General features: G+C 55.2%; 326 protein-coding genes and 1 CRISPR repeat array (1 of these 327 cut by a window edge). Of the genes, 169 read left to right on the forward strand and 157 right to left on the reverse strand.

Annotation, left to right across the window (positions count from 1 at the left end; all coding sequences use genetic code 11):
• From ABEA92_RS00215 to ABEA92_RS00235, 5 genes are all read right to left on the reverse strand, one after another.
• Positions 1 to 996, reverse strand: the 5' portion of a protein-coding gene (locus tag ABEA92_RS00215; protein ID WP_345681679.1) for a hypothetical protein. Its footprint begins 3 nt before the window's first position; the window shows 996 of its 999 coding nt (coding positions 1-996); its start codon is at positions 994 to 996; the stop codon falls past the left edge of the window.
• Between the two features lie 566 nt (positions 997 to 1,562).
• On the reverse strand, positions 1,563 to 2,036 hold the full coding sequence (locus tag ABEA92_RS00220; RefSeq protein WP_345681680.1) for a hypothetical protein: 474 nt from the start codon (positions 2,034 to 2,036) through the stop codon (positions 1,563 to 1,565).
• A gap of 418 nt (positions 2,037 to 2,454) precedes the next feature.
• Positions 2,455 to 3,087: a hypothetical protein gene (locus ABEA92_RS00225; RefSeq protein WP_345681681.1), complete on the reverse strand. Its 633-nt coding sequence runs from the start codon at positions 3,085 to 3,087 to the stop codon at positions 2,455 to 2,457.
• Between the two features lie 3,156 nt (positions 3,088 to 6,243).
• The gene (locus tag ABEA92_RS00230) at positions 6,244 to 6,708 is read right to left on the reverse strand and encodes a hypothetical protein (RefSeq protein WP_345681683.1); all 465 of its coding nucleotides are present in this window, start codon (positions 6,706 to 6,708) and stop codon (positions 6,244 to 6,246) included.
• A 115-nt stretch (positions 6,709 to 6,823) separates the two neighbouring features.
• Positions 6,824 to 7,363 carry a hypothetical protein gene (locus tag ABEA92_RS00235; protein ID WP_345681684.1) on the reverse strand — a complete coding sequence of 180 codons (540 nt, stop codon included), beginning with the start codon at positions 7,361 to 7,363 and terminating at the stop codon, positions 6,824 to 6,826.
• A 190-nt stretch (positions 7,364 to 7,553) separates the two neighbouring features.
• On the opposite strand from ABEA92_RS00235, the gene ABEA92_RS00240 reads away from it, so the two are divergent.
• Positions 7,554 to 7,835, forward strand: coding sequence for a hypothetical protein (locus tag ABEA92_RS00240; RefSeq protein WP_345681685.1), 282 nt, complete (start codon positions 7,554 to 7,556; stop codon positions 7,833 to 7,835).
• A 401-nt stretch (positions 7,836 to 8,236) separates the two neighbouring features.
• Here the strand turns inward: ABEA92_RS00240 and ABEA92_RS00245 are convergent, their stop codons facing one another.
• From ABEA92_RS00245 to nadB, 13 genes are all read right to left on the reverse strand, one after another.
• Entirely contained in the window at positions 8,237 to 9,004 is a 768-nt protein-coding gene (locus tag ABEA92_RS00245; RefSeq protein ID WP_345681686.1) for a class I SAM-dependent methyltransferase, read from the reverse strand.
• Between the two features lie 182 nt (positions 9,005 to 9,186).
• Positions 9,187 to 9,555: a hypothetical protein gene (locus ABEA92_RS00250; RefSeq protein ID WP_345681688.1), complete on the reverse strand. Its 369-nt coding sequence runs from the start codon at positions 9,553 to 9,555 to the stop codon at positions 9,187 to 9,189.
• Between the two features lie 785 nt (positions 9,556 to 10,340).
• Positions 10,341 to 11,267 carry a DUF1559 domain-containing protein gene (locus ABEA92_RS00255; RefSeq protein ID WP_345681689.1) on the reverse strand — a complete coding sequence of 309 codons (927 nt, stop codon included), beginning with the start codon at positions 11,265 to 11,267 and terminating at the stop codon, positions 10,341 to 10,343.
• A gap of 1,669 nt (positions 11,268 to 12,936) precedes the next feature.
• Positions 12,937 to 13,299 carry a hypothetical protein gene (locus ABEA92_RS00260; protein ID WP_345681690.1) on the reverse strand — a complete coding sequence of 121 codons (363 nt, stop codon included), beginning with the start codon at positions 13,297 to 13,299 and terminating at the stop codon, positions 12,937 to 12,939.
• A 1,416-nt stretch (positions 13,300 to 14,715) separates the two neighbouring features.
• Positions 14,716 to 15,126, reverse strand: coding sequence for a hypothetical protein (locus ABEA92_RS00265; RefSeq protein WP_345681691.1), 411 nt, complete (start codon positions 15,124 to 15,126; stop codon positions 14,716 to 14,718).
• Positions 15,127 to 16,865: 1,739 nt separating this feature from the next.
• Positions 16,866 to 17,042, reverse strand: a complete 177-nt coding sequence (locus tag ABEA92_RS00270) for a hypothetical protein (RefSeq protein WP_345681692.1) — start codon at positions 17,040 to 17,042, stop codon at positions 16,866 to 16,868.
• 252 nt (positions 17,043 to 17,294) lie between these two features.
• On the reverse strand, positions 17,295 to 17,534 hold the full coding sequence (locus ABEA92_RS00275; protein WP_345681693.1) for a hypothetical protein: 240 nt from the start codon (positions 17,532 to 17,534) through the stop codon (positions 17,295 to 17,297).
• A gap of 209 nt (positions 17,535 to 17,743) precedes the next feature.
• On the reverse strand, positions 17,744 to 18,325 hold the full coding sequence (locus tag ABEA92_RS00280) for a hypothetical protein (protein ID WP_345681694.1): 582 nt from the start codon (positions 18,323 to 18,325) through the stop codon (positions 17,744 to 17,746).
• Positions 18,322 to 18,720, reverse strand: a complete 399-nt coding sequence (locus ABEA92_RS00285) for a hypothetical protein (RefSeq protein WP_345681695.1) — start codon at positions 18,718 to 18,720, stop codon at positions 18,322 to 18,324. The genes ABEA92_RS00280 and ABEA92_RS00285 overlap by 4 nt, the downstream gene beginning before the upstream one ends.
• Positions 18,721 to 18,880: 160 nt before the next feature.
• Positions 18,881 to 19,450, reverse strand: coding sequence for a DMP19 family protein (locus ABEA92_RS00290; RefSeq protein ID WP_345681696.1), 570 nt, complete (start codon positions 19,448 to 19,450; stop codon positions 18,881 to 18,883).
• 3,035 nt (positions 19,451 to 22,485) lie between these two features.
• A complete protein-coding gene (locus ABEA92_RS00295; protein ID WP_345681697.1) occupies positions 22,486 to 23,508 on the reverse strand; it encodes an AAA family ATPase in 1,023 nt (340 codons plus the stop codon).
• Complete coding sequence (locus ABEA92_RS00300; RefSeq protein ID WP_345681698.1) at positions 23,505 to 24,521, reverse strand: lipase family protein; 1,017 nt, start codon at positions 24,519 to 24,521, stop codon at positions 23,505 to 23,507. The genes ABEA92_RS00295 and ABEA92_RS00300 overlap by 4 nt, the downstream gene beginning before the upstream one ends.
• Positions 24,522 to 24,551: 30 nt before the next feature.
• Positions 24,552 to 26,210 carry an L-aspartate oxidase gene (nadB, locus tag ABEA92_RS00305; RefSeq protein ID WP_345681699.1) on the reverse strand — a complete coding sequence of 553 codons (1,659 nt, stop codon included), beginning with the start codon at positions 26,208 to 26,210 and terminating at the stop codon, positions 24,552 to 24,554.
• Positions 26,211 to 26,601: 391 nt separating this feature from the next.
• On the opposite strand from nadB, the gene pssA reads away from it, so the two are divergent.
• Together pssA and ABEA92_RS00315 are read left to right on the forward strand one after the other, a co-directional pair.
• The gene (gene pssA / locus ABEA92_RS00310) at positions 26,602 to 27,621 is read left to right on the forward strand and encodes a CDP-diacylglycerol--serine O-phosphatidyltransferase (RefSeq protein WP_345681700.1); all 1,020 of its coding nucleotides are present in this window, start codon (positions 26,602 to 26,604) and stop codon (positions 27,619 to 27,621) included.
• 517 nt (positions 27,622 to 28,138) lie between these two features.
• On the forward strand, positions 28,139 to 28,807 hold the full coding sequence (locus ABEA92_RS00315; RefSeq protein ID WP_345681701.1) for a class I SAM-dependent methyltransferase: 669 nt from the start codon (positions 28,139 to 28,141) through the stop codon (positions 28,805 to 28,807).
• A gap of 81 nt (positions 28,808 to 28,888) precedes the next feature.
• On the opposite strand, the gene ABEA92_RS00320 is transcribed toward ABEA92_RS00315, so the two are convergent.
• Both ABEA92_RS00320 and ABEA92_RS00325 read right to left on the reverse strand, forming a co-directional pair.
• Positions 28,889 to 31,321: a PVC-type heme-binding CxxCH protein gene (locus tag ABEA92_RS00320; protein WP_345681702.1), complete on the reverse strand. Its 2,433-nt coding sequence runs from the start codon at positions 31,319 to 31,321 to the stop codon at positions 28,889 to 28,891.
• 167 nt (positions 31,322 to 31,488) lie between these two features.
• The gene (locus ABEA92_RS00325) at positions 31,489 to 32,931 is read right to left on the reverse strand and encodes a hypothetical protein (protein WP_345681703.1); all 1,443 of its coding nucleotides are present in this window, start codon (positions 32,929 to 32,931) and stop codon (positions 31,489 to 31,491) included.
• Between the two features lie 283 nt (positions 32,932 to 33,214).
• On the opposite strand from ABEA92_RS00325, the gene ABEA92_RS00330 reads away from it, so the two are divergent.
• The gene (locus tag ABEA92_RS00330) at positions 33,215 to 35,620 is read left to right on the forward strand and encodes an alpha/beta hydrolase family protein (protein ID WP_345681704.1); all 2,406 of its coding nucleotides are present in this window, start codon (positions 33,215 to 33,217) and stop codon (positions 35,618 to 35,620) included.
• A gap of 1 nt (position 35,621) precedes the next feature.
• The gene (locus ABEA92_RS00335; protein ID WP_345681705.1) at positions 35,622 to 36,878 is read left to right on the forward strand and encodes a PHP domain-containing protein; all 1,257 of its coding nucleotides are present in this window, start codon (positions 35,622 to 35,624) and stop codon (positions 36,876 to 36,878) included.
• 161 nt (positions 36,879 to 37,039) lie between these two features.
• Here ABEA92_RS00335 and ABEA92_RS00340 read toward each other — a convergent pair whose 3' ends face one another.
• The gene (locus tag ABEA92_RS00340) at positions 37,040 to 37,240 is read right to left on the reverse strand and encodes a hypothetical protein (RefSeq protein ID WP_345681707.1); all 201 of its coding nucleotides are present in this window, start codon (positions 37,238 to 37,240) and stop codon (positions 37,040 to 37,042) included.
• Positions 37,241 to 38,222: 982 nt separating this feature from the next.
• Between ABEA92_RS00340 and ABEA92_RS00345 the strand changes: the two genes are divergently transcribed.
• Both ABEA92_RS00345 and ABEA92_RS00350 read left to right on the forward strand, forming a co-directional pair.
• Positions 38,223 to 40,109 carry a patatin-like phospholipase family protein gene (locus ABEA92_RS00345; RefSeq protein WP_345681708.1) on the forward strand — a complete coding sequence of 629 codons (1,887 nt, stop codon included), beginning with the start codon at positions 38,223 to 38,225 and terminating at the stop codon, positions 40,107 to 40,109.
• A gap of 153 nt (positions 40,110 to 40,262) precedes the next feature.
• On the forward strand, positions 40,263 to 41,384 hold the full coding sequence (locus ABEA92_RS00350; protein WP_345681709.1) for an FAD-dependent oxidoreductase: 1,122 nt from the start codon (positions 40,263 to 40,265) through the stop codon (positions 41,382 to 41,384).
• A gap of 30 nt (positions 41,385 to 41,414) precedes the next feature.
• Here ABEA92_RS00350 and ABEA92_RS00355 read toward each other — a convergent pair whose 3' ends face one another.
• The 3 genes from ABEA92_RS00355 to ABEA92_RS00365 all read right to left on the reverse strand — a co-directional run bounded on the left by ABEA92_RS00355 (position 41,415) and on the right by ABEA92_RS00365 (position 45,763).
• Positions 41,415 to 42,959 (reverse strand): GTPase family protein, encoded by a 1,545-nt coding sequence (locus ABEA92_RS00355; RefSeq protein WP_345681710.1) that lies wholly within the window; start codon positions 42,957 to 42,959, stop codon positions 41,415 to 41,417.
• Positions 42,956 to 44,137, reverse strand: a complete 1,182-nt coding sequence (locus tag ABEA92_RS00360) for a YcjF family protein (protein ID WP_345681711.1) — start codon at positions 44,135 to 44,137, stop codon at positions 42,956 to 42,958. Before ABEA92_RS00360 ends, ABEA92_RS00355 begins: the two co-directional genes overlap by 4 nt.
• Before the next feature lie 186 nt (positions 44,138 to 44,323).
• Entirely contained in the window at positions 44,324 to 45,763 is a 1,440-nt protein-coding gene (locus ABEA92_RS00365; RefSeq protein WP_345681712.1) for a Gfo/Idh/MocA family oxidoreductase, read from the reverse strand.
• 436 nt (positions 45,764 to 46,199) lie between these two features.
• Between ABEA92_RS00365 and ABEA92_RS00370 the strand changes: the two genes are divergently transcribed.
• The 4 genes from ABEA92_RS00370 to ABEA92_RS00385 all read left to right on the forward strand — a co-directional run bounded on the left by ABEA92_RS00370 (position 46,200) and on the right by ABEA92_RS00385 (position 53,351).
• A complete protein-coding gene (locus ABEA92_RS00370; protein ID WP_345681713.1) occupies positions 46,200 to 47,090 on the forward strand; it encodes a serine/threonine-protein kinase in 891 nt (296 codons plus the stop codon).
• A 256-nt stretch (positions 47,091 to 47,346) separates the two neighbouring features.
• Positions 47,347 to 49,080: a hypothetical protein gene (locus ABEA92_RS00375; RefSeq protein WP_345681714.1), complete on the forward strand. Its 1,734-nt coding sequence runs from the start codon at positions 47,347 to 47,349 to the stop codon at positions 49,078 to 49,080.
• 434 nt (positions 49,081 to 49,514) lie between these two features.
• Entirely contained in the window at positions 49,515 to 50,651 is a 1,137-nt protein-coding gene (gene ispG, locus ABEA92_RS00380; protein WP_345681715.1) for a (E)-4-hydroxy-3-methylbut-2-enyl-diphosphate synthase, read from the forward strand.
• A gap of 114 nt (positions 50,652 to 50,765) precedes the next feature.
• Positions 50,766 to 53,351 carry a hypothetical protein gene (locus tag ABEA92_RS00385; protein WP_345681716.1) on the forward strand — a complete coding sequence of 862 codons (2,586 nt, stop codon included), beginning with the start codon at positions 50,766 to 50,768 and terminating at the stop codon, positions 53,349 to 53,351.
• A gap of 310 nt (positions 53,352 to 53,661) precedes the next feature.
• Here the strand turns inward: ABEA92_RS00385 and glmM are convergent, their stop codons facing one another.
• Entirely contained in the window at positions 53,662 to 55,014 is a 1,353-nt protein-coding gene (gene glmM / locus ABEA92_RS00390; RefSeq protein ID WP_345681717.1) for a phosphoglucosamine mutase, read from the reverse strand.
• Positions 55,015 to 55,391: 377 nt separating this feature from the next.
• Here glmM and ABEA92_RS00395 point away from each other — a divergent pair, with 377 nt between their 5' ends.
• The 5 genes from ABEA92_RS00395 (at position 55,392) to ilvE (ending at position 60,936) form a co-directional block, all read left to right on the forward strand.
• The gene (locus tag ABEA92_RS00395) at positions 55,392 to 57,209 is read left to right on the forward strand and encodes a phospho-sugar mutase (RefSeq protein WP_345681718.1); all 1,818 of its coding nucleotides are present in this window, start codon (positions 55,392 to 55,394) and stop codon (positions 57,207 to 57,209) included.
• A gap of 269 nt (positions 57,210 to 57,478) precedes the next feature.
• Positions 57,479 to 58,543, forward strand: coding sequence for an ROK family protein (locus ABEA92_RS00400; protein WP_345681719.1), 1,065 nt, complete (start codon positions 57,479 to 57,481; stop codon positions 58,541 to 58,543).
• Between the two features lie 166 nt (positions 58,544 to 58,709).
• Positions 58,710 to 59,138: a 3-hydroxyacyl-ACP dehydratase FabZ family protein gene (locus ABEA92_RS00405; RefSeq protein WP_345681720.1), complete on the forward strand. Its 429-nt coding sequence runs from the start codon at positions 58,710 to 58,712 to the stop codon at positions 59,136 to 59,138.
• Between the two features lie 32 nt (positions 59,139 to 59,170).
• Positions 59,171 to 60,010: an enoyl-ACP reductase FabI gene (locus ABEA92_RS00410; protein WP_345681721.1), complete on the forward strand. Its 840-nt coding sequence runs from the start codon at positions 59,171 to 59,173 to the stop codon at positions 60,008 to 60,010.
• A 65-nt stretch (positions 60,011 to 60,075) separates the two neighbouring features.
• Complete coding sequence (ilvE, locus tag ABEA92_RS00415; RefSeq protein ID WP_345681722.1) at positions 60,076 to 60,936, forward strand: branched-chain-amino-acid transaminase; 861 nt, start codon at positions 60,076 to 60,078, stop codon at positions 60,934 to 60,936.
• Between the two features lie 87 nt (positions 60,937 to 61,023).
• Here ilvE and ABEA92_RS00420 read toward each other — a convergent pair whose 3' ends face one another.
• Positions 61,024 to 62,127 (reverse strand): ABC transporter ATP-binding protein, encoded by a 1,104-nt coding sequence (locus ABEA92_RS00420; protein WP_345681723.1) that lies wholly within the window; start codon positions 62,125 to 62,127, stop codon positions 61,024 to 61,026.
• A gap of 90 nt (positions 62,128 to 62,217) precedes the next feature.
• Here ABEA92_RS00420 and ABEA92_RS00425 point away from each other — a divergent pair, with 90 nt between their 5' ends.
• Positions 62,218 to 63,093: a cysteine peptidase family C39 domain-containing protein gene (locus ABEA92_RS00425; protein WP_345681724.1), complete on the forward strand. Its 876-nt coding sequence runs from the start codon at positions 62,218 to 62,220 to the stop codon at positions 63,091 to 63,093.
• Between the two features lie 290 nt (positions 63,094 to 63,383).
• Positions 63,384 to 63,977, forward strand: a complete 594-nt coding sequence (gene msrB, locus ABEA92_RS00430; protein ID WP_345681725.1) for a peptide-methionine (R)-S-oxide reductase MsrB — start codon at positions 63,384 to 63,386, stop codon at positions 63,975 to 63,977.
• A 30-nt stretch (positions 63,978 to 64,007) separates the two neighbouring features.
• Here the strand turns inward: msrB and ABEA92_RS00435 are convergent, their stop codons facing one another.
• The 3 genes from ABEA92_RS00435 to ABEA92_RS00445 all read right to left on the reverse strand — a co-directional run bounded on the left by ABEA92_RS00435 (position 64,008) and on the right by ABEA92_RS00445 (position 67,608).
• Positions 64,008 to 64,652 carry a hypothetical protein gene (locus ABEA92_RS00435; protein ID WP_345681726.1) on the reverse strand — a complete coding sequence of 215 codons (645 nt, stop codon included), beginning with the start codon at positions 64,650 to 64,652 and terminating at the stop codon, positions 64,008 to 64,010.
• Between the two features lie 588 nt (positions 64,653 to 65,240).
• On the reverse strand, positions 65,241 to 66,542 hold the full coding sequence (locus ABEA92_RS00440) for a Gfo/Idh/MocA family protein (protein ID WP_345681727.1): 1,302 nt from the start codon (positions 66,540 to 66,542) through the stop codon (positions 65,241 to 65,243).
• 58 nt (positions 66,543 to 66,600) lie between these two features.
• A complete protein-coding gene (locus tag ABEA92_RS00445; RefSeq protein WP_345681728.1) occupies positions 66,601 to 67,608 on the reverse strand; it encodes a dienelactone hydrolase family protein in 1,008 nt (335 codons plus the stop codon).
• Positions 67,609 to 67,859: 251 nt separating this feature from the next.
• Between ABEA92_RS00445 and ABEA92_RS00450 the strand changes: the two genes are divergently transcribed.
• Positions 67,860 to 68,912: a lipid-binding SYLF domain-containing protein gene (locus tag ABEA92_RS00450; protein WP_345681729.1), complete on the forward strand. Its 1,053-nt coding sequence runs from the start codon at positions 67,860 to 67,862 to the stop codon at positions 68,910 to 68,912.
• A gap of 113 nt (positions 68,913 to 69,025) precedes the next feature.
• Complete coding sequence (locus ABEA92_RS00455; RefSeq protein ID WP_345681730.1) at positions 69,026 to 69,229, forward strand: BON domain-containing protein; 204 nt, start codon at positions 69,026 to 69,028, stop codon at positions 69,227 to 69,229.
• A 250-nt stretch (positions 69,230 to 69,479) separates the two neighbouring features.
• Here ABEA92_RS00455 and ABEA92_RS00460 read toward each other — a convergent pair whose 3' ends face one another.
• From ABEA92_RS00460 to ABEA92_RS00470, 3 genes are all read right to left on the reverse strand, one after another.
• Complete coding sequence (locus ABEA92_RS00460) at positions 69,480 to 70,367, reverse strand: dienelactone hydrolase family protein (RefSeq protein WP_345681732.1); 888 nt, start codon at positions 70,365 to 70,367, stop codon at positions 69,480 to 69,482.
• A 145-nt stretch (positions 70,368 to 70,512) separates the two neighbouring features.
• On the reverse strand, positions 70,513 to 70,992 hold the full coding sequence (locus ABEA92_RS00465) for a methyltransferase family protein (RefSeq protein WP_345682523.1): 480 nt from the start codon (positions 70,990 to 70,992) through the stop codon (positions 70,513 to 70,515).
• A gap of 240 nt (positions 70,993 to 71,232) precedes the next feature.
• A complete protein-coding gene (locus ABEA92_RS00470; RefSeq protein WP_345681733.1) occupies positions 71,233 to 72,177 on the reverse strand; it encodes a universal stress protein in 945 nt (314 codons plus the stop codon).
• Positions 72,178 to 72,474: 297 nt separating this feature from the next.
• On the opposite strand from ABEA92_RS00470, the gene ABEA92_RS00475 reads away from it, so the two are divergent.
• Both ABEA92_RS00475 and cydB read left to right on the forward strand, forming a co-directional pair.
• Complete coding sequence (locus tag ABEA92_RS00475) at positions 72,475 to 73,959, forward strand: cytochrome ubiquinol oxidase subunit I (protein WP_345681734.1); 1,485 nt, start codon at positions 72,475 to 72,477, stop codon at positions 73,957 to 73,959.
• Positions 73,956 to 74,984 carry a cytochrome d ubiquinol oxidase subunit II gene (gene cydB / locus ABEA92_RS00480; protein WP_345681735.1) on the forward strand — a complete coding sequence of 343 codons (1,029 nt, stop codon included), beginning with the start codon at positions 73,956 to 73,958 and terminating at the stop codon, positions 74,982 to 74,984. The genes ABEA92_RS00475 and cydB overlap by 4 nt, the downstream gene beginning before the upstream one ends.
• A 1,444-nt stretch (positions 74,985 to 76,428) precedes the next feature.
• On the opposite strand, the gene ABEA92_RS00485 is transcribed toward cydB, so the two are convergent.
• Entirely contained in the window at positions 76,429 to 77,172 is a 744-nt protein-coding gene (locus ABEA92_RS00485) for a GxxExxY protein (protein WP_345681736.1), read from the reverse strand.
• A 1,831-nt stretch (positions 77,173 to 79,003) separates the two neighbouring features.
• On the opposite strand from ABEA92_RS00485, the gene ABEA92_RS00490 reads away from it, so the two are divergent.
• Positions 79,004 to 80,596 carry an ABC-F family ATP-binding cassette domain-containing protein gene (locus tag ABEA92_RS00490; protein ID WP_345681737.1) on the forward strand — a complete coding sequence of 531 codons (1,593 nt, stop codon included), beginning with the start codon at positions 79,004 to 79,006 and terminating at the stop codon, positions 80,594 to 80,596.
• Between the two features lie 309 nt (positions 80,597 to 80,905).
• Here the strand turns inward: ABEA92_RS00490 and ABEA92_RS00495 are convergent, their stop codons facing one another.
• Positions 80,906 to 81,358, reverse strand: coding sequence for a hypothetical protein (locus tag ABEA92_RS00495; protein WP_345681738.1), 453 nt, complete (start codon positions 81,356 to 81,358; stop codon positions 80,906 to 80,908).
• A 179-nt stretch (positions 81,359 to 81,537) separates the two neighbouring features.
• On the opposite strand from ABEA92_RS00495, the gene ABEA92_RS00500 reads away from it, so the two are divergent.
• Positions 81,538 to 82,362 carry a PhzF family phenazine biosynthesis protein gene (locus tag ABEA92_RS00500; RefSeq protein WP_345681739.1) on the forward strand — a complete coding sequence of 275 codons (825 nt, stop codon included), beginning with the start codon at positions 81,538 to 81,540 and terminating at the stop codon, positions 82,360 to 82,362.
• Positions 82,359 to 82,841: a GNAT family N-acetyltransferase gene (locus ABEA92_RS00505; protein WP_345681740.1), complete on the forward strand. Its 483-nt coding sequence runs from the start codon at positions 82,359 to 82,361 to the stop codon at positions 82,839 to 82,841. The genes ABEA92_RS00500 and ABEA92_RS00505 overlap by 4 nt, the downstream gene beginning before the upstream one ends.
• A 19-nt stretch (positions 82,842 to 82,860) precedes the next feature.
• On the opposite strand, the gene ABEA92_RS00510 is transcribed toward ABEA92_RS00505, so the two are convergent.
• The 3 genes from ABEA92_RS00510 to ABEA92_RS00520 all read right to left on the reverse strand — a co-directional run bounded on the left by ABEA92_RS00510 (position 82,861) and on the right by ABEA92_RS00520 (position 84,484).
• Positions 82,861 to 83,871 carry an endonuclease/exonuclease/phosphatase family protein gene (locus ABEA92_RS00510; RefSeq protein WP_345681741.1) on the reverse strand — a complete coding sequence of 337 codons (1,011 nt, stop codon included), beginning with the start codon at positions 83,869 to 83,871 and terminating at the stop codon, positions 82,861 to 82,863.
• 88 nt (positions 83,872 to 83,959) lie between these two features.
• A complete protein-coding gene (locus tag ABEA92_RS00515; RefSeq protein WP_345681742.1) occupies positions 83,960 to 84,190 on the reverse strand; it encodes a hypothetical protein in 231 nt (76 codons plus the stop codon).
• A gap of 3 nt (positions 84,191 to 84,193) precedes the next feature.
• A complete protein-coding gene (locus tag ABEA92_RS00520; RefSeq protein WP_345681743.1) occupies positions 84,194 to 84,484 on the reverse strand; it encodes a hypothetical protein in 291 nt (96 codons plus the stop codon).
• A gap of 219 nt (positions 84,485 to 84,703) precedes the next feature.
• Here ABEA92_RS00520 and ABEA92_RS00525 point away from each other — a divergent pair, with 219 nt between their 5' ends.
• Complete coding sequence (locus tag ABEA92_RS00525) at positions 84,704 to 85,153, forward strand: GNAT family N-acetyltransferase (RefSeq protein ID WP_345681745.1); 450 nt, start codon at positions 84,704 to 84,706, stop codon at positions 85,151 to 85,153.
• Between the two features lie 11 nt (positions 85,154 to 85,164).
• On the opposite strand, the gene phaC is transcribed toward ABEA92_RS00525, so the two are convergent.
• The 13 genes from phaC to ABEA92_RS00590 all read right to left on the reverse strand — a co-directional run bounded on the left by phaC (position 85,165) and on the right by ABEA92_RS00590 (position 95,112).
• Positions 85,165 to 86,253 carry a class III poly(R)-hydroxyalkanoic acid synthase subunit PhaC gene (gene phaC / locus ABEA92_RS00530; RefSeq protein WP_345681746.1) on the reverse strand — a complete coding sequence of 363 codons (1,089 nt, stop codon included), beginning with the start codon at positions 86,251 to 86,253 and terminating at the stop codon, positions 85,165 to 85,167.
• A gap of 73 nt (positions 86,254 to 86,326) precedes the next feature.
• The gene (locus ABEA92_RS00535; protein ID WP_345681747.1) at positions 86,327 to 87,121 is read right to left on the reverse strand and encodes a beta-ketoacyl-ACP reductase; all 795 of its coding nucleotides are present in this window, start codon (positions 87,119 to 87,121) and stop codon (positions 86,327 to 86,329) included.
• An 84-nt stretch (positions 87,122 to 87,205) separates the two neighbouring features.
• Entirely contained in the window at positions 87,206 to 87,667 is a 462-nt protein-coding gene (locus ABEA92_RS00540) for a hypothetical protein (RefSeq protein WP_345681748.1), read from the reverse strand.
• Positions 87,668 to 87,717: 50 nt separating this feature from the next.
• Entirely contained in the window at positions 87,718 to 88,899 is a 1,182-nt protein-coding gene (locus ABEA92_RS00545) for a thiolase family protein (RefSeq protein ID WP_345681749.1), read from the reverse strand.
• Positions 88,881 to 89,318 carry a hypothetical protein gene (locus ABEA92_RS00550; protein WP_345681750.1) on the reverse strand — a complete coding sequence of 146 codons (438 nt, stop codon included), beginning with the start codon at positions 89,316 to 89,318 and terminating at the stop codon, positions 88,881 to 88,883. The genes ABEA92_RS00545 and ABEA92_RS00550 overlap by 19 nt, the downstream gene beginning before the upstream one ends.
• 115 nt (positions 89,319 to 89,433) lie before the next feature.
• Entirely contained in the window at positions 89,434 to 89,730 is a 297-nt protein-coding gene (locus tag ABEA92_RS00555) for a hypothetical protein (RefSeq protein ID WP_345681751.1), read from the reverse strand.
• Positions 89,731 to 89,765: 35 nt separating this feature from the next.
• Complete coding sequence (locus tag ABEA92_RS00560; protein WP_345681752.1) at positions 89,766 to 90,218, reverse strand: OB-fold domain-containing protein; 453 nt, start codon at positions 90,216 to 90,218, stop codon at positions 89,766 to 89,768.
• Between the two features lie 67 nt (positions 90,219 to 90,285).
• A complete protein-coding gene (locus ABEA92_RS00565) occupies positions 90,286 to 91,440 on the reverse strand; it encodes a thiolase C-terminal domain-containing protein (protein ID WP_345681753.1) in 1,155 nt (384 codons plus the stop codon).
• 568 nt (positions 91,441 to 92,008) lie between these two features.
• Entirely contained in the window at positions 92,009 to 92,218 is a 210-nt protein-coding gene (locus ABEA92_RS00570) for a hypothetical protein (RefSeq protein ID WP_345681754.1), read from the reverse strand.
• Positions 92,219 to 92,372: 154 nt separating this feature from the next.
• Positions 92,373 to 92,993 (reverse strand): CDP-alcohol phosphatidyltransferase family protein, encoded by a 621-nt coding sequence (locus ABEA92_RS00575; RefSeq protein WP_345681755.1) that lies wholly within the window; start codon positions 92,991 to 92,993, stop codon positions 92,373 to 92,375.
• Positions 92,990 to 93,925 (reverse strand): phosphatidate cytidylyltransferase, encoded by a 936-nt coding sequence (locus ABEA92_RS00580; RefSeq protein ID WP_345681756.1) that lies wholly within the window; start codon positions 93,923 to 93,925, stop codon positions 92,990 to 92,992. Before ABEA92_RS00580 ends, ABEA92_RS00575 begins: the two co-directional genes overlap by 4 nt.
• A gap of 20 nt (positions 93,926 to 93,945) precedes the next feature.
• Positions 93,946 to 94,659 (reverse strand): TVP38/TMEM64 family protein, encoded by a 714-nt coding sequence (locus ABEA92_RS00585; protein ID WP_345681757.1) that lies wholly within the window; start codon positions 94,657 to 94,659, stop codon positions 93,946 to 93,948.
• 12 nt (positions 94,660 to 94,671) lie between these two features.
• Positions 94,672 to 95,112: a TraR/DksA family transcriptional regulator gene (locus ABEA92_RS00590; protein ID WP_345681758.1), complete on the reverse strand. Its 441-nt coding sequence runs from the start codon at positions 95,110 to 95,112 to the stop codon at positions 94,672 to 94,674.
• 371 nt (positions 95,113 to 95,483) lie between these two features.
• Between ABEA92_RS00590 and ABEA92_RS00595 the strand changes: the two genes are divergently transcribed.
• Together ABEA92_RS00595 and glgP are read left to right on the forward strand one after the other, a co-directional pair.
• Positions 95,484 to 96,308 carry a metallophosphoesterase family protein gene (locus tag ABEA92_RS00595; RefSeq protein ID WP_345681759.1) on the forward strand — a complete coding sequence of 275 codons (825 nt, stop codon included), beginning with the start codon at positions 95,484 to 95,486 and terminating at the stop codon, positions 96,306 to 96,308.
• A gap of 2,297 nt (positions 96,309 to 98,605) precedes the next feature.
• Positions 98,606 to 101,158, forward strand: coding sequence for an alpha-glucan family phosphorylase (glgP, locus tag ABEA92_RS00600; RefSeq protein ID WP_345681760.1), 2,553 nt, complete (start codon positions 98,606 to 98,608; stop codon positions 101,156 to 101,158).
• Positions 101,159 to 101,411: 253 nt separating this feature from the next.
• Here glgP and ABEA92_RS00605 read toward each other — a convergent pair whose 3' ends face one another.
• From ABEA92_RS00605 to ABEA92_RS00615, 3 genes are all read right to left on the reverse strand, one after another.
• Positions 101,412 to 102,251, reverse strand: coding sequence for a hypothetical protein (locus ABEA92_RS00605; protein WP_345681762.1), 840 nt, complete (start codon positions 102,249 to 102,251; stop codon positions 101,412 to 101,414).
• A gap of 330 nt (positions 102,252 to 102,581) precedes the next feature.
• A complete protein-coding gene (locus tag ABEA92_RS00610) occupies positions 102,582 to 103,055 on the reverse strand; it encodes a hypothetical protein (protein WP_345681763.1) in 474 nt (157 codons plus the stop codon).
• A gap of 336 nt (positions 103,056 to 103,391) precedes the next feature.
• Entirely contained in the window at positions 103,392 to 104,939 is a 1,548-nt protein-coding gene (locus tag ABEA92_RS00615; RefSeq protein WP_345681764.1) for a sulfatase family protein, read from the reverse strand.
• A 416-nt stretch (positions 104,940 to 105,355) separates the two neighbouring features.
• On the opposite strand from ABEA92_RS00615, the gene ABEA92_RS00620 reads away from it, so the two are divergent.
• Positions 105,356 to 105,676: a hypothetical protein gene (locus ABEA92_RS00620; protein WP_345681765.1), complete on the forward strand. Its 321-nt coding sequence runs from the start codon at positions 105,356 to 105,358 to the stop codon at positions 105,674 to 105,676.
• A gap of 81 nt (positions 105,677 to 105,757) precedes the next feature.
• A complete protein-coding gene (locus ABEA92_RS00625; RefSeq protein ID WP_345681766.1) occupies positions 105,758 to 106,387 on the forward strand; it encodes a 3-keto-disaccharide hydrolase in 630 nt (209 codons plus the stop codon).
• Between the two features lie 288 nt (positions 106,388 to 106,675).
• Here the strand turns inward: ABEA92_RS00625 and ABEA92_RS00630 are convergent, their stop codons facing one another.
• From ABEA92_RS00630 to ABEA92_RS00645, 4 genes are all read right to left on the reverse strand, one after another.
• The gene (locus ABEA92_RS00630; RefSeq protein ID WP_345681767.1) at positions 106,676 to 107,125 is read right to left on the reverse strand and encodes a hypothetical protein; all 450 of its coding nucleotides are present in this window, start codon (positions 107,123 to 107,125) and stop codon (positions 106,676 to 106,678) included.
• Positions 107,126 to 107,246: 121 nt separating this feature from the next.
• On the reverse strand, positions 107,247 to 109,685 hold the full coding sequence (locus ABEA92_RS00635) for a serine/threonine protein kinase (RefSeq protein WP_345681768.1): 2,439 nt from the start codon (positions 109,683 to 109,685) through the stop codon (positions 107,247 to 107,249).
• 134 nt (positions 109,686 to 109,819) lie between these two features.
• Positions 109,820 to 110,386, reverse strand: a complete 567-nt coding sequence (locus ABEA92_RS00640) for an ECF-type sigma factor (RefSeq protein WP_345681769.1) — start codon at positions 110,384 to 110,386, stop codon at positions 109,820 to 109,822.
• Positions 110,387 to 110,685: 299 nt separating this feature from the next.
• Complete coding sequence (locus ABEA92_RS00645; protein WP_345681770.1) at positions 110,686 to 112,950, reverse strand: peroxidase family protein; 2,265 nt, start codon at positions 112,948 to 112,950, stop codon at positions 110,686 to 110,688.
• Between the two features lie 372 nt (positions 112,951 to 113,322).
• On the opposite strand from ABEA92_RS00645, the gene ABEA92_RS00650 reads away from it, so the two are divergent.
• The 9 genes from ABEA92_RS00650 to ABEA92_RS00690 all read left to right on the forward strand — a co-directional run bounded on the left by ABEA92_RS00650 (position 113,323) and on the right by ABEA92_RS00690 (position 125,442).
• Positions 113,323 to 113,970 (forward strand): sigma-70 family RNA polymerase sigma factor, encoded by a 648-nt coding sequence (locus tag ABEA92_RS00650; RefSeq protein ID WP_345681771.1) that lies wholly within the window; start codon positions 113,323 to 113,325, stop codon positions 113,968 to 113,970.
• Between the two features lie 15 nt (positions 113,971 to 113,985).
• The gene (locus tag ABEA92_RS00655) at positions 113,986 to 116,661 is read left to right on the forward strand and encodes a protein kinase domain-containing protein (protein ID WP_345681773.1); all 2,676 of its coding nucleotides are present in this window, start codon (positions 113,986 to 113,988) and stop codon (positions 116,659 to 116,661) included.
• On the forward strand, positions 116,654 to 117,946 hold the full coding sequence (locus tag ABEA92_RS00660) for a hypothetical protein (RefSeq protein ID WP_345681774.1): 1,293 nt from the start codon (positions 116,654 to 116,656) through the stop codon (positions 117,944 to 117,946). Before ABEA92_RS00655 ends, ABEA92_RS00660 begins: the two co-directional genes overlap by 8 nt.
• A gap of 153 nt (positions 117,947 to 118,099) precedes the next feature.
• Positions 118,100 to 118,795: an SDR family oxidoreductase gene (locus ABEA92_RS00665; RefSeq protein ID WP_345681776.1), complete on the forward strand. Its 696-nt coding sequence runs from the start codon at positions 118,100 to 118,102 to the stop codon at positions 118,793 to 118,795.
• A gap of 185 nt (positions 118,796 to 118,980) precedes the next feature.
• On the forward strand, positions 118,981 to 120,306 hold the full coding sequence (locus ABEA92_RS00670) for an adenylate/guanylate cyclase domain-containing protein (RefSeq protein ID WP_345681778.1): 1,326 nt from the start codon (positions 118,981 to 118,983) through the stop codon (positions 120,304 to 120,306).
• 695 nt (positions 120,307 to 121,001) lie between these two features.
• Positions 121,002 to 121,802 carry a VTC domain-containing protein gene (locus ABEA92_RS00675; protein ID WP_345681780.1) on the forward strand — a complete coding sequence of 267 codons (801 nt, stop codon included), beginning with the start codon at positions 121,002 to 121,004 and terminating at the stop codon, positions 121,800 to 121,802.
• The gene (locus ABEA92_RS00680; RefSeq protein WP_345681782.1) at positions 121,787 to 122,467 is read left to right on the forward strand and encodes a DUF4956 domain-containing protein; all 681 of its coding nucleotides are present in this window, start codon (positions 121,787 to 121,789) and stop codon (positions 122,465 to 122,467) included. The genes ABEA92_RS00675 and ABEA92_RS00680 overlap by 16 nt, the downstream gene beginning before the upstream one ends.
• 29 nt (positions 122,468 to 122,496) lie before the next feature.
• Positions 122,497 to 124,428, forward strand: a complete 1,932-nt coding sequence (locus ABEA92_RS00685) for a CotH kinase family protein (protein WP_345681784.1) — start codon at positions 122,497 to 122,499, stop codon at positions 124,426 to 124,428.
• A gap of 147 nt (positions 124,429 to 124,575) precedes the next feature.
• Positions 124,576 to 125,442, forward strand: coding sequence for an alpha/beta hydrolase (locus tag ABEA92_RS00690; protein WP_345681787.1), 867 nt, complete (start codon positions 124,576 to 124,578; stop codon positions 125,440 to 125,442).
• 527 nt (positions 125,443 to 125,969) lie between these two features.
• On the opposite strand, the gene prpC is transcribed toward ABEA92_RS00690, so the two are convergent.
• Entirely contained in the window at positions 125,970 to 127,091 is a 1,122-nt protein-coding gene (gene prpC, locus ABEA92_RS00695; protein WP_345681789.1) for a bifunctional 2-methylcitrate synthase/citrate synthase, read from the reverse strand.
• A 947-nt stretch (positions 127,092 to 128,038) separates the two neighbouring features.
• Between prpC and ABEA92_RS00700 the strand changes: the two genes are divergently transcribed.
• From ABEA92_RS00700 to ABEA92_RS00725, 6 genes are all read left to right on the forward strand, one after another.
• Complete coding sequence (locus tag ABEA92_RS00700; protein ID WP_345681791.1) at positions 128,039 to 128,863, forward strand: response regulator; 825 nt, start codon at positions 128,039 to 128,041, stop codon at positions 128,861 to 128,863.
• Between the two features lie 205 nt (positions 128,864 to 129,068).
• Positions 129,069 to 133,127, forward strand: coding sequence for a PAS domain S-box protein (locus tag ABEA92_RS00705; protein ID WP_345681793.1), 4,059 nt, complete (start codon positions 129,069 to 129,071; stop codon positions 133,125 to 133,127).
• A 326-nt stretch (positions 133,128 to 133,453) separates the two neighbouring features.
• Positions 133,454 to 134,413 (forward strand): hypothetical protein, encoded by a 960-nt coding sequence (locus ABEA92_RS00710; protein WP_345681795.1) that lies wholly within the window; start codon positions 133,454 to 133,456, stop codon positions 134,411 to 134,413.
• A gap of 504 nt (positions 134,414 to 134,917) precedes the next feature.
• Positions 134,918 to 135,400: a GNAT family N-acetyltransferase gene (locus ABEA92_RS00715; protein ID WP_345681797.1), complete on the forward strand. Its 483-nt coding sequence runs from the start codon at positions 134,918 to 134,920 to the stop codon at positions 135,398 to 135,400.
• A gap of 214 nt (positions 135,401 to 135,614) precedes the next feature.
• Positions 135,615 to 136,148: a shikimate kinase gene (locus ABEA92_RS00720; protein WP_345681800.1), complete on the forward strand. Its 534-nt coding sequence runs from the start codon at positions 135,615 to 135,617 to the stop codon at positions 136,146 to 136,148.
• A gap of 273 nt (positions 136,149 to 136,421) precedes the next feature.
• On the forward strand, positions 136,422 to 138,614 hold the full coding sequence (locus ABEA92_RS00725) for a transglutaminase-like domain-containing protein (RefSeq protein WP_345681802.1): 2,193 nt from the start codon (positions 136,422 to 136,424) through the stop codon (positions 138,612 to 138,614).
• Positions 138,615 to 138,742: 128 nt separating this feature from the next.
• Here ABEA92_RS00725 and ABEA92_RS00730 read toward each other — a convergent pair whose 3' ends face one another.
• From ABEA92_RS00730 to csrA, 7 genes are all read right to left on the reverse strand, one after another.
• On the reverse strand, positions 138,743 to 139,651 hold the full coding sequence (locus ABEA92_RS00730) for a hypothetical protein (RefSeq protein ID WP_345681805.1): 909 nt from the start codon (positions 139,649 to 139,651) through the stop codon (positions 138,743 to 138,745).
• Positions 139,651 to 143,451, reverse strand: a complete 3,801-nt coding sequence (locus tag ABEA92_RS00735; RefSeq protein ID WP_345681807.1) for a secretin N-terminal domain-containing protein — start codon at positions 143,449 to 143,451, stop codon at positions 139,651 to 139,653. Before ABEA92_RS00735 ends, ABEA92_RS00730 begins: the two co-directional genes overlap by 1 nt.
• A 355-nt stretch (positions 143,452 to 143,806) precedes the next feature.
• The gene (locus tag ABEA92_RS00740; protein WP_345681808.1) at positions 143,807 to 144,328 is read right to left on the reverse strand and encodes a flagellar protein FliS; all 522 of its coding nucleotides are present in this window, start codon (positions 144,326 to 144,328) and stop codon (positions 143,807 to 143,809) included.
• Between the two features lie 54 nt (positions 144,329 to 144,382).
• A complete protein-coding gene (fliD, locus tag ABEA92_RS00745) occupies positions 144,383 to 147,157 on the reverse strand; it encodes a flagellar filament capping protein FliD (RefSeq protein ID WP_345681809.1) in 2,775 nt (924 codons plus the stop codon).
• Between the two features lie 307 nt (positions 147,158 to 147,464).
• Complete coding sequence (locus ABEA92_RS00750) at positions 147,465 to 149,915, reverse strand: flagellin N-terminal helical domain-containing protein (RefSeq protein ID WP_345681810.1); 2,451 nt, start codon at positions 149,913 to 149,915, stop codon at positions 147,465 to 147,467.
• 473 nt (positions 149,916 to 150,388) lie between these two features.
• Positions 150,389 to 152,497: a flagellin N-terminal helical domain-containing protein gene (locus tag ABEA92_RS00755; protein WP_345681811.1), complete on the reverse strand. Its 2,109-nt coding sequence runs from the start codon at positions 152,495 to 152,497 to the stop codon at positions 150,389 to 150,391.
• Between the two features lie 627 nt (positions 152,498 to 153,124).
• Positions 153,125 to 153,352 (reverse strand): carbon storage regulator CsrA, encoded by a 228-nt coding sequence (gene csrA, locus ABEA92_RS00760; protein WP_040768968.1) that lies wholly within the window; start codon positions 153,350 to 153,352, stop codon positions 153,125 to 153,127.
• Positions 153,353 to 154,097: 745 nt separating this feature from the next.
• Between csrA and ABEA92_RS00765 the strand changes: the two genes are divergently transcribed.
• Positions 154,098 to 154,811, forward strand: coding sequence for a helix-turn-helix transcriptional regulator (locus tag ABEA92_RS00765; protein ID WP_345681812.1), 714 nt, complete (start codon positions 154,098 to 154,100; stop codon positions 154,809 to 154,811).
• A gap of 38 nt (positions 154,812 to 154,849) precedes the next feature.
• On the opposite strand, the gene ABEA92_RS00770 is transcribed toward ABEA92_RS00765, so the two are convergent.
• Positions 154,850 to 156,763 carry a hypothetical protein gene (locus ABEA92_RS00770; protein WP_345681813.1) on the reverse strand — a complete coding sequence of 638 codons (1,914 nt, stop codon included), beginning with the start codon at positions 156,761 to 156,763 and terminating at the stop codon, positions 154,850 to 154,852.
• 681 nt (positions 156,764 to 157,444) lie between these two features.
• On the opposite strand from ABEA92_RS00770, the gene ABEA92_RS00775 reads away from it, so the two are divergent.
• A complete protein-coding gene (locus ABEA92_RS00775) occupies positions 157,445 to 158,098 on the forward strand; it encodes a BON domain-containing protein (RefSeq protein WP_345681814.1) in 654 nt (217 codons plus the stop codon).
• Between the two features lie 184 nt (positions 158,099 to 158,282).
• On the forward strand, positions 158,283 to 159,791 hold the full coding sequence (locus ABEA92_RS00780; RefSeq protein WP_345681815.1) for a sulfatase family protein: 1,509 nt from the start codon (positions 158,283 to 158,285) through the stop codon (positions 159,789 to 159,791).
• Positions 159,792 to 160,281: 490 nt separating this feature from the next.
• On the opposite strand, the gene ABEA92_RS00785 is transcribed toward ABEA92_RS00780, so the two are convergent.
• Positions 160,282 to 161,343: a hypothetical protein gene (locus ABEA92_RS00785; RefSeq protein ID WP_345681816.1), complete on the reverse strand. Its 1,062-nt coding sequence runs from the start codon at positions 161,341 to 161,343 to the stop codon at positions 160,282 to 160,284.
• 228 nt (positions 161,344 to 161,571) lie between these two features.
• Here ABEA92_RS00785 and ABEA92_RS00790 point away from each other — a divergent pair, with 228 nt between their 5' ends.
• Positions 161,572 to 162,633: a DNAJC11 domain-containing protein gene (locus ABEA92_RS00790; RefSeq protein ID WP_345681817.1), complete on the forward strand. Its 1,062-nt coding sequence runs from the start codon at positions 161,572 to 161,574 to the stop codon at positions 162,631 to 162,633.
• Positions 162,634 to 163,072: 439 nt separating this feature from the next.
• Here the strand turns inward: ABEA92_RS00790 and ABEA92_RS00795 are convergent, their stop codons facing one another.
• From ABEA92_RS00795 to ABEA92_RS00810, 4 genes are all read right to left on the reverse strand, one after another.
• A complete protein-coding gene (locus tag ABEA92_RS00795; protein WP_345681818.1) occupies positions 163,073 to 166,525 on the reverse strand; it encodes a protein kinase domain-containing protein in 3,453 nt (1,150 codons plus the stop codon).
• 400 nt (positions 166,526 to 166,925) lie between these two features.
• Positions 166,926 to 168,764, reverse strand: coding sequence for a C2 domain-containing protein (locus tag ABEA92_RS00800; protein ID WP_345681819.1), 1,839 nt, complete (start codon positions 168,762 to 168,764; stop codon positions 166,926 to 166,928).
• Between the two features lie 240 nt (positions 168,765 to 169,004).
• Entirely contained in the window at positions 169,005 to 169,922 is a 918-nt protein-coding gene (locus ABEA92_RS00805; protein WP_345681820.1) for a hypothetical protein, read from the reverse strand.
• A gap of 126 nt (positions 169,923 to 170,048) precedes the next feature.
• The gene (locus tag ABEA92_RS00810) at positions 170,049 to 170,597 is read right to left on the reverse strand and encodes a carboxymuconolactone decarboxylase family protein (RefSeq protein ID WP_345681822.1); all 549 of its coding nucleotides are present in this window, start codon (positions 170,595 to 170,597) and stop codon (positions 170,049 to 170,051) included.
• Between the two features lie 301 nt (positions 170,598 to 170,898).
• On the opposite strand from ABEA92_RS00810, the gene ABEA92_RS00815 reads away from it, so the two are divergent.
• From ABEA92_RS00815 to ABEA92_RS00825, 3 genes are all read left to right on the forward strand, one after another.
• Complete coding sequence (locus ABEA92_RS00815) at positions 170,899 to 171,099, forward strand: hypothetical protein (protein ID WP_345681825.1); 201 nt, start codon at positions 170,899 to 170,901, stop codon at positions 171,097 to 171,099.
• 161 nt (positions 171,100 to 171,260) lie between these two features.
• Positions 171,261 to 171,743 (forward strand): PEGA domain-containing protein, encoded by a 483-nt coding sequence (locus tag ABEA92_RS00820; protein WP_345681826.1) that lies wholly within the window; start codon positions 171,261 to 171,263, stop codon positions 171,741 to 171,743.
• A 6-nt stretch (positions 171,744 to 171,749) separates the two neighbouring features.
• Positions 171,750 to 174,356, forward strand: coding sequence for a hypothetical protein (locus ABEA92_RS00825; RefSeq protein ID WP_345681827.1), 2,607 nt, complete (start codon positions 171,750 to 171,752; stop codon positions 174,354 to 174,356).
• Here the strand turns inward: ABEA92_RS00825 and ABEA92_RS00830 are convergent.
• From ABEA92_RS00830 to mnmC2, 4 genes are all read right to left on the reverse strand, one after another.
• A complete protein-coding gene (locus tag ABEA92_RS00830; protein WP_345681828.1) occupies positions 174,286 to 174,951 on the reverse strand; it encodes a toprim domain-containing protein in 666 nt (221 codons plus the stop codon). The two genes, ABEA92_RS00825 and ABEA92_RS00830, sit on opposite strands and share 71 nt — an antisense overlap.
• A gap of 168 nt (positions 174,952 to 175,119) precedes the next feature.
• Positions 175,120 to 177,678 (reverse strand): protein kinase domain-containing protein, encoded by a 2,559-nt coding sequence (locus ABEA92_RS00835; RefSeq protein WP_345681829.1) that lies wholly within the window; start codon positions 177,676 to 177,678, stop codon positions 175,120 to 175,122.
• Positions 177,678 to 178,274 (reverse strand): ECF-type sigma factor, encoded by a 597-nt coding sequence (locus ABEA92_RS00840; protein ID WP_345681830.1) that lies wholly within the window; start codon positions 178,272 to 178,274, stop codon positions 177,678 to 177,680. The genes ABEA92_RS00835 and ABEA92_RS00840 overlap by 1 nt, the downstream gene beginning before the upstream one ends.
• A 146-nt stretch (positions 178,275 to 178,420) precedes the next feature.
• Complete coding sequence (gene mnmC2, locus ABEA92_RS00845; RefSeq protein ID WP_345681831.1) at positions 178,421 to 179,233, reverse strand: tRNA (5-methylaminomethyl-2-thiouridine)(34)-methyltransferase MnmC2; 813 nt, start codon at positions 179,231 to 179,233, stop codon at positions 178,421 to 178,423.
• Between the two features lie 563 nt (positions 179,234 to 179,796).
• On the opposite strand from mnmC2, the gene ABEA92_RS00850 reads away from it, so the two are divergent.
• Positions 179,797 to 180,741 carry a DNA-binding protein gene (locus ABEA92_RS00850; protein ID WP_345681832.1) on the forward strand — a complete coding sequence of 315 codons (945 nt, stop codon included), beginning with the start codon at positions 179,797 to 179,799 and terminating at the stop codon, positions 180,739 to 180,741.
• A 233-nt stretch (positions 180,742 to 180,974) separates the two neighbouring features.
• Here the strand turns inward: ABEA92_RS00850 and ABEA92_RS00855 are convergent, their stop codons facing one another.
• From ABEA92_RS00855 to ABEA92_RS00895, 9 genes are all read right to left on the reverse strand, one after another.
• On the reverse strand, positions 180,975 to 181,643 hold the full coding sequence (locus ABEA92_RS00855; RefSeq protein ID WP_345681834.1) for a DUF8091 domain-containing protein: 669 nt from the start codon (positions 181,641 to 181,643) through the stop codon (positions 180,975 to 180,977).
• 75 nt (positions 181,644 to 181,718) lie between these two features.
• Positions 181,719 to 182,273, reverse strand: a complete 555-nt coding sequence (pyrE, locus tag ABEA92_RS00860) for an orotate phosphoribosyltransferase (RefSeq protein WP_345681835.1) — start codon at positions 182,271 to 182,273, stop codon at positions 181,719 to 181,721.
• Positions 182,274 to 182,342: 69 nt separating this feature from the next.
• Complete coding sequence (locus ABEA92_RS00865; protein ID WP_345681836.1) at positions 182,343 to 183,704, reverse strand: L,D-transpeptidase family protein; 1,362 nt, start codon at positions 183,702 to 183,704, stop codon at positions 182,343 to 182,345.
• Between the two features lie 195 nt (positions 183,705 to 183,899).
• A complete protein-coding gene (locus ABEA92_RS00870; protein ID WP_345681837.1) occupies positions 183,900 to 185,021 on the reverse strand; it encodes a glycosyltransferase family 2 protein in 1,122 nt (373 codons plus the stop codon).
• Positions 185,018 to 185,827, reverse strand: a complete 810-nt coding sequence (locus ABEA92_RS00875) for a lysophospholipid acyltransferase family protein (protein ID WP_345681838.1) — start codon at positions 185,825 to 185,827, stop codon at positions 185,018 to 185,020. Before ABEA92_RS00875 ends, ABEA92_RS00870 begins: the two co-directional genes overlap by 4 nt.
• A gap of 11 nt (positions 185,828 to 185,838) precedes the next feature.
• Complete coding sequence (locus tag ABEA92_RS00880; RefSeq protein ID WP_345681839.1) at positions 185,839 to 186,510, reverse strand: Pycsar system effector family protein; 672 nt, start codon at positions 186,508 to 186,510, stop codon at positions 185,839 to 185,841.
• A 205-nt stretch (positions 186,511 to 186,715) separates the two neighbouring features.
• Positions 186,716 to 187,573, reverse strand: a complete 858-nt coding sequence (locus tag ABEA92_RS00885) for a hypothetical protein (RefSeq protein ID WP_345681840.1) — start codon at positions 187,571 to 187,573, stop codon at positions 186,716 to 186,718.
• Positions 187,574 to 189,013: 1,440 nt separating this feature from the next.
• Complete coding sequence (locus ABEA92_RS00890; protein WP_345681841.1) at positions 189,014 to 190,192, reverse strand: DUF1559 family PulG-like putative transporter; 1,179 nt, start codon at positions 190,190 to 190,192, stop codon at positions 189,014 to 189,016.
• Between the two features lie 76 nt (positions 190,193 to 190,268).
• Positions 190,269 to 190,427 carry a hypothetical protein gene (locus tag ABEA92_RS00895; RefSeq protein ID WP_345681842.1) on the reverse strand — a complete coding sequence of 53 codons (159 nt, stop codon included), beginning with the start codon at positions 190,425 to 190,427 and terminating at the stop codon, positions 190,269 to 190,271.
• 525 nt (positions 190,428 to 190,952) lie between these two features.
• Here ABEA92_RS00895 and fliG point away from each other — a divergent pair.
• Positions 190,953 to 191,972 carry a flagellar motor switch protein FliG gene (fliG, locus tag ABEA92_RS00900; RefSeq protein WP_425572386.1) on the forward strand — a complete coding sequence of 340 codons (1,020 nt, stop codon included), beginning with the start codon at positions 190,953 to 190,955 and terminating at the stop codon, positions 191,970 to 191,972.
• Between the two features lie 181 nt (positions 191,973 to 192,153).
• On the opposite strand, the gene ABEA92_RS00905 is transcribed toward fliG, so the two are convergent.
• From ABEA92_RS00905 to ABEA92_RS00960, 12 genes are all read right to left on the reverse strand, one after another.
• Positions 192,154 to 193,089 (reverse strand): lactate/malate dehydrogenase family protein, encoded by a 936-nt coding sequence (locus ABEA92_RS00905; RefSeq protein ID WP_345681845.1) that lies wholly within the window; start codon positions 193,087 to 193,089, stop codon positions 192,154 to 192,156.
• Positions 193,090 to 193,429: 340 nt separating this feature from the next.
• Positions 193,430 to 194,299, reverse strand: a complete 870-nt coding sequence (locus tag ABEA92_RS00910; RefSeq protein WP_345681846.1) for a class II aldolase/adducin family protein — start codon at positions 194,297 to 194,299, stop codon at positions 193,430 to 193,432.
• Between the two features lie 98 nt (positions 194,300 to 194,397).
• Positions 194,398 to 194,673: a EutN/CcmL family microcompartment protein gene (locus ABEA92_RS00915; RefSeq protein WP_345681847.1), complete on the reverse strand. Its 276-nt coding sequence runs from the start codon at positions 194,671 to 194,673 to the stop codon at positions 194,398 to 194,400.
• Positions 194,674 to 194,696: 23 nt separating this feature from the next.
• Positions 194,697 to 195,281 (reverse strand): hypothetical protein, encoded by a 585-nt coding sequence (locus tag ABEA92_RS00920; RefSeq protein ID WP_345681848.1) that lies wholly within the window; start codon positions 195,279 to 195,281, stop codon positions 194,697 to 194,699.
• A complete protein-coding gene (locus tag ABEA92_RS00925) occupies positions 195,278 to 195,547 on the reverse strand; it encodes a EutN/CcmL family microcompartment protein (RefSeq protein WP_345681849.1) in 270 nt (89 codons plus the stop codon). The genes ABEA92_RS00920 and ABEA92_RS00925 overlap by 4 nt, the downstream gene beginning before the upstream one ends.
• 166 nt (positions 195,548 to 195,713) lie before the next feature.
• On the reverse strand, positions 195,714 to 197,135 hold the full coding sequence (locus tag ABEA92_RS00930) for an aldehyde dehydrogenase family protein (RefSeq protein ID WP_345681850.1): 1,422 nt from the start codon (positions 197,133 to 197,135) through the stop codon (positions 195,714 to 195,716).
• A 72-nt stretch (positions 197,136 to 197,207) separates the two neighbouring features.
• Positions 197,208 to 197,519: a EutN/CcmL family microcompartment protein gene (locus ABEA92_RS00935; RefSeq protein WP_345681851.1), complete on the reverse strand. Its 312-nt coding sequence runs from the start codon at positions 197,517 to 197,519 to the stop codon at positions 197,208 to 197,210.
• Positions 197,520 to 197,542: 23 nt separating this feature from the next.
• Complete coding sequence (locus ABEA92_RS00940) at positions 197,543 to 198,730, reverse strand: acetate/propionate family kinase (protein WP_345681852.1); 1,188 nt, start codon at positions 198,728 to 198,730, stop codon at positions 197,543 to 197,545.
• Positions 198,731 to 198,825: 95 nt separating this feature from the next.
• Complete coding sequence (locus ABEA92_RS00945) at positions 198,826 to 199,095, reverse strand: BMC domain-containing protein (protein ID WP_008697224.1); 270 nt, start codon at positions 199,093 to 199,095, stop codon at positions 198,826 to 198,828.
• A 92-nt stretch (positions 199,096 to 199,187) separates the two neighbouring features.
• Positions 199,188 to 199,484 carry a BMC domain-containing protein gene (locus ABEA92_RS00950; protein ID WP_008697221.1) on the reverse strand — a complete coding sequence of 99 codons (297 nt, stop codon included), beginning with the start codon at positions 199,482 to 199,484 and terminating at the stop codon, positions 199,188 to 199,190.
• Positions 199,485 to 199,640: 156 nt separating this feature from the next.
• On the reverse strand, positions 199,641 to 200,384 hold the full coding sequence (gene pduL / locus ABEA92_RS00955) for a phosphate propanoyltransferase (RefSeq protein WP_345681853.1): 744 nt from the start codon (positions 200,382 to 200,384) through the stop codon (positions 199,641 to 199,643).
• The gene (locus ABEA92_RS00960; RefSeq protein ID WP_345682524.1) at positions 200,381 to 201,250 is read right to left on the reverse strand and encodes a DeoR/GlpR family DNA-binding transcription regulator; all 870 of its coding nucleotides are present in this window, start codon (positions 201,248 to 201,250) and stop codon (positions 200,381 to 200,383) included. The genes pduL and ABEA92_RS00960 overlap by 4 nt, the downstream gene beginning before the upstream one ends.
• Before the next feature lie 413 nt (positions 201,251 to 201,663).
• On the opposite strand from ABEA92_RS00960, the gene ABEA92_RS00965 reads away from it, so the two are divergent.
• Entirely contained in the window at positions 201,664 to 202,458 is a 795-nt protein-coding gene (locus ABEA92_RS00965; RefSeq protein WP_345681854.1) for an SDR family NAD(P)-dependent oxidoreductase, read from the forward strand.
• Positions 202,459 to 202,792: 334 nt separating this feature from the next.
• On the opposite strand, the gene rimI is transcribed toward ABEA92_RS00965, so the two are convergent.
• From rimI to ABEA92_RS00980, 3 genes are all read right to left on the reverse strand, one after another.
• A complete protein-coding gene (rimI, locus tag ABEA92_RS00970) occupies positions 202,793 to 203,269 on the reverse strand; it encodes a ribosomal protein S18-alanine N-acetyltransferase (RefSeq protein ID WP_345682525.1) in 477 nt (158 codons plus the stop codon).
• 312 nt (positions 203,270 to 203,581) lie between these two features.
• Positions 203,582 to 204,748: a trans-sulfuration enzyme family protein gene (locus ABEA92_RS00975; RefSeq protein WP_345681855.1), complete on the reverse strand. Its 1,167-nt coding sequence runs from the start codon at positions 204,746 to 204,748 to the stop codon at positions 203,582 to 203,584.
• Between the two features lie 197 nt (positions 204,749 to 204,945).
• Positions 204,946 to 206,289 carry a trans-sulfuration enzyme family protein gene (locus ABEA92_RS00980; protein WP_345681856.1) on the reverse strand — a complete coding sequence of 448 codons (1,344 nt, stop codon included), beginning with the start codon at positions 206,287 to 206,289 and terminating at the stop codon, positions 204,946 to 204,948.
• A 412-nt stretch (positions 206,290 to 206,701) separates the two neighbouring features.
• On the opposite strand from ABEA92_RS00980, the gene ABEA92_RS00985 reads away from it, so the two are divergent.
• Both ABEA92_RS00985 and ABEA92_RS00990 read left to right on the forward strand, forming a co-directional pair.
• Positions 206,702 to 207,964, forward strand: coding sequence for a PQQ-binding-like beta-propeller repeat protein (locus ABEA92_RS00985; protein WP_345681857.1), 1,263 nt, complete (start codon positions 206,702 to 206,704; stop codon positions 207,962 to 207,964).
• Between the two features lie 43 nt (positions 207,965 to 208,007).
• The gene (locus tag ABEA92_RS00990; RefSeq protein ID WP_345681859.1) at positions 208,008 to 208,739 is read left to right on the forward strand and encodes a hypothetical protein; all 732 of its coding nucleotides are present in this window, start codon (positions 208,008 to 208,010) and stop codon (positions 208,737 to 208,739) included.
• A 577-nt stretch (positions 208,740 to 209,316) separates the two neighbouring features.
• Here ABEA92_RS00990 and ABEA92_RS00995 read toward each other — a convergent pair.
• Positions 209,317 to 211,053: a hypothetical protein gene (locus ABEA92_RS00995; protein ID WP_345681863.1), complete on the reverse strand. Its 1,737-nt coding sequence runs from the start codon at positions 211,051 to 211,053 to the stop codon at positions 209,317 to 209,319.
• A 972-nt stretch (positions 211,054 to 212,025) separates the two neighbouring features.
• Between ABEA92_RS00995 and ABEA92_RS01000 the strand changes: the two genes are divergently transcribed.
• From ABEA92_RS01000 to ABEA92_RS01010, 3 genes are all read left to right on the forward strand, one after another.
• Positions 212,026 to 215,193 (forward strand): WD40 repeat domain-containing serine/threonine protein kinase, encoded by a 3,168-nt coding sequence (locus tag ABEA92_RS01000; protein ID WP_345681870.1) that lies wholly within the window; start codon positions 212,026 to 212,028, stop codon positions 215,191 to 215,193.
• Positions 215,194 to 215,215: 22 nt separating this feature from the next.
• A complete protein-coding gene (locus ABEA92_RS01005; protein ID WP_425572387.1) occupies positions 215,216 to 216,229 on the forward strand; it encodes a DUF1559 family PulG-like putative transporter in 1,014 nt (337 codons plus the stop codon).
• An 82-nt stretch (positions 216,230 to 216,311) separates the two neighbouring features.
• On the forward strand, positions 216,312 to 216,644 hold the full coding sequence (locus ABEA92_RS01010; protein WP_345681879.1) for a hypothetical protein: 333 nt from the start codon (positions 216,312 to 216,314) through the stop codon (positions 216,642 to 216,644).
• 87 nt (positions 216,645 to 216,731) lie between these two features.
• On the opposite strand, the gene ygfZ is transcribed toward ABEA92_RS01010, so the two are convergent.
• The 3 genes from ygfZ to ABEA92_RS01025 form a co-directional block, all read right to left on the reverse strand.
• Positions 216,732 to 217,637 carry a CAF17-like 4Fe-4S cluster assembly/insertion protein YgfZ gene (gene ygfZ, locus ABEA92_RS01015; RefSeq protein ID WP_345681881.1) on the reverse strand — a complete coding sequence of 302 codons (906 nt, stop codon included), beginning with the start codon at positions 217,635 to 217,637 and terminating at the stop codon, positions 216,732 to 216,734.
• 162 nt (positions 217,638 to 217,799) lie between these two features.
• Positions 217,800 to 219,752, reverse strand: coding sequence for a glucosamine-6-phosphate deaminase (locus tag ABEA92_RS01020; RefSeq protein ID WP_345681882.1), 1,953 nt, complete (start codon positions 219,750 to 219,752; stop codon positions 217,800 to 217,802).
• A gap of 30 nt (positions 219,753 to 219,782) precedes the next feature.
• A complete protein-coding gene (locus tag ABEA92_RS01025) occupies positions 219,783 to 220,724 on the reverse strand; it encodes an ROK family protein (protein ID WP_345681883.1) in 942 nt (313 codons plus the stop codon).
• Between the two features lie 279 nt (positions 220,725 to 221,003).
• On the opposite strand from ABEA92_RS01025, the gene ABEA92_RS01030 reads away from it, so the two are divergent.
• Positions 221,004 to 221,819, forward strand: coding sequence for a 3-keto-disaccharide hydrolase (locus ABEA92_RS01030; protein WP_345681885.1), 816 nt, complete (start codon positions 221,004 to 221,006; stop codon positions 221,817 to 221,819).
• Positions 221,820 to 221,882: 63 nt separating this feature from the next.
• Here ABEA92_RS01030 and metF read toward each other — a convergent pair whose 3' ends face one another.
• Together metF and ABEA92_RS01040 are read right to left on the reverse strand one after the other, a co-directional pair.
• A complete protein-coding gene (gene metF / locus ABEA92_RS01035) occupies positions 221,883 to 222,755 on the reverse strand; it encodes a methylenetetrahydrofolate reductase [NAD(P)H] (protein ID WP_345681886.1) in 873 nt (290 codons plus the stop codon).
• A 171-nt stretch (positions 222,756 to 222,926) separates the two neighbouring features.
• Complete coding sequence (locus ABEA92_RS01040) at positions 222,927 to 223,757, reverse strand: phytanoyl-CoA dioxygenase family protein (RefSeq protein WP_345681887.1); 831 nt, start codon at positions 223,755 to 223,757, stop codon at positions 222,927 to 222,929.
• A 482-nt stretch (positions 223,758 to 224,239) separates the two neighbouring features.
• On the opposite strand from ABEA92_RS01040, the gene ABEA92_RS01045 reads away from it, so the two are divergent.
• The 8 genes from ABEA92_RS01045 (at position 224,240) to ABEA92_RS01080 (ending at position 236,019) form a co-directional block, all read left to right on the forward strand.
• Positions 224,240 to 225,484: a metallophosphoesterase family protein gene (locus ABEA92_RS01045; RefSeq protein WP_345681889.1), complete on the forward strand. Its 1,245-nt coding sequence runs from the start codon at positions 224,240 to 224,242 to the stop codon at positions 225,482 to 225,484.
• Complete coding sequence (locus tag ABEA92_RS01050; RefSeq protein ID WP_345681890.1) at positions 225,481 to 229,341, forward strand: AAA family ATPase; 3,861 nt, start codon at positions 225,481 to 225,483, stop codon at positions 229,339 to 229,341. Before ABEA92_RS01045 ends, ABEA92_RS01050 begins: the two co-directional genes overlap by 4 nt.
• A 303-nt stretch (positions 229,342 to 229,644) precedes the next feature.
• Positions 229,645 to 230,637, forward strand: a complete 993-nt coding sequence (locus ABEA92_RS01055; protein WP_345681891.1) for a TIGR03009 domain-containing protein — start codon at positions 229,645 to 229,647, stop codon at positions 230,635 to 230,637.
• A gap of 605 nt (positions 230,638 to 231,242) precedes the next feature.
• Positions 231,243 to 231,989, forward strand: a complete 747-nt coding sequence (locus tag ABEA92_RS01060; protein WP_345681892.1) for a ParA family protein — start codon at positions 231,243 to 231,245, stop codon at positions 231,987 to 231,989.
• Positions 231,990 to 232,035: 46 nt separating this feature from the next.
• Complete coding sequence (locus tag ABEA92_RS01065; protein ID WP_425572388.1) at positions 232,036 to 232,983, forward strand: ParB/RepB/Spo0J family partition protein; 948 nt, start codon at positions 232,036 to 232,038, stop codon at positions 232,981 to 232,983.
• A gap of 276 nt (positions 232,984 to 233,259) precedes the next feature.
• A complete protein-coding gene (locus ABEA92_RS01070) occupies positions 233,260 to 234,216 on the forward strand; it encodes an alpha/beta fold hydrolase (RefSeq protein WP_345681894.1) in 957 nt (318 codons plus the stop codon).
• A complete protein-coding gene (locus ABEA92_RS01075) occupies positions 234,176 to 235,054 on the forward strand; it encodes a triphosphoribosyl-dephospho-CoA synthase (RefSeq protein WP_345681895.1) in 879 nt (292 codons plus the stop codon). Before ABEA92_RS01070 ends, ABEA92_RS01075 begins: the two co-directional genes overlap by 41 nt.
• 464 nt (positions 235,055 to 235,518) lie before the next feature.
• The gene (locus tag ABEA92_RS01080) at positions 235,519 to 236,019 is read left to right on the forward strand and encodes a 6-pyruvoyl trahydropterin synthase family protein (RefSeq protein ID WP_345681896.1); all 501 of its coding nucleotides are present in this window, start codon (positions 235,519 to 235,521) and stop codon (positions 236,017 to 236,019) included.
• A gap of 1,464 nt (positions 236,020 to 237,483) precedes the next feature.
• Here the strand turns inward: ABEA92_RS01080 and ABEA92_RS01085 are convergent.
• On the reverse strand, positions 237,484 to 237,708 hold the full coding sequence (locus ABEA92_RS01085) for a hypothetical protein (RefSeq protein ID WP_345681897.1): 225 nt from the start codon (positions 237,706 to 237,708) through the stop codon (positions 237,484 to 237,486).
• Entirely contained in the window at positions 237,705 to 238,688 is a 984-nt protein-coding gene (locus ABEA92_RS01090; RefSeq protein ID WP_345681898.1) for a D-2-hydroxyacid dehydrogenase, read from the reverse strand. Before ABEA92_RS01090 ends, ABEA92_RS01085 begins: the two co-directional genes overlap by 4 nt.
• A gap of 74 nt (positions 238,689 to 238,762) precedes the next feature.
• Between ABEA92_RS01090 and ABEA92_RS01095 the strand changes: the two genes are divergently transcribed.
• A complete protein-coding gene (locus ABEA92_RS01095) occupies positions 238,763 to 239,656 on the forward strand; it encodes a GIY-YIG nuclease family protein (protein ID WP_345681901.1) in 894 nt (297 codons plus the stop codon).
• Positions 239,657 to 239,799: 143 nt separating this feature from the next.
• Here ABEA92_RS01095 and dapA read toward each other — a convergent pair whose 3' ends face one another.
• Positions 239,800 to 240,717 (reverse strand): 4-hydroxy-tetrahydrodipicolinate synthase, encoded by a 918-nt coding sequence (dapA, locus tag ABEA92_RS01100; RefSeq protein ID WP_345681902.1) that lies wholly within the window; start codon positions 240,715 to 240,717, stop codon positions 239,800 to 239,802.
• Positions 240,718 to 240,891: 174 nt separating this feature from the next.
• On the reverse strand, positions 240,892 to 242,118 hold the full coding sequence (gene lhgO, locus ABEA92_RS01105) for an L-2-hydroxyglutarate oxidase (protein WP_345681903.1): 1,227 nt from the start codon (positions 242,116 to 242,118) through the stop codon (positions 240,892 to 240,894).
• Positions 242,119 to 242,497: 379 nt separating this feature from the next.
• On the opposite strand from lhgO, the gene ABEA92_RS01110 reads away from it, so the two are divergent.
• Complete coding sequence (locus ABEA92_RS01110) at positions 242,498 to 243,760, forward strand: HD-GYP domain-containing protein (RefSeq protein ID WP_345681904.1); 1,263 nt, start codon at positions 242,498 to 242,500, stop codon at positions 243,758 to 243,760.
• Positions 243,761 to 243,822: 62 nt separating this feature from the next.
• Here ABEA92_RS01110 and ABEA92_RS01115 read toward each other — a convergent pair whose 3' ends face one another.
• From ABEA92_RS01115 to ABEA92_RS01150, 8 genes are all read right to left on the reverse strand, one after another.
• The gene (locus tag ABEA92_RS01115) at positions 243,823 to 244,788 is read right to left on the reverse strand and encodes a lysophospholipid acyltransferase family protein (RefSeq protein ID WP_345681905.1); all 966 of its coding nucleotides are present in this window, start codon (positions 244,786 to 244,788) and stop codon (positions 243,823 to 243,825) included.
• A gap of 142 nt (positions 244,789 to 244,930) precedes the next feature.
• Entirely contained in the window at positions 244,931 to 246,073 is a 1,143-nt protein-coding gene (locus tag ABEA92_RS01120) for an endonuclease/exonuclease/phosphatase family protein (RefSeq protein WP_345681906.1), read from the reverse strand.
• Positions 246,074 to 246,307: 234 nt separating this feature from the next.
• Positions 246,308 to 246,811, reverse strand: a complete 504-nt coding sequence (locus ABEA92_RS01125) for a HEAT repeat domain-containing protein (protein WP_345681907.1) — start codon at positions 246,809 to 246,811, stop codon at positions 246,308 to 246,310.
• 231 nt (positions 246,812 to 247,042) lie between these two features.
• On the reverse strand, positions 247,043 to 252,139 hold the full coding sequence (locus tag ABEA92_RS01130; protein WP_345681909.1) for an MG2 domain-containing protein: 5,097 nt from the start codon (positions 252,137 to 252,139) through the stop codon (positions 247,043 to 247,045).
• Positions 252,136 to 252,678, reverse strand: coding sequence for an RNA polymerase sigma factor (locus tag ABEA92_RS01135; protein ID WP_345681910.1), 543 nt, complete (start codon positions 252,676 to 252,678; stop codon positions 252,136 to 252,138). Before ABEA92_RS01135 ends, ABEA92_RS01130 begins: the two co-directional genes overlap by 4 nt.
• 524 nt (positions 252,679 to 253,202) lie before the next feature.
• A complete protein-coding gene (gene rsmH / locus ABEA92_RS01140) occupies positions 253,203 to 254,126 on the reverse strand; it encodes a 16S rRNA (cytosine(1402)-N(4))-methyltransferase RsmH (protein ID WP_345681911.1) in 924 nt (307 codons plus the stop codon).
• Between the two features lie 208 nt (positions 254,127 to 254,334).
• Entirely contained in the window at positions 254,335 to 255,270 is a 936-nt protein-coding gene (locus ABEA92_RS01145) for a sugar phosphate isomerase/epimerase family protein (RefSeq protein ID WP_345681912.1), read from the reverse strand.
• Positions 255,271 to 255,760: 490 nt separating this feature from the next.
• Positions 255,761 to 257,074, reverse strand: a complete 1,314-nt coding sequence (locus ABEA92_RS01150; protein ID WP_345681913.1) for a beta-ketoacyl-[acyl-carrier-protein] synthase family protein — start codon at positions 257,072 to 257,074, stop codon at positions 255,761 to 255,763.
• Between the two features lie 127 nt (positions 257,075 to 257,201).
• On the opposite strand from ABEA92_RS01150, the gene ABEA92_RS01155 reads away from it, so the two are divergent.
• Positions 257,202 to 257,342, forward strand: a complete 141-nt coding sequence (locus tag ABEA92_RS01155) for a hypothetical protein (protein ID WP_345681914.1) — start codon at positions 257,202 to 257,204, stop codon at positions 257,340 to 257,342.
• On the opposite strand, the gene ABEA92_RS01160 is transcribed toward ABEA92_RS01155, so the two are convergent.
• Positions 257,339 to 258,547, reverse strand: coding sequence for a hypothetical protein (locus ABEA92_RS01160; protein WP_345681916.1), 1,209 nt, complete (start codon positions 258,545 to 258,547; stop codon positions 257,339 to 257,341). The genes ABEA92_RS01155 and ABEA92_RS01160 overlap by 4 nt on opposite strands.
• A gap of 523 nt (positions 258,548 to 259,070) precedes the next feature.
• On the opposite strand from ABEA92_RS01160, the gene ABEA92_RS01165 reads away from it, so the two are divergent.
• The 4 genes from ABEA92_RS01165 to ABEA92_RS01180 all read left to right on the forward strand — a co-directional run bounded on the left by ABEA92_RS01165 (position 259,071) and on the right by ABEA92_RS01180 (position 264,636).
• On the forward strand, positions 259,071 to 260,750 hold the full coding sequence (locus ABEA92_RS01165; protein ID WP_345681919.1) for a Na/Pi cotransporter family protein: 1,680 nt from the start codon (positions 259,071 to 259,073) through the stop codon (positions 260,748 to 260,750).
• A 126-nt stretch (positions 260,751 to 260,876) separates the two neighbouring features.
• On the forward strand, positions 260,877 to 261,707 hold the full coding sequence (locus tag ABEA92_RS01170; RefSeq protein WP_345681920.1) for an alpha/beta hydrolase: 831 nt from the start codon (positions 260,877 to 260,879) through the stop codon (positions 261,705 to 261,707).
• Between the two features lie 35 nt (positions 261,708 to 261,742).
• Complete coding sequence (locus tag ABEA92_RS01175) at positions 261,743 to 262,750, forward strand: sugar phosphate isomerase/epimerase family protein (RefSeq protein ID WP_345681921.1); 1,008 nt, start codon at positions 261,743 to 261,745, stop codon at positions 262,748 to 262,750.
• Positions 262,751 to 263,445: 695 nt separating this feature from the next.
• A complete protein-coding gene (locus tag ABEA92_RS01180; RefSeq protein WP_345681922.1) occupies positions 263,446 to 264,636 on the forward strand; it encodes a DUF1559 family PulG-like putative transporter in 1,191 nt (396 codons plus the stop codon).
• Positions 264,637 to 264,731: 95 nt separating this feature from the next.
• On the opposite strand, the gene ABEA92_RS01185 is transcribed toward ABEA92_RS01180, so the two are convergent.
• A complete protein-coding gene (locus tag ABEA92_RS01185) occupies positions 264,732 to 266,489 on the reverse strand; it encodes a DUF11 domain-containing protein (protein WP_345681923.1) in 1,758 nt (585 codons plus the stop codon).
• A 426-nt stretch (positions 266,490 to 266,915) separates the two neighbouring features.
• On the opposite strand from ABEA92_RS01185, the gene ABEA92_RS01190 reads away from it, so the two are divergent.
• Both ABEA92_RS01190 and ABEA92_RS01195 read left to right on the forward strand, forming a co-directional pair.
• Positions 266,916 to 267,065, forward strand: a complete 150-nt coding sequence (locus ABEA92_RS01190; RefSeq protein WP_345681924.1) for a hypothetical protein — start codon at positions 266,916 to 266,918, stop codon at positions 267,063 to 267,065.
• Positions 267,066 to 267,171: 106 nt separating this feature from the next.
• Positions 267,172 to 268,398 carry a M14 family zinc carboxypeptidase gene (locus ABEA92_RS01195; RefSeq protein ID WP_345681925.1) on the forward strand — a complete coding sequence of 409 codons (1,227 nt, stop codon included), beginning with the start codon at positions 267,172 to 267,174 and terminating at the stop codon, positions 268,396 to 268,398.
• A 706-nt stretch (positions 268,399 to 269,104) separates the two neighbouring features.
• Here the strand turns inward: ABEA92_RS01195 and ABEA92_RS01200 are convergent.
• From ABEA92_RS01200 to ABEA92_RS01215, 4 genes are all read right to left on the reverse strand, one after another.
• Positions 269,105 to 270,280 carry an SGNH/GDSL hydrolase family protein gene (locus ABEA92_RS01200; RefSeq protein WP_345681926.1) on the reverse strand — a complete coding sequence of 392 codons (1,176 nt, stop codon included), beginning with the start codon at positions 270,278 to 270,280 and terminating at the stop codon, positions 269,105 to 269,107.
• A gap of 310 nt (positions 270,281 to 270,590) precedes the next feature.
• Positions 270,591 to 272,537, reverse strand: coding sequence for a sodium/solute symporter (locus ABEA92_RS01205; protein ID WP_345681927.1), 1,947 nt, complete (start codon positions 272,535 to 272,537; stop codon positions 270,591 to 270,593).
• The gene (locus ABEA92_RS01210) at positions 272,534 to 272,863 is read right to left on the reverse strand and encodes a DUF485 domain-containing protein (RefSeq protein ID WP_345681929.1); all 330 of its coding nucleotides are present in this window, start codon (positions 272,861 to 272,863) and stop codon (positions 272,534 to 272,536) included. The genes ABEA92_RS01205 and ABEA92_RS01210 overlap by 4 nt, the downstream gene beginning before the upstream one ends.
• 868 nt (positions 272,864 to 273,731) lie before the next feature.
• Positions 273,732 to 274,697, reverse strand: coding sequence for an MBL fold metallo-hydrolase (locus ABEA92_RS01215; RefSeq protein WP_345681930.1), 966 nt, complete (start codon positions 274,695 to 274,697; stop codon positions 273,732 to 273,734).
• A 257-nt stretch (positions 274,698 to 274,954) separates the two neighbouring features.
• Between ABEA92_RS01215 and ABEA92_RS01220 the strand changes: the two genes are divergently transcribed.
• Positions 274,955 to 275,872: a TIM barrel protein gene (locus ABEA92_RS01220; protein ID WP_345681931.1), complete on the forward strand. Its 918-nt coding sequence runs from the start codon at positions 274,955 to 274,957 to the stop codon at positions 275,870 to 275,872.
• Between the two features lie 1,115 nt (positions 275,873 to 276,987).
• Here the strand turns inward: ABEA92_RS01220 and ABEA92_RS01225 are convergent.
• Positions 276,988 to 278,181 (reverse strand): YdjY domain-containing protein, encoded by a 1,194-nt coding sequence (locus ABEA92_RS01225; protein ID WP_345681932.1) that lies wholly within the window; start codon positions 278,179 to 278,181, stop codon positions 276,988 to 276,990.
• A 114-nt stretch (positions 278,182 to 278,295) separates the two neighbouring features.
• Here ABEA92_RS01225 and ABEA92_RS01230 point away from each other — a divergent pair, with 114 nt between their 5' ends.
• From ABEA92_RS01230 to ABEA92_RS01350, 25 genes are all read left to right on the forward strand, one after another.
• Complete coding sequence (locus ABEA92_RS01230) at positions 278,296 to 280,275, forward strand: hypothetical protein (RefSeq protein ID WP_345681933.1); 1,980 nt, start codon at positions 278,296 to 278,298, stop codon at positions 280,273 to 280,275.
• Entirely contained in the window at positions 280,272 to 280,997 is a 726-nt protein-coding gene (locus ABEA92_RS01235; RefSeq protein WP_345681934.1) for a YggS family pyridoxal phosphate-dependent enzyme, read from the forward strand. Before ABEA92_RS01230 ends, ABEA92_RS01235 begins: the two co-directional genes overlap by 4 nt.
• A 115-nt stretch (positions 280,998 to 281,112) precedes the next feature.
• Complete coding sequence (locus ABEA92_RS01240) at positions 281,113 to 281,961, forward strand: ABC transporter permease (RefSeq protein WP_345681936.1); 849 nt, start codon at positions 281,113 to 281,115, stop codon at positions 281,959 to 281,961.
• A 14-nt stretch (positions 281,962 to 281,975) separates the two neighbouring features.
• Positions 281,976 to 282,602, forward strand: coding sequence for an ABC transporter ATP-binding protein (locus tag ABEA92_RS01245; protein ID WP_345681937.1), 627 nt, complete (start codon positions 281,976 to 281,978; stop codon positions 282,600 to 282,602).
• A 911-nt stretch (positions 282,603 to 283,513) separates the two neighbouring features.
• The gene (locus ABEA92_RS01250; protein ID WP_345681938.1) at positions 283,514 to 285,181 is read left to right on the forward strand and encodes a hypothetical protein; all 1,668 of its coding nucleotides are present in this window, start codon (positions 283,514 to 283,516) and stop codon (positions 285,179 to 285,181) included.
• Positions 285,182 to 287,599: 2,418 nt separating this feature from the next.
• The gene (locus ABEA92_RS01255; RefSeq protein WP_425572389.1) at positions 287,600 to 287,983 is read left to right on the forward strand and encodes a DUF6714 family protein; all 384 of its coding nucleotides are present in this window, start codon (positions 287,600 to 287,602) and stop codon (positions 287,981 to 287,983) included.
• 591 nt (positions 287,984 to 288,574) lie between these two features.
• Positions 288,575 to 288,883 (forward strand): pentapeptide repeat-containing protein, encoded by a 309-nt coding sequence (locus ABEA92_RS01260; protein ID WP_345682526.1) that lies wholly within the window; start codon positions 288,575 to 288,577, stop codon positions 288,881 to 288,883.
• A 155-nt stretch (positions 288,884 to 289,038) separates the two neighbouring features.
• Entirely contained in the window at positions 289,039 to 289,536 is a 498-nt protein-coding gene (locus tag ABEA92_RS01265) for a hypothetical protein (protein WP_345681941.1), read from the forward strand.
• Between the two features lies 1 nt (position 289,537).
• On the forward strand, positions 289,538 to 290,056 hold the full coding sequence (locus tag ABEA92_RS01270) for a hypothetical protein (RefSeq protein ID WP_345681942.1): 519 nt from the start codon (positions 289,538 to 289,540) through the stop codon (positions 290,054 to 290,056).
• Between the two features lie 104 nt (positions 290,057 to 290,160).
• Positions 290,161 to 290,688: a hypothetical protein gene (locus ABEA92_RS01275; RefSeq protein ID WP_345681943.1), complete on the forward strand. Its 528-nt coding sequence runs from the start codon at positions 290,161 to 290,163 to the stop codon at positions 290,686 to 290,688.
• A gap of 532 nt (positions 290,689 to 291,220) precedes the next feature.
• Complete coding sequence (locus ABEA92_RS01280) at positions 291,221 to 291,583, forward strand: four helix bundle protein (RefSeq protein WP_345681944.1); 363 nt, start codon at positions 291,221 to 291,223, stop codon at positions 291,581 to 291,583.
• Between the two features lie 520 nt (positions 291,584 to 292,103).
• Entirely contained in the window at positions 292,104 to 292,295 is a 192-nt protein-coding gene (locus ABEA92_RS01285; RefSeq protein WP_345681945.1) for a hypothetical protein, read from the forward strand.
• 38 nt (positions 292,296 to 292,333) lie between these two features.
• Positions 292,334 to 292,846, forward strand: coding sequence for a hypothetical protein (locus ABEA92_RS01290; RefSeq protein WP_345681947.1), 513 nt, complete (start codon positions 292,334 to 292,336; stop codon positions 292,844 to 292,846).
• Positions 292,847 to 292,962: 116 nt separating this feature from the next.
• Positions 292,963 to 293,490 carry a hypothetical protein gene (locus ABEA92_RS01295; protein WP_345681949.1) on the forward strand — a complete coding sequence of 176 codons (528 nt, stop codon included), beginning with the start codon at positions 292,963 to 292,965 and terminating at the stop codon, positions 293,488 to 293,490.
• Positions 293,491 to 297,735: 4,245 nt separating this feature from the next.
• Positions 297,736 to 298,173 (forward strand): hypothetical protein, encoded by a 438-nt coding sequence (locus ABEA92_RS01300; protein ID WP_345681950.1) that lies wholly within the window; start codon positions 297,736 to 297,738, stop codon positions 298,171 to 298,173.
• A 1,248-nt stretch (positions 298,174 to 299,421) separates the two neighbouring features.
• The gene (locus tag ABEA92_RS01305) at positions 299,422 to 299,976 is read left to right on the forward strand and encodes a hypothetical protein (protein WP_345681951.1); all 555 of its coding nucleotides are present in this window, start codon (positions 299,422 to 299,424) and stop codon (positions 299,974 to 299,976) included.
• A gap of 514 nt (positions 299,977 to 300,490) precedes the next feature.
• Entirely contained in the window at positions 300,491 to 300,733 is a 243-nt protein-coding gene (locus ABEA92_RS01310) for a VOC family protein (protein WP_345681952.1), read from the forward strand.
• A gap of 387 nt (positions 300,734 to 301,120) precedes the next feature.
• Complete coding sequence (locus ABEA92_RS01315) at positions 301,121 to 301,465, forward strand: hypothetical protein (protein WP_345681953.1); 345 nt, start codon at positions 301,121 to 301,123, stop codon at positions 301,463 to 301,465.
• Positions 301,466 to 302,312: 847 nt separating this feature from the next.
• The gene (locus ABEA92_RS01320) at positions 302,313 to 302,780 is read left to right on the forward strand and encodes a hypothetical protein (RefSeq protein ID WP_345681954.1); all 468 of its coding nucleotides are present in this window, start codon (positions 302,313 to 302,315) and stop codon (positions 302,778 to 302,780) included.
• A gap of 1,180 nt (positions 302,781 to 303,960) precedes the next feature.
• The gene (locus ABEA92_RS01325; protein WP_345681955.1) at positions 303,961 to 304,428 is read left to right on the forward strand and encodes a hypothetical protein; all 468 of its coding nucleotides are present in this window, start codon (positions 303,961 to 303,963) and stop codon (positions 304,426 to 304,428) included.
• Between the two features lie 66 nt (positions 304,429 to 304,494).
• Entirely contained in the window at positions 304,495 to 304,734 is a 240-nt protein-coding gene (locus tag ABEA92_RS01330; protein ID WP_345681956.1) for a hypothetical protein, read from the forward strand.
• 452 nt (positions 304,735 to 305,186) lie between these two features.
• Complete coding sequence (locus tag ABEA92_RS01335) at positions 305,187 to 305,312, forward strand: hypothetical protein (RefSeq protein ID WP_345681957.1); 126 nt, start codon at positions 305,187 to 305,189, stop codon at positions 305,310 to 305,312.
• Between the two features lie 307 nt (positions 305,313 to 305,619).
• Complete coding sequence (locus ABEA92_RS01340) at positions 305,620 to 306,591, forward strand: alpha/beta hydrolase family protein (protein WP_345681958.1); 972 nt, start codon at positions 305,620 to 305,622, stop codon at positions 306,589 to 306,591.
• 516 nt (positions 306,592 to 307,107) lie between these two features.
• Positions 307,108 to 307,575 (forward strand): cupin domain-containing protein, encoded by a 468-nt coding sequence (locus ABEA92_RS01345; protein WP_345681959.1) that lies wholly within the window; start codon positions 307,108 to 307,110, stop codon positions 307,573 to 307,575.
• A 55-nt stretch (positions 307,576 to 307,630) separates the two neighbouring features.
• Positions 307,631 to 308,074 carry a hypothetical protein gene (locus ABEA92_RS01350; protein WP_345681960.1) on the forward strand — a complete coding sequence of 148 codons (444 nt, stop codon included), beginning with the start codon at positions 307,631 to 307,633 and terminating at the stop codon, positions 308,072 to 308,074.
• Between the two features lie 664 nt (positions 308,075 to 308,738).
• Here ABEA92_RS01350 and ABEA92_RS01355 read toward each other — a convergent pair.
• From ABEA92_RS01355 to ABEA92_RS01370, 4 genes are all read right to left on the reverse strand, one after another.
• Positions 308,739 to 309,107, reverse strand: coding sequence for a TadE/TadG family type IV pilus assembly protein (locus ABEA92_RS01355; RefSeq protein ID WP_345681961.1), 369 nt, complete (start codon positions 309,105 to 309,107; stop codon positions 308,739 to 308,741).
• An 89-nt stretch (positions 309,108 to 309,196) separates the two neighbouring features.
• Complete coding sequence (locus tag ABEA92_RS01360; protein WP_345681962.1) at positions 309,197 to 310,348, reverse strand: VWA domain-containing protein; 1,152 nt, start codon at positions 310,346 to 310,348, stop codon at positions 309,197 to 309,199.
• A 14-nt stretch (positions 310,349 to 310,362) separates the two neighbouring features.
• Positions 310,363 to 310,893, reverse strand: coding sequence for a TadE/TadG family type IV pilus assembly protein (locus tag ABEA92_RS01365; RefSeq protein ID WP_345681963.1), 531 nt, complete (start codon positions 310,891 to 310,893; stop codon positions 310,363 to 310,365).
• Between the two features lie 245 nt (positions 310,894 to 311,138).
• A complete protein-coding gene (locus ABEA92_RS01370) occupies positions 311,139 to 312,146 on the reverse strand; it encodes a lipid II:glycine glycyltransferase FemX (RefSeq protein WP_345681964.1) in 1,008 nt (335 codons plus the stop codon).
• A 676-nt stretch (positions 312,147 to 312,822) separates the two neighbouring features.
• Between ABEA92_RS01370 and ABEA92_RS01375 the strand changes: the two genes are divergently transcribed.
• The 6 genes from ABEA92_RS01375 to ABEA92_RS01400 all read left to right on the forward strand — a co-directional run bounded on the left by ABEA92_RS01375 (position 312,823) and on the right by ABEA92_RS01400 (position 319,528).
• Complete coding sequence (locus tag ABEA92_RS01375) at positions 312,823 to 313,095, forward strand: hypothetical protein (RefSeq protein WP_345681965.1); 273 nt, start codon at positions 312,823 to 312,825, stop codon at positions 313,093 to 313,095.
• Positions 313,096 to 313,307: 212 nt separating this feature from the next.
• Entirely contained in the window at positions 313,308 to 313,676 is a 369-nt protein-coding gene (locus ABEA92_RS01380; protein WP_345681966.1) for a tellurite resistance TerB family protein, read from the forward strand.
• Positions 313,677 to 313,695: 19 nt separating this feature from the next.
• Positions 313,696 to 314,343: a phosphopantothenoylcysteine decarboxylase domain-containing protein gene (locus tag ABEA92_RS01385; protein WP_345681967.1), complete on the forward strand. Its 648-nt coding sequence runs from the start codon at positions 313,696 to 313,698 to the stop codon at positions 314,341 to 314,343.
• 16 nt (positions 314,344 to 314,359) lie between these two features.
• Positions 314,360 to 315,265 carry a dihydroorotate dehydrogenase gene (locus tag ABEA92_RS01390; RefSeq protein ID WP_345681968.1) on the forward strand — a complete coding sequence of 302 codons (906 nt, stop codon included), beginning with the start codon at positions 314,360 to 314,362 and terminating at the stop codon, positions 315,263 to 315,265.
• 340 nt (positions 315,266 to 315,605) lie between these two features.
• Positions 315,606 to 319,052 (forward strand): aminotransferase class I/II-fold pyridoxal phosphate-dependent enzyme, encoded by a 3,447-nt coding sequence (locus tag ABEA92_RS01395; protein WP_345681970.1) that lies wholly within the window; start codon positions 315,606 to 315,608, stop codon positions 319,050 to 319,052.
• Positions 319,053 to 319,372: 320 nt separating this feature from the next.
• A complete protein-coding gene (locus ABEA92_RS01400) occupies positions 319,373 to 319,528 on the forward strand; it encodes a hypothetical protein (protein WP_345681971.1) in 156 nt (51 codons plus the stop codon).
• Between the two features lie 133 nt (positions 319,529 to 319,661).
• On the opposite strand, the gene ABEA92_RS01405 is transcribed toward ABEA92_RS01400, so the two are convergent.
• A complete protein-coding gene (locus ABEA92_RS01405; RefSeq protein ID WP_345681973.1) occupies positions 319,662 to 320,990 on the reverse strand; it encodes a replication-associated recombination protein A in 1,329 nt (442 codons plus the stop codon).
• Positions 320,991 to 321,034: 44 nt separating this feature from the next.
• Here ABEA92_RS01405 and ABEA92_RS01410 point away from each other — a divergent pair, with 44 nt between their 5' ends.
• Together ABEA92_RS01410 and ABEA92_RS01415 are read left to right on the forward strand one after the other, a co-directional pair.
• On the forward strand, positions 321,035 to 321,451 hold the full coding sequence (locus ABEA92_RS01410; protein ID WP_345681974.1) for a DUF1499 domain-containing protein: 417 nt from the start codon (positions 321,035 to 321,037) through the stop codon (positions 321,449 to 321,451).
• Positions 321,452 to 321,552: 101 nt separating this feature from the next.
• Complete coding sequence (locus ABEA92_RS01415; RefSeq protein ID WP_345681976.1) at positions 321,553 to 322,272, forward strand: SDR family NAD(P)-dependent oxidoreductase; 720 nt, start codon at positions 321,553 to 321,555, stop codon at positions 322,270 to 322,272.
• A 226-nt stretch (positions 322,273 to 322,498) separates the two neighbouring features.
• Here ABEA92_RS01415 and ABEA92_RS01420 read toward each other — a convergent pair whose 3' ends face one another.
• Together ABEA92_RS01420 and ABEA92_RS01425 are read right to left on the reverse strand one after the other, a co-directional pair.
• Positions 322,499 to 323,836, reverse strand: a complete 1,338-nt coding sequence (locus ABEA92_RS01420) for an ATPase, T2SS/T4P/T4SS family (protein ID WP_345681978.1) — start codon at positions 323,834 to 323,836, stop codon at positions 322,499 to 322,501.
• Between the two features lie 168 nt (positions 323,837 to 324,004).
• Entirely contained in the window at positions 324,005 to 325,207 is a 1,203-nt protein-coding gene (locus ABEA92_RS01425) for a type IV pilus twitching motility protein PilT (RefSeq protein ID WP_345681979.1), read from the reverse strand.
• Between the two features lie 1,126 nt (positions 325,208 to 326,333).
• On the opposite strand from ABEA92_RS01425, the gene ABEA92_RS01430 reads away from it, so the two are divergent.
• The 10 genes from ABEA92_RS01430 to ABEA92_RS01475 all read left to right on the forward strand — a co-directional run bounded on the left by ABEA92_RS01430 (position 326,334) and on the right by ABEA92_RS01475 (position 341,675).
• Positions 326,334 to 326,903 (forward strand): hypothetical protein, encoded by a 570-nt coding sequence (locus tag ABEA92_RS01430; protein ID WP_345681980.1) that lies wholly within the window; start codon positions 326,334 to 326,336, stop codon positions 326,901 to 326,903.
• Between the two features lie 252 nt (positions 326,904 to 327,155).
• Complete coding sequence (locus ABEA92_RS01435; protein WP_345681982.1) at positions 327,156 to 330,203, forward strand: O-antigen ligase family protein; 3,048 nt, start codon at positions 327,156 to 327,158, stop codon at positions 330,201 to 330,203.
• Between the two features lie 480 nt (positions 330,204 to 330,683).
• Positions 330,684 to 333,089, forward strand: a complete 2,406-nt coding sequence (locus tag ABEA92_RS01440; RefSeq protein WP_345681983.1) for a GumC family protein — start codon at positions 330,684 to 330,686, stop codon at positions 333,087 to 333,089.
• A 193-nt stretch (positions 333,090 to 333,282) separates the two neighbouring features.
• Entirely contained in the window at positions 333,283 to 334,812 is a 1,530-nt protein-coding gene (gene wbaP, locus ABEA92_RS01445; protein ID WP_345681984.1) for an undecaprenyl-phosphate galactose phosphotransferase WbaP, read from the forward strand.
• A 46-nt stretch (positions 334,813 to 334,858) separates the two neighbouring features.
• Positions 334,859 to 335,983, forward strand: coding sequence for a glycosyltransferase (locus ABEA92_RS01450; RefSeq protein WP_345681985.1), 1,125 nt, complete (start codon positions 334,859 to 334,861; stop codon positions 335,981 to 335,983).
• On the forward strand, positions 335,983 to 337,407 hold the full coding sequence (locus tag ABEA92_RS01455; RefSeq protein WP_345681986.1) for an oligosaccharide flippase family protein: 1,425 nt from the start codon (positions 335,983 to 335,985) through the stop codon (positions 337,405 to 337,407). Before ABEA92_RS01450 ends, ABEA92_RS01455 begins: the two co-directional genes overlap by 1 nt.
• Positions 337,404 to 338,366 carry a sulfotransferase family protein gene (locus ABEA92_RS01460; RefSeq protein WP_345681987.1) on the forward strand — a complete coding sequence of 321 codons (963 nt, stop codon included), beginning with the start codon at positions 337,404 to 337,406 and terminating at the stop codon, positions 338,364 to 338,366. Before ABEA92_RS01455 ends, ABEA92_RS01460 begins: the two co-directional genes overlap by 4 nt.
• 77 nt (positions 338,367 to 338,443) lie before the next feature.
• The gene (locus tag ABEA92_RS01465; protein WP_345681988.1) at positions 338,444 to 339,748 is read left to right on the forward strand and encodes a hypothetical protein; all 1,305 of its coding nucleotides are present in this window, start codon (positions 338,444 to 338,446) and stop codon (positions 339,746 to 339,748) included.
• 13 nt (positions 339,749 to 339,761) lie between these two features.
• A complete protein-coding gene (locus ABEA92_RS01470) occupies positions 339,762 to 340,760 on the forward strand; it encodes a glycosyltransferase family 4 protein (RefSeq protein WP_345681989.1) in 999 nt (332 codons plus the stop codon).
• 81 nt (positions 340,761 to 340,841) lie between these two features.
• Positions 340,842 to 341,675 carry an FkbM family methyltransferase gene (locus tag ABEA92_RS01475; RefSeq protein ID WP_345681990.1) on the forward strand — a complete coding sequence of 278 codons (834 nt, stop codon included), beginning with the start codon at positions 340,842 to 340,844 and terminating at the stop codon, positions 341,673 to 341,675.
• Positions 341,676 to 342,328: 653 nt separating this feature from the next.
• Here ABEA92_RS01475 and ABEA92_RS01480 read toward each other — a convergent pair.
• On the reverse strand, positions 342,329 to 342,778 hold the full coding sequence (locus tag ABEA92_RS01480; protein WP_345681992.1) for a hypothetical protein: 450 nt from the start codon (positions 342,776 to 342,778) through the stop codon (positions 342,329 to 342,331).
• 239 nt (positions 342,779 to 343,017) lie between these two features.
• Here ABEA92_RS01480 and ABEA92_RS01485 point away from each other — a divergent pair, with 239 nt between their 5' ends.
• Complete coding sequence (locus ABEA92_RS01485; protein WP_345681993.1) at positions 343,018 to 344,136, forward strand: glycosyltransferase family 4 protein; 1,119 nt, start codon at positions 343,018 to 343,020, stop codon at positions 344,134 to 344,136.
• A gap of 121 nt (positions 344,137 to 344,257) precedes the next feature.
• Here the strand turns inward: ABEA92_RS01485 and ABEA92_RS01490 are convergent, their stop codons facing one another.
• Positions 344,258 to 345,145 carry an SHOCT domain-containing protein gene (locus ABEA92_RS01490; RefSeq protein WP_345681994.1) on the reverse strand — a complete coding sequence of 296 codons (888 nt, stop codon included), beginning with the start codon at positions 345,143 to 345,145 and terminating at the stop codon, positions 344,258 to 344,260.
• A 533-nt stretch (positions 345,146 to 345,678) separates the two neighbouring features.
• Between ABEA92_RS01490 and ABEA92_RS01495 the strand changes: the two genes are divergently transcribed.
• Both ABEA92_RS01495 and ABEA92_RS01500 read left to right on the forward strand, forming a co-directional pair.
• Positions 345,679 to 346,098 carry a hypothetical protein gene (locus ABEA92_RS01495; RefSeq protein ID WP_345681995.1) on the forward strand — a complete coding sequence of 140 codons (420 nt, stop codon included), beginning with the start codon at positions 345,679 to 345,681 and terminating at the stop codon, positions 346,096 to 346,098.
• A gap of 266 nt (positions 346,099 to 346,364) precedes the next feature.
• Complete coding sequence (locus ABEA92_RS01500; RefSeq protein ID WP_345681996.1) at positions 346,365 to 348,134, forward strand: GspE/PulE family protein; 1,770 nt, start codon at positions 346,365 to 346,367, stop codon at positions 348,132 to 348,134.
• Positions 348,135 to 348,345: 211 nt separating this feature from the next.
• On the opposite strand, the gene ABEA92_RS01505 is transcribed toward ABEA92_RS01500, so the two are convergent.
• Positions 348,346 to 348,558, reverse strand: a complete 213-nt coding sequence (locus tag ABEA92_RS01505; RefSeq protein WP_345681999.1) for a hypothetical protein — start codon at positions 348,556 to 348,558, stop codon at positions 348,346 to 348,348.
• A 66-nt stretch (positions 348,559 to 348,624) separates the two neighbouring features.
• Here ABEA92_RS01505 and ABEA92_RS01510 point away from each other — a divergent pair, with 66 nt between their 5' ends.
• The 11 genes from ABEA92_RS01510 to ABEA92_RS01560 all read left to right on the forward strand — a co-directional run bounded on the left by ABEA92_RS01510 (position 348,625) and on the right by ABEA92_RS01560 (position 367,118).
• Positions 348,625 to 349,743, forward strand: a complete 1,119-nt coding sequence (locus tag ABEA92_RS01510; protein WP_345682000.1) for a type IV pilus twitching motility protein PilT — start codon at positions 348,625 to 348,627, stop codon at positions 349,741 to 349,743.
• A gap of 224 nt (positions 349,744 to 349,967) precedes the next feature.
• On the forward strand, positions 349,968 to 351,686 hold the full coding sequence (locus ABEA92_RS01515) for a GspE/PulE family protein (RefSeq protein ID WP_345682001.1): 1,719 nt from the start codon (positions 349,968 to 349,970) through the stop codon (positions 351,684 to 351,686).
• Between the two features lie 105 nt (positions 351,687 to 351,791).
• Positions 351,792 to 353,222, forward strand: coding sequence for a type II secretion system F family protein (locus tag ABEA92_RS01520; protein WP_345682002.1), 1,431 nt, complete (start codon positions 351,792 to 351,794; stop codon positions 353,220 to 353,222).
• A gap of 108 nt (positions 353,223 to 353,330) precedes the next feature.
• On the forward strand, positions 353,331 to 354,422 hold the full coding sequence (locus tag ABEA92_RS01525; RefSeq protein WP_345682004.1) for a type II secretion system protein: 1,092 nt from the start codon (positions 353,331 to 353,333) through the stop codon (positions 354,420 to 354,422).
• A gap of 91 nt (positions 354,423 to 354,513) precedes the next feature.
• Positions 354,514 to 355,653 (forward strand): type II secretion system protein, encoded by a 1,140-nt coding sequence (locus ABEA92_RS01530; protein ID WP_345682005.1) that lies wholly within the window; start codon positions 354,514 to 354,516, stop codon positions 355,651 to 355,653.
• Complete coding sequence (locus ABEA92_RS01535) at positions 355,653 to 356,831, forward strand: pilus assembly FimT family protein (protein WP_345682006.1); 1,179 nt, start codon at positions 355,653 to 355,655, stop codon at positions 356,829 to 356,831. The genes ABEA92_RS01530 and ABEA92_RS01535 overlap by 1 nt, the downstream gene beginning before the upstream one ends.
• 5 nt (positions 356,832 to 356,836) lie before the next feature.
• Entirely contained in the window at positions 356,837 to 358,108 is a 1,272-nt protein-coding gene (locus tag ABEA92_RS01540; protein WP_345682007.1) for a hypothetical protein, read from the forward strand.
• Between the two features lie 80 nt (positions 358,109 to 358,188).
• A complete protein-coding gene (locus ABEA92_RS01545; protein ID WP_345682010.1) occupies positions 358,189 to 363,552 on the forward strand; it encodes a hypothetical protein in 5,364 nt (1,787 codons plus the stop codon).
• Positions 363,549 to 365,369 carry a prepilin-type N-terminal cleavage/methylation domain-containing protein gene (locus tag ABEA92_RS01550; RefSeq protein ID WP_345682012.1) on the forward strand — a complete coding sequence of 607 codons (1,821 nt, stop codon included), beginning with the start codon at positions 363,549 to 363,551 and terminating at the stop codon, positions 365,367 to 365,369. The genes ABEA92_RS01545 and ABEA92_RS01550 overlap by 4 nt, the downstream gene beginning before the upstream one ends.
• Before the next feature lie 99 nt (positions 365,370 to 365,468).
• Positions 365,469 to 365,966: a hypothetical protein gene (locus ABEA92_RS01555; RefSeq protein ID WP_345682015.1), complete on the forward strand. Its 498-nt coding sequence runs from the start codon at positions 365,469 to 365,471 to the stop codon at positions 365,964 to 365,966.
• Between the two features lie 48 nt (positions 365,967 to 366,014).
• Positions 366,015 to 367,118: a GTP-binding protein gene (locus tag ABEA92_RS01560; protein ID WP_345682022.1), complete on the forward strand. Its 1,104-nt coding sequence runs from the start codon at positions 366,015 to 366,017 to the stop codon at positions 367,116 to 367,118.
• Positions 367,119 to 367,410: 292 nt separating this feature from the next.
• On the opposite strand, the gene ABEA92_RS01565 is transcribed toward ABEA92_RS01560, so the two are convergent.
• The 5 genes from ABEA92_RS01565 to ABEA92_RS01585 form a co-directional block, all read right to left on the reverse strand.
• Entirely contained in the window at positions 367,411 to 368,238 is an 828-nt protein-coding gene (locus ABEA92_RS01565) for an HAD-IIB family hydrolase (RefSeq protein WP_345682028.1), read from the reverse strand.
• Between the two features lie 7 nt (positions 368,239 to 368,245).
• Positions 368,246 to 370,252, reverse strand: coding sequence for an alpha-amylase family glycosyl hydrolase (locus tag ABEA92_RS01570; RefSeq protein ID WP_345682029.1), 2,007 nt, complete (start codon positions 370,250 to 370,252; stop codon positions 368,246 to 368,248).
• Positions 370,233 to 372,446 (reverse strand): HAD-IIB family hydrolase, encoded by a 2,214-nt coding sequence (locus ABEA92_RS01575; RefSeq protein WP_345682031.1) that lies wholly within the window; start codon positions 372,444 to 372,446, stop codon positions 370,233 to 370,235. Before ABEA92_RS01575 ends, ABEA92_RS01570 begins: the two co-directional genes overlap by 20 nt.
• Before the next feature lie 169 nt (positions 372,447 to 372,615).
• Positions 372,616 to 373,575 carry a PfkB family carbohydrate kinase gene (locus ABEA92_RS01580; protein WP_345682034.1) on the reverse strand — a complete coding sequence of 320 codons (960 nt, stop codon included), beginning with the start codon at positions 373,573 to 373,575 and terminating at the stop codon, positions 372,616 to 372,618.
• A 1,257-nt stretch (positions 373,576 to 374,832) separates the two neighbouring features.
• Positions 374,833 to 375,264 carry a 6-pyruvoyl trahydropterin synthase family protein gene (locus ABEA92_RS01585; protein WP_345682036.1) on the reverse strand — a complete coding sequence of 144 codons (432 nt, stop codon included), beginning with the start codon at positions 375,262 to 375,264 and terminating at the stop codon, positions 374,833 to 374,835.
• Positions 375,265 to 375,511: 247 nt separating this feature from the next.
• Between ABEA92_RS01585 and ABEA92_RS01590 the strand changes: the two genes are divergently transcribed.
• The gene (locus ABEA92_RS01590; RefSeq protein WP_345682038.1) at positions 375,512 to 376,471 is read left to right on the forward strand and encodes an SMP-30/gluconolactonase/LRE family protein; all 960 of its coding nucleotides are present in this window, start codon (positions 375,512 to 375,514) and stop codon (positions 376,469 to 376,471) included.
• A 259-nt stretch (positions 376,472 to 376,730) separates the two neighbouring features.
• Here ABEA92_RS01590 and ABEA92_RS01595 read toward each other — a convergent pair whose 3' ends face one another.
• The 8 genes from ABEA92_RS01595 to ABEA92_RS01630 form a co-directional block, all read right to left on the reverse strand.
• Positions 376,731 to 378,836, reverse strand: a complete 2,106-nt coding sequence (locus tag ABEA92_RS01595) for a cytochrome c3 family protein (RefSeq protein ID WP_345682040.1) — start codon at positions 378,834 to 378,836, stop codon at positions 376,731 to 376,733.
• Positions 378,837 to 378,890: 54 nt separating this feature from the next.
• Positions 378,891 to 379,712 carry a hypothetical protein gene (locus ABEA92_RS01600; protein ID WP_345682042.1) on the reverse strand — a complete coding sequence of 274 codons (822 nt, stop codon included), beginning with the start codon at positions 379,710 to 379,712 and terminating at the stop codon, positions 378,891 to 378,893.
• Positions 379,713 to 379,718: 6 nt separating this feature from the next.
• Positions 379,719 to 381,473, reverse strand: a complete 1,755-nt coding sequence (locus ABEA92_RS01605; protein WP_345682043.1) for a cyclic nucleotide-binding domain-containing protein — start codon at positions 381,471 to 381,473, stop codon at positions 379,719 to 379,721.
• A gap of 171 nt (positions 381,474 to 381,644) precedes the next feature.
• On the reverse strand, positions 381,645 to 382,310 hold the full coding sequence (gene cmk, locus ABEA92_RS01610) for a (d)CMP kinase (protein WP_345682044.1): 666 nt from the start codon (positions 382,308 to 382,310) through the stop codon (positions 381,645 to 381,647).
• The gene (locus tag ABEA92_RS01615; protein ID WP_345682045.1) at positions 382,307 to 384,907 is read right to left on the reverse strand and encodes a transglutaminase TgpA family protein; all 2,601 of its coding nucleotides are present in this window, start codon (positions 384,905 to 384,907) and stop codon (positions 382,307 to 382,309) included. The genes cmk and ABEA92_RS01615 overlap by 4 nt, the downstream gene beginning before the upstream one ends.
• A gap of 279 nt (positions 384,908 to 385,186) precedes the next feature.
• Complete coding sequence (locus tag ABEA92_RS01620) at positions 385,187 to 386,401, reverse strand: DUF58 domain-containing protein (protein WP_345682046.1); 1,215 nt, start codon at positions 386,399 to 386,401, stop codon at positions 385,187 to 385,189.
• 64 nt (positions 386,402 to 386,465) lie between these two features.
• A complete protein-coding gene (locus ABEA92_RS01625; protein ID WP_345682527.1) occupies positions 386,466 to 387,362 on the reverse strand; it encodes an AAA family ATPase in 897 nt (298 codons plus the stop codon).
• A gap of 257 nt (positions 387,363 to 387,619) precedes the next feature.
• Positions 387,620 to 389,098 (reverse strand): sulfatase, encoded by a 1,479-nt coding sequence (locus ABEA92_RS01630; RefSeq protein ID WP_345682047.1) that lies wholly within the window; start codon positions 389,096 to 389,098, stop codon positions 387,620 to 387,622.
• Between the two features lie 556 nt (positions 389,099 to 389,654).
• On the opposite strand from ABEA92_RS01630, the gene ABEA92_RS01635 reads away from it, so the two are divergent.
• Together ABEA92_RS01635 and ABEA92_RS01640 are read left to right on the forward strand one after the other, a co-directional pair.
• Positions 389,655 to 397,004 (forward strand): Ig-like domain-containing protein, encoded by a 7,350-nt coding sequence (locus ABEA92_RS01635; protein WP_345682048.1) that lies wholly within the window; start codon positions 389,655 to 389,657, stop codon positions 397,002 to 397,004.
• Positions 397,005 to 397,534: 530 nt separating this feature from the next.
• Positions 397,535 to 398,575: a PDDEXK family nuclease gene (locus ABEA92_RS01640; protein ID WP_345682049.1), complete on the forward strand. Its 1,041-nt coding sequence runs from the start codon at positions 397,535 to 397,537 to the stop codon at positions 398,573 to 398,575.
• 142 nt (positions 398,576 to 398,717) lie between these two features.
• Here ABEA92_RS01640 and ABEA92_RS01645 read toward each other — a convergent pair whose 3' ends face one another.
• Complete coding sequence (locus tag ABEA92_RS01645; RefSeq protein WP_345682050.1) at positions 398,718 to 400,172, reverse strand: vitamin K epoxide reductase family protein; 1,455 nt, start codon at positions 400,170 to 400,172, stop codon at positions 398,718 to 398,720.
• Positions 400,173 to 400,598: 426 nt separating this feature from the next.
• Between ABEA92_RS01645 and ABEA92_RS01650 the strand changes: the two genes are divergently transcribed.
• The 4 genes from ABEA92_RS01650 (at position 400,599) to nhaA (ending at position 403,732) form a co-directional block, all read left to right on the forward strand.
• Positions 400,599 to 400,913 (forward strand): hypothetical protein, encoded by a 315-nt coding sequence (locus ABEA92_RS01650; RefSeq protein ID WP_345682051.1) that lies wholly within the window; start codon positions 400,599 to 400,601, stop codon positions 400,911 to 400,913.
• A gap of 263 nt (positions 400,914 to 401,176) precedes the next feature.
• Positions 401,177 to 401,425: a hypothetical protein gene (locus ABEA92_RS01655; protein WP_345682052.1), complete on the forward strand. Its 249-nt coding sequence runs from the start codon at positions 401,177 to 401,179 to the stop codon at positions 401,423 to 401,425.
• Between the two features lie 444 nt (positions 401,426 to 401,869).
• Positions 401,870 to 402,283 (forward strand): nucleoside diphosphate kinase regulator, encoded by a 414-nt coding sequence (gene rnk, locus ABEA92_RS01660; protein WP_345682053.1) that lies wholly within the window; start codon positions 401,870 to 401,872, stop codon positions 402,281 to 402,283.
• Positions 402,284 to 402,448: 165 nt separating this feature from the next.
• Positions 402,449 to 403,732, forward strand: coding sequence for a Na+/H+ antiporter NhaA (nhaA, locus tag ABEA92_RS01665; RefSeq protein WP_345682528.1), 1,284 nt, complete (start codon positions 402,449 to 402,451; stop codon positions 403,730 to 403,732).
• A 30-nt stretch (positions 403,733 to 403,762) separates the two neighbouring features.
• Here the strand turns inward: nhaA and ABEA92_RS01670 are convergent, their stop codons facing one another.
• Positions 403,763 to 406,705 carry a response regulator gene (locus tag ABEA92_RS01670; protein WP_345682054.1) on the reverse strand — a complete coding sequence of 981 codons (2,943 nt, stop codon included), beginning with the start codon at positions 406,703 to 406,705 and terminating at the stop codon, positions 403,763 to 403,765.
• 481 nt (positions 406,706 to 407,186) lie between these two features.
• Between ABEA92_RS01670 and ABEA92_RS01675 the strand changes: the two genes are divergently transcribed.
• The 6 genes from ABEA92_RS01675 to cas7c all read left to right on the forward strand — a co-directional run bounded on the left by ABEA92_RS01675 (position 407,187) and on the right by cas7c (position 417,837).
• Complete coding sequence (locus ABEA92_RS01675) at positions 407,187 to 408,680, forward strand: hypothetical protein (RefSeq protein ID WP_345682055.1); 1,494 nt, start codon at positions 407,187 to 407,189, stop codon at positions 408,678 to 408,680.
• On the forward strand, positions 408,677 to 411,667 hold the full coding sequence (locus ABEA92_RS01680; protein ID WP_345682056.1) for a PVC-type heme-binding CxxCH protein: 2,991 nt from the start codon (positions 408,677 to 408,679) through the stop codon (positions 411,665 to 411,667). The genes ABEA92_RS01675 and ABEA92_RS01680 overlap by 4 nt, the downstream gene beginning before the upstream one ends.
• Positions 411,668 to 412,031: 364 nt before the next feature.
• Positions 412,032 to 414,272, forward strand: coding sequence for a CRISPR-associated helicase Cas3' (gene cas3, locus ABEA92_RS01685; RefSeq protein WP_345682057.1), 2,241 nt, complete (start codon positions 412,032 to 412,034; stop codon positions 414,270 to 414,272).
• A 240-nt stretch (positions 414,273 to 414,512) separates the two neighbouring features.
• Positions 414,513 to 415,184, forward strand: coding sequence for a type I-C CRISPR-associated protein Cas5c (gene cas5c / locus ABEA92_RS01690; RefSeq protein WP_345682058.1), 672 nt, complete (start codon positions 414,513 to 414,515; stop codon positions 415,182 to 415,184).
• Positions 415,181 to 416,932 (forward strand): type I-C CRISPR-associated protein Cas8c/Csd1, encoded by a 1,752-nt coding sequence (cas8c, locus tag ABEA92_RS01695; protein WP_345682059.1) that lies wholly within the window; start codon positions 415,181 to 415,183, stop codon positions 416,930 to 416,932. The genes cas5c and cas8c overlap by 4 nt, the downstream gene beginning before the upstream one ends.
• 50 nt (positions 416,933 to 416,982) lie before the next feature.
• Positions 416,983 to 417,837 carry a type I-C CRISPR-associated protein Cas7/Csd2 gene (cas7c, locus tag ABEA92_RS01700; protein ID WP_345682060.1) on the forward strand — a complete coding sequence of 285 codons (855 nt, stop codon included), beginning with the start codon at positions 416,983 to 416,985 and terminating at the stop codon, positions 417,835 to 417,837.
• 40 nt (positions 417,838 to 417,877) lie between these two features.
• Here cas7c and ABEA92_RS01705 read toward each other — a convergent pair whose 3' ends face one another.
• Positions 417,878 to 418,141: a hypothetical protein gene (locus tag ABEA92_RS01705; protein WP_345682061.1), complete on the reverse strand. Its 264-nt coding sequence runs from the start codon at positions 418,139 to 418,141 to the stop codon at positions 417,878 to 417,880.
• Here ABEA92_RS01705 and ABEA92_RS01710 point away from each other — a divergent pair.
• The 18 genes from ABEA92_RS01710 (at position 418,140) to ABEA92_RS01795 (ending at position 447,714) form a co-directional block, all read left to right on the forward strand.
• The gene (locus ABEA92_RS01710) at positions 418,140 to 418,634 is read left to right on the forward strand and encodes a hypothetical protein (protein ID WP_345682062.1); all 495 of its coding nucleotides are present in this window, start codon (positions 418,140 to 418,142) and stop codon (positions 418,632 to 418,634) included. The two genes, ABEA92_RS01705 and ABEA92_RS01710, sit on opposite strands and share 2 nt — an antisense overlap.
• 13 nt (positions 418,635 to 418,647) lie before the next feature.
• Complete coding sequence (cas4, locus tag ABEA92_RS01715) at positions 418,648 to 419,346, forward strand: CRISPR-associated protein Cas4 (protein ID WP_345682063.1); 699 nt, start codon at positions 418,648 to 418,650, stop codon at positions 419,344 to 419,346.
• The gene (gene cas1c, locus ABEA92_RS01720; protein WP_345682064.1) at positions 419,343 to 420,368 is read left to right on the forward strand and encodes a type I-C CRISPR-associated endonuclease Cas1c; all 1,026 of its coding nucleotides are present in this window, start codon (positions 419,343 to 419,345) and stop codon (positions 420,366 to 420,368) included. The genes cas4 and cas1c overlap by 4 nt, the downstream gene beginning before the upstream one ends.
• Positions 420,369 to 420,416: 48 nt before the next feature.
• On the forward strand, positions 420,417 to 420,713 hold the full coding sequence (cas2, locus tag ABEA92_RS01725) for a CRISPR-associated endonuclease Cas2 (protein WP_345682065.1): 297 nt from the start codon (positions 420,417 to 420,419) through the stop codon (positions 420,711 to 420,713).
• A 180-nt stretch (positions 420,714 to 420,893) separates the two neighbouring features.
• Positions 420,894 to 423,822: a CRISPR direct-repeat array (repeat unit 33 nt; unit sequence GTCGCGCCCTTCACGGGGCGCGTGGATTGAAAC).
• A 465-nt stretch (positions 423,823 to 424,287) separates the two neighbouring features.
• The gene (locus ABEA92_RS01730; protein WP_345682066.1) at positions 424,288 to 424,806 is read left to right on the forward strand and encodes a sigma-70 family RNA polymerase sigma factor; all 519 of its coding nucleotides are present in this window, start codon (positions 424,288 to 424,290) and stop codon (positions 424,804 to 424,806) included.
• Entirely contained in the window at positions 424,803 to 426,488 is a 1,686-nt protein-coding gene (locus ABEA92_RS01735; RefSeq protein WP_345682067.1) for a LamG-like jellyroll fold domain-containing protein, read from the forward strand. The genes ABEA92_RS01730 and ABEA92_RS01735 overlap by 4 nt, the downstream gene beginning before the upstream one ends.
• 10 nt (positions 426,489 to 426,498) lie before the next feature.
• Positions 426,499 to 429,042: a DUF1553 domain-containing protein gene (locus ABEA92_RS01740; protein ID WP_345682068.1), complete on the forward strand. Its 2,544-nt coding sequence runs from the start codon at positions 426,499 to 426,501 to the stop codon at positions 429,040 to 429,042.
• A 330-nt stretch (positions 429,043 to 429,372) separates the two neighbouring features.
• Positions 429,373 to 430,785, forward strand: a complete 1,413-nt coding sequence (locus ABEA92_RS01745; protein ID WP_345682069.1) for a DUF1501 domain-containing protein — start codon at positions 429,373 to 429,375, stop codon at positions 430,783 to 430,785.
• A 579-nt stretch (positions 430,786 to 431,364) separates the two neighbouring features.
• Positions 431,365 to 432,630 (forward strand): MFS transporter, encoded by a 1,266-nt coding sequence (locus ABEA92_RS01750; protein WP_345682070.1) that lies wholly within the window; start codon positions 431,365 to 431,367, stop codon positions 432,628 to 432,630.
• On the forward strand, positions 432,623 to 433,855 hold the full coding sequence (locus tag ABEA92_RS01755) for a M20 family metallopeptidase (protein WP_345682071.1): 1,233 nt from the start codon (positions 432,623 to 432,625) through the stop codon (positions 433,853 to 433,855). Before ABEA92_RS01750 ends, ABEA92_RS01755 begins: the two co-directional genes overlap by 8 nt.
• 43 nt (positions 433,856 to 433,898) lie before the next feature.
• Entirely contained in the window at positions 433,899 to 434,840 is a 942-nt protein-coding gene (locus ABEA92_RS01760) for an amidohydrolase family protein (RefSeq protein WP_345682072.1), read from the forward strand.
• A gap of 23 nt (positions 434,841 to 434,863) precedes the next feature.
• Complete coding sequence (locus ABEA92_RS01765; protein WP_345682073.1) at positions 434,864 to 435,871, forward strand: threonine ammonia-lyase; 1,008 nt, start codon at positions 434,864 to 434,866, stop codon at positions 435,869 to 435,871.
• A 736-nt stretch (positions 435,872 to 436,607) separates the two neighbouring features.
• On the forward strand, positions 436,608 to 438,044 hold the full coding sequence (locus ABEA92_RS01770; protein WP_345682074.1) for a sulfatase: 1,437 nt from the start codon (positions 436,608 to 436,610) through the stop codon (positions 438,042 to 438,044).
• A gap of 534 nt (positions 438,045 to 438,578) precedes the next feature.
• The gene (locus tag ABEA92_RS01775) at positions 438,579 to 441,383 is read left to right on the forward strand and encodes a DUF1553 domain-containing protein (RefSeq protein ID WP_345682075.1); all 2,805 of its coding nucleotides are present in this window, start codon (positions 438,579 to 438,581) and stop codon (positions 441,381 to 441,383) included.
• A 437-nt stretch (positions 441,384 to 441,820) separates the two neighbouring features.
• Positions 441,821 to 443,260: a DUF1501 domain-containing protein gene (locus ABEA92_RS01780; protein WP_345682076.1), complete on the forward strand. Its 1,440-nt coding sequence runs from the start codon at positions 441,821 to 441,823 to the stop codon at positions 443,258 to 443,260.
• Between the two features lie 489 nt (positions 443,261 to 443,749).
• Positions 443,750 to 445,216, forward strand: coding sequence for a porin (locus tag ABEA92_RS01785; RefSeq protein WP_345682077.1), 1,467 nt, complete (start codon positions 443,750 to 443,752; stop codon positions 445,214 to 445,216).
• A 177-nt stretch (positions 445,217 to 445,393) separates the two neighbouring features.
• Positions 445,394 to 445,816 (forward strand): BlaI/MecI/CopY family transcriptional regulator, encoded by a 423-nt coding sequence (locus ABEA92_RS01790; protein WP_345682078.1) that lies wholly within the window; start codon positions 445,394 to 445,396, stop codon positions 445,814 to 445,816.
• Entirely contained in the window at positions 445,813 to 447,714 is a 1,902-nt protein-coding gene (locus ABEA92_RS01795; protein ID WP_345682079.1) for a M56 family metallopeptidase, read from the forward strand. The genes ABEA92_RS01790 and ABEA92_RS01795 overlap by 4 nt, the downstream gene beginning before the upstream one ends.
• Positions 447,715 to 448,005: 291 nt before the next feature.
• Here ABEA92_RS01795 and ABEA92_RS01800 read toward each other — a convergent pair whose 3' ends face one another.
• Complete coding sequence (locus ABEA92_RS01800) at positions 448,006 to 449,070, reverse strand: alkaline phosphatase D family protein (RefSeq protein ID WP_345682080.1); 1,065 nt, start codon at positions 449,068 to 449,070, stop codon at positions 448,006 to 448,008.
• An 84-nt stretch (positions 449,071 to 449,154) separates the two neighbouring features.
• Entirely contained in the window at positions 449,155 to 450,663 is a 1,509-nt protein-coding gene (locus ABEA92_RS01805) for a sialate O-acetylesterase (RefSeq protein ID WP_345682081.1), read from the reverse strand.
• 415 nt (positions 450,664 to 451,078) lie between these two features.
• On the opposite strand from ABEA92_RS01805, the gene ABEA92_RS01810 reads away from it, so the two are divergent.
• Complete coding sequence (locus tag ABEA92_RS01810) at positions 451,079 to 452,425, forward strand: acetylxylan esterase (RefSeq protein ID WP_345682082.1); 1,347 nt, start codon at positions 451,079 to 451,081, stop codon at positions 452,423 to 452,425.
• Positions 452,426 to 452,631: 206 nt separating this feature from the next.
• Here ABEA92_RS01810 and ABEA92_RS01815 read toward each other — a convergent pair whose 3' ends face one another.
• The 5 genes from ABEA92_RS01815 to ABEA92_RS01835 form a co-directional block, all read right to left on the reverse strand.
• A complete protein-coding gene (locus ABEA92_RS01815; RefSeq protein WP_345682083.1) occupies positions 452,632 to 453,672 on the reverse strand; it encodes an AI-2E family transporter in 1,041 nt (346 codons plus the stop codon).
• Positions 453,673 to 454,125: 453 nt separating this feature from the next.
• Complete coding sequence (locus tag ABEA92_RS01820) at positions 454,126 to 454,521, reverse strand: hypothetical protein (RefSeq protein WP_345682084.1); 396 nt, start codon at positions 454,519 to 454,521, stop codon at positions 454,126 to 454,128.
• Positions 454,518 to 455,690: a pyridoxal phosphate-dependent aminotransferase gene (locus ABEA92_RS01825; RefSeq protein WP_345682085.1), complete on the reverse strand. Its 1,173-nt coding sequence runs from the start codon at positions 455,688 to 455,690 to the stop codon at positions 454,518 to 454,520. Before ABEA92_RS01825 ends, ABEA92_RS01820 begins: the two co-directional genes overlap by 4 nt.
• A 93-nt stretch (positions 455,691 to 455,783) precedes the next feature.
• A complete protein-coding gene (locus ABEA92_RS01830; RefSeq protein WP_345682086.1) occupies positions 455,784 to 457,172 on the reverse strand; it encodes a Gfo/Idh/MocA family oxidoreductase in 1,389 nt (462 codons plus the stop codon).
• Positions 457,173 to 458,522: 1,350 nt separating this feature from the next.
• Positions 458,523 to 458,912, reverse strand: a complete 390-nt coding sequence (locus ABEA92_RS01835; protein ID WP_345682087.1) for a GxxExxY protein — start codon at positions 458,910 to 458,912, stop codon at positions 458,523 to 458,525.
• A gap of 1,574 nt (positions 458,913 to 460,486) precedes the next feature.
• On the opposite strand from ABEA92_RS01835, the gene ABEA92_RS01840 reads away from it, so the two are divergent.
• The gene (locus tag ABEA92_RS01840; protein ID WP_345682088.1) at positions 460,487 to 460,660 is read left to right on the forward strand and encodes a hypothetical protein; all 174 of its coding nucleotides are present in this window, start codon (positions 460,487 to 460,489) and stop codon (positions 460,658 to 460,660) included.
• The last annotated feature ends 713 nt before the right edge of the window (positions 460,661 to 461,373 follow it).

A 461,373-nucleotide genomic window follows, 5' to 3' on the forward strand; every position in this document is an offset into this window, starting at 1 on the left:
CTCCTCACTCCGTGTCTCCGTGTCTCCGTGTCTCCGTGTCTCCGTGTCTCCGTGTCTCCGTGTCTCCGTGTCTCCCTGTCTCCCTGTCTCCCTGTCCAACTCATTGTTCTCCGCCACACTCAACAGCTGTGACTCCGAGTACACAGCGTTGATCTTGAGCGAATCACCATCTTCGTCGCTGAAAAGATGGTAAACGACAAAGAGACTATAGGCAGCTGGTTTGTCCGGCGCATCGATTAGCATGGTGATTTCGTGCCTCTCGCCTGGCTCAATCGTGGAAAAACGTTCGTCAAGTTCCATCTTGGAACACGAGCGGGCACACCACACCGCGTCTTGGTCTCCCCACAACGCCATCAACTCGGGACGGAAGCCTGCGACAGGCTTGTCTCCAGTTCCGATTAACGTCAATCGAAGTTCAACTTTGTCGCCCGCCGCGTATTTCCCGAGGTCGTGAAGTTCAAGACGAATGCCATCCTTGTCCACCAGCGGCATGAACCCGGTCGTGAGGTTGATCGATGTTCCATTGTAGTTTCCACGAGAACCACTCCGCTTTGTTCGGATACCCCATGGTGTTTCAAGAGTAAGGTATTGTTCCCTGACTGACTCGGACACCAAGAACGTAAGCTTTTTCGTTCCGCTACCATCTGCAGAATCGAATTCTATCCATTCTCCCCAACCGTCGGTTTCAATGTAATCTTCAGGAATTGCGAAACCGTGTTGCCGGCACATTTCTTCGGTAACAAGTAGCGGTGTGGTACCAAGCAACTGGCCTCGGTGGAACACTTGTGTGTCGGCGACTTCTGCGTCGATAGTCGCAACCACCGTGGAGCCGCTGCAGCCAGAGAAAATCACAACGCACAAATGCAAGATAAAAAAATAGTTACGCATCATGGACTTGCTTTCGGTGACCGGCGCACGTGAAAGATTTTCAAATTTAAAAACGTTGATTCGCGTATTCGGGTGCACGCGATCGTTCTGGATAAATGGTTGGAACAATGCAGGTGGTCCAATCTCGCTAGAGCCTGAAAGTATACCCAAGCCGGGTGCCCGCTGCAGCGATCTTGGTGGAGAGGCATTGAACCACAAATAAACTCAAATGGACGCAGACTTTGAAACAGAAGAATCTGTGTTCATCCGCGTTCATCGGTGGCTAGCTGGGTTGGTGAGTCGAGATCCCCAGTGATCGAACACGCGGCAAGCAGAGTCGCCACTGGGAACAGGCACCGACCCCCGCGGGCAACAACCGATAGCATACCGCGTCGATGGACCGCGTTCTCATTCCGTCACGCCCCCCTTCCGTCAGTTGACGTGGGGATTCGCACAGACGCAAGCGGCGACACCAGAGTTGCAGTCGGCAAGTCCTCCGTTGACTCTGTTCCCTCCTGTTCCCCGCGACTCGAATCCGCTGTCAAACGCACCGATCCATCGAGTGCACCACTTCGCCAAATACAACGTGCTGACCGCGCACGTTCAAAGCTAGAACGTTCCACGTCACTGCGATCGGGCGGTTGACGTCGCGAAGGCCTAGTTTGGCAAGGCCCGATCTGCTGTGAACGTTGTGGCTATTCGCTTCTTGTCCCGTCCAAAGTATGAATGTGGTCAAGTTCTCGAAGAAAAGCTCGCTCAGTCATCGTACAGATTACGACGGGAACCAGCATTACAAGCAAAACTTCAGCGAACTTACTTGGCAACGGAATGAGGTACAGGTAGTCCACAATCATGTGATTCACTGGCATGGCAGTCGCGCCGAGTATGCATCCGCCAAGCAGACGGCCAGGCAATGCAATCCAGGCACTGCTGACAGTGTGGGAGATTCCGTTGAACCGTCCAACAAGGAACGCGAAAAGAAATGCAGGGAAAACATTTCTAAGCAACGCACCCGGCGTTCCCAAATAAACGGCAAGATCGTTCCCTGTCGATGCAATTGTGGTCAATTCAAACGTAATCGTTGCGGACACCGCAAACGGAACGGGCCAGGTGCGCATACTTGGTGTGCCATTGACAATGGCGGCAGCTTCGTAAGGATTCTGGGTCATCAATGGTTTTCGTCGGGTAGTGTTGGCGACGTGCGGGGCGGCGGAAGTTGAATCGCAAGCAGACCAAACCGGCGCCCACCACCGCTCCGTTACCATCACTTGGTTACCCACTTTTTTGAGGAGCATCGAAAACAAGTACGGCCGCTGCGATCAACAATCTATGCATTTCGTTTTTGTACAACACCACCTCTGATTGATTGTACAGCGTCTAATTCACTTCCGACAGGACAGTTGCATTTTCTGAATGATCGACAACTGAAACCCTGACGGCAACCAAGTCGCCGAAGAGTTGATTCACAACGAAACGTTTGCAGGTTGGATAAATTTCTGTCGGAAAACGACAGGCAACACCGGGCGTGAAGAGAAAGTTGCCCATGTCAAATTCGGCGGCAAACCCCATTCGCAATGAAAGCCCTGGCTATCCGCACTCGACTTTCGTCCGTTGGGTCGGATCCGGCATCGTGGCAAATCCAACAATGAGTCCCAGCGCAAGCAAAGGGATGGTCAGTATAAAAAGATGAGGCCCACCTAAGGATCCGGTCCACCAAATCAAAATTGCTGACGGAACAGTGACAATTGCGGAACACGCAGACGACACGAACACAACGTGAAGAAATCGGTCGGTTATTCGCGACCTCAACACAAAATACAGTGGGCAGAGGACCGAGCAGAATGCAGCCCAGAAATAAAACAGCTCGATCAGAACGCCGAACCATTGAGGTGTCATATCGATATCGGCATCCGTGACCTTCGCTACAGGAACAGAATCGAAGTCTTGCATGAAGTCTTCAAGCGTTGGCACAGCGGGCGGATTGAAAAGTGAGTTGTCATCCAGTCGCTTAACCCACGCGTTCTGGTCGTGGTGCAGAGTGGCGATCCATTCGCATGACCACGTCGCCAGAACCATCGAGGTTGCAAACATCACGCCGACGACAAGTCGCAAAGTTAAAGTAAAATCCAATGTTGTCTGGCTCGGATAACGGGGGCGATGGGCGCGCTGCAAACGGTGACGGAACCACTTTAAAAAAAGATGCCGCCGCTCCGTCGCCATCGCATGGTTCCCCGGATTGCTGTAATGGGAGGTCGTTAACCACGACGGTGAACGTTGCTCCAATCATAGCGAGCGCAACGCCACCAGGCAAATCCGTTTCCAGAGGCAATAAAAAAACTGAGTAGCTAAAAGAGGTGGGGCAAAATGATAAGCCAGCACGCGCGAATCATTTTGCCTCCTAGTCATTTTGCCAATCGATCGACCGCGGAGAGCATTTGCAACAGCGAGTTGACGCTTGCCATTAAGTCAACGTGCTCAGTGGGAAATGTGGTGGTCACCTGGCGGCGATCCAAGTTTCGGTGCTCACGAAAACACGTTGCCGTCGCTCGGGTGCACCACGCTGGCTCTTGCGTCTGGCTTGCGTGGCGGACGAATCGCTAGTCGGACGGGGTCATTGAACCATAGGATAGCGACCGAAGTAGGCTCGAGCAGCAAACGACAACGAAGAAACGGAAACGCAGCGATCTAGCGTCATATCATTCCGGGCGTCATTAACAACCACAGATACACGCAGATGTACACAGATACGATTCTCGATCAACCACATCTGTGTCCATTTGGGTTAATCTGTGGTTAAGACCAACCGTGCATCGGTTTGACAGGAAGGCTTGAATTATCAGGACAGTTCAAATGAAAATGACATTCGCCCGATACGATGTACCTGCCGCCGTGAGCTGCAAATAGGTTCGAGACCTGAGCAACCATTTCGCCTCCAATGGAGGCTGTGCACGATCCCGCAACAACGCTAGTCGTCACCAAGTTCGCGCGGTGACGCTTGCCATTTCGGAGCCACCAGGTCGAGAACTTCCGAGCGAGTAGAACGGTGTCTTTCGGATGTTAGGATACGCTTTGTGTTCACCGCTTGCCACCGATTTCTCCTTGTCGTGTCACCCTCTTTGATCCTTGTCCAATTGATCACCGACCCCTCTCCGAACCGGACTGGCACCGCCGGCGCATCCGGCTTCCAGCCGACACCTCTCACCTGACATCACTTTGCACGCTTCAATCGCGATCAAGTCCGCGCCACCAGCACTTGCCCCGTGGAAATCCATCTGATTCGCAGCGACTACCGTTCGCAAACGTTTACCCGCGAATCACACCAAGGATCGCGAATGAGTGCGGCATGACAAAACTGCCAAGGGGCAATCGCGCCGCAATCAACGACGCGAGACAACCGCGGAACCAGCGGCAATCGACGCATGGTTGAACCGTCGACGCAAATTACCGCCCAGTGAGCCCAATAAAATCGACCTCCCCTGATGCTCCAAAACAAGCAAAAAAATGGGTGACAAAAAGATGAAGATCGAAACACAGGGCAGCAGCTACTGCGTCTCAAAAGTTCTTTCTGACGCACCAATTTTTCTGTCGGCCATCTGTTTTTTCCCAGGAGTACCCGAGCACCGATTCAGTCTGTGCCACGCTCCTACTCAGGCATCGTTCGTCCTCTCGCCAGAACAGCTCACGCCAGAAGCCGGATATTGATTGGCAGCCACGGCGGTTGACGTGGATCCAATCATAGCGAGCGCAACGACCGCCAGTAGATCCGTTTGCAGACGCTCCATCATGCATGAAGACCGTCTGAATCGCCGACACGACCGCGATCAAGTCATCATCGCCAGTCGGCAAACAGTACGGATCAGATGACACGCGTGGACACGCTTGCCATTACCCACTAGCCCTGCCGCATGCTCGCCTGCTTCGGATGGCTCTGGCTAAACGGCTGGAACAACGCAGGTGCCCCAGTCTCACCAGAGCCCGAAAGTGCACTAAGTCCGGTGCCCGCAGCAACACTCTTGGCAGAGAAGACATGGAACCACAGATAAACGCAAATGGACGCAGAGTTTTAATTGGATGAATCTGTGTTCATCCGCGTTCATCTGTGGTTGGCTAAGTTAATGAGCCGAGAACCCCAGTGATCGACCACGCGGCAAGCCAAACTGAAGAACAATCGCCACTGGAGACAGGCACCGAACTCCGCGGGCAACACGCGATAGCTGCCACGTCGTAGGCCCACACCCCCATTCCGCCACGCCCGCTCTTCCGCCAGTTGTTGATGGGGTTTGCACAGGAGCAAACAGAGACAACAGAGTTCCAGTCGGCAATCCCACCGCTGACTCCGTTCCCTCCAGCGAGCCGCGGCACGGACCACCGAGTGATCTATCGTCGCGGACCAGCGTAGGGAAAGGCAGGCTAAACGATGCAGCTTACGACCGTTCGAACCGTCAAAAACGAAGCGTTACCAGGAGAGCGGTCGCAGACGGTCTGCGCAGATCGCGAAACACGAGGCCCGCAGACACACTGGCAGACAATCTGGAAATGTACGAAGCGGCCCAGTTGCTGGCTGCAACTCGGCCCCCCAAGCCATCTCGGCCACCATCATCAGTCCTGCGGTCACGCGACAAGAAAGCAAAACCCTTCGTAAATTCTCTGGGTGATCGCTGAATCTTCAAAGCGTTCCACCGGCCTTCTTGAACCAAGGCCTTGAACATCGGCTCCGCTCGTGCCTCGCTCCGCGATGTCCAAAGCCTTAATTGTTTAAGTGTTCGTCGGTCTCCGTGTTTCGGTAACCACACATTGCAATCTAGTCCTTTTAGTATAGGGAGGACTGATCAGGGAACCGAATCGCTAGGCTGACTTATAAACGCGATAATCGGAACACTACCAAATGCTGCAAGTAGTAGCCCCAGCACTAGGGTTGCGACTTGGCTACGGAGTAGAGACGGGGCTTCCGCGATGCCGGCAACTATTGCGATCATCGCTAGCATCGCCCAGGAGACTGTAGCATGTCGACCAAAGGCATCAAATTTGCGTCGTCCCAGCCAAATTGCCAGTGCCCCGAAGACAAACATCGCAATTGCGACCCCGAGAAAGTGAAGACTGGCGAACAGCCCAGTCGGAATTGCGAACAAGCCGTGGAGCATTAACAACACACCGATCACGGACAACGGCGTCGCTGCAGGATTCTGTGACGAATCAAAGCGTGCCGGGTCTGATGATGTTGGTGGTTCAAACGGGTTCAAGAATTCTTCTAATCCGACGAACGACGACCGTCACCAGGGACGGCGAGTGAATTTTCCATTTGTAAAAACACGATGCCGTCCTCCGTGTCTGCGGCATGGTTCTGCCTTCTCCGCGACAGAAATCACCTTGAATCGATCACCTAATCACAAAATCCGCGCTCATCGTCTCGGCAAATTCAAGGGCTATTTTCTTGACATGCTCTTCATGGCCCTCCGCACACTCAACAACGACAACTCCAAGATCGTCTTCCCAATCGGGCCCTGGATACTCGTATGACGACCATCTAAAGGCCCCTACAAATTCGCCGCCTATTGTTATTGCGCGATCATCAGGCGGCAAACGAAGTTGCATAGGCTTGCCATCGGCAGGGTTACGTCCCATTCGCGGCGGTGGGTCTACCAACGCGGGGTTATTCGCTGCAATGGCGATCCAATCAGCGCGACGCAATACCTGCCTGTCGTCTTTCAGGATCTGAATTTGTCCCAGCATGTGCAATGCAGTTTTCGGTTGCATAATCAAAGGTGTTGACGCCTGGTTGCCGCACCCAAGTACAATGGTACAGAAAAATGCAATCACGATGCGGTGTGCGACCAGATTCATATGGCAGAACGTTAACGATCAGCCGGCGGCGACGGAAGATCATCCATTTAAACACATCCGACTTCGCCGTTCGGTTGCATCGGTTGGCTCGTCGCGGCGATTCAGATTGCGCAGCCTACCGACCAATTGGCGCCGCATCGGATGGCGAAGTCGTGGCGACGCGAAACTCAAATGTTTCTTCGAAGGGATGGCTGAAAATTGTCTTTCGGTCCTTCAATATAGGTTTTGGTGTCAAAACAGTGTCAATGGAGGCAATGGATGCCTCGCTCAGCCCAATTTTCTCAAGCCGCTTCGCCAGTTCAGCAACCTTTGAAAACGAAAATCTCTCCCCCGGCGCGATCGTCAGTTGGCTCTCTTCAATCTTCATCACCAATGATGACTGCAAAGACAGCGAAAGATCGAAATCCGTCACTGGCCTCAAAAAAGTATTTTCTGTCGCAGAGCCTGTGAGTGCTTCGGAGATAGCGTCAGCCAGACTAAAACCCACTCCGCTGGAGACCTGAACCGAATACCGCGGCTTGCCATCGGTTGAGTCAGGTAGCGATTCAACTACGACCCAGATCGCCTTCGTAGAACCCGAAGAGTCAGCACCGTAGCCGGCCTGTGTAAACGCGGTAACAGTGAACATGACGGCAAGTAGAAGTCGTGAAGTCATTGTAGGAACTCATAGGTCGTGGCTGGAGAAAGAAACGAAATAACCGACGAACGGCGGCGATCAACGGGTCGGGAAGTTTGACTTTCCATTCGTGGAACCTTGCAAGCCCGACTACGGGCGAGTAGAACGGAGTCTCTCGGATGTTAGGATAAGCTTTGCGTTCACGGTTTGCCACCGATTTCTTCTTGGGGTGTCACAATATTTGATCCTTGTGCAATTGATCACCGAACGCTCTCAGAACCGGACTGGCGCCGCCGGCGCATCCGGCTCACAGCGGACACCTCTGACTTGGCATCACTTTGCACTCTTCAATCGCGATCAAGTCCGCGTCACCAGCACTTGCCCCGTGGAAATCCATCTGATTCGCAGCGAATACCGCTCGCAAACGTTTGCCCGCGAGTCACCTCGAATGAACATCTCACTGTCCAATGATCGACGCGACTTGACCACCACGAATGCAGTTAGACGTTAGCCTTGCAAATGATCAACCCCAAGGCAAAAACATGGTTGACAAAAAGATGAAGGCAGAACGATGAGGGACGTGTTACTTCGTCATAAAAATCTTTCTGTCGCAACGATCTTTCAGTCTGCCACCCGCTAAGCCCCGAGGCGTGCGACCACAACGAATCAATCTGCACCAGCTCCCAGCCTTCACTCCTTCACTCCTTCACTCCTTCACTCCTTCACTCCTTCACTCCTTACTCCTTACTCCTTACTCCTTACTCCTTACTCCTTACTCCTTACTCCTTACTCCTTACTCCTTACTCCCCACTCCTCACTCCTCACTCCTCACTCCTCACTCCTTGTCTCCTTGTCTCCTTGTCTCCCGCTCGTCTTCAAACCATTTCCAGTCCGCAACGTGCATCGGAGTGGCTAGCCGTTCTTTGTAGCCGCCCCAACGACGATTGGAATTGAGTAACGGAGAGAACCGCTGTCAAAGTAGGCATTGACACCGTAGAGATTTACGCCAACGTCTTCACGAATCATACGGCGAATTCTCTCCGCACCACCCTCAACCGGAAATGAAGCCTGAATTTGATCTTCTAATGCAAGGTCAACTTTGTACTCCGCGAATTGCACCGAAGACAAAGCTGAATCAAGAAACAAGGCGGAAAATTCATCGCGGCTAAGTGCATGAACGTGAGATGGATCACGCAGCATCTCCAATTTGTCGTAGTTGACCGTTTGGGGTTTAGGGAGCGAGACGTCCGCAACAACCACACGCCCACCCGGCATACAGACCCGAATCAATTCCTTCATCACAGCAGCAGGTTGACGGAAGTGATGGAACGAATAGCGAGTCAAAACGAGCGAAAATTCATTGTCGTCAAAAGGCAGAGGCAACGCAGTGCCTTCGATCCAGTTTGCGTTCGTGATGCCACGTTCGGCCTGAAGTTGCGTAGCTTGTCGGATCATTTCAGGAGTGAGATCAAGACCAGTAACATGCCGCACCGACGGCGCAAAGTGGCAGGCAACGATACCGGGGCCGCAGGCTACGTCGAGCATTATCGTGTTTTCGTCAGGGCACGCCAAATCCGCAAGAATGTCCAACGCTGTCGAATGTCCAGGCAGCTTTGCGAAGGGAATGGCTTGTTGCGTAAATTGTTCAATAGTCAAAGTCTCGTGCTGTTTGGCGTCCATCTGTTCCGTAGTGTGAAATATGAGGGAAGTACAATAGTCTTAGTCGCTTGGAGCTTTGGACGCACAGGCAGGTTCGCGCCATCCAAATCGGATAACGTTAAAATTCACTCGACGGCGGAAGTTGATCATCCACTTCGAAACGCACGACTTCGCCGATCGGGTGCACTGGAGGGTTCCCCGCTCTATCCGTCCAATTGACGATTCAGTGCTGGGTCACCACGTTCGGAATTTAGTGCGATCAGTGCATCCGCGCCGGCGTCAGTCAAACGATAAGTATCGTTCGCATATTCGATCTTGCCAGCAATCCAATTGTGATGAGTCAAGAATGTGAGCGTTGAAAGATTGCCCGTTTCAACAAATAAGAAGTTGGAAACGCAATTCGGACGTCGAGCTACGGCAGCAAGCCATTCGTGTGCCTTCGTCTTGTCTTGATCAGGCAGTTCTTCAAATTCAGGTGCAATTTGCGAATAGCTAACCGGTGTCGCTGGCGAATCGGGATAGTTGTGGTCATGTAGAAATACGCAGCCGCAAGCATCACAAACGCACTTCATCTGAGGTGCTGGAATTTCGGCTTGGCAAGCAGGTCATGTCGCGGTTTGCAAACTAGTTCTTGTGCGTCAGGCCGGGTGAAATGTAGTCAGTCGGGGAACGCCCGCCGTGACCGGGGACGGCGGTTTGATTGTCCATTTGTAAACGCCTCATGCCGTTGCACGTCATGGGTCGTCGATGCTGTAGGTCTCGCTTCGTGCCCATCCGTAACGTGTACTTCCCGGTTCCGCATGTCCAGCGGCAACGTGGAAAGAGATCGTAACGGATACGCCCTGGAGTCGCGCATGCGGGATCGCAATCGTATCCGTTAAGGCCATGCTTTCCCCTGGGCCAAGTCCCGTATCGAAATAGTCCGCGACTCCGCTGCTCTCAAATCTCAGTGCAGCATTAGGTTCGGCGCTAGTCGCGTAGTAACCGGAAGTGTCCGTGTGCTGTGCGAGAAACCTCAGCCATTCGCCTCCAGTGTTCCGTAACGTTCCGTTAATCGCAATTTTAGTCGTACCGTCACCTTGGTCGGATGCGGTCACACGAACGTTCTCGAATTTAAGCGAAGGTCGAAAGGGACGAAGTGCGGGGACAACGACGCCGAATACGATCGCGGAGATCGCAATCAAGAATAGAACCGATTTGATCGAGAAACGTTTCAATCGTTGCGTATAATCCGGTCGCTAATGTTCGACGAACGTTTTGAATCACACGGCGACGGCGAACGATGTGAACACAGAATGCAACTTAACTCCGTCGCTCGCGTGCATTCGCTGGTTCGTCGCCGACAACAACGTCGAGATCAGTCATGACCGGCACGAGAAATGAGTGACCGTATTGTCTTCCGATCAGTCGAGTCGTTCAAAAGCCTTACAGCCCCGTCGGCAATCAGTACGTTCACACCGCCAGCATGAAAGGAGAACAAACCATGACCATTGTCTTCGTTGATTACGTATTCGACGCGGAGCACGAGGTGCTGTGCATGGGTCGACACAGCCCACGCTGCCTGATGGTGATCCGGCATGCCGGCCGACACAGTGAACGGGATCATGGGTGTCCCTGGATGATGACGGTCAGGTCGACCAGCTCTTTCTCCCACAAGCAGCGTGTTCGACAATCCATCGGTGATGTCGGAGAACCGCCGCTTGGGATACCGCACCTGCCCACTGTCCGAATGCTTTGGTTCGCCCCAACCGCCGAAATCCGCGTCTAACCAACTTCCTGACTCGGGGCACATCCCAACAATGGCGGCATAGTCCGTTCGTGCGGCCGTACCTGTCGGTTGACTGAATACGCCATTGGCATCCCGCCAAAGATTGAGACCAGGAACGATCTCAGTCGGCGTACTGGTTGACGGACACTCAAACACAGGGATTCGGAGATTGATCACATCTTGGTTCTCTGGACTCGTCGAAGCGAGATCGATCCTAAGAGCCTGCAGCACGTCATTCCGGCCCAGTTGAGGCAAGACAGCGGAACGCCAAGAGTGGCAATGAAATTCGTTAATCGGGGACGGAGAATAGTTGTAGAGACCAGGAACTTGCCTGTGGCTAGAGTGGTAGTTCTGAATAGCGAGCCCGAGTTGCCGCAGGTTGTTTTGGCACTGGCTTCGACGCATCGCCTCACGAGCTCGCTGGATCGCCGGAAACGCGATCGCGATTAGAATGCCGACAATTACAATCACAATGATCAGCTCGAACAAGGTAACGCCATTTCGCAATCGGATCATTTAGCTCAAACTTTTGTCGGGGAACGATAACGATCACGTGGTCGCGGCGATCGATTCACCACTTCAATAAACTCAGCTCGGCGACTCAGATGCATCGTCTGGTGCTTCCTTTTTGCGGCACAAATTCAATTGTATCGCAAGAGCTAATCGAGCACCAATTCTGCACTCATCTCGTTTGCGAATCGTTTTGCGATTTCGTGGACGTAGGATTCTTGACCTTCTGCGCAGTTCACCAGGACGACGCCCAAATCGTCATCCCAATCTGGGCCAGGATAGGAAAACGAAGACCAGACGAATCGCCCGACTACCTCACCGTTCCGTTTGATTGCGCGTTCGTCGGGAGGCAATCGAAGTGGCATCGGCTCTCCATTCGCCGGGTGGTGTCCCATTCGAGGCAGTGGCTCCGTGAGTGACGGATCGGATTTTGCGATGCTAATCCAATGCGCACGTCGCAATTGATGTTCGCCGTTTTCGAGAAGCTGAATCTGGGGCATCTTGCTTAATATCAAAGTGGGGTTGGTGGGTGCATCTGTGATACGCTGGCACCCAATCGTTGCGAGAAGAATGGAAACAGCGAAAAACCGTGCGGTCACTTTAATGGCAGAACGGTGGTGGTCACCTGGCGGCGACCCAAGATTTTGCGTTCACGAAAACACGTTGCCGTCGCTCGGGTGCACCCTGCTGGTTCTTGCGATAGGCTTGCGTGGCGGACGAACCGCCAATCCGACGGCGCTCAACGAACCTCAGGATAGCGAGCGAAGGAGGCACGAGCAACAAACGACAATGAAGAATCGGAAACGCAGCGTTCTAGCGGCGTGGCATTCCAGGCGTTATTAACAACCACAGATACACGCAGATGCACACAGATACGATTCTCGATCAACCACATCTGTGTCCATTTGAGTTAATCTGTGGTTAAACCCAACTCACGCATCGGTCCGACAAGAAGGCCTGAACTATCAGGAAATTTTAATGAAAGTGACGTTCGCCCGATACGATGTCGCTGCCGACGTGAACTGGTAAAAACGTTCGAGACCTGGACAACCATTTCGCCCCCATTAGGATGTGTACGATCCCTCAAGAACGTTGGCGGTCACCTGGCGGCGCCCCAAGACTTTGTGCACACGAAAACACGTTGCCGTCACTCGGGTGCACACGCTGGTTCTTGCGATGGGCCTGCGTGGCGAACGAATCGCCAATCGGACGGCGATCAATGAACCTCAGGATAGCGACCGAAATAGGCTCGAGCAACAAACGACAATGAAGAATCGGAAACGCAGCGATCTAGCGGCGTGGCATTCCAGGCGTTATTAACAACCACAGATACACGCAGATGCACACAGATACGATTCGCGATCAACCACATCTGTGTCCATTTGAGTTAATCTGTGGTTAAATCCAACCACGCATCGGTCCGACAAGAAGGCCTGAACTATCAGGAAATTTTAATGAAAGTGACGTTCGCCCGATACGATGTCACTGCCGACGTGAACTGAAAAAAACGTTCGAGACCTGAGCAACCATTTCGCCCCCATTTGGATGTGCACGATCCCGCAAGAACGGTGGCCGTCACCTGGGACGGCGAGTCGAGTCGCCATTTGTAAAAACCTGATGCCGTCCTCAATTTGCACGGACTTGTTATCCGCAGCTTTGGATTGCCGGTGCGATGTCACGGTAAATCTTCCGAATCCAGGTCACCAAACAATTCATCACGTGGAGAACGATACCAAACTATGAGTTCGTAGATGCCGCTGCAAGAGAATAGCAGTTTGCCAAGCATTGAAACCGAGAAGCCAGTCGCGGTGAATGACATCGCAATCCCGGTCAACGCAAGTAGAAAGTAGATGATGAGCGGAATTGCCGCCCAGCGTTGTTGGAACCAAGTAAGTGCAGCGAACAGCCCAACCGACAGCCAGAAAACACCGAATGCTCTTGAGCCGTCAACAAAAGATCCGTAGGCAACTACGGGTGCGAAAAGTGCAAGCAGCGGAGTGAACCACCCGATGCCCCATCCAGGGAAGCGAAATGTCATGTAAGTAAACGTTGGGTCGTAGACGGAAAGAATTGCAGTCGGGAAACGCCACCCGTAACCGGGTCGCGTCGAAAAAGTCTACCATCGCCAAAACGTTTGACACGCGATTCCGGTTCACGGGATTGTTGCCTTCCCGCTAGCAGGCTCTATGCCGGTCTCGCCACTGCGTCGCGTTCGGCAAAATCGATCCATCGCATGGCCGAAGCAACCGCAAAACTCCGAAGCCAATTGTGAGCGAGGGACGTTCGCCTGCCAGCCAGAATCACTGCACAGGTTAGTTTCGAAATCGGTTTAGCAGTGACTGCAGTTCATCATGATTCTCAGATGTCGTTAAAATGACAATTGAGCTGTTCTGGGGGTAGGGAGCCATTGCTGATGTTCCACCAGCTGCCTCCCAGCTTGTCGGTGAGATCGCGGATTGAATCAGGGTCATGAGCAACTCAGGGCTCCACTTTCCATCCTTCGTCCAAACCGGAAGATCCGCTGTGCGATAAGTGACGGGATAGGTTTTCGCGACTTCTTTTGCAGGGATTGGGTTTTCGGCAAACGCGAGAGGCAGGATCCAAGGCGACGACACCGCGGCAAGCAGTAGAATAGTGGTTAACGAAAAAGCAACTTTAGGTAAACGCATCGAATTCTCCAGTAGCGGTTAAGGTAGTGTTAAAAATTACACAAACGCGACCTCGTGAGAAATAGCAATCACTGCAAATCAAAATCACTCAGTCAAATAACGCTACGCATCAGCGGGGACGGGCGAAAGACTTGCAAGCATACCAAAACGTGTGCCACCCGTCCTCCGTTGAATACGATGGTTATCCGCCCGGTTTGGCTTTCTTCTTCGGTGAAAATCCTCCATAGAGCCGAGCAGAATCATAAGCGGACAGATCATTTTGGATTGGATCAAGAATCAATCGCTGCTGTGCGTCGAAAACAAACACGGCCAGCCACTTCCGCGTTTTGCGGTCTTCGACCGAAAAATACTCAACCTGCTTGGCGGAGACTATGGAGTAGCACTTGTATGGTGGAAGGGGAGGGAATTCGCGTTGTCGCGTCCCGTTTGGGTACACCCAGTCGTTGTAGATGTGTCGCGGGAATTCCTCGTCCGTTGATATGCCATTTACAATTATCTCACGCTCAGAATTCGGGTCGCTCCTAGTTTTGTGCCGTGTTGCAGTACGTGCGATGAGACCAAGTGTCGGGGACCTTCGTTCGGTCCAGCGAAACCCTTGTTCGTCAACCCTGTGAGCCACCGGCCCCCATGCATCGTTAACGGACGGTGGCTCTTCCGCGTGCGCGCAACCGTGCATTAGCACAAGTAGGGTCAACAGGAAGGAGGGTGCTAGCTTTGCGTTCATTTCAGTCGGATAACGGTGCGGTTTTGCGGGGCCGCGCGAGCGACTCGCCATTTCAAAAACGTCAATTCACGGCCTCCGGTGCAACCGACGGGTCCCCGCCTATCGTGTCATCAACATCTGCATCCGATGTAAAGTAAAGCCGCAATTCAGGACGGTCGTCGACCAGCAGGTCTACCGTACCAGCAGCCATGTCCCAACGTGCATGGCAACCGCCACGCATTACCGGTGTACGTTCGGTTGACGCTACACGAACGGATACAGATCGAATCGGCCGTAAGGAGTCACTGGTGAACAATTCAACCGTGTATTTACCACCGAAATCATCGCTAAGTTTTGACCATGTGCTCAAGCGATACCTGCCATCAGGTGAATCGAATGTCGAACCGCCGCTAATCGTGACTAGCGATAGCAGCAACGGAACTGATGCGAGCGCAAGAACCGTCAGCAAAAGGAACCAGCGAAAACGGTTCATGGCACACAGATCATCTGAGTTCGTGGATTCCTCATGCGATAGCTACTCCAGTCGGGGAACGTTTGAATTCACCGAGGACGCGCGGTGGACATTGATTTGGAGAACAACTGCGCTGCGTCCTTCGGTGCAATTCTTGGTTCTGGCTGTTCGTCGTACTCGTACTCGTACTCGTACTCAGCATCGCGGTACTCGTACTCGTCAGCAGCATTGTACTCCGCGTTGGATTCGGAGACAGCGTCGGTGCGGGCGATCGGCAATGTTCAGCGGAATCGATTGGGCGGCGCGAAGCCATTGGTCGCGCGCACGACGATGAAGGCCGACAAGATCCCTCGCGACGGCGAACGATGAAGCGACGTAGTCAATCGACAGGCTGTAAACATCAAGTCGATCGTGGTCGAAGATTGGTTCGGTCATCGGTACCCCATTTCGAGTACGAGTACGAGTACGAGTACGAGTACCGGCTGCGCCTGAGTACGAGCACGAGTACGATTTCTTCATTGCCAGAACGTTCAACGATCACCCGGTCGCCGCGAGTGACTCTCCATTTGGAAACCGCGCGGTCGGCGACTCCGCGGCGAGTAGACCGGGGTCTCTTTGGTTTAGGTGAAGCTTTGTGTTCCCTGTTTGCCACTGGATTCCCATTGTGGTGTCACAAGATTTTAACCCTGCCTCATTGACCCTCGGCCCCTCTCAGATCCGGACGTGCCGTGTTATTGCATCCAGCTCCCAGATTTCACCTACGTCCACAGTGAGCTACGAACCTGTTTGCCGACGTACCACGCTGAAATCGCTGGAATACGATCCACACAGGACACGATCGAGCAGATGACACTCGCTGTTCGTCCAAATAAACGCTGCGAAGTCGAGAACGCTACACCGCGATTCGCCACTGGGTGCGAACGATGGACTCTCAAAGTCGCGTAAAATCCTGACCGCCTTCCCTACACCGGTATTACCCGGCTTCTCGCTACCCAATTGGACTTTGGGCGGCTGCGGTACTATGCGGCCATCCGAATCCCTGAGAGTCATTTGCCTTCGTCGCTTATTCCACTTCTCGGGCATACTCGGTTCGTTGTGATTGCAAGTCATAATCGAATCAAGAACTTCAGGGCCTCACTGGTTGCCTGGCTGACGTGTTATATAGCGCGAATGGGGCGCCGACTCCGGGTCTCCGTTTGCAACTCGCCATTGATGCTACAAACGGTGTTGCCTTGGGGCGTGAACAAACCTTGGGCAGGATCCAACATTGACAAAATTTCGGAGCTAATCCCATTCACAGTCGCGCACACCACCTGCGATCCATTCATCCTCACTACCTCTGCCGTGTACGCTTCAAACTGCGACTTTAGCTAATGATGTCTATACGCAGCCTGCAACACTCGATACTGGGCGTGTGGCTAGCACTTACCCAGGCGGGATTCCCACCCGCTCGTCAATCAGACCTTGCCAGTCCGCACGTTCACGCAATTGTTCTGCATTCGTTCTATCTTGGAAAGTCTGACCATCCGCGAAAAACCGTCTTGAAGCACTCTTCAATCTGCTCTAGCGATGTGGTTGACCTCTTCGGCGATCCTTCCTGCTCAATCCTCTTCAGTTCTTGGCCGAGTTCTCTAAGCAGTTCTGATCCGGTCGTCCACGCCACTTCATGAAGAAGGACGTGCAACCTATCAGCCTCATTGGACAGTCCATCGTTTCGTAACGACGCCGTTAACGCATCGAAGCACTCGTAAGACACTGGTTCAGAAGCCATACATTGTCGGATTCTTTAGAACGGCATCGGTCGTGCGTTCCGCTTGGTCGCGTTCGATCGCCGTTTGAAGCAACAAGGCAATCATCTGCGGTCGATCTCGATTCATTGCCGCTTCATCCCATGCGTCCAACAAACCGCATGCGAATAACCGTTCGTTTACGGTCATCCCACTGAGCTCATCGTCAGACGGTCTTGTCGCGGTCATTGTATTGCAGAACGGTAGAAATCACGGGGGACGGGCGAAAGATTTGCAAGCAGACGCGGGAACGGTCTACCCGTCCTCGCGTGCATTTCATGGTTCCCCGCTATTGCAGTGTAGATTCGTCAGCCACCACGGTTGATTTGAACCCAATCATACCGAACGCAGTAACAGACAGCAAATCCGCGTCAAGCCACAACGAACGCGATCAGCCGTCAATCAGCGCGAATCCGTGTTGCCACCAGTTGTCAGCACGAGCCAATTTCGGCGAATCAGCAACAGGTACGCAAGTGTCAAGAACAAATTGGCCATGAACGCCATGATGTGAACGATTGCGGGGGCAACGTCGACCCACGTTGCAAAAGTGTTGAGCGTGAACGAATTGCAGTACCCGGCGATCAGAAACAAGCCAGCAGCACTGAACGGAATACTTGCGGCTTTGCCTGGATGAACGTTCACAGCCTTCGCCTGACGATAGAAGGCAGTCGTTGCGATGAACGCAAGAATCACGATCAGCAACACGGCACTACGGAAGAGAGACGAATGTAAGCAGAGTGATAATCTGTCGGGGAACGTCTAAAATCACCGGGCGGCGACAAGTGACTCTCCATTTGAAAACGCCGGAAGCCGCCGCTCCGGTGCATTTTTTTGCCATCCAGCGATTTGTGTCAGGATTCGGTCAGTTCGACGGCAACCATCCAGTCAGAATTCTTTGTTGGTCGCGAATCATATATGCGTTGCGGCTGTGGGTTTTGTCGAGCGGATTGTTGATTCTCTGGAGCGACGTAACCAAGACGCAAAGTAATTGATTCAGGTGTGCGATCTCGGCGGTTCTTGAAACGCCATTCTGTTTCGAATGGCGCGAATTGATGGGGGAAGCATCCAACTCCAGACAGGAAGAATGTGACGCGATCTATTTGATCAACATTCAAGAGCGGTATCCCATCGCACCACGTTCCCAGTCGTTGGGTCTGCTCGATCTGCGAAAACGGAAACCAGAATTCGAGCATAGAAGCGAGCTTTGAATCCGTAACGATTGAAGGGCGCTGATCGACCGAAGCGAATTTCCATCTCCAGATCGCGGTTGCGATCCTTGATTCGAGTGTGTCAGTAGTAGGTGGGTTTGAATCTGCGAAGATTGTGTCCTTAGCTGGATAACGACGGCGGTCACCGGGCACGGAGAGACGACTTTCCACTTTGTAAAACCGCGCAAGCCGTGCTACGCGTGCACGGTATTGTTCTGCCTTCATCTCGTAGCGGGGTCAAACTTGAACACATCGAGAATCGGGAACTTGCGTATCCACCATGATACATAGTTTTCAGGCGCCATCCACGCCTTCCCTGTCTCGAACTCGAATGTGGCTGTCGCCACTCCGGATTGAGAGATGGTTGCGACCGAAAGTGTGACGTTGTCATATCCTTTGGGGTTATCCCCAAACGTGCAGTCTGTCATCAGGTGCGCGGGAATGTCGAACGGGCCATCGTATGAAACGCCAACGAGCCGGCGGGTCGTCAGCGCGTACCAGTTGGCGTTGGACGTTATCGCAGTCACTACGGCGCGCTCGCCATCTGAAGCACCGAATAAATTGAGTACCTCATCGTGATGGTTTTCGATTCGGGTGTATCGCCAGTTTTTGGGAGTCATCGAACTTCGGCGAATGTCCCAGATCACGTTGTTGTAGATTTTCTCGTCTGGCCTAGGATTCATGTTAGGTTCATTGGCAGAACGGCACGGTTCAGCGGGGCCGCGCGAACGACTCACCACCTCGAAAACGTCAAATCGCGCCCTCCGTTGCAACAGATGGTTATCGCATATTTGGCGGTGGTAAATACGGCTGGTCTGGCAACGCAAGTAGTGATTTGAACAATGTATCATCCGACGGGTAGTTCATTGGGTGCCTGATCCGGTCATGCGAATTGAACACATCAATGTCGGGGTGTGTTTCGTCGATTAGATCGATCTGATCCTGCCTCGAAGCAGTAAAACGTGATGGTTCGCAATCTGGAAATAGCTCAAGCACGTTGGTAAACGCGGTCGCCGCGGAAACGTCATCACCAAGTGATAGAATATCGCGAATGTGAAACCAATCATCGCCGGCGGGAGTTTCAAAGTACTTGCGAAACCCAGAACTGTTGACGGCCATGTGTAGTGAGGCGTTCGCAGCAACCATCGCATCAGGTCGGTTTAGCGGAATGCCCTTTTCTGTTTTCCACGACACAACCGCTTGGAGTACGCGCAAAACGTCGTCATCGACAAAGGTCGCTCGTGAGTTGACGATATCGTGAAGTCCGTCGCCAACTTTCTCGCGCGCAACCTCGAACACACCTTCGTAGATCGAAGCTGCGAAATCCGGTGGTGGGTAATGACTATCCATCAATTGCGATAACGTTTGAATTCACCGAGGACGCGCGGTGGACATTGATTTGGAGAACAACTGCGCCGCGTCCTTCGGTGCAATTCTTGGTTCTGGCTGTGCGTCGTGCTCGTGCTCGTGCTCGTGCTCGTACTCAGCATCGCGGTACTCGTACTCGTCAGCAGCATTGTACTCTGCGTTGGATTCGGAGACAGCGTCGGTGCGGGCGATCGGCAATGTTCAGCGGAATCGATTGGGCGGCGCGAAGCCATTGGTCGCGCGCACGACGATGAAGGCCGACAAGATCCCTCGCGACGGCGAACGATGAAGCGACGTAGTCAATCGACAGGCTGTAAACATCAAGTCGATCGTGGTCGAAGATTGGTTTGGTCATCGGTACCCCATTTCGAGTACGAGTACCGGCTGCGCCTGAGTACGAGCACGAGTACGATTTCTTCATTGCCAGAACTATCTTTTTAACCCCGGGTCAGTCGGGTGATATAAGCCGATTGGACCTTATATCACTCGGTGAGTCCAGTCGCTTGGGTTATATCACTCGGTAGCATCGTGAGTCGAGTGATATAGGGTTTTATCACTCAAGAGCATCCGGGAGACGACGCTCATCTCGGTGTTGTAATTTGAGGCAAACTCGCTGCCCCTAGCGGACTTTCGGAAAACGATCGAACCTGGTTCCCGCGGTGACGTTGCCGCGACGCACTCGCCCAGCCGGCGGTGGAGTGTTACCGCGTGAACCGAAATGACGACATCTGTGGTGATTTATCCGCTAGATCAGCTGATTGCCGATCTGTGGCGGGACGCGGCCACGATGGTAGGCTCGGGGAAGGACTGAGAAAATTGGATTGACAATTGGAAATTGAAGAGACAGTGGAGGCTGTTTCCGCTTGCACCTTCGGTTACTTGGGTGGCACTCCGCTGAGGTTCACCGCAATCACGAAGACGGATTATTGGCGATCCGAATCGCCGTTGCAAGCAAATTGTTTGGAAAATGGGTTTGCTGCTGCGAAGCAAAGAAACACGAGGTGATTGGAAGCGGGGGAAAGTATTGAACAGGAGGTGAGGGAGGGGACGGAGATAAAGCGTTTCCTGCGCCCCTTCGGGGCTTTTATTCTTGCGTTGTCTTGTAACCCACGGCTCACGCCGTGGGCTACGGGATGCCGTCCCTGCCGGGACTTGGGGATGATGTTTGTCGCCCTTGTAGCGCACTGCGATTGCTAGTCGCTTGCAGCGATGTTGGGGAGCGAGTGAGAATTGAAAAAGTTAAATTGACAATTGTAAATTTTAAAATGGATGGGTGTGGCTCGGCGGGGAAGGACGCCTCCGAAAATGATTGAACAGGAGGTTGAGGGAGACGACGAAGATGAGGTGATTCGTGGCTCTGTTCCTTCCGCTTGCTCCTGTCCAACTAAGACCGCGTAATTGCTGCTTGCTTCTGCGGCGAGGGCATCTGCTGTGATTGAACCAACTTGGCTGAGTGTGGTTGACGGTTGTCCTGAGGCGGGATCTTTAGCAAGATCCACTACGGGAGGGTGGGGCTGGACGGTGCGGGGTGCGAGCGAGACCGAGACAGGCCCTCACCCGGACGTGGCCTTGAGGGCCCGTCCGACCTCTCCCGTGCTGCGCTCGGGAGAGGTGGCTTGTGGAGAATACGTGACTTTTGACTCTGTTGCCTCGGTTTGCTCCTGTTCAAAACAGACCGCGCATTTGTTGCTTGCGTCTGCGGCGGCGGCATCTGATCTGATTGAATGGGGACGGCTGAGCTTGGTTGACGGTCGTTTTGGGGCCGGGATCTTTAGCAAGATCCACTACGGGAGGGTGGGGCTGGACGGTGCGGGGTGCGAGTGAGACCGCGGCAGGCCCTCACCCGGACGTGGCCTTGAGGGGCCCGTCCGACCTCTCCCGTGCTGCGCTCGGGAGAGGTGGCTTGATGGAGAATACGTGATTTGTCGCTCTGTTGCCTCGGTTTGCTCCTGTTCAAAACAGACCGCGCATTTGTTGCTTGCGTCTGCGGCGGGGGCATCTGCTCTGATTTAATGGGGGCGGCTGAGTGTGAGCGACGGTCGTTTTGGGGCGCGATCTTTAGCAAGATCCACTACGGGAGGGTGGGGTGAGCCGGACCGGACGTGGAATTGATGCGGGGTGGTGGAGATTGGAAAGGTGTTGTGGGGGCGGTATTTTGGCTTAGGCTGAGGCCGCTAAGAGGAAGCGAACATTCGCGTTCATTTGCGTCTATTCGCGGGCCTGTTTTTTTACGGCGCTGCGGGTGCGCGAGTGCAAGATAACTGGCCGGATCGCGGTTGACGTCGGTCTTTCCTGTCGCCCCTTCGGGGCTTTCATTCTTGCGTTGTTTTGTAACCCACGGCTCACGCCGTGGGCTACAGCATGCCGTCCCTGTCGGGACTTGAGGATGATGTTTGTTGCCCTTGTTGCGCACTGCGATTGCTAGTCGCTTGCAGCGATGTTGGGGAGGGAGTGAGAATTGAAAAAGTTAAATTGACAATTGTAAATTTTAAAATGGATGAGCGTGGCTCGGCGGGGAAGGATGCCTCCCAAAATGATTGAACAGAAGGAAAGGGAGGTAACAGAGAGGGGGGGGGATTTGTGGCTCTGTTTTCTCTGTTTGCTCCTGTTCGAATTGTCCGAGCGATCGGCCTTTTGGTCTACGAAAGAGGACACCTGCCGTGATGCGGAGTTGTGATTAAATGGGGGCGATTGGCTGTGGTTGACGGTCGTTTTGACGCGGGATCTTTAGCAAGATCCACTACGGGCGGCCTTGTGGGCCCGTCCGACCTCTCCCGTGCTGCGTTTGGGAGAGGTGGCTGATGGAGAATTACGAGACTTGTAACTCTGTTGCCTCGGTTTGCTCCTGTTCAAATTGTCCGAGCAATCGGCCTTTTGGTCTACGAAAGAGAACACCTGCCGCGATGCGGAGTTGTGATTGAATGGGGGCGGTTGGGTGTGGTTGACGGTCGTTTTGGCGCGGGATCTTTAGCAAGATCCACTACGGGGAATTGTCTTCGATGTTGGCCGGTTTGCGATTAGAGGTCGTCATCGTCGTCATCGTCGTCGTCGTCGCGGTCGGGGTGCAGCGGGTCATCGGGGTCGAAGAACAGATCGGCGAGTCCGAGTGGCACGGCGTCGCCGCCGAGCGTGCGTTTGCGACGCTGCGCTAAACTTTCAAGATCCACCGCTTCTTCGCCGAGACATTTCTCCAGCGCTTCTTGCCACGCTTCGTCGGCACTGATCGGATGATTCTTGTCTTGCATCATTCGCTTGATTGCAAAACGCAGCAGATTGATGCCGTCGCGAGGCGAAAAATCGAGCTTCAGTTCGTGCGAATGCTGCAGGAACTCGACCGTCATCGCCAACATCTCGGGTTGAGCAAACGGCAAATGGTACTGCAGGATCGACATTTCATCCTGCTTGCTCGGAAACCCGACGCTGAGCGTGGGCTGCAAACGACTCATGATGTAATCAGGAATCTCAAACGTCGACTCGTCCTGGTTCATCGTCACGGTCGCCCGAAATTCCTTTTCAGCATGAATCGTGATCCCGGCGACGATCGATTCGACGTAACGGCGCCCGTCCAGCAGTGGCGCAAGTGATGCCCACGACTTTTCGTTCATCCGGTTGCCTTCGTCCAAAATGCAGATGCCGCCGGTGATCATCGCGGTGACAAGCGGCGACGCGTGATAGGCGATCTCGCCACCTTGGCTTAGCACCGGAGTGATCAGCAGGTCTTCGGGCCGCGTGTCAGCAGTGCACTGGTAAATGTACAGCGGACGCCCTTGCGCTTTGGCCGCTGCGATCGCCAATTGAGTCTTGCCCACCCCAGGCGAACCGATCAATCGCGGCGTTAGCGGCAGATCTGAATCGTCGACCGATATCCAGCAGGCCAACAATTGCATCAACACTTCTTGTTGACCGATCCATTGCCCGGCCGCTTCATAAGGATGCGACAGTTTCAAACGAACGCCGTCGATCTCGACATGCCCAGACGCGTTGGGCTGGGTCGTGCCAACCTCGGGTCGGTGTTTTTGACTCTGTTGCGAACCGCTCATCCCTGAACTCTCATTTCATTCGTGTCGAAGCCATCTTCAGATGACTTGGGTTGTTTTTCGAAGGTCGTCATGCGTGGTTTCAAATGGGGCAAATCAACTCGTTCCTCTTCAGTGTATTCACGCTCGTCGCCGGCATATTCCGCACCGGTTTTGGCGACGCCGCCGCCTCCCAGTTCGACTTGCTCGGCTTGAACCGCATCCAAAATGGCCGCGATGTAATTGTGGATTGAATGGTCGCTGAAATGGTCGATTTTCCAGCGACGCAAACCGTGGATGAATCCCCACCATCGATCGCGGCGCCGCATCAACATGTTCAATTTCCCAAGTCGCCCATGGCGATCAATGTAAACCTCGCTGCCGCAGTGGCGATAGCCGAGCAGCAGCGGGGGAACACGGGTGACGATATCGTTGTTGTTGACAAAGCGAAAATGATCGAGTGCTACGTAGTTAACGTAACGGTTATCGCCGACCCGTGGGCTGCCGTAGGTATAAAGTTGCTCGGGATTCGATGGAATATGTGACAGAAAACAGCGGCCCGAGCAAATCGTCGCCATCGCTCCGCCGAGCGAATGCCCACAAAACCAAAGTGGTTGTTCGTTACTCATCAGCGCGGTTTCGATCATCGGCCACAGGTCGTCCACTTCGCGTTTAAATCCGCGATGGACTTTGCCAATCGTTTCGGCGACCACTGATGCTGCGTTGGCATCGGCTTGGATATCATTCCATTCGTTCGGTTCGGTGCCCCGGCATGCGATCACGCAGTCGAAATCGTTCCGGAAACGATACGCTTGGGACCCGTCACGGTCGTAGAAGGTCACGTCGTCAAAGCCGGCGACTTTTGCGGCACGCCTCGCTTCGTCTTCGTCGTTATACGCAATCATCGACAATTCGGCGAACAACAACGCCCGCTGCAAAAATGTCAAATCTCGAATCGGACCGCGGACCTTCGAATGGACGACAAACGGCACTTCGCCGGGATCGCTGATCAGATTGTTAACGGTTTCTTCGATCATGATTGCAGTTCCCTTTCCTTGAGATGAATGCTAATTCGATCGTGTGATCTCGTTGGGTTCAAGCGGTTCCCCTATTTTTGGGTGTCCGCCATCGACGTCAATCTGTTGCGTCAGATGTCGACGCCAATTGTCGTCATCAGTGTGGGGGAAGTCCGATCGAAAATGAACGCCGCGTGATTCATTCCGGGCCAGCGCCGAGCGGACAACACACGAAGCGACCAACAGCATGTTTTGTAGTTCCCAGCCTTCGACCGTATCAAATTGCCGAGACATGACGTAGGCGGCAAACGAGCGGATCGAATCCTCGGCTTCACGCAGCCCTCCGGCGTCACGTTCCACTCCGGCCCATCGTCCCATCAAACTCTTCAGCGATACTCGCACGTCGGCGACGTCAAACGATTCACGCTGCAAATGAATCGGATGCTGAATCGGCAGCGCTTCGAGCTTGTTGACACTTTCAGCTGCCGCTCGCGAGGCGGCTTCACCCGCATGGGCGCCATACACCAAGCCTTCGAGCAAACTGTTGCTGGCCAGTCGGTTGGCCCCGTGCAGCCCGCTGCTAGTCGCTTCGCCGGCGGCCCACAAACCCGGCAAACTCGTGCGGCCTTGGCGGTCCACCGTCACTCCGCCAATCATGTAGTGGGCTCCGGGGCGTACCGGAATGCGGTCGCTGGTGATGTCCAGCCCAAACTTGGCACACGCCTGCGCGATCCCCGGGAAACGCTTGCGAACTTTCTCGGCGTCCAGATGTGCCAAGTCCAAGTAGACGCAGGGATGTTTGGTGACGTTCATCTGACGAATGATCGATTGGCTGACGACATCGCGCGGCGCCAATTCGGCGCGCGAATCATACTCGGGCATGAATCGGTGCCCGGATGCGTCGACCAAGTGGGCGCCCTCGCCTCGAATTGCTTCGGTGATCAATGATCGTGATGATCCTGCGATGTACAGCACGGTGGGATGAAATTGGATAAATTCCATGTCACGCAATTGCACGCCGGCGCGATACGCGATCGCCAGCCCATCGCCGGTTGCAACGGGCGGATTGGTCGATTCACGATAAACTTGCCCGGCCCCTCCGGTACAAAGAATCGTTTCTTTGGCCCACACCATCAACGGTCGGTTGTCAGGCCCGACGATGATCGCGCCGCGGCAACGTCCTTCGTAGGTCAACAGGTCGACGGTAAAGGCGTTATCCCAAATTTCGACGTTCGGCAAACTGCGAGTGCGATCGATGACCGCACGCATGATCTCGGCTCCGGTCGAATCGCCTTGCGCGTGCACGATCCGTTCACGGCTGTGGCCTCCTTCGCGACCAAGTGCCAAGATGCCATCGGCTTCGTCAAATCGCGTCCCCCAGCGGATCAATTCTTCGATCCTGCGAGGGCCTTCGCGAATCACCATATCGACGGTGCCGCAATCACACAGATTTCCACCGGCATCCATGGTGTCGATGACGTGGTCTTCGAAACGGTCGTCGGGATCGACAACCCCGGCGATGCCCCCTTGCGCATAATTGCTATTTGATTCGCGCAGTTTGTCTTTGGTGACGACCAATACCGAGCGATTGGATTCGACCGCATTGGCGGCTCGCAAACCGGCTAGCCCACCCCCGATGATCAACACATCGGTAAACCGATGCAGTGATCGTCGCGTATCAAAGGGCATCAAATAACGGGGGGTCATCATGGACGTCTTCTCTCTCCGGTAGCTTCGCATATCGACATACTGCTGTTATAGCGGATACGCTGGTGGACCATGAGTACCGGTAGCGGTGCATTTGCAGACACGATCAAGAGGCCAGGCGTTGGTAATCGGTACGACGTGAAAAATCGAACCACTTGACCGGAAATCGCCGAACCGGCGTTTTCGACGCTGCGTTGCTGCGACGTATGATTAAGCTGAGAAAACAGACCGAGCGCCGAACACGTCCCCCAAACGCCCGAATCGCCTCAATGGACTGCCCCGCGTCCGAACCAGACATCCCGAGCTGAAAAAACATCGCCGTGCCGCTGGCGTTCCCCAATCCCCGCCGCCGGAATCGCCGGCACCATCCAAGTTGGAATCGCAATACAAATCCATGAGTGAACTCAAACGAAGTTTGTTTGGCAGCCGTTCCCGCAGGCGTTCTAGCGACGAATCGGTCGATGCCCCCGTTGACGAATCCAACGAAATCGATGCGGCGATCGACCCCGAGTTGTCGGAGCCGCTCGACGGATCGGACAGTTCGGAACGACGTGAAAAGGTTCGGCTGGGTAAGCGATTGTTGTCAAAGAAGAACCGAAAACGCCGCAAACGAAAGTTCAATCTCGCCGTCTTGCCCACCCTTTTGACGCTTGGCAACGCCGTCTGTGGGATGGCTGCGATCTCGGTGGCGATGAGCGATTCGTTGGCACGCGAACCCGAGGAAAAGCTGTTTGTCGCCGGCGTTTTGATCTTTGTCGGCATGGTTTTCGATGCGCTGGACGGCTCAGCAGCTCGATTGACGGGCCAGGAAAGCCGATTCGGAGGCGAATTGGACAGTTTGTGTGACGCGATCACCTTTGGGACCGCACCGGCCGTGATCGTCTGGAGAATCAGCGACGTTTTTCCCGAGAAACTCAGCTGGACGATCGGAGTCCTGTTCACACTTTGCGTGCTGATTCGCTTGGCTCGATTCAACGTCGAAACCGACGACGACGATCCTCATGACGGCTTCGAAGGGCTTCCGAGTCCGGCCGCCGCAGGAACCATCGCCGCGTTTGCGATCGCAATGCCCGACGTGGCATCGATCGCGACCGACCCGTTTTACCCCGAATTTGTGCATCATCTCGCCCAATACGCGTTGATTGCAGCGCACTATGTGATCCCGTTTTTGGCGGTGGTGCTGGCTTATTTGATGACATCCCGCTTCCAATACCCGCACGTGTTCCAGCAATTGGTCAGTGGACGTTGGTCGACGCATCAATTTGGGCAGGCGTTGTTTGCGATTGTCGGAGGCTTTCTGTTGCACTGGGTCGCGCTGCCGATCGCGTTCTGCTACTACGCATTCGGGCCCCCTGTGCGGTCGCTTTGGAGCGGCAAACGGTTGCCTCCCGAACCCGCCGTTGCGGACGAATAGACGCAATTGCTTTTGCGTTTTGTAGCTACGCTCGCCAGAGCGTGGAAAAGCATGGATGGCCGCCGTGCAATGCGAATCACCACCTTCTGGCGAAGGTAGCTACGAAAAAACGCTTCAAAGCGTTGGCCAAAACGTCTGACGCAATCAGGCGTCCCACGTAGGGGAAAGCGAGCGAATGACGCCTGCAAACGTTCGGTTTCAACCGAGCGTTCCTCGCGGCGATCGCCGCCAAAACCACCTGAACGAGGGGACCTTTTCTGTTATTGGACTTCCAAACGCCCGTCAATTTGTAATAGACGTGTAATAGATCGGTTCAAAATCGGCATTGGGGCTGTTTGTCTCGATCCCCTAAACGCTATCCTAATAAGGACTTAACGGTCTCTGAGGCGTTGCTGCGTGCGAGTTGACACTCGCACAAAAACTGCAATGCTTTCGAGGCAACGCGGGCGAAACGTAGGGTAAGCCAGCATTGATATTGAATCAGCATGACTGAGTTTTTCACAGGGTTTCAGGACCAATGAGCACTGTTTCGCCACCGAAGAAGACGAAAATTGCCGAACCGCACCGCAGCCGGCTGTATGACAATTTGGTTCCGGTTTATCAAGGATTATGGCCGGCGGTTGCCAAGCGAAATATCCGTGGCGCGATCGCCGCGATGAACATCTCCGCGGGCACCGAGGTGCTTGAAGTCGGCGTTGGCACCGGATTGTCGCTCGACAGCTATCCGCACGACATTCGGTTGACCGGAGTCGATTTGTCGGAGTCAATGCTCGCCGAAGCGGAACAGCTGATTGAGCAAAAACAGTGGAATCACGTCAACGTGTTGCCCATGAATGCCGAGCGGCTGACGTTTTCCGACAACAGCTTTGATGTGGTCACGTCGTTTCACACCATCAGCGTCGTGTCAAAACCGCGGTCGATGATGAGCGAGATGGTGCGAGTGTGTCGGCCGGGCGGAAAGATCTTGATGGTCAACCATTTCCGCAGCGAGAATTCGCTGATTGCCAAAGTGGTGGATTCGGCCGGTAACATCACCCGACGACTCGGTTGGCGAACCGACTTGGATCTTCGCGACGTTGTCGCGGGACTGCCGCTGCGGTTTGACCGCTGCTACAAGCCAACCCCGCTTTCGTTTTTCACCATCATGCAAGCCACGGTGACGAAGTCCGACGACGCGACCGCGTGACGCTGACGCGTTTTCATCTTTGCTCACCCCGATTGATTTGCTCACCCCGATTGAAACGCGACTGACAACCTCGCGATTTGCTCAAGACGCTTGCATCAGATAGGCAATCAAATCGGCCACCGCTTGTTTGTCCATCGCGTCTTCGAATCCTTCGGGCATGATCGACAAGCCGGTGTTCTTCAGTTCGTCGATGTCAATTCGCAGCACCGTGTCGGTCACGTTGTCGCCGCGCCGCAACGTCAAACTTGTTGCCCCTTCGTCGATGATCATTCCCGAGACGATTTCTCCATCGACGGTCGCCACGACGTAATTGATGTATTGCGGATTCACCTCGCGATTTGGATCGAGCACTGCGGTCAATAGAGTTTCCTCGCCGCGTGATTTTATCGTCGCCAGATTTGGACCGATTTCGTGGCCAACCCCTTCGACACGATGGCACGCGCTGCAGTGTTTTTGAAAATGTTTGCGTCCGCGTTCCAGGTCACTCGGCATCGAAAGCGCGTCGCGATACGCTGCCACCACTCGCTGCCGTTTGGCAACCGACTCGGGGGACCGGACCGCTGCGGTCGTTGCGACATGGGATTGCGGATCACGATCATGACCGGAATGTGCGTTACGTGATCGCGACGCTATCTGTTGCTCCAATTGCTGTTTGAACGACGCTGCCGATTTCCCCTGAAGTGTTTCGATCTGACTCAGCCGAGCGAGCAGTTTGTCGGCGTCATCGCCGACCGCAGTTTGCACCGCAGCGTTAATCCAGCGATCGTTGGGGTCATGACTGAGAATGCGCATCAAGCTGTCCACGCGGACGTCCCCCTTGGTGTTTGCCAACGCAAACGCCAACTGGTAGCGAACCTCGATCGATTCGTCCTCCGTCAGCTCCGCAAGCCGCTGCTGGATCGACGCAGTGAGCGGAACCGATTCGATCAACCGCAACGCATGTCGTCGCACCTGCGGATGCGTGTCCTGCAGTCCGCGTAGCAGAATCGGCCCATCCAGTGCGGCAAGTCCATCCAGTGCGTACAACGCATGCATTCGCCCCAGCGGCGACGAACTTTCGCGGATCAACGTCCGCAATGGCTCGATCGCCGAAGGGTCTTGCCGCTGGTACAACAACCGCGCGGCGGTTTCGCGGTGCCAAGCGTTTTCGTGGGCAAGCAGTTCAACCAATTCCGCTGTCTTTGCTTTGGCGAGACTTTGCAACGGACGGTGTTTGTAAGGCGTCGGGACGATTCGATAGATTCGCCCGCGGTCGCGTCCCGAAGTCAAATCGAGGTGCTTTTTGATCTGTTCGGGCAGCGACAAGGGATGCTCGATCACTTCGCGATAGACATCGATCACATGCAGCGTTCCATCGGGAGCGTTGGCAAATTGAGCCGGTCGAAACCAAATGTCCGTCGAGGTCACGAATTCGCTTTGGTCGTCGATGCGTTTGGCAACGAACTCTAAACCATTTTGTTCGAGCATTTTGCGGTGAATTAAATTGCTGCCGACATCGCCGACGAACGCGTAGCCTTTCCACTTCTTGGGCCAAGCATCGCCGCGGTAGATCGTCACGCCTGTCGCGCCGGTAAAGTAGCCTGCCGCTCGGCCTCCGCCTTCGACCACGCCCTTGACGGCGCCCGAGACTCGCAGCCGTGTTCGCACGATACGCCACGGTTCCACGGGACTGGTGCGAAACACTTCGGCTTGCGGTCCATCGGCGGCGATCGAAATTCGCGACGGCGGCGGAACGACAAAGGGGTTTCGCGCGATGTCCGCATCGTCGTACATCACCTGTTGAATGTGATCACTGTTGGAGGAGACAAATTTTCGCCCCCAATCGTCAAAACTCATCCCGTGCTGCGCCGCACCACTGGTCGGTTCAAATTGATAGGTGCGAGGATTCAGTGCCAAGTCACGTCCACGGATGCTGATCCCTGCGACGTCCGGCGCTGCGTGTGCATGACGAATTTCGCCTCCCACGCTACTGCAGGCGATATGAATCCGATTATCGAGCCCCCAGCGAAAAGAATTCATCAATCCTTGGACATTGGACGTGCCAAACCCGGTCAACACTCGCTGTTTCAGATCCGCCATTCCGTCGCCGTCGGTGTCTTTGAGATACAACAGATCGGGGGCATCGCCGACGAACAACCCGCCGTCGTACGGAAACAATGCCGTTGGCCAAAACAAGCCGCTGGCGAATTCGACGCGTTCGTCATAGACCCCGTCGCCGTCGGAATCAGTCAACTTCGCGATACTGGAAATACCATCGTCACGGTTTTCGCTGTAACCTCGCATCTCACACACGAACATCGCCCCGTGTTCATCCCATTCGATTGCTACCGGGCTGCCGACCAACGGTTCTGCCGCCACTTGTTGAATCTGAAATCCCTCGGCCACGGTGAAGGTGGAAAGCGAGGCGTCCGGATCGGTCGGAGCGATTCGTGGCAGCTCGTCGGAGTAATCCGGTTGCTTTGTCGAGGCAGGTTCCTTGGCCGAAAGATCGCCTGTAACGCATGTGAACATCATCAAAGGAGTCAAACAAAACATTGACATCAACAATAGCCGGCCGGAAAACCAAGTATGATTTGTCATGGTTGATGCCGTCGTAGCGGAATTCGGCTCCGATCGCGCTGCGTCGAATGCTTTGATGACTTTCGCTACCCGTTTTCGGATCGGTTCTAAGTTTTGAACGTTCACTGTGCCACCTCCTTGACTTGCAACAACGTCTTGATGCCATCCATCAGAACGGTTTCGACTTCCGGAGCCACGTTGGATGCCGCTTGGCTGGTCTCGTAGCCACCTTGTTCGTACGCTTCGGCAGTTCCGATATAGCCGGGTCCATAGTCGCCATAGGCCGCCATCGCGACACGCAAATCGGGCCGCAACGCCTTGGCAGCCAATTGGTATTCCACAAACAATTCACCCGGCATATGCAGCACTCGTACTTTGCCGACGGACAAGCACCCCAAATCGATTTTGTGACCGTTTTCGCAGCGTAATAGCCACGCCAATTCGTCGGGGGCGCCCCAATATTTGACGCCGTCCCATGATGCCACGCCCGCGGCCAACGTATCGCGGTCGAGATGCTTTGCCGGTGGAAGCGCCGCCCCCACGGTGGTCCAATTCACATCATCGGGACCGATGGCAAACTTTTCGGTAGTTTCCATTGACCGCTGCATCGCGTCGGCGACGCGTTTTGCCAGGATCAAACGGTTGGGTTTCGATCCGTCGTTGTATTTCCCGGCTCCGATGTTTCCGCCTGCACCATTGAAGTGGACGTACAGGGGACCGGGAGCATCTTGACTGCGGAAGAATCGAGCAATGCCTGGAAAATCGGGACTTGGGATGCCGGTGCGATAATAGCTTTGCGGATGACACGCGTAGTAGCTCAGCACGGCAACGGGAGTATCGCCATTCCAAAACGATAGCGAACTGAGCACTGGATCGATGGTTCCCACCGGCAACGCACGTAACTTGGCATCGCGAGTCGCAGTGTAGCGAGTCGCCACCACTTTGCCGGTTTCGTTTTGCAGTCGACGATTCGAGGCCACCTCGTGCACCTCTGCCGATCCGAAACCAGCATGGGTGACCGGCTGGGCTGTTTTGATCGAACTTTCGATGGCGGTCGCCAAGCGATCGATCACGCGGCGGGCAAATGAACCGTCATGTGCTCCTAAGTCCGAAGCGCCGACTTGATTCAATAGCGACTCGGCTCCAAAATCACTACGCGGCGCGTCGTGCTGGTGTAATGTATGCACTGCCACCCGCGTCGGGGTTGTTTTGGCTGCCTTCGCGATGCGATCACGAAAAACATCTTGGCTTTGATTCCCGATCCCAATCCAATCGACCGCACACAGCACGATGGGATCACCGGCACCCATGATCACCACCCCGCGACACCGCAGTCCCAGTTCACCATGGCTGCGGACCCGATCATAGGCCATCATGAATCCGACCGGCGGCGTGGCATCAATATCAAACGTGGCAATGGAAACGGCATTGTCGACTTTGTCTTTGGGCTCGATCGAGTCGTTGGCGTGCGATGGCGGACCGCAATACGCCGCAAAGGCAAAACCAAGCACGAGTCCAAGCCCAACCACAGGCACACGGAACCGCAAGAATTCAAAACATTTCATTCGATCACACTTTCGCGAGGCGGGAGCAAGTGTATAGAGCGAGCACGATGGTCACTCGGCGGGAGCCTCGATTGTATACGTCATCGCGGCGCCGCACAATCAAATCCAGCGTTAACCCAATTTGGATTCGGCCTGCGGCGGATGTCGTCGAAAGTTCCCACAGTGTTATCGTTGCCCCCCGATTGCCGCAAAACGGCCTCGCTCACACATGACGGCGCAAACGATGTAGAATAGCATCGCAAAGACTTCCTGCCTCGCCCGCCTCTCACCTTCAAGTCTATAGATGCGAATCTCTGATCGCGGCTTTCGGTTGTTCGTCCCTATGCTTTCGGTGGCATTCGTGTTTGCGCTGATGTTGTTCAGGACCGCGTATGCCGAGGACCACACGCCGACAGCATTAAAACTTGGACAATCGTTGCCTGGCACTCAGCCGCTACAGGTCGACGAACCGATCGATGTGTGGATGGTAAGTGGAATCAACCGCTTTGCGGAACGCGAATTAAGCCGATCCGAATTAACCCGCCAACAACATTGGCAGCGTGATTATTCGTCCGATGATCACTATTTGCAAAGCGTTCGGCCGAATCGAAAACGATTTGCCGAGATCATCGGTGTGGTCGATTCGCGTGTGGATCATCCGGGAATACGGATGACGCTATCCCACGACCAATTTAATTCGGCGCCGCCGATTTTAGCGAGCTCAGGGCACTGTGTCGCTTACGAAGTCAATTGGCCGGTCCTGGACGGTGTCACCGGCGAAGGATTGCTGTTGTCCCCCAAAGGACGCGATCCAATCGCAACGGTGATCGCGATTCCAGATGCCCAGTGGAGCCCCGAGGCATTTGTTGGATTGATCGAAAACGCGGATGTCCATCCATTCGTACTGCGGTTGGTCCAGCAGGGGTGCGAGGTATTGATTCCAACGCTGCTCAGTCGCGAATGCGAATTCTCGGGACATCCGTTGGTCGGTTTCACCAACCAACCCCACCGCGAATTTGTTTATCGCACTTCGTTTGAAATCGGACGGCATGTGATCGGATACGAGGTACAAAAAGTGCTTGCCGCCGTGGATCACTTTGTCGCCCGAAGAAATTCAAAAAACGTAATTCGGCCGATTGGGGTGCTTGGTGTCGGCGAAGGCGGGCTGGTGGGGATGTATGCTGCGGCGATCGATCCACGGATCGATTCGGCGTTGGTGTGCGGCTATTTCGACAATCGTGAAAACGTTTGGCGAGAACCGATTTACCGCAATGTTTGGGGATTGCTAAGCGAATTTGCCGACGCCGACATCGCATCGTTGATCGCCCCGCGGCGGCTGACGATCGAAGCGTGCCGAGTTCCCGAAGTCGATGGACCACCCTCTGTCACCGCCGGCCGCCGAGGCGGCGCAGCGCCGGGGCAAATCCACTCCGCTGAAATTGCCTCGGTTCGCGACGAGTTCACTCGGGCAAAATCCCACTACGAACCGTTGGGACGCCGAGACCAAATCAAATTGGTGATCAGCGGTGACGACACGGCCGCCACGGCGACCGGACCTGCCGGCAGCGAAGCGGCACTGAGCTCGTTCTTGATCGGGCTCGATGTTGAACACCTAAACGGCACCGCTGCTGCCCTAACCTCGCATTTACCGCTGCCCGATCCGTCGGCTCGCCAAGCGAGGCAAGTCAATGAATTGGTCGAACGCAATCAACGCTTGGTTCGCGACAGTCCGCGGATTCGCGATGAACATTGGCGGCAAGCCGACCGCAGCACGGTCGCTGCCTGGGAAACCACCACTCGGTCTTACCGCGATGAGTTTTATGACGAGGTCATCGGGCGGCTTCCCCATGCGATGTTACCGATTAACCCACGCTCTCGATTAATTTTCGATGAAGAAAAGTTCAAAGGCTACGAAGTGGTACTGGATGTCTTTACCGATGTGATCGCTGCTGGCATCTTGTTGTTGCCGACCGATTTAAAGCCTGGCGAGCGACGCCCAGTCGTCGTTTGCCAACATGGGCTCGAAGGGACAGCGGCCAGTACACTGGAGCAACGCAAGGATCAATTTTTGCGGCGAGGTTTTGCTGCTGAACTTGCGCTGCGTGGGTTCATTGTCTACGCCCCCCAGAATCCTTATCGCGGTGGCGATGCGTTTCGTGAAATCCAGCGCAAATCCAACCCGCTGAAACGATCGCTGTTTAGTTACATCATCCCGCAGCACGAACGAACGCTCCAGTGGCTTTGCACGCTGCCGCATGTGGACCGTGATCGGATTGCATTTTATGGCATTTCCTACGGTGGCAAAACAGCAATGCGGGTGCCCCCATTTGTGCCTGAGTACGCATTGTCGATTTGCTCTGCAGACTTCAACGAGTGGATTGGCAAAACGACCAGCAACCTCTATCGGGCCAGTTACGTCTACACCGGGGAATATGAAATTTGGGAGTGGAACATGGGTAACATCGCCAGCTATGCCGAGCTTGCCTGTATGATGACGCCGCGCCCGTTCATGGTCGAGCGTGGACATCGCGATGGTGTCGCGCCCGATGAGTGGGTGGCGTCGGAATATGCCAAAGTCCGGCGTCATTACGACGAGCTAGGAATCGGTGATTCCACCACAATCGAATTCTTTAACGGTCCCCATACCATTCGCGGTCTAGGGACGTTTGCCTTTCTACACAAACACTTGAATTGGCCCGAACCCAAGTAACATGCGTCACCAAAATAACATGCTGAAACACTGGATCGTTGCAAGCTTTCTACTGCTGACATTGACCGTCCGCGTCACCGCTGAAACACCATCAGACCGCGAGCCCGAGGCACGATGGTGGAAGGGCAATCTGCATACCCATTCGTTGTGGAGTGATGGCGATGAATTTCCGGAAATGATCGCGGATTGGTATCGCCAACGCGATTACAACTTTCTCGCGCTGACCGATCACAACGTTTTAAGCGAGGGGATGCGTTGGATGGCGATGTCGGCGATACACAAGCGAGCCGACGAAGGCATTTTGGATCGTTACCGCTATCGTTTCGGAAACGCATGGGTGGAAACCCGAGGCGAAGCCGGCCATGAAGACCACGAAGTCCGATTAAAACCGATGGACGAGTTTCGCTACTTGCTCGAAGAGGCCGGCAAATTCATCCTGATTCCCGCTGAAGAGATCAGCGATAAAGCCGAAGGCAAACCAGTCCACATTAACGCCACGAATTTGGCGGAAGTGATCAAGCCAGTCGGCGGCGAAACCGTCCGGCAGGCGATCGAAAACAACTTGCGTGCGATCCTCGAACATGAAAAGAAGCATGGCCGTGAAGTTCTGCCACACGTGAACCATCCCAATTTCCACTACGCGGTCACCGCCGAGGATTTAGCAGCGGTCGTTTCGGAACGATTTTTTGAAGTCTACAACGGTCACCCTGGTGTGAACCATCTTGGCGACGACGACCACCCCAGCATCGAACGCATGTGGGACATCGCCAACGCGATTCGTCAAACGTCGTTGGACATTCCACCGTTGATGGGGATCGCGACCGACGATTCTCACGAATACCACGGCAAACCCGGTTCACGCCCAGGACGTGGTTGGGTGATGGTCCGCAGCAAGTACTTGACCCCCGAGCATTTGATTCGGGCAATGAAGCAGGGTGATTTTTATGCGTCCAGCGGCGTGACGTTGTCCGACGTGCAATTTGACAAACAGGATCGCACTTTGTCGTTGGTGATCGCAAGCGAGCCGGACACGACGTACGAAACACAGTTCATTGCCACCCTGAAAAAGGGAGACGGCGTGGATGAACATCGCATCGGAGCCGTGGTCGCAACGTCGGACTCGGTAACACCCGAGTACACCTTGACCGGCAACGAGCTGTATGTCCGAGCGGTCGTGACCAGCAGCAAGCCGCCGGTGGATCCGTCGTTCAACAACCAAAAGCAGCAAGCGTGGACCCAACCCGTCGGCTGGGAATAAGCAAGTGATCACCTAGCAAGCGATCACCTAGCAAGCGATGGTCGTCGCAAAAAAAAAAGCAAAACCCCACGAATCCGTTCGTGGTGGATTTTGCATTGGTTGACACCCCGTCCATGGCGACATCGTGATGAGCGGTCGTGGTGTCGTTTCTAGCGCTCCGTCTACCGCCCCAGCTGCTGCGGATCCATTGCATCGTGCAATGACTGAGGACTCGCAAATTCAGACTGCGAATCTAACAATGCTTGCAGCTGGCGGTCGATCCAATCGACCAGTTCCTTCTTTGCTTGCGAATTGGGCAAAACATCGATTTCGAATGTCGAGGTCTTCATACCCCAAAGGTCGCAGGGCGGTGTTGTCTTCATCGAATCAAGCTCCTTCGATATTGCTGCGTTCCTTCCCTGGATCTAGCTCACATCCATCCATGGAAGATCAAGGATCGCTAACGCATTGGTGGTCGAATGAATATTCCTGAATCATTTGAATTGCGACCCACGATAAAGGTCTCGTCGATTTAGAACCCCCAGAGGCTTGGAAGTTCCAAACAGGCCTGTCGACGTAAGAAAAACCTGCACAATTCAAACACGATGCGGCAAGCCGCGAGCGAGATTCCCTTCACCCGCTGTTTGCCACGGACATGCAAATTATCTACCTACGATCTGGAGCTGCCAAGACGCATCTTTGCTGAGAAGGGTGGATCAGCGGGAAACCGCTCTCACTCGCTATCAAAGCCTGTTAAAAAGAGCCCAAAACGTGATCTCTGGTGATACGCTTAGTTTCGCCACAATCGAAATTGCGAGCGTCATGCGGACACGAAAGCCATCGTTAAAGACGCAAGCGATTGTTTCCCGCATGTCGATTCAGAAATTGAGACGACTTCGCCGGCGAGGTGCCTTGTATTTGGAGAGCTGACCCAACCGCCGTAGATTGCTGACTTATCCATTTGGCTCATTTGGCGTAGCGGAAGCCGTCAAGACTTTCGTCTAATGTTTTATGCTTTCGAAACTCTTGACGGCTTGTTGTTTTGGTGAAGTTTCCTGCGGCAAGGGTCGTATGATGGACTTCCTAGTCCGTCGTACGACTCATTCAACAAGTCGTCAACGATTTTCGTTTCATGGTTTTATTCCCACGAAACTCTTGACGAGTTCCGCTACGAATCGGTGGCCGCCCAAAACTCTTGACGAGTTTCGCTACGCAGTGCTGGCCGACTGCTGCGGCTTATCATGAAAATCATTTTTTTGCATTACCTGGGTGCTGGTGATTTCGAACACAATGAAGTGATTGACAGCCGACGATAATTTTAATCAGAAGCCGACGTGTGGACCGCCGCGGGAGAGAAACGACAGCATGCTAAAAGAAATCTTGCAATCGAGCCAACTATGCTGCGGACTGAATGATGCTCACGCTCAGCAGGTCATTGATGCCTGCCGATTGGTTGCGTACCAGAGCGGTGACGTCATCTTCTCGGAAGACGATCCGGGCGACAGCATGTTTATTGTGGTCAAAGGACGAGTCAAAATCGAAACGGCAGCGTCGGCCGGTGCGGTGCGTTTTATCGACCATTTGGATGTGGGTGAACATTTTGGCGAGATCGCGATGCTGACCGGCGGTCGCCGCGCGGTGATGATGACCGCGGTGATGGATTGCGAATTACTCGAATTGAAACAGGATGCGTTTCAGCAATTGATTTTGACGGTCCCGGGATTGGCGGCGAACGCTTGTCGCACGCTTGGTTTTCGGCTGCGTCGCGAGGCACACGGACAACAACGACGCAGCCGTCCACGGGTGATCGGAATCGTTAACCAGCATACGGGCACGATGTTCTTTGCGTCTCGGTTCGCCACGGCGTTGGCGGCCGAAGGCGACCAAGTATGTGTGATTGCCGAGGAAGCGATTCATTCGGCGGAGGCAGGAACATCGTCGTTTCAAAACAGCCGTATTCCAGCCAACTTAGCGGGGCAGGAAAAATCGGAGTGGATTCGCAAGTACGTGCTCGACCACCAACGCCGTGAAGACGCCACGCTCGTCAATCTTTCGCCCAAGCTATCGATCGAAACGTTCGCAGCGATCCTGCCTCAGTGCGAACAAGTGTGGTGGTTGGTCACACCCGATGACCTGGGACATGCAACCTATCGGCTGCATACCTTGTTAAAGGCTCAGCCGGCACTTGCATCGCGAATCCACTGGATGTGGATGACCGACGATACGCAACAACCACCTCATGCTCCCGCGATCGCCAGTTCGTTGGCGCAGCCGGACTTTAAGATCAGCCTCGACACCACACCGCAACTTGCATCGCGCCAGCAGCGACAAAGTTTGTCGCGACTTATCCGTCACGTTCACGGCACGCGGATAGGCTTGGCGTTAGGGGGCGGGGCGGCGCGAGGATTGGCACATCTAGGAGTCCTGAAGGCACTGGAGCGTGAAGGCATCTATTTTGATTTGATTTCGGGTACCAGCGCCGGTGCATTGATCGCGCTACCTTATGCGTTCGGCTGGGAACTCGAACGTGCGATCGAGACGTTCAAGGAGGATTTGACGCCCAGTTGGTTCTTCCGATACCTGCCACGAGGGAACCAGTGGTATATGGCAAGCAAGTTTTGGACTGGCGGATGGGAACCGATGCTCCGCCGCCACTTTGCGGACGTCCAATTGCAGCAGCTGCAAATCCCCCTTAGCACCGTCGCGGTCGACTTGATCAGCGGGCGTCAAGTCATCCGTGATCGAGGCGATGCGGTCGATGCGGTGCTCGAAAGTATTAACCTACCCAAGATCTCGCGTCCAATTTTGCGTGACGGTATGGCGTTGGTCGATGGAGGCATCTTCAACAATGTGCCAGCGGATTTGTTGTTGGACCGCGGAGCCGATCTTGTCGTTGGCGTTGATGTCGCAGCAAAATTAACTCCGCAATTTGCCGGCAACACGCCATCCACCCCGACCGAACAAATGCGGCGACCGGGACGCTTGGAAACGCTGATGCGAGTCAACGAAGTTCAAGATCACGAGATAACCGCCTTGCGTACCAAATCGGTTGACCTAATGATCGCCGTGGATACGTCGGCGTTTGATTTTGCCGATTTCACTCAGGCACGCCAATTGGCAGCGATTGGAGAAATCGCGGCGGAGAAAATGGTGCCGCAGTTTCGTCAACTGCTAGCCGAGCAAAAGGAATCCGAATCGGTGGGAGCGTCGCGTTTCACTTGCGAATTGCCCGCCCGAAGTGTGGCCGGCTAAATGAATGCCAATCTCTCAATCTCGCTTCGCGCGATTCCGGCTAGTCTCAATGCCTCAATTTATGGGTTATGGCAAAACATTAAAGTCATTGATCGCGTCCCAGCGACCTCGATTGCCAAATCTACTTCTCGTACCTGATGGACACTCCAAATTTTGAATCGTCGCTGCATCGCATTACTTGGGATTGGACACACAAACGCCGAGATCGTTCGTCGCTGGATCGATTCGCCGATCCCCGATTGTCGTCTTGTGTGTATCTCTAAATTTCCGTTCACCACCTATTCGGGAATGTTACCGGGAACGCTGGCGAATCAATTTGCAATCGACGAAATGCAAATCGCCCTCGCTCCGCTGGCCGAGCGAGCGGGAGCGGAATTGATCTTGGACGAATGCACCGGACTTGACGTGGACGCTCGAGAGCTGCGTTTTGCCAATCAACCACCGTTGCCGTTTGACGCACTCTCGATCGGAATTGGATCGATGCCCGCAGGTTGGGACCAGCACGAGTCGCCAAACCTTGTTCCTGTTAAACCGATGCAAACGTTTATTGAACGGCTCAGCCAGCAACTCGTTGCGTGCCGTGATTCGTCCGATCGCGTGCCGAAGATCGTTGTGGTCGGTGGTGGCGTTGCCGGAGTCGAGATCGCGTTTTGCCTTCACACGCGAATGCAACAATTGTTTCCCAACCATCGCGTTTCGATCGAGATTGTGACCAGCGGGGACCAGATCGCTGACGGGATGAGCCGCCGAAGCATCCAGCAACTGCGTCGGTTATTGTCAGCGCGAATGATCGACGTGACCACTGATTTTCAAGTCGACAACGTCAGTGAAGACGAGGTGATTGACGACCGTGGTAAGCGCCGCCGGGCTGACGTGGCGATTTGGGCAACCGGCGCCGCGGCACCCCCGTTGCTCGGAGCGTTGAACCTGCCGACCGATGACCGTGGTTTTCTGTTGACCGAGAACACGCTGCGGACGGTATGCGGGGCGCCTATCTTCGCCGTCGGCGATAGTGGGACGATCGAGGGTGATCCCACGCCCAAAGCCGGTGTGTTTGCGGTTCGCCAAGCGCCACTGTTATGGAAAAATTTGGAGGCGACTCTCCAACGCACGGCGCTCACCCGCTACACACCGCAAAAAGAGTTTTTGAGAATCTTGAATACCGGCGATGGAAAATCGCTGCTGCAATACAAAGGCCACAGCTTTCACGCCCGTTGGTGTTGGCAGCTCAAGTGGTGGATTGACAAACGGTTTATCCAACAATATCAGGTTTAATTGCGTTCAGTTGGCCATCTCAGCAACCACTTAGCGGACCGTTTTTAGCAAGCGAAACACTTGGTTCTTGAGCGTTTTAAAGCGGTCGTCGCTCAATTTTCGGTAAAATGCTTTGAGGATCGCCGCGCCGTGTCCATGGTCCAGGTGTGCGACCATTTGTGAAACCACATCATCGAGTGTCCCCGAGTCAATCGGATGCTCGGTTCCGGTGTAAACACACGCATAACCAGAGACTTTATCGCCAAACAATTCACGTGCGTACTGAACCGCCGACGCCATCGATTCTTCTTTCAGGGCGTGGGGTTGTCGCCAATCATAGGGCGGGTCCCATTCCCGAACGGGTCGCAATAGATCGATGTGAGTCAGCACCACAATGACGGCCGGAGGTTTCAATTTGCGGTCTTGTTCATAGACCGCAGCCACTTCGTCTAGCATTTGCCGATCGGCGTCTCGCGCCGATGAATTGGCTGCCATCACCAGCAAGATGATGTCCGCGGTTTTTGCCGCCTTTTGAATTTCGGCCAATTGGTAGCGACTGACATCCGCTTCATCGTACCCAGGTGTATCGAGTAGCGTGACCTGATTATTGGATCCCGGGACTGTGTATTGATGCCGAGTCACGCTGCGTGTTTCCGGAAGCACGTTGGTCACGGCGACTTGGTTATGCAGTAGCGAGTTGACCAAGCTTGACTTCCCCGCATTGACTTGTCCCATCACTGCAATCGTGGTCGACAGATCGGCCAGATCATCGATCGAAGTATCGCCTCGATCAAACTCATGAGCGACGTCGGCCATTTCCGAGAATTTCGATCGATACAACCGCGATCCGCTCCGCAATCGGCCGCTGTACATTTCGATCAAGTAATAGCCGAGTTGTCGCAGGAACCGTTGATAGAAACCGCGAATCAATTCGTTTTGAAGTTCAACGGTGACGTTCGCGGATTTTCGCCACAGCGGATAGGCCAACATTTTGGCGGGATTCAGTACTGCGGAACCAACGTAGACCACCTTTTGGACGACATCCAGCGCGTTGACCACTTTGGGCAACCGCTTGATTTGGCCGATCGTTGCCAAATCGCTGCCGGGGATCGACTCGAGCACCCATTGTTCAAGGTCTTCAGCGGCCAAGTGAATCACCGCCAAGATTTCCACCAAAGTCAGCGGATGGAAAAACTCGTCGCGGGTGCGGTTGTGGTAATGTTTAGCTAATCGCTCGGCGAGGATCTGGGCATCGCGAATGTAGCGATTGAAATCCATGATCGTTTCGGAATCGATGTTTTGGACTTCGCGCCGATATTCTTCGACGATTTGGATCGCCGAGCTATCGAGCGGCGTCCAGAAATCGGGTGCCGACAACGGTTTGCCTGAAAAAGATCGGTGTACCTTGGGCGGTTTCCAAATCTTTCCGATCAACCACGCTGTTCCCCACATCCCCGGCAACAGCCACACGATTTTGTAGAACCAACCGGTCTGGTAAATGGCAAACGCCCCGATGGCGACATAACACGCCACCGGCAGCGTCCACAGAACGAACAGCACGACAAACCGCAAACTGATCCCACGGATCCAATTCATTTGGCTCTCCACAGTTCATGGCCGCGTTTGAGTTCTTCGGCAAAGATCTCCTTAAGCTGCTCGGAACTGGGCACGTGTCCCTGCCGCAAATCGGCAAAATACCAATCCCACGACATGCCCAGCGCATAGGTAAACGCGAAGGAAGTGGCGGCGCCGGCGGCGATTCCGACCCAAGGGATAAATTTCAAAATGCCTCGCATGCCCAAACGCACAGCCACACGGGTGCCTGCGGCACTGCTGAGCACCGCCCAACGCGCTGGTGTGATCTCTTGATCGTAAATTTTGGCAAGCTTCATTGCCAAATGCGTTTGGATGCCCAAGACGATGGGGATATCAACCCATGGCACCGGAACGGCTCCCGCGGTTCCGGCTAAAGCGCTGGACGCCAACACCTGCCACCGTGCGCGTCGTTGCCGCGACGAGGCATTGTCGGTCTTGGAGTCGTTGAGTGTCAAAATCGCTTGGCGATACGCATGCGGCAATTGTTCCAAGATCGCATGTTTCAGCCGGTCGCCACCGAAATTAGGATCCGCAAATCCGTCTTCCAATTGGGTCAGATCAACGGGGATCACGGCGTCATGTAATCCCGCAAACTGGTTGACTTTTTCTTGGATCAAATCGGGCAACGGATCGGGAACCGATGGGCGCTGATCATCGCCGTCCAACTCGGCGGGATCCGTAAAAGGATCGGGCCCGTCGGACAAATCGATCCCGCCGATCACTTCGTGCAAACAGGTCAGCACCAACATGATCGGTCGATGCGGTGACGCTTTTCGAATCCGCCGCAGCGGTTCGATCACACGATGCAGCGCATGGTCGCCGATTCGGACGGTGACAATCATCAGTTGAGTCGAATCGGCGAACGCTGCGATATCGTCGCTGGGATCGTAATTGGCTTCGGCGAGCCCCCGGGTGTCAAAAAACGAAAGCAGCGGTTCGAGCGAATCCGGAAAATCGAACCGCCGCGAGGTCTTCGTTTCGGGCCGATAGCCTTCGCCGATCGTCGCGTCTTCGGCGCCGGTCAAAAACCGAACGACCGAACTTTTTCCGCTTCCCGTTTTCCCAAACAGCCAAATAGTGGGCACCGGTGTCTTGTCACGAATCTCTTGAATTTGTTTTTCGTAGTCCGCGTCATCTTCAGGACGTCCGCTACGCCAATTCCATCGTGCCAATGCCATTCGTGCCGCGTCGATTCGTATGCATGCTGTGGGAGAGAAGGGTCAGTGGAAATTGTAGGGCAAGTCGCGAGATCTTTCGATTGGGCCGCATTGCCTGAGACCCTGTTGCCGGCACGTCCGCTGCGACGGCCCTGAAAACGGGCCCCATCGCAGCAAAAGATCATGGCCGACAAACTCGCGACGACGCTACACCAACTCGGGAACTTCGTAACCGGTTCGGTATTGCCGTTTCAGCAGTGCGTTACCGGCTTCGGCATGTTCGCCCACGAATTGCTCGGTTTTGGGATCCAATTCCAGCATCGGGCTGAGTTTGATTTCATCACTTTCCATCGAAATGCCGTGAGCGGACAAGTGCGTTTCCATCTCTTCGAGCAGCGATTTCCACAACGGCGAATCCAACTGCGACGCTGCCGAATTGGAGAAGTTTTCCCCCGAGCGGAAGGCAATGTTGGCAAGGTTACACCAACCGGTGCTGTCGTTGCCGAGTTCAACTTCTGCGTTCAGCGAAGCGCGATCGCGTGAGCGGACGGCATCGATAAAGTTGGTTTGATGCAGCACATCACCCGAATTGCCTTTGAATTCCTTGATCTTTTTGCCTTGATCATCGTAGGCGACTCCGCAGCCACGTTGGCCTTCGTAGCGACCGCCTTCGCAATAGGCGATGTACCCGCTGCTGGGGCCCGGGTGTTTCGGACTGCTCTTGGCTCCTGGTGCCGAGGGCAGGTTCGATAACCCGATCACGACGGGAATCGATCCGGTATCAAAGTAGGCGAAGTGCACGTTGGGGGTTTCGCCCGCGTCGTTCAGCGCGACTCGTCCACCGCCACCGATGACGCGTGTGGGCAGCGCGACGGAGTCTTGGAAGACGTTGTTGCGACAATCGTCCAGCACGTGGACGCCCCAGTTGCCCATTTCGCCAGATCCAGTGTTCCACACCCAGTGCCAATCGTAATGCAAGGCCTTGCGATAGATCGGTTCATCTTGTGCGGGGCCGAGCCACAAATCGTAAGCGACGTTCTTGTCGATTTCCAAAGGCGTGTCACGTTTGCCGATCGACGGGCGGATGCCGTAGCGGTTCACTCGAGCGGACGTGATTTCGCCAAGTGCTTTTTCTTCGTGCAAGAATTTTTTGATCTCTGCCTGCATCGGATCCGAACGTTGTTGGGTTCCGAGTTGGCAGATGCGATTGTACTTTCGTGCCGCGGCGACGGTTTGGCGACCTTCCCATTGGCTGTGCGACAAGGGTTTCTCGACATACACGTCCTTGCCCGCTTCCATGGCCCAGATTGCGGCCAAGCAGTGCCAGTGGTTACAGGTGGCAATGACAACAGCGTCGATCGAATCGCTGGCGATCAGATCTCGAAGATCGGTCCAGCCTTGGGCTTTGGGGAACCGTTCTTTGGCCAGTCCGAGTCGCTTGGAATCGACATCACAAAGTCCGGCGATGTTGACCCCGGGCACTTTGGCGAATTGGCTCATCAAGCCACCGGCGCGGCCGCCACAGGAGATGAAACCGACATTGATTTCGTCGTTTGCGTTGGCGGCGCGAAGGGTTTGGGGCGCGATGGCGGTGGTGACTCCGGCGGCGAGTCCGGCAATCAAGGTTTGGCGTCGATTGAGTTGCATATTTGATAAATCCAGGGTGTAAAGGAACTTGTCAGAGCGTAAGTGACAGATGTTGGTGAATTGTACATCCGCTACGGGGGGCGATTTCATTGTAATGCGTCGGCACCGTCGTGAGTACAACGCCCGCAAACCTTGGAAAGCTGTGACGAATATTCGGACTACGTTGGTCACTTGCGCAAAAGTAGGGCTCTTGGGGAACAGGATTCCTGTGACAGCTGCCTCGATCGTGACGATCATTTGGCTTAGTGCACCACGGATCTGCGAGGATGCGGAATCCGCCACCGATGAATTGGCCCCAAAACATGGGGAATCGTGGTCACGCGACGACGACTGGCTCGACTAATTTTCGCGTATTCTCGGCAGCCGGCCTGATTCCGTTCCGCCCGGACACAGGCCTGCAGCCTAGGTGACGCCCCCGCTTTTGATGAAAGATGCCATGGAACCTTCCTTGAGAATTTTCGACGAAGAAACGGGGAACCCCAAAGCGCTGCGAATCGGCAGCCGGTTGGACAAATACCGGATTGTCAGCCGCTTGGGCGAAGGAGGATTCGCGACCGTTTACGCCGCTCATGACACGATCGAAGACCGCCGGGTGGCGCTAAAGATCCCTGACACTCGCTATGTCGCCAACACCCAATCGGTGGACGACCTGAAACGCGAAGTGCGAATCATGGCCAAACTGCGGCACCCCGGAATCTTGGAACTCAAGGACGCTCGGTTCGTCGAAGGCCATTTCGTGATGGTCTTTCCGCTGGGAGAACAAACGTTGGCCGATCGGCTCAGTCGCCGCTTGGCTCGCGCCACCGCGATCGATTATTCACTGCAGATGATCGATGCCGTCGCTCACGCCCATCAACAACGTGTCCTGCACCGCGACATCAAACCCGATAACTTCATTCTGTTTCCGAACCAAACGATTCGTTTAACCGATTTTGGCTTGGCCCGAATTCAACGCAACGGCAAACACGTGTCGGCATCGGGCACGCTAGGCTACATGGCTCCCGAACAAGCGATGGGACATCCCGGGTTTCGCAGCGATGTGTTTTCACTCGGTTTGGTTCTGTACCGCATGCTATCGGGCGAACTGCCCGACTATCCATTCGAAGCCCCGTTGCCAGGTTACCAAAAGCTTCGCCGCGGATTGTCCGCTGATTTTGTGTCCCTGATTCGCAAGGCCATCGATCCGGTCCCTAATCGACGTTTTCGTGACGCGATCGCGATGCAAAACGCAGTCAGCCGGATTCGCTATCCGCTGAGCGACCGCAGCATCAGTCAACTCGGACGAACCGAGACGACGTCGCGAATCAGCCAACGCCGCGCGGGTTGATCACGAATCACCGCCCCTACGGCCGATGTCATCTACTTTCGTGGCGGCACCGCGCAAGCCGTCCGGTTGCAGCGAGTAAAGCGTTCGACATTGACCGGGCAGCGTGCGTCGCACCGCGATAAAAACCACGCGGCTAGTGCCAAAGTAGATGGCAATGGATCCGACGGCGACGTCCGTTGCCCAATTCGACTGGGCTTTTTCTTGTTTCTGCGCTACAATCCAGTGACCTCTTCGGATCTCGTCTACTGGATTTCTCATGTCGCACCGTAATCGCACGCTCCTGTTTCGCACGTTGAGCCCTGTTTTTCTTTTCGTGCTCGTTTCGACGACGTCGCGGCCTGCGTTCGCCCAGCGAGGTGAGTTGATCGAAAGTTTGTTTCGCACGATTGCGGAAGCGCAACTGGAACGCGAACAGCGGAATCGATTGCCGACTCAGCCGCCGCCAACACAACAAGTCCCACCACGCAGCGGCAATTCGAATCCGACCACCAATGTTGAAATCGCTCCCTCGCCGTTTCCGAATCGAACTGGGGCGAATCGCGGCAACACCACCGCCCAGATCCCACGCATCAACGTCCGCAGCCGCGAAGCCGCCGATTTTGCTCAGGAATTGGTCGATTTTTACGTCACGGTGGACCGTTTGGTGATCGATCTGCGAGAGCATTCGGTTCGCACCCCCAACCTTCGTCCGTTGTTGCCGCAGGCCTATCGGATTGCCGCCGATGCACGGACATTGATCCAAAGCTGTGACAATCTCGCTTCGCTGCAACCTATCGCCTTGCCCTATTCCGAGTTGGATTCGCAGTGGCGACAATTGTCATTCAACCTGCGTTCGCTCGACCAACTTGATAGCGAATGCTCGGCATCGATTCGACGTGCGGATCAATTGGTCGCATCGATGGAACGGCGTTTAGGGATCGGCCCCCAATTTGATCGATCACAACTTCGTGATTTGATGATTGTCGCGTCGACGTGCATGGAAACGCTGATTGATGATCTGCAGTTGGCTGCGATCTCTCGCCAAGAGGCCGAAACCTTGACGCACGATTGCCGACTGTTGCAACAAAAACTGCTAAGCCAAGCTCGATCGGTCGCCGAAGGCAGTTACGAAGATGTGGTCTCGCGGTTTACGGAATTCGTGGGCCAGTGGAGTCCGCTGGGGCGGCGAGTCGCTGCGATCAATGATCGCCATCTGAATCGGCGATTGGACCGAATTCGTGATGTTGCCAATCAAACGTATGCGCTGCTTTGGATTCCGCCGCCGACCAGTGCCGTGGACGTGCGTGCGGCTTCGGTGCGTTTGGAATCGAACATCAGCAACATCTTGGAGCGGTTGACGTTGCGATCGATGGTCGCACTGAATCCGTCCGAACAGATTCGCGTCATGGAATCGAGCCGTCGCTTGTACGAGCAATGTCGACAATTTGAAACCGCGACCGCACGGAACGCGTCGATACGAGATTTGGCAACGACCTTCAAAAAGATCGATTCGGATTGGAACTCGCTGCGGGAATCGTACCTGCGAATGGGAACGCTGCCCAACAGTGCGATCGTCGAAATCGACAGCGTTTGTGAACAGCTGCGTCAAGCGCTGAACGTATCGCCGTCAAGCGGCAGCCCGGTCGATTTGGCCGGTTTGATTCAGGCCGCCGCGTCGTTGGAGGGGCACGCCGAATACCTGGATGCCGATGTCCAACGGTTTAGCCGCTACATCACGTCGCAATCCCGCCGAAGTCAGTTGGTCGATGGTTCGAAGGACTTCTATATCCACGCGAAACGGCTGCATTCCCAATTAACTGCGCGTGCGGATTTTGCGGAATTACAACGAGAGGCGAGCCATTTGATGGACGGTTGGCAGCAACTGAGCAACGAGATCAATCAATTGCAGCGAAACGGTGTCCCCTCGCGGTCGGCCGAGATGATGCAGCGTGCTCATCGCGAAATGGTCCCGTTCGTCGCCCAATTGGGAGCCGCACTGCTAGAACGCTAACCGCAGTGATCGCAGGTGGGTGCTCGTCGTAGCGGAAGTCGTCAAAACGACATGTTGATTTCGAAAGCCGCTCGCGTCAGCGGCTAATTCCCACGCACAACCCGGTGCTTTTCGGCCCACGGCGCACTGTTGCGATTTGCATTTGGATTGAATCAACCATCCAAGAGCCGAGTTCCGCTACTGCGAATTACATCGCCGCGTTGTGTTCTGGCGTGGGGCACGGTTAGGTTGCCGTCTAGCCAGGATTGAGCAACCATGATCCCCGATACGATCGAAAACATGGTCTCAAACGCCGCGAAAGTGGTGTTTTGCCGAGAATTCTGCAGAGCGAAAGCCAAGCGGAACGCGATTTTAGACAAAGCCTAGGGAAAATGGCGGGCATCAGGTATGGTATTCGCTAGCCCTGAGTCCAATTCCAGCTAACCAAAACGAAGATGACGATTCAACGTAACCCCACCCGCAGCGTCCAGATCGGCTCGATCACCATCGGCGACAACCATCCGATTGCCGTGCAAAGCATGACGGCGACCAAAACCCAAGACATCGACGCAACGGTCGCTCAAGCCGAAGCGCTTCGCGAACGGGGCGCCGGCGTGGTTCGCATCGCGGTGGATAGCGACAAGGATGCCGAGGCGTTGGCGGAAATTCGCAAGCAAACGACCGCGAATCTAGCGGTCGACTTGCAAGAAAACTTTCGCTTGGCCGAAAAGGTGGCGCCGTACGTTGACAAAATTCGCTACAACCCCGGCCATTTGTATCACCACCAACGTGACAAACCTTGGCAAGACAAGGTGCGGTTCATCATCGACCAAGCCAAACAGCACGATTGTGCGATCCGCATCGGCGTGAACTGCGGCAGCATGGATCCTGCCAAAAAAGAGAAGTACGATCCTGCGGATTCGATCACTCCGATGATCGAATCGGCTCGAGAGCATTGTGAGTTGGTCGATTCGCTCGACTTCACCCGCTATGTCGTTTCGCTCAAAGATAGCGATCCACGTAAAGTGATCGAGGTCAACAAGCGGTTTGCAGAACTGCGGCCCGATGTGCCGCTACACCTCGGGGTGACCGAAGCCGGCATGCCGCCCGATGGAATCGTGAAAACTCGAATTGCGTTCGAGCAATTGATCGGCAAGGGGATCGGGGACACGGTTCGCGTTTCGCTGACGCTGCCGAACGATCGCAAACCCGAAGAAATCGACGCAGGCCATTCGATCGTCCAAGACATCTACAGCGGCCGGGTACGCAGTGTCGTGGTGTTTGACGATTCGTCGCTGAACATCATCAGTTGCCCGAGTTGTTCGCGAGTCGAAAACGAAGCGTTCATTGAACTGGCCGCCAGTGTCAAAGAAATGACTGAATATGCCAAGAACCACGCGATCACCATCGCGGTGATGGGATGCCGGGTGAACGGGCCGGGCGAAACCGATGACGCTGATCTCGGACTATGGTGCGGCCCGGCAAAGGTCAATTTGAAACGGGGCACCGAAGCGCTCGGCGCGTTTGGTTATGACGAGATCTTGCCCAAGCTGAAGCAAGAACTCGACGAACTGATCGCCCGCAAAGGCTAACGAATCACGCCAAAGTTGCTTCCACGTCGGCGTTTTCGCCGACGCCCTTGTTTTTTGGCAATCTCCAGCCTCATGCGAATTCTTTCCGGTAAAATATCGGACAAGGAGAACGCAATGGGCAAATTAAGTTACATCTTGATGGGGCTTTCGGTTCTGGCCGATCCCGTTTTCTGTGCTCCGTCGCTTGCGGAATCCCCACCGATTTCGGATGACCCATGGTTTTCGGAGAACGATGAACGGCGGCCTCCTCAGATTCTGGCTTCAAGACCACAAGTTCGAATCGATTCAAAAGAATACGTGGCTACGGCGGCTGAATCCAAAGCGGTTGAAACGCTCGTTGATCGATTGTCGGAAATTGATCAGCCAGACTATGGTTTTGCGAATTGGATGAGTGGCAGTCAGTTTGCGCCCATTGGCGACACAGCAGAGTTTTATGTTGGGATCATCATGATTGATCACCAATTGAAAACGAATGACGTTTTAAAGCAACTCGTCGCGTTGGGGCCGAAGGCACTACCCGTGTTGCTCGAACGTCTTGCTGACGCGACACCGACGAAGCTGACAATGGAACACGAGGGGATGTTTGGTTCGCAATGGTACGGCCATGAGGTCCAGCTTAACCTCGCTCGTCCAATCGAGCAGAATGCGAAACAGACATTTGATAAATTCTTCAGCCAGGAAGATGCGTTACAAGATCAGCAACACGTTCCCAGACATGCAGTGACAATCGGCGATGTTTGTTTTGTCATCATCGGGCAGATTGTCAATCGAGGCTTTCAATCGTCTCGATACCAACCCACGGCATGCCGGGTCATTAATAGTCCCACGCATGTTCCGAAGATCGTTGAGGTTGTTCGTTCAATCTGGCACAGTCAGGATCCACCTCGGATGCTCTTTGATGCATTGCTAGATGATTTTTACACCGATCACGAGGGGTATACACAAAGCGGAGCAGCGCTGCGGCTGTTGTACTACTTTCCCAAAGAATCAGGAGAGTTAATCGGGCAACGAATTCGCAATCTTGATCTCAGCGCCCCCGAGGATCTTGAAACGTGGCAAAAAATCGAATTGAAAAATGGACTGAGCGCTGAAGATTTATTTAAAGCCGTAAGCACATCGAACCAATCTGCGGTGACCGAGGCGCTTCTCGACGCGGCAATGCGAGCCGAGTCACCTAATGTTGTCGCCGCTGCCATCAACGCAAACGTCATCGAACGTGATGAAGATGGAATCTTTAAACGCATCAGCGAAATGTTATCCGTTGCTCCGCCGACCGATCAGGGCCCGTTTGGTGGCCAATACGATTTATTGGTGGCGGCGGCACGCTACTACCCGGTTCGCTCTCGAGAACTGTTCGATCTCTATCGCAATCACAACACGCTGCAAACGCTGCGTTCTTGTATTCACGCACTGCGAGATCAAACCGGGCGAGAAAGTTGGAAGAGAGATTTTCTGGCCAGCTTGCTCGATGATCGCAGAGATACAGGATGGCGGTACGGCCCAGACTATGATCGCCAACCGCTTCGCATTTGTGATGAAGCCGCCAAGATTCTGGCAAACGACTTTCTTCCACACGCGTTGTTTGCATATGAAAAAAACGCCGCGTTTTTGGATCAGGAGATAGGAAAGATCAAACGCGTGCTCGCGGGCGAGGAAGGCGTCTCGTTTACTCGTTCTCAACCGGCATCCAGACCTGCAGATTTTCCCGTTCGCAAACCCGTTCATACGTTTCCGTTGAATGAACATGTATGGCGACTTTATTCGATCTCCGATCAAAATTCCATTTGGGTTGGCGGCCACAATGAGAGCATCGAAATTGCTACCAATTCGGGAACCATTATTCGACGAGTGCCAATGGAGCGTCCGGAAGGACAAGAGGGAAACTTACCCGGTGGCAAATCCGGACATTCCTACAGCTACTATGGCGGTGATGGAGGAAACGTCATCGAGCGGGACATTCGAACGGGTCGCGTGACCGCCGAGGTCAAAACGCCGTTCCACGATGGCTTGAAATTCGGTGATCCGTTTCAGATTAGGAACTTAGGTGACGTGACAATGTGCGGGGACGACTCGCAGTGGTTGATCGCGTGTACCGCAGACGGCTCACTACATCGCGTCGCAATCCGATCAGGCGAACATCAAGTCGAACATCGCTTCAAAATCTCAAAAACAGGATTCATACATCCTGAAGTGTTGGGATCTCGAAGTAGTTCGTCGGTGTTAATCGAAGGCGTTGGTGAAGACGTACCGTTTGATTCCCCGCTATTTTTATGGGATCAATCCACGCAAGTACTGCAGACTATCGAGAAAGCGCCAACGATGGGATGGTCCGCTTTTTGGGGAACGCTCGCATTGAATTCGATGAACGGTTATTGCACCGTCTGGAATCTCGAGAACGTTCAAGAAATTGAACTTCCATGGCGGGACGAACCCATTATTACCGTTGCCTGCAACGACGACCAAACGATCTTGTATTTGCTGCGAAAGGACGGAGCAATCGACGTGGTCCGAGTTGATGATGGGGTTACCGCAGTCCCGCTGCGAAGGCTGGCACCCGCAGTCACAACCCCGCTGCAGGGATCCCTGACTGTTTGCGATGACGGTCGACACCTACTGTGGCATGTTAATCCAGTTGACGAAAAGATTTCCGATTTCCCCGAATCCACAAAGACGATCGTCGCCATCTACGAGGCGAATTAGGGCAAGGAAATCGATACTTCTGGCTGAACGCCACCCCTGGTTCCTACGGTTCATGACGGGGAACCCAATGAATTGCAGGCTCCCATCTGCCGACCGCAATACGACGAGGCGGGAGCCTCGAAATTAGTTTCGAGTAGGGCCGGTTCCACCGGCCGTCGTTGATGGCTCGTTGAAATCGGCACTACGTTCTGCTGGCTTAATTTGCAAGTAGATCCCAACCGAAACTCTTGGCGAGTTTCGCTACGACGGGCTTTGCTACGACGGGCATGGCTACGAAGAGTTTGGCTACAACAATTTCTGCTCTGCCGTGTTACGAGAGTTCGGCCAATTTTGCTGCCGCGTTATCGCATAACGAACGGGCTTCGGTCTCGGATTCCGCTTCGGCAATCAAACGCACGATCGGCTCGGTGTTGCTGCCGCGGACCAACAACCATTTGTCGGGCCATGCCAATCGCAACCCGTCTCCGGTGCTGGCGGTTGCGTCTTGGTGAGTTGCAATCAGGGCATCGAACAGCTTTGGCAGTTTGTCCGCAGAGACTTCGGCTTTGGATTTGTGGATGTGAAGCTTTGGCAACGCATCGGCAAGTTCCGCCAAACTTTTCCCTGTGGCGGTCATCAGATCCAAGACTTGGGCCATCCCGACAAAACTGTCGCGAACGTATCCGACTCGCGGATCGATGGGACCACCATTGCCTTCGCCGCCATATTTCGCCTGTTTCGCGATCATCATGTCGGCGACATTGGCTTCGCCGACACTGCTGCGAAACGACTCAACTCCTGACGCGGCAGCCAATCGCTCGCTCATTCCGCTGGTCGCTCCGTTGATCACGATGGCACCCCGCGTCGATTCGTGTTGCATCGCTCGCTGCACACAAAGCGCCAACGTGTATTCTTCGCCGATATAACGTCCGTTCGCGTCGACCAATGCCAAACGGTCGGCATCAGGATCCTGACAGAACCCGACGCTGCAGCCATGTTGGCGAACCTGATCGGCTATCCCCGTCAAATTGTCGGCTGTAGGTTCGGGAACATGCGCAAAATTGCCGTCTGGGGTGTCGCCGACAATCACCGCATCACACCCGAGGGCGGCGAGCAATCGTTTGCCCAGCAATCCGCCTGCGCCATGGTTGCTGTCCAACAACACGCGGTGCTTTGCCTTTGCGATCGCCGCAACATCGACCGTCCGCAAAACCATGTCCAAGTGATCAGCATGGGGATCCGCGTCACTTGTTGCGGATCCGATTTTATCAAACGAGCACCAATCCGCTTCACCAGCCAAATAGGCATCACGGATGGACGCTCCGGTGACGGCGTCCAAAACGCGTCCGTCGGGCCCAAACAGTTTGATGCCGTTGTAGGGCGGAGGATTGTGACTAGCCGAGATTTGTACAGCACCCGCCGCGTTTCGCGTTCGCACCAACACGCCGACGGTCGGCGTCGCCGCGACATCGGCATCGATGCAATCGCGGCCACAGGCGGTCAATGCGGCAATAATCGCCTGCTTCAGCATGATTCCGCTGCTGCGACCATCACGACCGACCACGATCGGGCCGGCCGGCAATTTCGATGCATACGCCCCAACGAAACGAACCGCGACATCCGGCGTGAACGACTCGCCGACGATACCGCGAAGTCCACTGACGCTAATGATTAAATTGCTCATGAAGAAAATGTCTGCTTGATGGGAAGGAAAATTGAAAGGAAGCGTGTTAGTTTGTCGCCCCTCGTTGCCAGTGACCCTGCAAAACAAATAGAATCAGTTTCATCCAAGTAGCATCCACGCGGGTGGGCCAACCGATCGAGCTGATTCGGTCCCCAGTCACCACGAATGTCAATCGAGACCCAAAAGGCTGATCGAGGCTCGTAGGCTAATCGGGGCAATTTGGCAAAAAGGGGGAAACCGCAACGCCAAGTTTGCTGCGGGCAAACGACTCGTTCGGCTGACACGCGTTTTAGTTTGATTAGCTTAACTGCGAAACCAGCATGTCGGGCATCCTGTCACTGTTTTTTTGATTACTGATTACTTTTCCGGAGCGATTCGTGCAAGAACTATTATCCGCTGTTGAAACCGCTGCGAGCGAGTCCAAGATCAGCAAGTCTGCGGCTGGGCATCTTCGATCATGGTTGACCGAAGATCGTTACGCAGCGTATCGCGACGAAGTGGCCAAGCACATCCGCGATCAGCAGTGGCAAAAACTGGACGACGTGTTTTGGACCATCATTCCGTTTGGCACCGGAGGCCGCCGCGGCCGGATGTATCCGATCGGTTCGAACGCGATCAACGATCGCACCATCGGCGAAAGTGCTCAAGGGTTGGCCAACTACGTGGTCGATTACGCCAAACGCCAAGGACGCAGCGACCAATTGTCGTGTGCGATCGCCTATGACACGCGTCACCAATCACGCCACTTCACCGAGTTGTGCGCTGGGATCATGGTTGCCGCAGGATTCAAAGTGTATTTGCTTGACGATTACCGAGCGACTCCGCAATTGTCGTTCGCGGTGCGTCACAAGAATTGTGACTGCGGCATCATGGTGACCGCCAGCCACAATCCCCCAAGCGACAACGCAGTCAAGGTTTATTGGTCCAGCGGAGCTCAGGTATTGCCGCCGCATGACAAAGCGATCATCGAACAAGTGATGTCGTGCCAAGAGATCAAGGCTGTGCCGTTCGCCGAAGCATTGGCCGACGGACGTGTCGAAGTGGTCACCGAAGAAATCGACAACGCCTTTCTCGAAGCCGCTGCGGCCCAAGCCTTTGCAGGTCCGCGTGACGCCAAGATTTTGTACTCGCCGCTGCATGGCGTTGGTGCTGCCGCCGTGATGCCATTGCTCGAGCGAGACGGTTTTCACAGCGTCGAAGTGTATGGGCCTCATGAAGAACGAAGCGGCGATTTTCCCAATGTTCCCGGGCATGTATCGAACCCCGAAAACAAAGCGGTCTTCGACAAACCGATTGAATATGCTCAGTCCAAGGAACTCGATTTGATCCTGGCGACCGATCCGGATTGTGACCGCCTCGGCGTCGCCGCCCCCAAGACCACTGATGCGACGGGCCAATGGGGTACCTTTGACGGCAATCAAATCGGATCGCTGCTTGCTGATTATGTGCTCAGCAAACGCGAAGCCGCAGGAACGTTGTCCGCAGATCACTACGTCGTCAAAACGCTTGTTACCAGTGAACTGATCCGCCGCATCGCCGAAGATTACGGCGTCCGCTGTGTTGGTGACCTGTTGGTCGGATTCAAATACATTGCCGAAGTGATCGATCGCGAAGGCCCCGACCAATTCGTGTTTGGCACCGAAGAATCCCATGGCTATTTGGTCGGTCAATACGCACGCGACAAAGACGGCGCCGTCGCTTGTATGTTGATGAGCGAATTGGCAGCCGAGCTGAAAGCCCAAGGCAAAACGCTGCACGAGCGGTTGGCTGATTTGCACCGCAAACATGGCTACCACAAGGAAGCACTGATCAACCTGGTGATGGAAGGCAGCGAAGGCATGGCGGCGATGCAGCGGTTGATGAAAGCATTCCGCGAAACGCCTCCAAAATCACTGGCCGGAATCGCGGTCAAGCAGATCCGCGACTATGGCAGCCAAACAAAGTTGGATGTCGCAAGTGGCGAGAAATCGGAGCTTGCCGGCCCTCACGGCGACCTGATCATCTTGGACTTGGACGAAGAAGGAAACTACGTCGCAGCTCGCCCAAGTGGTACCGAACCCAAGATCAAGTTGTACGTGTTCACGCGTGTTTCCCCCGCCGATTCCCAAGACCTTGATGCAGCCGGTCAAACGATCGTCAAACGTCTCGAAGGCATCGAAAGCGACATGCGAGCGTTTGCGAAAGAGAACAGCTAACGCCGTAGCAACGGTTCGAAAGCGACGACCACAGTGCCACCATAGCGCCGTTCCGCTGACAACAGCGGAACGGCGCCAGCCCAATGCCATCGACTTTCATACTAAACGGGTGGTTTTTGTAGCGGAACGGCGCGAGCCGCCCGGTCAAAATCGAACCTTTTTATTCGCTACCACCGGGCGGCTGGCGCCGCGCCGCTGCGGTTCGCTGGTATCCTAAGTAGTGGGTTCCGCGTCGTTTCGCCCGACGAAATTTCATAGGAGGGTTCACCGTGGCATATTTTGTAGGCATTGATGTCGGAGGCACCACGTCGACCGTCGCGATCGGTGACGAGAACCGCGAAATCCTTAAAATCTCTGACCAATTTCCGACGCGGTCAACCGAGGGCCCGATCGCGACCGTCGAAGATCTCACCAATGCGGTCATCAGCGAACTGCAAAGTCTCAGCGGATCGCTCGCCGATGTTCAATCGGTGGTGATCGCCACTCCGGGACCGGCCACGCTTGATGGCGTGTTGTTGTCCACACCGAATTTGGCGCACCCGGATTGGGTTAACTTTGCGATCCGTGAAAACTTGCAAACGCGGTTGTCGGCTAGCGGCGGCAGCACCCCGATTCGCTACCTTGGCGATGGTCAAGCCGCGGCGTTGGGCGAGTATGTCATCCGCACTGAGAGTCTGCGTTGGGATGATGCTCCAGCGATCGATCCCAGGGACCACCAACCCGACAAACTGGATTCGTTGTTTTTTCTAGCCGTTGGCACCGGGCTTGGTGGCGGCGAAGTTTCGCGTGGCAAAGTCGTCCGAGGCCGAGAAGGTCGGGCCGGGCATGCGGGACATGTGTTCTTGCCATACGACGCGTTTCGCTATGACCATGATCGCCAATTAAAGGTTGGCAACGCCTACAGTACGGCCGAGTCGGCGATTTCGTTGACCGCACTAACGCATCAACTCGGTTACCGATTGTCGTTGCCGCAGTGGAGCGATCACCCGCTGAATTCGCTCGAATGCTCGATCAAGGACAAGGCCAAGCAGCTTCGTGAACTTGCTGCAGCCGGCGATCCGCTGGCCATCGAATTGTTTGATGATCAAGCTGCGGCATTGGGCGTGGCCATGTTGATCATCAACTACATCGGCGACTACGATCTGCTGGTCATCGGCGGAGGCGTCTGCGACTTGTCCGACGATCTGCGTCGCCGGTATGTCAAACAGGCCGAACTGGCCTATTATCGTCACGCCCTTGATGGGTTCCGGAACCTTACCGGATTGGCGTTTTCGCGGTGTGGTGACCAAGCGTCGGTGATCGGGGCGCTCGCCGAAGCGTACGAACTGGTTTAAATTCTGCTTCGTTGAAATGCGGCGGGTTGATGCGAGCGTCCCTTCGGTACCTCATTTTTGGCCCCTCGCGCTCACACGACGGCCGTTACGCCCCTCTTCCTCGGCTGTCACGCCCCGAGGGCAGCGTCCTTGTTTTACTGGTCGAATCCCCCTTTTTTGTTGCTTCATGACTATCGAACAAATTGAGAAATTGATTCCGCATCGGAAACCGATGCGACTTGTCGACGAAATCGTTTCGATGAGCGAAACCGAGATCGTATGCCGCAAAACGTTCAGCGAAGACGAGTTTTTTGTACAGGGGCATTTCCCGAACCACCCGATCGTGCCTGGTGTGATCCAGTGTGAGTGCTGTTTGCAAGCCGGTGCAATCCTGCTAGCTCAAATCGCCGAGATGGCCGAAGGAGCGGTGCCGGTGGCGACTCGCTTGGACAACGTCAAATTCAAAAACATGGTTCGACCAGGCGATACGGTGGAAATCCACGCGAAATTGGATGATCACGTCAGCAACGCATTTTTCTTGACCGGCAAAATGCTACTTGGCGGGAAAGTCACCGCACGATTAAACTTCGCCTGCACCGTTGCCACCCCCGGCTAATCAATCCGCACTCTCCACTCTTAGACGCCGCTGTGAATTCGACCAGTCCTAACGAACCCGTTGCTGATTTTCTGTCTCTTCGTGAGAAGACCATTTTGATCATGGGCGTGGCCAACAAAAAAAGCGTGGCGTTTGCCATCGCGAAAGTGCTGCGTGCTGCCGGAGCGAACGTGATCTACAGCGTGCGAAGCGAGTCGCGAAAAGAAAGTCTGAGCAAACTACTGAGTGGGGAAAAAGTGCTGGTATGTGATGTCGAGGACCAAGCTCAAATTGATCAACTCGCTACGACGCTTGCAGCCGACGGGGTCACGATCGATGGCTTGGTTCACTCGATCGCGTTCGCCGATTACCCCGAGGGCATTCGGCCGTTCCACGAAACCACGCGTCGCCAATTTTTGCAGGCGGTCGACATTTCCGCGTATTCGTTGATCAGCGTTTGCAATGCACTCCGCGATCGTTTTGCCAAAGACGCCTCGGTGGTCACGATCGGGATCAGCACGACGCGGATGGCGAGTGAGAGTTACGGATTCATGGCACCCATCAAAGCCGCGCTCGAATCGTCACTTGCGTTTCTCACCAAATCGTTCAGCCGATTTAGCGAAGTGCGGTTCAATGCCGTCTCAGCTGGATTGCTAAAAACCAGTGCTTCGGCTGGCATCCCAGGCTACGTCGATTCGTATCTCTACGCCGAAAAAGTCATCCCTCGCGGCCGAGCGGTCAGCACGGATGAAGTCGCCAACACAGCGGCGTTTCTGCTCAGCCCTCGCAGCAGCGGTATCGCGGCTCAATCGATCGTGGTCGATGCCGCCATGGCAATCAATTATTTTGATGCCGAAGTTGTCCGCGCTGTCACGGCTCAAGATATCGATTAGCATTGCCGCCGTGCCAAACGCTTCCTTTCCTATCAACGCTTTCTCCATCGCTCTGTCTCGAATCTATGAATCGCAAAATCTATATCAATGGCCAGTACTTCGACCGTGAAAACGCAAAGATCAGCGTTTTTGACCATGGATTGCTTTATGGCGATGGTGTGTTTGAAGGCATGCGAATCTACAGCGGCACCGTTTTCCGTCTGCAACAACACCTCGAACGGCTTTGGGAATCCGCTCGTGCAATCGCATTGACGATCCCCATGTCGATCGAGCAATTGACCGACGATGTCAATGCAACCGTCAAAGAAAATGGCTTGACGGATGGCTACATCCGTTTGATCGTCACCCGCGGTGCCGGCCCACTCGGGCTCGATCCGTTTCGCTGCGTTGAACCGCAAGTCATCATCATCGCGGACAAAATCACGCTCTATCCAGAAAGCCATTACACCGAAGGCCTGAAACTGGTGACGGCATCGACGATCCGGAACCATCCGGCCGCGCTGAGCCCGCGAATCAAGTCGCTCAATTACTTGAACAACATCATGGCCAAGATCGAAGGTCTCAACGCAGGCTGTATCGAAGCAGTGATGCTGAATCACAAAGGCGAAGTCGCCGAATGTACCGGCGACAACATCTTTTTGGTCAAAAATGGCGTATTGACGACGCCGCCAATCGATGCGGGAATCCTCGAAGGCATCACGCGAAACGCGGTATTGGAATTGGCCGTTGCTGCAGGCATCGAGACTCGCGAGACTCCGATGACACGGCATGATATCTACGTGGCGGACGAATGCTTTTTGACCGGCAGTGCAGCCGAAGTGATTCCCGCGGTGCAAATCGACAATCGCAACATCGGCGACGGTAAACCAGGCCCGGTCACGCTGAAGCTAAACGAGGCGTTTCGCAAATTGGTCCACCAATCCTAAGCCTGCCTTCGAGGCGAAAATACTGCGACCACGGGGAACGACCGACGATCGTTGATGTTCCCCCTGCCAACCGATCCCGGTAGCAGATCACGGCATTTCAATCCGCTCGCCCGAGCGGCGGAACAACTGCACGTTGGATCGCGGCGTCTGAAGCGTCACCTTGTCACCCACTTGAACGCCGCAATCGGGATCGAGAATGGCGTTGACGTGACCGCAGACGTTGGATTCGCGGCCGGCTAATTCGAAACGCGTCTGGCAACGCCCTGCAAACACTTGACGCCAACGACACACCGCATGGGCCGTGAACGTGTCCGCGTCGGGGCGGTCATTTGCGATTGTCAAATGTTCGGGACGGATCGCCACCACAATATCGTCTGGTAAATCGTCCGCATCGGCGGCGGCGAGCATAGAACGCAGCCACGACCGCGATTGGTCGCGACAAAACGCGGAATCCAATTCGTTGATCGGCGGCGAGCCCAATGATCGAGCGACCGCCAGACAACACGGTCGGTGGTAGATTTCCTCGGGCGTTCCAATTTGCACAATCTGTCCAGCGTGCATCACTGCAATCCGATCAGCGATCCGCATCGCTTCTTCACCGTCATGCGTGACATGAATGGTGGTCCCCGGGATCTCACGGTGCCAATGAATCAGATCCTGTTGGAATCGATAACGCACCGAACCATCGAGTGCCGAAAGAGGCTCGTCAAGCAAGCGGACCGCGGCCTGGCGGACGACCGATTTGGCAAGTCCGGCACGCCGGAGTTCACCTCCGCTTAACTTCTCGGGCCGCCGATCCAGTAGCGAATCAAGCCCCAGCAGTTTCGCAGCCTGCGTGATCCGTCGCTCGGTTTCCGCCGGCGGCACGATCCCCTTCATTGGATACGCCAACGTTTCACGGATGGTCATGTGCGGGTACAGCCCGTCGCCCTGAAACATCAGCGAGACATCACGTTTGCGAGCTTGTATTGCCGTCACGTCCTCGGTGCCAATCATCACACGCCCCGCATCCGGCGACTCGAGCCCCGCGATCAGCCGCAACGTTGTCGATTTCCCGCAACCACTTTGCCCCAACAACACCAAATACTCATCACGTTGCACACCCAAACAAAGCGACTCCAATACGCGGTGGCTCGCATAACGTTTATCGATTTCGCAAAGCTGGACGGCGGACATGAGCAGCGGAGTCACGGAAGGGTAAACGGAGGACGCGGACGCAGTAGCGCTGCGATGCACTACAATAGAAGGCATCCTCAGCCAAAACAACCGAAGGACCTCGCGATGGACTTGGTAATCGCACTGCTGATCACAACGTCAACCACCGCAATCATCATCGTGGCGGTCGCTTGGTGGCTGCGTCCCAATTCTGGGATTTCAATAGACGCCCCTGCTTCGAACTTGCCGTCGATCGTTGTGGCTGGTGCCGTGTTGTGTTCGTTCGTGCTACTGTATGCGACCAAGGACCGGATGGGGTGGGCAACCCTGCTGCCGGTTTCGTCGGCAATCATTCTGTCGAATTGGACCGCGTTCGCATTGGCGGTGGCCAGTGGTGCAGCGTTTCGATTGCCCAATCGTCCGTTCTGGCGACGCGGTTTGGCCGCTTCGCTGATGGCGGGGTTGGCGATGGCAACGCTGTTTCAACCGGTGCTGCAACCCGTGCTACGCCCTGTCTCGGGATCGAACCAATGGGATTCTCGCCAGGTATGCATTCAATCGCACACCAATACGTGCAGCGCTGCGGCGGCAGCGACGCTGCTAAAAAGTGTGGGCATCGAAGTGACCGAAGCCGCCATGGTCGATGACTGTTTGACCGATGCTCGGGGAACACCGTCACTGGGCCTTTGGCGAGGGTTGTCATTGGCTACCCGCTCGACGCCATTTCGCCCTGAGGTGCTGCACACCGATGTCGAAAGCCTGCTGAGAAAGGGACCTTGGCCCTCGGCGCTGGTGGTCGGTTTGCCTCGTTACGGCGCCGATCCGATCTATGTTCACCGCTATGGTTGGGACCCTGGGTTTCGCCACAGTATCGTCCTGTTCGGGCGAAACGAGGACGGCTTGCTCGATATTGGCGATCCTTCGATCGGCCGTGAAACCTGGAGCGACGAGGATTTGCGGGTGTTGTGGCGAGGGGAAGGTGTCACGCTGGTCCGCCGCTAATGTTGCCTGAAGGGAAGTATTGCCGCGACGACGATCCACTTTACCCCCCAACGCCCCCGTCGCTTCGGCAACTCGCCGAAAATGGACGGCCCATTGGATGCAACGCCACAACGTGACGGGATGGAAGGGTTTACGACCATTGACAGTGGGCCAAGCCTCGTAGGAAATCAAAGCGTTTGACGGCGATCCGACGAGCGAAATCCGGTGACGGTCAAAACAATTCTTGCTCTTGCCCCACCGGCATGATGATAATAGAGGACGAATTCTTGAAGTTTTTTGGAGCCCTGCCGATGAAAACCCGCCTACACATGCATCTTACCGCTGCCGTGCTTTTCTCTGGATTTCTGCTTGGTTTGATGCCCGCAGTCATACACGCCGATGACACGTCTGCTGCCGAGAAACAAGACGCGGCCGCTTCGCAAGCCGAGCCGGCCTACCAGCCCTTGAGCAAAATCGAGCTGCGACGGAAACTCAATCGCATGCAGTACGATGTCACCCAAAATGAAGCGACCGAACCCGCATTCCGAAACAAATATTGGGACAACAAAAAAGCGGGCACCTATCGCTGTATCGTTTGCGAACAAGAACTATTCGACAGTAAGACCAAGTTCAAATCGGGAACCGGGTGGCCTAGTTTCTATCAACCAATCGACGAGAAAGTGGTCGGATTCCGCAACGATTGGCGATTGATCTACACGCGAATCGAGGTGCACTGCTCGCGATGTGGTGCCCATCTGGGACACGTCTTCGATGACGGCCCCGAACCGACGGGGAAACGCTATTGCATGAACAGTGCCTCGCTCGATTTTGTCGAAGCCGGCAAAACGGACAAGAATCAATCGGCTACGGGCAGCTCGGCGTCGAAGGACGCCAAGCAAGATTAGCACCGATACGAGGTTAGCACCGCGTCACGATTAGAACCGGATGGTGAATCGCGAGCTACCGCCGCCGATCGTAATCCCGCCCCGCGAACGGGATCGGTGCGAGTGCGAATCGTGGTCGTCGTGATGGTCACGATGCCCAAAATTGCTGCTCGAAGGACGAACGTTGTATCCACCCCAACGACTCGAGTACCCGCCCCAGTTGCTCGAATACGGCGTTGCGTAGACCGGCGTACGAAGGGTTCGGATGTCCGCTTGCAGATGGTGAATATTGTTTTCGATCGCGTTTAACAACATTCGCACATGCGACGTGTGGCCGTGGATATGGCCATGTCCGTAAGCAGCGCGATGCTCGATGGCGTCAAAAAGCGACTCGAGATGATGGAATTTTGAATCCAGCATTGCCAAGTCGCGATCCAAGTGGCTGACGCTCGAATGATGATGGGCAAGTTCGTGAATATGGTCTGCCAAACGTGCCATGTCTCGAGCGTCGCTGAGCAGATGAACATATTCGGGCGTGTGTCGATAGTGGCTCGTCTCTCTCACAATTTGGTTCGATTGGACCGCGATTTTCAACGCCAATTGATCAATGTGGTCATAGGTGTCGGCCGAGGCGGTCGAGCAGAACGCAGTCAGGCACAGTGCAAGTGAGGCGAAGGTTTTGTTGAAGAGTGGCATTTTTTTCTTTCCCTGGATTGTCAATTTGTCTTGCAGTCATGTCTGCAGAACCATCAAAAACGCAGGTGCCGTGCCAAACGTGTTTCACAGCGTACGATTTGCTATGAAAGCCCGTGTTTTACGGCAGTTTCACGCCTCATGGAAATTTTGAACCCGTCCGCCAAGCGAACTCGATTTGATGGCGCATCGCGACACCGAGTCGTCAGATCGACGACACTTTGCTTCCAAGATTTAAAACGAGTAGCCACGTTCTGGCGAGCGTCGTGACGAAACGCGGCGACCACTGGGCATCGATGGCTTGTTGAGTGACTGAGCCACGACGCGTCGGCGGCCGGGTCCCACGCGCTACCCGGTGCCGCACTTCCAATGCCATTGTCTTTGGTAGCGGCACAGTGCGAGCCGTCCGGTTGCAGCGAGAAGAACGTTCGACATTGACCGGGCGGGTTGCTGTTCTTGTCGTACGATGGACTTCCTAGTCCGTCGAATCCACCATTGACGGACGAGGAAGTCCATCATCCCCCCTTGCCGTAGGAAACTTCAATAAATCAACAAACCGTCGGCGAGTTCCGCGACGAATCCTATTCTGCGTTAGTCGTTTTTCCAGTCGACGAACGCGTGCGTTCGCGTGGTCAATGGCAATGAGACCCTTGCGGATTGCTGGACGTGGGAAGCGAACGTTGCGTGCACCATTTCCATCGTGACGCGTCCATCGGTATCGCTGCACAGCGGTTGCCGCGATTCGTTAATCGATGCGATTAAATCGCGAGCCGGCAATTCATGCTTGCTGACCAGGCGTTTGATGTCGGCGATCGGTTCAGGTTTGCCGATTCCGCCGCTGCTGATGTTGACCCAGCGACGTGGGGTCGGCGCGGGCTTGAACGGACTGCCCTGCAAGAGATGGACGAGTGGTTCGGTGTCCATCCGCAAATCAATCACTCCCTCGGTTCCGATGATTTGAATCCCAAACCCCGCTTTTGCGACTCCTGCGGCCTGGATCGAATCGAAGAAAACCGGAGTCCCGCCTTGCGTCTCGTAACGGGCATGCAGACGATCTCCCGCGATCGGCCCAATCCCTTCGCTGCCCGGCCTTACATCCTTGCTGGTCGCAGGGCGATCGCCAGCGTAGAACGTAGCCGAACACGCGATTGGATTGCCGGCGAAGTAGACGGCGATGTTCAATAGATGAGTCCCCAGCACCCACAGGTCCTGTCCACCGCCGCGTGCATCCTCTTTCCCGCGACAACGAATTTCGAGCACACGTCCGATCACCCCTTGCTCGATCAGCGTCTTGGTGACCGGCAATGCTGGATGATAACGATTGCGATGAGCGATTGCCAATCGCGTGCCAGAACGTTCACAGGCCGCGACGATCTGATCCGCCTGTTCCAAGGTGGCACAGAACGGCTTTTCACAATAAACACCTTTCGCCCCGCCCTCGATCGCCGCCATGATCATCGCATGATGCTGATCGACATGCCGCGGTCCGACCGCGACAATCTCGGGCTGTGTCTTCTCGATCAGCTCACGATAGTCGGCAAACGCATGTTCGCATCGGAGTCGCTGTTTGGCTTTTTCGCGTCCCTGAGGATCCGCGTCGGCAACCGCCACGATTTCAGTCTCTGGCAATCCCAACCACACCGTATCGATGCCATGACCAAAATCCCCGCGTCCCGTATGTCCGATCACACCGACTCGCCAGCGTTTCGAATCGTTTGCGTGTACCCGTAGTGGCATCGCTGCCAATGCGGCTGCCGTGGACGCAGCAAAACAGCGACGCGACATCGATGCCGACTTGTTGGTGTTGACCGATTGGATCGTTTCCGTCGGTCGTGTTTCAATGGAACGAGCGGGCGTACGCTGGTTAGCAGCGGAGCTGGGCGGGAGGGGCATTTCAGTGGTATGGGAACAGGGGAGCGAGGGAGGGAAGGGAACGGTGGGAATCACGTGGCTAATTTTCGTGAATGACCTTTGCCATTTTAGGAATCACAAAGGGAATGTAGACAAAGCCCGAGTAGTGGTTCCCAAGCATTCGCACATGGTGACTTGGATCCAGTCGGGCGGTGTGAGCCAGATCGATGGCGTTTTGGATCGGAACCACTTGATCATAATCGGCCGAGTATAACCATGTGTGTTTGGGGTTCAAACGATGAGCCAGTCTCAGTGGCTCGACGCGGTTAACGATCTCCGCAATCTGGTCCAACGAGAGTCCGGATTGCTGTAGCTGTTGACGGAACTTCGCCGCATCCTTCCGCCCACTTTGAATCACCTGCATCAAATTGCCACCAGCCAGCAGCAGGAAAACGTTATCGTATCCGCAGCCTTCGGCACCGCTGTCCAAACAAGCACTGGTTGCGGAGACAAACCCGCCTAGACTGGTGCCTTGCAAAGACACACGAGCATCCTGGACATATGGCATCGCTGCGACGGCATCGCGAGCTCGGCGGACATCCGCAACCGCTTGCGGGATCGCGTCGATCAGCTTTTTTCGATCGGGTCGCTGCTCGGCCGAGCGTCGATTGCCGTAATAGGGCAAATGGATCAGGAACGCGTGGACGCCGCAGGTCTGGAATCCTCGTGCGAACACTCTTCCGACCGCCATCTTTGATCCCGATTCGTGCACCACCACAACGGCCGGCGCTGTGATCGGAGTACCATCTTCATCGAGCGCAAAATAGCACTCCATCGACACGCGGTCGTTCCGCGGATCACCGCTCGGCAGCGGCGAGGGAAACACCGCAACCGCGTCACCGTTGCCCGGCAGTGCTGGTTCGCATGAGACCTCGAACGCGGTCGGCGGCCAGACCAAACCCATCAAACAGTGGCGTGCGTCGTCCGAAACCTCCTCGGGCGGATTGAGTGTGTCTTTCGCAGCGATCGCATGAAACGGCAGATTTGGCATTTCCGCGGCGGCATCCACCGCGGCCATGGCTATCCAAATCGCAGTCAATGCAAGCATGTGCCGGGTCCGTCGTCTAAGAATCATCCGCTACCGCCGTTGAGATCGCATCAGGGGAAAGAAATTGGGGGGAGGCTCCATACGGATCGCTAATATAGTCAATTCCATGTGCCGCCGGTGTCAAAGCCCATGCGATGGCACGCCGGTTCGTGTTCATTTATTTGACAAGATGCCCTACACTTCATTGGCACAACACATGCTGGACTGTCTTGATCGCCGAGGAATCTCGATCCACTTTCGCGAAGAATGTAATGATGAAACCCTCCCATCGCCTTGCCGCAATGACGCTCGCGTTGACGTCCATTTTGCTGCCGTCGACCTCTCACGCTCAGCTGGTGGAAGAACAGGTCATGCAAGCCTCGGCGGTCGTTTTTAACGAAGCGATGACCGCACCGCTGAACCGTATCCCTCAAGCGATGTTGTACGACGCCAATGCGGTGGCCATTGTTCCCAATGTGATCAAAGGCAGCTTCATCGTCGGAGCCCGTCGTGGCCGAGGACTGTTGTTCGTGCGGGAACCCGAAGGCGTTTGGCACGCTCCGGTCTTTATCACGTTGACCGGCGGAAACATCGGATGGCAAGTCGGAGTGCAGTCCTCGGACATCATCCTGGTTTTTAAAACAGAACGAAGTGTCCAAGGGATCTTGTCAGGAAAGTTGACGCTCGGCGCTGATGCGGCAGCGGCTGCGGGCCCCGTCGGGCGGGAAACCGCCGTGGCGACCGATGGTCAATTGCAAGCCGAAATCTATACCTATTCGCGAACTCGCGGATTGTTCGCCGGCGTTTCCATTGACGGGTCGGTGCTGCAGGTCGATCCATGGTCCACCGGCGCCTATTACCGCAGCCCCGCTCCGGGCCAACCCGTCATCGTGCCTCCACTGGCAGACCAGTTGACTCAAACGATTGCAAGTTACGCCAATCCACGTACGACCCCGCCAATTCCGGTCACCGGAGCCGACCAACAGAGCGGATGGATCCAGCAACATGCGGCGACGCATACCGAGGGACTCCGTGCTCAATTGGTCCAACTGTCGCCAAAATTGTACGACCTGCTCGACGATCAATGGAAAAACTACCTCGCATTACCATCGTCGCTGTTTCTCGATGGCATCCCCACGACGCCCGAGCAACTGCAGATCACGCTCGACCACTTCCACGTCGCCAACAGCGACCCCCGCTTTCAGGGGCTATCGGAAAGGCCCGAATTTCAATCGGTTTATAGCCTGTTGAAGCTATACCAACAATCGTTGACCCAGGACGCGGCGACTCTGCAATTGCCGCCTCCACCGCCAACATCACCATAAAAGCAAGCATATAATATTTAACCTGGATTGCTATTGATGCTGTATTCCGTGTATGCTCCAGGCCGGTAAACGCACGGACAGACTAAGGGGGCACCCACGTTAGGGACTGAGTCATGAAAGACAGTATAGAATCGAGGCTACGTGCGTCATTACAGCGACTTGGGTTCAATGAAATTGAAGTCGCCAGTGATGAGAACGGGCACGTGCGATTAAGCGGTACCGTGAACAATTCAAGCGACAGGACGTCCGTGCTGACGATTGCTCGCACGACTCCGGGCGTCAAGCGAATCGCCAATCAAGTCAACGTGCTGTCGTAGTCAAGCGTCCGCGGCGGATCCGATCACGCCGCATTTCCGATGCCAACCGCCCTGCTGCGATCAGTGATGATCGCCTGATCCAAAATGGAAGCGGCCGATGTCGACGTGCAGTCCGCGCCACCGTGTCGCTGGACCCGATGGCCGCCATGGTGCCCCCCGTGCCGATCAAAATGATCGGCCGCGGAGACGTCGTTTAGATCACAATCCAAACTTCTCTCTCACCTGTTGCCCCTTCCAAGTGATTCGGGCACTAGACCAAGTGCTTTTTGAAGAACGCGACCGTGCGTTGCCAGGCTAGCTTGGCAGCATCCTTGTCGTAGCGTGGCGTCGTATCGTTGTGAAAACCATGGTTCACTCCGGCGTACACAAACGCTTCGAACGGCTTGTTGTTCTCTTTCAATGCTTGCTCAAACGCTGGAGCGCCTGCCAAGATCCGGCGATCGAGTTCCGCGTTATGAATCAACAACGGGGCACCAATTTTTGGCACATCGCTGACGTCGGGTTGGCTGCCATAAAAGGGCACCGCCGCGTCGATGACATCCGGGATCTGCACGGCCAATTGATTCACCACGCCACCACCAAAACAGAAACCCACCGCCCCCACTTTGCCGGTCGACAGATCGTGGGTGTCCAAGAATTTGGCAGCCGCGATGAAGTCTTGTGTCATTTCATCGCGATCACGCTTGGCCTGCATCGCGCGGCCTTCGTCATCGTTGCCTGGATAGCCTCCCAGCGGCGTCAACGCATCCGGTGCAAACGCTAGGAATCCATCGGTGGCCAAGCGACGCGCGACGTCTTCGATGTAGGGATTCAGTCCCCGATTTTCGTGAATGACCAACACCGCGGGAAATTTGGTGCCTTCGGCTGGACGAGCCAGCAGCCCCTTCATTTCCCCCGCACCTTTGGGTGAGTCGTAGGAGGCCGTTTCTGTTTTGATGCGAGGGTCATTCGGATCCACTTGCTGAGCCCACGCATAGTTGGGACTCAAGTTTGCCATCAAGGCTTCCACCGTAAGCCCACCGACAGCAAACGCCGCCAATCGACTCACATACTCGCGGCGGTTCAATCGTCCGTGAGCGTAATCGTCGTAGAGGTCGAGAACTTCCTGATCAAACTGTTTTGCATCTTTTCGTTGCATCGCATGGTTCCGCAAGGGTCAGAGACGGTTGAAAATTGGGGTAGCAAACCGAAAGCGACGGCGTACCGCCCCCCTTACATTGGCCAAAGTATATCAGTTTGGCATTGTCAATGCATCGATCGGTAACTGATCACGACTCGCAGACCTAATTCTGCGTTTTTCCTGAAAACTTGGGAACGAGCCCCCCGACTTCTTTCATGTAGTGCGGATACTGCGGAAACCTCGCACTCATCGCATTTTCTTCATAATTCGCCTTGGCCATCAGCACTGCCAATAACGCGAACCATGCAGCGACACGCCACACCGAGACGGGCGGCACCAGCAACATGAACGTGAACCAGAGCAAACCGCTGTACATCGGATGTCGCACGATCGAGTAGGGCCCGCTCGTAACGAGCCGTGTTTTCTCTGTCGGATTTGGATGCACACGTACCTTGCGTAACCCCACCGCAACCCAAGCCGAAATCGCCAACGCAATTCCCGGTGCCGCCAATGCCAGCTGCAACCATGGTAACGGATCCCATTGAGCGGACAGCACGATCGCTGCCGCAAACGCGAATTGGGCAACCACAAAAAACCAAAGAATCATGCAATGCCTCTTCGTGACGACGATTCCGAAACCAATCTCTTGATACGATCGACTTCGTTCACGGCATGACGCAACTCATTCGACCGCAACGAGTATACCGCTCAGACTAGACCGTTTGGGTAGCGTCCAACACCGTTACTTTGGGTCGCGCTCGCCCCGCGAGCCCAATGCATCTATTTTTGCAGCGGTGCGGCGCGACATCCCCCCGCCCAGCGTCAAAGTAGATGCATCAGCCCAGCGCCGCAGAGCCTGCCACAGCAACATTGGTAGGAAGTGTTAATGAGCCGTTGCGTGAGTTTTCGCTGCAGCCGCTTGCTTTGCTTCGCGATGATCATGTTTGTCACGCACAATCAGCACGCTGCAATGGGCGTGACGAAGCACGTAACGTGACGTGCTGCCTAGAAATACCCGAGTCAACAACCCGCTATCACTGTCGCCAATCATCATGAGATCGCAGCCATGTTCGTCAGCGTACTGGATCAACGACTCACCAATATGGTCTCCTTCGACCAAATGGGTTTCGGTGTTCAGCCCCATGTCTTGGATGACAGACTCTAGCCCTAACATATGTTCGTGAGCTTGTCTTAAATAGTCGGTCCAAAACTCGGACGCCTTTTGCCGAATGTCTTGTCGATAGAATGAATTGACGTGCAAGATTCGCACTAAATGGACTTCGATTCCCCCGGCCCATTTAAATGGTCGCAACCAATCAATCATTCGTTGATCTTCGGGACGTCCCGACAACGCGATCACAATTTTGCGAAGCGAAGGAGCTTCGCTGGATTCACGCAACGGACGGACGATCAACGTCGACGTGCCGCTGTGCGTTGCCACGTAATCAGAAATGCTGCCTAGCAGCACACGTTGCAGCGCCGAATGTCCAACCGCTCCGAGCACAATCAAATCGGCATCGGTGTCCTCCGCGACGTTCAACAGTTCCGTCGACGGCGATCCGACTGGTACATGCGTACTTAACGAATGCACGCGGCCGCCTAATTCCGTCGCCGTTTGTTCGACCCGCTGTTTCGCCGCCTCACATTCTTCATCGAGAAACAACCCCAGATCCGTGGGCATCAACATCGTCCCGGAATCGATCATCATCGGTGGCACCACTGCCGAAACGATGTCCAAATCGATCGGACGGCGAAACGGCAGCGACAGTAAATAGTCGGCTGCCGCCTTGGAGTGTTGCGAGGAATCGTTCGCTAGTAAAACACGCATGATGAACTCCGGTAAGCATCGAATGAGGATGCGATCCACGTGTCGGAAAAGACACGTCAAAACTCGCTTGCGTTATCACTCCATGGCAATTCGGATGCCATCTTCCATTGTATTGCAATTCTGCGTTTTCGACTCCTTTCGATGATCCCCAACGCACGATTGTGTCGTCGTTGCCGTGCGTCCGTGCACAACGCATTCGGTTGCGATACGATTAGGACATACTCGTTCTCTGCCGCATCTTTGCAGCCGATTGTTTTTCGTGACAATAAGTGGGAACACGCTGAACAAGGAAATGGGATGGACGTTGAAATACTCAGCCGACTGCAGTTCGCGCTCACCATCATGTTCCACTATTTGTTCCCTCCGCTTTCGATCGGATTGGGACTGCAGTTGTTTTTATGCGAATGGCGTTACTTTCGCACGCGTGATGTGGCATGGGAGGCGGCGGCACGGTTTTGGACCCGTGTTTTTGCCGTCAATTTCGCCATGGGGGTGGCGACCGGCATCGTGATGGAGTTCGAGTTCGGGACCAATTGGGCTGCCTATTCACGCTTCGTCGGTGACGTGTTTGGATCGGCGTTGGCCGCCGAGGGCATTTTTGCCTTCTTCCTGGAGAGTGGTTTTCTAGCGGTATTGGTGTTCGGCTGGGACCGTGTCGGCGTGAAGATGCACCTGTTCAGCACGTTGATGGTGTTTCTGGGATCGGTCTTCAGCGCCGTCTGGATCGTCGTCGCCAACAGCTGGCAACAAACGCCCGCCGGTTACCACATCGTTTGGCACGACGTTCAAGGCGAGATGATGCCTCGCGCCGAGGTGACCGATTTCTGGGCAATGGTGCTCAATCCGTCCTCGGTCGATCGGCTGACACACACCCTGATCGGAGCCTTGGTGCTGGGTGCGTTTTTTGTGGCATCGGTATGTTCGTTCTACTTGTTGCAGAAACGTCATCTCGCCGTGGCCCGGCGGTGTTTGTCGATCGCGCTACCATCGGCGTTGCTGTTCACCCTAATGGCCGCACTGACGGGACACGACTCCGCTCAAAAACTAGTAGAAACGCAACCCGCCAAACTGGCTGCGATGGAGGCTCATTTTCACAGCAGTGATGCCCCCACCGGACTCTACCTGTTTGGTTGGCCCGATGCCAAGAACGAGAAAGTGCATTTCGGTATCCAGGTCCCGCGTTTGCTAAGTTTGATGGTCTACAACGATCCGGCGAAACCGGTGCCCGGCATGGATCAGATTCCCGAGGATCAGCGGCCTCCGGTGTGGTTACCATTCCAAACGTTTCACGTGATGGTCGGGCTTGGAACGATGATGATCATCGTGGCAGCGATGGCGTGTTGGTCATGGTACCGTGGATCGCTCGAAAAACGCCGATGGCTGCTGTGGACAATCGTTGTGATGCCTGTGGCGGCGATGACAGCCAATCAAGCTGGCTGGATCACCGCCGAGGTTGGACGACAACCTTGGATCGTCTACCCGTCGGTGCAAGCAGGCGTCGAGATGATGGGATTGCGAACCGCCGACGGTTTAAGTGAGTCGGTGACGGCCGAACAGGTGCTCAGTTCAATCATCTTGTTTGGCATCATCTATTCGCTGCTGTTTGCAGTATGGGTGTTTGTGCTGAACCATAAAATTCAGCATGGGCCGGAAACGCCCGAGGAATTGACACGGTACAAACGTCGACTCCGCGGCGAGTACAACGAAGAATCAATTCCCGAAGCCATTAGCCACCAAGGCACGAATCGAGGCGGCGGATTGATGGAAGAGGGAGTACGATGAGTTACGAAGCGCTGACGTTTATCTGGTTCGTGCTTTTGGGCGTGTTGCTTTGTGGCTACGCGATCCTGGATGGGTTTGATCTAGGCGTCGGGATTCTACATCCGTTCATCGCCCAAGACGATCGCGAGCGTCGTTTGGTGATGAATTCGATTGGCCCGCTATGGGACGGCAACGAAGTCTGGTTAGTGACCTTTGGCGGAGCACTCTTTGCCGCATTTCCAGTCGCCTACGCAACGGTGTTTAGTAGTTTTTACACCGCCTTCTTTTTGTTGTTGACGTGTTTGATCGGTCGCGCGGTCAGCCTCGAATTCCGTTCGAAAGTCCAATCGAAGCGTTGGCGATCGGTCTGGGACACAGGCTTTTTTCTCTCCTCGGTAACGGCAGCGGCGCTGCTTGGTATTGCCGCGGGGAACGTCATGGCGGGCATGGAACTAGGGCCGAAATACAAATACGAAGGCAGTTTGCTGAGCCAGATCTATTGGTACCCGCTGCTTGTTGGCGGGTTGACGGTTTCACTATTTGCACTGCATGGTGCGATCTATCTGTATTTAAAAACCGAAGATGAACTGCAAGACCGTGTTCGACGAGCGATCCCGCGGCTGTTTTACGTGTTCGCAGGACTATATGTCATCGTGACGATAGCCACATGGTGGCATGTTCCGCATGCGACCGAGAACATAGCGGCGAACCCCGTTCTCTGGGTCGTGCCGATATTGAATGCGTTAGCGGTGATGAATATCCCGCGAGCGATGCATTTGGGCAAACCTGGCTATGCGTTCTTCACCTCATCCATGGTCATCTTGGCGTTTGCAGCGTTATTCAGCGTCGCGATCTTTCCCAACTTCATGCTCTCAACGATCGATCCCGCGTTTAGTGTCACGCTCGACAACGCCCGCAGCAGCCAGCAGACCCTTGGCACGATGTTGATCATCGCCGCGATCGGAATGCCCTGTGTGCTCAGCTACACCGTCACGATCTACTGGATTTTCCGAGGCAAAGTCAAACTCGACCCCCACAGCTATTAATGATCGCTGGTTTAGAAGCAATCGTATAGACCGGAGGCCGAAACACGGACCGAGGGTATGTCGCCCGCTGGGCTATGTTTTCCCATCTCCACTAGCCGGTAGCTCACGCCACCGGCAGCGGGTGTGTCGGCCTCCGGCCTGTAATCAATGCCACTAAATCAGCAGTCTCTATCAGCATCCCCCGGGAAGCCCCATTCCCCACCGCTCCACAAGACATCCAATCTCCCACCCGACGTAACGTCGATTCAAGCGACAGAAACATCGGTGCGACAGAAAGATTAAAATCGCCCCGTCTGCCTAGCGAAATGTTTCTGTCGCACCAATCTTTCTGTCAACTCCACAGCAGAACCATCGCAAGTCGAATGCCGAAGGAAGCCAGCTGCTTCACCCCGCAACTCCTCCGTCGACACCTCTCAGAAATAGGATTCGTGAGTCGACGATTGCTCGGTCTGGTCACGCCGTAGATTTACGACAGAAACATTGGTGCGACAGAAAGAATGAAATCGCCCAGCCTGCATCGCGAAATTTTTCTGTCGCACCAATCTTTCTGTCTACTCAACAGCATATCCATCGCAAGTCGAGTGTCGGTGAAAGCGAGTTGATTCACACCGCAACTCCTCAGACGACACCTCTCAGAAACCGTAATCACGAATCAACGACTACCCGGTCTGGTCACGTCGTAGATTAACGACAGAAACATTGGTGCGACAAAAAGATTAGAATCACCCGGCTTGCATCGCGAAATTTTTCTGTCGCACCAATCTTTCTGTCTACTCCACAGCAGATCCAGCGCGAGTCGAATGCCGCAGGAAGCCAGCTGCTTCACACCGCAACGCCTCCGTCGACACTTATCAGAAATAGGATTCGTGAGTCGACGATTGCTCGGTCTGGTCACGTCGCAGATTAACGACCGACAAATTGGTGCGACAGAAAGATTAAAATCGCCCAGCCAGCAACGCGAAATTTTTCTGTCGCACCAATCTTTCTGTCTACTCAACAGCAGAACCATCGCAAGTCGAATGCCGAAGGAAGCCAGCTGCTTCACACCGCAACGCCTCCGTCGACACCTCTCAGAAATAGGATTCGTGAGTCGACGATTGCTCGGTCTGGTCACGTCGTAGATTAACGACAGAAACATTGGTGCGACAGAAAGATTGAAATCGCCCGGCTTGCATCGCGAAATGTTTCTGTCGCACCAATCTTTCTGTCTACACAACAGCAGAACCATCGCGACTTGAATGCCGATGAAAGCCAGTTGCTTCACTCCCCAACTTCCTCAGTCGACCTGGCTCAGAAACCGGTTTCGCGAGTCAACGACTACCCGGTCTGGTCAGCCCGCAAATTAACGATAGAAACATTGGTGTGACAGAAAGATCAAAACCGTCCAGCCTGCATCGAGAAAATTTTCTGTCGCACGACTCTTTCTGTCTACCCAAACGCAGAGTCATTGCCGCTCGATCGTTGTTAGTTGAACCTTGTGATGGACGATGTTGAGCCAGTGCAAGCGACGAACCGGACTGAGCGCGATTATTTTTTCGAAATCACGTCGGTTTTGCTTTGTGCAGTTTTTATACGTGGTTACGCTCAGTGCGATATCAGACGACAGCAAATGGAATCTTTGGCACCCCAGCGACGTACCGTCTGATCGCATTGGCAACATTTCCTCTCGCGTCACGTCTTGTCTAGTGCAGTGCAAGATTGCACGTCGATAAAGCGATGCATCGAGTCCGGTGCCCCAATCCTTGACCAACTCCTTCACGAGCAAGCAGAGTTCAAGATCCCCACAGAAAGCAGATAAATCAAAATCGAAACGGCGTCGCTCAACCGAGTCAACGGTCGCATTCACGAACCGCATCTGTACCGTGCGAGGTCGAAAATTGATCAACTTCCCATGACTCGCATCGGTTAAGTACAAGTAGTTCAGTAACTGAGAGACGTGCTTGCCAGATAATGTCGAAACCGTTTTAAGTTCATAGATCACTTTCTTTTCGAGTGCGAGATCCAATTTGAGAGGGATTGAGAAATCTCGAAACGACAGTTCAACCGGAACCTCAATTTGTCCGTCAAGATTGTTGCCCTGCAAGACTCTCAAAAGCTCTCTTTGATATACCCCCTCGTCTGCGAGGCAACCTATTTTTTGGTGCGTCGCGAACACGAAACTTACAACGGGATAGTCGATCGCTCGCATCTCATCGTCACAGATTCGCTGAAACGGGATCTCGCAATGAACCGGCATAATAACTCTGTGCGTTGTGATAAAGAGAAGCTAAAAGTTCAAGATGGCAAGATGACATAGGACCTTCACCTAACCAACATCCTTGTGCAGTCGCAGCAATCTTTCAGCTAATCTTACCGGAGAAACATCACAGTTCGCATATTTCCCAAATGCGATTCGCTTCACTCCGAACCACATCAGATTGTATATTCTCGTCATCCGGATACACGATACCACGGTTACTGGTCTACGCAGACCGCAATTAACGACAAAGACATTAGTACGACAGAAAGATCAACATCGCTCCGTCTGCCTCGCGAAATGTTTCTGTCGCACCAATCTTTCTGTCTACCCAACCGTTTCCCCATCCCAAGCCCAAGCCGACGATTGCGGCAAGTCGGCGGCTATACACAGCACCTTCTTTATCGGCGAACTCTCGTCATCAAGGCCTACGATCCCTCGATTGCTCTGTCTGTCCAGGCCGGAATTATGGACAGAAACATTGGTGCGACAGAAAAATTAAAACGCCCCGTCTGCCTCGCGAAATGTTTCTGTCGCACCAATCTTTCTGTCTACCCAACCGCAAAGCCATCCATGTCGACGATCGCGGCAAGTCGGCCGCTATATACGGCACCTTCTTCATCCGCGAACTTTCGTCATCAAGGCATGCGATCCCTCGATGGCTCCGTCTGTCCATAACGTAATTGACGACAGAAACATTGGTGCGACAGAAAGATTAAAATCGCCCAGCCTGCTTCGCGAAATTTTCCTGTCGCATAAATCTTTTTGTCTATCCAACCGCATCCCCATCCCAAGTCGACGATCGTGACAAGTCGACTGCTATACACAGCACATTCTTTATCCGCGCCCTCTCGTCATCAAGGCATGCGATCCCTCGATGGCTCCGTCTGTCCATGACGTAATTGACGACAGAAAAATTGGTGCGACAGAAAGATTAAAATCGCCCCGTCTGCCAATCGAAATGTTTCTGTCGCACCAATCTTTCTGTCTGCCCAACCGCAGCCCCAACCTAATTCGACGATTGCGGCATGTCGCTTGCTATACTCGGCATCTTCTCTATTGGCGAACTCTGGTCATCAAGGCACGTGATCCCTCAATGGCTCCGTCTGTCCAGTCCGCAGTTGACGACAAAAACATTGGTGCGACAGAAAGATTAAAATTTCCCCTTCTGCCTAGCGAAATGTTTCTGTCGCACCAATCTTTCTTTCTACCCAACCGCATCCCAAGCCCATGTCGACGATCGCGGCAAGTCGACTGCTATACTCGGCACCTTCTTTATCCGCGCCCTCTCGTCATCAAGGCATGCGATCCCTCGATGGCTCCGTCTGTCCATGCCGTAACTGACGACAGAAACATTGGTGCGACAGAAAGATTAAAATCGCCCAGCCTGCTTCGCGAAATGTTTCTGTCGCACCGATCTTTTTGTCTGCCTAACCGCCGAGTTCTTTAGGGTCGTCGCAACTCGCTGGCGTCGTAGCCACGCTAAATCAAGGCAGCTCAACGATTTAGAAATGCTGCTGTTGGTGGTTTGGTGGCACGGTCACGGATCGCTGCTGAAATGTTGTCCTCATCCGAGCTAACAGCGACCATACCACAAGAGAGTCCGACAAAAATCTGGACTTCGTTGTGAACCTGATGTTCGCACAGCGTGTCAAATTGTCGCCAGACAGAGATATGTCAATCCATTTCCATCGGAATTGCAGGACTATCATGAAAAACTCGATCAGCGCAAACGGTATCGCTACAGGAAACTTGTACCTCCACCGCTGGACGCGTTCAATTCATGGCCAAATCGATTTCCGTCTCGGATGTTAGCTTCCGATTTCCCAACCAGACTCCAATCTTCACCAACCTGAACGTCCACTTTGGATTGTGCCGCACCGCGATTGTCGGCCGCAACGGCGTCGGCAAATCGACGCTGCTGAAACTGATTCAAGGGCAACTGCTACCAAGCAAGGGAAGCATCGTGACGGCAGGAACGATCGCCGTGCTCAATCAATCGGTCCAGGCCGATCCGCAGTTGACGATTGCGGATCTATTTGGGGTCGGGAATGAATTTGCAACATTGCAACGGATCGAGCGTGGCGTTGGCAGCGAAGCTGATTTTTCCGCAGCCGATTGGACGCTGGAAACACGTATCACATCCGCGCTCGCACGCGTTGGGCTCGCCTTCACCGCAGACTTGCGTCTTGCAGAAATGTCAGGCGGACAAAGGACGCGAGTTGGTATCGCGTCACTCGTTTTTGCCAATGCCGACTTTTTACTACTGGATGAACCGACCAACAATCTCGATCGTGACGGACGAAATCAGGTTATTGAGTTGCTTCAAAATTGGCAAGCTGGTGCCGTGGTGATCAGCCATGACCGTGAATTACTCGAGTCAATGGATTCGATCATCGAACTCACGTCGCTCGGTGTTAAAACGTACGGTGGAAATTGGAGCGAATATCAATCGCAGAAGACTCGAGAACGGCAGGCCGCCCAGCGAGATTTGGCGGAGGCCGAAAAACAGGAAGTCCGCCTGACGAAACGGAACCAAGCCAAGGTCCAGCGGCAGTCGCGGCGGAATCGCACAGGGAAAAAATCGGTAACGAAGGGTGGGATGCCCCGAATCTTGGCAGGCGCACGAAAGGAGCGGAGCGAACAGACAACCGCGGACAAACATCTTGAATCCGTTCGTTTGCGAGAACAAGCGAACCAGAAAATGAGTGAAGCACGCGAAAAGATCGAAATCATCGATCCATTTCGAGTCGAGTTGCCGTCCACGAATCTCCATCCATCAAAGTCCATCCTACGCATCGATGACGTCACGTTCGGTTTCGAGCCGGAGCGTCCGATTGTTCGTGATTTCTCGCTGACCATCACAGGGCCTGAGCGAATTTCGATTAATGGCCGAAATGGCTCGGGCAAGTCCACGCTCGTTGCGTTGATCGCGGGTACCCTGCAGCCCTGGAGCGGCACGGTGGATCGTCGGTCCGAGTTCGCGATCTTGGACCAAGCCGTCAGTGTTATGGAGATGGACCGCACCGTGCGAGAAAATTACAAGCGGATCAACCCTTCGTCGAGCGAGAATGAGTGCCGAGCCGCGTTGGCTCGTTTCAAATTTCGCAGCGAAGCCGCGATGCAAGTCGCAGCGACGCTCAGCGGCGGCGAGTTATTGCGAGCGGGACTGGCGTGCGTCCTTGGCTGTCCCGTTCCCCCACCGCTGCTGATCTTGGATGAACCCACCAATCACTTGGACCTTGAATCGATTGAAACCGTCGAATCGGGGCTAAAAGCCTATGACGGCGCAATCATCGTCGTCAGCCACGATGTATCGTTTCTAAAGTCGATTGGGGTGACGCGTGAAGTCATGCTTGAAGACGACGAAACATAAAAACAAGCTTCAGTGAAGCAAGAAGGCTCGGCAATGAATCGAGTAGGAAGGTAAAAATGATCGACCAGCCAAATAACTTTTATAGCGAAGCGGCACGAGCCGCCCCGTCAATTTCGAACGTTTTATTGGTTGCAACCGGGCGGCGCCCCCGCGCCTCACCGCTACCCGACGCGGGCGGCCCTCGCCTTGCAAAGACCATTTACCATTCGATGAAATCAACAATCTGGCGACGAGTCCCGCAATCATCAATGCTACTATCACCTCAGGTTGTGCGAGCGTGCACAGCCTGATGATCGTGCTCGCACGGTCTTAGCGACGTGTGCTCTCAGCCGACGGCGTTGCTTCGTCGCTGGTATCGCCATCTTCGCGTAGACTTTGATGGCATCGCACACAACTGACGGTCAAATGGTTGTAGGCGATCGTGACACCATCGACGTTTTTCCGTTTCGATTGTTTGATCAATTCATCCGTGACGAATTCAAATGTGTTGACGTGTTTGCGATACTCTTTGTTACGACTCCGCACGAATCCTTCCATCGTATTAAGAATTCGCATTTTTTGGGCATTCGCTTGGATCGTATCAAAATCCTGCATCGCTAGACCACGCAAGATGGCGGTTGAGTATTCCAATTTCTTTTCCATCCAAAAATCAAGCGGTTTCTCTTCAGATTCAACAATCTCCGTGGCCGTGCTGGATGGCTCTTGTGCGAATGAAACCGGCAGCAATACTAAACTGGCAATGACCCCAAATAGTGTCTTCATAATCTGTCTTTCGATGGTTGCGAAACGAAGTGAGGAACGATTCACTTGCAACAGGGCAAACCGAGTGCCGCGATCAAAAGAATTATCGGTCGCTTCATGACGACGCCACTGCATCCACACGAATCACACACCACGCGGCGTCACCATCCACTTAACAAACCCTTTGCGTGAATTTCATTATGCCTGCACCACCCTCCGTCCCACTTTGGCAAGTCGACGCGTTTACCGAGCGTCCTTTTCATGGCAATCCTGCCGCAGTTTGCCTCCTCGACACCGCCGCGAATCCTGAATGGATGCAGCACGTCGCGGCCGAGATGAATCTTGCAGAGACCGCATTCGTTACTCGCACTCGCATCAAAAACACTTTTGATTTGCGTTGGTTCACCCCCACCACCGAAGTCGATCTGTGTGGCCATGCCACCTTGGCCGCCGCTCACGTTTTGATTGAACAAGGACAAGTCGACGAGTGCGTCCCCATCCGTTTCCAAACACGTAGCGGAGAGCTGAAGTGTCAACCGAAGGAAGGAAAAATCGCACTCGATTTCCCATCGACTCCCGCCAACGAATCACTCGATGCGACGGAGACACATGCATGCCAGTCCGTATTTGGCATCACCGCAATTTTTGCAGCACGCACGAAATTCGATATTCTGTTGGTCGTGGAGGCTCCACAAACCGTGCGTGAGCTGAAGCCAAATTTCGTCTCGATGGCGGACATTGAAACTCGGGGAATCATCGTGACCGCGTGTGCGGATGAAGAGGGGGTCGATTTTGTCTCGCGATTTTTCGCCCCACGCTGCGGAATCAACGAGGATCCGGTAACCGGATCGGCGCACTGCTGTTTGGCTCCCTATTGGTCAGCCCGGTTAGGACGGAATCCACTGATCGGATACCAAGCTTCCTCACGAGGCGGCATGGTCCACGCCGAAATCAAGGGCGACCGCGTCCAACTCAGTGGCAACGCTGTGACCGTGATGGAAGGCAAATTGTGGACCACCCCATGAATTCTGTGGCGCAAATCCATTTAAGGCACTATGATCCTTCGGACGCTCCGGCGCTCCTAGCCCTGTTTTGCGACACGGTGCGGCGCGTCAATTTTCGTGACTACACCCACAAGCAAATCGAGGCTTGGGCACCGGCCGACATGCCGATTGACCCTTGGGCAACCCGATTTGAAGGCAAAATTGCCTATGTGGCTGAGCGAGGGCAATCCATTGCGGGTTTCGCCGACATGACATCAAGCGGGTATTTGGATCGCTTGTTTGTTTCGGCGGACTTCCAGCGACAAGGCGTCGCCAGGAAATTGCTGCGAGCGATGTTGCAGCGTGCCGCCGACCTGCAACTTTCCGAAGTGACAACTGAAGCCAGCATTACTGCAAAGCCATTTTTTCTTGCCGAGTCGTTTGTCGTGGTCCAAAAGCAAACAGTGACTTGCCGTGGCGTCGAATTTACGAATTTCTTAATGCGACGCAGCATCAGCTAAGTCCGTCAAGGTCAACAACTCAGTGAAAGTCAACGATCACGGGACGATGGTCTGAACCAATATCCGGACCGACAAAATGACGGGCGACCTCGATTTCCGCCCCCACCAATACGTGATCGATCATTAGCCCCGGCAGCGGTAACGAGCTCGGATTCCAAGTGCTGTGTAGTCCCTGTCCATTTGATGAGTTTCGCAAACCGGATTGTTTTCTCAATCGCCGAAACCAATACGACCACGGCGTGCAGTTCAAATCGCCTGCCACCAAGGTTCGCTGGCCGCCCTGTTGTTTCACGTGCTCGGCGATAGCGTCAAACGTCCGGTTCCGATCCTGCCAGTTGGAGGGTCGCATCGGAGGCAACGGATGTGTCGCGATAAGCTGTATCGGATCGCCATCGGGCAACGCGAGATCCATCACCACCGAAGGTAATTGCGTCTCCAGCGAGAACGAGACCACATCGCATTTTGACCAGCGATGTTTGCTAAAGACCGACATGCCGAAATTGTCTTCGCGAGGCAGCAATCGGCGAAACGGATAGCTGTCGCGAAGTCCAAGCTCCAACGCACGCGTCCACTCCGCGTCCGTCTCTTGTAGCACAACCAAGTCCGGGTCGGTCTCTGCGATCACTCGCAGCACGGCGGCATGGTTCGTGTTCCGCGTCAACACGTTTGCCGTCATCAACCGGTAAGTCGTGCCGGTAACGGGATCTGTCGGCCAATAAAACGGTAACAAACTAATCAGCAAACCGCCGCCGATCACAAGCAGGATTCCGCCGACGCGATGCCGCCTAAGCAGCACCAACCCAATCCCCGCTCCCAACAAACCCATTGTCGCTTGCACACGCAGATGGCTGGCCAAGTCCAGCAAATAATGCCATCTACCAAACATTCCGGCGGTCATCGCGGCAATCGCGACCAGTGACGACGTGATCAGGAAAAGTTCAATGCACCGTTTTAACGCAAGTACAGAAACATGCACTGGACCGCGGCGATGTTCCGGTGGGCCCGATTGCTGGGCATCATCGTTAGTCATGCAGATCAAGTTGCGGGATCGAGTTGCGGGCAGAGTTGACGGTGGTGTCGATGACAAGAAAGTTGTCGCGTATAAATACACTCATCCATCATGGCTGCCGCGACGTGGCTGCCGGATTCTCATCGTCCTTCTTCGTTTCGGAGACTTGCCGACGGTAGCCGACAAGGTAAAACTCGCTATCTTTGGGAGCTTTGAATTCTTTTGGAAAATCGGTGCCCGATAGATCATAACAAACGCGCATCGCGTCCGCGTTTTTGATCTCGTAGATCGCCAAGATCGTCTTGTCTTTGTTGGGTCCCTCCATGCTGTTGATCGTCATTCGCTAGGGGGTCGTCGTCGGATCGAGCGTGAACATGCCGATGTCAGAGTGATCTTCTCCTTCGACAGCGACCTCGTACTTATTCTTGTTGATCTTCAACGTGATTGCCTTGAGCGCCGGAGGCGGAATCAGAACGCCACTGAGCATCGCTCCCTTGGGCTTCCAAATCCCGTCGAACGTAAACTTACTCTCGTCAGAAACGGCACCCGCATCGCTCTCATTTTGAGGTGGGTCCGCAAAGGCAGCGTGAACCGCCCCTAGGCAAAGCAGCGCAACGAGGAAGCAAAATCGCATCGGGACACCGTCGGTTGAAATGCAAAAAGGGCAGCAAAACAAGAATAATTTTATCGACGGACAGCAGGCCGATTACGGCTTCTTAAGCCGAATTGATAAAGCCTGGACCGCGGATAAGATTAGTATAGACGCCGAGAATCGTCACGGGTGTGTCGAATTGCATTTGTTCTGACAACGATACGGCAACCGTTGAAATTCATTTCCACTTAAAGAGGCCTTATGCAAATCCGACCGGCTCATATCGATGATCAAATCGACCTGGAACGCATCTATTGCGACTCGATTTCGTCGGCCGCCTGGTTGCCCGATTCCGTCCGCCGCAGCGTCATTTCCTTTGCGGCGGATTCTGAGGGTGAAATCGTTCACGTTGCGAGTGACGCCGGGAACAAGGTGCAGGGTTTCATCTCGGTGTGGCAGCCCGAGTCGTTTATCCATCACTTGTACGTCGCCCCTTCGTTTCAGCAGCAGGGTGTGGGAACGATGCTGCTACAGTCGCTTGCCACATGGTTACCACGTCCATGGCGGCTGAAGTGCACTCAAGCGAACGAAGCGGCGTTCGCGTTTTACAAGAAGCGTGGATGGAACGTCATCGAACCGGGGCAGAGCGATCATGGCCCCTACTGGCTGATGCAATGCGAATCGATCCCGATCGCAATCCAACGCAGATAAATTGCTACCGACTAGCGATTGGTCGATCGGTCGGCGATCCACATTGCGACGTTGGGCCAAAGTTGACGATGCGACCGCGACCCCACCGCCAACCCAATGTGCCCTGCGTCAATCGACATTGCCTGTACGTCTTTGGAACGGACGTATTTTTCAATCGCCAACGTAGAAGCAGCCGGGACGAGATCGTCGCGGTCGGCAACCAGCATGAGCAGCGGACAAGTGATCTCGCTGAGCCGAACCAATTTGCCATTCAGACGGAATTCGCCTTTGATCAGCTCGTTGCGTTGATACAGTTTCTTCACAAACTCGCGGAACGTTTCTCCAGCAATTGGGATGTTGTCGTTCGCCCAATGTTCCATCGCGAAGTAGTTTTCGAGAAAATCCTCGTCGTCTAACTTTTCATAAAAACTTTGATACTTTGCCACAAAGTTTTGGATCGGATCACGTAATTGAAACGTCGACTGCAAAAACGATCCGGGGCAATTTCCAAACGCATCGATCAGACCGTCGACATCAAAGTGCTCTTCACGAGTCCATAGATTCAGCAGTCCACCATTGTCGTCAAAGTCGATGGGAGCCGCCATCAAGATCAAATTACGTACCTGGGATTGGTACAATGCCGTGAACATCGTGGACATTGTGCCTCCCATACAGTAACCCAGCAGATTGACTTGAGGCGAGTCCGCGTCTTCGCAAACAAAGTCGACGACGTTCTTTAAAAAACCGCAGACATAGTCCTTCAACCTCAAAGAACGATCGGCCGCCGTGGGGATTCCCCAATCGATCAAATAGACTTCAAAACCTCGCTTCAGCAATTGACGAACGACGCTCCGTCGGGATTCCAAATCCAGAATATAGGGCCGATTGACCAGTGCGTAGCAAATCAAGATCGGCTCGGCCAAATCGACCGAATCGTTGCGAAAACGCAACAGTTGAAGTGCGTCTTCCTCGTACACCACGTCATGCGGCGAATGTGCGATCTGCACGTTGCCGGCGATCTTAGGCACCTTGGCCATGTTCAGCATTCGCTCTTGCATCCGAAACGTTTCTTGCCAAGCCATTTTTTGGTAGTCAAAGAACACATCCAAAAGAGGTGTCATGTTCACGGTTCCAGTGTGAGTGTCGAAGGTTGAAAGAAGCGGCGACCCGAAGCGGCGTTAGCGTTGCATTGGCCTACATTTTGATCCCGCCGTTAATGTCCAGCACATGGCCGGTGATAAATCCCGCGGCGGGTGAGGACAAGAAAGCGACGCCAGCGGCAATCTCGCTCGGGTCGCCCAAACGCCCCATCGGCGTTTGATTGATCACGGCTTGCAACGCGCTGTCGGGAATCCCCTGCATCATCCGAGTTTTGATGAACCCGGGAGCAATCGCGTTCACGGTAACCCCTTTGCGAGCGTATTCGCGAGCCAACGTCTTGGTTAATCCCAATACCCCGGCCTTTGCCGCGGCGTAATTGGCCTGTCCAAAATTTCCGACTTCTCCGACCACACTACTGATGTTGACGATCCGTCCCCAACCACGATCGGCCATGTCGTCGACGAATTGCTTCGCCATGTGGAAGACCCCCGTCAAGTTCACCGCCAACACATCGTCCCACATTTCGATCGACATTTTTTTGAACGAGCGATCGCGGGCAATGCCCGCATTGTTGATCAAAATATCGACTTGTCCGAGATCCTCCATCACATGAGGCCGCAATTCGTGAACGGTTTCACGGTCCCCGATATCATGGGCATAACAACCACTCAGCCGCCCCATGTCACGTATCTGAGCACAGACGTCCTCTGCAAACTTGCAACCCGTGTAATAGGTTAGCGCAACGTCCGCCCCTTGTGCGGCCAATGTCAAAGCAATCGCTTTGCCGATCCCACGTGACCCACCGGTGACCAGTGCCTTTTTGCCTTGCAGTGATAAACAGGGCTGTTCAAACGGTTCGTAGGTGACTTGTTGTAGCTCCGCCGACATCGAGTGGTTCCTATCGTGTTTCAGAAAGACTTTGTTGTGAACCGGGCCCTAAAGTGAAACGCCCGGATTGCCGCCGTTTGCGATTTAGTTTGCAGGTTTGTCGTCCGATGGCCCCTTTTGGCTCGCTTCGACAGCCGCCTCGAGTCCTTCCAAGCGATCTTGGATTTCCCCCAGTCGGGCCAGAATCATCTCATCCATTCCTCGAACCCGTTCAAACAAACCGCTGATATCGCTGGCGGTCGGAATGTTGGCGTTTCGCGTGAACTCCTTTTGCAGATCATTGACCTTCATTTTGGTTTCAATGATCGCATCCATATTTTGTTTCATCGCGTTCAAAAAGAACGGGCTGCGAAGGTAGGCGTCGATACTTTGGCTGGTCGCCTGCATCCATCGCCGTTGCCAAAGTCTCGGATCGGAGTGCCCATCGTCGCTTTGCATCATGCGCCGCGTCGTTTCATTGGCCTGTTCGAGAAATTGATTCCACATCTCGACGTAAGGTTGAACAAACGGATTGGTGGCAGCGTTTGGTCCGGGTTGGCTAGACATATTCGCGGTCTCGTGTTGATTCTGGTTGATTAAATGAGGGCCAAAGCGACTTATTCGATGCGTTCGACGGCCATCGCGACCGCTTCACCGCCGCCGATACACAGGCAAGCGATTCCACGTTTTCCGCCGGTGCGGGACAATCCGGTCAACAGCGTCACCATAATTCGTGCGCCGGTGGCGCCGATCGGATGCCCCAGTGCGACCGCTCCGCCGTAAATGTTCAATTTCGCATCGGGAACGTTTAGGTCACGTGCCGCGGCCATTGCGACATTGGCAAACGCTTCGTTGATTTCGAACAGATCGACGTCGTCAATTGCCCAACCGATCTTGTCGATCAGTTTATTGATCGCGCCGATCGGTGCGATGGTGAACCACTCGGGTTCTCGACTAAACGTGACCGAACCTACGATGCGAGCGATGGGTCGAAGCCGCAGGCTTGCACAATGCGAATCCGAGACCACCAACAACGCGGCCGCGCCATCGTTCACACTTGATGCGTTTCCGGCCGTCACCGTGCCCTGTTCACTAAACGCAGGTCGCAATCCTCGCAGTTTGTCTTCGTTGAACCGTGTCGGTTCCTCGTCATCGCTGATCTCTTTTGTTCCTTTACGCTGGGCAACGCTAACCGGAACCACTTCCTCGTCAAAAACTCCTTCGCTGGTGGCTTGGCGTGCCCGTTGATAGCTGCGGATTGCATACGCGTCCTGCGATTCCCTACTGAATTGGTACTCTGCAGCACATTGATCCCCGTAGGACCCCATATGAGCTTGTCCATACACGTCCCACAGCCCGTCTTGAATCATCGAGTCGATCAATTTGCCATGACCGATCCGGTACCCTTGGCGTGCTTGCGTCAACAAGTAGGGTGCCAGGCTCATGCTTTCGGTTCCGCCAGCGATGACGACGTGGGAATCCCCAAGCCGAATCGCCTGCTCGGCAAGCATGACCGCTTTCAGCGACGATCCGCAAACCTTATTGATCGTGGTGGCCCCGACCGACGCCGGCACGTCCGCGTAAATCGAGCACTGCCGGGCCGGATTTTGTCCGATTCCGCCACTGACGACATTTCCCATGATCACTTCGTCAAGCTCATCCGCAGCCACGCCAGTTCGCTGCAGCAATGCACGGATACAGGTCGCCCCCAATTCGGTCGCAGGGACCGTCGAAAGCACGCCGCCGAGCGCACCGATAGGAGTCCGGACTGCCGCGACGATTAGGGCTTCGTTTGGCATACTTGAATCCATTTGTTCATCGCTTCCTGAAACTGTTGCATTTGGGATTCGGATGTCTCTTTCATCAAATCCAATGCATTGCGACAGAGCGACTCGCAACGTTCACGAAGCTGCTCGGGGTTCTCTGACTCCGCGACACGAAACGCCTCCTCGAGCGATTTGATGCCGGCGCGGTATTGTTGATCGAGCATTTCACGGTGGCGTTGCATCAAGTCCGTGACGGTGCTGGCCCATTCTTGTTGCACGCGATGCGTATTGTTGCTCCAAGTGGCATCAGCACCTGGGAAGCCCGCTGACCACATCTTGGCGTATTGGCCATAGGTCTCTTGTTGCATCTGCAGAGCCGACTGCATCGCCTTGCGAAAGCTGTCAAAAGCCTGCTCGAATAATTTACTGGTGGGTTCGCTTGCAGTTGCCATAAAGGCTCCTCGTTCGGGATTCAAATCAAAGGGTCTAGAAATTGACGGTTTGCCATACGTTGCCACCGACAAATGTTGAGGGAAAGCGGCATTGAGATGGTGTACAGGTCCCGATCTAGTCGGTCTGAGGCATCTCTTCATCATCTTCGTCTTCGTCGTTGGCTTGGTACCATTCGTCCCAGCACCGCACCCAATGATCCTCGGGGAATCGTCCGGTAGGCATCGCCGGCGGAGGGGCGGCTTTGCCATTGCTCGCAGCCATGGCGGCGTCCAAGTCAACGATCGAAGGTGGTGAGTGATCGTAGGGGACAATTCGTCCGAGCACGTAACCGGTCTCGTCACAGACCTCGATCGGCAGACGAGTGGAAACCAGAATCGACGATTGGTTTTGATCGAGAGATAATGCAGCCATCTTTTAGAAACTCCCTAAAATGGATTGGACACGATTTATGATGCGAGTTCCCGCTGTTCAACAACGGGTGAAAAAATCAACGCGTTACCGGCATGATCCACCGACGCAGTGGCGGGAACGAATTTGACTCGCAACCCGACGTGAAGATCACCTCGAGGCGGAACAATCTTGCCGGTCACCAATGCCCCGTTGGACAGTTGGATCAACGCCAACACCCACTGGACGTCTTGGCACTCCACGTTGCCGCCGTTCGCGTTGTTACCGCTCGACTTGGCCGAACTGCGTGTTTTGCACGAACGGATCGTGGTGTACGAGTAGACTTCGCCAAACTGCGACACCGCGTCGACGGAGTCGTGTTCACAGCGAGAACAGGTTTGTTCATGTTCATCCGCCAAGCGACCGCAGTGACGACAGAAACCAATGCTTCGATCGACCACCGGAGGACGCTTTGCCGTCGTCGGATGTAGATCGAGATAAAGGGTGTTCATGACACGCATCCCATGTAATTAAAAATCAGCCGGCAGCCATGCCGTAACACACGACTTCATCCGTGGTTCAAGTCGATCGTTGCAAAATGTGCGTGACGACCGTCGCCCCGCTGCCACCAATACTTTGAGTCATCGCAATCGACGGATTGCGAACTTGATTGGGCCCCGCCTGGCCGCGTAATTGCAAAGCCGCTTCCACGACTTGATAGGCGCCACTTGCACCGACGGGATGGCCGCGTGCTTTTAAACCTCCGAACGTGCCCACCGGCAATCCACCTTTGCGGTCGATCCCACGCTCGCGTGCGAATTGAGGTGCCGTTCCTCGTGCGGTAAAACCACTCGATTCGAGACTGAGCGCGGCGATGATCGTGAACGCGTCATGCAGCTCTAATAGATCAATGTCGTCGTGACAGACCCCGGCTTGATCCATCGCCGCTCTTGTCGAATCCTCGGCCGCTTGCAACCACAATGGGTCTTTTCGCTGCTGGACGCTGAGCGTGTCGGTCGCACTTGCGCTGCCAATCACGTTGACCACGTTGTCTCGTTTTTTGGCGAATTCCTCACTGCAAATCACGACGGCAGCCGCACCATCACCAATCGGGCTAGCGTCATACAATCCGATCGGGTCAGCAACCATGGGCGACGTCAAATATTGCTCTTTCGAACACTCGCTGCGTAAGCGTGCGTTGGGGTTGAACACGGCGTTTTGGTGAGCGACTTCGGCGAAGACCGAAAAATCCATTCGCATCGCGTTGTATTCGTACAAGTAACGCTGCATCAGTAGTGCATTGAGCGTGATGAAGCTGGCGTCATTGGTGACTTCGCGTTCGAAGTCCGCGGCAGCAGCCAAAGCACGCGTTAGTGTTTCACGTGCGATCCCGGTCATCTTTTCGACGCCCACGGCAAGCACCACCTCATGGGTCCCCGATGCGACCGCCATCACGGCTTGGCGAACCACCGCCCCTCCACTGCCGCAGGCGGCATTGACCGTCAAACACTCGACCCCGTCGTTGGAAAGCTCAGACGCAATGAGTGGTCCGAGGTGAGATTGCCCGGTCACTTCGCTCGACAACATGTTGCCAACGTAGATCGCGTCGACATGATCCACGTCGGCATCGGACAATGCCGCGCGGCAGGCGTTTCGAGCCAGCGATTGAATCGATTGATTCTCATGCTTGGCCACCGGTGTCTGACCAACACCGATAATTGAAACATTACGCATGACTCAGTTCCCATCCCTGTGCTTGCAAGTTCAGTCGTTGACTTGATCACCGACTGTGATGTTACTCAACACAAAAAAGTTTTCGTCACGCACTGCGTCAAGCAGCGTCGTGTTCGGATTGAAATCTAGCGGGGGGATTAGAGTTGCAAATGGGGGATTCCCTGAAACACCAATGGGCGAATCGCATCACTGTTCCGTTGTACCCGTGTGCAACACACGCCGGCTTAACGCAAGCGACACACAAACCATTGAACGTTCTTTGCAATGCGATCAAGGAACATTTGCGAATGCATTCGCCGCACGAGAATCGTTACACGTGCATGCACCGGTTTCATTCAGATGTTTTGCGCATCAGGGATCATTGATCCTTAATGCCAAAACAAATTGGCAGCGCTGCGACAAAACGTTAACGGGGAACTCGGCAACATCAAAGCCGACCCTAGGGAACTCGCCAACGCCATCTTGACGACGACCCATTTGATATCTTTCGAACCCGATGCTTAGACAGGTGAGACAATCCACACACCGCACTAGCAGATTCTTTATCGAGCACACCAAGACACGCAAATTAGTGGTCTCGTGACGCTCCCTTAATGTCTTTGCTGTGGATCGATGATTGCCACACGCGAAGCGAATCCACCACATTTCGAGCCTTGAATTGAGTCAATCTTGCCAAGCGAATTCGAAGACGCTGCCCTGCTTGGACGGTTTGGGTTGACGCGGTGTCCTCAGAGTTGCCGAGCTTCATTCGGCAATAAAAATTGATTGCTAAGCTCATCGGCACGACTGCAACACGAAGCCATGTTCGCACATTCCCGCACGGCAAGTGATGCGATTGCGAAGTCGCGGCTACTGGACACTAATGTTTAACGGCAAATCACGTCAACAAGATTCACGTTTACGAGAGTATTCCACTCGAGAGGCGGCGTCGTTTAGGGTGTGAGGCGATGGCGTTGCCTTCGCGCCTGCCGGAATGATCGGATATCCGATTCGGGCTGTTTTAATGTCGCCGTGATCAGCATCGCTTCGATGTTTGTCAGCGTCACACCAAGCATTGCGATGCGTAGCGGCCAAGTCGACCACTGCAGAAACACTGCGATCACTCCGACAATCATCAGCAACCAGCATGTTTTTGCTGCGCGGGTATGGTAGCTAGGGAATCGCTTGAACTTGAGCAAACTGAAACCACATGACCCCGCATAGCTAAGCACCGCCAAACCAATCCACCCCGCTTCCTGAAGCAGCAAGTCGCTGCGCAGATAGACAAGCGATAGCAGCAAACACGCGTACAGCGTGACATCAGCAATGGTGTCAATTTTCGGGCCAATCGAAGATCGTTGGTCGAGCAAGATCGCTAGTTTGCCATCCACCCAGTCGGTTGCGGCAAGGAAGAGAAACATCCCAACCACCCAGTGTGGCAATCCTGCAACGGCAACTCCGACCATCACCCATGAACCGATAAATCGAATAACGCAAAGGGCATTGGGAAGCGTCGCCCATCGATCGGGCGGCCGTGGCACCGAAACGGCCTTGGAACTTGCAGTCGGACTCATCGATTCACCCATTGAAAATAGTAGTAGAAGAGCGGTGCTGTGAACGTCAAGCTGTCAATTCTGTCGAGAATTCCGCCCTGTCCCGGCAAAAGGGTTCCGCTGTCCTTAACGCCAATCTCCCGTTTCACCGCCGACATGTTCAAATCGCCAAGCTGCCCGGCGATCGACAGCAGCATTCCGGCGGCAATGCATTGCAGTGGTGTCAGCGCGGTCAACCACGCGCCCAGCAACATCGCGATGAGCGAGGTGATGACCATGCCACCTAAAAAGCCCTCCCAAGTCTTCTTTGGGGAGACGGGGGTTAATTTCCGACGTCCCAATCGACGCCCAACAATGGCCTGGGCAATGTCGTTGATTTCGGTGATGGCAATCACAAATAGAAACAACCCCGCAGGCCCTGACTCGGGATTGCTCGACGGGGGCAATGTCACCAACAATGCAATGTGCCCAACCGCATACGTTGTCACCATCACGATAAAGGCGACCCGCCCGACATGCCGAAGATACGCATCGACATGTCCCGAGACAATCAACACAAACGCGGGAACGGCGATGGACAGCAGTGGCACTGCAATCACAAAGAACGATACCCATTGCCACGCCACCGCAGCGTAGCTGACCAAGATCAATCCATACGTCGCAAGCGTCACCGAACGCGGGATCGCCGGCTGTAACGGCAGGGCGACAAATTCACGCAATGCCAGAACACTAAGGCCCCCCGCCACTGTGACCATCGCAAGCGGCCCTAAAACCGCGGACACGATCACGACAAGGGAAACGATCCACCAGCTTTTCAAACTACCAAGACGCGACTGTGCGACCTCGGGTGATTGTCCATGCATCGTCGCCATACGGATGCATGTCCCCACCAACAGAGCCGAAACTGCGATCATCGCAGCAAATTGCACGTTCGGAGGGACAGAAATGGACATAGCGTGAAGAACCCAGAGATTTACAAGCGTTGAGAGAGTGAGTCTTCGTCCAATTCTTGATGACCATGCGGAAACCGTCGCAGTGCCCACCGCGTCCCGATCGGTAGCAGCGCAAAGAGCGAAAGTAGGCCGAGCAGTTTCAAATCCACGATACTCCATACACCTTGCTGGGCCATCGTCCGTAAGGTGGGCAATTGGGAACCGGCGAGCACAAACACGATCGTGCCTGGCAACATTCCTACCCACGTTGTCCAAGCGAACGTGGTGACCGGTACTGCGGTCGCCCCCGATGCGTAATTGACCAACGAATAAGGAGCATGGACAAGCCGAAGCGAAAGCAGGTAACTGCCTCCGTTTCGCGAGATCGCTCGGTCGATCGCCTCGATAATCTTTGACAACTTTGCCTCTACCACGCTTCTCAACAGATAACGAACGATTAAGAAATTAATCACGGCTGCGATCGTCAACGCCGTGCTAGAAATGACCAATCCAATCCAAAACCCAAACAACCAACCATAGACAATTGATTTACCAGGCGTTCCTGGTACTAAGGACAGCGCCAGATAGATGGCAAACCCGGATATTGGCGACCAAATGGGATGTTGCTGGACATAGCTGCGTAACGCGTCCTCTCGTTCAAAGATCGGATCCAACGACAATTTGTCGCCGAAACCAAGCCATCCGATCACCACGATCAGCAACAAAACCACGACGAGCCAACGACGCCAATGCATCAACCGCAACCTCTATCGACGAGACGACGTGGAACGCGAGCGGCGTTGGTTCGCCCCTTTGGCGGCCCCGGTAGCGTTATTGGACAATCGAATCGCATTTTCCAACGACTCTTCGGCTTCTTGGCACTGCACGCACTTGTCAGCAAAGGGGACATTCCGCAACCGATCAAACGGGATGTTTTTCGAACAATCAACGCACCGTCCGTACGCTCCCTCATCCACTCGCAGCAGCGCCGCTTGAATCGCCGCTAACTCTTCGCTTTCAGCTTCGGCCAACGTGGAGTTGACGGTCGCGTAATCCAATTCCACTGCGGCATCGGCGAGATCACCGGCGACGGCATCGTCCGAGTTGTGAAGCTGCGAGAGTTCGCCATCGAGCAATTGCAACAATTCAGTACGTCGCTGCACTAATTTCTTGGCCAACGATTTGATTTGGTCTTCGCGTTTCATCATCCTTCCTCCGTCATGGAACGGCCGGCTTCGGACACGGTTAATCAATTCCCCTTGTCGATGCCGACCTATTGGAAAGCCCAATCAAGGGCAACATTCATGCCATTTGCCATCAAAATCTTGCGGTTCAATCCGAAACCGGGCATCGAGGGCGTTGGACGAGCGACGACGGTGCCGCTGCCCCAAACGTGTCCGTGACCGCAGCGTCGTTATTAATGCATTTTACCCCCATTTTGACTGCGAACGTTGGTATGCGTTGTGCACGAAGGTCAAATTCAGACGGATCAAGCTTGATAAACACGAAGTGACCGCCGAGGCGTCACCGTTCCGCAAACAAGGCATCCAAAGACTCATTCCAACCCTGAATGCGTGCCATGAAGATTTTGCACATTTCCGACCTCCATTTTGGGCCGCCCTACCTGCCACGTGTGGGGCAGGCAATGATTGATTTAGCGCCAAAATTAAACCCTGACGCCATCGTCGTCAGCGGTGATTTGACTCAACGCGCCAAACGCGAGCAGTTTGTCGCCGCTCGCGAATTCCTGGACCAACTTCCGAAGTGTCCGATGTTGGTGATTCCCGGGAACCACGATGTGCCGTTGTACCGCGTCAAAGAGCGACTCACGGATCCCTTGGGGTTGTATCGTGAAATCATCACGGACGACCTCGCACCGGTATTAAAGATGGACGAAGCGATTATCGTAGGGCTCGATTCGACTTCGCCCCGGCGAGCAATTTCCAATGGCCGGATTGTCCCGTCCCAGCTCGAGCATTCCGGCCAAGTCTTTCGCTCCGCCTCGCCGGAGCTTTGCAAGATCCTGGTAGCCCATCATCATTTCGCTCCGGCACCGGACAACCTTCGCGACAATGCGATGCCCAAGGCAAAGCGAGCGATCAACCAGTTTGTCGATCAAGGGGTGGAAATGATCTTAGGCGGCCACCTGCACCGCGCCTACATCGGCAACTCACTCGACTTCTATTCGGGAAACCATCGCGACCGCGGGATTGTGATTGTCCAGTGCGGCACGACGACATCGCGACGCGGCCGAGGGCGTGAACGCGAGAAGAACTCGTTCAACTTGATTGAGATCGCGTCGGAGACACTTACGATCACCCATCATATGTTCTTCGACGAGCAAGGTGATTTCGCCGCACTGAGCCGTCATCAATTCCCGCGGCACGGCCGCGTGTTCAAATAACTGCCGCTAGAGACGAGCGGAAAAGCAGAAGAAGTTAAGACGATGCCAGCTTAAAAAATAGGAGCAGTTGAACGTCCAACCATGAAAGGCTGAAACCGGTTGACTTCTTGGTTACCTTCGACCGCTCCGGTTCAGTCGCCCACCCACTACGGCCACACCGCTGCGTCTGCGTCCTTAAGAAACAGAAGTCCGCCTCTCCGCTTATTTTTGTCGCACCAATCTTTCTGTCTATCCAACTGCAGAGTCATCGTAGGTCGAGTGTCGCAGGAAGCCAGCTACTTCGCTCCGCAACTCCTCCGTCGACACCTCTCAGAAATCGGATTCGTGAGTCGACGATTGCTCGGTCTGGTCACGTAGTAGATTAACGACAGAAAAATTAGTGCGACAGAAAGATTAGAATCACCCAGCCTGCAACGCGAAATTTTTCTGTCGCGCCAATTTTTCTGTCGACTCAACCGCAGAGTCACCGCACGTCGAGTGTCGTTGGAACTTGGCAGCTTCACTCGGAACCTTCACCATTCGTCTAATCTCAGCGACCAGGTTCACGAAACTACGATCACTCGGTCTGACCAGGCCGCAATTGACGACAGAAACATTGGTGCGACAGAAAGATTAAAAAGCCCAGCCTGCACCGCAAAACTTTTCTGTCGCACCAATTTTTCTGTCTACTCAACCGTGGAGTCCTCTCAAGTCGCGGATCGTTGGAGCTTGGCAGCTTCACTCGGAACCTTCCCCACTCGTTTATTCTCAGCGTCCGGGTTCACAATTCAACGACTACTCGGTCTGTCCAGGCCGTAATTAAAGACGGAAACTATGGGTGCGACAGAAAGATTAAATACTTCAGCCTGCATCGCAAAATTTTTCTGTCGTACAAATCTTTCTGTCTACCCATCCGCAGAGTCATCGCAAGACGAGTGCCGTTGGAACTTGGCGGTTTTACTCAGAACCTTCTGCACTCGTCTATTCTCAGCGTCCGGGTTCACGAAACTACGATTACTCGTTCTGTCCAGGCCGCAATTGACGACAGAAACATTGGTGCGACAGAAAGATTAAAAAGCCCAGCCTACCTCGCGAAATTTTTCTGTCGCACCAATCTTTCTGTCGACTCAACCGCAGAGTCACCGCAGGTCGAGTGTCGTTGGAGCTTGGCAGCTTCACTCAGAACCTTCTGCACTCGTTGATTCTTAGCGTCCGGGTTCACGTAACATCGATCACTCGGTCTGACCAGGCCGTAATTAACAATAGAAATATTGCTGCGACAGAAAGATTAAAAAGCCCAGCCTGCATCGCAAAATTTTTCTGTCGCACCAATCTTTCTGTCTACCCATCCGCAGAGTCATCGCAAGTCGAGTGCCGTTGGAACTTGGCAGTTTTACTCGGCACCTTCCCCACTCGTCTATTCTCAGCGACCAGGTTCACGATCCAACGACTACTTGCTCTGACCAGGTCGCAATTGACGACAGAAACATTGGTGGGACAGAAAGATTAAAAAGCCCAGCCTGCATCGCGTAATTTTTCTGTCGCACCAATTTTTCTGTCTACCCAACCGCAGAGTCATCGCAAGTCGCGGATCGTTGGAACTTGGCAGCTTCACTCGGCACCTTACCCACTCGTTTATTCTCAGCGTCCGGGTTCACAAATCAACGACTACTCGGTCTGTCCAGGCCGTAATTAAAGACGGAAATATGGGTGCGACAAAAAGATTAAAAACGCCCAGCCTGCATCACGAAAAGTTTCTGTCGCACCAATGTTTCTGTCTACTCATCCGCAGAGTCATCGTAGGTTGCGCGTCGCGGAGAGTCAGACGGTTCACGACCGAACTTCCCCAGTCGAGAAACCTTAACTTCCAGATACACAATGCCACCACTCACCGGGGCAGTGCACTCGTTCGGGGCCAGTGGCCTGAGGCCGTCTTGCCAAAAGTCTTGGCGACTTTCGCTACGGCGTGCTGTGATGCTCGAGTGTGCAAATACGGGCGATGGCGGTGTGCGATTGTCGCCTTGATTTCGGAATTCGGTCGATGCGAACGTGTGCAGTTGGCGGATAACGTCGTTTTTGCGATCACAATTTGTCACAATCGTTTGGCACCGATATTGCTTCGCTTGGCGGCGATCGATCTTGGGAATCGAATTCCGCAATCTCCAAAACGTTCTCTCGACACGATGACCACGGGAGGATCGAATGGCCGCGACGGTGTCCAATAGGGTGCATGGTATCGGCCTGCAAATCCATGTCATGGGTAGCAATGTTACGACAAGACCCGCTGAACAAGATCGTATGCAATTGGCGGACACACGATGAGTGACAATCCGCGACATGTGCACCCGATCTATGACCTGTTTCCCATCGAGATCGACGGCTTCGAATCCTTAGCCGAACTCGCTTTAGACCTTCGGTCATCTTGGAACCATGCGACCGACGAGGTTTGGCGTCGCTTGGACGCGGAATTGTGGGAGATCACTCAAAACCCGTGGGTCGTGCTGCAAACGGTTTCGCGTCAACGGATCGAACACGTCCTGGGCGACGCGGCGTTTCGGGCGAAGGTCGATCGGTTGGTCGAGATGCGCCGACAAACGGCGGAGCAACCTGCGTGGTTCCAGCAAACTCATTCGGAATCACCACCGCTGACGTGCGCCGCCTACTTTAGCATGGAATTCATGCTCAGCGAGGCGTTGCCGATCTATTCGGGCGGCCTTGGAAACGTCGCGGGCGACCAACTCAAAGCGGCCAGCGATCTTGGTGTGCCGGTCGTTGGCGTGGGGCTGCTGTATCAACAGGGCTATTTCCGCCAATCCATCGACAACGCGGGACACCAGCAAGCGTTGTACCCCTACAACGATCCCGGCCAGCTGCCGATCCGGCCGTTACGGGACGCCGACGGTGAATGGCTGCGTCTAAAGATCGAACTGCCCGGTTATGCAGTTTGGCTGCGTGCGTGGCAGGTTCGAGTCGGACGCGTGAAACTGTATCTGTTGGACAGTAATGATGCCGCGAACTTCCCGGCGCATCGCGGCATCACAAGCGAGTTGTATGGCGGCGGTCACGAACTGCGTTTGCGACAAGAGCTGATCCTGGGGATTGGGGGTTGGCGGTTGCTTGCCGAGCTCGGGATCACTCCCGAAGTTTGCCACTTGAACGAAGGGCACGCTGCGTTTGCGGTTCTGGAACGAGCTCTTCAGTTTATGGACGCATCGGGGCAACCGTTTGAAGTCGCGTTGGCGGTCACGCGTGCAGGAAACTTGTTCACCACGCACACGGCGGTGGCGGCAGGTTTCGATCGTTTTGCACCTGCGTTGATCGAACAGCATCTGCGTCGCTATGCCGAACAGAAACTGGGGATCTCGTTGCACGACTTGATGGCACTGGGTCGGCTGAACCCAAACGATGAATCTGAACCCTTTAACATGGCGCTGTTGGCGATCCGGGGAAGCGGCAGTGTCAACGGTGTCAGTCGTTTGCACGGCCAAGTCAGTCGCCGCATCTTTGAACCGCTGTTTCCGCAGTGGCCCGCCGACGAGGTGCCGGTGGGACACGTGACCAACGGCGTTCATGTGCCAAGTTGGGATTCGGCTGCGGCGGACGACGTTTGGACACAGATGTGTGGCAAAGACCGCTGGCTAGGAACCAGCGAGACGCTGGAGTGTGACATTTGCCGTGTCTCGGACGAGAAACTATGGCAGTTTCGCGTGGATGCCACTCACCGATTGGTTGACTACGCCCGCAAACGATTGTCGCGACAATTGGCGAGTGCGGGCTCATCCTCCGAGGAAGTCGAAGCGGCCAAACATTTGTTTGATCCGAACCTGTTGACGCTTGGTTTCGCACGCCGCTTTGCCACCTACAAACGGCCGAATTTGTTGCTGCATGATCCCGATCGGCTACTGCGATTGTTATCGGATCCCGAGCGACCCGTTCAACTCGTGATCGCCGGCAAGGCACATCCTGCGGACCGGGCCGGCCAGGATCTGATTCGCCAATGGATCGATTTCATTCGGCATCCGATCGCCCGTCAACACGTGATCTTTATCAGCGACTATGACATGTTACTGGCCGAACAATTGGTGCAAGGTGCCGACGTTTGGATTAACACCCCTCGGCGGCCTTGGGAAGCAAGCGGAACCAGCGGCATGAAGGTGTTGGTCAATGGTGGCATCAATCTATCCGAGCTAGACGGTTGGTGGGCCGAGGCCTACACACCCGAAGTAGGCTGGGCGATCGGTGATGGCAACGAACATGGCGACGATCCCGCTTGGGATGCAGTCGAAGCCGCACAGCTTTACAGCGTACTTGAAAACGACGTTGTCCCTGAATTCTATCAGCGAAATGAACAAGGCATCCCCACGCAGTGGATGGCCCGCATGCGAGCGAGCATGTCGCAATTGACCCCGCAATTCTCTGCGGTTCGCACAGTGCGTGAGTACACACAGCAACACTATCTTCCCGCCGCCATCGCATACCACCACCGCGCAGCGTACAACGGTGCGGGCGGCACCAGTATTGTCAACTGGGAACATTCGCTTCGTGAGAAGTGGGCATCGCTGAAGTTCGGTGAGGTGAGATTGCAATCGAGCGAAAACGAGCACACGGTCGAAGTCGACATCTACCTCGACGGACTCGATCCGAATTTCGTTCGAGTGGAGTGGTATGCCGATCCTCTGAACGGCGAAGACGCGGTTCGTCAGGAAATGTTGCGAACCGAGCCGCGTGAGTCCGCCACAGAAAACTGGGCGACTTACCACACCTCGGTAACCGCGACGCGCCCCGCATCCGATTTCACGCCACGGATCATACCGAAGCACGCAAACGTCGCGGTACCCCTAGAGCTGGATCTGATCCGGTGGCAGCGATGAAGCGAATCCCCCCGTAGCGAAACTCGCCAACGGCTTGTTGTTTTAGTCGTACGATGGACTTCCTAGTTCGTCGAATCCACCATTGACGGACTAGGAAGTCCATCCTACACCCCGTGCCGCAGATACCTTCACTAAATCAACAAGTCGCCAAGAGTTTCGGCCAGCCACGCTCCGATGTTCATGCAGCACCGACGGCGGGAAGCGATGTTGTCGACCTTTGGTCGCGGCGCTGCTCTTTATGAAGCTGCTTTTTTTACGAAGCTTCGTTGGCGATCAATTCGTTTTGAAAGTCGGTCCAAAACGCTTTGCCATTGGCGTACTGGATCGGATCGATGCGAGATTTGAAGGCTTCAAGATAGCTTAGATAGCTGTCGGCGTAGTCGACGTACGAGTACTCGGGGTCCGCCATGGGATTGACGAAACGCGGGTCGCCCGGTTCGACTTGGTAGGCGAAGGCCCCAGATTCATCGACGTGAAAATTCGCCAGCAGCGTTGGCAATTTCATCTGCAATTCGTAGAGACCTCGTTCGCCCCAGTCCATGCCTTCGGTCGCAGCCTCGAAAGCCTGCGCCACCGGTTTCGGGGTGGTGCTGTCGGGAAACCGCAGCCCCCAAGCAGCACCGGACTGGGTAAGACCGTCGCGATTCATATCGACCTGAGCCGCCGGCGGAATCAGCAAATTCATCGCGCCTTCTTCGCTCAACGAATCGACTTGGATCGGATTGGCTAAATGATGGATGCCTTGGACCACGGCCATCTCATCTTTGGAAAGCGACGATAAATACGCTTTGGGCGCAACGTAGCCGCCATTTTCATAGGCATTTTGAATGAGTTCGCCGTACTGTTTTCCGAGTTCTCGCGGTGCCTCGGTCGTGCGGTAGCGGCCTTGCAACTCGAGCTGGAACCATCCGTCCCACGACTCCTGGATCTGCGTCGGAAGCGGTTCGTCGGATTCGAGCGGTTCCGCCGAGGCATAGCCTGCATGCCCGGCGCCAGCCAACACTTCGCTAAACACGTTTTGCAGACTGTGTTCCGCGTCCAAACGTCTTTGCTGCAACGTGCGAAAGGCGGGGGTTGTGTCCGAAATTTCCATCGTTGCAGATCCGAACGAAGACGACGACAAATAGCGTCTATGATCGGATCATACGGCTTTGACTCTTGAGCCAAATCAAGGAAATGCACCGTGATAATCCACGTTGTGTGGGATGGTGACGTTTTTACGTAGCGGAAGTCGTTAACGGCTTGTTGATTTAGTCGTACGACGGACTTCCTAGTCCGTCGAATACACCATTGACGGACTAGGAAGTCCATCATACACCCGTTGCCGCAGGAAACTCCATTAAATCAACAAGCCGTTGACGAGTTCCACTACGAAATCATGTTCCAGCGTGCGCCGAAATGGCTACCAAACTCAGCAAGCTCCTTAGCCGAGGTGAGCATCGAGCCCTTGCATCTGATAGCGGAAATCGAACTGCAAATCGGGATGCAGTTTCTCCATCGCCTTATCGATTTTTTTCAACTGGGTCGCGTACATATTCGCACTGACTCTGCAGCTACGAAATCGAATTTTCCGCTCAACAAATTGCCGACAAAAGTGGATGCGGATTCGCAGTTCGGTTTCTTTGTTGCCAGAGTAGCGAATGTATTTGTCCATCCAGCGTACGATCTTTCGCATCGTCTTTTTATGGATGGTATGAGCCGCAGGGAGTTGTTGATCGATCTCGTCACAGACCGCGTCCGCGTATCCAAGTTCGTCATCCGCGTGCATCAGTAGATAAGTCAACAATTCTTTGTTGTCGACTTTGTATTTTGCCAGACGAACGCATGCATCGAGCAATTCGTCGCGGTCCAGGTTCGCGAGCGATTTTTTCAGCTCATGGATCGATGCCGCCTTCATGGATTGTTTTTTTTGTTTGGGTGGGGGGAATCCGTGGCGAAAGTCGCCAAGACTTTCGGTGGCCTGGGGTGGCGGAAAGCGGATTGCGTTTGACGAAACTCTTGACAGCTTGTTGATTTGATCCAAATGCAAATCGCAACGGTGAGCCGTGGGCCGTAAGGCACCGGGTCTTGCGTGGGACCCGGCCGCTGACGCGTCGCGGCTCAGTAAATTAACAAGCCGTTGACGAGTTCCGCTACGGGAAGCCATGTCCGGACGAAACTCTTGGCGAGTTCCGCTACACAGCGAGGTTGCACACCAAAGGATGAGCGTAGAATAACGCGACTGGGGCCGGACTCATTGCCGGGCAGCGTACTCGGATTCTTCGATCCACGTCAGATCACTCCAATACCCCGTATCGTTAGATTGAGCTTCGCCAGGGGTGGTGCGGCCATTCAAAACGATATCGGTGAGCTTCTTTTGCAGCGAATCGGCGATCTCGGGATGCAGCGAAATGACGTTCGACGCTTCCGCCGGGTCTTTGGCAAGGTCGTACAACTCGTATTTGGCCTTTGCGTGCGGCAGCACCAATTTCCATGTTCCTTCGGTGACCGAGAAACGTCCCGCGACGCTGTGGTTGATCAGCGGTAGTCGTTCGTGCTTTGCATCGGGATCGACCAGCACCGAGGCAAAACTTTGGCTGTCTTCGCCGGCGTCTTCGGGAAGCTCGACATCGAGAATGTCGGCCAACGTCGCCAACACGTCCAATTGTCCCACCAATGCGTCACAGCGGCGACCGGGCTGGGCAATCCCGTTTGGCCAACGCACGAAAAACGGGACGCGATGGCCGCCTTCGTAGATATCGCGTTTGCCGCCTCGATAGATCGAACTGCTGTCGTGATCAAATTTTTCGATCCGCTGTTTCCACGACTTTTCCGGGCCATTGTCGCTGCTGTAGACAATCATGGTGTTTTGATCCAAACCCGATTGCTCGAGAAACTTCAAGATACGCCCAACGTGGTAGTCCGTTTCGATCACAAATTCGCCGTAGCCGCCTGCGTTGCCTTGCCCGTGGAATTCAGGCAGCGGGCACACCGGGTAATGCGGCGAAGTGTAGGGCAGATAAACAAAAAACGGTTTGCCTGATTTTGCATCGCTCGTCTTGCCCTCCATCCACTGAATCGCCTTGTCCGTGAACCGGGTCAAACATTGGTTGTCGATGAAATCGGGTGCCACCTCCATGCCTCTTGTGCCGACTACCTTGGCGGTTTCCTCGGGTGAATCTTGGTAGGGTGGCATGATACGATAGTCGACGTGCCGATCGTTGGGTTTCTTTGCCGTGAACATCGTCGGTGGCACCTTGGCATAACGCCCTTCGAACCATGCCAAGACACCATAGTTCAGCGACGCCGGAACGCCGTAGAAATAGTCGAATCCCTTGTCCAGCGGCATGTCTTTTACCGGTTTTGTCCAATCACGATCGCGATAACTTGAACCGGGAAAGTCCATCCCCAAATGCCACTTGCCCACCATTGCGGTGTGGTATCCGTTATCGCGGAGCAACGACGCCAACGTCATGCGGGAATCGTCAATCAAACACTTGCCTTCGGCGCCCATCACGTTTTTCTTCATTTTCGTTCGCCATGAATAGCGGCCTGTCAACAATCCATAGCGAGACGGGGTGCAAACCGAGTCCGAGCTATGGCCGTTGGTGAACGCGATCCCTTCGGCAGCAAGCCGATCTAAATTGGGGGTCTGGAACTTCGCCTCCGGGTTCAAACAGCTGGCGTCCCCAAACCCTTGGTCGTCTGTATAGATCACGATCACATTGGGTTTTTCGGCAGCGGCCAAAAGCGTTTGCGGAACAATCAACAAGGCAAATAGCAAAGGTACCAGTGACTTCATGGCAGCGTGTTTCTTTAGACAAGGGAGAAGAAATGGATCGAATCAGGTTTTGCCGGTACGACTCAGGCATTGCGGATCGAACGTCACGAAAGTCCGTGAAGCAAGAGGAATCTCGGCGACGTATCGAACAATCATTCCGACGCTGGCCTTCCGACGCGGACCTTCCGATGCTGGCCAGCGATGCCCCCCAGCCGTCGCCAAGGATCCCGCCGCCGTGTTCTCAGTCATGATTTTAACGGAACAAGCATGACCAGCGTAACAAGATTTATCGTTTAGTTTCGTGGTGATGAAGCGTCAAAAGGTTGATACGTGAAAGTCGGTGGTAGACAATAGCGGTCACGATCATCCACATCTGCCGATTATGATAATCGATTTTGACGCCAAAGCGTTAAACGAACTCATTGCGAAGCCATTTTATGACTGAATCCGAAGACCACGCTACCCCGGACGCTGTGTCCCCCGAGGCCGTGTCCCCCGAGGCCGTGTCCCCCGAACCCACAGGCCCGTCCAAAGAAGAATTGCGTTTGGCGATGAAGGCGTTTCGAAAACGCCTGAAGCTGACTCGATTGGACGATGAGTCGCGTTTGGGATACGGCCCGATGTCTTCGGGCCAATCCTCGGGCGTGGCCGCGATCACGCCACCCGACTCGTACCCCAAATCCGTTTGGCAAGAATTAGCCAATCAAGGAAAGCTGAAACGCGAAGGCGGCGGTCTGTATTCAATCGTCGGTTCCTAAAGCCCCCTTTCCTGTCGTCCCCCACCGACCAACGTCAACTTCCCTCCCTCACCCCCTTCCTGCCTTTTTCTAGAAGTAAACATGAAACGACTTGTTTTAACAATTTCCCTGTGCCTATTTGCAACCGCGAACCTGTTACACGCCGAAGACCGCGAATCCGCTGATTCGTCCCAAAACGCGGTTCTTTTCGACGGTAAGACTTTGGAAGGTTGGCATACCAAGCCATCGGAATTTGCGTCGCACTGGACCGTCACCGATGGGATGATCATCGGTGACAATCCTGACAAAAAAGGATCGGTGTTGTGGACCGACGACGACTACACCGACTTTGAATTGTCCGTCGAATTCAAGACCGATTCACCCGATTACGATTCGGGCGTCTTTTTGCATGGCGAATCGCATCAAGTTCAAATCGGAATTTCACGATCGTTGAAAGTCGACCTCACTGCATGCATCTACGCGCCGGTGGACAAACAAGGCTCGTATCCGGCGAAATCGGACAAAGTCAAAACCGTTCACAAACCGGGCGAGTGGAATACGGTGCGAATGGTGGTCGATGGCAAACGCATCCAAACGTTCCTGAACGATGCACCGTTTGTCGATTACACCGCGATCCGGTTTCCGGAGAAAGGTAAGATCGGACTGCAACTGCACGCGGGTGTCCATCAGAAAATGCTGTTCCGCAATTTCCAAATAACGCCCGTAAAATAAGCCGACACAAACGCGACGTGTAAACGGTTCAGCGGGGCGGGACGATCCGTTTACGGCGACCAAAGTGCTTGCCAACGAATCGTCGGGTCCCGCGCGGTTAAAAATCGGTATTCGCGATCATCGGTGATTCGCGAGCGCTGTGATGCAACTCGTTGTGGCAAATAACGACCGCTGCGTTTTGCACGCGGCGCTCGCCCCAAAATGGATGGTTGCAGCGTGAATGCGAATCACCACGTTCTGGCGAAAATAGTAACCAGAAAATCCTTCACCGCGTTTGGACACACGGTTCTAATAAGTTGACGCAAACGGATTGTCGTCGTCGGATTCCGCTTCTTCTACTTTCGCGGTCAGCATCACACTGCGCCGCTCGGCGATCCGAGCGGCAAGTCGATCGGCCCGTTTTTGCCGTAGTCGTTCGGCACGTTCTTGACGTTGGGCAAGCAAGGACTGTTCCCACTCGATCTGTGAATGTTGTCGTTCACGGTAGGCATCTTGCTCGTACGTTCGCTGTTGCATGGCCAACATCTGCTTTTGTTGCAATTGAGCCAGTTGCATCTCGTACAACTGCCGTTGTGCTGCCACCGTCTGGATCGCCGCAACCGCGTCGAGCGGTACACCACCACGCGGCGACACGGTTGCGATTCCGCCGCCCGTAGGGCCACCGCCTCGTCCGCCCGAACACTGTGCTTGGACATCCCCTGTCCAACACGCCGCTGCCATCATGGCTAATGGAATCACGGCCCTTGATACAACTGTCTTGACCTGCACTGACATTTCGCTTCTCCCCGAGTAACGTTCCGACATCTGCTGGGAAGCCTCTGCGTCCCTATCAATCAGGGTCGTATCGCGTTGATGATTGTCACGGGGTGATCAAGTCAAGCGACGTTTGTCGCATTTGATCCAACTCGAAGTTCTCCGCTGGGGCATTCCCGGTCAACAGAACCGTGGCCTCGCGGTGCAACACGATCGCTTCGACCAAATCGAACCACGGAATGTCAATCGAACGTGTCGGTTGATCACGTAATTGTTGTCCCCAATGGCTCAGAGCATCATCGGCCTTCGATAACGCCTGGAGTGCTTCGTCGGCTTGACCGCTTTGGTGCAACGCGATCGCCAGCGGCGCGTGAACGATATCGCCGCCGGGCCAGTTCGGATCCTCGCTGGCCTCGCGAAGTCGATCGACCGCGCTCGCAAAATCGTTTGCCCTAAGATGCGTCAACCCAGTCACATACAAACAGACCTCACGAGGCAAAAAGTCGCCGCTTGGCGGGCCTCGAAATGGATCTCGCGTTTGACGCGAACTGTCAAACGGCGGTGGTCCGGGAGGCCCAAAGCCACGCCCGTCCGGTGCATCCCTTCGTCCGCCCATTCGATCGTCATCATCCGCTGGCGAATTCCGCGGCGATCGTCGATCCGGAGGTCGTCCTCCGCCGCCGCGACGGCCAGGAGGCGTTGACGCTTGAGCCAACCAAGTCTCAGCGTGGTTGGCAAGCTGGTCAAATGAAATCGAGGACGACGGCTCGGACGAAATCACAAGATCGCGAAGCGCCGACCAACGAGGTGTCTCGGTGTCGCTTTGGATGCGATCGAGATCCGTCGCGATCAATTTATCGTAGGCTTGCTGTTTTCCGGTCAATTGAAACAATGCAGGAACGCCCCACCACTGTGGCGAATCGGTTGGTGCTCCTAAATCCAACCCCTTCTTAAAATCCGCCGCAGCTTCGTTCCACAGTTTTAATCGGATGAAGAACTGGGCTCGTTGAATCCAAGGTAGGTAGTAGCTTGGTTGCATTTCGATCGCGTCGGCGTAATCTTGACGCGCCTCGGGCCACTTCTCGGCATCGGCATGCGCTTGCCCACTCGCTACCAACAGATTGGCCGAGGTCAAACGTTCGGCAAACTGTTCAATTTCGCGTCGCGCCGCGGTGGCTTCGTTTTTTGCCTGCACCGCCTGCTGCAGCGCGCGGTCTTTTTTATCCCGTTCGTCGATGGCCGCCGACATCTGCCAGAGGCTGGTGACCATCCCGATGATCATCGTCACGGCAACCAAGGATGCCGTGATCAACGGGACCCGGTTTCGCCGAGCAAATTTACGGATTCGATAACTACGACTCGGCGGACGCGCGCTGATCGGTTCTTGATTCAGATAATGACGAATATCGCCCGCCATCGCGGCAGCCGATTCATATCGCCGTCGCCGATCTTTCTCGAGTGACTTCATCACGATCCAATCCAAATCGCCTTTGACCGTTGATGTCAGACGGGTTGGTTCGGTATGCCGTGACACCGAAACCGTACTCAAACGGTCCCCCATCGTGGTCAATCGCGTGCTCGGTTTGGGCGGTTCCTCTTCGCGAATGATCCGCCGCATCTCGTCGTAACCCGCAGAATCCAATCGCTCGCGATCAAACGGCGTGGTGCTCGTCAACAATTCATAAAGCATCACGCCCAGCGAGTAGATGTCGCTGCGTGTGTCAACATCCAATCCACTCATCTCCGCCTGCTCGGGGCTCATGTACAGCGGAGTGCCGATCATCGAGAAAAAACGGGTGTAGATCGTTTTGTCGGTCAAGGTTTGCCCGATCGCTTTGGCGACGCCGAAATCGATCACTTTCACCACCGGTTTATCATCGTGAAGGGTCACCATCACGTTGCTCGGTTTGATGTCGCGGTGGATCACTCCCTTTTGATGCGCATGCTGAACCGCCGAACACACGTCCGTAAACAAGCTTAAACGCTCGACGATATTCAATTGATGATTGTCACAGAACTCGGTGATTGGAACACCGCGAACGAGTTCCATCACGAAATAGGGACGAGCATCCTCCGTGACACCGGCGTCAAAGACCTGCGCGATGTTGGGATGGTCCATCATCGCAACGGCTTGTCGCTCGGCTTCAAAACGTGCAATGACCTCTTTGGTTCCCGTCCCCGGTTTGACGATTTTTAGCGCGACAAGCCGTTTGACGGGACGTTCTTGTTGAGCGACAAAAACCAATCCAAATCCGCCCTCGCCGATCTGTTCCATCAAGCGATACGACCCGATTTTCATACCGACGTGCTCGGTTGATTTCGAGGGCTGGTCGATCGCCGTGAGCGTCGGCAGGTCACACATTCCCTTGCCCAGCGGAGTGTCCAGCGGGTTAGAGGGACGGTCGTGAGCCGCCAACAACGCTTCAACCGAGGCTCGCAACGCCGCATTATCACCGCAAACCGAGTCAAGATAGTCGTTGCGTTGCTGCGGTGTCGGCGAATCAATCGCTTCCAAAAAAATCGATCGTTCGTTGGGACTGCTCATAAGGACCTAAAACTCGATCGGCACGAAAATATCTCGCTCTCCATCGTCATGCGTGATACAAGTCGGATACAGGCCATCGATTTGCTGGATTCTTCATTTTCACTGTAGACGCCGCAAATAAACGACAGGAACGTCTACTCTTGAGCATCGAGTTCTCGTCGCAACCAAGCTCGCGCATAAGTCCAATTTCGCTTGGTCGTCCGCGGCGAAACACCGAGCACTTCAGCCGTCTCGTCGATCGTCAACCCAGTAAAGTAGCGTAGTTCGACGAGTTTTGCTAATTCCGGATCTTCGCTGGCGAGCTTGGTGAGAGCTTCATCGAGCGACAACAAGGTCTCGAAATCATCCGGGTCCAATACGGCATCGTCATCGTTCAATTCAGATCGGACCAGCCCGCCGCCGCGTTTTTCCGCGTTGCGTCGCCGCGCACTTTCAATCAAGATTCGCCGCATCGCCTCGGCAGCGGCGGCAAAAAAGTGCCCACGACTGTCCCACTGCGCACGATCCTCGCCACCCACCAAACGCATAAAGGCTTCGTGAACCAAGGCGGTCGGTTGCAGCGTTTGCCCCGCTTTTTCTTGCGCCATTTTGTGCGACGCCAAACGGCGAAGTTCGTCATAGACCAGCGGCAACAACTGGCCCGCCGCCTGCCGGTCGCCGCCATCGATGGCCGTCAAAATCTTGGTGACTTCACTATTCATATTCGAAAGTATAACCATTTCGCCGTGTTCGATCCAACGGATACAGGAAGAGTGGAAGAGACGATTACAGCCCAAAGGCCGACACTCCCTCTGCCGTCGGTGGGTCGGCCTCCGGACTTACGCCCCTAAACCGTTGGCTCACGCCAACGGCAGGTGATGTTTCGGCCCTCCGGCCTATGCGATTGCGGATAGTCGCCGGTGGAGAGGCATCTGCATTGTGGGGCAATAACAAAACTAGCGCCAATACGCGATGCCCCCATCGCTGCTTCAACCAATCCAGCGATACCACCGTGCCGCTGCTAGGGAGTCAACGTCAAGTTGATCCCTCTCAGGTTCACGTCACCGCTGCTGATCAGGATATCGACGGTGCTAGCTTCCACATCGCCGGTTGACGCGATGCGAATTTGATACGCTCCGGAATGATCAAACGAGTCAAATTTATAGTTTCCCGAAACATCGGTCACCGCGGTATCGACCACATTGCCTTCATCGTCGAGCAACTCAACCGTGACGCCTTCGACTGGCACTGCCGAACGGAAACGATCGGTCGGATGGCCGCCGTTTCGAGGGAAGCGTTTGTCATTGTGATTCGCTGGCGCCGACTCAACCCCAGGCGTTTCTGCGAGGACCGTCCCGGTGACCGAAGGCTCAAAGAAGAATACGTTCTCTTGCAACGAATTGATGTCGGTGTTTCGCTGGATCACATCCGCCAGCGTGGTGTTTTCGATCACGCGAATCTCGCGGTCCGAGAGCGTATTTTCATAGTAGAAGCGATCACCATCGCGAATTCGCTCGAACTGGTCGGCAATGATCGTCGAAGCGGTCTCGCCAAGCGAGCTGTCGTCGGCGTGGTCTTCGGCTAACAAACCAACCCACAAGTCGATGTTGTTGACGTCGCCGTACAGACTTTCCAGTTTCGCACTCAGTTCGCTGTCACTGGTGATCTCAGCGAACGATTCATAGGCATCCAAACCGTATGCGGTACGAACCGAATTGAAATCGGCTAATCCGTGATCACGACCTCGTTGGATGTTTAGCGACACCAAGTCGAATCCGCCCGATCCAGGAGCCCCGAACAGAAAATTACGCAAACTATCGACGACTTCCAAATCGACTTCTTGCGACAAACTCGATGCCCCCGCTTTCATGATCGAATCGATGCCGGTTTCTTCGAGCAGCGACGGGTTAAAGAACGCATTGGCAAGCGAGAGAGCCGCGCGAACTTCGATCCCATCGTTACCAACGAAGTCGACTTCATCGCTGAGCGTGGTGTGTCCAAACCGGAACGCCGCCGTGGAAAATTCGTTTGCAATCGACGTATCGACACTCGCATCGTAGCCTTCGTAGTCAGAGACGGCATCTTCACCGAGCAACGCGGGCAAAAACTCGTTGTACGTGATCGACTGAATTTCTGCGATCACGATCGTCCGGGCCGCTTGAAAAATCTGTTCATCACTCCAATCGGGATGGTCGTCGGCGATGTCGTCGGCAATTTGATTGTGTTCCCTCAGGAACAACGTCTGCATCGATGTCAGCCCGAGGTTTTCCGCAGCTCGAATGTCCCCCGCCTGGACGTTCCCCTCTTCATCAGTAGGCAGCAAGTCACCATCGCTGGTTCGCATTCGGCCACCGCTAAACTCGCGCAACAGATCGCTCGTCTCTTGATTGCTTCCGTATACCTGAGATCCGTCAATCCACGCGGTGATCGCATTGACCTGTTCGGCCGGATTGTCCGTCGATGTCCCGGTGCCGCTTGCGATCACGGACCGGGTCAACGAGATCAACTCCTCTCCGCTACCGGTCGGATCGAACAAGGGATCCCCGCTGGGAACAACGATGTCAAACGATTCCGCATCGTCCCCCTCTTGCGTCAGCGACAAATCGATATCGTGATCAATGAATTGCCCCCACAGATAAACAAAATCACTCAGGTTTCGGTCGTTGGTGGTGCCCTCGGGATTCGCTGCGGAAAGGGTGTTGCTGATCTCGCGAGCACTTGGTCGATCGGTTCCCGCCGGTTCCGAGATGCCGTCGGCATAGTCGGCGTCGGCGACCCGCAACAAGGTCGTATTTGCCGCGCCGTAGTCCGGGTTTTCCAGATTGTTGTTGCTGCCATCAATCGAGCGAACATCGACTGCCGGATCGGTTGCCGGGTCATCACCCCCGGGTGAAGTATCTGGATTTTGCGTCGGAATGTCGGGAACCGAATGACGGTTGCGTTCACGGTTCAACCGGTTGATCACCATCAATGCGTCAAGCGAGGTGTGGCGTCCATCGTTATTGACATCGGGTTTGAACCCCAGTTCGTTGACCGTGTTATTCGTGTCACCGCCGATGCGTTGACGATTCATTTCGTTGATAACCGTCAAGGCATCCACGGCCGAGACGACTCCGTCGTCATTGACATCCTCGGGCATTGATTGGTTGTGAAACAGATTGGCGGCCAACAACTGACGCGTCTCGAGCGATTCGGTACGCAATCGCCGCCGTGGCGCAGCAGGACGCCGCTTTTCGCTTCGTGACATTTGCAGGAGCTCGAACCATCGATTCAATAAGCGAGCCATTGGGGGTGACCCTCCAGTAACAAGGTGGTGCATTCAGAAAAGGCGTGAAGAGTGGCGGACCGAGTAGATCCAATGCATTGAGGACGGGAATGCCGCAAAATTGTCACAAAAGAGAAGGAGAATCGTCCTTTCGAACTAGCGACAACACGACCGCGTCGGAAAAACCCTGCCAAATCTTTGACAAACCTTGGCCCCTCGCTGCCCGTGACGACGCATGGAATGCTGGCAACCGTGGTAGCGAGAGAGAGTGGTTCAACGCAACCAAGCGTGGTTCAAGACAACGAGTTCAAGACAACTGATCGAGTGGCAGTATCGGTAGCGTTTTTTCGCAGTGAACCCATTTCCCGACCTTTAACTGAACGAAGGCATCCCATGTCGACAGCCCCCCCCAAAGAATCGTCGGACGCTCAAATCAGCGTCTCCGAGATGCTTGAACAAGTTCGTCACGGCGACCTCAATTCACTTGGCGAATTGCTGCAGCTTTATCGCAACTACCTGAGCGTGTTGGCGACCACTCAATTGGATGGTCGGTTGCGACGGCGGATGAGTCCGTCGGATTTGGTCCAAGAGACCATGTTAGCGGCGCACCGCGATTTTGCCGCTTTCCGAGGAGGCAGTGAAGGCGAATTGTTGGCGTGGTTGCGTCAAATTCTTAGCAATTGCCTTGGACATGCCATCGAAGCAAACGTGTTCGCCCAAAAACGCGACATTCGACGCGAGGTGGCTTTGGACCAAATCGCCAAAAATGTCGACGACAGCATGGCAAGATTGGCGAACATCTTGGCCGATCGCGGGCTGTCACCCAGCGAGGACATGGGGCGACGCGAATTGTCGCTGCGTTTGTCGGATCAACTGGCGAAACTGAAGCCCGAATACCGTGATGTGATCGTGTATCGCAATCTGCAAGGTTTGTCGTTCGACGAAATCGCAGAACGCATGAACCGCAAATCGGGCGCCGTGCGGATGATGTGGCTGCGTGCAATCAACAAGTTCAAAGAAACATGCGACCCGATCGAATAGCCCCGAGAAATCGCCATGAGTATGACAGACCTTAGCGCCGAACCGTTCGCCACCCGGCACTTGACCGATGCCCAGAAAGAGCACCTCAGCATGCTGCTGGAACGTTACATGTCAGGTCTCGAAAATGGATTGCCGCCGACCGTGGAAGAGCTGACATCGGATTCGCCCGAGTTACGTCAACCGCTTCGCTATTGTGTCGCCGGATTGCAAAATCTGCATCGCATGGCTGCGGGATTGGAACCGGCATCGTGTGCCTCGTCGTTCGAGCAGTCCACTGCGTCGCTTGCTCCATCGAGTTATGCTTCACGCAGTCTTTCTGCAAAGAAAACGGCCATTGACACTCGAAACCGCGAAGGCCAACCGTCGCCACACGGGCGTCGTCTCGGCGATTTCTATTTGCATGAACAGATTGGGCGTGGAGGAATGGGAGTGGTCTACCGGGCCACCCAACGGTCGCTCAAACGCACCGTGGCGATCAAGCTATTGCCGCTGCCTTCGATTCTCGATTCGCGTCAAATCACGCGGTTTCAACACGAAGCCGAAGCGGCCGGTGGGCTACAACACCCACATATTGTGCCGGTGTATGCCGTCGGTTGCGAACGTGGCGTGCATTACTATGCCATGCAATTCATCGATGGGATGTCGGTGGACGAAATCATTCTTAAACGCAGCCTTGAGTTTCAGAGTGTTGACCAAGGCGACACGCTGAATCAATCGGTTACCGATGATTGGCGAACAACGGTCGGCCAGGCCATTCAAGCGGCCGAAGGGCTGCATGCGGCTCATGAATTCGGAGTGGTGCATCGCGATGTCAAACCGTCAAACCTACTGATTGACCAAAACGGCAAGCTGTGGGTGACCGACTTTGGTTTGGCGCGGGTGCAAAGTGACGTATCACTCACCCAGTCCGGCGATATCGTCGGGACGATGAAATACATGAGCCCCGAGCAGGCGAGAGGGGAATCCGCGATCGTCGATGGACGCACCGATGTTTATTCGCTGGGGGTGACGCTGTACGAGATGTTGACGTTGCGTCCGGCCCACGAAGGTGATGACGCTCCGGCAATCCTTCGTACGATCGAAAACGACGCGATCGTGCCACTGCGAAAGCGATGTCCGCATCTGCCTCGCGATCTCGCGACGGTGGTTGCCAAGGCGATGGCGAAAAACCGAGACGGACGCTACGAAACCGCGAAAGCGTTTGCCGATGATTTGCGCCGCGTGTTAGCGGGTGAACCGACCATCGCCCGTCCGCCGACGCTATTGGACCGGATCGGTCGACTCGCCAACAAGCATCGCCGAAGCGTTGCCGTGTCGATGATCGTTGGCATGTTCGCGATGGTTGGCTTTGCCATTTTCACGGTTATGTTGGCTGCCGAAAAACAAGTCTCCGACGCGAACGAGGCAATTGCACTCGCTCATCAAATGCGTGCGACTCGCAATGAACAGATCGCTCGGGACTGGATCGATCGGATCGGATCGCAAATGGCCGAACTGTTGGACGATATCCCTGCAGCCGCTCCTGTCCGTCGCCGGTTGCTTGGCGAAACGCTGGACTATTACAAACGTTTTGCCAGCGAAGCAAGCGACGATCCGACGCTACGCAAAGAGTTGGCAGTGACCTACGGAAAAATCGGCGCGTTCCAAAGTGAATTGGGGGCCAGCGAAGAAGCAATCGCAGCACTTGAGCGATCCGAAGAACTCTATCACGAATTGGCTCGGCAATCACCCGACGACGCCGCGCTGAGTTTGCAGTGGTCGATTAGCCAAAACAATCTCGCCGAAAAATTCTCGCAAACCGGTCGAATCGAACAAGCCGCGCATTGGTTTGGCAATGCAATTGTCACCCAGCAGCGTTTGTTGAATCAGCACCGCGATGCAAAGGACACGTCGATGCCCGAGAACCTCGATGCGAGGGTCGTGACTCGAGAATTGGCCACAACGCTAAATAACCTTGGATTGTTGTTGGACGAAGCTGAGAAAACGCAAGAAGCGAACACCGTTTACCGGCGTGCCATCCAATTGTTGGAAACGTCGGGCTCCGAAGCGGGCTTGTTGGCATCGATTCAATCGAATTTGGCGGGGCTGCTTTCAAAACGATCGCCAGAGCAAGCCATCGAGTTCGCTAAAAAAGCTTTGGCCCAGCAAACGAAGTCGCTCGCACAAAACCGGGGCGACGCGAAATTGGCAACGCAGGTTGTGTTGACGCTTAACTCACTTGGCACTTCGCATGCCCAGCGATCTCAACACGCCGAAGCGATCCAATCGTTCGAAGAGGCGATCGAGATTGCCCAGCAACTGCAAACGCGATGGCCCGATTCACCGGCCTACTCACGCGATTTGGTGATCAGCTTCAATCATCTTGGTTTGTCGCTGGCCGCCATTGGAAAACGACATGAAGCAAAAAACGCATTTGAAAAAGCGTTGCCATACCAACGATCACTGGCCGCTTTGTACCCCGACGATGCGGAAGTCCAAAGCATGCTCGGTGGCGTGCTAAATAATTTGGGATTTTTGCAGCAACAACTTGGCAATGGCCGCGTCGCTCGCCAGTATTTCATCGAAGCCGCAGAACACCAATCTCGAGCCGTCCAGCTTGCACCGGAGGTCCCACGGTATCAAGCGTACTTGGCAAAACATCAACGCAATTCACTCACGCTTGGCAATGCGAGGAGATCCTACGATGACTGACACCTCTGCATCTCGTCCTCTACGTTTTGAACAATTAGAAAAGCGTTCGTTGTTGGCGGGCGGTATTTTTGTTTTTGACCTCTCGTTCACCGCGAGCCAATCGGCCAACCGTCAAGACGATACCGCCGGGCAGCTTGCAAGCAGTGCATCGTCCGCGATCCAAGCACAACGACAAACACAGTTGGCCACGCTCCAGCACGCCAGCATTCAAGAGAATCGCGTGTTAGCAAACGAGTCACTGGGGAACAGCGGACACAGCAATCGCGGCGGAGCCAACGGGATCGACCGAAATCATCATGCGGCGATGTCGTCCCGCCAAGTCTCGTCCTATCGGCAAGACACCTCCTATCGGCAGGACACCACAGTAGCGCTGGCCACCCAGAGTACAACTCCGACGACGCTGGGCGTCAGCAGCACCGTCGCGTCGCAAACGAACCCAGGTGTCAACGACGTTGCCAACGATCGCCGGGACGTTAACGCCGCATTGCCGCAAAACAACAACGGTTTGGTCATTCCGTCGGCAGTCGACGCGATTCTTGCGTCGTTGCAACCGCTGGAACAAAGCGACACCGCGCCGGATGATCAAGATGCGCTGCAGGCGGTCGAGACGGTATCGACCATCTCGGCTGAGAATGCGGATGCGGTTGCGGAGATCAATACCGCCGCGGAAAGCGAATTAGAAGCGACGTCGTTTTTATCCACCTCCGAAATCGAGCGTACCGATTCCGATCGCGTGGACGACCTTCGGTCGGGTTTGATCCCGTCGGATCCCTCGTTTCAATTGCATCCACTGCAGAGCTTGAGCGACAGCGACGAAGATCCTTGGCAGCTTGACGATGGCATCCTGCCTCGACTGCAACGCCATCTCCACTCGACGCTGCGTGCAACGCCTCAAGTCGTCGACATGTCGATCCTGGATTGGTTTTCGGGTCCGGGTGGGTTGATTGACCTACAACGGGCGAATTTGCCGTCGAGGATTGGCGTGATCACGGGAGACGCGATCAAGGTGCAATTGGAATCGACGATCGGATACCACCGCTGTTTGGACTTGATCGCCGCCGGTGCAGTGGAACCAATCTCGGGTCCGCTGCTCGATTCGATCCTGGCATCGATCGAATCGATGACGACTGAAGAGACACAACCGACGTCCGAGCCCGCGCCGCTGCGGGTTACCAAGCTGGCGTATCCCGCCGGGGCAGCCATCGTTGCGGGCAGCATTGCCATCGCGGCCCGGCGAAAGCATAAAACGCCACCATCGGATCCTGACCAGGAAGACCTCTTTTAATGTGACAGCATACGTTCACTCTCGACCTATGAAATAGACGAGCGTCGAAAGAAAGCGACGCGTTGCTCTTCTCTCATTCAACATAGGTCGCGGCATTTTCCCAAGGATGCAGCGGTACGGGAGTTTACGATGGACATGTACCTGAATGTGGACATGAACCTTGCACGTTGCATTTGTGTGCTCGGCGGCGATACGGTGCTCGGTCGCCAAGTCATCTCGGTGGCTCGCCGTTGTGGTTTCCACGTCAAAACGCAAGTCCAAGATCCGAGCTTCGAGCACGCTGCCAACTCGCTCGAAGTGGTCCTCTGCGAATTGAACGACCAACGCTCGTTGACCGATGTGGTCAGCGATTGCATGGCCGTCATCAATTGCTACGGTCCCACCATGCGAACCTGCGGCAGTGGGGCCATGACAGAGGCGGCGAAATTAACTCGGTCACTGCTTCCCAAACTGCACCGCAAAGGCGCTCGGCGGTACATTGTCGTCTCGCACTCAGGAGTGGTTTTGCCGGGCGATCGACCACGTCCCTTGGGGACGTTTGCCACGCGTGTGGCAGGTTCGTTGGGACTTCACTCGCGATTGGTCGACAAGCAAAACGAAGCGGCGGTGTTGATGCAGAGCGATCTGGATTGGACGCTGGTCCGCTGCGCAAAATTGAAGTCACTGCGAACCGTTGGCGCTTGTATTGCCGATCGTCATTCGTTGCGAGGCGGATTCGTCAGCACCGATACCCTCGCTCGATTTCTTGTCCACCAAATCGACTGTACCAGCTATCTACGCAGCGGCGTTTTTGTCAACAGCCGCAACTTAAACTCGCACGTTAGCGAATACCTTCGCACCCATGGCTGATCATGACCGCTGATCACGGCCGCTGATCACGACCGCTGATCTCCATGGCTGTCGAATCACCGCAGTCGAGTCACCGCCGCACTCATCCAACAGCCTTTTTTTCGAATCGCCGTCTTCCTCGTCCAGGCGAATTCGTATCGCGTCCCCGCAGGCTTATCATGTTATGGAATCAACGCAGCGCAATCATGTCGCGAATCAAAGTTGTCCCCTCACCTAACAAGGTCGTCAAACCGCTCGAAACCGACGAACGTCGTTTCACCGACCCCTACAGCTGCCGCGATCGACCACGACCGTTGGTATTGGTGGTCGATACGGATCGCGAGTCGCGTGCTGATTTGGAAGGCAAACTAAAACGCTACGCCTATCGCGTGGTGGGCGTTGAAAGTGCATCGACCGCGATTGAATTGATGGAACAGCAGCGTTTTGACGTCTGTTTATTGGACATGAACTTCGCGGAAATGGATGCAGTAGAATTGATACATCGAATACGCAGCTCACCCACCACTGGCAAACCATCGATCATCGTCGTCGCCGACGCCGACGCCCGCTTTGCAGCCGCAGACGCGATCGAAAATGGAGCCGATGACTATCTGGAAAAACCGGCCGATGAGCGATTGTTGCATGCCAGGATCCGTTCGAGTCTGCGTCAAATCGATGCTCGATTGGCAGAGCTGAGCAAGTTCTTGCCTCGGAACATTTTGAATCAAGTCCTCTGTGACAAAAATTTGCTCGACAAGCCGTGTCCCGCAGACGTCTCGGTCATGGTGTGTGACGTCCGTGGATTTAGCCGCACCAGCGAGCGTGTGGGTCCGGTACAGACGATCACTTGGATCAGCGACGTGATGAACGAGCTGAGCCGAATTGTGCTGGACCATGGCGGCACGATCGTCGATTATGTCGGCGACGAAATCATGGCGATGTGGGGGGCCCCGATCGCTTCGCCACAACATGCCGCCGAGGCGTGTCATTGCGCGATCGCGATTCAAAAGGCGGTGGTCCAGCTGAGCGAAAAATGGCGTTCCACGGTCGGAGCCGACACACGGATGGGCATCGGGATCAACAGCGGGTTGGCGGTCGTCGGCAACACGGGATCAACCCATCGAATCAAATATGGCCCGCTCGGTGACACCGTGAATTTGGCCAGCCGGGTGCAAGGAGCGACGAAATACTTGCGGAGTTCAATCCTGATGACGCAGAGCACTGCCAGCCGGGTGGATGCGAAACTGCGTGGGCGACGCGTTTGCAGTGTTCGCGTTCACAACATTCGCGAGCCGGTGCAGCTGTACGAGCTCGGGAACTGTGGGCAACAGGATTTGAGTGCCAGTTGTATCGCGTATGAGATGGCGCTTTCGGCATTCGAGTCGGAAAAACACGCCGAAGCACAAGACATCCTGGCTGAACTGCTGCTGGAACGCCCGCAGGACGGGCCAGCGAAATTACTGATGTTGCGGGTGATCCAGTCGCAACTCGGGGGCGTCTTTGACCCTGTTTGGACGCTGCCGGACGGCTAGGCATTGTCTGAGAACGCATCCGAGGCGGAAACATGGTAGCGGAATTCGTCAAGAATTTCGATTTCCCAATGGGTTCTGCCATGCTGCCGAAAGTCTTGACGGCTTGTTGATTTGGTGAAGTTTCCTGCGGCAAGGGGTGTAGGATGGATTTCCTAGTGCGTCAATGGTGGATTCGACGGACTAGGAAGTCCATCGTACGACTAAAACAACAAGCCGCCCGCGACTTCCGCTACGGTTTTCAGCCAGAGCCTAGAGGATGTCATCTACTTTGCTGGCGGCACGGCGCGGGGCCCGTGCCGGTTGCAGCAAGTAAAACGGTCGATATTTACCGGGCGGGCCGCCCCGCGTCGATCCGCTATAAGACCACCCGTTGAGTATCAAAGTAGACGGCATCGGACGCCGCTATCTTTCCGCATTCGCCCTTGGCATTTTGATCGTCCAAACGTGCTCGGCAGCGGTGTTTTCTTGCTCGCTGTGTCTATTCTGTCGTGCGTTTTGGGGGGCGACAATCGGCTTCCTCGTGGTCCACTTTCTTCAAAAGGGGCTCATCGAGTCGAGACGGACCGATTTTCGTTGAAAAAAATTGGCCCAGGGGGGGGATGTTTTGACGCATGTCTAGATGCCACCGGATTGGACGGCGGAAACGACGCCGCCCAGCAAGTCCGATGAGCACGTTACCCCCAAAGAGACAGAAAGTGAAATTCCTTCCCCGTTACGAGTGCACCTTTGTCCTGGATGACATCGCGGCGACGGCCTTGATCGAATCGGCTTCCCGCCGGATGGATCCTCCGGCTTCCAACGACGTCAGCGACCTGTTTTATGACACCGAAAATTGGCATCGTCCGGCCAAAACCAAAGCCATCGACAAAACGATTTACCGGGTGCGCCGTATCGACCATGCTTGGGACGTGTTCCTCGAGCAACAACGGCGTGAAAAACAGACGAGCAAACTGCGCCGCAGCATCGTCCCGTCGAGCGAACTAAAACGGCTTGAGATGGACGAAGTGGACAAGACATGGGAAGCCGCTTGGTTTCATAAAAACATCCTCAAACATGGGCTGCGGCGAAGCTTGAAAGTCCGATTCGACCGTCTCGCATTTGATGCGGATTCGATCGAGGGACCGCTTCGTTTGACCATCGACCAAAATATCCGCTGCCAAGTGTTTTCCGACTTGGTCAATCCCAACCAAAACCCATCCACCCCAATTCCAATGCATTTGGTGCGGATGAAGTATTTTGTTTCGCTTCCTGCAATTTTTAAATCACTGATCTATGAATTTGCGCTGCTGCCCAACCCGACGTCGATGTATCGGGAGTGTGTTTTGTGTTGCCCAGTGGATCAATGTGCGGCGATGTGCCGTTCGCTACATTCCACCGAACACAAAGTCGCCGAACCCAAAGTTACCGCCCCAAAAGTCACCAAAACGCAATTAACCGCACCGCAATTGACCGAAACCGCATCTACAGTTGAGGTGGCGACATGCCAATTTGGTTAACCGAAGCGGTGGGCACCCCGTCCGAAAGCACAGCCCTGCAGATGACCTTTCGTTTGGTGATCGCGTTTTTGTGTGGTTGCACGATCGCAGCAATCTATCGTTGGGTACGACCGAGCGAGAAGATCATGCCGACGTTCCCAGCCACGCTGGTGTTGTTGGCGATTCTGTGTGCGATGTTGCCGTTGGTGATTGGCCAAAATGTTGCATGGGCATTTGGATTGGTTGGCGCCTTGTCGATCGTTCGCTTTCGCACGGTGGTCGAAGACACCCACGATATCACCTTTGTCATCTTTGCCGTGTTGGTAGGGATGGCGGTTGGTGCAGACCAATTGATCGTCGCCATCGTCGGCATGGCCGTGACCGGCATCGCGGCATTCTTGGTGCGACCGCGACACGACAGTACAACGGCAAGCGGATTTGCCGGAGACGCTCGATTGTCCATCCGACTTGGAATCGGACGCGATCCCGATTTGATGCTGGGCGACATTTTTGACCGTTTACTTTCCAAGGTGGAATTGACGTCTGGGGAAACCAGCAAACAAGGCGCGTCGCTCGATCTGAACTATCGCGTCCGATTGAAACCCGATGCCAAACCCACCGACCTGATCAACCAATTGAACCTAATCGACGGCGTCCAAAGCGTTGAACTTCGTCAAAGCCGCTAATCCACTTCAAAGTCCAGGAAAACATTTCAATGAAACGACTACGTGTCCCTGTTTGTCTCGTGACGTGCACCGTAATGGTGCTGGGCGTGATCGCATACGCTCAACCCCCAGGTTCGTTTGAATTTGGCGGTGGAGGACCGGGTGGTCCAGGCGGCTTCGGAGGCCCAGGCGGTTTCGGAGGTCCGGGGATGCGAGGCCCCGGCGGCATGAATCGTGAAGAACGCAAGCTGCTCGAGCAGTTTGATCAAGACAAAAATGGATGGCTTGACCGATCCGAGCGAGCGGTGGCACGTAAAAGCATCAAACAGGAAAACGCGTCGGCCGCAAACCGACCGGCCCCCGATGGGGAACCACGTGCTGCGGGGCGCCGTCCCGGTGGACCTGACGCCGGTGGACCTGACGCCGACGGAGCGATCGAAGGTGGACGCCGGGGAATGCGTGGACCTGGGGGAATGCGTGGCCGCGGCCCCGCCACCGAACCTGGAACCCCGGGACCGAAGGTTTCGCCGGCGGACGTTGCCAACTACCCTGACAAACCGCTTTACGACACCGAGGTCTTGCGTACGGTATTCCTGGAATTTGAAAATGACGACTGGGAACTGGAACTCGAAGATTTTCATGGAACCGACGTCGATGTCGCTGCTCAGATGCAAATCGACGGAAAAGTCTACCCCAATGTCGGCGTTCATTTTCGCGGCATGTCGTCCTACGGACATGTGTCTCGCGGCAGCAAACGCCCCTTGAACATTTCGCTTGACATGGCGGATGACGAGCAGCGGATCGATGGATACAAGACATTGAACCTGCTGAATTGTCATGGCGATCCGTCGATGATGAGTTCGGTGGTCTACTCGCATATTGCTCGGCAATACATCCCCACGCCCAAAGCCAACTTTGTCCACGTCGTCATTAACGGCGAAAGCTGGGGGTTGTATGTCAGCGTGCAACAGTTTGACAAAATCTTCCTCGAGGAAAATTTCGGAGCGTCCAAGGGCACACGCTGGAAGGTCAGCGGAAACCCGGGTGCGGATGGCGGCCTGCGTTACCTTGGCACGGATCTCGACGAATACAAAGCCCGCTACGAGATGAAATCCAACGATGGCAAGAAGGCGTGGATGTCGCTCATCGAACTATGCCGAACGCTGAATGAAACTCCGCCGGATCAATTGGAATCCGCGTTGGATCCGATCCTCGATATCGATGGTGCGTTGAAGTTCTTGGCGTTGGACGTTGCCTTGGTCAACGGCGATGGCTACTGGACGCGTGCGAGCGACTACAGCATTTTTCTTGATGCAGACGGAAAGTTCCACCTCGTGCCACACGATATGAACGAAGCCTTCGCATTGTCGGCGCACGGTGGGGGCCCTGGAGGCCGAGGACCTGGTGGATTTGGTGGACCTGGTGGCCCCGGTGGATTTGATGGTCCAGGTGGGTTTGGCGGTCCCGGTGCCCCTGGTGACGCCGGTCCCCGTGAGCCCGGTCCTCGTGAGCCCGGTCCTCGTGAGCCCGGTCCTCGTGACTTTGGTGCCAGAGAACCTGGCGGCCAGGAACGCGGCGCCCGAGATTTCGAGGGGCGTGGCCGTCAAGGACGTCGAGGTCCCGGTGGCGGTGGTCCGGGCCACGGTGGGGTCGACTTGGATCCGCTGGTGGGGCTCGACAGCGAACGGATGCCGCTGCGTAGTCGATTGTTGGCCGTGCCCGAACTACGTGAGCGTTACATGCAATACATCGCAGAGATAGCTAACGAGTCGCTCGATTGGTCGACGCTCGGTCCAGTGGTCACCGGTTATCGCGACTTGATCGCCCCGGTCGTGAAAGCGGACACACGCAAACTCGATTCGACCGAAGCGTTTCTCACCGCGACGCGATCTGGTGACGGTTCGCACGAAGGAGCAACCGAGCCGATGTCGCTGCAAAAATTCGCGACCGAGCGAAGCAAGTTCTTGAAGTCAAAGCTGTAGCGCGATCTCGCGGCGTTGTTTTCGGGGGAAAAGTCGATGGAGGTCTCGCGTCGTTCTTGATGGCGGCGCGAGACACGCCACAATTGACTACACTCATTGCGAAAGTTTTCTTGCTTCCCCCCTTCCCCAACGCCTCCGAGTATCACCATGAAAGCGTTCTCGTGCATTTGTACCCTCGTATTTCTTTGCTTTTCGCTCCCTTCGGCCCAGGCACTTGAAACCAAAGGGTTCTCGCCTGACAAGCGACTTGTCTACAAGTCGGTGGGGGACACCAAGCTAAAATTGCACGTCTTTGAACCCGCTGATCACAAGGCCACCGATTCACGCCCCGTGGCGGTCTTCTTTTTCGGCGGTGGCTGGGTGGGCGGCAGTCCAAGCCAATTTTATCCGCATTGCGAGTACCTAGCCTCACGTGGAATCGTGGCAATCGCCGCGGAATATCGCGTCAAAAGCAAACACAACACGACTCCCAAAGAATGTGTCAAAGACGGCAAGTCCGCGATCCGCTGGGTTCGCTCGCACGCCAGCGAGTTGGGGATTGATCCGAACAAGGTGATTGCTGGTGGTGGATCCGCCGGAGGCCATGTCGCCGCTGCTACTGCAACCACCGAGGCGTTCAACGAAGCAGGCGAAGATACCAGCGTTAGCTGCGTCCCCAACGCGTTGGTGTTGTTCAATCCCGTATTTGACAACGGCCCCGTCGGCGGTTGGTCGCACAGTAAAGTCAAAGAATATTGGCAAGACATTTCACCGGCGCACAACATCAGCGCGACGACGCCACCGACGATTGTGTTGCTCGGCACCAAAGACAAACTGATTCCTGTCGAGACGGCCGAGCGATACAAAAAGAACATGGAAGCGAACGGTCGCCGCTGTGACTTGCATTTGTACGAAGATCAAGAACATGGATTCTTTAATTTCAATAAGCCTGAAAACTACCAAGCGACGGTCAAAGCGATGGATCGATTCTTGGCCTCGCTGGGATACCTACAAGGCGAACCGACATTGAAGTAAAGCGGTAGCAAAGGCTGCAAAGTAGCACAGGCTGCTAGCCTGTGAAGCAGCGATCGCGTTTCCGCTACTCATCTACATCGCAGGCTTTCGCTCAAAGCCCCAACGAAATTCTTGACGGCTTGTTGATTGAATGAAGTTTCCTGCGGCAAGGGGGTATGATGGACTTTCTAGTCCGTCAATGGCGCATTCGACGGACTAGGAAGTCCATCGTACGACTAAAACAACAAGTCGTTGACGAGGTGCGTTACGAGGATGCCGGACGAAACTCTTGACGGCTTGTTGATTTAATGAAGTTTCCTGCGGCAAGGGGTGTATGATGGACTTTCCAGTCCGTCAATGGCGCATTCGACGGACTAGGAAGTCCATCGTACGACTAAAACAACAGGCCGTTGACGAGGTGCGTTACGAGGATGCCGGACGAAACTCTTGACGAGTTCCGCTACAGGGGGTGATGAGGATTGCTTTTGCGACGTGAGAACTAACTTGTGCGGATGACACAGTGGAAGCCAACGCCAAGTTGTTCGCAGTCATGCTCGTTCGTTGATCGGGACGAACACTCTCGGGCCGGGGCCGTGGTATTCGGCGGCTGGGCGAATCAAACGATTGTTACTGCGTTGCTCGAACACGTGAGCGGACCAACCTGCGGTTCGCGCAAACACAAATAACGGCGTAAACATTGTTGTCGGAATGCCAAGGCAATGAAAAACGGTAGCCGCATAAAAATCGAGGTTCGGAAAGAGTCCTTTCTCACGCCGCATCACCGCTTCGATTCGCTCGGAAATCTCGTATAGCGGCAGCAGTGCGGTTTCGTCACAAAGTGTGTGCGACCAACGCTTGATCACGTCCGAACGAGGATCGACGGTTTTGTAAACGCGATGACCAAAGCCCATAATCTTTTGTTTCGCAGCAAGTTGGTCGAGCACGCCCTGTTCTGCGGCGTCGGCATTGACATAGGTTTCAATCAATTCCATCGACGCTTCGTTGGCTCCACCATGCAGCGGGCCTCGTAATGTTCCAATGCCAGTCCCGATCGCGGAATACAGATCGGACATCGTCGATGCCGTGATCCGCGCTGCAAACGTGGACGCGTTGAATTCGTGTTCGGCATACAAGATCAACGACACATCGAGCGCACGACGCAGATGTTCGGCAGCCGGATGACCATGCAACAAATGAAGAAAATGGCCCGCGATACTGTCGTCATCCGTCTCCACTTCAATTCGTTGGCCCCCGTGATGAAAGTGATGCCAATAACACAACATCGATGGAAACGAACTCAGAAGCCGCATCGCAATCTCAGTCTGTTGCTCCGGCGATTCCTCCGGTTCCAAACATCCCAACACAGAACAACCAGTACGCAATACATCCATCGGATGTGAAGTCCGAGGCAAAATCTCGAGAACCTGTTTCAACCGATCAGGCAACGAACGACGAAGACGCAATTCTTCAGAAAAGGACACCAATTGCTCGTAAATGGGTAATTCACCGTGAAGCAATAGCCAAGCGACTTCCTCAAAGGACGCGTGCTCGGACAGATCTTCGATCGAATAACCCCGGTACGTCAGCCCGAATCCTTTTTTGCCGACCGTGCTGAGCGCCGTTTGGCCGGCCACGACGCCCGCCAATCCAGCTTCGGATGTAGTAATCATGACTGAACCTCGCGAAGGAACCCACGATTCAATGTGCCGCCACATCCTTTATCGTATGCCCTCGGCATCGCTGCGGGCCAGCAAATCCGGACACAATTCCCTAATCGCTCCGATTTTGCGGCCTCTTGGCCGCCATCAAAAGCCGGACGATCAGGTTCTGCGAATCCGCAAAAAACCGATTGGGAATCGGGCGGATCCGGATATTGTTCAGAAATTCCCCCCCGAAAGTGAGCCACCGGATAATTGTGTCCTATCTTTGTAGGACTGCCGTGGGAAAACCCTATCTCCAACCAAACAGCGAAACTTTTCTATCCCTTCGAGTGTTAAATACGTGTGTGTTTAAGTCCGGGGCTAGACGATGACGTCGGTGATGGACGTCGGTGATGGGCATGGCGGAATTTGGCATCGCCGCTTGCGCCGCATGGGTCTCCCTGCAATGCTTGGCTCGATTTCAAGCTCGCTTTCCCAAATGCAACCAATTGTATTGGTAATTAAAGCGACGGCGCTTCAAGCGAAAAAACTCGAGGAAAACGCAGCATTGTGTAGACAAACGCTTGCTCACGCGGGCGAACCGGGCTAATGCAATTTAGACAATTATTCATCGAGCCTTGTCAAACAAGCAGACGATGATGGGATTACAGAGGGCGATGTCAGCAAACGCACAGTCGAATTGAACTTTTGTATAGCTTCACTAGTCCCGCCGGGTGGCGTCTAATGGGGGCCTGTGACGGAAAACGCAGGTGGCAAACGCTCGCGTTTGAGCTAAAAGATTCCGCTGTGACCTCTGGCAACGCCTCGATCGCTCGGTCCATCGCAAAAACAGTCTCGCAACGCTGCTGACAAAACAAATTTAATTTAGACGTTCAGAAATTGAGCACGAATCGGATATCGCATTCATGACGGAACGGATCCAGCATGAAGTCACCTGTAGTAGGAAAAGGCAAGACATGTCATCGGCAGTAAACCAACCTCATTCTGTGCGAATTTTGCTGGTCGAGGACAATGACATCAACCAAATGCTCGCGCTTGAGGTGTTAGGGCGACAGGGATGGGAATGCGATACCGCGTTGAACGGCGTGGAAGCAATCACGAGACTCAAAGCACAGCCGTACGATTTGATCTTGATGGATTGCCAGATGCCGATCATGGACGGATTCACGGCGTCCCGAGAAATCCGGCTGATGGAATCCAGAGGCGAGCTCGAGGGAGAGTCAATCATCGTCGCGGTCACGGCCAATGCACTCAAGGGAGATCGCCAGCGTTGTCTTGACGCCGGAATGGACGACTATCTGGCAAAACCCTTCAGTCCCCCGCAACTGCGCGAGATTGTGGCGAAATGGTTGGCAAAAGCGAATTTGTCCGACGCTGATTCGCAATCCGATGCTCCGCAGGACGAAATTCCATCGGGATCACCGCCGATCTGCAAACAAGAGTTCCTGAATCGTTGCATGGGCGATGTCACCTTCGCCGAACTGTTGCTTCAGTCCTTTGAACAAGACAGCGTCGCAAGGCTGGAGCAAATCGTGTCCCAGGTGCAGACCGGCGACACCGCTGCGATCGGTGAAACCGCCCACTCACTAAAAGGGATCGCTGGGATCCTTGCCGCACACGAATTACAAGCGATTGCGTTTGAAATCGAATCCGCAGGAAAAGCGGGGGAATTGGATCAGATCCACACACTTGTCGATGATTTGCGGACCGAGGTGAACCGCTGTCTCGCATACGTCCCGATTTTGAAGCAGCAGAGCCAAACCGAGGTTGCGGCGTCGTAGAAAATCAGCGAATTCATGCGTTGCGTCCAATCCGGTCGTGGTAGGAAAGCTCGGGCAAATCGATTAGAATTTATCGAGATGCACTGAACTGTCGTGACCGCACCGCGTGGCAAACGAATACGCTTCGGATATTTGGCGAATAAACAAGACAACGATTGTCGCTTCAGGACGTTCCCTCTTTATGCCGATCCTGCACAGTCGATCGATGAAATGGTATCTACCATTGGTGCTGTTTTTCGCGGGAGTGATCTGCACCAATTACCTGCATCATCAGATGCGAAACCTCGATCAAAACGCCATCCGAACGGGATTTCAACGGGCGGCACAAGAGCGCGTCGCGGTATTTGAATCCGAATTCGCTCGCCCGATCGATCTGATTCGCGCGGTCCACGCGCTTTACAGCAGTTCCCAAAGTGTCAATCAAAGTGAATTTCTGCGTTTCGTCGACCAGATGGAACCGGCACGCGTCGGTTTCGATGCCATCACTTGGGTCGAACATGTCGATGCCCCGCAGCGATCGGCCTATGAGCAAGGTGAGTCTGGACAGGACGAGACTGAGCAAGATGGGACTAAGCAGGACGAATTTGAGCAGGGCGGGTCTGATTCCGAACCAGCCCGACGCATTGTCCAGCGTGGCGAGGACGGGCAATTGCAGCCCGCGTCGCAGCGTCAAACGTACTTTCCGGTCACCTACAAATATCCCGAAAACAACCCGCGAGTCGAGCTGGGCGAAGATCTAAATTTCGTCCCTGCGTTGCGGGATACGTTTGCAATCGCGATGGCGTCCAAGCACGTCACGGCATCCCCAGCGCTTTCAAGCGACGACCCTGCGGAACGGTTTCAGGTGATGTTGGTGTCGCCGGTTTATCACCAAGGCGACCGAACGTCCGAAATAAAATCGTCGCCAAAGTTGAAAGGGTTTGTGGTTGGACGATTGCGTCTGGATCAAGTACTCGAAAATGCGCTCGAGCCATTAGCCCCGGCGGGAATCGAAGTCAAACTGTTTGAAAACACGGCGCCGCGTGACACACGCCCGGCCTATTTACACAAATCAAGGCTGGCCCAAACACCTTCCGCCGAATCCGCATCGGCGGAATGGGAGGCGGGGAATCGACCGGCACCTCCTTATTACGAGGGTTTTATCCAACAAGCCGGGCGGACCTGGACACTTCACTGCACGGCAAACGCCGACTATATCGACATACGCCGCGCTTCGACCCCACGTACGACGTTATTCCTCGGACTGCTGACGTCCGTCTTCTTGAGTGTGTTTGCAGCCTATGTGTTTCGCAAAACCGAAATGGTCGAGCGACTGGTCGACCGGCGCACGGCTGATTTAAATCAAGCCAAGCAGAAAGTCGAAGAGCAATTGGCGAAGCAAGATGCACTTGAGAAAGAGCTGCACGTCAGTCGCGAACAGTTCAACGTGCTGATGCTCGGATGCAACGACGGCATTTTCGAGTGGGATCTGGAAACGAACCAAGTATTCTTTTCGCCACGATTTCTGGAGATGTTGGGCTACCAACGCCATGACATTGGCGACGACGCTGACGCGGCGCTCGAGTTGTTACATCCCAATGAACGACAAACCGTCGCCGAGAGACTCGATCAATACATTCGCGGAGAAATCGACAAATTTGAAATCGAATGTCGAATCCGACACAAAGACGGGCATTATGTGCATGTGCTCTCTCGCGCCTTTACCGTTTGCCGCGACGGTGATAGTCGTCCGTATCGGCTGGTTGGCAGCCACGTCGATTTAACGCAGTGGAAGAAACACGAAATTGAGCTGAACCAATTCAAAACAACGCTGGACCAAACGCACGATTCGGTGTTCATGCTCAACCCCGAAACTCGTCGGTTTTACTACGTCAATCACGGTGCCACGAAACTACTGGGCTATTCGGCCGAAGAGCTGTACCAACTAGGACCACGGGACATTGATGTAGGAATGTCGGCAGATGATTTGCAGCGGATGATCATCAGTTTGCAGTCGGGGGAAACCACCATGCAGCGTGCCGAGACGGTGGTTCGGCGAAAGGACGGACGCGATGTCCCGGTCGATCTGTTTGTGCAATACATAGCGCCGGACGATGAACCGCCACGGTTCGTCACCGTGGTGCGAGATATATCCGAGCGAAAACGAAACGAAGCAGTCCTGGCCGAACGCAATCGTTTGGCGATGTTGACGGCCGACGTCGGAGTCGCATTGTCGCGTGCCGATTTGCTGCACACCGGTTTGCAAACGTGTTGCCAAGCGATCGTCGACCGACTGCAGGTATCCTTTGCGCGGATTTGGACGATCGATCCTGGACAAACAGTGTTGGAACTACAAGCCAGCGCAGGGTTATACACGCATCGTGACGGAGATCACTCACAAATTCCTGTAGGCCAAGGCTGCGTCGGCGGCTTGGCGGAACGCGGCCGACCTTTCTTAACCAACGAATTGCAAAGCGATCCTGAACTCGAGGATCTGCAATGGGCACAAACGCATCACCTCGTTGCGTTTGCCGGATATCCATTGATCGTGGGTGAGCACGTGGTCGGCGTGATGGCATTGTTTAGTGAGCATCCTCTAAAAATTGACACGCTCGAATCACTTTCGTCGATCGCCGACACCGTCGGGGTCTTTGTGGACCGCAAACGGGCTGAGGACGAATTGCAACAATCTCATCAATTGATCTCGAAACTTTCGTTAGTCGCCAGCAAAACGCAACACTCCGTGTTCATCATGGATGCGAACTGTAACATCGAGTGGGTCAATGAAGCATTTACGCAAATGACTCAATACGAAGCGTCCGAGGTGGTGGGACGAAAACCTGAGGATTTTTTGATCGGCGAACATACCGATCTCGATACGGTGCGTGCGATCGATGAAAAGATCCAAAAGCGAGAAAGTGTCGCCGTTGAAGTCTTTGTCTATAAAAAATCACGTGATGGGATCTGGATCGACTTGAAGATCGATCCGGTCTTTGACGAATCCGGTGTATTGTGCAACTTCATCGTTACCCAAATTGACATCACCCAGCGTCGCGAGAACCAACAGGCTTTGATGGCTGCAAAAGTCGAAGCCGAGCGGGCGAGTACTGCGAAGAGCGAATTTTTGGCAAGCATGAGCCATGAATTGCGTACTCCGCTGAATGGTGTGATCGGGATGACCGAATTGTTAGCCGATTCGCCACTGGATGACCGACAACGTCGCTTCGTTAGTGCTTGCCAAAGCAGTGGCAAGGCGTTGTTGGAATTGATCAGCGATGTGCTGGATTTCTCTAAGATCGAAGCGGGGTGCATGGAGCTTGAGCATCACTCGTTTGACCTGCATCAATTGCTTGACGACGTCGTGCTCAGTATGCCTCCGCGATTGGGCGACAAAAAACTCGAACTTCACCACACGGTCGATGACGCCGTTTCGTCACGAGTGGTCGGAGACAGTCATCGACTACGGCAGGTGTTGGTGAATCTGTTGAGCAACGCGATCAAGTTTACCGAACAAGGCGAAATCAACCTGCGGGCCGAACGTCAAAAGCAATCCACCCACGACACCACCATCCTGTTTTCGATCACCGATACAGGCATCGGCATCCCCGAGAGCCGGCTCGATCGATTGTTCCAATCGTTTTCTCAAGTCGACAGTTCCGTCAATCGCAAGTACGGTGGATCGGGACTGGGGCTTTCGATTTGCAAAGCCATCGTCGAGAAGATGGGCGGAGAAATTGGTGTCGAAAGTCGCGAGGGTGTGGGATCACGATTTTGGTTTACTGCCAAATTCCCACTTTGCGAAGCGGGCGTTTCGCCCACACCGGACGCCAAACCCGTGGCACCAAAACCGGCGATGCAAAAGCGGACATCGGGACCTCGCATCTTGTTGGCCGAAGACAACAAGATCAACCAACTCTTCACGCGTGAAATGCTGCTACGATTTGGTTGGAATTGCGACGTCGTCGAAAACGGCCTTGAAGTGCTCGAGGCGTTAGAGCAGCGGCCCTACGACATTGTGTTAATGGATTGCCAAATGCCTACGATGGACGGATTTGTTACGACGCAACGAATCCGCGAAAAGGAGACCGAAAGCGGAACGGACGCGGGAATTGTGATCGTGGCACTGACCGCGAATGCCATTCAAGGCGACCGAGAACGTTGTCTGGCGGCCGGGATGGATGACTACCTCGCAAAACCCTTCGATCCTACTCAACTGAAATCGACGATGGACAAATGTGTTGCCGAACTCACCCGCCGCTCGGTTTGTGAACACGCCGGTAAGTAACGTCCACACGCAGCCGCCAGCAAATGCGATTTGTACCACGTGATCTCGACATTATCTGAAGCTCACCCACGTAGCACAGCTCGCAACGCTGGCGAGAAGGAATTTCCGGTACATTACGACCTGTAGCATCCGCAGCGTAGCGTGCTGGTCTGGGGCGAGTGGTGCTATTCGCGATGACAGTTCAGATCAGCGGCGGTTTCGATCTCACTCGGATTTGTCACGATGCCCAGGCGGTGTTGCCATTCGATTCGGAACACGCACCCCAAGCAGTAAACGCGATAACGCCGCTCTTTCGGATAGGAAACGCCACGTTGAACGAGCCCGCCATGACAGACAAGCCACGAATGCCAATCAGGACGCTAACGGTTGGGCGTCGACCCGGGCTGTTCCTGCTGGTCGGTTTGTGTAGCATCGGCTTCTTCGTCGCCGACGTGGCAACGGCAACCTGCCTCAGAGAGCCAATTCCTGGGATGCTGGTGCTGGGGATCGTGACAGCGCAGTTGACAGTCATCTGCGTGTGGGGAACCCTGGTTCGAGGCACGTTTTGGATACGGCTTCCCTGGACGTTGCTGCTGCTGGTCGTTTCCTGGTGCGGCCTCGCGTGGGGGATCACGCTTGAAAAAGGAAATACCAATCCCGACGCGTTGCTTGGCACGGCGGTAACATGGATGTTCGGATTCATCACGAGCTTTGTGCCATTGAAGATCGCCGCACTCTGTTTTCGCTGGCAGATCATCCACGATACGGATGCCAGTCCGAACGCAGGACGAAATTTCAACTACGCGATTCGTGACATCATGATCGGAACGTTGCTGTTGGCGATGACCATGGGGATTGGCCGCGGCATGCTGACGGGCGAAGACATTAATTTCACGCGGGCTCTGTATGCGAGTGGGCTGCATGAACCCGAACTTTTGTTCGTGATTTCGCTCTATGGGGTTGTCAGCTTGCTCGTAAAGCTGCCCTGTATTTGGATCTCGCTGGGCGAGAAAGCCGAGAAAATCCCATCAAGAATTGTCGTCTGGGTGGTCTACTGTTTTCTATTAACGATTTTCGAGATCGGAATGCTGGTTACCGTGCTTGGAAATCCCGGAAGCGATTCCGGAGTGATTTTCACGGGGATGATACTGAGTCATCAATTGATGGGCGCAATAATGTTGGCCGTATGCTGCACGCTGCGTGGATTGGGCTACCGGCTGGAGCGGTCTCGAAGCCCGCAAACGGACTTGCAAACGGAACTTCGATCCGATTCCACTGCCGTCGCTGCTCACCCCGAATCCGTTTGACGTCGACAACGCTTTCTGCGGATGACGCCGGAGCCCCTGAAACCCGCGTCCTCTGCTTAACGCCCGAGAAACCATGTTCCAAACGTCTGCCGCAGGGTGGGCACTCATTGCAATAGAGGTCCGCGTTGAGTCCCTTTTCGTCGTCGTCATGTTAACGTTTCTCGTCATTGCACTCGGGTGGTGTTCAGATTCATCTGATTGTTCGAGCAATGAGCCGTAATTGCGTGACCCTTGGCGTCCTCCGCTGCATGGCGATACAAACGATCACGTCGAAATGCCAACGGAGATCACTTTGTCGTGAATTTGCGAACACCGCAACAACAATTCGCTAGCTGGATCCGTGCGACGACGGTATGGTAGGCATGATTGAGTTCGATATTGCGATCCGCAATTGTTCCGCGTTCCACCGCTTGCATCTGTGCGGCGTCATCGAATGCAACCGCCAAGGACAGTCTTCTGTTGCGACCGGAGCAATCCGGGTCGCTCTCCGTACTGAAACAAGTCATGTTTAACGTCGACCGCCCCAAGATTATCGTCCGCACCGAGCGTGACGCAACGTCGGACGCGTCACAACAAACTCGCGTTTGGCTTCGCGATCACAACTGGAGGACGAATCATGACTTCATGAAAGCGTTGTCATCGCTCGAGCGTGACTCTACCCCCTTATGTCTGGCTGCGTTTCTTGAGGACACGCAGGTCGGTGGGCTGATTGCGACGACGCACCTTCGTTGGCTTAAGATCTCGATCATGTCCGTTCACCCCGAATCGCAGCGGATCGGCATCGGTTCTCGTTTGCTGCAGACGGCCGAGTCGATTGCGCGGGCACGCGGATGTTGCTACGCGTACGTTGACGCAATGGCAAACCAATCGCCGGATTTCTATCCATCATGTGGTTACACAACCGCCGGGATCATTCCGGATTGGGATTCCCACGGGCACGCAAAATACATCTACTACAAAAAGCTGCCTGATCCTGGATCGGCGTGAACACGGTTGTCGAACCCCATCGAGGGCCGAACCAATCGGCTGCGACTAGATCGTTCGCGCTGGTGTACGAAAATTCGATGACGTTGTAGGATGTTGAAAATTGATTGTCCGATGGATGTAGCCCAGCAGCGTTCCCATTGATCCTCCGCGTTAGGATCACACGGCGAACCGCGGCGATCTTTGATCTTTCATTCCTACGGTGACCGAGACGTTGTTGACAACCCATCTGTATTTGACTGGCTATCGAGGCACGGGGAAAACGTCCGTGGCGACACGGTTGGCTGACTCGCTCGGTTGTGCGGTCGTGGATCTGGACGTACGCATCCAAAGTCACGCGGGCTGCAGTATCCGCGAAATCTTTGCCAATGGCGGCGAACAAGCTTTCCGAGACATCGAATCCGAGATATTGGACGTCGTCGCAACGGAATCGCCATCCGTCGTGGCACTTGGCGGCGGAGCGATTTTGCGAAAATCCAATCGTGAAAAGATCCGAAGCAGCGGCCACTGCATTTGGTTGGTCGCAAACGCAGAGACGCTCGCAGCGCGAATCGCTGCAGACGAGGGGACCGCCGCCAACCGGCCCGCGCTTACCCCATTGAGCCAGCTGGACGAGATCCGCGAACTGCTGACCACCCGTCATCCGTTTTACGATGAGGTGGCCAATGCCCAGATCAACACGGAGGGTAAATCGCTCGAGCAGGTCAGCGAGGAAGCGATCGCCCTTTGCCGCCAAAATAATTGGTGCTAATACGACGGGCGGCAGAGCCCCCACAAACGTGAATTTACTGTAGAATACGCTACGTTCGCGGTTGCTGGGCGACGTGGTTGGAAGTCCTCGTCGTAGTCCGCCTCGCTTGCATAGTGGAATGGTTAGTTCAACCGTTTTAGGGGGGCATTACGAGGTCCGTAAAAACGCCGTCGGCAATTACTGCGAACGCCCTAGCAGGGACTTGTCGATCGACCATCCCCTGTGAATCGCCTCCGCTTTACGTTGCTCGTCGCCCAAGGAGTCTAGCACCTCATGTTTTCGCGTCATCAGTGGACGATTGTCGTATTGTTTTTGACGCTGGGCGTTTTTGTGGCGAACACGTTCAATAGCTGGACGACGCTGATCGTAATCACGGTCGTTGCATCGGCGGCGGCGTGGATCCAGCGTTGGTTGGAACACCACTACCGCGCCGCGGATGGCTCGCTAAAGCGGTCGTGGTGGCGATCACGTCCTTTCGCTCTCTTCACTGGACTTCTTTGTTTGACGACGGTTTTTGTCGCTCACATGTTGCCCTACATGACAATGAAATCGGTCAATCCGTTCGGGATGGGGGCCGATTTGTTGTCGCATACCGCGTTGGCATGGATCGCATTTCTGTGGGTGATGCGTCGAGCTGACGGCCATGGTTTGATGTTAGTGTTGGGGTTGATCGTCGTTTTGATGAGCGTGGCGGCCGGGGGTGTTACCAAGAGTAACGCGGGACAGACCACGATCGGATTTTGTGTTTGTCTCGGTTACGCGATTGCATCGCAAAACATTTTAGGTCGCGGGGCATTTTGGAAGACATCATCGTCGTCGCGATCGACGTCAACAACACGCCCGTGGAACACCCCCGCCCTGAAAACGGGGCCCGCAGGAAATCGCAATCGCACCGCCATTGCGCTGTCAGCATTGACGCTAACCGCGATCGTGATTGTCACCGGCGCGATTGCCCAGGCGACGAGCGCGACGCTGCCACAGGTACAATCGAAAATTCAATCAACGCTAAAAAACACCCTTGATACCACGTTTAACAACATGGCGGTTTCAGGAACCCGCTATGTCTATGGATCTACGATTGGATCGATACGCAATAACAAGGTAGCCAGCCCCGACGAAGTCGCCTTGTGTGTTTTCTCGAGCAATTCACCTGGATACTTGCGAGGCACGGCATTCGATTACTACGAGAACCGGCATTGGCACATCGCCACCCCGCACGTCATTGACGAATATGCCTACCAAACCTCGCTGATGAACCACAGCGTGGAATCATCCGGGCCGGGGACCACGGCCCTAAAAAGCAGCCGCATGGCAAATCTGCAACGATTTTATTTAACGAGCGACGCCAACGAAGACTCAAGCACTGAACCGGTGCAAACGATCGAAGTGCGAAACATCCCCTTCAAAGGCACCACCGTCTTCATGCCGCTTGGCAGCCGTTGGATGGAAGCCAAAAGTGGCAGCTTGGTCGTAAACCATCACGGATTGGTCGATCATGGCGTGGATGTGCGACACCCTTACATCATCGCGACCGCGTCGCAGCCACCCAAAGACGAATTGGATCTGGTTCGATTGCAAATGCTGACGCATATCCCGAGGCGATTGCGTGGCGTTCTAAAGCCGCTGGCGTACGAAATTTGTGGCGATGAAACGGACGTACGGAAAAAGGCCGACCGCGTGGTTCAGTTCTTTGTGAACAATTTCGACTACTCACTCAGCCCAACCATTCCTCCGAATCGCGTCGATCCGTTGCTCTATTTTTTCGAGACGCGGCATGCAGCGCATTGCGAGTACTTTGCATCAGGCACGGTCGCGTTGTTGCGAGCCCAGGGGATTCCGGCACGGTATGTGACGGGATATGTCGTGGATGAATTGGAACCGGACAAAGCGTTTTGGCTCGCCCGCAACCGCGATGCGCACGCTTGGGCGGAAGCCTACGATGCGAAAACGCAAACGTGGTTCCCTGTCGAATCCACGCCCGGGCATCGTTATTCGACGCTGAATGTCGATCCAACTCAAAACCAATCGTCCTCACCGACTTGGTCACCCCAACTGACGGACACAACAATCGCGGACTCGGTTTTGTCTTCGATCAATGCGTTCATCGTAGCAATTCGGGCGAACAATCCACTGTTGGCAATTTTCCGCATCGTGCAAGGCCCGATGTTTCTGATCCTATCCGTGATTGTGTGGCGACGATCACGCCGTGTCCAACTGAACTTGATCGATCCAATGGATCGTATCAGCCACAAAATGCTCCGCAAAATGGATCGACGCTTGAAACGATTGTCGATGATTCGTCACACGCATGAAACGATGCACCAATTTGCCGATCGCATCGAATCAATCGAGCCGACCGCGAGCAAGCGAAGTCGCGAGTGGATCGAAACGACCGCCAATTGGTACCGCGAGTTCGCTCAGGCACGTTACCAAGGCAAACCTCCGGGCCCAGTACCTAAGTTCTAGCGGGACCGCGAACTTGGACGTAATCCGCTAACAAAGCCCAGGCGGATGGACAACCAGCATTTCAATAAAAAAACGCGGCGGACCGCTTGGTCCGCCGCGTTTTCGATTCTTGCGAAGTCGATGTCGCCTTAGCGTTGGAACGAGCTTGCGGGCATCGTTGCACTTGCTGGCAGTACGCCTTCTTCGGCGGACTTGTCTGCCATCTTGATCTCAGCCGAAGGCGTTGACGCTTTGTCGGCCAACAACGAATTTCGGAACATTTGCAGTGGTGCTTCGCCTTGTTGCGCCGCAGCACGTGAGGAACGTCGCTTGATGGTTGTGGTCGTCAAACCCGAAGTTCGCGTGTTGATCGATGCGGCGGCGTCGCGGTACTCTTGGTACTGAGCCGACAACTTTCGCTCTGCTTTCGCAATCTTCACCTCGGCGGACTCCTTCCCTGGCAGCATCACGGTGGCGGGAACGCCTTGAACCGTATGCCCCTCATCGGTGCGGAACGATGCCACCAGCGAGATTCGACGAGCTTCACCACCGACCGCATCCCAAGGCACCCAAATGCTATAGGAAGCACCAAGGTCGCATTGGCTAAAGTGACGCGTAAACTGCTCAGGCGTAAACTCGAACCGCTTTGTCGCTTTGTCGCTGGTTTCGGCGTTTTCGTCGAAACCGTGGATCACGAGCGTTCCCTCGACGGGCACGGCGTGCGATTTTTCATTGTAAAAGAAGATTCGTCCGCCGAAGCCCCGCGTGGGGGTTCGATTGGTTTGCACCAAGGTGTCCGGAGTCCACGTCACCGCCATTTTCACCGGGTTCGGGTACGGCTCGGGGACTTCATCCTTCTTTTTGGCCCAAGGCATTTTATCGGCGAGCGATCCGCCGGGCTTGGTAACGCGTTTCCCATCGGGGCCGACGGTGATACAGCCGACGGTCGAGCAAAGGATTGCCACCGCTAGCGATTTGACCGCCATGTTACCGATAAAACGGCGAAGGGATCGCCGACGGGTGACGCCGGCACTCGATACGTTCTCGAAATGGGTCATTATCGAATCCATGTTTGCGGGGAAATACTGGGAACCGTTTGCACCGGCTGGGTCGCGGTGGGAACTTGCGAAGGATTGGGATCGACCACGCCTAGTCGCTGAGGACGGTCGCTTGATGCGGCGGCATAGTCAATCGTTTTTCCGGCGTTTGCCGTTTGCATCCAACTGACTTGGTTCGCACCGGACTCATTTACCGCTTGCGAGTAGGGGTTCATCGCGGGACCACTGATCGGCGGACGACTGTTACCCATTTGACGGGGCCCATCCATGTTCGGCGGTGATTGCCACTGAACCTCTCCTTCGTTGCCGCTGCGAGTCAACGGTTGTGCCGGCCGAGGTCGCATCGCTCCTTGAGCAGCCGCACCACCGGAGCCATCTTGCGGTGGCACTGGGTTGCTGCGAGTTTGCGGAATGGCTCGCGGCATCGCATGCTCTGGCACGGTCGACGACTCGTAAATCACCGGCGAATCCTGTTGCGACGCTCCCGCGTCAATCATGGTCGGTTGATCCGAAATGATCACCGAGGACTCATTGACCGCACCAGGCGGACAATACGTTTCGCCGTTGAGCAGCTCGCCTTGATGGAACTGGTCCACGGTGGGCTGCAAGTCCGGATAGATCGTGCCGCCTGTCGCTGGTCCCCACAATCCATAACCGCCGCTCAATCCCACGTCGCCGTGCATTTCAACCACATCGGCCAAACACCAACTCATGCGGCTCGACTCGGTTGCCTTGACGTAGTCCAAGTCCTCTTCGCCAGTCACCAACATTGGGGTCATGATCACCAACATCTCCGAGCGACGCTCGAATTCTTGGTCATACTTGAAGAAGTAGCCCAACAAAGGGATGTCAGCAAGATAAGGAACGCGGCGGCTAAAGTTGCTACGTGTTTTCTGGATCAATCCGCCGAAAATCACGGTTTGGCCACTGTAGGCTGCGACAGTCGATTGCGCGGTCGTCACCAAGATATCCTGGATCAACACCGAGCCGTCGCCCGTAGGAACTTGGGTTCCGTTGGATGCGTCACGGTCCGACCGTGTGGCATCGATGTCCATGATGATCAAACCATCCGCACCTACGCGAGGACGAACTTGCATGATCAAACCAACCTGCAATGGTTCCGTGACAACCTGGTTGCCGGAAATCCCATTTTGGATCACTCCGGTCACTTGCGCGATCGTACGGCCGACCTGGACAAGGGCTTCGGTGTTGTCCATCGTCATGACTTGCGGACGGCTAAGGATCTGCAGTCGACGTGCGTCTTGCAACGTTCGCAACAACAGGCTGACCGACTCGCTTGCCGCACTCAGGACGAAACCACCGTAGTTAAGATTGCCATTGGTGGTCCCCACGCCGAAGCTGGTCAAGCCACGTCCGGCCAAGCTCTCTTTACCGAACGAGGCGAGGTTTGGCGTGCCGTTGCCGTTATAGTTGAATCCAGGTGTTGACGCAGGGAATGCATCCGATGCGATGCCTCGGTCAAACATCAACGAGTCTTGCAGACCAATTTCGCCACCGACTTCGAAGATGTCGTCAAGGCTCACTTCGGCAAGCAGCACTTTGATCAGTACCATTGGCGGCCGCCGGTCAAGCTTGTCGATCAACCCGCGGACGTCCTCATACAGCCGCGGTGAAACACTCAGCAGCAGGCTGTTGGTGATCGGCTCGGATACGACGATGAGATCGCGATCGGGCAGGTCATACGGGCTAAGTCCGCCCTGTTGAAACTGCTGGATCGTGTTCACTCCGGTCGTCCTTTGTTGGACGTATTGTTGGATCGCGGCTGCGACCGTATCGCTGGCCTGGTGACGCAGCCAAATGACTTCGGTGATGCGTTCGGCGAACCCTGCACCGTCCAGACGCAGCAAAATGCTCTCGACGACCTCGAGGTCTTCGGCCGAACCGCTAGCGATGATGCTGTTGGTCCGCAGGTCAGTACTAAATCGCAATGGCACGAGCGAACTATCGCCACCAGCGGTCGTGGTCGGCAATCCACCGAGGTTGCCCGCACCGATGCTGGTTCCACTGGACGCAGCATCGTCGCCGAACAGCTGTGTCAACGCCGTGGTCAACTGCACCGCGTCACCATTTTCGATCGTGAACACTTTGACGAGCGAGTCGATGCCGGGTGCTTTATCAAGCTGGCGAATCAACTCGCCAATCAGTGGCATGCTGGCCGCCGGAGCGCGAACGACAATCGAGTTGGCTCCAGGATCCGCCGTGATCACGGCACCGGCTAGGATGCCCGAATCAAAGATTTGATCTCCGTCGCCGTCGACGGCAACGATCGACAACGAGGTCGACGGCGTGGTCACACCGGTGTCGCCTCCGGCTTCGCTTTCACCATTGATCGCTGATTGGATGACCGGAGCCAAATCTTCAGCGACTGCATTGCTCAGTGGGAAGATCTTGATCTCGCTTTGAGCCGAGACTTGTTGCACGTCCAAGTCATTGATCAACCGCGTGACCTCTTCCATGTCTCGCGGTGCCCCGCTGACGATCAACGAATTGGTGCGATAATCGGCCAACACGCGGACCCGCGGTCCAACGCCGGGACGCAGATCGTCGCCCACACCGGGTCGATCGACAAAGAAGTTGCGAATGGTTTCTTCGGCGTCCGATGCTGAAGCGTGTTGCAGACGAAAGATCCGCAATCGGCTTGAATCATCGACGGGAATGTCGACTTTGGCGATCAAATCACGTACACCATTGATCGCTTCGGCGCGACCGATCAGCAGCAACGCATTGGGCGAATCAAGTGCGGTGATGCTAACCTCGCCTTGTCGTGCGGAGAGCACATCATCGTACAATTGCTTCAGCAGCGTCGCGACCGCATTGCTATCGGCATGCCGTAGATTGACCACCTCGATGTCGGGGCGCGTCAGATCGCTTTGCTTTTCGATTTCCTTGATGACTTCCATCACTCGTTCGACGTCGCGTTTGGCTCCGCGAATGATGATCGTGCCGAGTTCGGGGACAAATTGAATTTGGGTATCTCCGATGACGCCCGATCCGCCTTGATCATCGGAGTCAGCGTCGCCGTTTGCCGTTGCCGGCCCCGCGTCCGGTGCGGGCGTTGCTGGGGCAGCGTCCTGTTGAAAGACCGCGTTTTGGAAAGCGTTTTCGGCGGTGATGGGCTTGACGCGGCGAGCATCCAATTCGCCTAGCAGACGGATGGCCCGCTGAATCGGAGCCGGCTCGGCGTTTTCGAGCCGCATCAACTCGGTCACCTTGGACTGATCGAACGACGGAACGTCCAACGTGTTGATGACTTTCTGCCACCCTTTTTGGTTTTGTTGGGCAGCCATCACGGTCACTAGGTTGCGACGACGATCAACCTCGACCGTGGTGCCCTGTAGCGGAGCCGCGCTGAGCTGAAACGACGCACGTTCGCCGTTACGGGTCGTCGTGATCGGCAGCGGAAGCCCGGCGAGTCGCTTCAGATCGTCTTCGAACTCGCGCCAAGTCACATTCTTGAGCTGCACGTGAACGGGCCCTGTCGCTGAAGCTTGCAACACCGCTTCGGAGTTCATTAGCGACTGAACATCCTCGGCAATCTTGCGTTGAGCCGATTCGGGGGCCATGACCACCAATTGGTTGTTCTTCGCATCGGGCGAAATTTGCACACCCGGAACATCACGATAGATCAAGCTGAGCTTGGTCGCGATCGAGCGAGATTGGGCTGCGGGAACCGAAAGTTTACGAAGTGCGGGACCTGATGCATCTTGCGCGAATGCAAAATTGGTACACGGCACCAATGTCATTCCAAGAGTCAGGGTGCTGAGGATCCATCGCCGCATTTGCGACCACCTTTATTGTTTGTCGAGAGACGTACTCCATGAACAGACCTACGTGCGCTCTAGCCCGTTCAATAGGAATCATCGGATCAACCGGAACAATCGCTACAGTCAAAATCTCTCGCATTGTTTGACAACCCGCGAAAGTGAGCCGTAGCGGAACTCGTCAACGGCTTGTTGTTTTAGTCGTACGACGGACTTGACGGCGTTCGTAACGAACCGGTCGATACCCGTGGTACACGTGATCCGCCCGATGCCGCAAAAAAAACGCACGGGACGCGTCAAACCGTGTAAAACGGATTTCTGCGTCCCGTGCGGGAATGCGGTGAGATTTGATCGGAAGATGGCCGAGTCCGAACTAGCCTTGCAGGTTGAGTCCACCCGAAATTGGCGTGTCGGTGGCGACCGGAGCCACGGCCGGAGCGCCAGTCGAAGCGCCGCCTGACACTTTTGCTAGCGTCTCGTTTGCACAAACCATTCGCCACGTATCTGCTTCGACTTCCAAGACCTGACGCAGTTCGTCGATCGCGTCGGCATCGCTGGATTGCTCGGCAAGCAGCAGGTGTTTTGAAAGGAAAACGTATAGATCCGCGACTTGAACGCAAACCTCTTCGTTGCCCGTGATACCGGACAACAACTCGGTCAGCAAATCCAATAGTTTCAGCGAGTATTCGTTGCAGCCCTTTTTTTCGGGTTGTGTCCGCCACGCATTGGCAAGCACGCGAGCGACCTCGACCGACCGCTCTAGCAGCATCAAACGCAAACGAGCTGGCGTCGCATGTTGGATGCTCGATTCGAGATAGCCATCCGTGGATCGCCGCGATTGCTTGTAGCCGCTTGGTTGGAAATTCGATGCGGGCTGCGAAGGGGAATAGGACATGCGTTACCTGCCTCCTTGCAGGATTCTTGAATCAGGAGAGGAAGAATAGGAAGATTACGAATCGATCGTAATTCGCTCAATTTGAGACAAATACGAAGAATTTCCTTGAATTTTGCTGATCGCTTCTTCGGTCGAGTAAAACTGCTTCAGCAAACGTTCGCGTTCACTTTCGAGCCGTTCGTTCAGGGCTTCGATTCGCGAATTGTTCTGCGTGATCTGCGTTGCCAATGTTTCAGTTCGCCCGATCAATAGACTGTTCGAAACCCCCGCAATTCGATCGGCGACTGAATCGAGCCGTGCCGAAAGCCCGGTTTCCGAAGTGGTGAAGAACGCTTCGACTGCGGCAGAGTCTTCGCTCATCGCGTCGCCAAATTTCTCAGCATCGAATTCGAGTTGCCCTTCGCTATTGAATCGAATCCCAACACTGCCGAGCGACTTTAAATCGCCCGCCTGAGTGATCGTCCCCGACAACAACCGGCTGTACGAATCGCGGATCCGATTGGCTTCGCTCGATCCGAACAGCAACCCTACCTCTTGAGCCTCGGCATTGTAGTACGTCAGCGAATCGAGCTTGTCGATCAGCTTGTTGTATTGATCGACAAAGGTTTTGGTAGCATTGGAAACTACGGTGGGATCGTCTTTGACCGTGATCGTGATTGGATCAGTTGATAGTTCTTTGAGCGTCAAACTGATCCCGGTCGCAGAATCGGTGACATCGCCATCGGCCGGTCCCACCAAAGCGGAAACCGATTCGCCCCCAATCGTTTGTGTGGTGGCTTCGCCGGCAATGCCAAGATCCGCGGCGGATCGACCAAGCCCGACATCTTCAATCGTCAGCGTTTCACTGCCGCCGGCGGTATCGACGACGGAGATCCCAGTGCCATCGGCGTTAATCGATGCGGTAACGCCGATTCCGAGGTCGTTGATCGCTGCCGTCAATTGACCGACGGTGGTGATCTCTTCGACTCGCAGATTCACGGCACTCGTTTTTCCACGGCTGTCGGTGATTTTAAAACTACCAAGCGAAATTCCCTTGCCGCCTTTCAGCGAAGCTAGCGGAGTCGATCCATTGATCAGACTCGATTCCTGACCGTCGGTCCCAAGGTCAAAGACGCCATCACTCGAACTGACGTACCGCTCGGTTCCGCCGTCGGTCGAAACCGCGATCAACGCGTCCGCACCGCGTGATTCGGTTCGCAAGTCGAGACTAAAACCGGTTGTATTGATAGCAAGTTTTCCCGCCTCGCCACCGCGTTGGCTGCGAATCCGCAGCGAGAACGATCCATCGTCATTCGTCTGAATCGATGCGGTGCCGTAGCGACCGTCGGCGTTGATTTTGCTGACCAACGACTCGAGCGTATCGTCGGCAGTCACTTCGATCACATCGGCGCTGGTGCCGACGATGGCCGACTTGGTTTGTCCGCCAATCGTTTGGTTTGTCGCCGTTCCAGCGATGTTCAAATCCGATGCCGTCGTCGAAGTTCCGCTGTTGGCAATCGTTAATTTGCCGCTGCCGCCTGCGTTGTCGACGATCGAGATTCCATCGCCGTTTTCGCTGATCGATGCGGTGACATTGGCCGACAATGCATTGATTTTGTCGATCAATTCGCCGACATTTTTCGCCCCAGCCGTTTTTAAATTGATCGCGCCAAGAACGCCTTTGCTGTCCTTGATCGTGAAACTTCCGATATTGACCCCGAGACCTCCGTTGAGGTCTTCGAGCAAGGTATCGCGGGTGACGTTTTGCCGATTCAGATTTTCGCCAACGACAATATCATCGGTCGTCGACGCGGTCAGCCCGAGCTGCGAGGCCGTATCGTCGGCAGCATCGATCGTGAATGTGCCGGATCCCCCCGAAACGTCACGAATTTGAAAACCGTTGCGAGCGTCGTTTAGCCGCACCGTCAAACTTAATCCGGATTCCGAAATCGCGTCGATCACCTCGCTAGTCGTGGTCGCTGACGACAAATCGATGCTGGCCGAGGAACCATCCGAAAGCGTGATATCCAGATTGGTGAGCGGACCGACGCCGCTGCCACCGCCCAATTCGCTTAGTGCGGCCCCGCGAACCGATTCCGTTCCATCGGGCAGATCCAACTCGAGCCCCGTGACGGTGCTGCTAGCAACGTCAATTCCCCAAATGCCTAGGTCCGCGGCGGTTTCCGCGTCGCCGAGTTGTTCGACGATCAAATTGCTGTTGGTCGAGCCGGTATTGTCAATCAATTTCAGCGAATTGCCCGACGTGGTGGCTCGGACGTTGATGTCCGCGTCGTTGATCAACGTGATCACGTCGTCCATGTCTCGGGCACCGGAGAAATCGATCTCAGCCGATTTTCCCGAGCGGTCGGTAATTCGCACGACGCCCGCTTCGACGCCACGGCCATTATTCAGACTCGAAAGCGCTACCGAATCATCGATCAGACTCTCACCATGATTGATACTCAGTTGGCCCGTAAACCCCAACGCGGTATCAGTCGCACTGAATCGCTGCAGTGACGTGGTGTTATGAGTCGACGCGGTTTGCAGCGTCCGCACCACATGGGTCCCCACTTGGGCTGCACTTCCGCTTTTGACCGACAACGCATCGCTGTTGGACGACGTCGACGTCTTGCTTTTAAACAGCGTGGAACTCGCCAACCGATTCCCGGCAAGCTGGACCCCAATCACCGACGCCGTCAGCTCGGCAATCGCCGCTTGCTTATTGGCTAGCAATTCGGTGCTAGCGATCAAACGGTCACGCGGCTGGGCACTGATTGCAATCAATTGATCGACCGTACCGACAATATCGGTTCCGGTGACCAGTCCGACGGATGATTGAATTCGCCCCATGAGTGTTTTGCAACGTTAGTAATAGGAGTGCAGCATTGCGAAAAGCCGCAACCTGCGTCTTGTACGGTCGAGAAGTGCCAAAAAAGCGGCACCGGTCCATCAGCACGCACCCCCATTACTGGATCTGCGCATGACGCTCCACTATTCCCTACCTCACAATCGACTATTACCAGTCCATTCGTCCAGAAAAAGATCCGTAAAGATACGGCACTCGATGACGGTCAGAGCGGTTTTGCGAGAATGACATATAGCCGGCCGAGATCGCTCTCGACCGGCCGTATGCCAGTCAAACAGGAACATTTGGGTTTTATCGTAGTAGCGACAAAACGTTTTGCGGGTTCTGGTTGGCAAGCGACAGCACGTTGGTACCCGATTGAACCAAGATCTGAGCTCGTGTCAGGTTCGCCGACTCTTGAGCAAAGTCTGCGTCGCGAATCGAACTTTCCGCCTCTTGCAGATTGGCCATCGTTTCATTCAAGCTGACCAAGTTGCTTTCGAGCGTCGTCGACTGGAACGCACCAAGTCGGCCTCGAATGCTGGTCACTTGATCAATTGCTTCGGTGACAATCTGTGCGGCCTTGTTCGGGTCGTTTGTCAGCGATGCGGCTTCGCCACTGCCGAGTTGGAACAGTTTTCCGGAGGTTCCGCCGAGTCGAGCCGATCCGACGCTGCCGATGCCAATTCGAGCTTGTTGGTTGCTGACCACATCCGAACCGAGTTGGAACAGGGCTCCACCGCCAGTGATGGTGAAGTCGACGCTGTCGCTCGAGCCCGCTTCGACGGTGATCGCTACGTCCAAGGTCGAGGTGTTGATCGAAAGCTGGTTGCCTTTTCCGTTGGCATCGACCCCATTGATCTTAGCCTTGATGTCGGCACCTGTGTCACGAGCTCCGGCACCAATCGCGGTCTCGAACGTTCCGCCCGATTCTTCCGAGATAACTCGAAGGTCGACGACCGCGTCCGAACCGTATTCGCTCGAGGTCAACACCAGCGAGGTTCCATCTTTGGTCGCAGTGACGCCGGTCGCGTCTTTGACCAAGTTGATCTGCGTGACGAGGTCATCAATCCCGGTACCGGCACTGACGTTAAACACTTCGGAGCCTGATTTACCCAGCAATTCGAAGACAACGTCCTTCGCCAAACCGCCGGTCGCCAAACCGCCTCCGGCAAACGCCGTCGTGGTGTCGGTATCGGTGCTGCCGTTGAAGGTCGTCAACGTATCGCCCGCATCGGCTTCCGCTTCATAGGTACCTTCGGCATTGATCGCAGCGACAATGTCCGCGACCGCAACGTCGGTGTCGTCCTCGACGGTGATCGTAATATTTCCGCTGCCATCAACCACGGCGGTCGGAGTCGTGGTTCCGTCAACCTTGCTGAAAGTAATCGTGGCACCGTTGGCGGTTGCCCCATTGGCGGTTGCGGTCAACGAGATCGATGACGTCAACGTCGCTGCATCCACACCGCCGGTCAAATCAGTCGCCGTCGGAGGCGCAGTCGTGTTGTCGTAATCGCCAACAGGAGGCGTGTCGGTATTGGTGATCGAGGCACTGAACCCACTAATCCCGTCAATTGCGGCTCGAATCGATTCCAAAGTGGTCGTGCCGTTGTCATCAACGACCACTTCGATATCGCCATCGCCGTTGATGCTAGCACTGGTGGGCGCTCCGTTGGTCTTGGTGAACACCAACCCGACGTTGCCAGCCACGCCGTCTGCGTCCGCAGTGATGTCGATCGTTGCCGTGCTGGTCGAAGCATCTGCACCACCGGTCAGCGACTCATTCCCGCTGGTAACGACGTCGGTGTTGTCAACGTTGACTGCTGCGACACTTTGGAAATCAAAGTCAGCGTTGCCCGACAATTCTGTGGCGATCGCTGCTAGCGTTTTCCCCTCTTCCAAGGTGATGGTCACTTCGCCAGGCGTGGAACTGTCGATCGACGATAGCGTTCCTGATCCAACGGTCTGAACGATGATGTCCAAACCTTCGCCAGCGGCTCCCTCAAACGCTCCGCCTGTTTTAGCGGCGAACGTGAAATCCCCCGCATTGGGCAATGTGATTGTGCCCGAGGATGCTTCGGTTTGAGCATTCGCTTGCGAGAACTCGAACGAACCGGCCGCACTTGCCGGAGCAATCGTACGGCTCAGGTCGAGTGAGCCTGCTGATTTGGATGCGGCAGTGGCATCGGGGATATTGGCGATCGAGACCGTTGCTTGTTCTGCTGCGGCGGTAACCGAAACCGAAACATTTAGCGAGCCGTTGGGGCCAAGATTCGCTTGGTCGATCTGCAAGTTGCTGATCTTGTTGAAATTGGTGCCGGCGGTGGTCAAGAAGTCCAAACCACCATCAAGCAATTTACGGCCTTGGAACGTCGTCGTTTGAGCGATTCGGTTGATTGCTTCCAACGAGCTGTCAATCTGCAGTTGGTTTGCCGCGATTTCTTCGTTGCTCAGGGCGCCGGTGTTGGCCGCTTCGACCACCAAACCTCGAACGTCGTTAAGCAGGTTGCTGACCTGCCCCAACGCACTGTCGGCCGTGCTGATGATTTGGCTTGCACGCTGCGTGTTGCTGACTGCCTTTCCAAGACTGGTGATTTCCGATCGTAACGCTTCACTTGCGATCAAACCTGCCGGGTCATCCGATCCACTGTTGATTCGCAAACCGGTGCTCAAACGCGTCAATGCGGTTTGCAGGTCATTGTTGCTCGATTGCAATCGGTTCTGGGCGACGAGCGAGGGAACGTTTGTGTTGATTCTTGTCATGGTCTTAATTATTCCTGCGGCAAATCGAAAACGTGAAGGTACGAATCCGGCCGAAGTGAACCGGTGTTCCTGGAAAGGCTACGGAGTCATCGCGACTCAAACCTCGGATCGACACTTTTGCCGACAGTGTGAAGATCGGATGTGGCCCTAGAAAGTCTGCGGGTATTGTCATCAAAACTGAATCGGTCGACTCGAAGATGGTCCGATATCAGGCATAGTCGTTACAGATTGACTAGATAACGCAGTTTCATGATCCGATTAGGCAAAATGGATTGGACTTTGCCAAGTTAGAAACCCCACAACACTTACGACCTGCCCCCCTCTGCTTGGGGCAATTGGTTCGCATGCGATATTAGGGTTGGCACATAGGCGGCAAGAAAAGGGGTTGCCAGCAAACGAAAACAGGCCGCTCGAGAATAAACTCGAGCGACCTGTCGTTATTAAAATCGTCTCTTCCGACGTTGACTTCGAAATTATCGAAGCAACGAGAGAACGTTTTGAGGATTCTGGTTGGCAAGCGACAACACGTTGGTACCGGATTGAACCAAGATTTGTGCTCGTGTCAAATTCGCCGACTCTTTGGCAAAGTCCGCATCACGGATCGAGCTTTCAGCTTCTTGCAAATTCGAAAGTGTTTCATTCAAGCTGACCAAGTTGCTGTCGAGCGTCGTCGACTGGAATGCACCGAGTCGGCCTCGGATCCCGGTCACTTGATCGATCGCTTGTCCGACAATTTCGGCTGCCTTCGATGGATCATTGGCCAACGATGCCGCTCCACCCGAGCTCAACTCGAACAACTTGCCGCTGGTTCCGCCCAAACGAGCGGTGTTCACGCTGTTGATACCGATACGAGCTTGTTGGTTACCGACCACGTCGGCACCAAGTTGGAACTTAGCACCACCACCGTTGATTTCGAAGCTGATATTGTCGCTCGAACCTTCTTCGACGGTCAGCGACAGGTCGAGTGTCGAAGTGTTGATGTTCAGGCTGTTGCCTTTGCCACTCGCTTCGATACCGTTGACCTTGGCTTGGATGTCCGCCCCGGTATCCCGTTTCCCCGCTCCGATCGCAGCGGTCAGGGTTCCGGTAGCCGCTTCGTTGATCACTCGCAAATCGACGACGGCATCGCTGCCGTAGGCGGTCGAGGTCAAACTGAGCGTCGTGCCGCTAGCGGTCGCCTTGACCCCTGTCGCGTCGGAAACCAAGTTGATTTGGCTAACCAAATCGTCGATTGTGGTGTTCTTGCTGACGTTGAAGACTTCCGATCCATTGGTGCCTTGCAGTTCGAATACAGCGGCTTCGGCCAATCCGCCGCCTAGATCGACACCGTCGACCAAGTTCGCACTCGCTGCGGTCGTGATCGTTGGATCGAACGTGGTGAAATCACCTCCGGTTTCGATTTCAGCGGTAAAATCGGTCCCCGCTGCGATTGCATCAACCACCGACGACAATGTCACGTTGCTGGCGTCATTGACCGTGATCGTAAGGGCTCCGGTATCGGAATCAAACGATGCCGTCGGAGTCGTGGTGCCGGCATCTTCGACGTAGTTGATGCTAGCGATATTGCTGGCGGTGCCAGCGGTATTGGCGGTAATGTTTAGCGTGGCGGTTTCAGCGGTGCCCGCATCGGCACCTCCTGCCAAGCTGGTCTGAGTCAAGGTCGCCGCACCGACATTGGTTGTACCACCAGTGGTGGTCAACGTTACATCGTCGTCATTAGCGTCCACATACGCGTTGAACGCGGTGGCGATATCGTCCGCCGTGGCGGTTGAGTCGCTTGCCAGCGTGATCGTGTAGTCGTCACCTGTTTTGGAGATGGCGGGCGATGATCCCGAGGTTCCAGTATTTACGACTGTGATCGTCAAATCGTCACCGGCCGCACCCGCGGTGTCCGCGGTGAGCGTGAAGTCTTCGCCGCCGAGGGTGAAATCCAGTGTCGATGCAACCGCTGCCGTTTGGCTGGTGAAGGTGATGTCGCCGGTTGCTGCTGTGGCTTCGATTCCTGCAGGAATATTCGCAACCTCGACCGACGCTTGCTCGGCCGCTTTGCTGACGGTGACATCCACTGAAACTTTTCCGGTGCTGCCCAAGCTCGCTTGGTCAACTTGCAAATCCTTCACTTTGCCGAAATTGGTGCCCGCTGTGGTTTGAAAGCCCAAGCTTCCGTCGAGCAATTTTCGGCCTTGGAAGGTCGTCGTTTGTGCAATTCGGTTGATCGCTTCTAAAGAGCTGTCGATTTGTAGTTGGTTCGCCGCGATTTCCTCGCTGCTTAGTGCTCCGGTGTTGGCCGCTTCGACGACCAAGCCACGTACGTCGTTCAGCAGGTTGCTGACCTGTCCGAGCGCACTATCGGCAGTACTGATGATTTGGTTTGCACGGCTTGTATTGCTGATGGCTTTGTTCAGACCGGTGATTTCCGATCGCAATGCTTCACTCGCGATCAAACCCGCTGGGTCATCCGCCCCGCTGTTGATCCGCAAACCCGTGCTCAAACGTGTCAACGAAGTTTGCAAGTCATTGTTACTGCTCTGCAGACGGTTCTGAGCAACAAGCGACGAAACATTGGTATTGATTCTGGTCATAGTTCTTTAATCCTCTGAATTTGCGGCCAATCGCACAAACGATGGTGGATCCGGCCGCTAAAAAGGACCGGCAGACATTAGGACTGCCTCGTTTTTGGAACCGACCTTCGATTCCTACCCCATGAAGGCACTCTTGTCTGCCGAAAAGATGGGTCACGAAAAGCGTACCGACTGGGAAACTTGATCAAGCTTTTTCGCTGAGACACAAAATCCCACTAATCGTGGGAACCTAATCGCTATAACCGTTACAGAGAACGCAAAAACGAAAAAAGCCCTGGCCGACGTGGGGACGTCATCCAGGGCTTTCAAGTGATTGTTTTTAGTCGATTGTTCGCCATTATCCGCTGCAAAGACCGACATCATGTCGCTCTGTCTCTGCAGTGGTCGGGCGCCGCGACGTCTATCCGCCGCGTGGTTTGGTATCGCTTGTGATTGCTCAAGCCCATCCGATCTCTCGCAAACGTAACATCGCTGATACCCATCCAATCCGATCCGCCCCCTTTCCAAGGGACGTTGGTCAGCCGGGACCTGCGTGACGCCGAGGCAAGCGGTCAAGTTGCAACCGTTGCCATCGGACTCGGTCGTCGCAGTCATTCGTCCCGATCGGGGCAGCTACGTTGTTGCGATTCAATCGCCTCGTTGTGGACGGACGTCTTTGGTCGCCCCTGGCGCGGTTTGCGACGACTTGCGATTCTCACGCTGAATCGCATCGTAAACCTCTTGCCGGTGAACGGGGATCGACTGTGGAGCCTCGATCCCTAAGCGGACCTTGTCTCCTCGAATATCAACGATGGTAACAACAACATCGTCGCCAATCATGATGCTTTCGTCGCGGTGTCTGGAAAGGACGAGCATGGTGCCCTCGAAGTGGATGGATGGTTTGGAAGGTAATGTTTCGTATTGAGGAATCCTTCCTCAAATGCAAGTCAAGAATCGGGCCAGCTCGTGGACTGTGCTCCTCCTTGAACAACACTAGAGATCGGATCAAAGCGTCACCGACATTGAATTCCGTCGCCAAAGTCTCATCATACCGGTCGTGATGATTCATCCCAACATGATGCATCGCCATGTCTTAACCATTGCATCACGCTCGGGTGCCGATGCCATCGGGCTTTCTTTTCGTTTGCATCGAGCGCTGCGTGACGGTGATCGGTCCGTTCTGCGGTCGCCGTCACCCACCCGTCTGTTGTCGATTCATAACGAATTGCAACCCAAGCGCGCTAGTTCGCTCACAAGCATCGATCCTGTGGACAAGAACGCGTACGTTTTTTTTGCGCCATCCCCCGAATGAACCACAAAATTACGATTTCAATCTCATGATTCTTCGTATCTACGAATCATTCGTCGCAGGCAAACATCCGCAGAAAAAAAACTCAACAAAATCGCGTTTGCTTCGTGGATCGAGATTCGACACAACAGCAACGTTTCAACGGCTACGTAACGTTTTGTACATGCACCCGCTCCAAACAATTCGTTACACAGATTACGATTACACCTAGACGGCACCCCGTTATGTGGGGGATATTAGTAAGTCGACGTCGCGAGGCAAGTGGCGGCTTGTTTCGAAGGAAGAACACTTAGAAATCACGTGGCCCACCGAATGATGTTTCGCTCCGTGGATATATCAAATCGCATCGACAAAGCTCATCAGGTTCATTCGCGCACGTTTGAGTTATCAAAAACTCAAGTCGTCAATGCTCTGTTGCAATGGGCTGAAAACGCAACGGGGACCGAACCTGACCTGAACCGTTTTACCGACTGTGTCTACATCAAAGATGCGCACGGTTGCATCATACGAGAAAACCAAGCGCTCTGTGACGTGTTCGCCAACGGTGGCACGATGATCGGCCGGACCGTCGGCAGTGACGAAACGGACAATCACACCGACGCCGTCTTGCTGCTCGGGAACCCTTGGATCGAGTGTCAGCATTTCGCCGCGAACGCCGATGGCCGCATGTGTGCCCTGCAAACCTTCAAACGACGGCTCGACGAGCTCGCCGACCCCGCGTTCTGTATCCTCGGGGTTTCGCGAATCTTGGGCTTTGTCGACAAAGACGAGGACGTGCGGCGTTTGTCGTTACGCGAACAATTCGCCGTATTCAATACGCTCGATGACATCGACCACACGATCTGCCGGATGATCGCTGACGGAGAATCGACCAAGGACATTGCGGCGACCGTTCATCTGACAACCAAGTCGATCGAAAATCGCCGGCAACGCATCATGACCTCACTGGGGCTACGCCGGCCAGTCGAGATCGTCAAACTGCTAGTGCGGTTAGAAGAAAACCGCATGATCGACCGGCTGCGGTGACATGCCGTTGCACACCACCGCACCGGTGTTCCGCTTCACTAATCCTGTGGTTTCAAGTTGAACGAACCAATGTGGATCCCCGTCGGTTCGTCATAGGCAAAAACGCCGCCAGGTGCAAAATACTTTTCAAACTCTTCATACGGCGGCAACTCATTGCGGCTGAGCAAGTCAGAAAAGTTTTTCATTACCACATTTCGTTCCCCGACGCGACGCAAGAACTGGCGTGAGTCATTGGATTTTGCCAACTCATACAATTGACGAAAATAATCTGAACCGCGAACAAACGACACCAAAAACGGTTTTTCGCCGTCCAACTTGCCACCTAATTCACTGGCGACCAAATCGAACTCGGAAACTTCGATCAACCGCCCCCGCGATCCTGAATGGGCTTGGATCATCCGCGTCAAAAAATTGCGACTGTCGCCCACGATCAACCAATTGCCCAGTATCGCCATGCTCGGTTCAGGTTGACGCAGTGAGGCGGGCATGTTCCGGCGACTTCGCGTCGAAGCATAAATCACGCTCCCGGCAACCGTTTCGACCGAGATCGCTTCGGGGCGTTTTTCACGGAATTTTGCGATCACGGCCTTGGCAGCTTCCGGATCCTTCAATTCGAATCCGCGAGCCGTGATTTGGCTGTTCAGTTTCACCGGCTGCTCCAGCCACGTGACGCTGACATAGCGGCCGCTAAGATTGCTCAGCACGTCTTGCTGAAGATCAATCCCCGTTGCTTCAAGAAACGGTTGTTCGACCAATCGCGGCAAAGGATCATCGCCTTGGAAAACGGCCAGGATCTTGTTCAAATTTTCATAGGTCTTTTCAAAGTCCCATTGCAATGTGGTGTAAGCGGTGACATCCGAGGGCACCCAATTCGGTGGCACGATGTCAACCGTCTGCGGCCGCAACACCCCAAAGAAACCGTCTCGCGGGGCATCGATCAACACGTGCAGATGATTGATATCGTCAAACGTTTCGCCTCCCGAAAACGTGCTTCCGCCAATCCCTTGGATCTTGCTGATGCCAAGCTCCTCTAGCAGCGGCCACACCAGGGCTGCAGCACCGCCCCGTTTCACCAATCGCTCCGCCACATGATAGGGATCCGCGAAAAAGGTTAACTGGGGACGACTGTCTTCCGCCCCCACACAGCGGGCCATGACATTGGCAAATCGGGCGTTGTCCGCCATCGTCGGCGTATCACTTTTGTCGAGCCAATGTTCCAGCGCCGATTCGGCCGTGCGATAGCCGATGCCAAACACCACCGTTTGTTGATGCTGGAAATACTCGACCTGGGGGCGTCCTGGACGCGGCGGCGTCAAGACGACCAACTTGACATCGTCCATCCGACGATCGCGACGAACGTATCCTGCACCAAGTAAACGCTGCTCGATCCGGTCCACGATTGCCATCATGTCATCGGTTTGCTTACCTGATTCAACGATAAACAATCCAGCCAATGCATTCTGGGATCGGCGTTTAAGCTCAATCCGCCGACGAATCGCTTCATCCGACTCGTCTTGCCTCGAGTCCGGATCGGCGACGCCCGAATTGTTCTCAGGCAAACTTCCGGGAATCATCGCCGCCGAAACTTGACCACTCGGGATTGCCAACAATTCGTCCAACGACACCCCGACTTCGCTACTGATCCGATCAAACAGTTCGGCAGCGGTGTTGTAGATATCTCCGGCGAAAGGTTTTAACTTGGGATCTGCCATCATTCGCCCAATCGACGAATCACGAAGACTTTGTCGAAATTCGTCGGCATTATCCACACGCACGTACAACAGCGTGTCGGCAGGCAGCAAATGGGGCGCCCCGGGCACCTTTGATTCCTCATCGGCCGACGAGATCAAAGGCATTGAGGCGGTAGAGATGACCGCCGTCAAAAACAACGCAAGGAACCGAACGTTGACGAAACCACCGTGAGCAGCAAAACGACGGAAACCGAATGGCATGAGAGATTTCTTTCACAAAAGCAAGTTCAAAGAGCGAGCGAGATCACGAAAAGGTCGAGATCACGAAGGAACACGAAGAGCCAGGCACCAAGTGGACATTGAATCCAAAATGTGTCTTGTTATTCGAACAAAAAACTCAAGTCTTGGTTCAAAGCAAAATTATATCGCTTCGCCAAGCGCCAAGGCGACTTGCATGGATGTAAAGCGAAGGTGGATGAGTTGGCGATCTGCCCAAACGTTTGCGGTGATCGCCCGCAGTTAGCCGTAAATCCCCGTATTTTGCGAGGATTGTCGACAGTATAGGGTGAATCCCCATGGTTTGGGGTGATTGTTCGAACGATTTAGCTCAGCGTGCAGCGGACGCCACCCCCTTTTTGTGGTGGGTTAGCTCTCGACGCGAACCGAGTCGAGTGTCGCGGAACGTTTGGCTTCGTGGATCGTTTGGCCTTGCGGAACTTTTGGCCTTGCGGAACTTTTGGCCTGCCCGGTGGTTCAAAAAGAACACCGGTGTTAAGAAGGATTCGCAGAAAATGCTTAAAATAGGCGTCTCGGTCAATTAAACTAGGCTGAGTCTGTGATTCCCCCACACTCCAACGCCACGGTCCGAGGGAGCCCTTGTCCGGTTGGCGGTTGCTGTGCTTCGGTGCCACTTTGAAACGCCCATTCAACGATCTGATTTCCATGATGCATCTACGTTTCTCGCTCTTCGCCGCTGCCGTCGTCCTCATGGTCCACCCCACGTTGGCGCAGCAGATCGACACCGGCACGGCGACTGGCGGCACGAATAACACCGCCACAGGCGGAACAACCTCGAACGCAGGCACATCATCGACAGCCACCACGATGGATGCCGACCAAGCGTTTTCTCAGATCGAACGCGGAACAACGATCGGCGCGACCGCGGCAACCGGTGCCGGTTTCAACGAACTTGGCGGCGCAGCATCCGGGGTCGGTAATGCCGGCGGGTTCGGAGGCTTTGGTGGTTTTGGCGGTGGCGGCGGCTTTGGAGGACTTGGCGGATTGGGCGGGATGTTTGGAAATACCGGTGCATCGACTTCTGCCCAACCCGTGATCCGCACGCGGCTTCGTTCGGCAATCGAGGTCACGCCTCGAAGTTCGACGCAGATCCAACGATCCGCATCGCAACGGATCATGACGTTGCCAAGTCACAGCCGAATCTCAGGCGTCAACATCCACGTTCAAGATGGCACGGCCATTTTGGAAGGGGTCGTTGGCACCGAAAAAGAGCGACGGATGAGTGAACTGTTGATGCGTCTAGAACCCGGCGTCAAATCCGTTGAAAACCGCATCAGTTTGTCGCCGTCGTTTCAATAGGCTGGGGCAAGTTTTAGTAGGCCGCGGCCGAGTGGGTTAGTTCCGCGATTGCAAACGTTCCGGTAACGCAGGGAGTCGTGCCCGATGCGTGCCGCTGGCAATGTTGACATCGAGTAGAATTGGACGACGTTTTAGCGACGCTCAAGTTCCAAATTGCCTCGCGAGCCTCCGACTCTTGTTAACAATGCCTCACCGAATCTCTCTCGTCTTCGCCGCGTTTCTTCTCGGCTGGTCGCTCACTGCTGCAGCGACCTATGCTGCGGATCGTCCCAACATCCTGTGGTTTGTGGTCGACGATATGTCGGCGAACTTTTCTTGCTACGGCGAGACAACGATTCAGACGCCGCACGTGGACCAGCTTGCCAAAGAGGGATTGCGATTCACGCGAGCTTACGCGACATCGCCGGTCTGTTCGACCTTTCGATCGGCAATGATCACCGGGATGTACCAAACGTCGATCGGAGCTCACCACCACCGTAGCGGTCGCGGTGAACATCAAATCGTGTTGCCTGAGGGAGTGCGGCCAATTCCAGAACTTTTTCAGCAGGCGGGCTATTGGACGTGTATCGGCAGCGGTTTGCCTGGTTACGACGCGAGCGGCAATGCAACGCCAACCAATCGGATGGGGAAAACGGACTACAACTTTGATTGGGATAAAACAATCTACGACTCGTATGATTGGAGCGGACGGGAATCCGGACAACCGTTTTTTATGCAGGTGCAGTTGCATGGAGGGAAGATCCGCGGTGCGTCCGAAGCCAAGTACGACGCGATTCAAAAGCGGATGGTCGCAGAGTTCGGCGAAGCCACCGACCCGGCTAGCGTCGAGCTTCCGCCCCATTACCCTCGTGACCCCGTGCTGCTGCGTGACTGGTCCACGTATTTGGACAGCGTCAGAATCACCGACGCTCATGTTGGACGTGTCATCGATCGGCTGAAAAGCGACGAGTTGTTGGAAAACACGCTTGTTGTTTTCTTTACCGATCACGGGATCAGCCACGCGCGAGGCAAACAGTTTCTGTATGACGAGGGCACTCACATCCCGCTGCTCATTCGCGGGCCAGGGGTTGGCCAGAATGAAACGCGAACCGACTTGGTCGAGCACATTGACGTTGCTGCATTGTCGTTAGCCGCAGCGGGCATCGAAATTCCAGAAACGATGCAAGGGCAAGACATCCTTGACCAAGACTATCAGCCCAAACAGGCGGTGTTTGCGGCCCGTGATCGCTGTGGTGAAGCGGCCGATCGCATTCGTTCGGTACGCACCGATCGCTACCTGTACATCAAGAACTTCTATCCTCAGCGGCCGCTACTGATGCCAAGTGACTACAAAGACACAAAGCTAATCCTGCAGCGGTTGCGGGAACTGCACTCCGCTGGCACGCTAAACGCGTTGTCGGAAAAAATGCTGTTTTCGCCAACACGTCCCGCAGAGGAATTGTATTTGTATGGCGACGATCCTTGGCAAACGACGAATCTAGCCAATGATCCGCAGCATGCGAACGCACTGACGTGGCATCGCCAGCGTCTGCAACGGTGGATCGAGGAAACTGGCGACATGGGGCCTGAATCGCCTGAGGTCTATGTGCTTGAGACCGAAGACCAAATGCAATCGATGCGAAACAAGACATCGCGAGAAAACTATCGCAAGAATACCGAGCTGTACAAGCAATGGGCTCGCGAAGGCAAGTGAGGCAATGTCTGTAGCTAAGCAAATGGCCGTGACGGATGGCCTCCATCAGGCTTGGTCGTAGCGGAAGTCGTCAACGGCTTTCGTCGCATCCGAGACTAGCCGCCACGTCAACGCAAGTTAACCCGTTGGATCTGCTCGCCCGCGTCCCACATAGGGACAGAGCATGTTGCTGAGGCAGCTGCGAGTCCCCGCGTAGGAGCCACATAGCCACATAGGGACAGAGCATATTTTGGGAGCGGCCCCGGATGGCGAAAGAGGGCTATTCCTAGGAACACTAAAACAGGGACACAGCAGTTTGCTGGGGTAGTCTTGGGTAGCGAGAGAGGGTTGACGGTGGAAAATCGACTCAAGTCCAGCACCGCGACAGCTGAATCACCAGCAAGATAGACAGAATCATCGCGGAAGTTGGCCGTGGATTCACAGCTTCCTCTATCGGCGATGTTTCGCCATGCTTGATAGCAGATAAGAAGAGAGGCGGACGAGCTTGCGGCTACCTAGTGAGTAGCTCTCTTGCTCGTCGCCGCAAATGATAGCGGCGATGTGAGTGGTGACTGCGGAGCGAATCGACACACTCGGGACGTCCGGCGACCGTGCAAAACAATCGGCCGAAGTCGCTGACCAGTTCGCACCATTTCCCTGAGTCCAAGCCGAGCCGCTTTAGCACTGGCGGAGTATCTGCGGGTGTGATGCCTCGCTTTCCAAGTGCAATCTGGCGGGCAGTCCAGTCAAGCATTTCCAGATAATCTTCGAGCGACATCGGCAGAAAACCTTTGTCACTACAGCGGTCTCCCGACTGGCTTGCGCAGGGACCGATCTGACCAGACCGTTCATCGATCGCTATCGGAGCCAGAAAATGGTCACGCAGCTTTGTGATCGAAACGGCTTGGTCATTGGCTGTTTCGGTCGTGATCGAATCGATTCGCCGCTGAACCGATGTATAGTCGCTCCGTTCGAGCGTTTCAGTCAATGCAGCGCGGATCGGATTCAAGTCCACATAGGCCGCGCATGCTAACAACGAAGCTTCGTCAACGATCCGCGTAGCATGAAAGCGGTCTTGAAAAAAATGGCCCGTTTCTTCGTCTTCTTGGTTAGCTCGGATCGCGATACGCTGACAAAGCAGTCGCATCCACCAACTGATACTACTGAGCCGTTTGCGGATTTCTGCACATTTGACAGGACAACCTGCGATCGAGCGAATCTCTGCTTCGGTTGGCGTAAGGGGCACGCCATCAGAACTTCGACGATGCGGACAAATCATCATCCAGCGACGGGCCACCTCGTTGTCGTTCCACGTAGCCACAACATCAGGTCGCGTGCGAAGGATCAAGTGGGCATGGTTTGATAGCAACGCGAACGCTAGCAAATCAATTCCAAAAAAATGTGCATAGTGTATTAGGTACCCTTCAATCCAATCTTTGCGATGGTCAAAATTTTTGCCGGTAATTGGGTCGTCGCCCATCAAGAAGCAACGTCGTACGGTCCGAGTCGTGACATGGGCAATTGCGATTTCGTCGGGGTCAAAGACTTCCGATCGAGCTAGACGGGCCATCATCACACCTCGTTTACGAGCAGAGCGAACGGGTTTCGTCCCATTAATGAATCGTTCGTCCGACCTGATCAAAAGTCAACCCCCAACAATCGTGCTCTGTCCCCGTTTAAAGGGTGTGCGAGGAGCGAGTGAAAAGACTCTGTCCCCATGTGGACAATGCGGTATGTCTCGCGATGCACTCGCTATCATATAAGATCAAGCCAACTTGGATCCTCGATCGGAGCAACTCGTATGAGACTACTCGTTACCTGCCTGTGTGGACTTGTCCTCGCAAACGCGGTCCTCGCAGAGATGCCAGCCACTCAGAAGTCGCTCGAGATCATTGAAGCTCGGTTCGGGGCGTCCAACCAGTGGGTCGATTTGACCGAAAAACTTCAGGCTCAAGTCACCAACGGCCAGCTCCATTTGAAAAGCTTAAAACCCATTCTAGAAGGGATTCAGACGCCGAGGATTGGACGCGAAAAGACACTTGCCGTGGTCTATCGATATCAAGGCCAAGTGCAGTTGAAGATGGTCGCCAGCAATGGTGCCGCGTCCGACTGGGGGACATTGGTGCTTCCGGAGCCGGAGGAGCTTTCCCGATTTCGCGTCCGAATGTATTTGGACAACCCCAAACAACCACTCTTGGAACGAACCATCGCGGTCAACCAGCGATTTGCGTTCAAAGCGAATCACGACGTCTCACTTTCTGGACAGCTTCGCCGCGACGATTCCGGCACGTTGCACTTCGAAGGAACGGCCACCCATCCACATGGGTCGTCGCAATTTGATGCAAATGTCACGATCGCAGAAACGTTGCCGACATCGGGCGGCACGCTCAGCGGAGGTCTTCAGAATTTCTGGGTCCAATTCGATCGACCGTCGGCCGAGACCGCGGTAAAAAACAAAACGGCAAGAACCAAACAAAAACGGTCGCCCGCAGTCAGGCAAGCGGTCCAGCGATATGAAGCAAGTTTGCTGCAAGCATCACGCGAGTTCAAACAACAATCGGAATCCGCCTCCGAGTCGCTGATGCGCGATTTGGAAAAGATCAGGGCGTCCACTTCGGCAACTGATCACTTCCATGTCGTCGCAGCTTTTTATGGCCAGAATGTTAGCTGGATTGAGGTGACCGACAAAGTCCGCAAGGCCGTCGGCAAGAAACGCAGTTGGACCGCCGATGTAAGGACCGAAACTTGGGGCGAGCCAGCACCCGGGTTTGGCGGCCCCAGAACACTACTGGTTGCCTACTTCGCCGACGGAGAACTTAAGTTCAAATCGGTTTACCAAGGAAACCGCATCACTCTGCCTTAGCCGACCACTCCAACACCTACCAATCACGGCCGCTTAACGACTGCTCAAAATCGTCGTTCGACGACGCCCCCTGGCTGATGACTTCGACAAGCGATTGATACGTCGACAGCCCGAGTACGCATTTTGAAGATTCCCTCGCCTACGCGTTTGGAAGTGGCGTGTTAATCACAACCCGACGCGTCAGCAAGGGAATCTTTATTTTGACTCACTCCCTCGCTGACGCGTCGGGTTGTGATTTGCCGGGAAAAACGACAATAGCGCAACTTCAGACCTTACGCGTCGGGTTGTGATAATCGCGCAAATTCAAAAGGCACGCTTGGTGATGAAATTTGGCAGTCAGGGTTCAAAACGCTTTGAAACGTCCAAATACCGGCCGCGTTGCGAGGGAAGTTCCCCTGTCGTTCGGTGTCGCGAGTCTAATGAAGCAGCCGACGCGAACCTACTCAACTCGATCGCCGGACCAGACTTTGATGGGCCGGTGAGGTCCGAGACTGAATAGCCGCTGCGTCGGTTCGCTAAAATGCAAATAATGCGTACCGACCTCTCCCGCATCCAACACGCCAATCTCGCGGCCACTATCGACGTCCCAGAAGCGAATCGTCCCGTCTCGCGAGGAACTGACGAGCGTGCGATCGTCGTCAATGAACTGTAGCCCCAATGCCGAGTGACGGTGCCCTCGCAAAACTCTCCACGACTCTAGCGATGAAACCCTCAGCAACTCGATCGTTCCATCTTGGTACCCCGACGCGATCATTTGCCCGTCTTCCGAATAACAGCACCTTGCATACTGACCAAATTGCCGCGGATAGGTTGCTTGCCACTGCAGATCCTCTGATCCACACCACTGCAACACATCCCGGCAAACCACCATTACGGTCGATCGATCCGGCGAAACCAGCATTTGCTGGGCGCCATCGGCTCGCAGCATCTGCTCGCGAGTCATTGCCCCATCGGAAATTCGGTATTGTCGGATACGGTCACTGAACAGCACCAGCAGACGCTGGTCATCCTGAACAAACCGAAGGCTGACACAATTTGATACGTCGTCCTGTGGGAATTCGATCCGCGCGTGCTCGGATCCATCGTCCGCTGACAGGATCACGATCCCGCCCAACGTCGATGCGGCCAAGGTCTTGCCGTCGGACGTCGCCGCGACGCAGCAGTATTCGTCGGGATTCACGTGACCAATTTGCTCATGCGTCAGTGTGGCCAAGTCCAAGCGTTCGACGCCACCGTGATCCCCCCGCAAAAAAAGACAATCGGCATCCGCTGATCTCTCCGAGACTGCTTGTGTAGAGACGCCAAAGGACGGGTGTTCGACTTTGGTTTCGTGCAGCGACCAAAGCTGTACCGATCCATCCTCACTACTTACGAAAAGTTTCTCTTCGCCGTGGAACCCCACACTCGTCACTCTTTTTGTGCCGGTAGTGATGACTCGGTGGGATCGTGGATCGGTGTCGAAATCATCTCGATCAACATTCCACAGATGAAGTAACCCATTGTCGCAACCCAAAGCAACGCGGTCTCCGCTCGGAGCGATGGCGACGCAGCGTATCCGCCCGCGAACATCCTTGCGATTGGCAATCGGCTTTGGATCGCCTAAATCCAAAACGGCCCATTCTGCTCCGTCCGCCGCGACACAGCGATCGCCATTTGCCGAGAGCGCAAACACATAGGGCGAAAACGAAAACTTCCATTGTATCGTCGGCAGCAAATCAGGAAGCGTGTACGACGTCACGACCTGCTGCGGCTCGCCATCGATCTGTTCGCGACGAACCGCGAGCAATCGCTTGCTATCCGCAGAGAAATGAAGCGCTTCGTTCCGCGATCCGGTGAGCACTCGTCCGCGGAACCGACCGCTCGATTCGTACAGAAAGACTTCGTGGTATCGACCGGCAGTGGCGATCCATTTTCCGTCGGGAGAGAACGCTGCGGATTCAACCGAATATTGATGCCCGGGCAACAACGCCCTGACGTCGCCGGTTGCGAAATCGCCTAGCCCTACCCAGTTGAGTCCAATAGGGATGTTGATGCCGGTGATCCACAGCGTGGCGTCGGGGGAAACCGCAACCGCGTTGAGTTGGCCGCCAACCTCCCAGCGATCAAGTTGATGTCCGGAGGCCAGATCCCAGTGCCGTGCCCAACCATCCTCGCCCACCGAAAGCAACCGGTTTTGCCCTGGAATCACCGCGGCCTCGGTAGCGGCGGCTTCATGCCCGGTCATGCTCAACACCTCAGGCGGCCGCGATAAATTCTTCAACAACCACCACTCAAATCCTCGTTGATCGTCGTCAACCGGATCGGTCAGCAACGTTGGCAACCCCGCCGCGTCGGAACCACTGCTTTGCTCCGACGCAACCTCCGGATCATGTCGTTCCAACAGCGAATTGACCGCATCGAGATCTTGTTGTGCATAAGCTTGATACGCCGATCCCATGTCCGCGACGTAGAGATGTCGTCGCAGCCGAGATTGACTGTGGTCGAGATCACGGTTGGCCTGGGCAAGTTCGGTATTGGATTGCTGGAGCGCGTCATTGGTTGACTGTAACCGAGTATTGACGATCGCTAATCGTTGTCCAACCATGTACTGGACCAGCATCACCAACAGGACTGCGGCGGCAACGCCCAACGCTGCAGAGATCGAGATTCGCGGGTTGCGAGCGAGCCAACGCATTGCGTGATCAGCGAAGCCAGGACGTCGAGCAATGACGTGGCGGCCCGAAGCGAATCGCCGCAGATCATCAGCCATTTCCGCGGCAGAGGCATAGCGATCGCCTGGCGAGCACGCCATCGCTTTTAAGATGATCGCTTCCAAAGGTGGCGGCACGGTGCTACAGATTTGAGATGGTCGACGCAGCCGACCTGAGGAGATTTCTAACAAGACGCGAAAGCGGTCGCCGTCATAAGGACGGTGCAGCGTCGCCCACTCGTAAAGGGTTGCCCCAAGGGAATAAATGTCGCTGCGAAAATCAATTTGGTCCACCGCCCCCGCGGCTTGCTCGGGACTCATGTAGTGCGGCGTCCCAATGATTTGGCCGGTTCGCGTGACCACGGTCTGCGCTTCGCCCGCCGACGCCAATCCGAAGTCGTTTAGCCAAATCTTGCCTTGTGAATCAATCATCAAATTTGATGGTTTGACGTCGCGGTGTACGATCCCGCGGCTGTGCGCATGCTGCAAGGCGTCGGCGACATCGGCGATCGACGCAGCGATCTCGGGCATCGTCGCACGCTCGATCGTGTCGACCGTATCGGCAGAACAATCAAAATCCGTGTCGTCGCCGTCTCGCAGTGACGGCACCTGCGTGATGGCTGATCCATCCGCGGCGGTCACCGCGGTGGCGTCTTGCTGATCAGGTGCTGGCTGAAAGCGTCGGATCCGCTGGGCAAGCGTTTCACCGTCGATCAAACGCATCGCTAGAAACGACGTCTCACCCGCAGTCCCAAAGTCACACAGCGGAATGATGTGCGGATGATCCAGAGACCGAATCGTTTCGGCTTCCCGTTGGAACCGTTGACGCATCCCTCGATCGCTGGCGACCGAAGCATGCAGCACCTTCAGCGCCACCGGTTCGGATGCTCCGTCGCAAATTGCCTCGTACACAACCGACATTCCGCCGCTACCAAGCACACGTAGCAAACGATAGCGTCCGATACGCTCAAATCCGCCGCCGGACGCCCCTTCCGAATCTGGCATCGCGGCACGGTCGGTGGCCGGATTCGAAAGCGTGTGCTGTTTGTCACCTTTGTGAGCGGGCGGAGAATGTTGCGTGATAAAATGGAGAAACGAGTCACGCAGCTCGGGATAATCCTCGACGAATTCGATCGGAGACACCGAATCACCGCCATCAACTCTGGCAAGAAAATCGGAAATCAGTTCGTCTAAACTGGGCACCACCGGCTTTCTCACACTTCCAACGCCGACCACGACTCGAACAACGAAATCGAACGACGGCTTTGCTTCACCGCGAACCTAGGTCGCTGCTGGCAGACCCTCAACTGCGACAGGATACGCCCTCGATTCGGTCTGAATAGAGACAACGGAATCGAACGCCAAGGAATCAAATTGAGGCGGGCTGCAAATGACACGTTTTTAGGCAAGTCAAAGATAATTTTTTTGGGCGAGATGTCACTATAACGAAAGACGACATGCAACGCAAAGTTTGCCCCGTCCCGCTCGAAACTCATGACGAGTTTCGCTACGAAAAACTTTCCCGTGTTGCCTGCCCCCCCGTGAGGATCACTGATCCGCTACGCTGAAAATGAGGGACAGGGACAATTTTAATTCGCTGCGGTCAGTCGATCGTTACCGTCATCGGCTTGCCGCCCACTTTGACCCCGTTGACGATCATCGCGGTCGGAGCGTCTTTGCCGACTTTCACAATAAACGATTTTCCCTTGGGCGCTGCTGGCGTGAACGTTTTGCCAGCGACGCGGACGGTGTACAGCACTTCTTTGCTGTTTGCGTCAATCAACTGCACCACGGGATTTTCGATGTTAAACGTCATCTCGCCCAATTTGCCCCATGACGGTGGGTTGTAGTTATCGAACTGAGAGATCGTTCGCGGCCAACCCGGATACTGTTCCGCAGCTGGGTCGGTGACGTCAACGTTTCGCGGCCAGCACTCCATGGTGATTTCGCGAGACTGGGTGTTGAAGCGAACGATCCCGAAACCAGCCGCTCGCGTATTGAGCAGATTGCCGGCCGGTTTCTCTTCTGGATTTGCCGCGGCATAGTTGGTGACTTTGTTGGCGAAACCATCGAGATGATCCCCGGTGTAATCGGGAGCACCTGGTTCACGGTTTTCTCCCGGTTCAAGCGGTTCCCACCAACGAAGGTAAAGATTGGCAATCGACGGCACACAGAATGACCAAATCGCATCGCGATGTTCGTCAATGCCGTGGTGAAAAATGGTCGCCAAGTGTTGGTCACCTGCGTAGTGAAACGCGAACGCTTTGCGAAGCTCAGCGAGTGCACGGTTACGGCCGGATTGAGGCCAGCCATTGGAATCCATGTCGGCATGCAGTCGTCCATTGGCGGTTCCATGAATGTGTGCCCCGCCACAGAAAATCGTTTGCGACAGAGCGACCTTCATCTTGGCGTCACTCCAATCCTGAGCCCATTGGTCAATGAATTTCAATTGGCGTTCGCCTAACAAGATGGCGCCGTCCACATCCACGCTGGCAGGATCATAATCGGGGTTGCGAATGTGATCTGGACGAGGCCCCTGTTTCGGCACGCGTCCCGCCGGCCCGGTTTTAAACTTACGATCCTCGAGGATTGCAAAGTCGATGCCGCCCCAATTTAAATTGGTGAAATAGACGCCAATCCCCTGGCCAATTTTGTGAGGGTCCACTGGATCGGGCAGATGGCTGGTTTGGGCCCGCTCGACTTCTTTGACATAGACCCCCGGTTTGGCATAGCCCCCGTCGGCAGCGCCGCTGAGCGTGGAGATCTTGCCGCTTTCACCCCACAGGTTGGGCTGGCCAACGTCGTGGTCATCGGGCAAGCAAATTGTCGGACGATCTTTGATGATGTCGCCAAAGTCACGACCAAACTTCAACCACGCCGCATAGTGTCGATTGTGATCGTAAACTTGGTCGCCGGAAAAGAAGAGTACGTCGGCGTCGACTCGGTTGACGTTGTCGATCAGATCTTGTCGCGAGATATCGCCTCCGTGAGCCGGTTGAATCGAGTTACCGGTAAACCCCGCCACAACAATCTCGTCTTTATCGACCGGATTCTTGCGAACCGTGCCTTGATAGAACGCTTCGCTGCCATGTGCGACACGGTACTTGTACGACTTTGTGTCATCCCAATTGTCGACTCGAAATGGCGCGGTCCAGCCAGGTTCGATGACGGTCGTCCGAGCCACCTCGGTCCACTTGCCGTCGCTTTCGATTTCCAAACGGACCGTTTTCGGATCGCTATCGGACAACGGATACAGCTGAGCTGTTAATTTCAGCGTGTTGTCATGAACCGTGTAGAGGGCGAAACAAATCAGATCCTTCTTCGCAACCTCGGGGATGCTCAGATCAGCACCTCGTCGTGGCCGCGACTGCTGGGCAAGCAAGGGAGTACTCGTCACGAGCAGAGCAAAGCAGCATAACGCGAGGCGGTTCAGTAACTTCATCGTGTTTCCTGAGGGGGATAGGGCCAGTCTTTTGCGGGTCCGATTGCTTAGCGGTGAAGAAGCAGTCGCAATCGAGGAAGGTTTCGATAGGAAGGGGCGAGAGGAATTGGATTGATTCCGCGGAAAGCCGGATCGATGACCGTCGCCCAATACAAAATACTATATTTAGCGGAGCGGCGCGAGGCTAACGCCGTCTGCTTTTTGCACTTACCGGGTGGTTTTTATAGCGGAGCAGCGCTGTCAGGTCACCGGCTTGGCTTCAGCGTCGATCGCACTACGTGATCGGCTCCAGAGGATAACAAGGTACAACGGAATCAGAAAATGTGGTGCACGCAGGACGGCTTCGTGAAGATATTGGTCAGCGCCCCAATAATTTAAACTCCACGACATCCCAGCCAGCGGACGCGCCACCGCAGTCAAAAATCCCCAGATGACTGCGTAACCGGCCGCGATCCGGCGTAGCGGGGGAATGAAGATCGCTATGCAAACAACAAAATCCAACACACCAAAGCAGCGCAGCATCGCGTTGGCGGTTTCATATTCGACGTCCAATGCAACGGAGATCATTCCGTAAAAGCTGCCAGGCGTCGGCCACCATCCAATCGCATAGCAACCATGGCCGGCAAAGGTCATCACCATCGCGACCATCGCGGTCCCTACGGTGATGCGATGACGAGCTCCGCAGCCGAGTGCCATCACCAATAACACCGGAGCGAGTATTTGCCCGCCGTGCTCAACAAACATCGGCAACTGGTGCTGCGACGCGACATATTTTGCGTAACTTAAAACGGCCAGCAGTCCACTGCCGCCGATCAGCCCCGCCATCTGGAAATACGATCTCCGGCGGACGGTCAACGTCAACACGGTACACGCCAAGTACAGCCATGTGATGCGAGCGATCCAAGTTTGCAACCAACCATCATCTGCGCCGGTTCCGACAAACTCGTCCCAGCTGATGCCGAATCGGCTCGCGAGATCGTAAGTGGCGTCTTGCCAGAGCAGGATTCCGTAGGGACCTTCCCAATAGAAATGCACCCAAGTCCAACCTGCGAAACACAGCAGCGCAGCTAAGCGAAGCACCAAAATCAGTCCACGCTCGGTCTCGCCATCACCAGCAGATCGTTCGGCAATTGATTCCGTTCGGTTGGTTTTCTGCATTACTGAATCGAGAGGGGCGATGGGTGGATGATGACGAAGTCTTGTTTATCAATCCAACACTATAGCTAGTCGATGCGTGACATTGAAACGCGTTACCCATCCCCCCGATTTCCAAGTGACCATTCACTAGGTCGCTGCAAACATCGTATCAGAGTCAATCAACGTCGCGTCGGCGATAATGGTGGCATAAACTGCCATCGACGCGGCGGCGATCACCTCGAGTATTTCTTCGCTATCCAGGCCGTGCTGACGCAGCCGAGCAAAATCCTCGTCCTTTAATTGATGAGGTCCAGCCGCGCATTTGACCGCAAACTGCAAGATGTCACGAATGCGATCGGGCAGCTCTTCGCTCAGCCCCTGCATGACGGCGCGAATCGTGGCATCCTCAACTCCGAGGATTCGGCAACATGCGGTGTGGGCATCACGGCAATAATGGCACTCACGATCCACGGCGATCGCAACAAAAATCAATTCCTTGGTCGATCGGGGAAGACGCCCCTCGAGAAGCACGTTCTTGACGAGCCCCCATGTTCCGGCCAGCATGCAGGGGGATGCCCCCTGAACACGAATGAAATTCGGCACCTCGGGGAACCCCATTCCGCGTTGAAAGTCGCGGTAAATTTGCTCGACCTCGTTCGATACGTCCGCTTCCTGATTCAGTGGGAAACGTTTCATAATGAGTTACCCTTGATTCCGATCAGCCAAATGTGGCGTAATCAAACTGCCTCTGGCATTGTCGACCTGACCCTACCTACTGTAATGACATCGATTCTACCCTCGACTGGGGCCGTCCGATAGCGATTAAGTTTTACCCCGTCGGGAGTGGGAGCGTATGGAAAACCGCGATACGATGATCGCAGCGTATTCTCAGTCAAGTCCGCCGCGGCTTATTGCTGCCTGAACAATCTCAGCCTCGTGCCGGAACTTCCCGCATCCGAACCTCATTCTGCCCGCCCCACTTCCGGTTAACATCGCAATGAATCACAGCGACCGTCACGAACAAATCCGCTCGCTTTTCAATCAGGCGGTGCACATGGACGATACCGAACGCCGCTGGTTTCTTCATTCGATCGAAGACCGTGACCTCGCTGCGGACGTCGAACGATTGCTCGAATCCTCGGCGTGCTGCGGAACGTTCCGTGACAAGAACAACGATTCCGCTAGCGGTTCCTGCTGAGACGCCTCATCCCTTAGCGACGTTTTGTGGAATCGCCATCGTGCATGTCCTTGTGAAAATGCGAATTGGTGGGAAATCGATCTAGATTCTTTGGCCGCGGAATTGTTAACACGGCAATTGGTTCTTGTTCGCCACTCCCCTATCCGCGCCGAGAGCGAAGCTTGCAAACGACTCGTCTGTCACCACCGACGCCTCATTCCGCTGCGAATTGCGGTGGCAATCCGCGTCTGCACTCGTTGTGGATCGTCCTTTTTGCAATACTATCATTGCCATCGATTGGATGTGTTCGTCGCCGCATGACGGTGCGGACCAACCCTGCGGGCGCGACGGTTTCGGTGGACAATCAAGTGATTGGCACCAGCCCGGCTGCGTCGAGTTTTGTGTATTATGGGACTCGCGAATTCCGGATCGAAAAGGAAGGATACAAGACCGAGACGATCCGACGCCGCTTCAACCCTCCTTGGTACCAGATGCCGGGGCTCGATTTCATCTCGGAAACATTGTGGCCAGGCGATCTGCGTGACGAACGAATCATTGATGTTGAATTGGTACCCCAAACCCTCGCTCCGACCGGCGAAGTGGTACAGCGAGCCGATTCTCTGCGAACTCAATCCCAAACGGGAATGGTTAACGCACCGCGATAGACGACTGTGATACGCGTCTCATCAAGCGGGTTGCACCGCCTCGTTGCTCCCGCCATCATCCTGCTGTTGTTCGCTTCGGTCTTGGTCGGTATCGATCGGTTGGCGTTTCGCGATGTCGGCCATTTCTACACGCCGCTTTACGATTACATCGGCCACCGCACGGACCATCAGTGGTTGCCGCTGTGGAATCCGCTGGACCAAACCGGCATCCCGCTTGTCGGCGAAACGACAACGGCGGTGTTCTACCCCGTCCGCTGGATCTTATTTCGGATGCCGATTCAAACCGGCACGGCAATCGGCTGGTACGTCGTCATTCACCTGATCCTGGCTGCGATCACCACTCGCTACGCCGCCCGGCGCACTGGGGCGAGCGAGATTACCGCATCGATCGCCGGACTCAGCTACTCGCTTTCGGGCAGCGTGTTGGTGTTGTACACGAACCCGCCGTTTTTGGTCGGAGCCGCTTGGTTGCCGCTGTTGATGTCGACGCTGATCCAGCGGCGGCCAATGCCTCAATCCCAGCGAGTGATGATCGCCGGCACCGCGATGGCGATGATGATTTTGGCGGGGGATCCGCAAACTGTCGCCAACGTCGTGATCGTTGCCATGGTGGTGGGTTGTGGACGATGGGCATTGTCGTGGATCGTTCCGCGATCTAACGCTCGGACCGAGGGGCGGACGGAGAATAAGGGCAACGTTGTGATCGCGGAGCGATCAACGACGATCGTTGCGGTCGTCGCGAGCTGTCTGCTTGCGTCGCTGCTTACATTGCCTCAGCTTGCCGCATCGGTTTCCTGGAGCGCTCAAAGCGACCGCGTCCTGCCGGACGAGAATCCCCATTGGTTGGCGCCGCCGCTACTAAATTCACGCCGCGGGCAAGCGTACCAGTTCTCGGTCGCCCCCTGGCATGTCGCCGAGTGCCTCACCCCCAACGCGTTTGGCAGTCTGCTACCGCAATACCGACGATTGAGCAGCTTGATTCCTGGCGACGGCCGAATTTGGACTCCGTCGGTCTATATGGGATTGCTGGTCGCGATCGCATTCCTCAGCACCACGCTACACTTGGCTCGCCGCCGTAAGAATCGAAAACCGACGGGCGATGTCGTCGTTTGGCTCGGGATCACGCTCGCCGCTTCGCTGGTGTGTCTGGGACATTTTGGGCCGGTTTGGATGATCCAAAATGCAACCGGCGGGATGGCACAAACCGACAGTGGTACCGGAGGACTGTACTGGATGCTCTACCACGTTGTGCCTGGATACGATTCGCTTCGCTATCCAGCCAAATGGTTGCCGATCGCGGCGTTTGCCGCATCGATGGTGACGGTCCATTGGCTCGAAAACCTTCCGCGTTACGCCGCATCGACGTGGCGAGCCTTGATGGCGATTGCCACGGTGATGGTGATTGCGTTGTTCGTCGTGATCGGGTTGCAGTACGATCCGGACCGCTGGCTCGACAACCGAGCTGCACTACCATCGGATCCTTTTTGGGGACCGCTGGACATCGCCGGCGGGCTAGGCGAAGTCTGCTGGTCCGTTGTCCACTCCATCATCGTCCTGGCCTGCATTACCTGGGTTTTGATGCAACTGCATCGCCACCGACTTTCGCGTGCGACCGCGATGCGATGCGTACTGGGAATCGTTGTGATCGATTTGGCCGTGTTTGCAACAAGCAATATCGCTCGCGTCTCCGCCAACCCCACTGAGATTCAATCCATCCCAATCGCGGATGCCGGAGTGATGACGCTGCGAACGCGAACCGGCAGTGGATGGCCCGACGTATGGCAAAATCTCCAAGAAGCGGACCGATTGACCGAGGTTGAAATCAGCTCCGAGATCGCATGGTTCGGTCGCTGGCACCTTGCGGATCGTGGCCATGTCTTTAACAACATGACCTCGATTCGATCTCAAGCGATGGCGATGTTTTGGAAAGCCACTCGCGAAGTCTGCAGCACGAAGACGGAAAAGGAGCGAGCCGAGTTTTGGGCGGCGGTGTCTCAGTGGCTCGGGATCGAACAAACGATCAACGCAACCGAAACCTCGCGAGTCGCTGAGGACCTGAACTTGGTCGAGACACAAATCAGTCGAACTCCGCCTGCCCCCGCTGTCCAAATTCATCACTCGTGGTCCATCCGTGATTCTGCGACAACAAGCAGTGAGGATTTTAGTTCGCTGCTACAGAAACTAGGTGATGCGAACCGCGTCCCGCGAATCTATATGGACGCCCTTGAGGCGCAATTAACTAAGCCCAGTTCGATTACTGAACCGAGCATCACGTGGGTGATCAAACAAGAATCTGCGGATGCGTTTGAAATCGAGGTCAATGCTTCGACCACGTGTTTACTCGAGCGGACGGTCTATCAAGATGGCCATTGGCATGCGACGCTTGTCTCGTCAAACCCATCAAAAAAACACACTGCGACGGTTCACCGTGTCGACTATCTAAAACAGGGCGTGATCGTTCCACCGGGGCGATGGATCGTCACGTTCGAATACCGTCCATGGTGGATGATGCCGTCGATCATCGCAGCGATCGCCGGCTGGCTCACGATGCTGACATATTGGGGCAGAAGATCCGGATGGCTTCTTCGGCGTCATGCACCGTCATCTCGCTGACCGCACGGGTGTCAGGATGCAGACACGTTCGCCGCAACGTGCCCTCATTCAAACTGGCAAGACCACGAAAACGGTTGATCTTGATCCCATCGATTCCCTTTGCATCGAGCTGTTCTCGAATCACCCGGTAATGCTCTTCGCCGTACGCTAGCAGCGTGTCTTTGTAGCGACGAGCCGAGATTTCAAACATCGGTGCCCGCACCGTCGACACACGCCCCGATTCCAACAGCGGTCGCATCCAACGATAGAAAAACATCATCATCAACGCGCCGCAGTGAATCCCATCGGCATCGGGATCAAACAGCAAAACGACTCGCTCGAACCGAATCGTATCGAGATGAAAATAGTCGCCGACTCCGGAACCGAGTGCATCGATGACCGCGGCGTACAATTCGTTTCGCTCGATGGTGCGACGATTCGATCGCAACGCATTCATCGGTTTACCTTGCATCGGCAACACCGCCTGGAACGTGGTGTCACGTGCGCGTGCGACGCTGCGTGACGCCGAATCGCCTTCGACCAAAATCAGCTCGGCTCCGGTGCCAAAGCCGTGTTGCTGAGAATCGTGAAGCTTGATCGGTTGGCGTGGAAACATCGTGTCTCTATTTGGCGGACGATTCGAGGGTGCAAACGCTGCCTCGGCTGGAGGTATTTTCTGTTGAAACCCCATCAAAAGTTCCAAGCGGGCGGTGTGGGTGGGCGAAAGCCCAGCGTGACTTTCGTTACGTCGGAAGCCATCCCCGCGGGATCTGCCACGCGTGCACTAAACTTCGCCGTGTTGTTTCCACCAATCGGCCGCGTCGCGGCTTGTCCACGGAAACTCGACTCGCAGGGCATCGATCGCCTCGGCCAATTCACCAACCGAAGCGTAACGGTCCGCGGCATTTTTGGCCATGCACTTAAAAACACAGTTACGCACGGACTCGGGCACATCCTCGCCGCGGTGAATCCCCAGCCCGATCGGCTGTTCGCTGATAATCAGCGCGAACAGTGACTCAGGATCGCATTCCGCAAAGGGCGGACGGCCAGCCAAAAGGTAATACGCAACGCAGCCAACCGAATAGATATCCGAGCGGGGATCCATCACCGAGGGGGACCGGAATCGCTCGGGCGCCATGTACATCGGCGTGCCAGCCCAGATCACTTCGCGAGTTTGATAGGTCCCATTCTCGGGGCTAAGCGGTTTCGCAAGCCCATAATCAAACACAACTGCCCAATCGCCGATCGAAGGATCGAGCGACAACATGATATTTTGCGGCTTGATGTCACGATGCACCAAGTCCAAACTATGCGCCTCGCCCAACGCTTCGCAGACTTGTCGTAGCACAAACAACACACGTCCGATTGACTGGAATCCACTACGCGCCACCACTTCCTGAAGCGTCAATCCAGACAAGTATTCCATAACACAGTAGGCTTCTCCGTCTTCGCTACGACCGTAATCGTAAATGGTTACGCTGTGGGGATTCGTGAGCGACGCAGCCAAACGTGCCTCGCGATCAAAACGCAATTGGTCTTCGCGGTTTTGCCGATCGCTTCGCAACAGTTTCAACGCCGCATTTCGGCCCAGCTGCATGTGCTTGACTTTGTACACCACGCCCATCCCTCCGCTGCCCAGCTCGGAAACGATTTCGTAGCGACTCAAAGGATGGACGGCGGCGTGATCGCGAGCGGAACTGCGTGCCAAACGCCCCGCCGATACCAATGCGGTGACGGTCAATAAACTGCCCAGCAGCAAAAAGCTGTACCACACGATTCGGGCCGCTGCGAATGCATCCCGCACGTCCTTTTCGACCACCACAGCAAATCGCCATCGTGGAATCCATCGCCATCCGCCGACCACCAACTCACCCGCATAATTCGAATACGGTTCGAGCCGCACCAACGATTCGCCCAACGTTGCCGCCGACGCGGATTCGGTCAACGGCAGCGATCGACGGACAATTTGGTCGCGTGTGCTGGACGTGATCACCGCCCCAGGATCACTGACCCGCAACGCTGCCACGATTGAATCGGGATCCATGTCAAATTGCGAGCGATGAAACAAATTTGCCGCGTGCGGGCTGAGGCTGATCATGACGCCATCACGGTTGATCGCGTAGATATCCAATCCGCTCGTAACACTGCTCTCATGAAACAATTCGTTGAACTCGTCAAACAGCCCGATGCTGTTGACAAGCAACGCCGCGACGACTTCCGAATCAGCATCGCGAATTGGAACGATGCACGCCATCATCGGCTCGAGCGATTCGTCGACCGCGCCGACTTCGTCTTCGGTTAGACTGGCAGGACCGTCACCACGATCGGGACCATACACGACCGTTTCCCCACGCAGCACTCGAGCGACATCCGAGGTACCACTGGGGATAACCGGATGACCTAGATCGGAGTGATCCTCACGCCAGCTCGCAATCGTCGTAAATGACTGGTTCCAGACGACGAACTTGACGTCCGGCTTTCCCGACAACACCCTCAGTTCACTAAGGATTTGGGCTGACAGCGGAGCCGATTCGAGAACATCCAACTTCGATTTTCGGTCACTCAGCTCGACCAACCGCAGGATGGACTCACGAATCAACGATTGCCGGGCCCATGATTGGACCAACTGCGCCTTGTCGTCGAGGAACCGACCGGTCGCCAATTCGACACTGTTGCTGACGCCGGTCAATTCGTTGTGCAGCGCCAATTGGACGCTGTTGGAAACGCTGTGGTAGGTCATGTAGCCCACGATCAGCGTCGGCAGCACTGCGGCTAACCACAACCACCCTGAATTGATACGCCGAGCACGACGCGATTTACTGGCCAACAGCAATTCGCTCGGCGAGGTGCGATCCTTGGACCCTCGTGATTCGAAATCCTTAGGCGACGCGTGTGTGCGTTCTGATCCGCGCTGCGTGATCTCGGACGCGGACACCTTTTTCTCGGCCCGTTGGGTGTCAGACGCTTTGTTTTGTGGGGATTTCGCTCGAGATGAATCGCTTTTTGCCGGGTGAGTCTTCTCCGAGGCCGACATCCCGTTGGCGGTTTCGGCGGCACGTCGTGGTTCGGCCACTGCATCGCCAGCCACTGGATCACCGGCCACTAAATCGCCGCCCGCCTCGGCCGCTTGACCGAGTTCAAGCGGAGCGGGCACCGGCAACGCCTTTGCTCCCTCACGCTGTGCAAAGTCTGCGTCATGCTCGTCGAGCAACGACAGCACTTCTGCCATCAGCTCTTGGTCGTCTCCAATTTCAGTCTCGAGAAAATCTTGTCGCGCTGCACCCGAGAGTTCATCAGCGGCAAAAAAAAGATCTCGGACACGAGCGTAGCGATCGGCATTCATCAAACCGAATCCGACTCCCCGCTCGAATCGTCCTCATCCTCGTCACCGCGTCTCAGTTCGCGACGCATCCAAGCACGAGCCATCGCCCAATCCTTTTCGATCGTCCGAAGACCGATGTTCATTTCGGCGGCAATTTCACGCATGGTCAGCCCCCCGAAAAATCGTAGTTCGACAATCCTTGCCTGACGCTGATTCAGGGTGGCAAGGATATTTAGCAAATCGTCCAACGCGACCACGTCGTCATCTCGGCTGAGCTGAAATGTGGTCTCGTCGGTCAACATCCGCCGTTCCCAACCGCCGCCACGCTTTTGCGACCGGACCTTGCGAGCGTGATCGACCAAGATTCGCCGCATCACCGTCGCACCGATGGCAAAGAAGTGTGTCTTGCCTTGCCAATTGATCCGCGATTGATCCACCATCCGCATGTAGGCTTGGTGCACCAGCGAAGACGAACTGAGCCGCTGACGCATCGGCTCGTGCTGCAAAAATCGACCAGCCAAACGTCGTAGATCGTCGTACATTAGCGTAAACAACCGGTCCGTTTCGGCCGGTTGCCCTTGGACGCTCTTTTCGACGAGTTCGTTTATGCCATTCATAGGTTTTTGCCTGAGCCCAATATATCAACCGTGATTTGGATTCGCCATCAAGTGACACGTTTTTGCAAGCATCGCGAACCGTTCGCTGCGATCGCTCACAGCAACCGCGCCACCACCCGAATCGGGACCGAGTCATACTCCCCATTCTAACGCCGCACTGCGACCAAGACCTCTCGTTTCCCCCCCTCGGGGCCGCGAATTTTTTGAACTTCGAATCCGACCGCCGCCAAGCGATCTCGAACTTCTCGTTTCACACAGTACGTGACAAGCCGGCCAGCGGTGTTCAGCAGCTTGTACATCAACTGGAGCGTCGGCGTCTGCCACAGTTCGCTGTTGGTATCGGGCGCAAAGGGATCGAAATAGATCGCGTCAAACGGTTCGCCATCGAACTGCCAACTCAATACATCCACCACATGGATCTGAACGATTTGTTCCGGCCCGGCCTGCCAATGGAACATCGGGGCTTGGATCTTGTCGTGCGGTTCGGCAGACAAAACCGGCACATCATCACCAAGACGCGAGCGTCCGTCGTGGGGGATCGTTGCTCGCCACTGCAAATAGTCCGACACCACCGCGGTGTTTTCGACCCAAGATTCAGGCGACAGCTCGCGTACGACCGCTGCGGGCAACCAACGGTGTTCGATCGCGAGATAGTCTAGCGGCGTGCCATGCTGGACCGCTTGGTCGACCGTGACAAACATCCCCATCCCGGTGCCCAGCCCAATCTCGAGCACCCGTGTGGCCCGGTGAGCGGACAATCGCTCCGCAACGCCGCTGTTCTGCAAGTAGACCGCGCGTGTTTCCGACAGCGCGCCCGAAGAACTGTGGTAACTGTCGCCCGTCGCCTTGTTAATCAGCGTGCGACTGCCATCGTCGGTCACTTCGATCTCAAGCAGCGCGTCTTGACACGGCAATCGAATCCGGGCTGTCCCGTTTCCGCGTTTCGCCCGTGGATTCATGCTCGACTCGACTCCTAATGCGTAAGCAAACTTCTGGTTACCGAAAACTACGAATCGCCCCCCCTTTTTATTTGATGCGCATTCTTGCGAACGGCCTCGACGGTGGCAAGCAGTAGCAGGCTGCCCCCTTTATTTCCGCACCGGGCGTCAAACCGCACGGCTGTCGGCCAAAGTTTGACTGCCCCCTCGATCCCCCCGCCGACGAAACTGCGCCAAATCGCGTAAAAAACGGACTTTTCGTGGCACAAGCCCGGTCAGCGCCGGACTTAGAAATTATTTCCTTTCGGCATCTCCAATGTTTCGCAGCGTCACAGGGACGCGACAAAGGGGGCAGTAAGCTATCTAGACAAATCGTCATAAGGCCATACCCCCCGAATTATAGGCGCAAAGAACGCGCAAAGTGCTTTTTACGGATCGCAAGCTATTGAGAACCGCTTGGTTTTCTGTTTTCATAACTTTTGTAAAGCAATTTTACAGCTCCCTGGCTGGCGTCAAAACTCTTCCTTTGCACTTAGCCATTTGACCATCGCCCGAGCTCATCTGACTCTTAACAAGCAGTCTCCATGCCTACAAAACTACCAACGACGATCACCAAAAAGCTTGGAAAACTTCCGGATGCAGAATTGGCGAACCATGCCGGATTGCCGATCGAGGCGATCCAGGCCGCTCGGCAGGTTCGCGGCATCATCCCTCATGGATGGACAAAGTGGACCAAGAAGAACATTGCTTTGCTGGGGACCCAATCGGACGTTGACATTGCTGCCAAATTGGGGGTCACCAAGACCGCCGTTTCGCGCAAACGTGCGCAATTGGGGATCGAACCGTACGGATACTCGCGTAAGCAGTTACGGCACCGCTGGACCAAGGCCCAATTGAAATGGCTAGGAAATATCTCCGATGCCGAGATCGGACGTCGCTTGGATCTCGACGCCACGACGGTTGCCTCGAAGCGTGAATCCCTTGGGATCGCTCCGATTCGCAAAGGACGTCCGGCGCGAAAATGGTCCAAACGCGAGCTCTCGTGGCTCGGCAAACTGTCCGATGCTGAAATCGCCCGACGGATGAAAATCGGCCGACGCAAGGTGATCGCTAAACGGCAATCGCTTGGCATTGAAAACCCCACCGTCGCAGCGACCGAAGCTCGCTGGACGCCCGAAGTCATCAAGATGCTGGGCAAAATCCCCGACTCGAAAGTCAGCGAAAAAACGGGAATTCCGGTCAGTGCAATCAGTGGCTATCGAAGCCGTCACGGGATTCGCATCAACGGCGCACGCCACACTTGGACGCCCGAAGAGATCAAGATGCTGGGCAAGGTCCCGGACGAGGAGATTGCCAAGAAGCTAGGGATCAAAAAGGCGACCATCGCCACGAAACGCCGCCGTCTTAAAATCAGTGCCCCGCCAACTAACGGGCGGGCAACCAGCAACGGACGAGCAACCAGCAACGGACGGGCAACCAGCAACGGACGGGCAACCAGCAATGGACGCGCAACCAACGGGCGGGCCTAGGCAACGTTTGCCCGACGCATGATGGATACCGGGGGAAGCAATTCATCGACAGAGCCTCTCCCGACCGCGACGCAGCGTCCCCGATTATCAATAGAAAACGGTTCACCCACCGTAGCGAAAGTTGCCAGACCTTTCGCTTTACGGCCAGTGCTATCCGCGACGCGATTGACGATTCTGGTCACGAAATGCGGTGCAGCGTTCAATTGAACGTGCTGCAAGGACTTGCCAGCCCCCTAAGCCGCTTTACGCTCATAAATAATCCCGCTGCGACGCCGCGCCACCATGTCGATTGCCGACATATGCTTTAGCGTGTAGGCGATCTTCTGTGCCACCCAGCGGGGACGATCGATCCAGTTGGCCAAGTCCGAGGTGTTGAACGCGGTCGTTCCTTCGGGGACATTGACGAGCGTCAACAGATCGTCGACCGTGCGAAATTCGTGCGTCGACTCGATCGACTCGAGCCCAACATCATGCACCTTGTAATCGTGCCGTCGCCGGCCGCGACGGCGTTTGCACGGGATGCGGGTTTCAATCACTTGGACCATCGGCACCTCCAACACGAGATTGGGGTGCGGAAAGACGCGAGTAAAGTAGATCAGGTCTTCAAAGACCTCGAGAATATCGCCTCGCTTTGGACTCATCCGCTTTGACGTGATCGCACCGCCAGCCTGTTTTGCTTTGGCAATTCGCGTCCGCCACACCACCGGTTTGACCACACGTAACTTGTGCCGCGCCAGCAGTTTTTGTGACTTGTCTCGAATCGCCGACAGCGAGGCGCACTGAATCTCGATCAGCTCGTCGTTTCGAATCGCGTCGATACGATATTCACCGAGCACGACTTCGGTACTCGCTTCATCGGGGGCGTAACAGCGTTTGAGTTGTTGGTGCAGTGATGTTTCCAAGGTTCGCTCCGCCGCCAACGTGAATCCATTGCTTTGTTCTGACGATCTTCGGCCCCGATTGGCGATCGCCGATCGCTACGGTTCGATGCCGAAATCGCGAATCGTTGTCAGCACTTTTAGTTCGAGTCCTTTGGCCGCAAAGGCTTCGGCCCCGCCCGCCAAGCGATCGATGATGCCGATCACGTAGTCGACTTTCAATCCAAATGCCTGGGCCGCTTCGACGGCCTTGATCGCGCTGCCACCACTGGTGATCACGTCTTCGACGATGACCACCCGTTGTCCGGGCTCGACGGGCCCTTCGACCTGTTTTCCCATCCCGTGGCCTTTAGGCTCTTTGCGAACCATAAATCCTTTGAGCGGCAGGTCGCGTTGGCCGGCGATCGTCACAATCGACGCGGTGATGGGATCGGCACCAATCGCCATCCCTCCGACCGCCTGCGGCAATTCGCCGGACGCTTCGATCACGCTTAGCATCCCTTCGGCGATCAAGTTCGCCCCTTTGGGATGCAACGTGATCTTTCGACAATCGAGGTAATACGAAGCCTTTTTGCCGCTGGCGAGGGTAAATTCGCCGGTTTGCAGAGCTTCAGCACGAATCAGGTCTAAAAGTGCGTCTCGGTTGTAGGTCATAGGGCTCAGTGAGGGTTTAGGTAAATGATTTGACGGTGTTTGCGATGCGGATGGTGCACATCGGAAATCTTACCGGCGAATCGTCACCGAGGAACCCTGGGTCAAAATGCCGTACAAATCGTCGGCATAGTCGGCCGCCACGCTGATGCATCCCTGATCACTGGGCCGCGTCGCATAGGGGCTGCCGTGGATGCAAAGTTGTCCGCCTAGGTCCAACCACAACGATCCATACGGATTGTCCGGGCTGTTCGCGGGGATTGGCGATCCGCTAACCCCGTAAAACGGTCGTTCGGATTGCTTGTCCTGGACCGTGAACGTTCCTGGACGAGGCTGAGGATCGCTTCCCACGGCGATCGGGAAGCGGCCGGCATACAAATCACCGAGGAACAGTGTCATTTCTTTTTTCCCCAGATCGACGTCGGCTCGGAACGGTCCGCGGACGACCTTCAATTCAGTCCCTGGCAAAACGGTGATCGGGTCGTCGATGCCATTGATGTTGGCCAACAATTGCCAAGGCACCTCGTATTTCACGGCGATCTGCATCAAGGTTTCATGGTGCCCCACTCGATGCGGTTGCTCTAGCAAATGGCGACGCGAGTAGATGACTTCGGCGGCCAACGGATCGAGCCGGCTGAGCAACTCTTGACGCTGAGCCGCGGGCAGATTGGGGGTGTGATAGAACAAGCTAAGCGTTTCAAGCGCTTCCTTGCGTTGATCCGATTTGTATTGCTCGTCGGCCAATTGCAACGCGTTTGCGAGTCCGATGTTGTTTTTGGTGGGATCCGAGACACCGCTGACGGTGGCGATACTGTCATCGCTGTCGTCGGCATCGGCTAGATTGGCCATCGCCGTGTCCGTTCCCGCCGATGGGTCAAATCCGACCGCAGCATGCTCGGGAAGCTTGTTTTCGTCGGAGGTCGGGTCGGGCATATCGAACTTCATGTCCGTAGCAGCATAGCCGGACGAAGCCGCAGGGGCGGAAACGCTCGTGCTTGCCGATGCCAAACTGGCCTGCGTTCCCGAACCTGCTCCCAGATCCATGTAGGCAGGTGCATCGTCGCTGGGCTGATGAACGGTCAAGTTGTCGTTGCCATGGGAATCCGAAAGCTGGATCGAAACGCCGCTAGGACTTGCTCCGCTGGGCGACATTCCCGGTTGTTCGAAATCCGCATCTGGAAGATCGGCAAAGGACCCGCCAAACGTCGGTCCTCCGCTGTCCGCGATCGCAGACGACTCGGGAACTCCGCCGCTGATTTCCATTTCGCCCAGCGATTCAGGCAAACCGCTCTCGATGTCCAATCCGCCTTCGTCCATCACGATGCGTTCGACTTCCGGTGGCAATGAATCCGGTGGCGTAGTGAGTGACATGTACGCTGTATACATCACCGTCATCAGCAAGACGATAATTGCCGCAGTTTTCAGCGTTTGCATGACGATTCTCCAACTCTCGGACGCTTCTGGCGACCAGCAAAATGGGCGATTTGATTCCATTCAACCCGAGAAGACCTCGGACCATTGCCGCGAACGTAATCAATACCAATGAGGTAACGCCATAGCATTTCGCCTTCATTCGTTGGCAAAAGGGGGGTGGAGAGTGCGGGGGGATCAAGGTGGCTGCCCAATTCTCTAAAAACGCCCACGCCAACGCACTTTTTTCCCTAACATCGCCATCACCAGTGCAGTCCACTGAAGGGCGATAAACAGCGTCGCGGCGACGCTGTGCAGCAGGACACCGACAAACGGCTGCCGAAAACGAATCGCAGCGATGGCTCGAGGCAGATGTGCGACCACCACCGCGGCCCCCGCGATCCCAACGCCGAGCGGTGACGATTTTGCGATTGCGCCCCCCAGCGCAATAAGCGGCAAGACACTGGCTCCTAAGATCAACAGCGAGAAAATACCGATCAACTTCGAATTGGCGATCCCTTCGTCGGCGTTCTTCAGCAGCCCGCGGATCACTTGCCCGCCATCGCGGTACATCCTGCAGCGAGCCAAGGCGGTCCCGTCAACGACATCCGTCATCAATCCGGATTGCCGGTAGATTCGAGGCAGTTTCACGCCATCGTGACGCGACGCCTGAATAGCTTGATGGGTCCCTGCCGCCTCGTAATCGGCTGCATACGTCATAAACAGTTGCCCACATCCCGCGGCGTACGCCGGATTGGAACTCGCTCGCATCCTCGCCATCGGCAAAAAGCCGAGCAAGATATAGTGCATCATCGGGACCAACAGCTTTTCAAGAATCGTCTCCGTCTCTTGTTGTGGAAACGCACTCAGTAGCGAAATTTCGCGTTTGTCCTGATAATCCATCAGTCGCTTGATCGCACCAGGCTGTAAACGCACATCCGCATCGAGAAACAACAATCGCGAATGACGTGCCGCCGACGCCAATTGCCAACAAGCGTGCTGCTTTCCATTCCAATCCGGTGGCAACGGTCGCCCCGGGATTAGATGAACCCGATTGTCGGTGTTTGCGATTTGCGACACGATCGCTGCGGTCGCATCATCCGAATCGTCGTCCAATACCAGCACTTCCAATTCGACATCGCGATTTGCCAATACCGACTGCACACAGGCGGCAATTGAATCCGCTTCGTTGCGAGCAGGAATCAGCACCGACACGGCATTCTCCGTCGCATCGGAGTTCGCTGGCGTCACCTTCGGCAAACAAAACAAAGGCAAATTCCGCAGGAACATCAGCGCGGGCAACAACGCCAATCCCAACGCGACGCACGATAACAATATCATTGCAACTTGTTTCCGTGTGACGCTTTGAACCGCCGCCCCGTTACCAACGCTTTGATCCGTCGCATCGAATCGTAAACAAAGCCAGCCCCGCGAGCCCCTGAGAGGATGTTTTCAAACGCCTGTGAATCCCTAGCAATCACTCGTTCGCTTAGCACGCTTTGGTTTTCTCGCATCCGCTCGGTTAACCGCGTTTGCCAATCCATTTTCGAAGCCTGCGGATGATCCGCGATCCGAAAAGGCTCACCGACCCGGAACAAACATTCCGGCAGCCGCTCTTCCCAAAACACGTATTCGATCGCGATTGGCAGCACGTATCCACTTTGCATTCGGGCACACAGGTGTGCCATTCCCGGCATCAGCACGGCGGAATGATCACGCACGTCTGCGAACCGGCCCTCGGGAGTCAACCAGAGCGCCGCATCACCGCTGTGCAGAATCGCTCGGCTCTGCTTCAAAAAAGCCGCCGCTCCCTCGCTGCTGTGCAGTTTGACTCCATAGAACCCCAGCTTCGCAAACACACGATACTGCTCGAGCGCCGCGGCATCGATGGGAGCAAAGAATTGACGAGTCGGAAACAAATGCTGATTCAAAAATTGGGCGGTTAATGGATCCCACCACGATGGATGATTCGCGCACAAGATCAACGGCTCGCCCTCAGGCACCGCAGCATGCGCAAGCGAATCCCGCATCATTGCAATCGAATGAAAATTGCGACGAAGGTAGGGCGTCAAAAAGCGGTGGAATCCACGCGATAACCAACCGCTGACGTCAGGCCGCATGGCATCATCGGATGCATTGGATGTCATCAAAGCCACGGTTAAAACTGAGTCACGATCAAATACATCAACCCCAAGATCGCACTGAGTGCCAACATCCGAATCGATCGCGAAACGAAGGTATACTTGGAATTCGAGACATGCGAATCGAGCATCATGCAGATCGCAATCTCTCGTTTCAGTCCACTCATCCCAATCCGCTGCATCTCGTCAGCAAATTGCTCGGTTTGATCGATCGTATAATGTGCCGAGATCGCAGCGGGATGAAAATGATTGGCGCGACCGAGCGACGGATGTTTCCCTTGATACCGAAACGGCAGAATACATCGGAAAGCCAAGACGCACGACCAAATCATCGACGCCAGCCACAATAAAAACGTCGCCGAAACCAACGACGTCCACCACCATGCCGGATGCGATTGGTCGGCACGGATGTATTCGTGAATGGTGGGAACCAAGACACCGCACAACGCTCCGTTGACCGCTAAGACCGCAGCCGCCTTGGCGTCCGCAAATCGAATCCACTCGCCGATGATTTGGTACGTCTCGATCAGATTCTCGGCTTCGAGCGCATTCTGAGTATCGTCATCCAATCGCGGTCGCATTGTCGATGCGGAACTCGACGCAGATGCCTCCGCCAGTGGAGTTTTCCGGGACGCGTCATCCGCTGCGGCCGACGACTCATTCGACGATTCATTTAATGATTGCGACATCCGTTTTTTCTCTCGAGAGTGATCGTGGTTTGCTTCGCATCGTTCGTTTTCACATCGCCCCTAGCGTCCACGTCGATGCAAACGCGACGACTCGATTGATTGAGAAAACGACCGAAATGGCAGGGCACGCCCCTGGGCCGGCCAGGGCGCTCGATTCTGGCCGGACCGAACTAGTTTAGCGAATCGACGTTCACTCAGGCGGAGGTTAGCACAGGTCATTGACCGTACGTTCGCCCAAGACCCCCGTCGCCGGAAAACCATCCACCCATGCGTTAAAACGCAACCGAATCGGTTGCCGACGTCCCAATCGACCCGGATCCAGCAATTCGTCGTTCGTCTTGTCGCTGATCGGAAACGTCGTGATCAATTTTGCTGGCTCCGTCCCCTTCCGGAGCGAATAAACCAATAACCTCGAATCGATGGTGTCGTTCAATCGCCTTCGAAACGGAAAAATGTCCGTTTGCAATTGGTAGGTTTCGCTCACCGGTCTGGCACGCGAGGAAACGCTTTTTGGCAAACGGAACGTCTCTAACAAACGAGTCCCTTGGACTTGGAAAAGTTCGCTTGATTTGAACGCTGCCACACTGCCGACGGTGGCGACTGCGGGCTGATCGCACAGTGACAACTGAGATAAAAAGACGGTTAAATTCCCCAACAGTGTGCCTCGACGAGGCAACGCCTGCAACGACTGACTTGGCAACCCAAAGCCGTCTTCTATTGTGCTTCGGATCCAACGATCGCGTTTAAAACCGTAGGGCGTTTCGATCCGGCTTAGCAGATAACCGTAGGTGTGTTGGATCCCCGCGTGCACCCCTGGGGGATTCATCGGAACGTCGGTGACCTTGCCCAATAGCGACGTGATCTCCGAGGCAACGATCTCTTGTCCTGCAAGTTCATCCAGATTGACGGATTGTCCCCAACGCGACAACACGTCACGTTCGTCGCGAACGCGTCGCAGGTGACGATACAACCGCGGCATGCCAACACGCAACCGAGTCAATCGAGCTCGCTGAGTCGCAGCGGCCGATAACTGTTCGCTGAGTGCCGGTAGCGAAGTCGCCAAGTCCAAATGCGATTCCTATTTCAAATTGAGATGCCAGCGGGATCTGATGGCCGATGTGAGCAAAGTGCCGAGTTGGATCATCATCGCTGATCCACTTTACCGCGCCGTCATCTCCTATCCCATTGCATCCGGCTTGACGATCACCTCCGACTGAAAAAAACGACGTCGTGAAGTGGCTTTGGACCGATCGCACCACTTGTCGAGTTCGCTGAGACGTTTGCAAGAAGAAACGCCGGCGCAAACCATGGATGCCAGCTGACGCTCTGAAGGCCTGCAGAGGTGGCGATCCACGCGAATCACCACCTTCTGGCGAAGGTGGCTACCCAAGACTTTCGTTGCATGCCCACAGAAGTTTGAAGATCGGAAGCTTGAGACAAATTTTCTGCAGCAGAGCCTCATCACTCAAAAATCCGAAGCCATGGCCTTTTCATACGCTTCGACCTTGGCCTGAAAGTCCACCTCGGGTTCTGCCGATCGATCTTGCTCTGCCCCGCAACCGACAACCGAAACCATGACGCATAGCACGCCAGAAATAAAGAGTGATTTAAACATGAATGCCCCAACGTCACTGATCGAAAAGTCAAAACGAGTTTTTGAAGTTGCGTGTTTTTCACAACCCGAAGCGTAAGCGAGGGAGTCTCGATATTCTCTCGGTCCCTCGCTAACGCGTCGGGTTAGGATTGGCCGGGAAAAACGACAATAGCGCAACTTTAAAAAATCGAGTCGCGATTGACCCCGCGAAGGATTCCGTGCTGTCTCCCACCATCGGCGTCAATGCAACCCCCGAACTCTATCACTTTCTCGAGCTGATCCCATGGCCTTTTTACTGCACGATTGGCAGATTTCGGAAATCAAAGCGACGTCACTCTCTATGACTGGCCCCTTACGCAAACTTACACTTAACGCACCAATCGGGGCGGTTTGCCGCAAAACGCCTCACGTGGCCTCGATGACAGAATCGCCGCAAATGTTAAAACCAAACCACTCGCCCTAAACCGAACAGGGAACGACGTGGGACGTGAGGCACCGGGCGATATGGGGGATAAACCGTTCCGACGCACGCGGTCGGTAGACCCAACAAGCCGTCAAGAGTTTCGGGAAGCACACGCCATGGGAACGAAAGTCTTGACGTCTTGTTGATTTAATGAAGTTTCTTGCGGCAAGGGGTGCATGATGGACTTTCTAGTCCGTCAACGGCGCATTCGACGGACTAGGAAGTCCATCGTACGAATAAAACAACAAGCCGTGGACGGCTTCCGCTACGGCTGTGCGGCGCAAACCTTGGCGAACCAAAGTGTGCTTCATCGTGTTGCGATCAACGAATGACTTGAGATCTGAAGACGTCGGATATTCGTGAACTTTTCGTGAGAGAATGAAACGAAAAAAGCCGGACTCGCGAAGAGTCCGGCTTTCGAAAAAATCATTGTCACGGCCGAGGGGTTATTCAAGCGATAACGTTTCTTTACCAGCACGAGTTCCAAGGGCTCCCCACAATCCGTAGGTGCTCTTTTGGCCGGCACCTGCAGGGGCAGCGTTCTTGTCGCCCGCTTCGATGCTGTCGGTGATGAACTTCACAGCACCGTCGCCCATCAGCACGTGTGCACCACCTTGGTGACGACTTCCGATCGTGGAATAGCCGTGACCGTTGTCGTCAGTCCACATGCAGCTAAGTCCGTTCGGTGGGCGAATGGTTTGCACACAGGTAAACGGCATTCGAGCGTCAGCCCAACGATAACCACGGCTTCCGTTTCCGGTGCCCAGGCCGCCAGTAAAGAACTGAGGTCGAGCAGGATCGATCACGGTGTCACACGACGCGGGGCTGGTCAGCAGAGCAACGGTGCCCGACTTGGACCAATCCGCAACAATCTCTTGGTTGCCCAAACTGGTCGCCATTTCGCCCATCGCAATCGTGTTGGCAAGTCCATCTAACACATCACGGAAGGCGGTCTTACTGCGAAGCCAGAAGAACCCACGATTGGTACCGCGTGCAGCCGACGCAGCACCGCTGTTGTCGCTAGTCGATCCCGTCCCGCTGGTATCCGATTTTTCTTTTTGTGACGGAGTCGCTGCACCATCGTAGTTCCAATACCCGTTGCGGTCTTTTCCGCCCGAGTGAACGAGGTAAATCGTGTCCCCGATACAGAACGAGTAGTTGGTGCGTCCTAGGGCCGGAGCGCCAATCCCTGGGTCACTTGGGCATCGGTAGCCTTGAACTTCGGTTGACCAAGGAGTGTAGGTGGTCGACCACGGCGAAATCCCCATCGCAGGATAAGTGGTGGTGCCGATGGTCAATGGGTTGCTGATTTGCTCCCACAGTGCTTGTTGCTCAACGAAAGGAAGTAACGGAATTAGAGCGCTCAAAGCGTTGCGGTCCGAATTGGTCGAACCTCGGTCGTTTGTTCCACCGCCGTGGACTGGCAACTGGTTGTACGCTGCATGATAGTTGTGAAGCCCCAAGCCGATTTGCTTGAAATTGTTGCTGCAGCTCATGCGGCGGGCGGCTTCACGAGCGGCTTGGACTGCGGGCAAAAGCAATCCAACCAGTACACCAATGATTGCGATCACCACAAGAAGTTCGACCAAGGTGAAACCCATTGGACGAAGGGAAGTTTTTTTCATTCAAGTTCCTTTGAAACAGACTGTAAATAAATAAGTGAAAAACAGAAACGGAGAGGTCGAAACGGCCAGTGACGGCTTAGTAACTTGCTTCAAGTGCGTCGATCGAGGCACGTTCCTCCGGAGTGAGATCAGGCTGATCAATCACCGTCGTACCGGTCTTTTCAGCACAACCGACCATCGGCACAACACACAACACAGCAGCAACAACAAACAGAGAGACTTTCAAGTGATTCATGGACCGCTTACAGAGTGGAAAGGGGGAGGGCAGGTGGGGAAGCGAAACCTTCGTCTGACGCTTGATGAAACAAGAAAAGGGTCAGTTGGTTTCGTGGCAGAATCTTATTTAGCAGCAATCAGAAAAAATATAGAATTTCCGCCAGATTGCTATTAATCGAACTCGACAATCGCAAAATGAGGGCGTATCCGAAAGCAAGTGACCTCAGGAACGTTCTGTAACCCCAAAAAGGGGTCGCCTCAGCCGTTTGACGCCTCGAAATGCCTCGTCGACGTGGCTTCACCGTGTCAAATTGAACTAGACACTTAGTATCTTTTTCGACGTTTGATCTTGGAATCGCCTGGCACGGCCTTCGACGGAGGCGTCTGCGAAGTCGCAAGTGGATCACCAACCTCGCACGTCCGACAAATTCGGCACAACAAGCAAAGTGGCGTGGCCACACCAGTGCCCCCGCAGATCCGCCGATAACCTTTCGATAAAGGAAGGCTCTCTGCGATGACCGAAACCACGACCAAAAGCAAAACGATGTCCTCACCCTCGTCAATGTTCAACGAGGCAGGATTAAAAAAAGCCGCGGTGCTGCTAAGCTCGATGCCGACCAAGACGGCTGCGCGGGTCCTTTCGCAATTGCCGCCGCGTGCGATCGAAGCGATCAGCATCATGATCGCCCAAACCGATTCGTTTGGAGGTGACGAGCAGGAAGTCGTGATCGCTGAGTTTCTCACCAGCAAAGCGAGTTCGATCTACGCTAGTCCCGGGGGACTCGAGCGAGCCAAGGAGCTGATCAAAGAAGCGCTCGGCCGCGACGCAGGTGAATTGCTGGGCAATCTGCAACAGACGATCGAGTCGATGCCGTTCGGCTTTATCAAGAAGGTCGATGCCCAAACGCTGCTGCAGTTCATCGGCGACGAGCATCCGCAAACCATCGCGTTGTTGCTCAGCCATGTCCCGTCAAATTATGCGTCCGAAGTGATGTCGGGACTCGATCCCGAGAAACAGCTCGAGGTGATTCGGCGAATTGCCACGATGGGTCGCACCAGCCCCGATGCGGTTGCCGAATTGGAGTATGGTCTGGAAATGCGGCTTAGCAGCATGGTCAACCAATCGCACAGTAACACCGGCGGCGTGGCCAGCGTGGCAGAGATCCTGAACGTGGCCGAACGCAGTGTCGAACGGAACATCATGGAATCACTCGGGCGTGATGATCCCGAGTTGTCCGACGAGATTCGCCGGTTGATGTTTGTGTTTGAAGACATCTCGAAACTTGGCGATCGCGATATCCAAGCGCTACTGAAGAACGTGGAAACGTCGCAGTGGGCGATGTCGCTAAAAGGGGCCAGCCAAGTGCTTCAGAACAAAGTGATGAAGAACATGAGCACGCGAGCCGCCGAAAATCTTCGCGAAGAGATGGAGTATCTCGGCAGCGTCCGCATCAGCGAGGTCGAAGCGGTGCAACAAAAGATTGTCGACATCGTTCGCCATCTCGAAGACACCGGCGAAATCTCGCGTCCGACCGGCGAGGAAGAAGAAGAGTATGTGAACTAATTGCCTCGCATTCGCGCGCAATCGGAATCACTGTGCAGCAATGCCGCGGGAAGGAGTGACAGGAGACAAGTTCACGCAGCCGTTAAATTGCGATCCTCAACTACCTGTCAACCCCCTCGCGAGGCATTGCTGCCTCGGATAATGACCAAGCAGCCATTACAGACTACCTACTCGTTCTAAATTACGCGATACGCGGCAAAACAATATCAAGCGTTTTCTTCAACGCACCGCCACTAGCCCGGATTCCTTGGACCTCTTTCGGCCATAGATCGATTTCCAATTGATTGATTACACCGGTCCGACCGACCACGGTGGGCACCGATAATGCCACATCGCGGATTCCGTAGCATCCTCGTTGGACCGAGCTGACCGGCAAAATGCAGCGGCGATCCAGTGCGATCGCATCAAACACATCGCGAATTGCAATGCCAACTGCGAAGCCGGCACCGCCTTTGCGTTTGATCACTTCGGCGCCACTGCCACGGGTACGCGTGAATAGATCGTTGGCCATCGTGGCGTTCCAGCCAGGGAATTTGTCCAACGGCAAACCACCGACTGCGGCGCTGCTCCAAATCGGCACCATCGAATCGCCGTGTTCGCCCAAGATCAACGCCTTGGTCTGTGTGGGCGGTGCGTTTAGCTGGGCGGCGATCAACGAACAGAAGCGGATCGTGTCCAATTGTGTTCCCAATCCGATCACCTGACTGGCGGGCAAATCAAGCATCTGGGCGGCAACGTACGTCAACACGTCCACAGGGTTACTGACCACCAACACAATCGCCGAGGATTTGGGGCCAGCCGCTTTGACGTCGCGGACGATCTGAACGAACAGGTCGGTGTTGCGATTGATCAGGTCCAATCGCGATTCGTCGGGCTTGCGGCGAAGTCCAGCCGTGATGCAAATCACGTCGCTGTCGGCAATGTGCTCGTAACCGCCGCCGACGATGCGTTGGTCGGCCACACTTGGGCTGCCGTGCTGCAGGTCAAGCGCCTGGCCGACCGCCATTTCTTGGTTGACGTCAAGCAAGGCGATTTCGCGAGCGATCCCGCCGCACTGGATTGCGTATGCGGCACAGGATCCGACGAGTCCACCAGCACCAATGATCGAAATTTTCATATTGTCAGATTTTGGGAAAGCGTTGCGTTATTTGTATTGAAAAAGGGGGATAGGCTTCCGGACAGTCATTCCAAGTTTTGAATTAGGCGTGGTCGTAGCGGTAGTCGTCAAGACTTTCGTTGTATTTGCCGAACCGTATGCGCTGACCGCGCCGAAACTGTCGACGGCTTGTTGAGTTAATCCAAATGTAAATCGAAGCGGTGAGCCGTGGGCCGCAAGGCACCGGGTACCGCGTGGGCCCCGGCCGCTGACGCGTCGCGGCTCATTAATTCAACAAGCCGTTGACGAGCTCCGATGTCTCAAAACCGTTGACACGCCTAGACGCCTATCCCACACGGAACTAGGCCTTCATTTGGCGGATCACTTCGTCGGTGATCAGCTTGACGAGTTTCTCTTCGTCAATCCCAGTCGCTGGCGAGCTTGCGACGGCCGCCTTGGCTGCCGATTCGACGGCGGATGGCGGTGGGCTGAATGCACGCTGCGCGACTCCCGCTTCGGCCCATGAATCACGGAAGATGTCGTTGGCACAGATGTCGCAGTTCTCGTACTCGCTGGTGTTACGAGGATCCTTGTAGCCCCACTTGTCCTTCAGCTCCAACAATTCCTTGGACTTTTCTTGGCTCAAGTAGGAAACGTTTCCAAGTTGTTTGGCCAACATCAGCATGCGGCAGTACGAGTCGAGGATCTCGGTCCACCAATACGCTTGCTCGACCGTTTCGCCGTAGCTAACCGTTCCGTGATTCGCCAGGATCATGACGTTGGTTTTCTTGACGAATGGAATGATCGTGTCGGCGAAGGCTTGTCCACCGGGGGTTTCGTACTTGGTGATCGGCACGTCACCGAGGAACACTTCGACCTCAGGCAGAATGCACTGAGGAATCGGCTCGCGAGCGATCGCAAACGCGGTCGCGTGTGGTGGATGGCAGTGAACGACGCTGCGAATGTCTTCGCGTTGTCGATAGATTTCCAAGTGCAACAAAGCTTCGCTACTTCGTTTCTTGCGACCCGACAATTGTTTGCCGGTCATATCGACAAGCGAAATGTCCTCGGGAACGAGAAAGCCTTTGCAATGCAGCGTTGGCGTGCAGAGGACTTCGTTTTCGCTGACGCGGACGGTGATGTTTCCGTCATTGGCGGCAGCGAATTGGCGGTTGTAAATCCGCTTACCGATGTCGCACATGTCTTGTTTGATCTTATGAAGATTCTGCATAGCTGCTTTCCTTTATCGTTACGATGGTCCGCGGTGACGCGGTTCACGGAGCAAGAGGGTCTGTGTATTTGTAAGTGGTGGTAATGAGTGGTCGTGATTTACAGGTCAACTTCGTCCAACAACGCGACGATCGATGCATCGAGCGGTTTGACGTCCGGAAACGGCTGAGCCGCTTCGGGGCCTTCGGCCAATGCCACCCAATCGCCGATCCCGGTGCCACACAAATCCCAAGCGATCACGGTGTCGCCCCCAATCGGTTGGTCACCGAATTGATCGATCGACTCGAGCAATTCGACACAACGCAACTTCGCTCCCTGCATCGCGGGATGCGAGCGAGATAGCGTGACGGTGCCGATCGTGCGAGCGATTTTCATGTGGATGTTGGTTTTGCGTTTGACTATTTCAAGATTCGTGCGGCGACGTTGACGGCGGCAACAAAATTCAGTGTGTTCATATCAAGCACCCAAGTTTGCGGTGCCAATTCCTTTTCAATCCGATCAACCGCGGCGATCGATCCGACCACGGCTGCTCGACGCCCGGTGCTGCAAATTTCGTAAACGTCTTTACTCGGCGAGTCGCTCAATACAATTCGAACCGACGCCGACGCCTGGATCCCACGCCGTGACAACTGCTGCGAGATCGCTTCGGCACGCTCCGGATTCTGTTGGTCGGTGACCGCCATCGCCGACGGTGGCTGTTTCGTTTTTTCCGTCTGGGCTGTTTCGTTGTTGGCCCCCCGAGTGATCGTGATTCCTAGCCGTTTCGCTTCGTCGCGTGCTGCGGGGGTCACGACCGCCTTGGTGGCGATGCGTAATTCTGTTTTGCCGTTCCCGGCCGCTTCCGTGACGGTCGCCGCCGAGATGACTCCGGAAATCGGACAAGCGGTCTGCCCGCCGGTTTCCATTTGATTCTGTCGGACTCGCTCGATGACTTCACGAACGATCTTGGCAATCCATACCGGATCGATCGATGCGTGGGTCATGCGGAGCTCCGTTGGTCAATCAATCCAATCACGCTCCAGCGTGCTGGGGTGTTTTCGTGTTTGGTCATTTCACGAGCGTACGATCCGTCGCTCGTTAACATCACCTGGTCTCCTTTGCGACATCCCAAAACATCCAACGCAATCAGCGGCGGCCCATCGGCCGCATTGTCCACGCCCGTCGGCTGGACGATCACGAGCCGTTGGCCCGCGAAGCTGGCGTGCTTCACGGTCGCTCGAGTCGATCCGATGACGGTGGCTGGTTGCATTGGGAGTGAAGTGTTCGGGGAATCTTTATGTCTTGTGACAGGCTGGAAGCCTGTGTTGTGTTGGATGACAGGCTGGAAGCCTATCCCACGTTCAGGCTGGACGCCTGTGTTGTGTTTGATGACAGGCTGGAAGCCTATCCCACATTCTGGCCGGACGCCGGTCTCACTAAACGACTCGCAGTTCGTCGATCATGCTGCAGCGTCGTTCGCGTGTGAACGTCGCCGGGGTGGTGACCCCTTCGCCAGTCGGTCCTGCAATCGAGAACGACAAGTAACCTTCGCCACCAAGTCCGAGCGACGCCATCGAAGGACCGTTTTTGACGTACAACGTCGTGTCCATTTCGCGGCCCATCTTGGTCATGTTGTGAACGTTTCGCGAGTGAATCATGGCGGTGTGCCGGAAACCATGTTCGTACTTCTTCGCCATCGCGATCGCATGATCGACGTCACGAGCACGTACGAATGGCAGGAACGGCATCATCTGCTCGACGCTGACAAACGGGTGATGTTCGTCGGTTTCACCGAAGACCAATTCGGTGCCACTTGGAACCGAAACGCCCGCAGCTTCGGCCAACACACTGGCGTCGCGACCGATGAAATCTTTACACGCTGCGTCGTGCTTGTCGTCGCCGACCTTCACGATCGCCTTACTGGTCAATTTTGCAATTTGCTCGCTATTCAGCTGGACCGCACCGGCTCGTCGCATCGCGTCCATCATCTTGTCAAACACGCTGTCGACGACGAACACTTCCTTTTCGGCGATGCACAGCAAGTTGTTGTCGTACGAGGCACCGAGAATGATGCAGCGAGCGGCGTTGTCAAAATCAGCGGTTTCATCGACGACCACGGGTGGATTACCAGGGCCTGCGACGATCGCTCGTTTGCCGCTGTTCAGTGCCGCACGTCCGACTGCCGGTCCGCCGGTGACGCAAATCAGTGCGACATCGCGGTGAGCGAATAGTTCGTTGGCGCTTTCGAGGGTCGGTTCGGCGATCACACAAATGATGTTGTCGATCCCCATTTCCGCCGCGATCGCTTCGTTAAATCGGCGAACGCCTTCGGCAGCAACCCGTTTGCCCGATGGGTGAGGATTGACGACGACGGTGTTTCCGCCGGCGATCATGCTGACCGCGTTTCCGGTGATCGTCGGCAAGCTGTGCGTCACAGGCGTAATCGCGCCAATCACCCCGAACGGTGCTCGTTCGATGATCGCCAAACCATGGTCGCCGCTGAAGCACTTTGTTTCCAAGAACTCAACACCAGGTGACAGCTCGCCAAGCGTGCGCAATTTTTCGATCTTGTGCTCGGGGCGTCCGACCTTGGTCTCTTCCATCTCCATCAAACCGAGCTCTTCGCATTGCTCGATCGAGATACGACGAATGATATCGATGATCTTCTTGCGATCTTCGAGCGAGCGTTCACGAAGTTGTTCAAATGCACGACGAGCCGCAGTGACCGCCGATGCGGCATCATAAAAAATCCCATGCTGGCCACCGGCGGGTTTGCCATTGGAAGCGGACGGCATCGGTCCGACTTCGGCCAATACTTGAGCGACCACGTTGCGAATCAGGTTTTCGTCGAAATGCATAGTTTGGGTTTCTCGTTATGTCTTCGTTTACTGCGTCGGGGAGGAGGGAAAAGTGGGGTCGCTCGGCAGCGACTACTTGTCTCGGTCGTAAACGCTTTGTTTGTCAATGTGCACCGTGTCGACGATGCCGATGATGCAGGCGTCGATCGGTAACGGTTTGGTTTCGGGAGTCAATCGAGCACTGCTGCCTTGGACCACCAAAACGAAGTCGCCTTCGCCCGCACCGATGGTGTCAACGGAAATGAACGTTCGTCCGGTCGTGACCAGCAAATCTCGTTTTTCGCCTTCGAGCCGGTAGGGCTCGACGACGAGCAATTTGTGACCCGTCATCGAACTCACTTTCTGAGTGCTGACGACCGATCCGGTTACTTTCGCGATAAACATGTTTGAATCGAGTTCCTATTTGCTTACGCTTGTTGCAACACGGATACAGTTTGACGAGCCACAATGATCTCTTCGTTGGTGGGGATCACCCACAACTGCGTACGACTCGATTCGGCATGGAACGTCGATTCCCCTTTCAGCGATTTGTTCGCGTCTGGGTCAACGACAATCCCTAACTCTTCGAGTCCTTCACACACACGGCCGCGAATCAGATCGTCGTTTTCGCCGATGCCGGCCGTGAACACGATCGCGTCGGCACCGCCGAGGGCCACGATCATGCCACCGAGATGCCGCCGAATTTCTTCGACATACACATCGAGCGCCAACTGCGAACCTGCGTCGCCATCGGCGGCCGCTTCTTCGACATCACGGATATCGCCACTGCGACCGCTCAGCCCCAACAAGCCTCCTTGGCTCGCCAAATGAGCAAGTGCCTCGTCGAGCGTCATTCCCGTCCGCTGCAAAATCAGTGGCAACGCAAACGGATCGAAGTCGCCGACGCGGTTGTTTTGCGGCAACCCCGTCTGAGGCGTCATCCCCATCGTCGTCATCACACTTTGTCGATTCCGGATCGCCGTGATCGAACTGCTGCCGCCCAAGTGACACGAGATCACACGAGCGTCATCGCGACCGAGAAGCTCGGCACTTCGCGTAGCGATGTAGCGGTGGCTTGCACCATGGAATCCCCATTTGCGAATATGAAATTCGTTGGCCCAATCGCGAGGAATGGCGTATTCCTTGCGAGCCGCGGGGATCGTTTGGTGAAAGTCGGTTTCGAACGCTGCCACCAAAGGCAGATCCACAAACCGCTGCTGCATCGCCTTCATCGCGGCAATGTAGGGCGGGTTGTGCGCCGGTGCGGCTGCATTCATTTCGGCCATCGCATCAAGCACTTCCGCGTTCACACGGAAAACACCTGACATCCGGCCACCATGAACCGCCTTGAATCCAATCGCCGCCACCTCCGACGCATCCTTCAGCACACCATGCTCGGGATCCGTCAATTGAGCCAAACAAGCTTCGACAGCGACCCCGTGATCGGGCACCGACATCGTACGCTCGCCGGACCAATCGCCGATGGACACCGTACACTTGCTCTCGGTATCCCCAATACGATCGACCGCACCACGCGCTAAACAACGCTCGTCGGACATATCGTACAAGCGATACTTGAAACTGGTCGAACCAAGGTTGGCTACGAGAACTAGCACTGCAGGCTCTTCGTGGGTAGGAGACAAGGATTCCATTCGCTGCATCGATAGACCGCCCATCGATGCGGATTCAAACTCGGGGCTTGAATCCGACTCTACGACAAAAAAGCGGCGGACAAACCTTCGCTTGGTCGTGGGATGATGTGGCTGCCGACAAGTTCACCAACTTGGGCCGCAGCGTTTGCACCTGCTTCGACAGCAGCACGGACGCTGCCGACGTCACCGCTGACAACGGTCGTCACATAGGCACCGCCGATGTCGACTCGCTTGACAATCGCCACGTTTGCTGCCTTGGCCATCGCGTCAGTTGCTTCGATCAGAGGCAACAAACCTTTAGTTTCAATCAAACCGATTGCATCGTTCATGTTCAGTATTTCTTAAATTTTTGGATTGGATTTTTAAAAGTGAGAGAGGACCGGCAGGGCGTGATCGCCCCTTTAACTGCGAAAAGCAGTGACTACTTCTTCGCTGGTGCCGAAACTTTCAGGATCTTGCCCAAGTCGTCGTGAGGACGTGGAATCACTTGCACGCTGACAACTTCGCCAATACGACCGGCGGCTGCGGCTCCGGCGTCGGTGGCGGCTTTGACCGCAGCAACGTCACCGGTGACAAAGGCGCTGACCAAACCGCTGCCGACTTTGTCCCAGCCGAGGAACTGGACGTTGGCAGCCTTCATCATCGCGTCGCATGCTTCCATCAGGGCGATAAAGCCCTTGGTCTCGATCATGCCGAGCGCTTCACTAACTTTTGCCATAGGAGTATTACCTTAGGAGGAGAGGGAACTAACTGAATGGATAGGGAAGTTGTGTGTGCCGTGGCGAAAGTCGCCAAGACATTGGAGAGCCGTTCGGGGGCGATGAAACTCTTGGCAAGTTTTCGTTACCCCAAAAAGGCGTGTCTCACTTGGTGATTAGTGGTTCTTGCAGGCACAATCGTCTTTGCGAAGCAACACTTCGCTGGCCGCATCGAGATTGCACGCGTTGCCTTCGTCGGTATCGATGTGGACTTCGAGCTTCGCCGCTTTGTCGGCTCGCACCAACACATCTTCGAACACGACGCTGCAATCGGGGCTCTTGATTTTCAACTGCATCATGTCGCCGTTTTTGACGCCGTAATAATCGGCATCCGCAAAGTTCATGTGAACGTGTCGCGCCGCGCGAATGACGCCTTGATCCAACTTGACTGTGCCCGCAGGCCCGACCAAAACGCAGCCTGGCGTGCCATCAATCTTGCCGCTGTGGCGAACCGGCGCGTCGATCCCGAGCGAGATCGAATCGGTCAACGCTAACTCGACTTGGCTAAACGGACGCGTCGGTCCGAGCACACGCACGTTGGGCAGCATCCGGCGTCGAGGCCCTACGACCATCACGGTTTGCTTGGCCGCGTAAAAGCCGTCTTGGTACAAGTCCTTGCCGGGCTCGAGCACGCTGCCCGCACCAAACAAGATTTCCACGTGTTCGTCGGTCAAATGAACGTGCCGGGCCGAAATGCTGACTCGCAAGTTCGGTTTGCCGTCGACCCAACCCGGCGGCGTTTGTGCCATCGCACTCGCAACCCCATTGGATGACTGGCTTGCGGCGGCACCGCCCATCGACGCCATCACGGCGCTGCGGACAAGGTGCTCAATCCGATTACGATCGATTGTTTGCGTCATTGCTGCTTTTTCACTTTCGCTTTTGTTTCCGCGTCCTGTTTGCCCTGGTCGCCGCTAGCGGTGCTATTCACCCCGGCTCGCGCTGCTGCCAATTCGTTTTGTCCCGACGGATTTGCCAAGACTAGTCCGACCCCGGCCGTTTCCAAGCGTTCTTTCCACTCAGAATCGATCCCTGAATCGGTCACCACGGCGTTCACTTCATCTAACCCACATAATCGGCTCAGACTCACCTTGCCAAACTTGCTGCTATCAGTCACGACAATCGATTGGTCCGCCGCAGCGATCATCGCTTTCTCGCTTTCCACCAACATCATGTCGCTGTTGAAGTAGCCTCGTTCGTTGATCCCCGCAACCGACAAAAATGCCTTTCCCACGTTCAACGTGTGAAGCATCGAATCCGCCATCGGGCCAATCGCGACTGCCGTTCGTCCCCGAACACAGCCCCCGATCATGATCAAGTCAATTGATTCACTCGAGGAAAGCAAATGAGCCACCGGCAAGCTGTTGGTCACCACCTGCAGCGGCCGTTTGACGAGATGCCTTGCCAATTCGTAAGTCGTACTTCCTCCGTCGAGCAAAATCGTGTCGTGATCGTCGACCAACTCTGCAGCCACCACGCCAATGGCACTTTTGGCTGGCCACATCGTGTCTCGACGATTGCCAAACACACGTATCGTTGCGGTTTTGCCCGTCCAGAACACACCACCGTGCGTCCGTCGGGCATCGCCTGCTTTCTCTAACTCTTCTAAATCGCGGCGAATTGTCGACTCGCTGACATTCAACGTCTCGGCCAGTTCTCCTAAAGCCGCAAAACCACGGGTCTGGATTAACTCGCGAAGCCGGTCTCGTCGTGATTTCGTGGTCACCATGGCCTCCTTACCGCGAAGTCTTCCTAAGCCGCGTATTTTACTATGAGTGATAGTTTCCTCTCATTTTTGCCGGAAATCAATCACCTATATCGCGTTACGGGAAGTTTCTTGCAAACTATTTGGAAGTTTTTAGCATTTTGGCGGAATTCGGGGATCGCCGGCACAACCTAAATTGAGTGGCGAAGGGCGGAGAATCGGCCGACAACGGCAGTGGCAAAGAATCCCAGCCAACCAGGGTGGAAACTCAGCCAGCCTCGATCCCTCGCCCGCTGCAAAGCCGGCGTGAATCGGGTATTTTCGTTGACTGGCTGGCGATTTTTCCGCCGCCAAAATTCAGTCCCCTTCCAAACACGCGACGATCGCAAAGCGATCCGCGTCGCGACCCGCCCCACGTGAAACGACGAGACAACATGAGCAATCTGAAAGGCAAACGTGCCGTCATCAGCGGCGCATCCCGCGGAATCGGTCGCGGAATTGCGATCCAATTGGCCAAAGCGGGCGCCGACGTGGTGATCAATTATCGCAGCCACGAAGGCGAAGCCGACGAGGTGGTTGCGGCGTGCGAAGCCCACGGGGTGCGAGCGTTCAAAGTTGCAGCCGACTTGGCCGATCAACAGCAAACCGAAGCCCTGGTGGACCAAGCCGACGAACTGCTAGGTGGTTTGGATATCGTCGTCAGCAATGCCGCTTATAGCGATCGCCACACCATGCTGGATTCAGACCTGGAAGAATTCCGCAAGACGATTGATATTAGCATGTGGGGTGCGTTCTACCTGATTCGCCGGGGCGCGCGGAAACTGGTCGATGCCGGCAACGGTGGCAATCTGGTTGTGATCAGCAGCCCTCACGCGCACATCGCGATGCCCGGTGCAATGGCTTACAACATGGCCAAAGCAGCCAATGACCAAATGGCGCGCACGGCCGCTTGCGAGCTGGCCCAGTACGGTATCCGCTGCAACATCATTCACCCGGGATGGACCAATACCCCCGGCGAACGAAAGTTCTTTAGCGAAGAAACGCTCGAGAAAAAGGGCAGCGAATTGCCGCTTGGCCGCCTCGGCGAACCCGAAGAGATTGGTCGTGGCGTCGTGTTCCTGTGCGACCCGGAAAGCCGCTACATCACTGGCAGCACGATCACGATCGATGGCGGTATCCAACTACCGTTCAAAGAGATGTACCGCGTGGAAGAAGCCAACGCTAGATAGAGTGGTGTACAGGAGAGGCTTCGAGCCAGCTCGAACCGCATGCCGACACAAACGCCAGCACCGGAGCGTCAACTGGGACGACATCCTAAGACGAGGCGGCGGAGCGTGCCGCCCGGTCGAATTCCGAACGTTTTCCTTGCTAAAACTGAAAGACTTGCGTCGCCAGCGTTATCGAAAGCAAATGGCCGTGAACCAGTACACACCGGGCAACCCACGTGCCGCCGGCCACTCACCCGCAAGCGGCTGATCAGATCAACAAATCGCCCGCGAGTTCCGCTACGGTGAATTTGACGCCGATGACCGACGCCAATTCAGTCGCTGCAGCACCCAAAACTTAGCCAGCCATTCGCGTGATGCGATTGTGCGGCTGAGCAAGCTCTTCGACCGAAGCTTGATAGCGATACTGCATCAAGTAGGCATCTTCGACTGTGTCTTCGTAGAAGTCACGCAGCACCGAGATTGCCTTGAATCCGACTGACTTGAAGAACAACTGTGCTTCGAGATTCGTTTCGCGAACTTCCAACATGATGCGATTGCGGCGTTCGTGCGACAACTTGCCCAGCAACTTGCTCAGCATCGCGTGACCAACGCCTTTACGACGGGCGTCGGGATGCACCGAAAAGTTCAGCACGTGCAATCGGTTCTTGTGCAGTTCATAGATCATGAACCCAACCACTTGATCGTCCACTTCGGCGACCATACCGATGCAATTGCGTTGACGAAGGCAGCGAATGAAGTCTTCTTCGGTCCAAGCGAACTCAAAGCTCTTATTCTCAATGCCCAAGACCGCCGGCATATCGCGGCGAATCATCCAACGAATGTGAGTGTTTACAGCCTGCTTGGTATCCATGCTGGACTCCTTTCCACCTGAATGAACCAAATGACCCCAGGGGTGGCTTGCCCTCATGGCGTCCCCAAGGTGCGAAATAAGTGTCGTCACCAACGACAAGCGAAGATTAGCAGATGCCTGAAATTGGACCAATAACAGAATGCGAGGTGTCCGGGAATTTCTTAAAAAGGTTTCACCCCACCGCGGATTTCACCCGAATTTCACGTAAAAACCGCGATTCCTTTCGCTCGCCAAGCCGCCAAGGGTCATCGCCAGAAGCCACTAAAACCATCGCTAGGCGATCGCTTGAGCCAAATCGTTTCGCAAATCGTCAAACGCTTCGAGCCCGACGGATAACCGGATCAACCCATCGGTGATGCCGAATTTTTCGCGATCCGCCGCATCGTAACTGGCGTGCGACATGGTCGCCGGCTGCTCGATCAACGATTCGACCGCCCCCAGGCTGACGGCAAGATGGAACAATTGGGTGGACTCGCAAACCTTGGCCGTTTCCTTGATATCAGCATCCAATTCAAAGGTCACCATCGCCCCAAACCCGCCATTTAGCGTCTTGGCGGCGAGCGAATGCTGAGGATGCGAGGCAAGCCCAGGATAGAGCACCGATTTGACTCGCGGGTGCGACTCGAGCCACTGAGACAGCCGAAGTGCAGTCGCGGATTGCTCGCGGACTCGCAGATCAAGCGTCTTCAACCCTCGAGACGTCAAGAAGCAACTCAGCGGATCCAACACGGCTCCGGTTGCGTTTTGAATGTAATACAGTTGGTCATACAGCGATTTGTCGCTGACCGCCAAGGTTCCGCCCAAACAATCGCTATGTCCCCCCAAGTATTTGGTGGCCGAATGCATGACGATGTCGATGCCACTTTCAAGCGGGCGGATCAGCGCCGGAGTGCCAAATGTGTTGTCGACGCCGATCAAGCAATTTTTTGCTTTGGCCACTTCGGCGAGCTTGCGGAGGTCGGGAATCGACAACCGCGGGTTACCGATCGTTTCCGCCCACACCAATTTGGTTTTCTCGGTGATTGCCGACTCGACTGCCGAAACATCGGTCATGTCGACCAACGTGACCTCGATCCCGGCACGGTCACAGATTTTGTGCAGCAAGCGATAGGCACCGCCGTACAAATCACAGCCGGCGACCACATGGTCCCCGCTGCGCATCAGCATGGTGACGCAGTGAATGGCTGCCATGCCAGAGGAAAACGCGAGCGCCCCACAGCCGCCTTCGAGCGACGCAAGCGTCGTTTCCAGATTGCGACGTGTTGGGTTTCCGCTGCGAGAGTAATCGAATTCACCCCACTCGCCTGCCCCCGGCTGCCGAAACGTGCTGGCCAGATGAATCGGAGGAACGACCGCCCCGGTTGCGGGGTCGACTTCGTTGCCGACGTGAATTGCACGGGTGCGGAAGTCTGCTTTGTTTAGGTCGTCAGAGTGAGTCATGATGCCATGTCTGATTCAGCGTAGCGAAAGTCGCCAAGACTTTCGGAGAGAGAGTCGCCTTTTGCTCCGCAAAAGCAGCGAGTCTCGCGACCGAAATGGCGGGGTACGAAATGGCGGGTTAGCGATAACAGCCTAGAAGCTTATCCCACGTTTCCCCCGCTCAGGATGACAGGCTGGAAGCCTATCCCACATTGGGCTTACGCCTCGAGCGCCTGTGCCAAGTCGGCAATCAGGTCTTCGGTATCTTCGATCCCGCACGACATGCGGATCATGTTATCGGCGATACCGAATCGGACTCGATCTTCGGGAGTACAGTGATAGTAGCTCATCACCAACGGCTGCTCGATCAACGATTCGACTCCACCCAAACTGGCGGCAATTCGTGGGATCTTCGCTGCATCAACGATTCGCGAGGTCTCTTCCCAATCCGCGTCTTTGACCGTGAACGTAATCAAACCGCCATAGCCACGCATCTGTGCGACAGCCGATTCGTAGGACGGATGCGATTTCAGACCGGGGTAATAGACGCGTTCCACTCGAGGATGTGCGTCCAAGAACTCGGCGATCGCCAATCCGTTCTCGTTGTGCCGCTGCATCCGCAACGCAAACGTTTTCAAGCCACGCTCGAGCAAGTACAGGTTGTGCGGCGAATTGACACCGCCCAAAACACCACGCAGCGACCGCACCGATTCCAATTGCTCGCGTCGACCGCAGATCACGCCAGCCAATAAGTCATTATGGCCGCCGAGATACTTGGTCGCCGAGTGCAACACATAATCGACGCCGTAAGCGATCGGCTTGATGTTGAACGGGGTCGCCAAAGTCGCATCGATCAGCGTTTCGACTTCGTTGGACTTTCCAACCGCCGCAAACTTTTCCAAATCGATCGTCGTGAGGTGCGGGTTCGTCGGCGACTCGCTGACCAACATCTTGGTCCGTGGCGTGATCGCGGCTTCGAGTGCCTCGAAATTGCCTGTCGGAACCTGGTGAGTCACGACGCCAAATCTTGACAAATGTTTTGCACAAAATTCGCGGCTGCGATGATAACATTGGTCAAAGAAAACGATTTCATCGCCGCTGCTCAGCTTGGCCATCAACAGCCCAACAATCGCGGCCATCCCCGAGCTGTACAGGATCGCCTCTTCGGCCCCCTCGAGTGCCGCCAACTTGGCTTCGACACTTTTTTCGTTGGGATTGCCATAGCGGCCGTACTCTTCGCGGTCTTCTTCGCCATTGACGAAACGCAACAGCGACGCGGTCGAATCAAAGGTAAATGTCGACGCCGCGTAGATGGGTGCGGTGATCGAACCTTCGGCTTTTTGCCGCTGTTCACCACTATGCACACACTGGGTCGAGGCCCCAAGCGATTGCTCGTTCGCAAGCCCGCGAGGTGACGCCTTTACAGAGGAAGATTTGGATGCGGTTGGGGCAGAGGTTTCCGCTGCGCAATCCGTTTCCGAAGTTGTGTCCGCTGAAAGCACGGAATCACCGGTGCGACCCAATTTGGTCGCGTCTGAATCAATTGTCATATTCTTTGTCATGGCTCTTTAGCAGGTCAGGCTGCAAGCGGCCGCAAATCCCAATGTGACGAACCTCCGCCGAGGTCGCCCATTCACGTTAGAAATAGGCTATCCGCCCAAAGGCGACTCGACAAGGGTTTTCCCAAAATTCCATCAAAGCTGGTGCTGTGACTGATCGGCCGATTGTCAGGACCGCCAAAGTTTCACATTCGCCCCCCCTATGGAACCTGCTGATTGGGTTAGCCGTTTTGGCCAACGCTGTGAAGCGTTTATAGACGGTAAACTGCGGCATTCCGGTCTAGTAGCTACGCTCACCAGAGCGTGGATGGTTGCCGCACAAATAAGAATCACCACCTTCTGTCGAAGGTAGCCACAAAACAGCCTCCCCCCGGGCATGCTTGGCTTGACGTGCGCCGCGGATGACAATGGCGATATGAGCTCTCGCCAAGAATCGTTCCGAGCGTGGATTCCGATCCCCTTGCTGATGATCGCCAGCATCGTCCTGATGGGCGCTGCACCGGCAGAGGAACCTCGGCAGGGTTGGCCCCACCTTCGCGGCCCCCACTATGACGGCCGCTCCGCAGAAACAGGACTCGCAGACCAGTGGCCCACCGAGGGACCGCCGGTGCTTTGGACCAAAGAACTCGGCCAAGGCTATTCCGGATTTGTGATCGTCAACGACCGTGCTTACACCCAATACCAAACGCTGACCAACCAGTACGTGCTCTGCATTGACGCCGATTCGGGACGGACGATTTGGCGGTACCGCTATGATTGGGCCTACCAACCCACCGGTCTTTACCCAGGCCCTCGCAGCACTCCGACCATCGCGAACGGGCATGTCTTCTTCACCACTCCCTCCGGAGCGATCTACTGCCTCGACATCGACGGCAATCTGGTTTGGTCGCGTGATTTGACCGCGGAACTTGGCGGCAAAGGCACCGAATTCGGCTACGCCTGCTCGCCCACCGTGACCGAGGGCAAAGTAATCCTGCCGATCGGCGCGATCGACGGCAGCATGGTGGCGCTAGACCAAACCGATGGATCCATCGTTTGGAAATCGGGCGATGAACCCGCCAGCTATACGGGGGCGTTACCAATCACCGTCGACGGACATTCACAAGTGATCGGCTATCTCGAGAACGATTTGGTTGGCTACGACCTCGAAACCGGGGCGCGATTGTGGAGCCACCACTTGTCCAATGGCTATGACGAACACTCCGCTTGGCCAATTTTTAACGAGCCTTACCTTTGGACATCGGCACCGTTTCAAGCAGGCTCGCAGCTTTGGAAGTTGAGTGGACGGTCCAGCGAGGACGCCGGCGATGCCAGCTGCACCTCGGTTTGGCAAAGCCCGCTGATGTCCAACGATGTCTCCTCGAGCGTATTGGTCGACGGCTATGTGTATGGCTTCGATGTTGCCGAGGCTCAATCGAAAGCCCACCGGCCGACGCGTGGCTGTTTCCGTTGTCTCGATTTTTTAACTGGCAAACAGCAATGGGCCAACGGGATCGCGAAAACGCGCCGCAAAACAGATTTCGAATCCAACCGCGACGCTGCGGTGGTGGGTCACGCCAGTGTGATTGAGGCCGACGGCAAACTGTTTTTGCTTAACGATCTCGGTGACTTGATTTTGGCCGAGGCCAATCCCAATCAGTACATCGAACGAGGCCGAGTGCGTGTGTTAGAGAGGTGAAATCAGCTGGACCGCTCCGGCATTGGACCAAGGCCGCTTGTTGGTGAGAAACCATGGCCGCGCGGTTTGTCTGTTTGTGGGCACCCCCCAAACACATCCGCCCGAGAATTGGATGACCGCTGCCGAGGTGCCGCAGGGCCAGGTGCGAGACTACGCGTTATTGCTGGGCGTCGAACCGGAATACGCGATGGATCCGCCAACCTATCGCTGGCTGTGGCGATGGTACGCTTGCGGTGTGGCGATCTTGAGTATCGCTGGGCTCATCACCTCGACCCTTTCGCTGGTGATCAAACGACGCATCACTGTGGATCAATACCGGATCGTGTTCGTGTCCGTTACGGTGATCCTGGGAATTGTTTCCGGAGCCCCGATCAGCATCGTAGTCGGCGACTTTCTATTCACATGGCCGGTCGCATTGTTTGCGCTGTTTGCGTTGGCAATTCAGCAAAGCGAACTCGGCCGATTCGCCGGCTCCGAACTCGGTGACTCGTTCCAACGAACTCGCCGCACTTCGAAACTCAGCTTTGCCATCTTCTTGCTCGCGTGCGTGGCCTATTTCGTCGCCTGTCGCCAAATGAGCTTGGTCACCGAGTGGTCGTTTCTGTGGGGATTCTGGGCAGCGGCTCCTGTCTTGGTCGCGACGCGTTATTGGCAAAACCGAAATGGCTGGCGATCGCGTTTGACGGAGTGGTTGATGATGCAAATCGCATTCGGATTGTATTTCGGATCAACGGCATGGTTGCTGGACTACCGTTACGATCTGGTTTGGTCTTGAGTCATTCACAAGGTCGGAATTTTGAAGTTGCGTCTTGATCACAACCGGCGCGTCAGTTTTGATGTTGCGCAATTTGCTGTCGCGGAGCGACATATTTCGAAAGCCTCGGACTTTAGTCCGAGGATTTTCTTGGACTAAAGTCCAAGGCTATTCCCAAAAGTGCCTCCGGCACAAAAACAGCAACTTCAAAACGCGTCAGCAAGGAAATCTCGATATTTTCTCGGTCCCACGCTGACGCTTCGGGTTGTGATTTGCCGGAAAAAACGACAATCGTGCAACTTCAGAAGTTGGGCATCGCCATCACCCAACGCCCATTTGGAGCGACAAGCACCTTCGAACCGTGCCCCGTCCTAAGCTGCTGGAAGTAAGTCCCCCGGGCCAACCGCCCAGCCGTTCGCCCAGCCAATTGCTTAGTCTGGTCCAACGTGCCAGGTGTTCTTAGAAACCGATTCCATATTCAAACGAAAAAAGCGGAGTGAGTCTCTTTTTGAGAGTCTCACCCCGCCTATTCGGAACACTAACGTCCTACGGTATTGCTCAGGCTTCCCTTGCGTCGGGCCTGATCAAACCCGTGTTTCTAGCAACCGCAAGCTGGTGCAGCTTCGCAACCGCAAGAAGGAGCTTCGTCGCAACCACATGCTGCGTCGCAGCCACAGTTGCCGTGGCTGAACAGACGACGCAACAAGCCACGAACGGGGCCTTCGGTCGCTGGGCAGCAAACGGGAGCAGCTTCGCAGGCACCGCAAGCGTCGGCACAGCAAGATGCTGGAGCACAAACTTCAACGGGAACTTGCTTGCAAACAACTCGTGGAACGCAACGTGTCACGGTGTAAGGCTCGCAAACTTTGCGGCACTTAGCAACCTTGATGGTCTTGGTGAAACATTCTTTCTTGTAGGTCGTGCAGCAGACGGTCTTGGTGCGGCACTCAGGAACCATCGTGCAAACCTTGTAGCAAACTTCCTTCGTACGGCACTCAGGAACCATCTTGCAGACGGTGTAGTTGCAGGTCTTTTGACGGTTTTCGCAAACGAATTTGCAAGTGGTGTAGCAAACTTCCTTCGTGCGGCACTCAGGAACCATTTTGCAGGTCGTGTAGTTGCAGGTCTTTTGACGGTTTTCGCAAACCATCGTGCAGACTTTGTAGCAAACTTCCTTCGATCGGCATTCTGGAACCATCTTGCAAGTCGTCCAGTTGACAACCTTGCTTCGGCACTCAGGAACCATCTTGCAAACGGTGTAGTTTACAACCTTGGTGCGGCACTCAGGAACTCGCTTGCACACGGTGTACGGTACTTCGCGAGTACGGCACTCACGAACGTACTTGGTGCAGCAGATTTCCTTGGTTTCGCAAGTAGGAACCCAAACCTTCTTGGTGCAAGTGGTTGGGCAACCTTGAACACATTCAACGCGGCATTCGCCTGGGCAGTACACGCAGCGGCAAGTCGCAGGATCGTAAGTCCAAGTTCCGGGCTCACGAACGGTACGACGCATCATTTTGCCAGGGATCGTTTCAGTAACGGTATCCCAGTGGCCACCTTTGACCTGGATGGTCTTGGTGTACTGTTGAGGAACGACAACGCTGTAGTTCTCAGTGCGAACACGTTGTTCTTGCACGGTGTTGTAGACCGTGTAGTTGATCGTACGCGATTTTTGCTCACGAACAGGAACCATCACGGTGTAGTTGATGGTCTTGCTGTGGTTTTCACGCACTGGGTTCATGACAGTGTAGTTAACTGTCTTGGTGCGAGTTTCCCACACAGGCTTACGAACGGTGTAGTTGATCACCTTTTGGTGAGTTTCGTACACCGGCTTCATGACCGTGTAGTTGATCGTCTTGGTGTGCTTTTCGTAAACGGGTTTGCGCACCGTGTAGTTGATCACTCGCGTGCGAGTTTCGTGAACGGGCTTCATCACGGTGTAGTTGATCGTCTTGGTACGATTTTCAACGTGAGGAACGTTCACGGTGTATTGAACTTCACGAGTCGTCGTGACAGGAACCATACGGGTGCCGGTCACTTCTTGATCTTCGTAGTAAGTTTCGTTGCGAGTGCGGTAACGAGTCTCTTCGACTTGCTCGTAAACCGTTTCGCTTACGTTGCGCATCACGGTGTACGTTCCGCCTGCAACAGCACCGTTGTCAACAACGGCTCCGTCACCAGCGACTGCACCTTCGGCAACGCTTCCTTCGACAACTGTGCTTCCACAGCTGCTACAGCCTTCATAGCTGACTGCGCCGCAATAAGCAGCGCTAGCTGAGTTCACCCCGAAAACGATCGACAGGATCGTCAACGTAGGCAACAATAACCTTTTCATCTTCTAATCTCCACGGTAACAATACGGATTCTGGACGTAGCTTTCCTGGACCAGCGCACTAGCAACTGGCCCGGCATCAAAATCCGTTTGGTTCGTCACAACCGTCTTCCCATGACCGATTTGCTTCGGTTCCACTGCGTAACGCACTACGCAAGATGGAAGTTGTTTCGATTGAGCAGACTTAACGCACAAGCGAGACGAATCCTGATGCACAAACTTCATCGACTACGGGTGAACAGTTACCTACGTAAAGATGACGGGCAAGGTAAAAGATTACGTTTGGGGTGACGTGTTGGTAGGGACGTTCCATGCATACCGACTTTAACGGTTGTAACGACATCTCGCTCCAATGGGTGTCATCACACCACATTCTGTAGCAGCAAATGACCCTACCAATCGTTACAACCCTTACCACCGGACCGAAGATTTTTAAGTCTCGAACGTTCTCGTCAGAATCGACAAATTCGCCAACGCGAATCGCAACCGCTTCGGGCGAACCGGGGCCGCATTTCGATCACCTCAGAATCCACACCAACGGCGAATAAGGTGGTCGATCCCGCCCGCAAATAGGGGCAGCCAAACTGCTACCCAACCGTGGCAACAGCGTCCCAAGGGAACCTGAACGAAGATCACGTTAACTATTTACAATCATCCAGTGGGTTTACAGTTCCCTCGACAGCGAGCCAGACGTTATAATCCGGCATCAGCATCCTACGAATGACCCCATGATGATTGAAACGATGGTAGCGATGCCACCGATTGCGAGATGAACTTCCTCTCGTCATGAAAGGAAATTCAGTGAGAAACCAACAAGACTTGCCCCCCGACGCGCCGCCTGGACTTCCGCATCAATCCCCCATCCTTGCCAAACAAGGCGGTAGGAACAGACTGCGAAAGACCGTTCCCTACAATCCGGGTGGATCCGCAGCCACCCCATGCCCCGCCGTTGGGGAGTGCGTTGATCATTTTCGCATGATCAAACCGCTCGGCGAAGGAACGTTCGGCCGTGTTTGGCTAGCGCACGACATCAGTCTAAATCGAGATGTCGCGATTAAATTTCCTAAGTTTAGTCTTGCTGCGGACCATCTCAGCACTCGCCGGTTCCAACGCGAAGCCGAAATTGCTGCGGGCTTGAGCCATCCTAATTTGATTCCCATTTTGGATGCGGTGCTGACGCCCAAGAAAGCGTACATCGTCTCGGAATACTGTCCCGGCCCGACGCTCGACCGATGGATGCACCAGCAGAACCACTTGGTTTCGATTGACACGGCCGTTTCGATCGTCACGCAGATTGCCAGCGGATTGAAAGTCGCGCATGAACGCGATTTGATGCACCGCGACATCAAACCGTCCAATGTCATCATCAGCAAGGATGAACGAGGGCGACCGTTTGCGAATTTGACTGATTTTGGCATGGCCCGATCGATGACGGACGTCCGCGAAACCATGATCGGCACCCCGGTCGGCAGCGCACCTTACATGTCGCCTGAACAGGCGTGTGGCAGTATCGACACGCATGGCGCTCACTCGGACGTTTACTCGCTTGGCGTGATCCTGTACGAGCTCTTGACCGGCGTTTCGCCCTTTGCGGCGGCGACCCAAATGTTGACGATTCGGCGAGTGATGGAGCACGACCCGCCGCCGCCCCGCGACATCCGTCCCACGATCTCGCGCGATCTCAGTGCGGTGGTGCAGCGGTGTTTAGAAAAGAAACCGTTTCGCCGCTACCATGACGCGGGCGAACTGTACGATGACTTGATTCGTGTTGCTCAGCGGCGGCCCACCTCCGCTCGCCCCATCGGTCGCGCTGGCCGCACGCTGCGATGGGCTCAGCGAAATCCATTGATCGCCACGCTATCCTCGGTCGCGATGATTGGTGTCTGTTTTGGCATCGCTGGCTTGTGGATGTTTGCACTGAATCAACGCCGATACGCGATTGAAAGCCAGAAACAAACGCTGGAATTACAAACGGCACTGCACTATGCGGATCAATCGAGGTCTCGGCTGCGGGCGATGCATTACGACAGCGACCTTTCGCTGGCCTACCAAATGTTCAATCGCGGGCAATACGGCGAAGCGAGACGCTTGCTCGACCTGCACCGCCCCAGCGAAGGTGAACCCGATTTGCGGAGCACCGAATGGTCGCTGCTTGATGGCGAGGTTCGTGCGAAGTACGCATTGTGGGGGCGTCACGCGAAACCGGCGCGTGAATTGGCGATCCTGCCCGACAAACAAACGGTGGTCACCACCGGCGACGACGGCATGCTAATGTTTTGGGACATCGCTACCGAAACCAAACGCCGTCAACTATCAGGATTCGCCGACCAAAGCACGGCGATCGCCGTCATGCCCGACGGCAGTTTGGCGATCCCCGGTCCGATATGGCCGTTTGGTCATCGCGGCGTCATCAGCATCGCGCCGGACACAGGCAAAACGCTTCGAGCGTTCCAACTGCATCCCACCACGATCGAGTCGATTCGCGTTGCAGGAGACACGCTGGCTTCGGGATGTCGCTACAACGGAATCAAAGCGTGGTCATTTAGTCGGGGCCGATCGATCGATATCCCATCGGAAATACGCAACGAAAGCGTTGGGTTGACGCCGGACGGAAAAACCATCGTGACGGGCGATCGAAACATTGCCAAATTGCGTTTCTTTGACGCCCAATCCGGCCGCTTGTTGCGCGAAGTTGATACTCCCGGCGAAGTGCTGCAATTGGAGTGTTGTGAGAAACACGACTGGGTCGCCTACACGGTACGCAAGGAAAACGGGTTTGGAATTGCGTCCATCAATCCTCTGTCCGGTCAATCGCCCGCTTCCTCTTGGATCGCCACTCAAAGCGAACCGATGGCGTTAGCGTTTTCCGACGACGCGTTGTCCTTGGCGGTGGCCGATTTCCGCGCCGGAGTCGAGTGGTTCAAACTGACCGATACGAATCTCGACCACCAAGGATCGCCAACGTTTCGCTCCGCGACGTTTGTGTCGGGTTCGGGAGGGCGGATGACGGACGTGGATTTCTTGTCGCCCGATTCACTGGTCACCACCGGACTTGATGGTCGGGTTGAGCGGTTTTCGCCCGAGCGACTCGGACACGAATTGTTCACGCGGCCCCCATCGCCGCTGCACCGATCGGGAACCGCATTTACCTCGGATTTTCGGCACGCGTTGGTGGTGACCTACGGTCCCGACAATATCCCCAATCGGCTCCAGTACGCGGAACTGCCCGAGCGTTGTGACATTGCCAAATCCACGTCAGGGGTCCCTACCGCAATCACCTTTCGTGACCTTTGGAAAAGCGAAGGTGCAATCCAAGCCATTGCGATCTCCGATGACGACCGCATGATCGTGACGACCGACGACCGTGGCTTGCTGAGAACATCGACGCGATGGCAAAGCGAAAAACCGGAGCTAAAAACAACTCAGCTTCCGATGTTTGAATCTAACGACTCGTACGACGTCCTTAGCTTCTCGCCTTCAGGACGGTACTTGGCGGTCGGCGGCAAAGTTGACATGTTGCAAGTGTTTGACTTGAACGAACCGACACTGAAACCGATACTTTCACGCCCCAACGAATCAGGAACTCACTGCGTTGCTTACTCGTCGGATGACCAACAACTCGCCTTCGTGACCGGAAACGAACTGGAGGTCATCCATTTGCCTAGCCGTGCATCTCAACGCTGGAAAACCAGCTTTGAGCGTGCGTGTTGCGTGGCATTCACCCCCGACGCCAAACGCATCGTCGTGGGTTGGGAAGATGGATCGCTGTCGTCGATTGACATTAAAACCAGGAAGCAACAAGCGATGCTGCATGGCGTTACTTTCTCTGGCGAATTTGCAATGCGTCCCTCGGCGATTCACTTTCTGACGAACCAACGACTGTTGATGATGACCGACAGCGGAAGCCTGCAATTTTGGGACATGGACAAGCAATTGCAACTGGGGACTCTGGCGGTTTGGAAGAGCAATTATTGGGACAGTTACTGTGATGCCATCCGATTGAACCACGATGCAACCCAAATGATTATGGGTTACAACAACGGCGACGATTCACGGATCTATCGCTGGAACATCCCCACCGCGGATATGGACAAATCGCCTGCTTTTGATCCTCAGGATAACACCTATGCCAAACGTCATTGATCGCCTGTTCTACGAGAAACGCATGGTACATCGAATTTTCAAACACCCGAGCAGGCACCATCATGGTTTCACGCTCGTGGAATTGCTGGTTGTGATCGCAATTATTGGTGTGCTGGTGGGATTGCTCTTGCCTGCGGTTCAGGCGGCACGCGAAGCATCGCGGCGAATGTCGTGCAGCAACCACTTGAAACAAATTGGTCTGGGAATCGCCAATTATCACGCCGCATTTAACTTGTTGCCGCGAGCCTGGTGGTTGGATACGCCGCCCGATGCGTTCAACGGCAAACCGTGGGGAGTGACGCTGTTGCCGTACCTCGAGCAACAAGCGATCTACGACGAATACGATCACGAAACGTTGCCGGTCGATCAGCTCAGTCCTCGCAACGTCGCTTTAGTACAAACCCCCATCGCTGGTTATGTGTGTCCCTCGACACCGGGAAGCCCCGCGGATCGTAAATACACCTTCAATGCGGTTCCTGCCGGGTTGCCGTTCACCGCCACGAACATCGCTCCGGCCGACTATTGTCCAAGCACCGGCGTCACCGGAACCTACGCCCGACACGCGTACGGCAACCACTTGTTGGCCAACCGCGAAGGCGCAATGCAGGTTGTCAGCGCGGTATTTGGCGGCCATCAAGATGGCAGTTTCGCGGGGATCCTCGATGGGCTTTCCAATACCTTCTTGATCGGCGAACGCACCGGAGGCCCGGTCGTATTCAGTGGTGGTCGCGAAGATCCATTGGCTACCGCCAACTTGATCGGGACCGAAGGAGGCGGCTGGGGCGATTTGGTCAATGGCGAACATTGGCTGCAAGGTTCACTGCATGGAGGACTTTCCTGGCCTCCGCAAGACGGCCCCTGTGCGATCAACTGCACCAACGCACGAGGATTCGGATTTCACAGCTTCCACGTTGGCGGTTGCTATTTTGCCTTCGCCGACGGTTCGGTGCGATTCTTTACCGAGTCGACCGATCCCAAAATCATCTCTGCCCACATTACTCGTCGCGCCGGTGAAGTCATTGAATCCGTTCAGTAGTGCTCAATCAGGTCTGTTTGTCTGCAGTCTGGTCACGCTTTTTTGTAGTCCAGGTTGCGGTGAATCGAGCGGCCGAGATGACATGGTGAAAATCCAGGGTGTCGTGCTGGTCGACGACGAACCGGCCGAAGGTGTCGTGCTGAGATTGCATCCGCAAACCGGCAGCGCGGCAATCTCTTCAGGAATCACCTCCGCCGACGGCAGCTTCCAAATCTCGACCTACAGTCTCGGTGACGGCGCGCCGCACGGACAATACGTGATCACGTTTGTATGGAGCGAGTTTGATACGCTGACCCGCACCCAGGTTGGTGATCAGCTTGGCGGCAAATACGCGTTCGACGACAAATCAGAGATCAAGTGGGACATTCCCAAGATCGACGTGTTCCACGCCGGAACGATCCGGTTGCAGCGTTAAGATCCGGCCGCGATCCGGTCCGGCAGGCAGCGGAAAAGGCAGCCAAAGAAAAAGGCAGCCAGTGAAAACCTCGATGCCGCTTGCCCGCTACTCGATCACGGTGGCGACACAGCCGTCGCAGGTCGCCGTAGCACCGGGGTCAAAATGAGTGCGTCGTGCGAACCCAATCGCCAAACCTTGCTGATCGTCAACCTTGGTCACACTGGTCAACCGGACAACGGTTTTGCCATCGGATTCAAGCGTGGTCCCAGCCGCGGGTAACGTCCCTTGGATCGACAACCGAACTCGTTTCTTCTGGACTTGCCCCAATGCGTCCAGCCGTGCGACCGTTTCTTGGCCGAGATAGCAGCCCTTGGTAAACGAGATTGCGTACTCGTCGCGATTGATCTCTTGCGGCAAATTGGATTCGTCGATGTCGATCCCATACCATGGGAATCCGGCGACCGTGCGGGCATGATGAAACGATGCTTCGTCGCCGAGCGGCGTGGTCAATCCTTCGCGAACACTAGCCATCGCCGCATCAAGATCTTCGCGAGCGATCAACACCATCCAACTCGCGTCGTTAAGCCAGCGAATGCGATAGGTGTCTCCGGCGACATCACCGATCGATCCCTGCCACCACGTCAACGGATCTTCATGTGGTGCCGAGGGCAAGCTGGAAAACAAAAATCCAACAAACTCGTCATCACGGATCGTCACATTGGCATCTTCGCGAATGGTGTAGCGATCGGCGTGAGCGGCGAAGGTTTCGGATTGTCGTTTCTCGTCCAGCCCCGAGGCTCCGATCAAACGAAACCCATTCTCGCGGCGAAAAATATGAAAGTGTCCGAGCGTCTTGCCCCGCACATCGGTCACGAAGCTTTCACAACCCTGCCCCACCTCGAGCGATTTAACATCGTTGGTCGTCAAATTGTGCAAGATCACCGCCGCGTCGGCTCCCTCGATATCAATGACCGAAAGCGACGAGAGAAGATGAATTTGAGAAGTCGTCATGAGATCCAAGCATCGAAAAACGGAGTAATCCCGCCAGCAGAAAATTGGCGAACACGTTGGAGCACCATTTTCACCGATCGCGACCAAACGCGTAAGCCCCAACTGGCTCACCCCAAGAACTCGCATGTCCCCGAACGCGTCGTTACCGCGGTTTTTACGGCGTTACAGTTCGATCCCGGTCTTGCCGTCCCAGCGGACAAATCCTTCGATCGCGGCGTATTCGGCCAACCCCAACATGTCATAGCGGCGTGCCGTATCGGCGTTGCGTGCTTCGGCTCGCTGCCAAAATTCACGCATATCCGACCCGGGAAACAACGCTCGGTCTTTTTGAGATTCGTGCTTGAAAATCGCAACCCGCTTCCGCTCGACCTCTTGAGGGCTGAGCGGCACGGCCATCTCAATATCCTCCGGCGCCCACTCTTGCCACGCACCGCGGTACAACCACACCGCACAATCCTCGTACCACGGATCGTCGCTACACAGTTGACAGGCCTGCAAAATCGCACTTAAACAAACGCGGTGAGTCCCATGAGGATCGGACAAATCACCTGCGGCATAAATCTGATGCGGCTGGATCTTTCGCAACAGATCGACGGTGATGCGAATATCCTCGTCACTCAGCGGTGCTTTTTTGACGCGGCCGGTTTGATAGAACGGCAAATCAAGAAAGTGCAGGTTTTCGTCTTTCACGCCGCAGCAGCGAGCCCCTTCACGAGCCTCGCCGCGACGGATCAACCCCTTGATCCGCTGGACCTGTTCGCTGTCGACCTGACCGGACCGCTTCTTTCGCAGGAACTCGTCGACGTGGTCTTCGATTTGCTCGAGCCCTTCGGCGTGAATCTGAAACTCACGACAAAAATCGCCAGCGAACTCGGCAAAACGAATCGCGTCTTGGTCAAACACCGCGATGTTACCCGAGGTCTGATAGGCAATGTGGGTATCGTGCCCCTGGTCGACCAACCGAATCAGCGTTCCGCCCATCGAAATCACGTCGTCGTCGGGGTGGGGCGAGAAAACAATCACTCGCTTGGGGAAAATATCGTCGCGATGTCCCGGCCGATCGCCGACCTGTTTCGCGTGCGCCGGTTTCCCCCCAGGCCAACCGGTGATCGTGGACTGCAGATGCCGGAACACTCTTAGATTGATGTCGTAGGCGCTACCGTGATTGGCCAACAAGTCTTGAAAACCGGCTTCGTTGTAATCGGCTTCGGTCAACTTCAAAATAGCTTTGCTCAGCCGCGTCGCCAACGAGATGACCGCGCGTCGCGTGGTGGCGGCATCCCAATCGATCGGGCCGACCAACCACGGCGTGTCAAAACGGGTCAGCGTCGACGCAGCCGCCTCGTCCAAAAACACCTCGGCTCCCTCGTGCCCCTGCAAAAACGAAGCGGGCACCGCGGGGGTCGCTTCTTGTTCGACGGTTTGCTGGATGATGGCCGCCTTGCCTTCGCCGAACCCGAGCAAAAAGATCTTCTTCGACTCGAGAATCGTTCCCACGCCCATGGTCAATGCATGACGCGGAACGTTTTCAGCACCAAAGAAATTGCTGGCTGCATCGATCCGCGTCACCCGGTCCAGCGTGATCATGCGTGTGCGAGTGGTCCGCTCGCTGCCGGGTTCGTTGCAACCGATATGCCCGATCCGGCTGAGCCCTAAAATTTGCAGATCGATCCCGCCCGCCTCGGCAATCTTGGCCTCATACGCTGCACAGAAATCAGCGACCTGCGACTTTTCGATCGAGCCATCGGGAAAGTGAATGTTGGCGAGATCGATATCGACAAGGTCCGTTAGATACTCATGCAAAAACCGAGCGTTGCTTTGCAGTTCATCCGGTTGCATCGGATAGTATTCGTCCAGACTGAACACAATGACGTTGGCAAACGAAAGGCCTTCGTCGCGGTGCAAACGGACAAGTTCCTCGTAGACGCGAGTTGGCGACGAACCGGTCGCCAATCCCAACACGCAGTTCTCTCCGGCAGCCGCGCGAGCGCGAATCAACGCGGCGATTTCTTTGGCCGCCGCGATACTTGCATCCGACGCCTTGGCAAACACTCGGCAAGGAATCTTTTCGCGTGACGTATTGTTTGCGGTCGTGTCCATGGATGTTTCCGTCATGATTGAAATCCTTTTTTTTAATGCCGATACCTACGACCGATCCCGCGCTACCATCGCGGCACCAATCATGCCCGCTTGGTTGCCGAGCGTGGCAAATTCGATCTTCATGTTTCCGCCGACTTGAACCAACGTGGTCTCTTTTACACTTTTTCGAACGTCCTCGAGAAAGCGTCGCCCGGTTTCTGTCCCCATTCCGCCAAAGGTCATCGCACCGCCCAGCAGCACCACTGCCGGATCAGCCACTTGGCCCAACATTCCGATTGCACGTCCGACATACACCGCCGTGTCGGAGATGACTTTTTGGCAAATCGTATCGCCTGACTCGGCACGCGTGGCAATCTGGCGTGGTGTCAGCGCTGCAGCATCTTCGCCACTCAATTGAACCATCCGAGCGATCACGCCCGCCGCGCCTGCATAAGTTTCCAAGTGACCGCGACTTCCGCAAGTGCAGGGCAGGGCATCCTCGGAAAAGTCGATCGCGATGTGCCCCAGTTCGCCGGCACAACCATGATCACCGCCATGCGGATTCCCCACCACGACCATCCCGCAGCCGACTCCTGTGCCCAGCGTGATCAAGGCAAGCGATTGAACCCCAAGAAAACGCGAAGCATGTTCGGCATAGGCGGCCGCGTTGGCATCGTTGACCACCATCGAGGGCAAACCGCTGATCTCCGCCAATTGGTCTCGCAGCGGAACGCCAAGCCAACCCTCTAGATTGACGACTTCTCGCAGCACGTAGGCGCGTGAATCGAGCACCCCCGGAACAGCCAGCCCGACACCCACAATTGGACGCCCCGCAGCAAACTGCATCGCGTGGCGAAACACATTTTGGGGCGTTTTCAGCTCGCAAGTCGCCGTCCGATCGGTCGCGACAATCCGGCATGTCCCATCGACCAAGCCAAGTTTGACGTCCGTCCCGCCAACATCGATGCCAAGATACAAAGGTGCAGAATCGGTATCAGAAACAATCATGGGCAATGGGGAGCAGTGGAAGCGGCATGCAAGTCATCGGGCCAAGCTGATAGGCCAAAGCATTCGGCCAAAGCACTGGGCAGGAGCGTTGGGGCATCATCATAATCGCAAATCGACTCGACGAGTCATGGGGGGACCAAGCATTCCGCAGATGAGCTCAAAAATCTGACGCAACGTTCCATTGCAACCGTCGAACCGATAGTCACTGCGGCACGATACAGATTATCATGAACGCGAATTCAAAACTCCCCGATCTCTAGTCCCGCAAGAGCTGTCACCATGTTTCATCCAATCCCGTTCCATCGCTCCCTGATCGCAGCGTTTGTGGCTGTTTGCTTGTTCTCGATCTCGCACGGCGAAGAGACAAAAACGACAAGTCCAGAACCAGGGAAATGGGTCTCGCTATTTAATGGCAAAGACCTAGAGGGATGGACGCCCAAGATCCGCTACCACGAATTGGGCGAAAATTTTAACAACACCTTTCGTGTCGAAGATGGCTTGCTGAAGGTTCGCTACGACGGCTACGACAAATTCAACGAAACATTCGGCCATTTGTTCTACAAGGATTCGTTCTCGCACTATCGATTCCGTGTCGAGTACCGTTTCCTGGGTGAACAGTGCGACGGCGGCCCCGGTTGGGCGTTCCGCAACAGCGGCATCATGATCCATGGCGAGAAACCCGAGACAATGAGCCGTGATCAAGACTTTCCGGTCTCGATCGAAGTCCAACTGCTCGGCGGCGACGGCAAAAACGCTCGCCCCAATGCCAACCTCTGTACCCCCGGGACCAATGTCGTGATGAACGGCAAATTGTTCACCCCTCACTGCACCAGCTCGTCGTCCGACACGTTCCATGGCGACGACTGGGTCACCGTTGAAATCGAGGTACGCGGCAACGAAGTCATCAAACACATCATCGATGGCAAAACGGTGCTGCATTACAACAAGCCTCAACTCGACCCAAAGGACGCTCATGCCAAAGAGTTGGCCGAGAAACAGGGCGGCATCCAATTGAGCGGCGGAACGATCTCGCTGCAATCCGAAAGTCACCCCTGTGACTTCCGCAAAGTCGAAATCATGGTGCTCGAAGAATAGGCTGTCACGCAGCCTTATAATGGGCAAGCGATTTAAGTCTTACCCCACGTGGAACCCGATTCGCTACGAGCAACACAGATCCAAGCCGTCGAGCAGTTTTTCGGCGGCGTCGCTCTTGTTGAGCACGTAGTAATGAATCCCGGGTACACCGTTTTTGATCAGATCGACGGTTTGCTCGCGAGCATGCTCGACGCCGATGCTGAACTGCGATTCTTCGCAATCGGTCGCGTTCATGGCATCGGACAACCCGCTTGGGATTGCGGCTTTGCACATCGCGGCAATTCGCAATGCCTGTTTGAAATTGGTGACCGGCAAAATCCCCGGCACGATCGGCACGTCGATTCCGGCGGCAACACAATCGTCCCGGAAACGATAGAAGTCGGCGTTATCATAGAACAATTGCGTCACCACAACGTCCGCGCCGGCGTCGACTTTGCGTTTTAGATTCTCGAGATCGGTCTTGGCGTCCTTGGCTTCTTGATGCACCTCGGGATACCCCGCCACCAAAATGCCAAAGTCGCTAAAACGGCTTCGGATCAATTCGACTAATTCGTTGGCATATCGCAACCCGCCCTCGACTGCTTCAAATTGTTCAGTTCCCTTGGGTGGATCGCCACGCAGCGCGACGATGTAATCGACCCCACGTGTTTTGGCTTCGTCCAAGTAGTCTTCCAATTGAGCCACGGTCGAACCGACACACGTCAAATGCGACGCGACTGGCAATCCAGTGATCTGTTTGACCTTTTCTACTACATCCAGCGTCGTTCCTCGTGTCGAACCGCCGGCGCCGTAGGTGCAAGTGAAGAAACTTGGGTTAAATTCCTTTAAACGCGTGACATTCTTCATCAAAGTCTCGATTCCCGCCTCCGTTTTGGGTGGAAACAGCTCGAACGAGATCGCACAATCGGATGAGTTGAAATGTGACGCTAAAGACATTACTTCTTGGTTTACTGAGAGATTTTCAAGGCGGATGGGAGTTTCGCTGCTCCGGCGGGCGGTGCCAACCTAGGCATTGTAATCAGATGCTGCGCCGGTTGAATCCCCTTACCAATTGAGCAATTCCGATCCCCAGCCCCACCGCCCAATCCTTCGTTTTCCGCCGCATTATCACGACGCCGGGCGTGGTGCCCCGGGCCACTTCGCTGGATCGGCGACTCCTCGCACCACCACCCCTTTTTGATTCCAGCCCAAATAAGCATGAACGTCGGCGGGACAGTAGCGAAGCGTCAACCCACAGCGGCGACGGTTGCTGACGTTCGCCGATGACCCGTGCAGCAACAAGTCACTGTGAATCGAAATCTGCCCAGCACGCAGCGGCGTCAATCGATGAGTGCCGTATTGCTCGGGATGCTCGACGGTTTGATCTAACACGTTACCAGCGTTTGCATCGCTATCCTTGAATTCAATCAGCCCATGTTTGTGTGACCCCGCAAACACTTCCATGCAGCCATTTTCCGCATTGGCATCGTCAATCGCTAACCACACCGTCACTGCTTTGGTGGGGGTTAGCGGCCAATAACTACAATCTTGATGCCAATCCACACGCTTGCCATCGCCCGGCATTTTGCAAAAGAAATGGGCCCCCCAACCAATCACGTTCTCGCCCAGCAGATCGGCAACCAGGTTGACGGTTCGTTCGTTGGTCAACAAATCCCAAACCGGTGCATGCTTTAGATGGGCGCTACTGATTGAGTAGCTATCTTTGCCCGCAGCAAACGTTTCGGCCAACAATTGATCAAAGTATTGGCGGACTGCAGCGATTGCATCGGAGTCGTAGACGTCCAGCGGACCAAGATAGCCGTCCGAATTCCAGTCATCGATCTGCTCGGGCGTCAACACTTGCGGCGAATCATTGCGAGTCGGAACAAAGCCAATCTCGCGATGCTCTGACGCGATTGATTCTCGATCGGGAATAATCTCAAAGTCGGTTTTCTTCATCACAGCCTTTCTCGACAACCGGTTTGCTCGGGCGCGACCACCCAATGCCATTGACGCCATCGACTCTGGCCCCAGTCGGGTGCTTCTCGTGGCGGCGACCCAATTGTCGGTGACGACGAACACGGCGGTCAACCCACTCGCCGCCCGCAACCCATTTGCCGCACACTGCCCAGATTCGCCACTCTGCGTTTTGCTATCTTTTATAACCGGTCGAATTTTCGTGAAACATTGCAAATACGACTTGGTCCTTTTTTACAAGTTTCGTTAAACTTCCAGGCCTACGCAGCCGAGGCACGCTGCCCACACCGTCACGGGTTGGACGCAAACGAAACGATTTTGGTGACGAAAGCGGCAGAGGGACCTTTCGCAATTCTTTTCAAATGACTTGAAAGAACGGCGGCTGCAACGTGTTTTGCAGGGACGCCTTGATCGCGGAACTCGCAAAACGGTCATGCCACGGAGTTATCCCAGGGAGGGAACCCATGCCGGGCGAGTCGTTCCGATTTATTCACGCTAGCGATTTTCACCTCGAATCACCTCTCGGAGACCTCGATACGATCCCGAGTCACCTCCGCGACGCGATGGCCGATGTGCCACGCAACGCGGCGAAGGCGATTTTCGAGGCAGCGTTAGCTGACAATATCGATTTTGTGGTGTTCTCGGGCGATCTGCTCAATCCCCAATCCGCTGGCCCGCACGGGATGGCGCTGCTGCTGGATTACTTCGAGAAGCTCAACGCCAAGAAAAAGCCGGTGTTTTGGGTCGCAGGCAACGTCGACGATCCACAAAAGTGGCCCGAAGCGGCACCACTGCCTCCCAACGTCACGCTGTTTCCCAAGAACAAAGCGGTCGCGGTTCCGGTCGAGCGTGCCGGACGCACGATCTGTGTTGTCGTGGGCCGCAGCAGCGAAGGACGCTCGTCACTGCATGTGCCTAGCTTCCGCATCGACCCCACCGACGAATACACGGTCGCGGTTGGCTATGGCGCATCGGACGCCGACGCACTCAAAGAAGGCCGCTTCGACTACTGGGCACTTGGCGGCAAACACAATCGTCAAGAAATCGAAGGCGGGGCAGAGGGGGCTGCGGTTTACTGCGGGTCTCCCCAAGGCCGGTCACTGGAGGAATCGGGAGCTCACGGCTATTCGATTGTGGACGTCGATGCGGACCAAACGACTCGAGTGCATGAGATTCAGTGCGATGCATTCCGCTACTGCAAAGTTGAAATCGATGCATCCGAGATCGCCGCGGTCGGCAGCATTCGCAATCTGTTGGGTGAACGCATCGTCCGGCTGCAACATGAAAACGGCGGTCGCCATCTATTGATCGGCTGGGACATTTCGGTCAGCAGCGGAGACAACCTGCATGCGATCGGGGACGCCGAGGAATTGCTGCAGTGGCTACGCCGCGAATTCGGTTCAGGTACGCCTGCGGCTTGGACCGCATCGCTGGTCGTACGTCCGCCACGACACTATCCCAAATCGTGGAACGACGAAGACACCATCCTCGGCGACTTCCTGCGTGCTGCCGAGAAGCATCGCAAAAACGACGGACGCGAACTGAACTTGCTGCCGTTCACCGAAGAGCACGAAGGGATCCAAAGCACAACCGCAACGCTGTTGGCGGACGTCCCCAGTTCGGCACGCGAGCACATTCTTGACCAAGCGACGCTACTGGGTGTCGAACTCCTGCGTGGCGGCAAGCCAAATTTGGTGCAAAAATCATGAAGATCAAAGACATTCAAATTGATGGTTTCGGCGTTTGGACCGGATTGTCCGTCGACTCCCTACCGGACGGCATGACGCTGTTTTACGGCCCCAACGAGGCTGGCAAAACCACGCTGATGCAATTCCTACGAGCGATGCTGTACGGCTTCACCCCGGACCGCCGCGAACGCTACATCCCACCGGTTTTCGGTGGCACTCCTGGCGGTGCGATCCGCGTCACCGGCCCCGGCGGCGGCTACCAAATTCGCCGCACCAGCCAATTGACCGACACCGGCGTGACTGGCAACCTGAGCGTCACCGGCCAAGACGGATTGGCCCAAGGCCAGCACCGATTGAGCAGTTTGCTGGGACAAATCGACGAGCCGATCTTTACCAACGTGTTTGCGATCGGGATTCGCGAGCTGCAAGAATTGAGCACGCTCGACGGCACCGATGCCGCTGACGAATTGTACAAATTGTCGAGCGGACTGGACCGCGTTTCGCTTGTCGATGTGCTTCGCAGTCTGCGCGAAGGCCGCAAGAGCATGATCGGCAAGGACAGCGTCATCGACTCGGAAGAGGCCGGCAAGGTCGCCGCGATGATCCGCAAACGCGAAAAGCTGCGTGACGAAGTCGAACAACTCACTCGCCACGGCCGCCGCTGGAGCGAATTGGCAAGCCAACGACGATCTCAGCAACAAGAGATTGAAGCGTCGTCCGAGCGAATGATCGCTTGGGAACGCGAAGCCCGCTGTGTCGAAATCGCTACCAGTGTGTTTGACACCTGGAAACAACGCGAAGCCCTCGCGGCATCGATCGCGGAAACCGAAGTCGAGTCCGAGTTGCCGGACGACGCGCCAGGCCAATTGGTCCAGATCGAAGCCATGATCGAGGACAGCAAGGCCAAGATGGAAGAGGTCAAGGCGAAACGGCGTGAATTGCGGGTCAAAAACGAGCAGCTGCCCGTCAGCAAACGTCTGTTCGATCTGCAAGGCAAGATCGAAGCCGCCTCTGAACAAGCCACCTGGGTTGAAGCACTCGAAGAGCAGATCGAGCGACTCGATGGCCAGATCGACAAGGCGAGAAAACAACTCGAAGCCGACGCCGACCGCCTGGGTTTGGACGAAGCCGACAAGGCCGCGATCACCGATGGCGACCTCTCGAAGCTGCCCGATCTGTCGCAGCAAACGCTTGCGGCGCTTTCGGCACCAGCAAAACGCGTCAAGGAGCAACTATTCCTCTTAAAGCAAGCTCGCAACGAAGGCGCCGAGCACAAAACCCGCGCCGAAAAAATGAGCAGCCAGATGCAGGGCGTGCTGACGCGGGCTCGCGCCACCAACCTGCAGCAAGCAATCCGCGAAGAAAACGAACTGATCACCGCGCTACGACATCGCGCCCAGCTTGGTGAACACATTGAAAAACTGAAACGCCACTACCGCGATCTTGAAAAAGAAACCGTCGACTTGACGACGGACGAAGCGCTGCCGATGGACCGGCTAATATTACTGGCTGTCCCCTTTATCTTTGGCGGCATGTCGTTGGTCTATGGCGTTTCGAACATGCTGGGGCTGACCTGGTTTTCGCCTGACCCCGATCCGACCAAAGGAATGTTTTGGTTGACCGTCGGCTTCATGGGCATGCTGACCTATTACTTTGGCAAAGAAAACGGGATGCGATCGACGTCGCGTGATCTAGAGGATTGTGAACGTCAAATCGACACGCTTCGTAAACAGATCCGCGAACTCGAAAGCGAGCGAAACGAAGCCGACTCGACGCTGCCGACCAGCAACGAAACGATCGAACTGCGAATTCGCGAAAGCGAGCAATTGCTGGCGGAATTGGAATCGGTCTTGCCCACTTACCACAACCACCAAGCGGCATTGCAGTCGTACAAGTCGGCGCGTGAGCGTGCGACCGAAGCTGCCGATGGGCTACGAGATTCGCGTCGCGAATGGTCCGCCACGCTGAAACGACTGGGGCTGAGCGAATCGCTTTCGCCATCAAGCGTGCGGAACTTGAGCGACGGATACCAGACCCTGCTCAGCAGCCGACGCCGCTGGGAGGAATTGAAAACCGAACGCGAACAGCGAAAACGCGAACGACAAACCTTGGCTCGCCGAATCGAATCGCTGTACATGGAGGCGCTCGATCTGCGCGAGAACATCGACGCAAAGAATCCTCGCGATGACGACGCGGATGACGACGTCGAACAAGCGGCCAAGCGAAGCCGAGTTCGATCGAACCCGCTGGATCAACTGAATCATCTGCACGAAGAACTGTCGCGGCAACAACACTGGATCAAACAGCGTCGCAGCCTGAAAGAACAAGACCTCAAACTGAAGAAGCAGCAGAGCGGCTATTTTCGGGCGATCCAACGCGGCGAAACGCAGCGACGTGCGCTGTGGGCCAAATGTGGCGTCGCCACGCCCGAACAGTTCTACGGACTGGTTGATAGCAAAGCCAGTTTGGCTGAAATGCGAAAAGAGCATGCCGAGCTTGACAAGCAAGTTCGTTCGATGATTGGCACGCACGTCGAGTACGATGCGGTCGCTCGCGAGATCGAAGGAGCCAAACAAAGCGACATCGAACGTCGCTGGGATTCGCTAACGACGCGAATGAGTGAAACGGAAGCACGCGTCGCCCAATTGCGAACCCAGCAAGGCGAATTGGCGCAAGAGATGAAGCAGCTTGGGGAAGACTCGCGATTGACCACCGCACAGCTTGAATTGGCGTGCATCGAACGCAAGATCATGGCGGCGGCGCGGCGTTGGCAAACGCTCGCGATGGCAAGCTGTCTGCTGGAAGACGTGTGCGGAACCTTTGAACGCGAACGTCAACCCGAAACGCTGCGTGAGGCTTCGTCGTTCCTAAATCAATTGACCGATGGCAAGTACAACCGAATTTGGACACCGCTCGGTACCAACCGTTTGAAGGTGGATGACGGTGAGGGCAAATCGCTGCCGCTCGAGGTGCTTAGCCGCGGCACCCGCGAAGCCGTCTTCATTGCATTGCGATTGTCACTTGCCGCAGCCTATGCCCGACGCGGTGTGATGTTGCCATTGGTGCTTGATGACGTCCTGGTCAATTTTGACCGCGACCGAGCGATCTACGCCGCACGAACTCTGAAGACGTTCGCCGAGCTAGGACATCAAGTGATGATGTTCACCTGTCACCAACACATCGTCGACATCTTCCATGACATCGACGTCCAAGTTCGATTGATGCCACCGCAAGGCCATCCGGGCCGCGCCGAGATCCTGCTGCCGCAAGAACGCATCGAAGAAGAACCGGAAGAGGAATACGAAGAAGAGGTCTACGAGGACGCCGACGAAGAGGCTGTCGAAGAAAAGGCCATGGAGGACGAACCCGAGGAAGAGCCCGAAACGGCGCCGGTTGTGGTGGTGGTCAAAGAAGAACCCAAACCCGCTCCGAAAATCTTGTACGTCCGCAAAGAATTCCCCAAGATTCAAGCCAAGCCCGAACCGGCCCCTGAACCGCCCAAGCCAGAGCCCGTCGCAAAGATCGTTCGCCCCGAACCCGTCAAGCCAGAGCCGGTCAAGCAGGAACCGCCAAAGCCGACACCAGTCAAGATGGCCCCCAAGCCGTTGCCGCCACGGCCTGAGCCCAAACGGGTCAAATCGATCGTCATCGCTCCGGAATACATCGACGATGAAATCGACCACAGCGATCCCGAGCCATCGATCCAGTGGGCATGGTTTGAACGTGAACCGTCGCGTCAACTGATCTCGTCCGAAGAAAAGCTGGCGTCGGTGGCCCGCAGCGAGTGGACCGAATCGGGCGAAGTCGACAACGAGGACGAAATGCCCGAAGAAGTCTGGGACAAGAACAATCCATGGTGGCGTGCGACGGCAGAGTAAACGCGGGGCGCGTCGGTCGTTTTTGGCTCGACGAATGGAGCCCGCTCTAAGAAACGCTGCGTACATTAAGCGCCAGGCTGCGATCAATGAATCGGGACCTCCAATCCGCCGACCGTTTTGATCGCGGGAGCGATCAACGACTTTCCGATCGGGCAAGTCCATGCACGATCCGTTTGCCGAAAACTTTTGCGATTCTCTCTTTCGCCGCGGGTGGGATGCTTGTTAGAGTCGCTTCGGCGAATCGGACCATATGGAAATGGTCGAGGCCCGAGTATCACGACTTTTAGCAAACAGGCGTCACGGATGATGCGACCACACTGGACAACGCTTTTCGCAGCGGCAATGGCCGTCACTTTGGCAACCCACTTCCACTCCGCTTCGGCTCAACAAACCGCTCCCTCGTATGCCCAGAACAACGGCAGAACGGGACAAGCCCAAGCCGGCCGCCAACAAAACCCAAACGCAACGGCAACGACCGCTCAAACAGGCCAGCCATTCGCTCCGCTGAACGCCGCTCAACAAGCTCAACTTCAACAGCTGCTGCTTGCTTGGCAACAACAGAGCCAGGGTACTCGTACGCTTGAATGCAAGTTCCAACGTTGGCACTACGACAACCTGGCGGCTCCCGTGGGTCGCCACGCTACTCGCGCCGATGGCGTGATCAAGTACGCCGCCCCGGATAAAGGCGTCTTCCGCGTCGATTCGCTGGTCTTCTACAAAGGCGAGAAGGACGGCAAGCCAATCTATGAACCTCAAGCCGGCCTGTTCGGCGAGCACTGGGTGTGCAATGGCAAGCAGTTGATCGAAATGGATCGCAGCCAGAAACAATGCAAGATCCAAGACCTGCCGGCTGAAATGCAGGGACAAAAGATCTTCAACAGCCCACTACCCTTCGTCTTCAACCTGGATGCCGCCGAAATCCAACGTCGTTACTGGGTTCGCCAAGTCGCCGCCCCGAACGACAAGATCGTCTTGATCGAAGCGTGGCCCAAACGGCAAGACGATCGTGCTCAGTACAAGATGGTCCAGATCGCTTTGGAAAAGGAAACCTTCCTTCCCCAGGCGTTGATCATGTACGCCCCGAACTTCCATGCCCAGAACGCACCGAAATGGGACCACTATGAATTTGTTGAGATGAAGCGGAATGGCGTCGGCAACGCGATCGCCAACTTCATGGACAACTTCATCCAAGAACGCCCACCATCCGACTGGACCATCTTCCGCGATACGTTCAACCCGAACGCAGGACCAGAGGCCCAACAAGCCGCCAACCCCAATGGCGGTCAAATCAAGTAAGCGGATCGCTTATCCAGCCAGTCAAGCAGAACAACAAAAAGCCCAGGACAAACCGTCCTGGGCTTTTTTCGTTTGCTGGTGAGAGCGTCCCAAGGAAAATAGCCTGATGGCTCGGCCATCGAGAGAGCTAAGAGACCGCCTGGTTGCGGACGAATCACAACCCGACGCGTAAGCTTTGAAGTTGCTTATTCGTATTTAGGGGCAAAGCCCCGGACGTTTACCTAGCCCAGCCCAACGGGCTGGGACCGAGAAAACAATGAGTTGAAGGGCCATCGGCCCGGCCGTTTGCTGGGACTTGATGAGGGCAGCTTGCAAATGGCTGGGCCTTTGGCCCGAAGAACGTCTAAACGCGCAACTTCAAAACTCACGCGTCGGGTCGTGATTGGCCGGGAACAACGACGACAGCACAACTTTAGAGCTAACGCGTTGGGTTGTGATTGGTTCCGCCGCGGCTGTCAGTACCGCATCCCCGAATACAGAATCACCTACCTAAGTCAACGTCAGTTTCTTGTGAAACCAGACTTGTTTCACCGGAAACATTTCGCGTACTGTTCATTCTTGCCGCAAACAAAACGCGGCCAGTCTCGAATAGGAATGTGGACACCGTGGGAAGGATTCTTTGCGTGGTCAATCAAAAGGGAGGCGTGGGCAAGACAACCACGGCCGTTAACCTTTCGGCTGCATTAGCAATGTCCGGCCAACGTGCGTTGTTGGTCGACATGGATCCTCAGTGCAATGCCACCGGTTCGCTCGGCTTGGAACCTTCCGATGGTCACGCGATCATCAATGCCGAACCGATCGACACCAAAATTGTTGAAACGGAGGTTTCGAACCTCTCGATGATTCGCGGCAGCCGGACTCTGCAAGACGTTGATCGTCTAGCGGACGCAGGCGAAACCGAAACATCCCAGGTTCGTAAACATCTCGATTCAATCATCGACCAATACGACTATATCTTGGTCGATTGCCCACCCAGTGTTGGCCCGTTAACTCAGACGGCATTGACGGCCAGCACCGAGGTATTGATGCCCATCCAATGCGAGTACTTTGCAATGGAAGGGCTGACCCAACTAATCCAAACCATTAAGAAGGTCATCGTTGCCACGGACGGCAGACTGACATTTGGTGGGATCTTATTAACCATGTATGATCCCTACCTAGAACTGACCCGCGAGGTCGACGAGGAAGTACGAGACTTCTTCGGCGACATTGTGTTTGACAGTGTCGTGCCTCGAGACGTTTCGCTAAGCGAAGCCCCGAGCCACGGCCAAACCGTGTTTGAGTATGCACCGCGATCCCGCGGCGCGTTTGCTTATACCCAGCTGTGCATGGAGGTGCTCGAGCGTGACTAGTGCAACAACGAAGGATCGACGTTTAGGTAAAGGGCTCGCCGCGCTATTGGGCACGCCACTGGACGAAGATGGCAATCCCATCCACGAAGCCTCCGACTTAGGCGGTGGCGACAATGGCGGTGGCGGCGACAGAAAGGGCGGCGGATCGAAGATCCAATCGCTCGAACTAAAAGTCGACGAGATCCAAAACAACCCGTTTCAACCACGGCGGGAATTCAATCCCGATGAGATCGCGTCACTCGCCGAAAGCCTCAAGAACCATCAACAACTGCAACCAGTGCTGGTTCGCATCGTCGATGGCAAGTACCAACTCATCAGCGGCGAACGCCGACTGCGTGCGACCATCCATGCCGGATTAAAAACGATCCGCGCCGAAGTCCGCGAAGCCGACGATCGATTGGTCGCCGAATTGGCGATCATCGAAAACTTGCAACGCAAAGACTTAAACCCCATCGAAAAAGCGTTGTCGTTCAAACGCTACATCGACGAGCACAAGTGCAAACAAGACGACCTGGCGCGACGCTTGAGCATTGATCGCAGCACGATCGCCAACCTGATGCGATTGCTGGAACTTCCCGAAGCCATCTTGGACCTGCTGCAGGCGGGCGAGATTAGCGCCGGCCATGCACGTGCCCTACTGCCGATCGGCGACGAAGAAGTCCAGATTCGCACCGCGGGCAAAATCATGGAAGACAGCTGGAGCGTGCGGGCGACCGAGTCTCATGTGGCCGAACTGCTGAAGGCCGAAGAGGACGCCGAGACCGGCAAGAAGATCGTCAACGCCACCCGCCAGAAACGCAAATCGATCTCGCCTCAGATTGAATCGATGCAACAAGAGATGCGGATGATTTTCGGTACCAAGGTCGAAATCAAAAGCTCCGCTCGCGGTCGCGGCAAGATCACGCTGCACTTTTCGGATCCCGACGAGTTCGAACGACTCCGCGCGATCCTGGCCGACGCCGGCCAACCGCCAAGGCTGAAGGTCGCCGGCTAGGAAGCAGGTGAAAGAGAGGGGGAGACAGGGAGACAAGGAGTTGAGGAGTGCTGAAAGCGCAACGCTCCCTGTCTCCCTGTCTCCCACTCTCCCACTCTCCCACTCTCCCACTCTCCCACTCTCCCACTCTCCCACTCTCCCACTCTCCCACTCTCCCACTCTCCCACTCTCCCACTCTCCCACTCTCCCACTCTCCCACTCTCCCACTCTCGGCAGTTTCCCGCTTGTGTTTCACGGGTGGTTCCCTAAGTCGCAAAACTTAGCGACACTTTGGCAATGAAATCGATTGCCGAAGACTTGCTGCCTTATCAATCAGGCGAATTGACCATTGGATCGCACACCCTGCGTTTTCTTGATGAAGGCGCCGGTGAACAGACGCTGCTGTGCGTGCACGGGAATCCGACCTGGAGTTTCTACTGGCGTTCCATCGTCCAACGGTTCAGCCCGACCCATCGCGTCGTCGCAGTGGACCATCTGGGGTGCGGACGGAGCGATAAACCGAGACGGGGACGCAATCCCGAAAAAGGTCAATTTCCCTACCGCTTGGCAGACCACCGCGATAACTTGGTCCATTTGATCGACGCACTCGACTTAAAACGGGTCACGCTGATCGCTCATGATTGGGGAGGCGCGATTGGGTTGTCGTCGATGATCAAACGCCGTGACCGACTCGAACGCATCGTGCTTCTCAATACGGCTGCCTTTCCCCCACCCTATGTCCCTTGGCGGATCGCCGCTTGCCGGATCCCACTGCTGGGCACCGCCGCGGTGCGAGGGCTGAACGCATTCGCTGGCGCCGCGATCACAATGGCGATGTCTCGCAACGCGTTATCCAAAGATGCTGCCCGCGGCCTGTTGGCCCCTTACAACTCGTGGAGCAACCGTGTCGCCAACGATGCCTTCGTCCGCGACATTCCTCTGACCAGCAACCATCCCACGATGGCAACGCTTCGCCAACTCGAATCGGACCTGCCATCGCTGGCGTCGGTCCCATCGCTGTTGGTGTGGGGGATGAAAGATTGGTGCTTCCGTCCCGAGTGCCTTCGCCGCTTTCAACAGGTTTGGCCGAACGCCAACGCCGTCGAAATCCCGGACGCGGGGCACTACGTCATCGAAGACGCGAATGAGGAAGTGATCGCGGCCATCGAACAATTTTTGATGTCGGACACGCCATCCGCGGAAGCTGCCAGGCATGCATCGTCACTGCCGCAACGAGACGACGATGGCCAATGACCCGCTAAAGACCATCCGCTCGCAAGTCCGATCGATCGGCGATGCCGTCCGCTGGGCCTGTGTGCTCGAAGCAACCTCCCCTAAGGCAGGGAATGTCTTCCCCGGCCGCTCGTTTAACGATTTAACCTATCGCGACTTTATCATTGCAGCCGAGATTGCTGCCGAAGCCTTCGCGATGCCGGGTCGCCACTTTAGCGAGATGGTGCTGGGTGCCGTTCGGCAAACCCAACATGCCACCAATTCGAACGTCAACCTTGGAATGCTGCTGTTGATCGGACCCATCGCCGAGGTCGCTCATCGTGATGTCCACGCCGACTTGCAGCCCGCAGTGGCCACATTGCTAGAAGGCCAAAACGAAGATGACGCCGCCTGCATCTTCGCGGCGATTCGGTCGGCCAATGCCGGTGGACTTGGCGAAGTCGATGAGCTGGATGTTCGTGACGCCACGACCGCGGGATTCGACTTGCTAGCCGCGATGCGGTTGGCGGCTCACCGAGACTCGGTCGCCTATCAATACGCCAACGGTTTCAAAGACCTGTTCACACGGATCGTGCCGCTGGTCGAAAATGCGATCCAAGCCAACGGAGACATTTTGGGGGGCATCGCAGACGCCCACTTTGACCTACTGGCGCAACAACCCGATACGCTGATCGCACGCAAATGTGGCGAGACGGTTGCGAGCGAGGTTCAAACGCGAGCGAGTCAATTAGAGAAATCGGACGACACGGCGCGACAGCAATTTGATGCCTACCTTCGCAGCGATGGCAATCGCCGCAACCCAGGAACCACCGCCGACCTGATAGCCGCCGCGTTATTCGTATTATTAGTAAGAGCGTAGGGTGGAGTGCTAAATGGTTGAGGGTGCTGTGACTTTTGGTTGCGATGGCTTGCTGTTACCTCTCCACCAACTTCGTACACTGCTGGTTTAATAGCAAGCGCATAGGCCGGAGGCCGAAACATGACCTGCCGTTGGCGTGAGCCAACGGTTTCGGGGCGACCTGTCGCCGTAAGGCCGGAGGCCGACACAATGACCGAGAGTGTGTCGCCCGCTGGGCTCTATGTTTTCGCAGCTCCGCTCGCCGGTGGCTCACGCCACCGGCAGAGGGTATGTCGGCCTCCGGCCTGTGATCAATGCTACTAAATCAGCAGTCTTCTCCGTCGGTGGAGAGGTAACTGCGGACCAGGCTGCAAGAAAGACTCGCTCAGCATATCCAACAACACGCCCCACACATTAGCTGTCGAGCACCAGCCCTGTGCCATGAAACTCGTCTTCGTATCCTTTCCACACGAATAAATCCCACGATGAACCAAGCCACCTTTCGCGTTGACGTCACCAAAGAGCAATTCGTTTTTTCGGCAGCTCACTTCATTACCTTTGCTGGTGACATTTGTGAACGTATTCATGGACACAACTATGCGGTTCGCGCCAGCGTCGAAGGGCCGCTCGACGAGAACCGCTATGTTGTCGACTTCATTGCGCTTCGCGACGCCGTACTGGCTCAAACCACGCTGCTGGATCATCACATTATTCTTCCGCAGGATCATGCCGAGATCAAAGTCACCAGCGACGACAAGGAAACGACTGCGCGGTTTCGTGATCGCCGCTGGGTGTTTCCCAACGAGGACTGCGTGATCTTGCCGGTCGTGAACACGACGGCCGAAGAGATCGCTCGGGTGGTTGCCGAGCGCGTGAGGGAAGCGACGCAAGCGAAGTTTGGTGACGCGTTGAGCTGGATCGAAGTCGCAGTGGACGAAAACCATGGCCAATGGGGAGTGTGCCGGTTGCCATGGCAAACCGCGTAGCGTTTTTGGATTTGGGAGTGGGCGAAAGGGATGATACGGTCCGGCGGTGCTGAATCCGTGCGCGGACGATCATCTTGGCGACTTGTTGTTTTCAACCAAATCGCAAAACGCAGGCGTGAGCCTTGGGCCATAAGGTCAATGCCATCCACTTTCGCACTAACCGGGTGGCTTTTATTACGGTGCGGCGAGAGCCGCCTAGTAGATTTCGAACGTTTCATTCGCCGCAACCGAGCGAGGCCCCGCGCCACACCGCTACTAAAGTAGATGGTAGTGGCCGAAAGACGCCGGGTCGAGCGTGGGAACGAGCGGCTGATGCGCAAACGGCTCCGTAAATCGACAAGCCGTTGGCGAGCTTCGCTACGCTAAACATCGATTGGGCGCAGCGCAATAGTGGCTGACGAGGCGGTTTTCGGGGGATTCTGTGCCCCATCCAGAACGCGTTTTTCGCGAAGTCGTATCGGTCATGCGGCCATTTTTCCGCGTCAACTGCTACCACCAATACGTCCCCAACTGGAATGCTAGCAGGATCGAGAATCTCGGGGGAACTTGTCTGCTAATTCGCTATTCGCGCCGATACTTCATTGTGTGAGAGGGAATCGCTAATCCGGTTCACTCTCGCTAGCTCTGTCGTATCACAAGTTAACGTGGTTCGCTGTGTCTAACTTCCGTTAATCAGGGTTACGCACTTCCACAAGTCGTTCGGATCGATCGGCTTGGCCCTACCGCGGCAGTGCTAGCTCAACCTTCCCATACCTAAAAAAAACTTTTGGAGATAACCACGATGCGTCGTGTATTCATTCCCGCCTTGCTAGCCGTTGCCTTCGTCGCTAGCTCATCGGTCAATGCAAGTGCATTCGGCCTGTTCGACAAACTTTGTAACAAGGGCTGTGACAGCTGTTGTGACGTTGAGCCCGCATGTGGCTGCGAAGCTCCTGTGGCTTGCGGTTGTGCCGTTGAGCCAACTTGCGGAGCAGAGCCTTGCTGCGACAGCGGTTGCGGAATCGCTAAGCCAGGTCTTCTGTCGCGTTTGTTCCACAAGCACCACGGTTGTGACTCGTGCGTCGAGCCAGCTTGCGGTTGCGAAGTGATCGAGCCAGCTTGCGGTTGCGAGCCAGCTTGCCCACAACAATGTGGCCCAACCTGTGGCGACAAAGTGAAAGGCTTCTTGAAGGGCTTGTTCCACAAGCACCACAACTGCTGCGACGCTGGCCCAACTTGCGGATGCGAAGTTGCACCGGCTCCTTGCGGATGTGCAGAGCCTAGCTGTGGCGCTGGTTGGTAGTCCAACCGAGTCGACAAGATAGAATGATCGACTAGCCGTTGCATCCCCATCCGATAACGCAACGCCCCCCTAGTCATGCAAAGAGAAAAACGAAATCCTCGGCGGCTGCCACGAAAGCCGTCGAGGATTTTTTTATGCCTGCACTGAACCAGCGGTGTGTTCTACCCAAACAGCCCCGTGGGCTACGCGGTCGCTTCGGGTTCATCACTCGGTGGACTCGGCTGTTTCCCAGCCAATCGCTGGATCGTCCAACCGATCGACGCGTAGACGCGGTTGAATTCGGTGACAAAATCTTCGGCGTTCCGTTGCGGCAGCGTGATCGGCCCACTCACACGGCGTCCACCCTCGACAGCGTTCTCGTCGTGAATCACCGCGCCGCATGCTCGGATGCCGCGTGGACTGCTCACTCGGTTTCTCCACGCCAAACCACCGACGGGTGTGGGAACCCTAGTTGCTTATCGACTCGGTTATACACCGGTTTGCCCTGCTGAAATCGTTTCAAGTTGACGCATGCCAAATCGACGGTATCGTCGACGCGTCGATACGACTGGGCCCCCACATGCGGCGTGATAATGACTTTTGGGTCGTCCCACAACAAACTGGTTTCAGCCAGCGGTTCGACTTCGGTCACATCCAACCCGGCGCCGGCCAGATGACCGCGGGCCAATGCGTCGACCAATGCCGATTCAATTACCACGCTTCCCCGCGCAACGTTGATCAAATAGCTGCCCGCTTTCATCTTGCCGATTCGTTCGTGGTCAAACAATCCCTGCGTGCTGGTGTTCAGCGGTAGCGTCAAGATCACGATGTCGCTGACGGCTAACAGTTCGTCCAGCTGATCGGCCGGCAACAATTCGTCCACTTCGTCGGGTTTGTCGACGGGGTAGTAATCGGTGGCGACGATGCGGACATCCCACGGCGCCAGCACTCGCGAAATCATTCGGCCGTTGCCTCCCAAACCGACGATCCCGACCGTCTTGCCTCGCAGATCATCCGTGGGCAGCCGTGTGAAATCTCGCTTGGCCTCGGCGCGGAAAAATAACGGCAACGAGCGCAGCAAACCAAACAGTAACGAAAAGGTTTGTTCGGCGACCTGTGGCGCGAACAACCCCGACGCACTGCTGACCGGAATCTCTGAATCGATCACACCGGGAACCAAGCAGTGATCCAAACCCGCCGCGGATGATTGAATCCACTGCAATCGGTTGGCCTTCAGCACGCGGTCCCAATCGACTGGCACCTTGGCGTGACCAATGAAGATGTCCGCCGTGGGCAACAACTCGTCGATCCGTTCCTGCCCCGCGTTGACCACTTCGGCGTCGGGCGCCGCCGCCTGAATCTGCTGGATGTGCTTTTCAGTCACCGGAAAACAAAGAACGATTCGCATGGCTGTGCTAGGCTAAGGGGGAAATGAGAGTTGGCAACCGGGAAGTTCACGATCACCACCCGAAGCGAACAAAAATGTCCTCCAAGAACTTAACTTCCGCTGGCCCGCTCACAAAGGTGGCTTGGTTCGAGGCGGTCGCAATCGCTTTGGTTCTGGCCGTGACTTCGGCGGCAGGAACTGATTTTTCGACCGCCGAGATTGATACCGCCTTTGCCGCCGCGTCCGATGGCTACAGCGTCGACGAGGTGATGATCCGAGACGATCTGAGAAACCAATTTCTGACCGAACTTTCGCCGATCGAACCGCGCGACGAGGGCTTTGAACGAGACGCACTGCTGGCGTTGCTGCAGCTTCGCAAATCAGGAAAACTGACATCCAAAGCGACGCGGCATGGCGACCCCGTCGACGAATCGATCGTCCCGGTCGCTGAAATCGCCGCTCGCGTGGTGATGGATCGACATCGAATTTCCAGCGATACGCTGCTAGCCGATCCGACGTTTCGCCAGCAGCTCGATCGCGAAGCCCATAAAATTACGCCCGAGGCAAACCCCGTCGCGATCCGCAAAGCCGTCTTGTCGCTGCGAAAACGCCGGGCCCTTCGCCCCGAATTGGTACTTCGCGTCGCCGATTGGCACCGCGTGATTGAAACATATTCGCTGGATTCGCTACAGCAGGCTATCGCGTCCGGGAAGATCAGCGACGGACCGGGAATCTATCTGTTTTGCACGCCCCGCGGCTATTTGTATATCGGCGAAGCCAACAATCTGCGGCAACGACTCGGCGAGCACCTCAGCGGCAGCGATCGCGCGTCATTGGCGGCGTACCTCGACAGCGACGCATCATCGAGAGTGACGGTCGAGCTGCACGTCTTTCCTAGAGACAGCCCAGCCAAACGGGTCACCGTTCGCCGGGCCTACGAAAGCGAATTGATTCGCAGCCGCCAACCGCGACTGAATGTGCGGCCGTGAATACGGCATCGCAGCATTTCGTAGCGGAACGGCGCGAACCGTCCGGTTGCGGCGTGAAAAAACGTTCGAAATTTGCCGGGCGGCTTGCGCGGCACCGCTAACAAGGCGGTTGATAACTTTACGCCCTCAAACCACGGTCACGGCTAGTTCGCCAGTGCTGAATTGATGCCGTAAGCAAACAGCGTCTCTTTCAGCTTTTCCATCGACGCATCATCCAGCGTGGTCATTGGCAATCGCAACTCACCCGAGTCGCGGCCGACCATCATCATTGCCGCTTTCAGCGGGATTGGGTTGGTCGACAAACCGAGCATGTTCTGGCAAAGCGCAAACAACTTGTGGTGCATCGCCATCGCTTTGGCAAAATCGCCGCTGGCCGCCGCGTTGACCAATTCGATCATGTCACGCGGCACCAAGTTGCCGACCACCGAAACGATGCCTTCCGCGCCGACACTCATCATCGGCAATGTCAACGAATCGTCGCCGCTGAGAACGGTCAAATCCGTGGTGCCCACGATCGCCGAACACTGATCCAATTTCCCGGTCGCTTCTTTGACCATCGTGATCCCTTGGACGTCCGCCAACCGCTGGATGGTTTCCACTTCGATCTCTTTGCCACAACGTCCGGGGATGTTGTAAACACAGACCGGAATGTCGACCGCTTCGGCAACCGCTTTGAAGTGCTGGTAGAAACCTTCTTGCGTCGGCTTGTTGTAATACGGTGCGACCTGCAGCGTTGCATCGGCTCCTTCGGCCGCAGCTCGCTTTGTCAAACGCAGTGCTTCGGCGGTGCTGTTGCTGCCGGTACCCGCCATGACTTTCGCACGTCCCGCCACACACTGGATCACTTCGGAGATCACTTTTTCGTGCTCGTCGTGCGAAAGTGTCGGCGATTCACCGGTCGTTCCCACGGGAACGATGCAACGCGTGCCGGCTTCGATTTGGAATTCGACTTGCTCTTTCAGACGCGGATAATTCACCTCACCATCAGTGAACGGTGTGACAATCGCGACCGAAAGGCCAGCAAAATCAGATCCCTTTCGTGGGCGGGTCTCAAAAGTCATATTGGAATCGCGTTGGTTGGAAATGGAGGTGCGTCAGAGCCAATGACACGCGTCATTGGCTTTGGTTCAGCAGAAAACCTAGTGTTTTGCCCCCCAATTCGTCAAGCGTCCCGTACGGGATTCGCCCTGATTCGAATTGTGTTGGACGCGGCAAATGCGGGGTCAAACGCCTTTCTAATTCGTTTGCAGCGATTCGAATCGGTCCACGATCGTGCCGCCGATCGCCAGTGACGCGGTTGCCGCTGGCGAGGGGGCGTTCAGCACGTGGATCGCATGATTGGTGGTCTCGATTAGAAAATCGTCCACCAAGTCACCCTCAGGCGTGACCGCTTGTGCCCGCACGCCGGCGCGACCGGGTCGCAAATCGGATGCACGGATCGACGGAATCAACTTCTGCAACGCCGCCACAAACGCCGGTTTCCGCAGCGAACGGTGAATCTCGCCCGCCCCGGTCCGCCAATACTTGCGAGCCAGTTTGCGAAAACCGCCATAGCGAAGCGTTTCAAGCAGGTCGCCCGCGTGAAACGTCCGCCAATCATAACCGTGTCGTGATAGCGCCAAAACCGCGTTGGGACCGCACTCGACTCCACCGTCGATCATCCGCGTGAAATGGACTCCCAAAAAGGGAAACGAGGGATTGGGAACCGGATAGATCAGATGGCGACATAAGTGCTCGCGTTCCGGCACGAGATCGTAATACTCGCCTCGAAACGGGACAATCTTCACCGCCGGTTGCCCGCCTGCCATTCGCAAGATGCGGTCGCTCTGCAGCCCTGCGCAATTGATCATTCGCCCACAATGGATCGTGCGATTGTTCAAATCGGTGATCGCAACGGATGAGGAAACCGATTCGATCTGTTTCACCTTAAACGACAACACCACATGCCCGCCACGTTGCAAAATTTGTTGCCGCATCGCCTCGCACACTTTGGCATAGTTCACGATTCCGGTTTCAGGCACATGGAGCGCAGCCACCCCGGCAACCGACGGTTCAATCTTGCGAAGTTCGTCCGTATCGATGCGGCGATACTCCACTCCGTTTTCGCTTGCCCGCGCCGCGATTGCATCCAACCGCTCAGCCTCGATCGCATCGGTGGCCACCACCACCTTGCCGCAGCGGTCCCAGGCAATTTGATGCTCGTCGCAAAACGCTTCCATCAATGCTTTTCCGCGGCGACACGTAATCGCTTTGGCCGAGCCTGGTTTGTAATAAATCCCCGAATGCAAAACCCCCGAATTGTGTCCACTCTGATGCGCCGCAACCTGCGATTCGGCTTCCACAACGCATACCTCTAGCGACGGGTGTCGCTGAATCAGCGTCGTCGCGGTCGCCAACCCTACGATCCCGCCGCCGATAATCACCACATCGCAGGTTTTGGGGATGGAAGCGTTTGAAACCATAAGTACAGCCAATGTTGGGGGTGGCCCGATAGAAGTGAAATAAACGGAACTGGAAATTCAGGGCCGACGCCAAGTCATTATGACACGCCAGTGCAAACGTCCCACACCAACGACGCCGTAAAATCCGCACCGTTTCACTCGGGAAGCCGAACCGCTGGGCAATTAAGGATGCGGGAATCCGCAATCCGGTAACAAGGGGCCTAACTGCGTTTGTCGCAGCGAATTTCGTGACATAGGGTTCGATTGAGACATTGTTTGTTTCGACGCAAATTTTCCTCGTTTGACGCACGAGGTCTGCGAACCGCCAGCCCCCGCATGCCAAAAGTTCTGCACTGCAGCGTGCTGGTCACTACATCGATTCATCGGATATTGACGGCAAATGTCACGCTCAGAAACGGTCGAGCTACCTTTAGAAAAGTTGTGTGCGGGGGCGACGTGCGGCTACCCGATTCTCAGCAAAGAGGGGCTGTTGCTGTTGGGGTCGGGAACGCACATCACGCCGACGATCGTTTCGCATTTGCAAGAGCAACACCACGACGTCATCGCGGTTCATCCGAATGACATCGCGGAATTGACCGGCAAACAACTTCGCCGCCCCGCCACCGCAGACGCAGCAGAGAACAAGCCAAAATTCACAGGCGTATGGGAACAGGCGTTGCCGCTGAAGGATTTGCTGGTCGATCGCCATGACGAACCCTTAAGCGACGAGCGGACGGCCGAGCTAAACAAATGCATGAGCACCGCCAAGTCTCGCTTCGAACAAATCAACCACGCTCTTCAGACTCGCGACTTTGATTCGATTTCGCCGCTGGTCGCCACCTCGGACTCGTTCGCTCGTTCGATGATCGACGATCACGATCAAACCGTCGGCGAGATTGGCGCGGCGAGTGACGATGTCGCGCTCGAACGTCGATCCGTGCAAATGGCAGTCATGGCCATGGCCGTCGCTGTCGAAATGGGAATCGATGGTCCCACGACGCTTGAAATTGGATTGACCGGACTGCTGCACGACATCGGGTTGTACGTGTTGGATCCCAAATTCCGTGATCCCACTGAATCGCTCTCGCATTCGGAACGTTGGGAATACGAAAAACATCCGGTGATTGCGTTTGATTGTGTCTCCGCGATTCCCGAGACCCCATCGGCCGTCCGAATTGCCGTACAACAGGTCCACGAACAATACGATGGGTCGGGATTCCCCCGTGGTTTGCGTGGCACTCGGATTCATCAATATGCACGCATCTTGAACGTTGTCGATGCCTACATTCAACTGATCTCGCCGTCGACGAATCGCTGCGGCATCCTGCCTCACAACGCCATCGGCTTGATCCTGCACCAAGGCACGCGAGGCACGTTTGATCCCGAAGTGGTACGAGCTTTTTTGAATACCGAATCGCTTTACCCGCTGGGCAGCCATGTTGAATTGCGATCCGGCAGCACCGCATTGGTGATCCGCCGCTCGGCCCACAGCTACACTTGCCCGATACTGATGCGAGATGACGGAGAGTGCGTGCAGGAAGACAACGCCGAGAACCGGATCATTCGCCCGATTGCTTCGCCGCAAATCGAACAAATGCGAATTCCGCCCTCCAAGATGCCTACAATCAACTGGAACCCCGCCGACAACGTGCTGCGGGTTTAAAGACAGCCTACGAATCCACACAAATGCTGTGTCGTAAATCACGACGCCAACCCTGCGATCGGTTATGCGGCCAATTTCGCGGCTTCTTTGGCCAATCGCTTTGCCACGCGTTCGGGCGGCTGACGCCACCTTCGGTGCAGCCACCAATACTGCTCGGGTGCCAATTGGACCGCCACGGCAAGTCGTTCGTTGTACCACTGAGTCAACGTCGTCACCGATTGACACACTTCGGCCGTATCATCCAGCGGATCGGCAATCCCCACACACCCTGATTCGAACTGCATCGGTTCGCCGTTTTTGCGGATCGTATAGCTCACGATCATCGGCGCGTTGGAACTAAGTGAAAACAGTGCAAGTGCCTTGTGGCTTGATGCAGGCACGCCCATGAACGGCAACCAGCAACCTTTGTCGCCAGCATGTTGGTCGGCCAACAGCGACAACACCCCGCCCTGCTGCAAATGTTGATCGATCAGCGGTGCACACCCTTCCTTGTCAACCATCACTTGCCCCTTGGCGCCTCGGAAACGCTCGACCCAGCGGTGCAGGAATGGATTGTCCAATCGGCGGGCGATTGTGGTGGTGCTGAAGCCCATCAAACCAAGCACGTAGCCGCCGATTTCAAAGTTGCCGAAGTGACCGGTCACTCCCACCACGGGACGCTCACTCAGCAGCGACTTCAAAATGGTGCGGTTGTCGCGGAACGTCATGTACTCGCTCCAATTCGTCAGATGCAACCGACGCTGAGCCCATGCGATTTCGCAGACCATCAGGATCAAATGTTGCCACATCGCAATCGACAATGCCGATCGCTGACGCGAATCCGCGTCTGGGAAAACCCGACTCAGATTACCTTCCGTCGTACGATGCCGAATCTTCAGCGGACCGGCGGCCAACCACGCCACTCCGTTTGAAAACGATTGCCCCATGTCCAGCGGCAACGTCTGGATCACCGCCACCAACAATCGAACCACGCAATAGGCGGCAAAGTCGGTGAGAGTCGTTTTGAGGCGAAGCAATTTCTGTTTCACAGCAAGTGAATCCGATCAGAAAAAATGGAAAATGCAGAGTCATTCATGCTTTGAAGTAACGTAAGCATGCTAGTTTTCCTGCGGCTAACGCACCAGGATACGCATTGCCGCGACTCCGTTACTCTAAACGGCAACTTCAACACTAGCGAGTCATTGGAGCCGCTTCGTTACGCGAGGCAACCGATTCGCCCTGAGGTACTTCGTAGACACTGAACTCGGCCCACAGCGGCATATGATCGCTGACCAACAACGCTTGATCTTCGGTCAACGCGAGATCCTTTTGCAAATCGATCACTCCGAATCGACCGGTGTATTCGCGAGTCATTTCTCGATCGATCAAGATATGGTCATAGGTCTTATCACGACGAGTGTTGGTCAGTGTGTTTCCGGCAATCGAAACGACATTGGGGATCATCACCAACTCTTGCAAATGGTTTGCGTCGACGTTCAGATCGCCCAGTAAAATACAGTCTTCTTCGCCCATCCGGTCATACTCAAATTGGCGAACGCGGACGAACACGTCGTCCAGCACATTGATTTCGTTGCTGGTCGCTTTGGGGGTGACCTCGTCGGGGTCAGTATGCGCGTTGATCATGGTAAAACTGAAGGGCTTGTATCCTTCGCGTGGAACCGCAATCGTTTGGAACGACGCCACCATCGGTTCGCGATGCATGCGGTCGGCATTGTCCTGGACGACGTAACCACTGTCACGGATCATCTGGATACGAGTTTGATCCCACACAAACGCATAACACTCGGTTTGTGAAGTACGACCGATCGGAGGGCTGACGGTGGAGGCGTAACGTGCCCCCGATGCATTGATCAAAGCGACTAACCGCTCGACAGGAGCCGCATTGCCACCGCGAACCTCTTGGATCGCCACTAAATCGAACTGGCTGACGATTTGGGCCAACGTCCCCATCACATCGACGCCATCGACCACTCGTGTCGTCGACTTCTTTTCGCCAAACATCTGAATATTGAAGGTCGCCAATCGAACCGTTTCGTACGAGCGTTGCCCCAGCGCGCTGACGGCGACCGGTTGCACCGGCGTTCCATTGACGGCTTCACTTGTTGCCGCTGTATCGGAAACCGCATCCAACACCGACAGATCGATGCGTCCGGTAACCACCATCCCAAGCGCCGCGGCGATCCCCGCGAAACTGACCGACGGTCCAATCCAACGTACAAAAGGGATGTAGCTGAGGACCGAACGCGCACCGGAACTCGATTTGTTACGAGAGCGTGAGCGGCTGCTTTGTAATAAATTTGATAATAAGCCCATCCCGGCCTCCTTGCCGATGGTTGCTTTCGATACGTCGTTGATCGCTCCGCGATCCTAACGCTGCTTCAATGCGTCGTTGCTGGCGAGTGCCCCGCTCAGGGGCAACCACGAAGGTTCAATTGCTGCAGAAAAAAGCCCGTGACTTTCGTCGGTTTTCCCAAGCAGTAATCCCTGAAGGCGGTAAAACGCTCGCGCGGGTTCCGCCAAGCTAAAAAAACACCCGTCGCCCCTACATTAGGCGGCGTTACCAATCGATTTGATCGCTTCCTTGGCTAACCGTTTCAATCGAGGCGGCGCGGCCTCGGCCGTCGTTTCAAGCGTTTGAATCGCGTCGGCGGCGGCCGGCCCGATTTCGGCCAACGCCCACACAGCGCGTTCTCGCGCCGGCAGGTACATCGAATTCACCACACACGACTGTAGCGCATCGACGGCAGCGGCCGCTTGCGTCTTCAATCGCCCCAACATCGTTGCCGCCCAGTAATCGATTTCGCCATCGTCGCTGTGACGCAGCAAATCCGCGAGCGAATCAACCTCTGCGGGTAGCGGGGTGACCGCGTGAGCGAGGGCTTCGGCAGCCCACATTCGAACGTCGTCATCCGAGTCGCCTGCCATCTGAACACACAGGATCGTGACGCCCGTGACCGGGTCGGATTGATTTGAGATTTTTCGTAACGTCGCGATCCGCTCGTCAACGCTACCACTGGCCAATCCCCTAGCCCAATCGGAATTTGCATCCATTCCCCTGCCCCTCCCTGAGCAGCGATCGTTTTGACTGTGCGACGTAAAACCAACCATCGAGTGACCCGAGATCGGGCCCTTTGGACGACAAGCTTTACACGATTCTGGGTTAGCAAAAACGGGCAGTTTCACGCAAGAGCAAGTTCGACCATCACGTATATGCAAGCAAAGAGCGAAGTGTTCTCTGCGTAGTGGAGGCTGGTCGCGGACCTCGGTCCGTTCCTGCAAAACTTAGCGGATCTCGACTACCATCGGTTTGGTCCACTGCTTTTGCTCGGCGGTGTAATACAGGTACGCTCGCGAAGCTGGCCCGGTGTACTTGCCGGGAATCGCAGCGGTCACGCCGAACTCGATGTCCTTGACCGAGTTCGGTTCGATGGTCCGCCAGTAGAAGATGACCTCGCGTCCATTGAGCTCGTAGTAGTCGAATCGGCCCGCCTTTTTCAGCTCGTCAAGCTGCTCGATTTGCGGTTCCAAACCGCCTGGCAACCCGATGATTGCGACCGTCATCGGTTGGCCTTCGCCGGTCGTATTGAACAAAGACGCCTTGACCGTCAATGAGTCTCCTGCCGCGACGTTGCCATCCGCGTCAAATTTGCCCGAAAGCTCCGCCGTCACTTTCACGGGGCACTGATCGTCCGACTCGGGCGTGGTCGCGTTGTAAGAAACGTCCACGGTGTACGACAAATTATTTACTCCGTCGGCCTGCAGCGTCAGTTCCACCGAATCGGATTCTGCTAACTTCGCAGCGATCGATTGACCGAGCCCTGCAATCTCAACCGCCGAACCACTACGGATGTCCTGCGGAATTTGAGTTTGACCGATCACGTTGCCATCCAACATGACCTTTAAAATCGCTCCGGCAGAGCTGACGTCTTGATGGTTCGCATGGGTGATTAGGGCCTTCAGCGCCAATACGGTCGCTTGCGTTGACCCGAATCCGCCGTTGCCGGTGCGGTTGGCACGGATCCATGCCGCGGCTCCATCGGCGTTGGATGCGTACTTGGCCGCCTTGCTCCACGCCAGGACCGCCAACGCGGTCGTTTCCATTTTTCGTGACAAACCGCCACTGGATACCACCGTCGTGGCCCCTTCCAAATGTCCGTCTTCGTGCTGCAATTGCGTCAGCCGATCAAGCAATTTACGTCCTTCCGTGTTGCGGTTGACGTTCATCAGCGTCGCCGCGGACAACGAGATCAGATAAGGATCATTCGACGAATTCGCCACCGACGCAAGTTGGTCCAGTTCGGCTTTCAATTCGTTCGCCGTCCGCCGCGACTGTCCCGCAGCGACATCCGCCTCCGAGAGTGCCCACAACACATACGCGTTGACGATGTGCTGCTGTACCGACCACACGTGCAGATGGCGAGGGTTGCGTTTGAAGCCTCCTTTGCCGTCGCGGCGCCCCATCAACCAGACCCGCGTCCGTGTGATCATTTCCTCGCTGACGTCCATCACCTTGGTCATGTCGTTGAACTGCATCAACCCAAATGCGGACAACGCTTCGTGCCCCGGATCGTTGCCGAACCATTCGTAGCCTCGTTTTTCGCACTCAAAACTAATCAGTTTCCCATAACCTCGTTCGAGCATTCCCATCGCACGCTGAGCGACTTCGGGATTCGTCGAATCGGATTTCTGCATGTACAACAGTGCCATCGTGTTGGGATAGTTTGTCGCCGAGGTTTGCTCGAAACATCCATGCGGTTCTCGGAGGATGCTATCGATTCCTGCCATCGCGTCCGCCACGGGCGATGGATACGCACGGACCGCAACGGCCAACGAACCGTCGACGAAATCCGCCGGGATCAACAGTGGCACCGACGCTTGATCGCTCAACCGGCCGGCAATCGAGACGTCCACCGGATACCCGGCTGGCGCGATGTGCAGTGTCCGGCGAATGGAATCTTGCATCGATTCAGTGCTGCCACGAATTTCAACGCTCGCGTCCTGTTCCGCGGATCCAGCCAACACGTTCAGCGACATCAACTCGCGACGACGTTGGCCGGGAGCAAGCGATAGCGTTCGTGTGGTTTCGCCCAATGGCTGCAGTGCGGAATCCGCATTGATTGACATCCCCACCTGCATCTCTGCCTTGGTCGCATTGACCACCGCAACCGGCAAATCAATGCGATCCCCGGTTGTCACTTCTAGCGGCATTTTGGGTTCCATTTGGAACGGCAACCGCGATGTTACGGCTCCGCCGTACGAGCCAATCCGACCGCTGGTGGCGTGGGCATCGACGTTCACGCGGAACGTGGTCACCGAATCGGACAAGTCAAATCGGATCGACGCACGGCCTTCGGAATCAGTGATCAGCAGCGGTTGCCAGTAGAGCGTTTCAGCGAAATCCTCGCGGACCTCAGGATCACCGACGACGTGGCGATGAGCGTATTGGCGGACCGGAAAACGGAGTTCATCCAACAACTGAGACGCCAGCGAATCAGCATCCAATCCGCGTGAGGCCAATAGACGTTTCAGATCATCCGCGGTCAGCGTGTCGGTTTCAAACATCATTCGACTCTGGTCACTACCGCGATATTTTCCACCGAATCCGCCGTCGTCGAATTCTCGATTACCAACGGCGTTCTTGTTGCGTTCGTCACGTGTTGACTTAACGAGTCCTTTCTGTGCCGGCGATTCGACCGCTGGTTTGACCTTCTCCATTTCCTTCATGCCGTCCATCGCCATCTCGTCCATGAACATCTCTTCGGGTTCCATCGCCATCGGTGGCGCGGACTCTTGCGCAGCCGACTCCTCCACGGAGCCGGTATCCGCAGCAACCGATGCCCTTTCGCTGTACTGTTGGGCTCCACAGCCATACAGAAACAACGATGTTGCGGCCAACAGCAACAGACCGGCCAGACGAGCACTGGACGATCGACGCATGCGGACGGCGATCGAAATCATCCACAACAGCACAATCATCGCCATCAAGATTCGGGTTTGGAACAAGATCAATCGCCACGCTGATTGTGCGGCCTCACGGTAGCGGTTCCATTGCTGAACTTGGCGTCCGTTGGTTTGATACGACGTTGGAGTCGCCGCCAACGGGTCCCCGTCCAACTGAAGCAGTCGCACCAACTGTTCGCGGTAATCGACGTTGGGTTGGTCGGCCGATCCGCTGACAAAACGTCGCCATCCTTGCGTGCCCAGTAGCAAGTCGACCGCTTCCGCCGCCTCGTCGCTGTCACTCATGTAGAAATTCGCGTGCTCGAGATCCTCGGGTTTTTGAATCTCGCTAGTCAACAAGAAGTGGGTGCGCAGATTTGGCCGCTCGGTGTCATCCATTCGCAGCGCCGCATCGTCGACGACGGCGACCCCGAGTACCGCTGGCGTCGGCTCGCCGGTTTCATCACGTACCTGCAACGTCAACCGAGTCGATTCGCCCGGCGATCGATCAAGTCCCTCGGCCGATTCGACGATTTCCACTTGCAATTGGCGTTCTTGACGACAAAAAACGAGTCGTTCCACCAGCGGCAACGCAGGCGTCTTATCGGAATCCAGTATTGTTACTCGTACCACTCCGTTCGCCTTCTTGCCCACTGGAATCGACATTGGGTTTGTGCCTGGTTTCAATTTCACGATTTGCTCGCTAACGAGCTGACCTCGACACACCACTCGCACCAATGCATTTCGATCCACCGTGCTGCGAACCTGCATCGTGATCGGTTCGCCCGCGGCAAAGACGCCGACGCCGGTATCGATCACTGGCAATTCCTTGACCACCGCCGGCAATCGGATGGTATTGTGCACATCGATCGGCGAGCTGACCCTCAGCGAATAACGCTCGCCTCGCTTGGGCACCAATTCAAATCGCCCCATACCGTCACGAGTCGTTTGCAGTGTCGCCACTTGACGCCCGTCACGCGATTGCACTTCGCCCTTGATGTCGATCGGTTCGCCGAGCGAGTTGCGAGCGACAAAGTACACGCGGTTTCGCAGCCCATCAACCAAATAACCTCCTTCGGGGAAAAACTCGACATCAACTCGTCCCAGTTGGATTGGGATCGTTTTCACCTTGGTCTCTTGCGTGCCGCCGTCGTCGATCACGACCGCCAATTGGCCCGCACCTTTGCGAATGTTGGTTGGCAGTTTGAACGAAATCGCATAGGTCCCCGCGGCCGTCGTTTCTGCGGCTTGTTCGTGGATCACCTCGTTATCAACTTTGGCAACCACTGCCACAGAAACGTTGGCCAACATGCCCCCTTCGGCACGCTCGGCCTTGAAATCGGCTTCCACCGTATCGCCGGGGCCGTAGCTGCGGCGACGAAACTCGAGTTCCTTTTTAAAGCGAGGCACTCGGTATGCACGCACTTGGAACTCGCGACGCTCGTCGGGAAAGAACCCATCCAAGCTTTTGGCAACCAACGTGTACGAACCGCCTGGCGCCGTTTTTGGAATCGTGAACGCACCATTGCCGACGGCTCGCTCGGTCAAGCCTTCGCTAAACATGCCTGCCACCGCGGCGCCACTGGGGTCGATCAACTCGTAACGGATCGGCACATCGACTTTGGGTTGAAACGAAGCACGTTCGAGCGTCAAGGAGCGAAAGTAAACGGTTTCGCCAGGACGATAGACGGGCCGATCGACGGTCAAATAGGTCAGACAGCGGGTCGGTTCCAGCGGCACCACGACACTCGATTCGGACCGCTCGCCGTTGGCCGAGGTCGCTTCGACGCGGAGTTCTGCTTCGCGAGGGATCACCAGATCCGACGGCAAAACAATCTTGCCCATTCCCAAGTGATCCGTTTCGGCGACCCCGGAAAACAGCGTCACGTTTTGTGCGAGCACCGAGAAGGACAACATTGCAGGAGTCACTTGGAACCCACCGACGCTCAATCCCGAACCATCCATCCGCGTCGTTTTGATGAGAAACTCATTCGATGCGTTCGCTTGATCGATCACTTCGGCTTCGATACGTACCGCGGCCATCGGTTTTGCGGGCAGTTCAGACAGATGCCACCAACCGATCATGAAAAGCGCAAACAGTGCAGCGAGTCCCGCGACCAACGTCGGCGTTAGCCAGACGGATGATTTCCCGGTGGCGGTAGGGCGCAAGCCCTCCGGTTCGTTGCCTCGCGTTTCAACGCCGGGACGCGCAATGCCGTGCGCCGTCGGCTCACTATTCACCGGCATTCTTGCCGCATCGGCAATGTCGCTCGCCAATTTCAGCGTGTTGGCCCACTCGGCAGCCACGTCGGCATCCGAATCGATCGCGGCGCGAAGCACAGTTGCCTCGGCTTCATCCAGCAGATCGTAGTGCAGTTCCAAAAGCGCTTGTCGCAGCTCGTCTTTGTCGTTGTATTGATTGTTCAAATTCGTGTTCATGATTGGCCTCCCACTGATTCACGCAGTTGGCGGATGGCGATTCGCATTCGCGTTTTGACGGTGCCGATCGGCAGCGACATAGCTTCGGCAATCTGCTCGTAGGTCATCTCGCCGTTTTGGCGAAGCAGAAAGACCTCGCGTTCTTCCTCGCGAAGCCGGAGAACTTGGGCCTGCAGCACCGAGAGCTGTTCGGCTCTCAGCAGTGCGGCGTCGGGTGAGTCGGCGGTCGAGACCATTTCGGTTTCCTCCAAGATTGGCTGTCGCCGCCGATTCCAGGCGGCTTTGCGACAATCGCGGCCGGTGTTCAACGCGATGCGAAACACCCAAGCCCTCAAATTCGAGACCTGATCCATCTGCTGACGATGCCGCCAACACTTCAGGAACGTTTCCTGCAGCGCATCGCGAGCATCCTCGTGATTTCCGACCAAATAGAACAACGTCCCGATCAGTTCTCCGTGCGCATCGGCAAACTGGGCCTCCAAACGCGATCGGAGCCGCTGGTCGAGCGTGTCATCAGAACTTGCGGGCGTTGATTCCATGGGTCTAAAGATAAGACGACCGAGCCCATGGTAGGGATTTCAAAAAGAAAAAAAAGATTTCCCCGTAGCGAAAGTCGTCAAGACTTTCGGACCGCACAGCCTTCACGTAGCGGAACTCGTCAAGAGTTTCGGACCGCGCCGCTTTTTAGGACGTTCAGAAAATAAGTGGCGGGCGGTAGTGGACGAGGCAACGAGTCCTGCAGCTTCATGGAGGCCAAAAAGGACTCGTTGCCTCGTCCACTACGGAAGGCGGCGCAAGTGCTTCTTCTGACGGTCCTTCGTTGCGGAACTCGTCAACGGCTTGTTGATTTACTGAGCCGCGACGCGTCAGCGGCCGGGTCCCGCGCGCTACCCGGTGCCTTACCGCCCACGGCTCACTGTTGCGATTTGCATTTCGATTAAATTAACAAGTCGTCATGAATTTCGCGATATTCCCAATCCTTAACGAAAGTCTTGGCGACTTTCGCTTGTGGGGTTGGAGGTTGGAGGGTGCTTGATGACAGCCTGGAAGCCAATCCCACACCTTAGCGTCGGCGGGCAACTCGCAGTTTGGCGCTGCGGCTGCGTGGATTATGGGCGACCTCGGATTCGCTGGGCCGAAGCGGCTTTTTCGTCAACACTTCCCAGCGATCGTCGTCGCGAAACGCGTTTTTCACGATTCGGTCTTCGAGCGAATGGAAACTGATGATTACCATCCGGCCACCGGGCGCAATCCAATCGGGCGCATCACGAAGCGTCCGCTCCAAAATCCCCAACTCGTCGTTCACCGCGATCCGCAGTGCCTGGAACGTCCGCGTCGCGGGGTGAATATCGTGATTGCGGCTGCGTGGAACACAGCGACGACAGATTTCGACCAACTCGTTGACCGTGCTAATCGGTTGCCGCTCGCGTTGTTTTGCCACGATCGCCCGAGCAATTCGGCGACTGAAACGCTCTTCACCATATTGATAGATCGCGTCGGCAATTTGCTTCTCGTCGTGTTGAGCCAACCAGCGACTTGCAGGGACTCCGTTTTCAGGATCGAATCGCAAATCCAACGGTCCGTCGACCGTGTAGCTAAACCCTCGCTCGCGATCAGCCAATTGGTCGCTCGACAATCCGAGATCCAACACCATGGCGTCAGCGGTCGTCAGATCAAATTGGTCAAGCGCCTTGGCGGCCTGCTCGTAGCTGGCCAAAAATACGGTCAGCCGAGGATCATGCGTCTCGCTCGCCACCCGAGCGCTGACGGCTGGATCGCGGTCCAGTCCAATCACGCGAGCACCATCGTCGCTGATCGCTTTGAGCAACAATCGCGAGTGACCGCCGCCACCATAGGTCCCATCGATCACCACCTTTGGCGGCGTCGTCGCCACCTCAGGATTGGCGACCCAATACACCACCTCGTCCGGCATCACCGAAACGTGACACGTATCGATTTCGCTCGGCTCAGCTTCTTCGTTGGACAACGTCTCTTCCTAGCGTTCGGTTACAGGTGCATGATCTAACCGACCGATTCTACAGCATCGCGAGAACTATCCAACGGGATTGACGCCGGCCTAGCCGTAGCGGAACTCGTCAAGAGTTTCGGCCATCATGAGGCGTAGGGCCGGTTCCTTCCGGACGCTTCAATGACGCGATCAACGTCGGCCGGCGGGAACTGGCCCTACTCGAAACTCAACCGACGCTGGCGACGGACTCGTTGCATTGCAGTGCCTTGTCCAAATTACGGCTCACTTCTTTCAATCGATCCAGATCGCCACCGCCGACTTCGGCTGCCAACCAACCAGTGAACTTGATGTCGCGAAGCGCCTGCTTCACACTCGGCCAATCGATATCGCCTTCGGTGATCTTGGTGAACTTGCCCGTTTCACGCGAAAACCCTTTGATGTCGAGCTTCTTGATTCGCTTATCAAGCGTGCGAATCCAAGCCGCAGGGTCACCAAATTTCCAGTGGTTGCCGATGTCAAACTGAGCACCGACCCAAGGCGAATCAAATTCGTCAATGAACGCAGCGAATGCGTCGGCCGTCTGGTCTGTCCCGCCGTTGGGGTCGTAGAACATTTCATTCCAAACGTTCTCCATCAAAATCGAAACGCCCAACTTCTCGGCATCCGGAAGCGCTTGACGGATGTTGTCGACCGCTCGCTTGTAAACCTCTTCAGCCGTCCCATCAGAACCACGGCCGGGAACCAACAACATTGTGTCCGCCCCAACGGCTGCGGTTTGCTCGAGCCCCTTGCGAAGACTGGCCAGCGCTTTGGCTCGCGTTTGTGGATCGGCGTCGGTGTGACGGACACCCCAGTGATCCGCACCCACGGTTCCGTCAATGATCAAACCGGTTTCTTTGGCGGCCGCGTTGGCTTCGTCGACATTGAATCCAGGCGCATTTAACTCAACCCCTTCAAAGCCCGCTTGCTTTGCCGCGGCGAACTTTTCGGTGAGCGATCCTTTGACGCCAATCATGCCAATCTTCAGCGTCTTGCGAAGCCAAGGTTTATCGGCAGGCTTTACATCGTCCGCCGTTGACGTACGCATCATCGCCAAACCCGCGATCGAGGTGGCACCAAGTTGCAGGACACGACGACGCGGCAGGAGAGTTTGTTTTTTCATCGCGGGAATTCACTCGCAGAGCAGAGGTGGGATGTCAGTGAAGGTCGCGGCTCATTGTAGCCGGAATCGGAGCATCCGCGGTCGGTGACCTCAACGATTTGCTGCGAATCGAAGTAACAACTTATTCTCGCCCCTTGTGCGAAAACAATCGAGCAATCTCAACCCGATGCGTCAGTTTTGAAGTTGCGAGTTTGTATTTAGCGGCAAAACCCCGGACGTTTACCTAGCCCAGTCCAACGGGCTGGGACCAAGAAAAACAATAAATGGAAGGGCCAACGGTCCGGCCGTTTACTTCAAAACGCGTTAGCGAGAAAATTGCGATCTTGGCCCGGTCCCTCGCTGACGCGTCGGGTTGGGATTTGCCGATGGCCTTAAACACGAGCGGAGGGCCGTTGCGAAAGCCGCAGACGGCTTTCGGTGATGTAGGAAGGGCCGCGCGTGGGCTGAAGACAGGCTGGAAGCCTATCCCACAGTGAGGGGGCGGAACGCCTTACGCGACAAAGCGGCGGATGCGGACGGCCGATGCTTGGCCTTGCGGGGTGACATTCACGCTGATGAACTCGTCGCCTGCGGGAACACCCGATTTCACACATGCGTTGATCGGGCACGCGGGATCAAGGTTCTCGCAATTCAAAATCGGGAACAACTCACCGCCCAGTGCATCCAGACTGGCGACGATTTCGACCATCGAACCGCCTGCCCCCAAATTGCCAAAGTGCCCCTTGGCCGTGGTTACTGGCGGTTGCTCCGATGGCGGCCCAAAGACGTCCGCGATCGCTTGGGCTTCGTCACGATCGCCTTGGACCGTTCCCAAACCATGAGCGTGAATGTGTCCAATCGATTTCGGATCGGCTTTGCCCAGCGCGCCTTTCAAGACGTTTCGCACTGCTTGGCGAAGGAAATCGTCGCCGGCACCCGCTCCCACTGCACTGCTGCTGAACCCGACGACTTCGCCGAGAATCGTGGCACCACGAGCCTGAGCGTGTTCGAGCGATTCGCACATGATCGCTGCGGCGCCTTCGCCTACGACGCTGCCGTCACGCGACACGTCAAACGGACGACTCATCTTGGCGGGATCTTCGGTATCCGCGGCAAGTTTCTCTTGCAGCGATGCGTGTAGCGTTCGCAGCGGATGAATGCGAGATCCGGTCGCTCCGACAATCAAGGCATCAGCATGCCCACGCTCGATCGTCGATACGGCCTCGCCCAACGCGGCACCACCGCTGGCTTCGCGAACGGTGATCGAATTGTTCGGTCCCCGCAGATTGTTGTAGATCGCGATATGGCTGGCGGGCATGTTCGGCAGGTACTTCAGCAACCACAGCGGGTTGACCTGAGGACGCCCTTCGCCCCCCCACTTGTCGAAATCAAAATTGCCTTCCGCATCCATGCATTTCAAAATGCCTGCAGAAAACTCTTCGGGCAACGACATGATGTAATCGCAACCGTAAACCACGCCGACTCGCTCGGGATCACGTTTGTCTTCGCTTAATTGTGCGTCGTGCAGTGCCAATTGAGCCACCGCGACACCCATCTCGATTTCGCGGCACATCACCTTGCTGCCTTTGCGAATCGTACGCTGCAGCGATTTATCGAGCGGCCCGTAATTGGAAATATCGCCAGTAAACTCGGTCGCTTCTGCGCCGTGATCGACGCTCAGCACGCCTTGGGGGACTTGAGTGAAGGGCTCAATGCCGCTTTGGCCTGCTCGCAATGCCGACAACATTGCCGACGAATCAATACCGAGCGGACTGACAACACCGCGACCTGTGATGACAACGCGACGAGAGGGAGTTCTATCCATGGAAGGTCTACGACCGATCTTGGCCGGTTCACTGAAAGAGTCGAGAAACGCGTAGTTGCGTCAAAAACGGGGGATGCGAGCCGCCATTCTAGCCAGATTCCGCGAATCGTTTCAGTAGGGGCAAAATATGCATCTTTGGCTAGATGCGGGACAGGCTCGGCAGCTGCCATTGTCGTCGTTGACCACCGCAAGTGCCTATCCCACGTTCATAAAACGAAACGATTGGCGAGTTTCGCTTCGTTTCGAATTGGCGTGGGTTCTCGATTAGTAGCGGCCGCGATGAGGCGCGTCAAACGGAACCGCAGTCGCCGTGCGAGGGGCGATCGGATTGGTCGTCAGATTTTCGGAGGCACGCCCACGAAATTCAACGAACATCAACGCATCGGCTCGCCCTGAGGTATTTCCCGTCAACATGTCAAAATTCATAAACGACGATCCGCCCTGACGCTCAGGACTGGCCACCACCCCACAAGACAGCAGCAACACCTTGTCCGATTCCCAGCGGAATCGTTCGTGCAGTCGCCAACTGACAACTTGTGGCACGTCGATTCGCGTGCGATGGACTTGTTGATTTCGCAGCGGTAACTCGAGATCCACGTGGTTGAATTTGTCGACCTGATCGATTTCGGCTTTGATCATCACGTCGATGACGCTGTTGTTTGTCGTCAACAACGGACTGAGCGATAAACGATACCCCTCTTGGACTTCGCCGGTTTCGGGTTCGTAGGGTGGCCATCCTTGCGGCGATTCGCGGACGTTTCGCACGTAGTTGCGGCCGCGGGTTCGCGACAATTTTTCGGTTTGACCGTTAAAAATCGGCAAATCGACCCCTTGGATCTCGCGAGCATCCGTGCGTTGGCGAAGCATGTTCAACACCACCGCGGCGTTTTCCTTGCTCAACAACCATGCTTGAACGCCTGGCGAATCGACTGGCACGTGTGTCATCAACATGTGAGCGCGGGCACGCCAATTCGGGTTGCCCACGGTCATCAGTCGTAGATGCAACACTTGCGGCTGGATGTCGCCCGCAATGAACCGATCGACAATCCCCGCCACCACTTGGTGCACCTCGGGAGTGTGATAAACGGACAATTCGTCCCGCGTCGCACTCATGAATCCAAACGGTTCGGTGAACCAGACGTCGGTGCCGGTTTCCCGCAAAATCCAGTCGATAACCGCCTGTTCGGGGCGATCATGCTGCGTCAAATAGCGGGTATAAGCGGTCAAATCGTAGACCCGATGCTCTTGCCCCGCATTACGCGGCAACTCCCCCCCGCCAGTGACCTGACCGTTGGGTTGCGGCCGCGTCGCAGCGGGTTGGCGAGCGGCAGGGTTCTGCTGCAAACTCGGAGGCGTCGCGTTGGCCGGCAATCCCATACCCTGCGGCGGCGGTGATTGGGCATCTGCCACCTGCGCGTGGCTGAGGGCAACAAGAGTGGCGCAGAACGCCCCGGCAATCAAAGTTGGTCGCATCGATTCCATTCCTGGCCGATTTAGGAAACAAGTATTTGTTCCCTGGCTATACGGCTTGAGTCGAATTGGTCGCAAGGTTGAAAAAAAGCGAAAATTGCTTGCGTGCCTCGCATCGGACAAGCGACCGCGACGCTCCCGCATCCTTTTGGTCCGCAATTTGTCGCTCGCACGAGCTCGATCCGGCGTTCGAAAACCGGATCGATGGCCGCTCGCCCCCCGCATATCGACCTCGGTCTTTACCGCAACGGCACTACCAATTGGCACTGTGCCGAGCATGCTGCCTAGTTTGCCAACAGGCCGATTTGCCAACAGGCCGATTGGGGGGACTTCTTTCCCGTGTTCCCTACTAGACGCGGAACCGACCACGCGACTTTCAACGTACCCATCCCCCCGACGCTGGGCGATTCTTTGCTGAATTGAAAAGCTAGCGGTTGTTGTTGCATTGATCGGGCGATTAGAATTCGCACAACTTTCCCCCGGGCTTCATGGCCCCTTAACACAACATGGCTAGGCGACCGCAGTCTTGGAATTCTCAGCACTCACCGAACTTGTTTGTGGTCTCGTTGGCGGACTCGGTATTTTCTTGTTGGGCATGAAAAACATGTCCGAGGGAATGCAGGCGGTTGCCGGCAGCAGCTTGCGGAAAATGATTGCCGCAGTCACGAACAATCGAATCTTTGCAACGATCGTCGGCGTCATCGTCACGTGTGTGGTCCAATCAAGCTCGATCACGACCGTGATGGTGGTGGGCTTTGTCAACAGCGGCGTGATGGAATTGTCCCAGGCGATTGGCGTGATCATGGGCGCCAATATTGGGACGACGATCACCGGTTGGATCTTGGTGCTAAAGATTGGCAAGTATGGATTGCCGGTTCTCGGCGGCGCCGCGTTCGTCTATCTGTTCTCGCGTGGCGAGCGACCGCGGTACTGGGCGATGGCGATCATGGGCGTCGGCATGGTCTTCTTCGGTTTGGAATTGATGAAGGATGCCTGCGCAATCATCAAACAGCTGCCCGATTTCGAAGCTTGGTTCAAAACGTTTAATGCCGATTCTTATATCGGCGTTTTGAAGTGTGCGATGATTGGTTGCATTCTGACGACCATGGTTCAATCATCCTCGGCAACGCTTGGGATCACGATCTCGTTGGCATCGCAAGGAATCATCAGCTACGAAACCGCAGCCGCCTTGGTGCTAGGCGAAAACATCGGAACCACGATCACTGCGTTTCTTGCTTCGCTCGGAGCCACCACGAACGCGCGGCGAGCGGCCTATTTCCATGTCATCTTCAACATGTTTGGCGTGTTATGGATCACCGCGATCTTTCGCTACTACATCGTGTTGATCAAATGGTTGGTCGTCGGCGACGTTGATACCGAATTGATTGTCGACGGTGAAACGACGTTCCCCAATCGAACCGCCGCGATCGCGGCAACGCACACGGTGTTTAACATCGCCAATGTGCTGTTGTTCCTTCTGTTCGTGCCCCAATTCGTCCGTTTGTTGAATTGGATGGTTCCGTCGAAAGATTTCAAAGAGAAGCCTCGTTTGACCGACCTCGACATTCGGTTGTTGGAAACGCCGCTGTTGGCGATCGAACAGTCGCGTCGCGAGATCGAACGGATGGCCGATGGCTGTTCAAAAATGCTCGATTGGTTGGCGGAATTGATCCAACAAGACAATCCCGACAAGTCGCTGGCGGACCGCTTGCGAAAACGAGAACAAGTGCTCGATTCGATCCAAGATGAAATTGCGGTCTACGTCACCAATCTGCTCTCCAGCAATCTGCCGCATTCGGTCGCTGACGAAGCAAGACGTCAATTGCGAATGGCCGACGAATATGAATCGATTAGCGATTACATCGTCAATCTCGACAAGTTTGACCGCAAATTGCGACGCGATGGGCTGCGATTTTCGCCGGCTCAGATTCAAGACTTGGTCCAGCTGAACCAGATTGCGGCAGAATATCTACGCGAAGTCAACGAGGCCTTCCGCCAAGGCAACGACAACGTGATTCTAAAGACCGATGCCACCAACAAACGCGTGCGTACGAAAATCAAAATGCTCCGTAAAGCGCATTTGGAAGAATTGTCCGACGGCCAAACACCTCCATTGGTAAGCGTTGCCTACCTGGCATCGCTGAACGCGTTCGCTCGCGTCCGCGATCACTCGCAAAACATCGCCGAATCGATCCCCAGCGAATAGGTCGTTACGGTAGGAAGCGGGGGATTTCGATCTGCCGCTGCGGTTGCGTCAACACAGAGCGTTGTGCGGCGAGTACATTAACGTACTCGCCGCTTTCGTTTCTCTCCTAACCATGACGCCTGCCCCATGTTTCGAATTCTCGTTTGCGTTCTTGCCTTTCTCGCTTGGACCTCCGCAACGCTTGTTGGCGCCGCGGATAGTCAGCCCAAATCGGTTGGCTATAAAACCGCGACCGACATCCACTACCGCACTTCCGTCGTTGCGACGATCAACGAACAATGTCGTCTGGATGTCTACTATCCTGAGAACGTCAACGATGCCCCGACGATCGTTTGGTTTCACGGCGGAGGACTGACCGGCGGAAAACGCGAAATCCCATCGCCGCTGAAAAACAAAGGCGTGATCATTGTCGGAGTCGATTACCGGCTCAGCCCGCAGGTGACCGTAAACGATTGCATCGACGATGCCGCAGCCTCGGTTGCATGGACATTCAATAATATTGAGCAATACGGTGGATCCCGCGACAAGATTTTTGTCAGCGGCCATTCCGCCGGCGGTTATCTGACCAGCATGATTGGGATGGATAAAACGTGGCTCGCCGCTCATCAAATCGATGCCGACGATATCGCAGGTTTGATCCCGTTCAGCGGCCACACGATCACTCACTTTACCGCTCGCAAAGAACAAGGCATCGGCGGCAAACAGCCGGTCATCGATAGGTTGGCTCCGCTGTTTCATGTTCGCAATGACTGTCCACCGCTGCTGTTGATCACCGGTGATCGCGAACTCGAGATGCTTGGGCGTTACGAGGAAAACGCCTACCTGTGGCGAATGATGCAAGTCGTTGGCCACCCGAACACCAAACTGCACGAATTGGACGGATTCAACCATGGACAGATGGCCGAACCCGCATTTCCGCTGCTGCTAAGATTCGTCCATTCGATCGCCAAAGACTAACACGGTAACAGTACCTCCTTTTTCAGGAATCAGACATGCAACCAGAATCATCACTGAAGCGTCGTGATTTGCTGACCTACGCCGCGTTCGGTAGCGCCGTGTTGGCAACCGGAACCAACGCAGCCGCGATGCCCGCTGAATCGTCCAAGGACGCGATCCAACCGCGTCCGAAGTACGAAATGAAAAAGTCGATCAACCTGTGGGCGTTCCCGTACCCCGACAAGATGACACTGCGGCAATGCATGCAGTTGGCCAAAGACGCCGGTTTCGATGGCATCGAATTGAACTATGACCTCGAAAGTGATCTCTCTCCCAAAGCCGGAACCAAAGAATTCAATGCGATTCGCAAAATGGCAGACGAGATCGGGATCGCGATTAGCGGCGTCTGCTCGTTTTTGTTTTGGCCGTTTCCGCTAACCAGCAACGATCCCGCCGAACGGGCCCGCGGCATGGAATTAGCCAGCAAAATGACGCAGGCAGCTCACGACTTGGGGACCGAAAACTTGTTGGTCGTCCCAGGCGCCGTGCACATGCCATGGCGTCCTGATCATGACCCGACGCCCAATGGCGTATGTGACCGCCGAGCTCGCGAAGCGATCGGAAAGCTATTGCCGCAAGCCGAGAAGCTGAACGTCTCGCTAAACATCGAGAACATCTTCTTCAACGGCTTCTTGATGTCTCCGATGGAAATGGTCGACTTTGTTGACAGCTTCTCGAGCGAACATGTGAAAGTCCATTTCGACACGGGGAACATCATGGAATACCAATTCCCCGAGCACTGGATCCCAATCCTTGGCAACCGTATCAAGAACATCCACTTTAAAGAGTACACGAAAAAGGGAAGCGACCATTCGTTGGAAGCGTTTCGCCCGTTGCTCGACGGCACGACCGATTGGCCCGCAGTATTGGCCGCGTTAGACAAAATCGGGTACGACGGCTATCTGACGTTCGAGTACTTCCACCCCTACGCTCATTTTCCCGAAGCCCTGATCTATCAAACCGCTGACTCGCTGGACCGTATGCTCGGTATCAAGCAGGGCTAGCCGTAGCGGAATCCGTCAACGGGCTGTTGATTTGGTCGTAGGACGGACTTCCTAGTCCGTCCATTACACCATTGACGGACTAGGAAGTCCATCATACCCCCGTGCCGCTGGAAACTTCACTAACTCAACAAGCCGCCAAGACTTTCGTCCTACAACGCGTCCCCCCCCGAAACTGTTGGCGAGTTTCGCGACGCAATTCTTCACCGCGCTCCTTTGAGCAGCGAATCTGGAATCATCGGTTCAAGTTTTATCTGCGTTTTACCGTTCGGGGTTTGCGGATTTTGTAAGTCGTGTCGCGCTGCATGCCGTGACCCCGACAACCACGACAAAACGACTTTTTTTTCCTCGGCCTCAATGGGAGATTTTGTTGAGAGGCAAGGTCTGGCGCATTACCCGCGACCTTACGGCCCACGGTTCACCGCTGCGATTTGCATTGCAATCGCATCCATCGCTGGTCCGGCGTTTTCGCGGCATTCGCAGCGTTTGCCAAGTCATGATGCCGTCCGCGCCGACAACGAAACACCTTCTTATTTTCTTCACTTTTTTCGAAGTTGAAGTAATTTGTTGAGGCGGCACTGCCCTCGTTATACGCATTGCTACTACACAGCACCGGTCCGCAAGCGACAGGGCATCTTCACTTCCAAGAATGGACCCTCATTCTTTTCTGGTCACTTCGAGTTAACAAGGCAAACTTAATGGACGCAACTTCACGGACCCGCTCGGGATTCACCCTTGTCGAACTGCTGGTGGTTATTGCCATCATCGGCGTTTTGGTCGGGCTACTTCTACCCGCAGTACAAGCCGCTCGCGAAGCGGCTCGGCGGATGAGCTGCAGTAACAACTTCAAGCAAATTGGGTTGGCTATCCACAACTACCACTCGGCATACAACCAATTGCCAATCCATGGCACCGGCACGTTCGACTACGGCGTGACGTCATGGGCAAGCAGCAGCACGTTCTCGTCCAACCGTAACTTGAGCATGTTGGTTGGGATTCTTCCGTTCATGGAGGGACAGGCACTGTATGACTCGATCAGCAACCCGAACACGATTGTCGCCTCGACCGGAGCACAGCGATCCCCGGCTTGGCCGGCCATGGGGCCGACTCCCGACCAAGCCGATTACACCCCTTGGGTGACCAGCATTCCGATGCTTCGCTGTCCCAGCGATCCGGGGGACGGGGCTCCCGCTCTGGCTCGCACCAACTACGTTGCCTGCACCGGCGACTCCGCCTTCGTGTCCGCGCAAGGCAATCGGCAAAGCAGCGGTTTGCCAGCCGATTCAACCGTGACCCTGCAAACTCAGGCTGCCCACCGAGGGGTGTTTGCCATGCAGCGAAAAATGGCCTTCCGCGATGTCTTGGACGGTCTAGCCAATACGATCTGTGCGGGCGAAATAGCGACCGATCTGGGCGACTACGACAAACGAACGATTGTTTGGGAGAAAGCAACCCACGATCTGAACACGTCCGCTGCGGATTATTGTCAGCAATACGTCAGCGCCGATCGACCCCAGTTTTGGGGTGGCACCACAGCGACCTCCGCACTGTATGGACGTGGTTATCGTTGGGCCGACGCCCGGCCCAACTATGGTCAATGCATGACAATCTTGCCGCCCAATCGCGAAATCTGTTTTCAAACCACCGCAGAGGACGCCGGTATCGCAACGATGTCCAGTCGTCATCAAGGCGGTTGTCACGTTTTGATGACCGACGGAGCGGTCAAGTTTGTGACCGATTCAATTGAAGCCGGAAACTCGTCCGCGTTCCCAGTCAATTACTCAGGCACCGCGGCCAACGGCAACTCGGCGGGATCGATGAGTCCGTATGGGTTGTGGGGCGCATTGGGCACCCGTGCCGCCCGCGAAGTCGTTAGCGGCGACTTCTAAGACGCGGTGTTTCGCAACGGACAATCAAAAAAGCCCGCTCGATCGCTCGAGCGGGCTTTTCTCAATTAGGTCTTCCGTTTTACCGACTGGACCGCTTATTTCTTAGCCTGACGGCTGAACAATCGTGTCGGTTCTTCGGTGGTCACTTCTTGCGACAATTTTTCGCTCGATAGCTTGGCCTTGAACAGCACGTTTTCGTTACCCTCAGCCTTGGCGATGACCTTGTAATCCATTCGATCACCCGGTTGCATCGTCTTGATTGGCTCGAAGGTGATCTTCGAACCGTCCTGATTATGCTTGGTCGGTCCTTCCGCAGATTGGAACGTCAATCCTTCGGGCAGTTCGGCAACCACTTTGACTTTGTTGTCCGCTGCATCGCCTTCGTTCCAAACTCGGATCATGTAGACCACTTCGTCTCCATTGGAAACGGGATCTTCGTCGTCAATCACCAACAATTGCATCGCAGGCAAACGGACGATCTTAGCCTCGGCCATCGCCATCGATGTGGCTCGTGCTTCCGCCTTGGCTTGATCCTCAGCCGCATCCACCGTGCAAACGTAGGTGGCAACGACCTTGGTTGGCAACTTGTCCACATCACCGGCGCGAAGAGCATAATCGAACGTTGCAGTTTGACCTGCTTCCAAACGATCGATGGTGATCGTGTCTTCGTTCATCTCCATTGCAATCTTCTGCTTGTCCGAGTTCTTGTCGGATGATTGTTTACCAGACTTCTTGTCCTTGGCATCACCATCGCTTGCCGTCTTGGCGTTTTGGTTATCCTTGGACTTTTTGTTGTCCTTCGCTGGCGTCGGCTCACCCTTATTGGCCTGTTTGTTATTGGCCTGTTTGCTCTGCTTGTCCTGCTTCGCAATCGACATGTCACTCATGTCCAACAACCGCGATTTGTTGGGCCATAGCACGCGGACTTGAACATTCTCGGCAGGGGCGTTACCGGTATTAGTAATGCTAGCGGTGAACTCGGCCATCTGGTCGCCATACAAACGATTGGGACCTTCGACGTTGACGGCCAAATCAGCCGTAATCACGTCCGTGCTGGTTTCTTTACTGCGAGAACTCAGATCGCTATTCTTGGCTTTGGCTTCCGCACGACTCGAGAACGTACCCGCTTTTTGAGCATAGACACGAGCAACAAATTTGCGAGTATCGCCGGCCTTCAAACCGTCGACCTTGAATTCCAATTCGCTGTTGCCTTCGATCGTGGCCAAGCCATCACCGAGCGAATCCGTGACAACAAATGGCCCTACATCGCCCGAACCTCCGTTCTTCACCGCATATTCAAGCTCAATCACATCACATCGATTGGCTTTATCCGGAGCGGTTTTCGTCAACTCCAACTGCGGCTTGACGACTTTGCTGGACAAACAAATCGCCGGGGTGTAGCTGGCAATCTCGAGACAACTGCGAAGCTCGCCCTCTTCGTCAGCCGACGCGGTCACTTCCAACGTGCGACTTTGGCCAGGGTTCAACATCGCGATCTTCATGCTATCGCTCGAAGTCGAACTTTTCTCGGTCGTCGTTTTTTTTGCGTTGTTTTTTTTCTGATTTTTGGCGTCTGCACCTTTCACCGAGACCGACTCGATGCTCAAACCTTTAGCCTTACGCTGCTTTAGCTCGATGTCATGCAGAACAATATTGTCCGATGCGTTTGTGACTTCGACCGTGTAGGTGAACGATTCGCCTACACGTGTTTCTTCGGGCATCGACGCACGCAGCGTCAATAAGCCGTCGCCCGTCGTGATCGCTTCATCTGCCTGGGCGACACCCGGACCGATGCCGATCGCCGCCGCGACAAGCACCGTGAACAGAGATGTTGTGTTTAACCAACGTGACATTGTAATACCTTTAATTGGACTGGAGGGGAAAAGGGAAGAGCCGCACTTTCGACTCCACATCACCACATCTGAGTTCAGCTGAAAGAATTGTGGTTACCCCCTTTGGTTCGCAACTGGCGCGCCGAAATCGCCTCTGACGATGAAGCGTTTTCCGTAAAAATCAAATCTGCGGGCCTGTTCGGCGATGCGTGCCGTTAACCACGAACGAAAACGACCCGGAAAAACATCTTCCTCTTGCACCGGAGCGAGCGATGAACGCGTCTCGATCTAGCAGTGAGCACCATGGGTCTGATTGCTCGTCGCCCAATGTGGTGGCTTAGCCACAACCGCCGGTCTCGAGGGAGTCCGCTGATTGAGTAAGTCGATTGGGCCCACGTGGTGAAGCGTTTTCGCGTAGCTACCTTCGCCAGAAGGTGGAGATTCGCAATGGACACCATCAATCCACGCTCTGGCGAGCGTAGCTACGAAACGCAAATTGCTGTGCTTTACAGCTTCAATTCGTTCACTTCGTTGGGCGGAACCCAGGAACGCCAGGACGAGCGAGACTTTATGATCTGCGAAAAGCATCTTCACTGAGATTTCGGGTATAGTAAAAACGGTGATAGCTAAATCCCGCGAGCGTCGACCGCGTCACTCGTCCTGCCTGACCAACCCGCCCATCTATCGGATTCGGAACGCAATCATGCGACATCTCGCTTTTCTTATTCTGCATACCTTTGCCGTGGTGCTGTTGATGGTGCACCACGCGATGGCCGCCAGCCCGCTGCACTTCATCGACACCAGCTTCGAGAATGCATCGCCGCTGGACTGGCAGGTCTTGGCGGATCAGACCGTCCGCATTGATTTGATTTACGATCACGAGCGAGATTCACCCAATCGAGCGGCAGGGCACTGGCACTTTCGCGTCGACGCGGAACCTGGCAGCCAATTGACGCTGTTGCTGAACCATTTTTCCAACGTGTGGAATGGCCGTTCGGCGTTGGCGTGTTCGGATGCCACGATCGGGTTCATCAGTGCTGATGGAATGACATGGGAGTCGATCGAAACGGAATTCATCAAGGACTCGGGACAATTGCGTTTCACCGTGACGATTCCTCCCGGCGGCAGTTTGTGGGTGGCGCGGTTGCCGCCCTATCGGATCAGTGACCTGAACCGGTTGCTTGATCAGATCCGAGGTCACTCGCAAGTCGAAATCACTCGGATCGGTGAAACGGTCCAGCGACGACCGCTCGAGATCGTGCGGATTGGCCGCGACGATGCACCCTATCGCGTCTTTATCCGCGCCCGTGCCCATCCCTGGGAACCAGGCGGCAATTGGGTGGTCGAAGGAATGATTCGTCATCTGCTGAAAACGCATGACGAGCAAAGTGCGACCTATTTGGACCAATATTGCGTCTACATCATGCCGATGGCCAACAAGGACGGTGTCGCGATGGGACGAACCCGGTTCAATGTGCTCGGCAAAGACCTCAACCGCGACTGGAACGCTCCACCGGATGCGACGCTATGCCCCGAGAACGCGGCACTCGAACGATGGCTGACCAAAATGCTCGACTCTGGCCGCCGGCCGCATCTAGCACTGGAGATGCACAATGACGAGAGCGGCAAACTGCACCTCAGCCGTCCCGACGCCACGCAGTTTGAGGCCTACATAGCCCGCATGCATCGGCTAGAATCCCTGCTGCTGACAAAGACATGGTTTCGCGAAGGAGCCACCGACCCGAGCTTTCGAAATTCCGGCACGCTAGGGGAAGGATGGCTAACGCGTTTCGGAATCGACGCCGTCGTTCACGAGTTGAATGCGAATTGGATCGAAGGCCTGCAGTCACGACCCTCCGCCGAGCACTGGATGACCTACGGAGAGCAACTCTGCGACGTGCTGGACGCGTATTTCAAAGCAGCCGAATGATTCCCCGCCCCCACCAAGTCACTTCTCTCCAAGCCACCTCTCTCCCGCCCGCAGCGTGGAAAAGCCAGCATCCCGCAAGTCACCTCTCCCGCGCGAAGCGTGGGAGAGGTCGGACGGGCCCTCAAGGCCTCGTCCGGGTGAGGGCCGACCGAGCAAGAAAATCGCAGCAAGCGAATAGGCCGGAGGCCGAAACATGATCTGCCGTTGGCGTGAGCCAACGGTTTGGAGGGCGACCTGTCGCCGTAAGGCCGGAGGCCGCCCCACTGACGGCAGAACGTATCGCCCTCTGGCCTAAGTTTTCGCAACTCCGCAATCCGGTGGCTCACGCCACCGGCAGAAGGTGTGTCGGCCTCCGGCCTGTAATCAATGCTGCGAAATCAGCAGCCTCCTGCGTTTTGGAAAAGCCAGCGGCTCACAAGTCACCTCTCCCGCGCGGAGCGTGGGAGAGGTCGGACGGGCCCTTAAGGCCTCGTCCGGGTGAGGGCCGACCGAGCAAGAAAAACGCAGCGAGCCGAAATCGATAGGATGTCCAATGCGACAAGCCTGAAACACACCCCCTCACCCGAGCATCGCTGAAAGCTCTGCCACCTCTCCCTAAACTGCGTTTTGGCAAATTCGGCAGGTCTCGGATCGTTAAGGAAAACGACGAAAGTCTTGACGGCTTCCGCTACGCTCGATCTAGCGGCTAGCCCGCGATTTTGATTCCTCAGTTTGCAACAAACTGAATGATCCGAGCCGCATTGCCGCTGCTACGAGTTTTCTCCGCGATCCTAAGCGTGACCTCATGCTCGCCATCCTTCAAGTCCGATGCGAACATCACGGTCCGGGGATAATGAAGTCCTTTGCTGTGCTGGTGATACAAATCCACCACTTCGAACGGACCGCCATCGACACTGGCTTCGATCATCCCTGCATCGGGTCCAGCGACGACGTAGGCCCCGATCGCGTTGCCGTCAAACGCTAGCGACACCGTGTCGCCCGCATGTTCGCCACATAACATCGGTATCGCTCGAAAACGCTCGCGAGTGCTGCCCGGTAACGACGACCAATCGGGAACCGAAACCGTCCATCCGCTTTGAATTTCCGCCGTGGCTGGATCGATAAATCGCCCACGCCAGTAACTGTGCGGATCCAACGGCGACTCGGGTAGCGGATGAGGTTTGATCGCTGCGTCATTCGCCAACGGTTTGTCCCATGCCTGGTTCATCAATTCGTCGATCATTTGTGCGGCGATCCGGTTTCCCGCCGGTGCGGGATGCACGCCACCGTACTGTTTCCAAGTCAACGTGCCGTCGGTGATGCGTTTGGCTACTTCATTGGCTAATCCGATCGTCGACACATCGTAATGCTCGGCCACCTTGGTATGCGCTGCAATCGTCAGCGGTTTCCCGCCCTTTTGCAACGTCGCCAACATCGATTCGTTGACGAAAAACGTGATCACCAAATCGATATTCGGATTGGCGATCCGGGCCTGTCGCACGATCCCTTCCATCCCGCGAATGCAGGCGGCGGTCGAGTGATGTGCGTCCTGATCATCGTTGACGGCAAACTCGATAAATAGCAAATCGATGTCACCGCGGTTCAGCACATCCGACTGCAGCCGAAACGCTCCGGTGGTCGAGCAGGTCGATGAAATCCCGGCGTTGATGAAGTTGAATTGCGTCTCAGGAAATCGTCGCTGCAGCACTTCGCACACCATCGGCCGATACCCATTCATTTCGGTGATCGAACCACCGATGAATGCCACATTCCCCGTCTTCGACTGCGTGAACTTGATCCGAGCGTTCTGGAAGTCGCCACGAAACGCCACGTGATCAGCTGCGAATCCACTGGTGGCGATGAACGACATGGCAACCCAGATCAAAGAGCGAAAATCAGTCATCCGTTGTTTCATCTTGTCGTAGCTTCGAGTGGAGTGAGAAACAAAATATGGTGGATTGGTGCCGCGGGCCAGCAAGAGAATGCCCGGCACAGCCATCCTAACCCGTCGCGTCAGTTTTGAAGTTACGCTATTGTCATTTTCCTAAGCAAATCCTAACCCGTCGAGTTAGCGAGGGACCGTGTCATGAACGAGTTTCCCTCGCTGACGCGCCGGGTTGTGATTTTTGGGGCCAGACACCCACGCAGGCGTCATGGCCCACGCATATTGTCGCCGAAACTCTTGGCGAGTTTCACTACGGACGAATGCGGGATCATGCAACCGATGTATCTGGTTCCGCTCGCTTGGTCATCAGCGACACGATGATCAGCGTCACGAACGCCAGCGGAATGGTGACGATTCCCGGCTGAGTGAACGGCGCGATCGCGTCCGCTCCGTTCCAACCGTAAACCTTCTCGTAGGTGTCGGCCGACAACAAAATCCAGCCCAACGAGCTGACCATCCCTACAATCACGCTGGCGATCACGCCTTCTTTGGTCGTCCGCTTCCAAAACAACAACATCACCAACGCCGGCAAATTCGCACTCGCCGCGACACTGAACGCCCAGCCGACGAGGTAACTGACGTTCATTTCTTTGAAGGCGATGCCTAGCAGGATTGCAATCGCGCCGACGACCACGGCAGCCAACTTGGCGACTCGCACTTGGGCATTCCCCGTCAACTCGATTCCCATCACGCCACCGATCAAATCGTGAGCCACCGCGCCGCTGCTGGCCAAAATCAAACCACTGACGGTCCCCAGTACCGTGGTGAACGCGATCGCCGAGATGATCGCAAACAACCACTGGCTCATGCTACGAGCCAACAGCGGAGCGGCCATGTTGGTATCGGTCAGATCCAGCGAGTTGCTGGTCATCGCGCCAAGTCCGAGGTAAAGCGTCAACACGTAGAAGAATCCGATACTGGTGATCCCCACAATCGTACTCTTGCGAGCCGCCGCGCCGTCCTTGACCGTGTAATAGCGAATCAAAATGTGTGGCAGCGAGGCGGTACCGCAAAACAATGCCAACATCAACGACAAGAAATTGATGCGGTCCGTTGGCTTTCCGCCGCGGATTCCGGCAAATTTAGGATGTTCCCCCGGACGCAGCACATGCGTTCCCTCGGTCGGCTTTTGGTAAAACACCTTGCTCGTGCTGCCATCGTCGTGCCGAATCACTTCGCTGCCCCAGAGCACGATTTCGCTGTTGGACATCGTCGTGAAAAACGAGATCGGTCCGACCGATTCCCCCGACGTGTACCCCGACGGCAACTTGGAAATGTGCCCAACGGGTTGTAACTGACGCTCGCCTTCGCCCGAACCAAACGGCATGCCATCGACGGTTCGCGATCCGTCCGCTGCAGTGGTCAATTCCTGAGCTTGCTGCAACATCACGGGATCGGTCACGCCCATCGCCGCGTCCGAATCCATCGGCTGGACGTGATAGATTTCGTAGCCGCCTTCGCTATCGGCCAACCGGATAAACTCGGGATGTTCAGCCCATTGCCCCGTCGGCGAAATCACATCGCGACCGTCGATCTGCGTCTGCGATAGACTCGATGACGCAATCGGCCCGATCGATTTCAATCCGCCATCCGACTCGACGAACCCGCGAGCAAACAACATCACCACCAAAATGGCACTGAAGAAAACGAGCAGCGAGCCTTTCAAAAACTGTACCCAGGTGGTCGATACCATCCCAGCGGTCACGACGATCACGATCACGACCATCCCGACCAAGACGACGCCGACCCAATGAGGAAAACCAAGGAGCGGTTGGATCAAGGAACCAGCACCGACCATTTGAGGAATCAGATAAAAAATACTGACCGCCAAGGTGCTGATCCCTGCGGCAAGCTTAATGCCTCGCGAATTGAATTGGGCGTCTAGTGCGTCGGCAAAGGTAAACCGACCAAGTCGTTTCATCGGTTCGGCGATGACAAACAACGCCACAATCCAACCCGCCAAATAACCGATCGAATACAGGAATCCGTCGTAGCCATAGGCCGCGATCATCCCGCAAATTCCCAAGAACGAAGCGGCTGACAAATAGTCGCCTGCGAAAGCCACTCCGTTGACAGCCCAAGGAATTTGTCCGTGAGCGGCAAAGTACCCCTCGCTCGAAATCGCTTTGCGGCCAAGGAAAAAACTGAGCCCGACGGTGACGACCACAAACGCCAAAAAGACAAATACTGCGATCCATGAAGGTTCGTAAATCATCGTGACGCTCCTTCGCTGTCGTCGTGGTTGTCTGCGTCACTTGCCGGTGATCCGGCGACCGGCGTCCCATCGATCGGCTCGTTGCGACACATCACTCCATACAGCAGCGCCATCACGATGGCGGCGATGATCAAGCCGAAACCGTAGACGATCGCCAAGTTCAATCCCGCCACGACAATCGTTTCCATCTGCTCGGCGTCAAACGCGTTAATAAAAACGAAACCGGCATACAAAACCAAGTAGATGGCAAACAGCACGATGCCAAGTCGTGAGTTGTATTGACGCGCCGCCGTGGGCACGTCCGCTTTGGGCAGTGGTGTGGGCATAAGTGAATGAGCGTGAGGAAAGAAAAAGCAGGAGAGTGGGAAAGGGGGGCAGCGAGGGACTCGCAAGAACGATGTCGGGCCCCATATTAACCAAGTTCTCGCTCCAAGGGGGACATCAGAAACACAAACTTGGCAAGCGTTGCCAACAATTAGGATTTTTCCATCCCATGCCCCCCACCATCAGGAAACAGATTCGTCGCGAAAGGAATCGCGTGAGCCGCGCCCAGCCAAACCGCCTGTGAGTTCGAAATAACACAACCCGACGCGTCAGGTTGATGTTGCACGTTTCGATGTTCTTCGGGCCAAAGGCCCAGCAATTTACCTAGCCGCCCTCATTAAGTCCCAGCAAACGGCCGGACCGTTGGCCCTACAATTCATTGGTTTTCTTGGTCCCAGCCCGTTGGGCTGGACTAGGTAAACGTCCGGGGCTTTGCCTCTAATTACAAAAGTGCAACTTCAAAACTCACGCGTCGGGTTGCGATGGCGATTGATCCAGCGGCAACGCAGCCTGCCCCCCCGAAACTCTTCGCGGCTTGATGATCTACTGAGCCGCGACGCGTCAGCGGCCGGGTCCCACGCGCTACTCGGTGCTTCACAACCCACGGCTCACGGCTGCCTTACGGCCTACGACTCACGGCTGCGTTTTGCTTTTGGCCAAAATCAACAAGCCTTTCGCGAGTTTCGCTGCGGAGGTTGATGACAGGCTGGTCTTCAGGCCGGAGGCCGACACAGCGAGTATGTCAGTGTGTCGGCCTCTGGTCTTTGAAGCCGCCTCAAATCCGATGCCCTCCGAAACTCTTGGCGAGTTTCGCTACGGATGTTTCGCTACGGAATTCTCGCAATGGAGGATGACGACAGGCTAGGAAGCCTATCCCACAGTCAGGCCGATTTTGATTCGTAGGCCGTCGTACGCTAGTGAGATGCCATCGGGCAGCTCGCGGTCGGTCTGCTCATGCTCGAGATCGTGAGAGATATGCGTGAAATAGGTCTGATCGGCTCCCACGCGACCCGCCATCTCGATCGCTTCGCTCAAATTGAAGTGCGTCGGATGGATCGCATGCCGCAGCGCCCCGACCACAAACGTCTTGACCCCGCGAAGTCGCTCGACCGACGAATCGGGAATCCCGTTGGTATCGGTGCAATAAGCAAAATCGCCAATCCGGAACCCCAACACGTTGAAATGCGGTCCGTGAGTCATCGGAATCGGTGTGATCGGAACCCCAAACACATCAAACGGATCTTCGTCGATACTGCGAAAACAAAGCTGCGGGACCGCGCCAGGGTGCGTCGGCTCACGTTTGGAAAACGCATAGTCAAACGAATGCCGAATCCGCTGCTCGACGTGACTTTGGCAATACAGAGGAACTGGGTAACCAAGTCGAAATGGAAACAAACGCAGGTCGTCCAGCCCGAATAGGTGATCGGCATGCTCGTGAGTGAACAACACAGCATGCACCAGCGGAATTTTTTCGCGTAGCAGCTGAGTCCGCAAATCGGGTGGCGTGTCGATCAAAATCGTCCGCGATGCATGATGCGGCGTTTGGTGATCAAACTCGGGGTCACTAAACGCGATCGACTCGGGCAATCGGATCGTGATCGCGCATCGAGTCCGGTTATTGCGGGGATTATCGCTCTGGCACACCGCGCACTCGCATCCCAGCGCGGGCACTCCGACACTGGTTCCCGTCCCCAGAAAGACGACTTCCGCCTGGCTAGACGAAGCTTCTTGGTCGAGCGACTGCGGGTCCAAAGCTTGTCGAGACCGCGTCTCGGTGGACGAATTGTGGCCCGAACCAGCAGAATTCGGGGGCGGCGAGGACGAAGGATTGACCATAACCTAAGGAACTTCTCAGCGATTTGGAAAGCTGTCAATAAGCCCCTTGGCTGCAGAGGGCTGTTTCTGCGATACTCTTGGGCTTGGCTGATAAAAATCGATGTGTTTTCGTGAGCCGCAGGCGATCGCCTCGGGCCTTCCTACACATGTTTGGTGCCTCGCCCAGAGGCCCGTGGCAAACGCTGTCGGCTCCATTTTTGTCAGCTCCACTATTGAGCCAATCACGTTTAACGTCATCAAAAAGCAGGAAGAACTGAATGTTCAAGAATTTTTCACCTTGGTTACTTGGAATCAACGGCCGTCAAAGTGAATTGATCGAATTGGCGTTGACCTACGGGTTCCGCGGCATGGATGTCGACATGGCTGACATGCTCCGTCGCTCGCAGCGCACCAGTTTGGAAGACGCGACCAAGTACCTTCGTGCAACCGACATCAAAATCGGCGGCTTCGATCTGGGCGTCAACCTAGACGCCGACGACGACACCTTCACCGCTCAAGTCGCAACGCTGCACCCGATGGCGGAAATCGCCAAAGAATTGAAGGTCAAACGAGCCTACTTGCGTCTTCCCGCCGCGACCGACCGTTTGCCCTACCCCGAGTACTTTGAAACGCAACGCGCTCGTTTGAACCAAATCGCCGAAGTCCTCGCTCCTCGCGAAATTCGTTTGGGCGTCTCCTTCTCGGCCGGCAAAGAATTGGCCGAAGGCAAGCAGTTCGAATTCGTTCGCGACGTCGAAGGCTTCATCGCGTTGATCAGCAGCATTCCTGCAGCCAACATTGGCTACATCATTGACACCTTTGATTGGGTTGTCGGCAAAGGCACGCTGGCTCAACTGACCGGCTTGGACGCCGAAAAGATCGTGGCTGTTCGCTTGGGTTCGGTCGCCAGCGACGCAACCGCGGAAACCGCCAAGACCACCGACCGCGTGTTGCCTGAAAAAGAAGGCGCACTGGCTCACGTCAGCGTGATCAGCCACTTGAAGGCAGCTGAGTACAAGGGCCCCGTTTCGCCGACCGCATCGTCGTCGCGTTACAAAGGTCAAACACGCGAGAACACCGTGCAAAAGGCACAAGAAGCGATCGATTCGATCTCGCGTGACGCCGGCGTCCACGTCGCTCCATTGCCAATGGACCTGATCGAAGACGTCCCCTACGAGCCAACCCCCGCAACTTAAGTTGCCACCGGGTAGATGCAGCGTGCAAGTTAAGCGGCTGCAAGCACACGATTGCCCCTCCCAGCCTTGCGTCGGGAGGGTCGAAAATCGAGCCTTCCAGCGAGATTTTTGGGGAGGGCTGGTGACGCCAAACTTGCACGTCGCTGGCGCAAACCCCGCCGGTGCTAAGTAGCGAAGCTCACGCGAGAGTGTTGCAGAGTCGTCAGGCACACAACACGAAAGTCTCGACGACTTCCGCTACGACCAAACAAAAAAGGCCGATCACACCCTAGTGTGACCGGCCTTTTTTTCGTTCGTCGATTTCGCAAGTCAATCGTCGCACGGCTTTCCAAGCCGTAAGCGTGCCTCGCGATTTACGGTCCTAACAACACCGAAGCCACGCTCAGGCAAGACGCAACCTCCAGCTCCCCCGGCTCCAGCTTGGAAAGCTGGCCGACAATGGCGTCTCACGAGGATGCCAAACGAAACTCTTGGCGAGTTTCGCTACGGGACACCAATTGTCGCACGGCTTTCCAAGCCGTAAGCGTGCCTCGCGATTTACGGTCCTAACAACACCGAAGCCACGCTCAGGCAAGACGCAACCTCCAGCTCCCCCGGTTCCAGCTTGGAAAGCTGGCCGACAATGGGGCCTCACGAACGTGGAAAACGAAACTCTCGGCGAGTTTCGCTACGGGACACCAATTGTCGCACGGCTTTCCAAGCCGTCAGCGTGCCACGCGATTTACGGTCAACACAAAACCAAATTCACGTTCAAGCAAGACGCAACCTCCAGCTCCCCCCGGTTCCAGCTTGGAAAGCTGGCCGACGATGGGGCCTCACGAAGATGGCAAACGAAACTCTTGGCGAGTTTCGCTACGGGACCTCAATTGTCGCACGGCTTTCCAAGCCGTCAGCGTCCCTCGCGATTAACGGTCAACACAAAACCAAATTCACGTTCAAGCAAGACGCAACCTCCAGCTCCCCCCGGTTCCAGCTTGGAAAGCTGGCCGACAATCATCCTCTCTCCCTCTCTCCGTGTCTCCGTGTCTCCGTGTCTCCTCACTCCTCACTCCTCACTCCTCACTCCTCACTCCTCACTCCTCACTCCTCACTCCTCACTCCTCACTCCTCACTCCTCACTCCCCCTCCCTCACCGGCAACACGGTCTCCTTCGGTTTTACGTTTGGATCCTGCTCCGGCGTCAACTCAGGCGGCGGACCGTCAGTCGGCACAGGGATCGGCACCAAGATCAATCGTACTGGCGTCCCACGCTCGGGCACTCGGCCTTCGAACGGGCGGAACAACAACGAATCGGCATCGGCGCTACTGGCCAACGACAAATCCATCATTGCCGTACTGAAGTTGGAAACGCAGATCATATCGCCCCCATCGGCACGGTAATATTCGCGGCCATCCTCTTCGTCTTTATAAAACCCGCTACCGGCGAACACCCAATCCGCCTCAACCGATTTCTTCGTCTCGGTGTCTTGCACCCAGCGCCGCGCGTCTTCGACATGATACTTGCCCTGCTTGTCACGCCAGCTGACCCAGACCCGGATCGCCTGGCCCGTCGGCGGCACAAAATTCGGCGTGAACATTGCCGTCGTTCCCGTCTTGGCACCAACGACCAATAAAGCCGCATGCACCTCACTTGATTTCGCTACCACGGCCACAATCGACTCGTGCTCTTTACTTCCAACCGGACACGCGAACATCTCCAGCGCCCCGCGATCGATTGCGACGTAACCATCGATGTAAACACGGCTCAATTCACGATCGACCCACAGCAGCGATTCCTGACTCAATCGTTTGGCCCCCGGCGGAGGCGCAAACTGTTTGCTCAAGAATTCAGCGGGTGACATTTGCGGCTCCGGTTCCTCCATCGGCGGCTCCGGATCCTCGGAACTGTCCTCGGCATCTCCTGCATAATCCTCGCGATCGGCCATTGGCTTGTCCGCAGCCGCGCCCTTAACCAAATCTTCATCTTTTGCTTTTTCCTCGGCCGTCGGCAACGGACGTGGCTCATCAGACGCTTTAGACGCGGTCGATTCGACCTTGTCCGCCATCGCTGCCTCGCGGCCGAGAGCGGCAACTGACGCACGCTCCTCCGTCGTGTCGCCGGTCAACTGTCCTGTCGCCCCATCGACATTCCCCTGATTTTCCGCATTCTGAGGGGGCACCGTCTGTACATCCGCAGTCGGCTCGGCCGCTGGCACCGTAGGCTTCGCGCTGTCGGAGGTCGCCGATTCGCGGCCGCAGCCAACTATCGCGGCAAGTGCGAGAGCGGTAACCAGGGTGACCGTCGGCGAAGTCTTGGCAAAATAGGTCATAGAGTGTCGATCGAGTGGGAAGGAAGTGCTAGCGTCGTTGGGTTGAATGAGTAAGTTATACGTCAGTCAACCTGACTCCAAAAACGATACTTTTCAGCAATCGCATTATAGCCCATGTCGACCAGAACCACGGAGGCCGAAAACGCCTCGCCCACCCCCGTACCCTCCAATGGTCGGCCAGCCCCCCCTGTGAATACGAAGTCAAAGAAGTCGACTCGCCCATCGACCACAAACGACGCCGCGGTGGTGGCCCAACCGGATCCTGCGACGATTCGCGATCAGGTGACGTCCCAGCCGATCGACGATGAAAACTGGAAACGACTCCGCAAGAAGCTTCAGTCGCACGCTCAGCAATCGTCGGCCAAGGGTGTGTTTGGCAAACCAGCGATCGGCGGGACGGTCTATCGCTGGGGCGTTGCAACCGCGTCGGGCAGTGCAATCGATCCAGTGCGAATGGCGGTTAGCCAACTAGCGTGCGACCACAAACCAATGCGACGACGTTCGACTCGGCCATTGGATTTGGTGTCCGCGACCACCGAAATGATCGCTCAATTGGACCACGGCGACATGTCCGCATTGTCATGCCACGACGCCGTGATCTGGGCCGCCGCGATGCCGATGCTCAGCCAACAACTCGAACCGGCATTGTGGTGGGAACTGCTTGGCTCGCTGCAACGGTTTCGCGAGCTGGTATTGCAATCCCATACGCCGGATTCGCCCGCTCACTTGATGGTCGGTGCCGAACTCGGGTTGACCCTCGCGTGGCGACTCGCCGACCTTCCCTCGTGCAAACGGGCTCAGAAATCGGCGATCGAATCGCTGGCACAATGGTGTGACCACGAAGAAGACGCGATCCCCAATACACTTGCCAATGCAAACGTCGCCCGCTTGATGCTCGGTTCCATCCTGCGATGTCAAACGCTGTTAAAAGCGACCACAAAGAAGAAGTTTCAAAAATCGTGGCATGCCGTGGGTGATCAAGTCGCAACCTGGGTAGCCGCGCTGACCACTCATCACGGCACATCGGCCTTTAGTCCCCTTGGTCGCACCGAAGTGAAAGACGATCTTGGCAAAACGGGACTGCTCGAGCACGCGATTGCGTTTGATCCCGAAACGTTGCGTCCGGCGACCGAAGCCGCGTTGGGACTCGGACACACCGGGGGACGATTGGCCTGGGAAGTCTGCTTGCCTGAATCCTTCTTGCACAACGACGCAGCCAAGCTTGCCGTGATGCTGCCCGAATGGGATGTGCGTCGTGGTCGGACGCACCTGCATTATGCCGGTGAACACAACCGGCTGGAAATCTTTGCCGGTCGCACCCAAATCGTCGATGGGCAAGTGCAAACGTCGATCGAAATCAACGGGACACAACAAGCGGCGGCCGGCGGTTGGGAATTGGTGTGCGAGTACACCGATGACGAGGTGCACTACATCGAGATCGAGCAGGACTGGACCGGCGACGTCGTCTTGCAGCGGCAACTGATGCTGATTCGCTCGGACCGCAGTCTGATGCTCGCCGACGGAGTGCTGCCGAAAAACCGGCAAGCCCCCGATGCAAATTCACAAAAAATCCGCTACTCATCACGTATCCCCATCGCCTCCGGTGTCTCACCCGAACTCGAGAAAGAAACTCGCGAAGTCTACCTGTGTGCCGGCCAGCGTGCTGCCATCGTGATGCCATTGTCGGCATCGGAATGGCGGATCGGGCCAACCACAACAAAATTGTCCGCCAGCGAAGATGACCATTTGGTTTGGACCGCCGAAGGAAACGGTGCGATGTATGTGCCGTTATGGTTTGACCTGCAGCGACGACGTTTCAAACGCAAACGTACGTGGCGTCAATTGACCGTCGCCGACGAACGCCGTCCCTGCCGACCACACGAAACGGCGGGGTTCCGGGTGCAAGTTGGTTCGGAGCAGTGGTTGATCTATCGATCCCTCGGCGATCGTCGCTGCCGAACCGTTTTAGGCAAACATTTGATTGCCGATTTCTTTGCTGCGAAATTTGATCCTGGCGAAGGGGTCTACGACGAATTGGTCACCGTGGACGACGCTGACGAGACGGACGACGCGAATGAAGCGGCGGCATCATGATGGATTCGGACTCGCAAACTCGATTGGCCGAGAACTGGCGAGCGGTCCAGCAGGACGTGCAAGCTGCCGTGACCGCAGCAAATCGCCCAGACGACTCGGTCACCATCATCGGCGTTACCAAATACGTTGATGCCGAAACCACATTGGCGCTTGTCAACGCAGGCTGCCGAGTGCTTGGTGAAAACCGCCCGCAAGTGCTTTGGAAGAAAAATGAAGAAGTCGCTTTTCCCGACGACGTACAGTGGCACTTGATTGGTCATTTGCAGCGGAACAAGCTTCGTCGATCGCTGCCGTTTCGTCCAATGATCCATTCAGTCGACAGTCCTCGATTGCTGACCGCGATTGTCGAAGAAGCGGCCGCGCAGCAGATTCCGACCAAAGTTTTATTGGAGGTGAATATCAGTGGCGAGGAGGCGAAGACGGGGCTGAAGCCACAGGAACTGCGACCGATGATCGAGTCGCACCTTGGTTCGTCCGAGTCGGGTGAGGTTGAGATCGTTGGTTTGATGGCGATGGCGGGTTGGGGCACCGACGCGGACGCTGCCCGCCAACAATTTGCAGCGACACGGCAACTAAGAGACGAATTACAGCAGCAGACCGGCGTCGCGTTACCCGAGTTATCGATGGGGATGAGCGGCGATTTCGCCGCCGCGATCGCCGAAGGCGCCACCATGGTCCGCATCGGCTCCCGCCTCTTCGAAGGCTTCCTGCCAACCCCCTAAGCCTCACTCCTCACTCCTCACTCCTCACTCCTCACTCCTCACTCCTCACTCCTGTCTCCCTGTCTCCCTGTCTCCCTGTCTCGCTCCCCCACATCGTGCATCAAACAAACGGCACATGAATCAACCGCCGGCCCCAACGCTCACTCCTGACGTGCGTCGCCGACGCAGCGACGCAGTGTTTTTTTGGGTGATGTCAGCCATCTCGGGCATCTTCGTCGTTCTGATCCTCTTGCTGATCGCCGCGGACGTTTGCTTTACCTCCTGGTCCGAATTCACTTCGGCACTTCGCAAACCCGAGATCCAAGCGGCGATTCGATTGACGCTGCTGACCTGCACGGTCGCCGCGATCGCGTCGGTTTGGGTCGGCACGCCACTGGGATTTTTACTGTCACGCTACAAGTTTCCCGGCCGCGTTTTGATCGACACGTTAGTCGATATCCCGATGGTCTTGCCGCCGCTGGTGCTAGGACTCAGTTTGCTGATCCTATTTCACACCCCGATCTATGGCTGGGATTTAGAGCGATTGTTCCGAGATCAAATCGGGTTGCCCATCACCTACCACTGGCCCGCCGTGGTGTTGGCCCAGTTCACGATCGCGTGCGCGTTCGCCATTCGCACAATGCGAGTCACGTTCGACCAAATCGACCCTCGCAGCGAAGACGTTGCCCGCACGCTCGGATGCACACGCGGTCAGGCGTTTTGGCAAGTCGCGTTGCCGCAAGCGTGGCGAGGGCTGATCGCGGCGATGACCATCGCATGGGCTCGGGCGATCGGCGAGTTCGGCCCGATATTGGTGTTCGCCAGTGCGACTCGGATGCAAACCGAAGTTCTATCGACGACGGTTTACCTGGAAATCAGTGCCGGCGAGTTGGATGCTGCCGTCGCGGTTTCGCTGTTGATGGTCGCGATCGCCGTGTTGGTTTTGTTATTTCTGAGACTGCTGAACACGCGAGGCGCCCAGTGATCGAGTTCTCCGATGTGAGCCTCCGCTCCGGCGACTTTGTTTTGTCGGATCTATCATTCACGCTTGCCAGCGGTGAGTATGCAGTGCTGATGGGGCGGACCGGCAGCGGCAAAACGACGATCCTTGAAGCGATCTGTGGATTGCGAGCGGTCACCCAAGGCACGATCCGGCTGGACGGTGTCGACATCACCGATTGGCTACCCGGCGATCGACAAGTCGGCTATGTGCCGCAAGACCAAGTGTTATTCCCGACGTTTACGGTTGGGGAACATTTAGCATTCGCATTGCGGTTGCGAAAACGGTCGGCGGCAGAGGTTGCACGGCGCACGACGGAGCTAGCCGAGCTGCTCGGACTCGGTCCCCTGGTTGATCGATCGATTGCGGGGCTCAGCGGCGGTGAGCGGCAACGGGTCGCACTAGGCCGAGCGTTATCTTTCCAGCCTTCGATCTTGCTATTGGATGAACCACTCAGTGCACTGGATAAAGAGACAAGGAGCGAGATGAGCGAGTTGTTACGGCAAGTCAAAGCGACGACCGGCGTCACCACGCTACACGTCACGCACGACCGCGAAGAAGCCGCCGCCCTAGCCGACCGCCACTTCACGCTAGTCAACGGCGAGTTCCGTAGTGGATCTTGCTAAAGATCCCGCCCCAAAACCACCGCCAACCCCTCTCAACCGCCCCCATTCAATTACAACTCCGCATCACGGCAGGTGTTCTCTCTCGTAGACCAAAAGGCCGATTGCTCGGTCTTATTCGAACAAGAGCAAACAGAGGCAACAGAGTTACAAGTCACGTATTCTCCATCGTGCCACCTCTCCCGAGCGCAGCATGGGAGAGGTCGGACGGGCCGTCGAGGCCTCGTCCGGGTGAGGGCCTGTCTCCAGCTCACTCGCACCGCGTATCAATTCCGCATCCAGTCCGGCTCACCCCACCCTCCGTAGTGGATCTTGCTAAAGATCCCGCCTCAAAACAACCGTCAACCCCTCTCAGCCGCCCCCATTTAATCACAACTCCGCATCACAGCAGGTGTTCTCTCTCGTAGACCAAATAGGCCGATTGCTCGCACAATTCGAACAGGAGCAAACAGAGGAAACAGAGTCACAAATCACCTCTTTCTCTGTTACCTCCCTTTCCTCCTGTTCAATGTTTTTCCCACACTCGCGCCAAGTCGTCAGATTCCTCCATTTTAAAATTTACAATTTCCAATTTAACTTTTTCAATTCCCTCCCCCCTCACTCCCAGTCACCCTCTAAAAAGCTCACCGCCACCACGAACCCACCCCACCCTTGATTCGTAACAACACCATTGCGAATTCTTTTCATTGATGGCTGCTGGACGATTTCCACAAACCCCGGTTCCCACCGCACTTTTATTGGGGGAACGAAGGAGGGAATCGTTCGGAAATCGCTTCCGCACTTTTCTTTATTCCAATCACGTCCCCCCTTTTCCCATGAAACGACTGCGAGGAATCACGATCGACTGACGGGGTCATTGGAACGCTGCGAAGTCATTCCCGAACAATTCTTTTCATTATTGCGGGAGATTGATCATGGCTCGCGGTTCGCAACTTCGCTCGTTGGGACGGTTTCTGTACACACAAAACCCGTTCTATCTGATCAGCTGTTTCCTCATCCTGTACGGTTTGCAAACTGCAACCGTCTCTGCCGGTGACCTCTACCAACGGTCGCTTTCGCTCAGCGGTGGCATTGCCGCCTACACTGTATTGATGGCGGTTACCTGCGTCGCCGTCATCCGGATTTGCAAAGTTTGGCAGGATGCTCGCTCGATTTTTCTTGTCGTCATCATTAGCCTCGTCGCGCTGTCGACCTCATTGGACGAATTGGCGATCATCCAGTGGAACACGGCCACCCAGATCCTGAGCATCGGATTTTTGTTTGCCGTCTTGATCAGCGAATCGGTGACTCACGCGACCAAGATCCGCTTTCCGTTTTGGTACCGCAGTTCCTACTACACGATGCTCCTGATTTTTTTCGCCGCCCCGATCGGCTTGGGCTACGCCGTCGTCCATCGCCACGACGAACTAGCGAATTGGGGAGCCCCACTGTACTCAGTTTTGGTTGCCGCCGGACTGCTAATGTTGGCACCGACCATGCCCAAAGGCCGACGGCGAGTTCGGCATAACGGGACGCCGTGGCAATGGCCCTACTATCCGCTCAGTGCATTTGTCATCCTGATGGTGCTTGCCGCCATCCGCACCCATGCGATTTGGATGTCGTTTGGATTTCGCGGAACGCCTGTGCGGTTTGAGCCGTTTTTGTTGCTGCCGATCGCGTTTGCGATCCTGGTTCTGTTAGCCGAGATCGATGCAAAACGGCTATTTCCTCGTTTCGCCTGGGGCACCATGGCGGCCGCCCCGCTAATGCTACTCTGCGGAATGTCGCACAACGGCATGACCTACCTGCCGATTCAATCCGATTTGCGGCTTGCGTTCGGCTCAGCCAGTACGGTGGCCATGTTGATGTTGGTCCTTTTCTATTTGTACCTAGCGGTCCGGCGAGTGGCGTACGTCGAGTATGGCGTTGTTGGGTCGATCATCGCCATGGGGATCTTCGCCGACCTGCCGCAAACCGCGCAAGCGCACGGCGTTCAGAACTGGATGTTCCTCGCCCTCGCGTCACTGATCAGTGCCGTGGTTTGCCTACGCATCTGGCGAAGCGACATTGGCTGGTTCGCTGTCGCCGTCATCAGCAGCGTCGCCATTGTGATGGCCGGCAACACATACGACGAAACCGTTTCAGGGATACTGTTCGCGTGCGTTTTTGCGGTGGCGTCTATGATGACGATCGGCGCGGTCTACCAGAGCGAGTTTGCGAGGCTGGTACGTCATCTATCCGCCGCCATCATCGTCGTCACGGTTGGCGGTCTCGTCGCGTGGTATCTTAGCGGCACCGCCGACCGCCGCGTCCTGATCGGCCTCGTTGCGATCATCATCGTCGCACTGATCTACTTGCCGATCGTTCGGCGAACAGGCTGGCTGTACGTCGCCGCGGTGCCAGCGATCGGTCTCTGCGTGTTACTTTCCTGGGACGGGTACAAAGCGGGAGTGTTTCGGCAGCGCAATGTGCCGCTGCAGTCCGGTTTAACCTGTTTCGCGATCGGGCTCGCAATCACCACGATAAAAACGGGAGTGCACCGAAAACTACTCCGGTCCGCCCCGCACATCGCTTCCTCACCACGCTACAAAAGCGGCCTCTAGCCCCCAGTAGCACAGGCTGCCAGCCTGTCAAAGTGAGATAGGCTGCAGCCTGTCATCAGCGCACCACGACAGTGTTCTACTTACAATATTCAACCTGCCGTATTCAATTCACTCACCCGCCTCAACATCACTGCAATTATCAGCAGTCGCAGCGTGCAACAAGGGCAACAACCATCATCCCCAAGTCCCGAAAGGGACGGCATGCTGTAGCCCACGGCGTGAGCCGTGGGTTACAAAACAACCCAAGAATGAAAGCCCCGAAGGGGCGACAGGAAAGACCGACGTCTACCGCGATCGGACCCGTTATCTTGCACTCGCGCAAACGCAACACCGTCAAAAAAAAACAGGCCCGCGAATCGACGCGAATCAACGCGAATACTTGCCCCCTCTCAACGCCCTCAGCCTAAGCCAAGCTCATTCAATCAGAGCAGTTGCCCACCTCGCAAACCTGAACGAAGATTGCGCGGATAATTTGAACAGGAGCAAACAGAGGAAACAGAGTTACAAGTCACGACTTCTCCGTTCGCGACGTTTTCCGTAGTGGATCTTGCTAAAGATCCCGCTCCAAGACGACCGTTAACCGCTCTCAGCCAACCCCATTCAATCACAGCAGTTGCCCACCTCGCAAACCTGAACGTAGATTGCGCGGATAATTTGAACAGAAGCAAACAGAAGCAAACAGAAGCAAACAGAAGCAAACAGAAGCAAACAGAAGCAAACAGAGGAAACAGAGGAAACAGAGGAAACAGAGTTACAAGTCACGACTTCTCCGTTCGCGACGTTTTCCGTAGTGGATCTTGCTAAAGATCCCGCTCCAAGACGACCGTCAACCGCTCTCAGCCGACCTCATTCAATCACAGCAGTTGCCCACCCCGCAAACCTGAACGAAGATTGCGCGGATAATTTGAACAGGAGCAAACAGAGGAAACAGAGTTGCAAGACACCACTTCTCCGTTCGCGACGTTTTTCGTAGTGGATCTTGCTAAAGATCCCGCTCCAAGACGACCGTCAACCGCTCTCAGCCGACCCCATTCAATCACAGCAGTTGCCCACCCCGCAAACCTGATCGTAGATTGCGAGGATAATTTGAACAGGAGCAAACAGAGGAAACAGAGTTACAAGACACCACTTCTCCGTTCGCGACGTTGTTCGTAGTGGATCTTGCTAAAGATCCCGCCCCAGGACGACCGTCAACCGCTCTCAGCCGACCTCATTCAATCAGAGCGGTTGCCCACCCCGCAAACCTGACCGTAGATTGCGCGGATAATTTGAACAGGAGCAAACAGAGGAAACAGAGTTACAAGACACCACTTCTCCGTTCGCGACGTTGTTCGTAGTGGATCTTGCTAAAGATCCCGCCCCAAGACGACCGTCAACCGCTCTCAGCCGCCCCCATTCAATCACAGCAGTTGCCGACCCCGCAAACCTGAACGTAGATTGCGCGGATAATTTGAACAGGAGCAAACAGAGGAAACAGAGTTACAAGTCACCACTTCTCCGTTCGCGACGTTTTTCGTAGTGGATCTTGCTAAAGATCCCGCTCCAAGACGACCGTCAACCGCTCTCAGCCGACCTCATTCAATCAGAGCGGTTGCCGACCTCGCAAACCTGAACGAAGATTTCGCGGACAATTCGAACAGAAGCAAACAGAGGAAACAGAGTCACAAATCACCTCTTTCTCTGTTACCTCCCTTTCCTCCTGTTCAATGTTTTTCTCCCCACTCGCGTCAAGTCGTCAGCTTCATCCATTTTAAAATTTTCAATTGTCAATTCAACTTTTTCAATCTCCCAGCCCCTCACTCCGCGTGACCAAGCAACTCTTGGATCGTGCAAGTGTCGGTTTCCGCACGCAGCAAAACGATGGCGAAAAAGACGCGGACTGACGTGCTGGTGAATTTCCGCCTGGAGGACTGCCACGTCAACTCGCACGGCTTTGGGATATTTTCGCTCCAGTGCCTTTGCATTCACCCGATTCGGCAAAGAGACGCTGGCCAAACGGTCCTGTGGAGCAGATTCCATCCCGGTTGCGGTGGCCCCACAGCAAAGGTCATCGCCCACTCCCACGGCCACTAAAAGCAGGGTGGCATTTCGGAGCACTGAATCGATTTTACCGCCGCCCTGCATCGCCGCAGCTTTTTTGCATGACTGCAGCACAGGTCAATGCCCCGGATGGAAAATTAAGTTACAATTTTGCTTGACCTAAGAATCGAGACCCCCATACTCGTCAAACGCCAACCGGCGATAACACTCCACGTGTCACCGAGGGAGCCGAAGGTCCAACCGGCGATAACACCCTCAGGCCCCACTTATCGCCACCACAACCGGCAACAATTACTTTGTTACCCCCCTGAGCAGATGGAAGTCGTAGACCTTATTCGCGACGCGTTTCCAGTCCGGCCCATTCCGGATGCTGCAACCGTGGTCGAGGAAACGTACTGCGTTGAACATCTACACGAGCTCCTCGCCGGACGCCCATGGGACGAACCGACAGTGCGCGATTACCGAATGTGCGATGACGGGTTCTCGCTGCTTACCGTTGCTGGCCTCAACTACTATCTGCCCGGCTATTTGATCGCCAAGATCGAAGATCCCGAAACCGCTGACATCATTGGCGAATACGTAACCTATACACTGGGCGGGAAGTCTGATTTTTGTCGAACACGAATGGCGGAACTTGGTAAATGCATGAATCCGGCGAAATGCGAGGCGATTCTCGCGTGGCTAGATTGGTACGAAGCACGTGTTACGCCTGATGCCCACATCAAACGATCGCGTGAGACCGTCAAGAACTGGGGGTGGTGACAGTCCCGTGCACCGGCGCCGGTCTTGCGAGGTTTCACGAATGGACAATCAACTTTCCCGGCCCGGTGACGGGCGACGTTCCCCGACTGAGACAGTGACCGACTACGTCACCCAAACAGACGCTGCACATCCGCGTCGCGTCATTGCAGCAATTGCAATGGCGACGCCGCCTGTTTTCGTTGCTTTGCTGTTCACAGGATTTGGAATGCAATCCGTCATTTGGTCCATAGCGGCACTTCTGATCGTACTCCCTCCGGCAGTGCTTTACGTTTCTCGAACCGCGTTCACCGGAATTTGCCCAACGTGTGGGCAACGCATACGGTTTTCACAGCTGCAGGACCGTTTCACCGCTGGCGACGAGTACACATACAAGTGCGATGATTGCTGTACAATCTGGCAAGCAAACATGTGGCCGGGCAGCGATGTCAGCTGATCGGTACGGCAAGAATTGGGCGAACCAACGGATGCACGCCGAGTCCTCGAGTGTCTCTTGGGCAATGGTTGCTCAACTCCTCGGACCGGGTGATCCTGGCCGTTCCCCCACTGAATTCCATGTCTAGCTCTATCACGATGCAAAACAGTGCTGACAACATGGACGTGGTCGCGCAGGACGAAACGTTCACCGATTGCATCGCAGAAGGTTCGCACTTCGAAGGTGCAATGCTCACTCGGGTTACGTTCACTTGCTGCGACTTGTACTGGGCATCATTTTTCATGGCCCAACTAACTAACGTAACGTTTGATCGGTGTGATCTCCGCGGTTCCGACTTCAAAGACGCCACTATGTGTGACTGCCGTTTTCTCAACTGCGACGTTAGGACTGATGCACTTGGTGGGCAAACAGAATTTGGTGACACCGACCTCTCTACGGTACAATTTGTCAATTGTCGTGGCCGTTAGTCGCGGGATGCGGCATCAGTGCAGACCGGAAGTGAGCGGGGAACCCTCCCGTGCACCTGCGCCAGGCTTGCGCGGTTTCACAAATGGACAATCAACCTTCCCGGCCCGGTGACGGGCGCCGTTCCCCGCTAAAGCTACTTGTACGTGCTTACAGAATGAACATCAGGATCATCTACGCGACACATGATGATCCAGTGCCCGTCGAGATCTCGCTCAAGCCGGAAGACTACTTCGACCCGCTCGACGGTGTTGAGGATACCTACTCGACTGCTGGCGTTCCTCGCCACCTAACGCCGGATCAATACACGCCGTATTCACCGACGGAGCTTCGCTATCTCGTGGTTGTCGAGGACTACCCGAATGGACGCGGAGAAGTGCGAATTCAATACTTGGACGGCCTCAGATCGCACTTGATCCATTCGATCGATCGCGACGGAATGGAAGAATTAATTCATAGCACTGATGTGTCAGATACACACTGCCACATATTGCGAACACAGAAAATCGATGGCGGACTCTGGACCGTAGTTTTGAACAGTATAATGCACCATGACGACCCGGCTGACGCAGTGGATTTTGTCGGGCGATACAAATGGAGTGATCTTCGCAAGTTTTGGTTACCCTACCTGAAAGCGGACAGCGGGGAACAATGACATGCATCGCTTAGCGAATCTGCCCCTTCTCGTACTGGCGCTCGTTGGATGCACGCCCCGGGACAAAAAGAACGCAAAGGTGACGCAAGACTCATTCATCGAATTCAAGTCGCGCTTAGGCAATTCAATTGCCCACCCATCTCAATGGAGAACGGAAGACAACGGCGATTCGTTCACACTTGCGTCTCCCGATGACCAAGCGGTCATCACCGCCCTCACGTTTACTGTGGAGGGCACCGGTGCAATGACTGACTTCCAATCCATCATCGAATCGCAGATCGATGGGGACTGGGCTGACTCGCCATGGAATGACTTCACTATTGGCGACACAATCGCAATGCGACGAAAACTGGTTCCGTCAGATGATTCCGGCGACTCCGAGTGGTTGATTTACACCACACAACGCGGAGATTGCTACCACGCCTTGGTCCTGAATGCATCTTCGCTGGCACTGGCGTTGAACGGCGACTTTTATGAAAACATCATCCGTTCATTTGTTGGCATTTCTGCTGTACCATAAAAGACAGAACCATGGGTTGGACGCGGAGGACTCGAAATCGCTTTTGGGCAGCGGTTGGTCTTCCGCTCGTCCCCGGTCAACCCAGACGTTCTGCCACTCAAAGTATGTCGATCCTCGAAGCTCTTTACATGTTTTCTTCCGGCGTTGTTGTTGGCGGCATCTGCAACTGGCTTGTCTTCCCACACCTCGTCTGCTTACTCAGTTGTCGACGGACGCCTGGGCGGCAGTACTCCGTGAAGGAGTACGGTCTTTCCTACATCGCGACGATCGCTCTGAGCATCGCCGTCTTACCTTGCATCTTCAGCGAATCATCATCTGAACTCCCCAGAGTCCTTGGAGGGTTTGCGGGTCTGATATTTGCGTGGTGGGGCACCGTAACACTTCTCCTTCGTCGAACTCAGGGAGTTAGTCGTTTCTTTGCGTTGGCGTTTCCGGCGCTGTTTGTTCCTGCAGTATCCGTTACATCGTTCGCCTGCGTCTTTCCCGTTCCCGGCATCGTGACGCAGGGATCAAAGATTGATATTGGGATCGCAGCGATGATTCTCTGGCCGATTTTTTTGTTTGCGACGATCTTGAATGCGATATACTCGCATGTCCACACCCACAAGTGCGAAGGAAGAACCATGGCATGAACCGAAGACGCGGAATCGAGGTTTTTGTCAGTGGAAAATCAATCGCCGCGACTCAGTTATCGCGGTCGTTCTTGCGGGATCGTGCACGGCCTAATGGGGTCGAAAAGATTGCTCCGGTCTCGAACGTTTTTTCCAGTTCATGTCGGCAGTGACATCGTACCGGGGGAACGTCACTTTCATTAAAACTTCCTGATAGTTCAGGCCTTCTTGTCGGACCGATGCGGGGTCGGATTTAACCGCAGATTAACCCAGATGGACACAGATGTGGTTGATCGAGAATCGTATCTGTGTGCATCTGCGTGTATCTGTGGTTGTTAATAACGCCTGGAATGACACCCCGCTAGATCGCAGCGTTTCCGATTCTTCGTTGTCGTTTGTTGCTCGAGCCTCTTTCGGTCGCTATCCTAAGGTTCGTTGAGCGCCGTCCGATTGGCGATTTGTCCGCCAGGCAAGCCTATCGCAAGAACCAGCATGGTGCACCTGAGCGGCGGCAACGTGTTTTCATGAGCACAAAATCGTGGGTCTCCGCCAGGTGACCACCAACGTTATCGCATCGCAGACATCGTACTCAGGCGTCAGCCGGTACTCGTACTCGTACTCGTACTCGAATGCGGCACCAACAACCGCCCCCATCTTCGACCACGATCGACTCGACGACTATCGTCTGTCACTCGAATACGTTGCTTCATCGTTTGCCGTCGCCAAAGATTTGAACGGATGTCATCGGCACGCTCGTGACCAATGGCTCCGCGTGGCATCATCGATTCCGCTGAATATCCTCGAGGGCAACGGCAAACGCAGCGTCAAGGACGGCAATCGATTTCTCGATATCGCTTGCGGATCGGCAATCGAATGCGTTTCAGGATGCGCTCGTCGCAACGAACCGGCTTGGTGACAAACAACACGGTAAATTGAAACGAACGCTCAAACGGATTGTTTCGATGCCGCCGCGACCGATCGCCCGCGCAAAAACGGTCTCCGAATCTAGCAAGATGTACAATGCTGCTGAGGAGTACGAGTACCGCGATGCTGAGTACGAGTACGAGCACAACGAACAGCCAGAACCAAGAATTGCACCCAAGGACGCGGCGCAATTGTTTCCCAAATTAATGTCCACCGCGCGTTCTCGGTGATTTCAACTCTTCTTCCGGCGATGGTCCGCAGCCAATTGGGGGCGAAATGGTTGCTCAGGTCTCGAACGTTTTTTCCAGTTCACGTCATCACCGACACCGTACCGGGGGAACGTCACTTTCATTCAAACTTCCTGATAGTTCAGGCCTTCTTGTCGGACCGATGCGCGGTTACATTTAACCGCAGATTAACTCAGATGGACACAGATGAGTTAGCCCACTACTGGCGGGCTAGGTGTTGATCGACATTGCGAACTCAAACGAACACTTCACCGGAATGTATCCATGTTGACTTGCTTAATCGCATGCTCGGATACGGTGGCCGAGTCGGCTCTCGAGTACAATGCGGGAGTCGAGTACGAGTACCGCGATGCTGAGTACGAGTACGACGAAGGCAGGAAGCCGCAAGCAAGAAGTGCACCCGATTACGGCTTGCGTGGTTTTCCAAACGGCAACTCAATCGTCCGTCCTCGGTGACGGCAATCGTCCTGTCGCAGCGAATCTTTTGGTGACGTATGAAGCGAATTCAGTATTCCCTAACTCATCTCGCACTGACAATGGCTCTTGCGGCAACGGTCACCGCGATTGTCGTGCAAAACTCTCGCTGGTCGCGACGAATGGATCTTGCTGAAGACCGACTCAACAAGGCAGAGAAGCTTCTCCATGAAGTGGCAATGCCACGCTATCCCAACGCGCGAGTGGTCGTCACCAAGCCGGACGGAAGACAAGGTGAGATGCCGTTGTTGCAGATGGGGTCGGACGGACTCGCCAAACAACAGCGGAGGATGATGGCCCATTGGACCGGTCCAGACGAATGGGGCGATGCTTCGTCTGGAGGCTATTTTTGGAGATACATTGGATCGGAGGCGGACCGCGACGTTTATGAATTCGTCGTCGTATTTGGCAAACGGCTTCCGGCAGAGCCGGACGAACGAGCGAATCCGGCACTGGTTCGATACGTTTCGTTTCGCAATGCTGCACTTAACGTCGTATCCCAAAACGGCTTTTCGATTGCTTTGCTCCCGTGACCCGAACAACGCCACAGAACCAAGCCGTCAATCGGATCGACGAGCTTGCGTGACATTGCAATTCAAAACGGATTCCCGCGGCTCGGTTATCGTGGACGTTCCGCTAAGAGGATGTAATGCGTAACCCAACCGCACACTGGATCATTCTCGCCTACTGCTTTGTGCTTTGGCTGACTAACTGGAGCTGGTCAACCGATTACGATCGCGATATTGGCTTGACACATAGTTCGATCGATCTTCGTGGGCTTGGTGCGATTCTTGGCATGCTCGTTACGGTCATCTGTGTTCGCAGAGTGTGGATGCTCTTCCGAGAAATCCTTGATCTGAGTGTTCGCATTCCGCGGCAACGACGCTTGCTGGGCGATTGGGGGATGCTTTGGTATTTGGTACCACTCATAATTAGTTTTGGATCTCAATCGCATTCAACCTCAATCGACGGCGTTCTCGCCACATCTAAATTCCAGTACGGCGGAGACGTGGCCTCCATCTATTCATTGGTACTCTCTGCTTCTGCTATCATGCTATTCCAGACGGTTGTGAATCTCGAAGCCCAGCGAGCAACGCTGAACACTCCGATGCACCCGCATGGCAAAGCCGGGCGTTTTGAAAAGGATGATCGACGGTCGCCGCCGACCGATCGGTGATATTCTGGCATCGAACGTGCGTTGCCAGCATGTTGTGTTCGACGAAACGGTGCACTCGATGGAATGTCGCGTCCGACATCGGATTGGCGTGACGGGGAACAGGAGGGAACAGAGTCAACGGAGGACTCGCCAACTGGAGCTCCGTTATCTCCGTTTGGTCCTGTGCAAATCGCGTCAACAACTGATGGAAGAGGAGCGTGGCGGAATGGGACGTGGGCCATCGACGCGGTATGCTGTCGATTGCTGGCCGCGAAGTTCGATGCCTGTCTCCAGTGGCGATATCTCGTCAATCCAGCTTGCCGCGTAATCGATCACTTGGGGTTTTGACTCACCAACCGAGTGAACCACCGATGAACGCGGATAAACACAGATTCCTCCATTTGAAAGTCTGCGTCCATCTGAGTTCATCTGTGGTTTCATGCCTTCTCTGTCAAAGGTGATGCAGAAGGCACCGGGCCTAGATAAACTTCCTACCTCTAGCGAGTTTGGATCACCTGCGCTGTCCCAACCGTTGAGCCAGAACCATCGGATGCAGACGAGCAGGCGATCTTCATGTGATGGAACCAGCCTTCGTTTTCCAGCGTTACTTAATAAGACAACCGTCAAGTCACTGACGCAAATGCTTACGCAGTTGATCTGATGGCAAAGTGATTAGATGGCAAAATAATTGGCACACGCTTATGTATCATTTTGCCTGACCCCTTTTTCCAAAAAAATTTCTTCTTTCTCATTGCGTCTACAAACGGATTAGCCGGCGGTCGTAACACGCGGCATGATTTTCTCGATGCCAATCGTCGCAGTTAGTGCCCCCCGCTACTGCAAATCGGGGTACCATGGGACGCAACGACGTCGGCAGCGAGAGCAAATTGGCCATTACAACGACTCCCCTGCTGATGCGATGAACCCCAACGTTGTGCCAACGAGCCGAACCTCATTGGAAATCGACTGCCCGCGGAAGAATGAACGACGATGCGATTTACCACGCTGACAATTTTCCTGTTCGTAACGGTATTCGCAACTTCGTTTGCGGCAATCAAAACGCCGAGTCAAATCGCACTTGAAATCGGACACATGCTACACCTGCTTTCCGCATGCGCCGCATTGGTCGTCGCGTTCCACTCTAGCGGTCGCGTCCAAAGCTACAGCTTGACCTACGGCATTTTCTCTTTCGGGACGATGCTCATCCGGGGGTTCCCAAACTCAATCTCAATGTGGATTTGGGAAAACGTAACCCACGATGGACCAGACAGTTTGCCGACTGGCAACGGCGATCATTTCCTTGTCGAAGGCATTATCCAAACGGCCTTTGGTATACTAGTGGCTTTGTTCGCCGCGTCGTTGGTTGCGAGCTTGCGCAATCCGGAAAACAGAGCGTCATAACGGTGGTCTGCACATGGAGGCCGAGTGGCTTGGCCTGCGTCACTCGCCGCCGCCTACCTATTGCGACCATTCTCCAACTAGCGATCACAACTTGATTGCGATCATGACGGCGATTCAGGCGATCTTCATGCGTGACAGAACCGGTCTTCGTTTTCCAGCGTTCGTTGTTGATGCGAGCGCCGTAGAAGCAATCGCCCAATTTTTCGAAAATGCATCCGTGGTTGATCTAATGGTAAAGTGATTGGAGCGTGCTGACTAATCATTTTGCCAACAAGCTTCTTCGTTGCAAAAGAGGATGCACACCGGTTAGCCGGCGGTCGTTGCGTTCGGTCTGATTAGCAAACTGCCAACCGTCGCAGTTGGCGACATCCCACTCCTGCAAACCGGCAATCCATGCGATGGCAACGGAACGGCCCTACCGTTTTTCCAAAGTGCTTAGCCATCGTTCGCCGCCCATATATCGCTTCCGTTCTGGCATGGCAGAAGTTGCGTGGTCGAATCAGTGTGAGTGATTGGCGCGGGCGATGACTAGGTCAAAACACCGTGGGGCCGATCTCGTGGTTCGCGTCGGTGCCGTCAATGCTTGAGATCACTGGACTCTGCGGACGTTGTGAATTGGGCGACGCGTTATCGAGACTCTTTCTTGATTACGTTAGCGGCAAAAACATGGGGGGCAGAAAGATGTGTCTTGCTTGGAAAGATGTCGGCGTCATGATCGCCAAGGTCCATTCTTCATTTTTTTGCCAACCATCTTTTTGCCGATAAGTCGGTCAGCGTGGGCAATTTCAGATTGTCCAGAAAGCCCCAGAGAAATGGAGGCTGTAGAGAAATAGAAACGCTGGTCAGCTCGACTCGGTTCACTCTGGTTCCTTCATTCCTCCTTGCGGCGACCAATGTTGCGCTGCCAATGAAATTCGAGGTCTCCTCTTGGCGTGCACCTGTTCTGAAGGTCGGGCCAGCCCCGCACCGAAACAACCAAAACCAAGTGGTGCATCCGCGCCGGCGAAAACGACTCTGCTTGATGCCAGCTCGTCCGCTCTGACCGGGTGACCACCGACGTTCCCCGACTGACGATGATGACTTGATGGCACCGTCGTCGAAGCAATCGTCAAATCGCTGTCGCAATTGGTAACACAGCTGATCACATGGCAAAATGATTGGAGCGTGCTGCTTGATCATTTTGCCTTACATTATCTTGCCAAAACTTTTCTTCTTTCTCATTGCGTCTACAAACGGATTAGCCTGCGGTCGTTGCGCACGTTATCATTTGCTCAATGTCAACTGACGCAATTAGCGACAACTCCACTACTGAAAAGGGGAACCATGGGCTACAACGAAGTGAGCAGTGAAAAAGCAGAGCGGCCACTACAACGAGGCCCGTGCCGACACGCTGGCCCCCGACGTGACACGTGATAAATTCCATTGACCGTTAATTCAAACCGAACGCCTGATCAAACGAATAACCTGCAGCACTCAACCCACTGTTTTTGTAAAGTGGGAAATCTGACGCGAACGAACCGTTGCAGGACAATGCCGTGAACAGGTGCACTCATTTACGCGGCAACTGAATTTAGAATCTCACATTCGTGCCTGATTACGACCGCCATTCTGTCACATAGACGCTCGCATGACACCCAAGCACTCACCCCAACTCATCCGTTTCGCCGCGATCCTTGTTGCCGCAGGAGTTGCTACCTCCGTTCTGCTAACCATTCGCAGCTATTCTTGCAGTTACCATCTAACCTACAGCGACGTAGAATTGTCAACCGACGAGGGACTGTTCTCGGTAATGGTCCCTTTGGCTCGTCTTGCTCATGGTCATGATGCGACGAACCGATGGGAAACCTACACACTAGCAAAAGCCAACGGATGGCAAACGGACAGATGGGTTGGCGGTGGTGGCACCAAATTTAAAACGCGAGAATATTTCGCCGTGATTAGTAAGAGTGGCGATGATGCAGCAATACAGTCTCGCACGTTTCTTGGGTTCGGTTACTTATTGGCTGACTCAACCTTGACATCGGTTTCGCGTCCAGGCTCTCTTCTGTGGATCATTGCACCGATATGGGCGGTTGTCGCGGTAGGCATCGCAGCGATTGGCATGCCAATCTATTTTCGTGCAAGATTCGGAATTCGGTCATTGATGATTCTTACGCTTGCTGCAGCTGTAATCTTGTTACTGCCAACGTTACACGCCCCACCTTAAAACAAAACCAAGTCATTTGCTTTTTGCCACGAATGGAAAGACCTCTCACCGTCCTCAGTGATGTCCAACGCTCTTCGAACTTAAATTCACTCTACAACCTGGCACGACATGCATCGACAATTCACGCTACCGCGTACTCTCGCGGCGAAACGAAACAACGATCAAAAATCGTGTTTCGTCGCTGATGGGCACGACCGATTGATTGCCGCCGTTAAAGCAGATGCACGCATCGCTGTTGAGACAAAATATGCCGACGAATGGAACGTGAGTGGGATGCTCCGTCGATGGATATTGCGACGCAAAATGGACGCTGAAATTTCGCTGCTCGTTGCCGAAAGGATGCCTGACGTTTCGCCGGAAACGTTGTTCTGATGATACACTCGTTGAAAGTTGATCCTGCTGGATGCGATTAGCGAACTGGAGTCGATGCTCGATCCTACGCGGCGGGAAACCATGCGATACAGCGGGCACTGGGTTAGCAGGGGTTCTCAGATGGAAGCGCTACCGTACTGGCCCGCTGATCGCCGACATTCTGCCAGACAATAACCATTTTTCATGACATCGAATCCGTACGCGACTTCAACCAATCCACACGCCGAGCCAATCCCGACACCGATTCATGTGGAAGGCCCAACACTGCTGAGCGCAGTGCAAACCATGTGGATCGCCGCTGGCTGCTCACTTCTAGAATGACGTTCGTAACTTCTTTGGTGATTGACGGATCTCTTACGACGCTACTCACTTCCGACGATTTCTACATTGCGTCGTTTGCGGCGACTGTCCCCGTCACAGTGCGCGTCGTGATCGGCGTGTTTACAGGATGGTGGTTTCAATCCACGAGACTTTCACTGATCGCAACATTCGCCCTTCTTATCTGCATTTCCCTGCTGCTCTGGATTCTGGACCTTGCCCATGACTTCGGTGAGGGAGATCAGCTAGTCGGCTACCTTGGGATTGGGACGCTTCTTGGTGGCGGTTGTGGATCGTTTGCGTTCATTCTCCAAAATCCATTCATACGATTACTGCTTTCGATCGTTCCACATCTTTTTTTCGTCATCGGCTATCTCACCGCACTCAATGCGATGTCACATTCGTGAGCACACAGGCAAAACCAAAAGTCGCATGGGAGAACGCGAGGTCGCGTTTTCAAAGTGTTTATCTTCCGCCCGTGCCCCGTGGATTTAGACGCCCCCAAAAACCTGACTTGTTACACCCATATGCGCTCGAGGCTGCTCGATTGGCAAAATGATTTGACAATGGTGGGAAATAGCATCGTCATTTGAGTTTTGTGACCAATCACGCGGGTGGAGTGTTTTCTCGGTGGTGGACGAGGCGACGAGTTTCGTCGGACCATTTAGTCTCTGGGACTCGTGGCCTCGTCCATTACACCCAAGCTGGGATTCGTTGCCTCGTCCACTACACCAAAGCTGGCACTCGTAGCCTCGTCCACTACACCGAAGACGGGACTTGTTGCCTCGTCCACTACATCCAGAGCTGAAGTTCGAGCTACGTCTATTCCAGTGAAGCTCTTGCGGAACGCGTCTAAACGCCACCGGAGGGTTCGCGCACTGATTGATCATTTTGCCGACAGATTTCTTCGCTGCAATTGATGTTACAAATGGCTTTGCCGGCGGTCGTTGCGTTCGCTACAATTGCATCACCGTCAAACATCGTGGGTAGTGACATCCCGCTACTGCAAACCGAGAGTCCATGGCTTGCACCGATGTTTACAGTTTTAACAATTTGACCACTACAACGGCTTCTCTGCCGACTCGCTGAAACCCATCGTTATCACAAATTGGAGATCGCATTTGCACAGCAAGCCCTTCGCCGTCATGGTTGCGGCCTTTGCATTGGCGATTCCATCGATCGCTTGGACGCAAGACGTTCAAAGCTTCATCGCAAGAACTGAACAACTCCCACGCGTACAACGGATTCGAGCCTACGAAAACGCTCTTTCACAACCACGAATCGATGCCGCATCACGGCTCGCCATCACAAAGGCTTTTGCCAGTCACGCTGTCAAACTCTCGCCACTCTACAGTCCGTCCACCCGATGGAACGCGAAGCCCTGGATGGCAGCGTTGGGTACGGGCTGGGAAGCCGATCCCACGGATTTGACGCTGTCGATTGGTTACTGCCAGCTGCTCGTTGACGCAGGCGACAATCGACTTGCAACAGTCGCGAAGCAATTTCAACAATCCCACTCAAATAGCCACGAAGCGAATGCTTGGGCTGCATTGGCGGCTGGTTCGCTCGATCAGGATCCCCTCGATTTTCCAGTTCACTTTTGCGTTCTCACCAAGAACCCTGTTGCAAACCAAAGCGCAACCGAAGCCCAATGCATGCGCGAGGTTGAGATTCTAAACGCGACCTTCCGGACTTCGGACGGTAAACCGCTAGTCAAATTCACGTTTGAATCGTTTACAGCTTACGCAGACATTGCAAACAGCGACCAGGAGCTTTTGCAATACGGGGATTCAGCCGCCACCTACGATTCAAACGCAATCGCCGATGCATTCAATCGATGTGATGATACGGCGATCCGTCACCGAAATGCGATCAACATCTACATCTTTGACGCCCATTCGCGGAAAGAGGGCTTTGGCGACGTCACATCGCATGGGAAACGCAATTCCAATCGTCCCTTTGTGCTGCTGGATCACGCAAGACTGAACAACGCAATTCAGAACGCAGAGGCCCACGAGATGGGACATGCATTTGGTCTTGGGCATGTTGGCGTTCCAAACGCCAAACTAACGACATCGACCAATATCATGACAAGTGCCGCCGAGGAGTTTGGAAGCGGCGGTAAACGCGACATTGGGTTCACGCCTGCGCAGTCTGCCATCATCCTTTATCATGCGGTGAGAACGCACTCACGCCTCGGACTCGACTGAAATTTGGTCCCCCTCGCATCCACCGACGTTAGGCTTGCGGCGGTTCATAAATGGACAATCAATTTTCCCGACTCGGTGTTGCAGGTGGTCACCCAAAATCTGGCTTGTTACGAAAGGACGTCATGAATAACGCCCCCCCTCGTGGGCACTGGATCGGGTGAGTCGAGCGGTTCGGCCGTTAGCAACATTTTCCTCGCGTTCGGAGTGACGAACGCCGTTCGTCCAATGTCATCTACTTAAGTCGCACTTGCGGCGAGTAAACCGCTCGATTTTGGCCGGGCGGCTTGCGCCGCTCCGCTATGAGAGCCACCCCTCCAACGCCAAAATAAATGACGCTGGCCGTTCGTTGCTCGCACGACGCCAACGCTATCCAGATGAAACTGCAATCAATAAATGGAGCACCGTCCCCATCATGAAAATCGCCAAAATTTTCGCTCATGTTTCGTGTTCCGACCTTGCCCAAAGCTCCGATTGGTACCGACGCTTATTCGGACGTCCACACGACGTGTCGCCGATGGCTGCGTTGCATGAGTGGCATCATGGACACAACACCGGATTGCAGTTGTTTTTAGATCCCGCCGCAGCTGGAAAATCGACCGTGACCTTCATCGTCTCGGATCTAGATTCCGAGCGACAATCGCTTGCTGACCAAAACCTCGATCCTGGTGAAATCGAAGAAGGAGATTCCGCTCGATTGGTTCGTCTTCATGACCCAGACGGCAACTTAGTTGTCATTGCCCAAGCGAGGCAAAACTAAAACGGTTGGAATGCCAGTCAACAAGTCGGTGCCTCCTCGTCGTCCGCACATCGCCGCCGTTATCGCAACAAGAACGCTTTACACCCTCGGTGCAGACGGTTTCACTAAGACCGATTTGGGATGACCAGGAACTTGTGACGTCTGCCCTTTTCCGGCGGATTGATTTGGTGCTGCCATTTCCCCGGCGCAATCGCTTATACTCAGGCGACGACTTGGCGTTTTCAAAATCGTTTGCCTACACGCTAGTGTCCTCACAGCCGATCACGAAGCCACTTACACGGAGCGCGGCTTGGCTGGATTTAACAATCGAAACGTCATCTTTCCGTGCCGGATGATGGCTGATTGTATCTCGACTGAAACTTTCACTTTTACCAAGGTCAACCTGCGATGAATCGACTGTTTGCGAGTGCGCTGATAACCTGCTTCCTCTCCATTACGTGCGTGGTGGTTGCTGAGGACGCAGTTTCCGGCAATGGCGCACCGGCCGCCAGGGCGAACACCGGACTTTTCTCTGGTGTGTTTAGTAGCATGGCGGACGTGACGATCCAGGCCTCAGACAAGTACCTTGACTACCTTGCAAAGCCTGAAACCGCCAAGAAACTCGCGACGTTCCAAAAAAACTACTACGACAGCTTGATCGAATTGGGATTCGACAAAGAACAAGCTTTCACACTGCTTCGTGATCTTGGTAATCCAATGATCGAGCACGGTACCAATCGTAGCAAGGATTGACGAATCTACGGCGGAGCACCCGTGGGCTGGATGCGGCGGTCTGGTAAGCGTCGTTTTGAGATGGCCAGCCGACCGCACAACCCCGCTGAATCGCACCGATTCTCTGACAGGAATCCGCATTCCCGCACATGACTGCTACTGAACTTTTCGGATGCGTCCTATTCGCTGGACTCTTTGCAGCGACCACTCACATCGTACATCTGCTGACGACAAGAGGCGACGTCGACAAACGCCGCGCCGGTCGACACGCATCGATTTTCGTGGGCCTCGGAGCGTTGACTGGCCTACTGGCTGCGTTTCTCGTACGTCCAGGTGACTCGATCTTTGCCGTGCTCGGTGGCATCCTCGCTGGATGGTCGGTTGCACGACGACTTGGGTTCGCTGAATCCGTCACCGCATCAACAACCACTAGATCAAATCCCTCAACGGATCCACTTACCGTAAGTTCACCATCGCGCATGACTGGATCCGATGACGAATTAGACGATGCGTAACATCTTTTTTCCATGCATTTATTTGTCTGTAATTGGTCGTCTATTCGCACCGTCTGTTGAACAACGCGCCGATTGCTTTTGCTGATTGCTGAGTGGTAGACTTGGTCTTTACCCAGCCCCATTCGCTGACGTCAAACGCCTCGGGAGACCGGAGACAGCAGTCAGGTAAAATTGGTGCGACAGAAAGCTTGAAAAGACGGATAAGCGACTACCTGATTATTCAGTCCTCATCTTTTTGCCAATCATGTTTTTGCCTGTAATTTTTCACCCGAGGACAAAGCCGTGCCCCTCGAGTGATCTGAAATCGACGCTGGTTGGCAGCGGCCGCGGAACTCAATTTGTATCGCGAATTCATGAAGCATCTTTCTATACTTACTGCCTTGGTGGTATTGGCAGGTTGTCCGATGCCGTTCTCTCGACCAGTGCCATCCGAAGCGGAGTACATCCAACGCTTCTTGCCCCACGTTCGGCTGGAACAAGTCGAAAACCTTCAATTCTCTTACCACGGCGCAGTTGGTGGCGAATTCTCAATCGCTCGATTTGGGGTCGAGGAAGATACAGTTTCCCAGTTACGCGTACATGCGCAGCGGGAAGAGTCCATCTTTTTAGATGCTGGAGATTCTGGCGAAACCTTAAAGAAAAAAATCGCGATGTGTACTCGCGGAAAAACGATTCCCGAATGGTTTGACTTTCCCTTCGGTAAAAAAATGGTCGTGTTTATCGATCGTGGCGACGGCACCGATGAGCACGCAGCGTATTCACGTGAATGGTACATCGACGAAGACCGCGGTATCGTGTACTTCGTAATGACCGAGGGCTAATCGCCCAGTGTCCGCCTAGGTTGTCGGTCTAATCGCTCGCTCGCAAACTTGGCATGCACGTCCGGGGCGGTGGCTCAACGCCATCTACTTTTGCGCAGCGTTCGCGGGGCGAGCCGTCCGGTTGCCGCGGAAAATACGTTCAATTTTTACCGGGCGGCTCACGTCACTCCGCTACGAAAACCACCTGGAAGGTGCGAAATCCGTTGCTACTACGTGTCGTCGCGTTGCGACTGGGTTATTAATCGATGTAGTTCGTTGGAGTGACCGAAAATGAACTGCCCATTGTTCTGCGATTCAATCTTTCTGTCGCATCAATGTTTCTGTCGTCAATTGCGGCTTAAACGAATTCATCTCACGGGAACAAGTCTAAACCAGAAATGATAGATCAAGGCGGTGCATCGGAGCAATCAGCATATTCCATTCGGTGATCGCCCCTGGGAAGAGTCGACAGAAAGATTGGTGCGACAGGAAAAAGAGACTTCGATGGCGATTCGCGATTGTGTTTGAACAGTCGCGTTTTACTAATCTTTTATCCCCTCATCATTTAACCTTCTGCTGTACCGACAGTGCGATTCGGCGTTCCGGAAAACACGAAACATGCCGTCGCTTCGCGACAGTGGTTTTAATCGCATGACATTCCACCGACTGACGTCCGTGGCTATTACGTGTCGTCGCGTTGCGACTGGGGGAAAGGGTAGCGATCGCCGCTGCCGCGGCATTCGTGCGTTGGCCTTTCGCGTTCATTGGCGTGATTCGCGGGACAAATTGCGTTTGCGAGATCACCGGGGCATCTGACGAATCCACATGCACCCGAATTCCTCAGAGGTGTCGTTAGCGGCTTCAATCCGCTGCTCAGTGGGCTTGGTGATCCGCTTGACTGTGTGTAATTGGGCATGGAGCCAATATCAGGCCCCCCAGGGAAAATCGGTGGCAAACCATGAGCGCAAAGCGTATCTTAACACCCGAGAAACACCGTCCTACTCGGCTAGTGCCTGTACGTACACAATTCTGCCAGTGGGATGTCGTCGGTCTATGGTTTGGTGGCGTCATCCGTTGCCTCGAAAGGAAAGAGTCCGTTGAAATGGTGGGACTGTGGGCATTTGAACGCAATTTGATTGTCGATCCACGCATCGCCGAATTTCCGCGAAGGTGTTTGTTCACTGGCGAGCCCGTGAACGCAATGACTTTGATGACGCTTGCGCAGGTCCAAGCCTCGAATCGTGGACCGCTTACGAGACTGGCTAAGCGGCAAATCAAACTGTCAATACCGGTCAGCCAAAACTTCCTTTGTAAACGCGCGGCGTGGAGCAAGAAAGTGCGTTTTGCACTCGTGACGTTTGGGAGCATTCTCACTGTCGCTGGCATTGCGATTCCGCTTTCGATGGGCATGAGAGGGGATGCGTTATGGTCAACGCTTTCGGTTGTCCTTGCGTTCTCTATACTTGCCCTGATTGTTGGAATTTGCTTTCCGTATCTAGATGACATGAATGGTTCAAAATACATCTCAGGCGTGCGTTTTCTCAAAGATGGTCGAATCCTGATCCCTGGAGTCCACGAGACGGTCCTCGGCAACTTGCCTGAGTTGAAACGGGGATTCTTTGATGGTTTCCTTGGCAACGAATCACTGAAGCCAAAGCAGGCACGGTAAGCATTGAATGGACGCAGCGCACGCGTCAACAGACGACTGCCGTGCCTACAATCCGTCGATGAGTGTTTGATTGCTAAGCTGCGTCCTGATCTCTCGTTCTGTGTCCCCACGCGGCGAGGCAGGACGTTTATAATTGCTCGATCGCTCGACTCCGATTCGATTCGCAACCAAACCCTGACTGCACTACGTATTGAGTTTACTCTTTTGCCATGGCGTGAACCTGAAGCGAAGCTTGAGTCGCTGCAGAAGAAATACGGCGAGTTCATCCAACCGCCCACGGATGAAGAATTTGAAGCGCTGGACTAGGCCATCACCAACACATGAGACATGCTTCGATTCCCATGGTTCCCGCTACTGCCGCAGCGACCTTCGGGGTCGACGAGCAATTTTGGACCGCACACTGCGGCGCGAGGCGAGACACGAGCGAACGGGTGAACTGGACGGCGAATTTGGCCAAAATTATCATCAAGTTATCACATTGTTCCTGATCACGCGGGCGGTTCACCCACGGAATCGTGCGTATAGCTGTCGCGTAGATTTCGATATTATTTTGGGCGATGGCGCGTGCCTCCCGCGCACGCGGTCTCTTCTAACTTAGTCAGGAACCTTGCGTCGAAACTGCCGTCCCGCAGCAACGATTTGACCACCGCATTGGCCTCCGCAACTTTGGGAAACACACTACCTTGAAAACGCTCAATAAAGTCTGCTTTGCCATCTGCATGATTTGCATTCTCTTTGCCGTTGTTACGTCGATCTCGATGATTTGGACGCCTGGGATTGACGAACTCAAATGGCGATTGCTGGCGACCGACGGCGTGGTCTTCCTAGGATCCGTTTCGACGATGACGGTTGCGAAAGCCTACGGTGGCAGACAAATGGACTGACGCCAACGCAATCCGCGGACGCATCGCTGCGTTGCTCGCTGAACCGGGTCACCGCGTTTGTCGGTGCTAGCGATTGCGTATGGCTGCACGACAGGGGCAAACACAGGGTCGCCACAATACCCAGGCTACACTGCATCAGGCCGGCGACACGTCGGACTCGATGCAACCGTCCACGCTGTGGCGAGCGTCGCTGCGAAACGGGAATGCCGAGGAGGATAAAAATCTTCTTAGCTGCGCGGTCGAGGTTTCGGTGGTATGATGGCGGCCGATCACTCCGATGGAAAGGCTCGCTCGAAAGAAGCAGAAGATGATGAAACGGTTTGTTTACCCAATCTTTACCGCAACGTTTTTGATTTGCTCCATTGCCGCCCCCCAAAACGGTGCGGCCCTACCGACGGTCATTGATCAACCGAGGAATCTTGACAAAGCCCGCAACCGCAATGTTCCGGTGACCTTTCACCTGCCGCAGCGGAAGGACGCCCAACCCTTAGTGTTGGTCTCGCACGGCGGGGCAGGCAGTCGCCATGCCATGTACGCACTTGCGTCAGAGATCGCACGACAGGATTATGTTGTCATGTGTCTGGAGCACGTCACCAGCAATACGGACGACATTCGCCGCCGCATGCGAAGCAAGGGGATTGGGTTTAAACAGGCATTGTTGGAATGCGGCGACGACATGACAGCAAGAAAAAACCGACCACTGGATGTGCGATTCGCGATCGATCTCGCCGAACGATTCAGCCGCGATGACGTCCGATTCCAAGGGCGTATCGATATGTCACGCATCGCGATCATCGGCCACTCCTACGGCGCCTATACCACGATGGTTTGTTGTGGGGCCAAGCCCGTCGGCATCGAGGAAGACCTTCGAGAATCTCGGATCAAGATGGGCATCGCGCTGAGCCCACTGAGCGCCAACGGCAACTTCTTTGATAAGAACAGCTTCTCGGAGGTCACTTGTCCGTTTGCCGGGATTTCCGGAACGCGAGACTTGTTGGGTAATGCCCACGCAGACTTTTTCAAACTCATGCCGAAAAACGATAAGCATTTGCTGTGGTTTCACGACGCAAGTCACCTCAGTTTTTCGGACCCCACCGGAGGTCCTCGATCGCTGATGCGGCCGGATACCGATGTCACCTCGGCGTTGAAGGTAATTGTCCCCAAAATTTTGGACCACTACATGCGTGGCGAACCGGCTCTCGATGAAACTGCACGAGTAAAACTTGTCGAACAGAGTCTTGGCGGGAAAGTCCACCGAATCGATTGGCAAGTAAACTGAGCAAACTTAGTCGGCAAGCTTTTCCACTGGAGTGACCAAGCGTTGCGTCGGACATCGGTTTACCGCCGGGTGAATTCGCTGGCGTCACAAAAAAGCGACTTGCCGCCTCTTACGATGCTCTAGATCGCCTCCGACCGCTGATCCAGCACGAAGCACCGCACGTCGACATGGCAGGAATCCTGGACGTTTGCGGGCACGCAATCGGTACTGCGTCCGACCGCACGCACTTTTTTGTTAGTCCACCTACACCGGAACGTTTTCGAACGTATGACTCGTGAGTTCCTTCCGACGATGTCGTCTTGCAAACGTCATCGCCGTGGTCGCCGCTTTTCAACTAATGACCTCGGCCACCGCAGGCGTTAGAATTACCAACACGGTTGAGTCGATTGCCGTCCGCTGCGGCGGACAACAACATGCTACGTTGAAACCATCGACGAAGCGAAAATTCCAGATTTGATCACTTCGGCGACTCGGTGATCATCGACATCATGCCATTTAATTTACGGCTATCCCAACATGGAACTCCCCCAGCTGATCATTCGCACTGCAGGCGAAAACCGCCGAATCGATGCCTTTGGCGACACCATGATTCTTCATTTAGGGGCGGACGACACCGATGGCCGGTTCTCGATGTGGACAGAAATTACACCTCCCGGTGGCGGTCCTCCAGCACATTTTCACGAGGATGAGGACGAATGGTTTTGGCCAATGTCGGGTAGCGCCGAGTTTTTTATTGACAACAAGTGGAAGACGGTTCCAGCGAAAACGGCCGTCTTCGCTCCTCGCAGATCGATCCATACCTTTCGCAACCCAAATTCAGAACCATTGGAAATGCTGATCCAAACGATGCCTGGTGGCTTTGAAAAATTCTTTTCAGAGTGTGCCGCTGAATTCAGCAAAGACTCGCCACCCGACATGGACACCATCGTAAAAATCAGTGCTCGCTACGGGATCTACTACGTAGAACAACCTGCAACAACGTAGTCATGCGTTAGCCACCCGACCTCATTAGTTGTGATTGCAAATCAAGGGACAAGCCATGCCGAATGCTGAACCCGTTCAACAATCCCTACTCAGGTGGATGTTTGCGTCGCTTGGTTTACCCTACGCGATCCTATTGCCGCTGGCAGGAATCGTATGCTTCCTGTTTGCACTAATCATTGTCGTCCGCGGTAAAGGACCGATGGCGGCGGCTGCATTGATCCTGGTCGTCCATGTACCACTGTTGATTGGCGTGTTTGCTGCCATCCAAGGAGCGATCGCTTCTTACACGGTGATTGCCATGAGTCCCGCGACGCCGAAACCTTCGGAGGTGGCTGCCGGCATCTCGACGGCACTGGTTGCACCGTTAGTCGGAATGCTATTGATGGTTCCGGGCTACATGACTGCTGTGCTTGGTGCATTCATCCGGTCGATGACAGCCAAAGCGGAAGCAACCGCTTTGACTAGACAGGGAGACAGGGAGACACGGAGTGAGGAGTGAGGAGTAAAGGAGTAGGCCGCGGGATGTTGCGGATGATGGACAGAAAGATGGGCGAGACAAAAAATGAGGCTTCGATGACGATTCGCGGTTGTGTTTGAACAATCCCGTTTTACTCATCTTTTATCCCCTCATCTTTTAACCTTCTATTGCACCGCCGGGTGAGGACGTCCGTGACTACCGATAGTCGTCGCACAGCGACCGGGGGGACAAATCGATACAGTCCGTTAGGATGACCGCAAAATGAACTGCCCTATTATTCTGCGTTTTAATCTATCTGTCGCACCAATGTTTCTGTCGTTATTTGTGGCCTGAATGATTTCACCACCTTGGAACAAACCGGCACCGGGCGACAACGGATCGATTCCAATTGCGACGCTCGCCAAAAACTTCGTTCGGTGATCGCCCCCGAGAAGAGAGGACAGAAAAATGGGTGCGACAGAGAAATGAGGCTTCGATGGCGATTCGCGAGAGTGCCTGGAACACTCGCGTTTCCCTCATCTTTTATCCCTGCATCTTTTAAACTCCTACTGCACCGCCGGGTGATGACGTCCGTGGCTGCCGCGAGTCGTCGCGTTGCGGACAGGGGGTAGGTGCATACGTAATGCACGAGGGACGTTGTGGCCGCTTCGCACCGCTGGGAAGCATGCGGCGTGGCAACGGCTGCTTAGAAGGTTGCTTCGCGTGGGAGCGTGACGCTGGTGACGATCTGGCGGCCGACGAAGTACTGTGGCGTGATGAACGAGTTCGCTGATGTGATCGGAACTGTCACCGTCACGGTGACCGATTCGGTGTCCGGTTTGATCGTCGAGGGACTGACATCCGCAGTCCCGCCACTGATGTCAACGAAACCCAATAGTTGCATCGCTGCCTGCTCGCACTCGGCCGACGTTGCACCGGGCACGATGCCTTGTCGAGCCCCTTCGTATGCGGCGTTGATCGCAGTGTTACGAATCATGTTCACCCGCGAGAATTCGATTCCTGCGAAAGTGAACAGCAGAAGGATGGGAAACGCGACGGCAAATTCGACCGTCACGGCTCCGCGACGGGACTTCCTCGAACAGGCGTTTTTCGAATGGGGCTTCCTCGAACGGGGCATCTTATGGCCTGGGGGTGTCGAGTACATCATTGAGTAAGAATCGAAATCGAGCCGGCGATCTTGCTAAACGCATCATTCAGTGTGGCGGCATCGGGCGCGTGAAAGTGGTAGCCTCCGCCCGCCACTGCGGCATCTTGCATGTCCTTGATGACGTTGGCCGGACACGAACCAAACGTAATCGTGTGCACCTTGATGCGATCGGCTGCGGCCGCGGCTGCCGCATCGGCCGGATGGACGCTGTTGGTGTAGGCACCGTCGGTCAACACAACCATGATCTTTTCGGCGGTCGAGCGAGCGCCGGATCCTGTGAGTTCAGATCGAGCGAGTGCCATCCCCGCGCTCGTTTCCGTGTTGCCACCCCACACGGTCGTTTTCAATTTATCCATTGCGGCGGTGATGCGGAAAAAATCCAGCGTCAGCGGCTGATCGAGCGTGACGTTTTGGTTAGTGACTCCGCAAGCGGTGTAGTTGCTCGAATAAGTTACGATCGACACTTGTTCTTCGGCGAGGGTGTCATTCATTTTTGCCATAAAGATCTTGATCGCGTCGTCCAGCGCAATCCAGCGGCTGTCCGACCAGGGGATATCGCATGAGCGAGGGTCGCCACTGCCCATCCCGGTGGCGTTATTGGAAACCGCGAGTTTCATCGAGCTCGATCGGTCCAACACCAAACAGATGTCGGCATTGATGAAACCGGCGGTTGCATCGGCAGTGGTGGCAAAGCCCTTGCCATTAAGCAGACTCGAGAAAAAAAGATCGACCTCGCCATCCGGAGCGTCGGCGGTACGGCGACCGTTGACTTGCACCGCGTTCATTGGCGTTCCACTTGCTTTGAATGACCACTTTCCCGTGGTAGAGCGGACCGTATTTCCAAAAACAAAATCGGAATCGTCAAGGCTCAGCCCGTTGCCGGCAACCGTGTTGGCGCTGGCGATTTGTTTTCCTTTGGCGATCGCGCGTGCCTTGTCGCCAGTTTCCGCCAGTTCGGACGACGCAGCTTTCGCGGCCAAGTCCGTTGCGGCGCGTAATTCGGCTCGCGTCAATTGCATGTAGGCCAGGTCGACCGAGAACCCCAGCAACAACATCAACACGGGCAGCATGATGACAAAGACGACCGCGGTTGCGCCTCGGCGACAACGAGCCAACTTGATTCGGTACTTTAAGCTTGCAGGTTTCATCGCGATCCCATGGATTATTGTTTGATGGCCGTCAAACGGCTGGACACCGTTTTTGCAAAACCGAACAGTTGAGGACCAACGACATTTCCGTTGGCGGCTGCTTGAACCGTCACGGTGACGGTATCACCGCGAGCCAACGAGCTGTAAGCGGCACCTTCGGAACCGGCTACCGACACATCCGAAGGCGTCACGCCACGAGACGCCAGTGTCGCATTGATTCGGTCGAGCACTTGCGACTGCGTCGAATCGGGTTTCAAGGCAATCAGAGCTCCCTCGTAAGCGGATTCGCAGACGATTTGCTTCATTGCGATCATGTTGCAAGCTTCGATCGACGCGAACACGATTAGGAACAGAACTGGCATGCAAACGGCCAATTCCACCATCGCCGTTCCGCTTCTGCGTCGTTTTTTACATCTACACACAGGTCGATGTCCCGGATTAAAAAAGCGAATGGATCGATCACGCGATCGACCGCAAACTGACTTATTAAAAAACCTGACGATCAGCTCGCCCCGGAAAATTGCTGAAAAAGCGACAGGTGACATGAAATATCTACGTTACGCGGCAGCGTGCGGCACGTAGGGATAAGGCAAACAATGCGGGCAATCACGCACGACCGTGGGGTTTTAACGGTCGCATCGATCAAATGGGCTAGAGCAGCCCATTGAGAGGGAAGTCACCGTGGTGCGAACCATTGCAACCGCGAGAGGACGGAGAAGCGGAACTCGGCGATAAACGGAATGGCGTGGGGACCGCGTTTTCGGGGCGAATCAGAAATCGTGGGGGCGGATCAGGAAGCTTTTCGCGAGCGGTATTCTTGATACGCATCACGATCGAAGACAAAATCGAGCGACGGAATGAAGCTCAGTTCATGTCCTCCGAATTTCCGTTTGAACGAGCTGAAATCAGCCCATTCGTCGTCGACCGCGTCAATCGGCGAAACGCCGTAAAAATCATACCACCTGTACCCCAACGCTTTCGCGTGCAACATCACTTCGAAATGAAGCAGGTAAGGCGCCATCACGTTGCGATGGGAAAGTTGCGTGCCGCCGTATTTGTAAGTCGCAGTGTCACCGGCGAAAAGAATCAGAACCGTTGCCAGTCGTATGCCTTGATACTCCGCAAAGAAGAGTTTGGCGTGACCCGAATCAAATAGATTTGCTGCCAGAATGTCAAAATACTCTCTGGAGTGCTGCGAGATGTTCTTGCGGTCGACGGTTCCTTGGTACAAACGCATGAAATCGTCGATCGCCGCAGCGGAATTGTCTTGCACGATCGAAACGTCATGCCGACGGGCAAGCCGGATGTTGTACCGCCCCTTGGTCTTCATTTGGCTGAGGATAGCGTCTTCGGGCATCGTCAAATCGACACACAACGTGTTTCGCGGTTCGTGCCAATGGCCCGACGGTTGAAAACCTTTGACGAAATCAGGTTGGCTTGACCATCGCGGCTCGAGACACAGGTGGCTGACCACGGATGACGAGTTTTTCTGCTGGTCGTCGATGTACTGCATCATCGCTTCGAACAAATCGGCCGCATCCGCGGGGTCTTCGGGAAGCACGGGGCCGTGGGGCAGATAGTAGAAACATTTTCCAGGTGCAAACGTTTTCACCAACACGTTCGCCCCACCACAAATCACGCCATCATCGCTGGCGGCAAACCCGAAACCGCTCCAACCGCGACGTTTTAGAAAGTCAATCCACCAAGAGTATTGTTTGTGGCCGATGTCGGGACGCTGTTCTGCTAAGAACCGATCCCACTCGCTGATCGAGCGAGTTGCCTCGGGCTGCTGTATCATGTTGTCGAAGTTGTTGTATCAATGCCGGCTAAAAAAATGCAGCGTCGCAGCGAGAGCACGAGAGCCTTAAAACCCGTTCGCATTTTGGACCAGATTAATGGGGCACTCATCAAAGTGCAACTTTTCGTCGCGAGCCCAAGATGTTTTGGGCACCGCCGGCGATGTTTCCCAGCAAGCCTGCGATGCTTCCCGGCGAGCCTCCGATGTTTTCCAGCAAGCCTCCGATGCTTCCCAGCGAGCCTCCGATGTTTCTCAGCAAGCGCCGAGTGGTTGCTGGATCCAGGGTCGCCGAGGATGGCATTGACACCCGTGTTCGGATCGAGGCTGCCGATCCGCGATCAGCAATCGGTTTTCCCGATTTGTCGCACCGACGGGGCTTCGACGACGGGTGCAAGACCATGAAAACGGGGCGAAGTGGACTTTCGCTGCCGCTTCGCGTACGATGGAGTCACCCGCAGAGGTTTGCGCGAGACGTGGTTTGCTGATTCGTTTTCACGATCACGCTCGCCCGTATTGCTGCTTTTCCTGCCAAACGCATCGATTGCGTGGGCGACGTTCCACCGCATCGAACGTCGTGACCAACACCCCCAATGCTTCTTGGTCGCACTTTTTGACGAGCTTGGACGCTCATGAATCATGAGGCCACGTTGCTCGCAAAGACGAAAAGTACTGCAAAATGAGTGGGAATAAATCGACCACCTCGACGACGCAAGCCAACGGCAATGTTTGTCCCATCTGTGGCAAACGGGCCTATTCCAAGGGGGGAATCCATCCTCAGTGTGCGGTCCTGCAGGCCGACGCGGCACGAACCGAAGAATTGAAGGCGCAGCGGAAATTGGATGCCGAAACGCCGAAAGAGTCGTCGTGGTCGAAGAAGAAGTGCCCAAAATGCTCTAATGAGCTTCATGTGCGTAAGAAGGTCTGCGATTGTGGGCATGCGTTCTTTTAGCCCCCTGCCGCCCCAAACTCGAACTGCGTCAATCCGAGCTGCCTCGGTTTATTAGCCCTGCCGTCGTTTGCCGCATTTTCCGCGGCGTGACGGCGGCCTTCGCCCGATCCGAGAGGCGTTCCCGCTAGGCGACCAGCCAGAGCGTGCTGCTGCGGCCGCGATGTGGGTTCCGCGACTTGTTCCCCCTCGTTTCCGCGGGTAACATTCTCGACATGAACGAAGAAATTCTGAAAAAACGCCGCCAACTGCTCCGCAACCTCGTCGTGATGGCGTTTGCCGACGGCTCGCTTGGCGAACGAGAGATCAATCTTGTCGCAGACCGCTGCGTGGACCTCGGGTTGGACGAATATGATCTGCAGAAAGCGATCGAGTTCGGACTTGGCGATGATGCCACATTGGAGCTGCCGACCGAAAAGGATCAGCGTTACGAACTATTGCAAGAATTGATCCGCATGATGGCGGCCGATGGAACGCTTGCCGAAGCCGAGAAACGTTTATTCGCGTTGGCCGCCGTGAAGATGGAATTGACCGAGGACGAAGTCAACGAAATCATCAGCCGCACCGTCAAAAAAACATCGTAGAACAGAGCAGCTTGATTTAGTGGCCCGCATCCTCATTACCTCTGGCCCGACCCGGCAATACCTGGATCCCGTTCGCTATTTGACGAATGCGTCGAGCGGTCGGATGGGGGCTGCTCTTACCAAAGCCGCGATCGATGCTGGCCACGATGTGGTCGTCGTATCGGGGCCCGTCAGCGTCGCCTATCCCGCGGCGGCAACCGTGATTCCCGTCGTCACAACGGACGAGATGTTAGCCGCCGCTGTCGAAGCGTTTGATTCGTGTGACGGCGCGATCGGCGCAGCCGCGCCGTGTGATTACATGCCGCGGTTGGTTTCCTCGCAAAAGATCGCCAAGACGGGCGAACCGCTGCGTTTGGAATTGATCGAAACCGCCGACGTCGTCGCCACGCTGGGGCAACGCAAACGAGACGACCAATGGGTGGTCGGGTTTGCCTTGGAAACCGAAGATCGGCGTTTCCGCGCGACGGTAAAACTGGAATCAAAACATTGTGATTTGATGGTCAGCAATGGCCCACAAGCGATCGATTCGAACCAGAACGATGTGGAGTTACTCGATGCCCGCGGGAACGTGATCGCCGAAATTCATGGCGACAAAGAATTTGTGGCTGACGAATTAGTACGGCACATCAGCGAACAATTGACGCATCGCGGTGCGAAACCACAATAACCGGAAAGAACAACGAATGGATATAAGCACGACCCTCGGCCGTTTGACGCTGAAAAACCCGATCATGGTGGCCTCGGGAACGTTTGGCTATGCACGTGAAATGGAAGGCATTGTCGATGTGCCACGGCTCGGTGCGGTGCTGCCCAAAACGATCACCGCCGAACCCCGCATCGGCAACGCGCCGTGGCGAACGGTCGAAACCTCGGCCGGCCTACTGAATGCCATTGGGTTGGACAATGACGGCGTCGATGCGTTCCTAGAAAACCATTTGCCTTACTTGCGTGAGATCGGGACGTCGATCGTCGTCAGCGTGGCGGGACGAACACAAGACGATTTTGTTTCGCTGGCAGAACGAGTCGGCAACAGCGACGGAGTTGCCGCGATCGAATTGAATTTGTCGTGCCCGAATGTCAGCGGTGGCATCGATTTCGGCACCAATGCCGCCTCGTGTTTGGGCGTGGTCAAAGCCGCACGTGAAGCGTGCAACGTCCCCATCTTGGCAAAATTGACACCCAATGTGACACGAATCGCCGACATCGCGCAAGCCGCAGCCGACGGGGGCGCGGACGCCGTGTGTTTGATCAACACGGTGCTGGGGATGGCGGTCAATTGGCGGACTCGAAAACCGATGCTTGGCAACGGCATGGGCGGACTCAGCGGACCTGCGATCAAACCCATTGCACTGCGATGCGTTCACCAAGTCGCGTCGGCCGTCAAGATCCCGATTATCGGCATCGGTGGCATCGCTTCGATCGATGATGTCATGCAGTTCTTGGTGACGGGCGCCAGTGCAGTCCAAATTGGGACCGCGAACTACTACGACCCCACCGTCTCGACTCGTCTGGTCGATCAATTGCCCGCGGCGTTGGCTGAAATCAACGCGTCGAGCGTCAGCGAAATCGTCGGCACGCTCGGCAAGTAAGCAAGATTTGCAGCGACGCATCACCCCACCAGCGGGGCAAAGGACGTTGGAATATTTGCCCGCTAAAAATTGTCTGTGATTCGTTCCGCGAGGTTACTAAGAGCACGAATTTGACGGTTACCGCCGCGTCCCACTGGTTTTAAGCCGGCATTGGAGCGGTTTACAATGGAAAACACTAATGCAAGCATTCCGGCGAGTCGACGTTCGCTATTCTAGAGGGATGTTTTGAGTATGCTCAAATTGCTAGTTTGTATTCACTCGAACTTCCCACAGCAGGGAACCCCTCGGCAGGGGAGACAATAAGCAGCGCGACCGCAACCCGAGGTCGCCTTTATCAACCATGAACCTTCTTGGCGGTAATGCGCAAGTGGACCTAAAAGAATTCTTTGGCAATCAATCGCCACCGAGAGATCACTATATCTCGATTCTAAGGTTCTGGGCCGAGCATCGACCTCATGAGCCTGCGTTTCTGTTTACGGATGTCGAATCATCCGAACAAACGATCACGTATTCGCAGTTATGGGAAGAGGTTCGTGCGCTGGCGGGTTATTTGCAGGATCGTTGCCGGATCCGCAGCGGCGACCGTATTTTGTTGCTGTATCCCCCGTGTCTCGAGTTTGTGATTGGTTTTTTCGCGTGCCATGCTGCCGGCGCGATCGCGGTTCCCGCCTATCCTCCTCGTCGCAACCGTAAAGCGTCGCGAATCCGTTCGATTGTGGTGGACGCCGATACACGTTGGGCGCTGTCGACCAAGGCGATCGTCGAACAACTGTCCGGCGACCAGAAACATGACGACTTGGTCGGTTTGCAGTTGCTCGGCACCGACGATCCGGCGTGCCGATTGGCGGACAAGTGGCGAATGCCCAAGATCAACCGCGACTCGCTTGGCGTGTTGCAATACACATCCGGGTCAACCGGATCGCCCAAGGGCGTGATGTTGACTCAGGGGAACTTGATCGCCAACAGCGAGTTGATTCTGCAAGCGTTTGAACCGGATGCAGATGTCACGGGGATGTCATGGCTTCCGACCTATCACGACATGGGGTTGGTCGGTGGCATTTTGATGCCGATGTTTATCGGACGCAGCGATGTGTTGATGAGCCCGATGACCTTCTTGCAACGTCCTGCGCGATGGTTGCAGGGGATTTCCAAGTATGGGGTTACGATCAGCGGCGGACCTAATTTCGCGTACCAGTTGTGCGTCGATAAGATCGCCGACGAAGAACTCGAAGGGGTCGATCTATCGAAATGGGAGATCGCGTTCAACGGTGCCGAACCGATTCGTGTTTCGACCATCGACGCGTTTGCGAAGCGTTTTGAAAAGTTTGGTTTCCGCCGCGAAGCGTTCTTGCCCTGTTACGGGATGGCTGAAACCACGTTGCTGGTGACCGGCGGCCCGATTGAAACGCGACCGGTCGTGACCACGTTCAGCGGCAGTGCGCTTGATGCCAAGAAGGTCAAAGTGGTTGCCGAAACTGATGACTCGGCTCGACGGCTCGTGGGCTGCGGGCGAGTGCTGCCTGAAGAAACCGTGATCATCGTCGATCCTGAGACGCGGATGCCGATGGCACACGACGAGATTGGCGAGATTTGGATCCAAAGCCCATCGGTCGGCCAAGGCTATTACCAGCGAGGCGATGCCACCGAGCAAACCTTCTTTGCACGTACCGCTGACCAGAAGGGTCCGTTTTTACGATCGGGCGACCTCGGTTTTTTGCACGACAATCAGCTTTATGTCTCCGGCCGACTGAAGGACATGATTATTGTCCGCGGCGTGAATCGATACCCGCAAGACATCGAAGAAACGGTCGAGCGTGCCAGCGACGCGGTGCAAGCGGGATCGGTCGCAGCGTTTGCGATGGAATACGAAGGACGCGAGCAATTGGTGATCGTTGCCGAAACCGTCCGTCTGCGTGACCTGGACTGGGACGCACACTTGCAAGCGATTCGCCGCGCCGTCACCGCGGACCATGAGTTACCCCCGGACGCGGTTTATTTGGTTCGCAACAGCAGCGTCCCCAAAACCAGCAGTGGCAAGATCCAGCGTCACGCATGTTTGCATGCGGTCCGTGACGGCGACATGAAGATGATCGCAAAATGGGTGCGTTGGGAAGAGGAAACGACACACAACGACGGTGAATTGCAGCCGATGATGCAAGCGGCTGCGGCGGGGGGCCAGAAAGGCAAGATTGATCTGAGTGACGTCAACGACTCCGTCGCCGAAGCGATCAAACAGCACATTCGCCAAGTCGCCGGCGAGCGTGCTCGAGTTTTGGACCTGGACACCAATATCGTGTTGGATCTTGGTTTGGACAGTCTCGAGCGGCTTGAAATCGCACGCAACTTGGAACGGACGTTTGGCGGGCGTTTTCCCGAGCAAGTGCTCGATGAAATCGAAACCGTTGGCCAAACCGCCTTGGCGATCCAGCGATACCTGCCGCCTGGGGGCGAATTTCGCGCGGTCGCGTTTTTGGACAATGGCGAATTCCAACCCGCATCGACTAGCACCGCAAACGCGTTTGGCAGCTATGCCAATGTGGTTCCCACGGTCGAACCCGAGGACGACGTGTCTCAATTCGCCGAATACCGGCGATTGAAGACGACGATGCAGCAGATGCAGATGACCGGGGTTCCGAACCCCTACTTTACCGTCCATGACGGCATCGTTCGGGACGTCACCGTCATTGACGGCAAAGAATACATCAGCTTTGCCAGCTACAACTACTTGGGCATGAGCGGGCATCCGCGAGTGACCGAAGCCGCGGCCGAAGCGGTACGCAAATACGGCACAAGCGTCTCAGCAAGCCGTTTGGTCTCGGGTGAAAAACCGATCCATCGCGAATTGGAAGATGCGATTGCCAAATGGGTCGGCGTCGACGCGTCGATTTTGATGGTCGGTGGGCACGCCACCAACGAAACCACGATTGGACACTTGGTCGGTTCGGGCGACTTGATTCTGCATGATTCATTGGCACACAACAGTATCGTGCAGGGTGCATTGCTGTCCGGCGCACGCCGCCGTCCGTTCCCCCACAATGACTACGAAGCACTCGATCGGATGTTGACCGAGATGCGAAGCCAGTACCGCCGGGTGCTGATCGTGATCGAAGGCGTCTACAGCATGGACGGCGACTTTGCCGACGTGCCGAAGTTTGTCGAGGTCAAGAAAAAGCATCGAGCGATGTTGATGGTCGACGAGGCTCACAGCTTTGGCACGATGGGAAAAACGGGCCGTGGGATCGCCGAACATTTCGGCATGGACGCTCGCGATGTTGATATCTGGATGGGCACGCTAAGCAAATCGGCGGCTTCGTGTGGCGGCTATATCGCGGGCAGCACGGCATTGATCGAGCTGCTGAAATATACCGCGCCAGGATTTGTGTTTAGTGTCGGGATGCCGCCAGCCCAGGTCGCTGCGGCGATTGCGTCACTGCAAACCTTGCAAGATGAACCCGAACGCGTCGAAACGCTTCGCAAGCGGAGCGAATTGTTCCTGTCGCTCTGTAAAGAAGCAGGGCTGGATACGGGCGATAGCGGGGGGACTCCGGTCGTTCCAATCATCACCGGCAATTCGATGGTGGCGTTGCGTTTGTCGCATCGGCTGAAAGGGGACGGGATCAATGTGCAGCCGATTCTGTATCCGGCCGTGGACGAATCAGCGGCACGGCTGCGATTCTTTATCACGTGCGAGCATACCGAGGAACAGATTCGTTTCACCGTCGCTCGCACCGCGGCTCATTTGTCGGAACTCGGCTTTGATCGCCAAGTGGTCGCTGCGAGCCGTTAAGTCCCCCACAGGAACGACGTCTCAAACGAACGTCTGATAGCGAAAGCGGCAGCGACGTTGTGGGAATGCAAGTTCAATCGAAACTTGCCGCGATTTCCGTGCCGCCAAAAATTTCTCGACAAGCGTCTTGGAATGCTCTAACATCGAGTTTGCCCTTGCGACGTGAATCATGTCGCTTAGAATCAGTAGACGGCGACGATGTTTAGAATTGGCGCATAGGAAGCACGATCGGGCGTGTTTCCGCTAAACATCTCCAATTCGCTCAATTCCCCCCCACGAACCAGGAGACTGCATTGCTTACTGAAGCGACGATCGAGAAAATGTTTCGTACATTGATGAACGATCCCAACCGTAGCGACGAAAATTTTGACAAGGCTGAAGAGTTGCTCGAAGATGAACTTCGTGCAGAAAGCCCTCTTCGCCACCGCTTGACAGTGGAGCTCGAAGAACTTCGCTCAGCCGCTGCAAAGAGCTAGGTAACGATTCGCATTGCGAATCCGATGCGTCATCCGATGCAAGAATGGGTAGATTAGACTTCGAGTCTGTCGGTGTCTTTTTCACGATCGTCTTGAAGCCTATCCTACCCAGCTTTTTTCTCTCCTGCCGACTCTATTTGTCCTTGCCCAAACGCTTGCGAATCTCTTCTATTCGCGTTCTCAGAGTTTGCTCGAAACCGCGATCAACCGGTTCGTAGTACGTCCGATCGACGCCGAGGTAGTCTTGTTCGGCGACACCACCCTCGGCATTGTGACTGTACTGATACCCTTCGCCATGCCCCATCGATTTGGCGCCGCCGTAGTGAGCGTCACGCAGATGCTTTGGTACGGGGACGACCTGCTTTTCACGCACGTCTTTGCGTGCGGCACTGATCGCCGCGGTGGCTGCATTACTCTTAGGTGCCAACGCTAAATAGGCGACTGTTTGGCTGAGCGTCAATTGGCTTTCGGGAAGCCCGACGAACTCACATGCTTGCATCGCCGACACCGCCATGGTCAATGCCGCGGGGTCAGCATTGCCAATGTCCTCGCTTGCCAAAATCACCAAACGTCGACATAGAAACCGGATGTCTTCGCCCCCTTCGAGCATACGAGCGAGCCAGTACACGCTGGCGTCGACATCGCTGCCACGAATGCTTTTGATCAAGGCGCTGGACAGGTCATAGTGATCGTCGCCCGTTGCATCGTAGCCGCTCAGCCGGCTGCCGATCGATTCGACGATCGTTTCGCGTGTGACCTTCGGGTTGTTTTTGCCGCTACTGCGAACAGCGATCTCTAAAGTCGATAGAGCACGACGGGCATCGCCTTCACACGCTTGGCTCAAATAGACAATCGCATCCTCGTCGACTTGTGGTTTCAATTCGCCGAGCCCGCATTCATTATCGCGGAGCGCTCGCTCAATCAGCGTGCGAATTTCCTCGGGCGTCAGCGACTCGAGTCCAAACAATTGACTACGCGACAACAGCGCTCCGTTGACAGCGAAATAGGGATTGCTGGTCGTCGCCCCAATGAGCGACACGATGCCTTCTTCGACATCCGGCAACAACGCGTCTTGCTGGCTCTTGCTGAAGCGATGAATCTCGTCGACAAACAGGATCGGCCTCGCTCCGCCAGCGGAAACGAGATCACGTGCCCACGCGAGCACTTCGCGGAGCTCTTTGACCCCGCTGGTGACGGCGCTGACCGTCCGCAGTTTGCTGCCGGTCTCGTGGGCTAACAAATGGGCCAGCGTCGTCTTGCCGGTACCAGGTGGCCCGTAAAGAATGATCGAACCGAGTCGCCGAGCGTCGATCATTCGTCGCAACAGTTTCCCATCGCCTAGGATTTGATGCTGACCAATGAACTCGCTGAGCGTTTGGGGACGCATGCGAGCGGCGAGCGGTTGAGCCAATTTTAGGTTATCCTCTTCGGCATCAGCGAATAGGGAGCGGCTTTCAGGCATGTCGAAGAGACTCGGTAAGCAATGAGAAAATGGGTAAACGAACGATGCTCGTAACATTGGCGGTCACGATCACCATCGTGCTAATCATTATCGTGGCGGCATTGTTGCGAATTGACAACTGGAGTCGCGATTTCACCGAGAATTCGGCCGCCGTGGAAGCCGATTTTGCTGATCCGGTCAGCACGATCGATTCCAGGCTGCAGCAGTGGATCGCGGACCAATCTCGCTGGGACATCCAATCAAAAACCGAGTCCGACGGAACCATCGAGTACGAAATCACGCGGACCACGCCAGTTTTTCGCTTTGTCGACGATATCGAAATCCGCTTGGTGCTTGGCGATGACGGCACGAACACTCGCATCACTGCAACGAGTCAATCGCGTGTCGGCAAGGGCGATCTCGGACAAAACCCTCGCAACTTGTCCGAATTACTCAAAGCATTGCAAATGCCAAGCGAGTGAGAACAACGCGCCGGAGACGAGGATGTCGTCAGTGGCGGACTATTGCCAGCGGACTACAGTGAAGCAGAACTTCGAACTCGTCCTACTTTGTGGTCCGACTGATGAACGACCAAACGTTTTTGATCCTTGGCGGCAGTCACGGAATTGGCTTCGGAATCACCGAACGACTGCTTCGTCGAGGCGGATCGGTTGTGGTCGTCTCCCGCACTCGCGGTCAACTCGACCAGCTCGATCCTTCGCTCGCGGCGGGATTGACGCATCAGGTGGCCGATGTGACGACCGACACCCTCGACACGTTCACGTTGCCCGAGCGAATCGACGGACTGGCCTATTGCGTCGGCTCAATCGGGTTGTCGCCGCTGCGGATGACCAAGGCAGAATCGATGCGTCAAGATTTTGAGTTGAACGTGATTGGGGCGACGCGTGTGATGCAGCGTGCGCTGCCTGCGTTGAAATCCGCCGACTCATCAAGCGTGGTGCTGTTTAGCACCGTGGCGGTGGGCCGAGGCTTGGCCATGCACACCGCGGTTTCTGCGGCCAAGGGGGCCGTCGAAGGGATCGCCCGCTGCTGGGCCGCCGAGTTGGCACCGCATGTTCGCGTCAACTGTATCGCACCGGCACTGACTGACACGCCGCTGAGCGAGCGTTTGCTGTCCAGCCAAGCCAAACGAGATGCGATGGCAGCGGTTTACCCGCTTGGCCGGATTGGCCACGTGGACGATAGCGCGGCAATGGCCACGTTCCTGCTCTCGGACGAAAGCAGTTGGATCACAGGCCAAGTGATCGGCGTCGATGGCGGATTGTCACACGTGCAAAAGTAGAGCCCTACAATGGGCGGTCGCCAAGCCGTGCCATCTGCTTTGGTACTACCTCGATGCTTTCGTAGCGGTGCAGCGCGAGCCGCCCGGTCAAAATCGAACGTTTTACTCGCCGCAACCGGACAAGGCCCCGCGCCGTGCCGCTAACCAACCATAGATGGCATTCATTGGGTGGTAGGGCGCAGGCGACGGGCAGCATGTCACAGACTAAGCCGCCGCAGGCCCTTGGCTAGCGTTTGGCGAACACGCGTTTCAGTTCATCGAGGCTGGTCAATCCGCGAGCCACCGTCAACACGGCCTCGGCCTGCATGCCGCGATGCCCTTCGGCCTTGGCAATCTTGTTCAATTGACCAATGTCACGTGTCTTCAGCACCGCGGATTTTAATTGTTCGCCGGGAACCAGCAGTTCAAAGATCGCGATACGTCCGAGATAGCCGCGTCCTTCGCAAACATGACACGGCGTGATCGGCGCAGGCCGTCCTTGCTCGTCCACCTGCTGTTCGATTGGCGGAGGCACGAAGGGTTGAAACAACAACGCGACACGCCCCGGTGGGATCCCCAATTGAGCCAACAATTGCGGAGGCGGCTCGAAACCAACTTTGCAATTATCGCACAACCGCCGAGCCAATCGTTGACACAAAACCGCGTTGGTTAGCTTGGCAACCTCTTTGGACGAATCTTTGTGTTTCGAAACAAACTGCACATAGCCTTCCATCGCCGAGGACGCATTCATCCGCGTCATCAAACTTTTTTCGGTGTTCTCGACATGGTGAGCCGCGATGGCCAACGATTTTTCATCAGGCAGATCGGGAAACATCAGCACATCCGGTTCTCGCAAAATCAATTTGCTGACCAAATCGCTCATCGTTAATCCCGTGTCCCCACCGTAGAAGTTCGGGTTCACGTTGATGATGTCCGGCTCGGGGCGTGATTTTTCTTCGAACGATTGGAAGTCACGAATCAGCCGATCGGCAGCGTTGACCGTGACCACCCAAGTGGTCGTCAGCCCCTCGCCTTTGGGCGCGGTGATCAGCACCATGTTGCCACTGGAGTCGAGTTTCTCCTTGAGCGTGGCGAACATTTTGTCACGCATGCCAAGATCGGCAAGTTTTTCGAACGGAATCTTCTCCGATTCAATCCGCGCCAACACCCGCTCGCCCGTCGGAACGCCTTGCGATTGTAACGAAAGCGTGAATTTCTCTTTGGCGACCTTCAGCCCTAGTTTGCCAGATTGGGCGCTGCGTCGATCGGCAGGATTCAATAAACACAATTGCTTCAGCGCGTAGAGCATCGCGTCGCCGGTCTCGCGATCCAGCGGCGGCAACTGCTCCCAGTTCCCGTCGATCTGATAGCGGATTGCACAAGCCGCCTGAGAGAAGTCCATCAAAACGTGCGTCGCTCGTGACTGGATCGCGTGCGCCAATTGGCCGCCTGCGATGTGATATCCCGTGCCTTGTCGAGTCGAGATCAGAAGCGCCTGCGCCTCGTTGCGATCACTGACTTTGGGAACGAACTCAACAGGTGCAACTGTTTGCCAAAGTTGGATCGGAGCTTCTGGTTCAGCCATGAGAAAAGTTTGAAGTCAAAAAAGAGGTGATGAATAACAGAGTCAATTGCCGCATGAATGCCGCGGAAAAACGAATGGAACGCCGGTCGCGGCGGGCCGCCCCATCGAGCCCGCGAACCACCAAGGATCGGGGCAGCCCGTTGGCGGCTGCCGACCGTTTGGCTGGTCTTACAGAATCCCCGGCGCCTTAACATCGATGCCTTTGAGTGCCATTTTAAGGGACTCTTTATTTGGCGCGACGGCAAACGCAGTAGGTCGATCAATCAATTCGTCATCGATCAATTGCTTCAAACTCATGGTAAAGTCTTGCATGCCGTCTTCGGCCCCGATGCGAATCGCATCGGGCAGTTTATTGTCGTGGCCTTCGAGAACCAATTTGCGAATCATTGGGTTGAACGTCATCACTTCGACGGTCGGAACCCGAGGCACGCCCGGCCGAATACTCTTGAGCAGCTTTTGTGAAATGATCCCCTTCATATTGAATGCGATCGCCGAGCGGATGGCGTTGTGCATTTCTTCGGGGAACAAGTCCAAAATACGGCCAATCGTTGTCGAAGCACTCGCAGCGTGGATGGTCCCGAATACCAAGTGACCGGTTTCTGCTGCGTGGATCGCCGTCATAAACGTCTCTTCGTCACGAAGCTCGCCCACCAGAATGATGTCGGGGTCTTCACGTACCGCATGCTTCATCCCGATCGAAAAGTCTTTAACGTCTTGCCCGATTTCACGTTGGTTGATCAAACACTTGTCTTCGGTGAACATGAATTCGATCGGGTCTTCCAGCGTCAAAATGTGCTTCCGATAGATGCTGTTGATGTAGTTCAGCATCGAACCGATCGTCGTACTTTTTCCCGATCCCGTTACCCCGGCGATCAAAATCATGCCTTGTTCAAAGTGACACAGCTGCTCGACCGAATCGGGTAGAAACAAACCTTTGAAGTCGGGAATCCAGTTGCTAATACGGCGAGCGACCAAACCGATGCTGCCGAGCGCCTTGAGCATGTTGATACGAAAACGCCATCGAACGCCATCGACTTCGCACTGATACGAAAAGTCGGCACCGCCCTCTTGTTCGAAAATCAACAGGTTTCGGTCATCCATCATCGGCATCAACAGATCGACCATCTCTTCGTTTTCGATCGGTGGTCGATTCAGCGGCTTCAACTCGCCGCGGACTCGCACCATCGGCGGTTGCCCGGTTTTGAGATGCAAGTCCGACCCTTCGAGCTTGACCAGGGCACGGAAGATCTTGTCGACTTCCAGTTCCTTTTTTTCCTGCAATAGCGTCGATTTGAGACGGGCGATGACCGCTTCGCGAGAACTATCCAAAGGAGCCGAAGCTGTCGGGGGGGCCGAAGATTTATGTGACATTTGGGGTATCGAACCACAAAAATGGAAACGGACAGGATGTGGCAAACGTCAAGACAACGTGAACCGTCAAGAAAACGAGAACCACAGAATGCTAGTTTAGCAATCGGTCTACCACTGCATTCTAGGTAATTGCCAAAAGCACTCAACACAACATTTTAAGGGTGAATCGATTCAGGTCATTCGCGTTGTGACGCGATTTCCGGTACGTCGTTTCCTTCGGGCTGGCCCGCATGGAGAATCGCAGCCCCACCAACGGTATTGGATGGGATCAAGGGTGCCACGCATTTCGTAGCGAAACCCGTGGACGGCTTGTTGATTTAATGAAGTTTCCTTCGGCAAGGGGTGCATGATGGACTTTCTAGTCCGTCAATGGCGTATTCGACGGACTAGGAAGTCCATCGTACGACTAAATCAACAAGCCGTGGACGATCCGTTGATTTAGTGTGCCGTGGGCCGTAAGGCTAATGCTGTCTACGTTCGCACTAACCGGGTGGTTTTATCGCGGTGCGGAGGGAGCGGCCTGGTCAAAATCGAACGTTTTACTCGCCGCATCCGGACGGGGTACTCGCCGAAACCGCTACCCGAAGTAGATGGCGTGGGCAGTAAGGCCGCGGGTCGTGCGTGGGACCCGGCCGCTGACGCGTCGCGGCTCAGTAAATCAACACGCCGTCAAGAATTTCGGGGGAGGACGGAACCTCGGCTCGCTAGAAAGGCAGCTAAACAAGGTGAAGGATTTTCGAGTAGCTACCTTCGCCAGAAGGTGGGGAATTCGGTCGGGACGCTGGCAATCCACGCTCTGGCGAGCGTCGCTATGGATCGAAAGTCTTGACGACTTCCGCTACGGGAGCCATGACGCAACGCTATAACCCTTACAATCCAGCCCTACATGACTTTGCCGGACAGGTAATCTGGGTGGTTTTTGGAATATAGGCAGTTTTTTTCATTGTTTATTCGTGATCTACAGATAAACTCTGATGAAGATAAAAATTGCAGAGATCGAGCCGGGGGGCGTCAGGCGATCCAATTTTGCGAACCCATGGAATCGAACAACTTAATATTTAGGGCTTTTACGATGCGTTTCACGAGGATTTTCACACTTTCGGCGGCTGCCTTGCTGTGCGGTGCCGTGACAGCTCCTGCCCATGCGTTCATGGCGGCTGAAGCCAAAACGGTTGCAGCAGAAGGATCGCTGGACGTAGGACAACTGGTTAGCGAATTGAATGAATTCGTCGCCAGCGAAGAGAACACATGCGAACAGAAGCTGATTCGCGTCAACGAAGCAATCGTTGCCGTTGACCGACTTTTGGACGCCGGTACCAACAACGAAGCAGATTTGTTGGCTGTCCGTGATGAATTGTTTGAAATTCGCCGCAGCTTGAAGTGCAGCGATGAATTGCTAGCTCTTTATCCCGTCGGCGACATTGCTGGTCCTCCGATTGATGGCGGATTCATCGATGGCGGCTTCATCGACGGTGGATTTGCCGATGGTGGCTTCGCCGACGGCGGATTTGTCGGTGGCGGCGGACACCACTTTGGCGGTCATCACTTTGGTGGTGGCGGCGGTGGAGCTGGTGGCGGCGGTGGCGGTGGCGGCTTCGGCTTGCTCGCAGCCGGCGGAATCGCAGCAGCGATCGCAATTCCTTTGGCCACCGACGACGACGAACCAGGCACTCCCGCATCGCCTTCGGGAATGTAGTCCACGACGAAGAACGTCTGTTTTTGACGCAGAAAACAACGAAAAGCCCGCTTGGTTTGATCCATGCGGGCTTTTTTCGTTATCCCTAGTTTAACGGTTGCTGTGTTCCGATTTCGCGTTTACTCGTACATTGGCCGATACTGAACCGGGAAAGGTCTCCCGTACCCACGGACGAAATTTTCGTCGAATGCCGCTGACGAGGCACCTCTGCACTCCAGCGAGACTCGAAACCAGAACCGATTGATAGCCGCAATGGATGCGAACCAGTCCCCGGACCCGCTGCCGACGGATCAGCCCACCGAGTCGCCTCAGATTCCGCCGCAACCGCAGCGAGTTTCTGAGCGAAGATCGCAACCGCCTACCGCATCGGTACGATCCGATTCATCGTCCCGCCCGGCGACGACCGACACCATCCAACCAATGCGAACGTCGCGTTCAAAATCGTCTCGCGACAGCTACCGAACCAACCAACCTCGTTCACACGCGTCGTTTGATCGAGCGCGAATCCCGCTTCACCTTGCCCGTGCCGTGACGCTGGCCGCGTTGGTGTATACCTGTTGGCGGTTTGGCGGAACCGATGCAATCACCATCCAGCACACTTCGATCTTGGTCTTGATTGCGATCGTATTGACGATCGTTTCGAGGAAATGTTTGCAACCGATCACCGCGTCCGCCGTGATGATCCTTGTCCTTGGATCGTCATGGTTGGCGTTCTCTGCCGTTCAATGCGTGCCCATGCCACGCTCGTTGGTTTCCGCTATTTCTGCTGGGGTGTTGGACGACACGACGCAGTTCGCGGACGTTGCCATCGCTGAGCTGACAAGCTTCACCGACAAGCACGAATCAAAGTCGCTCGGCGCTGAAACGTACGATTCACCCAATCCCGCTGCTGATACATCCCTACAGCGGCCGTTGACGTTAAGCCTCGTTCCTGCCGCCACGCAGAAAAGGCTTGCGTTGCACTCCATTGCGTTGGCCTTGTTTCTGCTCGCGGCGCTGCTGTTTCCGGGGCGGCATAGCCGAAAAATCCTGGCATGGACCCTCGTGCTGAACGCAGTCTCTCTAGGATTCTGGGCCATTCTGCAACGAGCATCGGGAACGACTGAACTGCTGATCGGCTTTTCCCGAGACGAAGTCATCCTTCCGTTTGCAACGTTCATCTACAAGAACGCGGGCGCCGCGGCGGTCATCCCCGGCTTAGCCGCCGCCATCGGCATGCTGTGGGTCGCATTGATGAAACACCACGACCAATTTGGTGGGCGACGTCGGCAGGGAAGAAGAAACCCGGCAACCTCATTCTCAAACAGCGGAGTCTCACGCAGCCAGAGTTTTTACAATTCGGCCCCACTTTGGACACGACCGGGCATTGTCGTGCTGGTGCTGCTGATTTCGTTATTGACCGCCGCCTTATTGATCTCGGCATCTCGCGGCGCGCTGGCGGCGACCGGTTTAAGTTTGTTGTTGATCCCTGTGTTGATCCCTTTGAAGCTTCCTGTACGCAGCTATGCGGTGCTCGCGAGTGTTTTGTTTTTAATTTCGCTGAGTGCCATTGTCGCCGGAAAGCTACATCCCACGCTGCAAGCCGAAACCGATCGCTTGGACCGAGACGCAATATCGACCGACGGAAGGTGGACTCATTATCAAGAGGCCGGTCGCACGGCGGCGAAATTTTTCCCCTTTGGAAGTGGCGGCGGCACCTATGGATACGCTCACTTGGACCAGCAGGTCGAGAACACCAGCGAATGGTTTCGTGAAGCCCACCAACAATTCTTAGAAACGCTGGTCGAGTATGGTTTGCCAGGAATCACTATCGCATTGATCACAATCGTCCTGTTGGTGCGGCATACCTACCAACTAGCGCGGCGAGGGTACTCGTACGATCGGCGTGGTTGGGGGATCGCGGGATTGATTGCGTTGTTTTCGATCGCGATTCAGAGCACCGTTGATTTTATCATTTTGATACCAGGCGTCCTTTTTTCGCATGTCCTATTAGCGGGCAGCGTCAGTGGAGTTGAACAAGACGTCTCGAATGCCCAGCCACACAAAACGCGGGTCCCGAATGCTCGCGTAGATGGCGACAAACCGGCTGCAGCATCATCGCAACATGGAACCAACCCTCATCTGGCGGCAACCGGAATGTTCGCCAAAGCCACCTCGCTGTTTCGCCACCCGATGACCTGGGCCGCACCGATGTTGGGGATCGTTCTTTTCGCTTTTGTGGTGTTTCGCCAGGAAACGATTTGTAATTCCGCGATCGAAGAAACCAACACGCTGATCGTTGATTACCAACCCACTGCCGAGGAAGTGTCTCGCAATGAACGTCTGCTGGACGAAGCGATTCGGATCCGTCCTCAGCGTGCGGACCTGTATCACCGCCGGGCCGTTTGGCGAACGGTAAAGTTCCGCTTGGCGTTGCTGGAACATGGCAAAGAACAAGGTCATTCGATTGATTGGCAAGCCACCTATCCCGAGACATTTTCTCATGCGTTGCATCTACTGCCGCCCGAGTCGGCAAACGAGATTGTCAGCGAGATCCATTCCGCCCCCAAACTCGCCAATCATCTTGTCGACATTGCCAATGATTTGAAGCAATCGATCGTTCACAATCCGCTGAACCCACAAGTTTACCTCGCGGCGGCGTTCTTTGCGCCGCAGATGCAAACGGACGAAAAACGATGGCTCGAAGTGTTGGTTCCGCTCTCGAAAAGCAGTCGTCCGATCCAATTCGCCAACGGTTTCTTAGCGTATTACCAAGGCGACAAACCGACACTGTTGGATCAGTGGAACGGCGCTTTGTTTCTTAACGACGACTATCTCGAAGCGATCATGATGCGTGCAGAAACGATCCTGACACCGCGGGAAATCGCCGAGCAACTCGTGCCAGCACGCCGTTCAGAGGTTGCCTTGACGATCTTGCGGCGGAGCAAACGAGTGGGCGCCTCATCCAAATTTTTGACGGAGCTTTGTGATTTTGGTTGCCAACGGATCGAGCAAGACCCATCGCTAACGGCGGCTGAAATAAGTTCGCTTTGTGCTCAATCGCATGAAACGATCGATCAGTACGAGATCGCCGGCAACCATTGGAAACAAGCGGTTCGAAACGATGGACTGAACTCGCAGTATCGACTGCATTACACACGAGCACTGATCGAAACCGGTGATCTAGACGAGGCGCTCAAACAAGCCTCGCTGGGAAAGGCATCGGAGCCATCCAATCGACAGTTCCATGATTTGATCGATGCAATTCAAAAGCGTTTGAAAGACGATTTCGAACAACAAATCATGAAATCGAAGCTCTAGCTAACGCCGCAACTAGGATCGAGTTGCGCCGCATCAGATGCATCCGCCTGCCATCAGTGTGTTGTCAGGCGGGGTCGATCCACAAACTTTGCGCAATCCTCTGGATGCGATTGCGCCCTCGGTCAACCTTTCGGCCTGGCTTGATCAAGCGGCAACACCGCGTCCTTCTCTGCGGCTTTCGCCCTCCCTGTCCGGCGTTGCCCCTGGTTGGCGCTCATTGCCCCTCACTGGCTCTTTCTTATTGCCCCTCGTTGGCCCCAGTTGCCTGGCTGAACGCACACCCCCCCGCCGATGTTATCCACACAACCCGTAAAGCTGGCAGAGAGCAATCGTGCGTCACAAGGCAGACGAACTGAATTTTAAGGCAATGCTTACGAGTCGTTACCCCCGCCGTCCGAATTTAGAAGGGAAGCATTTTTTCTGTCGATGACTCTGAATCGAATCTCTTTAGCGTTTACACCAATACAAACAGGCGAGTTGATGACGTCCCATTCAACAGCGGAAGCGAATTCCCATCTGCCCCAAATCGAAGTCGATTTGATGGGGACCCTGTTTCGACGATGGCCTCACTTGCTCGTTGGCATTTTGGTCGGCGGCACGCTCGCACTGATCTATTTCTTTGCGACCGAGCCTCTATACGAATCCAATATCGAGATTTTGGTTGGACAACGGAACTCGGAATTAGCCACCAGCGGTACGTCGTCCACTGCGTCGGCAACCGGGGATTCGATCCAAGAGGACCAACTTGCCACGCATATGCAGTTGCTGAAGAGTCGCCACAACCTTCACGCGGCCGTGGAACGAGAGAACTTGGGACAGTTCGCCTCATTCCAGAACGCTGCAAAGAACGAACTGTCAGCGGTCGATTACATCCTGGAAAACCTGGACGTCCAGCGAGGTGGTGAAGGTTCGGCTCGCGATGCAATGGTGCTTCGGGCAACGTTTCGCGACCCGGATCCCGCGGTTGCGGCCACGGTGTTGACCGCCATTTTCGAAAGCTATCGTGACTACGTTGAATCGCACGGCCAAAACAAAACCAAAGAAGCGATCACGTTGATCGAAACGGCTCAGAAGGAACATGAACAAGAGCTCGATAACGCCGATCGCGAATATCGCGAGTTTGTGAAGTCTGTACCGGTATTGCTCGAAGGCGACCGTGTCCGCGATGTGCATCGCGACCGATTGGCAGACCTCGAAGCCGAATTGAACCTCGTTCGTTCCGAGCTTGCCGAATCCTCATCACGTCTGGAAGTGATCGAAAAGTTCCTCGAGGAGGAAGATGTCAACGAGATTGGCGACAACGCTCACCTTGCGCTGCTGAGCCATAAGGAAGTCGAGCGTTTGAAGCTGTTTCTTGACATGACCCGTGGCGAAGTGCAATCCGAAGCGTTCCAGGCGGAGCAGCCGGCACGTCAAGAGGTCGCCAAAGCCCAGTACACGATCCTGTTGGAACTGCTTCAAAAAGAACGCACTCTCGCCGAAGACTTTGGTCCCGGCCATCCGTTGGTCGCAGCGACGCGTCAAGAAATCGAGGTCATCCAGCAGTTTATCAAGACCAACGCCCCTGAGGCGGCTGTGATGGCGACCAAGAAACTTGACCCGAGCGAGATGCTTAAAACCTATGTTTTGCTGCTTCGCAACGACATTGCCGAACGAGAAAAACGCAAGGAAATTTTGACTGCCGATGCGGAGGCTGAGCTGTTGTTGGCCAAAAGCATTGAAGCGGACTTCATGACCGGCACCGCGCTGAAGGCAAAACTGAATCGGGCACAGTCACGTTACGATGAAGTGATTCGCCGGTTGCATGAAATCAACTTGGCAGGCTCCTACGCCGGCTTCTCGACCGACCTTTTGTCGCACCCTGAAATCAACAAAGAACCTTGCTGGCCTCGGCTTCCTTTGGTGCTTGCCATCGGCGGGATCCTCGGACTTGCGATCGGCACGACCTTCGCCGGATTGAGCGAGTTTTTGGATGCGACTTTCCGTGATTCGAACGATCTCGAGCAATCGCTGCGAGCCGGCGTCATCGCTCATATCCCTCGCATCGACATCAAACAAGTCAAGAAGCAGATGGACGACGAAAGCCGATTGGCTCCATCGTTGGTGGCGTTCCACTCGCCACGATCGTCCGAGGCCGAAGTATACCGCGTGGCAAGAACGTCGCTGCTGGTCAAGAACCGCCAACAGAACTCTCGCACCTTGATGATGACCAGTCCTCATCCTGGTGACGGAAAATCGACCACGATTTCGAACCTTGCCATTTCCTTGGCACAAACGGGTAAACGCGTGTTGTTGATTGATGCCGACATGCGGCGTCCGGTGATTGCAGGCCTGTTTGGGCTCGATGGGGAACCGGGGCTCACAAACGCCTTGTTGGATTCAACCCAATTCGACAACTGTATCCAGCAAACTCCGATCGAGACGCTTTCGGTGATGGCGCACGGAACGAGAACTTCCGAGCCTGCCGAGCTGCTCGAATCGTTTCGACTCAGCGGTCTGCTACGAACATGCGAACAACGTTTTGACATCGTTTTGGTCGACGCTCCTCCGCTGCTAGCGGTCGCAGACCCCGCGATCATCGCACCGCAGGTCGACGGTGTGTTGATGACCGTCCGCGTGCTGAAAAACAATCGCCGCAGCGTCGAGAGGGCCGGAAACGTACTCGAAGAAATCGGCGTGACCCCCACCGCGATCATCGTGAACGGTTCGGACGCGGAAAGCAAAGCGTACGGCTACTCCAATCACTATCGATCGGAAGAATACAGCTACACGCCGTACTACCACGACACCTACGCGGCGAGTGATCCTCAGCCCAATTCGATCCGTCTACAAGGCGTGTCTAGCTCACAAACCGTGCAACCGGCAAAGCTGATGTCACGTTCCTAAATTCCGTAGAAAGAGTGAAAAGAGTTACCGGCAAATCGCTGGCAATGTGGAAAGATTCGGTGCCTCGTTCTGATAGTGGTTACAGCGTTTAGAACGTCGAAAGTTAGGTTGGAATATGCAAAAAGTTATCCCTCGAGCCAATCTGATTTGTTTTTCAGGAACTGATCCCCGCGCTTCGATAACGACTGATTTTATGAGTACATCCGCAACGCCTAACGAATATCTGCTAGAGCCGGCGAAGCAGGGGATCGATCCCCAGCCCGAAAGCGTCCAGCTGCAGCAGATCATCGAGCGACACACCGGAAAACCACCAAGTCGTGAGTTAAGTCTGACTTACATATGGCAGGTCGTGTTGACCGCGAGTCCGTTGTTGATGGTCGACCTACTGGTAACGGCCTGCTGCTTAGCTGCGTCCACCTTTTTGGTTTGCAACATCGCTGGAACGGATCCCTACTCAGGATTCTGGAAACAGCTTCCCGCCGTATTGCTGTTACAGTCGGCGTTATTGTCGCTGCATGGAGTGTATCCCGGTGCCGGACTGAACCCCGTCGCGGAGCTCCGCGGCTTGATTCGATCCACCATCATCAGCTACCTGGGACTCACCGGCCTGAACGTCATCCTAGGTCAGCTACCTCGTTTGGAAGCGACGATCTTCGCGACTTCCGTGCTGATCACCGTCCTGTTATTGCCACTTGCCCGCACTTTGTCGCGGTACATGATGGGGCATTTTTCGTGGTGGGGAATCCGGGTTTTGGTTGTCGGTGAAACCGAACAGCGAACCATCACCTGCCGAAAACTCATCAAACACCACGAATGGGGCTATCGTCCGGTCGGTGACTTCAAATGCACCACGTCGCTACAGCCGGAAGCATCCGATTTGATCGATAGTGAACGGCATGATGATTTGGTTGAAATCGCGCGTCGAAAGAAAGCACCCGCGATTCTCATTTGCCCCTCGCCGGACCGTTATGAGTTGGTGCGACGATTGGTATTCCAGATTCCGCGAGTGGTCGCGTTCGGCGATGCAGAGTCCCCCGATTACACTCGTGCCTCGTCGCACTCGACGCATACCTACACCACCGAATTCAATTTCCCGCTGTTGCATTTCGGGCCGCGTTTGCTGAAACGTTTTTCGGATATCGTCGTTAGCTTGATCGCCTTGGGGCTGTTCGCGGTTCCAATGGGATTGATTGCACTGTTCATCAAATTGAAGTCACCCGGCCCCGTATTCTTCGGACACAAACGCTGTGGACAACATGGCAAAACCTTCCGAGCATGGAAGTTTCGTTCAATGGTTTGCAACGCCGACGAAGTCCTTCAGCAATACCTGCTCGAGCACCCTGAATGTCGTGCCGAATGGGAACGTGATCAAAAGCTAAAGGATGACCCACGCGTGATTCCCGGGGTCGGCAAAATCATCCGCAAATGGAGCCTGGATGAACTTCCGCAATTCTGGAACGTGTTGGTTGGACAGATGAGTTTGATCGGCCCTCGCCCGATCGTCGAATCCGAGATCTCGAAATACAGTGATCGCTACTACGACTATTCCCACATGACTCCGGGCATTACCGGGCTTTGGCAAGTCTCGGGGCGAAACAACACGACGTACGAAGAACGCGTCGCGTTGGATCGTTACTACGTTCGAAATTGGTCCATTTGGTTGGACCTGCTGATTCTTGCGAAAACCCCCGCTGCTGTGCTGACCAATCGAGGCGCGTACTAACGTCCAATTCGCATGTCGACCATGCTATCAGGAAACGATCACCACGATGGATCATAAAAACCTTCGTATTGCCCTTGCACACCATTGGTTGGTCGGCATGCGCGGTGGTGAAAAGGTGCTCGAACAACTCTGCAAGTTGTTCCCTGATGCACCGATCCATTGCTTGGTATCGGATCCCGAAAAGCTTAGTGGCATCCTGTCCGAGAAGCGGATCGTGTCGTCGGCGTTGCAGCGTGTCCCCGCCGCGACGCGGTACTACAAACACCTGTTACCTCTGCATTCAATGGCGATTGCGAAGATGCGAGTCGACGAGGGGACGGACGTGTTGATCAGTTCCGATGCGGCATTGATCAAGGGCATTTCTGTTCCCGAGGGGACCCTGCACATTTGTTATTGTCACTCGCCACCGCGTTATTTGTGGGAGATGGGCGAGGAGTATCGTCGCAGTTCCGTGGCCGCTCGCTTAGCACTGAACGCATTTTCGAATCGACTGAAAGCGTTCGACTATCGCGCAGCCCAAAACGTGACGCAATTCGTTGCGAATTCCGAATTCGTTGCCGATCGCATTCGCAATTACTACGATCGCGATGCCGTTGTGGTCAACCCTCCGGTGGATGTCGATGCGTTTGTCCCGAATCGACCTCGCGAAGCTCATTATTTGGTCGTGTCCGAATTGGTTCCCTACAAGCGGATCGACATTGCGGTCAAAGCCTTTGCCGCACATCCCGATCGACGTTTGGTTGTGATCGGCGACGGCAGCGAGCGAACGAAGCTTCAGCGGATCGCCACTCCGAACGTGACGTTCATGGGACGGCAACCCTTTTCCGTCCTGAAGGATCATTACGAAACCGCTCGCGCGTTCATCTTTCCTGGTATCGAAGACTTTGGCATTACACCGGTCGAAGCGCAGGCTGCCGGATGTCCCGTGATTGCGTTTCGCAAAGGGGGCGCAATGGAAACGGTTCGCGAGAACGAGACGGGCATCTTTTTTGATGAACAATCGCCGCAAGCGTTGGCGGAAGCAATCACCGCGTTCGAAACCGCTCAAATCACCTCGGACCAATGCCGACGAAACTCGGAACGCTACACGGAATCCATTTTCCGTGACCGCATGAAGCAAACCCTCGACGCCACCCTGGATCAACATGGCGTGAAGACGGGTGCGAGCTGATGGGCGCCGTCGTGGCAAAGCACAAGCCTCGCGCAGGGCTTCGCGCGCACTCACTCGCAGTGCTGGCGGGGCGAGTGTCAAACATGTTGCTCACCGCAGCATCCGTGTTTGTCCTGACCCGCGTGATGGGGCAATCCGAGTTTGGTAGCTTCGCGGCTGTATTTGCAATCACTCAAGCTTCGGTTCTGGCGGCCGTTTTCGGTCTCGACCAAATCGTGATCCGCGAACTGAGCAAAACGAGTTGCCCGAGCGTCAAACGATCGATCGTTTACCGCTACCTTTCCGCGTCCGTCATCCCCATTGCGTTTTTTGCAGTCACCACCGGAGTGGTGTTTCACCTGTTTGGCGATGTGTTTGTCGGTCAGCCCGTGTCGCTAATCGCGGTCCTTGCCATCGTACTTTCGACGGTTGTGCGAGCGCTGACCCAGCTGATCGGTGAGATCTGTCGAGCACTCGATGATCCTGTGGTGGCGAGCCTGTGTAGTGGACTCGGCGGCGGCCCTTTGGCGATGGCGATTTTCCTGGCCACCTGCGTACTGATCCGTTTTAATGACACGATCCAGTGGGAAGCCGGCGTTTGGATCCACGCCACCGCCGGGCTTGTCACCGCGACATTCGGTTTGGTGTGGATTACCGCGCTGCTGCGTAACCCGGCATCCCCATCGGCGACGGACGCCGAGCAACCGGTAGGAACGAGGCAATTCGAGTCCGCATCACTGCGGCAAATGCTGTTCGACTACGGTTTTCCCGTGTTTTTGGCGTCTGGCTTGGGATATGTTTGTCAGCGTTCGGACATTGCGATCGTTTCGATCTTAGGAACCCCGATCGATGTCGCGTTGTTTGAAGTCGCCACTCGGTTGGCACTGTTGGCGGCACTGCCGATGGGAATTGCCAACACGATCCTCATTCCACGTATCGGTCGGCTGCTGAAGGAGGCACCGACCGAGCTCGAGATCCTGCTTCGCACGGGCGCCTCGATCGCCACGCTGATTTCGTTAGTGGCGTGCGGATTCTTTTTATTCGCTCCCGAACCCATTCTTCGCATTGGATTTGGCCAAGAGTACGTTGCAGCAGCCCCGCTGCTGATCGCGATCCTTCCCGGTTACCTCGCCTTCGTGCTTAGTGGCGCCTGCGGCAACGTGTTGATCCAAGGCGGACGCTCGTGGTCGGTGGTGATCAACTCGCTGCTTTGTGCCATTGTCGCATCAGTGGGCGGGGTTTCATCGTGGTATTTCTTTGGCGCTATCGGAGTCGCCGTGACCACCAGCATTACGATGATCCTACAGAATTCAATCAATTGGTGGATCGCGTATCATATTTTTGATGTCAAAACACAAGCCTATTGCTCTCCGAAAAAATTCTTCCAAGGCATTCAAAAGATGATGGACATCTTTAGCCTGAGCAGATTAAAGGAGACCTCATGATCTCTACACAGCAAAATCAACCATCGCACGCGGATCGATCCATCGATCAAGCGGCATTGCCAAATTGTTTTATCATTGGTGCCCCCAAATGCGGCACGACTTCGTTGTACGAGTTTTTGGCGACGCACCCTGAGGTTTGTTTTTCCCATCCAAAGGAACCGCTTTTCTGGGCGACTGATTTTCCTCAGGCGTACACGCTTTCCATTCGTCCCGCTAAAACGCAGCAAGAGTATCTCGCACTGTTCAAATCGAAAAACGCGAGTTCAAAACGAATCATCGCCGAAGCAAGCACTTGCTACTTGATGTCCGAGGTTGCAGTTCAAAACATCCTGAATTTCAATCCTAAGGCGAAATTCATTGCCATGTTGCGTGACCCCGTCCAACTGGTTCAGGCGTGGCATAACGAATTGGTGTACAACGGGCTCGAACCTGAAACCGATTTTCAAACTGCATGGAACTTGCAGGGGCCGCGTCGGAACGGCCAACATTTACCCAAGGTGTGTCCAGTTCCCGAGTTTTTGCAATATGGGCGAGTCGGACGATTGGGCGAACAGTTACAGCGTGTCAAGCAAACCGTTCCCGCCGATCAATTGCTGCTGATCCATTCGCGAAACCTTCGCCGTGACGCCGAACATGAATGTCGTCGTGTGCTTGATTTCTTGGGTCTATCCGCCTCGGGGCCGCTCGAATTCCCGGTCGCAAATGCGTCAAAGCGAATGCGTTTTCGATTCCTCGCGACCCTATTTTTCCACCCACCGGCAATATTAGAGAAACCCACAAAATGGATACGGCGAGGCTTCGGCGCGTTGCCTAAACCGCTGCGAGGGATGATCGATCAAGCCATCCGCCCGCGAAACGAGAAGTCAAACTTGGAACCATCGTTTTCTTCGGAGTTGAAGGCATACTTTGCGGAGGACTTACGACTTTTGAATGAGATCACCGAACACGATTTTCGATAACGGGAATATGTCCCGAAACGATGGACTCTCGTGTTACCGCTAGGTTCGATCCTCTTTCCATTCATCGATCGTCCAGAATGTCTTCGTCTAACCCTCTTCCGAATCGTCCTAAAACGTCTGCGGAATGGTTTCTCGGACTGCTTTTGCAACCTGGATTTAGCTTCCTGCCCGCCTTGGTGATTGGCGGTGTTTTCTGGGCCAGTGCACCTGACAATGGTGCCTACGGATTCATGCATCCCACCCAGGTTCAGCTGCCGTCGCTGCTATTTTTCATTGGTTTCTACGTGGCGGCAATCCTTGCTGCGACGCTTGGCTCGATGCTCGGCCGCCGCATCGGAACACGACTGCAACATATTGGAAACGGCCCGACCGCGTTCCAGAACGCTTATTACGTGTTCACGGCGATTGCGGCGAGCGGGGTTTTATTGGCGTGGCTCAAGGTGCTTTCGGTCGCTCCGAATGTGATTCGCGATTTGGCAGAGCTAAACGGAAACGCGATGAAAATCGCACTCACCGAAGATTATTCGGTCGTCTACTCGCTGCGTTACGCCGCGGGTCCTGCCGCCGGCGTTGCACTTTTCCATCGGCTCTCGCTACGTCCTAAAGCAAGGATGACGCGGCTGTGCGATTGGATCAACCTTGTGGCGGTACTTTTGGGCGCGGCACTCTCTCAACGAATGCTGATCACGCAGGCGTGTTTCGTCGCTGTGGGATGCCACCTGCTTGCGTTACCAGAACGCCGGATCTCATGGAAAAGCATGCTGATCCCGGCAGGCTGCATCCTGGTGATCGCGACCGCGATGACCTACGTGCGAAACGCGAACTTTTATGCGGATCGCTACAACGTCAAGACTCCGGCGGGCGTGATGCAGGTTCAAATCGCTCGTTACCTTGCGGCGCCGATGCAAGTGTCATTGTCGGTCAGTCGGTTTGCCGCCTACCGCGACAGCGACGCGGCGCACCACAGCAATATGAAATACCTACTACTTCCGACGTTCTTGCACGACGAAAGCCGCAAGACCGATTTCTCGGGCGGCGTGGGTGAACAGTGGTACCTTGGATTCACCGACGTCGACAAAACATTGACCACCAACTCGGCGCTCGCAGAAATCTATCAAGATGCGCAGGGCAATACGTTTTTGTTTGCCTGCATCGCCTTTTTCCTGTTTGCGGTCATCGCCACCGGGTTGATCCAATTGAAGATGTTCGTCAGTGTCGCGGGATTGATGCTGCTGTACAGTTTTGCAGAGATATGGCGTGAGTATCAGTTCAACAACGGGTTGGTCTATTTCCAGCTAGTCGCAATTTTGGCTGCAACGGTCATCGGCATTGCCATTAGCAATCTGCAGACGATCAAATTGCGTCGTTACCAAACACGCTGAGGGCGAAATTGCAATGAACTATTTTTATGACCAGCGGTGGTGTGGGCAGCACGGGATCGGACGTTTTGCATCGGAAATCCGCAAACAGCTTACCGATTTTCACGACGTCCGGCTGACATCAAAACCGTTGGCGTTGCGAGACGGCATGGCGCTGTCAAAATTTCTTAGACGCAATCAAGCAAGTTTGTATGTGTCGCCGGGATTCAACGTCCCGTGGAAACTCAGCTGCAACGTGGTGGTGTGCATCCATGACATGATCCACACCCATTTTCGACAAGAAGCATCGATCGCAAAAACAGCCTACTACCGTTTGTTTCAGCGTCCCGTGGTAAGACGATCCGCGTTGACGTTGACGGTGTCGCAATACAGTCGGCGAGAAATCGTCGAATGGTATGGCATCCCCGAAGAGCGTGTCGTCGTGGTGGGCAACGGAATTTCGGAATCGTTTACTGCGACCGGACCAAGGTTTTCGCATCCTCGGCCATACATCCTGTATGTCGGCAACACCCGACCTCACAAAAATGTCGAATGTTTGCTCGAGGCCGTCAAGCGGCTCGATCCAACCACCACGCCGGACTTGGTGATGGTGTGTCGCCCCACCGCTGAGCTGAAGCAGTGGATTTTCGAAGCAGGGCTAACCGATCGCACGACCATCCTTTCGGGAATCGATGACACACAATTGGCGTCGGTGTACCGCGGAGCCGAGTGCCTCGTATTCCCCAGTTTGTACGAAGGCTTCGGTTTGCCCGCCGTCGAGGCGATGGCGTGCGGATGCCCCACGCTGTTGTCCGACCGCACCTCGTTACCGGAAATCGGCGGAGACGCTGCGGTCTACTTTGACGCAAGCTCGGCAGACGAGTTGCGTGACCACCTGCACCGCTTTTTTAGCGGCGCTGTCGACCGGGATGAAATGATCAAACGGGGACTCGACAGGGCGACCCAATTTTCATGGGAATCCGCTCGCAGAAAAGTTCGCGATTCGCTTGTGCAAGCGAAGTTGTTACCTGCCTAATGTATCGTTCTTTGTATTTGTTTAGTCGAGCTGGTCTGAAAAAAGCTCACGTGAACCGCATTGTCGTCAAGGAAATTCGAAGTGAGTAAACTTACGCATCGAGCCAAACTTTGGCTAAAGTCACGCCTGAGTCGACTCTCAGGACGCATCATTGGCAAGCACGTCCGCGCCCTGATCATCCAGTCGGGGAAGTACAAGTTCGCAGTTGACCCTCAAGACATCGGAGTCGGCCGACACCTGCGACTGCGCGGCGTCTATGGCGCGGACGAGCTCGAGCGGATGTCAAAGTACTATGACGAAACGTCCACCGTCGTGATCGTGGGAACGCATGTGGGCACCATCGCCATCCCCATTGCGGATCAATGCAAGCGTCTGATCGCCTTTGAAGCCAATCCGGAAACGTTTGAGCTTCTTTCCATGAACATGGCAATCAACCAATGCACAACGATGACCGCTCACAATCTTGCCGTCAGCAATCGTGAGTGTGAGTTGAAGTTCTTGATCAATCAGGCAAACTCGGGCGGCAGTAAAATTGTGCCCGAGAACAAGACGTTCAACTATTACTATGACTCGCCCAAGGAAGTCACGGTCAAAGGGGTCGCCGGCGACACGTTGATCGATGCCGAGTCGATTGATTTGATGGTCATGGATATCGAAGGCTCCGAGTACTTTGCGCTGCAAGGGATGCCACGAGCACTGTCGGTCACCAAAACCCTCATCGTTGAGTTTGTTCCGCACCACTTGCGAGATGTTAGCGGCGTGAGTGTGGCCGATTTCCTAGAAGTGATTGGCGACTTTTCGAGGCTGACGGTTCCATCAAAAGGGATCACCGTTGAACGTGACCAGTTTCTGCCAACGCTTCAGAAGATGTTTGACGCGGACGAGGATGACGACGGAATCATTTTTGAAAAGTAATCCCTCCGACCACAAATGACACCGAGCTCGTTTGGTCTGCATTGCAAACGCGATCGGTGCGGCGATAGCGGAATGCGGTGACGCATTGTGATCACCATGGCTAGCGTGATGGCGGTTCCGATAGGCGATGTTCCGGCGTCGAGATTAGGCATCGGCAAAACCAAATCTGGGCCAAGCATCGATTGCGCCAAGTGGTGTGCGTGGCGGAGCCCCCTAGCGCCGTGCCGCTCGAGGACTCCGCGACCCCGCGGGCGTGGGTGCAGTCCTTTGCAACTTGATTTTTTTCGATGGTCGCTCTGGGAAGCACGCGGCGTTTGCTAACGCTTCGCCTTCGCGGGTTGACGCGTGGCGATCGGGTGCCCCGCGAAACTCTTGACGGCTTGTTGATTTAGTGAAGGTTCCTGCGGCAAAGGGTGTAGGATGGACTTCCTAGTCCGTCAAAGGTGGATTCGACGGACTAGGAAGTCCATCGTACAACTAAAACAACAAGCCGCTGAACGGTTTGTTGATTTAATGAAGTTTCCTGCGGCAAGGCGTGTAGGATGGACTTTCTAATCCGTCAATGGTGGATTCGACGGACTAGGAAGTCCATCGTACGAATAAAACAACAAGCCGCCCGCGACTTTCGCTACCGTGTGGGGGCGATGATGGGCTTAGTTTTGTGCCAGCTTGTCGGCGTCGTCGTTTTCGCTGACGTACGGATTCTCACGCACTGGGCCCATCTTCTTGGCTTTGGGTTTGACCGACGCCGAGTAGGAGATGCAGGGATTGCCGATCGGACCGTGTGCAGCCCCTGGTGGGGTCATGAATTCCGATTCCAAACGACCGCGATAACTTGTCGGAGCGTTGACCATCGGCGGTGCCGCAAACGGGCTCATTCCGTAAGGCCGCGCATAGCGGGCGCCGTAATAGACGGGGGGATTGGTGGCAAAATAGGGGGGCGTTCGTAGCGAGGTTCCGTAGTAGGAACCATACGGACTGTAGAATCCGTAGCCGCCGAAGGGAAAGAACCCACCGGCGTCGGGGTACTGGGCTGAGGCCGATTCGGACGTGGCGACCACGGCGGCCAAGGCAAATACGGCAGCGACAACGATACTTTTCATCGAAAACCTCAACTGAACATCATGGGGGCTTGGATTGGCGCAATAATTCTGCGACTCTCGCGATCAAAAAACGGAGGGCCCCCGTACGACCCTATGCTTACGCATAACCCCTACGCTAGTTCGCAAATCGCAACCTTTCAACCAATTCGTTCCGACATTTCACCAAATCGTTGTTTCCCCGCTTGGCCGCCCCACTCCGAAGAACCGTCGTTCCCGTCCACCTGTCGAGTAATTAATCCGTGAAAATCGTTTGCATTATTCATTCTCTTAGTGGCGGCGGTGCCGAGCGGGTGATGGCAGCGCTGGCATCCCAGTTGTCCGCTCGTGAGCACGAAGTCGTGCTGGTGACGTTTGATGACGCTCGCACCGACCGACACGAAATCGCAGAGACGGTGCGGCGAATTCCGCTGCGGGTGATGCGTGCCAGCCGCGGACGCGTCGACAAAGCGATGAACCTTCACCGCCGACACAAGGCAATCCGCAAAACGATTGCGACCGAAAAGCCTGATGTCGTGTTGTCGTTTTGCGATCGCACCAATCTTGACGTGCTGCTGTCGACGATCGGCATGAAGGTCCCGATCGTGATCAGCGAACGCAGCGACCCGGCCCAACAGTCGCTCGGATTCTTCTGGGAAAACATGCGGCGACGATCCTACAAACGAGCCGCCCGGGTGGTCGCCCTGACCGACGCCATCGCCCAAACCCTCGCCCCGCTAAGCCCTCGGCCGATCGCGGTGATCCCTTCGGCGATCACACCACCGCGTTGCCGTGACATCGAACATGAAAACAAAATCATTTTGGGAGTCGGTCGCCTGGCCCCCGAAAAAGGATTCGATCGATTGATCGAAGCGTTCGCAAAAATCGCGGCCGATGCGCCTTCGTGGTCGCTGAAAATTTTGGGCGAAGGAGCGATGCGAGAGCAGCTGCAGCGTCAAGCCGACCAGGCGGGGATCAGCCGACGTTTGTCGATGCCCGGCTGGCTGCGTCCGATCGCACCGGAATATGAAATCGCGACGCTGTTTGTGTTGCCCAGCCGCTACGAAGGATTTCCCTCGGCACTATTGGAAGCGATGGCAACCGGGCTGCCCTGTATCGCGATGAAATGCCAAAGCGGGTCGTGTGAAATCCTCTCGCACAACGAAAACGGATTGCTGGTCGACGACAGCGTCGATGCGTTGGCCGATGCGATGCGTCACTTGATTCAAGACGAATCCGAACGCGTGCGGCTTGGCAACGCCGCGACCTCTATCGTCAATCGATTCGATATGAAGTCGATGGTCGATGCCTATGAGGACCTTTTGCGTGAAGTCGCAAACGATGGCCGCAAGTTGCGAAAACGCTCAGAAGATTTGGCGTAGCGCCGAAATGCAACGCCGCGAAAAATTGCCCGTAGCGGAACTCGTCAAGAGTTTCGAAGGAGCCTCTGTCACTCGGACGAAAGTCTTGACGACTTCCGCTACGGTTTGGCTGCTTGGCGGTCTAAAGACGACCTAGCAAGTCTCGTTTCTTCTCTTCAAATTCTTGGTCGCTGATGTAACCCTTCTCTTTTAGCGATCCGAGCCGCTCGAGCGTGCCGAGAACGTCCTCGTTGCCTGCGGATTGCTGACGGTTCATGTTGCCGTTGTCCGAATCCGCGGGCGGGTTGCTAAGTGACGGATTGTTGGCAGACGGATTGTTGGCAGAAGCTGCGGGTGCGGCCGCCGACGGAGCTGCTGCCGCCACTCCGTTGCGACTCACCACGGGCAGCGTTGCCAAATTGACGGTGCCGTATTGGCTGGTGAACGTGATCGAACTGCCACCACCTTGCTGTTGGCCAAAGCCACCGATTTGGTGATCCAGCGTATCGTAGACCCAAACGTCCGAGCCTGTCTTGACGGCCAAGCGACGATTCCAGGGAAAGTAGGCGTAGCGTACGTTGTTTTGAGCGCCGGTGGCGTTGGGCACTCCCAGTTCCTCGGGCCACCAATTCTGGTCAGGATCGGGAATGAACAAACTGTTGTTGCTGCCCATCGCGCCCGAAGCCTGGGACTGCGAATTGCCGCTCCCTTGGCATTGGCCACCTTGACTCTGGCTTTGGAACGATCCGACAAAGGGCGAGGTTTGATGATTGGCCAATTCGTTGGCGATATCGTTACAAATATTCTCAACGCGAGATTTCAGTTGGTAGTTGAACAAATCGCTGACCATCGTCATTCCGCCGCGCATCCATTGGCCGCAACCGCCGAACTCGGGATGGTTAAACTGAGCCATCGATCCATTGCCATTGTGAATGGCGATCAACATATGCGTGACCGCGTCGGTCGACAGCCCGTGACGCTGGCCCAGTCGTTGAACGATTTCGTTCCCCGCAGGTGATAGCTGTGGCATGGTATCGTACGTTCCTGAATCGGATTTACCGATTTCAAACAAAGGGGAGATAGAAAAGTTGACTCGTTCCGCCACGAGGTGGCGACGCCACTGGTTTCCATTTTGACGACTACCCGCCGGCAGGGGAAGCGTGCGTCGGCGAATTGTTCACCGCGAGATGCAGTTTGCTCGCACCGAGTTCGAGCCGATCCCGAGTCAGTCTCGAGTTGCAGCAGTGCAGCGTGGTACCACCGTTCGTCGCAAAACTCGCCAAACGATACAGTGAAGCTTCCTGCGGCATCGGGTGTAAGATGGACTTTTTCGTTCGTCAATCGTGTCTTGGACGGACTAGGAAGTCCGCCCTACGACTAAATCAACAAGCCGCTCACCAATTCGCGGCGGTGGATGAACGCAAACCCAGGCCAGGTGAATTTGAAGCATGATCAAGGTGGGTCAGGGGCCGTGTGTGGCAAAGCGTTTGGATCGGCATTAGAATGATCCGCACTTGTTCGGCGAGAACAAAACCACCTTCAATGCGCATAAGGCGACGCACTGTGAGTTTCGATACCGGCAACCTACCTCCGCAATCTCCCTACTCGCCGCCGCAACGACACGGCGGGCCCACCGCAGCTAGCGAATTTCCGCAAGGTAAAAAGCAGTCCGGGTTCGGCATCGCCTCGTTCATCATGTCGATCCTGGTCGGCATCGGCGCGTTCACGATCATTTTGGTGGCAGGGTTCGCCGAAGCATCCAGCCCCGAGGGGATCGACGAAGAATCGCCGATCGCCATCATTGTCGGGCTGTGTATTTTCGGCATCATCGGGCTAAACCTGCTGGGGATTGGACTGGGAGTCGCTGGGCTGTGCCAACCCAATCGCTCACGAATCTTTGCGATCCTCGGGCTGGTCTTTAACGGCATGGTGATCATGGGCATCATCGGAATCATGGCGTTGGGTGTCGCCATGGGCGGCTAGCATTGAACCAGCGAGTTCGAGCAACAACCCCATCGAAATCACGACGTCCGTGGCAACCTCGACCTCGCCGCAGAAGGTTGCCAACGTGCGGGCCCTCGATGCGCAGCGTTAATTACAAACTTCGCTGCCGCTTGGCCCAACTTCATCATGTTTTTGCGAGCTTGTCTTGGTATCCTATAGCTAGCGGAGCCAACGACTTAGACTCCGTCTGAAAACACTTATCTTGATCGCACGTCGATCCCTTCAAACGCGTAGAGACATCTGAAATGAGCCAAGCGACTCGCGAATTTACCGATTTGCTCCTGAAGAAAGGCATCATTAGCCTCGACCAACTGACCGAAGCCGAGGGGGTAGCCCAGAACACGAAAGCCGATGTGGGCGATGTGCTGGTCCAAATGGAGTACGCGACGCCCGAAGAGGTGGCACTCGCACTCGCTGAATTCCACAAAATTCCCTTTGTCGACCTTCGCGAAGAACGGATCGCCGAATCGGTGATCGAATTGATCCCCGAATCGGTGGCGCGTGAAAACACCATTTTGCCGTTCAGCAGTGACGAAGAAGGGACGCTGCGGATCTTGATCGCCGACCCTTTCGATTTCGCCACGGTGGAAAAGTTGCGGTTCATCCTGAACCGCAAAATCGAAACCGCACTGGCGCCGAAATCGGCCATCATTGGGGCGATCAACCAGTACTATGGGCAGGTCGAAGGGGAGTCGGCCGACTCGATGCTGCAAGAATTTACCGATACGGCGATCGACTTTACCGAAACCAGCGACGATGACGGCGGAGGTGCCGGTGGCGACGAAACGGTCGACGACAATAGCGCCCCGGTCATCCGCCTGGTCAATCTGATGATCCAGGAAGCGGTCCAGCTGCGAGCCAGCGATATTCATGTCGAGCCGTTCGAACATCGGGTTCGAATTCGTTATCGAATTGACGGCGTTTTGGTCGAGCGAGAGAACGTGCCTCGCCGAATGCTCTCGGCCGTGATCGCCCGTATCAAGATTCTGTCGAAGATCGACATTTCGGAAAAACGAAAGCCTACGGACGGTCGAATCAAGATCACGGTGGGTGACAAACAGCTCGATTTGCGGGTCAGTATCATCCCGACCAACCATGGCCAGTCGTGCGTGATGCGGCTGTTGGACAAAGACAACATCAAAGTCGGGGTCCGGCAACTCGGTCTTTCCGAACGCGACTTCCGTAATTTCAACTCGCTGATCCGCCGCCCCAACGGCATCATCCTGGTGACAGGCCCAACGGGGTCGGGCAAGACGACGACACTGTACGCCTCCCTGAACGCGCTGAACCGTCCGGACCGCAAGGTGATCACCGCCGAAGACCCGGTCGAATACTACTTGCCCGGGATCAACCAGGTCGAAGTCAAACACAACATCGGATTGGACTTTGCTCGCATCATTCGCGCGATGCTGCGTCAGGCCCCCAATATCATCCTGGTCGGCGAGATGCGGGATCATGAGACTGCGGCGACAGGAATCGAGGCCAGCCTTACTGGACACCTGGTTTTCAGTACCCTGCATACGAACGATGCGCCCAGCGCGATATCGCGAATGGTGGACATCGGTGTACCCGGCTATATGGTGGCGAGTAGTGTGATTGCGGTCTTGGCCCAGCGTTTGGTGCGGACGATCTGCCCCCGCTGCAAGGTGCGATACCAACCATCCGAAAGCGTGCTAGCGGATTCGATGCTACCACCGGAAATGATCAAGCAGGCTGAGTTCACTAAAGGCAAGGGATGTTCGTTCTGTGGACGCAGTGGATACCGCGGCCGAATTGGTATCTACGAACTGATGTTAGTGAACTCGAAACTGCGTGAGTTGATGTTCAAGGGTGCGAGCACTTTGGAACTTCGCAACGCAGCCATAAGAAACGGTATGTCAACACTTTACGCCGATGGAATGCTGAAGGTGATCCGCGGCGTGACGACGTTTGAAGAGGTCAATCGCGTGGCCAAACGAACCGAGCTCGAGGACATCGCATTGGCGCATATCACCAAAGATTTGGCGTCACTTTGATCACTTGGCTTTGCTTTCAAATCGACTCGATTGCGAGTCGATTTGGCAACGTATTGCGGCCAATAGCGTTGGGCGAAGAACCATCGTAGCCAGCCGCCCAAAGAGGCGACACAGACCCACCCGACGGAACCATTCCCCCTACCATGCTAATAGCGGAAGTCAGGACGCCCGAGGTACGAGTTACCGAATCGCTTTTTTGATGTCACCACCGTCAAAACAGGTGAATTCTTTGAATGCGAGCAATCCCATGTGATAATGGTGACACCGCCGCAATTATTTTCTTCTTCACGGCGTCTTTTCGATCGAACTTATTTTTCCATCCATCAATGTCAAAGCGAGCTTCGCGGCCGCCGTTGTCCATCACCACTGAAATTGACCTGCGTTGAAATTGATTTGCACTCAACGATTGGATCATCGATTTCATGGGATGACGGTAATCCGAACCGCTTTTCTCCGATTTCGCCCCTTTTAAAAATCAGACGTTCCCTTCATGGCCACGGTGCTCATTGACAAGCTGCTGCAGGCAGCAATCAAGCAAGGTGTCAGCGATATTCATATTGTGGTTGGGCAACCACCGGTGTTTCGGCTGCATGGACGGATGCGAAAACTTGATACCAAGACACTCGACGCGGCCGACGCGGTGGGTTTGATGAAGAGCATCACCCCAGAGCGTTGTCAGCGAGAACTACAAGAGACAGGCAGCGCCGACTTTGGGTTCGCTTTTGGTGAATTGGCACGTTTTCGTGTCTCGGTGTTCAAACAGCGTGGTTTCATTTCGATGGTACTGCGTCAAATCCCCAACGATAAATTAACCCCTGAACAGCTCGGGTTGCCCGAATCGGTGGTCAAGATGGTCCACCGGCCGCGTGGATTGTTCTTGGTGACCGGACCGACGGGTTCGGGAAAAAGTACGACGCTGGCGAGTTTGATCAACTTGCTAAACGAGACCGTCGACCATCACATCATCACGATCGAGGACCCGATCGAGTTTTATCACGACCATAAAGAGAGCACGATCAATCAACGCGAAGTCGGCGTGGACGTGCCAAGTTTTTCCGAAGCGATTCGGCGTGCGTTGCGGCAGGACCCCGACGTGATCCTAGTCGGCGAGCTTCGCGACTTGGAAACAATCGAAGCGGCGATCAGTGCGGCGGAAACCGGGCACGTGGTTTTCGGCACGCTACACACCAACAGTGCTCAAGGTACCGTCAACCGAATCATCGACGCGTTCCCAGGAAATTTGCAGGACCAAATTCGAACTCAATTGGCCAGTACGCTGATCGGTGTGGTTGCTCAAACGCTGCTGCCCAAGATCGGTGGCGGGCGAGTGGCGGCCTACGAGATCTTGGTGGTCACCCCCGGGATCGCGAACCTGATCCGAGAAAACAAAACGTTCCGTATCAACAGTGCGATGCAGACCGGAGCGAAGTTCGGGATGCAGTTGATGGACGATACGCTGTTCAACCTGTGGCGTGACGAGTTGATCACGGTCGAAGATGCGCTGGGCAAGGCGCACCGCCCGGATGACCTCGCCAAACGAATCGTTCAATTCCGTCACGGCGAAGGGGACGCTCCGATCCCGATCCCCGAAGAAAACGGAAAACACTAGCAGGATAGGCTTCCAGCCTGTCACCGTGGGATAGGCTTCCAGCCCGTCAACGTGGGATAGGCTTCCAGCCTGTCAACGTGGGATAGGCTTCTAGCCTGTCAACAGAATCACTAACCAAGACAGCCACCGCAGCGAAGCTCTTGACGAGCTTTCGCGATGGGGACGCGGCGACGGTCGCTTCCTCTCCCTTTTAAACTTCATCCTTTCAACTTCGAACCGTTACCATGGCCGCACGTCGAATTGGACAAATCCTCGTCGACCTCGGTTTTTTGACCGACGAACAACTCGAGATTGTGCTCGAAGAACAAGAGCAACAACCGGGTGCGTTGTTCGGTAAAATTGCCGAAGACATGCAATTGATTACCGACGAGCAGCTAATCCAAGCGCTCGCCGAGCAGATGTCGATGCAGACGGTTTCGCTTGAGGACGCGGAGATTCCGGTCGAGGTGCGTGAAAAGATCACCGAGACCATGGCTCAGTTGTACCGGATCGTGCCGATTCGGTTCGAAGAGGATTTGAATCGTTTGACCGTCGCCACGTGCGACCCTCAAAATCTGACGATTCAAGATGAGCTGCGAACGTTCTTGGGGTACGACATCGCGATGGTCGTGACGACCGAACGCGAAGTCTTGCAATACATCACCAAGCACTTTGATTCGGAATCCGAGAGCGTCGAGAAGTTGGTCGCCGAATTGGCGGACGACGAAGAGTTGAAAAAGATGGTCTCGGCGCTTGAGACTGAAAAATTCAACATCACCGACGCCGAAGCGCTCGCCGATTCCGCTCCGGTGCGAAAACTGTTGAACATGGTGTTGTTGTTGGCGATCAAGGATCACGCCAGCGACATTCACTTTGAACCGTTTGAAGACGAGTTCCGAATTCGCATCAAATCCGAAGGCGTGCTTTACGAAATGGTTCCGCCGCCGCGTCACTTGGCGTTCGCGATCACAACGCGGATCAAGGTAATGGCGAGTTTGGACATTGCCGAACGCCGGATGCCGCAGGACGGCCGGATCGAATTGATGGTCGGGGGTCACCCGGTCGACCTTCGCGTCAGCGTGTTGCCGACGATCTTTGGCGAGAGCGTCGTCATGCGGGTTTTGGACCGCAGCGTTGTGAATTTGAGTCTGGAAAATGTCGGGATGGACGCCGTGACGATGAAGGCGTTCCGCAAGGCGATCGATCGTCCCAACGGCATCATTTTGGTGACGGGCCCGACCGGTTCTGGAAAAACGACGACGTTGTATTCCGCGTTGTCGGAAATGAACGACATCAAAGACAAATTGATGACGACCGAGGACCCGATCGAATACGACATCGAAGGGATCATTCAAATCCCGATCGACAATGACGTCGGGGTGACGTTCGCGAGTTGTTTGCGAGCGATTTTGCGGCAAGACCCCGACACGATCCTGGTCGGCGAAGTCCGAGACTTGGAAACCGCCGAGATCGCGATCCAGGCGGCGTTAACGGGTCACTTGGTGTTCAGCACGCTCCACACCAACTCGGCCGCCGCCACCGTGACACGACTCAAGGACATGGGCATCCAAGCGTTCATGATTTGTGCGACGGTCGAAGCCATTTTGGCTCAGCGATTGGTTCGCCGAATTTGCACCAAGTGCCGCGAAGAGACCAAGGTCAGCAGCAGTTTGCTGTTTGACTTAGGCATGGACCGCGAATCGATCAAAGGCAAAAAGTTCTTCAAAGGTGCTGGCTGCGACAATTGCAACAACACCGGTTACAAGGGCCGGATTGCGATGTTCGAGTTGATGCTGATGAACGATGCGATCCGCGACATGGTGATGAACAACGCGTCGACGGACGAAATTCGCGACTTGGCTCAAAAGGACGGAATGACCACGCTGCGAGAATTCGGCATGGGCTTGGTCATGGATGGCATCACCACGCTTGACGAAGTGGTCCGCGAAACGGTCGAAGAGTAAACGCAGAAAACACCGCCGCGACGTTCCTCGTGCGTCGCCCAACGTCCTGGCAACTTTGCCACGACCAACAACTTCATTTAAACCTTTCAACCTTTAACATCCATCATGCCTGTTTATCAATTCGAAGCGATGGACGCGACCGGACAAGAGATCCGGGATGAGATCGATGCGGCCAACGAAGAAGAGGCGCAAACCACCATACGCCAGATGGGGTACTTCGTCACGAAGATCTCCGTCAAGAAACAGGCTGCGGCGAAGGCAGCAGGCAAGAAGAAGAGCGGCTCGATCGGCCGAGTCAAAAGCAAGTACATCTGTGCGTTTACGCGTCAGCTATCGATTCTGCAGGACGCCGGGCTACCGATTTTGCGGTCGCTAAAGATTTTAGAGAACAACGAAAAACCGGGCCGATTGAAGTACGCGTTGCAGTCAGTGTGCGAAGAGATCGAAGGGGGATCGACGCTTAGCGAAGCGATGTCCAAATCGCCCAAGGTCTTCAACCGCTTGTACGTGAACATGATCAAAGCGGGCGAGGCCGGCGGTGCTCTGGAAACGATTTTGCAGCGGTTGGCAGAGTTCATGGAGCGAGCGGAATCACTCAAGAAAAAGGTCAAAGGGGCACTGATCTATCCTTGTGTGGTTGTCACGGTCGCCTGTTTGATCCTGACGTTCATCATGTTGTTCATCGTTCCGACGTTTGAAAAGATGTTCGACGAGTTCGGGCTGACTTTGCCGCTGCCGACGTTGTTGTTGATCGCGATGAGCAACTACATCGCCAACTACTGGTTCCTGTTGATCGCGATGCCGGTCTGTTTCTTGATCTTCGTCAAACTCGTTCGCAAATTCCGGCATGGGCGAATCGGGTTCGACAATTTCATCTTGAAGGTTCCGGTCTTCGGCGGATTGATCGAAAAGAACATTCTCGCGCGGACAACGCGAACGCTGGGAACATTGATCAGCAGCGGCGTGCCGATTTTGGAAGCGATCAACATCACACGTGAAACCGCCGGCAATGCGGTGTTTGAACGGATCTTTACCAAGACGAATGAACAGATTCGCGAGGGTGAAGTGATCAGCAAGCCGCTTGCTGAACACAGCGAACCGGGGTTCCACCCGATGGCATTGTTCTTCTGGGCGCTGTTTGGCATGTTCCCGGGCGTGATGGTGTTGTCGGTCGCGATAACCGCACGCGGCAGCAAGATTGACGAAGCCGGGATGGTCGGCGCGTTGATGATGATGTCGACGTACATGATCATCGGTGGCGGCGTGTTATCGGGACTGTGGTACGCCACCAAGATTAAATCAAAGGTCATCAGCGACTTGGTCGTCAACATGGTCGACGTCGGCGAAGAGACAGGCGAGCTCGATACGATGCTTTACAAGGTCGCCGACACGTACGACGAAGAAGTGCGAACGTTGACCGACAGCTTAACCGCGTTGATGGAGCCGATCATGATCGTGTTCCTCGGCTGTGCGGTCGGTTTTATCGTGATCAGTTTGTTTATGCCGCTGGTCGAATTGATTACCGGATTGAGCTAGTTGCCGCTGGCACCTCGCATCGAGCGGCGGGTCATCCGGCCCGCCACATGCATCCTTGTTAAACCAACCGAACCACCACCCAAACTCTCTATTCCTTTTTGAAACGACATGAGCAGTCACAACATTCCGGTCAAAGCGACGCGTCACGGATTCACGCTTGTCGAAATCCTGGTGGTCATCACGATCATCGGTATCCTGACGGCCATCGCCATCCCGGCGGTCAACAACGCGATCCGCACCACGCGGCAAGGCGTGATTCGAATGGAGATCAGTTCACTCGAAACCGCGATCGAGAAGTACCGTGAAAAGTATGGCGACTATCCGCCTGATTTTTCGGATCCAGGTGTTGTCAGCCGTCATTACGGAAATCTGTTCCCGCGGATGTCGACCAACGACAGCGCGCTGTTGGCGAACCTGATGTCGGGCACCACGATTGATCGCGCCGAAGCACTTGTTTGGGCATTACGCGGTTACAGCGACGATATCCAGCGTCCTTTTACCGGCCCCGGCGGACCGCTGGTTTGGACGGGCAATGGATCCAATAACTACACCGATACGTCGGTAACGGATACTGACCGCCAAAACCCCGCCAATTTTCAAATCAACAGCGATCGCGTCAATGCGTTCTATGATTTCGAAGCCAATCGTCTCGGCATCAACACGCCGGATTCGACCGCACCGTTGACCGGAGCCAACCGATACTTGTCCAATGACGGCGACGGGGACCTATTTCCAACCTATGCCGCCCGATCCGGCGGCGCCCCGTTTGTCTACTTTGATTCACGGACCTACACCAGCAGTACGGGCGGATACAACGGCTACTCGTCGACGACCTTTGGATCGGTCCGCCCTTATTTCTCTGACCAATTCAATAACAACTCGACCGGGGCCGATTACGCAACGATCGACGCTGCGTTGGCGGCGTGGAAGTTCATCAACCCCAATAAATTCCAAATCATCTCAGCTGGGCTCGATGATTCCTTCGGCAGCACCGTAAACACCGCGGGTGGTCAACCGGTCTACTTCCAATACCCCACCGGGGCGGCGATGGCTCCGTCGACTAGCGTTGACTCGCCCGGTGAACTTCTTATCTCAGGCGTATCGCGTTACCAAGAGTCGACGTTCGGTTCCAACTCGAACGCTCAGTTCGACAACATCACCAATTTCAGCAGCGGCACCCTGGCCGACGACGTTCCGTAACGTCGCAAAGCTGAACGCGATTTTGCAGTTGATTTTAACGAACGACAAACGAGTGCACCTTGGTGTAAACGACTCGTACTAGGGATCTATTATGAAGATCGAAACACAGGACCATTCACACCGCCGCAACGGGTTCACCCTCGTTGAGATTTTGGTCGTGATCGTGATCCTTGGGGTCATGGGCGGCATGGTGGTGACCGCCACCCAAGGGGTCACCAATAGCGCTCGACATGCACGAACCAAGATGATCATCTCGGCTATCGACGGCGTGATCCAAGAACAATACGACTCGTACAAATACCGACCGTATCCGATCGTGTTGCCAAATTTTTCACGCACCACCGCCGGGTCGCCCCCTGTTACGCTGGACTATGAAGTCTTGGCGTACGAAGCGGCACGCGTTCGTTTGATCATGACGCGAGATCTGCAGCGAATGGAACTGCCCGACAAGATGTTGGACGTGGTGACATCCGGAGGCGGCGTCCAGGGACCGATCGCCATCACTGCCGTTGCCAACCAGGTAGCCGAGAACACCGATGGAAAGATCATTCGTTACTTCAACAACCCAGCCAATCCTCGTTATCAATTCAATGTGGTCTGGGATCCCGCACGCAAGGTCAAAACGTATTACGACCGCTACCAAGCCAATTCCACGATCGGTAACACCTGGACGAGCGAAAACGAAGGCGCCGAATGTTTGTACTTGATCATGGCGACCTCGTTCGTCGCTGGATCGCCTGCGATCGATTCGATTCCCAGTGCGAACATCGGAGACACCGATTCCGACGGCATGCTTGAAATCCTGGACGGATGGGGACAGCCACTTTTGTTCATCCGTTGGCCTGCGGGTTACAACGACCCCACCGGCGGTGTGCAAACCTCGATTCCCGATGAGTTTGACCCCTTTCGCTCCGACTTTGGTTACACCGTTGCTGGCGAAACCGAGCCCTATTCGCTCCGTCCTTTGATCGTCTCGGCGGGCAGCGACGGTGAATACGGCATCGCGACAAGTGAACTTGTTGACTACACCACGCAGTCGTGGCCGCTGACCGACATGGATACCGGCAGCAACACTGCCGAAGGGGACGAAAGCCGAGGCCGAACCGGCACCTACAGATACCCCGATCCCTACGTTCGCAAATCGCCGCCGGCCACACTTCCGGGGGCGATCACCGACAGCGAGGTGGCCACCGACAACGTGACCAACTTTGCATTGCAGGAGTCACAATAGTGTTTAGCTCATTGAACCCACGATCGATCACGCGGCGAGCGGCCTTTACCTTGGTCGAATTGCTGGTCGTGTTATTTATCCTGTTGATGCTTTCGACGATTGCGCTGCCAACGGTGAAAAAGTTGCTTGCCGATCAAAAGGCAGCGCGAGCCGCACGTAACGCCGCGATCTTCATCGACGCCGCTCGCAACCGAGCGATTGCCGAGAATCGATACGTCGGCGTCCGGCTGGAACGGCTAGGCACCGGTTCATTTGGACAAGCCGCTTCGATCCGGATGAGGCAATTGGTGGGCATCCCGCCATACACCGGAGACTCTGCCGACGCGGTGGCAACATTGCAAGGAACGCCGATTAGTAGCGCCGTCTTTCAGGCCAACGATTGTCCGCTGTTAGCATTGAGTTCACGACTGCTGAACAACGAATCGGGCCCAGGGGTGCCGGACACATCCGATGACCATCTGGCTCCGATCCGGATCGGAGACTTGTTGGAATTGCCGGGTGGCCGCTCGGTGCCAATCACCGCGATCACTGACGACTCTACCGGAGGGACACCGCCAACTCAGGTCACCGTCACATTTGATTTGAATGAACCGAATACCAGCGGCAACGACACGTTTCCGGGAACGGTTCGCGACCCGCGGGATGCGGCGGGAGATCCCGTCAAGTTTCGCATCCACCGTCGACCGGTTCCTTCGTCGAGCATGACGTATTCGCTTCCACGTGGTGTGGCGTTTGACATGAATTACTCGGGCATTGGGATCGGCGGGAATCAATTTTCGCCCGACACCGATGCCGGCGAGATCGCGGGAGATGTCGACATTGTTTTCGACCCCAACGGCAGCGTGATCAGTGTCACCACCAATGTTTCGGTCAACTCCACGACCATGGGTTATCCCGTCGGCAAAATTTACTTGTGTTTAGGCGATAGCTCCGGCGTGATGGGCTCAGGCGAAAATTTGTTTCAAAACAGCGGCCGCACGGTGGCGAACATTCGCAGCCTCGAATCGATTTGGATTGTGATCAATCCCGCCAGCGGCCAGGTTTCAGTTGCACCGTTTGCCACGGTATACACGGCACCGACGGACAGCACTAACCCTCGTGACACAACATGGGTAACGCCGTTGACCGAAGCCCGGTCACTGGCCAATGCCTCCGCCACTTTGGATTCCGAACCATGATAGGAATGATGAAATACACACGTCGCCTTGGCGTCACCCTTGTCGAAGTCATCTTCTCGATTGGCGTCATACTGATTGGCCTGTTGGGCTTGTTATCGATATTGCCGTTAGCCGGTCATCGTTCCCAAGATGCGATCAGCTTGAATGTCGGTGCGGCCATGGGCGATTCGGTGGCCAATGAGGTACTAGCGCGTGATTGGATCAAAGAAGCCAATCTCGTCGATCTCGATACCCAAGCTGGGATCGAACGCAGTTTATCTGCGGGTGGTGGAACAACGGCGACGCTCATTCCTCCGTTTTGCATTGACCCCATGCTGGCCGCCTCGCCACCGGCGGCGATTACCAACACGTCGTACGACAGCGACTATTTTCCATTCTACATTCCCAATCACGATCCGCTGTTGGACCCGTCCGATGCAACCGCCGATGATTCGCCAGGATTCGCCGGTCAACCACGGATGTTGCGAGTGCGGTTAAGCGACTTTGCATTGACCGGAACCAGCACCACCTTGACCGTGGCACAGCGGCTTGAAGCAGCCCGCACGATCGTGGAAAGCATTGACGATTTACAAGAGATTCGCCCCGGCGATCGATCGTTGCCCGCGACCGTCAGTGGTTATCAAGCTACTAACGATGCGACAGGATCTAACTTTGGCAAAACGCTCGCCTCAGGTGAGTTTTCATGGATCATCACCGTCGATCCATTTCCCGGCGACGAGAACGCATCGATGTCGGTGGTCATTCTGCGGAATCGTGAGCGAATGTCCGCGTTCCAAGTGGCCTCGGCAGACACGCCTCGTGATAACGCGTTGGCCGAACGAGTCGCACTGGTGACCAACCCCGTCGGATTCCGCGGCGGTGCTGGTGGGTCGGTGACATTGATTTCGGCGGGCAACACGTTGTCGGACCTGCGTTCGGGCGACTGGATCATGCTTTCCCGAAGCACCGTGCCGACGACGGAGTTCTCGCGAGCCGAATCAGCCGTCCACCGCTGGTACCGTGTCGCCGCAGTGACGAGTGATGCATCGATATTGACGCCAACGGACGATGACGAAATTACCCTTTCCGACGGCACCATCGTGACCGTTCCCGCGACCGGCGCGGGAAATCGAACGTCGACCACGGTGTGGGAAAAAACGGTGGTGCTCGATGGTCCGGATTGGCAGTTTTCCTCTGTCGTTCCGGGTGACGCAGCCACCAACTCGTTAACCTACGCCACTTTGATGGAAGATGTCGTTTCGGTAACTGAACGAACCATATCCATCTCCGAATTCTAGACTTTGACCAAACTGGCACATCGCTGCCGTAGCAAAAGAAACACAACCTTCTCTGAATTTCCGCCAATCGGGGCAACATCATGAAACGCAAACCGAACTCAGGCATCATCCTGCTTGTCGTTCTCAGCATGCTGACTTTTTTCAGCCTGTTGGTCGCTGCGTACCTTGTCTTCAGCAATCAATCTCGCGCGACGGCGTTTGCAATCGCCAGCACCAAGACACGTGCGCCCCAGCCGAACAAACTGCTTGATGACGCGATGATGCGTTTGCTCGTTGGCACCGGCGATGATTCGCTGTCGTTCTTTGGCGAAGATTTGCTCAGCGATTATTACGGACGAAGCGATGCACGTCAGTTCGATGTTGCCACCGGAGGCGGCCAAATCGGAACCAGTGGTTTTGTGCGGGTTCGGGTGGCTGGCACGACATCGGACCGCAATGTCGACGACCTGTTCGCTGGCCGGGTGATCACGTTCCAAGGCGGCCCATTGGTCAACCGATCGTATCGCGTCATCCGATCGCTTAATCCGTCGGCATCGACGCACGATCTAGTGATCGAAATGGAACCCGAATTTTTGAGCACTACGGTTCCGGCCGGCACCAAGATTTGGATGAACGGAACGCCACGAAACTCACCCGGGCTTGGTTACCAAGGGGGGCAGATCAGCGTCACGCAGCCGACATCTTATACGAACGAATCGGGGACGACGTGGAACGTCGGGTTCACGTTGCCACTGGCCTTGCAACCCAATTTGCTCGGAACGGGCACGACAAAAATTGCATTGCCCGGGACTCCGACCGGTAGCGATTTTGACGAGGGCTATGACGCCGCCGATTTCAATAATTGGTTTCTCAGTCATCGGCACGACGACGGAACCGTGGTCCCATCGTTCCATCGACCGTCGGTGATCAACTATATCTTGAATGAATTCGACGATTGGGAATCCAACTCCTCTGGGTCAGGGCCTCGTTCAAACGCCGATTATGCCGACTTGATGGCCAGCATCGCTCGAGCAACCTTTCGTCCGTTGCCGATCGCGGCCAATCAATTCAACAAAAGTGGTCAAACCCATAATGCCATCAACGTCGAGTTCACCGGTGGCAACAGTAGTTTTGCGCTTCGCAGGGCGACTCGCATCACCAACGAGAAACTAGTCGACCAGGTCGCTCGCGCCTTGATTCAAGGTGATTGGGATGTTGATAACGATGCCGATGGCATCAACGACAGCATTTGGGTCGATCTAGGATTGCCGCTATTCACTGCACCCGACGGTAAATTGCTGCGGCCGTTGGTGGCACCGATGATCGAGGATTTGTCGGGGCGTCTGAATGTCAATGCGCATCACAATTCGTCGTACACATCGGCAACGATGCTAGGCGTTTCGTCGTCGGTCCCCCGCTGGGCAGGCACCTACAATTTAACGGCGGCGCAAGCCGCGTTTCGTGGGCTTGGTTACGGCCCCGCCGAAATCGCGTTGCCGATCACCGGGTTGGATGCATTGGTCAATGCACGGTATCGCACTCCACCGATGGCTACCAACGTGACCAATCCAACGCCGGGTTTTGATACCAACGATGCACTGGACTTATTGCGAACGGGACACCGTCCTCCGATGCATACTGCAGCGGGCGGTTATGGTTATTCCAGCGACCCCTTTGGCCGTGGCGGAGTGGGAATCGGATTATCAGGCCATTTGGTTGCGGGACGATCGGGAACTCAGGTTCGCGCCGATGACACCACAACGACCAACCACAATGAACTGACCAACGAATCGATCAACGATCCCTACGAAAGTGATCCATCGGGATTGCTATCGGGTGACTTGATGTTAACGGCGGATGAACTCGAGGCCATTCTGCGTTCGAATGAATTCGATATCGAGATGCTACCCACACGGCTGCGAACGGTCGTTGAACCGCTGTTGGCCGCCAATCCAGGCTTGGCCCGCGCCATCACCACCCACTCTAAATCGGACGATACCCCGCCACCGGTTTCGTTCACCAATGCCACTGCGGGTGATTCGCTTTATGAATCGTTGCTGACGTTGTTTCCAAGTCCGTTTACCGAAGTTCAGATCAACCGGCTGATCGCCCCCGAGCTTCGTCTGGGCCGAAAAATCAGCGTCAATCGGCCACTTGGAAACGGGGTCGACGACAACGGTAACAATATCATTGACGAACCCGGCGAAGTCGCGGCCGAAACCGAGGCTTTTGGTGTCGCCAGCGGAGGATCGGGTACCATTCCCACCGCCTTCCAAGGGCAAACCCCGGACTACAATTTTGATGAGCCCAGCACGGTGGATTCGCGGCAACTTTTGGCTCGCCATCTGTATGTTTTGATGATGGTGCTGACCAATGGTGCAGCCGATTTTCCCGACAGCAACGATGCTGCACTGACAGGTTACAAGGCTCATCGCATCGCACAGTGGGCTGTGAATGTGGTCGATTACCGCGATCCGGATTCGATCATGACGGCATTCGAATACGATGCCAATCCCTTTGATGGCTGGGGCGTCGATGGCAATTTGCTTACCGACGAATCCGTCACCGCACCCAACGCGGACGGAGTCGACAACGATCAAGACGGCATGACCGATGCGATGGATACCGATGGCGAATTCGCGACCACCACGGTGCCACGCGGGGTGGTGTGGGGAGTCGAGTCGCCAGCACTTGTCTTTAGCGAATCGTTTGCTTCGCACGATGTGCGATTGCGTGATACGAACCGTGACAATAACAAAGGGACGACCAAGACCGATCCCACTGACCCGGATCTCGATTCCGATCAAGTTCGAATTCCTCAAGGCAGCTTGATGCTGGAACTGTATTGTCCACACCCAACGGTCAATACGCCCCCAACCTCCCCGACAGCTTTGGGAGATCAAACGACGCTTCCGGCAGCCCCCCAAGAACTCTACACGACCGACGCGAATGCAAAATCGTCTCTCAATCTATCCCTGACTGCACCGGCATCCGGGGGCGGCGTCGGAGCCCCAGTATGGCGAATTGCAATCACCGAACGTCATGACAATGCCGCGGTGGTACCGCCGGCGAAGAAAGATGAAAATCCGGCAGCGTTGCGAGGCACGAAGCCGGATACGGCGTCGTTCCAAATCGAATATCCCGACGAGATCGACACCACCGCCGGTGCACTGAGTTACGACCGATTTATCTTGTTTCAAAATTATGGGGATGCACCTGCTAACCCCGCCCCGGCTTTGACAGCGGTGAACGCGATGATTACCAGTAATGGGATCAGCGATATGTCGGCCAATCAAGTCTTCTTCGCTCCTACCACCGGACCACTGAGCACTATAAACGCCGACAAGACTCTCGAAGCGGGCCAATACTTGTGTCTCGCGCCAAGGATTGAGACGCGTTTTGGTTCCAAAGAATATCCAGCCAGCACATTCCCCGGGATCCCTAGTGAGCAGCGATTCACGGTTAGCACGACCGAAGGATTGCTGCAGGCACGCCAGGATGGCACACGCATCACTCCGTCGCTCGGGGTCAATGCAAACGACGCTTATTCCAACGCATTGTCGCTTGTGATTGGTGCTCCACGTCCCACATCCTGGACCGGCGGCGGAACGAATGTCTTCGACCAAAATGTGGTGGGGCTGAACGTCTCGGAACCGCTTCCCAACGGTGGCAGCTATTATCCCGAGCCGTTGTATCAGTACAACGGAACTGCGGATTTGGATATGGCCGGTGGCGTCGATTACCCACGCAACGATGCCTACATGGACTTTAGTGATGCCTCTACCTCGGCCCGTGATACTCCACTGGACGTTTCTATCGGACGGATTCCAGTCGATTCAACGGGTATGGAACCGGCGCTCGGAACACGACCGGAGTACTGTTCGGCATTCTTGCAACGACTCGCCGACCCGACCCGTCCTTACAACGCCGTTACGAATCCCTACCGTACGATCGACTGGATCCCCATCGATTTGACGGTGTTCAGTGGTGAAGAGCGCGAAAGCAAGATTTCGTCGGACGGTGCCCAGTACGCACGACGAACGCGACAACGCAACGGTTTCACCAAGTCGCCCTCTGGGACGGTGGCCGCTTCGAACGCACTGTACTCGTATGAGACCGATTTCCCGACTCCGGCAACCACCGTGGATCCGGCAGCCGCTGACTACTTTGCGTTTTCGACCGTGGCGACGAGTGCTCACCTCCATTCCTCGTTCAGCGTCCTGAACACTGATATTGCAAACATTAACCCTGGGTTTGTTGGGTTCGCCGCGACGATTGGCAGCGATGCAGCCGCGACGACCATCACCGGGCACGATCGAGGGCTACCAAGCATTCCTTTTGCCGTTCACCCATGGCTAAATCGTCCGTTCACCACGCCGTTGGAATTGATGATGGTGCCGGCGTGCTCGCAAGGTCGGCTATTCGAAGAGTTCAACATCACCTCGGGCGACCCGACGATCTATCCCAACTCAACCACCGTCGTGTCCGCGGAAATGCGAGCTCCGTATCGACACATGCTGAATTTCTTTCACAGCCAGGATGCAACCAACGAAGGAACGAACATCGATCGTATCTTTGACTTTGTCCATACGTTGCCTCCATTCCGCGGCGAAGTGAACATGGTCCAACCGGCACGAGTCACGGCAACGGGTTTGGTGGAAATGATGAAACCCCCATTCAACATGACCTATGACAACCAACGACAAGCTCGAATCAATCTAAACACGCTGAGTGAATCATTGGTTTGGCAAGGATTGATGCAGGGACATTTGACATCGGCCACCGGCGTTGGACAGATGGCATTTGACGATTTCATTCAAAGCCGACGCGGTTATCCTGTATCGGGCGTTGCGGCCCCACGTAAAACCGTCGATGCCGGCGGAAATGCGGCGACCGGCCCCTACAACTATGTCCCAGGTCATCTGGACCCTGAATTACCGACACAGTTCGCCGGTGTGTTCCGAGATTGGCGACGCGCCAATTTCGCTCCCGCACTACGGACGCCTCCGGATGATACCGCCGATACCGCCGCGACGGACCGCTTGCGACGCAACCCGATCGATGGGACGCTGCTGCGTCGTCACTACAACATGTCGACCTCGGGTACCGAGGAAACGATCACTGCGGATCCGTACCCCCAATTGGTAAGAAGCTCGACCGCAGCTCCGCTTTCAACCCACTTGGATCGCGGACGCAATCCGTTCTTGCGATACCAAACACTGATGCGGATGCCGAACTTGACCTCGGATAATTCCCAGGTGTTCTTGGTTCGCATGACGATGGGATTCTTCGAAGTCGATCCGACCAACGTCAATAATCTCGGCCGCGAATACAAAGAAGCGCTCGGCGAGAATCAACGCTATCAAGCGATGTTCATTATCGATCGATCCATTCCCGTTGGCTTCGTTCCGGGGCAAGAAATGAATGCTCGCAACACCATCATTTTCGAACGGTTTTACCAATGATGCGAATTCAGAACCCAATGAACCGAAACATGATTTCGTTTCGCAAGTCGCTTGGCTTCACACTCGTCGAGATGCTTGTGGCAATGGCGGTCACGCTGTTGATGATGGCGGCATTAGCACGCGCGTTTGCCTTCGTGGGCGAACGAGTACGCGACAGTCGTGGCGACGTCAAAATCTCAAACGACATCCGCGATGTCACCAACCGGATGCGAGACGAGTTGAAACGATGTACGGTTTCGCTTGAGCCGAACGATGGTGGTCCCGATCAAGCGGGATACTTTTTGTATTACGAAGGGCCGATGACGAATGCCACTTCGTCGCTGCTTGGTCCGTCGACGACCATCGATGGCCAGATCGTGGCACGCGATGCACGTTACGGCGATTTCGACGACTATTTTGCCTTTACCGCAGTGGCAAAACCAGGTTCGTGGTTCACCGGCAAGGTTCCTGAATTCATTCTGACGGGGACCGCTACGGACACCAATCCCGTCGTGATCCGATCGAAGTACGCCGAAATTGTCTACTTCACCAATCCCGATCGAAACCCGACTACCGGCGCCGTGATTGATACCAATGGCGATAACCTGCCCGACCGTTTGCAACTGTATCGCCGCGTCTTTTTGATTCGGCCCGACTTGAATCTCAACACCTCCACGGGTGGGATCAACACGCTGTCGGCGGCTAGCAATTGGCAAACCGGGCTGGCGTCGATCAACCAACAGTGTGACTTGTCGGTCCGGCGTGGCTTGAACAGCGACGGAACTCAAAGCACCGTCGTCTTCGCCAATTCGCTCGAAGACCTGTCGAAGCCGCACAACCGGTTCGCGCACGTGCGGGTTCCCCAAGCCACGCTGTTTGGATCGGGAACCACTCACACGTCGATGCCGATCTTGGCGCTCGAACCGCCGGTAAACATTGTCGCAAACGCTTCGACAACCACGACGCCTCCCCAACGTCCCGAAGATTCGGCAACAAACACCGATCCAGTGGTCCTGGATAGTCGCTGGAGTGGGTATCTACGTCGTGAATTCGTGTTATCGGGGACACGGCAAGGCGAAGACGTGATTGCAACTAATTGCCGCGGATTGGATCTAAAGATCTTTGACCCGACCGCCGACTTTTTTCACACGTCGGGAAACCTCATTGTCGGACCGGGCGACGTAGGCTATCGCGAAGCGTTGCGAGACAGCGGCACTTCGATCGTGTTGCAAGGCGGGTTTGTTGATTTGGCTTATCCCGTTTTGGCCGGTGGCCCGATCCGAGGATGGCAGGCTCGACAAATGGCGGTGTCATCCTCTACCAGCCACAAAGCAAACGACGCCTTCTCGGACACGACCAACGGAGCCGTTGCCATCACCCGAATCCAGAGCACGTTTTCGGGAATATCGCCGTCGATAACCAGCTATACCACCTCGATTGCCAACAAGACGTACGTGGACTCGTTGCTGCTGTCGGGCCGGCTTGTGATCAACACCAGCGGACCGCAAATAGCATTGTTCCAACCTGCGTTTGACACTTACACGTCCGCCTATGAACGTGACGGATTGCTGCAGGATCGTCGCTATCAATTATCCGACCAATTCGCGGGAACGTTGTGGAAAACATGGGCCTCGGCCGATGTGGCGTCGATTGATCTCGGCGCCGATGGGCTGGATAATAACGGCAATCCCGACAAAGGGGCTGACGATCCACGCGAACGCGAAACCTCGGCTCCGTTTACGACCAAGCCTGAAGCGATTAGCATCACCGTTCGTTTGGAAAATCCATCGACACGTCAATTTCAACAAGGCACCATTGTCCATCGCGGCGAACGCTAACGAACGTTCTGGCAATGTTGTTGGTCGCTTGGCGATTGAAACGTTTGCTTGATCTTGTTTGAGGTTCTAGACGATCGCCATCGCACCCTTGATCTCGCTATGAAAACGCTGTTGATCCCAATCCTGCTTTCTCTCGCCGTCGTGTCGCGATTGAGCTCGCTGTGGATCGCCTCGACTCACGAGGTATCGCCCGAACTGATCCTGGCTCGGCAGGTCGCGGACACCGCCGCTACACCGTTTGGCGACAACGCCAGCGGCGTCGATGTGCAAACCTTGCATTTCGATCCTGGTGCCTGGGTTGTGGTGACCAATGGAGACGATGGCGAACCGGGTCGCGCCGACGTCGACGATGACTTTAACGGCGTGGTTGATGACCATTCCGAACGTGGAGCGTTTGGCAGTGATGATTACTGCCGCGTGTTAGCGTCCCACGACGATCCGAGCGAGTCCTACGGCGCGAATGTCACGCTGCTTAGTCGCGGTGGATTTGTTCCCAAGTCGCTGGCGGCGAACCTCGAATCCAACGATCCCGTCCGCCGCTTGATCGTCTCGGGCAGCCAACTGGGTAAGCCGTGGAAATTTGCAGTCGATCCCTGAATGTATCCCGCCTCCTCCCCCACCTCTCCTTTTAAATAAAGCAACGCGATGTCTTCGATTCGGTTCATCATGATCGGCGGCTTTCTTGGCGCCGGAAAAACCACCACGATCGCGCGATTGGCTCGCACTTATCAAGACCAAGGATTGAAGGTCGGTATTGTCACAAATGACCAAGCCACCGATCTGGTCGACACTCACACGCTGCGAAACCAAGGCTTCAATGTCGGTGAAGTCGCGGGAGCTTGCTTCTGTTGTAATTTCAACGAACTGACTAACACCGCAGACCAATTGCACTTGGACAACAAACCCGATGTGATCTTGGCCGAACCGGTCGGTAGTTGCACCGACCTTGTCGCCACCGTCGTGCAGCCGCTGATGCAGTTGTTCGGCGATCGTTTTGATGTGGCACCCTATGGAGTGATTTTGAAACCGAGCCATGGCCGCCGAATTTTGAAGGGCGACCCGAAGGCGGGCTTCTCGCCGAAGGCGGCCTACATCTTTAAGAAACAATTGGAAGAGGCCGATTTTGTCCTGATCAATCGGGCGGATGAATTGACCGAGGCCGAACTTGATGAATTGACTCAGTTGCTGGCCAACGAAGCTCCCGACACTCCACTGCTGCGAATTTCAGCGAAGACCGGTGAAGGGTTCGATGCGTTTTTAGAACAATTAGAACAGCGAGGCGAATTTGGTCGCCGCATCTTGGATATGGACTATGACGTCTATGCCGAAGGCGAAGCGGAACTCGGTTGGCTGAACATGAGCTTGACCGCAACGGCCGATACCGAGTTCGACCTGGATGCGTTGGTGTTAGACATTGTTGATCGTCTACAGAATTCGCTTGCGACCGCGACCGCAGAAACGGCCCATCTAAAAACGATCGGTTTGTCCGATGGGGCTCACGCGGTCGCGAATTTGGTCAGCAGTGACACCCGAGCCGAATTGTCACTGCCATCGCAGTGCAAAACAACGTCGGCCGACTTGGTGGTCAATGCCCGAGTGGCGATCGATCCGGCGCAATTGCAAACGTTCGTCGAATCGGCTGTCGACCAGGCGTGTCAAAGCCATGGTGCGAAAACGGAAGTGCGACAAACGCAGGCGTTCCGCCCCGGCCGCCCCGTACCAACGCATCGCATCACCGAATTCGGATAGAGTTCACTGCCCGTTGTCGCAACGAAACTCGCCAACGTCTTGTGGATTTAGTGAGCCGCAAGCCTGCCAGCGGCCGGCTCCCACCTACAAACGTAGTGGACGAGGCTACGAGTCCCAGCAGACGTAGTGGACGAGGCTACGAGTCCGAGCGACCGCGCAGCACGACGGGACTCGTCGCCTCGTCCACTACCGAGAGAACGCTTCACCCACGTGATTTGCCACACCAAGTTGTTTCCGCACATCGGATCACATCGGAGCGGCGTGAGCGATCCCCAAAGTCGATAGCATTGGGCTATCGCAGCTTGGTCATGTGATGCTTTAGACCTTCCATCACGCCGCTCGTCGCCTTTTTGCTGGCGACAAAGACGTGGTCTTCGGTATTGGCTAACCGATGCGCCTCGGTCACGTTCTGCTTCAATTCATCCGATGCGTTGTGAACCACAATTGCTCGATAACCGGCGGTCAAGGCAGCCAGATCGTTGCCGGAATCTCCGGCGAACACGATCGCCTCAGGAGGCACGCTCATGTGCTCGGCCCACCAGCGAAGTGCATACGCTTTGGAAACGCCGCGTGGCAACAAATCGATCAAGCCGTCACCGTTGAAGGGATCGACACTGGCGATGATCGAATAGGGAGCCGAAATTTGCTCTAATTTCTGCTGGAACTGATCCAGGATCGATTCAAGATGCGACGCGTCGGCATAGTAGCTTAGCTTGAACGCTCCCTGTTTTTCCGGTTCTTGGATCCGCGTCCCCTTGATCCCGGAAAACTGTTTCATCAAATCGGTGGTTGCGATCGGGCCGACAATCGCCGCCAAATCGTCGTGATAAGCTTGCACCCGCTGCATTGAAACGGCAGCGGCATCGATGTCAGCAGCGGCGGCATCACGCCGCATGATCGTCGTCCCGACGTCACAGATGATCCATTCGGGCGATGGCAACGTGTGCTGGGCGATGGCGTCTTGGACCGAGGCAAAATGGCGTCCGGTAACAAACAGCAACTCCATCGCATGTTCGCTGAGAAACCGCTGGACTTCCCCCAGATCGCGTCGATGATCGTCGTGATCATCCAGCGGGATGAACGTGCCGTCCAAATCGGTTGCCAGTACTTTCAAATCCATTTTCGCTTTACACTCGCATCAACCACAGCGTCTCATAACCATCCAATACGATATCTTCACTGGTTCCGAATTCCCGGTCGGTCAACGCGTCTTTGAAGAAACGTCCGAGCCCAACGGTTCGCAACCGATTGCCGTCCACCGATTGCGGTTGATCGGTAAAGTTGGCGATCACGATCAAACGATGACTCTCGTTGATGCGGATGAAGCTCAGCAGATGAACATTGCCCGTCGCGACCAATTCCATCTGTTGGCCAGCCAACGCCGGCAACGATTTTCGTGTGGCGATCAACTTTTGCAGCGATCGAAAGATTCGTTTGCGAATCGAACCGCTGCCCGAGGCAATCGTGTCGTTCAATTCGTGCAGAAATTCCCACTGCATCCGCGGCCGATGGACCCAGCGGGTATCGCCGGCTTTGGCAGGGTCTTTGACGAAATCGTAATCGTTCAACATCCCCCATTCTTCGCCCAGATACAGCAGCGGGATGCCACCGATGCTGAGCGTGATGCCTTGCAGCAACAACATCCGGCGAATCGACATCTCTTTTTCGTACTCGTCCCCTTCTTCGATCGCATGCTCTAATCCGGCCAGTGAGGCAAGCGTGCCTGCGATTCGCATGTCGCCCGTCTCGAGGTTCTCTTGAAAAGGAACCCCGCGAGCGAACGAGCCTTTGAATTGGCCGGTATAAAATTGGTTCAAAAATTGGCGATGATCGTAGGCGTTGATCCCCAGCGCGGCCGCATCAGCATCATCAAACGTCCAACCAATGTCGTCGTGACAGCGGAGATAGTTGACCCACGCGGTATGCTTGGGCAATTTGTGTCGATGGCTCAACGACCGAGTCAACAACCGTGTTTCGCGAGTGGCGAGCGATTCCCATAGCAACGCCATCAGCGTGGGGTTGTACGAGATCTGACATTCTTCGGGACTGATGTACTTGACCACATCATCGGGATGCACAATCGCTTCGGATTTGAACAACAAACTAGGCGTGGCGATGCGAGCCAATCGGCTGAAGGCTTGAATCAACGTGTGAGCTTCGGGCAGGTTTTCGCAACTGGTCCCCATCTGCTTCCACACGAAAGCGACCGCATCGAGTCGCAGGATGTCGATCCCCGTGCTCGAGATAAAGAACATCTCTTCGAGCATCGCGCGGAACACCGCAGGATTGCTGTAATTCAAATCCCACTGGAAACTGTTGAACGTCGTCCACACCCAGCTTTGCATCCCATCGTGCCAAGTAAAATTACCGCGGCGAACGGTGGGAAAGATTTCACGAAGCGTCCGCTCGTATTGATCCGGCAGCGTGCGATCGGGAAAGATGTAATAAAAATTCTGATACTCGGGGTCGCCCGCCTGCGCGTGCTTGGCCCAATCGTGGTCATCCGAAGTGTGGTTAAAGACAAAGTCCAGCACCAAGACGATGCCGGCTTTGCGAAGTTCGGTTGCCAATTTTCGCAGGTCATCGATCGTCCCAAGACGGGGATCGACGCTGCGGTAATTGCTGATCGCGTAACCGCCATCATTATCGCCTGGACGAACCGCGAACAGCGGCATCAGGTGCAGGTAGGTTAGACCGAGCTCTTTAAAATAGTCGATCGAATCGGCCAGCTTGCCAAGGTTCTCGCTGAACAAATCAACATACAACGCCCCCCCGACGATCTTTTCCGAAACAAACCAATCGGGTTCATTGATGCGGTGGCGGTCCAGCTCGCGGAGCTCTTCCGGGCGATCCAACCAAGCTTCGGCAGCCGTGATCAGAATCTGTTCGAGATGGTAGAAGAAGTCGTATCGGGTGCCATACAGCTGGTACAACAGCGCAAAGAGCTCTTCCCAATTGTCGACCAACCGCAAACCAAACTCATGACGCAGCTCTTCCTCGGCATTGCGAGAATCCCAGAACGCTTGCAACCGAGGCGACAAGCGTCGCAACGAAAGATCAGCTTCGTAAGAGAGTCCGCTGGCGTGCGACGCGATGCTGCCGTTGCGGAGTCCTTTAGGATTCGATCTGATCATTGGGAATTACGATGTTCTCTAAGAAGTTGTAGTACTCGATGCCTTCGATGATGCCTCGCGCGTGGGCGTGTTCGGCAAAATAAATTCGAGGATGATTGCGAAGTCGGTTCAATTCGGGGCTGTAATTAGCGACGACCACCCCCAAACTGCGGCCTTGCAGCATGCCGGCATCATTTCCACTGTCGCCAGCGACCAGGACATGTTCGGCCGAAAATCCCCACTTCCACATCAAATGGCGGATCGTCATCTCGCTGCCGCCGCGGACGGGAATGATGTCAAGATACATGCCCAATGACAACAGAACCTTAGCACGTAATCCAGCCGACCGCAGATGTTTCTTGATCTGCATGGTCGTCGGCGCCACCTTGGTATCCATCTCGTAGCTTATTTTGAACTCCGATTGATGCGAGTCGTCCTGCCGAAATAAACCTGGAATTTCGTCCAGGACCTTGCGAATCTCGTCAGGCTTCCAGGCATAATCGATCTGTTTCCGCCAACTGCGGTCAGGAGTCAATTTTTTGCCGTAATGCAGCTGCGTTCCTGCATCGGTGTCAATCACGTCGGGGCGTGGCAACCCGAGCTGCTCGATCAATTCCATCGCACTGTCGAGCCGGCGACCGGTGGCGATCGCAAATCCGATGTGATCATTTTGCTCGAGCATCGCCGCAAATTCGGCTAGAGCCTCGTCATCGCCCGACAACGTATTGTCCAAATCGGTAACGATCAACCGGTCAAATTCGGGCAAACGGCGAGCTCGCGGGGCGCTGACCAACGCCGGTACCGACGAATGCTCGAGAATATCGTCCAAATCACGCAAGTAACGCCGCGCGTGGTTGCTCCAAGAATAATGTTTGCGTGTGCCCTCGATTCCCGCCTTGGACCACGCATCCCATTGCTCCGGTTCGGTCAACGTTCGCAGCAATGCCTTTTCGATCATCTCGTCGTCGAGCGGGTCAATCAGCAATCCGTTATTGCAATTCGCGATGATATCGCGAGGCCCACCGTCGTTGGTCGCCACAATCGGCAACCCTGTCGCTCCGGCCTCTAACAACGTCAACCCAAAGGGCTCGGTCAGCGCGGGGTTGATGAACACCCCTCTGCCTTTGGCCGCATAGCGATACAATTCGGGCACGTCACTGGGCGAGTGCGATTTTGGATACGCCACTCGTCCGTACAAATCGAATTTGTCGATCCGGTGCAGCACGCTATCGAGCACGCGGCGTTGCGCCTTGGGCAGGTCCAACATGTCGTCACGCGAGCCCATGATCAACACCAGATTGGCCAACTTTTGCAGCTGCTCGCTTTGTCCGTACACATCGACCAACTTGGTCAGATTTTTGCGTTCATCCGGCCGAGCCATGGTCAAAATCATCGGCTTGTCCGGATCTCGCAAAAATTTGTCCAACGATCCGGCGATTGCCGGCCGCGGCCAATCGGCCGTCGGCGGAGCAAAACGCGACAAATCGACTCCCGGTGGAATCACTTCCATCCGCGACGGGACGTAGTGATCATACAGCTCGTATTGCTGCTGGACCTCTTGCGTCGTACTGGTGACGACCATCGATGCCGTCTCGAGTGCGATCTCTTCGGCCTCAGTCCGCTGCGAGAACTTGTAGCGACGATCGAGCGATTCGAGGTTGTCTTTGTTTAGCGACAAACGTTGTCGTTTGACCCGGCCAAGCGAATGACCGGTGAAGATATAGGGTACGTGCAGCAATCGTGACAACTGAGCTCCGGCGAGTCCAGCGTCCGCATAGTGACCATGGATGATGTCAGGAATTCCGGTCCGGCGAAAATGCACCAACGTTTGGTCGACAAAATGGTCCACGTACGGCCAAAGCGCTTCCTTCTTTAGATAACGCTTTGGACCAAAGGGAATGCGAACCAGTTTGGCGTTCTCGCTGATCTCTTCTTCGAGCTGCGCATAATCATCCGAGACCTTGGGATCGATGATTTGCCGCGTCAACAATTCCACTTCGCGAACCTGTGGCTGCGAAGCAAGTTCGCGAGCGAGCTCGAGAACGTAAATGACTTGACCACCGGTATCCGCGTCGCACCCTAGTTCGGGTTCATTCGCGCGAATCAGTCCATGTAAGCTGATCAAAGTGATTTTGAGTCCGTTTTCTCGATTGAGCAAACGATTCGATAACGAACTCGCAATTTCGGCAGGCTCTTCAGTCTTCGTTTCAGGCATAACCTTGACGTTTCTGTTGGAGTGAATTGAACAACTTGAAAAAAAATGTGGTCAATGAATTTGTTGAGTTAACGGTCGTGCAGGTCGTCCGGCAACGGCCATGTCGTACCGAAGTGCGGAGCTCAAGCGATAGCAGCGTCGCCGCGCTCAGGGTTTTGTCGCCCACGAATCAATCATCCAGTTCGTAGACCGAGACATCGGTGGTCGTGGCGCCGCGAAGTCCGCAGATGCGTGCTGCAAAACGAACCGCGCGATCGATCACTTGTTGGTAAGAGATCCCGGCCAAGATGCCGTCGATCGTGGCGGCTGCAAATCCATCGCCTGCCCCCACAGTATCCACCATCGAGGTCGGTTCGGGGGCCGCGGCAAAGAATGCACAGTCATGCGTGATCGCGTAGGCACCTCGCGACCCACACGTGATGAAGTACACGGCCGAGCCGCCATACAGCCCCGAGATTTTCTCGACCGCGCGGCGGACTTCGTCGTCCGACGAACAGGGAAGTCCCGAGATCCCCGACAATTCTTCGTCGTTTAGCTTGATGAAATCGGCTCCGGATAGCAGTTCAGGAAGCCACTGCGAATCAAACCACGGCTCGCGAATGTTGATATCGACAAAACGTGACGCCGTCGAGTTTGCGATCCAGTGCTTCAGCGTGTCACGCGTCTGGGGTGCTCGCCACGCCAACGTGCCGTGATAGAAAATGGAGTGTGCATCGTAGACTGATGAGGCGGCATCTGATGACTGCCCCCCAGAATCGGCAGTGTCCGATATTGTCTCTGGAGGCTGAATGAAGTCATAGGCGCGGGGATAGACGATGTCGTACGAGGGCTGGCCATTTTCGAGCGTGACCTGGACTGCACCGGTTTGATGTTCTTTGCTGGTCTGCAATCCATCCAATTTCATGCCCCACTCTGCCATCCGCTCGCGAATCTGTTTTCCCTCGGGATCCTCTCCCACCGACGAAACAAAAGTCGGTTTGCGGCCCAACCCCTGCAGATTCCATGCCACGTTGAAGGGAGCCCCGCCCAGCACGCTACGTCCGTCGGGGAAATGATCGAGCAGAACTTCGCCAATGATCAGTGGCGAACCACGAAACTCAAGACTCGTTTTGGGGGCGTGAGAAGTCATTCGATCCTATCGAGCTCGGCGGAGAGTTTTTGAAGATGCATTGTACGGTTTTGTGAAACGAATGCGAATCGCGACCGATTTTTGCGGCACCGCCCACCATTCTACCCCACCTCGGTCGTGGATTGATTCTGGCCATGTGCCGGATCGGTGCGTCTGCGACAAACGAAGTCTCCGTGCGTAAAACACAGCGTTTGCGGCATTCGTCTCAGGCTAAAAACGCCCTCCTGCATTGGTAGCAAATCATGTTAGCAAATCGTGCGCCCCGCCGTGCTGCATTGACCCCAACTAACACCGTCACCCACCCACTTTTCTCCCGAAGCGGAAGCCGTCAACGTCTTATTGATCGAGTGAAGTCCCCTGCGGCAAGGCGTGTATGATGGACGTCCACGTCCGTCAGTGGCGTATTGGACGGACTAGGAAGTCCATCCTACAGCTAAGACGTGTATGATGGACGTCCACGTCCGTCAGTGGCGTCTTGGACGGACTAGGAAGTCGATCCTACAGCAAGCCATGTATGATGGACGTCCACGTCCGTCAGTGGTGTATTGGACGGACTAGGAAGTCCATCCTACAGCTAAGACGTGTATGATGGACGTCCACGTCCGTCAGTGGCGTTATTGGACGGACTAGGAAGTCCATCCTACAGCTAAGCCATGTATGATGGACGTCCACGTCCGTCAGTGGTGTATTGGACGGGCTAGGAAGTCCATCCTACAGCTAAGCCATGTATGATGGACGTCTTCGTCCGTCAGTGGCGTCTTGGACGGACTAGGAAGTCCATCCTACAGCTAAGCCGTGTATGATGGACGTCCACGTCCGTCAATGGCGTCTTGGACGGACTAGGAAGTCCATCTTACAGCTAAGCCATGTATGATGGACGTCCACGTCCGTCAGTGGTGTACTGGACGGACTAGGAAGTCCGTCCTACGGCTAAATCAACAGCCCGTCAAAACTTTCGATCCACGATGAACGCCCTGAAATTCCGCGACCACTCGATTGAATGAGCCGCGACGCGGCAGCGGCCGGGTCCCACGCAAAACCAACGAGCTACCGTAAACGCAAGTTCCAGCTTACCCCCACCTCCCTTCGGACATCGCGATGCCTCGTTTCGGACCACCGAACAGGGCAGACCACCATCGATAGCAAATATGCTCGCTTTTCGACCAGCATGCTCGATACCCAAGCAACTGCGGATCGAATTGACACTTCGGGGACCAACGAACCGGTGCTTTCGATAACCGACAAGCTGTCCGAGTATTATTTGTCCAATTCCACTTCGGCGCAGGTTTCTTCACTTTCCCACAAGCGGATTTTGAAAGCCGACGCTCCGGTGCCCGCCAGAATTTTGGGGCAGACTTCGTTCAGCAGATGCAGCGCCATGTTTTCGGCGGTCGGGTTGGAGGCCAACTCATAAATGCGATGCGGTTCGGAGGAGCGGATGGCGGCGAGCCCGTTGTCGTCTTGGTCCCACAGAATGAACGCATGGTCCCAGTGTTCATCCAACCAACCTTTGCATCGTTCTTTGAGCAATTTGAAGTCGAGGATTCGGCCGACCGAGTCTTGTTCTTGCCCTGTTACATGGATTTCCACCACGTAGTTGTGTCCATGCAGATTTTGGCATTTGCCCTCGTGACCGACCAAGCGGTGGCCCGCGCAGAACGAAAATCGTCGCATGATGCTCAGTGACATCGTCAAAATTCCCCGAATCGATACAGTATCCTGAGTCTCTGGCCGCGATGAGCAGCAACGCGATCAGCCGCAGGATTGAAGTGACATAAAAATTGCCTTCCGCTGCCGCATCATAGCGGAAGTCGCAATCATCGCGAATCGGCCTGGTTTCTTCGCCAACAAGAAAATGGCACACTATGCGAGCGTCCGGGGCACGGACCGATCCAAGCCAATTCAAAACATCCACCGCAACCCCAAGTCATTCATCATGTCTGAAATCCGCCAAGCTACTGCACTGAGCGTCCCAGCGACCGATGCACTTCGATTTTTGCCAGAGGGCCCGTTCGCGCTGCAAGACAGCCAATTTTCTTGGGTTGGAATTCAACACGGGGCCGACGCAAAACAGGGATCGCTAAATCTATGTGATCTGGCAAGTCAGACCAATCAATCGTTCGATTTGCCGGGACGACCTGGGTTTGCATTTCCATGCACGACCGCAAACCGATTCGTCGTCGGTTGCGAGCGATCGCTCGGATTCTTCGACACCGCAACTGGCAAGTTTGATGTGTTTCAAGAGGGAATCGACGGCGACGTGTCGAACACGATCATCAACGACGGCACGTTCTATGAGAACAACCTCGTCTTTGGCACCAAGGACCTCGAGTTTGCCACGAAAAAAGCGGGCTTGTATTTGTATCGTGGCCGCGATTCGAAACTGATCCGGTTGCGTGACGACCAAATTTGCAGCAACGGAAAATCGATTGTCAAAAACGCCGACGGCTCGCTTGATCTGTATGACATCGATTCCCCGACTCGCCAAATCGTCCGCTACGCTTTGGACATTGACGCTGGCACGCTCGGCGATCCGACCGTCGTCATCGATTTGACCAAAGACCCCGCAGTGCCGGATGGAGCGATCCTGACTCCCGATGGCAAACACGTGATCGTTTCGATGTTCTTGCCGGATGTTGCCGACTTCGGATCGACCCGCATGTACGACATCGTCTCGGGTGATCTCGTTTGCGAGTGGCAGACACCCGGGTCGCCGCAGAACACATGCCCGGCATTGGTGCGGCATGACGGCAAGATTCAATTGGTGATCACCACGGCGGTAGAGAACATGGCTCCGGACGCCAAAGCAAAATGTCCAAATGCCGGACAATTGTTCTTGGCCGAAACCGACATCGCCGACCATGGTGGTCCGATCAACGAGTTCTATCCCGCGTAACACAGGCTGCCAGGCTGTGATGGCGACCAGTGTACCGGGCTTCACGATCGACGACGAAAGTCTTCGCGACTTGTAGATTTAATCCAAATGCAAATCGCAATGGTGAGCCGTGGGGGCAATGCCATCTACTTTCGCACTAACCGGGTCGTGCGTAGGACCCGGCCGCTTACGCGTCGCGGCTCAATAAATCAAAAGTCTTCGCGACTTTCGCTACAAAAGATTGCACTTGATGACAGGCTAGAAGCCTATCCCACAAGGGTCAAAATGAGTCGACGTGGTAGCGATGGCACTTGGTGCACGATTCGCCTGCGCCGTGATCGGTATGGCACGTCGCACACGACTCTAGTTTGAGTGGTTCGAAATCGTGCCCACTTTCTCGGACGCGATGGCAATGCACACAATCGGTCAACCCGGCGATGTTCATGTGCGGGCGATGCGAGAATTTTGTAAACGTCCGCCCCTGGCCCACCAGCGGTGGACTGGTCCAATTCCCGACTCCCTCGGACGCTGCCGGATGACACGTGATACAGGCAGCGACGGTACGGTTGGCGAGCATGCGTTTGCGTATCGGATCATTCGCAGGCAGTGTTGCCAACGCTTCGATTGCGGAACGCACCACGGGATCCGCATGCCCGCTGCCACGGTAGACGATCGCCATCTTCAGTTCGTCGCGGTACCATCCGCCCGCGATCAACATTCGGTCGGGATCAAAACGACCGTCACTCTGCTGCGAAACTCCACCGGGTGCATCCGCACCGACCGTCAAAGGATCCTCGGCAAGAGGGTCCTCAGCAATCAACTCATTATCCCCACCGAGCAAGTCTCCACTCGACCGGTCATCCTCCAACAACTCGTCACCGACCAACAGCGAATCATCGCTACCCAATTCGTCTGCGAGCAACAAATCGTCGTCACTCGAGTTTGCGGCATTGCCGGCTAGCGGATCGCGTTGTGGACGTGGGGATTGAGCCGCGGCGACCGTCTTGAACACGTGCTTCGCCCGTTGGCGGGGTCCTGAAACGGCCAATGGATCGGCAGCGTTTAAAAACCACATGCGATACGTATCGGACAACATTTGCGGCGGGATCGAGCGGATCACGTTGGTGAGTGCCGCGGACGAGACCGCCGAAGCTTCGGCCCGCTCGATCATCGCGGATTGACCGTGCCGGGCCACATCCGCAAGCAGACGGCGGTGGGCTGCCGCGATCGTGGTGGCCGCAGCCGGCTGATCACGCGAATCGACACGAATGCGGCTGAAATCTCGTGATTCGATCTGTCGCAGCGCCGATGCGACTTGATGATCATGTCGCAGAAACAACTCGGACAACGGAGCCACGATGCCATCGTAGAATCCGGTTGCCGCGATCGGCCACGATTCCATTTCGTGCGTTTGCGATTCAGGAATCGTCGGCAGTGCAAATAGCTCGATGCCATGATCGGATTCTAACCGCAATGCTTCATCATGACACGATTGGCATGCGGACTCGTACCGGACGACACGGCTCAGCTCATGATTTTCGTCTTTGACGTGACAATCGAGACAACGAAATTCGGTTGCCGAGTCTCCGTTGCGAGTGGCTGGAAAATGCTTCATGGCATGCGAGGAATGGTTAAACGCAATCCTGCCGCCACGGCCATAGGGCCAATCGGTCCACTGCGGATGCGTGTCGGCGAAACTGCCCATTTGCTGACTGTGACACGTCTGGCATTGGGCATCGGTCATCAGCATCAAGTTCGCATCAGCACCGCGGTGTTCACGGTGACACGCAGCACACTGCACATGTTCTGGGTCGACGCCCGGCGCAGCGGTGGCATGAAGCACAAGATTCGTTTTGTTCAGTGCGGCGGATTGCAGTGATAGTGTTCGTATTTGTTGACGCACTTCGCTGGGCAAATTGTGAGCCAGGCGAGCCGATTGGCGATCAATCGTGCTGTGATGACAATCCAAACAGCGGTCGGTTTGCGAAACCGCATCGTGTCCGACACCCCCGCGTCCGAACCACGATTGGGGCGACATCGAAGCTTCGGTGTGACAGGCGGCGCAGCGTTGTTCGTTTAATGTTCCAGCCAGGATTTGCGCATGCGGTGTCGTCAATTCACCCGGTTTGAAGTAGTGCGACACATGGTCTTGGCGACTGCATAGGAACAAAGCGGCGACAGCGATCGCCAGCACCGCAAAGCCTACCGCCTTGCGACGCCCTAGCCAAGTCCGCCGTGGGCAACACGGTTCGGCCATTGGGCACGTGCCCAATCCGCTCGGCCCGGCAACACACTTCTTTCCCGATGCATGAACGCCACAAACCCAACGATCTCCAGGACGATCGATGGCAGGCGGGGGAGGAAGGTGAACGTTATCGCGGGACATCGGACAGCAGCGTGGTGGGCGGAGTGAATCGTCGGACGAACAGGGTGTGCTCGGCTACATCGTGAAACGCAGTGCCACAGCGGCATGTATGATCGCGCCACCAAACAGCAGCAGTGAAAACACGCTATGAACCACCACCCACAAACGCAACCGGAACTGCAACGCGTACTGATAATCCAAGTCATCACGTTTGCGAACGAGTGCGGCGAATTGCCCGGCGGTCGATCGTGATTCCTGTTCCAAGTAGCGATCGAGCTCTCGCAATCCCGACAACAAACGACGTCGCCGGTGCCCGGTCGGAAGCATCACGTAGGCAAGCGTTGGCGAGGAAGCAAAAAACGGATTCAGCACATTGCGATAAAATGTCTTTAGCACTGCCATTGCGTCTTCTTCGCTGCTGCCTTCCAACAACCGACCTGCGGCCGCTGCGATCTCGTTGCGATGCCAGGGGATTTGTTCGAAACGATATTCGCCGGGAACCGCGGTCAAACGACGCGGCACCGTCCGACTTGCATACAGTCCATAGAATCCACTTCCGGAAACGACCAGAAATAAAATCGACAAGGTGCATTCGAATTGCCCGGTTGCGATCAAGGCAGGGACATGAACCACGTAGACTGCCGCAGCAAAAAGTCCGCTGTACAGATGAATTTGAGTCCAAGTGCTGATGTTCCCCAGCGGCAATACCGGCAACCGCCGGCGGATCCCCAACAACATCAGCAGGCACAACGTCGCCAGCAGCGTGAACCCCGTAAAGTAACTGGCGTGGCCAAGCCGGTCTTGTTGCCAACGATTGATCATCACGACGAATCCGATGGCGATCGCAGTGACCAGCAGCGAGACCCGTCGTCGTGTACGAAAGTGAATCGGTTTCATACGTCGTTAACTCCGGCGATCGAGCCACTGTGAAAGCGGAGCCGATTCGGTCAAATCGATTCGTACCAACGCGTCATGCGGACACGCCGAAGCACACGCGGGCCCATTGGGCTGAGTGCTACACAAATCACATTTCGTCGCCTTGGTGATCGGTTTTCCACTCGCAGAATCGCAGTACGGTTTTCCGCTGCGGTCACGAATACTTGCCATTTGAATGTTTTGATAGGGACACGCGTTGGCACACGTGCCACAGCCAATGCAGATCGGTTCGTGTATTACCACCACGCCGCTGTCGACGTCACGCGCGATCGAACCGGTGGGACATCCGATCATGCAAACCGGATCCTCGCAGTGCATACACGCTTGCACAAACTGCAATCGGTCGTGAATCAAGCCTTGTCGGGCGAACCGAGGATTGCCATCATTCACACTGGCACAAGCCTTCACGCAATCGTCGCACCGCGTACATCGATTCAGATCGATGACCATTGCTTGTTGGCCATTGTTCAAACGGTTTTGCACGACAAATTCGAGCAACTCAGTTTGCTGGAATCCGGTACCGGTGACGATGGGTAAATCGCTCTGCCCGTCTCGTTTGGATTGGGGTAACCGTGCTTGCGTTCGCCGTTCGACGTTCTCGGCCGCCGTGGCGACTTGATCGCGACGGGTGACCAACTTGGCGATTTCCGCAGGCAGTTCACTTCGCCGCACGTGTGGCAACACCGCCTCGGCAAACACTTCCGCCGGGATCGACAACGTGTCAAGAAACCCAACGGCGCGAAGCGAATGCTGCAGCGTTTTCGGCGGCGCATTCTCGCTACGAAGCGAGTTATAAGCCAACTCTTCAAACCCAAACAAATGGCCTTTGCCTAGGTAAGCGGTCGTACGATGGGAGGCGCCGTAGTGCTGGGACAGCCGTCCAAATCCACTGCGAACGATGATCAAATCCGTTGGCAATCGCCCTTCTTCGGCCACCACTGGTTCGGATTCGATCTGTTCGGCGAGCGGCAATTTTCGCTGGCGTTTGTAATCGTTGTCCCATTCCATTCGCCCATACGAATGCAGCCCCGTTGCACCGGCGACTCGCTGCAGATTGGCTTCGGGCAGGTAGCGAAGCAATGGGATTTCCCGCAGATGCACTGGCAACCACTGCTCGCGATAGTGTTCGTCGAGGGTGTCGGCAAAGGCTTTATCGCGACGAAACATCCGCAACCCTTGCCACCGAATCTCTAGCAGCGTGGCTTCGTTTTCCGCGATCACGGTCGCTGTTCGTGGTGAACGATACATCGCCGCGACTTCGCCAAACAGTTCGCCGGGGCCCAGCGATACGTGTTCATGTTCTCGCAACACCAGATCAAAATCTTGCAAGAAGATCGCTTGGCGATCGTCCAACGTCCGGATCGTTCCGGAAGAATTGGTTCGCAGCGGAACCACTTGCGACGGTTCGCGTGCTTCGGCCACCGGGCTGCGGAACAGGAATCGCCGCATTGCCTCGGGCCAGCTCAATTTTTGTTTCGGGGTACGGCCGAGCTGTTCAGGTGAAAGCGAATCCACCATCACGCTGACGCTGCCGGCAATCACCAGGAATGCACTATTGCCATAATCCCCTTCGCGGACCAACACTTCGCCTGGTTCACAGCGAATCAGACGACAATCGTTCCGCAAAATGCCTTCCAACGGAGTGGTCCGCGGGAACGATTTCGGATTCATCGACGCAAATGGTTCGCGAGAGCGCAACCAAGCCACATCGGCGTCGTTCATTGACGCATCCATTGGCTTGTCCCATCGCTGGGGGCGGCGCACGGTTATCGCTTCGGAGAGGTCCATGAACGCTCTGATACCCGGCCCCGCATTTCAAAGTCAATAGAAATGCCGTGAAACAAAGTTTCACGACCGGCACCGACGGTCAAGCCGTCCGGTGACAAGCGTTCGTCACTGCGTTTGCCGCTTTTCCATCACTTCGCGAACACGTTGCAGCACCCACGCCAACACCTCTTCAGGCGTCATGCCGTCGGTGTTCAGCACAATCGCATCCTCAGCGGCTCGTAGACGGCCCACCGGTCGCGATTCGTCTTCGCGGTCTCGTTTGTTCTGCGCGGCCAACACCTGTTCGAACGACATGTGCCGCCCTTCGCTTTTGAGCTGTTCGACACGTCGTTTTGCTCGTTCTTCGGGCGACGCGGTCAAAAAGAATTTGCATTCCGCATCGGGGAACACCTCGGCCCCCTGATCACGCCCCTCGGTGACAATGTCACGACCCGCGGCGATCCGTTGCTGTTGCGCCGACAATTGCTGACGGATCAGTGGTTCATCGGCCAAATAACGAATCGCGTCGGTGACCGTGGGCGAACGAATCTCGCTAGAAACATCGTCGCCGTTCAGCAAGATGGTATCGCCATCCCACTGCAAATCGACTTCACGAGCAACCCGCACCAGCGCCGGCGTATCATCGAAATCGACTTGGGCCCGGATCGTGGCGAGCGTCACCGCTCGATAAAGCGCCCCGGTATCGAGAAAATCAAATTTCAATTCCTGCGCTACTTTACGGGCAATACTACTTTTTCCAGCGCCGGCAGGGCCATCAATGGCTACGATCACGATGCGTTTACTTTCGATTCGGTCGATTGGGATGGGGCAGGGACTGCAACGGAAGGGTTCGACATCCGAGTTCGCACTTGCTGTTTCAATTCGTCCAACGCGTGCTGGATCGTTTGCGGATCCACATCGGCATCCCCGGGGACGTTTGTCGTGGGTGGCCCGAAACGTAGTCGATAGAACGCATTCGTCAAGATACGCAGTGGCGAACGGGACGGCGAAATCGAAACCTCATCGGCTTGGCGGGCGTCTGGGTTCAATTTGTTTTCGGCCATCACCGCGATTTCGCCAGGCGTTTGAGCATGTCGTCGATGGATTCCGCAGCGAGTCAAACAGTCCAGCGTCTCGGCGTAAAACGCCAGCGTGGGGCGAGGCGGGCGAGACATCGTGGCCTTTTGAGACCGCTGCTGAAATTCCGACATGACCCGAATGGTTCCGAAGACTCCGAGTGTCACCATCACCCCAAACACGGCTGCAATCCATGAAAAATCACGGTGTGCCGACAACGCGCCTCCGCCAAGCTGTCCCGCTTGAACTTGGTCGATGATATTGCGAAACCAAGTCGCCAGCAGCGTTCGAGATTGAGCGATCGGAGTGATCGCCGAACCTCCGCCGCTCGATTTGGTATTGTCACTTGAATTCACGTCGACCACGTATCCTTTCCAAAGCGTTTCGGCCAAATCGATGACGCTATGAACCCCTTGGGTGTTCCCCTCGGAATTGGTTCCACCGGGAGTCGGATCTAAACGCATCCAATATTGTTCTGCCTTGGGTTGCCCATAAACCACGGTTTCGAGATCGTCTGCGTCAATCAACGCTTCGACCCAGGCATGTGCGTGCGATTGGCGAGCGACGTAATAATGCCCAAGTTCGTTCAGATCTCCGGTTCGATACCCAACAACCAAGCGAGCGGGAATGCCTTGACTGCGAAGCATCATTGCCAGTGCCGAAGCAAAGTATTGACAATGACCTCGACGATCCTTGGCGACAAACTTTTCGATGGGATCCACCCGGCTCGATCTCGTCGCGTTCAAATTCAACGTGTACTCGAATCCGCCGCGAGTGTGCAAAAATTCTTCGTACAGCCTTGCCAACGCCATCGGCCGTCGCGATTCCTCTGGGATACTGTTTGCGAGCGCGTCAGCCATCAATTTGATCGTCGGCATCCGCTGCTCGTTAAATCGCAACAGTTCGTGTTCATAATTGCTGCGGAAATCGCGTTCGGGATTGTTACGTTTCAACCTCGCCCCCATGTTCGGTCCGTTGTTCCGAATCTCGGCAATCTGAGACGCCCAGGCGACTTCCCCTGGCGCAAACCGAGCGATCAATTCGGACTGCACTCCATCGCGAAGCGAATGGGTTCCAAACGAATATTGGATCGGCGGCCGATTCCATTCACTCGCCTCGCGACGACGCAGCGTCCAACGCTCGGTTTGATGCACCACCTCTTTCTTCGTGTCGGTACGAAAATAGGGAGCGATGGCGAACAGCGAATCGCTATACATCGATTTGCAATCGACTTGCACGTCCACTGCGTCATAGAAATTGCGATCGCTGCTTCGCTCAGGAAAATATTCCATCGGCAATAACTGTGCGTTGCTGATCACCCCGCCCGGCAGCGTTGACCAATCGGCAATGATCTCTCCTTCGGCATCGTGAGTGTGATACCGCTCGAGCGTTCTGCCACGCAGATACAATCCGCCAATCGCACGGTACGGTTTCCCCGTCGCTCGCTCGGTCATCCAAACCCGAAGTGCGATCTCGTTGCTCTTGAGCATCTGACCAAACTGCTGCAGCCGTACCGTCTCGCTAAAACCGACCAAGGTGCGGCCATTGTGCCCCATCTTGGCGGATTCGGTGGTCCGAGGAATCGCGTAAAAGAAAGTCGCCCCGATCAGCAGGACGGCGGGCACGACCAACAACAGAATCGTGCGATACAGACTGGTGCCGCGCGAGGCTGCTTCGCGATCGTGCACAGATGGGGGCGGATCCGGCTTTGGCATGTCGACGAGATTGGAATTGACCCGACGCGCTTTTTCGGCATCGTAGCCGGTCGCCAGCGACGAGACGCCGGAGAGCAGTGCCAAACCATACGCCGCGACGAACCCAATCGGCACCAACAGCAAACCAAAGGTGATGGCATTGTTAAACACCGCCGCCACGATCAGTTCAAGCAAACAAAAAACGCACAGCTGTTCGCACACCCGATGGGTTTTCACTTGCAGCATCAAGATCGCTTGGACCAAAACCAACAATTGGGACACCGCGACAAGATGCCGATCGCCGGCTTGGTACAAATCGACAGCAAACCGCGTCCGCGTCGTTGGATCGTAGACGACAAATTCCGCGACGCAGTAGATCGCCGCCGCAATCATTGCCAAATAAGCCACCAACGACGGCAGCGAAAAAAAGGCCAACCAATCGACAAACACGTAACCAAAGATCGCAAAGAAAATGGCAATCAAGGCAAACGTTTGCGAATCAGGGTCCCCCGCAAGCGTCATCCCCCCCAGACAGGAGAGGATCGCAAAACACAGCTTCACTCGACCATCGACCTCAGTCTCGCTGTCCTTCGTGATCACTGAAATTACGGATGTCATAAATCTAAGCCCAACTCATTTACCGATTGCCGATCGAAGCGATGGTTTCCCCTCATTGTACAGTCTGTTCGTATTAATGGGCTGTCCGTATTAATGGGCTGTCCGTATTAATGGGGCAGACTGTTTTCATGTGGCGGTCCGATTGATTGGGGCCAGTATTTAATTGGGGGCAGTATTTTGACGGGGAGACATCAGTCCACAACGTCGGTTTCCCGACGTGTTTTTCACTGGGGCGGATCTTGCCGCTGGATCCGAGCTTGTCGCCAGAGAAAAGTGGACTTATTCGGCGTCTTCGAACCAATGGCTTCCTGCGGGCGAGGAAAGATCCAGCCACCGCAACCGGCCACGCCGGAACGAATTGTCCAGTCGTTTTTGCAATGAGGGGGCGACACCGTCGATTGCCTGCTGCATCGACCGCGGGCTCAACATCACCACATCCTGCGATCGACCGCTGAGCGAGACCGATTGTTCAAACGCGCCCAACAAGTCCGGTGTCGGACTCAATCGGACTCGCGACAGCAACGACAACACCTTGCGTTTGTTGTCTGGGGCGCCGCTGGCCAAAGTCGCCATCGCTTCGTGCCCTGCCGCCGCAACCACGACTCGGCTTGCCGTGGTTCCAGCCAACTGCAATGCGATCGTCGCAGCGGCACTGATCGCCCGTTCCACCAGCACGTCAGAGGCCGATGATGATTCCAAGAAGGCATCGACCATCAAACACACTTCGTAACGACGTGATTGTTCGTATTGAGCGACAACGGGGTGCTCCAACCGCGCCGAGGTCCGCCAATGAATTTTTCGCAGCGTATCGCCGTCGCGGTAGGGCCGCAGTCCATAGAAATCGCCTTCGTTAGGACCGGTCCGATCGGTGGATCCCGTGACACCATCGTTGCGTCCCGACACGACGCGTTGCCATCCGCGATTGAGTGACAACAATTTGGGATAAACATCGACGGTCGCCTGCTCGGTATTGGTCACCCGTGCGGTCAACAGATCAAGCGGAAACGAGCTGAGCACTCGCAGCGGTCCCAAGGTCAGCGTCCCACGGGCTTGAGGCATCACATACGTGGTTCTCGACTCGCTGCACAGTGGAGCGATTTGGCGGATCGTCGCAATCGGTGTTTCACTGTCGGATTGTCTTTGCGCCGAAAACGATTCTGATTGGACAGTATCGTCCACTCGCAACATCCATAGCGTCATCCAGCGGCTGTGGTTGGTGACTTCGACATCAACCGCAAACGGCTTGCCCACATACGCGTCGCCAGGCAAACGTCGGCGAAGCGAAAGCGCCATCACGGTTCCGCGTGACCAACGCCACTGGATAAACAACGCACCCACCAACAAACCGGCGACCACCAGCAACAGATTGAATCCGCGAAGTGCGCCACCGAGCATCGCAAACGTGCTGACGAACAAAAAATGCAGCCCTAATCGCGTCAGCCACACCTTGCGAGTGTAGTGGGGTGAATTCAGTGAATCATTGCGAAGCTGCATTAGGAACACCGAGTCGGAATTTGCATCTCGTTCACGCCTACCACCCACACACGACAACGGCCTTCTATAACGGCACCTCGACCTGTTCCAAAATCGACGCAATTTGCTTTTCGACCAGATGCCGAGTCGGGCCTTGGAACAAGCTGTCGTGTACCACGCGGTGAGCCAACGTTGCCACGGCAAGCGATTTAATATCATCGGGAGTGACAAAGTCACGCGATTCAGAAAGCGCCCGTGCCTGGCACCCACGATAAAAACTGAGTGCCCCTCGGGTGCTGACGCCGTATTCAAATTCGGAATGGGTCCGCGTGGCTTCGATGATATCCAACAAATAATTGATCAGCGAATCTTCGAAGACCACTTCACGGACTCGTTCTTGGGCATCGCGAATCGCCTGCAACGATGCCACCGCTGGCAATTGGTTTACCGGTTCGCCGCTGCGATGCGTGACCAGAACTTCGCGTTCCCAGCGGCGTGGGGCATAGCCGATGGAGGTTCGCAGCAGAAAGCGGTCGAGCTGGCTTTCCGGCAACGCGTAGGTGCCTTCGAATTCGAACGGGTTTTGTGTGGCCACGACGATGAACGGCTGCGGCAAAGGATGCGTCACCCCGTCAATCGAAACGCTACCTTCGCTCATCGCTTCGAGCAGCGCCGATTGGGTCCGCGGCGGGGCGCGATTGATTTCGTCCGCCAACACGACGTTGGCGAAAATGGGCCCGGGGTGAAATTCAAATTCACGCCGGTCACTGCGATAAACCATGCTGCCGGTGATGTCGCTGGGCAACAAATCCGGAGTGAATTGCAGTCGATTGAATTTGCCATCGATCGAATGTGCCAGCGCCTTGGCCGCTAATGTTTTGCCGACTCCAGGAACGTCTTCGAGCAAAATATGTTCGCCGGCCAACAGTGCGACCACCAACATTTGCACCACTTCGGATTTGCCGAACACGACCTGTTCAATGTTTTCCCGTAGACGACGAGAGGTATCATAGGCTTCCCGCGTCATGACATCCTTTGCGATTTAGACGATCTTGATTAGACAATAACCGAAAACAAATGGAATTCGCCCATTCGCTTGGGTTGCAAACGAATTGAGCTTCGATCCGCTTGGCACGTGGCATCAATCTTAGCTGACAATGGATGCCGATTCCATCCGACTGAGTCCAGAACGGAAATTGCAAAGTCGAAATGCACGCGCCGGTTCGTTCCAGCGATTCGCTACCTTAGGTTCGATTCACGTTCAATCATTTCTAACATTTCTTTGACTTTGCCGGGTTGCTCGTCAGCCAAATTTGTTCCCAGCACCTCGTTGCCGGTCGGATACAGCTCGATGGATCGATACTCACCCCCCACGTTTTTGGCAATCAATCGATGATCCAACGTCCGCACCGAGATCGCATTGTTCCAATAACTGAGCGACGCGTCACGCACCGAATCGGTCTCGCCACGCAGCAGCCCGGTCAAGCTTTTCCCATCCAATGGCTTGTCCGTTTGCTGGAAACTCGGATCACAAACATCGATTAGCGTTGGATAAACATCGAGCGTTTCGACCAGGGCGTCCGAAACCAAACCTGGTTTTGAAACAGCGGGAACCCGTATCATCAACACGCTGCGTAGTGCGCGTTCCAGCGGCGAATGTTTGCCCCAGATCTGTTGGTCCCCTAAATGCCAACCATGGTCGCCCCAAACGACCACGACGGTGTTGTCGGCCAAACCGTTTTGTTGAAGGGCATCGAGCACCTTGCCTACTTGGCGATCGACATAACGAACACACGCCAGGTAGCCGCGACGCACATCGCGTTGAGCGTCGGTCGACAACGGATGCTGTTTTTCAAAAGGGGCATCGTATCTGTAGAACTCACCACTGCGATGCCAATACGCCGTTTCGGGTTTTTGTTGGTCTTTGGCAATTTCAATCTCGCTGTTTTCAAACGCATCCCAGTCTTGCTTCGGTGCAACGAATGGCAAATGCGGCTTAAAAAAGCCGAGCCCGAGAAAAAAGGGAGCGTCGGCGTCACGTTGTTTCTGTAGAAACTCGATTGCCGATTGAGCCATCAAGCCATCGGGAAGATCAGTGTCCTTGGTCGCCGTAAAGTCCATCAAATCCTGGTGCCCCTGACCGTCTTCGCGATGGACTCCGTTGGGATAGGCAAAGAACACGCCCCAACCTCGCTTCCACGCTCCAAGCGGTGTCGCCAATTTGTCCCAGGCCAATGGGACTTCATCGCGACCGTCGCCTTTGCCGTTGTATTCGTACACGCGGCCGTCGGCCGTATGTGAGATTTTGCCGATGCAGACGGTTTGATATCCACTGCGGCGAAACAACTCAGGCATCGATTGCGCCCCCGGCTGCGAGACATCGCTCAGTTTGGCCTCGCCTTGATAGAGGGCGGAATTGCTGGACGTGACGCCCGAACGAAGCGGACTACGTCCGGTCAGCAGCGAATACCGTGACGCCCCACACGTTGGCACTTGCACAAAGTGATTGTTGAACCGTACCGCGGTCTCGGCAAACGCATCCAAGCTAGGCGATTGTGCTTCCTCGATGCCGTAACAACCAAGTTCCGGACGCAAATCATCAATCGCAATGAACAGTACGTTTAGCGGTTGATCCGCCGCGTCAACCGCTGAACTCAGCCCGCTGACGGCCCATCCCATGATCACAACGCAAATCGAAAACGACCGAACCAATTTCATCGACTGCCTCTGGAAAAATAGAAGATTGCTGCGTGTTGCGATGACAATCTTAATGCAGCCGCTGCCTGCGTGGGGAGCACACGGTCCATTTAAACCCCATTCGGCATCAAAGAGATCACCGCAATTGGTCGCGGCGACAACCATGAATCAAGTCACGTGGCCCCTGCGAATACGAATAAATACGCCACAAAATCGACACTCGATTGCTAATCACGCACGGGCCAGCCCTAATCAAATACGGGCCAGCATCGATCCGCAATCGCGGTGGGCGATTGCGGAATTAAAGTTCTTCATTGCATTTCAGCCAGAATCGCCTGAAAATGAAAACAACCGGTCCCTTCTGGGGGAATGCAAAGCACCAAACCGCAACAAGGCACGCCCTCACCAGAAACCATCTTTTGCAAGGATTCGATTGAAAGACACCGTAACTGATTCCACGCGGTGAGATTCGCTTCACCATCGCGCGAGGTTCCGAAACAAAATCGGCATCGCGTTTTCGGCTTCGATTGACTCGGCAGTCCTCACGCATGTTGATGCTTTGGGGAGAGTAGCCATCATGACAACGCAATCAGAGCAATGGAACGAGTATTCAATCCGAACGGTAACTCAATCTCGCAACCGCCTCACGCATTACCGACGTTCGCTCCGGCAACACCGCCGCCGAGAACTGCGCTGCTATCTGAATCCACGCATCGAACATCTCGAGAACCGTCATTTGTTAGCGGTCGATCTGGTTAGCGTCACTCCGGACGGTTTATTTGCGGGCAGCGACGACCTACCCGGTGATGTAGCGACGTCCAAGAACCCTGCGATTAGCGGAAATGGGCGGTTTGTTGTCTTCCAAAGCAAGGCTTCGGATTTAACACCGCCGCTTGGCACAACAACGCCAGCGGACACTAACGACGCCGAAGATGTGTTTGTGCGTGATTTGGAAACGGGGATCACGACGCTAGTCAGTGTGAACAGTGATGGAACCGACAGTGGCAGCGGAGCGACGTTCCGAGGTGCTTCGTACCATCCGGCGATCAGTGATGACGGGCGTTTCATCGCCTTTGTCAGTTTTGCCGAAAATCTCGTCAAAGAGGTTGTCGACAGTGTTCCGAATGTGTTTGTCCGCGACTTGGATGTCGATGGTGACGGGATCTTTAATGAGCCCGGTGATTCGCAAACACGGCTGTTGAGTATCGCGACCGACGGCACCGCTGCGGGACTGTCGGGCGCCGACGGTGTCGGCACCAGCGCCGAGATGCGACCGGTAATCAGCCCCGATGGTGAATTCGTCGCGTTTGGCAGTGCGGCATCGGACCTGGCGATCTCTCAAACGCTTCCGGGCGGCGGACTAATTCCCGATGTCAATGGCGGCTTTGATGTGTTTCTCGCCGCGACCGACGCAACCACGCTGGAACTGGTCACGATCAATCGCGATGGTACCGCGGCGACCGTCAACGCTCTGGGGACCGCTTCGGGGAATCCGTCACTCAGCTTCAATGGATCGCAGATCGCATTTCAAAGCAACGGATTCGATTTGGTCGACACGGTCCCCGCTAGTGTGCTGGAGTGGACACGCAACGTGTTCGTCAATGACGGCGGCAAGAACACCTTGGTCAGCATCAATGCCGATGGTGACAATGGCGGAAACGGAGAATCGGCGGTCCCCGTGATCAGCCGCGATGGACGTCATGTTGCGTTCGTCACCAAAGCGACGGACCTCGTCGCAGGCGTTGACGATGCCAATGGATTGTCGGCCGACATCTACGTTCGTGACCTGTTGAGAAACACGACCACGCTGGTCAGCCGCAGCGGCGTCGTTGCCGATTCGACCGGCAACGACGACTCGCCCCCCTCGTTTGATATTCGCAAGCATTTTTCGTCGGGGCCCTCGATCAGTGCCAACGGTCGCTACATCGCCTTCGCCAGTCTCGCCAGTGATCTGCTCGATCCGGATGACGGCGTGGTCGACGAAAACGCCGGGCCCGACGTTTTTGTCTTGGACCGCGATGCCGACATGGATGGTATTTTCGACGAAGCAGACGGAATGCAAATGCATCTGGTCAGTGTGAACGAAGCGGGGACCGCCAGCGGCGACGGTGGGCTGTTTGGCTCGTCCAATCCCACGATTAGCGGCAACGGTCGCTACGTGGCATTTTCGACCGATGACGATGTGATCGATGGTGTGACCGGAATGAAGGTCTATGTTCGCGATCTCATCGCCGAGACAACGTACTTGATCAGTCCTGCGGATGGAGCCTCCGGCGGCGGACCAGCGGCCGGTACATCCGGCGATGCCAACGTGGTGATCAGCAACTTCACCGATAGGATTGGACGAGCCGCCTACGTCAGCCTTTCAAGCGAACTCGATCCCGACGTCAGCGACACCAATGGAACGATCGATGTATACGCATTCACTCCGTCGACCGACATCGTGATCGGTCGCAATTTTGCAACCGGCTTCAGCGATTTCATTCAATCGTTCCGTGTGCTGCACCAGGATGCTTCGGAATTTGAATTGGGTTACTACCGATCACTTGACGATCGACTCGATGCCAGCGACGAACTGCTAGGGGTGACCACGATCACCGATCCCGACGATCTTGTCGTCGATGGAAATCGGATTATTTCAACCACCATCGGCGTCGATGCAGGCAGTGTGCCGTTTCCGGGGATCGACGGCGATGCGGACCCGATGGAGGACTATTTCATCTTGACCGTCGCTGATCACTTGGACGTTGTGCCCGAGTTCGACGGCGATCCGCTAAACGAAGACAACACGCGGCCGCTTCGCGGAAGCTATCAATTGCCGGGCACTCCGGTGTTTGCACATGGCATCGCCCGCGACGAAACATTCACGGTCGACGTCGTCGGTCCGTCCGTCGAACTGAGCTATGGAATCACTGGCATCGGGACCCCAAGCATTGTCTCGTACGACCTCGACGAAGGTTTGGAAGTTCATCTACGCACGCATGGTGGCAACGACACGGTGACCGGCAGCGATTTGACCGAAGTGGTCTTTGGCGGGGACGGCGACGATGTACTTCGCGGACAAAGCGGCGACGACAAACTATTTGGAGGTCCCGGGGGCGACCGAATTGATGGCGGCGAAGATGCGGACACCATCGATGGCGGCGAGGGTCCCGACGTTTTGAACGGTGGTCCCGGCGCGGACGTGATTTTTGACGGGCCTGGGGACGATAGGGTCGATGTCGGCATCGGCGATGACACTGTGTTTGCGACTCCTGGTGGCGCGGATGTCTTTATCGATACCGGCGGCGATGACACGCTAGACTTCTCGTTCGCTTCGCTGCCGATCACGATCGATTTGGATTCGACCGCGGTTCAGACCGTCGATTCGGCGGGCAACACGATTCGGTTGGTTGGCCAGTGGGAAAATTTCGTCGGCAGCCCCTTTGACGACGACTCCACCGTTTATGTCAAACCGCTCGATGTTCCCCGATTGATTGACGGAGGCGACGGAATCGACCGCTTGATACTGGATGCCAGCGGTGAAAACGTGATCAACGATGGTACCAAATTCTCGTTCCCTGGAACGGGATTGGCAGATGTTAGCTACGTCGGTTTTGAACAGATTCATGTGATCAACGCCGCCCCCAACCTGATCGATGATGGCGACCCCGGTTACATCGCCGAGGGATTTACAAGACAGTTTGATCCCCTGTTTTTACAAGGATTCAATGGTGACATCGAATTCAGCGCCGCCAACGCCGGCAACGTGGCCACATGGACGTTCACGGACATTCCCCCAGGCCAATTTTCCGTCTCGGCGACTTGGACCAGTGCTCCGGACCGCGGCGAAAATGTTCGTTTTGTCGTGCATGACGGAGACTCGAGCGGCCCCATCGTGGCCGACGTGCATGTCAACCAAGAGATCGCTCCCAACGAGTTTGACGTGCAGGGGATTTCGTTTCAGAATCTCGCGATTGTTCCCATCACCGGACACACGTTGACGGTCGAGTTGTTTGATCTCGATGCCGACCTGGGTGATGATGATCCCGATTCGTTTGTGATCGCCGATGCGGTTCGGATCGAACCGATTTCCGAAACGTGGATCATTGATGACGGGGACACCGAGTTCTCATCATCGGGAATCCACAACCAAGGCATTGGTGCGTTCGGCGATATGACCAGCACTCAAGCGATCGGTGCGACGTCTGCGGGCGTTTGGGATTGTACCGGCGCCGAGTGCAGTTCCTTGCTTCCCCCGGGACCCTATCTTGTTTCGGCAACGTGGCCTTCGCTCGCGCTGGGGGCCTCTCCCGAGGCAACGTTTATCGTCAACAGCGGAGTCAATTCGTTCACAACCAATGTCAACCAGTTTTTCCCGCCCAGTGATTTCAGCGACATCGGGATCGACTGGGAACAACTCGGGGTTATTGAGGTCGACGAAGGAGCAGGGATTCGTGCTGAATTGATTGGCGATGCGGGGCTAATACTAGCCGATGCGATTCGTTTTGATCCCGCGGCCCAGGTGACGGTGAGTGATCCAGCGGGTGACGAGGTCGCCAATGGCAGCACATGGAACCTTGGGCAGACCGTGATCGATTCGGATGCGGGGACCACGCTGCTAACGGATCACATTAGAATCGAAAATTCAGGCATCGCCGACTTAATCATCAGCAACCTGCAAATCAGTGGTTCGGGGTATTCGATCGTCGACGCGGGCTCCGACGTGCTCCGTCCTGGAGGTGCAACGCAAGTCGGAATCATGTTGCAATCAAGCTCACTGGGGACATTCGATGGTCAATTGACCTTTCAAACGAATGATTTTGCCAATGATCGCTTTGAATACACCATCGATTTATCCAGCGAGGTTGTCGAAGACAATACGCCGCCGACCGTCGCGATCACGTCGCCCTTTGGCGGCGTCACGTTCATCGAAGGCAGCACGATCCCGATCGCAGTGGAGGCAACGGACGACATTCAAATCAAGGCAGTCGAACTCCGTGTGGATGGCAATTTCGTTGAATCCGACGACTCGTTTCCGTTCCATTTTGATTTTACGTTGCCGGCGGATGTTCCCAACGTTGTCTTGACAGCTCGAGCGATTGACGTCGCAGGAAACCAGACCGATTCCCGGCCAATCACCGTCAACCTAAGCGAAGATCAACCGCCTACGGTAACCATTACTCAGCCGATCGATGGTCAAGGCATTATCGCCGGTTCACCTCTGCGAATTGCGGTCGACGTCGAGGATGATGTCGAAGTTGAATCGGTGAGATTGTTTATCGATTCACAACTTGTTGGATTCGAAGTTTTTGATCCATTTGTGTTCGACTTTGACTTCCCTAATCTTCCTGCGGGGCTCCATTCGATCGAAGCCTTGGTCTCCGATACCGCGGGCAACCTCAACACCGACACCATTGACCTGAACATCTTCTCGCCACCGGCGATCCATTTTGGTTCGATCGTCGTGGGATCCGAAAGCGGTGCTCCGCCGGTCGTCAAGGTATTTGACCCCGATGGCACGGAAACATTCAGTTTCTTTCCCTACTCGCCCACGTTCACAGGCGGCGTGCGAGTCGCAACCGGCGATGTGAACGGCGATGGCACTCCCGACATCATTACCGCCGCGGGTCCAGGCGGCGGACCTCATGTCAAAGTCTTCGACGGAACGAGCGGAGCCACGCTGCAAAGCTTCTTTGCCTACGACCCTCAATTTACCGGTGGCGTCTTCGTGGCCACCGGCGATGTGACCGGTGACGGCATCGCCGACATCATCACCGGGGCTGGCCCCGGAGCCGGGCCGCATGTGAAGGCATTCAGTGGCAGCACCGGTGATGAAATTCTTAGCTTTTTCGCGTTCTCTCTGCAATTCACCGGCGGGGTCCGCGTTGCCGCTGGTGACGTTAACGGCGACGCCCAAGACGACATCATTGTCGGTGCCGGTCCCGGCGGCGGTCCCCATGTGCGGGTCTTTGATGGGCACACCGCCAATCAATTACCTCCCACAGGCGTGATCCCGGCCAACCAGATCCTAAGCGACTTTTTTGCGTTTGACCAAGGCTTTCTCGGAGGCGTGTTTGTTGCCGCCGCAGACCTAAACGGCGACCGATTGGACGACATCGTCGTGGGTGCCGACCAAGCAGGGTCCAATAATGGCGGCCATGTGAAAGTCATCGATTCCGCATTGTTGCCCCACCTTGATACCGGTATCCGAATTCCCGACCCAAGTTTGCTTGCTCATTTCTTTGCCTATGACCCCGGTTTTGCCGGCGGTGTGCGTGTCGCCGCGGGCGACGTCAACGGCGATGGCGTCGCCGATATCGTGACGAGCCCAGGGATCGACGATCCGATCGAAGCAACCGTCAAAGTCTTTGACGGCAACGACCTGAGCTCGATCAATGACATTGAACTCGGCGCCGGTTTTTCAGGATCAGCCGTCGCGGTGGCCGACCAACCGATCGCGTCGGTGGTCAACCTAAATCCCGGCAGTCAGCAACACGAGGTGGACGTAAACACTAACGGAGTGACGGTGCGTGATCAAAACGGCAACATCGTTTTCTTTCGGCCCGCAACCGATCCGTCATCGACCATCCGGCTGAACGGATCGCCCAACAGTAATGATCTGTTGATCTTTCGTGGCATCGGCATCCCGCCGATGGGACCGTTCGTGTTCGACGGTGGGATCGGCGGCAACGACGCATTAAGACTGGATGTTCAATCCGCCAGCGATCCGCCGCTGGATTACCTAAAAACCAAACTCCAATCGAGCTTGGTCACTTCATTTTTTACTGATCGGACTGCGGATGACCTCGCCTTCGCTTTGAAAGCGATCGACTTGGAACCGATCGAAGACAACCTTGACGTGGTCGACCGCGAATTCGTGTTTGCGGACTCCGATGACAATGTCGTTTTCGACACCGGTAGCGACGCGGATGATAACCTGCTGCGTATCGACAGCGACCACAGTGAGGTGATCGATTTCCAACAGCCCAGCGGAATGACGCACGTGCAACTTGGTGGCGGGTCCGATGTGTTTACGTTCGACTTGTCCGTGGACCAATTGCCCACACTGGATGGCGGGTTAGGCGACGATGCTCTTGTTCTCGGCGGCAGCGGTCACCATTTGGACCTCACCGATCCAGCTCAAAACCAACCACTGAATTTGGAACGGATCGATGTGATCGGCGCTAGCCCCAATGAATTGACCCTCGATGGACCGAGCGTCATTGCGGCGACCGATGAAAACAATGTCTTGGTCGTCGTTCACGATGAAGATGACACAATCAATTACGCCGGCGACGACTGGCAAGTGATGCCGCCGGTTTTCGTCGATGGTAGCCAGCGGCATGTCTTGGCCAATGGTGAAGCCACCGTGCAAACGGTCAACACCAAACCGTGGCAGAATCCCTTTGCAGCGACCGATGTCGATCACAGCGGCGCAACGACTGCGTTTGATGCCTTGCTGATCATCAATCTGCTGGACCGGTTCCGAACAAGCGCCGTCGCGCTCGAGACACCGACCGACGCCACAACGCTGGCGAATCGCTACTACGATGTCAACGGAATGCTCAATAACGCCGGGCAATACGTCGCATCCGCAGCGGACGCTCTCGATGTGATCAACTTCCTCGATCTCAACAAACCGGCGCCGCTTGCATCAACGGAAACCTCGTCGCCGCCACAACCCGAAGCTGCAATTCCCAATCTGATCCCATCGAAGACGCACACGACCGCGGACGATCGAAACGAGCCGCAGCAAGCCGACCTGGTTCCAAACGATTCCCAACTAAAACGGGGTGATGATGTTGCGAATCAAGCCGCGTTATCGTTCGTGACAGAGCCAATGGCAGCCCCAATCACCAAGGCGGATTCAGTTCCGAACCAGTCGCAAGTAGACGCTCGCGATCGAGCTTTAACAGAGTTGTTTTTACGGGCCGAAATTGATTGATGCGAGATAGAGCTCGCCACATGGATAATTCGGAGGTGTCCGACGACCAAGTTTCCTGTTGTTAAACAGTCAGGCAGGGGGCATTCGGCAGGTTATCCGTTTTGGCAAACGTGGTGAAGCATTTCTGAGCCGTGTTTTACTGAGTCATCACAACCGCGTAAGCGAGGGACCGGTGCTGGCTCAAAAGTCCCTAGCTTACGCACTCGGGATATGAAAAATGCTGCAAAGCGTTATCGTTTTGGCGCTAGCCACGGTCCCCGAGCTCAACCAGAACCAGTGCCGATCAGCTAAACCTTTAGGCACGTGGTGACTTTTGGGTTGCGCAACTTTCCTGCCCCTCTCCAAAAACTATATTAGGTAAGAGCACTGACCGAGCATGTCGCGCACCGACGAATCTGCCGTTTGCACCGGACTCGCTTCCCCACGCCAAAATCCTGCTATGTTTTTGAGTGTTCCGTTTTGTGAACCTCAACTTACTACTTAATGTCGTTACTTAAACGTGAACTGCCCCCTGAGCTCTGCATAAATTCATGACAACGCAACACATATCTCCTGTTGAACCCGGTGCGTTTAATTGGGCAGACGCGGGGCACACTCTCGTTCGTGTCGCTGAGGCGATGAATTGGAAATTTGATAACATTGATGAATTTGCAAAACGCATCCAGCTTGTTGAGTACGGCCTTTCTGCAGAAGTTGAATTCGCAACACTTTTGAGCTGGCTTGGTCGATGTACACTCGCCCATCGACTTGATCAGGAAAGATTTTCAAGTAATGCTAATATTGCAATGCGCATCCCGGATCTGCTCGTTTTGTTCAGACACCTTGGTGTTGAAAAAAACGTCTTGATTGAAGTCAAAACCAGTAAGCGTGAACAGTTGGCAATACGCAGCGAAGATCTAGCTTCAATGCAGGAGTATGCAAAACGACTGTCGTTCCCACTCCTCCTCGCCTGGAAACCTCGTCGTCTTGGTCTTTGGCTGCTTGTAGACCCCGTTCACACTGTCACAAAAGGCGGGAAATCCATCCTAACTTTGGATGCGGCGATCAAAAATAACTTACTTGGCACTGTCGCGGGCGATTTCATGGTTGTCCCAAAGCCAGGTGCGGGACTATTCATAGATCTAGAGATTCGGGAAACATACAGTAAGTCCGAAAGCGGCTTTAAGGCAATGATGCAAGTGTTAAACGCGGAGTATCGAAGTGGATGCGGAGAACCTTCTCCTAAAGTCCCATGGTCGATTTCTGCAATGATCTTCGCAAACATGGAGTCACATACTTGCGTTTTAGACAATGCAATCCAGCAATCCTTCGTGGCGCGCTCGCAGGCAATGAGTGCCCAGCAAATACTTCGCACTGCCGTCGCTTTTCAGCTTAATGACCAAGATCCAGTACGCTGGCTCCACGTGGCAAAAAAACTAGAACATGTCCTTCAGAAAAAGACTTTGGAACACGAGTTGGGCAGTCACATCGGGGCATTCGTGCAGTATCTATTTCAACAACATCCGAAGAACTGGCCATCGCATTTGCCTGAGGAATGGAATTACCTACCCGATGATTCAACCATTGGGTAGCGTTCAAAAAAGGCCAAATAGGTCGCGAAATAAAATCGGTCAAACGATTTATGTCGTTCACAAACGCGACAGACCTAGCACAGCACGACCGCGCGCTGTCCGAGTTGTTCCTTCGCTCGGACATTCAATGACGCTCATGCCTTTAGCGACTTGAACGCTCGAGATGTTGCGAGATCAATTGGACCAGACGATCGGCCGAGGCGACTTCGCCGACGGTGGTGCTGGTGGGAAACATCAATTTGGGAATCGCCCCTTCGCCAGCGCGTTTGTACAGCGCCACGTGCTTGGCGATGTAATCGCTGGGGATGGATCCGCTCATGGTTTCACGAAGTTTTTCCGCATCGACCATCTGCGAAGCACGCTGAAGTGCCGCCGCGTAGTTTGGCTTGGACTCGAACATGTAATCGTGAAATTTCGGGAACGCCGTCGGGTCAACCACCCAAACCGAAATCGCCAAACGTGCCAATTCACATGATTCGGCATGCGCCGCGCCGGTTTGCCGAACCGTCGGGTTACACGCTCGGTTGAGCGGCACCGGTAAAACGATCACGGCTAACCGATCGCCATAGCGTGCTTTCGCTTGCGACAGCGCCGCGTGCGTGCGTTGACAATGAGGACAGGTGTAATCGAACAACTCGACAAATACCAATTCCGCATCCGGCTTGCCGATCAGCGGCCACTGGCGAGTGTCAAGCTTCAGCCCCCCAAGGATGCTGGCGGTACGTCGCTCGGGTTGCTTCGGCGTCGCGCTGCCAGCTGCGGCCTGGTCGACTTGCCCCGCCATCAACATGCTGGGGTTGAACAAACCGAGTGCCAACGACACGCCTGTTAAATTGGCGTTGGACTTAGGCGCTGCCGATTGGGTCGACGAGAGGGGAGCTTCGAAGAGCATCGAATCGTCGTCGGGGGTCGTCGTCGAATCAGCCGGAAGCGACGAATCGGCAGGGATTGCCGCAGGCGGGCTGTCGTACTGGATCACTTCGAACGTATCGGGCGCGGGCGTGCTGATTTGCAGTGCGATTAACAATGCCACCGACGCCGCCGACGCACCACCAACTTTCATCAACGTCGACTTGCGAAGCGGTCGTCGCCACAGCACCGCGGCCGCTGCGATCAATCCCGCGGTATGCGCGACTAAACAATAGGGGCAAAGATGCTCGAGCAGAAAGACTTGTAAACCGACAAACCAGAGCGCCGCCAAGCCGGCCGTCAACGCCGCGAAACTAATCATCGGCCATCGATACCGCTCCCACCGAAGCGGCATAGGCCGTATCAATAACAACCCCAGGATCGAAGCATGGGTCAAGATCGCTGGAATGCTGACCGGCACCGACATCACCGTCGCCCAACGGCTGTGCAGGACATGATCACAGTTGAAAAGACCGCCGCTGCATCCCGCCACGCTGCTCGAGGTCAACGAAACCCAAGCCAGGTAGCTGCTGCTGAGCAGTGCGATGCTGCTGCATAGCAACAGGACCCATTTGATCGGTGCGACCGACGCAAAATGCCCGCGGTGACGACCATGTGTGGCGTGGTGCGAATGGGAAAACGGAAACCAACTGGACGACGAACGGTCGAACAAATCCGCAGCAGACATGTTATTCTCTTCAAATTTTGGCGTTAGACACGGTGCAACTCTCGATTCGCCGATAGCAAAGCAGGTAGCGTGCCGCGTCGGATTCGCCGGTCTTGACCAAGGCAACGACTCCAGAAAAACCGCTAAATTCCGCATGAACAGCCGATTTCCGAAGTTTCGACTGCGTCTCGGAAATCCACGTGATTGATTGTCAAATGATCAACGTGGACAAAAAGTGGCCACCCACCCGTAGCGATGCTCGGCCGTCAACCAGGATCGACGCTGTCACCGTGAGACGACGCCCCCCGAGGGGCAAAACCGCATTTTGAACGTGGATTTGCGTAAAAACCGCCGCAATAGGGACGCGGCATCTTGATTGCAATATTAGGAAACTCGCCGCTAAGGGAGCGACACTCTGCTTTCCATTCCCAAAACGAGAGACTCAACATGTTGATGCGCAACCCCAATTATCCGCTGGAAGAATCCAAAGTCCAGTGCGAGCTCGACGTTGACCTCTCGCGTCACGCGGCAGCCATCCGAATGTTGTCTGCGGAACCGGTTTTTGCCAAGCCGAGTCTCGGTGAGTCGGGGCCAGAAGCGTTGGGCTCAAACGAGTACGGGGTGGGCAAATTGGGAGCAGATGAATCGGGGGCGGGCGAATCGGGAGCAGGCGAATCAAAACTCTCTCTGCTATACGGTCAAGTCCTGCTGATGGTGTTGTTCGCCGCGGCGATCGCATTGCGATGGTGGTTTACGTGGTGACCCACGGGGCAAATTTGGCAACGATGTCGATTTCCGCGGGATACACCGCGGTGGCAGCGAGTGGTAGTTGGCGACTTCATGGCAACCGATGTACGACGTAGCACGAACTCAATTGAGGATTCGCGCCACCATCCGTGACTTTACCGAACGTCATCCACTTCGCGAACGATTACGTCCCAGCGGTTCGCCGGCCGGTCAATTCTCGGATGAAACTCTTGACGGCTTGTTGATTCAGTGAAGTTTCCTGCGGCAAGGGGTGTAGGATGGACTTCCTAGTCCGTCAATGGTGGATTCGACGGACTAGGAAGTCCATCGTACGACTAAAACAACAAGCCCTTGAATGTTTTGGTCGTTACGCCATTGAAAGCGATGAACATTCTTATCTAAGCGTGCTGATTGAAAAACACGCGGGCAACATCCCTAGCGTCGCCCATCAAGCCGGGCTATCGCGACAAGCCATGCCCAAGTGGTTCAAGAAACACGGCGTCGTAGCGGCTGATTATCGCAAGTAGCGTTTAGGGCGTGTGCTGTCACCCTGTCAACTCACCCTGTCGTCTGATTCTGGCAGGTATGAACATGCCGCATGATTTCACCGACGTGCCGCGTGACAGGAATCAGTGGTTCTCGACCAAATATCGGACGTCGTGGCGGAATTTTCGCCGTCTTGCTAGTCAGCAGTGGCGGATGGTGGAACCCGACAACCATTGTTTCTCGGTTGGAAGCGTCCATTGACCGATCTCGGACGCTTTGGCGCGGCGGTTGCAATGCAGGACGCAACCGGCATTGAATCGCGAAAACAGGATGCGTTTTTACAATAACCTCCCTGCAAAAAACACACTTCCCGCGTCCCATGCCCTGCCACTCGAAACTGATTTCTTGCCTCTCAAAATTGAACCGCTGTTTCAAAATCGGATTCTAAAATTGAGACGACCACTCTCGATTCGGAGCCTCATTAAGTGAGCTACAAACAAATCGTCATCACTCAAAGTGACTATGAACGTCTTGATGAATTGCTGTCGAGCAGCTTTACGCAGGCGATTCACGACCGAAAAAATTTAATGAAATTGCGTGTTCGACTAAACACGGCGGAGATCGTCGATTCACGCGACGTTCCCAGTGATGTCGTCACGATGGATTCGATCATTCAGCTGCGTAATTGCAACACGCAAAGATTGGGAACTTATACCTTGGTGTATCCCGAAGAAGCCCACATTGCGACGGGTAAATTGTCGGTGTTGTCGCCAATTGGCACTGCGATTCTAGGTTGTCGAATTGGTGATTGTGTTCGCTGGAATGTCCCCAGCGGCCCGATCGAAATGGAAATCGACGACATCGTGGATCAACCCGAGCGTGAAGCGATGGCAAGCTAGTTGGCTGCGAATGATCGTATGGTAGCGAAACGGATTTTCAATTGTGTTACAATTCACAGAGCATGAATGGCTTCCCCATCGACCATTGAACCTCGGCAACAGCACATCCAACCAGTCCATCCCAATGTGACGGTTCCACTTCCTGAACAACCGATCGATCGATTGGTGCGCACGTTCGCTCGCTTCCTTCACATCGAAGCGACTAGCGGCGTACTGTTGATGCTGTGCACTGCGTTTGCCATCTTCATGGCCAATTCGGCCTGGGCTGATTCCTACCTGATGTTCTGGAAAACCGAGGTAGGCGTTTCGTTTGGATCGCTGCATTTCCGGCACTCTCTGCGACACATCATCAACGACGGGTTGATGGTCATCTTTTTCTTCGTGATCGGTTTAGAGGTCAAACGCGAACTGGCGCACGGGGCGCTCGCGGACCTTCGCCGCGCAACGCTTCCGATCGCCGCGGCGGTTGGCGGAATGCTGGTTCCAGCGGGCATCTATTTGGCGTTTCAATATGACCAACCTGCAGCCCGAGGTTGGGGCATCCCGATGGCGACCGATATCGCGTTTGTCGTCGGTTTTTTGGCGTTACTCGGATCGCGGGTCCCCAATAGTCTACGCGTGTTGTTGCTGTCGCTGGCGATTGTCGATGACATCGGCGCGATCATCGTGATTGCAATTGGATACACGCACGAATTGGATGGCCGTTTTTTGATGTTGGCGGCGATCGGGATTGGCGTTGTCCATCTATTCTCGCGAATTGGCGTCCGCCGTTTTCCTCCCTATATCATCGCAGGACTCTTCGCGTGGTTCGCGTTTCACGAATCAGGCGTCCATGCAACCTTGACCGGTGTGATTCTTGGCTTGATGACGCCGGCAAAGGCTACGATTGTGCCGGACCACTTTCACCAATATTTGCTGCAGACCGGAGATTTGTTCCGCGGTGAAGGTTGGCACAACGAGGATCGTCGAGCCCACAAAGTTCGCGAGGTCCAGCGGCTGACCCGCGAAACCGTTTCTCCGCTGGAATATCTTGAAGCGACGCTTCATCCATGGAGCAGCTATTTCATCATTCCGATCTTTGCAATGGCCAACGCTGGCGTCTCGTTGCAATTGGCGAACGTCGGCGACTCCGTTGCCGTCGCCGTCGCGTTAGGCTTGGTCATAGGCAAACCACTTGGTGTTCTCTTGTTCTGTCTGCTGACGGTGCGACTTGGATGGGCGAAAATGCCGCACGGATTGAGTTGGCGAATCTTGATTGCCGGCAGCTTCTTGACGGGCATCGGTTTCACGATGGCGTTGTTCATCGACGGATTGGCATTCGGCGAAGAGGGCTTGGATACCGCGAAGACCGGTATCATGGTGGGCTCGGCGATCAGCGCATTGCTCGGCATGACATTTCTGATGTGGACACTTCCCAAACATCACGCTCCTCATACCGCAGAGGAATGACCGCCAAACGAACTGGCGGTTTGTGGGTGGTCACACATGGGTTTTCGCTTTTAGTTCTTCCGCCAAATTTTCGGTGGCAGTGACAAGCTGCTGCAAAATCGCTTGGGCGGAGCTCAAATCGCCTCGTTTGCCTTGATGCTCGAGCGTTTCCGCGGCCTTGACCACATCGATCGCACCAAAGTATCCCGACGCTCCTTTTAACGTGTGCGCGGCCCTGCTGAGTGCGTTTGCGTCGCCGGCATCCATCGCGGCGTGAATCTTGTCAAGCAACTGTTGCGATTCATCCAAATAGACTTTCGCCAATTCGCAAGCCATCTCTTCACTGCCACTGGTTTGGGAAAGCGTGACGGCCCAATCCAGTTGTCCGGCGGCGTTGGTCGCGGGCGAATCCAACGCACATGGTTCCCTTGGCGAAAACGCGGATCCTACCGACGCGATCTCCGCGACCACCTCGGTAGTTGCGTTTGCATCATGCAGCGCCCCGCACGGCGATTGAGCGAGCACACGTTGCAATTGCATTGGATCGAAAGGTTTGGCGATATAGTCGTCCATACCGGCAGCGAGAAACCGTTCGCGATCTCCCTTCATGGCGTTGGCCGTCATCGCAACAATCAATTGGTGCCCGCCCCGTTCCGCTTCCATTTCACGGATCTCTGCCGTCGCTTCGATTCCATTGAGCTCCGGCATTTGGATGTCCATCAAGATCAAATCGAATGTCTCGCGACGAACCGCATCCACGGCCTCGCGACCATTGGACGCCAACACCACCTCGTGCCCCCATTTCGTCAAAAACCCCATCGCGACTTTTTGGTTGACAATCCCATCTTCGGCCAACAACACCTTCCTGGCTTGCATCGCAGTTTGCGACGGATGGGCATCGTCCGCTGTGTCGTCGATTGCCGTGATCCCCAGCACGTCAAGGATCGCGTCAAGCAGCTCGGACGCGATCACTGGCTTTGTCATAAAACGAACGATCCCTACGCGGCGCAAGACCTTTGGCTGCAACCCGCCCACCGATGATGACAACATCACGATCGTATAACGCGAATTCGTCTTGCATTTGGACAACCGCTCGGCGAACTCGAGCCCATCCATTTCCGGCATGTGATAGTCCAGCAAGATCAAGCGAAAGGGCGTCTTCGCTTGCTCGGCGGTATCGATTTGCTGCAACGCGTGGTGTCCATCACGTGCCATTTCGGCATCGAGTCCCCACTGCGAAAGCATCTCTTGCAAGATCCGCCGATTGGTCGAATTGTCGTCCACGACAAGCACCCGAGTGCCCCGCAACCGCGCCAAATCCGCAGGCCGCCGCGGGCTTTGATCCGCTGCAATTTGCAAGTGGATCAGAAAATGAAACGTGGTCCCAACCCCTGGCTTGCTTTCCAACCAAACTCGGCCGCCCATCAATTGAATCAATTTCGTCGAAATCGTCAGCCCCAACCCGGTGCCTCCGAAGCGACGGGTGGTCGACGTATCGACTTGTGAAAACGCTTCAAAAACTTTGTCCTGTTTTTCCTCGGGAATCCCGATCCCGGTGTCTCGCACGCGGAAGTGAAGCACCGCATGATCATCCGTCAATTCCTGCGAATTGACATCCACAACCACTTCGCCCTTCTCGGTGAACTTGATCGCATTGCCCACGAAATTGACGATAATTTGACGCAATCGCCCCGGATCGCCGACCAAGCGGCTAGGAATCGAGGGGTCGATACGGGCGGCGAGTTCCAAGCCTTTTTCATCGGCTTTGAGTGCAAACAACCTCATCGCCTTGCCGACACAATCGCGCAAATCAAAATCGATCTCTTCGAGCTCGAGACGGTCGGCTTCGATCTTAGAGAAATCCAAGATGTCGTTGAGCAACCGCAACAACGAATCGGCGGATTGCCGGATCAAACCAAGGAATTCTTGCTGATCCTGTTCCAGCCGCGTGTCGGACAACAATTCGGCCATCCCGATGATGCCATTCATGGGCGTGCGAATCTCGTGACTCATGTTGGCCAAGAATTCACTCTTGGCGCGGTTCGCGGCCTCGGCTTCGATCCGTGACTGTTGAAGTGCCGCATCGGTCCGATTCAATGACGCAGCACTCCACCAGATCAAAATGCTGAACACGACGATGTTCGTCAACACAAACATCGACAATCCCATCACCGGATCAAACACACCATGTTGTTGTGCCCACCAACGAAAACCACCAAGCACCGCGGGAATCAAAATGGCGGCCGGCAACAACCGCCGCGCCATCACGCCACCCGCACCACGGTCGCTGATGATTTGCATCAGACCTTCGCTTGGCCGTGCGCACAAAATCCCAATGCATAGAACCGCAAACCCGACGGCGGTGTTCAGTGCCATCGGAATGTACGCCTTGATCCCTATCAAGTTGACGCTGCTGTAGGCGTAGCCGACGATCGCCAGCAGCGACACTAGCGCCGCCGCCAGCGTCAGCGATTCCGTGGCCAACGACCTCCGTTGCCACGGCAGATTGGCAAACACAAGTGCTAAACCGGTGAGCAAAAAATTCAGCGCCGTGTTGGGCGCCATCCGATTGGGAATTTCGTAAGCATCGAGCTTCTTGGGAAACAGCCAGCGGTCGGGGCCCCAATCGAAACCAAACTCGTAGCCCAAAATCCGAACCACGGCCATCACCACCACCAGCGACGCCAATCCGGTGGCGATGAACGTCGCGTGCGACGATTCAATGTGTCCTGACCCGTTGGACGGCTCCGACAATTCGTCGGACTGACGATACGACAGCCACAATGCGGCACCACACAATAGGAATCCGATCGCCGTCCCCCCAGGATTCATCGCAACCTTACCCGGCAATAACGCTCGCAGCGGCTCGAGATTCATTGCCCAACCGAACAACACGAGCACACTGATCGCGATCACCACCACGCTTGCAATGCGTGAGGCGAGGCGGAACCTTGCAATCAGTTCGGGCTGTTCTAGATCCTGAGAATTGCCCACTCGATCCCCTTTCTGACAAGGGCGCTTCGGCGCGGAGGACTTCGTTGAAAAGGTGGCATGCTCTCTATGCTACCACGACAAACACACGCGGGGGGACCCACGCGGCCCAAATGAAGGAAGAAGTCGTTATCATATTAGGTCGTTGTCACACTTCCGAGCTTGACGACATAGTAGGACGCAGCAGGGCCAGCGCAGGCGGACCAGCCCCGCGGAAGAGCCGCAAACTCCTCCGCATATGTCCCGAGACCATGTTTTTCATCCAAAGCCCACAGCCGCGTTGCAACCCTATAGAATAGGGCAGCCCCCTGAGTTTTCCTTCCTCAATCACATCCCGCCCTCTGCTGCTTCGTCACTCTGCTGCACCGTTACTCAGCCGCAACGCACTGTGGCACTACCGTCAACGTCCAGCCCCATCCCACCTCCAGCGCTGCATCATCTGATTGTCCGATCAGAACCCACCCTCCACGAAAAAGGTGTTCTCATGAAGCGACATTGTGTCTCGATGCCCTCGTCCGGGCATGACGTCTGCCGGTTATTCAAACCGGGATTGGTCCTCGCTGTTCTGCTGTGTTTCATTTGCCGCACAGGCAATCAAGTCGAGGGGGCGGAGAAGCCTGTATTCCTGGCGGGTGCGGCGAAGGTAGAAATCACACCGCCTTTGGGGTTAGAGATTGTTGGAAACTGGAATCGCCCACTGGCGTCGAACATCCACGATGATTTGCACGTTCGATGTTTGGCGTTGAATGATGGAACGACCACGATCGTTTTTGCGATTTGTGACAATGTCGGAATCCCGCGTGATGTGTTCGACGCAGCGAGGAAACGGATTGATGCGAATGCCGCCGTGCCATCGGCAAACGTGCTGATGTCCGCCACTCACACGCATTCGGCTGTGTCAGCGAGAAATGAGCGTAAAGTCGATGGAGTTCTCGTGCTTGATAATTATCAAACCTTGTTGGCACAGCGGATTGCCGACGGAGTTGCCAAAGCGGTGGCGAACCTGCAGCCCGCTAAAATTGGCTGGGGCAGCGTCCAAGAGGCATCCGAGGTCCATAACCGCCGCTGGTACGTCGACGACGAAAAACTGCTCACCAATCCGTTTGGCGGCGTGGACAAAGTGCGTATGAATCCGCCGCGAGGCAGCGACAAGCTGATCGAACCGGCCGGCCCCATTGATCCCGAAGTCTCGTTCTTGAGCGTCCAGTCGGTCGACGGTAAACCGATCGCACTGTTGGCCAACTATTCGCTGCACTATGTCGGTGGCGTCCCCAGCGGCGACATCTCAGCCGACTACTTTGGTGCCTTTTCCGAAAAGATCGGCCAGCAAATCGGGGTCACCGACGACGACGATTCCTTCGTCGGCATCATGACCAACGGTACCAGCGGCGACATCAACAACATCGCCTTTCGCGAAAAATCAGCGAAACACGAACCGTACCAGCGAATCAACGAAGTATCCGACTTGATCGCTAAGCGAGTCGCCGCTGCGTACACGGAGATCGAACATCGTGATTGGGTTTCGTTATCCGCCGCGTCGCAAGAATTGGAACTAAAAATGCGGAAACCGGATCCTGAGATGCTTCGCTATTTCGCGAGCCTGCAGGGCGACGGTCAATCCAACGCGGGTGCCCATCGACTTGCGGCGATCTACGGCGAACGCGTCAACAAAATCGCCGAAGGCCCGGAAACCAGTTCGATTTTGCTGCAGGCGTTCCGGATTGGCGATCTCGGCGTGTTGGCGATTCCGTTTGAAGTGTTCGCCGAAACTGGACTCGATTTGAAAAAACGCAGCCCCACTGCCGACACCTTCACCATCGAATTGGCCAACGGCAGTTACGGCTACTTGCCCACGCCGGCGCAACATGAACTTGGTGGTTACGAAACGTGGTTGGGCACCAATCGCGTCCAAATCGATGCGTCGGAACGAATCTCGGATGTCCTATTGTCATTGTTGAATCAGTTGAGTCAGAAATGAAACGTCATTCGAAATTAGCTCGTATCGTCGCGAGCGTTGCGATCTCGGTCGCGTCGGCCGCTACGCCGACTCAGGCAGAACATCCGAGCGAAGCGTCGCCAAGTCAAACGACCGAGCGAGCAAAGATCTCGTCGCACTCACCCGCAGCGTCGCTGTCGCACTTGAAAGTGCGTGAGGGGCTAGAGATCCGCTTGGCGGCGGCAGAACCCGACGTCATCGATCCCGTCTCGGCCACTTGGAGCAGCGATGGCAAGCTTTGGGTCGTCGAGATGACCGACTATCCGTTGCCCAAACCGGGCAAAACCGAGCGACATGGACGCATCCGCGTATTGTCCGATCGCGATCCCAGCGGACGTTTCCAAAAATCGGTCACCTTTGCCGACGGACTCGACTTTGCCACCGGCGTGCTGCCGTGGCAAGACGGTGCGATTGTGACGATGGCGGGCGAAATTGCTTTCCTGCGTGACATCGACGGCGATGGACGCATGGATACGAAACAGTCGTGGTTCAAAGGGTTCACCACCGACAACGAACAACTTCGCGCCAACCATCCAACGCTCGCACCCGATGGTTATGTCTATGTCGCCAATGGACTTCGCGGAGGCACGATCACGGCGGTCGATCCTCGCTTTGACGTTCGTGCCGCCCCCATCAAATTGCAAGGTCGCGATTTTGTGTTCGATCCCCATGGCGGTTACTGGGGCTCGGTTGCGGGAAACAGCCAGCATGGATTGACCATCGACGGATTCAATCGGCGGTTTGGTTGCAGCAATCGGAACCCCGCAATCGAATCGGTACTTTCGATCGACGTCGTCGATCGCGACCCGTTTTTAACGCCAGGTGATGCGATCGCGGATGTGGGCAAGTCGGGGTTTGAATCCGAAGTCCACCCGATCAGCAACGCCTGGACAACCAGCAATTTGCACGCCGGTCAATTTAGTGCCGCCTGTGGTGTCACCGCGCCAGGATGGTCGATCGATGACGCGTCCGAATGGTTGTTGGTTTGCGAACCCACCGGATCGTTGGTCCAACGTCAACGTCTGCAATGGAAAAACGGCGTGTGGCAAAGCGTGCGTGAAGCGAACGACGCAGAATGGTTAGCCAGTTCGGATGATTGGTTCCGCGCCGTCGACTTGGTGCCGGACGTCGATGGCGGCGTGCTGGTTATCGACATGGTCCGCGCCGTGATCGAACATCCTCAATGGGCACCGATTGAGTTAAAAAATCGTCTCGATACCTGGGACGGCAATGACCTGGGCCGGATCTGGCAAGTACACGCGGCTGATAAACCGATCCAATCGGTTGCGGTTCGCAGCGACGCCGACGCCATTGCGGCGATCGCTTCGGACGATCTGTTGCTGCGAATCCTCGCGTCAGATTATCTGCATGCTCGCTATTCATCCGACGTTTCGCCTGGCAACAATACCGTCGAGGCGTTTGCTCGAATCCTGGACGATCGTGAGGCGGCTGCGGAATCGAAGTCTCGGGTTGCCCTGCTGCTGAACCGCTGGGGTTTGCTGACGCCACAGCAACACACGTCGCTATTGCAGGAACCCACGGACCGATTGAGAGCCATGGCGGTAAAGATGCGGCAAGGGAATCGCCCGGATGCCGCCTCGGTTGCGACGATTTCAACGCAGATGGCAATGACCGCCGATCCGGCGTTGATCGTTCGTCAATCAGCGTTAGAGGCACTCGTTCTATCAGCGAGTCCCAAGCAACCAAGTGACGAGTTGGTCGAGCGGCTGATTTCCGTGGCGCATCACGATCATGATGCCCCGTGGATTGCGAAACTGCTAATCGCGGTGCCTCACGAATTCGCCAGCCAACTTTTGAGACACTTGCCAACGCCTCAGAGCACGACGTTCGCGTCGATCGATACTGCGGTGCTGGAGGGTTGGATGCGTCGTGTGGCAGCGAAAGATCCCAAACAGGCTAGCGAGATTTTGGCGACCTGGTTGATCAACGCAATGCCTTCGGGCAGTGAATCGGCCGACCAATCTACGCAAGCCTTGGCAATGAACATGGCGGCGGCATGGAGTCGAGGAGGTGGCGAAAAAGCGTCGCTCAAATCGATGCCTAAAGAAATTGCCGATGCGATCGCCAAGCTTGATACGTTGGCCACCTCGATCGCGACCAACGACAACCACTCGATAGGAACTCGATTGGATGCGATCGCATGGTGTGCCAAACAACCGGCTTTGCATGATTCATTGCGAGGACTTGTCGACAAGAGCGTCGCGCCAACGGTCCGCGCCGCGGCGTACCGAGCGTTGATGCAGCGGGATGCCGAGTGGACGAAACAGCAAGTGCTGGAAAACGCGGAATCGATTTCGCCCACCGACCGCGTTGCGATCGTCAATGCCGTTCGCGGCAGCGTTGAAAATGCGACTTGGTTATTGAACGCGATCCGCGATGACCATCTGCCTCGCACGTTCGTCGACCCGTCGTCGATGGATTGGTTCCGCAAACATTCCAACGCCGAACTTTCCAAACTCGGTCGTGAAACGTTTGCACCAGCGGGCGATGTGTTAGCGGTGCTGCGTCAGTATCAACCCGCGGCGCAGCAAATTGAGTCAGCGGATGTGGTGCAAGGCAGGCAGTTATTCGCCCAGCATTGCGCAAATTGCCATCGCATTGACGGTGTCGGACATGTGGTTGGTCCGGACATCAGCGACAGCCGCACCAAGACGCCCGAATCGCTGCTGGCCGCGATCCTCGATCCGAGCTCTGCGATTGACGCTTCGTATGCAAGTTACAGCGTTTTGACGGTCGATGGCGAGGCGGTCAGCGGATTGTTGGCAGGTGAGTCGAGCGAAGCGGTCACGTTAACCCTGCCTGGCGGCCAAACCCGGCGTTTCGAACGCGACGATATCGAAATCTTCCGAGCCTCGAACGTCTCACTGATGCCCGAGGGAATGCACCGAGTGATGAACGTCGATCAGATGCGAAATTTGATCGGTTACCTAAAGCGATGGCGATATTAAGCGATTTCACAGGGCAAATTGTCCAGACATCGTCGGACTAAAGAAAACCTGGCCGAGCCCAACGGGCTGGGACCAAGGAAACCAATGCAGGGAAGGGCCAACGGTCCGAAGAACGTCTAAACTCGCAACTTCAAAACTGACGCATCGGGTTGTGATGTTCAGGGGAAAACATTGACGCGTCGCGTTTCGTTGCTCTGGCATCTCGGCAATTTCTCGGGGATGAATTTCATTTACATAGGTTCGGATTCACCCTCTCACGTGCATGAGATTGCACTCATCGCGACGGTGGAGTGACCAAACGTGTCATCGGATCAGATAGAATCTCTGGTATCCCGAACGCGTCCCCCAGCCCATGCAACGTACGATGCCTCATTACGCCCACAGCCTGCCCGATGAACCGAACCGAGATTTGTGGGAACCGCTTGGGGATCATGAGCAAACCGTAGCCCGTCTTTCGGCTAGCTTTTTAAAACGCATTGATGCTGGACTTGCCCCGTGGGGTGATCTGCTCGGTCGGTGGCATGATATCGGAAAGTATAGCGACGACTTTCAAAATTACTTAGCTTCCGCTGGCAGTTCGGATGTTCACCATTCAGAAATTTCGGGCAAAGTCGATCATTCGACTGCAGGTGCCCAGTTGGCCTATGGCAAGTCTTCGCCCCTTGGAAAATTGATTGCCTATACCTTGGCGGGACATCACGCGGGTTTGCCGGATTGGGATGTGGCGACGGGGCAATCAGGCTTGAAGCAACGACTCGACAAAAAAATTCCGTGTTGGCGGAAGGAGGTGACTAAGGAGCTAGAAGCAATGGAGCTGCCGAAATCGATTCCTGTTCGTTCACCTCAAGCGTGCGAGACGTTTTGCAAGCATCGCATCGCTTCGTTCCGAGTTGCTTTTTTGACTCGCGTGATGTTTTCAGCCTTGGTCGACGCTGACTTTTTGGCCACCGAATCGTTCATGGCGCCCGAGCAATCAATCATTCGACCAAACGTTTCCGCAAACATTGCCGATTTGTCTAAAGCAATCGACAAACACCTTGAACGCCTTCGAGCTGATGCCAAACCTTCACCGGTCAATAAGATTCGCAACGAAGTTAGCAAAGCATGTGTCGATGCCGCTGAACTTAACCCCGGACTGTTTTCTCTGAACGTCCCCACAGGTGGTGGCAAAACGCTTGCGTCCTTGCAATTCGCACTGCGACATGCCGCGCATCACGGACTCGATGGTGTCGTCGTCGGCATTCCGTTCACGAGCATCATTGAACAGAACGCGAAGGTGTATCGCGGTGTATTCAACTCGCTTGGGGAAGGTGTTGTGCTGGAACATCACAGCAACACTGACCCTGAACAGGAAACCACTCAAAGTCGTCTGCAATCAGAGAATTGGGACGCGCCGTTGGTGGTCACCACCAACAATCAACTCTTTGAATCGCTGTTTGCGTGTCGAACCTCACGCTGCCGAAAACTTCACCGGATCGCACGGCGGGTGATCATCCTGGACGAAGTGCAATCGTTGCCAGTCGATTTGTTGACGCCCACATTGTTGGCCATTCGCGAATTGGTCGAATCGTTCGGCTGCACGGTCGTGCTTTGCACCGCCACCCAGCCAGCGTTAGAGTGGCAAGACGACTTTGCGATCGGCTTGCACAAGATCCGCAACATCATTCCGACGTCTGAGAAACTGCACGAACGATTGCGTCGGACAACCGTGCAGCCGATCGGTTCGCTTTGCGACGAGGAACTTGTCGCCCGGATCGATGCCGAAAACCAGGTCCTTTGCATTGTCAACACGCGGCCACACGCAAGCAAACTGTTTTCGGAACTCAGGGAGTCCAACGCGAACTTTCACTTGAGCACGCGAATGTGCGCCGCGCACCGACTGCATGTGCTCGATGGACAGATTCGTCCCCGACTGGAACAGGGTTCACCGTGTCGTGTCATTAGCACCCAATTAATTGAAGCCGGGGTGGACGTCGACTTCCCAGTCGTGTTCCGCGACGTGTGTGGCATTGATTCGTTGACACAGGCGGCGGGACGTTGTAACCGCGAGGGACGCGCCGCCCAAGGCAACGTGTACTTTTTCCAAGGCGAGCGACGACCACCGCCAGGCACGCTGCGAATGTCGGCCGATCACGGTCTAGAAATCGCTCGTCACTTCGACGATCTATTAAGCCCTGAGGCCAACGAAGCGTACTTCCGCTTGCATTATTGGCAACAAAAGGATCGCTGGGATTTCCGTCAGGTGATGGACGCGATCGGACGTGATCCAAACAGTATGGAATTCCAGTTTCGTCAGATCGCCGATCGTTATCGCTTCATCGAAGAAGAGGCCGAAACACTCTATGTGCCCTGGAAAAAAGGCGAGCAATTAATCCGAAGCCTTAGCGAATCGGACTATCCGCCCGACCGAAAGCTGCGACGTCGTTTGCAGCGTTATTCGATCAACCTACGCCGTCACGAAATGGCGCAACTTCACGCCGCGGGCGCGGTTCTCTCGTTTCATGGTTACGCCACGCTGACTCAACCACACTTGTACGATAAGAAAACCGGCCTGACGCTGCTGAAAGCCGACGGAATTGTCCCGCCAAGTGATTTGATGTGCTAAGGCGGTGCCAGTGCTTCGTGGAGGAGTTTTTGATCAGCGATGGTTTCCCCGGTGACACGGGATGTCAATGCTCCCAACCAAAGGTTGGGATGCCAATTACGACCAAATTCGGAAGTGGATCGGCCGCGGTTGCGATGTTGCATTCAAGTCTCGCGACAATCGATTCATTTACAACCCTTGACACGCGGAGTCAGTGCGTAGAGAACTAACACGAAGTTTCAAAGAAGATCAGAGGAATCGATGGACCTATCAAAAAATCGAGTTGCCCTGCGAGTTTGGGGCGACTTTGCCTGTTTCACCCGGCCTGAGATGAAGGTCGAACGTGTGTCATACGACGTGATCACGCCATCGGCTGCGCGCGGTGTACTAGAGGCCATCTATTGGAAGCCAGAGATCGTTTGGGTCATTGATCGGCTACATGTTCTGAAGCCGATCCGTTTCACCAACATTCGCCGCAATGAACTCGGTAGCGTCGGCCCTTCGGAACGGACCCTGAAACCGTACTTGAGCGGCACTAAAACCGAACCATTGATGCAAATCATTGAAGACGATCGTCAACAACGGGCCGCAACACTGTTGCAAGGCGTCGAGTATTTGATCGAAGCACACTACGAAGTCCGCAGTGGCAACGAACCGCCGCAAAAGCACTTCGAGATGTTCAAACGCCGGGCATCCAAAGGTCAGTGCTTTCAACAACCCTATCTCGGTTGTCGTGAATTCGTCGCAGATTTTGCGTGGCACGAAGGAGATGGGCCGGCGGTAGATGAATCGCTAAAGGGCAAGCGTGATTTGGGGTTCATGCTGCACGACATTGACTTTGAGCACGAGATGACACCCAAGTTCTTTCGCGCGACCATGATCGACGGTGTGATTGAGGTTCCGCGGATTCAAAGCGGTGAGGTGCGGTCATGATCTTGCAACGCTTGTGCGAGTATTACGACGTTATCGACGCTGACCCGGAAATCGAAATCGCTCAGGAAGGCTTCGCTCCGCAAAAAGTCACGTTTGAAATTGTGCTTTCTCGCGATGGTGGTGTTGCAGCGATCAATGATCTGCGAACGACCGAAGGGAAACGCAAGATCCCCCGCTCACTTCGGTTGCCATTCGAGGGACGAACCAGCGGCGTGAAAGCGATGTTCCTATGGGACAAAGCGGAGTACTTGCTGGGCTACCTGTCGCCAGAACTTCGTGATCCTCCAAACGGTGAGAGTGAATCAGATGAAAAGAAGCGGCTGAAGAAGATCGACCGCGTTTTGAAATGTTTCGAAGCATCCAAACAAACGCACTTGGAATTCGCCGATTCGATTGACGACGAGGACTACAAAACTCTCTGCAAGTTTTACAGCGGTTGGCAACCAATCGAGCTGACGGGTGAACAGTTAAAACTGATTGATGAACTCGGACCCGGATTTGGAGTTTTTCGAATTGATGGTAAAAAAAGGTATATCCACGACTCAATACAAGCCAAACGTTTTTGGAGTCGACAGCAGTCATACGCGACAGCGTCTGCATCAACGATGTGCTCGATAACTGGAGTAGTTGGACCGCTCGCGCGGCTTCACCTTCCGATTAAAGGACTGTATGACCAAAAGAAATTCGGTCCACTTGTTTCCTATAACGAATCTTCATTTGAGAGTTTCAATCGAAAGAAAGGTGGCAATGCAACAGTGAGTGAACAGGCCGCGTTTAAATACGCGACCGCGCTGAATCACCTTCTCGATCGGAAAAATAACCGGACCATCCAAGTTGGCGACGCGACCTGCGTCTTCTGGTCCAATGCGAAAGACACGATCGCTGAAGATGTGTTTTCCTTCGGACTTGATCCAGACCGCTTCGAAGACGAAGGGCGGGCTGCGGCAATTGGCAATGTGCTCAGCCAAGCCATGGACGGCAACGCAGTTTTGCCAGAACCCGGTGCCGCCTTTCATGTGCTCGGTTTGTCCCCAAACGCCTCACGGCTATCAATACGGTTTTGGATCTCCGGTTTGGCAATCGAGATGGTTTGCCGAGTCGCTGAACATCAACGAAGGCTTGAGATCGTTCGTGGCGGCAAGGATTCCGATTGGGTTCCGCTGTGGATGATCCTCGCCCAAACGGCTCGCGAATCCAAAGAAGTGCCACCGCTGCTTGGCGGCGCTTTGCTTCGCAGCGTTCTTACAGGCGGTCGCTATCCCGAGGCCCTACTTGCCGCAATCCTGCGTCGCGTCCGTGCCGAACAAGAAATTCGACATGTCAAGGCAGCCACGATCAAAGCGATTTTGAACCACAACCACCACAAGGAGATTTCAGTCATGCTCGACCCCGAACGTCCCGACCCCGCCTATCAGCTCGGGCGACTGTTTGCATGCCTGGAACGCGCGCAAGAAGACGCCCTACCCGGCCTCAATGCCACGATCAAAGATCGCTACTTCGGAGCGGCATCTTGCACACCTGGAACGGTCTTCCCTCGCCTTATCCGAATGAACCAGCACCACATCGGTAAGCTCGAAGGCGGTAAGAAGGTTGTCACTGAAAAACGAATCCAAGAAATCATGGGACGACTGCATGATTTCCCCTCGCATCTTGGAATCGTTGACCAAGGTCTGTTTTCGATCGGTTACTACCACCAACGGCAAGATTTCTTCGCGAAGAAAGAAAAACCGACTGAAACCAACCAGTAATTTCTTACGCCCCTTTCTCGACTTCAATTCTCCCTTCCAAGGATTCATCGATGGACCATCGATACGATTTTGTTTTCTTGTTTGATGTCACTGACGGCAACCCCAATGGCGACCCAGATGCGGGCAACCTTCCACGCGTCGATCCGGAAACCGGACACGGACTTGTCACCGATGTTTGTTTGAAACGAAAGATTCGCAATTACGTCGCCAACGTGAAGGACGAGACGCCACCGTTTGAAATTTACGTAAAAGAGCGTGCCGTGTTGAACAATCAACACTCCCGAGCCTATGAAGCGTTGAAGTTGGACGCTGCAAAAGCGAAACGCACCGAGGTTGATCAATGTCGCGATTGGATGTGCCAAAATTTCTATGACGTTCGCGCGTTCGGTGCGGTGATGAGCACTAAGGTCAATTGTGGCCAAGTGCGAGGTCCGGTTCAAATGGCGTTCTCGCGAAGCATTGACCCAATTGTCTCGCTAGAACATTCAATCACACGCTGTGCTGTCGCCACGGAAAAAGAAGCTGAAAAACAGGACGGCGACAATCGAACAATGGGACGTAAATTCACCGTACCCTACGGCATGTATCGCTGTCACGGCTTTATCAATCCATTTTTCGCACGTCAGACCGGTTTCGGCGAAGAGGATTTGCAACTTTTCTGGAAGTCGCTGCAAAACATGTTTGAACTGGATCGCTCGGCCAGCCGTGGGCAGATGACGCCACAAGTATTGGTCGTTTTTCAACATGACGAAGCATTGGGCAACGCCCCGGCTCACCAGCTACAAAAACGCGTCAGCGTTGTTCGCAAAGATGCCACAACGCCGGCACGTTCAAGCGACAACTACGACATCCAAATTGACGAAACCGAGTTGCCCGCAGGTATCTCGATTCATCGTATGTTTTGATTGTTTTGATTCATTTTATCGAGACGCTGCAGCCTGATATTCAATCGGTGTGAGCGTCTCCGATCGGAGACGATGTCAGAGAGATCCGCCTGGACTGACCCGAGTGCTCGGGGATCACGCCGATTGAAAAACGTCTGGACTGCCCGTCGATGATGGTTTCGACAAACGCTTCACCACCAGGAACCGGTTCGGGCCGCTTCAGCAAAATGATTTCACCACCGACCTGCCCCAGCTCATACCGTTTTCCGGCACAATGCAGCCATAACTCAACTTTGGCAGAATGACATCGATTGGGAGCAATCATGGAACTACCTGCGGGTTATGAAAAACAGATTGAAATCTATCGGGAACGCTTTGATGTCGAACTGCTCGACTCACTTGGCACCGGTACTCAGGGTACCGTGTTCACCGCGCAAAGTCCACGTCACCCCACCTTCTACGCGGTCAAATTTCATCTCCGGAAAGTGGCGTACGAACGCGAAGTCGGTGTCTATCTTCGCCTTCAAGACCTGGAAGTAACCGAAGTCTGCGGCCACCAAGTCCCGCAATTGCTTGCGTATGACGACGAATTGCTCACGATTGAAATGACCACGGTCAGTCCGCCATTCTGTCTCGATTTTGGCGGCGCCTACTTGGACCAACCGCCAGATTACACGCCCGAAGTATGGCGGGATTGGCGAGAAGAAAAATCCGAGGATTTTGGAGACAATTGGCCCGCCGTTTTAGAAATCCTCGATGAATTTCGGTGGATGGGAATCCACATCGCCGACGTAAATCCTGGTAACATTCGTTTTTGAGGCTGCCTGAACCATGACCTACCTCGACGACGATCTGCTGCCCATCTCGGCGCTCCAGCACTACCTGTTTTGCCCCCGGCAATGTGCGTTGATTCACTTGGAACAGGTTTGGGCGGAAAACCATTTGACGATGGAGGGGTTGCTTTTGCACGAGCGGGCAGATTCGCCGACGCACGAGACACGACCTCGGGACGCTGGCGGTTCCGTCCGAGTGGAACGGGCGCTGCCGATCCGGTCGCTCGAATTGGGGTTGATCGGTAAGGCCGATATCGTGGAATTCCATCACGCTGGTCGATCCCAACAATCGGGAGTGTCGCCCGCAGCCCCGCGGATCATCCCGGTCGAGTATAAACGTGGCAAACCGAAAGCGAATGATTGTGATCGCGTTCAATTGTGCGCTCAGGCGATGTGCTTGGAGGAAATGTGTGCCACCGAGGTTACCGAAGGTGCGCTGTTTTATGGCACCCGACGCCGGCGAACCGACGTCGTCTTTGATGACGATCTTCGTCGACGCACGACGCAAACGATTGATGCGTTGCGAGCCATGATCCAAAAACGCGTGACTCCCGCCGCCGTTCGCACCAAGGCGTGTGACAAGTGCTCACTGATCGATCTCTGTTTGCCTGACGTCACCAGCGGTCAACGTAGCGTATCGCGATTCATCAGCCGGCAACTGGCCTCCCACCTTCAAGACGATAAATTGGACGCATGAAACGTCACCTCAACACGCTGTTTGTGACCACCGAAGGCAGTTACTTGGCCAAGGACGGTGCTGCTGTGCAAGTGCGGTTCGAGAAGAAAACGCTGCTACGTGTGCCACTGCACAATCTTGATGGCATTGTGTGCTTTGGTCGGGTCGGATTCAGTTCGCAATTGGCGGCGGCCTGCGCTGAAGCCGGTGTGTCGATTTCATTGATGTCGCCACATGGACGGTTTCGAGCCGCCGTGGTCGGATTCTCGCCGGGCAACGTGTTGCTTCGTCGCCAGCAGTATCGGGCAGCCGATGATGCGGAAGCGACCGCACGGATCGCTCGTAATTGCATCACTGGCAAAATTGCGAATTGTCGCAGCGTGCTGCTGCGGGCGGCTCGTGACGTGAGGGAGGAAGACCGAGCAGGCCGGTTGAAGCTGGCAGCAAAGCAGCTAGCACCGATCCTGCGGCGTGTCGCGAAGGCCGATGACGCGGACACGGTGCGCGGGTATGAGGGCGAGTCGGCTTCAAAATACTTCGCGTCGTTTGGCGATTTGACATCCGTCAACGCGTTTCAAATGAACAATCGATCGCGTCGTCCACCGCTGGATCCAATCAACGCACTGCTTTCGTTCCTCTACGCGATGTTAGCGCATGATGCCCGGAGTGCTTGTGAAGCCTGTGGACTGGACGCTGCGGTGGGGTTTTTACATCGTGATCGCCCGGGTAGACCAGGTTGTGCGTTGGATTTGATGGAAGAATTTCGCCCGGTTTTGGCGGACCGATTGGCCTTCTCGCTAATCAATCGAAAGCAGGTCAGCTCGAAAGGGTTTGAGGTGACATCATCAGGTGCGGTGCGAATGGATGACAAGACCCGCAAAACCGTGCTGACCGCGTATCAAACTCGAAAGCAGGATACCATCGAACATCCGTTTTTGGGCGAAAAAACAACGATGGGACTATTGATCCATCTGCAGGCTCGGTTGCTTGCGAGGCATCTGCGAGGTGATTTGGACGAATACCCCGCGTTCATTTGGAAGTGAACGCCAGTAGGGTTACCCCAGTGAAATGAGCACGACCCAAAGGTGACGATGATGGTGATGTTGGTGACGTATGACGTGAGCACGGCCAGCGCGGCGGGAAAGCGTCGTTTGCGGATGATTGCGAAAATTTGCTTGGATTATGGCCAGCGTGTGCAGAACAGCGTTTTTGAGCTGGATTTGGATCACGCCAAGTGGGTGGAATGCCGTGCACGGTTGTTGGAAGCGATGGAGCCAGAGGAGGACAGTTTGCGCTTTTACCGACTGGGCAATCAGTGGCGAGAGCGGGTGGAGCACATTGGCACGAAGCCCTCAACGGACCTCAGCGGTGGCACACTGCTGGCGTGATCGCGAACGTGAAGCGCGCACGCCAATGCCGTCAGGTTCGCGACAGCCGTTTCGCCCCGCCCTGGACGACACCTTCTCAATTTGAGCTTGCAAACGAAGCCGTTGTGTACTGCTCTACACCTCTGGTTCGCGAATCGTTACGTTTAAATGCAGCATTGGCCGCACTGAGCGACCACCGCAGTCGCGCCCTTCACGGGGCGCGTGGATTGAAACCAGCAGTGCCGCAAGGGCTCGGTTACAACGGTCGTGTCGCGCCCTTCACGGGGCGCGTGGATTGAAACAGGTGTGACGACTGGGGCAGCTCCCTTCGTGTCAAGTCGCGCCCTTCACGGGGCGCGTGGATTGAAACATTGCAATCTCACCAGCAGTTGCGAGTTCGCCTGGTCGCGCCCTTCACGGGGCGCGTGGATTGAAACTGCTTCCCCGATCGCCCGAGGAGTCACCACCACAGTCGCGCCCTTCACGGGGCGCGTGGATTGAAACACGAGCAAATGCGACAAGCGGCGTCGGTGCCAGTCTGTCGCGCCCTTCACGGGGCGCGTGGATTGAAACTCGCTGTTCATCAAAACGCAGTTTCAGCCGGAGGGTCGCGCCCTTCACGGGGCGCGTGGATTGAAACAGCCAGGCCAACGCGCCACCGTTGCCGGTAAGGAATGGTCGCGCCCTTCACGGGGCGCGTGGATTGAAACAGATTACGTGCATGGAAGCGGCCCAAGACATCCAGGTCGCGCCCTTCACGGGGCGCGTGGATTGAAACTCGCTGCACGTAGGGCACTTGGAATCGATCTCGGTCGCGCCCTTCACGGGGCGCGTGGATTGAAACCGGTTCCTCGGTTTCCTCAAGCTCTGGAAGCATTGTCGCGCCCTTCACGGGGCGCGTGGATTGAAACTCAGCGGAGGTGGTGCAGTTGGCGGAGGCGGTGTGTCGCGCCCTTCACGGGGCGCGTGGATTGAAACACGAGTGGTTCAACGATCACGCGGGGCTGCGTCAGTCGCGCCCTTCACGGGGCGCGTGGATTGAAACAAACGACGCTGATCACCAGCGTTCGCAGGATCAACGTCGCGCCCTTCACGGGGCGCGTGGATTGAAACCTTTTCGCGTAATCATTCGATCACCTGGTGTGGTGTCGCGCCCTTCACGGGGCGCGTGGATTGAAACCTCGATCGACGGTGGCTCGCTTTGGCCCGTGATGTCGCGCCCTTCACGGGGCGCGTGGATTGAAACAAGCTTTGGCAGCAGCGACTGGGGGCCGTACACCGTGTCGCGCCCTTCACGGGGCGCGTGGATTGAAACCTTCACCGGCTCGGGAACTGGCTCGGGCTCGGGTCGCGCCCTTCACGGGGCGCGTGGATTGAAACCAGTGAACCTGGTCGACGTTGTAATAGATCCCTCGTCGCGCCCTTCACGGGGCGCGTGGATTGAAACCCCTTCGTAGCTGCGATGCCAGCTGCGTGAGGTCGGTCGCGCCCTTCACGGGGCGCGTGGATTGAAACAGAGTGACATCATCGCCGTCCACCGACTCAACCGTCGTCGCGCCCTTCACGGGGCGCGTGGATTGAAACATGGCAGCCCGTTGCAGGTTGATTACACACCGAGGTCGCGCCCTTCACGGGGCGCGTGGATTGAAACGCAAGTGCCGATCCCGCAAGTTCGGCAAAAAGCGTCGCGCCCTTCACGGGGCGCGTGGATTGAAACGCCTTCGCCGATTCGCGCAATTCAAGTGTCTGCATGTCGCGCCCTTCACGGGGCGCGTGGATTGAAACGTCAATGGCTAAGAACATTTCACGCTCGAGCCGCGTCGCGCCCTTCACGGGGCGCGTGGATTGAAACTATCAGAATGGCGACGTCTACAAGGTGATGGCTTGTCGCGCCCTTCACGGGGCGCGTGGATTGAAACGCGAACGCCAAAACCACGTCGTGACGATCACGCAAGCGTCGCGCCCTTCACGGGGCGCGTGGATTGAAACGCGGGACTGGACGCCGTGACGTGCATCGATGTTCGAGTCGCGCCCTTCACGGGGCGCGTGGATTGAAACTGCTTGAAACGAACGTCAAGCAGGAGTTGCTCAAGTCGCGCCCTTCACGGGGCGCGTGGATTGAAACCACTTAGCCAAATCCCAAGTCGAGATCGTTCGGGGTCGCGCCCTTCACGGGGCGCGTGGATTGAAACTTGTTGGCTGGTGCCGCAGTGGTAGCGCTCGTCGTCGCGCCCTTCACGGGGCGCGTGGATTGAAACCACGCAAGCCGCGGCAACCTGAACACGAGCAAGGGTCGCGCCCTTCACGGGGCGCGTGGATTGAAACACAGCGAGGTCCGGCAATACTTCGAAAATAGGCGGTCGCGCCCTTCACGGGGCGCGTGGATTGAAACGTCAAACATGAACGGCTGCACGCGAGGTTCCGAGTCGCGCCCTTCACGGGGCGCGTGGATTGAAACCGCGCTCGGCTTCGTTCCTATCTTCCGCTCGGCCGAGTCGCGCCCTTCACGGGGCGCGTGGATTGAAACTACGACGTCACACGTGGCAAACGCACCGTGCGAGGTCGCGCCCTTCACGGGGCGCGTGGATTGAAACGCGATGATGGTTCCGCCGGCGAAAACCAAGGCGGGTCGCGCCCTTCACGGGGCGCGTGGATTGAAACCAGATGCTGTAGACGCTGGACGCATCTCGCTCGGTCGCGCCCTTCACGGGGCGCGTGGATTGAAACTCGCCGATCGGGACGAGTACATACTGACGCTTGGGTCGCGCCCTTCACGGGGCGCGTGGATTGAAACTGCTTGCTTAATCAATTGTTTAGCTCCGTTCGTCGTCGCGCCCTTCACGGGGCGCGTGGATTGAAACATAAGAAAAGAACCTCGATATTGTCCCCGCTTTGTCGCACCCTTCACGGGGCGCGTGGATTGAAACCTCTCGTTCGCTCGTTCGCTTTTTGCAAGGGAAACGTCGCGCCCTTCACGGGGCGCGTGGATTGAAACGCGATCAGTCGACCACCAGGCCGGCGGCGTTGCGTAGTCGCGCCCTTCACGGGGCGCGTGGATTGAAACTTCGCCAAGTTGCGTCGCCTCGAAAGTGCTTGGGTCGCGCCCTTCGCGGGGCGCGTGGATTGGAAGTAACGTCCTAAACCACGCGAAGCCTCCAGATTCGCTGCCGCGTGGCCCGGCGAGCGAATCCGGGGCTCTGCCGGGGGGCAGACGCCTCCTGTGTTCGGACTTGCGTAATGACGGATGAGACGAATAAAAAACCTGGCCCATTGGACTTCGGCAAGGCAAATGGCTGGGCGGTTGGCCGGGAGAACATCGAAACTCGCAAGTTGAAGACGTGTAAGCGAGGAAAATCTCGATCTTGACTCGGTCCCTTGCTGACGCGACGGGTTATGGTTTGCTGGGGAAAACGACGAGAACGCTGCTTCAAAAATGACGTGATGGGCTGCGTTGCTCTGGCTTTGTGGCGATTGCGTGGGGGATGACTTACTTGTTGGGATTGGGTTAGCTGGCTCCATAGAATTGCGTTTTTTTACTTTTGGGTGTCACACGGGCGGTTCTGGCGACATGGTATTAGCGAAAGGAACGTGACCAATGCAACGAAATGAATTTGCCAAACTCGTGCTCGAACACCAAGCTCGACTTCGCATGTTCATTCGGATGCTTGGTGCGATGCCGGACGCGGTCGATGATCTGGCCCAGGATGCGTTTGTCGTTGCCTACGAGCGAATTGATACGCTCGAGGACGTCGAGCAAGCGGGTCCTTGGCTGCGATCGATCGCTCGCAATTTAGTCCGAAACGAGCTGCGCAAATCGTCGCGCCGACGGCGGGTGGTCAACGCTTCGATCAGCGAAGCGATGCTGGCGTTGTCCGACGAACCGGCAACCGCGGCGTGGTCCGAAGATTGGTTCGCCGCGCTGCGAAGCTGCGTCGAGGGCCTTCCCCGACATGGCCGTGCGTTGGTCGATGGCCGCTATCAACGGGGTCAAAACGCTTCCCAATTAGCCAACGAAACCGACATGACACCTGCCGCCGTTCGCCAAGCACTCTCGCGTCTTCGTGGTCTGCTGCGAACATGCGTGGAAACACGTTTAACGGAAGGGGCACGATGAGCGAACATGACTTCGACGAAACACTAGCACGTCTGTTTGATGGTGATCTCAGCGACGCCGACATCGACCGATTGGCTCGCGAGCTCGCAAGCGACCCATCGCGTCGCCAGTGTTATCGCGAACACGTCGAGATGGACGAAGGCTTGGCAATGGTCGTTCGCGACGATCGTGCCGGCGACCAGTTCACGCATCAATTGGAACAGCGGCTTGATGCTGAATCACAAAAGTTTGACTTTTTGCACAGCGTGCTCGATCGCTCCACTCTACGCGTCGCCCGCGAGCAGCTGCGGCGTTGGGCCCCGTTTGCCGCCGCCGCGATTGCCGCCAGCGTAATGATCGCGTTCTGGGCCGGCATGTGGACCGGCCGACATTCCGGAACGGTCGAGCCCCAATTGGTTCACGTTTCCCCTGCGGCGGTCGCCGACGAGCCTGTCGACAATTCGGTCGCACTGCTCAACCAAGTGGCCGACGTCGTCTGGCTCGGCGATACCATCTATCGCGTTGGTGATTCCGTCGCCTCCAATGCGACGCTCCATCTGGAATCGGGCCTGGTCCAATTGCAGTTCTTTCGTGGTGCGATCTTGACCCTCGAAGGCCCGGCGAAACTGGAAATACGCGACGCGAATCACGTCATGTTGCACGCTGGCAACGCTTGGGCAAAAGTTCCCGTGCCGGCCCGTGGATTCACGGTACTGACGCCGGAAACCAAAATCGTCGACCTTGGCACCGAATTTGGCGTCCGAACAACTCCAGGCGAGCCGACCGAAGTGCACGTCTTTGACGGGCTTGTGGAGCTATACGATCCATCGGCCGCAGACGACGCCCCGTCGCTTCACGAATTGGTCACCGGGCAATCGATCAGTGTCGATGCAGAGGGGCAATCGATTCGTCACGCCAAGCCAATCATCGCAATGCCGTCCGAAACGCGATTGCAGCAAAACACGGACAAACGCCGTCAACAGAGTTTTGAACGGTGGCAACGATGGAGTGCTGAAATCCGCGACGATCCTCGCGTGCTGATGTATTACGACTTTTCCGCCCCCGATGCCTCATCGACCACGCTGCGAAATCAGGCCTCCGATGGCGAGCAAGCCGACGGTTCCGTGATCGGTTGTGCGTGGACCGAAGGACGTTGGCCAGCGAAGTCCGCACTCGATTTCAAACGCCCCAGCGACCGAGTGCGATTCCATCTTGCCGGCGAATACGAATCGATCACGTTGGCCGCTTGGGTTCGAGTCGACGGGCTGGACCGGCTGCTCAGTTCGCTGCTGCTGACCGACGGTTGGGACGCCGGCGAAGTTCATTGGCAATTTGACCAACAGGGGCAACTCGGGCTTTCGGTCAGCCAAGCAGCCGGGGTGGCGTGGCGGTACACACCACCGTTGGTTGATCTAACGCGGCTGGGCCAATGGATTCATGTCGCGTCGGTATTTGATGGACGTAGCAAAACGGTTCGGCACTATTTCAATGGCCAACGAGTGCCCTGCGAAGCGTCGCTCGATTATGACGGTCCACTCCGAATCGGCGATGCGGAACTGTGCAATTGGGGGCGTCCCGTCGACAAAAACTCGCATGCAATCCGCAATTTCAACGGACGAATGGACGAGTTTTTGATGTTCGGTGTTGCCTTGGATGACGCCGAAATTTCAACAATCTACGAAGCCGGCAACCCTAAACTTTAGGAGACGAACGATGTATCCATCGACATCCCGTGCATCGTTCCTGGTCTGCGGTGCGAACCCACCAAGTCGAGCCTTGTCGTTGGCGACAAGCATTGTGATTTGCATCGCGTTTGTCGCCGGCAACGCAGCTTGGTCTGCCGACCGCGAAACGGCGAAACCAAGTGCCGAGCAGATTCATTTTTTCGAGTCCAAGATTCGGCCGCTGTTGATCGATCATTGTTACGAGTGCCATGGTCAACACGAACAAGAATCGGAACTCCGCGTCGATACGCTTGCGGGCATCTTGACCGGCGGACTCGCAGGGCCGTCGGTGGTTCCCGGCGAACCCACTCGCAGCTTGCTGGTGACCGCCGTCCGTTATCAAGACAACGACCTAAAAATGCCGCCGGATGAAAAGCTGTCCGACATCCAAATCGCGGACCTCGCCCGCTGGGTTGAAATGGGCGCACCGCATCCCGATTCTGACTCCGTCGGTCCTGTCGCCTCGCGTGGTGACGTCGATATCGAACAAGGCCGCAAACACTGGGCATTTCAGCCGCCGACGAAAGTCATGCCTCCAGCGATCGATCACGATTCGCTCGTTGCATCTACAGCAAATCAAACTCAACGCGTCTCGAATCCCATCGATGCGTTTGTCCTAGCGAAATTGCACGACCAAGGGCTTCGCCCCAATCCTCGGGCGGACAAACGAACACTTCTACGCCGAGCCACGTTTGATCTGATTGGGTTGCCGCCGACGCCGGAGGAAATCGAGGCTTTTCTCGCCGACGATTCGGAGGACGCATTTGCCCACGTCGTCGATCGACTGCTTGCCTCGCCTCATTACGGTGAACGGTGGGGGCGACACTGGTTAGACGTTGCTCGTTACGCCGATTCCAACGGACTTGATGAGAACGTGGTTCATGGCAATGCGTGGCGTTACCGCGACTATGTCGTCCGCTCGCTGAACAATGACAAACCCTATGACGAGTTCATTGTCGAACAGCTCGCAGGCGATCTACTCGATTCGGGCGACGATTTCGAACTTCGCAACGAACGGTTGATCGCCACCGGTTTTCTAGTATTGGGCCCAAAAGTTTTGGCAGAGAAGGACGAAGCCAAAATGGAGATGGATATCATCGACGAGCAGATCGATACGGTCGGTCGCAGCATCATGGGGCTAACGCTAGGTTGCGCTCGCTGTCACACGCATAAATTTGATCCGATCAGCCACCATGACTATTACGGATTGGCAGGGATTTTCAAAAGCACCCAGACGATGGATAGCTACAAGACCGTCGCGAAGTGGCACGAAAACACGATCGAAACGGCCGAGCAGGCGGCTCAATTTGCACAACACCAACGGCAAATCGCTGCGCAAGAGAAACGGATTGCCGAACAAATCGCCCAAGCCAAAGCAGAGCTCGATCCACCGCCCGCAGCCGATACAAAACCGGAAGAAATTGAAAAACGATTCTCGGCCGAAACACAAAGTCGACTCAAACAGCTTCGCGACGAACTCAAACAATTGCAGGACGCGACTCCAGAATTGCCAACCGCGATGGGAGTTACCGAAGGAAACATCGCCGACACATCGGTACACCTTCGCGGCAGCCATCTGACGCTTGGTGACATCGTGCCTCGCCGCGTGCCCGAGGTGCTTGCGATTGACGATCAACCGTCCATTCCGGCGGATCAAAGCGGCCGACTCGAGTTCGCTCGCTGGCTGACCAGCGGAACCCATCCACTGACCGCTCGTGTGATGGTCAACCGGTTGTGGCGTGGTCACTTCGGTACCGGATTGGTCAAAACCGTCGACAATTTTGGATTGAAAGGCAGCCCACCGACGCATCCCGAATTGCTCGATTGGCTTGCCACTAAATTTATTGACGAAGGCTGGTCGATCAAGGCGATGCACCGGCTGATCATGACGTCCGAGACCTACCAGCGAAGCAGCGATTTTGACGCTAGAAACGCCGACGCGGATCCAAGCAACCAGTGGTATTGGCGATACAACCTGCGTCGACTCGAAGCCGAGGCGATCCGCGATGGATTGCTTGCGGTCAGCGGAAAGCTTGACCGCACCACCGGCGGCAACATTATGCAATACAAAAACCGCGAGTATGTTTTCAATCATACGTCCCAAGACAATTCCAAGTACGATTCGACCCGTCGATCGATTTACGTGCCAGTGATTCGCAATCATCTGTACGACATGTTCCAATTGTTCGATTACAGCGATGCAAGCGTGCTTACCGGCGACCGCAACACCAGCACGATCGCGCCGCAAGCGTTGTTCTTGATGAATTCGGATCTGGTCGCCGAATTGACGCTGTCGTTCGCAGACCGTTTGTTGAAAACGCAACCTGACGTTCAGCAGCGAATTCATCGACTGTATCTCGAAACGTTTGGTCGCACCGCGACGGCCGCCGAATCGTCCGATGCAGCCAACTTCCTAAACCAATTCCGTGCCCTCCAACAAGATTCCAGTGGCGACACCGATCCCGAGCGACTCGCATGGCAAGCCCTCTGCCAAGCAATCGTTTCCTCAAGCGAATTCGTATACCTACGTTAAACGTGGGATAGGCTTCCAGTCTGTCATGCACTTTGATTTTCGGTACTGGATCTTGCTAAAGATCCTCCGCCACACCCTGGCGACAGGGAGTTTTTACAATCGAATAGTCCGGAGGCCGGCACACTGACCGAGAGTGTCTCGCCCGCTGGGCTATGTTTTTCCACCTCCACTAACCAGCGGCTCACGCCCAATGCCACTAAACCAACAGTCTTTCCTAGCGACAGGGAGCTTTAGCAAGCTCCACTACAGTAGCGGCCGTGGCTCACGAGAACAGACGAAACTTTAGACCGACAGGCTAGCAGCCTATCCCACATTAGCAGCCTTTCCAACATGTCAAACCTATCACGACGACATCTTTTGCGAACGACCGCCGCGGGTTTTGGATCGCTCGCGCTAGCATCGCTGTTGGCGGATGAAACGCGTGCATCCAACACAACGGCTCGCCAATCCGATCTGCCCTCGCCACATTTCCCGCCGCGGGCGAAACGAGTCATCTTTCTGTTCATGAAAGGGGGTCCGTCGCACATGGATACGTTCGACTACAAACCGCAGCTGCAAAAGGACGACGGCAAACCGTTGCCGTTTGAAAAGCCGCGGGTTCAGTTTGCACCGACCAGCAACCTGTTGGGATCGCCGTGGAAATTCAAACGTTACGGCGAAAGCGGTATCGCTGTTAGCGAGCTATTTCCGCACGTTGCCGAGTGCGTCGACGATTTGTGCATCATCAATTCGCTGCACGGCACCAACCCGGCGCACGGTGGCGCGAGCATGAAATTGCACACCGGAAGCGATGTGTTCGTCCGTCCAAGCATGGGATCCTGGGTCACGTATGGACTGGGCACCGAGAACGAGAATTTGCCGGGATTCATTACCATTTGCCCCACCTTGGCTCACGGCGGCACCAAGAATTGGGGATCCGCGTTCTTGCCTGCGAGTGTCGCGGGGACGCCGATCGGCAACGCCAGCCAACCGTCGGATCAGGCCACCGTCAAGTTTGTCGAAAACGCCCGCATGTCTTTGCAGGCCCAGCGGATGCAACTTGATCTGACCCAGTCGCTCAACCGAGAATTTTTAGAGACGACGGGCCCGGATTCGGCACTCGAAGCCCGCATCAAATCGTTCGAACTGGCTTTTCGAATGCAGACGGAAATGCCGGAGGCTCTGGATCTTGCCGCGGAAACGGCGGCGACTCACCGTTTGTATGGGATCGACAACGAAACCACTGCCGACTTTGGCCGCCAATGCTTGATGGCTCGGCGGTTCGTCGAGCGTGGCGTTCGCTTTGTCCAGATCACCCACAGCAACACCGAGGTCCAGTGGGATCAACATGGCAATCTCCGCAAAGGACATTCGCAGAACGCCGCCGAAGTCGATCTGCCAATCGCAGGTCTGCTGAAGGACCTGAAAGCCCGCGGGTTGCTCAAAGACACACTACTGTTATGGGGTGGCGAATTTGGCCGCACCCCGACTTGCCAGGGAGCCGGAAACGACGGACGCGACCACAACCCCGAAGGATTCACGATGTGGATGGCCGGAGCGGGTGTCAAAACCGGAATCCAATACGGTGCGACCGACGAATACGGCTACTACGCAACCGAGAACAAAGTCCACATCCATGACCTGCATGCAACGATGTTGCACCTGCTAGGACTCGATCACAAGCGGTTAACGTATCGTCACGCCGGTCGCGATTTCCGACTGACCGATGTCGCAGGCAACGTCGTCCACGACCTGTTCGCGTAACCAGTAAAAAATAGGTGGCCAATGCTTTTTAACGTAGCGGACCTCGTCAAGAGTTTCGTTGTTTTAGTCGTACGATGGACTTCCTAGTCCGTCGAATACACCATTGACGGACGAGGAAGTCCACCATACCCCACTTACCGCAGGAAGCTTCGTTCAGGAACACAAACCGGCCGAAAGTCTTGACGACTTGTTGCTTTAATCCATACGCAATTCGCAACGGGTGAGCCGTGGGCCGTAAGGCACCGGGGCGTGCGTGGGACCCGGCCGCTGACGCGTCACGGCTCAATAAATCAACAAGCCGTTGATTTAGTCGTACGATGGACTTCCTAGTCCGTCGCATACACCAACGACGGACTAGGAAGTCCATCATACACCCCTTGCCGCAGGAAACTTCGTTTGGGAACACAAACCGGCCGAAAGTCTTGACGACTTCCGCTACGGGCAAACTGTAATTTCCAACTTGGACGATGCACGAATCAGTCATTAAAACAGCATGACAGGCTGGAAGCCTATTCCACATTCTCTCCCGAATCGGAAATCCCTATCGACACTCACATCAATCGCATCGAACGCTCGGACTTGCTCAGCCGCAGTCGCTGGGTACTGCTAACGTTGCTCGTCGTCTCGATTCTGGTCAACTACATTGATCGCGGCGCATTATCGGTTGCGATCCCCGCGATCGAACTCGAGTTTTCGTTGACGCCGACTCAGAAGGGGCTGCTGCTATCGGTCTTCTTTTGGACGTACGCACTGCTGCAATTGCCGGCCGGATGGTTGGTCGATCGTTACGATGTGAAATGGGTCTACGCGGGCGGCTACCTGATCTGGACGATCGCCACGGCATTGACTGGATTCGTCGGCGGGTTCGCGGCATTGCTGGCGGCGCGATTGTTGTTAGGACTTGGTGAAAGTGCCGCTTATCCCGCAATCTCGCGATTGATTGTCGAAAACTTTCCCGAACACAAACGTGGCACCGCCAACTCGCTGATTGACGCAGGTACAAAAGTCGGACCTGCGCTGAGCATCTTGGCGGGCGGATTGTTGGTCGATCAGTTCGGTTGGCGTGCGCTGTTCATCGCCCTTGGCGTCGGCAGCATCGTTTGGTTGCTGCCGTGGATACGATATGTCCCCTCGCGGCCTCGGCATCACCACCACGAAGACGATCCGACGCCGCAAACGGATCGCCCGTCCATCATGCAAGTCGGCTTGCATCGTGCGGTTTGGGGAACCTCGCTCGGCATGTTTTCACTCGGCTACGTTTGGTACTTTTTGCTGACTTGGCTGCCGTCTTATCTGATGGACGTCCATCATTTGAATTTGAAAGAGACTGCGGTTTCGGCGGCACTTCCCTTTCTGGCAATGGCAGCCTCTTCGGTGTTTTGGGGCTGGGCAGCCGACCGGATGATCCAGCGAGGAAGCTCGGCCACGTTCGCGCGCAAATTGATCTCCTTAAGCGGGCTCGCAATCGCAGCGGCTCTATTGATCGCGGCGTCCAAAGCCGCATCAGCTAGCGTTTGCATCGCGCTGATCACAGGTGGATGTTGCGCCTTGGGCATGTTTACCGCTAACGTCTGGGCGATGACTCAAACGTTGGCGGGTCCTGCCGCAGGAAGCTGGACAGGCATCCAGAACTGCGTTGGCAACATGGGCGGTGTGGTATCGCCGTTGGTCGCAGGTTGGTCGGTCGAACAAACCGGATCGTATCAAACCGCCTTTTACGTTGCTGCGATCGTGATGGCAATCGGGATTGCTGCCTACCTGATCGTGGTCGGCCCCATCAAAGAGATCCATTGGCAATATGCCGCGTCCGCACCGACACCCCACGCCGGAGATGATCATGAGTGAAGGAAAACTGTGTGAAAACGATGTAGCCACTCACCCGGTGATCGATACGCTTGCGGATTTGGTACGGATCAACAGCGTCAATCCGAATTATGAAGCGGGCGTTCCTGAGGCAGAGATGGCCGATTTTGTCGAGCAATTCTTTGCCAAACGCGGCATTCAAACGTGGCGGCAACTCGTCTATCCCGACCGTCCCAACGTCATTGCTCGAATTCCCGGTCGCGATCCTCAGCGGCGAATCGTCTTGGAAGCCCACATGGACACGGTATCCACCGTTGGCATGACGATCGATCCGTGGAACCCCGAAATTCGCGACGGCAAACTGTACGGCCGCGGTGCATGTGACACCAAAGGCGGAATGGCTGCGATGATGCACGCGGTCGCCAGTTTGGTGGAGGATCCGATCACTCCTGCATGCGACATCTTGTTTGCGGCCACGATTGACGAAGAGTACTCGTATCGTGGGGTTGTCGCGCTGTGCAACTCACTTTCGCCCGGTGAGGTCGACCCAAGTATTTTGAATCAAGAAACGTCACCTCGGAATCCGTGGACGGCCGAAGCGGCGATCGTCGCCGAACCCACCGAATTGAAGCCGGTGATCGCCAGCAAGGGCCTCGTTCGATGGAAGATCGAAACCCGCGGCAAGGCAGCACACTCGGCAAAGCCCCATTTGGGTGTCAATGCGATTGAGCACATGGCGCACGTGATCACTGCGATTCAGCAAGACACGTTGCGGTTGGCGAACACGTCTCATCCGCTGCTTGGACCAGCAACGTGCAATATCGGCGTTGTTCGTGGCGGTGTGCAAATCAATTTTGTCCCCGACCGCTGCGAGATCGAGATTGACCGCCGACTGTTGCCCGGCGAAACACGCGAAACCGTCTTGGATCATTATCAGCAACTGGTCGACTCGGTCGCTGCTGAACATCCGGGCATGGATGTGATCATGCACCCGCCGATGTTGAGCGATCGACCGCTGGAAACCGACGCTCAATCGCCTGCGGCACAAACGATGACCCGCATTCTTCGCGATATGGGTTTGGACGCGACGTTGATCGGAGTTCCCTTTTGCAGCGACGCCAGCAAGTTTGGTGCAATTGGCATCCCTAGCATGATTTTGGGTCCCGGCAGCATCGACCAAGCCCATGCGGCGATCGAGTACATTGAGTGCAGCCAAGTCGTCCAGGCTGCGGAGATCTATCGACGATTCCTGACCGAATTCCGCTAACACACCAATGCAGGATACGAAATTGAAAAACGATCCATCCACGATGTTGTCTCGACGCACCTTTGTTGGTGGCGTGATGGCCACGACTGCAATCGCAGCGGCGCGTCCGACGGCGATTGCATCACCGGTCGATGTGGCCGAATCTAATGTGCCACCCAATTGGATTGACGCCCACGTACACATTTGGTCGCCGGACACCGAGCGATACCCGATCAGTTCGCAATTTTCCGAATCGGACATGCGGCCAAAAAGTTTTACGGCTGACCAGTTGTTCGAGCATTGCCGTTCCGCAGGAGTCCAGCGTGTTGTCTTGATCCAGATGAGTTTCTATCAATACGACCATGCCTACATGTTGGACGCCATGGAAGCGAATCCAGGCGTGTTTTCCGGAGTCGCGTTGATCGACCATCGCCGCCCCGATCTTACCAAGCGGATGAAGTCGTTAGCCCAGAAAGGCATGCGAGGGTTTCGATTGCATTCCCGGGGCGACGCCAAGGATTGGGTGGACGATCCAGGCATGGATGAACTTTGGCGGACCGCCGCACACGAAGGCTTGGCCGTTTGTCCGCTGATCAATCCCGATGATATCCCCTACGTCGATGCGTTGTGCAAGAAACACCCCGACACGACCGTCGTCGTCGATCACTTTGCTCGGATCGGCATCAGCGGAAAAATGGAACGCGATTCGCTTGACCAGCTTTGTCGCTTGGCACGTTTCCCCAACACGCACGTCAAGACGTCTGCGTTCTATGCACTCGGTAAAAAGCGGGCCCCCTACGACGATTTGATTCCAATGATCAAACAAGTGACCGAGCACTTTGGTCCCGAGCGTTTGATGTGGGCCAGCGATTGTCCGTTTCAAGTCGAAGACGGACACACCTACGAGGCTTCGATCGCACTCATACGCGATCGCATCGACTTCCTGTCCGCATCGGACAAGCAGTGGCTACTGAAAGGAACCGCCGAAAAAGTCTTCTTCGCCTAACCAGTCTCCCCACTCCCCTACCCATGCCTACCGTAGCCACGATCACCGACGTTCGCGCTGCCGAAAAAGTCATCCGCCAACACCTTTCCCCTGCACCGCTGATTCGTTCTTACGCGTTGGAAAAGGAACTCGGGCTGCAGAAGGGTCGCCGTGTTTGGATCAAAGATTATGGATGGACGCCGGTCGGATCGTTCAAACTGCTCGGCGCGATTCACTGGATGTCGAACCATCTGGACCAGATTGGTGATCGTCCGGTTGCCGCCCACTCGTCGGGTAATTTTGCTTCGGGTTTGGCGTTCGCTGGGATGACCTTTGGCAAGCGAGTGATCATCGTGATGCCCGAAGATGCACCGAAAATCAAGTTCGCTCGCACCCGATCGTTTGGTGCCGAGGTGCGAACGTACGACAAGTCAACCGATCATCAAACCGGCCAACGCGATCGTATGACGCGAGAAATTGCCGAGAACGAACAAGCGATCCAGGCGTCGCCGTACGATGACAACGACGTCATCTCGGGCAACGGCGTCGGCGGGCTGGAAATCGTCGACGAATTGAAGCGACAAGGACGCGAGGTTTCTCATTTTGTTTGTGCGGTCAGCGGCGGCGGGTTGATGGCCGGTCACGCGTTGGCGATCGCCGACGGGTTTGCGGATGCAAAGATCATTGGCGTGGAACCGTCCGGAGCCGACGACTTTGCTCAATCAATGGCAGCCGGAAAACGCGTCCGAGTCGATCATCCCCACAGCATCTGTGATGGATTGCTGTCCTACGACGTGGGCCAGCACAATTGGCCTATCCTTCGCGAGCGCGTCACCGCGTCGGTGCGCGTGACCGACCCCGAAACGTGTCAAGCGATGAAGTGGATCGATACCCACCATGGGCTCCGCAGCGAACCATCCGGTGCAAGCACCATCGCCGCTTTGCTGTCAGGGAAAATCGACATCGACGGTGAAGGCGACATTGTCGTCGTGCTCAGCGGTCGCAATGTTGACCCCGAGGATTTTCAAAAGTGGATCCGTGACGTTGCCTAGAACAGGAGGCAGAAATGATTGGATGGAAACCGATACGCCGTTTGGTGGTTAGCCGTGGCTGCGGAAACGTTGGTGTTATCGTGATTCCTGGTATTGTCACCTCTCCCAAACGCAGTTTGGGAGAGGTCGAGCAGAGCCTTCAGCGATGCTCGGGTGAGGGCGACCGAGCAAGTTGAGTTCCACTGCACGCTAAGTTGCGCGGACGGCCCTCACCCGAACGAGGCCTAAAGGGCCCGTTCGACCTCTCCCAAACTTCGTTTGGGAGAGGTGGCTTGCCACGGTTGCCCTGCCGTGGGCGGTGCAGGCAGATGAAACGGACGAACTCGGTGGCCTCACTTCGTCGGGGGAGAGGCAACGGAGGAATTTGCCGGAACAAACACTCGCTCTTCTAATATTGTGCAAACATTAAAATTTTGCAGTCCAGTCCTACGTCATGCGGCTCGATGCCGTCGTGCCTCCCGCGCCTCGAACCCACCACACTTAAAACGGCATGTGCGGTGACATGGCACGCCTACGATCGACTATACTCTATAGAATTAATCGCCCGGTGATTTATTGGTTGGCAAGAAGCAAGACATGACTCAGTGCAATTCGATAGCACAACGACCATATTGCTGGGCAATTTTGTTCGTGCTGGTGATCGCCACCGGGTCATTGGGTGCGGCAGCCGACGATGTTGTCCAACGTGACGTGATGGTTCCGAACGACAGCAAATACAAAGGTTAGGTGATTATTGATGAAATACTATGTTTTCTTACTGGTTGGTTGTCTGTCATTTCCAGCGTTGATGGCTCACGCGGCCGATCGCCCCAACGTGCTGTTCATTGCGGCGGACGATCTTCGCAACGATTTGCGATGTTTGGGCAATCCGGAAGTGCTGACGCCGAACATTGATGCGTTGGCCGAGCGAGGTCGGTTGTTCACTCATGCCTATTGCCAACAAGCGTTGTGCAATCCGTCGCGTGCCTCACTGATGACGGGACGACGACCGGATACGCTTGAGATCTGGGATCTAAAGACTCACTTTCGCGACCAAATGCCTGACGTGGTGACGCTGCCAAAGCACTTCATGAACCACGGTTATTTCACGCAGAACATTGGCAAGATTTATCACAATTGGGTGCATGATCTCAAAGGTGATCCGGCGTCCTGGAGCGTGCCTGCGGTGATGCACTTTGCCACCCACCGATCGGACCAACCGATTGTCGATGGCGAGCTTCCACCGAATCTTGCCAAGGACATCAAATGCGAATGCCGAGACGTTCCCGACGACGCCTACTTTGACGGGCGTATCGCGTCGATGGCGATTGACGCACTGCGAGAACGTAAAACGAGTGACAAACCATTCTTTCTCGCGGTCGGTTTTTGGAAGCCACACGCGCCGTTCAACGCTCCGAAAAAATACTGGGATATGTATGAACGCGATGCGTTGTCGCCGCCGCCGAATCCCGAATGGCCCAAGGACGCTCCGCGGATTGCATGGCATAACAGCCAAGAAATCGTTGGAGGCAAGAATCCTCGAAAACTCTCCGCGGCCGCGGTGATGGAGATGCGGCATGGCTACTTGGCTGCGATCAGCTACCTAGATGCTCAAGTCGGCCGCGTGCTTGACGAATTGGATGCACTAAACATGCGAGACAATACGATTGTCGTGTTCTGGTCCGATCATGGTTTCCATCTTGGCGAACAAACGCTGTGGGCCAAAACATCGAACTTCGAGCTTGATGCCGCGGTGCCGATGATTTTTTCGACGCCAAACATGAAACAGCCGGGCGTGAAGACGGATGCAATTGCCGAACTGATCGACATCGCTCCGACGCTGACCGAGTTGGCGGGCCTTCCCAAGCTTGATGGCGCCGAAGGCGACAGCCTGGTTCCCGTTCTCGCCGATCCCACCGCCACGGTGAAACAGGCGGCTTATACCCAGCATCCGCGTCCGGCATATTTTAATGATGCACCGGCTGTCATGGGCCGCTCGGTTCGCACCCCTCGGTATCGCTATACCGAGTGGCGTGATTGGCAAACCAACAAGGTGGTTGCAACCGAATTGTACGATCATGACACCGATCCGCTGGAAACGGTCAACGTTGCCGCCAACCCAGACAATCAAGAAGCGATCCAAGCATGCCAGCGACTGTATCGCATCGGATTCAAACCATCGGGCAGCGAATAAACGGGCAGGCAGGTGTTTTTGAGTTTGTCAGCCTGAACGACTAAAACCTTGGGCTTGTTGTGATTTTTATTTGCGATGCTTTTTTTCTGTCACCTCTCCCGAACGCAGTTTGGGCGAGGTCCCGTAGAGCCTTCAGCGATGCTCGGGTGAGGGCGTCCGAGCAAGTCCAGTTCCACTCCATGCTAAGTTGCGCGGTCGGCCCTCACCCGAACGAGGCCTAAAGGGCCCGTTCGACCTCTCCCAGCTTCGCCGGGAGAGGTGACTCACGTTGGGGCAGAGGTCCAGCGTAGTCTTCAGCGCCGCTCGGGAGAGGTGACTCAAGCAAGCCACTCGCCGACGCGAACGCCGGTGATCTGGAGAATAATTCGCAAAGAGTGGAAGCCGACGGACTCATCACAGAAAATTCGGCGTGCGGATTTCTGCATTTTAACTCAATCCATAGACTTAGATTTCTGCCCTGCGACGCGGTGATATCGGTTATGATACGGCTTCCCACCTGCCTCTCGCCGCTACATCCCACCCCAGCGACCGACCATGAACGCCATCCGCTCGCTTGCGCTGTTCGTCGTCCTGACGAGTATCGTTCCCACGTTTGGCCACTCGGCCGAATCGCTGACGTTCGAAAAAGACGTCCGGCCGATCTTCAAAGCCCACTGCTTCCATTGCCATGGCGAAGCGGGGGTCAAGGAAGCGGAACTCGACGTGCGGCTGCGGCACTGGATTGTCACAGGCGGCGATTCAGGCGAAGCAATCGTCCCGAACCAACCCGATGATTCACTGCTACTCGAACGAGTTGCCTCGGGTGAGATGCCGCCCGGTGATAAAAATCTTTCGGATGCCGAGATAGCGACGATCCGTGATTGGATTTTGCAAGGAGCCCCGACGGCTCGCGCCGAACCCGATTCACTCGATAACGGCGATTACTTCACCGAGGAAGAACGCGCGTTTTGGTCGTTCCAACCGATCACGCGTCCTCCAGTTCCCCAATTGGATTCAGCGCAAGTCGCCACGCCCATTGATGCGTTTGTCTTGCAGCGGCTACGCGAGCAAGGCCTAGCGTTTTCTGACGTCGCGGACCGCTACACGTTGATTCGCCGAGCAACGTTTGATCTGTGGGGATTGCCGCCCGATCCTGAAAGCGTGGAGGCGTTCGTTCGCGATCCGAGTCCCCATGCCTACGAAAACCTGATCGATCAATTGTTAGCCTCGCCACGTTATGGTGAACGTTGGGGCCGACACTGGTTGGACGTCGCTGGCTACGCTGATTCCGATGGCTATACCAACACGGATGTCGAGCGTCCGTTCGCCTATTTCTATCGCGACTACGTGATCGACAGTTTTAATGACGACAAACCGCTTGATCAATTCATCGTCGAACAACTCGCTGGCGACGAACTGGTCGACGACGCGGCAGGCACTCCCGATCTGACTCCCGAGCGAATCGCTCAACTCGCGGCGACCGGATTTCTAAGGATGGCTCCCGATGGGACGGCTGCGGGAGGACCAGAGCGTGACCTCGCCATCAACTCGACCATTGCGGATACCATCGAAATTGTTTCGACGTCGCTACTTGGTTTGACCGTGGGCTGCGCCCGTTGTCACGACCATCGCTATGATCCGATCAGCCAAGCGGACTACCATCGACTGCGAGCGATCTTCGAACCTGCATTGGATTGGAAGCATTGGAAAACTCCGTTGCAGCGACGGATCTCACTCTATACCGAAGCAGATAAACAGGCACGCGAGGCGGTCGAAACGCGAGCCAACGAAGCCACCGCGGCACGCACGCAGCGACAGCAAGAACATCTCGACCGCACGCTGTACGAGGAACTGCTGGTCGTGCCCGATGACAAACGAACGCGGCTAAAGATCGCCTACCAAACCGAGAAAGCAAAACGGACGGCGGAGCAAGTCGCGTTGCTGGCCGAGTATCCAAGCGTCGCCAGCATCTCGGCGGGGTCACTGTACCTGTACTCACAACAACGAGCACGGCGGGCCGCTGATATCGAAAAAGCCGCTGCCGAGCGTGAGGCCCGCTATATCGCCGAAGCTCAACGAACACTCGGCGAAGAATCGTCGGAAGAGACGGTCACCGCCGAATCGCTCGCGAAATATGATCCGACGGGGTTTGCCGAAGTCCAGCGGTATCGCGAAGCGGCAGCGATTTGCCGAAAGCTCGATTCAAAAAAAGAACTCGCCGACCTGCAGAGTGAAATCGCTGAAATTCGCAGCACCGCCCCCAAAGAAAACTTTCTGCGTGTGTTGACCGAACCAGTCAACCACACGCCGAAATCTCATCTGTTCATTCGGGGCGATCACAACCAACTCGGACAAGTCGTCGACCCCGGTGAACTGACAGTATTGCAATCTTTCACACCGGTGAAGATTGAAGTTGACGATCCTGATCGCTCGACGACCGGACGACGACTCGCTTACGCACGGCATCTGACCAGCGGCAAACATCCGCTCGTCGCTCGCGTATTGATGAATCGTGTCTGGATGCATCATTTTGGCCGTGGGATTGTCGATTCGCCTGGCGATTTTGGACGACTGGGATCGGAACCGACACACCCCGAACTACTCGATTGGATGGCCGATGAACTGGTGCGAGGTGGCTGGAAACTAAAACGGATGCATCGAATGCTGATGCTATCGAACACCTACAAACAGGCATCCCACCGCAGCGAATTGCTGGACCGAGTCGATCCCGACAATCGGCTGTACGCTCGCATGTCGATTCAGCGATTGGAGTCCGAGGCGATCCGCGACGCGATGATCGCCGCAACTGGCATGATGACAAGCGAGATGCATGGTCCTCCGGTCCCAGTGAAAGAAGACTCCGTGGGGCAAATCGTGCTGGGCGTCGAAATGCTTGATGGCGAACGCAAACCGACGGGAACCGATCAAGAGTTCGAAGGTCGATCGAGGCGAAGTGTTTATGTTCAAGTTCGCCGCAGTCGTCCGCTGGCGGTGTTGGAAACTTTCGACATAGCCACAGTGTCCCCGAACTGCACCGAACGCAATTTTTCCAATGTTGCCCCTCAATCGCTGTTGATGATGAACAGCCAATTTGCGATCGACCATGCCGAGCAACTCGCTGACCAAATGATCCGCCAATCGAGTGAGCCTTCGGAGCAGATTTCGCAAGCGTGGAAACGATGCTTCGGCAGCTCGATTGAGAACACGGTGCTTGTCGAAATGATGGACTTCGTCGAAAAGCAAACTGCCGCATTTCGAGCTCGCGACAACAAATTGACTCCTGACGCCGCACACCGATTGGCGCTAGCGAGTGCCTGCCAAGCCATGTTTAGTACCAACGAATTTTTATACGTCGACTAGGACCGTCGGAAGAATAACTCGCGGCGTTTTCCGTAGTGGACGAGGCAACGAGTCCTTTTGGGCTCAGTGAAGCCGCAAGACTCGCAGCATCGTCCACTACCGCCCGCCATTTATTGTTCCGAACGTCCTTAGTCCCCCCCAACAATCCGTGTCTGCTGCTAGCGTTGGCTCGCGGCGCTGTGAAGCAAGTTCCGGTAGTAGCGAAACTCGTCAACGGGCTATTGATTTAGTCGTAGGATGGACTTCCTAGTCCGTCCAATACAGCATTGACGGACTAGGAAGTCCATCATACACCCCTTGCCGCAGGAAACGTCACTAAATCAACACGCCGTCAAAAGCTTCGAAGGACCGACGCATTAGAACGAAAGTCTTGACGACTTCCGCGACGCAGAATTAGCACAACTCGCTAACCGATTTCCCACATCAATCAAATTGCCATGACCTTTTACGACTCGCAAACACGATCGACTCGGCGACACTTCCTGGCATCCTCGATGATGCGAGGCGGACCGCTGGCACTGGCGTGCATGATCGCCCAACGTGCCGCCGCCGAACCGAAGAAGCCCAAAATGGGAACGTTGGGGTATGACTTGAAGCCCAAGGCACCGCCACACACGCCTCGTGCCACCGCGATGATTTCGATGTTCATGCAGGGCGGACCGAGCCAGATCGATCTGCTTGACCCGAAACCTCTGCTCAACAAGATGCATCTGCAAAAATTCCCGGGCAAAATCAAATACGACAACGCGGCACAAGCGAGCTCCAAAATTTTTGGCTCGCCCTGGAAATTCAAAAAGTACGGCGAACACGGCACGGATGTTTCCGAGCTGCTACCACATTTTTCCACGATCACCGACGACGCGTTGGTCATCCGGTCGATGCATACCGGAGTCAACAATCACGGGCAATCGATCCATGCGATGAACGGGGGACGGCCACTGAAAGGGCGGCCCGCACTTGGCAGCTGGTTGACATACGCTTTGGGCGCCGAGAGCCAAAGTTTACCTGCCTACATCGCCATGACCGATCCGCAAGGATTGCCGGTCGAAGGCGTCTTGAATTGGTCCAATGGCTGGTTGCCGTCACTGTTTCAAGGCACGGTGATTCGACCGGTCGAGCCACGGATTTTGAACCTACAGCCACCGCCGCATTTGGATGGCGAGATTCAAGAAAACTATTTGGCGATGTTGGCGTCGCTCAACAAACGACATGCTCAGCGGCGTGCGGGTGAACATGAATTGCAAGCACGGATCGCCAATTATGAGTTGGCCGAACGGATGCAGTTTGCCGCCGATGAGGCAACCGATCTGAGTCGTGAATCCAAAACCATGCATGAGATGTACGGAATCAACGAGCCTGAAACCAAAGAGTTTGGCGAGCGGTGCTTGATCGCTCGCCGTTTGATCGAGCGAGGCGTTCGCTTCGTGCAGTTGTTTACCAAAAACCAATACTGGGACCATCACGGCGCGATCGCAAAAGGGCTGCCTGCGTCGTGCCGGAAAATTGACAAGCCTGCCGCTGCTTTGGTAAAGGATCTGAAACAACGCGGACTGCTGGACACCACCATCGTGCACTGGGGTGGCGAAATGGGCCGATTGCCCGTGATCCAAAATGAAGCCAACATCGGTCGCGATCACAATACCGACGGCTTTTCAATGTGGGTTGCCGGCGGTGGTTTCCGAGCCGGCATCTATGGAGCGACCGACGAATTTGGACATCACGCGGTGAGCAATACCGTCAACCATTTCGACTATCACGCGACGTTATTGCATCTGTTCGGTATCGATGCCGAGCACCTGACCTATGAACAGAATGGCCGCGAACAAACCTTGATCGATGGACAACCCGCCAAAGTGATCGAAGGATTGCTAGCGTGACGCGGGCTCCAAGACTCTTGCCCAACGCCGTGAACGAATTTTGGTAGCTACCTTCGCCAGAAGGTGGTGATTTGCATTATTGCGCCAACAGTCCACGCTCTGGCAAGCGTAGCTACCTTCGCCAGAGGTTGGGGATTTGCATTATCGCGCCAACAATCCACGCTCTGGCGAGCGTAGCTACCTTCGCCAGAAGGTGGTGGCTTGCATTATCGCGACAACAGTCCACGCTCTGGCGAGCGTGGCTACGAAACGCAAATGTCAACGTTCACGGCATTCGGGAGGAGCTTGCGAACAAGAGTTTTTTTCCGGTTTTAACGGATCGCACTCACTTTTTCGCCGAAAAATAGAAAGGAGGACTGCAGAACGCGATCTCGATTGGCGGACGGGATCGGTGCGGCATGTCTGGCGCGTTACGATCCGGCGCCCCACCACATGCAGACCAATCCGGTGATCTGCTGTTTTCGACTCGGGTACTTGGAAATCATTGCAATGCGGCGTAAGCACGGCCATTTTGCAAATCGCGGTCGCCGCTGGCCGAGCGTCCTGCTCGCCCTTGTCGCTCTATGGACTTACGCGTCGCCTGCCCAATCACAACAAGTTTCCTTAACACCGCTCATCGCTAGCGACCATGCTTCTGATGTGCCGCTGTCGGACGCAATGCGTCGGATCGAGCAGCTTGAACAATCCGTGTTCGAACTTCAGCATCGCCGACCCACTGGCTTGATCGAAGAAGACGATTTGATCTGTTTTGATGCACCAGCCCCCGAGTCTCCGTCTCACTATCCGATCTACGATGCCGGTTGGACATTGCGTCCGTATGATGCCGACAAGACACCGTTTGAGTTGACCATCGGTTTCCACAACCAACTTCGCTACACCGGATTCAGCCGCGATGAAGCGACCACGATCGATGCGGCGGGCAACGTAAACGCGATCCCCAACCGCAACGATTTTGATGTCAACCGCGGACGATTGGTCTTTTCCGGCTATGCATTGGACAGAGACCTCGGATTTTATGCGAACATCGACTACAGCACGGTTGCATCGAGTTCCATCCAACCCCTGTTGACCTGGATTTCGTTCCGGCAAAGTGATGCATTAACGCTGTACATGGGGCTGGGCAAAGTCCCGGGAACTTGGGAATGGCAACAAACGTCGCGTTACACTTTGGGTGCAGATCGAACCCTCGCGACCACGTTTTTCCGTCCTTCGATTACCGCCGGGATATGGGGAAATGGCCGACTCGGTGACACCGTTTCCTATACCGTCTTTGTTGGCAACGGTTTCAATACCTTGACGCTTCGATCCTCGGATCTTGATACAAACTTTGTCTATTCTGCTTTGGCATGGTGGGAACCACTGGGCGATTTCGGCGTCGGATTTTCAGACCAAGAACAACACGACCACATGGCGATCCGCCTCGGCCACGGCTTGACGCAAACCCAAAACGACAGCACATCGAGCGATCAATCGGGCGCCGAACAAACGGTCGTTCGGCTAAGCGACGGGACACGTCTGATCGAACCCAATGCACTTGCGACCGGTATCACCGTCAACGCCTTTGACGTGTGGCTATACACCGTTCACCTTGGACTCAAGAAACAAGGCTATAGCTTCAGCAGTGAAGTTTTTATGCGATGGCTGCGAAACATCGAGGGGACGGGCGGAACTCAATTAGAGTCGCTGTTCGATAGCGGCTTCTATGTTCAAAGCGGTGTATTTGTGATCCCCAAGAAATTGGAACTGTTTGCCAGAGGCTCGGCCGTCACCGGAAATTTTGGCACCGGCAGCGAAGTCGCCGCCGGAGTGAATTGGCATCTCTTTGACGCACGGTCCGCTCGATTCACTTTCGACGTGACGGACATTCGCGACTCACCCGCCGAGCAATCTCGCACGGGCTACGTCGCAGGCGAAAGCGGCACACTCGTCCGCGCCCAGCTTTGGACCTTCTTCTAGTATTGTCGTTGATCGCTCCGCGATCCGAACGATGGATCGCGGTGGACTTTTCCTGCCCAACGGCGCAGTATTCGAAGAACCGCCATTTTTACGCGGTTTTCGCTTGACTTCATTTGTAGTCAGCGATAACTTGACGACAGATGTAGTCCAACACCTTTGTTAGTCGAGCTATTGTCAATGAGCGAACGATCGCCCAAGGGACGGACGCCCACCCTAGGGCGTGTCGAGCTTGAAATCCTGCAATTTATCGATGCGAACCACCCTGTCACGGTGCGTGAGGTGGCGACGTATTGGTTTGAAAAAACGGGCCAAGCGAGGACGACAGTGCTGACGGTGATGGACCGTTTGAAGCAGAAGGGGTTCCTGAGTCGCAAAAAGATAAAGAACGTCTATCACTACAGCCCCAAACGATCCGGGTCCGCGGTCTTGCAACATTTGGTGTCCGACTTTGTCCAGGGAGTGCTGGGCGGGTCAGTCGCCCCGTTTGTGGCGTATTTGAATGACGCCAAGTCGATCGCTCCTGACGAACTCGCTCAACTGAAGCAGATCGTGAACGAGTTGGAAGCCAGTGCACAGACCAACCCAGAGGAGCAATCATGAACGCTTGGTTGATGGTTTGGTCCGATGCGATGCAGCGAACGCTGCTGCCGATTACCATCGCCATCGCCGTGTTGTGGTGGATCGAATCCGCCACGCGATGGCTGTCCCCCCAACAACGCTGCTGGTTGTGGCGTTTCAGTTTTGCCAAATGTTTGTTGGTCTTGTGTATCCCCTTCGCATTGCCGATGCCCTCCTTCGTGAGCGACCGATTGCATATCGATGCATTGTCGCCCACCGCGAAAGCCTCGCCAATTAATCGCGAGACACAGTCCGACCACTTATTGATGCGGTTGTCCGTTGACGAACCACTTCATCGCTCGGTCTCGGGCACCGAAACGCCGCCACTTCCTGCACCGCCGACCGCCGCTGCGTCGCTGGGCTTGATGAGCAACATTCCGACGATGCTGTTTTCGTGCTGGGGCATCGGCATCGCACTACAAATCATCGTGTTCGTCCATCGCCACAATCAATTGCAAACATCCCTGCGTCGTGGCAAGGTGAATGACGTTTCACCGGCGCTGCGAATGATGTACCGTGAAATCACGGATCAAATGGGGATTCGCCATCCTCCGACACTGCAGCGAAACGATCGATTTGCGAGTCCAGCATTGGTATGGAACGGGCGTGCGATGCTGGTGTTGCCCGCCGATTTTCAATCACGGCACGGTGATGAAGGATGCCGCGCCGCGATGGCTCACGAGCTCGCCCACCACCGACGAGGCGACCTGTACTGGAACACACTTGTCACGCTGGTCTGTAGCGTCTTGTTTTTCTTTCCTCCCCTCTGGCTGGCTCGGCGACGCTACCGCATCGCGATGGAATCGACCTGTGATTGGGACGCGATGACCTACGCTGGTGTGAAGCCAGCAACTTACGCTCGACTATTGATCGAACTACTAGAACCACCCGCCCGCCCCACTCCTGCCCGCACTCGCCCAGCGCTGACCATCGTGTCGATGGCTGGCAGTGAACCATTCCACACTCTCTCCGAAAGGTTGAACACAATGAAACGTTTTGATGGTGCTACTCGTCGTAATCGTGGGATTCATACCGCAGTCATGCTGCTGATGCTGTGCGTCTTGATCCCTTGGACGCATGCTGATGACAAATACAACAAAGACACCAAGGCCACGCAATCTTCGTCCGCAACCGTTACAAGTTCCTCGTCGTCACAAAGCTTCGGCAACGGCAATACTCGAAGCATCAGCAGCGTGACGGGATCGGCAAACGGAAACGCATCGGGGTCGGGCGCCGCCAACGGGAAGGCCTCTTCGCTGAAAATGCGAAACGGCAACGACACAAAGGCGAACCAATCCACAAGCTCGGCCGAGGCAACGGTCGAAGGCCAGACCAAGCCTGCCAATCGGTACGGCAGTGCCAATCCCAAAACCACGACGTCCAATCAAGCCTCGTCCACGTCAAGCATCCAACGCGACGGCGTCAAGATCTCGCGATCCATCTACTCCGAAAACGGCTTCACCCAGACGAAAATGGATGTGACCGACAAAACCGAAGAGTTCAGGGTTCGCGAGAGCAGCGACGAGGGGATCGAAGTGCGTGTGCGTGATCGCAAGCAGAATCCCGACGGCAGTCTCAATGAAAAAGTTTACACCGCGAAGACGTGGGACGAACTACAACAGCAAGCTCCGGCGCTTGTCCGAAAGATTAAACGGTACGAGAAAATGGCGGGCAACCTAACCGTGTCTACGGACGTTCGCGATGGCATTGCAACAGCATCTTCCATCGCCGACGCCTTCGCGAACGACATCAATGTTGTCCAGCTTGATGCCAAGGAAATGATGAAGGCTCAATTGCGTGAAATGCTCGACAAGCACGCCGACAATCCGCAAATGCAAAAAATGATCCGCAAAACGCTTGATAGTCTCGATAAGGACTAGCGCCGGCAATTCTTGACGTAGCGAAAGTCGCGAAGACTTTCGTCGATCCAAGGGGCGGCCGAAACTCTACGCGAGTTTCGCTACGAGAACGGCATGATGGAACCGAAACTCTTGCCGGCTTGTCGAGTTAAAGAAGTTTCCTGCGGCAAGGGGGTATGACGGACTTCCTAGTCCGTCAATGGTGCATGCGACGGACTAGGAAGTCCATCGTACGACTAAATCAACAAGCCGTTAGCGAGTTTCGCTACGGGCGACGCTCACTTGATGGTGCGGGTGGCGGCTGGACATCACCTAGTTGGCCTGCAACTCACTGAGCCGGATTGATTTCTTGATCTGCGGTGCACCCGCCATATCGAGAATATCAATCGTCACCAGCGGATCGACCTCGTTCCAATCAATCGAGATCACGCCAAAGTTTTCTTCGTGATACGTTTTGGGAATGTCCCGAAATTGGTTGCGTGTCGGCGTTCCTCGCGGATGCTTCTGGTTCAAACTGCTCGAAGTGGCGTCGATCAACGGGTATGCCACATCGTCGCTGGCGACGGACACCTCGGCCCAATGTCGATCTCCGCTGACGATCACCACACCACCTGCATCGGTGCTTTTCACCAGATCAAATAGTCGCTGCTGCTCGTGTGGTAAATTGGCCCATGTCTCTTGTCCTGCGGCTTCGGCCACGACTTGGATGCCCGATGCGATCACACGTAACTCGGCTGGCAGTCGCAACTGCCGCTCGAGCCACCGCCATTGAGTTTCCCCCAGCATTGTTTTCTCAGGATCTTCGTCGGGCAAATACGGGCCACCGACCTGCCGAGGCCCCGTCTTTAGCGGCGAGCGAAAATAGCGGGTGTCCAACATGATGACTTGGACGCGTTTTCCTGGCGGTCCAAAAATTTGTGCGTCATACACTCCTGGCTGCTGACGCCGCGGCGAATCCTCGGGTACCTCCCAGAAATCCAGAAACACTTGCTGGGCCGCGTCGCGTTCGGGGTAAGAGGCCCCGCCATCGTTCAGCCCATAATCGTGATCATCCCAAGTCGCCATCACCGAACCGCACGATCGCAACGATTGAAACTCTTTGTTTTCAGCCAGCACATTGTACTTTGCCCGCATCACGTTGATGTCGGAGGTGTCAGCATAAATATTGTCACCGAGAAACAGCAGCAATTGGGGCTCCGATTTCAGCATCGCCGAAAAGATCGGCGTCGGCCGATCCTGTCTGATACAAGATCCGAAAAGGACACGTGAAATCACGCTTTCCGAACTTGTGTCGTCGAGCGGTTCCGCCGTCGATGCAACAACTGGATTCAGCATGAACAAGGTGGCGAACAGGGGAATTCGCAGTCGTCGCAACATTGAAGGCCTATCGGGGAAAGGGGCGGCAAGTGAGGAGTGAGGAGTGAGGAGTGAGGAGTGTCGAGGCACACTGCGGATGATGGACTACGGGAGGGTTCGGAAAGGAGTTGCGGGTAAACCGGCTCCGTTGAAAAGGTTCGTCTCGGGGTCGTTGGTCCAGGCATAGCGAACCGCGGTTGGTTGATCAATGTCGGGACTGGAAACGACGACGCTTTCACCGTCAATCACGGCCTTGGCAGGCACCCATTGTTCGCCGTCGGCGGTGATTTCAAAGCCAACGATCGGTCCGCCGCTCGATTCGAGTCCTTCGGCATGCTTGAAATGCACGACGACCTTTTCGCCTTGAATCTCATGCCCGTCCGGCAGCGGTCCCGAGACGGCCGCAACCTCTTGTTCGTAAACCGTACCGAGTGCCCACAGTGATAGCCGACGTCCGACTTCCTGCTTGTTCTTGGGATGAATGTCTTTGCTGTCGCCGATGTCAATGTTGATCCCCATCCCCGTGTTGGGGACCGACAACGTTTTCAGCATTGCTTCGCGAACGGTGGGCCAATCACGACCATTTCCCGAATAATTTGGCAACTGGGCCCAGGCAAATGGGAGATCATCTCCCCAGCGTTTCCGCCAATCTTGAACCAACAACGGCAATTGATATTGATAGAACGGTGCTTTTGACGGGGTCGAATTCGCTTCGCCTTGGTACCAAATTGCGCCGCGGATGGCGTAGGGAATCAGCGGTGCGATCTTACCATTGAACAATCCGCCCACGTTCCCCTTGCGAGCTTGGACCGACGCGGGATCACGAGGCTTTTTGGGAAGCGGCTTGCCTTCGGCCTTGGCTTTTTTGGCTTCAGCTTGATAACGTGCAAGCGCTCGCTCGTAGTTTGCTTGTTGCGTCTCGCTATCGACAGTCTTTCGACTTTCCGTCGCCGCAAAGAACGGCTTCAGGTCCGGGTGGGCACGTTGCACGTCGGCGTCGATCCACGCTTCGATTGGCGTTCCCCCCACCGATGAATTGATCAACCCCACAGGCAAATCGAGATCCGAGTGGATTTCGCGGCCAAAGAAAAACAGCGTTGCAGAGAATCCACCCACCGTCTCGGGCGAGCACACTTGCCACTCTCCCTTGCCGACCTTGGTGGGCGTCGGCGAACTTCCCGAGACTTCCTTGAACATTCGGATCGATGGGAGCTCCGCTTTCTTTTGTTCATCCGCAAAGTCATTCGCACGGTTGACCGTCATCGCCATATTGGACTGACCTGATCCCAGCCAAACTTCGCCTACCAAGACATCGTCGATCGTAATCTGGTTGTTCCCAACGACCTTCATCTTGGTGGGCTTGCCGGGCTTTAGCGAATCAAGTTTTAAAGACCAACTACCGTCTTCGCCCGCCTTGACCGTTTTCGTCTGGCCTGCGATTTCCACCCGTACTTCTTCGCCAGGTTCCGCCCAGCCCCAAACAGGCAACTCACGATCTTGCTGCAAAACCATATGGTCCGAGAAAATGGCAGGTAGCGTGACGTCCGCGTAGCCGAGTGAAATCGGAAGCAGCGAAAATGCGAGTACCAGCCCAAAAGGTTTTCGTCGAATCATGGCAGTTTTATTCCAATGGGGAAGTAGATTGAGGGGAGTCTATAGAATACAGGACGCCGTGACGATTTTCGGACATTACGCGTCGATCGGCAAACCAATTTTATCGAGCGAAGTTTGATTCCGAATCGCTGCGAGCAGCAGGCCGCAGCGAACTCCACTATACTTTAACGCCATCCGCAATGCTGTGGGGTGACATGCCATGACGACACGCCCTAGGGCACCGAAATCGGCTAGCCTCGCTCCAACCTTGCTTCTGCTTTGTCAGACTTAAATTTCAGGCAATCCGAACTCGTCAAGAGATTCGGATCGATTGGTCAATACAACGAAAGTCTTGACGGCTTACGCTACAACACCCCCTGATTTCCATCCCTGGTAAAACACCTCCTTCGATTCCTACCACGAAAGAAAATCCCTCATGCCTGCTTTCTCGTACGGCGTCTGCCGCAGACTTTTCGTTGTCACTTGTGCCAATTTGATCTTGCTTGGCGGAATCGCAGTGGCGGCTGAGGGGCTCTCGTTGAGCGTGGCAACCGATCACGACTACGCACTGTACGAGGTTGGCGAAGAAGCAGCTTTTCTTGTCACGTTGGAAAAGGACGGAGAAGCGGTCCAGCAGGGAACGCTCAGTTACGTCGTTGACGATTTTCTAAAAGTCGGAGATGCCGGCGGCTATCCCCAAGGCAAACTGCCCCTCGGCGATTCCCCCGCTCGCGTTGTCGTGAAAGGTACGAAACCGGGGTTTCTGCGTTGCACGGTCACCTACAAACCGAGCGAAGGGAAAACGATCAAGGCCGCAGTCGGCGTGGGATTCTCGGTGCTTGAGATCCAACCCAGCTTGCCAGTGCCTGATGATTTTGACGCGTACTGGGACGAGCAGAAAAGGTTGCTGGCGGAGATCCCCGCTGATGCAACCGAAACGCCGGTGGACTACAAAGACGAATCGATTGAGTGCTTTGACGTTCAAGTCCCATGTCTGGGCGGTGCTCCGGTATCGGGATACTTTGCAAAACCGAAGCAGTCTAAACCCAACAGCTTGCCAGCGATTTTATGGGTGCACGGCGCGGGGGTCCGCAGTTCCAGTTTAGGAAACGCGGTCAAGGGCGCCAAAGCGGGCATGCTATCGATGGACATCAACGCTCATGGGATTCCCAATGGCAAACCCGACTCGTTCTATGCGAGCCTTAGTGGTGGTGAGTTGAAAAGTTACCGCTACGAAGGACGTGACGATCGCGACACCAGCTATTTCCGTGGCATGTTCTTACGACTCGTACGAGCAATTGACTTTCTGACATCCCAGCCCCAGTGGAATGGCCGCGATGTGATCGTGATCGGGCACAGCCAAGGCGGTGGACAATCGCTTGCCGCCGGAGGCTTGGATTCACGCGTGACCATGATCGCACCGGGGGTTCCCGCAATCTGTGATCACACCGGCGTCGTGGCCGACCGCGTGAATGGATGGCCCAAACTGGTGCCCAACACCGAAAATGGCCAACCCGACGCCAAGGTGTTGGAAGCATCGCGGTACGTGGACGCGGTCAACTTTGCCTCGCGATGCCGAGCCGAAGCGATCATGAGCGTGGGCTTCGTCGATTCGGTTTGTCCTCCGTCCAGCTGCTATGCTGCTTACAACGCGTTGCAGGGCGAGAAACGCATGATCAACGAACCCCACATGGGACACGCAGCACCAACGCATATTCAACAAGCGTTTTTCGATCAAGTTCTCGCGCACGTCAATCAATCAGTAACGGCGTCGTCAAACTAGCACACGTGCACGCGGTCACACCGCAATCCCGTAGTGGACGAGGCAACGAGTCCCGTCCGTCACTTGCACCGAATGGGGCCACGAGTCCCAATAGTTATTCTGCAGGACTCGTTGCCTCGTCCACTACCTATGCTGCACGGACTCGTTGCCTCGTCCACTACCAGTGCTGCACGGACTCGTTGCCTCGTCCACTACGGTTAGATGGTCTAATCCGTTGTTAATTCGCCGGGATGGGAATCCCCCAGGCGATCGTGGATGTAGAGCATCTGAATCAGCACCATCAGCACGACGACCAAGGGGGCGGCCATCATGATCCCAATCACTCCGGCGATGACCCCCATCCATAATTGAGCAGCGATGGTCAAAATCGGAGGCAATGTGACCTCGTGTCGCTGGATCATCGGCGTGATCAAATAGCTCTCGATACCCTGCAGGGCAAGATTAAAAATAATCACATAGATTGCGGTTTCGGTCCCGACATTCAAGGCCAACAGGACTTGGGGGACCGCGGCCAACAGCGGGCCGATATTCGGGATAAACGTCAACAGTGCGGCGACAACGCCCAACGTGATCGGCAATGGAACATCCAGAAACCACAGCCCGATCGCGGTCAAGATTCCGACGAGCGTCATGGACATCACACGACCGACGATCCAACGCCCAAGCGCGGAACGCAGTTGTTCCAACACATCCGACACGCGGCCCCGTCGCTCTTTCGGAAACAACTTGGTCAGTCCGCGGCAGTAGAGCCGAGGTTCATAGGCAGCATACGCTCCTACAAAAAAGATCACGATCGCGCCGGTCATTGCCCAACCAACCGATCGCAGTCCGCCCATCAGACTCGCAACAGCCGACTCGCCCTGCTGGCTCATCAACGTTTGCACTTGTTCCGAATCAGGCAAATATTGCTTCGAAAACTTGTATTGCCGCAGTCGCTCGGTGGCATCTTGCAGAGACGTCTGTAATTGACTCCAGAGCTCATCGACATGCTGAACCATTTGTGCCCCCAGGTAATAAATGCCACCGCCGATCATTAGCAGCAGCACCGTCACCACCAGCGCAAACGCGAGACGATAAGAAAGGGGAGAATGTCGAGTCGCGAAGTCTGCCAAGCCATTTATAAAGACGCCAAACAGCAATCCGGCGAAAACCAATAACAGGACACTCAGCGAGGGCACCAACAACCCCGACGCTGCAAAAATTAACGCTGCGATCAGCAGCGGCCAAAGCAGAGATCGAAAGTTCATTTAGCTGAGATCCATAAACCGTGTAATCGCGTAGAGATACGACAATAAACACAGTTCAATGCAAATCGCGAGCCAAAACCCAACTCCGAGAGCTTGGCGGCAGCGTGCGGCCGCCTCGCCGAAATTTTCGAGGCAACGCGGACGTTCGACATCAGCGAAGCAACGATCAGGGCTAAGCAGTTAAGCAGGAGTCCTTCAATCGATTGGCCGTTTTACCGAACGCTGTGAAGCATTTGGAGATGGCAAATTACGGCATCTGTGTTCCGTAGCTACGCTCGCCAGAGCGTGGAGGATGATTGCCGGCCAATACGAATCACCACCTTCTGGCGAAGGTAGCCACGAGAAAATGTTTCACAGCGTTGCGTGTTACCGCTAGCCACGGCTCCGGCGCTGAACCGAGGCCAGCGTACAAATAGCTAACGGGGTTTCACCCAATGATTCCTGCCTACATGCTTAGATAACACCATCGCAGACATCGAACGAGGCCACGTGGCTGTAGCCGCTGGCGACGAAGGTTGCGGCTAACTTGTTCATGCGTACGTCGACTTGGGGAGCGGCAGGGTCGAAAATAGCGGCGGCAATGGTTCCAGAATGGCTGGCCGACATGCCTAACGCACCTACGGCCAGACAGCGATCCAAATTGGTCCCTGAATCAACTCGCCCCAATGAGTGAACTGGCTGCACGTCGCAGCGGCAGGTATTGACCGGCGCCGATGTTGGAACGAGCGAACCGCGTCGGAGGATGATGTTGTCGACATCGAGGTTGACATCGCCGTTGTCCGGGGGAAAAAGAAGAATAGGATTGGAGAAGCGATTGCGGGTGAACCGAGTTGGTGCGAGCACATTCACGCGCCGTCGCAGCCTCGGATCAATGCCGTTGGTTCCCGGGCAATCAAGAATCGAGCGAGCGATTCTACCAATCGGTCCACATCGCCACTTCCGCGAACCGCCGCTCGAATGTAGCTGCTATCGATCCCAGCTTTGTTGCCACACTCGCGGATGAACAATCCGTGATGGGCTAACAATTCATCGCGACAACTTGCTCCATCCACACCAGAGAGCAAGTGCATCATCAGAAAATTGCCTTGCGAAGGAAGCACTTCGACACACGGCAGATTCCGCAGTTGAGTCATCATGTAGCGGCGGTCCATCTTGATCTTGTGCAAACTGTCCCGGTACGCGTCCATGTTGTCACGTAAAGAGAAGATGATTGCTTCGGCAAGCGAATTGATGTTCCATTTCGGCAACGCTTTGCGAAGCCGCGCTGCCAAGGTTCGATTCGATACCGCGTAACCAAAACGAACTCCGTGCAAACCGAAATTCTTGCCGAGACTCTTCAGCACGACCACGTTATCGCGACCGACGATGGCATCCGCAATCGAAGCGTTTTCTTCGAGATCCACAAAATCGATAAAGGACTCGTCGACGACAATCAAATCCAGATCGCTCATGCGGTCGATCCAGCTCAACAAATCCGCTCGCCGAACATAGCCGCCATCGGGATTGTTGGGGTTGCAAATCACTGCCGCACGGGAACCCTGCTGGCGAATGAATTCCTCAAATGATTCGAGGCAGAGGCCGAAACGGTCATCGGCCAACAACTGAAACGCATCGACCCGTTTGCCATTTTCGGCGGATTGGTCGGTCCATCGCCCAAACGTAGGAACCGGGGTGGCAAGGCTATCGCGAACAAAGAGTTGGTCGAGCCAAGTGATCAACTCAGTCGAGCCGTTGGCCAGCACCACAGAGGCGGGGTCCAGTCCGAGCGTTTCACACAAACGAGACGCAATCGTCTCGTTGTCGCTCGGATAGTGCTTCAACATACGAGGCAACGAGGACGCGTATTCGGCAAACATCGCGTCGGTCGGAAAGTACGGATTGCAGGGCACGCAAAAGTCGACCACGTCTTTGGCGGATCCCTGCATACTTCGCATCAAGCTGAAGTAGGACGGATTGTGTGCGACACGATCAAACAAGCTAAGGTCCACTGGATAGACCACGACCATTCCCCCATGCATGCGTTAATAAAATCTGCCCACTGCGATCAGCGGCTACCTAGCAGGGGAGATTTCAAAAGCGGGATGTCACACCAAGGAAAGCCGCCCGGCGGGTTAGCCGAGTCCTGGGATGTTCCAGCCATCCCGATAGGTTCGCGAGACGAGTGATGTGGCTTCCGGGCTATTGGTAAATGTTTGGCTGTCGCAGTCCCAGTGAAGCCAATCCGTACTGACGCGATCGGCCATCGCGCCGACCAAGACGGCCTCCGTCAGCGGGCCTCCATGGCTAAAGTCGCCGCACGCCTTGCGGCCTTCGATGACGGCATCGACCCAATCATGATAGTGATCTTGCTTGGCTAAATGAGTTGGATTCTTGTCAGCGGAGATCTTCGTTTCCGGCAAAACCACTGGCATTCCTCGTCGATAGTTCTTGAAAATCGTACCGGTTTCGCCGATCCAGCATGCGCCCGATTCCGGCAGCGTGTCGATTCCCGGCGGCAAGGGAATCCGGCTCGCATCAGGTTGTTTGTCGCCATCATGCCACGTCACCTTGACGGTATCGCCCGCAGTGATATCGCTGCCTGGAAAGACCAGCTCCACTTGCCGCTGTTTTCCCCAAAGCGGTCCGGTGGTGATCGGAGTCAACTGACGCACGCGAAGGGGTGCGGTCAATTTCAACGCGTCAAAACTGATGTCGAAATGGTGGCAACCCATGTCACCCATCTCGCCAACCCCAAACCCATACCAGGCACGCCAGGTCTGCGGGTGGTAGGTGTCCGCGAAGTAAGGCCGAGGCGTTTGCACGCCCAGCCAAAGATCCCAATTCAAGCTGGCGGGAACCGCGTCACCACGGCCGCGGATGTCGGTATTCTTAGGCCACCAGCTGAGTTTCTTGTTCTCCCACAAGATCACCTCCTTGATCTTTCCGACGATCCCACTGCGAATCAGTTCAACCGTGTGCCGACTTTCGATACTCGAGCGACCTTGATTCCCTAACTGCGTGACAACGCCTGCCGCCGCGGCCTCACGCGTGATCACGCGGCACTCATGCAGCGTACTCGCCATCGGTTTTTGCAAGTACACATGCTTTTTTGCACGGATGGCGGTGACGGCGGGCGCGGCGTGCATGTGATCGGGAGTGCCAATGGTAACCGCATCAAATTTGCCTGAATGGTCAGCCAATAATTCTCGCCAATCGAGATGTCGAGAGGCGTCGGGATGTTTGAGTGAGGCCGCGTCCAGGTAGTTCGAGTCGACATCACACAACGCCGTAATTTGCACGTTCGAATGTGACGCGACGCTATCCATCGTCCGCGCGCCCATGCCGCCGACACCGATGCATGCGACTTGCAACTTCGAATTGAGCGACGCGCTGCGAACGATCGCGGGACAACCGATGACTCCCGCCGCCGCTGCGGTGCCGCTCCTTAGAAGCTGTCGCCGAGTAACCGTAGGACGTTGGATGCTGGGGGCGTTTGATTTCGATTCCGTGAGGTTTGTCATGCTGTATTCCGAGAAAACGATGCTACGCAAAAATTTGAACGCCAGATTATACTCCAACTGCGCGACCGTTGAGTGTTTGCGTTCCTTACCAAAAGCAATTTATGCAAGTCAATAAATGTCACACAACATTCTTTCCATTGCGAATGCTTAGGTTGCCAAATGCATCGCAGCAGACCAAGGAATCACTCAGCGACGCCGCGTTGCAATGCGTTCACGGGAGTGTCGAAGTTGGTTCGTGCTAGGGATCGTGAAACTTGAGTCAATCCAAGCGATAGACGTTTGGATTCCGACTCCACTTCCATGGCTGCTGAGGCTTTACGCGCAGCAGGAATCAGCGGAGCGGCTAAATGAAAGCGAGCCCTGATTCCTTTGTTTTGCCTCAAAGACTTTGAACCCGGTGTCACGTCGAAAAATCGCTGTCCGCCGAGTGGACTCGGTTGAATACGTACTAGCTCGCATCGGCCTCATCGACTCGTTTCGCTCGCGTCATCGGTTACTCGGCGCGTGGTTGCTAGAAAGCGCAGCAAACACCAGCGATGTCAAAACAAAAGTACTTGCCGCATTTTCTTTATTTAAAGCAGGATCTGCGTCTATCTGTGTTCATCTGCGGTTTCGTCTTTTAGCGAAAACTTGGAATCGGACGCTTGAACACCTCGTTTTTTTAACCGCAGATGGACGCAGATGAACGCAGATTTTTGTAGTGACATCCAAGACGCCGTTATCGGTGTTGATTCGTGTCGATGGTAGAGAAGACACGGCATCAGAAACGTTGTCTAACGATTGCGGAACTTTGTCTCGACTGATGAACCTCTAGGTGCAAGTGACTCGGCAAAAAAAAACGCCAATCCAGTTCAATTCGCTTTCGAGTGAGCATCTCCGTCACGATCTATCCAAACGCTTCCGATGTCAAAACAACGGCACATGCCGACTTTTTTGTCCATAGTGATTATCTGCGTCTATCTGTGTTCATCTGCGGTTTCGACTTTTAGCAAGAATTTGGAATCGGGGCCTCGCACACTTCGTTTTTTAACCGCAGATAGACACAGATGGACGCAGATTGTTGCAGTGACATCGATGCGGCCGCTATCGGTGTTGGATTCGTGTCGATGGTAGAAAAGAAAGTGCATCAAGAACGCTATTTTACGATAGGGAAAATTTTGTCGCGACCGACGATCCTCCATGTGCGCGTGATTCGGAAAAAGACAAGACGACTCTAGTTTCACTCTCTTTCGATTGAGCATCTCCGTCAGGATCTATCCAAACGCTTCCGATGTCAAACAACGGCACTTGCCGCTTTTTTGTCCATAGTGATTATCTGCGTTCATCTGTGTTCATCCGCGGTTACCAAATTCAATCGACCTCTGAACGGACGACACGTTTGAATTCGAGCTTTGCGTGCTTGAAGTTAATCAACAGGCCGACTCGCAAGTTCGTAACTTTCAAGTAGTTGAGCATTTTGCCGATCTCATGGTGCGTAATCTCTTCAATCGTTTTCGTGTCGACGACAACAGCGCCAAAGCAAATCAAGTCGGGAATGTAAGTTCCGACGGTCACGGATTTAAAAATGATGGGGTAGTCAGGTTGCTGAACGACCTGAATGTTGCGGAGTCCAAATTCTACCACCAGTGCGTTCTCGTATATCTTCTCATAGAAGCCATGCCCGATTTCGTTGAGAACTTCTATTGCACTTCCGATGATTTGATGCGTTTCGTCTCTAAATAAAAACTTTGAATCGGACAATTGAGCACCTCATTTCTTGAACCGCAGATGGACGCAGATGAACACAGATTGCAACAGCGACATCCATGCTGCCGTTATCGCTGTTGATTCGTGTCGATTGTAGAGAAGACAGGAGATCAGCAACGCATTTTTACGATGGCGGAAATTTGGCGAGACCGATTTGACGCATTACGATAATCGACTCGTTGCACCGTCGCTCCCGGGACAAACCTCCATGTGCAAGTAACTCGGCAAAAGACAAGACGAATCGAGTTTCATTCGTTTTTAATCGCGCATCTCCGTCAGAATCTTTCCAAACGCTTCCGATGCCAACAACGGCACTTGCCGCTTTTCCTTTGTCCAAACTGATTATCTGCGTTCATCTGTGTTCATCTGCGGTTTCATCTTTCAACAGAAAACGGAGAATCGGAAACGGAACACCTCGTTTTTTGAACCGCAGATGGACGCAGATGAACGCAGATTGGTGGAGTGACATCCATGCCGCCGTTATCGATGTTGGATTCGTGTCAATGGTAGAGAAGCCACGGCATCAGGAACGTTGTCTAACGATCGCGGAATTTTGTCTCGACTGATGAACCTCTAGGTGCAAGCGACTCGGCGAAAGAAAACGCCAATCCAGTTCAATTCGCTTTCGAGTGTGCATCTCCGTCAGATTTTTCCCAAACGCTCCCGATGTAAAAACAATACCACTTGCGGCATTTCCTTTGTCCAAACTGATTATCTGCGTTCATCTGTGTTCATCTGCGGTTTCATCTTTCAACAGAAAACGGAGAATTGGAAACGAAACACCTCGTTTTGTTGAACCGCAGATGGACGCAAATGAACGCAGATTGGTGGAGTGACATCCATGCCGCCGTTATCGGTCCTGATTTGTGTCGACGGTAGAGAAGAATGGGGATCAGGAACGTTGTTTTACGATGGCGGAGATTTGTTGTGACTGACAAACCTCCATGTGCAAGTGACTCGGCAAAAGACGAGACGAATTGAGTTTCATTCGTTTTCAATCGAGCATCTCCGTCAGGATCTTTCCAAACGCTTCCGATGCCAACAACGGCACTTGCCGCTTTTCCTTTGTCCAAACTGATTATCTGCGTTCATCTGTGTTCATCTGCGGTTTCATCTTTCAACAGAAAACGGAGAATCGGCAACTGAACACCTCGTTTTTTTTAACCGCAGATGAACACAGATTTTTGCAGTCACATCCACGCCGCCGTTATCGATGTTGGATTCGTGCCGATGGTAGAAAAGAAAGAGGATCCCGAATGTTGTTTTACGATGGCGGAAATTTGTTGCGACTGACGAATCCTCTAGGTGCAAGTGACTCGGCAAAAGAAAACGCCTATCCAGTTCAATTCGCTTTCGAGTGTGCATCTCCGTCAGGATCTTTCCAAACGCTTCCGATGTCAAACAACGGCACTTGCCGCTTTTCCTTTGTCCAAACTGATTATCTGCGTTCATCTGTGTTCATCTGCGGTTTGAACTTTCAACAGAAAACGGAGAATCGGAAACGAAACACCTCGTTTTGTTGAACCGCAGATGGACGCAAATGAACGCAGATTGGTGGAGTGACATCCATGCCGCCGTTATCGGTCCTGATTTGTGTCGACGGTAGAGAAGAATGGGGATTAGGAACGTTGTTTTACGATGGCGGAAATTTGTCGCGACCGACAAACCTCGATGTGCACGTGACTCGGCAAAAGACAAGACGAATCGAGTTTCATTCGTATTCGATCGAGCATCTCCTCTAGGATCTAATTAAACGCTTCCCTCGCCAAAACAACAGCACTTGCCGACTTTTTTTGTCCAAACTGATTATCTGCGTTCATCTGTGTTCATCTGCGGTTTCATCTTTCAACAGAAAACGGAGAATCGGCAACCGAACACCTCGTTTTTTTGAACCGCAGATGGACGCAGATGAACGCAGATTGTTGCAGTGATATCCGAGCCGCCGTTATCGATGTTGGATTCGTGTCGATGGTAGAAAAGAAAGAGGATCCGGAATGTTGCTTTACGATGGCGGAAATTTGTTGCGACTGACGAATCCTCTAGGCGCAAGTGACTCGGCAAAAGAACACGCCAATCCGGTTCAATTCGCTTTCGAGTGTGGATCTCCGTCAGATTTTTCCCAAACGCTCCCGATGTAAAAACAATACCACTTGCGGCATTTCTTTTGTCCAAACTGATTATCTGCGTTCATCTGTGTTCATCTGCGGTTTCATCTTTCAACAGAAAACGGAGAATCGGCAACGGAACACCTCGTTTTTTTGAACCGCAGATGGACGCAGATGAACGCAGATTTTTGCAGTCACATCCACGCCGCCGTTATCGATGTTGGATTCGTGTCGATGGTAGAAAAGAAAGAGGATCCGGAATGTTGCTTTACGATGGCGGAAATTTGTTGCGACTGACGAATCCTCTAGGCGCAAGTGACTCGGCAAAAGAAAACGCCAATCCGGTTCAA

This window comes from Novipirellula caenicola (assembly GCF_039545035.1).
Lineage (GTDB): Bacteria > Planctomycetota > Planctomycetia > Pirellulales > Pirellulaceae > Novipirellula > Novipirellula caenicola.

Bases quoted from the DNA above. Each gene is read 5' to 3' on its own strand.
- ABEA92_RS00220 (WP_345681680.1), bottom strand. From the start codon at position 2,036: ATGACCCAGAATCCTTACGAAGCTGCCGCCATTGTCAATGGCACACCA.
- ABEA92_RS00225 (WP_345681681.1), bottom strand. From the start codon at position 3,087: ATGGCGACGGAGCGGCGGCATCTTTTTTTAAAGTGGTTCCGTCACCGT.
- ABEA92_RS00230 (WP_345681683.1), bottom strand. From the start codon at position 6,708: ATGAATCTGGTCGCACACCGCATCGTGATTGCATTTTTCTGTACCATT.
- ABEA92_RS00235 (WP_345681684.1), bottom strand. From the start codon at position 7,363: ATGACTTCACGACTTCTACTTGCCGTCATGTTCACTGTTACCGCGTTT.
- ABEA92_RS00245 (WP_345681686.1), bottom strand. From the start codon at position 9,004: ATGGACGCCAAACAGCACGAGACTTTGACTATTGAACAATTTACGCAA.
- ABEA92_RS00250 (WP_345681688.1), bottom strand. From the start codon at position 9,555: ATGAAGTGCGTTTGTGATGCTTGCGGCTGCGTATTTCTACATGACCAC.
- ABEA92_RS00255 (WP_345681689.1), bottom strand. From the start codon at position 11,267: ATGATCCGATTGCGAAATGGCGTTACCTTGTTCGAGCTGATCATTGTG.
- ABEA92_RS00260 (WP_345681690.1), bottom strand. From the start codon at position 13,299: ATGACATTTCGCTTCCCTGGATGGGGCATCGGGTGGTTCACTCCGCTG.
- ABEA92_RS00265 (WP_345681691.1), bottom strand. From the start codon at position 15,126: ATGAACCGTTTTCGCTGGTTCCTTTTGCTGACGGTTCTTGCGCTCGCA.
- ABEA92_RS00270 (WP_345681692.1), bottom strand. From the start codon at position 17,042: ATGACCGTAAACGAACGGTTATTCGCATGCGGTTTGTTGGACGCATGG.
- ABEA92_RS00280 (WP_345681694.1), bottom strand. From the start codon at position 18,325: ATGAAGGCAGAACAATACCGTGCACGCGTAGCACGGCTTGCGCGGTTT.
- ABEA92_RS00285 (WP_345681695.1), bottom strand. From the start codon at position 18,720: ATGACTCCCAAAAACTGGCGATACACCCGAATCGAAAACCATCACGAT.
- ABEA92_RS00290 (WP_345681696.1), bottom strand. From the start codon at position 19,450: ATGGATAGTCATTACCCACCACCGGATTTCGCAGCTTCGATCTACGAA.
- ABEA92_RS00295 (WP_345681697.1), bottom strand. From the start codon at position 23,508: ATGAGCGGTTCGCAACAGAGTCAAAAACACCGACCCGAGGTTGGCACG.
- ABEA92_RS00300 (WP_345681698.1), bottom strand. From the start codon at position 24,521: ATGATCGAAGAAACCGTTAACAATCTGATCAGCGATCCCGGCGAAGTG.
- nadB (WP_345681699.1), bottom strand. From the start codon at position 26,210: ATGATGACCCCCCGTTATTTGATGCCCTTTGATACGCGACGATCACTG.
- pssA (WP_345681700.1), top strand. From the start codon at position 26,602: ATGAGTGAACTCAAACGAAGTTTGTTTGGCAGCCGTTCCCGCAGGCGT.
- ABEA92_RS00315 (WP_345681701.1), top strand. From the start codon at position 28,139: ATGAGCACTGTTTCGCCACCGAAGAAGACGAAAATTGCCGAACCGCAC.
- ABEA92_RS00320 (WP_345681702.1), bottom strand. From the start codon at position 31,321: ATGATGTTCACATGCGTTACAGGCGATCTTTCGGCCAAGGAACCTGCC.
- ABEA92_RS00325 (WP_345681703.1), bottom strand. From the start codon at position 32,931: ATGAAATGTTTTGAATTCTTGCGGTTCCGTGTGCCTGTGGTTGGGCTT.
- ABEA92_RS00330 (WP_345681704.1), top strand. From the start codon at position 33,215: ATGCGAATCTCTGATCGCGGCTTTCGGTTGTTCGTCCCTATGCTTTCG.
- ABEA92_RS00335 (WP_345681705.1), top strand. From the start codon at position 35,622: ATGCGTCACCAAAATAACATGCTGAAACACTGGATCGTTGCAAGCTTT.
- ABEA92_RS00340 (WP_345681707.1), bottom strand. From the start codon at position 37,240: ATGAAGACAACACCGCCCTGCGACCTTTGGGGTATGAAGACCTCGACA.
- ABEA92_RS00345 (WP_345681708.1), top strand. From the start codon at position 38,223: ATGCTAAAAGAAATCTTGCAATCGAGCCAACTATGCTGCGGACTGAAT.
- ABEA92_RS00355 (WP_345681710.1), bottom strand. From the start codon at position 42,959: ATGAATTGGATCCGTGGGATCAGTTTGCGGTTTGTCGTGCTGTTCGTT.
- ABEA92_RS00360 (WP_345681711.1), bottom strand. From the start codon at position 44,137: ATGGCATTGGCACGATGGAATTGGCGTAGCGGACGTCCTGAAGATGAC.
- ABEA92_RS00365 (WP_345681712.1), bottom strand. From the start codon at position 45,763: ATGCAACTCAATCGACGCCAAACCTTGATTGCCGGACTCGCCGCCGGA.
- ABEA92_RS00370 (WP_345681713.1), top strand. From the start codon at position 46,200: ATGGAACCTTCCTTGAGAATTTTCGACGAAGAAACGGGGAACCCCAAA.
- ABEA92_RS00375 (WP_345681714.1), top strand. From the start codon at position 47,347: ATGTCGCACCGTAATCGCACGCTCCTGTTTCGCACGTTGAGCCCTGTT.
- ispG (WP_345681715.1), top strand. From the start codon at position 49,515: ATGACGATTCAACGTAACCCCACCCGCAGCGTCCAGATCGGCTCGATC.
- ABEA92_RS00385 (WP_345681716.1), top strand. From the start codon at position 50,766: ATGGGCAAATTAAGTTACATCTTGATGGGGCTTTCGGTTCTGGCCGAT.
- glmM (WP_345681717.1), bottom strand. From the start codon at position 55,014: ATGAGCAATTTAATCATTAGCGTCAGTGGACTTCGCGGTATCGTCGGC.
- ABEA92_RS00405 (WP_345681720.1), top strand. From the start codon at position 58,710: ATGACTATCGAACAAATTGAGAAATTGATTCCGCATCGGAAACCGATG.
- ilvE (WP_345681722.1), top strand. From the start codon at position 60,076: ATGAATCGCAAAATCTATATCAATGGCCAGTACTTCGACCGTGAAAAC.
- ABEA92_RS00425 (WP_345681724.1), top strand. From the start codon at position 62,218: ATGGACTTGGTAATCGCACTGCTGATCACAACGTCAACCACCGCAATC.
- msrB (WP_345681725.1), top strand. From the start codon at position 63,384: ATGAAAACCCGCCTACACATGCATCTTACCGCTGCCGTGCTTTTCTCT.
- ABEA92_RS00435 (WP_345681726.1), bottom strand. From the start codon at position 64,652: ATGCCACTCTTCAACAAAACCTTCGCCTCACTTGCACTGTGCCTGACT.
- ABEA92_RS00440 (WP_345681727.1), bottom strand. From the start codon at position 66,542: ATGCCCCTCCCGCCCAGCTCCGCTGCTAACCAGCGTACGCCCGCTCGT.
- ABEA92_RS00445 (WP_345681728.1), bottom strand. From the start codon at position 67,608: ATGCTTGCATTGACTGCGATTTGGATAGCCATGGCCGCGGTGGATGCC.
- ABEA92_RS00450 (WP_345681729.1), top strand. From the start codon at position 67,860: ATGATGAAACCCTCCCATCGCCTTGCCGCAATGACGCTCGCGTTGACG.
- ABEA92_RS00455 (WP_345681730.1), top strand. From the start codon at position 69,026: ATGAAAGACAGTATAGAATCGAGGCTACGTGCGTCATTACAGCGACTT.
- ABEA92_RS00460 (WP_345681732.1), bottom strand. From the start codon at position 70,367: ATGCAACGAAAAGATGCAAAACAGTTTGATCAGGAAGTTCTCGACCTC.
- ABEA92_RS00470 (WP_345681733.1), bottom strand. From the start codon at position 72,177: ATGCGTGTTTTACTAGCGAACGATTCCTCGCAACACTCCAAGGCGGCA.
- ABEA92_RS00475 (WP_345681734.1), top strand. From the start codon at position 72,475: ATGGACGTTGAAATACTCAGCCGACTGCAGTTCGCGCTCACCATCATG.
- cydB (WP_345681735.1), top strand. From the start codon at position 73,956: ATGAGTTACGAAGCGCTGACGTTTATCTGGTTCGTGCTTTTGGGCGTG.
- ABEA92_RS00485 (WP_345681736.1), bottom strand. From the start codon at position 77,172: ATGCGAGCGATCGACTATCCCGTTGTAAGTTTCGTGTTCGCGACGCAC.
- ABEA92_RS00490 (WP_345681737.1), top strand. From the start codon at position 79,004: ATGGCCAAATCGATTTCCGTCTCGGATGTTAGCTTCCGATTTCCCAAC.
- ABEA92_RS00495 (WP_345681738.1), bottom strand. From the start codon at position 81,358: ATGAAGACACTATTTGGGGTCATTGCCAGTTTAGTATTGCTGCCGGTT.
- ABEA92_RS00500 (WP_345681739.1), top strand. From the start codon at position 81,538: ATGCCTGCACCACCCTCCGTCCCACTTTGGCAAGTCGACGCGTTTACC.
- ABEA92_RS00505 (WP_345681740.1), top strand. From the start codon at position 82,359: ATGAATTCTGTGGCGCAAATCCATTTAAGGCACTATGATCCTTCGGAC.
- ABEA92_RS00510 (WP_345681741.1), bottom strand. From the start codon at position 83,871: ATGACTAACGATGATGCCCAGCAATCGGGCCCACCGGAACATCGCCGC.
- ABEA92_RS00515 (WP_345681742.1), bottom strand. From the start codon at position 84,190: ATGACGATCAACAGCATGGAGGGACCCAACAAAGACAAGACGATCTTG.
- ABEA92_RS00520 (WP_345681743.1), bottom strand. From the start codon at position 84,484: ATGCGATTTTGCTTCCTCGTTGCGCTGCTTTGCCTAGGGGCGGTTCAC.
- ABEA92_RS00525 (WP_345681745.1), top strand. From the start codon at position 84,704: ATGCAAATCCGACCGGCTCATATCGATGATCAAATCGACCTGGAACGC.
- phaC (WP_345681746.1), bottom strand. From the start codon at position 86,253: ATGACACCTCTTTTGGATGTGTTCTTTGACTACCAAAAAATGGCTTGG.
- ABEA92_RS00535 (WP_345681747.1), bottom strand. From the start codon at position 87,121: ATGTCGGCGGAGCTACAACAAGTCACCTACGAACCGTTTGAACAGCCC.
- ABEA92_RS00540 (WP_345681748.1), bottom strand. From the start codon at position 87,667: ATGTCTAGCCAACCCGGACCAAACGCTGCCACCAATCCGTTTGTTCAA.
- ABEA92_RS00545 (WP_345681749.1), bottom strand. From the start codon at position 88,899: ATGCCAAACGAAGCCCTAATCGTCGCGGCAGTCCGGACTCCTATCGGT.
- ABEA92_RS00550 (WP_345681750.1), bottom strand. From the start codon at position 89,318: ATGGCAACTGCAAGCGAACCCACCAGTAAATTATTCGAGCAGGCTTTT.
- ABEA92_RS00555 (WP_345681751.1), bottom strand. From the start codon at position 89,730: ATGGCTGCATTATCTCTCGATCAAAACCAATCGTCGATTCTGGTTTCC.
- ABEA92_RS00560 (WP_345681752.1), bottom strand. From the start codon at position 90,218: ATGAACACCCTTTATCTCGATCTACATCCGACGACGGCAAAGCGTCCT.
- ABEA92_RS00565 (WP_345681753.1), bottom strand. From the start codon at position 91,440: ATGCGTAATGTTTCAATTATCGGTGTTGGTCAGACACCGGTGGCCAAG.
- ABEA92_RS00570 (WP_345681754.1), bottom strand. From the start codon at position 92,218: ATGAGCTTAGCAATCAATTTTTATTGCCGAATGAAGCTCGGCAACTCT.
- ABEA92_RS00575 (WP_345681755.1), bottom strand. From the start codon at position 92,993: ATGAGTCCGACTGCAAGTTCCAAGGCCGTTTCGGTGCCACGGCCGCCC.
- ABEA92_RS00580 (WP_345681756.1), bottom strand. From the start codon at position 93,925: ATGTCCATTTCTGTCCCTCCGAACGTGCAATTTGCTGCGATGATCGCA.
- ABEA92_RS00585 (WP_345681757.1), bottom strand. From the start codon at position 94,659: ATGCATTGGCGTCGTTGGCTCGTCGTGGTTTTGTTGCTGATCGTGGTG.
- ABEA92_RS00590 (WP_345681758.1), bottom strand. From the start codon at position 95,112: ATGATGAAACGCGAAGACCAAATCAAATCGTTGGCCAAGAAATTAGTG.
- ABEA92_RS00595 (WP_345681759.1), top strand. From the start codon at position 95,484: ATGAAGATTTTGCACATTTCCGACCTCCATTTTGGGCCGCCCTACCTG.
- glgP (WP_345681760.1), top strand. From the start codon at position 98,606: ATGAGTGACAATCCGCGACATGTGCACCCGATCTATGACCTGTTTCCC.
- ABEA92_RS00605 (WP_345681762.1), bottom strand. From the start codon at position 102,251: ATGGAAATTTCGGACACAACCCCCGCCTTTCGCACGTTGCAGCAAAGA.
- ABEA92_RS00610 (WP_345681763.1), bottom strand. From the start codon at position 103,055: ATGAAGGCGGCATCGATCCATGAGCTGAAAAAATCGCTCGCGAACCTG.
- ABEA92_RS00615 (WP_345681764.1), bottom strand. From the start codon at position 104,939: ATGAAGTCACTGGTACCTTTGCTATTTGCCTTGTTGATTGTTCCGCAA.
- ABEA92_RS00620 (WP_345681765.1), top strand. From the start codon at position 105,356: ATGACTGAATCCGAAGACCACGCTACCCCGGACGCTGTGTCCCCCGAG.
- ABEA92_RS00625 (WP_345681766.1), top strand. From the start codon at position 105,758: ATGAAACGACTTGTTTTAACAATTTCCCTGTGCCTATTTGCAACCGCG.
- ABEA92_RS00635 (WP_345681768.1), bottom strand. From the start codon at position 109,685: ATGAGCAGTCCCAACGAACGATCGATTTTTTTGGAAGCGATTGATTCG.
- ABEA92_RS00640 (WP_345681769.1), bottom strand. From the start codon at position 110,386: ATGAATAGTGAAGTCACCAAGATTTTGACGGCCATCGATGGCGGCGAC.
- ABEA92_RS00645 (WP_345681770.1), bottom strand. From the start codon at position 112,950: ATGGCTCGCTTATTGAATCGATGGTTCGAGCTCCTGCAAATGTCACGA.
- ABEA92_RS00650 (WP_345681771.1), top strand. From the start codon at position 113,323: ATGTCGACAGCCCCCCCCAAAGAATCGTCGGACGCTCAAATCAGCGTC.
- ABEA92_RS00655 (WP_345681773.1), top strand. From the start codon at position 113,986: ATGAGTATGACAGACCTTAGCGCCGAACCGTTCGCCACCCGGCACTTG.
- ABEA92_RS00660 (WP_345681774.1), top strand. From the start codon at position 116,654: ATGACTGACACCTCTGCATCTCGTCCTCTACGTTTTGAACAATTAGAA.
- ABEA92_RS00665 (WP_345681776.1), top strand. From the start codon at position 118,100: ATGAACCTTGCACGTTGCATTTGTGTGCTCGGCGGCGATACGGTGCTC.
- ABEA92_RS00670 (WP_345681778.1), top strand. From the start codon at position 118,981: ATGTCGCGAATCAAAGTTGTCCCCTCACCTAACAAGGTCGTCAAACCG.
- ABEA92_RS00680 (WP_345681782.1), top strand. From the start codon at position 121,787: ATGCCAATTTGGTTAACCGAAGCGGTGGGCACCCCGTCCGAAAGCACA.
- ABEA92_RS00685 (WP_345681784.1), top strand. From the start codon at position 122,497: ATGAAACGACTACGTGTCCCTGTTTGTCTCGTGACGTGCACCGTAATG.
- ABEA92_RS00690 (WP_345681787.1), top strand. From the start codon at position 124,576: ATGAAAGCGTTCTCGTGCATTTGTACCCTCGTATTTCTTTGCTTTTCG.
- prpC (WP_345681789.1), bottom strand. From the start codon at position 127,091: ATGATTACTACATCCGAAGCTGGATTGGCGGGCGTCGTGGCCGGCCAA.
- ABEA92_RS00700 (WP_345681791.1), top strand. From the start codon at position 128,039: ATGTCATCGGCAGTAAACCAACCTCATTCTGTGCGAATTTTGCTGGTC.
- ABEA92_RS00705 (WP_345681793.1), top strand. From the start codon at position 129,069: ATGAAATGGTATCTACCATTGGTGCTGTTTTTCGCGGGAGTGATCTGC.
- ABEA92_RS00710 (WP_345681795.1), top strand. From the start codon at position 133,454: ATGACAGACAAGCCACGAATGCCAATCAGGACGCTAACGGTTGGGCGT.
- ABEA92_RS00715 (WP_345681797.1), top strand. From the start codon at position 134,918: ATGTTTAACGTCGACCGCCCCAAGATTATCGTCCGCACCGAGCGTGAC.
- ABEA92_RS00725 (WP_345681802.1), top strand. From the start codon at position 136,422: ATGTTTTCGCGTCATCAGTGGACGATTGTCGTATTGTTTTTGACGCTG.
- ABEA92_RS00730 (WP_345681805.1), bottom strand. From the start codon at position 139,651: ATGACCCATTTCGAGAACGTATCGAGTGCCGGCGTCACCCGTCGGCGA.
- ABEA92_RS00735 (WP_345681807.1), bottom strand. From the start codon at position 143,451: ATGCGGCGATGGATCCTCAGCACCCTGACTCTTGGAATGACATTGGTG.
- ABEA92_RS00740 (WP_345681808.1), bottom strand. From the start codon at position 144,328: ATGTCCTATTCCCCTTCGCAGCCCGCATCGAATTTCCAACCAAGCGGC.
- fliD (WP_345681809.1), bottom strand. From the start codon at position 147,157: ATGGGGCGAATTCAATCATCCGTCGGACTGGTCACCGGAACCGATATT.
- ABEA92_RS00750 (WP_345681810.1), bottom strand. From the start codon at position 149,915: ATGACAAGAATCAACACAAACGTTCCCTCGCTCGTCGCCCAGAACCGA.
- ABEA92_RS00755 (WP_345681811.1), bottom strand. From the start codon at position 152,497: ATGACCAGAATCAATACCAATGTTTCGTCGCTTGTTGCTCAGAACCGT.
- csrA (WP_040768968.1), bottom strand. From the start codon at position 153,352: ATGCTCGTCCTTTCCAGACACCGCGACGAAAGCATCATGATTGGCGAC.
- ABEA92_RS00765 (WP_345681812.1), top strand. From the start codon at position 154,098: ATGATGTTTCGCTCCGTGGATATATCAAATCGCATCGACAAAGCTCAT.
- ABEA92_RS00770 (WP_345681813.1), bottom strand. From the start codon at position 156,763: ATGCCATTCGGTTTCCGTCGTTTTGCTGCTCACGGTGGTTTCGTCAAC.
- ABEA92_RS00775 (WP_345681814.1), top strand. From the start codon at position 157,445: ATGATGCATCTACGTTTCTCGCTCTTCGCCGCTGCCGTCGTCCTCATG.
- ABEA92_RS00780 (WP_345681815.1), top strand. From the start codon at position 158,283: ATGCCTCACCGAATCTCTCTCGTCTTCGCCGCGTTTCTTCTCGGCTGG.
- ABEA92_RS00785 (WP_345681816.1), bottom strand. From the start codon at position 161,343: ATGATGGCCCGTCTAGCTCGATCGGAAGTCTTTGACCCCGACGAAATC.
- ABEA92_RS00790 (WP_345681817.1), top strand. From the start codon at position 161,572: ATGAGACTACTCGTTACCTGCCTGTGTGGACTTGTCCTCGCAAACGCG.
- ABEA92_RS00800 (WP_345681819.1), bottom strand. From the start codon at position 168,764: ATGAAGTTACTGAACCGCCTCGCGTTATGCTGCTTTGCTCTGCTCGTG.
- ABEA92_RS00805 (WP_345681820.1), bottom strand. From the start codon at position 169,922: ATGCAGAAAACCAACCGAACGGAATCAATTGCCGAACGATCTGCTGGT.
- ABEA92_RS00810 (WP_345681822.1), bottom strand. From the start codon at position 170,597: ATGAAACGTTTCCCACTGAATCAGGAAGCGGACGTATCGAACGAGGTC.
- ABEA92_RS00815 (WP_345681825.1), top strand. From the start codon at position 170,899: ATGAATCACAGCGACCGTCACGAACAAATCCGCTCGCTTTTCAATCAG.
- ABEA92_RS00830 (WP_345681828.1), bottom strand. From the start codon at position 174,951: ATGTTTCCACGCCAACCGATCAAGCTTCACGATTCTCAGCAACACGGC.
- ABEA92_RS00835 (WP_345681829.1), bottom strand. From the start codon at position 177,678: ATGAATGCCGATCGCTACGCTCGTGTCCGAGATCTTTTTTTTGCCGCT.
- ABEA92_RS00840 (WP_345681830.1), bottom strand. From the start codon at position 178,274: ATGAATGGCATAAACGAACTCGTCGAAAAGAGCGTCCAAGGGCAACCG.
- mnmC2 (WP_345681831.1), bottom strand. From the start codon at position 179,233: ATGAATCCACGGGCGAAACGCGGAAACGGGACAGCCCGGATTCGATTG.
- ABEA92_RS00850 (WP_345681832.1), top strand. From the start codon at position 179,797: ATGCCTACAAAACTACCAACGACGATCACCAAAAAGCTTGGAAAACTT.
- pyrE (WP_345681835.1), bottom strand. From the start codon at position 182,273: ATGACCTACAACCGAGACGCACTTTTAGACCTGATTCGTGCTGAAGCT.
- ABEA92_RS00865 (WP_345681836.1), bottom strand. From the start codon at position 183,704: ATGCAAACGCTGAAAACTGCGGCAATTATCGTCTTGCTGATGACGGTG.
- ABEA92_RS00870 (WP_345681837.1), bottom strand. From the start codon at position 185,021: ATGATATTGTTATCGTGCGTCGCGTTGGGATTGGCGTTGTTGCCCGCG.
- ABEA92_RS00875 (WP_345681838.1), bottom strand. From the start codon at position 185,827: ATGACATCCAATGCATCCGATGATGCCATGCGGCCTGACGTCAGCGGT.
- ABEA92_RS00880 (WP_345681839.1), bottom strand. From the start codon at position 186,510: ATGTCGCAATCATTAAATGAATCGTCGAATGAGTCGTCGGCCGCAGCG.
- ABEA92_RS00890 (WP_345681841.1), bottom strand. From the start codon at position 190,192: ATGAAAAAAACTTCCCTTCGTCCAATGGGTTTCACCTTGGTCGAACTT.
- ABEA92_RS00895 (WP_345681842.1), bottom strand. From the start codon at position 190,427: ATGAATCACTTGAAAGTCTCTCTGTTTGTTGTTGCTGCTGTGTTGTGT.
- fliG (WP_425572386.1), top strand. From the start codon at position 190,953: ATGTCCTCACCCTCGTCAATGTTCAACGAGGCAGGATTAAAAAAAGCC.
- ABEA92_RS00905 (WP_345681845.1), bottom strand. From the start codon at position 193,089: ATGAAAATTTCGATCATTGGTGCTGGTGGACTCGTCGGATCCTGTGCC.
- ABEA92_RS00910 (WP_345681846.1), bottom strand. From the start codon at position 194,299: ATGCAGAATCTTCATAAGATCAAACAAGACATGTGCGACATCGGTAAG.
- ABEA92_RS00915 (WP_345681847.1), bottom strand. From the start codon at position 194,673: ATGAAAATCGCTCGCACGATCGGCACCGTCACGCTATCTCGCTCGCAT.
- ABEA92_RS00920 (WP_345681848.1), bottom strand. From the start codon at position 195,281: ATGACCCACGCATCGATCGATCCGGTATGGATTGCCAAGATCGTTCGT.
- ABEA92_RS00925 (WP_345681849.1), bottom strand. From the start codon at position 195,547: ATGCAACCAGCCACCGTCATCGGATCGACTCGAGCGACCGTGAAGCAC.
- ABEA92_RS00930 (WP_345681850.1), bottom strand. From the start codon at position 197,135: ATGCATTTCGACGAAAACCTGATTCGCAACGTGGTCGCTCAAGTATTG.
- ABEA92_RS00935 (WP_345681851.1), bottom strand. From the start codon at position 197,519: ATGTTTATCGCGAAAGTAACCGGATCGGTCGTCAGCACTCAGAAAGTG.
- ABEA92_RS00945 (WP_008697224.1), bottom strand. From the start codon at position 199,095: ATGAACGATGCAATCGGTTTGATTGAAACTAAAGGTTTGTTGCCTCTG.
- ABEA92_RS00950 (WP_008697221.1), bottom strand. From the start codon at position 199,484: ATGGCAAAAGTTAGTGAAGCGCTCGGCATGATCGAGACCAAGGGCTTT.
- pduL (WP_345681853.1), bottom strand. From the start codon at position 200,384: ATGACGCAAACAATCGATCGTAATCGGATTGAGCACCTTGTCCGCAGC.
- ABEA92_RS00965 (WP_345681854.1), top strand. From the start codon at position 201,664: ATGAGCAATCTGAAAGGCAAACGTGCCGTCATCAGCGGCGCATCCCGC.
- rimI (WP_345682525.1), bottom strand. From the start codon at position 203,269: ATGATTCGCCGCGATATGCCGGCGGTCTTGGGCATTGAGAATAAGAGC.
- ABEA92_RS00975 (WP_345681855.1), bottom strand. From the start codon at position 204,748: ATGACTCACTCTGACGACCTAAACAAAGCAGACTTCCGCACCCGTGCA.
- ABEA92_RS00980 (WP_345681856.1), bottom strand. From the start codon at position 206,289: ATGACAAAGAATATGACAATTGATTCAGACGCGACCAAATTGGGTCGC.
- ABEA92_RS00985 (WP_345681857.1), top strand. From the start codon at position 206,702: ATGAGCTCTCGCCAAGAATCGTTCCGAGCGTGGATTCCGATCCCCTTG.
- ABEA92_RS00995 (WP_345681863.1), bottom strand. From the start codon at position 211,053: ATGAAAAGGTTATTGTTGCCTACGTTGACGATCCTGTCGATCGTTTTC.
- ABEA92_RS01000 (WP_345681870.1), top strand. From the start codon at position 212,026: ATGATCAAACCGCTCGGCGAAGGAACGTTCGGCCGTGTTTGGCTAGCG.
- ABEA92_RS01005 (WP_425572387.1), top strand. From the start codon at position 215,216: ATGGTACATCGAATTTTCAAACACCCGAGCAGGCACCATCATGGTTTC.
- ABEA92_RS01010 (WP_345681879.1), top strand. From the start codon at position 216,312: ATGGTGAAAATCCAGGGTGTCGTGCTGGTCGACGACGAACCGGCCGAA.
- ygfZ (WP_345681881.1), bottom strand. From the start codon at position 217,637: ATGACGACTTCTCAAATTCATCTTCTCTCGTCGCTTTCGGTCATTGAT.
- ABEA92_RS01020 (WP_345681882.1), bottom strand. From the start codon at position 219,752: ATGACGGAAACATCCATGGACACGACCGCAAACAATACGTCACGCGAA.
- ABEA92_RS01025 (WP_345681883.1), bottom strand. From the start codon at position 220,724: ATGATTGTTTCTGATACCGATTCTGCACCTTTGTATCTTGGCATCGAT.
- ABEA92_RS01030 (WP_345681885.1), top strand. From the start codon at position 221,004: ATGTTTCATCCAATCCCGTTCCATCGCTCCCTGATCGCAGCGTTTGTG.
- metF (WP_345681886.1), bottom strand. From the start codon at position 222,755: ATGTCTTTAGCGTCACATTTCAACTCATCCGATTGTGCGATCTCGTTC.
- ABEA92_RS01040 (WP_345681887.1), bottom strand. From the start codon at position 223,757: ATGAAGAAAACCGACTTTGAGATTATTCCCGATCGAGAATCAATCGCG.
- ABEA92_RS01045 (WP_345681889.1), top strand. From the start codon at position 224,240: ATGCCGGGCGAGTCGTTCCGATTTATTCACGCTAGCGATTTTCACCTC.
- ABEA92_RS01050 (WP_345681890.1), top strand. From the start codon at position 225,481: ATGAAGATCAAAGACATTCAAATTGATGGTTTCGGCGTTTGGACCGGA.
- ABEA92_RS01055 (WP_345681891.1), top strand. From the start codon at position 229,645: ATGATGCGACCACACTGGACAACGCTTTTCGCAGCGGCAATGGCCGTC.
- ABEA92_RS01070 (WP_345681894.1), top strand. From the start codon at position 233,260: ATGAAATCGATTGCCGAAGACTTGCTGCCTTATCAATCAGGCGAATTG.
- ABEA92_RS01075 (WP_345681895.1), top strand. From the start codon at position 234,176: ATGCATCGTCACTGCCGCAACGAGACGACGATGGCCAATGACCCGCTA.
- ABEA92_RS01080 (WP_345681896.1), top strand. From the start codon at position 235,519: ATGAACCAAGCCACCTTTCGCGTTGACGTCACCAAAGAGCAATTCGTT.
- ABEA92_RS01090 (WP_345681898.1), bottom strand. From the start codon at position 238,688: ATGCGAATCGTTCTTTGTTTTCCGGTGACTGAAAAGCACATCCAGCAG.
- ABEA92_RS01095 (WP_345681901.1), top strand. From the start codon at position 238,763: ATGTCCTCCAAGAACTTAACTTCCGCTGGCCCGCTCACAAAGGTGGCT.
- dapA (WP_345681902.1), bottom strand. From the start codon at position 240,717: ATGACTTTTGAGACCCGCCCACGAAAGGGATCTGATTTTGCTGGCCTT.
- lhgO (WP_345681903.1), bottom strand. From the start codon at position 242,118: ATGGTTTCAAACGCTTCCATCCCCAAAACCTGCGATGTGGTGATTATC.
- ABEA92_RS01110 (WP_345681904.1), top strand. From the start codon at position 242,498: ATGTCACGCTCAGAAACGGTCGAGCTACCTTTAGAAAAGTTGTGTGCG.
- ABEA92_RS01120 (WP_345681906.1), bottom strand. From the start codon at position 246,073: ATGGGCTTATTATCAAATTTATTACAAAGCAGCCGCTCACGCTCTCGT.
- ABEA92_RS01125 (WP_345681907.1), bottom strand. From the start codon at position 246,811: ATGGATGCAAATTCCGATTGGGCTAGGGGATTGGCCAGTGGTAGCGTT.
- ABEA92_RS01130 (WP_345681909.1), bottom strand. From the start codon at position 252,139: ATGAACACGAATTTGAACAATCAATACAACGACAAAGACGAGCTGCGA.
- ABEA92_RS01135 (WP_345681910.1), bottom strand. From the start codon at position 252,678: ATGGAATCAACGCCCGCAAGTTCTGATGACACGCTCGACCAGCGGCTC.
- ABEA92_RS01145 (WP_345681912.1), bottom strand. From the start codon at position 255,270: ATGAAAAAACAAACTCTCCTGCCGCGTCGTCGTGTCCTGCAACTTGGT.
- ABEA92_RS01150 (WP_345681913.1), bottom strand. From the start codon at position 257,074: ATGGATAGAACTCCCTCTCGTCGCGTTGTCATCACAGGTCGCGGTGTT.
- ABEA92_RS01155 (WP_345681914.1), top strand. From the start codon at position 257,202: ATGCATCTTTGGCTAGATGCGGGACAGGCTCGGCAGCTGCCATTGTCG.
- ABEA92_RS01160 (WP_345681916.1), bottom strand. From the start codon at position 258,547: ATGCGACCAACTTTGATTGCCGGGGCGTTCTGCGCCACTCTTGTTGCC.
- ABEA92_RS01170 (WP_345681920.1), top strand. From the start codon at position 260,877: ATGTTTCGAATTCTCGTTTGCGTTCTTGCCTTTCTCGCTTGGACCTCC.
- ABEA92_RS01175 (WP_345681921.1), top strand. From the start codon at position 261,743: ATGCAACCAGAATCATCACTGAAGCGTCGTGATTTGCTGACCTACGCC.
- ABEA92_RS01180 (WP_345681922.1), top strand. From the start codon at position 263,446: ATGGACGCAACTTCACGGACCCGCTCGGGATTCACCCTTGTCGAACTG.
- ABEA92_RS01185 (WP_345681923.1), bottom strand. From the start codon at position 266,489: ATGTCACGTTGGTTAAACACAACATCTCTGTTCACGGTGCTTGTCGCG.
- ABEA92_RS01190 (WP_345681924.1), top strand. From the start codon at position 266,916: ATGGACACCATCAATCCACGCTCTGGCGAGCGTAGCTACGAAACGCAA.
- ABEA92_RS01195 (WP_345681925.1), top strand. From the start codon at position 267,172: ATGCGACATCTCGCTTTTCTTATTCTGCATACCTTTGCCGTGGTGCTG.
- ABEA92_RS01200 (WP_345681926.1), bottom strand. From the start codon at position 270,280: ATGACTGATTTTCGCTCTTTGATCTGGGTTGCCATGTCGTTCATCGCC.
- ABEA92_RS01205 (WP_345681927.1), bottom strand. From the start codon at position 272,537: ATGATTTACGAACCTTCATGGATCGCAGTATTTGTCTTTTTGGCGTTT.
- ABEA92_RS01210 (WP_345681929.1), bottom strand. From the start codon at position 272,863: ATGCCCACACCACTGCCCAAAGCGGACGTGCCCACGGCGGCGCGTCAA.
- ABEA92_RS01215 (WP_345681930.1), bottom strand. From the start codon at position 274,697: ATGGTCAATCCTTCGTCCTCGCCGCCCCCGAATTCTGCTGGTTCGGGC.
- ABEA92_RS01220 (WP_345681931.1), top strand. From the start codon at position 274,955: ATGTTCAAGAATTTTTCACCTTGGTTACTTGGAATCAACGGCCGTCAA.
- ABEA92_RS01225 (WP_345681932.1), bottom strand. From the start codon at position 278,181: ATGACCTATTTTGCCAAGACTTCGCCGACGGTCACCCTGGTTACCGCT.
- ABEA92_RS01230 (WP_345681933.1), top strand. From the start codon at position 278,296: ATGTCGACCAGAACCACGGAGGCCGAAAACGCCTCGCCCACCCCCGTA.
- ABEA92_RS01235 (WP_345681934.1), top strand. From the start codon at position 280,272: ATGATGGATTCGGACTCGCAAACTCGATTGGCCGAGAACTGGCGAGCG.
- ABEA92_RS01240 (WP_345681936.1), top strand. From the start codon at position 281,113: ATGAATCAACCGCCGGCCCCAACGCTCACTCCTGACGTGCGTCGCCGA.
- ABEA92_RS01250 (WP_345681938.1), top strand. From the start codon at position 283,514: ATGGCTCGCGGTTCGCAACTTCGCTCGTTGGGACGGTTTCTGTACACA.
- ABEA92_RS01260 (WP_345682526.1), top strand. From the start codon at position 288,575: ATGGACGTGGTCGCGCAGGACGAAACGTTCACCGATTGCATCGCAGAA.
- ABEA92_RS01265 (WP_345681941.1), top strand. From the start codon at position 289,039: ATGAACATCAGGATCATCTACGCGACACATGATGATCCAGTGCCCGTC.
- ABEA92_RS01270 (WP_345681942.1), top strand. From the start codon at position 289,538: ATGCATCGCTTAGCGAATCTGCCCCTTCTCGTACTGGCGCTCGTTGGA.
- ABEA92_RS01275 (WP_345681943.1), top strand. From the start codon at position 290,161: ATGTCGATCCTCGAAGCTCTTTACATGTTTTCTTCCGGCGTTGTTGTT.
- ABEA92_RS01285 (WP_345681945.1), top strand. From the start codon at position 292,104: ATGTTGACTTGCTTAATCGCATGCTCGGATACGGTGGCCGAGTCGGCT.
- ABEA92_RS01290 (WP_345681947.1), top strand. From the start codon at position 292,334: ATGAAGCGAATTCAGTATTCCCTAACTCATCTCGCACTGACAATGGCT.
- ABEA92_RS01295 (WP_345681949.1), top strand. From the start codon at position 292,963: ATGCGTAACCCAACCGCACACTGGATCATTCTCGCCTACTGCTTTGTG.
- ABEA92_RS01305 (WP_345681951.1), top strand. From the start codon at position 299,422: ATGCGCGAGGTTGAGATTCTAAACGCGACCTTCCGGACTTCGGACGGT.
- ABEA92_RS01310 (WP_345681952.1), top strand. From the start codon at position 300,491: ATGGCTGCGTTGCATGAGTGGCATCATGGACACAACACCGGATTGCAG.
- ABEA92_RS01315 (WP_345681953.1), top strand. From the start codon at position 301,121: ATGAATCGACTGTTTGCGAGTGCGCTGATAACCTGCTTCCTCTCCATT.
- ABEA92_RS01320 (WP_345681954.1), top strand. From the start codon at position 302,313: ATGAAGCATCTTTCTATACTTACTGCCTTGGTGGTATTGGCAGGTTGT.
- ABEA92_RS01325 (WP_345681955.1), top strand. From the start codon at position 303,961: ATGACTTTGATGACGCTTGCGCAGGTCCAAGCCTCGAATCGTGGACCG.
- ABEA92_RS01335 (WP_345681957.1), top strand. From the start codon at position 305,187: ATGATTTGGACGCCTGGGATTGACGAACTCAAATGGCGATTGCTGGCG.
- ABEA92_RS01340 (WP_345681958.1), top strand. From the start codon at position 305,620: ATGATGAAACGGTTTGTTTACCCAATCTTTACCGCAACGTTTTTGATT.
- ABEA92_RS01345 (WP_345681959.1), top strand. From the start codon at position 307,108: ATGGAACTCCCCCAGCTGATCATTCGCACTGCAGGCGAAAACCGCCGA.
- ABEA92_RS01350 (WP_345681960.1), top strand. From the start codon at position 307,631: ATGCCGAATGCTGAACCCGTTCAACAATCCCTACTCAGGTGGATGTTT.
- ABEA92_RS01360 (WP_345681962.1), bottom strand. From the start codon at position 310,348: ATGAAACCTGCAAGCTTAAAGTACCGAATCAAGTTGGCTCGTTGTCGC.
- ABEA92_RS01365 (WP_345681963.1), bottom strand. From the start codon at position 310,893: ATGTCACCTGTCGCTTTTTCAGCAATTTTCCGGGGCGAGCTGATCGTC.
- ABEA92_RS01370 (WP_345681964.1), bottom strand. From the start codon at position 312,146: ATGATACAGCAGCCCGAGGCAACTCGCTCGATCAGCGAGTGGGATCGG.
- ABEA92_RS01375 (WP_345681965.1), top strand. From the start codon at position 312,823: ATGAGTGGGAATAAATCGACCACCTCGACGACGCAAGCCAACGGCAAT.
- ABEA92_RS01380 (WP_345681966.1), top strand. From the start codon at position 313,308: ATGAACGAAGAAATTCTGAAAAAACGCCGCCAACTGCTCCGCAACCTC.
- ABEA92_RS01390 (WP_345681968.1), top strand. From the start codon at position 314,360: ATGGATATAAGCACGACCCTCGGCCGTTTGACGCTGAAAAACCCGATC.
- ABEA92_RS01395 (WP_345681970.1), top strand. From the start codon at position 315,606: ATGAACCTTCTTGGCGGTAATGCGCAAGTGGACCTAAAAGAATTCTTT.
- ABEA92_RS01400 (WP_345681971.1), top strand. From the start codon at position 319,373: ATGTTTCGTACATTGATGAACGATCCCAACCGTAGCGACGAAAATTTT.
- ABEA92_RS01405 (WP_345681973.1), bottom strand. From the start codon at position 320,990: ATGCCTGAAAGCCGCTCCCTATTCGCTGATGCCGAAGAGGATAACCTA.
- ABEA92_RS01410 (WP_345681974.1), top strand. From the start codon at position 321,035: ATGCTCGTAACATTGGCGGTCACGATCACCATCGTGCTAATCATTATC.
- ABEA92_RS01415 (WP_345681976.1), top strand. From the start codon at position 321,553: ATGAACGACCAAACGTTTTTGATCCTTGGCGGCAGTCACGGAATTGGC.
- ABEA92_RS01420 (WP_345681978.1), bottom strand. From the start codon at position 323,836: ATGGCTGAACCAGAAGCTCCGATCCAACTTTGGCAAACAGTTGCACCT.
- ABEA92_RS01425 (WP_345681979.1), bottom strand. From the start codon at position 325,207: ATGTCACATAAATCTTCGGCCCCCCCGACAGCTTCGGCTCCTTTGGAT.
- ABEA92_RS01435 (WP_345681982.1), top strand. From the start codon at position 327,156: ATGGATGCGAACCAGTCCCCGGACCCGCTGCCGACGGATCAGCCCACC.
- ABEA92_RS01440 (WP_345681983.1), top strand. From the start codon at position 330,684: ATGACGTCCCATTCAACAGCGGAAGCGAATTCCCATCTGCCCCAAATC.
- wbaP (WP_345681984.1), top strand. From the start codon at position 333,283: ATGAGTACATCCGCAACGCCTAACGAATATCTGCTAGAGCCGGCGAAG.
- ABEA92_RS01450 (WP_345681985.1), top strand. From the start codon at position 334,859: ATGGATCATAAAAACCTTCGTATTGCCCTTGCACACCATTGGTTGGTC.
- ABEA92_RS01455 (WP_345681986.1), top strand. From the start codon at position 335,983: ATGGGCGCCGTCGTGGCAAAGCACAAGCCTCGCGCAGGGCTTCGCGCG.
- ABEA92_RS01460 (WP_345681987.1), top strand. From the start codon at position 337,404: ATGATCTCTACACAGCAAAATCAACCATCGCACGCGGATCGATCCATC.
- ABEA92_RS01465 (WP_345681988.1), top strand. From the start codon at position 338,444: ATGTCTTCGTCTAACCCTCTTCCGAATCGTCCTAAAACGTCTGCGGAA.
- ABEA92_RS01470 (WP_345681989.1), top strand. From the start codon at position 339,762: ATGAACTATTTTTATGACCAGCGGTGGTGTGGGCAGCACGGGATCGGA.
- ABEA92_RS01480 (WP_345681992.1), bottom strand. From the start codon at position 342,778: ATGAAAAGTATCGTTGTCGCTGCCGTATTTGCCTTGGCCGCCGTGGTC.
- ABEA92_RS01490 (WP_345681994.1), bottom strand. From the start codon at position 345,145: ATGCCACAGCTATCACCTGCGGGGAACGAAATCGTTCAACGACTGGGC.
- ABEA92_RS01500 (WP_345681996.1), top strand. From the start codon at position 346,365: ATGAGCCAAGCGACTCGCGAATTTACCGATTTGCTCCTGAAGAAAGGC.
- ABEA92_RS01505 (WP_345681999.1), bottom strand. From the start codon at position 348,558: ATGAAATCGATGATCCAATCGTTGAGTGCAAATCAATTTCAACGCAGG.
- ABEA92_RS01510 (WP_345682000.1), top strand. From the start codon at position 348,625: ATGGCCACGGTGCTCATTGACAAGCTGCTGCAGGCAGCAATCAAGCAA.
- ABEA92_RS01515 (WP_345682001.1), top strand. From the start codon at position 349,968: ATGGCCGCACGTCGAATTGGACAAATCCTCGTCGACCTCGGTTTTTTG.
- ABEA92_RS01520 (WP_345682002.1), top strand. From the start codon at position 351,792: ATGCCTGTTTATCAATTCGAAGCGATGGACGCGACCGGACAAGAGATC.
- ABEA92_RS01525 (WP_345682004.1), top strand. From the start codon at position 353,331: ATGAGCAGTCACAACATTCCGGTCAAAGCGACGCGTCACGGATTCACG.
- ABEA92_RS01530 (WP_345682005.1), top strand. From the start codon at position 354,514: ATGAAGATCGAAACACAGGACCATTCACACCGCCGCAACGGGTTCACC.
- ABEA92_RS01540 (WP_345682007.1), top strand. From the start codon at position 356,837: ATGATGAAATACACACGTCGCCTTGGCGTCACCCTTGTCGAAGTCATC.
- ABEA92_RS01545 (WP_345682010.1), top strand. From the start codon at position 358,189: ATGAAACGCAAACCGAACTCAGGCATCATCCTGCTTGTCGTTCTCAGC.
- ABEA92_RS01550 (WP_345682012.1), top strand. From the start codon at position 363,549: ATGATGCGAATTCAGAACCCAATGAACCGAAACATGATTTCGTTTCGC.
- ABEA92_RS01555 (WP_345682015.1), top strand. From the start codon at position 365,469: ATGAAAACGCTGTTGATCCCAATCCTGCTTTCTCTCGCCGTCGTGTCG.
- ABEA92_RS01560 (WP_345682022.1), top strand. From the start codon at position 366,015: ATGTCTTCGATTCGGTTCATCATGATCGGCGGCTTTCTTGGCGCCGGA.
- ABEA92_RS01565 (WP_345682028.1), bottom strand. From the start codon at position 368,238: ATGGATTTGAAAGTACTGGCAACCGATTTGGACGGCACGTTCATCCCG.
- ABEA92_RS01570 (WP_345682029.1), bottom strand. From the start codon at position 370,252: ATGATCAGATCGAATCCTAAAGGACTCCGCAACGGCAGCATCGCGTCG.
- ABEA92_RS01575 (WP_345682031.1), bottom strand. From the start codon at position 372,446: ATGCCTGAAACGAAGACTGAAGAGCCTGCCGAAATTGCGAGTTCGTTA.
- ABEA92_RS01580 (WP_345682034.1), bottom strand. From the start codon at position 373,575: ATGACTTCTCACGCCCCCAAAACGAGTCTTGAGTTTCGTGGTTCGCCA.
- ABEA92_RS01585 (WP_345682036.1), bottom strand. From the start codon at position 375,264: ATGTCACTGAGCATCATGCGACGATTTTCGTTCTGCGCGGGCCACCGC.
- ABEA92_RS01590 (WP_345682038.1), top strand. From the start codon at position 375,512: ATGTCTGAAATCCGCCAAGCTACTGCACTGAGCGTCCCAGCGACCGAT.
- ABEA92_RS01595 (WP_345682040.1), bottom strand. From the start codon at position 378,836: ATGTCCCGCGATAACGTTCACCTTCCTCCCCCGCCTGCCATCGATCGT.
- ABEA92_RS01600 (WP_345682042.1), bottom strand. From the start codon at position 379,712: ATGAAACCGATTCACTTTCGTACACGACGACGGGTCTCGCTGCTGGTC.
- ABEA92_RS01605 (WP_345682043.1), bottom strand. From the start codon at position 381,473: ATGAACGACGCCGATGTGGCTTGGTTGCGCTCTCGCGAACCATTTGCG.
- ABEA92_RS01615 (WP_345682045.1), bottom strand. From the start codon at position 384,907: ATGACATCCGTAATTTCAGTGATCACGAAGGACAGCGAGACTGAGGTC.
- ABEA92_RS01620 (WP_345682046.1), bottom strand. From the start codon at position 386,401: ATGCAGCTTCGCAATGATTCACTGAATTCACCCCACTACACTCGCAAG.
- ABEA92_RS01630 (WP_345682047.1), bottom strand. From the start codon at position 389,098: ATGAAATTGGTTCGGTCGTTTTCGATTTGCGTTGTGATCATGGGATGG.
- ABEA92_RS01635 (WP_345682048.1), top strand. From the start codon at position 389,655: ATGACAACGCAATCAGAGCAATGGAACGAGTATTCAATCCGAACGGTA.
- ABEA92_RS01640 (WP_345682049.1), top strand. From the start codon at position 397,535: ATGACAACGCAACACATATCTCCTGTTGAACCCGGTGCGTTTAATTGG.
- ABEA92_RS01645 (WP_345682050.1), bottom strand. From the start codon at position 400,172: ATGTCTGCTGCGGATTTGTTCGACCGTTCGTCGTCCAGTTGGTTTCCG.
- ABEA92_RS01650 (WP_345682051.1), top strand. From the start codon at position 400,599: ATGTTGATGCGCAACCCCAATTATCCGCTGGAAGAATCCAAAGTCCAG.
- ABEA92_RS01655 (WP_345682052.1), top strand. From the start codon at position 401,177: ATGGACTTCCTAGTCCGTCAATGGTGGATTCGACGGACTAGGAAGTCC.
- ABEA92_RS01675 (WP_345682055.1), top strand. From the start codon at position 407,187: ATGAAGCGACATTGTGTCTCGATGCCCTCGTCCGGGCATGACGTCTGC.
- ABEA92_RS01680 (WP_345682056.1), top strand. From the start codon at position 408,677: ATGAAACGTCATTCGAAATTAGCTCGTATCGTCGCGAGCGTTGCGATC.
- cas3 (WP_345682057.1), top strand. From the start codon at position 412,032: ATGCCTCATTACGCCCACAGCCTGCCCGATGAACCGAACCGAGATTTG.
- cas5c (WP_345682058.1), top strand. From the start codon at position 414,513: ATGGACCTATCAAAAAATCGAGTTGCCCTGCGAGTTTGGGGCGACTTT.
- cas8c (WP_345682059.1), top strand. From the start codon at position 415,181: ATGATCTTGCAACGCTTGTGCGAGTATTACGACGTTATCGACGCTGAC.
- cas7c (WP_345682060.1), top strand. From the start codon at position 416,983: ATGGACCATCGATACGATTTTGTTTTCTTGTTTGATGTCACTGACGGC.
- ABEA92_RS01710 (WP_345682062.1), top strand. From the start codon at position 418,140: ATGGAACTACCTGCGGGTTATGAAAAACAGATTGAAATCTATCGGGAA.
- ABEA92_RS01705 (WP_345682061.1), bottom strand. From the start codon at position 418,141: ATGATTGCTCCCAATCGATGTCATTCTGCCAAAGTTGAGTTATGGCTG.
- cas4 (WP_345682063.1), top strand. From the start codon at position 418,648: ATGACCTACCTCGACGACGATCTGCTGCCCATCTCGGCGCTCCAGCAC.
- cas1c (WP_345682064.1), top strand. From the start codon at position 419,343: ATGAAACGTCACCTCAACACGCTGTTTGTGACCACCGAAGGCAGTTAC.
- cas2 (WP_345682065.1), top strand. From the start codon at position 420,417: ATGATGGTGATGTTGGTGACGTATGACGTGAGCACGGCCAGCGCGGCG.
- ABEA92_RS01730 (WP_345682066.1), top strand. From the start codon at position 424,288: ATGCAACGAAATGAATTTGCCAAACTCGTGCTCGAACACCAAGCTCGA.
- ABEA92_RS01735 (WP_345682067.1), top strand. From the start codon at position 424,803: ATGAGCGAACATGACTTCGACGAAACACTAGCACGTCTGTTTGATGGT.
- ABEA92_RS01740 (WP_345682068.1), top strand. From the start codon at position 426,499: ATGTATCCATCGACATCCCGTGCATCGTTCCTGGTCTGCGGTGCGAAC.
- ABEA92_RS01745 (WP_345682069.1), top strand. From the start codon at position 429,373: ATGTCAAACCTATCACGACGACATCTTTTGCGAACGACCGCCGCGGGT.
- ABEA92_RS01755 (WP_345682071.1), top strand. From the start codon at position 432,623: ATGAGTGAAGGAAAACTGTGTGAAAACGATGTAGCCACTCACCCGGTG.
- ABEA92_RS01760 (WP_345682072.1), top strand. From the start codon at position 433,899: ATGTTGTCTCGACGCACCTTTGTTGGTGGCGTGATGGCCACGACTGCA.
- ABEA92_RS01765 (WP_345682073.1), top strand. From the start codon at position 434,864: ATGCCTACCGTAGCCACGATCACCGACGTTCGCGCTGCCGAAAAAGTC.
- ABEA92_RS01770 (WP_345682074.1), top strand. From the start codon at position 436,608: ATGAAATACTATGTTTTCTTACTGGTTGGTTGTCTGTCATTTCCAGCG.
- ABEA92_RS01775 (WP_345682075.1), top strand. From the start codon at position 438,579: ATGAACGCCATCCGCTCGCTTGCGCTGTTCGTCGTCCTGACGAGTATC.
- ABEA92_RS01780 (WP_345682076.1), top strand. From the start codon at position 441,821: ATGACCTTTTACGACTCGCAAACACGATCGACTCGGCGACACTTCCTG.
- ABEA92_RS01785 (WP_345682077.1), top strand. From the start codon at position 443,750: ATGCGGCGTAAGCACGGCCATTTTGCAAATCGCGGTCGCCGCTGGCCG.
- ABEA92_RS01790 (WP_345682078.1), top strand. From the start codon at position 445,394: ATGAGCGAACGATCGCCCAAGGGACGGACGCCCACCCTAGGGCGTGTC.
- ABEA92_RS01795 (WP_345682079.1), top strand. From the start codon at position 445,813: ATGAACGCTTGGTTGATGGTTTGGTCCGATGCGATGCAGCGAACGCTG.
- ABEA92_RS01800 (WP_345682080.1), bottom strand. From the start codon at position 449,070: ATGTTGCGACGACTGCGAATTCCCCTGTTCGCCACCTTGTTCATGCTG.
- ABEA92_RS01805 (WP_345682081.1), bottom strand. From the start codon at position 450,663: ATGATTCGACGAAAACCTTTTGGGCTGGTACTCGCATTTTCGCTGCTT.
- ABEA92_RS01810 (WP_345682082.1), top strand. From the start codon at position 451,079: ATGCCTGCTTTCTCGTACGGCGTCTGCCGCAGACTTTTCGTTGTCACT.
- ABEA92_RS01815 (WP_345682083.1), bottom strand. From the start codon at position 453,672: ATGAACTTTCGATCTCTGCTTTGGCCGCTGCTGATCGCAGCGTTAATT.
- ABEA92_RS01825 (WP_345682085.1), bottom strand. From the start codon at position 455,690: ATGCATGGGGGAATGGTCGTGGTCTATCCAGTGGACCTTAGCTTGTTT.
- ABEA92_RS01830 (WP_345682086.1), bottom strand. From the start codon at position 457,172: ATGACAAACCTCACGGAATCGAAATCAAACGCCCCCAGCATCCAACGT.
- ABEA92_RS01840 (WP_345682088.1), top strand. From the start codon at position 460,487: ATGCCGCCGTTATCGGTCCTGATTTGTGTCGACGGTAGAGAAGAATGG.